Origin of the sequence: Aquimarina algicola, from assembly GCF_006443095.1 — a bacterium.
GTDB classification, from domain to species: domain Bacteria; phylum Bacteroidota; class Bacteroidia; order Flavobacteriales; family Flavobacteriaceae; genus Aquimarina; species Aquimarina algicola.
This window is the reverse complement of record NZ_VFWZ01000008.1, coordinates 1-350,504: the sequence shown is the minus strand read 5'-3', so window position 1 is coordinate 350,504 and position 350,504 is coordinate 1. Positions and strand designations below refer to the sequence as shown.

Genomic DNA, 350,504 nt, shown 5'->3' with positions numbered 1-350,504 from the left:
CGGATACCAATACAACAAATTCTACCTTTACTGAAGATGGAACCAACTTGATCATCACCGATTCGGATGGTAGTACAGTATCTATTCCGTTAGCTGACATTGATACGGATACCAATACAACAAACTCTACTTTCACTGAAGATGGAACAAACTTGATCATCACCGATTCTGATGGTAGTACAGTATCTATCCCATTAGCGGATATTGATACGGATACAAATACAACCAATTCTACTTTCACTGAGGATGGAACAAACTTGATCATCACTGATTCGGATGGTAGTACAGTATCTATAGCTCTTGCAGATCTTGCTAGTGAAATAGATACGGATACCAATACCACAAATTCTACCTTTACTGAAGATGGAACGAACTTAATCATCACGGATTCCGATGGTAGTACAGTATCTATTCCGTTAGCAGATATCGATACAGATACTAATACAACAAATTCTACTTTCACTGAAGATGGAACGAACTTGATCATCACCGATTCTGATGGTAGCACGGTTTCTATTCCATTAGCAGATATCGATACAGATACAAATACAACAAACTCTACTTTCACTGAAGATGGTACAAACTTAATCATCACTGATTCGGATGGTAGTACAGTATCTATTCCATTAGCTGACATTGATACAGATACAAATACTACAAATTCTACCTTTACTGAAGATGGAACAAACTTGATCATCACTGATTCGGATGGTAGTACAGTCTCTATTCCATTAGCGGATATCGATACGGATACCAATACCACAAATTCTACTTTCACTGAAGATGGAACCAACTTAATCATCACTGATTCGGATGGTAGTACCGTTTCCATCCCATTAGCGGATATCGATACAGATACAAATACTACAAATTCTACTTTCACTGAAGATGGAACAAACTTAATCATCACTGATTCGGATGGTAGTACAGTCTCTATTCCTTTAGCGGATATCGATACGGATACCAATACAACAAACTCTACTTTCACTGAAGATGGAACAAACTTGATCATCACTGATTCAGATGGTAGTACAGTATCTATCGCTCTTGCAGATCTTGCTAGTGAAATAGATACAGATACCAATACAACAAACTCCACTTTCACTGAAGATGGAACAAACTTAATCATCACTGATTCGGATGGTAGTACAGTCTCTATTCCATTAGCGGATATCGATACAGATACCAATACAACCAATTCTACTTTCACTGAAGATGGAACAAACTTGATCATCACCGATTCTGATGGTAGTACAGTATCTATTCCGTTAGCAGACATTGATACGGATACCAATACAACAAATTCTACTTTCACTGAAGATGGAACAAACTTGATCATCACCGATTCTGATGGTAGTACAGTATCTATTCCGTTAGCAGACATTGATACGGATACCAATACAACAAATTCTACTTTCACTGAAGATGGAACAAACTTGATCATCACTGATTCGGATGGAAGTACAGTATCTATTCCGTTAGCAGATATCGATACGGATACCAATACAACAAACTCTACCTTTACTGAAGATGGAACAAACTTGATCATCACTGATTCGGATGGAAGTACAGTATCTATTCCATTAGCGGATATTGATACGGATACAAATACAACCAATTCTACCTTCACTGAAGATGGAACAAACTTGATCATCACTGATTCGGATGGTAGTACAGTGTCTATTCCTTTAGCGGATATTGATACGGATACTAATACAACCAATTCTACCTTCACTGAAGATGGAACAAACTTGATCATCACTGATTCGGATGGTAGTACAGTGTCTATTCCTTTAGCGGATATCGATACGGATACCAATACAACTAATTCTACTTTCACTGAAGATGGTACAAACTTGATCATCACTGATTCGGATGGTAGTACAGTATCTATTCCGTTAGCAGATATCGATACGGATACCAATACAACAAATTCTACCTTCACTGAGGATGGAACCAACTTGATCATCACTGATTCGGATGGTAGTACAGTGTCTATTCCATTAGCGGATATTGATACGGATACCAATACAACAAACTCTACTTTCACTGAAGATGGAACAAACTTGATCATCACCGATTCGGATGGTAGTACCGTTTCTATTCCGTTAGCGGATATCGATACGGATACCAATACTACAAACTCTACTTTCACTGAAGATGGAACAAACTTAATCATCACTGATTCGGATGGTAGTACAGTATCTATTCCATTAGCAGATATCGATACAGATACAAATACAACTAATTCTACTTTCACTGAAGATGGAACAAACTTAATCATCACTGATTCGGATGGTAGTACAGTATCTATTCCATTAGCAGATATCGATACAGATACAAATACAACTAATTCTACCTTTACTGAAGATGGAACAAACTTGATCATCACTGATTCGGATGGTAGTACCGTTTCTATTCCATTAGCGGATATTGATACGGATACCAATACAACCAATTCTACTTTCACTGAAGATGGTACAAACTTGATCATCACTGATTCGGATGGTAGTACAGTATCTATTCCGTTAGCAGATATCGATACAGATACAAATACAACGAATTCTACCTTTACTGAAGATGGGACAAACTTGATCATCACTGATTCGGATGGTAGTACCGTGTCTATTCCGTTAGCAGATATCGATACGGATACCAATACAACAAATTCTACTTTCACCGAAGATGGAACAAATTTAATCATCACTGATTCGGATGGTAGTACAGTGTCTGTACCACTTGCGGATATCAATCCAACAGTAGTAAGTGCGGATGCTGGTAACCAAATTACAGCTGGTAGCGACGGTGGAGCATTTTTAAACACTGCTGCACTTGGAATTCCAACTATTTATTCAGCAGGAAAAGTAAATGCAAATGGAACAGTAAATACAGGTGCCATCTACAATGCTACAGTGACGAAGGTTACTACCAATAATGGAGGTGGAGGCCCAGAAGGAGATTATCAAATTCAGTTTACAACAGCATTGCCAAGTGCAAACTATGTGATACAACTTACAATTCCTGATTGTGGAGGTGATTGTCCAGGAAATACAACAGCAAACTTTGATGATCCTGGTATTACTTATTACAATCAGACAGCTGGAGGCTTCTTTGTAAATATTAGGGATAGTGATAATGGTTCAACACAAGGAGATGATATTGATCTAGACTTTATGTTTACTGTTATTAGACTTCCATAGACTAAACTATTAAAAGCTCATATAACCAAATGAAACAAATAATCTTAAACCTGTTATTTTTCACATTGCTAAATGTAATGACAGCTCAAATTGGTCCAAATGATGCAGATGCGCTAACAGGGTTACCAACCGCAACCGATTTAGCAGAAATAAATGCTATTTTAAATCCACAGATTGGTGCGGTTGTTTATAATCTTGATAATGAAGAAATCTATCGTTACACAGGGCCTACAAATGGCTGGTTAATTGCAACTGATGATCAAAATGCAGCCGAGGTCAATACAATTGCTTCTTCTATAGATTTAAATGGCGATGGATCGGTAGATGCGGCTGATATTATAGATGTAGATGGAGACGCTGTAGTAGATGCCACAGTACAAGCAGTTATAGAAGCAATAACTCCTATTACTGCCAAAGCAGGTAGAGTATTTTACCCTCCCTCAATTTCTATTGATGCTTCTACTATAAGAAATGATGACACATTGGATTTATACGACTTATATAGACAAGAGTTTGCCGCTCCTATTGCACGAAATCCAAGTGCGCCAGCTTCAATTCCTATTTATGAAGCAACCGAACTTAACTATTATGTTACTTTTGCAGACCCTGCAATTTTTAATATCGACGGTATTACAGACGCCGGTGTTATGACATATGATATTTTAGGTACACCTACAAATGATAATACTATAATAAACGTAGTATTTGTAGTAAAATAGGATATGAAAACACACAATCATTTTATAAAGGCTTTACTTTCTAACAAGTTATTATTTCTAATAGCTTTTTTATGTTTTTCAACATTTAATGCAAGTGCTCAGGCTGTTGTAGCTGTAGAAGTAAACTGGCCAGTGCAAGCACAACAAAATCTTGTACAGATAAGAACTGCTGGAAATGCCACAGTGTATCAAGACTGTGTACCTGGAAATTGTTTCAATAATAACAATACAGGTTTTGTATATAATAATACCGGCAGTACAACCTTAGCATTTGGCAATTATAATCTTTTAGTAGCAGATGCTGCATCTAACGGATGGGATGGTGCTGCGACAGTAAGAGTACTAGTCAATGGCGTTGAAGTTTTGAACACAACTCTTGCCGCAGGTTTCTTTCAGTTTATTCCTTTTACTGTTGCTGACACAGGAGTTTCTATCAACCCACCACTTACTATATTTGACGAATTTGATGGAGAGTTTGATTATGCCGTAACAGGAGGATCATTGCGTGATAGCGATACCAATACGTGTTCTATAGTCACGACTTCTTCAGAAATATTAACCTCTAGCATCCCTCCTACTGCAACTATTGAAAGAGCATATCTTTTTTGGGCACAATCTAATTATGAAAGGGATGATCAAGTTACTTTTGAAGGCCAAAATGTTTCTGCAGATGTAGTGAATGTCTTTAGATTTGGAGGATTAGGTATTACATTTTTTGGGATGGTTAGTGATGTAACATCTATAATACAAGGTATATCAGATCCTTCTGCAAACACATATGATTTTACGGATTTAACCGTAGATAATACTGGAACTTATTGTACAGGAAATGTAACCGTTGGCGCATGGAGTCTAATGATTTTTTATAGCGATGCTTCTTTACCGGCTGCTTCAATAAATCTTTATAATGGATTTGCGGGAGCGCAAAATACAGCAAGTCCTTTACCTTTTCTATTAGATAACTTCTTTGCAAATTCAAATTCTGATGCCAAAACAACTGTACTCTCTTGGGAAGGTGATGCTCCAAATACAGGAGGCGAAGAACTCTCACTTTCTACAAGCGCAAGCCCTACTCCCTTTCCACTAGTTGGCGATGGCGATAATGATGGGGTAACACTTGATAATCCATTTAATTCTACTGTTTATGATGGAACTACCGGGGTAGATCGCACTCGTTTTGGTATTGACCTTGATACATACGATATTTCTCCATTTATCAATGTTGGAGAAACCAGTGTTACAACTAATGTTGGAGTTGGTGGTGATTTTATATTACTAAACTCTGTAGTTTTAAAAGTATCTAGTAATCTAATGACAGGTAATGTTTTTGAGGATATTAATTATGGAGGAGGAAACGGGCGTGATATCACTACTGCTTCTGGAGCTCCCATAGAAAATGCAACTGTAGAGTTATATGACAATACCGGTACTTTAGAAGATGCAACTGTTACAGATAGTTCTGGAGAATATGTATTTGGTGGTATGAATAATGGAGATTTCAGTGTTAGAGTTGTAAACAGTACAGTTAGGTCTACCCGAGGAGGAGGCAGTGGATGTACAACTTGTTTACCTATACAAACGTTCAAAAGAAATTTCTCTCTGGGAACTCATACAGACATTACAACCCAAATCGGAGGAACCGATCCTAGTGGTCAGGATACTGCAGCAGGAGTATTGACAGGTGCACAAACTGTTTCATCCGTTTCAATTAATAATCAAGGGGTGGTCGATTTAGATTTTGGATTTAATTTCAATACTATAGTGAATTCAAATCAAGAAGGTCAAGGCTCTCTGAGGCAATTTATCATTAATTCAAATGCGTTAGATGAAACAGGGTTGGATATCGTTCCCCATCCTGATGATGCTTCTTTTGATCCTGCATCCGGAGCAGATACTTCTATCTTTATGATTCCTCCTGCAAATGATAGATTAGGAAGAACTGCAGATACTCGTTTTACTAGTGGGTATTTTGATATCGTAATCCCAAATGGTAATGACCTTCCTAATATTAGCGATGCAAATACTGTTATTGACGGGAGATCTCAAACTGTATATTCTTCTTCTTCAGGTGATGATAATACAGGAACTGTTGGTTCTGGAGGAACAAATGTTGGAACATCAGCAAGTACATTACCTAATTATAACCTTCCGGAAATACAAGTTCATCAAAATAATGGTGATGTACTAATTGTAGATGCAGACAATACGACAATTCAAAATCTATCTGTATATTCAAACAATAACTCAGGAATACGAATTGATTCTGGTACAAACACAATCATTTCTTCGAATCTTATTGGTGTTAATGCAGCAGGAACTGCAGTTCAAAACATTCGAGTGGGAGTTGAAATGATAGGAGGAACTGCAACTATAGAAAATAATTTTATCTCAGGCAATCGTACTGCAGGCGTATTGATTAATGGAGGAACTTCAACAATTGTTCGAAATAATCATATTACTAATAATGGAGGCGGTCTTAGTGGTACTTTTTGTAATGATAATCTTAGATTACAAAGTGGAACCGGAATTGAAATTCGAAATAATCTTATAGAATCTGCTGCTTCTATTGGTATTGATGCAAATGGTAGTGCAGGAAATATTACAATTACAGAAAATACAATTACTACTTCTGGTACAGGGCCTACTTGTACCGAAAATCAAGGTATCTTATTAAGTGGTAGCAACTCATCTATGTCTAATAATATAATTAACAATAATGGTGGAGCAGGTATAGCACTTTCTAGCGGAAATACTTCTGGCAACCTAATCTCACAAAACTCCATTTTTGCAAATGGAACTGTTTCAGACGCTTTGGGAATAGATCTTAATAATGATGGAGTTACTTTAAATGATCTTGGAGATGCAGATACCGGTCCGAATGGAAGGCAAAATTTTCCGGTTTTTGAGTCGGCCACTATATCTGGTAATGTATTAAAAGTAGTTGGTTGGGCTACTCCTGGTGCTACACTAGAATTCTTTCTTACAGATATTAATCAAGGAACGGCATCGGTGGGTGATAATCAAATTGGGCTTACACAAGATTATGGTGAAGGTCAGGTATTCATTGCTTCGGCTATAGAAGGAAGTCCCGATGATAATGATAGCACATCCTCTTCATATACAGACGCAGATGGAAACACTGATAATACAGAACGATTTAATTTCTCTATCACCCTAGGATCGACTATTCCTGTTGGAAGTATAATCACTGCAACAGCTACAACCAGTAATTCTACATCAGAGTTCGGAAATACATTTCCTATTGGAGCTGCTACTGTAATTACCAATAGAAGAATAACATACAGGGTTAATAATTAATCTAATTTTGAAATAAAGTAAAACACACATAACTACTTCCAAAAAAACATAACAATCTCAAAACAACTAGTAAATTTTAATAATATTTTATGCTACTAAATCTTGCCTATGCTCCATAATTCATTAGTTTTAACAAAAATTTGATTTCTATTTAATATTTAAAACATTTAAACACTAAATAAATGCATTTCGTCGATGATTAAGTGTGTTTTATCGTCAAAAAATTATGTTTTATTGTAAAATATAGTATATTTACCATATATTATTTACTGTTTAACCGTAAAAACAGTTTTTACCCCTAAATACTTATGGACAAAACTACTTTATTAATAATATGCCTTATCTCTAAAATTATGATAGCCCAACAGGCTTTTCACAATTTTGGTGATATTCAAATTCATGATCAAGGTAAAATCGGTTTTCATATCGATGTTATCAATGATGGTGATTTTGATCAAAACCTTGGATTTGCAGGTTTTTATAATCCTGATGGTGACTTAACTGTAACAGGAGACAACAGACCTGTTTTTCATGATATGGAAATAGATGTTAGCGATGATTTATTTTTAGAAGTTGCTGTAGGTGTTAACAATTTTCAAGAATTTGTAAACGGGCGTGTTCAAACTCCTCGAGATAGACGTAATGTCTCTTTAGACTATATAAATGATGCTCCTTATTTAGGCGAAAATGATGATCGCTATGTGGACGGTTATGCATCTATCAATGGTTTACTAGATTTTACTTTTCCTATTGGTGATGATTTTAGACTACGTCCAATGAGTATTGATAATGAAGCTGCGGCGAATACTGCAAAAGGTGCATATTATTTCGAAAATCCCAACACTCCCAATTTCTTTGCCACAAATTTTGATACAAACAATTTTAGCGACGTCCTTTTTGGTGTAAGTTCTTTTGAATTTTGGGACCTTGATGGTGACATAGAAACAAGAGTTACACTTACTTGGGATGACAATAGTAACATCCCTACTTTAGTTGATAATTTAGAAGACCTTAGAGTTGTAGGCTGGGATAGAAACTTAGAACAATGGGTCAATCTAGGAAATACTTCTTTTTCTGGAGATCTTGATAATGGAGAAATCACATCACAATCAATAATCCCTGATGATTATGTTGTTTTAACCTTTGGTACTTCTAACAGAATATTAGACGGAGAATTACAAATATTTTCTGCTGTTTCTCCTAATGGAGATAATTTTAACGACACTTTTATTATCCAGGGAATTGCTCAATTTCCAGATAATGAATTATCCATTTTTAATAGATGGGGAGTTCAAGTTTACAACAAAAAAGGGTATGACAATTCATGGGCAGGAATCTCTGATGGTCGAGCGACTATAGCTAAAGGCGAAGAATTACCAGCAGGTACATACTACTATGTTTTAAAAATAAACGGACAAAAAGATCGGGCAGGATATTTATACATAAATAGATAAATAAACAATATCAAATTTACTTCTTCACAAAACTTTCTTATCACTATTTAAATACTTTAAAATCTTATCATCATAAATATATTATTAGTTGTAATTGATTTATAGTAAAGAATACACTTTGTATCCCCCTATTTAGATACAAAAACCAAAAAAAGTAAACACATGCAAAAATTATTCTTTTTGCTAACGCTACTACCCCTATTTGCGTTAGCACAACTAGACGAATACTCTGTCATGGGTGTTCCTACGGCTTCTACACTAGCAGAGATGAATGCTGTAACCGCTGCACAAACAGGATCTATAGTTTATAATCTTGAAACAAACATTATATATGTTTTTAATGGAACTGCCTGGGTTTCTACGAGTAATAATAATTGGTTAATAAATGGTAATACTGGTTTACCAAGCACTTCATTTTTAGGACATACAGATGATGTAAGAATGGAAATAAGATCCAACAATCTTCCTTTACTTCAGTTCGGAAGACGAGAAACTTTAGGATTAGTACAAGGCTTTACAGATTATACAGATCGCGATCAGCCTATGGTATATGTAAATGGGAATGGCAGTACAGCTGCCCTACAATTTGCTGCGGCTGGAGCTTCATTTTATAAACCCATGTTTTTTACAAATTCAGATGGAAATTTTAGATTAAAAGGAAGTGCAGCTGGAACTGATTTTTTTGAAATCGGGTCTAGAGGAACCAGTAATCAAGGTGAACTCGAATTTATTATTGGAGATGATGGTCTAGAGCCTTTTGTATTTAAGCGTTTTGATTACAGAGATCAAACACTTAAAGAACTTATGAGAATACAAGGAAGTGCTGATGCTCAAAATGCAAGACCTAGAGTTGGTATAAATACCGGGGCTTTAGCAAATTCAACTCTTCAGGTAAACGGTTCTGTAGCCAAATCTATTATTACCGCTCCTGGAGGAGGTTTTAATCTAGACGAAACGCATCATACAGTAATCATTAATAATACTTCTACTTCTATCAATTTACCAAATGCCGGACAATCTAATGGACGGATTTATGTCCTTAAAAACACAACCGGTGCAGACAGAACAATCTCTAGTTATAGAAATCTTTCTAATTCTGGTCAAAATACAGTACCTGCAAATAGTATAATTTGGCTACAAAGTGATGGTAGTAATTGGATCCTTATTAGTAATCAAACAGGAGGGGGTGGTGGCTCAACATCCTCATTAACTTATGTAGATAAATTTAACACCAGTAATACCAATTTATCTATTAATGGATTTAACAATAATGGATTTCAAATACCTCTAAATACTGCAAGAGTTTCTAGTGGTCCTATCAATAACCTAACAAATGACCAGATTCAAGTAACAGAAAGCGGTCTTTATGAAATCTCTTATACTGTTACTGCATTAAAAAATCAAAATAATGCAAATCGACCAACCTTTGAAGTTGTTGTAAGTCAAAATTCAAATCCTATTAACAATACCGGTGCTATGTTTTCACTTCAGGGAGGGAATAATACAAGGAGATATGCTAATGCAAGTAGAAAATTGATATTAAATCTTAGTGCATTTCAAAGTTATGGAATCAAAATTAGAGGAGTAAATTCTACGAGTACCATCAATATAACCATTATTGGTCAAGCTACAGGGATGACTATAAAGAAACTATAACGTCCTTAAAACGAATTTTTCTTGAATGTCATTTTATACTTTAGTCATTCCTTTCTGGTAAGCAATCTATTTAATTTGTATACGTTTTGCATTTAATTTAAAATATGCTTAAAACTCTTGATCGAATAAGGTCTAAAATTTTGCAAAATACTAAACCTATATGATGCATTTTTGCAAAAATTACTATACATTTATCTCACAGACATAAAGGATTCTTACAAAAAATATAAAATCATAAGAATGAAAGAAAAATCAGGAAAAACACAGGATCTGATAGACAAAAAGTTTTTAGAAGAACGTAGCGTATTTCTTTGGGGACAAGTAGATGACAAATCTGCAAAGCATGTTATTGATAGACTTATGTATCTTGACATGATTAATAATGAAGAAATCAAATTATATATAAACAGTCCGGGAGGTTATGTTACTTCAGGATTTGCAATGTATGATACTATAAAGAGTTTAAAAAGTCCGGTTTCTACAATCTGTACGGGATTAGCCGCTTCTATGGGATCTATTTTGTTAAGTGTTGGAGAAAAAGGACGTAGATTTATCCAACCTCATGCAAAAGTGATGATCCATCAACCTAGTGGAGGAGCAAGAGGACAAGCATCTAACATAGAAATCCAAGCAGCAGAAATTCTTAAAACCAAAGAATTGAGTGCACAAATTTTGGCAGATAACTGTGGCCAGGACATGGAAAAAGTATTAAAAGACTTTAATAGAGATTACTGGATGGATGCTCAAGAATCTCTAGAATATGGTATTGTTGACGGAATTTTAGAATAAAGTTCGTAAAGAAACCATAATTAAATAATGAAAAGAAGAGATTTTATACATAAAAGCGCACTTGGGGTTATGGCAACAGTATCATTATCATCTTTTTTAACACCTCAATCTGCTTTTACTAAAGCCGACTTGATGGGAAAAAGTAATCCCTCACTTTTCGGAGAAGGATATTCATTACAAAAAGAAGCTTATACGGCTTTTTTGAAAATGAAAACTGCTGCTTCGAAAAGTGGTTTTAAAATAAAGGTCGTATCTAGCTATAGAAATTATGCACACCAAAATCGTATCTGGGAACGCAAATACAAAAAATTCACTAGTGAAGGCCTCTCTCCTATTAATGCTATAAAAAAAATAATAGAATACTCTACAATACCAGGCACATCAAGACACCACTGGGGGACCGACATCGATATTGTTGATGGCAATGCACCTCAACCCAGAGGGCTTCTCTTAGAGAAAAATTTTGAAGGTGATGGTCCTTTTTGCAAGTTTAAAAGCTGGTTAGATCAGCATGCAAATTCTTTCGGATTTTATATTGTTTATACAGATAATATCTATCGAAAAGGATTCAAATATGAACCTTGGCATTATTCTTATGCTCCAATTTCTATACCAATGCTAAAAGCCTATCAGAAATTAGACCTGCAAGCTGAACTTCAAAAAGCAAAATTAATGGGTAGCAATCATTTCTCAGAAGCTTTTATAAAACAATACATTTCTGAGAACATATTAGACATTAATCCTCAACTCTTATAAGTAGTTACTAAATAATTCCTTATTTTAGTAAATAAATTATAAAGCCCCAATTATGAAACTAATAAACCTACAGTCTGCATGGGCTATACTCCTATGTTTCACCCTTATTTTATCTTCTTGTTCAGATGATGATAATGATTCTTCTACACCTACTGATGGAGAGCAAGCATCTTTTGAAACTCAAATCTTAACATTAGTTAATGAACATCGTAAAAGTTTATCCTTAACTGAATTAAGTATAAATCAAACTGCAGAACGATTAGCATTAGAGCATGCCAACTCTATGGTTGATCTAGAAGAAGTAAATGCAGATGGAAGACGCGATAGAATCGATCAACTTAGAGAAACTGAAAATGCACTTACTGTTGCAGAATTTAATGCTCGATTTTATACCCCTGAAGAATTGGTGAATGAATGGTTAGATACTGAAAGTAATAAAAACTTAATCGAAACCGAAAAATTTGCAGAAGTTGGAATTGCAGCTGTAAAAGATCAAAACGATAGATATTATTATACTTTTATCATGTTTGACCTTCGAAATTAAGCATCACACAACCTTGATTTACTCTTAAAATCTATAGTTACGTACACCAAACGTATACTAAATAAGGTTAATATAAGTTATTAAATAAAATATTTTTATATGAGAAATACGATCAAAAGTATATTTTGTGCTTTATTAATGGCACTTTGTATTGTATCATGTTCTGATGATGATAGTAATAGTGTTGAAGAAAATGGTGTTACAGAAAACAATGGCTCAACAGGAGATGATACTACTGGCGGTGATGATACTTCTGGAGACAATGACGATACAACAAACGAAACTTCTATCGCAGATGAAATTTTTAGATTGGTTAATGAACATAGAGCAAGCAAAGGATTACCCGCATTTTCAAAAAATGAAACTGCAGAAAAGCTTGCTGCCGATCATACAAACTATATGATAGAACAAAACAGGATTAGCCATGACGATTTCAATTCTCGATTTCAAGAATTATCTAGAAAAGAAAATGCCAGAACTGCAGCAGAAAATGTTGCTGCCGGTCAAAGATCTGCTGCATCCGTTATGGAGAGTTGGCTAAATAGTAAAGAAGGGCACAAAGAAAATATAGAAGGTAATTTTACACATATTGGAATTATTGCTATAAAAAACAGTCAGGGAAAATACTTTTATACTCAACTATTTTATCGCTAAAACTGCAAACTCAATTTTGCTAGATAGCACTGATTTTTAGCTTTTTTCTACAATATCTCTAGTAGTTGCTTACCAGAAAAGTGTATACTTACATTTCATTTGGTAAGCAACTTTTTTATTACCTTTAGAAATGAAGCACTGTAAAACTATATTTTAAAATAAGTATTCATGAGACGAGGTGGTCTAAAAATTCGTATTCTAATAGGTTTGGCTATCGTAGCTTTTGCCTTTTTCAAAAAATGCAGCAATAAAACCTTAAATCCATATACAAATAGAGTACAAAACATCAATATGACTAGTGATCAAGAGATTGCTATTGGGTTACAAAGTGCTCCAGAAATGGCACAACAACATGGAGGATTACACCCTGACAGCAAATTACAAAGTTATATAGATATGGTCGGGAGCAAACTTGTAAATTCTAGTATGGCAAAAGAAACACCCTACACCTATGAATTTCATTTATTGGCTGATCAAAATACCATTAATGCTTTTGCACTTCCGGGTGGACAAATATTTATCACATATGCTCTATTATCAAAATTAGATAACGAAGACCAAGTTGCAGGAGTTTTGGGGCACGAAATTGGTCATGTACTCGGAAGGCACTCAGCAGAAAGAATTGCCGAACACGAATTCTGGAAAACAATTTCGACAGGAGCTTCTATTGGAGCAGATGCAGGAAATATTGTAAACGGTATCGGAAAAAATATTTTACTAGGCAATGGCCGAGATGATGAATTAGAAAGTGATAAGCTCGGGGTCTTATTTATGATAAATTCTGGATATGATCCTGAAGAGATGATAGAAGTTATGAAAATACTAAAAGCCGCATCAGATCCTAATCGAACACCAGAGTTTCAGAACACTCATCCCGATCCTGAAAATAGAATCGAAAAAATAAAAGAAGCGATAAGAGAATATAATCAATGAAGTGTTTTTTGCACTTCATAGCAGCGCTACGAAGTAAGAAAAGCCAAAAATTGAGTAAAAAGAGCATTTTTATAACGAATTGAAAAAAGTTTAAACCACTTCAATAATAAAAAAGTCTCTGATCAAAAAACCAGAGACTTTCTTTTAAATGCTTTCTTTAATTAAGACATCGTTTTTAATAATTCGATAGCTTCTTTTGCATTAGATAATTCTGCATACTTTAATGCTGTGTAACCTTTATCCGTTTTTGTTTTAAGGTTTGCTCCATTTTTTACAAGAACTTTGATAATCTCTGTTCGATTGTAGCGAGATGCATACATAACAGGAGTCATCCCGTCTGATTTTTTGTTTACATCACTACCTAATTCAATCATTTTTTTAACTGTTTCAAGATCACCTTTTACTATTGCCATGCAAAAAGGACTAACTGTATTCTTAGTCTTAACAGATTCTACATTGTAGTCATTAGTAATTGTTTTTGCTTCTACCGAATTGCTAATCATGATTGAACATACCATCATCAGCGCGATTAAAACTTGTTTTTTCATTTTAAATTAGATTTTACGTTTTTAGATTGACATTTTAAACATAAGACTACCGTATCTATTTTTTTGTTACACTTAAAAACGGTTAATAACAGAATTTTAACGTTCAAGAAAAATATCAGTAACATTCAAAAATGAAAAAAAGCCCTGTTAGTTCCTTACTAACAGAGCTTTTCAGGGTTATCAAATCAAACAAATCACTCCTAATTTAATAAGTCAAAAAATTTGACTTCCATATTTTTCTATAAGTTAATAGTAAAACTATCGACATATAAAAGTAATACATACAAACATAATATATAATATTTTAATAATGTATTAGAATTTTCCTAAATAACTAGGTTTTAACCTTTGGATAACATAATATTTTGAAAGTGGTAGCGGTGCTATTACTCCAAAAAAAATAGCCGGTACAATATTGTACCGGCTATTTTATAATAGTACTAAAATGTAACTATATTATATCTTATTAGCTTTTAAAATCTAATAATAATTCTTCTGCATCTTTAGCATTAGATAATTGAGCGTATTTGATAGCATTAAATCCTTTACTATCTTTTGTATTTACTTTTGCTCCATTAGCTAATAAAAGTTTGATAATCTCTGTTCTATTATAACGAGCAGCATACATAAGAGGAGTCATTCCTTTAGATGGCTCATTTACTTCTGTACCTAATTCAATTAACTTCTTTACCATATCATAATCACCTTTGGCGATAGAGATACAAAATGGAGAGATATTTACTACTTCTGTAGTTTTTACCTTGTAGTTCTTAATTTCTTTAATTGGATCATTTGCCATAGCGAATCCAACTGTCATACACATTACTAAAATTGCTAACTTTTTCATTTCTGTTTGTTTATAATTTCTATATTAATTGTCTATATTTCTATTTTTTTGACACTGCAAAGAAATTACATAATTCTCAAAAAAATAGTTTAAAATTAAAAAAAAACTCATTTTTAACTTTATAAAAACAAATTCGTTAACAAATTCACAAAAAAATAGCTTTTAATAACCTTTAGAAAAAGTTTAAATTACATCTGGATAACATTCGGATTTTGTTCACTTATATACGAAATCGTAAATTTGTTTCTTGCTTCATTTTTTTGAAGCAATACTTTTAAATTAACCACCCAAAAAAACAATCTAAATTACATTTTATGAGTAAAAAAGTAATCCTAATGATTCTTGATGGTTGGGGAACTTCTCCTGACCCAAAAGTATCTGCAATTGATCAAGCTCAAACACCATATATTGATAGCTTGTATACAAAATACCCTTGCGCATCGTTAAGAACAGATGGACTTCATGTAGGTTTGCCAGAAGGTCAAATGGGAAATAGCGAAGTAGGTCATATGAATCTTGGTGCCGGTAGAATTGTATATCAAGATCTGGCAAAAATCAATATTGCTGTCGAAAATGATACTTTGAAGGATGAATCTGTATTGGTCAACGCTTTTCGATATGCAAAAGACAATCATAAAAATATTCATTTATTAGGTTTATTAAGTGATGGTGGGGTACACTCACATATCAATCATATAAAAGGATTACTAGACGCTGCACATGCTTATGAACTTAAGGATGTATTTTTACATGCTTTTACAGATGGGCGTGATGTAGATCCAAAATCCGGTAAAAGTCATATCAGAGATATAGAAGAACATATGGCAAAAACTACTGGTAAATTAGCTTCTGTTGTTGGTAGGTATTATGCTATGGATAGAGACAAAAGATGGGAGCGCGTACAACTGGCTTACGATCTTTTAGTAAATGGAAACGGAGAACAAAGCACCAATATATTAGAAAGTATACAAGCCAATTATGACAATGAAGTCACAGATGAGTTTATAAAACCTATCACTATTCAAGAAAATAATGTTCCAGTTGCTACAATTCAAAAAGACGATGTCGTAATTTTCTTCAATTTCAGGACTGACAGAGGTCGAGAACTTACTGAAATGTTATCACAACAAGACATGCCTGAGTATAACACTCATAAAATACCTTTACATTATGTGACGATGACGAATTATGACGAAAACTTTAAAGGTATTCATGTAATTTATAACAAAGATAACATTACAGAAACGTTAGGCGAAGTACTATCCAAACAAGGAAAAACTCAAATAAGAATTGCCGAGACAGAAAAATATCCACATGTTACATTTTTCTTTTCGGGAGGACAAGAAGAGCCTTTTGAAGGAGAACATCGAATATTAAGAAACTCTCCAAAAGTTGCTACCTACGATTTAAAACCAGAAATGAGTGCTTACGAATTAAGAGATGCTCTGGTAACAGAATTGAAAAAAGGCGAAGCAGATTTTGTATGCCTTAATTTTGCCAATGGTGATATGGTGGGGCATACCGGTGTCATGGAAGCGGCTATAAAAGCTTGCGAAGCCGTAGATATTTGCGTAAAAGATGTAGTAGAAAACGGTTTAGAAAACGGATATTCTACAATTATGATTGCTGATCATGGCAATTGCGAAACAATGATCAATCCTGATGGATCACCACATACTGCCCATACAACAAATCCGGTACCCTTTATTTTGATTGACAAAGATCAAATCCCTATCAAAGATGGTGTTTTAGGAGATATTGCACCTACAATACTTGATCTGATGCAAATTGAAAAACCAAAAGCGATGACCCAAAATACATTAATTAAGTAAGGTCTGGCAATAAAACATATCAAATCAATCATTGTATTGATTTCAAATAATTATAATTCTAATGAAAAACCTAATATTTAGTATCATTGTTTTAACAATAGTAAGTTCTTGTTCAAATACAAATGCTAAAATTGCACAACAAAAAGTAGATACAAGCAATACTGAAGACATGACAGTCAAAGAAGAAACTAATCCCGAAATATTAGTAGGAAAACAGGATCGAAGTGCTTTAGAAAAAGAACCTTATAAATCATGGTTTGATAAAAATTATAAAGAGTATCACACAGATGCTAAAACTGTAAAAGAACTTTCTCTTCATTTAGAAAATATCTCCATCAAGGTATTTATGGGAACATGGTGTGAGGATAGCCAAAGAGAAGTACCTGCTTTTTATAAAATTTTAGACCATACATCTTTTGATTATAAAAATCTTGAATTGATCACAGTGACCGAAGAAAAAGACACTCCCGAAGGTTTTGAAAAAGGTCTTGATATTACAAATGTACCTACTCTCATTTTTTATAAAGACAAAAAAGAAATAGGACGATTTGTTGAGTTTGCAAGAGAAACTTTAGAGAAAGACATGCTCACCATTCTATCAGGCAAACCTTACAAACATTCTTACGAAGAATAAAAAATGAAGTTGTAAATACTTCAACTGTATCAAAATACAGTACATCTTATACCAAACCAGTATTATTCTTTGTAAATTTGCATTCTTTATAAATACTATACATAATTATTTTTGAAAATGCCTATGATTATCACCAAAACACGTGAGGAAATAGAATTAATGCGAGAAAGTGCATTGGTAGTATCTAAAACTCTGGGAATGTTGGCTTCTGAATTAAAGCCGGGAGTAACAACAAAACAATTAGATAAAATTGCAGAAGAGTTTATTAGAGATCATGGTGCTATTCCTGGATTTTTAGGATTATATGGATGCCCATCAACTTTACTAACTAGTGTTAATGAAGCGGTAGTACATGGATTACCAACAGACAAACCATTAGAAGAAGGTGATATCGTTGCGATCGATTGTGGAGCAATAAAAAATGAGTTTTATGGAGATCATGCCTATACATTCAAAATTGGTGAAGTGACTCCTGAAATCGAACAATTATTGAAGATAACCAAAGAATCACTTTATAAAGGTATAGAAGCATTCAAAATCGGTAATCGTGTAGGAGATGTTGGATATGCCATACAAAAATATACAGAAGATGCCGGTTATGGTGTCGTAAGAGAACTTGTTGGCCATGGGCTAGGAAAAAAATTACATGAAGCCCCAGAAATGCCAAATTATGGAAGACGCGGTAGAGGCAAAAAATTTGTAGAAGGTATGGTTGTAGCCATAGAACCTATGATCAATATGGGAACACACAAAATAGAACAATTAAAAGATGGTTGGACTATTATTACGGCTGATAAAAAACCAAGTGCCCACTTTGAACATGATGTTGCTTTGGTAGACGGAAAACCTGAAATTCTTTCTACTTTCAAATATATTTACCAAGCATTAGGTATCGAATCCGATGAAGAAGACGCGTTTAGACAAGAAGCTTTGACAATTTAAACAGTAAATTTCTTAACTTTTTTAATACGGTATTTCATCACTACCATTTGGGGTATTATCATCTTCATGAAACGACATGAAAAAGCTTTTTAAATTTATTCTCAATACCATACCTAGACCCTTATTAATAAGGCTTAGCTACCTAGTTAGACCTATTATATCTTTATTTTTAAGAGGAAACAAATACACCGACCCTATTGATGGTAAGCGTTTTTCTCGTTTCTTACCTTATGGATATATCAATCAGAGAGACAATGTATTATCTCCTTCAACATTATCATTAGAAAGACATCGATTGCTTTGGTTATATTTAAAAAATGAAACCGAATTCTTTACCACCCCCGCAAAAGTGTTGCACTTTGCACCGGAGCAGGCTTTTTATAAACGATTTAGAAAACTAAAACATATTGAGTATACAACGACTGATCTTAACTCTCCTTTGGCTGATGTAAAAGCCGATATTTGTAACCTCCCATTCGAAAATGACCAATTTGATGTCATATTTTGTAATCATGTTTTAGAACATATCCCCGATGACACCAAAGCTATGCAAGAGCTCCTTCGGGTTTTAAAGCCTGCAGGTATGGCCATATTACAGATCCCACAAGATCTTGATCGAGAACACACTTTTGAAGATGATACCATAACAGATCCAATAGAAAGAGCCAAAATTTTTGGACAATATGATCATGTAAGAGTGTATGGAAGAGATTATTTTGAAAAATTACGGTCCATTGGGTTTAAAGTTGATGAGATTAATTACACTGAAATCTTAACCCCAACAGAAGTTGAAAAATATTGTCTGGCAAAAGGAGAACTATTACCCGTTTGCTACAAAGCTTAATCAATCATAAAAAAACTGAATTCGAGGGTAACATTTTTATGATTTTTGTTATTAATAGTATAAAGCTGATAATTTAAATTGTATTGAATAACTCATGCAACCCACTACCCCAACATTTTGTACTAAAATTGTATCTGTTTTACTATTTATGTTTTTGTGTTGTAGTATATATGCACAAAAAAAGGATACACTTGTAGCTTCACGACATTTCATCAAAGCGCAACACCTACTTACCGCTTGGAAATTAGATAGTGCAATAGTATATTTTGAAAAAGCATTACCCATATACCAAAATGCAAATGCACAAAAAAAAGTAGCAACTACCTATGAAAAGATAGCTGAAACTCAAAGAAAAAACTATGATCTGGACATCGCTCTGGAAAACGCAAAAAAGGCGTTAGCAATCAAACAACAACTTTTTGAAGACAAACATCCTGAAATAGCATTATCCTACAACAGTATCGGTCATATTCTTAAAAAACAAGATAAATTTCAAAAAGCAATGGAATTTTATCAAAAAGCCCTATCCATACAACTTAAGCATTTTGGAGAAAACGATTATCGGGTAGCAGATTGTTATCATAATATGGGTACTATAGATCATATTTTGGCTCGGTATGATCAAGCCATGAATCATTATCAAAAAGCATTACAGACCAGAGTACAAACTTTTGGCAATCATCACCAAAAAATTGCAGAAAGTTACATTGATATAGGTACCACATATTACCATATCGGGAAATATAAATCAGCATTAGAGTACTATCAAAATGCATTAAAAATCAGAAAAAAAATCTACCCGGAAAAAAGTATCGAAGTTGCTTTTTGTTATCATCATATTGGTAATATTTTAACTCGTACAAATAAATATAAAAAAGCTTTACAACATCAAGAAAAAGCAATATCTATTATAGCCAATACTCTTGGAGAACAACATCCTAATTTAGCATTTTGTTATAAAAACATTGGTGTAATCTATAAACTCAAAGGAAATCATGACAAAGCTTTAAGGTATTTCAATAAAGCATTAAAAGTCCTAAATAAAAAAAGTGAAAGATTATTTAGCTCTATCTATAACGAGATTGGTATTATTAACTTAAAAAAAGGTTGGTATAATAAATCACTTCAATATTTTGAAAAAGCATTAATCATTAGCAAAAAAATATTAGGCAAACACCATTCTCGAATAAGCGCGAGATATAACAATATAGGACTCGTTTATCAACATCAAGGCAAATACAATAAAGCAATATCCTATTACAATAAAGCAAATGAAATTTATATTGAAATATTAGGAAAAAACCATACAGCTGTTGCAAGAGTATATAATAATATAGCGAATTGTTATAAAGCCAAGAAAGAATATACTTTGGCTGATTATTTTTACAAAAAAGCACTACAAATACGAATTAATAAATATGGGGAAAACCATCACGAAACTTCATATACATATCACGACCTTGCGGGTATTTGTATTGTAAAAAAAGAATATGACACTGCACTTTCATTTTACAAAAAAGCCTTAAAAATCCACAAGCATTTTTTTGGAAACACTAACTATAATGTAAGTGATATTAACAATGCTATCGCTCATGTATATCGATTAAAAAAAGAATATCATAACGCCTTAGAGATTCTACTCAAAAGTATCGAGGTCAGATTACTAACCGATGGAAAGCACCATCCCAGAACTGCAAAATCATATAATCTAATCGCAAAAACATATCACCAAAAAAAAGATTACAAAAATGCTTTATTATATTACGACAAAGCGATAACCGCCAATACAAAATCTCAAGAAAACCTAACACATCACAATGTTGATTTTGGTCAATATTTGGACTTAAATATTTTGCTACAAACTTATCAAGGCAAGGCAAAAGTATTACGAGATCAACATCAAGAAAATCATAACTTAACTAGTCTAGAGGAAAGTATCAAAATCTATCACAAAACAGATACACTGATCAAAAGTATCCGGCAAACACTACAGAACTACCAAGACAAGATTACGTTTGCCGACCTTACTCAAAAAGTATATGAAGGAGCCATACAGGCACAATTACAATACTATAATGTCACTCAAAATCAAGAAGCACTTGAACAAGCATTTCTATATTCTGAAAAAAGCAAGGCCAATGCATTAAAAGGACTACTTGCAGCATCTAATGCCAAAAGTTTTATCGGTTTACCTACAACCATTCAAAACGCAGAAAAAAATCTAAAAACCGACTATGCCTTTTATACCTCAGAAATTACCAATGAGTGGAATATGCAACACCCAGATTCTACAAAAATTGTTGCTTATGAAAATCAATTATTCAATATCGGTCGAAAACTAGATTCACTTACACAACATATTGCAAAAAAATACCCTAAATACTATCAACTGCAACATAAAAATGATAGTATATCTATTGCAGATATTCAAAAGAATTTAGATACACATACTACTATAGTCGAGTTTTTTACCTCAGATAGTACTACTTATGTATTTACGGTTTCAAAAAATAGTATCAAAGCAACGACACTAGCTACACCCAAGCTCGAAGAAAACATCAAAAAATTACGAAAATCTATTATTACACAAGAAACATTTGCTTTTAAAACACTATCACATCAAATATACAAACAGATCATTTCTCCTATCAAAAAGCAACTTACGGGAGATCAAATTATTATTATACCAGATGGTCCCCTTTGGCATCTTAATTTTGAGCTTTTACTCACCGAAAACGATGCTTCTAACAACCCTAGAAATCTATCGTATCTCCTCAAAACACATGCAATAGGATATGCTAGTTCTGCAAAATTACTATTCACTACTAGACCTAAAAAAGATAAGCTTTCAAAAAACAGACAAGAGTGTCTTGCTTTCTCTTTTTCAGATAGTCTTTACAAAGTGAATTCTGAAACCATAAGCTTAGCTACTTTAAGAGATACTCATGCTGATTTACCGGGCACTCGTGAAGAAATCAAAGCAATTTCAGAAATCATAGAAGGACAATATTATTATGGTAATCAAGCGATAGAAACGAATTTTAAAGAACATGCTTCGCAATATAATATTCTGCATCTGGCACTACATGGGGAGATAGACAATGAACGCCCTGAAAACTCCAGGCTGTTGTTTACAAAAAATCAAGATGCTATTGAAGACAATTATTTATACAGCCATGAGCTTTTTGCTTTGAATATCCCGGCAGAACTCGCTGTATTAAGTGCATGCAATACCGGTGATGGTAAAATAGCAAAAGGAGAAGGAATTATGAGTATCGGTAATGCTTTTCAATATGCAGGAACTAAGAGTTTGTTACTCACCAGTTGGGAAGTATCAGATCAAACTACTCCCGAATTGATGAAATACTTTTACATCAATTTAAAAAAAGGAATGAATAAAATAAAAGCATTGCAGCAAGCTAAATTACAATACTTAACTCATGCAGATATCAATAGAACCGATCCTTTTTATTGGGGAGGATTCTATTTAATTGGCAATACTAGTGCTATTGAATTTAATAGCAATACAAATTCATATTATTGGATCGTTTTTATACTATCACTTTTAGTCATTTCTAGTGTTGGAATATTTGTGTATAGGAAGAGGGTAAAAAAGTAGTCTCACTCTTCAGGAAAACCATTTATAGCATATGTTTCTAGTTTCTTATTTTCATTTTCGAAGATAAAAAACACTTTAAGCTCAGGATGATCTTTCAGAAATAGTTTTGCCTTTTCTAATCCCATAGACATTAATGCTGTTGCATAAGCATCTGCATACATACAGGTTTCGGCAATAACTGACACACTTAACACGTTAGATCTGTTAGGATACCCTGTTTGTGTATTTATAATATGTGTGTATCGATTGCCAGATTCATCAATTTTGTACTTTCTGTAACTACCTGATGTTGCCATTGCTCCATTTTGAAGGGAAATAACCTTAGTATACGATTGTGTATTGTCAAAATTAGGATCTTCAACACCGATTCGCCAGGGTTTCTGTTTGATCAAATGGTTTCCTTTGGCTCTGATCTCTCCTCCTATTTCAACTATATAATTTTCAAACCCTTTGCTTTCTATAAAGTCAGCAAAGACATCTACTGCATATCCTTTTGCCAAAGCATTAAAATCAATAAAAGTATGAGGATGTGCTTTTATAATTTTCTCATCTTGTAAAGATAACTTGTCCATACCTACAGAAACTAGCAAACTATCAATTTTAAGACTGTCTAACGACTTTATTTTTCCTTTTGGACCAAAATCCCATGCATTGACCAAAATCCCAATAGTAGGATCAAAAGCACCATTTGTAGTGGTATAAATATCCTTGGAGGCATTAAAAACTTTTTTGAAATGATCATCAACCGTCACCGTCGTATCTCCGGCATTAATCTTTGAAATATCAGAATCTTTTATGTAGGTAGACATAGAAGTATTAATAACTTGAGCTATGCTATCATAAGATGTTGAAAAATCAATTGCTCTGTCTGTTATAAATTGCACAGAAAAAAAAGTTCCGAAGGCATTGCCTCTGGTAACATTAAGATGTAATTTGGTTTCTTCTTTACAAGAGAAAAGCAGACTAAAAAATACAATAACAAATATTCTCTTCAACATAAATAGACAATTTAATTCAGATGTGTTTCTATGATTTGTAATCCTGCATATTCTAACACATAATCCTGATTCAAAAAAACAGGTTTATTAGGGTTCTCTGCATTTTGCAATCCAACTCCTGCATAAAAAACCTTAGCTTTTTGTTCGCGCGCATGTTTTTTAAAAGACTCCATCCAGATCATATCATAATTATGAGGATTGTCTGGATAAGAAATTGCTTTTACAAGAACAAAATAACGTTGATTCGATTGATCAACACATACAAATTGAGGATGTTTACCAAGCGTACTGTTTATCGCTATGAACTCAAAGCCTTTTTTTTCTAATTCTTCTCCTACAATATTCATTGCAAGATTATGCAACTCTTGTTTGGTAAGTATTCTAGACATAATGCTGCAAAGATACTATCTAAATTAGAATTATTAATTCTGAAATTTGAATTATTTGAACCGTATAAATCGCGCTTCATCAAAATAATAGCTGGGTGTGTAAACAGCTTCGTATTCATTAAACTGATACCAAGGTGAGATGGATGTGTTTTCAAAATTTTTGAGCAGACAAACGCTTTGAGCCGGCGTATTCCCTTGAGCTAAGAGATACATTTTATGCCCTTCTTCATTAATTATTTCATCTACAATAATTTCTATGTGCCCAGGCGAACCTGGTTTGACGAGCATATCACCAATTTTTACATCTGATACAGCTACTTTTCTAAGCTCATGGCTCATTGATAATGTACCTGCATAGGTGTAGATTAGATTAAGATATTTATAAAAATTAGACTTAGAATAATCTGCCGAAGAGGTTTTATGAAAAGTCACTTTATTCCCTTGTATCTTGGGGCGATATCCTTCAGCATATTTTATCCATGAGCAATAATGTCCTGAAGTAAAATTAAAACCAATTTCATCTTTTCGATTGTGTAGCCATAGATACTCAGACCTTATTCTCATTAAAGCGTCTGCACATTGTTGCAATCCATTTTCAGGAACCGGAATTTCAAGAATAGCATCATGCCAATTTTGTGCAAAATACTCACTATTATCATAATTTATAATCTTACTACCATATGGTTTTAATGGATAATTACGAAGATACTCTCCAAATGAACCTTTTTTATAAGAAACTCTCTTATATCCACTAGGAACAGTAACCCGTGTCGAAATTAAATCTCCATTTTTATCAATATAATCTGAGTCTTTACTAATATTGCTAACGCTTCCTTTGATATAACTCACGACCATTTTTCCTGTTACAGTCTGATTTAACACCAAAAACAAAACAATCAATAAAAACAGAGTAATATAAATTTTTTTCATTCATCTAAATCGTTAATTATAATATCTAATGTATAAAAAACATTATGATTCGCATTCAATTATTAATTGATCTAAAAAATAAGGATCGAAAGCTCTGCATCAGTATTTTAGTTTACAGTTTTATAAATACCTAAAAAAGAATAATTTTAATAAATATGCTTTGATGTCTTTTATTGATCAATATTAGAAAGGTTTTTTTTGCATGTAAGACAAATAAACTTGTATTCAACAAAAAAATTACAAAAACAAAAATATGAAAACAACATTTTTACTCTTAACTTCTCTTTTTTTACTTACTACTATACATGCGCAAGAAGAACCTGATTTTGGTTTTAAAAAGGAAGACTTTTTTATTTCAGGAACAATTAATTACAAAAATTCTGAAACAAAAAACACCAATTCAACTAGTGAAACTAATGAATTTCAAATCCAACCGGAAATCGGTTATTTTGTAGGTTCAAATTTAGCATTAGGCACAAGACTGGGGTATTTGACGGGGGAACAAAAATCTAGAGGTAATAATGTTTCAAATACTGTTACTGATTTATCTGGTTATTCTCTGGGTGCTTTTGCAAGATACTTTATACATCCACAAAAACGATTTTCTATCTACGCTGACCTTTCTGTAGGGTACACTTTTACTAAAAATGAAACTGAAAGTCCAGGTTCTTCCAATCAGCTAAACACAGGAGTTTTTGAAACAGAAGTTAAAGCATATGACATTACCCTATCTCCAGGAATAAATTTTTTCATTTCAGAAAAATTATCTATTACCTCGAGAATAGGAGGAATAAGATATCTTGACCAAGAATTCACAGCGTTTAACTCTTTGGATAGTTCAGAAATTAAGAGAGAAGATAATGAGTTTTCAATAGACTTAGATTTTAATAATATCTCTTTTGGCATACTGTACAATATATAATCTATATCATAAAAAAAGGAGACTTATGTTGATTAACATAAGTCTCCTTTTTTATATTTAAAAGAATAGGATTTACTTTCTATCCTCCAAAATCATCAAATCTGATATTTTCATCAGGAATACCAAAATCCTCTCCCATTTTCTGAACAGCTTTGTTCATTAATGGTGGACCACAGAAATATAGTTCTATATCTTCCGGTGCTTCATGATGATTCAAATAGTTATCAATTACACAGTTGTGAATAAAGCCAACAAATCCGTCTCCTTCTGTATCATCGATATCTTTCTTTACTTTCCAGTTATCTTCTTCTAAAGGTTCTGATAAAGCAAGATAAAATTTGAAATTCGAGAATTTTTTCTCTAAATCATAGAAGTGATCCAGATAAAACAGTTCTCTTTTGGATCGTCCTCCATACCAGTATGTAACCCTACGACCTGTTTCTAGTGTTTTGAATAAATGATACAAATGAGAACGCATAGGCGCCATTCCTGCACCACCACCTACATAAAGCATTTCTGCTTCAGACTCATTAATAAAGAATTCTCCGTAAGGACCAGAAATCGTAACCTTATCCCCTGGTTTTCTTGAGAAAATGTAAGACGACGCCACACCTGGATTTACGTCCATCCATCCATTTTTTGCTCTATCCCATGGTGGAGTAGCAATACGTACGTTAAGCATAATATCTCTACCTTCTGCAGGATAAGAAGCCATAGAATAAGCACGTTCTACAGTCTCATTATTTTTCATTACTAAAGGCCATAACCCAAACTTATCCCATTCTGCTTTAAACATATCTGGTGATGCGTGTTCCTCTGGGTGTGCTGTAATATCCATATCAGAATATTTCACTTCACACTGTGGAATTTCGATCTGAATATATCCTCCGGCTTTATAATCCATATCCTCTGGGATACGAACGACAAATTCTTTAATAAAAGAAGCAACATTGTAGTTACGTACTACTTCTGCTTCCCATTTTTTAATTCCAAATACTTCTTCAGGAATTTCTATGTTCATGTCTTGCTTAACCTTTACCTGACAAGCTAAACGAGCTCCGTGTTGCAATTCTTTACGAGAGAAATGTGGTGTTTCTGTAGGAAGTGCTTCTCCACCACCTTCTAACACGTGACATTCACATTGAATACAGGTTCCTCCTCCTCCACAAGCTGAAGGTAAAAAAATCTTTTGCCCTCCAAGAGTCGATAATAATGTTCCTCCTGATGGTACTTCTATTTCTTTCTCGCCATTGATGGTAATTTTTACCGGACCAGATGGCATTAATTTATCTTTTGCAAATAGTAATATTCCAACTAAGACAAGAATTAATACCAAAAATGAAATTATGGTTATTGCTATCGTTCCACCAGTAGATGCTGCTAAGAATATCATATTATTTAAGTGTTATAACGTTAGTATTTTTGGCTATTTCTTCTTTTGTTTTATCTTCTTCAACTTGAACAGATTGTGCAGGTTGTTTTTTTGAATCTTCCTCGTCACCTCCTGTTAGCATTCCTCCAAAGCTCATAAAACCAATAGCCATTAGACCTGTAAGTATAAATGTGATCCCTAAACCTCTAAGTGGCGCAGGAACATTTGAATATCTAATTTTTTCGCGAATAGCGGCGATTGCTAAAATTGCCAAAAACCAACCGATCCCTGATCCTACTCCATACACCGCTGCTTGAGAAATGTTACCAAATTCTTTCTGCTGCATGAATAGAGAACCTCCTAAGATTGCACAGTTTACAGCAATAAGTGGTAAAAAGATACCTAATGAATTGTATAATGAAGGAGAAAATTTTTCAACAATGATTTCAACTAACTGTACCATTGTCGCAATTGTCGCTATGAATAGTATGAACGTAAGAAAACTAAGATCATAATCCGCATACTCTGGTCCTAGCCAAACCAATGCCCCTTCTTGTAATATATATTTGTCTAATAAAAAATTAAGCGGTACAGTAATCGCTAATACAAATATTACTGCTGCTCCAAGTCCTACTGCAGTAGAAACTTTCTTAGATACTGCGAGGTATGAACACATTCCTAAGAAGAATGCGAATACCATGTTATCAATAAATATTGACTTTAAAAATAACTCTAAATACTCCATTTTTTAACAATTTTCAGTTAACACTTTATCACACAATTAAACAACTGAATTGATAAAGCAATACCTCTCTAGTGATCTTCGATTAATGATTTATTTCTACTTCTCTGAATCCATATTATGATTCCGACTGTTATAAGTGCCATTGGTGCCAATACCATGAAACCATTATTTTCATAACCCAATGCATAAAGACCTGTTTTTTCTATAGGATCTCCAAGTACTTTGATACCAAATAACGTTCCTGAACCTAATAATTCTCTAAAGAAAGCAACTACGACCAACAATAGTCCGTATCCTGCTGCATTCCCAATTCCATCAAGAAATGAAGTCCAAGGACCATTACCTAATGCAAAGGCTTCAAATCGTCCCATAATAATACAGTTTGTTATAATCAAACCGATAAATACAGAAAGTTCTTTACTCAATGTATATGCAAAAGCTTTTAGTACCTGATCCACAACAATAACTAAAGCTGCAACCACAACAAGCTGAACAATAATTCTAATTTTAGAAGGAATGATGTTTCTCATTAAAGAGATCACAACATTACCGGCTCCCATTACAAAAATTACTGAAATCGCCATTACTATTGAAGGCTTTAATTGAGCAGTAATCGCAAGTGCCGAACATATTCCTAATACTTGTATAGTGATTGGATTATTATCAGCAAGTGGGTCTATTAATAATTTTCTATTCTTTTTTGAAAACAAAGGCTCTTTAGGTTCTTTTACCTTAGCTACTTCTTCTGTTACTTCAGCCATTTCTTAATTATTTTAATGTTTCAAAATATGGTAAATACATTTTAATGCCTTTCTTTACCATTGCTGTTACTCCATCTCCTGTAATAGTTGCACCGGCAAGTGCATCTACTGCATTATCATCTTTTCTTTCATTTTTAGGATCTCCATTACCTTTTTTTACAGTAACTCCTTGATAAGAACCTGACCCATCATAAATATTTTCACCGATAAAATCGTCTCTAAAAAAAGATTCCTTGATATTAGCTCCTAATCCCGGAGTTTCTCCTTTGTGATCAAAAAATGCCCCTTGAATACTTTTAAAATCATTATCTAAAGAAACATATCCCCAAATTGCATCCCAAAGACCATTTCCTCTCATAGGTACGATGTAATATTTTTTACCATCTTTTTCTCCTATGAATAAAGGCATTTTTCTTTGATAATCTGCGTCTTGTTTTACTTTATCATTTTCTTTTTTAACTTCTATATCAAAGGCAGAATTTGTTTTTTCTGCAGTACTCCCTGTTACGATATACTGCTCTTCTCCTACATACTTATCAAATAATTCCTGAGCCTGTTCTGCCGGAACAAATTCATTAGGATCATTAGAATCAGTAACTCCCATTGCAAAAAGTATATTTTGCTGTTTTTCGGTTCGTTTATTTGCAGAGATTCTATCTTTTAATGAAGATGCAGTAAAGGCGAGTAAAGAACCAACTACCACAACCATTGCTATTGCAAATATTATAGTGTATGAATTTTTTTCTGTGTTCATCGCAATTGTTTAAGCAGTTTTTAGTTTTAAACGTTTCATTCTTTTCTTGATATTTCCTTGTACTACATAGTGATCGATAGTAGGAGCAAAAACATTCATCAATAAGATTGCCAAAAATACTCCTTCTGGATATGCAGGGTTGAAAACTCTAATTAGAATAGAAATAAAACCAATCAAGAATCCATAAATCCATTTTCCTTTATTGGTTTGTGATGCTGTAACCGGATCTGTTGCCATAAAAACAATCCCAAATGCGATTCCTCCAACAATTAAATGCTTCCAGAATTCTAAATTCATCAGAGCATAAAATTTACTTGATTCTGTAATCCAACCGGCATTTACAACACCGTTAAAGATTAATCCCATAGCTAAAGTTCCAAGAACTGCACTTAGCATGATTCTCCAACTTCCAATTTTTGTAAAAATGAGAAATAATCCTCCTAATAAAATCAGAAATGCTGATGTTTCTCCTATAGAACCTGGTATAAATCCATAAAACATATCTGCTACAGAATAGTCAAAAGATTTTGCATTTGCTAAATACCCAAGAACTGTTTCTCCGGATAATGCATCTACTCCAGACTTTTCTACAGCCGAATGAACCCATACTTTGTCTCCGGACATCCATCCTGGGTATGAAAAGAATAAAAATGCTCTAATCGTCAAGGCAGGGTTAAGGACATTCATTCCTGTACCTCCAAAAACCTCTTTACCAATAACAACTCCAAATACTACAGCAATAGCCAACATCCATAATGGAGTGTCTACAGGTACTATTAAAGGCACTAGCATTCCTGTTACCAAATATCCTTCTTCAACTTCGTGACCTTTTCTAACTGCAAACAAAAATTCTACAGCAAGTCCTACCCCGTAAGAAACTACTACCAATGGCAATACTTTGGATGCTCCTAAGACAAAATTCTCCCAATTGATAAAATGTTCGAAAAGAGAAAACTGTTCCGGGAATCCATTTATAGCAGAATAATATTGATATCCAGCATTAAAAATCCCAAATATTAAACACGGTACTAAAGCCATAATAACCGTATTCATAGTTCTTTTTAAGTCGTCTGCCGCACGAACGTGAGAACCAGAATGAGTGGTTTCGTTCGGTAAATACAAAAAAGTATGGATTGCATTAAATGCAGGTGCCATCTTTTTATCTTTATACTTAAGTTTAAGTTTATGTAAATTTTCTTTTAATCCCATAGCTTTATCCTATTTCTTTTAACATTAAGTCTAACCCTTCACGTATGATTTGTTGATGTGGTTGTTTAGAAACACAAATAAACTCTGTAAGCGCAAAATCTTCTGGAGCTACTTCATACATTCCTAATTGTTCCATAGCATCTAGATCATTTACTGCACAGGCTTTTAATAATTGTAATGGATATATATCAAATGGAAAAACATTTTCGTAACTTCCTGTTACTACAAATGCTCTATGTTCTCCATTAGTATTAGTATCTAAAGCATATTTTTTGTTTGGAAACAACCAAGAGAATGTAAGTGCTCTTGAAGGCGAAATTTTGTTAAAAATAGGCTTATTCCATCCAAAAAACTCATAATCATCTCCTTCAGGTATTACAGTGATTGTATTGTGATAATATCCTAAATGTCCATCAGGTTTTACATTGTCTCCTGTTAACACATTACCACTAATCACCCTAATATTTGCTTCATCATTAACTCCAGAATCATAAACCATAGTTGATACTTCTGCACCAATTTTGGTTTTAAAGTATTTAGGCTTTTTCAAAGAAGAACCTGCAAGAGCTATCGTGCGCTCAGCATTAAATTTACCGGTAAGTAATAATTCCCCAATAATTACAAGGTCCTGAGGATTTATTACCCATACTACTTCTCCTTTGTTAATAGGATCCACTTTTGCAATCTGAACTCCAACATTACCCGCAGGGTGAGGACCAGAAACTTTGTGAATAGTAGCATTATTCAGATTAGCTAAAGGAGAATCTCCTTTTTTACCAACAGAAACATGCACATCACCTTCTGTTAACTTGCTTAATGCAGTTATAGCAGCTTGTAATTCTTTTTCTTTACCTGCTAACACGTAATCACAATCTGCTTCAAGAGGTGCGGTTGTGTAGCCTGAAATAAATATTGCCTTTGGGGTAGTCTCCGGATCAGCAATAACATCATAAGGACGTTGTTTAATAAAAGCCCAGCTTCCTGAAGATAAAAGATACTCTTTTATTTCCTCTCGATTCATAGCATTCACATCCTTTGCTCCATGATCAACATATTGTTGCTCTTTATCTGCAAGAATTTTGAAGGATAAAATCTTTCTTTTGGCTCCTCTTACGATTTCTACAACTTCTCCACTCACTGGTGATGGAAAAATAAGTTTTTCGTTTGCTTTTGAATAAAAAAGAGGGGCTCCGGCTTTTACTTCTGTGCCTTGTTTAGCAATTACTTTTGGAATAATACTGTGAAAGTCATCAGGCCTAATTACATAAACATTACTCCTGGTGGCATCGACAGTAACTTTCTCTGCTTCGCCAATAAGCTTAATATCTAAGCCCTTTCTAATACGAATGTCTTTTGACATATTTATAGTCTATGTTAATTAACTAAAAAAATCGTGCAAATTTACTAATTAAAACACGTAAGTAAAAGTTGGGCACCTCATAAAGTTTTATTAATAATGATTCTAAATAACAATTTCAAAAGTAAAAAACCTTCTATTTGTTAGGCATGCATTTTGCTTATCTTTACCGAAGATAATCCAAACACAATGTCACAAAACATCAAAAACAGCTTAATTTATATATTCTATGTTTCTACTTTCTTCCTCAGTATCCATGCACAAACTGCAGTAGAAGAAACTCCAACAGCTGATCACATTAAAACAATACAATTCATAAGTGAAGAAGAATTCTCTGGCGTTCCTATTTTGAAGTTAGGCGAGCCTTTTACATTAGAATTCGATGATATAAATGGTGACGAAGCAGATTACTATTATAGAATATCATATTATAACTTTGACTGGACTCCTTCTCAGCTATACAAAAATGAATACTTAGATGGGTTTGATGAAATACGTATTGTAACATACGAAAACTCTTTTAATACCTTACAGATGTACAGTCATTATACATTGTCTATCCCAAATGAAGATACAAGAGCACTTAAGGTTAGTGGTAATTACATGATAGAAATATACAATGATGATGATGAAGTTGTATTTGCTAGAAAATTTATTGTTCATGAATCACTTGCCTCGGTAAAAGTATATACAAAAAGATCACGAAACTTAAATTTTATAAACACTAGGCAATCTGTACATTTTGAAATAAGTTCTCCACGTAAGATCCTCAGAAATCCAAAACAGACGGTCAATACACTAGTCATGAAAAATAATGATATAAAGGGCGCCATTACCAACTTAAAGCCACAATTCACCATTGCAAATGATTTAATATATAGATATGATCAAGAATCAAGTTTTGATGGAGGAAATGAGTTTTTATTTTTTGATAGCAAAGACATAAGAGCATCTACTGCAAATATCCAGCGTATAGAATTAGAAGATTTATATCATAATTATTTATACAAAGATGTTGTAAGAGCAAATCGAAGATATACCTATAATCCTGACATTAACGGAAATTTTGTAGTTCGTAACCTAAATGCTGAAAACAATAATGTAGAAGCAGATTATGTATGGATGCATTTTTTTCTAGAATGTTACGAACCTTTAGAAGGAGGCGAAATACATATCTTTGGAAATTTTAACAATTACACCCTTGATGAGTCTACAAAATTAAAGTACGATAAAGAAAATGCAATTTATTATCTGCAAAAATTGTTCAAACAAGGGTTTTACAATTACAAATATGTTTTACTTAAACCTGATGGAACTATTGCACAAGGCTTCATCAGCGGTGACTTTGACGAAACTGAGAATGAGTACACGGTAATACCATACTATAGACCTCCTGGAGGAAGGTACGACAGAGCTATTGGGAGAGGAATCGGCAATTCTAAAAACATTACTAATTAAACTTTTTTAACGTATCGTTTGGGATTGTAAGAAACAGCCTTTATTTTAGGCCGCAATACTAAATAACCAAACTTGATGAAAGAAAAGGGGAGATTTCTTAAAAAGTATAGAGGTAATAAGTGCTTAAATTGTGGTGTTCCATTAGATATCGTAGACCGATATTGTCATAATTGTGGCCAGCTCAATACTACGAAACAACTATCATTAAAAGATTTTTTTAGTGAATTTTTTGCAAGTATTTTTTCATATGATTCAAGATTAAGACACACTATAGTTGGGTTATTATTTAGTCCCGGAAAAATTTCTAAAGAATACATCAATGGAAAACGTATCAAATATGCAAACCCATTTCGGTTTTATCTGAGTGTATCTATTATATTCTTTATCATCAATAGTTTTTTTATAGATTTTGAAGGTTTCAGCGCAGAGATTGAAAATGATGTAAACAAAGGCAAAGAAGCTTTATCAGAAATACAAGAAGAAATACAATTAGACTCTCTAGAGTTAAAAATAAATAAAGAATTAGCTTCCTCAAAAGATATTTCTATTGATTCTATTTCTATACCTGATATCATGATTAATAAAATAACAGAAGTTCCTTATTATTCACAAAAACAAATTGATAGTATGGATTTCTTTACAGGAAGTAGAGCTTTATGGAAAATGTATAAAGACTATCATAAAAAAACAGGTCAAAAATCTGCCTATCGTGCATTAACAGAGCTAGAACACGAAAAAAGTCAATTTAATAAATATACATATCATAGAGTTATCAAAACCAGCAATATAAATGATGATTATGGTACAGAATTGCTAGAATTTATTTTTAACAAATTACCTTTTATTATATTCTTTTTCTTGCCATTTTTTGCACTTGCTATTTGGTTTTTATATGTCAGAAGACCTTTTAGCTATATGGAACACTTAGTATTTATTTTTCATACTCAAACCATGTTTTTTATCCTTTTGGGGATATCGATATTGATAAGTCAAATTTTACATAGTAAAACTATAATATTCTTCACAATACTAGCTTTCTTATTTTATCTATATAAGGCAATGCGAAAATTCTATAACCAAGGAAGAGGTAAAACTATTGTTAAATTTCTGTTAGTGAATGTTTTATTTTTTATATTAGCAGGTGTAGGTTCTGTACTTACATTATTGGGTTCAATTTTCATATTTTAATATGGTTCAACAGGTCACTAAAGGAATTAAAATTTCGGTAGATACTACCTTTGAAGGTACTTTTTACAAGGACCATAAGATTCATTTTGCTTTTGGCTATAGCATCACAATTGAAAACCAAAGTAAAGATTCCGTGCAGCTTACCACTCGCTTTTGGGAAATCAAAGATGCTTTAAACAATAAAGAAATTGTTGAGGGAGAAGGTGTAATAGGAAAAAAACCTGTTTTAAAACCCGGAGAGTCACATTCGTATAACAGTGGCTGCCTTTTGAGTTCTCCTTTTGGAGCAATGAAAGGCCACTATAATATGGTAAATTTTACTTCTACAAGAAAGTTTAAAGTACTGATACCAAGCTTCAAGCTTAGTGCTCCTTTTGCTCTTAACTAAAGTTACTTTACAATTTCGAACCGTATCTTCTTTCCTTTTTGGTGTACATGACAATACATACAATTAGAATCATACACAAATTCATACTCTATATCACAATCAAATGATGAATCGAGACATTTAAAAATACCACAAAAATCCTCTTCGCCACATTCTGTATACCTTCTAATCTCGAATATATTTTTTCCTGAAGTGCTACAGAGTTTGAAATACGCACTACTACCAATACCCGATAAAAAATGAGCTCCTTGCAACTCTTCAGAAACTATTTTTTTGGGGTTACTTTTGGCTTCTGGAATATTTTTATCAAAATAATTAGTCATGTTCTCTTTAAACGCAGAACTTGTATATTTTTTGACTACACCATCTTTAACTTCATAAATCGCATTTTTGATTGCTGACTTTTCTACATTCCCAACTGTACTGGGAGTAAATAATTTGTTACGCAATAAAGCAGTTCTGATTTTAGTATGATTTGTACTTGCCAAAATTGTATCTGTTACAATTCTAGAGCAGTTACTACCATTTTTCCCAAAAGCTTTATAAGGCATACTACCTTTTGATTGCATAGACAAAATATATTCTTTGGCTTTGTCATAAAAAATATGATCACAAACCGATGCAATTAATCGACCATCACCATGAGTTTTATGTGGATTAGCCTCTAGCCATAATAAAAATTCTTCAACATTTATTAAATGATCAGAACTATCAATGTGGGCTTTAAAAGGAATACTCAATTCTACATCGGTCAAAGCACTTCTCACTCTGCCATATCCAAAAGGAGTAATATAACGTCCAAAATCATAATATTCAGCTATACCTGTTTTGTTTTCGATAAGTACAAGGGCGGCATGGCCAGCTTTAACAAATCCTTTTTTACCCAAACCTAATAGTGGTAATAGCTTTAAAACAGATTCATCAGAATGTCGAACAAAAGTATCAGGAAAAGCAAGAGAAATTATTTTACCAGTATACTTCACACAGTAATTGCTTCAAAAATAACAGTATTCACAGATTTATTTTGCAGGTTTTCATATCGCATAGAAAACTCTTCTTCATTTTTTACAATTTGAGTAATACTTCTTGTTTTCAAAGAACCTCTATCAATTTGTAAATCCACATCTTTATTTCCTATTCCGGCATTTTTATGAAAGTCTAAAAGCGTATCAGAACTCAAAACATTTTTTTCTTTAAAATCAGAAAACCATTGCCTACGCATTACTTTCATTTCTTGAGTATAAAGCGTAGAAGAAGACCATATATATGTATCTTTTTCTAACTCGGTAATATGTTTTTGTTTTCCATCCCATACCAATTCAAAAAAAACTAAACTATTTTGCCAGTTTACTGCAATAATAGTAAAAGGTTCTATCCCTCTACAATCATAAGAAAAGAGGGCTTTTTCTAAATTATCTGCTCCTAGCAAATCTTTTACAACTACCCCTCTACTTTGTCTATAATAAGAAGCTCTTTTATGATTTTCAAACCCTCCGTTAAGCAAACAAATCATAGTGTTTTTTTCACTAATACCGACCCAGGTTCCCCCTGCGACTGCATCTTTAGGAAATAACATTCTTGTCTTGTTAACTTGATAAAATTCAGGAGCTAATGTTTTTCTATCTATTGCTTCATCTCTGTTTGAAGTAAGGATAAAATTATTTTCTTGAGTTGGAATTAATGTTACTGTACACATAAAATTATAGGTCGCCTTAAAGTTTTACAACTTACAAAAAAAAATATATACCCTGCAATGTTTATAAAAGGTTAAATTAGATTTTACCCTTTATAATTTTCTATCTTTGTGACTCAATACGTTAGACTAACTCAAGACAACACAAAACGTCTTATTAATTTTAAATTAACACTTTACACTATGGGAAAAGGTTTCTTTCAGGTTCCTACTGCTATCAATGAACCCGTAAAATCATATGCACCAGGTACTCCAGAAAGAGAAGAAGTTCTGGAAACTTATGCAAAAATGTATAATTCAACAGTAGATATTCCTCTTTACATCAACGGAGAAGAAATAAAAACAGGAGATACAGCAACAATGGCACCTCCTCATGACCATCAACATATATTAGGAACATACCATAAAGCTGAAAAACAGCACATCCAAAAAGCAATAGATACAGCATTAGCTGCGAGACAACAATGGGCAGATTTACCTTGGGAGCAAAGAGCTGCCATTTTTCTAAAAGCCGCAGAACTTATTGCAGGACCTTATCGAGCAAAGATCAATGCAGCAACAATGCTAGCTCAGTCTAAAAATATATTTCAGGCAGAAATTGATGCTGCTTGTGAATTTATAGACTTTTTACGTTTCAATGTAGAATTTATGGTTAGAATTTATGAAGACCAGCCTGATTCTACTGCTGATGCATGGAATAGACTAGAATACAGACCTCTAGAAGGTTTTGTATATGCCATAACTCCCTTTAATTTTACCGCAATATCAGGAAACTTACCTGCGAGTGCTGCATTAATGGGGAACACTGTAGTTTGGAAACCTAGCGATAGCCAAATTTACTCTGCAAAAGTTATTGTAGATATTTTTAAAGAAGCAGGAGTTCCAGATGGTGTCATAAATGTAGTATATGGTGATCCGGTAATGATTACCGACACGGTATTAGCAAGTCCTGATTTTGCTGGTGTACATTTTACAGGAAGCACACATGTATTCAAAGATATCTGGGCTAAAATTGGTACTAATATTCACAATTATAAAACATACCCTAGAATCGTAGGAGAAACCGGTGGAAAAGATTTTATTGTTGCACACCCTAGTGCAAATCCAAAACAAGTTGCTACAGGTATTTCAAGAGGAGCATTTGAGTTTCAAGGACAAAAGTGTAGTGCTGCGTCTAGAGCATATATACCAAAAAGCTTATGGCCAGAAGTTCAAAAATTTGTTTTAGAAGATATTAAATCTTTTAAAATAGGTTCTCCAGAAGATATGAGCAATTTTATTACTGCTGTAATTCATGAAGGTTCTTTTGACAAACTGGCAAAATATATAGATCAGGCCAAAAGTGATGACAATGCAGAAATAATTGCTGGTGGAACATACGACAAATCAAAAGGATATTTTATTGATCCTACTGTAATTGTTACCAAAGACCCAAAATACACAACTATGTGTACTGAGCTTTTCGGTCCTGTAATTACTATTTATGTATACGATGATGAAAAATGGTCTGATACATTGCAATTAGTTGATCAGACGAGTGAATATGCATTAACAGGAGCTATTTTTTCTACAGATCGATATGCGGCTGCAGAAGCTACAAAAGCTTTAGAAAATAGTGCAGGTAACTTTTATATAAATGACAAACCAACCGGCGCTGTTGTAGGACAACAACCATTTGGTGGAGCAAGAGCATCCGGAACAAATGACAAAGCCGGATCTTATCTTAATCTTTTAAGATGGGTATCTCCTAGAACAATTAAAGAAACTTTTGTTTCTCCTTCTAATTATAGATATCCTTTCTTGGGAGAATAGATCATAAAAACAACACATTACAAACCGTATATCATATTCAAAAGTTAAATACTTGTATTTATGATATACGGTTTATTTATTAAATACTGTTTTTAATAAACAATACATTAAAAAAATGATTATCAGAACCGCATCTATCGAAGACCTACCTATTCTACTCGATTTTGAACAAAAAATCATAGAAGTAGAGCGCCCAATGGATCCCACTATAAAACAAAATGAAAAAATCAATTATTATGATATTGGTGCATATATTACAGATTCTAACACCGAAGTCGTAGTTGCTGAAATCGATGGCGAAATTGTAGGGAGCGGTTATGGACAAGTCAGAGATCGTAAACGTTTTTTCTTTCCACAGAAAAAAGGATATATTGGTTTCATGTATGTAAAAGATGAGCATCGTGGTAAAGGAATAAGTCAAGCTATTATAAAATATCTATGTCATTGGTTTCAAGAAAATAATTTACATGAAATCAGGCTTACTGTTTACGAAAAAAACCCTAAGGCCATCAGAGCATACGAAAAAGCCGGTTTTGAAAAACATCTTGTAGAAATGAGAATTGATTTAAACAACAAATAAGGTTCTAACACAGATAATATGACAAAATAATTATTATTCTTGTCATCAATCAACCATTCTTTACAACAGTGATAAAATGACTCAAAAAATAATTTTAATAACCGGAGCTTCTTCAGGAATAGGAAAAGAAACAGCCAAAACTTTAATTAATGAAGGTCATATTGTATATGCAGCTGCAAGAAGATTGCAGAACATGAAAGACTTAAAAGAGATAGGTGGTCTCCCTTTACAAATGGATATAACCGAAGAGCAAGATATTATCAAAACAGTAAATACCATTATCGACAACCATAAAAAAATAGATATCTTAATTAATAATGCCGGATATGCTATTTATGGTGCTGTAGAAGACACAACAATAAGTGATGCCAGAAGACAGTTTGAAGTTAATTTATTTGGTCTGGCAAAACTTACACAATTGATATTACCGCACATGCGTAATCAAAAATCAGGAAAAATCATTAACATTTCTTCTATAGGAGGCAAAATGTACACTCCTTTGGGAGCTTGGTATCATGCTACAAAACATGCTTTAGAAGGATGGTCTGATTGCCTAAGATTAGAACTAAAGCAGTTTGGTATCGATGTCATTATCATAGAACCCGGTGCAATACAAACTGAGTTTGGAGATGTTATGACCGCACCCATGATCAAAAGATCAGGAAATACCGCATACAAAGATCTAGCAGAAGCAATTAAAAAATCTACGATTGATACTTATAACAAAACGGGAGGAGGTTCTCCTAGCTCTGTAATTGCCAAACTTATTTTAAAATCAATTAAAGCCCGCAGACCCAAAACAAGATATTCTGCAGGAAAATATGCAAAACCTTTACTTTTTATAAGAAAATATTTTGGAGATAGATTTTTTGATAAGGTAATTATGAGTCAAGTAAAATAGAAAATATCTTAATCGGGTTAATCAAAAAGACATTAAACTTTATATTTAATTGGTAAATAGACTACTTTTTTAGTTTCAAAGAACTCCTCTTCAAAAAAGTTCGACAAATCATGTTCTACAGCTTTCGGAAAACTAGAAAGTTCATCTGTCAAATCCCCTCCTTTCAAATATAAAATTCCATTTTGCAATTCATGAATACTTTTTTTTGCGATATTTTTACGTACCCATTTTACAAAATCCGGCATATTCGTTACTGCTCTGCTAACTATAAAATCAAACCTATCATCAAATGTACCAGCTCTTTTTTGTTCTGCTTTTACATTTTTTAAACCTAAAGACGTTGCAACTTCGTTTACGACCTTAATTTTTTTTGCAATAACATCTACAAGATAGAATTGAGTTTCAGGATATAATATTGCTAAAGGTATACCAGGAAAACCACCTCCTGTACCAACATCTAAAACAGAAGAATTAGGTTTAAACTCAAGTACTTTTGCAATACCTAAAGAATGTAACACATGTCTTTCATACAAACTATCGATATCTTTTCTCGAGATCACATTGATTTTTGCATTCCATTCTACATACAACTCTTTTAACTTCGTGAACTGTTCGTGCTGTTCTTCTGTTAAATTTTGAAAATATTTTAATAAAATTTCCACTTATTTACATTTAGATGACAAAAATAGAAGTTCTATCAGATATTTTAACTTAAGTGAAGCTAAAAAAAGTAATAAATAACTACCTTTACTCAATATAACAACAAAACATTACGTTGAGTCATAAAAGCATTATCATGACCACTCCCAACATACGTTTCAGCAGAAAAGATTCTGCCAATTTTTTTAGAATACTCAATAAGAGAGTTAATTCATATTTTAAAGAGAATAATATCAAGCGTACCGGCAATTGGCGTTTATATTTGAAAACAATAATCATGTTTTCTATATTCTTAACACCATATTTTCTAATACTCACGCTAGACATTTCACAATGGTGGATGCTCCTTTTAACAATCATTATGGGAGTAGGAATGGCAGGTGTAGGAATGAATGTAATGCACGATGGCAATCATGGTTCTTACTCTTCTAAGAAATGGATCAATAAACTTATGGGTAGCAGTATGTATATTCTAGCCGGCAATGTTTATAATTGGCAGGTTCAACACAATGTTTTGCATCACACCTATACTAATATACATGGGCATGACGAAGATATGGATGCTGGGATAGTCATTAGATTTACAAAACATGCAAAATGGAGGCGTTTTCATAAATTTCAACACTATTATTCTATATTCTTATATGGATTGCTCACATTTAATTGGGCATTAACTACCGATTTTAAACAAACGAAAAGATATCTTGCCCGCAAACTTGCATATGGTAAATTACCTAGTCCTCTAAAACAATGGAGTACTGTAGTTATTACTAAAATGATATACTTATCTATTTGGATTATACTCCCTATGATTATCATGTCTATCGCTTGGTGGAAAATCCTTATTGGTTTTTTTATCATGCACTATGTAGCAGGCTTAATATTAAGTGTCATTTTTCAGCTCGCACATATGGTAGAAAGTGCAGAAATGCCTATCCCAGACGATACTGGAAACATGAAAAACACATGGGCAGTACATCAACTATTTACTACTGTTAACTTCTCTACCAAAAACAAGCTTATCAATTGGTTTACAGGAGGATTAAACCATCAAGTAGAGCATCATATTTTTCCAAATATTAGTCATATTCATTATACTAAAATTTCTAAAATTGTAAAACAAACGGCTTTAGAATTTAATTTACCATATAATGAATATAAAACAACTCGCGGTGCGATCATTGCACATTTCAAACACCTGAAAGAAATGGGTATGAACCCCGCAATACATACATAACTTTTATTTACTAAACCACATGAGTACACAAGTATCAGAGATGAAAAACCAATTATCCGACAGAATCAATGCTCTTAAAGCCTCTGCTACACTGGCCATGGCTGCAAAAGCTCGAGAATTAAGAGCCGAAGGAAAAGATATTATTGGGCTCAGTCTTGGCGAACCTGATTTTAATACACCAGATTTTATAAAAGACGCTGCAATACAAGCTGTAAATGATAATTATAACTCTTACACTCCAGTTGATGGATATGTAGAGCTTAAGAACGCAATTATTACAAAATTTAAAAGAGACAACAATCTTAGCTATGACCCAGCACAAATTGTAGTTTCTACAGGAGCTAAACAAGCGCTTTATAACATTGCACAAGTTTGTATTAATCCGGGAGACGAAGTTATTCTACCTTGTCCTTACTGGGTGAGCTATAGTGACATTGTAAAATTAGCCGGCGGTATTCCTGTTGAAGTCAAAACCTCTATTGATACAGACTTTAAAATGACTGCTGAACAGTTAGAAAAAGCTATAACTCCCAAAACAAAAATGCTTTGGTATAGTTCTCCATGTAATCCAAGTGGATCTATCTATAGCAAAGAAGAATTAAGAGCATTGGCAGATGTGCTACAAAAATACCCCGATATTGTTGTGGTAAGTGACGAAATTTATGAACACATCAATTACGTAGGTGAAGGCACACATGCTTCTATGGCGCAATTTGATGATATGTATAACAGAACAGTAACGGTTAATGGGGTAGCTAAAGCTTTTGCTATGACCGGTTGGAGAATCGGATACATAGGAGCGCCTACTCAAATTGCCAGAGCCTGCAATAAAATACAAGGTCAAGTAACAAGTGGAGCTAATTGTATTGCGCAAAGAGCAGTTATTACTGCCCTAGAGGCGCCCGTGAGCAATATAAAATATATGGTTGATGAGTTTAAAGAACGTAGAAAACTAATTTTAAACTTATTATCCGAAATTGCAGGTTTTGAATGCAATGAACCTCAAGGAGCATTTTATGTTTTTCCTGATATCTCTTATTATTTTGGAAAAACACTTAAAGGACAAAAAATTGAAAATGCAACAGATTTTTCTATGTTTTTGTTGGAAAACGCACACGTTGCAACTGTGACAGGTATAGCTTTTGGAAATGAAAATTGTATTAGAATTTCTTATGCTGCCAGTGCCGAACAAATCACAGAAGCGATTAAAAGAATTAAAGAGGTTGTAAGCTAGACTTAAAAATATTTATACGTTTATAAAATCGGCTACTTTTTGTCAAAAGTAGCCGATTTTACTTGTTAAATGTTAACATACCACTATATCATTCCTTAAATTTTAACTTATTTTTATCACAATATACATCATCCCAACATACTAAATACATGAAATTTGAGTTATAGATTCTCATTTAATGTAATTAATTGATAATTAAAGTTATTCGAAACTACCAACTTAAGTTTTTCCCCTATGAATATCTTAGAAAAAGAACGAATTGTTAAAAAAAACATTTTAGAACTTTTTAAAGAAAGTTTTAACGTTTCAAGAACAGATGATGAAATCCTCAACATCAAACCAGAAAAAGAGTTTAATACCAATAATTGTAAAGGGTATTACGAATCGATACTGGATATCTTTTTAATTGAAGACAAGCACAAAGAAAGCATCACAGGCGAGGTCAAAGATACCGTAAAAAAAGTGGTAGAATTATGGCCCACGAGTAACTCTAATGCTGTTTGGAACTGGCAAATGCAGTAATAATTTACTCGACGATGATTGAGAGTTAGTTAAATGCTCCGAGGCTTGCCTCAAAATTATTTTCCAACCGATGCTTCGTGGGCTTACCACGAGGTATCTTACTGGTAAGAACATCTAGAAAATCTATTTTATTTTTAGATAAATAGTCTCGTACATCTAAAAAATTAAATTACCTGTTTCTCCAGAAAAATGGAGTAAGAAGTATTAGAACTGTAAATAGTTCCAACCTCCCTATTAGCATTAAAAAGCAACACCACCACTTGCCAAAAGCAGGAAGAACATCAAAATTATTTACTGGGCTAAGTTTTCCAAACGCTGGTCCTATGTTACCCAAAGATGATGCTGCACCTCCTATGGCTGTTTCAAAATCTAAACCGAGCGCTGCCAACACAACAGAACCTATAATAAAGGCAAGCATATACAGAATAAAGAACGCTAGTATATTAAATACAATTTCTTTAGAAACTGCCCTTGTATTATAACGAACAGGCAATACCGCTCTAGGATGAAGTGTTCTTTTAAATTCTAAAAGACCATTACGTATTGTTATTAAATGCCTAACAACCTTCATTCCTCCAGAGGTAGAACCTGCAGACCCTCCTAAAAACATGATCCCGAAGAAAAGGATCGTAAGAAAAGGAGTCCACATTGTAAAATCTGCTGTAACAAAGCCTGTTGTCGTTACTACGGCAAGCACTTGAAACAAAGCATGCCTAAAAGCACTCTCTGCTTCTCCCCAAACCATTGGATGATCTATAGAAGATATACTTACATTTGCTTTATAGTAAATCACTACTGCTGCAATAATTGAGAAAGCCAAAACAAAAAAGGCATATAATTTAAATTCTTCGTCTTTTATGATTTTCTGAATTTTTCCTTTAAACCCAAAATAACTCAAAACAAAGTTCATTCCTGCCAAAAACATAAACAGAATAATAATGTATTGAATAATAGGTTCATCATTCCAGTATGCAACACTAGCATTTTTAGTAGAAAAACCTCCTGTAGACAATGTACTCAACGCATGATTAATTGCATCAAAAAAATTCATCCCTGCGAGCTGCAACAAAATAGTTTCTGCTGCGGTATATCCTACATAAATTAACCATAATCGTTTTGCAGTATCAGTAATTCTAGGGTGTAATTTATCTGTGTTCGGCCCAGGAGCTTCTGCCGCAAAAAGCTGCATCCCTCCTATTCCTAACAAGGGTAATATTGCTATTGCCAATACTATAATCCCCATACCCCCGATCCAATGTGTTAAACTACGCCAAAACAAAACCCCTTCGGGTATAATTTCTATTTCATTAAGGATAGTTGCTCCTGTGGTTGTATAACCAGACATGGTTTCAAAAAAGGCATTTGTAAACGAAGGTATCGCTCCAGAAAAAAGGTATGGTAACGTTCCACTAAGAGACATAAAAATCCAACCAAAGGTTACTACTATATACCCTTCTCTCTTATTGATCTCTTTCTTATGTTCTCGAGTCAAAAACATAAGCGCTACACCTACAAATATTGTAGCTAGTGAAGCTGTCATAATCTCAATTGTGACCCCATCTTCATAAAAAAAGCTGAGTATAGTGGCCAATAACATAAAACAGCCATTACAGAGCAACAAAAGCCCCATAATATGCAAGATGATTTTATAATTCAATCTAAACATTTTTTACAAAAAGAGCTTTTCTATTTTCTTTATAGACTTAGGCAAACTACAAACTACGACACGATCTCCTGCTTGTATATAAAAATCTCCTAATGGAATCATTCCTTCTCCATTTCTAATTACTCCTGCGATAATAGCAGAACGAGGAAAATCGAGATCTTTGATCAAATTATCACTTACTTCAGAAGTTGGTTTTACAACAAACTCTAATAATTCTGCATTCATATTATTAAGTTTGGTCATTGCAACTACTTCTCCTTTTCGTATAAATCTAAATATATTATTTGCTGCAAGAAGTTTCTTATTGATAAGCGTATCTATACCGATAGAGTGAGACAACTGAAAATAATCCATATTTTCTACTAGAGCAATAGTTTTTCTGACACCTTTTGACTTTGCCATCAAGCAAGACATAATATTAGTTTCAGAATTACCAGTTACTGCGATAAAGGCATCCATCTTATCAATACCTTCTTCTTCCAGCAACTCTACATTACGTCCATCTCCATTTATAATAAGAGCATTTGGCAAATCATCTGCAAGATCAAAAGACCTATCTTTATCTTTTTCAATAAGTTTTACCCTAAATTTATGATCACATAAATCGCAAGAAGTTTCAAAACCTATTTTACTCCCTCCAAGAATCATCACATTTCTAATATCTTCTTTAACCTTTCCGGTTAACTTGTACAACTCTTCTACACCTCCTTTAGAAGTCACAAAATAAACCTGATCATTTTCTTTGAATGTAGTATCTCCTCTGGGTATAATCGTATATTGGGTTCCTGATCGCTGTATTGCTATAGGCATAAAATGAAGCTCTGGGAACACTTCTGCTGCTTCTCTCACACTTTTTCCGATAAAAGAAGCTTCTTTAGACAAAGTAGTTCCTACCATTGTTAGCGCCCCACCTTCAAACTCATAACTATCACTAAAAGCAGATTGATTAAGAAGTAATTCTATCTCGCTTGCGGCTAATGCTTCTGGAGAGATTAATTCATCAATTCCAATTTTTGTAAAGCCAATCTCGTCTTTATTTTCTAAAAATTCTGCATTAGAAATACGAGCAATAGTCCTTTTTGCTCCTAATTGTTTTGCTAAGACGCATACAGTAATATTTGTAGTCTCGCTAGAGGTTACTCCAATTACCATGTCTACATTTTCTACTCTTGCGTCTTTAAGGATTGAAATAGAAGTAGCGTCTCCTTTAATAACTTTGATATCCAAATGAGTATCTGCATAATTAAGACAGTCCTTATCGGTATCTATAAGCGTAATATCTTGAGACTCAAAGGAGAGCAGTTTTGCCAAATGAAATCCCACCTCACCGGCTCCGGCAATAATGATTTTCATTGATTTTGTATATTGTTTTCCATCTATAGATAAAATTGTATTATACTATTATTCTATCATACAAATTGATACAATAAACAGCCTAATACGAAATCAGAAAACAAAGATAGTGCAATTTAATAAACTGGTAAAATTTTGATAATTTCTAACTTAATTCAAATCTATTCTGATGATAGGACTCAAAACTGTATATTTGCCTAAATTTTTGTAAATGTCTAAAAAAATAACACCATATAACGACAAAAATCGTTCAAAAAAGGAACAAGTCGAAGAGATGTTTGATACCATTTCTGAAGATTATGATGGCCTTAATCGTGTTATTTCTTTTGGTATTGATATAAAATGGCGTAAAAAAGTAGTCAAACTAATAAAAAACACTAACCCCGAACGTATCCTGGATGTTGCTACAGGAACAGGAGATTTAGCTATTCATCTTTCTGAAACAGGTGCTAGTGAGATTATAGGATTAGATATTTCTGAAGGAATGCTAGAAGTAGGGAAACAGAAAATCAATTCTAAAAAATTAGATACTACGATAAAAATGGTAAAAGGAGATAGTGAAAATCTCCCCTATGAAGATGACTATTTTGATGCTATTACAGTAGCCTTTGGGGTACGAAATTTTGAAAATCTTGAAAAAGGATTATCTGAAATTTATAGAGTCCTTAAGCCAGAAGGTATTTTTGTTGTTCTAGAAACATCTATACCTACCAAAACGCCTTATAAACAAGGATATAAACTATATTCTAAGAATATTTTGCCCCGCATCGGAAAGATGTTTTCTAAAGACAAATCTGCCTATTCATATTTAAGCGAAAGTGCTGCTGCTTTTCCTTATGGAGAAAAGTTCAACAATATTTTGAGAAAAATTGGGTTTATACAAGTTAAAGATAGACCGCAAACTTTTGGTGTAGCCACAATTTATACCGCCACAAAATGATATGAAAAAAATAGTTATTTTAATTGTTGCTTTAGTATTTGCTCAACACATGAGTGCACAATTATTTACTAAAGAAAAGGTACAAAACCTTCAAAATTTTGATAAACCTAGATTTAGTTGGGGTTATATTTTAGGATTTAATTCTTATGACTTCAATTTTGATTATACTTCAGATTTTCTAGACGAAGACATAGAGGTTAAAAATAGTGTAGGGTTTAGCGTAGGTCTACTAGGTAATATGAGAATCAATGACTATTTAGATTTAAGATTAGAACCAATGGTAACCTTTACAAGAAGAGATTTGACATTTTCTAATCCATTATTTACATCAGAATTTGAAACTTTTAGAGAAGTAAGGTCTACATATGTACACATTCCTTTGCTTCTTAAAGTATCTACCAAAAGGATTAATAATATCAAACCTTTTATCATCGGTGGGGTATCAACCTCTCTTAACCTATCAAGCAATGAAGATAATCCAGATGATAATAGCGTTGGTGAGTTCAGAATGAAAACCAACACTAATTATTATGAAATAGGTTTTGGTATCGATTTATATCTATATTATTTTAAATTTACTCCGTCAATCAGAGGTGTTTTTGCGATGACAGATGAATTGGTAAGAGATAATGATCCTAATAGCCCTTATACTTCTACTATAGACAAAATGTCTACAAGAGGAATTTTCATCAATTTTACATTTCAATAATTTTTCAAGATCTACGGAATTCGCTTAATATTATAGCAGCAGCCGTAGCTACATTGAGACTTTCAGTACTTTTATCTGAGCCAAATTGTGGGATTGCTATTCTCTCTTGAATAGAACTCTCAATAACTTTTGAGATACCATTTGCTTCATTACCCATAATAACCACCCCCTTTTTGGGCAACTTTTTTTGATAGACAGAATCTCCATCCATAAAAGTTCCAAAAATACTTTCTTTAGAAAAACCAGAGTGTAAGAACTCTTCGAGATGAACATAACTTATATTAACTCTTGTAATAGAACCCATAGTAGCCTGAATTACTTTTGGATTAAAACAATCTACTGTTGCAGCAGAACAAACAAGGTCTCTAATATCAAACCAATCACATAATCTAATGATTGTTCCTAAATTACCCGGATCTCTTACATCATCTAAAGCGACAATTAATGCCTCTTTATCAACAGGCTTACTCTCTGGGATATAAAATATGGCTAATGCTAACTGAGGAGTAGACAAAAAACTAAGTTGTTTTAACTCATCTACGGTAATAACATGCACAAGTCTTTCTGGCAAATCAAATAAAGACTCATCAACAGTAAAAATAGAATGAATTTTAAATTTAGCATCAAGTAATTCATGAATTACCTTTTTACCTTCTGCCACAAACAAACCGTGTTGTTTTCGGTATTTTTTTTGATTTAAACTTTTTATTAGCTTTTTTTGGTTTTTACTAACCATACAAATAGTGTATTTTTGAATCCATAACAAAAAAAGATTGAGACATTTTACTGCAAAAATATTATTAATTACATTAACTACCATCTTTTTGTTTTCTTGTGATTCAGTCAAAAAAGTTCCGGAGAATCAATATTTATTAGACAAAAATCAAATATTTGTTGATAGTGCTAAGACAAAGGACTTTAAACTTTATAATCAATTACAACAAGAACCCAACACAAAATTACTAGGTATTCCTATTAGGCTTCACGTATACAATTTAGCTAGTGAAAATAAAGATTCTTTATATCAAGAATGGTTACATCGAAAACCCAAAAGAAAAAAAAGAATTACACGGTTACTTTCTAAAAAACAAGTCAACAGACTAGGAGAAAGTTTAGAGAGTATAAATGAATTGATAAAAAGTTCTGGAGAACCTCCTACGATAGTTAACGAATTAAAAGTAAAAAGATCTTCAAAAAGATTAGAAGCATATTACTGGAATAATGGATGGTTTAATGTAGAAACTGATTATACAATAGATACGACAGCTACCAAAAAAGCAACTGTAAATTATTATATAAAACCGCACCAGGCATATTTTATTGATTCTGTAAACACAAAAATAGAATCTAAAGTTGCTGACTCTATATATCAAGCTAATAATCAAGACTCCAAAATCGTCTCCAAAACACAATACAAAACCTCTGATATAGAAGAAGAAAGAGATAGAATTACGTCTTTATACAGAAACTCAGGTCTTTATCATTTTGAAAAAGAATATATAAAATTTGATGCTGATACCAACAATACTGGGCATAAGGTTAATCTGAATCTTCTGATTCGAAATCGGCCTGTTACCTATGGAGATTCTACTGCAAGAATACCTTTTAAAGTCCATAAAATTAGCAAGGTAAACGTATTTACAGATTACACATACGAAAACCGAGATAAAAAACCGAAAGACAGTACTTTTTATAAAGGATATAACATATATGGATATGACGAAATAAAATATACCCGAAAAGCAATTACTAATTCTGTACTGATTACTCCGGGAGAAATCTTTAGAGATAAAGACAGGACATTCACATATAATCAAATTAATAACCTCAGAACTTTTAAATATCCAAATATTAGATACGATATAGATAAAGATGATGTTTCAGGCCAAAGTTTAGTAGCTAATATTTTACTAACCCCTAGAAAAAAATATAGTTTCAATGCTGATTTTGATGTCTCTACATCAAGTATACAAGTATTTGGAATAGGTTTTGGGGGTTCTTTATTAATTCGTAATGTATTTGGCGGAGCAGAAATTCTAGAAATCTCAGGGCGAGGAAGTATCGGGTCTTCAAATGATGGAGTCGATGTAGGGGAACAGTTTTTTAATATTTCTGAAATTGGAGCCGATGTAAGATTATCATTCCCCAAAATACTTTTCCCTCTTAAAACAAATAAGATCATCCCAAAATATATGTCTCCTTCTACAAATCTGATTTTTGGTCTGAACATACAGCAAAACATTGGACTTGATAAACAGAATGCGAGAGGAGTTTTTAATTATACATGGAAACCCAACAATACAATAACAAATCAGTTAGATATAGTAAACATACAATATGTAAGAAATTTAAATACTGATAATTATTTCAATATTTACAATATATCTTTTGGACGCTTAAACAATATTGCCACACAAGTCCTTGAACCTGACTCCCCATTTTTTGAACAATCAGACGGAAGCATTCCTAATAGAGACGACGCCATTCTCAATATCCCCTCTGGTGCAGACGGTTTTATTGAACAATCTTTAAGTAATGAACCAGATTCAGACCTATCGCAAGATCAAATACAAGAAATCAGAAATATCAATGAGCGTAAGGTCCGTCTTACTGAAGACAATTTAATTCTTGCCAGTAGCTATAGTTTTATAAAAGACAATAGAGAAAATCTCTATGATGAAAGCTATTCGAGATTTAGAACAAAAATAGAATTTGCCGGAAATGTACTAAGTACCATATCTAATCTTGCAGGATTAAAAGAAAACTCGAATGAACGATTTGAAGTTTTTGGAGTAGAATTTTCGCAATATGCAAAAACAGAAATCGATTACATCAAACATTGGGGATTAGGCAAAAAAAATGTAATTGCAATGAGAACCTTTGGAGGTATTGCGATACCATATGGTAATGCAGACAATATTCCTTTTGCAAGAAGTTTCTTTGGTGGGGGTCCAAATGATAACAGAGCATGGCTTGCTTATGACTTAGGTCCTGGTAGTAGCGGCGGAAGAAACGAGTTTAATGAAGCAAATATGAAACTTGCTTTCAACTTGGAGTACAGATATAATATTCTGGGAGCACTCAATGGAGCCTTATTTATAGACACAGGAAATATTTGGAATGTATTTGACAATATAGAAGAAGAGAAAGCAGTTTTTTCTGGTTTTGAAGACCTCAAAGAGCTAGCCGTTGGTAGTGGTTTTGGTTTTAGATATGATTTCAATTTTTTTGTATTGAGGTTAGACATTGGATTTAAAACATTTAACCCTGCAAATGATCAAGATCAAAGATGGTTTAAAGGATATAATTTTTCTGAAGCCGTTTATAATTTTGGAATTAACTACCCTTTCTAGCATGAAAACAAGTGGTTTTATCTACTCAAAAACAAGAACAACAACACCTTTTATTAACATACAGGATTACGTATTATTTTAGTACTTTTGTAAACTTAAATGAACCAAAACTAAATTATGAATCACAACATCAAACCAGGAGTTGCAACAGGAGACGAAGTTCAGGCTATTTTTAAATACGCCAAAGAAAAAGGATTTGCCTTACCAGCAGTCAATGTAATCGGATCTAACTCTATAAATGCTGTATTAGAAACTGCAGCTGCAATAAACGCTCCCGTTATTATTCAATTTTCAAATGGAGGAGCGCAATTTAATGCCGGAAAAGGGCTATCAAATGACAATCAAAAAGCAGCAATTGCAGGAGCAGTAGCAGGAGCAAAACATGTACACCTTATGGCCGAAGCTTATGGAGTACCAGTAATTTTACACACTGATCACTGTGCAAAAAAATTACTTCCTTGGATTGATGGTTTACTTGATGCAGGAGAAAAGTTTTATAAAGAAACGGGTAAACCTCTATATAGCTCTCATATGATTGATCTTTCTGAAGAACCACTAGAAGAAAACATCTCTATATGTAAAGAGTATCTTACACGTATGAGCAAGATAGGAATGACACTAGAAATAGAATTAGGAATTACTGGTGGAGAAGAAGATGGTGTTGACAACAGCGATGTAGACGATTCTAAACTATACACGCAACCAGAAGAAGTTGCTTATGCGTATGAAGAATTGAGCAAAGCAAGTGATAAATTTACAGTAGCTGCTGCATTTGGTAATGTACATGGTGTATATAGGCCTGGTAATGTTAAACTAACTCCAAAAATCCTAAAGAATTCACAAGAGTTCATTTCAGAAAAATATAATGTTGATCATAATCATATTGACTTTGTTTTTCATGGAGGTAGTGGATCTACGGTAGAAGAAATAAGAGAGTCCATAGGTTATGGTGTTATCAAAATGAATATTGATACAGACCTTCAATTCGCATTCAATGAAGGGATTCGTGATTATATGACAAATAATATTGAATATCTAAAAACACAAATAGGAAATCCTGAAGGATCAGAAGAACCTAATAAAAAATATTATGATCCAAGAAAATGGCTAAGAGAAGGAGAAATTACATTCAAAAAACGTCTCGAAAAAGCATTTGAAGATCTTAATAATGTAAATACATTATAAACGTAAACATTAAAGCTGAAAAAAATATAAAATCATATTTTCTTCAGCTTTTTTAATTAGTAAACTTTATGGCTTGGTTTAAAAGAACACAAAAAGGTATACAAACTGCAACCGAAGACAAAAAAGACGTCCCCAAGGGTCTTTGGTATAAGTCTCCAACAGGAAAAATTGTAGACGCCGAACAATTAGAAAAAAATTTTTATGTAAGTCCGGAAGATGGTTACCACGTAAGAATAGGTAGTAAAGAGTATTTTCAAATTTTATTTGACGATAATACTTTTACCGAACTTGATAAAAACCTTTCTTCCAAAGATCCTCTTAAGTTCGAAGACAAAAAGAAATATGTAGATCGTCTTAAAGACGCACAAGAAAAGACTAATTTAAAAGATGCGGTTCGAACAGCTGTTGGTAAATCTTCGGGCAATGACCTAGTTATCGCTTGTATGGATTTTTCGTTTATAGGAGGTTCTATGGGTAGCGTTGTTGGAGAAAAAATAGCTCGTGCAGCAGATTATTCTTTAAAACACAAAATCCCTCTCTTAATCATTTCCAAATCCGGTGGAGCTCGTATGATGGAAGCTGCATTATCCTTAATGCAATTGGCTAAAACATCTGCTAGACTAGCTCAGCTTGCAGATGCAGGAATACCATATATATCACTCTGTACAGACCCAACCACTGGGGGTACAACAGCATCTTTTGCTATGCTAGGAGATATTAATATTGCAGAACCTGGTGCTTTGATCGGTTTTGCAGGACCAAGAGTAGTTAGAGATACAACAGGAAAAGAACTACCAGAAGGGTTTCAAACAGCAGAGTTCGTATTAGAACATGGCTTTTTAGATTTTATAACACCTAGACAAGAACTTAAAAGAAAAGTAAACTTGTATCTTAATCTGATTTTAAACAGGCCTCTTCAAAACTAATCAATTGCATAACATAGTATAACACAAATCACATTCTTAATTAAGAAAATCTTTAAGAATGTGATTTATTTATATAAAATGCTTTTCGCAACTAAAAAGTAGTATATTTGCACGCTGATAACAAAGAGTTATCTATACATAAAAATCATTTAAATAATATTGGAATGTATTTAACAAAAGAAATTAAAGAAGAAATTTTTGCCAAGCACGGTAAAGATAAGAATGACAGTGGTTCTGCAGAAGGGCAAATTGCATTATTCACCCACAGAATTACTCATTTAACAGAGCACTTGAAAAAGAATCGTAAAGATTTTAACACAGAGCGTTCTCTAGTAAAATTAGTAGGTAAGCGAAGAGATTTACTAGACTATCTAAAGAAAAAAGATATCATGAGATATCGTGCAATTGTAAAAGAATTAGGATTAAGAAAATAATCACAAAAAGAGAGGCCGCGCGCCTCTCTTTTAATTTAGTATATTACACTAATAAAAAGCATTTGCAATTATTATCACGCAAATGCATGCCTTAGTTTTTCATTGGTCGCGCAACTACAACAACACAACCTTGTCCGTCCAAGTAAGACGGAAACCAATGTTTAACTAATTTACCTTTTGCATATCAAAAGGATAAATTAAAATCACAAAAAATATATGATTCCAAAAGTGTATCAAGAGGTTATCGATTTGGGTGATGGAAGACAGATTACCCTCGAAACCGGAAAATTAGCAAAACAAGCCCATGGGTCTGTTGTAGTTCAAATGGGTAAAGCGATGCTATTATGTACCGTAGTTTCTTCTTATGAAGCAGGTACAGTAGATTTTTTACCCCTTACCGTAGATTATCGAGAGAAATTTGCAGCTGCCGGGCGCTATCCAGGAGGTTTCTTCAAGAGAGAAGCAAGACCAAGTACAGAAGAAATTCTTACTATGCGATTAGTAGATAGAGTACTTAGACCTCTTTTTCCAAAAGATTACCATGCAGAGACTCAGGTTATGATTCAACTTATGTCTCATGATGATGATGTAATGCCTGATGCTTTGGCAGGACTTGCAGCTTCTACAGCAATTCAATTATCTGATATTCCTTTTGAAACTCCGATCTCTGAAGTAAGAGTCGCAAGAGTTGACGGAGAATTTATCATCAACCCAAGTCGTGCCCAGTTAGAAAATGCCGATATAGATTTAATGGTTGGAGCCTCTGCAGATTCTGTAGCGATGGTTGAAGGTGAAATGGATGAAGTTTCTGAAGAAGAAATGACAGAAGCTATCAAATTTGCTCACGAAGCTATCAAAGTACAATGCGAAGCGCAACTAAAACTTGCAGAAGCTTTCGGTAAAAAAGAAACTCGTGAGTATGAAGAAGAAAACAATGATGAAGCATTAGAAAAGAAAATATACGAAGCTGCCTACCAAAAATGTTATGACATTGCAAAATCAGGATCTTCTAAAAAAGAGAGAGGTTTAGCTTTCTCTGAGGTAAAAGAAGAGATAAAAGCAATGTTTACAGAAGAAGAACTAGAAGAAATAGGCGATCTAGTGTCTAAATATTTTAGTAAAGCGCACAAAGAAGCAGTACGCAAACTTGTTTTAGACGAAGGTATTCGATTAGATGGTAGAAAAACAACTGATATTAGACCAATATGGTGTGAAGTTGATTACTTACCCTCTACACATGGTTCTTCAATTTTTACGAGAGGTGAAACTCAAGCATTAGCTACAGTTACACTAGGTACTTCTAGAGAAGCAAATGTTATTGATCTCCCTACGCAACAGAGCGAAGAAACATTTTATCTACATTATAACTTCCCTCCTTTCTCTACTGGAGAAGCAAGACCATTAAGAGGTACTTCACGAAGAGAAGTTGGTCATGGAAATTTGGCACAGAGAGCATTAAAAGGGATGATCCCTGAAGATTGCCCATATACAGTAAGAGTTGTTTCTGAAGTATTAGAATCAAATGGTTCTTCATCTATGGCAACAGTATGTTCAGGTACTATGGCATTAATGGATGCTGGTATTGAATTAAAAAAACCAGTATCAGGAATTGCGATGGGGTTAATATCTGATGGAGATCAATATGCAGTACTTTCTGATATTTTAGGAGATGAAGATCATCTTGGAGATATGGACTTCAAAGTTACTGGTACAGAAGATGGTATTACTGCATGTCAAATGGATATCAAAATCAAAGGGCTTTCGTACGAGATTTTAGTAAAAGCACTAAAACAAGCAAGAGAAGGCAGATTGCATATCTTAGAAAAACTTACTGATACTATTGCTACACCTAATGAATCTGTGAAACCACATGCTCCAAAAATGGTTAAAGTAACTATTCCAGAGGAGTATATTGGTGCAGTTATAGGGCCTGGAGGTAAAGTTATTCAGGAAATGCAAAAAGAAACTGAAACTACTATTGTAATTGAAGAAGAAGGAGATCTTGGAATTGTTGAAATTCTAGGTGTTAGCCAAGAAAAAATAGATCAGGTAATACAAAGAATCAATGCGATAACTTTTAAAGCTGAAGTAGGCAGTGTTTATGAAGTAAAAGTGGTAAAAATTCTTGATTTTGGTGCTGTTGTAGAATATGTAGAAGCACCTGGTAATGAAGTTTTACTCCATATTTCTGAATTGGCATGGGAACGTACTAATAATGTAACCGATGTTGTAAACCTTGGAGATGTTATAGACGTTAAGTATTTTGGTATCGATCCAAAAACCAGAAAAGAAAAGGTATCTAGAAAAGCATTACTTAAAAGACCTCCTAGACCTGAAGGTAAACCTAAAGGAGATAGAAAACCACAACAAAACAAAGAGAATTAATTTTTTTAATTCATAATTACATCAAAAAAATCGCTTTTTGAATTATTCAAAAAGCGATTTTTTGGTATTGTAGAATATCTTCAAACCCTTAAATTATTTGACTTTGAGAGGCTTTTCATTTATTGAAAAATAAAATTTAAAATAAAAAATCAACTATTTTGTAACATTTTGGTAACATCTTACGTATAAAAAGATAAAAGCCCTAAATATTCACATATTAAATTTCAAGGAGAACATAGATGAGACAACTTAAGATTACGAAGCAGGTTACGAATCGTGAGACGGCTTCGCTAGACAAATATTTGCAAGAAATAGGGAAAGTAGATCTTATTACTGCAGATGAAGAAGTAGAATTAGCACAAAGAATTAAGGCTGGTGATGAGAGAGCCCTTGAAAAACTAACAAAGGCTAATCTTAGATTTGTGGTATCTGTTGCAAAACAATATCAAAATCAGGGATTAACCCTTCCTGACCTTATTAATGAAGGTAATTTGGGACTTATCAAAGCTGCAAAGCGTTTTGATGAGACAAGAGGTTTTAAATTTATTTCATATGCCGTGTGGTGGATTCGTCAATCTATCCTTCAGGCACTTGCAGAACAATCACGTATTGTTCGTTTACCTCTTAATAAAATTGGTTCTATAAACAAAATAAACAAAACATATGCTTTCTTAGAGCAATCTCATGAGCGTCCACCAAGTGCAGAAGAAATTGCAAAAGAATTAGATATGACCATTAATGATGTAAAAGAGTCAATGAAAAACTCAGGACGTCATGTTAGTATGGATGCACCTCTAGTAGAAGGTGAGGATTCTAACCTTTATGATGTATTGAACTCTGGAGAGTCTCCTAATCCTGACAGAACATTATTACATGAGTCGCTTAGAACCGAAATAGAAAGAGCATTAGAAACACTTACTCCTAGAGAAGCAGATGTTATTAGGTTATACTTTGGCCTTGGAGATCAGCATCCTATGACTCTAGAGGAAATAGGAGAAACATTTGATCTTACTCGCGAACGTGTAAGACAAATCAAAGAAAAAGCAATAAGAAGATTAAAACATACTTCAAGAAGTAAAATATTGAAAACATATTTAGGATAAATTCCTAAATTTGCGGCTACAAACAGTTTTATAACATAACTGTTCGTTTTTTGATTGATGAATGACCACCGGCTGATTACCGGTGGTTTTTTCTTTTTAAAATCAGAATTGCGCTCCTTAGTGTTTAGATCATCTAATCTTTAAGTATTTATCCTCTAGATACGAATAAGAAAAAGATACGACACAGATTAAATATTTATTGACTATAATACTATTAATCAAAAACTTACAACACATCTTAAAAAGCATTCAAAATAGTTTATAACTCTTTTCGGAGTTAAAAATCTCAAAATCCAATACGAAACAGTATATAAAATTTGTAACTTTAGTTAACAACCAAAACAATAAATAGACATAACCTGAATAAAATGAGATACATTGTTAGCTATGTAAGTACAATTAGCAAAAGCATATCAGACTCTGATATAGAAGAACTTATGAAGTATGTAAAGCTCCAAAATAATGATAAAAAAATAACAGGTATCTTAATTTATTCCGAGGGAAACTTCTTTCAGGTATTAGAAGGTCAGGAAGAAGATATTAAAACGCTTTTTGATAAAATAAAAAAAGATTCTAGACACTACAACATCATCAAAATGTTAGATAAGCCGGTAAAAGGTATTTCTTTCTCAGAATATCACTCTTCATTCACCATTGTATCAGGTCATAATAGCCATGATGAATTGCAAAATTTTTTAGAAAACGAAAAAACACATAATCCCGAACACTTCAAAAGCATATCCTATTTAATTCAAAAATTTATCAAACCAGTATAACTAATCACATGATTAGATATAATAATTTGCAGAATAAACAACGGCTTTTAGACATGCTGAATAATTTAAAAAAAGTAAGAGTACTGAGTTTAAAACTTAAGTAGTACTTTTGCCAAAAATAATTCAACTTTATAGCTATGAAATATATCGCTCCTTCTGTATTAGCAGCTGATTTTGCTAATCTTCAAAGAGATGTAGAAATGATTAACAATAGTGATGCCGATTGGTTTCACATTGATATTATGGATGGAGTTTTTGTTCCTAATATATCATTTGGAATGCCTGTTTTGCGAGACATTGTAAAACATGCTTCCAAGACAATTGATGTACATCTTATGATTGTAGATCCAGACAGATATATCAAAACGTTTGCTGATTTAGGAAGTGATATTCTTACTGTGCATTATGAAGCATGTACACATTTGCACAGAACGCTTCAAGCAATTAAATCAGAAGGTATGAAAGCTGGTGTGGCTATAAATCCACATACAAACGTTTCTCTGTTAGAAGATGTAATCCATGATATTGACTTGGTTTGTATAATGAGTGTCAATCCGGGATTTGGAGGGCAGTCATTTATAGAAAACACCTATAAAAAGGTTAAACAACTCAAAGAAATAATCAATAGAAACAATTCACAAACCATGATTGAAATTGATGGTGGTGTAACCGATCAAAACGCAAAACAACTTATAGAAGCTGGTGCAGATGTACTTGTTGCCGGTAGTTTTGTATTCAAAAGTAAAAATCCTGTTCAAACAATTAAGGAGCTAAAAAGTATAATTTCTTAAATGATCAAGACAGATTTAATTATAATCGGAGGTGGTCCTATAGGCATTGCTTGTGGTCTGGAAGCACAAAAAAAAGGACTCAATTATATTATTATAGAAAAAGGAACGATAACCAATTCCTTATATAATTATCCTCTTAACATGCAGTTTTTTTCTTCTTCAGAAAAACTTGAAATAGATCAAATTCCATTCATTAGTAAAGAGGCTAAACCAAAACGTAATGAAGCATTGGAGTATTACAGAAGAATTGTAACGTCTAATGATCTAAATATTCAACTTTTTGAGAAAGTCAATATTGTAACCAAAAATCATGACTCGTTTATCGTCACCACAGATAAAAGTGAATATTCTTGCACATATGTAATTGTTGCAACCGGTTTTTATGATTTACCCAATACCCTCAACGTTCAAGGCGAAGAACTTCCTAAAGTTTCGCATTATTATAAAGACCCACATTTTTATGCAAAACAAAAATTAGCAGTCATAGGAGCAAGTAATTCTGCTGTTGATGCCGCGTTAGAATGTTATAGAAAGGGTGCAGAAGTAACTATGATTATTCGTGGACCTGAAATTGGTCAGCGTGTAAAATATTGGGTAAGACCCGATATCATAAATCGTATCGAAGAAGGAAGTATTAAAGTTTATTATAATAGTACTGTAAAAAAGATAGACTCAAATACAATCAGTATTGAAACTCCCGAAGGAGAGTCTAATATTGATAATGACTATGTATTAGCATTAACAGGATATACACCAAATTTTACATTTTTAAAACAAATAGGAATCGAACTATCAAACGACCATAAGTTATATCCACAATACAACCAGGATACGATGGAGACTAACATAAAAAATCTATATCTGGCTGGGGTAATCTGTGGTGGTATGGATACCCATATTTGGTTTATTGAAAATTCCAGAGTTCATGCGACTATGATACTAAACGATATTATGAAAAAAGTATAAAAAATAACCCCTATAAGATTTACTTATAGGGGTTATTTATTTATTAATGTTTTAAAAATCTAATCTCCACTAAATCTTGATAGAATACTCAAGATGTACCAAAATAATAGCATTAGTGATGCAAACAATCCTAAAGATGCTCCAACATACTGATCTTCTGAATATTTATGTACCATATTAGATGTTTGATATAAAATAGATCCTGATGCTAATACAACCATCCCTACACTAAACCACAATCCTAGATTAAATCCAAATAACATTCCGGCTACGATTAAACCTATTGCTATAAAAAAACCAATAGTAAGTATCGATCGTAGAAAAGAAAAATCTTTTTTAGTAATAAGAACAATAGCAGAAAGTCCTGTAAATAAAGAAAGTGTTAATACAGCAGCTTGATTAAGAATATTAGCTCCCCCACTCTCTGCAATCATCATAGCAATACCTATCAAAGGAATAAAAATAAAAGCCTCTGCAACTACATAGAGTAATAAACCTAAATACTGTTGATTGATATTATGATTTTTGAACGCCATCTTTTCTGCATACGAAGTAGCTAGCATAAAACCACCCAACATAATCAACCATCTCCATCCCTGGGTCATAGAAAATGCAAAATTTACAATAGGTTCGATCTGAAAAAATAGCCATTCTACAATAACAAATAATAAAACAGCCATTGCAAGATGAGTGTATGTCTTTTTATAAAAAGCGACTCTTTTTTCATCTGTCAAAGAGCTAACCGGTATCGATTGTCGAAATTCTTCCATTTGATTTTGTTTTTAATATTTAAATATACCTTTTCCAAAAGAAATAGAAAATTATTACACATCAAAATATCTAAAATTAAGCATTTGTTTCACATACTCATAAATCTCAGGAAACGTTTGTTCTAATTCTTTTGGAGACTCCATAAATACCTCGACTAGCACTGCAATAAATTCAAACTTATCTGTAAAAGCATATTCTCTCAATATTTTGGTTTCTACTATTTTTTGACGTATTTCTACTGCTCCAAGATATTTTTCCAATTCAAGAAATGTGTCATAAAAAATCTCTGAACTGATATCATTGTTTTTAATTGAATTATGATGAATGGCATGGGTAAGTTCGTGAATTCCTAAACTCTTACCTTTCTCCTGATGCAAATTTCCTTTTTGAAAATCTTTCCAGGATAAGACCAATGCTTTGGATCTGGGATTAAATTCACCTATATTTTCTGTTTGATTTAGGATAGAATAAAACGACGACGGGTATAACACAATTGTATTAAGATATTCAAGAAGATAATGGCGCATTCCAAAAGTAAGTTGAATCACCATCATTGTCACTTGCATACGCATAAAGTCATCGATAACAAGTCCTTCTCGTCCTGCAAAATGTGTAGCTTCAAGAAATTTGGCAGACCGGTGTACAAAAAATTTTTTCCTCTTTTTATCTAATGATTTATAAAAATCATGTTCTTCTAAGAATAGTTGAAGGTGAGCTGGCAACTTTTTGATACTTGGATAGAAATGAACATAATAAGGCTTCTTATAATATTTTACATAAATCGTTTCTAGATACCTTAAAACGTAATAAACACATATAGATACAATACTAACAGTAATAATTACTCCTAGTACAGTTCTAAATACAGGATTAACAGGCTCTTCCTGATAAAGGAATAAATAAAGGATATCTAGACTCAAAAAATAAATTGTAGGTTAAGGCCTTTAAAAATAACATTTTACATTCAAAAATGATACTAAAATGATAATTTAACATCAATTACTCCTTTTACAAACAATAATCTTGAACAATTATTCCTGTAATTGATCACGACTTCTCTTTTAGATTCAGAAACAAGAAAAAACGCATATTGATATGAGTAAATATCATTTTCTTCAAAAAAAATCCTGAGGGCTTACTATTTTTTTAATAAAAAAGTAGGGTAATTCTTTTTTCACCTGTTTAGTCTACAAAATACAGTATTTAGTACATTTTTGAAGAAGTGAATTTTGTTTCATATCGACTACAAAATGATTTGCTGCCAAAATGTACAACACAAATCAATATAACAACTTATACCAATATAAGGGCAATAGTATGCAAATATCATGATGAGAGTAGAGCAATCTCAAATAAAGAATACTTTTTAATATCGTAATAGTTCATAAATGGCTATATAAAAAAACACAAGATTTTAAAATTTCTTGGTAAAATCATGTCACGTTTTTTACTTTTTTGATTTATACATACAAAATCAGTGATCAAACCGTTTTTTTCTTAGTACATTTAGTTAAGCTATTCTATATCCTTGTTGGCAAAACCTAATAAATAAGAATGGAACACAAAAATTTTGGATTAACGGAAACATCGTTTAACAAACTAGTAGCTGATTTGCAAAAAAATGACACTCAATTTTTTGAGCAAGTATTTTTGAAACAATTTGGAGAAACGTTGAAATATTTATGTAGAGAATATAAATCAAGTTATGAAGATGCATACGATGCTACCATGGATGCATTGCTTGAATTCAGAACACGATTTGTAGATGGAAAATTAAAATATGGAAATTTGCGTTTTCTATTTACCAAAATGGCCTCTCAGATGTGGTTAAAAAATCAGAAAAAGGCAACTACAGACATCGATGGTATTGCGTATCTGGCGCAAAAAGAAGAAACTGATACAATACCATCAGAAGCGTTTACGAAACTATCAAGTGCCTGGGAGTCATTAGGTGAATCCTGTAAACAACTATTAACCTGGCATTTTTATGGTAAAATGAAGTTGACAGAAATTGCAGAAGAAATCCAAAAGAGCCCTGCAACAATCAGAAAACAAAAAGAACGTTGCATCAAACAATTAAAAGAGCAATTTGCTCAAAATTATTAGCAATATTTATTACAATACAAAATGAAAGACAACATTAATAATCTCTTAGATCCAAACATCTCGCCAGAAGAAGAAGATAAAATCCTAGAACAGTTTTTGGCAAAAAAGTTGGATAACGATCTAAAGGTACGATGGCAAGAAATGCTTCGTGAGGAGCATGATATCGCTACTCATGAGCCCGAACCCCAAAAGAAAAGCAAATCATCTACCTATATAAAAATGTTTTTGGCTGCTGCAGCTTGCATCACACTAATAGTTACACTACAAGTACTATACAATGCTCCTGTAGCTCCTAATACCTTAGCACAAAATTATCTCGAAGAACAAGAGATATTGCATCCCGGAGTGTCTAAAGGAACGATAACAGAAGATAAAACCAGAGTTACAGCCATACAAGAATTTAATGCAAAAAAATATGTGACAGCTGCTACGTATTTTCAAAAACTAGAATCCCCAAATGAAGAAGACTTATATTATCACGGTTTATCTTTATTATTGAGTAAAGATTATAGAGGAGCCATTGCACAATTTAACAACAGTATTAAAACCAATCCAAAATACGAGCAAGAAATCCGTTGGTATCAGTCCTTAGCTTATGTGTTGAGCAAAAAAACCAAAAAAGCAAAACAACAATTACAACAGATTAAACCGACTGATTGGAATTATAAAAAAGCACAAGAATTATTAAAAGAAATGAATGAAGAATAAAACTACTATATAAAATTCACTACATCACATATGTAAAGTTAGAAGTACAAAGTTAAAAGTTAGAAATTTAGAACGCTGAATATAAATAAAGAACTCGATTCAACATCCCACTAGAACATTAAAAAACCAGTATATGCGCCCCTGAATTAAGTTCAGGGTGACGGACGGATATATCTCGAAGTAATACTATATGCTTCGTCATGCTGAACTAGATTCAGCATCTCACTAGAACATCAAAAAATCAGTATATGTGAACCTGAATCAAGTTCAGGGTGACGATACGTATTATAATTTTTTACTCAGAAATGATCAAAATTTAAGAACTCAAAGCTATTTCTTAACTGCCGTCATGCTGAACTCGATTCAGCATCCCACTAGTGCATCAAAAAACCAGTATATGTGAACCTGAATCAAGTTCAGGGTGACGAAGTGTATTATAAATTACTCTCCTCTCAAACCTTCATGCTAAATATGGCTCTACTCCTAGGTAAACATATACTATAAATTTTTCACACATTTTTGGTAGGGTAATCAATTTTTGAGCTGTTAATAATAAAAAAGTACACAAAGAATGTCACGTTTTCCATCTTTAGTACTTATACAGAAAAACAAAAAAGTAAAACATTATCATTTTAAAAAACACATTTCATTTAACAACATAATCCACTTGAATATGAAAACATTAAAAAGCATAGCTATCGTAATTCTTTGTTTACTGTTTCAGCTACCGGTAACAGGGCAACAAAATACCGGCAACACAAATGCATCACCCCAGCCCACAAATATCTCCAAAGACGATGATGATGATGACGACGATGACGATGATGAAGACGATGAAGACGAAGATGAAGAAGACGAAGTAATCAAACACCCTTCTTTATATTTTGTAAAATTAGCACCGGGCATTAGTCAGCAAGAAGTTAACCGTTTATTAGAAGAACTTAATTCTGAAGAAATCTGGTATCGAGAAGAAATCAACCTCAGATTATGGAACACCATAGCATTCCCATATATCACCGCACAAGGGCAAACGGTAACCAATATTGATGGACAAGCTATGAATGCTCAAGGTAAAACAGAAATTAATAGTGCTAACTTTAATACCGGATCTATTGATCGAAATCCTCCAGGTAATTTTCCATTATCTTGTTTTCAAGATATCATCCCACAACAACCTTTGGGCACTGCTCCTATAAAAATCTCTGTCTTTGATACTGGATTCACTCCTCAACCAACCAATCCCAATGGATATTCATTTAATATCCAAAACTATACAGGATATGATTATATTGATGATGATACCATTCCCGAAGATGGTAATGGTCATGGTACGCATATTGCCGGAGTCATTCACCATCTATTAAGTCAGCAAGGAGGGCTTGCCAATATTACTTTTGATATCAGAAAAACACATGATGATATGGGGCGTGGTTTTGTATCCAATTTGATTCCTGCGATCCTGGATGCCGTTAATGAAGGAGCTGATATCCTAAATCTTAGTTTTAGTTATCAAAATATCAATGAAAATCCTAATGGCAAACCGCTAAAAATAGCGATAGATTATGCTGAGCAAATGGGAGCATTGGTGATTGCTGCTGCCGGTAATACTAATGAGAATAATGACACGGATGCCATCATTTCTTTTCCCGCATCTTATCCCAACAACAACATCCTATCTGTAGCTTCTGCCGATTGTAATGGTAAACTTAGCCCCTTCAGTAGTTTTGGGCAACGTAGTGTAGATGTTGCAATACTCGGAGAAAATATACCCGGTCCTATCATGACAGGAGGTATGGGATATCAAACAGGAACTTCTTTTGCTACTGCAAATGTTACTGCAATGGCTACAATACTAGCCACTCACCAACAACAATTTGATCAACAACAAATCCGTTGCGCGCTGATCAATACTTCTACCACCTCATCTGACTTATTTGAGAAAGTAGTAGCAAACGGAGCGATCAACTTTACGGCTGCCTTTACGCAACTGGGAACTGCTTGTACCTCTGTTACAAAAACGACCACCGGAGCTGTACAAAAGACCCCAACCTCAACACTGTTTCCCAATCCTTTTCGAGAAACGCTACAATTAGATATAGATATAAAAGAAAAAGATAGGCAACACGTCACTGTTTCTATGTATAATCAACAAGGTATATTAATCTTACAAGATCAATTCAATACCATGCAAGATAACACCGTAATCAATTGGGCAGCTACTCAACAATTACGCCCCGGTACTTATTTTGCCAAAATAGATATTGGCGGACATACTACAACACAAATGGTTATTAAAAAATAAATGTTTGAATACCCCTAAGCTGTCTTGTTTGAAAAGAAAAGAGGTTAAAAGTATTTAACCTCTTTTTTTTATGAGTAAATATTACACATCTCTTTGTCTCCCTGAACTCAATTCAGGGTTGCACAAAATGCTTTTTATTCTCTAATGAGATGCTGAATCAAGTTCAGCATGACGCTTAGATAAGTAGGATGAATGTCTATAATTTTTATGAATAAAAGAATTAACGAACTGTCAGTCTGAGCCTATCGAAGACTCTTTGAAAACGGTAAGATGAAAAACTTCGACAAGCTCAGTTTGACAACAATGAATCAAAAATAACTCCTCCCATGCGGAGTGGATTAACTATCGTGTGGATAACAATGGCAATCGCACAATGTATGGTTATCCTAGCGCATACACCGGGATGCGTCGCTCTATACAAGGCTTGCACTACTTCCCATATTTACGGATATAACCTTTCTAACGTTCGGGATGCTTCATTGTGGGTATTTATGTTACGAGTTCTTGAGTTTTGAAATTGAAAGTAAAAATTTAAAACGAATATGTAACCCCAAACTTGATTCAGGATCACAGATATTTTTCGATGCTCTAATGCGATGCTGAATCGAGTTCAGCATGACGGATTAGTTTTACCTCTAACTTCGTACTTTTTACTCTGTACTTCTAATCCCATACTTTTACCCCTATACTTCAAACTCATATTTTTTACTCACTACTCATTACTCAAAAACTCACTACTAACTACGTTACACTTTAATCAAATGTTAACAAAAAAATAAATTAAGTCTAATTCTTTTAAGTTTTCTACAATCATGAGGGATCAATTTTAACAATTTGCTATATTAGTTATACGAAGTTGATAACACACGTCATGACCCATATACAATACCCCCTCAGTTATCTCCTCTTGTTTTTTGGAGCGATACTCTTTGCACAAACAGAAACTACATCAGAACAAGATATCCATGATTTTTTTGAACGGCATTATGAGCAACTCAATCAAAATTTACAGCAAAAACAATATGATAGAAATATACAATTGATCAAGAAACTTGAAACTGAATCCCTTTATCAACAATTAGATTGCTATCGCCAGGGGAAGCTCTTACATAAAATAGGCGTATCGCACTACTTACTCAATCAGGAAACAGAAGCTATCCTTTATTTTAAAGACAAAGTCGTACCCATTTGGAAAAACTGTGAGCAAGTTCCCCCTTCAGAAAAAGCAAATACCATTTATAATATCGGTATCTGTTACCAATATTTAAATGATCTGGAAGCTGCCAAACCTTATATTGATCAAGCCCTTTATATTTTTGAAAATGACCCAAAATACCCCCTATCCCAATTAGCACTTAAATATCATGGTATTGGTAAATTTTACCAGAATCTAAGCGATGCTTTTCGTTCTGAATTGTATTACAAAAATGCGGCTAATCTCTATAAAAAACAATCCGAGAGCAAAGAAAGAGAATTTCAAGCATATAATGATTTGATTGCAATGAACAATGACTTTAAAGATCATATAAAAGCTAAAAAGTATATTAACCAAGCTTTATTAATCAACACGAATTATCCTACATCTATTTCCAAGTTAAATCTGGCATGGGTGTATTTAAATGCAGGGAATACATATCTAGGATTACAAGAATATAATAATGCAAAGCAAATGATCAACCATTCATTAAAATTGTTAAATGATAAAAACGAACCTTTTTATTACGCTATTGCTTTAGAAATCATGGCTTTAATCTATGCTGATGAAGAAAAATTTAAACTCGCTGAAAATAATTTATTAAAATCCTTAGAATTACGAAAACAAATTGTCGAAAAAGGAGAGAGTAAATTATCCTTGGTACATGCTTATGAAAATTTAAGTGATATTTTAATCCGAAAAGGAGACCTTACAACAGCAAATCAATACTTGAATAAGGCATTTGATATTCTGGTTCCGATTGTAGATTTTGATCAAGATCATGTACCTATTATACGTACAGCAAAAGCCCTTGATGATGAACATTTGATTCGTCTGATAGAACTCAAAGTACAAACTTTTAAGGCACAACATAAAACCTCAGGAGATATAGGATACCTCAAAAAAGCCCTCTATACACAACACAAAATAGATTCTGTGATCAATAAGAGTTTGATTTCTTTTCAGTTTGAACAATCTAAACTTGATTTTTTAAATCTAAAATTCGAGCATTATGACCAAGCAGTAGAAGACGCACTCACGCTTTATCAAGTTACCGATGACCCTTTTTATCTTAAAGAAGCTTATTTCTTCTCTTCGAGAACCAAAGCCATCGTACTGCAATACGAACTCAATCAGGTAAACGCATTGCAATCTAATGTTCCTGCAAATATGATAGCCAAAGAAAAAGAATTGCGACAAGAAATGCATATGCAAGAAGCCTTACTCACAGAAGCTATAGAAGAAAATCGGGATTCATTACTACAAACCTATAGCAAAGCACAATATGCCCTTGATAATTATATCAAAGAAATAGAGCAAAAAGAGCCTACATACTTTAAAGAAAAATATGCGTTTACCAAACAATTAGATATAGAAGATATACAAAAGTCTCTCCCCGATGATATGGCTGTGGTAGAATATTTTAGCTCAGCACATACCATTTATAGTTTTTGGATTACAAAAAATGATTTTTTTCCGATACGTATTGCTCGCGATGCCCAACTCAAAAATGCGCTTCATGATTTTGTGGCACAATGTCGTGATCCTAAGTCAGAAGTCTCTGTTCCTTTTTCTGAGTTGATTTTTGACAATCTTTTGCAACAAGGTTTAGCAAAAACCACACAAAAAATCAATCGCCTCTGCATTATTCCTGATGGAGAATTGCATAAACTGTCTTTTGAAGCCTTAACAGATAAAAAAAATTACCCTAACCAGTTTTTGATAGAAAACTATGCAGTTTCTTACTCTTACTCGACTGCATTGTTATTTCGAAAACAACATCGGGATAAATTAGATACCTATATGGGCTTTGGTTCTAAATATAGTAAAGACCTCACTCAAAAAATAAAAGCACGTAAGCGCTTTTTTGGAGACGAAAACCTTGCTCAACTTTCATTATCTCAAAAAGAAATAGAGCAGGGAGCTGCTATTTTCAATGGAAAAACATTTATCGATACAGAAGCTACTCTAGAGAATTTTTTACGGCATAGTTCAAAAGCAGATATTATTCACTTGTCTTTGCATGGACTTGTAGATGTAGATGACCCAAAAAGATCCTGTATTATTTTTGATGACCGACAGGAACAACAAGAATTTTTACTTGCTCCCAGAGACCTGTATAGCAACCGATTAAATGCAAATCTGGTTTTACTAAGTGCTTGTCATTCTGCTAGTGGAAAAATTTATAATGGCGAAGGGGTATTGGGAATGAGTAAATCCTTTTTATTAGGAGGTGCACATAATATTCTATCCAGTTTATGGAATGCCTCAGAGGCTAGTTCTTTGAAAATAACAACTTCTTTTCTAGAAAATATCCATGCAGCTCAAGCTACCGATTTAGCGCTACACGAGGCCAAACTAAATTACCTCAACAACTCAGAACCCAATAAAAGACACCCTTACTATTGGGCAAATTTCATCCTATTGGGCGAAATTGACACGCATAAAATATATACAAATTCTTCTATCTGGATTGGTTTGGTCTCTGCCGGTATCCTCTTATTTTTGCTTTTTATGATACGACCCTTACGACGTATTCGAAAAAGACAAAAATAGCTGTCATATACCATAAATAAAGTATTCACAAGCTTTAACTATTGGACTAGCAATAGATATTTGGTCATCTATAAATAGCTTTCTTTTCAAAAATTTTGAAAAAAAAGAAAAAAATTGTGTCACGTTATTCTTCTTCTCCTCTTATAAGAATAACAATATTAAAAAACACAAAATATCATACATTATGAAAGCTATTAAAAAATCAAATATTTGTAAGCACATTACTGAGTACACCATTAATGAGAACAATATAAAAACACATAAACCTATTGCCGGTGACGTAGCCATCTTCGAGGTTGTAAGTATTGGTTCACTCAATGCAATACAAGATCATGAAGGAAGAAACTGTTATATTTTTGCAGGTGACCACATCATGTTATCTTTTGGTAACCGCTACGCTAGTAATCAATTTGAAGGATATGTTCCTAAGGAATATATGCAAGAATATGACTTACTAGGTAAAGGAGGTGTTGCCGGCGAAGTCGTTTCTATGTTCTATAAATTATTGGTTAAAGGCCCAACCAAATTAAAATTAGTAGGATATGCAACCGATCATGATGGTAAGGTGATTAATAGTATATATCATCATAGAGAAGCAACAAAGTTCAATCCCGGAAAAATTAGAAATTTCAAAACGATTCTTTCGCTGGGATCCAGTATGGATAGTGGTAAAACGACTACAGCTGCCTACTTATGTCGTGGCCTAAAAGCTACCGGATCAAAAGTAGCCTATATTAAACTTACAGGAACCGTATTTAACAAAGACAGAATGTTAGCTTATGATTGTGGAGCAGACACTGTAAGCGATTTTTCAGAATTTGGATTTCCATCTACCTATTTGTGCGATTTGGATACATTAATGCACTTGTATGAAAGTTTACTTTCTGATGTTGCTCATGTAAATCCTGATTATGTGGTTATAGAAATCGCCGATGGATTGTACCAACAGGAAACCAGTATGTTATTAGAACATCCATTATTTACAGAAACTGTTGACCATGTAATTCTATCTTGTTGCGATAGTTTAGCCGTAAATACAGGTGTGCAGTTCTTGTCTCCTATTTTTGGAAAACGCCTATTTGCTCTAGGAGGTTTATTTACAGGTAGCCCACTTTTGGTTTCTGAAGTTGAAAATAGATGCGAAATCCCGGTACTTACCTTAGACAAGTTGCTACAACCAGACGTATTAAACCAATTGCTTGAACCCTCAATACACGTTGCTGTATAGATTTATATAAATCATATCATTTATACATAAAAATCATGAAATATTCTCAAAACCAAGCTATATTGGCGAGTGTAGTAGTCTTAGGACTACTATTATCGCCGGTAATCCAAAACTGGGTAAACAAACCAAAAGATAATTTTCCGCTATCCTACTACCCCATGTTCTCTATGAAAAGAGGAGTTACCTACGGTGTATATCATCTTGTAGGATATGATGAAGCACAAAATCGATATCACATTCCTTATCGATTAACCGGTACAGGAGGTTTTAATCAAGTAAGACGACAAATTAAAAAGGCAGCACGATCTGAAAATGCTGCTGAATTCACAAAACAAGTTGCTCAAAAAATTGCCAAGAAGAAAAAAGAGCCTTACACAAAAATTAACCGTGTAGAATTAGTAAGAGGGTATTATCATCTCGAAAATTATTTTTTAAAAAAAGATACGTTACCCGTTCGTGAGAAAAAAATAGCACACTATAACATCAAGAAATAATGAAAGCGTTCTTCAACAACATAAAAAAACACTGGTTCATTGCCGTAGCTCCGGAGCGTTTGGCAGTGTTACGCATTGCAACAGGAGGGTTCTGTCTCTGGTATCTTTTATCAAGATTTGATATGCTTCAAAGAATGGTAGGTAATACAGAAGCTTTTGATCCTGTAGGAATTCTAAATTGGATGGTACAACCTATCTCAGAAACAGTATTCTGGTGGATCAGTATAGGATTGATTATTTTGAATGTAGCATATATTATCGGTTGGAAGTTTAAATTTACGGGACCTGCTTTTGCAATACTTATCCTTTTATATTTTACCTATCGTAATTCCTGGTCTATGATTTATCATAATCGTAATGGCCTTATCCTACATATTGTAATATTAGGACTTGTAGCATCTGCCGATGCATGGTCATGGGATGCATGGCAAAAGAAAAAGAAAGGGATAAAAACACCTAATGCTCAATGGCAATATGGGTGGCCTATACAACTTATTTGTGCAGCAACAGTATGTACATATCTACTCTCGGGAATAGCCAAAGTTGCAGGAGATCTGGCATTAGAATGGGCAAATGGAAGTGCAATGCGTTCACAAGTAGCGGTAGATGCACTACGTAAGGAAATATTAGTTGCCGAAACCTCTCCGTTCTTTAGTTTTATATATGAACATGCCTGGTTGTTTCTAGTCATGGGTATATTGACTTTTGTGATTGAGCTTGGCGCTCCTATAGCTCTGGTAAAAAGAAGATGGGGAATGGTATGGGCAGTAATGACATGGCTCATGCATTGGGGAATTTTCTTTATTATGGGAATCACCTTTAGATATCAACTTACAGGATTGATGTTCTTATCATTCTTTGATGTTGAAAAACTTTGGAAACCTTCGCAACATAAATCAAAAATGACTTTGCCCGAAGACAATACTATAGATACCATAACCAAACCGGTAGTACTCTTTGATGGTGTTTGTAATTTATGTAATGGCTGGGTTCAATTTATTTTAAAAAGAGAAAAAGATCAGAGATACCAATTTGCTTCTTTACAATCCGATATAGGGCAACGATTATTAGCACAATATAGCATTGATACTAATCTTTCATCTATTGTGGTTATAGAACAAGGAAATGTATATCAAAAAAGTGATGCTGTATTACGAATATGTAGTCACTTGAATGCACCATGGAGTTTTTTAGCGCTATTCACAATAGTTCCGCGTTTTATACGAAATAAGGTATATGATGTTATAGCTACAAATCGATACAAATGGTTTGGAAAACAACAACAATGTGCATTATTACCTGTCGATAAAGATTTACGATTTTTAGATTCATAAATAAGTTAACTGCTGTTCAAGTGGATAGGTCAAACCATAATCCCTGAAGAACGATACCCTAATTTTCAGGGATTGACCTGCCTCTTGTATTCAGAATAAAAATAAAACCTATCAAATTATAATTATGCCTCGTAATAAATGGAATATCATCAAAAGTTTTGCCGGTAAGAATAGCTTACTGATTACTATAGCACTCTTAACAGGACTATGTTATAATATTTTAACTATTATGATTCCTATTAGTATTGGTAAATTCTACGAGCTTAGTTTTGGTTTCTCTTCGCATAGGTTAGCAGCTTTTAAATTTATTCCGTTTATGGATGCGTCAAATTTCCAATCCTTTTTGGGGTTCTTTTTTGCCTTGGTAGCCCTTAGACTTGGATTTGAATACCTAAATCGATACAGTATTTCTTTGACTGGAGAACGATTTAGCAAAACACTACGAGAGCGACTTTTTCAGAATCAACTACAAGTTGCTATGAATATTTATGATACCAAAGGCATCGGAAAATACTTGCTCAGATATAGTGGAGATATGAAAAGTATACAAAACTATATGAAAAACGGACTTATACGTTTTTCCCAAGATATTGTCTTATTACTTATCGTTGTCATTGCTATTGGCAGTATTAATGTAAATCTGGCATTAATCATCGCAGGTTGTATTGCTTTTTCTTCTATAATATTGTGGGCTATCAACAAAGCGTTGTACAAAGTATCTCTGGAAAGAAGAAATACACGATCAGGAATGCTAAGCTTTGTCAATACGCGTTTGAGGAGCATTCTGGCGCTAAAAGCATTCAACAAGTATTTACCGGAAGAAAAAAGATATCTAAAACGGTCAGACAAACTATATATTATAGGGAAACGTTATGCAAAAGTTGTTGCATTACTACAATCGATGATTCCTGCTGTGACGTATACTATGTTAGGTATCATTATGACCTATGTATTTACAGCATCTCAACAAGCTGAAAGTAAGCTTGGTGGTTCTTCTTTGCTAGTATTGATTTTATTGATCATCTCTATTTTACCAGTTTTAAGACGAAGTTTACGAGTAAGTATTGTATGGAAACTTGGGGATATTTCTTTTACAAAGCTTATTGACATTCTTGATCTTCCCAAGGAAAACCAACTGCCGTTTGAAAATATAAAATTAGATGATAGAGAGATCATTTTTAATAATGTTTGTTTTACATATCCTAATACATCCAAACCTATTTTTAATGATTTACAACTATTGATCAATCCAAAAAGTACCACTTTATTACAAGGTAAATCCGGATCAGGCAAGTCTACTTTTATACGTTTATTATTAAAATTAATGTCTCCCTCTACCGGTCATATTTCTTTTGGGGATCACCAATGTTATAAATTATCAGAAAAAACCATCAGAAAAAATATTGCCATTGTCTCAAAAGATTTTCCATTATATGGAAGAGACGTATATGAAGCGATTGTATATAATAGAAAAGAAGCCAACAAAGAAAAAGCTAAATTTTTATTGGAACATTTACAACAACATGAAGATCATCAAAACCAGCTAAAGCTTGATAGCAAAATAGGGGATTTAGGCTGCAACCTAACGTCTGGGCAACAAAAACTACTAATGTATTGTAGAGCATTGCTCACTCAAAAGCCAATTTTGATCCTTGAAGAACCTTTAAAAGAAATTAATATATACACACAAAAATTACTTCTTCAATTATTAAAGGATTTTCAGGATCAAAAAACCCTTATCTTGCTTGATGACCATGAAGTAAAAGGTTTTGATATTGATACTATATATCATTTATGATATTTTATCATAAACTTACTATCAAATTATATTATTAGTGAATATGCAATACTCAAACTAAATGTACTTACTCTTTTTTGAGATACTCTTTTTGGAATGCTGAAGGAGTAATTCCATTTCTTTGTTTGAATAATTTAGAAAAATGAGCGTAATCTGTATATCCCAAACCCCATGCAATCTCAGTAAGGTTTTCACCAGAATAAAGAATCAATCGTTTTGCTTCTAGAAATACTCTATCCAGAATAATATCTGTTGTTGTCTTTCCTAACGTTTTTTTGCAAATACGATTAAGATGTTTTGCACTAATATTCATCATTTTAGCATAAGCAATTGCCGATTTATCAGTAGTAAACTTTTCTTCAATTAAGTTTTCAAATTCATAGAGTTTCATCATATTATTTTTAGAACTCACTAGATCCTGAAAACTATCTTTGATCACTAATCGTGATAATTCTATATAAATCAAATCTATGAAATTTAGAATCTTTTGTTTTCTTAGTATTGCTTCTGATTGAAATTCTTCAACAATCGTTTTAAAAAGTTGCCCCATATATGCCCTCTGGTCTTCTTGAAGATAAATACATGGAGAGTTCTGGGTTGAAAAGAAAAATGGGAACGATGATAGATTTTTATGTTGATACATCGCTTCGTAAAATTCTTTGGAATGAAAGAAAATATATCCTTTCCCTTTTTGGGTAAATCTCCATAAATGGGTTTGACCGGGTCTTAATAAAAAAACACTACCGGGTCTAATATCATAAGTAGCAAAGTCTATTTCATGAAGCCCTTCTCCTTCTATAAAAAATACTGATAAATAAAAATTATGTTTATGTGCCTTAGATACAATCTTCCAGTTGTTTGAAAGATGGGTCTCTAAATCATTTGCATAAAAACCATCAATATTTTCTGTTTTTGTAAACTGTGCAATATCTAGAATAGGAAGATTCATAAGATCCATTTATGTCCGAATTATACAAATTAAAGAGTAAATCATTAAATAGCCAACAGGAATAATAATCTTTATTTTGTAATAAAATATGTATCATGAGTATTCTATTAAATATTTTAAAAGGAAAGTGTTCTAAATGTGGAAAAGGAGATATTTTTGAAAAAAGGAGCGGTATATCTATTTTAGGATTACCAAAGATGAATTATAAATGTACAAATCCTGAATGTAGACACAAATTTTTAATAGAACCTGGTTATTTTTATGGAGCTATGTATGTGAGTTATGGTCTCACTGTAGCAGAAGGAATTGCCATTTATCTCATCTCAAGTATTTTTATCTCAAACCCTGTATACTCTTTTATAATTATTGCCATATCTGCGATACTCCTAAGCACTACCAATTACAAATACGCTAGAATATTATGGATCTATTTGTTTACAAAAAAAAATAAAGAATTGAATGTAGAGCGTAAGGTATCTTAAAAAAATCTGTTTGTATCACTTTTTAGTTTAAAATATATTTATATTTAAGAAGTGTTCAACAAATCGTTTATGAGATATCAAAATATTACCTTATACTTTGTTCTATTATTTATTGTTCTAAGCTGTTCTCAGCCCAAAAAATCCGAAAAAACTATAGATACTTCTATTTTCGAAGAGGAAATACAACAACTTAAGGCGTATTTTAAAATCCCGGGAATGGCTGTTCTAGTCAAAAAAAAGGATGAGATCATTTACGAAGAGTATCTGGGAAAAAGTGATGTAAAAAATAATATCGATGTAGATACGATTACATTATTTCCTATCGCATCGCTCACCAAAGTTTTTACAAGTATTACTATTCTTAAGTTAGCAGAAGAACATAAAGTATTGCTAGAGGATTCGCTAACCAAATATTTTCCTAAGCTTGCTCTAGGAGATTCGGTAAAATTAAAACATGTTCTCTCTCATACTTCTCAAGGCACACCAGGAAAGAACTTTTATTACAACTATCGTTTTGGAGCATTAACCAGAGTAATCGCAGAGACTTCAGACAGTACATTTGATGAAGCAGTGCACAAAAATATTATTGATCCATTATCGCTTCGACATACTTTTTTATTAAACGACTCTACTCAACTCAAAACAAGAAAAGAGCCTTTTGCTCAACCTTATATTTTTGAAGAACAAATAAAAGACGGATTTGTAGATTATGGCGCTTCTGCCTCTGCAGGGATTGTATCTACTGCAAGAGATTTAGCCGTTTTGGATAATGCACTCGACCAAAATTTATTAATTAGTGAAGCTTCTAAAAATTTGATGTTTACCCCTTTTCAATCACATTTGCCATATGGATATGGAATTTTTAGTGAAACTTTTAATAACACAAAACTTATTTGGGCATACGGACAATACGATTGTTATTCAAGTTTATTTCTAAAAGTACCTACACATGATTTAACCTTAATCCTTTTAGCAAACAATAATCTGATGAGTGATCCGGCAAGACTTATTTATAGCAATGCTACCTCATCATTATTTGTGATGAGTTTTTTAAAGAATTTTGCCTTTGAGCAATCTTCATTACCTCTTTTTGAAACTGAACAAACAAGCACTGATACCATTCCTTCTGTTATAATGAGAGAAAAACTAAGAGCACAAGCACTGGCAGCTTCGTTCATGGCTCGTTTTGACACAGATGAGATGAAAACCAGTACAGCATTACTACAAAGAATTTTTAGCGAATATCCAAACTATCTAGAATATGCCGATCTTACTTTACTTCATAATTTGTCTTTTTTAAAAGAAGTGGCTTTACATAAAGATTTAGGTACATTTAATGAATTTGATCCTCAGATCGAAGCTATTGGTAAAATGTTGCTTCAAAAAGATGCTGACAATCCTTATGCAAATTACTATTTAGGTGGTTTTTATGATAAAAAAGGGGATACTGTACAGGCAAAAACTCATTACGAACGTATTATTAATGCTAAGAATTTTTCAAGAAACTGGTACACCGCCGAGGCACAGAATTGGTTAGATACTAATAAGTAGCAATAGAGATTTAAGGAAACATAAACCCTTTTGTTTCAATAAAATTACCATCATCCGTTAGCCTTTAGCATCGGTATTAGATATTTTAATGTGATTTCAAAAGGTAGTTTATTTCTCCAATTATTATAGTTGCTTCCGGTAAAGACAATAACAGTATCGTATTCTTTGAGAATCATGATATATTGACCCCCATTACCAGAGGCAAAGAGTACTTCGGTATCAATATCATCATATTGTAACTGTTCTTTATACCAATAAAATCCATAAGTAGCGCTGGTATACTTTGCGTTTTTAATTCTTGAATATCTTGCAAATGAAAAATCAATATCGATTTGACAGTCTGTGGATTGTGTAATCCAATCTTTACTTACGATTTGTTTTCCATTCCACTGTCCTTTTTGATCTACAAGTTTTCCTATTTTGAGCATATCTGTCGGCTTCATAAAAAATGATCCGGCAGTCATACCTTGTCCTTTGGGTGATGTTGTCCACTTATAATCAGAAATACCAAGTGGTTCAAACAGGTATTTTTTTGAAAAATCCATAATCGATAGTCCACTTGCTTTACTAATAACAGCTCCCATAATCATCGGTTCATTTGAATTATATGCCCAGTTCTTACCTGGCTGATCTTTCATTGGTACATCTATCGCATAATTGACCCAGTCTTTAGTTTGCTCCATTTCACTCTCGCAATCAGGACCGATACCATAAAATTCTTCACAATCAAATCCTGCTTTCATTTCGAGTAGGTCTTTTATTGTAATTGCTTCTTTCTTTTTGTCTACAGCGTTTTTATTTTTGTACTCAGGAAAATATTTTAATACCTTGTTTTCTAATGTGATTATACCTTGATCGATAGTAATCCCTGCAAGTATACTTGTGATAGACTTAAAAGCAGATCGAGTATCATGCTTAGTATTCTTATCAAATTTTCCAAAATATTCTTCAACAATGATCTTATCCGATTGTGCTACGATAATCCCATCTATTTTTGGGTATGTCTCTTTTTGTATCTCTTTTTTAAGTTCTAGTATTTTTTCATGTTTCTGTGATTGCCCATGGCAACCTAATCCTAAAACTAAGAGTAAAATGATAACACTACTTTTGATTTTGATTTGAAGACTCATTTGTTATGATACTAATACATCATAAAATTAGCAAATTATACACTTATAATGCTTTCTTTATCCTTTTTGTGTAAATGTTCTAAATAAGAGTCGCTCAATTCAGGTATAACTAATAAAGGAATTTTATTGAACACCTCTTCTTGCTTTACATCTGATTCGTTCACTAATTGTTTCATATATCCTTGAGGATAATTGAGCATTGCTAATAAGTGAATTTGTAATTCTTCTACAAAAATTCCTAAAGTCCTGGACATAGAATGCGTTTCTGAAACTGTGTGTACATAATATTCTATAGAAGAAAAATGTTTTCTAAGGATATTAAGGTTAAATCGTTGAATATCACTAAGTGATCTCAATTGCTTTTGTACATGTACAACTCGTACTGTTGCATCAAAAGATGTTGCCAAACTTAATATTGGAGCAATCTCTGATTTTGTATAAAATTTATTAAAATCTGTCGCAAAAGCAATCTCAGACAAAGGAGTAAATTTAGCATCATTAGGAACAATAATTACAGGGCATTTTTTTATCGATTGTAAAATTCTGACTGCATTACTTCCTAAAAAAATCTGATTAAGATTTGAATGCCCTTTGTTACCTAATATAATCAATTCTATATTTTCTTTGTCTATAATTTCTTTGACCTTACTAGTAAGCGTATCGGGTGAAGAGTATGTTTTATAAGTATGTTTAGCGTTCCAAAACTCTGCTTTGATTCTTTCTATCGTTTTTTTTAGCCCTTGCTTTGACAAATAGTCTCTTTCTTTATCATTATCATAATTTAAACCATTATGCATAAAATACTTATGAGTAATAGCAGGGGTATATACATTCAAAAAAAAGAATGTGCATTCTTCATTTTTATGAAGAGTTAATGCATACTTAATTGCATTAAAAGCATTTTCTGAAAAATCTGTAGGCACTAATATATTCTTCATTATAGAGGTTTGTTTGATATGAAGTAAAAGTATCTGAAACAAATAATCCCTGTAATGACATTTGTCATCTTTTAGCGGTTTTTTTTACACCAAATTTGTTAAGCAAGAAAATATATTAATCCAACCTCCAAAGATTTGAAATTTAGAAGTAAAATACTGCCCGGTAAAAAATCCAAATGGAGAAGAATAGCTATTGTTTCTATAGGAATAGTCACTGGATTAGGTTTTTTTATGGCAAAAGAAGCTTCTCTAGTATCATATATGTCAGACAGCCCTCAGGCTTGTGTAAACTGTCACGTTATGACACCTGTATACAATAGTTGGATGCATAGTTCACACAGAGAACAGGCATCATGCAATGACTGCCATGTACCTCATGACAATATTGTTAACACCTATTTTTTTAAAGCACAAGATGGCTTATTACATGCCTCTGTTTTTACTGCGAGAGCCGAACCAGAGGTCATGTTTATGAGAGAAGCCTCTGAAGAGGTTGTTCAAAATAATTGTATCCGTTGTCATATACAACAAGTAACTCAAGTAAAATACAATGGTTGGCTACAAGACCATACAGAAAATAGAATAGAGCGAAAATGCTGGTCCTGTCATCAAGAAGTTCCTCATGGTACCGTACATGGCATTTCTACAATACGCAGTAATATTTCTCCTATACCTACAGATAATGTAGAAACGGTAATACCAAAATGGTTAGAAAATCAGATAGAGCAAAACGAAACAAGTAAAGACTGACACATATGAAAAACAAAGTATTATTTATCGTAACCGTAATCGTCGTTTTTCTTTTAGGATTGCTGGCTTCTAGCATTGTAAATAGAAAAAATGAAGCAAAATATAAGTATGTACCTCAAGTAGAAATTAGTGAAAACGAACCAAGAAATGAAGAATGGGGGAAAAATTTCCCACAAGAATACCAATCTTTTTTACAAACAGAGCAAAGTGATTTTGCTTCATATCAGGGAGGGTCAAAAATGAGAGACATGCTAGAAGAAGATCCTCGTTTTGTTGTATTATGGGCAGGATATGGTTTTTCTAAAGACTATGGCCAAGGGAGAGGTCATCAATATGCGATAAAAGACCTACATAATTCATTAAGAACAGGAGGACCCAAAGGAAAAGGTGATGGTCCCATGCCTGCTACCTGTTGGACTTGTAAAAGTCCTGATGTTCCTCGATTAATGAATGAAATAGGGATTGCAGAATTTTATAAAGGAAAATGGGCTGATAAGGGAGAAGAAGTTGTTAACCCAATTGGCTGCGCAGATTGTCATGATCCCAAAACAATGAAATTGACAGTTACGAGACCTGCACTAGTCGAAGCGTTTGAAGCTATGGGTAAGGATATCAACAAAGCTACACATCAAGAGATGCGCTCATTGGTATGCGCGCAATGCCATGTCGAATACTACTTTAATAAAAACATTCCTGGTAAAGAAGGAATTGCTTATCTGACTTTTCCATGGAAAAATGGAATGTCTGTAGAAGCAATGGAAAAGTATTATGATGATATGAATTTTAAAGATTGGACTCATAAGTTAAGTAAAGCACCTATGCTAAAAGCACAACACCCCGGTTATGAAACATATCTTACAGGAGTACATGCAGACAGAGGGGTTTCGTGTGCAGATTGCCATATGCCTTATAAGAGTGAAGGGGGACAAAAATTTACAGATCACCACATACAATCACCTCTCAACAATGTTGCAAATTCATGCCAGGTTTGCCACAGAGAGGATGCAGATAAGCTGAGAGCTAATGTATATGAACGTCAGCAAAAATCTACAGAGAGTAGATTAAAACTAGAAGATGCCTTGGTAAAGATGCATGTAGAAGCAAAAAAATGCTGGGATCTTGGAGCTACAGAAGAACAAATGCAACCTATATTAATGGACATACGTCATGCACAATGGCGTTGGGATTATGCAGCAGCCTCTCATGGAGCTTCTTTTCATTCCCCGGTAGAAATAGGAAGAGTTATCAGTAGCGGTTTGGATGTCGCTACAAACGGACGAGTAAAACTAGCTCGATTACTAGCTGAATTAGGACATAATGAACCTGTAGAAATGCCGGATATTTCGACCAAAGAAAAAGCACAACACTATATCGGATTAGATATGGAAAAACTCAATAAAGAAAAAGCTGATTTTAAAGAAAATTTAGTGCCTAAATGGCTAGAAAACGCCGAAAAGCGAGAAGCCGGATATAAAAACAAGAAGGTTTCGATGAATTAGCCAACATTAAATTGTTTATTTTTTTAGGTATGGTTTCAGGTTGTTAGTTTACTTATGGTACTATTACTTGCTTGATTTCTTCTCTTAGACTTTAGAATTATCCTATGTGCTAGGAGTGAACGAGTAACCTGAAACCTTCTATCTGTTTTTTACTTTTCTACAAAATCATTGTACATGCAAAAGCTATATAAATTCTTTTCTTCATCATCATTAGCACTGTTTCTATTGCTTGTATTTGCCATTGCTATGGCAACAGCTACTTTTGTAGAAAATGATTATGGCACAGCAGTAGCATGGGCAAGTATATATGATGCTTGGTGGTTCGAATCAGTAATGCTTGGACTTGTAATAAGTTTTGTATTTAATATTTTTAAATATAAATTGATATACCGGAAAAAATGGGCAATATTTCTTTTTCATATTGCCTTTATCTTTATTATCCTTGGAGCAGGCGTAACCCGCTATACTTCTTACAGTGGGATTATGCGAATCAGAGAAGGAGCCTCCTCTAGCACAATCATTTCTGATACAAAGCTATTGACTGCTACAGTTGTTCAAGGAACAGAGTATCAAACCATTCACAAAAAAATTAATTTTTCTTCTATACAAGACAACAATTTTACTCTTGTTACACAATTTAAAGAAAAGCCAATTACGATTTCTTTTAAAGAATATATAGCTGATGCGTCACCAGAAGTAATAACAGATAGTATCGATGGCACTCCTCTTCTAAAAATGATGATTGCTACAGAAAATACCCGAAATACAATTTATCTCAAAAAAGGAGAAATTGAAAGGATTGGAAGTCATCAACATGAAATAGGATTTGAATCTGATAAAGCCGGTATTGTAAATATCTATGAAGATCAAGGAAAACTAAAAATCAAAGCACCCCATGAGATTGATTTTTTTATGATGGATAGCCAACAAGCCGGAAAAATAAAAGGAGATAGTCTACAATCTATAGAATTACGAACACTTTTCAGGGAACATGATTTTTCATTTGTACCCATGTCATATCACCCAAAAGGAAAATTCAAACTGATTAGTAATACCGAAACAACTACCACTAACGATAAAACTAAAGATGATGCTCTTATAGTTAATGTGTCTGTCGGTGATAAAGAACAAGAAGTAAATTTATTATATCGAGAAGGTTTTTTACCAATAAAACATCAAGTTGAGTTTGATAATCATATCAAAGTTATTTTATCATATGGTGCAAAAGCAATACAAACACCATTTTCAATACAACTAGACGATTTTTTATTAGAGCGTTACCCCGGATCATCAAGCCCATCTGCATATACCAGCGAAATCACAGTTTTAGATCAAGACAGTAAAATACCATACCGCATTTTTATGAATAATGTATTAGATTACAAAGGGTTTCGGTTTTTTCAAGCAAGTTATGATACTGACGAAAAAGGAACTGTTCTTTCTGTAAATCATGATGTGATTGGTACGTATATCACATATCTTGGGTATTTACTTATGGGAGTCGGTATGTTTTTCACTTTTTTTGGTCGTTCTTCCCGTTTTCAAATCGTAAATAGAAAATTAAAAAAACTACGCCTCACTACGACTATATTATTATTTTTAATTTATAGTATTCCCGAAACATCCAATGCACAACATTTTCTTGATAGTATTCCAAAGGCTTCTTTAGAAACTTTGATCAAATCACAAAGAATAGATATACAACAAGCTAACTCTTTTAGCCGTTTGATGGTTCAGGATTTGGATGGCCGTATTAAACCTGTAAATACCTTAGCTTCAGAATGTGTTAGGAAAATCTCTAGAAAATCTAATTTTTCTTACCCTATTGGAAACAAGGAAATAAAACTAAATGTAAATCAAGTTTTTTTAGGAATGCATATGGCGCCTCAAATATGGCAACAAATTCCTATCATTAAAGTTGATCTAAAAAAGACAGATGATCTCCTTACAAATATTTCTGTTGGAAAAAATGGACTAATCGCTTTTTCTGACCTTCTCGACCTTCAAGAAAACTATATTTTATCAAATGCAGTAGAAATTGCTAATAGAAAAAAACCTTCTGAACGTAATGAATTAGACAAAGAAGTATTAAAAATAGATGAGCGTTTTAATATCCTTTTCAATGTTTTTACAGGTAATTACCTAAAGATATTTCCTAATAAGAATGATCCAAATGATACATGGTATAGTCATACACATCATTTTAAAGATTTTACCAAAGAAGACGGGCGTTTTGCTAAAAACATTTTACCTGGTTATTTTAATGATCTGCTATCTCATGATTATAAAAGCGCACATCAAAAATTAATCTATATACAAAAATATCAGGAAGTTTTAGGTGCTTCTATTATCCCAAATGACAAACGTGTCGAGGCAGAATTATGGTATAATGAGATGAATATCAACTTCTGGTTATTCATACTATATTTTGTTTTAGGTTTCATCTTACTTACGCTGTCTATTTTAAAAATGTTTTTCACATACAAGTGGCTTAATTTTCTTTGGAATGGCTTGATTCTAATTACTCTAATTTCGTTTTTATGTTTTACGGGTAACATTATTTTAAGATGGTATATCGCTCAACATGCCCCTTGGAGTAATGGTTATGAAATGTTGGTTTTTGTAGCGTGGTGTTTACTACTTAGCGGATTATTAACGTTTAGAAAATCTGATTTTTCTTTACCATTGACTACTCTTTTTACAGGAGCTTTATTATTTGTAAGTTATTTGGATTGGCTAAATCCAGAAATTACGAATCTAATGCCTGTACTAAAATCATACTGGTTAAAAATACATGTGGCGACTATTGTAAGTAGTTATGCTCCTTTAGCATTATCAGCTGTATTGGGTAGTATGGCGCTGATATTAATGATTTTCAAAACAAAAAAGACCAAGAGAATTATTGATATTAAAATAAAAGAACTTACCTATATCAACGAACTCTCTATGACAATTGGTTTGTTTGTATTGGCAATAGGCACTTTTCTTGGAGGTGTTTGGGCAAACGAAAGTTGGGGGCGTTACTGGGCATGGGATCCCAAAGAAACCTGGGCATTGATTAGCATTATAGTATATGCTATCGTATTACATCTACGATTTGTACCTGCTCTTAACAATAGTATAACTTTGAACATTGCAAGTATGTTTGCTTTTTGGTCAATTATTATGACCTCTTTTGGAGTTAATTATTATTTATCAGGATTGCACAGTTATGCCTCTGGAGACCCGGTACCTATACCAAAATTTGTATATGTTATATTTTTTAGTATGATTTTGATAACAATTGCAGTCCTTTATAAACAAAAAATAAATCGACAAAGAATGACAACATAAAAAGAAGTTTTTATTTTTCTTCTTTTACGAGCTTATCATCTTTCCATATTCCACGTGTAACGATTGTACCTTTTTGATTATAAAACTCACCGTGGCCACTTCGTTTATCATCTTTCCATTCTCCAATATATTTTTCGCCATTAGGCCAGTGGTATGTTCCTTGCCCGTTACGTTTATCTTGAACGTAACTTCCTTCATAACTCTCTCCATCTGTCCAATAAAATTTACCTTCACCATGTCTCATATTCTCTCTCCACTGTCCTTCGTATCGACTACCCGTATCTAAAATAGCTACACCATATCCATTAGCTCTTTTATTTTTGACCTGCCCTACATAATGCATTTTATTCCCTTTTGTACTTTTAAAGGTTAAGTATTCTCCGAAAGATTTTTTGAGTAATTGATTTCGCATACTCGAAATTTGCACTTTTGCTTTCTCCAAAACAAAACTTAAAGAATCATAGGCATTAATATCTTCGGTGATTTCACTTTTAGTATTAGTAAGTGTATCTGTTGTAGTGGTATCTTTTGGAAAATCATTTGATTGAACGATTGTCTCCATTCTAATCAGCTCTTTTGCAAATTGTACTCTTGCTTTGATATCTAAAGAATTATTACCTCTCATTTTTTCTTCTATATCTACATATGCATCTAAAGCTTCTTTATATTTTCCTTCAAATATTAATGTATCTATAGAAACTAACTTATCATAATTTTCGTCATTAGCTTCACTCTGCGCTTCAAGCTGTTCCAGATTTTTAATCTTTTTATGTAATGATTGCGTTTTAAATAGAAAAAATATAGCTACACCAATTGTAAGCACTAATAAAAGATAAAGTAGGTATTTCTTTTTCTGTTCTTTCATGTAGGTTGGTTTTAAAGGTTCACCATTTTAATCAGTTAAATGAATTGAGGGTAGTTTATTTTTTACTTTTCTAAAATCAGGAGAAAAGTACACATGTGTTCTGAGCGTCCAACTTTGTTTATAGATTCCTCCATTATCCAATGTCTGTCCTTGTGAATACATAAGACCGGCAGCTACCGTAAGTCTTGGAGTTATAATATATCCAATGGATGTATGCAACCGGAGATCCTCCAGAGGACTATCTACAACTTGTTTACCACTTTGCATAATCAATTCTGCTTCTGGAGCAATATAAAAAGCTTTTGGCTTTAATTTTGGTTGATTAAGAGGCAATTTTAGACGAAACATATATCTCCATCTATTTCTAAAAATATACTTACTATCTTCTGCAAATCCTTGGGTCCAACGATGTTCAATCCTAATTCTATGGTAAATCATCGCGCTAGATATGGGCATTGCAAATTGATATTGATGCCAAATACGCCATTCTGGTACCAGGTTACGCCCCTCAGAAGATGAACTCGTATTATAATTAAGTCTTAACACCCCTCCAAGGCTCACATTAAATTTTTTAGAATAAATATATCCTATAGCATGTCGATTATAAATCTGCCCTATTTGCCCAACAAATGGAGTGTCTTCAGTTTCTTCAAATCTAAAATGTGTTTGCGCTACCCAAAACAAACGTTTTGAAATACGAATATTACCATACGTATTAATCCAATATTTGGTTACAGGATCTTTAAATTCAGATTCTGAAGGTAATACTACTGCATCTTCTTGTGCTACTATCGAAGTAGAAAAGCAAGCTAGCATCAGGAACAAAATGATCTTAAGATATTGAGGCCCTCTATGTATCATTCTTTCTCTTTTATAATAGTTGATATTCCAAACAATTTCAATATTTCGATAGGATCTTTCTCTTTCCTTAGTTTTCTTTCTATTTTAGAAGTGTCTTCATCTCGTAAAGCTATCATTCTCACAAAAAGTTCTTGCAATGTAGTTGTAGTATCTTCAACAGTATTGCATTTTAAATTTGTTTCTACTTGTTCCAGAGCGTATGGAACCAAAATTCTAGTATAAGCATCTACAATCCGTTTCTTTATTTCTTCATCCATTATTGTAGATGTAAAAGGATTCCAGATTGGATCTATATATTTTTGTTTTATCTCTTCTTTTTGTTCGGGTAGTTTTGCAATTTGAGTAGTTAAGTTCTTAACTTGTGTAAAACATTTGGTTAACCGCTTTGCCTCCTCCAACTTTTTGGTAGTTTCCTCCATGTTCGAATAAACACTTAGTTTATCATCAGCAAACACGGCTAAACTATTAAGTGCTTTCTTATGTTTTGAAGGAACTATTTCCTGTAACGAATCAATTTGCTTTTTGAGTCTCTTTGTTGTCACAATTAATTTTTCTTCTATAGAAATAATTTCTTTTTGTCTTCTTTCTTTAGAAACCTTTTTATGTAATTGTTTATACAAAAAGTCAAGGATTGATTCAGTATATTTAGCTATTTGATAAACCCCTTCAAGATCAGTAGTTTTAAGAACAATATATCCATTTTTTGAATACTCACGAATGGATTGCTTATCATCAAAGCTACTATTTCCTGTTAAAACTAAGGGGATATCTTCTCTCCAAAATTGATCAACCAAGTCTTTACGATCTCTGTATTGCATCAAATTTTGTTGATGTGAGTTTACTACTTTTTGCATAGGTTCCAGATACTCTTTTGTAATACTTTCTACGCTTTTGTACCAAGTAGCTGTTTCTTCATCTGATAACTTTAAAATATTTAATTGAGTATCATTCAATATGGTATCAGACATTTTTTTTGACTTAGAAAAGTAGTTTACAATCTTATTAAGCCGTTTTTCTTCATTGGATGCTATAGGGTAATAAGGTACTTTCACTTTAAACGTGGATAAGACTACAGAATCGCCTATAGAAGACAAAATATCTTCAATCTCAGTATAATATTGATCATTTTTAAGTAGTAATTGGCTTATTCCCTGCTCAAAATTGTTATCTGTACTTGTAGCATTACTAAATGACTTAAGAATTTCAATATATTGTTTATCCAGGTTTATAGTCTTTGTATTCGTTTTATTTTTTTTGTAGATATCAATCACAGTGTGATCTATCCCAGAATGAGTCTCTATTTTTGTAAGAAGTCCACTATCAAAATACCAATGTTCTTCTTTATCAACCTCATCATTATAATACAATGTCCACTGATCATGTGCCAGACCATTACGTAAAAACCTACCAACTAATGATTCTGTTTTTGTATCCACATGAAAGCTTTTCTGAGGAACACCATTTTTGAATTCTACAGTACTTTTAAATAATGTTTTATGTATATCTGAATTTTCTATACTATCTAATCGTACTGTCCACTCCCCTATTGGTTTTCCGTTATCTAATTTCCCAAGAACTTTCTGTTGTATCCCATCTAACTCTATAACATATTGGTAATCCACTAGAGTCGTAGTTGCTTTTGGTTGAAATTCTCCGATAGTAAATTGCCAATTGCCATGAGGAAGGTTACCTTTGAAAGTACCTGTAAATAAAAATGAGCGGTTCCTTTTTTGAGCAAGAGGACTTAAGTTATTATCATCTTTTATCTGAAATGCACCTTCAAATATTGTATCCTTTTCTTTCAGCTTGTAAATATAATTAGCAACCCCATCATATTGAGCCACCTTCATTGGTCCTTTGTATTTAAAAAAGTTTTGCCCAAATACTGCCTCTGGGAAAACAATACTTACGACCAAAAAACAAGTAATTACAATACTCTTATTATAAAATATACTTCTCATGTTTGTGTCCAACACTTAAATTTGCATTTCGGCGAATATCCTTTTTAATCTTTATTTTTAGTCTTCTAAATTCAAAAAGAAAATATAACGTAAGATCATATATTCTTATTTCATTGATAATTAAAACGATATTAACTAAATATATAGATCGCGGCAAAGATATTAAACCAAATAATACAAACTCTATACGTTTTGAAATAAAAAAAAGTATACTCTTGTATATAAAAATTATAAAAACTGGAATGATTATTCCAGTTTTTATATATTTGCTATTATGAATAAAAAAGAAGCTATACTACTTGCTGCACTTCATTTAATTACTAAAAAAGGAGTTCATAACACACCTATGTCTGCAATAGCAAAAGCTGCAAATACTGGAATGGGAACTATCTATAACTATTTTCCTAATAAAGAAAAATTAATTAATGAGCTATATATCAATATCAAAAAAAAGGAAAAAGAGATATATGCTACTTTTGAGCCTAATCGCCCAATCAAAACACAATTTGAAGATTATTTTATTTCTACAATTAATTTTTTCACATCTAACCCTTTGTATTTTAAATTCATGGAACAATTACACGCTTCTCCTATTATAACAGAGCAAAGTAGAAATGAAGGGTATAAATCTGTAGATACTGTGCTACAACTCCTGATTAAAGGCAAAGAAGAACGAATCATAAAAGACATCGACATTAATGAGTTATTTACATTTATAGGAGGAGCCGTTTTATCATGTTTGAGATGGTATTTTAGTCAAACAGCAACATCAGATATATCAATAAAAAGTCAATCTCAAATGGTTTGGGATGGCATAAAAGAATAATTTTTTTAATTTATTTTGGAATGAATATTCATTCTATATTTAAAATATAAATCATCATGAACAAGAATGTATTAATCACCGGTACTTCTACAGGAGTAGGATTTGAAAGTGCAATTTTATTTGCTCAAAACAATTTTAAAGTCTATGCTACCATGCGTAATTTAAAAAAAGCAGATCTACTCAAAAAAAGAATCGAACAAGAACATCTAGATATTGAACTGCTGTTTCTGGATGTAACTAATGTAGCTTCTATCTCATCAGCAGTTGAAACAATTATCAAAAAAGATGGCAAAATAGACATACTTATTAATAATGCAGGTGCCGGTTTTGCTAAGACTACAGAACAGTCAAGTGAAGAAGAAATCAGATGGGTTACCGAGGTTAACTATCATGGTGTTGTTTTTTGCACACAAGCAGTAATACCATATATGCGTAAGCAGAGGTCTGGTCAAATTATTAATGTAACCTCTGTTGGTGGTTTAGTAGGACAACCGTTCAATGAATTATATTGTGGAGCAAAATTTGCTGTTGAGGGATATATGGAAGGACTTGCAACATATATAAGCGATTCTTTCAATATTAAAATCACAAATGTTGAACCTGGAGGAATCGCAACAGAATTCATGAAATCAGCAGTAGAAAAAACTACTGACAAAGGGCAACTCGCACACGGAGAATACCTACCAATATTCGAAAAATACCTTGCTGGTAACCAAAAACGAGCCAATGAAGGAAAAGAACAAGTATATCAAACTGGATTAGAAGTAGCAGAAGTTATTTTAAAAGTAGCAAAAAACGACAATCCTCCTTTACGTATACGTACATCAGAATGGGCAGAAGAATTTTCTAAACTAAAAACCCAAGCCGATCCTGATGGTTTAAAATTAGTTACTCAAATAAAAAGTAGTTTTCTATAATTTGTCATGAAAATAATATATTGGCTGTCTACATCAACCATCGCTATGTTTTTGCTCTTTAGTTCATATACCTACATATGTAGTAAAAATACAATTGATGGGATTAGAGCTTTAGGTTTTCCTGATTTCTTTAGGGTAGAATTAGCGGTTTTAAAAGTGATTGGTGCTATCTTGATTGTATTACCATTCATTAGCCTACGAATAAAAGAATGGGCTTATGCAGGAATTGGATTATTTTTAATTACAGCTCTGGTTGCGCATGTTTCACATAAAGATTCAATATTCATATCTATACTATTGCTCATTTTATTAGGAGTATTAGCACTATCAAATATTTATATGCACAAATTATTTAAATAAAAAAACCCACAACTCTTGTGGTTGTGGGTAATAAATGCCTAAACGTTTATTGCAAATCTTCAGCGCAAACGCAAAATCCTGTAATTGGATCGATTTGAATAACGCAGTTAAAATGACCACATATTGGTAATTGGTCAAATCCTCCTTTGATGGCTTTTTGATCTCTTTTGCCAATCGTTTTTACTCCTTTTAATTTTCTTAACTTTTTCATTGTGTAATATATTAAAGTTGTTATCCTTGAAAAATTTATAGACATCCAAGGTTTCTGTCTTCAAATACGTAACGTAAATTAAGGACAAGAAGTATTATAAATATCTGCTAATTATTATTTATATTTTATGAAGTTTTATTCGTTTGAAATATTAGAAATTACAGAGCGATCAAATCAAAATTAAAAGACGATAATCAATAGCATTAACACGCCAAGAAATCAGAGCAAAGCATAAACATTACTCCCAAATCGATGAAATGCAGCTTTATCTAATTCTTCCCTAAAATCAGGATGCGATATTTTTATAAGTGCCTCTGCACGTTGCTTCAGGTTTTTGCCAAACAGATTCGCTATTCCATATTCTGTAACCACATAATGCACGTGGGCTCTTGTGGTAGTGATCCCTGCTCCTTTTTTTAGATAAGGAGTAATTTTTGAAATCCCTTTTGTTGTCATAGAAGTCATTGCAAAAATAGGTTTTCCCATATCAGATAAAGATGCTCCTCTAATAAAATCCATCTGTCCCCCTACTCCGCTATACTGTTGATTTCCTATAGTATCCGCACAAATTTGACCTGTCAAATCTATTTCTATTGCACTATTTATGGCAGTTACTTTTGGATTACGTCTTATAATAGAAGTATCATTAGTATACGCCGCCTCTTTAAAATGAACCAAAGGGTTATCATTGACAAAATCGTATAATTTTTGTGTCCCTACAGCAAAACAAGTCACAATTTTTCCGTTTTTTACGACTTTCTCTTCACCTGTAATCACACCTTGTTCTACCAATGGTAAAATCCCATCCGAAAACATTTCTGTATGTATCCCTAATCGCTTATGATTTCTAAGGTTTGATAGTACTGCATTTGGTATATTTCCAATACCCATTTGTAAAGTTGCTCCATCATCAATCAGACCAGCTACATTTTTACCTATCCGCTCTTCTATTTTGGATATAGGAGTTCCTCCCGATATACGTAATGGTCGTTCTCCATACACCATACAATCTATATCTCTTACATGAATAACACCATCTCCATGCGTTCTGGGAACATTTGGATTAATTTGTGCTATTACTTTTTTAGCAGTCTCTACTGCTGGTAATGTTATATCAACAGAAGTTCCTAATGAACAAAAACCATGCGCATCGGGTGGAGAAACCTGTATGAATGCAAAATCAAGAGGTAAAATCTGACTTCTGAAAAGCAAATGGATCTCACTTAAAAAAATAGGAATATAATCCCCATTGCCTCCATTGACCGCTTTTCTAATGTTACCACCCACAAAGCAACTATTGATCTTAAAAGAATTACAAAAAGGTTCTTGCGTATATATAGCATCACCTTCTGTATGTACTTGGATGATCTCTATATTACTTAATTCTTTGTGTCTTTTACACAAAGCATCTATTAACAAATTGGGAGTCATTGCTGCTCCTTGAAAAAAAATACGCTGTCCAGATGTTACTTTTGACACTGCATCTTCTGCTGATATCGTTGGTAATGACATAGTTAAGAATATCGTTTATAAAGTTTTATTAATTAAATCATTGGTATAATGACACACACTATTTCGATCATTATAAATCAAGTCAATATGCATAAAATGGTTAGTACTGCTCTAATAGATAATTAATAAGATCTGTAGTGGTAACAATACCTACTAATTTTTCATCATCTACAACTGGTAATGCATGAAATTCTTTTTCAGAAAGCATTTCTGCCACTTCTTTTATAGTCGTATTAGAGTTTACACTTATTAAATTTTTGGCCATAACTTGTCCAATAGTAAACATATTATACACAACAGTTTCAATATCTTGTTCATCACTGTATACACCATCTGCAAAGCTAATTCGTAGCAAGTCTGTAAAACTCAACATCCCTACTATATTAGCTCCATCGATCACAGGAATATGCCTTATATTATTTTTTTTGAAAAGCTCTTCTGCTGTTTCTAACGAATCTTTTAAAGTAAGTGTAATGACATTTTTTGTCATTATACTAGAGATTGGTGTTCTTTTTTTCATCTATCTTATTTTTAAAGTTTTTACTCAAATAAAAATCTATTTATTAATATCTGTATGTATTATAATCAAATCAGATTTTACAATTTGTTATACTAAAAGTAGTCGATTACACATTCTAAAAAGATGATTTTTGTCAGTAAACAAGGTCTTGTTAGTAGTTTACACGTTGAACTATTTATTATGAAAATTTCTATTATTAATTCACAGATTCAATATCAATGATGAAAATTTCCCAATAAACATCACAAATTCATGATCATAACAATCTTTTTTTGGTAGCAAAAACAGATCTCACATGAAGATTTTTTTTGTGTTTGTTCATACGTTAGTTATATTTAGAAAATTAGTCAGTATAGGGATGGAAGATCACTCAGAGAGTAAATGTGAGAATTGTATCATTAGACAATTAAATTCACTCAAAGCTTTAAATAAAGAAGAATTAAAGAGTATCTCAAATAGTAAAGTAACCAGATCAGTAAAAAAAGGAGAATCGATTTTTGCAGAGGGTGAAAAACTAAAAGGGGTATTTTGTGTACGTAACGGAGTTTCTAAACTGTCTAAAATGAGTGATAATGGCAAAGACCAAATTGTAAAGATCGCAACAAAAGGCGAGGTACTAGGACAACGATCTGTAATCACTCAACAAAAAACAAACTTAAGCGCTATCGCTCTAAGCGATATGGAGGTTTGTTATATTCCTAAAAATCACCTTTCAGACTATATTAGTAATAATGTAGAGTTTACAAAAGCCATCTTACTTCAAATTGCAGACGAGCTCAAATTTGCTGATAACATCATTGTGAATATGGCTCAAAAAAACGTAAAACAACGTATCGCAGAAACATTAATTTATCTCGAAAATAATTTTGGAGTCGATCGAGAAGGGTTTATTACAATGACACTTACTCGAGAAGATATTGCAAATATTGTTGGAACAGCAAAAGAGGCATGTATAAGAACCTTAACCGCTTTCAAAAAGGAAGATTGGATTGTTACCGAAGGGAAACGCATAAAGATAGCAAACAAAAAAGCCCTCAACAGATTAGTTGAAGGTCTTTGATGCTAACACAAAGATTAATAACAATTAGTACTATTCAGTTTAGATTAACAGTTGATATCAAAAACTTAATGTTGTCGCTAATAGAAATCTTACATTCGCTACTTCACTAGAATCAGTAAAATTTAATGAAGAATCTGGAACTCCATAAGAAGCTGCATTGTAGATTACTTCTCCACGTATTTTAAATCTTCCTTTACCATATACCAATCTAGGAGCAATTCTATACATATAATCTATGTTTGTACCTCTACCATATATATCCCCGCCAATTTCATCTTCTGCACCATAATTTTCACTATAACCTGCATACAAACCAAATACATATTTTTCTTTAATTGGTTTCAATGTTAAATCTGCCCAATACGCCCCTGTAGCAATATTTGTATATTCGATTTGGCTATCGGTTATATTTTCAACGGCATATCCCCCTATCATTAAAAAGTTAAACATATTCTGACCATAAATAGCACCTGCGCGAAGATAGTTGCCATTTATATTTGCTTTTGCAAAAGCATTAAAATGAAAACTCCCTACTTTTTCGTCTGTTTTAACCTCTTCTCCGCTTGGATTTGTAAAACTAAGCGTAGGTTTTAACCATTTATATCCGGCTGTAATTCCAAAAAGTAAGTTTTTATCTAGCCCTGTCATATATTGTACATTCATTTCAGGAATTCCTGCATTACGAATGTATTCTGTAGATGCTCCATTAGGACCGCTAGATTTAAAATCTAACTGTGACAACGCAGTAATCGAAAAACGATTAGATGCATCAGGCATATAACTAAAACGAACCTGCGGATTACGTGACAATACATGAAATGGAGCTGCCCCACCCCATGAAACTACTTGTGGAAAAACCTCTAATGGAAACATTGGATGCCAATAGAATCCTGACAATAGTTCTGTTTTTTGCCAATTTAATTTTACCATAGCGTGGCGCAATCGAAACAAGCCGATATTATCATCAGTCGACCCTACAAAATCACCCTCTATAAGCCCTGAGACTTTTGCATTTAAAAAATCTGGAGCTGTTATACGTATTGCTGCTCTCGAGTGAATGGCAATCATATTAAAATCTGAAGCATCATTAATGTCTCTTCCATTATCATCTAGCAATTCTTCTCTTGGATACAATACAACATCAGCATCTCTTGCTGATACAGTTTGTCGTGTATCAAAGAAAGTTTCTGTCCAGACAAATCCATTCAATTTTACAGAAAATTTATTTTCTGATGATTGATCTTGTGCTTTACTGCTCAAATGCACTAGAACAAGAGCAATAAAAAGTAATTTGATTTGAAATTGAGATTTCATGTTTATCGGGATTTGATTATTGATTTTGATTCGGTAGCTTCATCGATAAGATTAGTAATCGATTGAAAGTCAATACCACTATGCATAGAGAGTCCTACTTCACAAGTACGACTTGTTGCATATCCTTCTTTTACAGTTTCGGGAATAGCATCTTTTAAGTTTCTTAAGCCATGCGCATTTAGTTCCGGTGTATTAAACCCTTTGTTCCCGGCAAAACCACAACAGTTTGTTTCGGGATGGTATACTTTTGTAGAACATAAATTTGCTATCTCAACAAGACTATCTTCTAACCCCATTTTTTTGAGACTACATACCGAAAAAATAGCTACTTCTTTGTCTACCGGCTTAAATGTTAATCTATCTTTTAGATACTTGATCGTAAATTCTGTAATGTCATATATTTTAAGTCCTGTTTCTTCCAGATTTTGCTTCATTGTATATAAACAGGGGCTCATATCGCAAAGAATAGGGTGCTTACCATTATCACTCGCTTTCATCAAGCTTTCTTTTAGCTTTAGCGTAGCTATATCTGCTGCTTTTTGATATCCTTGACTAGAATACGCCATGCCACAGCAAAGTTTTTCTAATTGATTTGGATAAATAACATCACAATTCGCTTTATCTAATAATTTATGAATCTTATTATAAACTGTTTGATCTTCTTTCTGATTTTTATCAGCACCAAAAGTGCGGTTAATACAGGTAGAGAAATACACTACTTTCAAAGTAGTATTGATATCATTTTTTAATTGTATTTTTTTAAATTTTGATGCTTTTGGCATTTGTGGGCTCCATAATATGGGAGAACCAGTGATAGAGGTTACCGTTCTTACTAAACTTGTCATGTTTTGATCTCCCAAAAGATTTGCTGTCGTATGACCAAGTTTAAGTCCTATTTTACTTCCAGAAGTTGCAGTCGACATATGTTCTGCCACAAATTGAGCAGGCTTATCATTCTGTCTCTTATTTGTTCTAAGTTTTTTTACATAGGCGCCTGTATCTATTTTTACGGGACAAGCAAGAGCGCACAGACCATCTGTTGCACAAGTTTGATCAAAGCCATATTCTATTTCTTTTTCTAATGCTCTTGCTTCGCTTTTCTTTCCTTCTTTTTCTAACCTTGCGATCTCTCGATGCAAAACAATACGTTGTCTCGGAGAGAACGTAAGGTGATTTGAAACACAAGAAGATTCGCAAAAACCACATTCAATACATTTATCAATAATAGGATCCGAAGCAGGTAATGGTTTTAGATTTTTGAGATGAGCTTCTTTATCATCATTAAGGATTACACCGGGATTAAGAATATGTAACGGATCAAAAATATTTTTAATATCCTTCATTAATTGTAGTGCCGTTTCTCCCCACTCTTTAATAACAAAAGGAGCCATGTTACGACCTGTACCATGTTCTGCTTTGAGTGCTCCATCATATTTATCTACAACTAATACAGCCAACTCTTCCATAAATCCTTTGTAACGATTTATTGCCTCGTCGGTATCAAAACTTTGTGTAAAAACAAAATGCAAATTTCCTTCTAGTGCATGACCAAAAATCACTGCATTAGTATAACCAAAAGTCTTACAAAGCTCTTGTAAATCAAGTGTTGCTTCTGCAAGATGATGTATAGGAAAAGTAACATCTTCAATCACTACCGTTGTTCCCAGGTTTCGGATAGCACCTACTGATGGAAATAATCCTTTTCGTATTTTCCAATATTTTGAATATTCATCGGGATCATCGGTAAAAGTGATTGGGATCTCTGCTTTAAGTTCACGTACTGAATCAATAATAGTATCAACATTGGCAGTTAGTGTTTCTTTATCCGAAGATCGAGTTTCTACCAATATGGCAGACGCTCCTTTGCTCAATGTTGAAAGATAATCAGGAACCCCTTCCATATCTTCAACAGACTTCAAACTTGCTCTGTCCATTAACTCTACAGCAGTTACAGGAGCACTCTTGAGCAGTATTACTGCTTCGCATGCCGTTTTTATATCATCAAATATCATCAAAGAACTTGCCTTGTATGGATGATCAGTCACAGTATGATATGTAATATCTGCTATCATCCCCAAAGTCCCTTCTGAGCCAATCATCAGATGTTTGATTACATCTATAGGATCTTCATAGTCCACTAGTGCATTTAGGCTATAGCCTGTCGTATTCTTCATTTTGAACTTTTCTCGAATACGATCACTTAGTATTTTGTTATTTTTTGTGTTTTTAATAAGATTCGATAATCTATCATAGATATCTTTATGTTTCTTTTTAAATGCTTCAATACTTTTTGTTGAAGAAGTATCCAAAATAGTTCCATCATAAAATACTATACGCATATCTGCTACGGTATTGTATGAGTTTTGAGCAGTCCCGCAGCACATTCCACTAGCATTATTTGCTGCTATACCACCTATCATTGCCGAATTAATTGAAGCTGGATCCGGACCAATTTTTCTTTGATATGGTTTTAAATATGTATTCGCTCTAGCACCAATAACACCTGGCTGTAATTTTATTTTTTCTCCATTATCAATGATCTCATGATCTTTCCAATGATTTGCAGTCAAGATTAAAATTGAATCTGTAATTGCTTGTCCCGAGAGACTGGTTCCCGCAGCTCTAAAAGTTACAGGAAGCCCAAGCTTATGAGCCTCTGAAACCAAAAAAGATGCTTCTTCTATAGATTTTGAATCGATAACCATTTTTGGTATCAATCTGTAAAAACTTGCGTCTGTACCAAAGGCAAGTGTTTTTGCCTTACTGGTATGAATACGTTTTACATCAACTCTTTTTGAAATACGTTCAAAATATAATGTATACTGGTCTTTGGACACTATGTTCTATTTTGTAGATTGTATGTAAGTATGCAACTCATCAGTAATACCCATAAAATGAAGCATTACCATTCCTAAAATCCCTGTAAGGATCACATAAAATAAGGTCGGAATAATTGTTTTACGTAATACCGAACCTTCACGCCCAAGTAGCCCTACTGTTGCAGAAGCTGCTACTACATTATGGATGGCGATCATATTTCCTGCTGCTGCCCCTACCGCTTGCATGGCAACCAAAACAGATCCCGGTAAGGCTAGATTCATTGCTGCAGAAAATTGAAATTGAGACAACATCATATTCGATACAGTATTCGAACCGGCGATAAATGCTCCTAAGGCTCCTATCGTTGCAGAAAATACAGGGTATATGCTACCAACTGTTGTAGATACCCATTCTGCCATAGCGATCGGCATACTTGATAACTCTAATCCATTAACATCAGAATTTATAAGAATACGTACCATTGGTATTGTAAACATTAATACAAAGCCTGCACCCAAAAGGGTTTTTGTAGATTCCTGGATGCTACTTTTCATCATTTTTGGCTTCATACCATGCAAAAAGTAAGTCACGGCTACGACGATAACCATCAATCCTCCCGGAACATATAATGGTGCAAAAGAAGTACCTATACCTTTTTCTCCTAAAAGATCCTTAAAAGATATTGTTACTGTTTTTAGAAGGGTATTGATCCCTAGCTCAGGTATCCTACTAAGCACTAGAATTACGGCCAATAATAAATAAGGTAACCAGGCTTTGGCTAACGACATGCTTTTTGTAGTATCTGTAAGTGTATTTAATTTTACTTCTAAATTTCCCATCCATTCTGCTGGCCATTCACTAGAATCTGCAAAGTCCCATGTATTTTTAGGTAACAAAAATTTAGCTTTGGCAGCAGGTACTACAATTGCCAAACCAATTAAAGCCCCTATAAGTGATGGAAACTCTGGTCCAAGAAAGACCCCTGTTACCGCATAAGGAATCGTAAATGCAAGCCCTGCAAATATGGCAAATGGTGCGATCGACAACCCTTCTTTCCAAGATTTATTTTTACCAAAATAACGAGTCATCATTACACACATGAGTAATGGAATAAATGTTCCTACAATAGCATGAATTATTGCTACTTCTGAAGTAATTAGCAGCAAAAATTTATCCCAGTTTGTCCCAGCAGCCAATAATTGCTCTGATAAACTTTCTGTTTTTAATCCTGCATTTACTCCTATAACAATAGGTGTACCTACTGCTCCAAAAGAAACAGGAGTTGATTGAATCATCATACCTATAACCACAGCTGCAATTGCGGGAAATCCTAAACCAACAAGTAAGGGCGCAACAATTGCGGCAGGAGTTCCAAAACCGGAAGCTCCTTCTATAAAACAACCAAATAACCAGGCGATAATAATAACCTGTACCCTACGGTCTTCACTAATATTTGTAAAACCTCTTCGAATTACTTTGAGTGCTCCAGAATATTTTAATGTATTCAAAAGTAAAATTGCACCAAAAATGATCCATAAAATAGATACTGTTGTTCCTAAACCTTGAAGAGTAGATGCTATAATACGTGTAGATGACATATCCCAGCCAAAGAATGCAATCAAGACAGTAACAACAAACACAAAAGGCATTGCCCGTTTTGCCGGCCATCTTAAACCTACCAATAATATTCCTGCTAACAAAATAGGCAGAAATGCTAAAAATGCTTGTAACCCTAAATTCATTTTATCATAATTTAATTACTATTTAATAGAGATATTTAATTAAAGAGTGTAAGCAACCTGTATTCATTTTTTTAACTTAAAAATGAATGCTAAATGATTCAAAAACTAGTTTCAAGTATACTCCTTCAAATAACAACTATTTGAAGTAAGAGTTTGTATAGACTATCTTTTTAGGAATAAAAAAGACAGCATTTCTTAGTACTGGTTTTGATGCTCGATATCAGGTTGTATTATACTTTTTTGAATTAAATACCCGATTTGTTTATGAATGATTACCATTAGAATACAAAAGATTGATAATGGTATATTCAACAACAGCTTATACAAATCAACATAATGGACAAGCCATTATTTGTATTAATTATATGAAGCTTAATAAATTTATCTAGATTAATATGTTCCGAAATTAAACACAAATATCATTATATGCAAATATTTACATATTTAATTTAAAGATTTTGTTAATAAATTGTATAATTATCAAAACCATTTTCATTAAAAAACTGAAAATCAAATAATTAAATCACAACTAGTTTTTAGAAAAGCTTAATACTGAGTCCTTAAAAATTAACAAAATGATAATTTTTTATAATAAAAATTGTTCTATTTTTATTAATTAGGCCTCAAAACAAAGGAATAATTACTTCAGTTTTTAGTAGAATAGATATGATATAGACGTCAAGAAACGTGCTTTTGGTTGTAATTAAAAATGAAGAAATTATAAAATACGAATTTTAAATATGAAGATCATGCATTAATTACTGCCTAAATTTGAGATATGATGAAAGATCTCGATCACATTTTTATTTTCGATAGAGTAATAAATTTTTGTCCCTTCTCTTTTTGATAAGACTACATTAACCATCCTCAAATTTTTGAGATGATAAGAAGCAACAGATTGTTCTACTTCTAATATTTGATAAATATCTGTAACAGAAGATTCTCCTTTTTTAAACAATAATTCTATGATAGCTAATCGTATAGGGTGAGCAATTACCTTTAGTATTTCGGCACTTTTATCCAAAACCTGAAAACTTGTAAGATCTTCTCTCATTCTATTACTTTTTAGCTTTATAGATTAACAATAATCGATAATATCAAACATTTATATATTCAAATATACATAAATACTAGTAGTTGGATATAAAGCTTTGTCATAATTGATTGATAAAGGTTATATTTGAGTTACGTAATAGTATCTATAATGAAAACCGACAGAAAAACTAAGCTTATTGTTGTTGCCTTATTTTTCTTTTTCCTGTTTAACTTTCCTTTTATAGGGATTATTGATGACACTTTACTATTTGGCTTTATGCCTCTTATATACGTCTATTTCTACACCCTTAGTTTGATCTTGATTGTACTTATAAGTTTGATCATAAATCGTAATAAGAAATGATTTCACTTTGGCTTATAATATTGATATGTGTTGTATATCTTGGCGTACTTTTTTGGGTTGCTTATTATGGAGATAAAAAATCTGCAAAAAAAAGTATTGTAAATAATTATTTTGTCTATGCTTTATCGCTAACTACCTATTTTACTGCATGGTCTTTTTATGGTAATGTTGGTAAAGTGGCAACTTCAGGAATCAGTTTTATTACTACTTATATAGGTCCTGTAGTATTATCACCGCTTTGGATCATGTTATTCAAAAAAATAATACGAGTTTGTAAACGTGAAAAAATAAGTAGTATTTCTGATTTTATTGCTACACGTTATGGAAAAGATAAATTCTTGGGTAATTTGATGACAATCATGATTTTTATTTTTATCATTCCATATATTTCAATTCAACTAAAGGCCATTTCTACTAGTTTTCATATTTTGATCGATGCCTCTGATCAAAATGTAATTTCTAATAAAATACCCCTTATTATTGCTATCATCATGTCAATATTTGTTATTCTTTTTGGAACAAGAAATACAAGATCTGAACAGGTAAATGAGGGAATGGTATCTGTAATTGCATTTGAAGCCATTTTTAAATTAATCGCTTTTATTATTGTCGGGGTTTATGTTACTTATTTTATTTTTAATGGTTTTGGTGATATTTTTTCGCAAGCTGCCGAAAAAGATATTTTAGGTCCTGTTGTTAATATTCAAGATAGTTTAGAAGGTGGATATTGGGATTGGTTTTCGTTGATTATACTATCGTTTTTTGTTTTTATGTTGCTTCCAAGGCAATTTCACTTGATTGCACTCGAAAACAAAAATGAAGAACATGTAGAAAAAGCTTCCCGGATTTTTCCTTTATATCTACTTGCTATTACTCTATTTGTAGTTCCTATAGCAATTGCCGGTAATTTGTATTTTGCAGGTACAGGTTTTAATGCTGATAGTTATGTATTGCGTTTTCCTATAGAAAGAGGTAATAATATTTTGGCGACATTAGTATTTTTAGGTGGGTTTTCTGCTGCTACAGGAATGATTATTGTAGAAACTATTGCCATATCAAAAATGCTCTCTGACCACATTTTCATTCCATTACTTCTAGATAATCTCAAGGTTTTTTCTACAACAAAACTACAACAAACGATAGCATTTTGTAAAAAAATCAGTATCCCAATAGTATTGTTATCGGCCTATGCATATACTGTAGTAATAGGAGAAGATTATCCACTTGTAGAGACAGGTCTAATTTCTTTTGTTGGAATTGTACAATTGGCTCCTTCATTTTTTGGAGGACTCTTTTGGAAAAAAGCCAATAGAACAGGAACTATTTTAGGTATCGTTGCAGGATTTTGTATTTGGTTTTACACCTTACTTTTTCCTGCTTTTATCCAAAGCGGACTTATACAAAACACTTCGATTATATCTGATGGTCTTTTTAATATTGCTCTTCTAAAGCCATATGCTTTATTTGGATTAGACAACCTTAATAACATATCGCATGGGTTCTTTTGGAGTATTACTTTCAATGTTTTCTTATACATTACCGGCTCGTTGTTTACCATCCCGAAGGGGATTGAAATACAACAGGCAAATAAATATATCGATATCAAGGACCCCAATGAATATCGTTTTAGAAACCGCTATAAAAAAGTATATTTCTATCAACTATACGAACTTATTATCAAATTTATAGGTTCAGAAGAAACCAATATCTATATTGATCAATATGAAAAAGAATATCAAAAAAAATACAATAGCAAAGATATTTTAGAAATTCATTTTGTGGATTATATGGAGAATATCTTGTCGGATTACATCGGGAATATTTCGGCAAGGATTGCAATTTCAAAGTTACTTAATGAAGAGCCTTTGAACCGAAAAGAATTAATAGAGATCTTAGAAGAGACAAAAGATGCAATTACACACAGTAAAGCACTTACTATCAAATCTAATGAGCTTGAGCGTATTCAAAAAACATTACTGGAAAGTAATGAAAAATTAAAAGAAATTGATCAAATCAAAGACGAATTCATTCTAACCATCTCTCACGAACTAAGAACACCTATCACATCGATTCGATTATTGTCTGAAATGTTATATAATGAACCTGAATCATATATGGACAAAAAAGATGTGTTTCTAAAAACTATCATTCAAGAGAGTGAGCGATTGAGCGATCTTATTGATGATACACTTTTACAAGAAAAACTAGAATTAGGGCAATTAAAATGGGAATATGATCATTATCCAATACATGAATTAATTACTAATGCTGTGAATGCGGTGTTACCAATATCAAAAGACTCGGGTATAACTGTACTTAATAATATACAAAATGATAACCATACCATTGTCTATGCAGATAGAAAACATCTAGAACGTGTATTTATAAATATTCTAGTTAATGCAATCAAGTTCAATGATCCTGAAAAAGAACTGCAAAAAATAGAAGTTTCGCTCATCAAAGATCAAAACTCTATCACCATATGTATAGAAGATAACGGTATCGGAATTGCAAAAGAAAACCACAAAAAGATATTCAACACCTTTGTACAAGTGCAAAACAAAAGGCAAAAAATAAAACCAAAAGGTAGCGGTCTTGGACTGTCTATTGCAAAAAAAATTGTAGAACATCACAACGGTGTACTCAATGTTGATAGTAAAATTGATCGATATACTAAGTTTTTAATAACTTTACCTCTAAAATTAAGTGACAATGGCTACTGAAAAAATCTTGATTGTTGATGATGAAAAATCTATAGTGTTAGCTGTAGAGAGTATTCTTTCTACCAAAGGCTACACTGTAGAAAAAGCATACAATGGTAAAGAAGGATTAGAAATAGCAAAAACATTTAAACCCGACCTCATCCTTCTTGATGTAATGATGCCATTTGTAGATGGGTTTGAGTTTTCAAAGCTAGTTCGAAGTGATGAAGACTTGCAAGACACAAAAATTATATTCATCACTGCCAAGGGAGAAATTAACGACAAAAAGGATGGATACTCAAAGGGAGGTGACGACTATATTGTAAAACCGTTTTCTACAGAACAATTATTGTCCCGAATTGAATTTTTATTAGGCAAATAATAGTATATCCATAAACAAATTCTTTCTTCATTACTGGCTAATTAACCGGATTAAAAGTATCTAAAAATGTATAACTGCTTTGAGTTCCAAAAAGTAAAGAGTAGGTAGACTATACATCATTTTTAAGCTTATCTATAAGGCATTCTTATCCAATCTTTGGATCAAAAGATGAAACTTATTTTCATATTTTTTTATGTGATAACGTAAATAACACTGTTTTCAGGGGGTAACCAAATCATATTAGAAGATAGATTTGTACTCATAAAAATTACTCCTTATGAATACAAAATCAATATTAAGTTATCTATTAATAATTATGATAATTATTAAACAACCTTCTCCTCAAACTAATCTTATTTCAGACTCAAATGCTGAACAAAGCCCTGCTAAACATATTGTTTTATAAAAAGAATCTGAAAGCATAAGATACCCTAATTGAATAATAAAAATTGCATATGAAATATATTTCTTACATGTTACTTGCGATATGCATTATTAGTGGTGGTTTACTATTTTGTTTACATCAATATGGTGATGGTGGCGCAGATGGTTTAAGCCTATTTATACCGGGGCTTATGTTGATCATTATTTTGCTATGTAGTCTTATTGGTTTTATTATCACGCTCTTTTTGCCATTAATTGCAAAAAGACACCGATCTAAAGTTGCAATTTTTGCTGCAATCACGCCAATTATTGCAATTGCGATAATCGCTACTACTTTTTATAGTTTTAATGCCGAGTATGCGACAAGAATTGAAGAAGATATAGCAATAGAAAAATCGATTTTAACAACAGAATTATTCTCGTCTGATATTATGGGAATAAAATTTCATCATGTATCCGGTAATGTATCAGGAAGTGATGGAGGTGTTCCAATAGTAGATACAATAGTACCTATAGTAAAAGACAGTACATTACATTTTACCAAAAACGGGGAGATCCTTACCCTATCAGATCAAGTATTCTTTATAGATAAAAATCATAACCAAGATTTAGAAGATTTTCTTGCAAATGGACTCAAAAAGCTTTTCGATGAAGATAACTGTATGCCTAAAAAAATAAAAGTATCTAAAGTGTTCAAAAATCTTGACCCTACACTTGATGTATTCGTTTTAAGCTCTTCATCTAAGTGTAATTACAAAAAAGTCAGCTCATTTGTTTCTCAGTATACAGATCAAACAAATGATAGCTATCAACAAGCTTATTTTATAGAAGTTCCCCATAAAAAAGATAAAATCCTCGTGATTACACAACATAATACATCGTCTAGCATAGATGGATACGTAGAAAAACTATCTGCTAATAACCTGAGAAAAAAGAATAAGTGGTATCACTCATTAGAGTTTGAAAAACAAAAGTAAAATTGTTTTAAATATTAAAACATATCTTTTATTCAAGATATAACTAGATATTTCTAATATTTCTTTACAAATTCGTAAACCTGATCTTTTCCATTTATAATGTCAGAATACTTCATTTCAATTTGAACATCAGGAATTACTGCATTAATATCTTCATCAATATATTTGAAGTATTTAGTAGAATGGTATACCTCTAGTTTTGTCTTTGGTAAAACAAGTGGCCTAACTTCACCATAATGATTTGGTGCACCACCAGAGGGTTTACCCACAATAATAGCATTAGTCATTTGTCTAAAATTCATAGCATTGATTACAGCCGAAGAAAATGTATGTTCACTAATTGCAACAAATAATTTTCCTTTTTGATTGATCTCTTTCACCTTGGCTAATTCTTCGACTAGCCTTGTTCCTTGTGGTGAGCTTCCTCCGCCGTTAAATCTTAAGTCAAAAAGTATTTTTTTTACAGGCTTGTTTGATAAAGTTTCAAAGATTTTATTTTTAAAATCACTAAAATAGGGCATCGTTTTAGCAGCTTCTTTATCTCTAAATCGTTCTTCTAACTCCCTACCCCAACAGCTATTATATTGAATAAAAAGAATGCTATCTCGCTCAAAATATTTTTGTTGAAAAAGTATAGTTTCATCAGATTGCGGGCTTTGCCAAAAAAAAGGAGGATTATCCAAATGACTAAAATTATCGACTATATATTCATCTATCTTTGGTTGTACCAACACTGTCTCTTTTTTTCCTTTTGCATCTTCTAAAACGAATCGAACCTGATTTTTATCAGTAATCTCGTACGCTTTCAAGATCCCATGACTCATCAAAAAATAATGCATTCGTTTTCTTGCAAAATATGGCTCATTTTTGGGCACTACTTTTGAGACTCTTTTGATGACCTCATCGATAGTGACATCATTGATCGCCACTAGTTTTTTACCAATAGCACTTTTATACTTTTCGTCGGCTCCGATGATCCATATGCCATCATCAAACCAATATATTTCTAAAGGAAAATACCCTTCTTTATCAATAGACTCATAAAAACCAAAGTTGGTATGCGGATCACCTATTCCTGCAATGGCTTCGCGAAGTTGCATTTGGATTGTAAGTGCATTATTCGACGATAAATTTTGATCTGTAGCTATTTTATCCAAACTCGAATCAAACTGTTCTTTGCTTTTATAGAAAAATAAATTTGGATGCTTTGTGGGCAGACTATCTTTTAGATACTTTATATCCAATTGATACTCCTTTATATTTACTTTTTCTTGAGACAAACAGATCACTTGAAAAAAGAATAAGCCTAATAGAAAAAGATATTTTTTCATAGATTATGAGCTTTAAGTTATGACATATTTTTATAATTTAAGTTTACACATAATTGTACTTCTTCGATAGTAAAAAAACGACATCAGGACATTTTATTTAAAATATTGAATTTCAGCTTATTCTTCAAACTTCTTTCAATAACTTTTCAGAACCCCAAATTGTAGCAAACTCTTCTCTCAAATTTGCTAATGTAGTCATATGTATAGTTTCTGCGCTATACGTTTCGCCATTGATGCCAATACGATCAAAAGTTGCTGTTGCATCAGATATCAAATACGTTTTATACCCATAATTTCCTGACATACGAGTAGTGGTAGAAATACAGTGATTGGTTGTTAATCCTACAATAACTACAGTTGTAATATTTAATTCATCAAGTTGTTTTTTTAAATCTGTACCAATAAAAGCGCTATTCACATGTTTGGTGATCACAGGCTCATTACCTTGCGGTATTGCGTATTCACTAAAATCAAACCCTTTGTGTGACTCATGTAATTTTGATTCTGGATTGGTAGAGCTATGTCGAATATGAAACACTGGTAATTGCAATGCTCTCCATTGGGCTAATATCTTAGCACATATCTCTTCTGCATTTTTATTGTTTCTATTTCCGCCCCAGTACGTTTCTTCCAAAAAACCTTTTTGAAGATCTACTAGTAATAATGCAGGTTTCTTTTCTCTTAATGCCATGTTTTATCTCTTCTTTTTCTGTCTAAATTAATGATGATATCTTGGATATATTTGGATACTAAAGATTATATAAAGAGTCTATGTAAATTAAAGGTACTTACAATAATTGTAGTACACATGCGCTTTTATTTGGTATCTTTTTCTAAATAGAATAGTCTCCCACGGCCATACCAAACTATTTTTTGATTGAGATCCCAATCTACTTCAATATCTCTATACATAATAACCTCATCATCCTTAGAATTACTACTTATATACTGTAGCATGGTATCATTTTTATCTTTTAGGAGTATTGTTGCCATATGGTCACTCCCCTGCCCTGGCATTGCAAAAAGCATTTGTTCTTTGTACAATTCTAGTTTGAACTGCTTATTGGGGCTCCAGATGGTTTTGACTAAAAAAATATTGTCTAATTTACTATCATCACAAGATCCAAATGCCTGACGTTTTGCTACTTTATTATTCTCATAAAATTTCCATTCTCCGCACGGGCAATCTGCAAAATCACCAATTCTCTTGAGCATTACTTCTTGAACCAATTGTTTATTACTGTATCTTTTTATTTTTCGAATCCGTAAGATAGAATCGCAATTTGTTTTTTTGCCAAGTTGGATCATTTCATTTGTTATGGTAGCCCTAATCTCGTCACTATTTCTAGCATAAAAAGTATCTTGTTGTATCGGTATACGACACTCATTTACTTGTGCAGTATATTGTACCGATGTGATTTTCCCTTTCCAATAGGCTGTTTTTTTATCAATAGAGTCATTGATATGTACAACAATCTCTTTAATAGCATTGAGATCATTTTTGGTCGTTGCATCGTGCCAATACAGCGTATCTGCTTTTTGAGCAAAACTTTTTAACAAGCAACCACACAATAAGAAAGTTAATATTATTTTATCTCTCATCATCATTATTTAATTCCTCAAAAACTGAACGAAAATACATATAAATTTTTCTTCAACTGGTATCAAATCGACTCTAGTTCTACACCCAGTTCTTTAAATTCTTTTACTAATTGTTCCCCCGGGTATTCAAACAATAGTGTTGCTCTTTTTAGGTTTGGTAGTAATTTTACATCTTCTGCAGATGTAACATCATAGACATTATCTTCTCCATCCCAAAAAGGAATAATTTGCAGGTAGATGTCGTCTCCTCCATCAGAGGAGAGTTCTGTAATTTCATGCACCATTGATTCGGTAATCTCCAGATTTTCAAAATATTCTTTGATCTCAGGTATTATGTCATAACCTTCTTCTTCTATTACGTCATATGCATCAGAGGCGGTCAAATTACGTTGCTTTTCTATAAAGGTATAAGCATCAATTTTTGGCTGTAAAATATCTTGATTGTACATTAATTCATTTATCACAGCAAGCTTAAATCCGAAATCTTTAAATTGTAGAGTAGTGTTCATTATATTTTTTTTAGAGGAAAGTTTTTACAAAATGTAATTTAATATAAAGATACAGTAATTATCTCATGCGTTTTCAATTAGACAGTTGAATACCTATAAACAATATACATAAGGAGTATCAGCATAATCATTTTACATATCCATCCAATTATTGTATTTTTCTTTAACTCTTTTGGGTTATAAAAAGTATTGAATTCTCTTCTTCCTAAATGCCAAAAATAACGAATGATCGCGCCAAACCATTCAGAAGAATGAAGCTCACTATCTGCTTCGGTTTGCCAAGTCAAACCTTCTCGTAATTTATTCTTCTTTTCTTTAGACCTGTTTTCCATATAGTCATACATTTATGAATCTATTATATGAGTCTTCATATTCAACAGATGTTACAATCTTTTGCAGTAAAACTGTTGGTATCTTGTTGCTACAAATCTGTAAATTACTCGTCTAGCATCGTATTATTAAGAGTTTATAGAAGAGGTAACGAGTGCCAAGCCTATTTATGAGGATTTAAAAGAAACGTTTTTCTAAACGATAACTATAGATCGAAACACTATTTTTTCTTAAGCAGTCTTTTTTTGTATCATTTTTGTTTGGTGTATTGTTGATGATTTTAGGTTGCTCGAGGAGTGTTTATCTCATATTATTGATTGATTTTGGTTGTTTAAGGTTTAATTGGTCTTCGACAGGCTAATCCAAATCATTTATTTTTAATTACAATTAACTGATTATTAAATATTTATAAAATAAATAAATTTTTAGGGTTAAACATAGATTAAATATATTCTATAAAATCTATGTTTAAACTTATAATCTGGTGTCTATTAAGAAGTCATTCTACAATATATTCATGTGAATAAATACTAAAATGAGATAGATGAATTGCATAAAGAAATCGTGATAATAAATCTTACAAACAACTACTTTCTTCAAAAAAATAACATATTAGAAATTATCACAAAAAGAAATCGAATTATAGTGTTTTACGGTTTTCCATAAATTTTTAATTATATGAAGAAATAGTTTTTGGTCAATATTAAATAACCGTGATAAAAACCTAATAATTTAATAACCAATAATTTATGATGTAAAAGTTTCTTTGAGATGATTACTTGTGATTTTAAATAACATAATTATATAGTTCGCAAAGTTTGTAAAGTTTGTAAAAAAGTATGCGGTTTTTCCGTATATGACTTATTACTATTACGTTATATATTTGTATACATAAAATCATAAACTAAATATCAAGCGATTTTATAGACATATATATTACAGTAATAGCTTCATCTTTTTGAGTGGAAAACGTAAATAGAATTTACTATTTCTTATTATTTTAGAAAAATTTTTAAAATTCTAAAAATTATGAAGAACCTATTATTATTGCTTAGTATAGTATCTATTTTTTTAGTCGCTTGTGAAAAATCAGATATAAATGAAGAAACAGGTATTGAATTCGATGAAAAAGACACTCCTACTCTTTATAAGATTGACAAAGGAGATATTATTAGACCAGGAGACAAACCAAACTAATCAAATAAGAAAATACATAGGATCATTCTTTTGTGTCTTATCTGTTGCCATTTTGTTTACGGATAAGTTTACTACGTTCGGTATTGAAGATTCTCAAGGGTATAAAACCGTTGAAACTTTAATATGGTTTATAACACAAAGCTTAGGACCTATCGTTTTTGCTATTGCAGCACTTTTAGGAGCTTACAGAATATTTTATTTTGTCCCTATATATGTTTATTCTATTCAGATATATTGGGCGTTTGACCAAAGTTTAAAAGTCGACGACCCACTACTTCATTTCTACGCTTTAGGTTGCATTTTTGGTGTATTCTTACTGTTGTTAACATTCATTTTTATAATTCAAAAGTTATCGAAAGCAAATTATATTTTAATCAAAAATATAAAAAAGTCAACACGCTTTTTATCTACTCACGTGTTTGATAATTATGTAGAAAAATTGCCTGAAAAAGACCAGAAAAACTACACAATAGATACAATAAAGTTTATAGATTCTTTAGATAAATAAGCAACATTCATTTTGGTTTTAATCCAATTAGACAATTGACTAGATACAGAATTTAACGTATTATAATAAATTCAATATAAATCTTACCCCATGAGATATATAAGGAACTTCCAAAAAGAATAAAAATGAATAAAAAGGATGCATTAGAAAAGTTAAAAAAGAAAGAGAAATATATCGATGATGATGTTTTTAAAATTCTTGTAGAACGTGTCGAGAAAACAATTCAAGAAGAAATTGAAGAAGAAAATGAAAAATTTATTCAAAAAGCAACTTTCATAATGAAACAGGAAGGGATTAGTGCTGAGTCTTTGAAAAATTTCATTTTAAATGAATTTTATGATAAGGCAGTACTTAAAAATCTTATTTCTGATTTTTAAATATTATCTATTTATTCTTTCATATTCTTCAATATAATGGCTAATCTTTCGTCCAGAATTTTATCAATATCTTTCATTGAGGAAAGTTTTACTTTATCTTTAAAATCATCCTTTTCCATTAGAGCAGACCAGTTTTTAAAACATAACTCTTTAAGCAATTCAATATCTTCATCTTTTTTAAAAAAGATATCATCTTTTAAAAGATTACGTAGTTGTGTTTGTTCATTTCTTTTTTCAAGTGAAGAATGTCTTTCTGTTGATAACTTCAAACCAATATTTTTAGCTTCTTCTACAAGATCAAGTTCAAAGATGATTTTTTCAATATGAACTTTAGATAAACTTTTTTTAAGAAAGGCTTTCTTTAATCCTACTCCAGTGTAATCTATTAATTTACCAAGATTGTCCCAAGAAATACGTTCAAGTTCCTTTTTCTCAATAATTAAATTTTGTAAATCTTCTAATAATTTACTTTCTGTCTTATTTCCCTTCATTACATTAATAAATAAGTTTAAATAGTTTGATTAGTTTAAAAAAGTTTGTATATTTGTTCTTGTATCGGAACAAAACAAATGTATGCAAAATTTTACGAAAGAAGAACAAAAAGTTCTTAGAGGTGTTCATGCATCATTAGGCAGAAAATATGGTACATCAGGCAGATATGTTTCTTTCATAGCAGCAGGAGACCGAGAAGCAAATACTCGATTAGCTAAATCTATTTTGAAAGATTTAAAAGCAATACTTGAAATATTAGTTCCAAACAAAAGCAAAACTTTCAAACCCCAAAATAAAGAAAATGAAAACGAATGAAGAGAATACCAAAAAGCAAAGGTTTATTGAATCTATAATTGATTCAATACAAATGAACATCTTAGATTTCAAGGATAATCTAAATAAAGGAGAATCTTACGAACTTATGATTTATCAATGGATCAATAATCTCTTCGAAGAAAAAGTTGAGATAGAAGAAGCTGTTACTATTGTGCATCAAAAACGATTACAAGTTTTATTTAACAATGCAGAAGTAAAAACTCCTGAAGCAGAAATTTCAAAAGTACGTAAAAGGATTTTTGATCGATTAGATAAGACTTCTTTGTACAATAACTTAAATCATAAGAATAAAGAATACATACATTCAAGAATTGAAAGTTTAATTCAACCTAATCTTCATTCTTGTAGCGATATTATAAAAATCATTTTTAAGATCTGTCGAAAACTTGGAAATGATCAGAAACCAACCATTACAAAGAATTTAAAACCTAAATATGAAAGAAAAAAGAATACAAATAATAATATGGTATTGCATAACCTAGTTACCCCTAATGCCTATCTGTTGAACAACCACGTTTTTTAAGTTTGAGTTTGTGTGGTTAATTGAAGGGCTGACCCCCTGTGAAGATACCAGGTACTTATATTAAAGCATTGTACTCTTGAATTCTCTATTCTGGCTCGCCAAACTGTCCTCTAATAGAGTTGCATTTTTCCTGTTGTTTCAAGATATGATCCCCAACCTTTAGAAAGTATCTGGTGGTCTTCCAAACTAATCAAATCATTAAAATAAAAGTACAAAATAATATGCTAACAACCTATCAGGATAAAATCATACAAAAAGTAGTCAAACACTTTGAAGGATTACATAATATTGAAATCCTTGATATACTGCAAAAAATAGAAACACTTTTGGTAGGTGGAAACTCTCCATTTCAGGCAGCAAATTTCAAAAAACGATTAACTACTGATACAATCAAACGAAGCGTTTTCCCTATTTCTAATAAAGGATATTACCAACTGGAAGACGATTGCCACTTTTTAAGCGTATATAGATTGGTAACCTTTACCCCCATTGTAAACTTTGAAACCCTATGTTTTACAATGGCAAATGATATAGAAACTTATGAGCTAACCAATGACAATATCATTAAAGCTTTTACAGCTACTACCCTTGAAAAAGAAATAAAATCCTTTATTCAGGGTAACAAAGTGACCCGAAGAAACACTAATACAAAGAGACTGTTGTTATTGGAATATTTAGAACAGTTTGATCCGGTCAACATCTGGACACCATAAATTAATAGTTATATTCAAAAGCGTTAACTTATATTTAACATTTTACAGGGGATTTTACCCCCCTAGTACCCATTTCATGTATCAAAATATAATAGTACATTTGAAGCCCTTTTAACATAACATGCTAGAAAACAAAAAAGTAACCTCAAAAACCCGCTCTCTATGGCATTAGAAACTACTACACAAATATTTATCTCAGGTACGCCCATTAGATCGTATAAGAGTATCAAGTTGAATCAGGAAATTTCTTCGCATCATGATCTTACATTAGTGTGTCGTGCAGATGTTGTAGAAGGGCTCTCCGATGACATGATTGGGGAGAGCAAAGATCATTTAGGAGCTACGATTACTGTTCGTGTGTCCCCTGCTCTGAATATTGGAAGCTACCGGGAACTAGAATTCAAAGGAATTATCATTAAAGTTGAGGGCGCAAAAGGATCAGAGTATGGCAAAAGTGATATGGTTATCTTTCATGCCAAAAGCACCTCTATCCTTTCTGATGATGGGGCGCACTATGCCTCGTTTACAGATGTCGGACTTGCAGAGATCTTAGAAGATACCTTTAGTGAGTATGATAGAGGAAAGCTAGAAACTCGATTTTCACCCACATCTTCAGATACCGTACATTATGCAGTACAACACAATCAAAGTGCTTTTGATTTTGCCGGTAGATTAGCAGCCTACTATAACCAATGGTTTTACTATGATGGCAGTAAACTAGTTTTTGGAACACCTGGTGATGAGGAAACTGAATTGAGTTATGGAACCGATTTACAAAACTTTTCTGTTGAGCTTAGTTCTGTGCCTAACGCGTTCAAATATTTTACCAACGATTACCTCACTAATGAGCTGCATCAAAAAGGCAGTAATGAAGTTACCATTCCATCTGAAGGATATCATGGGTTTACTAATCAAAAATCTCAAGAGGTATTTACCAAACAAACACAGGTCTATCATAATCTGTATACTGATGAAAATGTACAAGCCAGATTAGATCAACAAGCAGAAGCGTATACCAAAGCCAAAGCATTAAAACAGGTCATTGCCAAAGGAGAGAGTGATAATCCAGGAGTGAATCTTGGTGAAGTAATTAGCGTACAGGGATATGGACGATATAGAGTAACCAAAGTCAGTCATACCAATACTGAAGGAGGGATTTATAAAAACACCTTTGAAGCGGTAGCAGCAGACTTTACCGTATATCCAAACATGGATCTCCATAGATTTCCTAAGAGTGAGATACAAATTGCTACAGTAGTCGAGAATAATGATCCAGAAGGATTAAGCCGAATCAAGGTACAGTTCCCCTGGCAGCAAGAAAGTGGGCAAACCACCCCTTGGTTACGGATGATGACCCCACATGCAGGAGCAGACAAAGGCTTTCATTTCATTCCTGAAATAGGAGAAGAAGTCGTTGTCAATTTTGAAAATGGAAATGCAGAACGACCTTTTGTAGCTGGAGCTTTATATCACGGCACAGCCAATGCAAGCGGATGGCAGAGTGATGCCAACAATATAAAAGCGATCAAAACCCGAACAGGGCATACTGTTGAATTGAATGATACAGAGGGAGAAGAAAGTATAACCATCACCGATAAGAACAGTAACATCATCCGTATTGACACTGTAAACAACAGTATCGAAGTTTCAGCATCAGAACACATTACCTTCAATGCAAAGAATATTGAGATCAACGCTTCTGAAGAAGTAAAGATCAATGCAGGAACAAACCTGATTGGTAGGGCTACAGAGGATTTATCCCTAAATGCAAAAAATTCTACAGAAACCATTGAAGAAAATAAAACCCTTGTTGCTAAGGAAGTTTTAGAAAATGCAGAAAAAGTAAGGATTGAAAGTTCAAAAGAAAACATGGAATTGGTCAGCTCCAAACAAGTAGATGTGCAGGCCAACGATAAGATCAAATTGTTTTAACCCAGTATTTTGATAGCCATGAACCGCAAAAGAGACTTTGGTTTACACATCCTAGATGAAGAAAAAGATACGCAAATATCTTTCCGATTATATCCCGAAAAGGTAAGAAGAAGATACGGGGTACAATTAAAGTTTGAAGATGAGCATCAAAAAGCGCAACACATACATNGTATTTTGATAGCCATGAACCGCAAAAGAGACTTTGGTTTACACATCCTAGATGAAGAAAAAGATACGCAAATATCTTTCCGATTATATCCCGAAAAGGTAAGAAGAAGATACGGGGTACAATTAAAGTTTGAAGATGAGCATCAAAAAGCGCAACACATACATTTTGAGATGGATGTGGTCTTTTTAGAACAGATTGATGAAGATACATTTGTGGTTGAATTGCACAAACACCAGATATATCTGGACAATAAAGCACCAAACCTTGTTATGGATCAATTTGCAGAACAGTGCGGGGCGGTTTTATATCCCATGCAGTTATATGTAAACCGTAACCTTTCTGTTTTGGGTATTGCCAATCATCAGGAAATGGTAAACCGATGGCTGGATCAAAAAATAATATTGCAAAAAAACTATTCAGGAAAACAAACCGATGCCATATTGCAAGCAATGGATGATACGATTACAGATCCCCTATTGCTTATTACAGAGATAAAAGAGCAAGATTGGTTTTTTAGTCTTTTCTTTACAAAAATATCAATATACGCTGTACAAGGTGATCAAAATATAGGATATCCATTGGTTCCATATTTGACCCCAATACATTTTACAACCAAAGATTATATTGAGTATCACCCCAAGCGACAAGAGGACATTTTGATCACACGATCGGGAGCATATACAGACCCGAGAACAGAAACCGATATAACACAAGGTCGAAAACACCCTACTGACCCTAAAGGCAAAAAACCGGATGGAACGGTAGCGCTCAAGTACCATTTATATAAAGATGCCCCTATTTGGGATGCAATTTTAGGGGGTTGTACAATAAAGTTTCCTTCTGGAGCATTTAAAATAGTGGATGTGGAAATATATCACCTTAAAGATAAAACCCCGAAAACAGTGTCGGAACAACAAGTAGAAATACAAGAAGTAAAACATCAAGAACCTGAACCAAAGAAAAAGAAAAAACGATATTTCTTTTTTGGAAAAGAACTTAAACTGTAGCAGACTAAAAAAACAATAGGATGAGTAAAGGACACGTTGTAGTAGATGGAGCGATATGCAAATGTAAATTTGGAAATACCCCTGACACATTTGTAGTACAGACCCAACAAAAGGGATATATCAATGATGGTGCAGGGAGTAAAAAGCTGATCGGTAACACTATGGATATAGGAATGCCATTACAGGCTAAAACTTTCGGACAATGTAAACTACAACCCTCTAACAGTGGATTTCTACCATGTGTTCCTTCGATTACAGCTTGGCAGGATGTTTATGAAAAAGTAGAACTCCCTAATGGTGGGCAAATCTTAACTGAAAAAAGTAAGGCGACTTGTGCTATTGCAGGAGCACCATGTATAGAATTTACGTATCATGGGCAAACTGCTGCTGCAGGAAATAGCGATATCGCTCAAACCAATGCACAAGCGCAAAGCCAGTTAAATCCTTTGGTGAATATGAAAAAGTTTACTGAAGTTACAGAACCAGAAGATTTAAGTGTTGCCCCTGTAGAAGATGAGGCAGTAGAAGACGAAAAGCTAAAGTTTAAAGCTTATTTTCATAGACTTTATGATTATAAAGGAGAGTTTGGGTTTGATTGGATGCGGTATAACTATATCCCGGAGAATAACACTGATGGTAAGAGCATCTGTGATGATTATGAGAAGTTAAAGAAAGAATACACTCCTTTTACAATAGAAGGAGAGGATTACTTTGTGCCTTGGCTTTCCATGTTCCCAAAACAGGAAGGAGTACAATTAAACTTAACAGTACACATATATAACGATTATATTCCAACTACGGATGAGGACATTATCAAACTTCCTTCTAAAAATGGGATACGTTTTAAGCCGGATGTAATAGATGTTGCAGATGCGGATATGGAAGATGTCCCTATCACCATATATTGCGATAACCCCCTTACAGAAGATACGACCATAGAACTTAAAGATAAAGATGATGAAACCGTAGGCAAAATTCATATTGTTAAAAACGCAGATCACGAACAGTTTCACTTTGAGATCACCCCGGTAAGAATATTAAGAGGGGTTTCTAAACAAAGTGATAAAGAAACTATTGAAAATAGAATTGATCACCCAAAAGGTTTTGGTGACACCAACAAAGATATTACAGGGGATTTACAGAATTTACAGGACTATTTAAACACACAGTCTTTGAATCAAGCTTTGTTACAATGTAAAATTGGCAAAGTTTGTGATATTGTTATAGATGAACAGGAATGGATTGATGATGGGTTGATTGTTGAAGAAGGATGTATTTTTAAAGATGATGCCATACTTGATAAGTTTTATTCTGAATTTAAAAGTCAGCATCCCGATAAGGAAAAAGAAAAAGGATTAGTCGTATTTTTATCTCCTATTAAAAAAGAAGGAGCTGGTGGTGAAGGAGATTTATACGATATAGATGCTAAACATTTTGCAGTCTATTATTCCAATTTATGGCAAAAAGAAACCTTCGCACACGAAATTGCTCATGTATTAGGATTGGTTCATTCTTTTCATAAATTTTCGATGATTGATATTAATGAGGATAATAAGTTTGTGAAAGAGGTTGATGATTATTTTAACTATCTAATAGAATCTGGTGCGCCTAAATCAGAAATAGCCAGTCAATGGGCAGAATATAAAGATAGTTATGCTGATGCAAGAGGATTTTTAAAAGTGTACTATCATTATTTTAAAGATAAAACAAGTTTTGATCAAGCCACAACTGAAAATTTTATGGACTACCATAATTATTCAGAAAATGATATCGTAGTCAGGAATAACCCTTTTAACCCAACTTCTTTTTGGAAGCACCAGTGGGGTGTTATGCAATCTGAGGTTTCTAAATTCTATTCAAAATGAGAGTACTTTTGTTAACCTTCTGCTTATCGATCTGTATCTTTTCAAGAGCGCAGCAAGTACCAAAACCCGCTGTTAAAGTTCTCTTTTCCAAAATAAAGAGTATACCTCAGAATGGTCACTACTCCTTTATTTCAAAAAATAGTAAAAAAAAACTCCAAGGAAAATACCAAATATACTTAGAGAAGTTAAGCCCTTCTGATACTCCCATATTAATGCATTCAAACTACATTGTTGAAGAAGGCGCTTTTGAAAAAGGACTCAAAGATGGCTTTTGGAAAACAAGCTACAAAAACAAAATAGTGAAGAAAGAACACTGGAATAATGGTTTAATCTCCAATGAGTATAGTGTTTATAATACTGAAGGAAAATTATTATACCAGATTGATTTTGGAGCAAAAGGAAATGGAAAGTACAAAGATTTTTATTACAACACAGGAATTCTAAAACAAGAAGGGAGTTATGAAAACGGTAAAAAAGAAGGTGAATGGTGTACTTATAATGAGAAAGGTACATTACTCAAAACTATAATATATCATAAAGGTATACTCCAAACCCCATAAAACTTCTAAGCATGATAAAAATAAGTAACCTTATCTTAATCAGTCACAATGAACAGTATAATGAGGCTAATTATGTGGTGACTACACAGCCGGGAGAATATGTTGATGCAAAGGTGGATGTCCCTGCTGAAATGACCAAGGAAGAAATAGAACAAATCCGTTGGGTAGCTTCTACTGTTATATGGGATCGTGGACCAAATTTTACGATTGAAAACCTACATGAAAATGCGTCTGGTTCTCGAATCAGGGTTAAAATGCATGAAATATACTCAGGGGGTGGCCTTGCATGGTTAGAACCTGTATTTCCAGGAGAAGCCCCTACAAATAAAACACCTAATGGTATTTTTGTGCGAAGTACAGGAAGAAAAGGGATTGCTAAAATAGAATGGCGAGAATACAAGGAAAAACATAATGGCGGTAAGGCAACCGAAAAATTCTATGGGCAATATGTGGAATTGCATGTATATACTCAAGGATTATACGGACATAACCTTCATTTACGGTTAAGTGATTACCTTTATGGGAACAAAGATCTTACTTTTGATGAAGATACCGATGAGACCAACAATGACCATCTAGCTACAGAATTAATACAACAGGTAAAAATTTATGAAGATGCCGGTGACCCTAATAGAAAGTTGCAAAAGGCGATTTTTAAAATTTATCTAGAACACAGATGGATGCGTCTGGCTGCACAATATACAAGGGGTCAGGAAATAGAAATTGGTGGTGTACTGGCCGCTGAAGGAGTTAAGCCTTTTCATTTTACAGACAATAAAGACCTTCTAAGAGTAAAAAAGAAAAGCCCGGGAGATACCCATGCCAACCCAGCCTCAAAGGAAGGTAACAAACCCGTTGTGATCGGAAATGTAATGACAGAAGTGGCACATTTTAACAACTGTCGATACAATGGGATTACAAAAACATATCCCGGAACAGAAGAAGCTACTCTTTTTTCTACAAAGCAAGATATCAATCTCAATCGAAAAATACTCGATGTCGGGGTAGTCTCTACAAAAGATAGTACCAAGAAGCTTACCATATCACTACAAGAAGCAGATGTAAGCCGTTGCCACAGGAGCAATGACCTACACCAAAAAGAAACTACCATCGATGCTACCGAACTACAAGCAGAATATGATGATGTAGAGATTTCTGAAGATGGAACCCGACTAAGTTTTACACCGGTATATCCATATGAACATATAGAACCATTGGACGATGTCAAGTTTTTTACAACCTATTTCCCTGCTTTTTTACCTCCTGAAGTAAAGTTTACAATTCCTGTACACTCCTGTGCTTTTGAAAAAGAGGTCAAAATAGCTATACATCCTGATGTTGCCTTTGCATTGCACCTACATATAGGAAAACCAAAAGACTTTAGCGGAAAAAATAAAAACTACTACCGTAAGATTAATTTAGATAGCAACCCACAACACAAGTTAGTAAGAGGGCTTAAAAAGGAAATGAAATGGGTACGGGAAATCTCTAAAGAAGCTAAAATAGTAAAACGACACTTGCCCAACGCAACCCTGAATAGTATTGTTGAAGAAATTGTATATGATTATATTGAAAAAACAGCCGAAGATATTGGGGTTGGGTTACATGGGTATCATTCTTTTGGCACTGCAAATCAACCCATTATTATTAATTATGCAGAACGTTACGAGTGGATTTCTAAAACAATGATCATTACCGGGGTATTATTATCTGCTGCGGTAGATGCCTTGATCATATACATTACCAGAAAGCCTGCCAGTGCTGTAAAAATGACAACTACATGGCAAAAGGTAAAAGGAGCGTATAAGATCAGAAAACGATTTGTAAGTCATAAAAAAATAATTGAAAAGACATTAAGCGGTAAACCAATTGACCCGGCATCACCCAATAATATAGAGACATCTTTTCTGTGGCCACAAGTGTCTACGTATCGAGGTATTGGTTATGTTGATCAGGATAACGGGCGTGTAGCAGTAGAATTAGTAGAACGCATAGATGCAGCTCCGTTATTTGCATTAAGCCATAAAGTTACAGGTACACTAGGATCGGTAGTAGCCGGGTTTGCAGGAATCACACAAGTATTTGATAGAGCAGAACAAGCAGTTGGTATATTAGGGTACTTACAAGGTTTGATGGGGATCAAAAAAGAAGCAGATGGGATTAAAAAAAATAATACAGTAAAAGTTAACCTAAGTGACGAAACCAAAAAACCGCATGAGTATGTACAAACCGGAGATATACAAACATTTCTAGATTATATTGAGAAAAAGATAGAATCCAAAATTGATAAAACATTCAAAGACCTTTTTGGTACAGAAGCTAAAATGGAAGCTGAATTTATTGGTTTCTGTAGTGCCAGTTATGAATTTAAGGTCAATATCCTGAAAAAGATGATGTATCTCGACATATTCGAAGAAAACGGTAGAAGCGTACAACTCTCTGATCAACAGGAGCTGTCCTTTGGTCGGGATAAAGGAATTGACATTACCATTGCACTAAAAGCCAGTAGTATTGCCGAACAAAAATGGAGCCGATTAAATGAGTATATGCCACGATATTTGGGTGCTCCTTTTAAAGATACTAAAACCGAAGCACATATCAACGGGCAAGTGGCCGGAACGCTACTCTATGAACGTAACTTTAAATGGAAATTTGAAGCCAAACAACCTACTGTACAAGATACGATCTTGTTTACAGGAATTGCAGGGAGTTTGTATATGAAGCTAGAGGTTGAAATAAATAACAGGAGAGTTTTTGGAAAAAAAGCTGGTAGTGAGGATAAAAAGACAGGAAAACCAAAACCTATCAAAGTAGAATTGATACCTGGTTTTACTATTAATTTTAAAGAACAACCTATCTTTGAACAATCAATGTGGGACTATTTAATGCGATAACAAATGAAAAAAATCATCTCTTTGTTTTTAGTAATAAACACATTCATTTCATGTGCGCAAAAGACTAAAGACCAATCAAAAATTGAAAAAGAAAAATACATGATACCCATACCGGAAAAAAGTAAAGATATAACAAAAGACAATTTTACAGAAAGAGTGTTATCTGAGGTGAAACACTACGACAAAGAACCTGTATATTTTATACGACCTATACAAAACAACTGTGTATATGAGCTGTTAATCAATGATTATCCTATTTATAAGGATTATGGAATAGAAAAATTAGCTACTCCTATCAATATCAACAGAGCAATTTTACAGAGTGGTCCTCAAACTGTTACAGTACGCTTATATCCACTTGGGGACGCTTTAAAAGACGCTTATGGCGAAGGGGAAACCATTACTACATTACTACCTAAAACCGAAATGAAAATCAAAGTAGTTAAGTATGAAGCTTTCAATATTAGTGATGAATTAGAGGATGAAATTGTCGTAAAAGAGCATACAAGTCCTACTAAAAATGATTCCAGTGAATTTGAAGGAGCAGGATTACCCTATTATGAATACACTTTTACTTTTAATGCCGAAGTACCGTATAAAAATAAAGGTTGGTTAAATGGAGAAGATCTTGCGAAATTTGATAAAAAAGAATTAGAAAAACAGGTTTTAAAATGCTATAAAAATTATTTAAGTGTATATAAAAATAAAGATTTAAATAATTTATTGAAATTGTTGTACGAATCTGAGATTAGAAGGAGAAAATCACAATATCAAAATAAACAAAAAATTAATAGGGTTTTGAGTGAACTCGAAGAATCGCTGAATTACGAAAACAAGGAATTTCAACCCATTGAAAATTATGAAACTCAATTTTATGGCAATGGTAGGATTATTGCTTTAAAACACTCAAGTAAAAAACCTGTTGATTTTAGATTAAGAGGGGAATCAGCTTTTTGGTTTACATATGAAGATGGAGATGATATTATGGCATATTTTCCAGGAGTGTATTTATATCTACCGAAGGGACAACCTTTGGATTCTTTACAAATGATTCCTTAAATGAGTAGTTTACAATACGTATTTATATTTTTTGTTTTCTCGTCTTGTTTCGGACAAACTAAAGAAAAATATAGAATACCCATACCAGAAGCTAGTAAAGATATAACAGCAGATAATTTTGTAGATAGAGTAGTTTCACAGATCAAACACTATGATAAAGAAGCTATGTATTTTATACGCCCCTTACAAAATAATTGTGTGTATGAGTTGTTAATAAACGATTTTCCAGTTTATAAAGATTATGGCATAGAAAAATTGGCTACCCCAATTAATATTAACAGAGCAATTTTACAAAGTGGTCCGCAAACTGTTACAGTACGCTTATATCCACTTGGAGATGCGTTAAAACGTGCGTATGGTGATGGAGAGACTATTACTAAGCTATTACCCAAATCCGAAATGAAAGTAAAAGTGGTTAAATATGAAGCTTTTAACATTAGTGACGAGTTAGAAGATGAAATTGTAGTAAAAGAGCATACCAGTCCTACAAAAGAGGGTTCAGAAGAGTTTGAAGGAGCAGGATTACCCTATTATGAATACACTTTTACTTTTGATGCTGAAGTACCGTATAAAAATGAAGGCTGGTTAAATGGCGAAGACTTAACAAAATTTGATAAAAAAGAATTAGAAAACCAAGTGCTTAAATACTATAATGAGTACATACAGATATCGGAAAACAAACTTCTTGATAGGGTTCTAAGTATAAATTTCTTATCTGAAGTAAGGCGTCGAAAATCTCAGTACCATGATAAGAAGTATGTGGAAGATATACTTCTAGAGTTTAAAAAAGAAACAATAGAACATAAGAAATCTTTCCAACCTTTAGAAAATTATACTTTAAGTTTTTATGGGAATAATAGGATTGTTTGTTTAAAATTTCCAAGTAAAGAACCAGTAAAAAGACAATATCGTGGTAAATCTGCTGTTTGGTATAAATATAAAAATGAACCTAATGGACCTACACGAGGAAGGTGGTTAGACCTGTATTTGTATCTTCCTACAGGGCAATCTTTGGGTTCATTACAAATGATTCCTTAAATAAGTAGTTCACCATATTTTTAATTATGATTTTTATTTTCTCTTCTTGTTTCGGGAAAACAAAAGAAAAATATAGAATCCCCATACCAGAAGCAAGCAAAGATATAATAGTAGATAAATTTTGTAGACAGAGTAGTTTCAAACATTCAGCACCATGATAAAGAACCTATGAATTTTCATAAATGATTATTTTAAATTCAAAAAATAAAACCAAGTTAGACATAACATTTCAGAAACTCATAAGCTTCTATAAAATTTCTGACCAATAGAAACCATCTTTTACGAATTGAATAAAAAATGAGAAAAACCTTAATTTTTATATTGATAGCATTTGCAGGAGCTTTATCTGCACAAAAAAAAACTAGTTTCAAAAACTACATGCCTTTTCAGTATAACAACCTGTGGGGCATCGTAGATTCGTTACAAAATAGCGTTATACAACCTACCTATGAAGATATCAGGATATTAGGAAATTTAGATTATGTTGTCCTTGATGCTGACATCATTTTTGATATTAATACGGGTGAAACTCTAAAAGCACCAGGAGTGTTTAGGAGTAAGATCTTCGTTGAAAAACAAGAGTATTATCATTTTAATACAGAAAAGGGAGCTATATTAATTGATTTTAAAAATCAAGACACTCTAAAACTGCCTTTAAAATATGACGAGTTTAAAAATGTTATATTGTATGATGATATTACCGATAAAGAAAAAGAATATATTATTGGTAAAGAATCATACTATGAATATTTTATATTCAAAAATTCTAAGAAACTACCTCTTGTTATTAAAGAAAAGTTTGATGAACCTAATTTTTTAGTTGATCAAAATACAAAAAAAAGATTATTCTTTACTTACATTAAAAATGCTACTTTATACATTTTTGACTATAACTTAGCGTTGCTTCATTCCTTACCGCAAGATAGCGACATCAAAGAAGTATTAAAGGATCTTACCAAAAAAGTTAATGTCGAAAAATTGATACAGGAGTGTTTTACATGTGTTGAAATAGACTATGTTACCAGCTTCAGTTATGAAGCTAATTTACCAAAACCATTTAGTGTTAGTTATAAGAATAATAGGTTGAATGTTATATATACGAACAAAGAAGGCAAAACTTTTATGGTTGAACCTTATCAAATTCAAGAAGAAACAATAGGCTCTTTAGACTGTATTCAGTTTAATAAAAACACCATAGTAAGAGACTCTAGATTTGTAAAAGCAGGAAAATTAATGTTTCCTAAAAATTTACTGGATTAGGATACAACCATATCTTTTTCTATTTTAAAATTTTTAAGGACAAAAATTATTAAATACTGGTCTTATCTTTAAAATACATTCCAAAATGAGAAATTAGACATAAGTTATTAAATTTGAAGTAGAAGCTTATCCATGAAAAACAAGAATAAGTCATATAAAGAGAAACTTTTTAATAAAGTTTTCGAAGAGATTAAGGATAAGCTGGAGAAGAACTTACCCTTATCTCAAAAGAATAAAAATTGGCTTACTCGACAACGCTTATTATTTGAGAAAAGAACTTATATGAAAGGTATTCTAACACCTGACAGAATAAAGAAATTAGATATCTTGATTCCTCTGTTAGGTAAGGATTGGAGAACTCCACCAATCCAACTTGACCCTTTTGATACTGCAGTTGAAAACGTCAAAAAGACACTAAAATCTGGAGCTGAACTTGATGAAAGACAATCAAAATGGCTCAGAAGTCACAGAGTGTCGTTAGAAAGGAATGCTTCAATATTATCCGAGAAAAGAATAAAAGCTTTAGATAGTCTCACTGAATATCTAGGGTATAGCTGGCGTGATATTGAAGTTTTTAAAAACACCTCCATTTTCAACGATCACTATACGATCATTGTGGCAGCAATCGAGGATGGTAAAGAAATTCCCATTAAAACACAAAAATGGTTACGATCTCAAAAAATGCGTTATGCTGCCCAAAAACATGTGGACATCCCTGCAGAAGAACTAAGGAAATTAAATGAACTTAACACCCTATTAAATTTATCCTGGGAAATCTCTAAGAAATCATCTTTTCTGGAAGAAGCTTTTCAATTAAAAGAAGATATTGAAAAAAGAAAAACTATTGAAAAATGGTTTACAAAAGTAGCTCCTTTTATACAACTGGCCAAGGTCGAACTTAGGTATGGAATACCGAAAGGAACATTACAAAAAGTATATCGATATGGGAGAAAGCTGGATTACAAATGGATTTTAGCATTAGATGACTTTAGAAAGGACATGTTCACTACTGATGAATATTTCTAGACTTTCCGTTTCTTAAATACCAAGTGTTGTGTCTACACTTTTCAGTTAACATCAAAAGTATGAACATTGATTCATCTACTTCTGTAAGGGTGTATTTCACTCATCAAAAGTATGGTTTTTCCTTATTTACTTGTAAATATTAAAAAATCCTAATATTTTTATAAAAGATTTGGATATGTAAAATATGTGATTGCTCGCATCCTACCCTACTGAGCAATGCTTTTTTGCTTTCCGGCTCTTATTTTAAGAAAAGCTGTAAAAAAGTTTAGCAAGTTTTTTGACTCACTAAACTTTTTTGTCGCTTTGGACATAAGCAACCCCGTGGTCCTAGACCAGCTTAGCAAACGAAAAAAGTATTAATTTAATCTCTCTACCAGTATGGAGTACCTCGATGTGTTCTATCATATCTTCCGTGAGGATATGCCCCTTTTAGTCGCTGAGTTTTTACCCAGAGAAAAATATCGAATTTTTCTTGAAAGTTATCATCCTTATCTGTTTACCCATTATACCTGTTGCTTTAAAAAAGAAAATAAGGATAAGTATAGTCTTTTAAAGATAACCGAAACCCCTTTTTATAAGTATGAAACCATAAAAGCCAAGCCGGGATTTATAAAAACCAACCATAAACAAATGGACCAAAGCTTCTTCAATTTCTTAACAGAAACGATAAGCATTGATACAGAAGGATGGAAAGAACTATATATAAAAGAAACAGAAGCGTATATTTTTATTGACCTTTTTGTAAGCAGAAACTATTCTCAGCTATCAGATATTGAGTTATGTTATTACTACTATTTTAAAACCACTCAAACTGCTGCCACTGAAATACGGGATCATTTGCATGAGGTTTATTTTGATGAAAGCTTAAGTGAAAAGCAGCGTAAGATTAAAATCCGTAAGTACCAACACAAGCTTATCTACTACATTGCAATCCTGGAGAAAACATATCTTAAAAAAGATATCCATACCTATTCCTTTATAAAAGAAATGCCACAGGTGTATAAATGCATTCATACTGCTTTGGATTCGCTGATTATTTATATGGAAGAATGTTGTTCCCCTTATTTAGATGATACTGTAAGTATCTCCTATGAACAACGGATCCGGTTTATCAATACCTATTATGATCGCTCCAAACACTTGCTACACCTTTTTAAAGCACAACGCTTGCCCAAAGACATAGAAAAAGAGTTGTGTAAACCTCTACTAAAGATACAATGGGACGATTTATATCCATTTTCTTATAAGCAACGCAGTTACTACAGAACATACATTGATTTATTCATACGCTTATTGACCAAACAGGAAACCCCTAACCACGATGAAATTTACCGTTTGCTTATTGCCCTAAACTTTAATACCCATAATATTGGAAAAGCCATGAGCCATGAATTGATCACCCGCTTGGATCATTTCGATACCGAACAGCAAAAACAAGTATATCTATATAAACAACTGGCAAGGGTAGAAAGTGTACCGGTAACAGCTGAAACACGATATCGACCTGAATTCCCTGGGCTTAAAGGGTATATCATCAACTTTATTCGCCAACAAATCGAAGTATCCTATCAAACTCTGGAAATTGAACAGTGGAATGGCAAGAAAGCTTCAGGATCTGATATTGATGTTAGAGAGGTTGTTGATTCTAAAGTTGTCAAAAGAAGAGTGAACCTTAGTATTCCTGAAATAGCCTTGTTGGGGCGGTTGTTTTCTGAAATAAAAGTGATCAATATAAAGGATAACAAGCAACAATATTTTAAGTTTCTCTCACAAATTTATACCTCAAGGGACAATACCGATATTTCAGAACATAGTATTAAAAATGCGTTCTACTCCAGTTCTGATACTACCCTTGAAAACGTAGAACGGGTATTAATTAGAATGCTTAATACCCTTCAAAAACTGAAGGCTTCAGCTTCTCGCTAAAAAATGATCATAAAGAGCATATCACATCCAACTTATACTTTGGATATATATGCTCTTTTAATACTTCAAAAGGACGTATTTTCTTTTGTTTTTTAATGGATACACCGGACTAAGTAGACCGCTCAAAATTCAGAAAAGATATGGAAACACCTACGCTGTCATTCTGTTTGATATTGACCCCTTCTTGATATTATATTTTGCTTTTATTCTAACCACTTTTATCATCAAAATACAGCTAGCAAGTGTTAATTTTTTAACAACCTCTGAAACCCCCAGTATTTATAGGGGTTGCATTTCAGTGCGGTATTTAACGGTTTTACTGGGGTTCCCAGCCTTTTTTTATAGATCATAAATTTTTTTTCTGTCATTTAGTGTCATTTAGTGAATTGCAGCTAAATGCTTAAATATTTCATATACAGTCATTTAACTTAATTTTTCAAGGGGTTGCGCAACCCCTGCGCACTACATTCACGTTTGTTTTTTTGTTTTCTTTATTCCGGAGCTGTTGAAAGGTGAATCCCGAAAGATCAAGTTCGGGATATATAATTGCAGTAGGATCCATTTTTTAAAGACTGCAACCAGTAAATAACGTGCCTTTCTTCACTCTTTTCAAACATGTAGAACAGTATTAAATCATATAGCACAATGGAAGTCATTGTATTTGAAAAAGAAACCTATTTCAAACTCATGGAAGAAACCATGACCCTTATGTACAAGGTTATTGAAGAAAAACATAAAGAAGCGATCGCCAACGCAGAAGAAGAAAAAGAGTTCTTGACCACAAAAGAAGCCTTGAAGTTGATGGGCTTAAAGAGTAAGACCAGGCTCTATGCCCTTAGGGATCAGAAAATCATAGAATACTATCAGCATGGTAGACGAAAACTATATTCCAAGAAAAGTATCATTGCCTATCTCAATGGTCAAAAAATTACCTAATCGTATACAACATTTAAAAAATATGCATATGAATACCAACGATACAGCCCCTTTACGTCCCCATTATGATTTTGGGAGTATTTTTAAAGCCACAAAAGTATTTATAGACCGATACAATGAGCAGCATGATCGATTGACCGAACGCTTGAACGCCAATCACAGAGCCACAGCAGAATTGATCACTCGCCTATATGCCCAACAACTCAATAAAGCCATTTCTTTAGGAGAGGATGTCAGTACCTCCCTCCCAGGGTTTAAAACCTTTAATCCGAGCTTAGCGTCCTGTAAAGGATGTACGGTTCGAACGATCATTAATCACAAAGAACGCTTAAAAGCTTCAGGCTTTATTATCAAAGAGATACATAGAGGAAAAACAGGGATAGAACTCTGGATCAACCCACAGATATTTGCCCCCAAAAAGATGTCAACACACCATGTGGATATGCAACCTGTACTTGAACAAATACAAGCTGTTTCTGAGCATAAAGTGAAAAATTTACCCCCATTAGTTCATGAACAACAAGAACAAAAGAATAATAATAGCAGTGTGGATACCTTGATAACTCCAAAGAAAGGAGTTCGCCTATCGGCTCACAGCGCAAAAAATAACTCCGTTACAGGAACAGGACATGAACAAGACATGAACACGAGGGAAAGCCGAACTTCTGACTCAAAAAAACAAACCCGGGGCGCGAAAAAATCGTCTCAAAAAGAGTCAGAGTCGGCTTTTTTATTGCAATTAGTGCGAGATTTTTGGAGCTATGCGAAACTGGTGTTGTTTGCAGAACTGCTCCTGAGCGAGCCTGAAGAGAAAGAAATCCTCAATAACATCTGGGCCTCGGTATATCGAAAATTCAAAATCAAAGGCAGCAAAGAGGACTGGAAAGGCTATCAGGATATCTTGTACAAACGAGTAGATATGGTTGCCCGATACCTGGAGCGTAACCCAAATCGATGGATTGCTCCACCGCATCTGTATTTCCATCCTGAAAACAAGCGTAATGGGTTTAATAAAACCTACGAATGGTTTATCAGGCAGGAATTGCTTAAAAAATCCATTCGTAATCAAATCTTAATCCAGAATACCGAAAAAGAATGGGAAGATCACAATCAGGGAAAAGGAAGGCACAAGCATAAAAGTCGTTTACAGCTTTTTAGGATACAACAGCAACGCTTATCTACCTTCAAAGACGATGCACTACTGCGTGCTTATGAGAAAAGTTTACAGCGGACCCTGTTAAAACCTGCTACAAAATGATCGTTCCCAATTTGGCCAATACCGCACTTTTTAAATGCATTGTATATTTTCATGATGGGGAATCCAGAACGTTTTATTCTTTAGATAAAAGCCATAAACGGGCGAAACCCAACGAGGCTCTAGGAATACGGAGATTAGAAAAAATGCTGATGATTCGTTTCAGAGGGACATGGGAGACTGCGATTATCTATGAAAATCTCCCTAAAGGAAAGGAAATTGCGAAATATAAAAATGGTATTCGAGTGCTGTAACTCTTGTAAACATTTTTGTAAACACGAGATAGTATTTAAATGTAATTTCATGGTTAATCCTAATGAAAATAAGGACTAACGTAAAATAGTACTCATTGCATGAAGTAAACGTATTCATCGAAATATGTATTAATTCTTTATTTTAATTTCTGAATTCTTATTTTTGAACTCTCTCTTAAAACCAACCAAATATGATCAGAAAAGAAAAGTTCTGGAAAATTAAATCTGAGATTGATACTGCCATAGAAGAAGCCTTTGAGTATGCAAAGAATCACGAAAAAAACGAAAATGATTTTATTCTTTTTTTAGGAAATGCAGAATACAAAAAGTCTTACGAAAATAAAAACGTAAGTCCTTATTTTATTGATGATCGAGAAAACTTTTATAAGGATGATGAACGACTTAAATTTCTTAACGGTTATATTGCAAGAAAATACAACTTCACTGTCGGAAAACTATCTGTTCCGGAAGTCATAACTTTAGAGCTGATGGTATACACCCATACTTGGGAATCCAAGCCCTATTTACGACTTTTAAAAAAGTTAGCCAATTTGTGCGAAGGTCTAGATTATGATTGGGATGTTAAGATTCCCGACTATAAAAAATATGAATACATACAAGAAGGTATCGGAAGTGTTTTCGCAAATCAAGGATTAAAAATTGCTGATATTATTGCTGAAGGGTATCATTCTTCCTTAAGAAATGCTTTTGCCCATTCCGAGTACGTGTTTAATAGCAATCATTCAGAGCTTATATTAACTAATTATAAAGGGAATAATTGGGAAATTGAGAACATAAATTATCATGACTGGTCTCTAAAATTTTGGTATTCCGCATTACTTTGTCAGTCTTTTAATCGCATATTCAAAGAGCAAAGAACTGATTTAGCATATGGTCAACAAAAGTATGCATGCAAGTTAAAAAGTAAAGATGGACAAGAAAGAAACGGATTTGTTGTCTATGATGATACAAAAGATGCTTTTACAGCCACATTATCCTAACTAAGGTATTTAACGATCTATTACACTACATCACATCACTAACATCAAAATTTATGGACGCAAGCAAAAAGACCATCAATGATATTTTCAATGGTAATCGAGTACTGGAAATCCCTTTTTTCCAAAGAGCTTATGTATGGGGGAAACCACAATGGGAGCGATTATTAATGGATATGGAATATGTAAGCCTTTTAAATAAACCCTATTTTCTCGGTTCAGTTATTTTAAAACAACAATCCACGGACACCAGCAGGAATTTTGGTGATGTTCGCACTTTAATTGATGGGCAACAACGACTTACTACATTATCGATATTCTTCAAAGTATTATGTTTAAAAACTAATCAAAACACATCTTTTGATCGGGTTTTTAAATTAATCAATAATGATATTGCTTTATACCATAATCATAATGATATTGAATCTTTTACAAGAATACTCCAATTAGATACGGAAGAGGTCTTAGAAGGTACAGATGCCATTACAGAGGCATATCATTATTTCAAAAGGTTTGTCATGCCCGATAAATTAAATTTTAATAAAATATTGAACAATCTCACATTTGTTGGTATTGATCTTGCTTTTGATGAAGATGAACAGAAGATTTTTGATACCATTAATTCTTTGGGGGTGCGTTTGACTACAGCAGAATTATTGAAAAATCATCTCTTTACAAGAGATGATGTAGATACCTATAACAATAATTGGAAGGATATTTTTGAAAAAGATGAGGAAACCAGAGCATTTTGGGATAAGGAGGTTATGACCGGACGCCTAAGAAGACAAAATATTGATCTTTTCTTTTATTCCTTGCTCCAGATTAAAATTCAGGATCCAAACCTAAAAGTAAGTTCTGAAGATAAAAATATATTTTCTAGAGTGGAAGGATTGTTCAATTCTTATAAAAGATTCATTGCTGTATATAATATCGAAAAAGAGGTACTCATCCAGGAAATTAAACAATATGCATTACTCTATAAAAGGAATTTTAATTTTAATATTGTAAGAGAAGAGTTGAGTCATCAGTCCGGGATGGATCGAATTAATATGATCATTTTTGGGTTGGATAATACAACCTTGTTTCCTTATATCTTGTATGTCTTAAAAGAAGTAACTGATCAGGATAAACGAAATGAATTGTTTGAATATTTAGAGACATACATTATGCGAAGAATTGTGTGTCGCACTTCAAACAAGAATTACAATCAACTTTTTTCAGATCGTTTCATTGCAAATCGCTTACTGGATAAGGAACAACTTAAATTATTTATAGAAAAACGATCTGACAAGGTTAACTTTATGCCTAACAATGATGATTTAAAGACTGCATTTCATGAGTCGAAACACACTAACAAGCAAAGTGCAGGGATCCTCTATATGATTGAGTCTAAAATCCGTAATAAAGCACGTCACTCTACTGCTCTTTTAGGATTAAACCGATACAGTTTAGAACATATTATGCCTAAAAAATGGGAAAACCACTGGAATACTGTTGCTACTGAAGATGAATTAAAGTTCAGAAATAAAAAATTACTTACTCTTGGTAATCTTACTATCATAACGACTTCGTTAAATGCTTCTATTAGAGATGCCAGCTGGGATGTCAAAAGAGAAGGTCGAAATACAAAAAATGGATTAAAGCAGTTTGCAACCGGGATTGAAACCTTCGGAACCTTTATTGATGAACCGGAATGGAATGAAGAAGTAATAGCAAGACGAGCAAATTATTTATATGAACAAGCAAAAAATATATGGACAATTTAATCATGAACCCCAAACGCTTTAAACACCATTCGTACCTCATAGGGGTACAATAATTGTCTTCTTCCGGTATCCAATCCTTCAATTTCCTTCATTTTTCTGCGTAAGGTCTGCCTACTGATGCCTAAAAATGCACTTAATTCTTGTTTGGTTTTAAAGGTAAACTGCATATCCTATTGTCATTTAATGTGAGTTAATGTCTATTTATGTCATCAAGAGTTCCAATAGCTGAAATTACGCATCGTTACCTCTCGAACACCTTTAAATTACTACAATTTTTATAAAAAACAACTTTTATTTTTCAAGGCGTAACATCCGTTTTGACCCCTCTTTTTTTTGGTAGTTCTTTACTTAAAAAAACAAAGGATATGCTCAAATGGATTGCCGGAGGACTGGCTGCTTTTTTTTCGATTCGGTACTTATCTCGATTGCATCGGGCCAGTACCAATATTACCTCCCGTATTCGGGTGAGTATCCATAAGATTACCCTTACGGGCATCGAACTTACCGCATCGGTTCAAATCCAAAACCCAAATCCCATTGCTTTACGATTACAACATCCTTTTGTCAAGGTGTTGTTCAATGATCGATTGCTGGGAAGCTCTACCATTGAGAACAGGGTTATTGTCATTGAGCAGAATAGTCAAAAAGACTTTAGCTTGCGGATCCAATCCGCAGGATGGTTAACCCTAATCCAGATATTAGGCACCAAGGTGGCTCAGGATATCCGCTCGGCAACACCTATTCAGCTTCCACTTCAAACACAAATCATCACCCGGGTCAATGGGTTGCCCTATGAGCAAACCGACCAGGTAACCTTACAGGTATAATGCAGGCACAAACGAAAAGACATATCCGTTCAGGGCGATCCTACAGTTCCCTTTTTCCGGCAAGCTCCGGGAATGACACTGTGATTGTGAGTTCCGGGAAGGCACGATTAGAAGACACCTTACAACTGATGCAAAAGGTCATTGCAGAAACGCTTGCCGATACTGCCCTTTTAGCCAAACAACTAGAGGCTTCAGATCGCTATACCACCTGTAAGAATATTTGGGATTTTGTATATACCCATATCCAATACAAAATGGATGCTACAGGGATTGAACAAGTACGTCGTCCATCCCGTACCTGGGCAGACCGTAGCTCAGGAGTAGACTGTGATTGCTATACCGTTTTTATCGGCAGTATCCTCGCAAACTTAGGCATTCCCTTTACCATGCGGATTACCAAATATGGAGGTAAACACCATTTCCAGCATGTCTATCCTATTGTTCCCATTGAAGGCGGGCATCTAACCATAGACTGTGTGGCAGATCGCTTTAACCATGAAGTCCGATATTCCGAAAAGAAAGACATTCTTCCGGATGGCCCGATTGCCTTACAAGGGATAGCAGGATTAAGTGGCGTGGATCATCTTGCCATTGCTTCCGATGCATTAGGACATTCTGAACTTCCGTTACGGACCTTGATCCGACCAAAAGCGGTTTCCACTTGTATTCCCCAGCAACGTATCCACAAAAGCAACAAGCAAAAACGAAATACCCATGGAAGGACTGCCTCTCCATATCGATTTGACAGTATGCATAACCAAAGAAAGATGAAACACAACAAGGATTTTGACTGGCTTAATTTTTTAATCATTTCAGGGATTTCTGTCGCTGCCGGAGTTGGGGTCATCCGATTGCTGACCCAACCAAAAAAAGCCTCAAAGCGCAAACGAAAAATAAACACTAAAAAAACAGGTAGAACACCTTAAAGTATGATGATATGGAACTACACCGATTAGATGGCTTCGATGCCACAGGACTAGATGATATTGATATCCAAGACCCTATGATGGGGAGTGTGCCGGGATTTGCAGCACAGCCCGACATTGCCTATGAAATCCTTGATGAAGAAGGCAATGTAATCCTATATGCCGATGCTGAGGAGAACATTTATGTCATTGATGGATTACAAGGCTTCTTTAAAAAAATAGGCAGGGGCTTAAAGAAATTTGCTAAGAAAGTGGGTAAAAAAGTGGTTCGCCCTGTGGTCAGAACTTTTAACCGCTTTTTAAACCCTGCTACGATTTTACTGCGGAATGGATTTTTACTGGCGATGAAGATTGACATGATGAAAGTAGCCCGCAGGCTTCGGTTTGGATACCTCAGTGAAGCCCAGGCTCGAAAGATGGGCATTAACATGAGTAAGTTCAGAAAGCTGCGTAAAGCAGTAGAACGGGCAGAGCGAATTTACCGTACTGCAGGGGGACGTGGCAGGAACCTTAGAAAAGCCATCCTGAAAGGGAAAGGTAATAAAGACCGGAAAGTCCCTTTAAGCGGATTTACCATTGGAAGTATTGACACCGAACCTGAGCTTTACAATGACCCTTTTGAAAAGTTTGTAGTGGAAGCCGATATCGATACCATCGAATCGTTTATGAACCAGGAATTCGAAGTGGATGGTTTGGGGGCTGTGGCTACGGGAACTGCTACTGCTGCTGCCAGTGGTGCAGTGGCAGGAGTGGCTTCTATCCTCAATAAGATCGGAAATATCTTTGGCGCTGCTCAGCAGGTCAAGCAGCGTGCCCAAACCCTTTTTCAAAAACCGAGAAGAACAACTCCACGACTTCCTGCGCCCATTCGAACCAGTACATATCGTCCTCCTTCCACGATTCGAAGGCGGATCACAAGGCGTGCTGCTCCAGCAGTAATTACGACCAACACTCCGATTACTCCAAAATCCAATACAGACAAGCCGGGCTTTTTTGAAAAAAATAAGACTGCACTATTGGTTTTGGGAGGACTTGCTGTGGTAGGTACCGGGGTGGCGATTGCGATGAAATCCAATACAAAAAAGCGTGCACAGCCGATTTCAGGAACTCCCCGAAAACGAAAGAGAAAAGCCCCTTCACGAGATGCATTGGGCAGGTTTACCAAAAGCGGTAGGACGAGCAGCAAGCGCAGTACTGCCCAAAGAAAAGCCCCGGAGAAATTAGTACCTAAGGCCTTACTATAAATCAATTATAAATGAATAACGGTTTCTGTAGGTACAGACACCATAAATAAGTATAATAATGAGAACAAAAGCAAATGCAAAAGATAGCCTGCTGGAAGTAGGCAAACATCTGACCACCGGCGTATTAGGCATGGTGGCAGGATCCGCAGTAGGCCGATATTCCCTCGCCCTTGGTGCGCTGACCATCTTCGGGGGTGCCTACTATGGAAAAGACTGGATTATTTCCTCAGGGGTCGGCATGGCCTTTTCCAATGGGTTCAGTAAAAGAAATCCAACCACCAATGGCATTGATGGGATCAAGGATGAATTGGACGAAGCCAAAGACAGGGCAGTCACTTCTTTAAAAGCCATCGGGAAAAAACTGTACCTCGATAAGCTATCCCCATCAATGGCGCAAAAGTTATCCCTTGGAAATATAGAAGACCGCCCGTTGGTCTTTATGGGATCGGATATTGCCGATGAAGGGGATTTTGATACCAGCGAGGTAGACGAGATCATCCAGAAGATCGAAGCCGGAGAACCTATCCCCACCGCAGATATCCATGACGATTATATCGAAGGGATGGAAGGCACTATATCGGATATGGGGGATATTGATGGCATGGATATCGGAAATATCGATAGTCTCGAACTACATGGGGCTGAAGATATCTCCGAACTCAATGCAGTGGCCTAATGAAATAAGAAGTACGAAGTATCAAGTATATAGTACAAAGTAAGAAGTACGAAATATGACAGTACAAAGTAAGAAGTTCTGAGTACAAAAAATACTCATTACTCTGTACTCACTACTTAATACTAATCACTCACTACGCTGTACTAAAAAACTAAATCATAAAAAAAATGGAAACAATGAAAAAAAGTTCAAGAGCACAATTTTTAGAGATTGTGAATGCCCATCTCTCTTTAAGGGATCAGGCGAAGAAATTTGACCCTGCGATGGTCAAGGTGGCTACCGGGATTAAGGAAGGCCGATTACAACTGGCGGATGCCGCCTATTATTCGATCAAGTTTGCCGGCAATAAAGCCAATATTGATATGTTCGAGACCCAAGACGCCAAAGAAACCGGGATTACCAATGTCACCCAGGCCAAGCTTCAGAAGGATCGGTTATTCCTTTGTAATCGGATCATCCTATTGGCTGCAGAAATTGAAGGCGACCTTCCCGGGAGTGATTCCGAACTTAAAAGGCTGATCAAGCAAACCAATTTTGACAGCATTAAAAAAGTAGGTGGACTGCAAAACGGGGTCTTTTCCTTAATTGCCAATAAGAAGATCATCATCGATGAACGTCCGATGCAAGAATTTGCCACCGATGGAAATACCACCATCAATCTAGGGACCTACTTTTTAGAATCCCCACGCTTTATTCGTGACGATGAGGAGTTTGAATTCAATATCGAGCTGGGCGATGATGCCCCGGACAATGCCCTGATTAAGGTCGTTCTTGCCGGCACCGTTACCGTACCGGCATAGATAGCCGATAATCAGCAATAAGAACTCTTATACATGACTAAAATAGATTCGATGAATACTGTAGCAACATCAGATACCAAAGAAACCAGGGTGACCTTTTCTTTTCCCGTAACCAAAGCCAATGGGCTGTCCACCACTAGTGGGTTGGAACTCCCCAAACATACCCAATCCGTTCGGGGGTTACAACTGACTTCGAACTATCCTGACAAGCTGTATTACCGAGGCAGTCAACGCATTGAGATTGGAGGGGAAGAACTCTTCCCTGAAGGATTTGACAGCAAGATTTTAATGTCTTCATTAAGTGTTGCCCCCAGGGAACGCTTCTTTGAGCTGGGTGATGTGTTACCGGGAGATTTGTCCATAAAGGTACGCTTTCAGGATAAAGACCATAGCAAGGCTGTATTTGGGGATGGCTATACGGTAACGCTGATCATTCTTATTGAAGAGAAACGATAACTATTAGAAATAGATCAATCATGAAATGTAAGCTGCCTTCAAGCAATAAAACAGCAACCTCCGGGTTATGGGTACGTAGGAAGTTTGTGCCTATCCAATTGACTATTCACAGGGAGAACCAATTTGTAAACGCATCGGCCAAACTTCCTTTTACCACAGCAAAAGTCATTGGAGTGCTTCCTGTGGTTCAAGTAGAACAAGATTGTTCCGATACGCCTGTCCCTCCCCGTTTGTATTATGGATTGTCAGATGCCTTAGTAGACGATGATCGTTTTTTACAGCTGAGTACCGGAACGGAATATACCACAACCCCTCCGGATGCCACCTTATCAAGAGACATCTATTCCGGCTTGTATTGGTATTATGCCCATCCCGCAACAGACACCTTTCCTTATCTGTACGAAGATGATTTTATGGATCAGCTTACAGACCCTAAAATCATTGAAGTCCTACAGGAAGGACAATGTACCCCTGTAGAATATTACCTCTGGAGCGGGCCTTTTATCGGCTATGTACTGATTACCCATAACGAATACACCTAATAAAAAACCGTATCAACATCATGATTTTAGGAACCCTGACCTTGCTTCAAAAAAGCGGGATCATCTATAAAAACCACAGTCTTGAAACCGAAGGTTCGTTTTCAGAGGCCATCGCTACAGCATTGCAACCGGAAGAACCTGCTTTGTTATCAACGCCTCCTGAGCAGTATCGGGTCATTCCCATTGATGCTTCAGAAGATACCGATTATATCAATGTCCTGTTTGAAGATCAAGGCAAAGCCCAATATCCTTATACGGTAACCATATGGGTATTGACCGAAGCCCTGCCGGAGCCATTGCTAGAAACGAATGATGTCATACTAAAATAATACCGGATGAGAGAAGATTTTGCCCTGCATTATGCAGACCGAAGAGCCAAAGAACGGGGGTATGATGCCTACAGGATTGTATATCGTGAATTTGTCATCCCTGCGATGGGCAGCCTGAAGTTTCAGGCGTATAATGAACTGTGGCTGGTCACCCATATCGATTGGGGGCTGATGGTCAAATCAGACTATGGGCGGTACGACCATTGGTATACCAAAGAAATCCGGGAGAATGCCCATGAGCATGGAGACCGTATTGAGATTGTCAATACCCGAAAATACCAACGGAAAATCCGTTTTCTACAAGTGATCTTAAAAACCAATACCGATGATGGAAGCAAGACCTAAAAAACCGGGATCCGTTCGGCTCAATACGGCCCAATATGCAGAGATGGACCGTTTGGGATTTGATAATGAAAGTGCCTATGTGAAATATAAGATGGAACAGGGGCAATCCAAGCTAGAGGTCTTAAAAACTCCATCGGGCGATTCTGCTGTCAGAACCTTGCCGGTGGTTCCTGAAAAGGCACAGGGTGTGGTGGCAGATCAGCTGACCATACAACGCTTATCGATGGAAAACCGCAACCTTCAAAAGCAATTGGAGCAACTGCGCAATAGCAATGAAGAAACCCTGAATGGAGTACATCATAAGGTGCATGCCCTTTTGCAAGAAGAACTGCAAAAACGAGATACCGAAACCCTCAAAACTGCACATGCGGAAGCCAAAAAGCAGATCGGACATTTGGAACAACAGCTTGCAAAAGCACAAAAAGAAACGGATGTCAAGCAGGAAGAAATCAAAGCTTTGGTTAAAAAGCTGGGATTTGTGGAATTAGGAAAAGCCCTCCTTCCCGGGGCGATCTCCGGATTAGCCAAGCAGTACCCCAAACAAATGAAGGGGATCGCAGGCACACTGGGAAGGTTGGGGCTTTCCGATCCACAACCCGAAGAAGCACCCCTCGATGAGGAACAGCAACACTGGCTACACATCATCAGCTATCTCAAGGAGCTGTGTACTGAAGAGCAATGTGACCAATTGGTACAACTGCTGGTCCGCTTAGGAGAGCAGCTTAAAGACGATGATCAATTGCTGCAGAAGCTGCATTACTATCTCTCTCAATTGCAAAAGGCTTCCTCTGCCCCCAAAGAGGATCCTGAACATTAATTTTTAATACCGTTTCCCTTTGGGGAGGGAGCAAATATCGATCATTATGAAAGCACCCATTACCACACATATTGAAGTCAGCAGCGTAGCTGAAGCACATCAGGTCCAAAAGGCTTTTGAAACCATGAACCGACATTTTGGGGCTAAAGGCATTATCCATATGGAACAGCTGTTCTTAAAAGATGCCTTTATCCGAAATCTGGTTAAAATGAAAATCAAGACGAAATAAAATGGCAGTTCCTGCAGCAGCACTTGCGATGCAAGCGATACAAAACCGACCCAAAGTAAAGGTCAATGTGAGCAAAGATGTGACCACAGTACTCCTTGCCGGAAGCCTGGGGGTCGGAGTGTTTTTTGCTGCATGGGTACTGGCGAAAAAATGGAAACGCAACCGAAGGGAAGTCAATGCCCTGCAACCGGGGAATCCTGCAAATTATGCGATCCGCCTAAAGCTGGCGTTTGAGAACGACAAGCCTTTTGGATGGGGAACCGATGAAGAAGCAGTTTTTCAAACCTTGGAAGAAATCCCCTCCGATGCCATGCGCAGAAAAGTAGAACGTGCCTATAAAGATTTATATGGGAGTCACCTCTCGGCAGATTTGATGGATGAACTCACCACTCAGGAGTTTGCCATTGCACAAGAAATTATCAATTCAAAAACATAATACCTATGGAATCTAAAACCATAAAAAGACGACCTGAACCCAAAACGCAGTCTTCCTTATCCCGAAAAAACATGCTGATGTATGGCTTGGGGGGAGGATTGGTACTTGGAATTGGTTATTTGGCATATACGTATTTTAAAAACCGAAAAGCCGGTCAGCGAAGCATCCAACAACCCATCCCCCCAATTACACAACACCCTATTACCCGGCGTCCCATTACCCAACGCCCAATCATGACCAAACCCTTATTACCAAGAGGTTCGAGCAATCAATTCCCGATACGCAGAGGCGCAAGGGGATCACTGGTCGAGATGATCCAAAAAGCCCTCTTAGCCAAAGGAGGACGAGCCGCAATGATCATCAGAGAAACCAGTTTCAGAGGAGGGAAAGTTGATAGGGTTTTTGGAAAAGGTACTGAAAGGGCCTTACGAGCAGCAGGACTGCCTTCTGTGCTGACCCAAACCCAATTTACCGCATTAGTGGGAAAGCAAACCTCCGGGTTTAATGCTTCAGGGATTGCAAGGGAGCTGATCAGTGCTGCCAACAAACGTAACCTCTTTGGAGTGTTGGGAGGACTTAAAAAGATTAGTACTGTATCCCAATACAAACAGGTCAGCAGCTTTTTTCAGAATGTACGCATTTTAGGGGTACGGGTGACCTCCCTTGTCAATGCCTTGCTTAGTGTAGCATTTAAGAATAAAACTCTGGAAAAGGTGAAAATACGGACGGAGTTCCGAAGGATGGGATTGCAACAAAATGCTAAGGGCATCTGGTTCATTCCGGGAATCAATGGTTTTGGGAATATCGATGCTTTGGATCAGGATATCGATCAGGAATGGAATCTTGCCATTGTAGAATATCCGACTGTACTTCAGGCTACCGATGGATCCTATATTCTGCCTGAATTAGCTCCGGACACCGTAGTGGGGTATATCACAGGTAACAAAGGGAGCATGACCCAAATCCTAACCCAGTCGGGAGAAACTGTATTGGCTCCTACTGCTAATTTATCCTATGTGTAATTTTAAAATAAGCATCTGATATGAAAACTATTATTGATAGACTTAAAAAGATCGCCATAAAATTAAAACCACTATGGGGCTATTTCAAGGTGTGGAGAGAACTGTCTTCTTTGGCAGTAGGACTTTTGCTGTGGATCCAGAGTGCTACCTTTTTGCACTGGATTGATCCCACTGCAGGAACTTATGATGCAGGGGTGTTCCAGGTATACCTCTTTGCCATTATCGGCATCTTTATCCTGCATGGGATTGTCCGCATCCTAATGAAGCTCATCTGGCCGACCCCGGAGGACTATCTAGACCATCAATTTATGAATGATTTTAAAACCCTTACCCCATGGCAAAAACTAAAACTATCCACCTTTATCTTCTTTGCGTTTTTATTTGCAGTGGCCTTTTTAGCCAGGACGCTATAAGTCAAATAGGAAATAGCAATGATGAACAATACACTCGGAAGTGTGTAAAAGAACTATACGACTCTCAAATAGGGATTAGTGAAACTGGAGGTGCTAACAAAGGACCGCATGTAGAAATGTATCTGAAAAGTGTAGGGTTAGCTCCAGGGCATGCGTATTGCGCTGCCTTTGTGTCCTGGGTTTATCAGAATGCAGATGTTCAAACGCCACTTAGTGGCTGGGTACTCAGTTATGCGCTTAAAAGCAAAAGGATTTACCATCGTGGAAAAAAAGAATATAAAACTCCGCAATGTGGCGATGTGTTTATGATCTGGTATTCCAGATTGAATCGTCCGGCTCATATGGGTTTTGTAGATCAGTGGGGTGAGAAATATATCGTCACAGTAGAAGGAAATACAAATACCAATGGGTCACGTGAAGGTGATGGCGTATACCGAAAACGAAGATTAAAAAAACAGGTATGGGCAGTCTCCGACTTTATTGGCAGTGCCAATTGACAAAAAACAATTAACGAATAATCAACAACGATTAACAATAACTATGCTTGCCAAAAGCTTACAGATATTACGGAGCAAAGGATATGAAGTGTATAAAGAACCCTATCGACTCAATATTGTGGGGTATCGGAGTCGGTTTGTGCGCAGCAACCGCTTTGATGATGAAATCCATGTTTTCTATACCAATGATAGCGGAAAATGGATATATCATATTTTTAAAGCCACCACGGATCCCGGGCAGTATTGGCTGGAACACCCCATGCACCCCAAAGGAACAGCGTTCTTAAAGAAAGGCCAGTATATCAATTCGCATAGCATAGGCTTGCACAGAGGGGTATACAAAGCCTTAGTACAGCGTAATGCAGTAAGCGTGATCCGGAATTATGAACGAAAAGGACTCTTCAAATGGTTTGAGTCCGGAACAGTAGACACCGGAAGGTTTGGGATCAATATCCATAGGGCCAGGCAACAAGGGAGTACAAAAGTGATTGATAGTTTCTCGGCAGGTTGTTTGGTATTTGCCAATGCGGAAGATTTTAAACGCTTTATGCAACTGACCACAGAACATCAAAAGCGATATGGAAATACTTTTACTGTAACCCTTGTAGATTTTAGGGATGAACGCAGAAGGCGGTTGCGAACCATTGCCTGGGGAACTGTACTGGCAACAGGAGGATTGTTACTGTTAAACCGATGGAACTGATGAAGTTTTCTAAAAATACCAAAAAGGCAGGACTGGCACTGGTGGGGAGTATGCTGGGATTTATTATCGCTAAAAAATACTCTCCAAAGGAAACCTACCCCTTTATCCTGATCGGTGGGTTTATTGGGAATTGTTTGGGGGAAGAACTAATCCATGAAGAAAATAAAGGAACGATGCCCCATTACAAAAATTTGTATAAACATCCAATTGATTATTGAAAATGAATGGATTAGGTTCGTTTGATTGAAAAAATATATTAAAAATACAACCAATGAGTACACTACAAAAACACCAAAAAAAAGAAGAGCCTTCAAAACTGAAGGTTGTCGTAGAAGAACTCCCAATTGTTTTTATGCATCATAACATTCAGGTCACAGGCATATATCTTAAAACCATCAACAGCCATGAAAATTGATACCGAAAAGCTATACTTCGTAATGCAACCCTATCCTAATATTGGTGATTTTGAGGAGATTTTTGTGGATGCCGAGCGTAATCTCGGTGATCTGGATGATTTATTCTCCGGTGGTTTTGGGGCTGAGAATGTATATGGGATATACACCGATCGTAAAAGTGCGCTTAAAGATGCAGAAATGTTATGGGAAAAGGTGTTAAAAGAGAAAAATATGAAACCAAACAAAAACGTAAAAGAACGCTTCAGGGAATTTGTGGATGAACTGGAAATGGTATCCAACAAACACAATATTGCCATACAATCGATTGGAGGAGTATACATTTTCGATGTACCCATGACTATTAGTTATGATGCTGATGAAACTTCAGGGGATTTAATTGCAGATTGGGACGAAGCAGAATAAACCGAACCTTATGAAAATTGACTTGGATAAATTTTATATGGTATTCAAACCTCATAATGCTCATAACCGGGCAAAAGATATGGTTTCCAAAGTAAAGGAGAATATTTGGGATGTCTATAATGCGGTTACGGATACAGTCATTTTTGATATGCTCTATGGAGTATATACAAATAAAAAAGAAGCCCTTGCTGTGGCTACAGCCCTATGGGAAGCGTATCAAAACGAGAAAAAGAGACTGAAGACCACAGAAAAATATAAAAAGATCAGGTTTCAGCAGTTTGTAGGGGCATTGGAAAAGCTATCCTCCAAATATGGAATTGCTATTCAACACATCCCTGAAGTATTGGTTTTTGAAGCATCCACCTCAATACAGTATCTCCCAAATCGCTCCGGCACTTTATATGCCAAATGGGATCAGGGGACAAAAGCCAAGATTGTTTCTAATATCACAGTGATATATCTGGTAGTGTTGCCACGAAAAAATGATGAACGAGCAGATGTATTTTCAGAAAACCCTAATACCATGGATGATTTGTTATTGATGTTTTTGGGAGGACTCTCCCCTGAATACATAGAAGGGTTGTATACCACTAAAGCTGAAGCACAACAAGCAGTTAATAGGGTTTACAAAAATTTTAATATTAAACGGTAGCAAATGAAACTCAACATACATAAGTTTTATATCGTCTTTAAAGCATTTAGTTACTCTAACAGGAAAAGTGTTTTTAACGACAATTCGTTGTCAATAAAAGATTTACGTAACAAGTTTGTAAGAGGACTAGATCCTGATATGATTGAAGGCATTTATCCCACAAAGGTAGCTGCTAGAAAAGCAGCAGAAAAACAATATAAAAAGCTACCTGATAACATCAGAAAGAAAACCAAAACCACAAAAAAAATAAGCAAGGGTTATGCATTGTTTAGTGATGCGGTTATGGCTAAAGATAAATACAGAGTAACTACTCCACCAAAAGAAATCTATCCAACCAGGAAAGCAGCACAAAAAGCAGTAGACCGTATAAGAAAAAGAACAGGGAGAAACCCGGGAATAAAAATTATGACCTATGACAGCGCAAAACGATAAAGAGAAACGAATCAAAGCCTTTTTAAAAGACCTGAAAAAAATATCCGTAGCACATGGAGTGGTGATTGAAACCAATAGACCACCTTATGCTCTAAACATCAAACAAGATGTTACCTACCTGATCAATCCCAAAACAAAATCAATATTCCCGGTATGGTTAAACGATGAAGAGGATCCTTTACTATAACAATACGATATGAAAAATACTCAAGATACTATTAAGAAAGAACAGAAAAGAAGGTTTAAAGCTTTTGTCAAAGCTCTGGAGCAAATTTCTTCCAGATATGGGGTTGCCATTGATACCATAGAAGCTGCCTATGTATTAGATGCTCCCTTAAAGATTACTTATGAACTTGATGAAGATTCAGGAGCATTAGCATCTGTTTTTATCGGTAAAGAAACCTTTATATAATCAAAAACGGGATGAAAAAGAAGAAGATATATGCCATTTATACTGCACAAGGAAAATATGTACACGAGAAAAAAGTGAATACCCAAGATGAAATCCAGCAGTATCTAAATAAAGTATCTAAAGATAAAAAGCTCTACATGGCTATTCATCTGAGTGGTTCTACTAAAAAGATAGCTGCAGGGAAACTTAAAAAACTGGAGCTGGCAGTAAGAAAAGAAAAACCATTTTTAAGCAAAAAGGACTTGCAGGATTTAACCATGCTGATCAAGGTATTGAAGGAACGCCCTGCCCGATACGGAATGGTTATAGGAGCGGTATTGGATAGTGCCATAAGGGATATTATTCCAATCGAAGTATGGGAAGCGATGGGTGGAGAAATTAAGAAATAAAAACAACCATGGAAAAGCAAGGCATATATTTTGAAGGGGAACGGCGTATTAAACCAAAAGCATACTACAAATATGAATTGGCTGCATTGTATAATGTTTGTACCAAGACATTTTCTTCATGGATCCATACCTATCTGGACGAGTTACAACAGTTTGGATATAAAAAAAGCACAAAATTACTTCGTCCTGAAGTAGTACGATTTCTATTTGAACGCTTAGGAGAACCTTAGTGCTGTAAGTAATCGACATTAAAATAATTAAAAAAAATAAATCTGCTTGTTATGAAAATCATTGTACAATTCAGTGGTGGCAAAGATAGCCATGCCGCTTTGTTATGGGCTGTTCATCGCTATGGGGCAAAAAACATTCAAGCTGTTTTTTGTGATACAGGTTGGGAACACCCACTTACCTATACCCACATACAAAACGTAGTTAAAAAACTAGGGGTATCCCTAAGAACACTGACTTCAAAGAAATACACCAATTTTATTGATCTGGTTAGAAAAAAGAAACGGTTCCCATCTACCAAAGCAAGGTTCTGCACTCAGGAACTAAAAGTAAAACCTTTTGTAGATTATATTCTGGATGAAATCAAAGACCATTTTATTGCAGTTCAAGGCATTAGAAAGGATGAAAGTAAAGCCCGCTCTAAAATGACCTCAATGTGCCGACATTTCAAATTTTATCTGGAACCTTATGGATATAACAAAGAAGGAAAACCAAAATTTCATACCTATCGTAAAAAAGAAGTATTGGAATATATCCAAAAATATGATGACAGTATTCTGCGCCCCATGTTCAAATGGACTGCTCAGGACACCATCGATTTTATTCTAACCAATGGGCATCTCCCCAATCCTTTATACTCCAAAGGCTTCTCCAGAGTCGGGTGTTTTCCTTGTATCCAGTGTAGCCACAATGAAGTAAAACAAATCCTGAAATTTTATCCTAATAGGATCAAAGAGTTAGAAGCCTATGAAAAGGAGCTACAAACTTATTTCTTCCCTCCGGATTATATTCCAAAGCGATTTTGTTCCCAATCAGCTATAGTTAAAAAAGGAGCTAACAAAGGTAAGACCGTTGCTTATCCTAATACTACTGATGTGACCCATTATATTGAAAACAAAAATGCAACCGGGGATTTGTTTGAGCAGGAAAGGCCTATTAGCTGTTTAAGCTATTATGCCCTATGTGAATGATACGTCCCTACCCAGGGATTATCTACTTCTATAATTCTAAAAGGAATATTTCTCTCAATCTCCGGAAGCCCAAAAACGTATATTTTTGTACCTGAAAAATTAGAATTAGATTGTTTGGCAATATTATCATGCTTTAAATCGCTATGAACCCGACAAGAGTTTTCCCATTGTTGCATTCCTTCATCAGTAAAAAAGAAATGAATCATATTTCCTTTAATTACTAAGCTCCAGATATTGTCATCCTTTCCGGTTTCATCCAAGAAATTAGCTTTATTTGAAGGTAATCTCCCTTTAACAATATTGCCTTTCAGGATCATTGTTTTCTCTTTTAAATTTTCCAACTCTTCTATTTGATCCCCAAATAGAAAGAAGAAATCACTATACTCATTTAAAGCTACTAAAACATTGCTTATACGCTTCGTTTCTTTATGTATTTTACCAATGATAGAATCGGTATTCAAAAAATTCTGCAATGCTTTTGAAATTGGGGCATCTTTACTTTTTGACTTCAGGTAACCCTGCAACTCTTCTATAATTCGAGGAGCAATTTTACCAAGATAATTTCCATCAATTTCATCAAATAGATCGCAAATGGATCCGGGCATTAGGTTTCGAAGAGAGAGCAAAGGAATTTTATTATTGGCAGCAAACTCACGTGCATTTTTGGAAAAGTAATTGACAGAAGCTACACCAACCTGATACTGATACCTGTTTCTATTTGAAGAAGCATATCGACTTTTAGTTTTCCGGTCCTTTATCATTTGATCATTAACAATCTCAAATTCATTAATATCATATCGCAAACCAAGTGCATTTCTGATGATATTGAGCCCTACTTTTCTACTTTTCTTGTATGCTTTGCATTCGAACAATACCCTGGATGGATACGAAAAAGGAATTTGCATTGGAGGATCCATTAAAACATCAGCATCGTGAGCTGCGCCTTTTCCGTTAATAAAGAATAACCCTCTATCTTCATAAACATAGTGTTTATCAGGAATTACAGATGTAAACCCTCGATCTAATAATAGTTGACGAATAATAAATTCGAATAAAATCCCTTTTATTTTCATTTATAAAATGTTAAGATTTAAAAAATACATACAATAGCCCAACAATAATAATGATCAATATACTTAGCAGTATCCAGGTATTTCGTAATTGTTTTTTCTGGATTCCTATTTGAGACTGTATTACATTCATTTCTTTTTGATGCTGTTGCTGTAAACTCACTATTTCCTGATTTTTTAATTCTATTCCGTACCTACGATTCTTATGAATGTTGACTGTGGATTGGAAAAAAACACCTACCGAGGTAGGAGTAGAAAATGATTTATCTGCTACTTTTTGTAATAGCGTTACATCCGTATCGTGACCGATCCCTGTAATAAAAGGAACAGGAAGTTCAATAGCTTTTTTACAAAGTTCCAGTTCATTAAACACTTCTAAACCTTGGCCACCACCCCTTATAAAGACCAATAGGTCTGTTTCAGAGAAATCGTGTGAATCCATAAAATTGAGCATCGCTGTTTGAGAGGAAAGGTTACAGGTATGATGATCAATTTGATAATATTCTTTGTTATATAACGATTTTGAATAATCATCTAAAGAAGTAGATTGCTCCCCAATGATAATATCGATTTTAGGCTTATCTTTTCGTTCAATAGTAGAGATCAAAAGGTCTTCAATGTTTGGGAACACACGATCATAACGTTCCCTAATGATATCATATTCTGCCTTATCAATCAATTGCACATCTTGCTCCAGCTTTAAAATTTTGGTCACTCGGAAATATACCCTGAGTCTGGAATCATTATCGATAGATGAAGCTTTATTAACATACCCCTGAAGCTGATAAAATCTCGTAGAAACCAGCTTGGATTTTATATTTTGGGGGACCTGAACCGTGATTTCATACTTTTTGTTCTTATCCCTTAATCGATCATAATAGACGTTTTTATATAATCTACCCTTTTGGTCAAAATAAAAACCTTCTATAACGATGAGTTGTGCGTCCAGAGTTGATGAAAGGCTTTGAGAGTAAATATCCATCAAGGTATTTACAGAGTAATGATTCGCCATAAAAGAAAAATGTAGCTTTATTGTTATATCTTGACTTAAAAATACTAACAATAGTTCTTTCTGTAAATCATTCAAGGGAAATAATATTCAAAAACTTTGTAACAATTATTTAAAATATAGTACCCATAAGTATATCTTAAAACCCATTTTCGCTTTATGAACGAAAAAGAATCTATTTTCAAAGTTTTTGGTACTGCTGCCACTATATTATATACTCTACACATTTATTTATCCTACCGATGGTTGTATAAGCTACTGGAAAAGGTTGATCTTAATACATCAGCTATGATCGGTATTGAAGATATCACTCTTACTTTTGGAGACTTGAATCAAACTTTAGTAGTTATTGGATCCTATGGATTTGTGATCATTATTATAGCACAACTGCTATTAAGAAATAACACATATAACAACATCAATACAATAACTATTAATGGGTATAAAAAGTTTAAAAAAGAAAATATAGAGTTTTATCATAACCTAAAAAAACGTTGGAAAAGGATTGTATTTGTGGTACTTATATTTGGAATTATTATAGGATTCTTTACTTTCCTAATTTATCAAAGCATTGAAGTGTTAAGAATTCAGGAGCACAAAGGTTGGATGCTATGCTGGTGGTTACTCTTTATCGTATTACCTATCACTTATGTTTTTTATGTCCCTAAGAGGAATGTAATCGCATTAGTTTCTATATTGATATTCCTTAGATTTTCGAATCTTTTAATCGATAAAGTCGTTACGGAACCTCAATCAAAAACACCTGAAAATTTTATAGCATTGTCTTTTAAGTACAAAGAAAATCAAGCTGTAAAAACAGATCGGGATACGTTATGGGTATATTATGAAGGATACAAATACCTTATCCTTAGAAATCCTAAAACCAACAAAGCCTATCCTTTTGAGAGAGCTTTCATTTCCAATATCGAACGTAAAAAAGAAGCGTTCAAACGTGAAAAATCCGCTAGCACACCTTAATTGCTTGTCGTATATATATTTAATAAGACCCAGTATACAAAAGCTTGTCTCCCAAAATAGCGTTAGAGATAGGAGGCTTATTCTATTTCTGCAAAATAGTTATATAGGCTATATAAATTATATCTTTTTTGGACCAATATAATTCCTGATGAAAGTTCCTTTGATAAATATAAGATTAAATTGTTCCCAATCAGAGCGCTTGTTAAATTCTTCTAAACTCATACTAGGATATTATATAATTAAGAAATATCAAGAATCAAAGGGATTCAACAAGAACTCAAACTTTTTGGAATAGCTATCATTACCACAAACAAAAGGTAATGAAACAGTGGGTTAAAAACAAAAAGAGGCAGAAATCCAAACGTACTTCCAAGGCAATATTGATAAGCAAAAAGACGATACGAACGCTGAAGAAAGTAGAAAAATGCAGCGATATCATTGCTCGAGCTAATACACTGCTTAGAAAAAAGGTTTTATAGTATGAGAGCACTCACTCTTTTAGACCTTTTTAGTGGAATAGGCGGTTTTTCACTGGGGTTACAACAGGCAGGTTTTAGCTTTAAAAAACATTATTTCAGTGAAATCGATCCTTTTGCGATTGCCAATTATCAGTATAATTTTAAACACTCAATATATGCAGGACCTATCGAAAACATCAAAAAAGGGAGTGTCGAAAGCCCCGATATCATCTGTTTCGGTTCCCCATGCCAGGATCTTTCAATTGCTGGAAAACGAAAAGGGATCAAAGGAGAAAAAAGCAAAATCTTCTTTGAAGCAATTAGAATCCTTAACCTCTATACACCCCGTTTGTTTATCTTTGAAAACGTCAAGGGACTTTTCTCCAGTAACCAAGGTAAAGACTTTGAAATCGTACTTAGATCGTTTGCCGACCTTGGGATATATGACATCCAATGGCAACTGCTTAATACTGCCTGGTTTCTCCCCCAAAATCGAGAGCGAATCTACCTTGTCGGATCACTTAGAGAAAAAACCCGACCACAAATATTTCCTATCGGAGAAAGCCCTAAAAAGACTGAAAATCGCACTAGAAAAAAACTGGAGGAAGCCAACATTTCTCCGACAATCGATACCAAAGTAGGAGATCATGGGAATTATGCCCCTTATATTTTTACCATCAGAAACGGAAGAAAAGTACCGGGGGGAGCAAAAGTAGAAATAAGAAAAGATAGCAGTACTAATTGTATTACAGGGGTAGATCAGGATAACTTAGTAGTCAATGATTGGACTCCTCTAAAAGTAGAACGTACAGACAAGGCAAAAAAAATCCGAAAGGCTAATCAAAAAAAGGGGAAAGATTATGCTCCATTCCAAGAAAAACAATTTGTACCCCGAAAAGATGGTAAAACAGGTGCGATTACTGCGCATCCCCAAAGTGAAAATTTATTACATAATTTAGGAAATATTCGCAGGTTTACTCCTTTGGAATGTGAACGGTTACAGGGATTTCCGGATCACTGGACAAAATATGGCATCCGAGAAGGTAAGCAAATAGAACTTAGTGATAGCAGAAGGTATCAGCTGACCGGCAATGCAGTTAGTGTTCCTGTTATCAAAGCTATTGGGGAACGAATAAAAGCTAGCAGCATTTTTAAAAAACACATCATAAATACTAAGGAACCCAAGGTTTCTCCTTTAGAGGGATTAGGGAAGATTGGCAAAACCCCTGTGAGCTACTATGGAGGAAAACAAAATCTTGTCAAGAGAATCCTGTCTTTAATCCCCAAACATAATCTGTATTGTGAACCTTTTGTGGGAGGAGCTGCAGTATTTTTTGCAAAAGAGCCAAGCCCTGTAGAAGTCATTAATGATCTCGATGGAAAAGTAGTCAATTTCTATCAGGTATGTAAGCTACATTTTTCCAAACTTCAGAAGATGATCCAATCTACTCCGCATAGCAGAAAATTGCATACTGAAACAAAGGACATTCTTCAGGACCCCAATGAAAAAGATAAAATAAAAAAAGCCTGGGCATTTTGGGTACAGACCAATATGAGCTTCTCTTCAAAAATATATGGGGGCTATGCCTACGAAAGAAAGACCAATGGAGTTTCCAGAACCATACGAAATAAAAAAGATCAGTTTACAAAGGATATCTGTGAACGCTTAGAATTGGTTGATATTGAATGTAATGATGCACTGACCGTTATTAAAAGCAGGGACACTAAAGAAAGTTTTTTCTATATAGACCCTCCTTATTTTAATTCAGATATGGGACATTATAAAGGATATACGGAACAAGACTTTAAGGACTTACTCGAAGTATTGACCAAAATTAAAGGGAAGTTTCTGCTGAGCAGTTACCCTTCAGAAATATTGAAAAAGTATGCTAAAAAACACAAATGGTTTCAACAGTCTATCACACAAACGGTTAGCGTAACTAAAAATAGTAGAGATAAAAAGAAAACAGAAGTGTTTACCGCCAACTATAATCTTTCAACAGTAAATACTGCTCTAAGCGGTACTGAAGGCAACATAAAAGAGATGATGTTGCTTAAGGCTAAAGCGATTAGGCTTCGTTTTTCTTTTGCTACAAACTGAACGAACCCGAATCAACCCGAAACGGTCATTGACTGTCATTGTAAAATTACCATATGAAAAAGCAATATATTTCCTTTGAGAACTACAATGATGTTATTACTCATGTTCGTTTGAAAACCCTACCGGAAATTCTACAGAAAGGGCATCAGTTTTTTACAGAAGCACAAGAATTCTATTTCCAGGAACCTGAAATCAAAGAAACCATTGATCTCTATTTAGAGCAACTAAATGCACACTTTCTTGAAAACACAAAAGTAAAAGATCAGGATATGTTAGCTTCTGTTGCTTTTATACGGACATTCCTGGAGATGCATAGCACCATTCAATCCAAAGAAGCACTCAAGAAATTTATTTTTTCATTACAAAAAGCTGTTACAAGCAAAGAAATTACCAAAGAAGACCCTTATGCTGCTCATATTGAAGAGATGCAACAAAAGCTGATTGTGCAATATAACGAGATGATCTTACAGGACAAAGTAAAGATTATGATCAATCGCAAATGGCGATTAGCACTCAAGAAAATTACATATCAAAAGCCAATGGAAGGATTGGGAAGTATAGATAGTATGAGTCCAACTAAAACAAATACTTTACCTATAACGACCACTAAAAATGATCCCTTATTTACTTCTTTTGACCAGCAGCCCGTAAAAACAAATACGCCTACTTTTAAGTTACCCGGAGCAATGGGAGAACTGCTCGGAGATGTAGAAAAGTTTGAATTGGCCATCACTATTGAAGGAGATCAGGGCGGTGGAAAAACACGCTTTACCTATCAATTAGCAGATGCTTTTGCAGAATTAGGGCATAAAATAGCCATATTTACCTTGGAGATTGGTGGTAAATCAGATTTAATCAACCGTATGAGAGAAGAGTACTTAAGTCCAAAAAACAGGAACCGTATTTCCAGAGCAGATCGGCTTCCTAATGGTTATGATACCATTGCAAGTGCTGCTGGTGTCTTTGATGTTATTATTATTGACAGCTGGAATAAAACAGGCCTACCATCACAAGATTTTGATCGTTTACGAAAGGAATATTCCAACACTATTTTTATTGTCATTTTTCAACGAACTACTCAAAAAACAATACGAGGGGGAACAGCTCCCCTGTATGATGCCGGGATTAATATCGAAGTTGTAAAAGTCGATGATACGTTTCAAAATAATTATGCAGTAACCACCAAAAATCGATATGGTATTACAGGAATCAAATACAATATTTTTACAAAATATATCATCGGAGCTGCAGAGGTTTCTGCAAAAGAACAAATAGAAATATTATGATTTATAGCATATATATCTGGAAATTATTATCGGGGGCATTGACTATAGTATATTTTATTAATAGAGTACAAAACAATAGTAAAATAAAAATCTGTAGTTTCAAGCCTATGTAAATACACTAGTTGCCCTCATACTTTGTTTGACAATTTTGAGATATCAGATATTTTGTTTGTGAGATTAATTTATAAAATGAATTAATGTAAATTGATCATTAAATCATAATTTAGCTAACCAGTCTATAAAAAATGACAATTTTATCAATCACAAACAAATGAAATCAACCGAAATACAACATAATGTCCAAAATGTAATCGAGAACTTCTCGAAAGAAGATTTTGTGTTTGATTTATTGATTGCCTACGGTATATCAAAAACCTCTGTTACTCGACTTAGAAAAGGCGATTACAACTTGTCAAAGGTCGATGGCGAAATATTGTACAAAAAGAAAATCTTTTTTAAAGTAGAAGCCACAGGACAACTACTCAATAGCATTGACAATATTTCAAATGAAAAACGAATTTTAAAACATAAACCAAGATTTACTATTCTGACTGATCATAAACAACTCGTTGCAAAAGATTTACGATTGGGTAAAAACTTAGACATTGAAATCAAAGAATTGCCAAACTATTTTGATTTCTTTTTACCATTAGCAGGTAGCGAAGTATATAATGCAACCAACGATAATGAAGCGGACAGAAACGCTTCTTACAAAATGGCTTCATTGTATGATCTATTAATTGAAGAAAACCCAAATATCTACTACTCAAAAGAAAGTATTCATCACCTTAATATATTCTTATCTCGTTTGTTGTTTTGCTTTTTTGCAGAAGACACAGAAATATTTGAACAAGAAAGCATTTTCACCAATACACTTGCTCTACACACCGAAGAAAACGGGAGTGATACACATTCGTTTTTAAATGATTTGTTCGACCGTTTGGACAGCGAAAGTGGAAAAGGTTATCCTGACTTTTTAGCAAAATTCCCATATGTAAACGGTGGCTTATTTGGACAAAAGGTAAACTCGCCAAAGTTTAATACAAAGGCTCGAAAAATCTTAATTGAATTAGGCGACCTCAATTGGTCTGAAATCAATCCAGACATTTTTGGTTCGATGATTCAAGCGGTGGTAATTCCAGATTATCGTAGCGATTTAGGAATGCATTACACCTCTGTAATTAACATTCTGAAACTAATTAAACCATTGTTTCTGGATGAACTGTATGAAGAATTAGAGAAAGCTTTAACTGTAAAACAACTCAATGCCTTAATTCAACGCATTTCTAAAATCAAATTCTTTGACCCGGCTTGTGGAAGTGGAAATTTCTTAATTATCACTTACAAGGAAATCCGTTTGTTGGAAATAAAGATTCTACAAAAAATTACAGATCTAGAACTAACACCAACGTTTAAATGGACTTCTGTACAACTTTCACAGTTTTATGGTATTGAAATAGATGATTTTGCACACGAAATGGCAATACTTTCCCTTTGGTTAGCAGAACATCAAATGAACCGTATTTTTGAAGAAATGCTCTTTGATTATGGTAAGTCTAAAAACATCTTACCTCTTAAAGAAGCAGGACAAATCACTCACGCAAATGCTACCAGAGAGAGTTGGAACAAAGCCTGCACAATTACAAAAGATGATGAAGTTTATATCATTGGAAATCCACCATATTTAGGCTACAGCAGACAAGACGAGAGCCAAAAGGAAGATATGAGTATTGTATTTTCAAGAATTAAGAATTATAAAAAATTAGACTATATAGCTTGTTGGTTTTATAAGGCGACAAATTATATTCAAGATACCAAAGCAAAATATGCATTTGTGACAACTAACTCAATAACACAAGGCGAACAAGTAGCATTACTTTGGCCACTTATATTGAACAAAGAGCAAGAAATTAACTTTGCTCATCAATCTTTTAAATGGACTAACAACGCAAAAGGAAATGCAGTAGTAGCAGTTGTTATAATTGGTATTAGAAATATTAATAACTCAGATAAGTTTATTTACAACAATAACTTAAAACAATCTGTAAAAAACATAAGTCCATATCTAACAGATACAAGAAACTTAATTGTTAAAGCTCGTAATAAACCGCTCTCAAATTTTCCTGAAATGATAATAGGGAGTAAGATTAGTGATAATGGAAATTTACTTTTAGATATAGAGGAAAAAAACGAACTACTTTCAAACCATCCTGAAGCAGAAAAGTTTATCAAAAAATACATTGGTGCTTCTGAGTTTATAAATGGTTCCAGCAGATTTTGTATTCACGTTACAAAGGATAATGTAAAAGAAGCCTACAAAATTAAAGCACTTGACGAACGCTTTGAAAAAGTAGAAATATTTCGATTAAATAGTAAAAAGAAAGCAACTCAAAAGAAAGCAGAAAACCCTCATTTTTTTGATGAAGACAAGCATCAAAATGGCGAATTTATTTTAGTTCCGCAAACTGGTTCAGAAAGAAGAAAATATATACCTATTGGATATTTTGATGATTCCTATGTCCCTTCAAATGCTACAAGAGTAATATACAATGTTCAACCTTGGTTGTTTGGTGTAATATCATCAAGAATGCATATAGTTTGGGTTAAAGCTGTTGCAGGTAGATTGAAAATGGATATGCAGTATTCTAACACTCTTTGCTATAATACTTTTCCATTTCCTGAAATAAGCAATAAACAAAAGGAAAACTTGAACCTCTATGTTTTTGGAATAATTGAAGAAAGAGCAAAGTATAATAAAACAATGGCACAATTATACAATCCTGATACTATGCCAAAAGGTTTGTTACAAGCTCATCAAGAACTCGATACAGCTATAGAGCAATGTTATCGTTTACAATCCTTTAAAAACGATACCGAACGTTTGGAGTATTTGTTTAAGCAGTATGAGGAAATGTTAAAAAAAGATTCGTTTTTTGCTAAACAAAAGAAAACCAGAAAAAAGACAGTGAAAAAATAAAATATGCCAGATTTAATTAAGGTAACATACAACCAAACAGGACAAAGCAAAAGCACTAATGAACTTGGAATGCGAGAAATGCAGGAAAAAGCTTATGCAGGGAGAACTGCACAATATTTATTGATTAAAGCACCACCAGCATCCGGTAAATCCAGAGCCTTAATGTTCATAGCTTTGGATAAATTGAAAAACCAAGGCATAAAAAAAGTAATTGTTGCTGTTCCAGAAAAATCCATTGGAGCTTCTTTTGGCACAACAGAATTAAAGAAATATGGTTTTTTTGAAGATTGGAATCCTAATCCAAAATACAATCTATGTACACCTGGCCCAGAAAAAAGTAAAGTAACGGCCTTCTTAGAATTTTTAGAATCTGATGAACAAATTTTGGTATGTACACATTCTACACTTCGTTCTACTTTTGACGGTTTAGACCCAAAAAAATTAAACAACACTTTAGTTGCCATTGATGAGTTTCACCACGTTTCAGCCGAGGGCGATAACATTTTAGGTCAAGTGCTTAAAAGCATTATGGCAAATTCAACAGCACATATTGTTGCAATGACAGGCTCATACTTCAGGGGTGACAATATTCCTGTTTTAATGCCAGAAGATGAAGCAAAATTTACCAAAGTAACTTACACATATTATCAGCAGTTAAACGGCTATGAGTATTTAAAATCATTAGGTATTGGCTATCATTTTTACACAGGAAGGTATTTTAAAAAACATCCTGATAAAGAAATGTCTGCATTGGCGGAAATTTTAGACGAAAACCAAAAAACAATTATTCATATACCAAGTGTCAATTCTGCCGAATCTTCAAAAGAGAAATACGAAGAAGTCAATCACATTATTGACGTTTTGGGAGATTTGGATTATCAAGATGAAGAAACAGGCGTTTTATACATCAAAAGTCATAAAACAGGTAAAACTCTAAAGGTCGCTGACTTGGTTAACGACAATCCAAAGTCAAGAGATAAAATTAGTGCCTATTTACGTAGTGTAAATTCGGCAGATGATATTGATATAATCATTGCATTAGGAATGGCAAAAGAAGGTTTTGATTGGCCTTATTGTCAACATGCATTAACCATTGGTTATAGAGGTTCATTAACCGAGATTATCCAAATTATTGGTAGAGCAACAAGAGATAGCAATAATAAAACTCACGCTCAATTTACCAATCTTATTGCTCAACCTGATGCCGAAGCTAAAGAAGTAAAATTGTCAGTCAATAATATGCTAAAAGCAATTACAGCGTCTTTATTAATGGAACAAGTTTTAGCACCAAACTTTAAATTCAAACTAAAAAAAGACGAAGATGGTGAGGACGAAGATGATGACGATAACACTATAAAAATTAGAGGTTTCAAATTACCGACTTCACAAAGAGCAAAAGGCATTATTGAAACTGATTTAAATGACTTGAAAGCTAAAATTCTTCAAGACCCACAAATGCTCAAAGCAATGCCAGGAAACATTGAGCCAGAAGTCATAAACACAGTTCTAATTCCTAAAATAATTAGAGAAGTTTACCCTGATTTGGACGAAGAAGATGTTGAAGCTGTGAGACAACATGTAGTTGTGGATTCGGTAATTAAAAATGGAACAATTGAGGAACAAGGCGATAAAAAGTTTATTAGAATGGCAGGTAGTTTTGTCAATATTGATGATATTCACATTGATTTAATAGACAAAGTAAATCCATTTCAAAAGGCATTTGAAATCCTATCTAAATCGGTAACAACACAAGTTTTAAAATTGATAGATGAACATATACAATCTACCAAAATTGAAATGACCGAAGAAGAAGCTATTTTGCTTTGGCCGAAAATCAAAGAATGGGTAAAGAACAATAACGGAGAACAACCAAGTATACAAGCCTTTGACCATAAAGAAAAACGAATGGCAGAAGCATTGGTATTTTTGAGAGAATTGAAACGTAAAAAAGCATTAGAAAATGGCTAAGAAGAAACTAACAATAGACGACATCTTCAATGATGATGATTTTGGATTGTTAAATTCTAAAGTCAAAACTTCAACTATAAAAACAGATGAAGAAAGGCTTATTGATTCCTTTGAGGAAATCAATGTGTTTATTGACAAGAATGAACGAGAACCAAACAAATCAAGTATGTCTGAATACGGTTTAATGGCCAAACTTAAAAATTTTAGAGAAAATGAAGACCAAAAGAAAATTCTAAAACCATACGATAGGCACAATTTATTAGGTCACGTTGAAATTGAAAAGCAATCAATTGATGATATCCTAAATGATGATGACGAATTTGGTTTGTTAGATTCAGATAAAGACTTGGATATTTTCAAATTTAAACACACGCCAAAACCGGAAGACCGAGCAGAAACAGATTTTGTTGCTCAAAGAAAACCAATGAAAGAAAAGGAATTTGAGAAGTATGAGAAACTATTTCTACAAGTTCATAAAGAAATTAAAGCAGGAAGACGCAAAATCAAACCTTTCAAGAACATTGAAAAAAACTTACACGTTGGCGATTTCTATTTAATGAATGGAATTATGCTCTATTTGGAATCCGCAAACTTGAAAAAAGAAGAATGGGAACAGAAATCCGGTAACAGAACTAGAATTGAAGGGCGAACAAGGACTGTTTTTGAAAACGGAACTTACAGTAATATGCTTTACCGCTCATTAGGAAAGCAGATCCAAAAAGATGGTAAATTGATAACTAATACATCCCAAAAAATAGAACAAGATTTATTTGTAAACAGCGGTTCTCTGAAAGAGGAAGATGAATTGACAGGATACATTTATGTGCTACAATCAAAGTCAAAGCATCCAGAAATAACATCAATCAAAAACCTATATAAAATCGGATTCGCAAAAGATTCTGTAGAGGATAGAATTAAAAATGCTAAAAATGAAGCAACATATTTATTTGCTGATGTCTATTTGAGGTTAAAACAAGGTATTGTGAACAGACGGGCAGATGTTTTGGAAAACTTATTGCATAGATTTTTTGCTAAAGCTTGCTTAGATGTTGAGTTTGAAAATGAGAAAGGACAAAGAATAAATCCAAGAGAATGGTTTGTTGTTCCTTTTAAGGTAATTGAGGAAGCAATTCAATTAATTATTAATGAAAATATTATACACTATGAATATGACATTGATCTTCAAAAAATTAAGCTTAAATCAAATAACTAAAAATCTAGCACATTTTTAAGAGCCTCATCAGTCAGGGTATGATCAAAATTAGATTGGTAATTAATTGTGGTACTCAAATCAGAATGCCTATACAATTTCTGGAGCATTTGCACAGGGATATTAGATCCTGCTATATTTCCAAAACTATGTCTTGAAATGTGATTAGTAATTTTCTTGTCTATTTCAGCTAGTTTGGCAATATTTTTTAGTTCTCTATTAAAATATTTCCCGGCATTACTAACTACCTTTTCCACTGCGTCTAAATCATTCAAATCTGTATCTTTCATTTCCGGAAAAATAAAACCATTATTTTCTTCTTTATACTCCTCATATAGTTTTAAAATGCCCATGGCCTTTGGAGGGAGTTGAAGGGAATCCACTTTTTGATTTTTACCCATTCGATAATGAATTCTGCCACTATTAATATTCTCCCATCTCATGGAAACGGTATCACCAATTCTAATTCCCGCTAAATAAAAAGAAAATAAGAATACATTTTTAGTGTGCCATGTAAAACTCCCCTTATCCAATTCAAGATTTTCGATTCGCTTAATCTCATCTTTATCCAATCCGATTTTCATTGATTTACCAGGATCAATCCGTAATTTTCGTTTTCCAAAAGGATAATACTGAGCATCGACAATTCCATCGGTAATAGCTACATTGAAAATAGTTCGTATGACAGATAAGCAACTTGCAATAGTCATTTTTGATTTAGACCCTGTTGCTTTTAGATGAACAATATATCTTTTTAATAAAGGTATTGTAATATTTTCAAAATGAATATCTTCATCTTTTAAAAAATCTTTGAACTTTTTAATACGTGATTTTTTGGTATGTAGCCATTTACTTCCAGCCTTTTCCTGTTGTTCAAAATAATCATCTGCCAATCTAAAAAAGGTAATGTTATCTTTATTTCCTTTTATGATGGACATTATGAGACCTGAGGTAAAGCTCTTGTCTTTAGATTCATAATCGAAAATTAGATTTTTAGCCCGTATATATTCATTATCAATCAGCGAATTAATTCTTTTATAACTATGGTGAGATTGTTTAACCTCTCCCTTTTTTTCATTCCAATCTTTTGGATCGATGTATTCAAGGAATTTATATTTAGGAATTCGGTCTTTAGTAATTCTAAGAGCAATCGGATGTTTGCCCTCTGAATTTTTCTTACTTTTATAAAGTAATATTTTTACTGAAGCCATATTGTAAATATTTGGTTACAAGACAAATATAAACAATATGGTTAAACATAGGTTAAATAAATCAAGTATTTTAAATGACTTTAATAAACACCAACATACATTTCAAGACCAATAAAATAAATGATTATTAGCACTTTATGTATATTAGTGTTTATTAAAGAATTAAAAGATTAGCTTTCGACAAGCTCAGACTGACAAGCTGATGGGTTCAAAATAGTCTATCAAACTATCAAAACTGAATGGTTTTGGTTCTTTTTTGAACCTTTTACATTCTCGCTTGAACCTCGGAGGTTCAATTTTGAATGTTTTTGGTTAAATTTTTAACCTTTTAGGTTCAAAATAGAATGTTATACGTTAAAATTTTAACCTTTATGCTTCAAATTCGAATATCAAAGGTTAAAATTTTAACGTATTAGGTTCTCCGAAGAATGTTTTTGGTTCTTGATTGAATGTTTTAGGTTCAAATGATTTTTTGTAAATCTATATTAGGACGATATATATTGTATATCACCAGTTGTAAACTGGTGATAGCCGGGGTAACGATTAATGTAAAATGTATTTTTACATAGTATTCTGTATAGGCTTCAGCCTTTGAAAACAGGTTTATTCGCTATTACATAACTCTTAAATTCATAATAGTCTATGTATTCAAATAATCCGCCTTCTGAACAATTATCATCTAATAAGCTAGTGTTTTCTGTAAAACTGGCTACTTCATGTATGTTATCATGCAATAATGGAATAAATTCTGATAATTTTTTCTCATTATAGTTGAATACTTCTGGGGATTGGTTTTGGTTTAACCGCCAAGAATTGCCAAAAGCATATGTGAAGTTGGCAGAACCTAATACTTCAAAAAAGTACTCTTCTGGAAAGAAGAATTTGGCTTTTAAATCACCACCAACAAAAGCTGACCCATGGTTATAATCTCCCAAAATACAATTGGTTACGGTTAAATTTTCAAAAACAAAAAGCATTCCACTAGTTGATACATTACTAGCTGATACATTACCTGTTACAAAAAGTAATTGCATTAAATCATCTGAAAGGAAAATGCTACCATCTACCGTCAAATTTCCGTGTACAATAAATACGCATATCTCTAGTTCTTCTAGGCAATGTAAATTACTTACATGTAGATCTCCATCATGAAATACAATATCTTTTTTAGTTTCAATGGCTTGTTGAGCTAAATGCATAAATATGCCTCCTACATCTGTAACATTAATTGTTTTTTCCTCTGTTTTTTTCGCTAAAATGGGAATGATAGTTTCATTAATAAATTCCTTATCAAATTGCTCGAGCAAAAAACTTTTTCCTTTTTCAAAAATTGATTCTTTGATTGTTACAATTTCAGATTCTGGAATGATGGAATCTTTACTAGAAATCAATTCCTTTTGTATAATAGGAGGGTTTAAATGCCTCCCTTCTTTATCGTAATAATCAAAACTGACTGGTGTACCTGATCTTTTAACAGCTTTATAGACTTTTTCATCTGAGTTACCGAATGCAAATACCTCTGACGTAGGTTCTGAAGATTTTAAATAAACATCTTCTATTTGCACACCGTTTTCAAAAGTACCGTATCTAGACACTTCGCCATTAGGGTGAAATCTTTTGAAACTTAACATCCTTCCTTTATCATCAAAAAAAGTATGACAACATAGATGTCCCTTTGGAGCTAACCACCACTTCCATTCACCAATATAATTACCTTGATCATTTTTTATTCCAAGTTCCCATTCATTTTGTGATGCATTCCAAACGGCTTCATTAGGAACTGTTTTTGGTCTTTCTTGATTTTTTTTCATAATTTTTTTGGCTAAACATAACATCTCGTATAAGAAATGTAGAACAGGTGATAAACAACATGTTTCGGTATGATACTAAGTCAAATATAATTATTTTGCTTTTATCTTTTTCATTGAAAATACCAATTTTTATATTTGGCGACTTAATAAATAAACACAGAACTTTTCGGTTAAGAGTAAAAACCCTATGTTTTCTTATACATTGTTACCAGCGGTCTTTTTATTTCACTTTCTCAAATGCGTTCACATTTCCTAAGGACATATATATGATCTTTCCATTTTCATTTTCCGTAAATCCCATAATTCTTTTCCCATCGTAACTTTTGAATAGTAATGGCTCTGTTTGATAAAATTTTCTACCAAATCCTGATAATGTATTATCATCATTTGCTGTAAGTTGATAAGTTGTTTGCTGTTCACTATTGGAACACGTATAACAGTTAGACATCCATTTGTAATTTCCAATAAATTTGGAAACATCATTACGAATTCTTTCGGGATTGGGATTATATATATTTTCAGTTCCAAAATGTTCTAAAACTTGAGATATAACTTTATTTCTCAAATTTGTATTCTCGTGATGGTGAACAACAAAAATCCCTAAATTAATTTCGGGAACTAATGTCATGAAAGAGCTATAACCTAACATATCTCCTCCGTGATTATATGCTTTGAGGCCGAATTGATTTTTTTCGTAAAAACCATATGCGAAACCGAAAACTTCCTTATTAATGGAAAGTTGTTGAGTTTGCATAGACAAGGCAGTTTCTGTTTTTAAAATTCTATTATCATTTAATTTACCGAGGTTAAGATGCATCTGCAGATATTTCCCCATATCTGCGGTTGTACTATTAATTGAAGAAGCCGGATAAGTATGATACCATTCCCAAGGTTGTGGAACGTTTATGCCATTTTTGTATTCATAACCTATTGATAAATTATTCTCTTGATTTTTTGGTAATTCTATACTTGTCATTGACATATCAAGCGGTTTCCAAATATTCTTTTTCAAATATTCTTCGAGAGTAAGACCGCTAATTTCTTGAACTAATAATCCAGCAAGTGCAATTCCAAAAGTAGAATATGCCGAGACAGTTCCAGGTTTTCTGAGTCGTATTAATTTACCATCAAGAAAATTTTCTAACTGTATTTGTTGGTCTTTTTCATAAATTACTCTACCTCTTAATTCATCAAAACCCGCACTATGAGTTAAAAGGTGAGAACCCGTTATTGGTTCATCATATGTTGATGGAACTTTGATAGATTTTAAATACTGATTGACATCTTTGTTTAAGTTAATTAAGTTTCTGTCTTTAAGTTGAAGAAGTGCAGTTGCTGTAAAAGTTTTGGTTATTGAACCAATTCTGAAAATTGTAGAATCAGGATCAACAGGTTTTGAGTTTTTGCCTAAAGTCGTATATCCATAACCTTTTTTGAGTAATGTTTTCCCATCTTTAACAATGATATAGGAAGCTCCAACAATGTGTTCGGATTCCATTGTATGAGTAATCAAAGAATCTAGTTTAGTTTCTAAATCTGCATTTGCATATTCTTTTTTTTGCGAGAATAAAATAGTAGTTATTGTTATAAATATAATTGAGAGGTAAATTTTCATTTTTTTGATTTTAATTTACACAAAGATGAAAATTCAAAAATCGTTTCTATTGTAAAATATTGCACTAAATAGTGTAGAATGCATTTTGAAACTCTAATGGGGTAACACCAATAAAACGCTTGAAATTTTTGTAGAAATGCGAATTATCATAAAATCCACAGTCTATAGCAACATCAAATATTGAATTTCCATTTTTCAGCATCGCTTTACTTTGTTCAATTTTTTTTAAGAGAATAAAGTTATTGGGGGTTAATCCTGTCTCTTGCTTGAACAATCGTATGAATTTATATTTGCTCATCCCAAATTGCAAAGCTGTTTTGCTTAATGAAAAAGTATCAAAAGATGTGCTATCTAAAAAATTTTGAAAAAGTTTATTGGTATTATAACTAATTTCTTTTACAGTTGAGTATTTTGAAATTAACTTTTTTAAAGCTGACTTTAATATGCTTTCGAAATGAATATTGTTATCGTTAAAATTAAGTGATAAAAAATAAAGTTCATTAAATATATTTTGATCATAAATAATTTTGTCTTTGAAAAACACATTTTGATTTTGATTTAGTTTCCTAATTACATCTGAGGAGACATAGAATGTAAAAAATGAATTACCTACTGATTTGTCACAAGGTGTAGCATGTATTTCTTTAGAGTTCGTAATGCAAATTGTTCCAACGGGTGCTTGTAAATTTCTATTAGTAAGCTTTGTATTAAATGTATTTTTTAAAATTAGTGAAATATTGAATGTGTCGTGAGTATGGAATGGAAAGTCAAAGGTACAAGAATTCGCATTTAGTAATTCTAATCCGTCGAGAATGGGAAGCCGATGGTATTCATTTATGTTTGTTCTGTTTTTCAAATTTCCTTATTAGTTGTACTACTAGTTCAAATTGATGGTAACGGTTATTGTATGGTTCATTTACTTCCTGAAAGGAGCACATGTATTGATAGGACAAATTGTTAGCAAATGTTATTTAATTTTAAAAGCGGATATTACAGTTTGGTAACATTTCTTTTATCTTTTCTTTTTCATGTTCTGAGAAACTATTGTTTTCTATCAATAAATATTTTAATTGTTTTAATTGTTTTATCGAATTTGGTAATTCGGCAAGTCTATTATTTCCAAGACTAATTTTATATAATTTTGTTAAATTACCTATTGACTCTGGTAATTTGTTTAGCTTATTATTTGCTAGATTTAAAATTTTGAGGTTTGTTAAATTAGTAAATGTTGCTGGAAGTGTATTTATATCATTGTTAAACAATTCAAAAGTTCTTAAGTTTTGTAGTTCTCCTATCGATTCTGGTAATTTCTTAATGTTATTACTATTCAAATTTAATATTTCTAAACTTTTCATTTTGGTAATACTATCTGGTAAGGCAAGAATTTCATTCTTAGGAACTTCTAAGTACATTAGTTTCTTAAGCTGTCCAATAGACATAGGTAATTTTTTCAATTTATTTCTTCCTAGCTGAAGCTCTTTAAGCTCTACCAAATTCCCTATTTCATTAGGAATAGAGATAAGTTGATTATCATGTAAACTTAAAAATTTAATTGCTTTTAAATTTTCAATCCAATTAGGTAATAATTGTAATTGATTATTGCTGAATTCAACTGTTACAAGATTTACATTTTCTCTTAAGGCTTCAGGAACTAAATTGAAATTATTGTGACTTATAGTTAGAGTTTCTATGGATTTGAGTTTACTAAAACTCAATGGCAAATCAGAAAGTTTGTTATTTTCTATTTTAAGTTTTCTCAATTTTAAGAACTCGGAAATTTGCTCAGGGAAATTTTCCAAATTATTATATCCTAAATTTAGATATTCTAATTCAGTTAAATTTTTAAATTCTTTTGGGAGACCAGATAATTTATTGGAAGAAAGATTAAGTTGTTTTAATTTTTTCAATTTCCCTATAGAATTAGGTATTTCAATTAAATCTTTATAGGCTAAAGACAATATGGTAGTGTTTTCTATATCATTAAGAGCCTTATTGAGTGAGGGAATATAAGGATTTGGAATTTTTTCATAATTATCATCAACACTTTCTAACATATCAATAGTTATTTCATCTTCTTGTGCTTTTACTGTATTTGATAAAAACATAGTAATCAAAATAAAATAAATAATTTTCATAAAAAGGTTTAAATATTTGCTAGCAGTTTTGTAATGGTTAGTTACGTTAATCAACTAAGATAGCAAAAGAGGATAAATCTGAAGAAAATTCAGAGAATTTTCTGATTGACAGTGAGAAAAAGCAATTATCTATATATGATATTGGCAAATCGTTTTATTTTTTTAGTAATATTTTCTCCATTTCATAATTTTCTATGATTTGACCAGTCTCAAAATGATTAGGCACTATATTTAATAACCTGTACCCCATTCGTTTATAAAACTCTATTGTCTCAAGATTTTCTTTATGTACAATTAATTTAATTTTTAAAATAATCAATTTTCTTGCGAAGCTATCAGTAAATTCAATCGCCTTTTTCCCAATTTTTTTTCCTCTATAATCTTCTAAAAGGTATAATTTATCTAATAATAAAAAATCGGGCTCTTTACTTAGCCCAAGATAACCAACATTCAAACTTTCATATTTAAGTAAAAAATAATTACTTCCGTTCTTAACCTGCTGCTCTATTGCTTTTGCCGTTTGATACTTTTCTATGAAATATTTAGTATGTTCTTTCGGAATAACAGGGTCATAAAATTTATGCAAAATTTGTCTAACTAGGCCTTCAATGATTTCAAAATCAGAATATGTCGTTGCAGGTATAATCTCTATCATTTGTTCTTTAATTATGATAGTTCAAAGATCAAGGATTAGTGAGTACTAAAATTGTATATATTTTACCTTTATGTAAAAATCCAATTTATTTTTTCATCAATTGAGTATAATTTTTTAAAAAAGTCTTTAGGTTTATAACCTGTAAGTTTATTAAAATCTTTAATCATATGTGCTTGGTCAAAGTAATTTGACAAATAACTTAACTGCGTTAAATTATTTTTTTCTTTGTTTTGTAGCGTTTTTCTAAAACGGACAATTTTTCTAAACTCAGAAGGTGTTTTACATATATTTTTATTAAAATGAGAGATTAAAGTCTTATGGCTTAAATTACTGTCATTTGCGATTGAAGAGATTGATTTATTTGGGTTTTCGATTATGGCTTTGATGGGTTTTTCAAGCTTAAATGTTGTATCTTTTTTTAACTTACTAGACCAGTAATTTTCAAGTTGTTCAATTATTTTATCAGATGATTCTATTTTTAGAATTGAATTCATAGCATTCGCATAATCTAAAAATGGGAAAAACTTTGTTTTATCTGAGTCACAATAATAATTAAGCGATTTATTTAAAAAAGCACTCAAGCCTAAAGGTTTAAAATAAGTTGTAATTTCTTTAACGTCACCATCATATTGAATCAAAAGAGGTTTTGTGAATGTAACGTCTAAATTTGAATCAAAATTCAGTATTGAGGATTCTGTAGTTTTTATAAACCTATTTGTTCTAATTATATTTGTATTAGAAGAAATTGATACTATAGAAAAAATACTTGGGAATGTAAAATAAGTTGTTCTACCCTCTTCTTTCGAATGTGTTAAAATATAGAAACATTCAATGTATTTCTGAAGTTCAATATCTGAAGGTTTAATAACTTCTATATTCATTATTTTTTTTCAAATTCTGACTAATCGTTAAATTTAACATAAAATTCTTATATAAAAATTTAACTCATTAGCTTAAGAAATTAATAAAGTTTTTATGTAGAAAATGTTTACCAACAAAAATATAAAAGTAATTAGTTGAACCGCGTTGGACATCTTTTGCAGTTCGTTTATATGCTTGCAGACGGTTTGAATAAACCATTATTTTAATAGAATCTATTTTGTATTGTACCCAGTTATCTTTCATTAAATTTCCAACTGGATTTTTCCATAATAACTCTCATTTTACCTTCTTGCTGCTTTCCTTTATAAAAAAAGATAGCTCTAGACTTTTTCTGATCAATTTCACAAAAATAATTCTCCAAATCTAATGTTTTCCAGTATTTAAGACCCTTTTCCCATTCTTCGGCACTAGATATTTTATCTATCATCCTGCTGCTATATGCGGTTTTTAATAATTCGATCGAATCTAATTCTACCGCCATTTTAACTATCTCTATCGGACAGATATTGTCTTGTTTACTTTCTTGGGAAAACAAGGTAGAAACGGTAAAAAATAAAAGTATAATAAATGTAAGTCTCATTATTAGTAAGTAATGTTGTACAATGCTCTTGTGTATAATCAGTTGTAGTTTTTTATACAACGGTTTTTGATTTACAATATACTTCAATTAAACGAAATCTTTATTTGAGTAAGCACCTAAACAGCTATTGCTGATACATATCAGCCTTTATCAAATATTTTATCAAATTCTACATTGGAAAAATTAAGTTTTAAATTAAAATCATTACTTAAAATGTTTAGCCACTCTATACCATATTCAATTCGTTTTTTACTAACTATTTTAATCCCATTTCTCTCTGTCAATTGATTATTAAATAGTCCAATCCTGCCATTGCTTGTAAATTTTCCTATAAAATTGTCATTATAAAAATGAGATCTTGGATTTGTTGACATATAATAATTTGAAATGTAGATATCTTCTGTGCTAATCTCTACATTTTCAAAACTGTATTGATTAGCCCAATCATCATCGATCTTTCGTTGAATCATAAATTGATAGTCACTCAATTTTAGAATTCTTACTAATCCATCATTATCATTTATCTCGGATGGATCATTTATGTTTAAAGGTACTCTTGTGGTCAAACCACCAAATCCTACATCTGTTATGAATGTCTCGCCACTTATTTGAACTAAATGAGCTAAATGATTTCTTGGTGGTGTTTGTTCTGGATTTCTAAGCCAAACTCTACCCAATACTGGTTTAGGTAAAAAACCTAATGCTTTTAACAGCAATGAGTATAGGGTATTTAACTCAAAACAATACCCCCCACGCCTATTGGTGATAATTTTATGATAAAGATGATCTCCGTCTAAGTTAATATTTCTTCTTGCAATTACGTCTAAATTTTCAAACGGTATATTTACCATATGACCTTGCTGTAAACTTATCAAGTCTTCTAATGAGTTGTTACAGTCATTGAGTTTTAACCTCTTTAAATATTTGCTTATTTCGATATCTTTCACTTATTGAAAATGTTTTATTACACTATATACAACTTCTCTAAACGGTTGTTTTAATACTGTTTAGGTTTTGTTTTTGATTGATTATTTCAGAAAAATTAGTTTTGATTACGCTCCAATACATTCACCTGTTTCAGAATCTTGTTTATGATTTATAATTATTAATGTAATTGTTTTGAGATTCAATAGTTTGATTTCAAAGTCTTGTAATGATGTTCGGTATGATAAGCTGTCCAAATTACTATCTCTCTTATAGTCATTCTTCCCAAAAGAGGATGAGGAAGTAGAAAAGTATCTAAATCGTGCTCAGTCCATTTCTGAAATTTCTTAATCAGTTTCATGTTTTCCTTTTCTAATTTGGCAATGTAATAAAATTTATTGGTTAGCGTAATTGTCGGCATTTTTTTTGAAATATTAGCAATCACATCGGGATTATCTGCAAGTTTGTTTTGATACTTTTGAACGATTTGATTATACGTGCGATTGTCTCTATTATTAACCCCAAACTTATATTTTAAATAAAACTTTGGTAACCACAAAGCCTTATTTAATGCACTTTCACTTTGAATTAAATGAACGATGTGTTCTCCAGTATTCCATTTGCCTTGAGGACCTTTTACCCAATTCTCATTGGGATGATTTTTGAGCCAATCATATAGTATTTGGTGCTTCTGTTTTAGGATTTTGATTACTTCTGCTTTTGTCATCGTTTTGAAATGTTTGAATAATTTGACATAAATATCGACGGGTAAGAATGCTTACTAATTTCTTAATTGAAAAATAATATCCATCATTTCAATATCCGGAACTTCCTTAATAGCGTATGCGGCCGGAATACTTTTAGCCAAATCAGATTGTTGATAAGCTTGCAAAGACTGTAATGAATCCCATATATATACTCCTCCGTATTCACCTTCTTTACTTGTTTTTATATAATATTTTTGAAGAAGACCCGAGATGGATTTAAAATTAGGCTCTCTATTTTTTGCTCTTTTTTGTAATTCTTCTTCCGGTAAATCCGATTTTAACTTAATAATTTGCAATATCATAAAACTTAAATTTTGATTTATAAAGTCACAATTTATTTACTTTTGATGATTGAAAATTGTAAAAATCGGTCGTTTTCATTCTTTAGTAACACTTTGGGAGTAAATCCTGTTATTTTCTTTATATCTTTTATGAAATGGGATTGGTCAAAATAACCTCGTTGAGGAAACAATTCTCCTTGTTTTATTTGACTATAATTAGAAGCTCCTTTTCGGATACTGCAATATTTTTTTAATGGAAGTCCAAAAGTAGATTGGAAATATCGATTAATTTGTCGCTTTGACCAATGCGCTTTCTGCGAATAATATTCTATTGTTTGATTTCCTTTTGTCTGATTAATCGATTTTAAAAGAATCGATTTCCTTGGATCAATCGAAGCTTGCGCTTCAATAAGTGATAATAAGCATCGATCTAAATGTTTAAAGAATAAAGAATCATCATTTTTACTAAATTGATCAAGCCTCAAATAAGATGTTTCAAAGTCCTTAATGTTATTTAATAACGGAGAAATACTTTCTTGAATTATATTTTCAATTGCAAGTAACCTAAACTGTATACCATATATTGTAGTTTTGGGTGAGATAACTACATTGGTTTTATGATCCCATAAACCGGTTAAAAGAACTTTTTCCAGATTGTCTTTGTAATAGCAAATCAGTAAATCGAAAAATCCATCAGGTAATATTGTATAAGATTGAAAATAGTCATTGTTATTTTCAAATTTCCAGTAACATCTTACATAATCTTTAAGATTTTGATGAGCTTGTTGCTGAAAGTAAATCATTTAAAACCTGTTTATAAATTCATTTGTCATTATACTCATTACGATTCTAACATAATGAATATTATATTTATCCTCATCTGCTTGTTGCCTCTCATCCTCTATGTAAAAAATCAAATCATTACTTGTCAATGAAGCTGCAATTACAGTAATACATTGTTGTGCGCTCGTTTATTTATTCCTCGAAATACAAGCCATAGAATAAATAGTAATTCGCCAAAGGTCATTATCTCCAAAATTAAACTTAGTTGATCAAAATCAGGAGATATTATTTTAAAAAAAGAATTAATCAGATATCCAAATCCTGCTAAAAATAGAAAAAAACCGATTAATTTAGGGAACAAGTTAAATTTATATACTAACCACCCGAGAGGGAGCAACCATAATCCCCAAAAAATTATAGAAATATTCATTCCTTGATTATAAAGCTGTAATAATTCTACAACTTGTACCGGATTGTCCAAATGATTAATAACATTTAAGCTTATTACTTCATTTAACATTGAAATAGGTATGCTGATCAATGCGAGGATAAGCATTAAAGCAGATGTTGTCTTATCAAAATTTCTGAATAACTTATAAAGAAGAAACGGTATGATAATAAAGAGCAACTGGGATACTAATCTCCCGGCAATTCCTAGTCTAAATAGAAGAATGTTTTCTGTAATATTTTCGGTCGTTTGCAAGGGATCAGTAAAATCAATCAAAATAGAGGGAACATAAATGATGCTAAAAATTCCGACAAGAACCCAAATTGGATAAAGAATTCTGAGGTTTCTAACAGTACTTGTTTGACTCATTTTATGTTCCATTGTTCTATTTTTTAGAAATTGAGCTGTGAGTAATTTTGAAAGCTCTTGTGGGTTTAAAATAATGAGACGATTATAAAGGCAATATGTTACTTGATATTTCTTTTTTAAAAATGACGCACAACGTTTAGTGTAAGAAACTTAGGATAGATGATAAGCGATACGTTTCGGTTTGGTGACATAGTAGAAAAATATCAAATTTTGGAATAATCTTCTAATTCCCTTTTATATAATGGTATGTATTATCACCTTTAATAATTGTATCTTTTTTTACATTCTTTAAAAGTTCAGAATTAATACTAAACAGTATGTGCTTATGTGGGAACATACTTCTTATTTCCTTTTTTTGAACTTCAGTAAAAGGATTTTCCCTTAGGTCTAACCTATCAATATTAATCCATTCATTTATTGATTTAGGCATTGTTTGTAGTAAGTTATTTTTAAATATTACAGTTTTTAATTTTGATAATTTTCCTATTGAAATTGGTAGGTCTTTTATCTTATTATTAGTAGCAACAATACCTTCTAATTTTGAAAGGTTTCCGATAGGATCAGGAAGAGTTTGTAATTCATTATCGTATATAGCAAGCCAGGTTATATTAGTGAGATTGCAGAATGAATCAGGTAATTTTGTTAATTTATTAGTATGAAGTTCAATATCAGATAGATTAGTCAGTTCTCCTATAGTATTAGGTAAATATTTTATTTTGTTTGTGCTTAGATCTAAAACTTCCAGTTTTTTAAAGTCTCTAATCCAATTGGGTAAATTGGTTAATTGATTATTACTTAAATTTAGAATTCTCAAATTAGAAAATTTTTTGATTTCTTCAGGAATAGATGTGTAGTTTTGGTTAGCTAAATTAAGATGAGTGATTTTTTTTTGGGAATTAATATTGGCTTTTAATAACTCTGGGCGTGGCAAGTCTCCTATAGAGATGTATCCAATTGAATTATTATTGTCGTCATAAGAGACCATTAAATTTCTTTTTTTATAAATAAAGTGAGTTGCATAGAGTTCATTTTCATAAGAGTCTCTTAATTCATCTTTAACATCAGCTTTCCCAAATACTATTTCAATACTATCTTTTTTAATATTTTTATAATCTTTTAATCCTTCTTGATTTAGACGAAATGACTGTATTTGTCCATAATTTATTATAAAATTATAGCCTTTTTTATATGATATGATTTTATATGTTAAAGGGAGTGAATCTAAATTTTTCAATCTTTTTGTATCAAATACACTAATTGTATCTCCGATTTTATGACCAAAAAGAGTTGTTTGAAAGGCTGGTATTTCGCTATTAAACAAGATTTTTGGGTTCTCTACTATTTCAAAGTTAATTATTTCTTTTTGGCAAGACAGCATTGATAATATGGTCAATAATACTAAACATTTGGGAATCATATCAGAATATACAGGTTTTATAATAATTAATAAGCTTAATTTTGGTTTTAGGATTGCAAATGACACATAACGGCTTAGTGTATGAAACACACGGTAGGTGACAAGCCAAATATAAATATTTGGTTTTTATCATTTTTGTAAATGCCTAATTTTAGTTGGCGACTTTACAAATAATCACAAACCCTTGCATTAAACATGAAAGCCCTTTGCTTTTTATGTAGTGTTACCAACTGTTTATTTTATTTCATTTGTTCCCAATAATATTTAAATTCAATCTCTTTATAATTTGGATATTCTTTTTTTAGTAGCTGGCTTTATTTCAATTTATAACTATTTGCTTTTCCAAAATTTCAGGATTAGTTTTTGAAAATAATGGGATGATATTTTTCTACAAACAGATCAACTTCTTTTTTAGGTATCATATTCGGATATGACATTAGTAACAGTTGTAGCGGAAGTTCATCTTCTTTTATAGGAGGTACTTCATAATAATGTTCATTTAGTTTAAAGCCTACTCTTTCATAAAATTTTATCCTACGCTCATTAATATCGGAGGTAGGTAATTCAACCTCCAGTATAATCAGTTTGTCATCACTATCAATAAACTTATTCAGAATTAACTTTCCAATACCTTTATTTCTTTGTTCTAAAACCGTAGCAAAATGGTCTATGTATTTATGTGTTTCAAAATCCCACCACAAAATAAATCCTATAAATTGGTTTTTATCAATTAAAACATCAAAATGATAATTGTCATTTCGCAACACTTTAGATTGATTATCTAACGGTCTCCTCTCTTCAAAAGGAAAAGTATCTTCATAAAGTTTCCAGGCTTCTTGAAAATAATTATCTGAAATACTTTTTAGTCTTATTCGTTTCATTTCGCTTGCTGCTAACAATGTTATAAAGAACATATATCCTATATATCCAGAACATAAAAGTAATTATTTTTTATGTTCGCAAAGTTGTATAAATCTGTTTCTAATACAATCAGGTTACATTAGTTAAACATGGCGGCGAGACAAAAATGAGTTTTTGTATACATCTATTTTTTTAAAATCATGAAGCTGTGTTGTGAGAACGATATGTTGTATATTCTTATATAAATCGTTTATACCTGAATAGCATCAGTATTAAAATGATGTTGGTAGGGATTGTTTTTCAAAAATTAAAGGTTTACACAACGGTAACCGTTGTTATATCCAGTGCTATTTCATATTCCTATTCATGATTTCATTTCCATATTCAGGTAAGTATTCGTCTAATAATTTTTGCCAAAGTACCATTCCATTTTCAGAATTGGCAAATATGACCAACCCTTTCTTTGATTTTAATGATAATACAGCAATTGTTTTGATACCATAATCTCCTCCTGTGTGCATTACAATGATTTCTTTTGCATTCAGGTTTGGTAGTATCTGCATTCCTAATCCCCAAAAAATTCCTTCTTTCTCTTTGGTATGGGGGTTAATAAACTCTTTATATAACTCTTTTGATATTCCGGCTCCATTCAATAAATGAACCAAAAATTTTGAATAGTCTTCTGCTGTGGTCAATAGATTTGCAGAGGCATTTGCATTTGTATATTTTTCAAAAGGAATTTCTTTTCCATTTTTGTCGTGTTCGACAGCATATAAATTTTCGTTGATGTCTGTGGTCCAATAAAAAGACGTGTTTTTCATTTGCAAAGTATCAAACAATAGTTCTTGAGCAATTTCTTCTAAAGGCCTTTGAAGTTTATTTTCGATAGCTTTTCTTAAATATTCAAAACCCTCTCCTGAGTATTCCCATTGCGTCCCGGGTTCTCTTTTAAAATGTAGTTTCTTTGTTTGGGTTAGGTATCGCCAGTTCGGAAAACCGGATTGATGAGACAATATGTTTCGAACAGTCAATTTATTTAAATACGGGTGGTTTTTTAAATCATCATCAATGTAATATTGAGATAGTGGTTCATCTAAATCCAGTTCTTTTTTGTCTATCAATTTTAATACTACGTTTGCCATAATAGGTTTGGTCAAAGACGCTACTTTGTAAATAGTGTTTATTCCTGCTTTGATGGTATCTTTTTGTACGCCAAAAGTTCTAACTTGACTTATCTTACCTTGTTGTATCAAACCAATGGAAATTGATGGTATTTTATGTTTTTGCAGTAACGTTTCTATTTTGATATCATTGTCGAATAAAGGCATTGGATAATTAGCATTAAATCCTTTTCCATAATCGGCTTTAGGTTCTTTGTGGTCGTAACTCAATACTCTTGTAAGTTTCCATTGCCCCTCTTTAAGACGCCAAATCGAAGTGAATTTTGCGATGTTAGTGAGATATAATGCTTTATCTGGTTCTTTTATGTAGAATAAATGTACCCCTTTTTGAATTGCACCATAGGTTTCGCCATTATTTTTTAGTCTAAAAACTTCTACGCTTTCTTCAACAATTTTTCGTATTGGTTTTCTATCAGGATTTGAACAAATACTTTCTTTGAACCCTTTAATAAATTGTTCTTTGTTTTGCATTCCATTTTCATCATGATAAAACTCAAAATCTGAAGGTAGGTAGTGTTCTAAGACCTCTAAATTACAATTATTAAAGCCTTTTTGGAAAAACAGGCTGTCTGCTTTTTTTAATTCTTGGAATATTTTTGATTCTTTTGAAACCTGCCCATTTATGCCAATAGAGAATATACTTAATGCGGTGAATAGTATTAATCTTAAATGCTTCATTATTGTTTGTCATGTTTTAATTGAACTATGGTACAATAGTCCAAATTTGAAACACAATGAAGCACAAAAACAACACGAAAATAAGCCGACAGTTTCACGACAGGAGTTATACCATGCTGAAATTCAATCTAATAAGAAGTTTTTTATTTCTATCTAATTCGATAGAATTTAGTACTATTATCAAGATATTTATCAATATAGAGATGACGAGTACAATTAATGTTATGCGAATTTCTACAGAAAAAAGTCTATTGATAAATGGGCTAAGAAAAAAAACAATTGCAGAGATAATAGTCCATAAAATTTGTATAGATACAATCTGCTTAGTCAACGCATTATATTCTTTTGTTTTGTAGATAAGGATGGCAGGAACTAAAATATTTGCAAAAGGGATAAGTATAAATGGCAATGAGGACAGGTTAATCCACTTTACCAATTTTAAGTTTGTATATTCTGCTGATTTTGTATTCACCAAAATGTCTTTTTCAATACCCAGCGCATTTGCTAAAGCATTTAGCGTATGTCCTTTTAATTTTGCACCAGCTTCAATTCTTTGTATTGTTCTTACAGATAATCCCGATTTTTCGGCTAACTCTTCTTGAGTGAGGTTTAATTTTTCTCTATATTCTTGGATTTTTGGCATTTATTTTAAGTGAATGAATTTGGTAGTTTCTTTATTGTGTATTACGGTTAGTATAACAAGCGTAGCATCTGATTTGTTAGTGTGTTACCTGTCTTTTTTCTTTTATTTCTTCAATAATTTTTGTGCTAACCCAATATATATCTTGGTTACTTGTATAAAAGAGAAACTTTCCATCTTTGGTAACAAAAGGGCAGTATTCATAATTCCTGGTATTTATTTCTTTACCCATATTAACTGCTCCTGTCCAATTTCCATTTGAGTCCTTGAAACTAATATATAGATCTCCTCTTCCAAATCCGCCGTCACGAATGGAGCAGAATATAATGTAAGACTCGTCTGGTGCAACAAAAACATCTGCTTCATACCCGGTTGTGTTTACTGCTGAACTGAGTAATACGGGCTTTTGAAATTCATTGTCAATAAATTTGGCATAGTATATATCATGGTCTGTTCTGGATGTATCTTTTCGAGGTTGACCATTCGAAGCAAAATACATGGTTCCATCATCTGTAAAAGAAATATAATATTCATCACCACTCGTATTAATATTTGAACCTGCATTTATCGGTTCTGACCACCCCTCACTCCTCCTTTCAACATACCATATATCGACATCTTTGATTTTTCCCTTTCCATCTAAGGTTCTTGTAGATATGAAATATAACCTGTTTTCATCGTTTGAAAGAAATGGGTCATTGTAGCTATATCTTTCATGCGAAATAATAGTTTCTGGCTTAGACCATCTGCCTTTTACCATTTTAGAATATCGAATTTCATTTCTTTTACCTACATCAACACCAAAATAGAACTCCGTTCCCTTTTTGTTAAATACAGAACCAAATTCTTGCTCTTCGGTAGAAATGAAGTTAGGAGCGAACATTTTAGGTTTTTTTTCAGGTCTTTCCATTCCCATATATCTCCCCTTCATATCTAATTTATGGACAAGACCTTGATCTGCTCCTTGAGAAATTAGAAATTCAGACAGTTGCTGTGCACCTATTCTTTGTGAGATTTCCAAACCTGTACTCCCTCTTTTATTTTTGATGTTTATATCGACTCCACTACTAATTAATTTTTCTATAAGCTCTTTATTTCTATTCAATACAGCTTGCTCAATTAATGATGCTCCATATAAAGACTGCCAATCATTATTTGGTTGCAATTCAATCAAATAGTCAAAGTATTCTATATTGTTGAATTGAGCTGCTACATGTAATGGTGTTTTTTTTTGATTATCAACTCTATTGATATTTATATCTTTCTCAATTAAAAAGTCAAATACTTCTTTTTGTTTACACGCCACTGCCCAATGCAATAAAGATCTACCCCTGTCGTCTTTTATATCAATTTTACTATTTGTGAGTAAACTGTCTAATCTTAACAAATTACCATTGCAGGCTGTCCTAAATGCATTTTGTGCGGATAGATTTATGCAAAAAGCAAAACTTATTATGATTAGCAATAGTTTTCTCATGTATTCAAATTGTTGGTAAAGATTAGTGTAAAATACGTTTTAATACATTGTAAATGGTATTATTGTTTAACAGTAATTATCAAACTAACCTTATTGCGAATCCTAATTTAAGAAGTTTTTCTCCCTAAATGTTCAGTTAATAATTTCCATCTAGCACTTTCTTTTATTAAAACAGATGTCCCAATTCCATTTCCAGATCTAGATTCTCCATCTATAATCCCAGTCCAATTAAATTCGAATAAATAGACCGCATACTTTTTATCTTTTACTAACCATTTTATGTTTTCAATAGTATATTTTTCATTCTTAATTATAGAAAAATTTTTCTCAAACGCTTTTTGAACATTTTCTTTTCCAATGTGAACCTCTCCATTAGAAAAGGTAACACTTACATTTTCGAAAATTAAAGGCTCGATTATTTTCCAATCTTGAGTTCCTAAAGCTCTTTCATATGATTTAATAAATTCTTCTGGATTCATTATTTATCTATTTATAGGGTAGCTCTTAATATATAGCAAGTAAATCAGAAAATAAGTGATTATTTTTATTTTAGCTATAAGCCCAATCCTTTGTGCTTTAATTTTTCATTTTAAAGCTAAACCTTTTCATTTAGCTAACCTTATAAAAATACATTAAACTTTGGATTAAAACCAAAACCCGTATAAATTACAACCTCTTTCAAAACAAAAGTTCTGTTTAAAACATGAGAAAAACCTGTGTACACAAACATTACAATTATTAATATCATGAAGCATTTCATAATTTATTATTCATAATGACGAATTTGAAAATTGAGTTGGTCAGTGCTTCCGGTTTTTCAATTGGAATATGGTGAGAAGCATTTTGGATGATTTCAAGTTGTGCACCCTTAATTTCTGTATTCATCATTTCAGATATTTCTATGGGTGTTGCATGATCATCAACCCCACAAACAATTAATGTCTTACATTTTATTTTATGAATTTGATCAGAAATATCTGTTCGATGTAAAACAGCAGCTTGTGTAGATAAACTCAGACCAATGGGATGATGATTTTGCATCATTTTTAACTCTTGCAAAGCTTTAGAGGGTGAGTTTTTTAAAAAATATTCTGATACCACGTTTTTTTGAATTTGTGCTAGCAAGTTATTAACCTTCGAATTATTTTGAGTTTCTAACGTTAGAATTACCTCTTTCCAAAAAGGGAATCTATTTTTGTATTCTGCTTTTGACGAGGTACCTATTAATATTAGCCCACCAACTAAATCAGGAAATTTTATAGCCAATCGCATAAAAATCATGCCTCCTTGCGATTGTCCTATTAGAATTGGTTTTCTAATTTTGTTTTTGATTATAAATTTATAGAAATCGTCAGCAATTTCTTGTAAGGTCCAACCGCTTTCCCTAAAATTTGATTTGCTATGACCTGGTAGATCAAAAGAAAAGCAATTATAGTTTTTGCTTAAATGCTCAAACTGATGTTCAAAAATTGTGTGGTCAACAAATAATCCATGAGCAAAAATTAATGTTTTCCCTTTCCCTTTTTGTTGAAAGTAATAGTTGCAAATTTCTGTTTTAAAATAAGGCATAAACTTCTACTTAAAAGCTAAATAAAGTGCATATGAATCCTCCAAAATTTTGTAGGAAGTTATTTTTTCGTCTTTCACTTTGTACTCCATCATCCAGTCGCTACGTACTAATTTTTGGGTTTTATTGATGAGATGTGTAAAGTCTCCGATTACAAAAACAATATCTTCTGTTTCAAAGTAATGATTGATATTAAATTCTTTTGGCTCAAAGTTGTTTTGAAAGTTTTCAAAATAAACTGCTATTTCCTCTTTTCCTTTTCGTTTTCCAACCGTAGGAACATTATCAGAACCTTCAATAGTCCATACAGCTTCGTCAGCAACAAGTTCAAATGCTTCTTCCATATTACCCGATAAGAGTTTGCTTAAATACTCTTTTACTAATTTAATATTGTTTGTATCCATTCTAAAATTGTTTTCTGCAAAAATAGAATAGAGGAATGGACAGGTGTTAGGACTTTTAAGAGCTTATTGGGTACTTTTAAAGTCGGAGGGAGAAAGTTTAGCTTTCTGCTTGAACAGTCTGGAAAAATAGGAACTGTCCGTAAATCCTAATTGGTATGCAACCTCACTAACTGATTTATCAGTGAAATATAATAGTCGTTTAGCTTCTGTTATTTTTTTATCCAAAATCATAGCCTTTGGACTTTGTCCGTAGCTCTTTTGGCAAACTTCAACAAGTTTTTCAGACGTTATATTTAAACGATCGGCATAATCATTAATTGATAAATTTTGGGATAATGTTTCAGAAATTAATTTTGAAAACTTTAAAGCTGTCTCAGGTTTTGTTTTTTCACTAAATTTTGGTTCTAGCGCAAATCTTTTTAATTGATTAAGCAAATAGGAAATCCCAGAGTATACAATAGCTTCGCTAAGGTGATCATTTTTGTTAAACTCTTCAATTAGATTGTTGAATAATTGGTTCAAATTACTTTTAGCTTCTACGGGTAGGTCGATAAAAACAGTATTAAATAAATCAATATTTTCTCTATTGATTAAATGATTGGCTATTACTAAAGTAAATCCTTTAGAAGCTTTAGCGTATGACCAGTTATGAACCTGTTTAGGTTGCATAAGAAAAATTCTATCCGGTTTTATTTTGTATTCTTCAAAATCAATTACATTAATTCCAGCACTCTTTGTAAACCACACAATAGAAAAAAAATTATGTCTATGAGGCCAGTCGACGTCGCCAGCTTCTGTATCTTCAAATGTTCCAATATAATAGGACTCTTTTTGAGGGTTTGAAATGATTATTTCTGAAATAGAATATTCTTTTAACAGAGGTCTTGTTTTTAATTGTTTACAATGTTGAGTATAGAAAACCTAGTATAGACAGAGGGTTTGCTTTAACTCCAAGTTTATAACTAAGCTAAATATACTATTTTGTGTTTATCTTCAATATTGAAATACCAAATTTTATATGTGAAGACATAACAAATCAACCCGAACCTTCTCATCAATACCGAAAACTTTTCTATGCTTTTTTATATCTTCTAATAATGTTGCCATTTGAATTTTTCAGCTGGTTTACCACGTCCTAATATGGTATGCTTTGTATATCACTTGTTGTGTTCTTTTATTTGTTTGTCTTTGTGATTCCATTGTAGAAGCTATATAAAAACAATGAGTTATGAGTCTCAGCTTCGTAAAATTCAGTTGTAAGTTGAATATTACTATTCTTTGAAAGTTCATCAATAAACTCTTCAATTTTTTTTCTGTGAAATTTAGGTTTTGGTTGATAGGTTAGGTGAATATTGACTGGTTTGTTGTAATCGGTTTTTTTGAAAAGATTTGTTATTTCCCCATCGCTAAACCAAATAGATGGATCATACATATGTATCACTTCAAATGGATGATCTAATGATAAAATATACCCTCCAAAATATCCCCCATAAGAATGCCCAACCAATGTTTCGTGGCCGGTTGTAGAGTAGTTTTGATTGATCTTGGGAATTAATTCTTTAGTTAAATAATTATAAAACTTCATTGCTCCACCTGAGTTCGATTTGTTATACCAAGTCGAATCGACTATGTCTCCATCATATTCGATCCTCGACTGACTAAAAGTAAGGTCTTGACCTCTTTTGTTTTCCCAATCAATGTGCGGTATACCAACTACTATTGACTTTTGAATTTTATTCCAAGCTCCTAATTCAAAAGTGATCGTTTTTGTTAGTTCGAATCTCCATTCGGCATCAAGTACATATATGACTGGATACTTCAGGGAATCAGTGTAGTGAAGGGGTAAACTTACCCAGTAATCTCTGTCTTCATTAAGAAATTTAGAATGTATAACGTGCTTAATTGATTTATTAATACAAATACTATCCTGCGCTGATAAATTAAAAAATAGGATTACAAATAGTGAAGTTATAACTATTTCTTTCAATTTGATCATATACTTTGAATTGTAAATTAATTGAACACAACAATGTGTATGGTACATTTGCTTCCCGAAGGCGGAGCATGCAATATACAAATTGTTGTCATTTCCTTTTTTACGAGTCTGACTTATATTTAGACATAAGGTTTATTTAAAAATATTTTCTGTTTTGTAATCATTTATAATAGGATCATCTATATATGATATATCAAACTCTAGATTGTCTTCAAATATATTATATCTAAGAATTACGCGTTTTGATTCTGGAACAGAAAAGCCTGTATTACAATTATCGAATTCATTTTATTGAAAATCAAAATGTAATACAAGTGATCACCATTTTTAGCTGTAGTTATTCAAAATGTTAATTAATTCAGTAGGTTTTTTAATTTCAAAATCAGGTTTAAAATTCCAATTTTGTGTATTTGCTCCACTGTAATTTGCAATGACAGCAATAACATTATTTTTTTTACCAAGTTCAGAATTTAGGTTTCTGGCAAACTCTACATCTCCTTCGTGGTCGCCAACATATATTATTGTTTTTTTATAGATGTCTTCAAATAATTGTTCTAAACATTTTATCCCACCAAATGAATTTGGTTTTTGAACATTATTTGGAATATCATCATATCCCACAATCGCTTGAAATTTATGACCTAAGCCGTTCTTTTTCAATACACGTAAAATATTTTGCGATGAGTTCTGCGAGCATATTCCTTGTGGTAATGTTACATGATTCATAGTCTCTTTAATCCCCTCAAATAATTCAACCGGTGTTGTATTCTGAAGTTGGTATTCTGTCCATAAAGCTCCGGCATCAAGCATTTCAGATGTTGTCATTCCATAATAATTAACATATAAATCCTGCCAATTTTTTGAGTCATGATTTGCTATGTGATAAGATCTTTCACTTTTCAGATATTCAGGTAGATTTTTTCCTGTAAGCCTTGGAGCAACTTCAGCTAAAATTTGTTTGGTAATGTCGATATTTTTTGGAACAGAATTGACTAATGTCCCGTCATAATCCCATAAAATTGCATCAATTTCCATTCGGTTTTGTTTTAATTACAGTCAACAATTTGTTCAAAACGCGTTTTGATGTGTTTTTATATAGTGTTATCTGGTTTTATTGTTTTTCTTTAGACAGTTTGGTCAAAACTTTGATTGCTTTATCGGCATCTCTTTTATCAACAAAAATATGGTCATGATAATACCCTGCGATTACATTGCAACTTATATTATGTTTGGCTAATTCTGTTGAAAATATTGCTGTTAGTCCTACTGCTTCAAGTGATGAATGAATCATAAGTGTTATCCAAGAGGCAATATATTCGTAATCTAAGTTCAACTCATCTGCCTTGTTTTTCTCTATGACAACTGTTATTCCTTCCTTTTCACTGAACTCACAAATAGTATCGTGGCGGTTAATTTTATTAATATCGTTCACAGTCGAAAAGACATAATCTCCATCATTAAGCTTGGGAGTCATTCCTTTTATTAATTCAGATAAATTTGTTTCTCCTGTCATTTTTTCTTTTGAAAAATAGATTAGCTTATTGTTATCGTTTTAATAGGTCTAATCCTAATATGTCAATTTACTCCAAAGTTCTAATCCAGAAGCAGTGGGTTTTTCTTTAAGAAGATCCATAATTAATTCTTCGTTCTCTTTACTAGAAATATACTTTTTTACTATCTTTTTTACAATTTTAGAGTCAGGGGTATACCTTTTATCGTATTTACTATAAAGCCTACTGTCATGATAATTACCAGGAAAGATAGGCTTTTGATACATGTTGTCCATATTTATACCAATTTTTAAATTTTCAGAAAAATAAGTATTTAATGTTACATCATTTTTTAGGTTAATTAGGGCTTTTGCCATTACTACTGATATCATTAAATATGTCATATCAACTAAGGTTTTATTCTTTTCATCATATGGTATACTCCCCAAATTATAATCTATATCTGCTTCGTCAGAAGCACCATTAATCCAATCTTCTATATTATCTAAAATGAGTATTTTATTTTCTTTGTAATCACACCAACAGGTAAAGTCATATTGATAAAAATAAAGAACTAATCCATGTATCTTATTATTCTTAGTCATTATTAAATCCTTACAACTAATGGTAAGGTTGTGTTCTATTAACTCCATCCATCTCATTTCGGAGGTATCTATTTTGTTAGGTTCTAGCATTCCTAATTTCTCTAATAATAGATTACCTTGTTTTGCGTATGCCTTTGCATGTGATTTAGAAAGTCTTTTTGCCCATTTTACAATAGAATGGCTTTTAGGAAGGTTAGGTTTAAAATCATTGTGACGTAATAACCAATTTGTTACTTTAGTGTAAAACTCAAGATGCTTAGTCTCTTCTAGGTCATTATCGTTAAAGTAAGGAGTTAGCATTTCCCCTTCATGGCTCATCCAATAATCTATAATTGGTTTTACAGGTATATCATTATAATTTTCTATGCGTTCAATTTTAAGAACCGCTTTAAGCAATATTTGATGTTGTGTTTTTATATTAAAATTTTTAAACCCTTCATAGTTGTATAAATCTTCTGCAAAGCGATAGATCTGATCATATACGAGTCCATTATCTGACTTCGTTTTAAGAATTTCTATAAATTCTTTTTCTGTGCAATTTTCTGTTAATGCTATATCCAAATAAGAAATATCTTTGTAAGGATTATCATTATCTTCATCTAAATATAGATAATTGTGTTTCTCCGCAAACCTTTGCAAACATTTTTTTACTTTATTCATGAAATTTATAATTATACTGATCTAGTATATTGATTATAACAGTCTATATAAAAAGAATTATAAGTTTACTCCCTTTGGGTTAGACCAAAATTGAGCAATTATTTTTATACATTGTTGGCATTAGTTTTATCTATTCTATTATATACATTCGGGTTATGTTTTTCCATATAAAATTCAGGATTAGGTATTTCTGTAAATCCAAACTTTTTATAAAGCCACTCAGCTGTATCTGTTAATAAAATCCAGCGTCTTAGTCCCTGAAGATTCGGATGTTCCATTATTTCATTTATCAGCCATTTACTCAATCCCTTCCCCCTATATTCTTTTAGAACATAAACATCTCCTAAATATGCAATTGTTGAATAGTCTGAAATTATTCTAGCAAAGCCAATCTGTTTATTTTCGTGATAAAGCCCAAAATTCAAAGAGTTTTCAATTGATATTTTCAAAGTATTAATTGGAATTCCGTTAGCCCAATCAGTTTCATTTGCAAGGAATTTGTGAATGCTCAAAATATCTAATTTATCCTTGTCTGTTGAGATGATATAATCATTTCTATGTGCTTCTCTAATTTTCATTTCAGTTTTCTTAATTAATTACAACGTTTAATATAACAAACGTCGTCCCAAAGGGCAGTTATTTTTATTATACAATATTACCTTTTTGTTTTTCTTATTATTTCTGAGAATAAAACTATTGTTAATTAACCTCTGCATTCAATTTTTTTTAAACCAAAGAAGTATTTCATTGGCATGTCTATATTCAAATTTCATTTTTTCTATGTACTTATTTTTACGTTTCTGTTTTTACTATAAGCATTTTTTCATATTGTGAACAACTATTGTATTCTAAAATTATTCATTGACATTACATTAAGTGAAAGGTAACGGTTTAACAAACCTCGCTTTAATAGCTTTATTTTTTGTTAGCATTTTTTACTTTGGGGTAAACCATGTCAAGATTTCTTTGGCTAAAACTTTATTTGGATGATTTTGTTTTACAAGGTCTTGCAATGATTTTCTTGCGTTTTCAATTTTACCTCCATGCAGTTCTTTATACGTTTTGTTAGCTTTTTCTTTGATTCCTTCTAACACATATACCAACCCTAAATTTTCTCTAAGATCACACCAAGCACGATAATAATATTGACTTTTAATGGTTTCGAGTGCTTGTTCTCCAACTTCAATAGCCATTTGGTTGTCTCCAAAACCTTTACTGTATACTTCAACCAGATAAGCTCCACAAGAAAAGATCTTTTGATTTAGCCCCTTTTCTAATATTTCTTTAGCTCTGTTAGGATTGTTATTCAGTAAATGACAGGTTGCTAAAACTTTAAAACCTTCAGGTAAAGTTTTTGAATTACTATCAAATACAGAATTGTCATCATCTTCGGGATAGGTCATTATAGCATTTTCTAGAAGCTCAACTGCTTCTGAATAATTTTTCTTTTTAAGTAGTGTTAGGGCTTTTTTCGTTGCCATTTCAACCTTTTTAATAGGTGTTTTGTCCTTACCTGTTAGTAAGTTTACTAAGAAACTATCTAAACTAGCACTGTGATCATAAAAGGAATTTTCTCGACTATTAAAAAATAAAACTGGACAATCAGCGCTTCTACTATCTACTACAAAACAAGAAGGCTCATTATTTTTTATCAATACAAACGGGATCATGTACGGGGTTTTCTTACTTAGTCCCTGAACCGAGAAGTAATCTAATAACTCTTCATAGTCTTTTATTTTAAAACTAATTTTAAGCTTAACTTCTCTGGAAAAACCTTTCAATCCATAGACAAAATGTGAATTGTAATTTTTATATTCTTCTGTTTCGAAAAAATGGGTTAAACGTATAGGTAAATTGTTGTACAGATTAAGGAATTCACTCATTTATTCATTATTTTTCTTCCGTAAAATTTGATTACTATTGCTAATGGTAAATGTAAAATGTATTGTTGTCATTTAGATTATGGATAGAAACCATTTTTTGTTTTCAATTTTATCATAAAAAACAACCGCTAGTTTTTCTAATAAATTATATGGATATTCTGTCAAATCCTCATCGGAAAGATATTCAATTACACTTTTTTCTTCATAACCATCAACTCTCCATCCCCAAGTATTATCTTCATTACCATAACAAACAATACAATCATCTGCTACTTTAAACCCATTTTTGATAAGTTCATTTTTGATATCGTGACCACATTTCCATAATTCACCACAGAGAATACTATCGGGCAATTCCCACTCTTCAATTAATTCTTCTATTATTGATTCCTCTAAATTTGAATTAATTAGTATTTTAGAGTATGGGTCATTTTGATTTTCTTGACTATCAATTAATTCTTCAATATCAGTTGGAAATAGGTTCTCTGCATAGACCTCAAATGATTGTTCTCTTTCTTCTCTAATTCCGTAATTTAATGTAATATGGGTGACTGCTATACCACCTTGTCCACCCTGTTGTAATTTAATCCAACTAATAGGTTCAGTTATATTTTTTTTAGCTTTAATAATTTCTGTTAGTGCATCTTGTTTAATCAAATCACAATATGTGTCAAATGAGTACTTTTCCAAATCTGTGTATTTAATATTTTATAACAGTAATATAAAAAGACATATATCCTGAATATAAAATTAATTATTTTTTTATGCTCTGCAAAGTTGTTGAAATCGGTTTGTAATACAATTAGTTTGGGTTGATTAAACATGTTGGCGAAATTAAAAAATAGTACTACAATCGAAAATTGGTTTTGTCTACAATAAAAGTATTATAAATCCCTATTACAACAACCACTACAAATAATAGTATTCTTACTCAAAAATTCATATTTGTATAATCAACATATCTATCAAAATATTCTTTCTATTTTTTCTTTATTATTAAGTTTTGATATCGGTTTTAAGTCAACTTCTTTATTTCAATTCGTACTTTTTGTTTTGTTACTATCAAAGATCTCGGCTATATGTAGTTATTAGGGGAACGCAAAATTTTGTAAGTATTTACCAAATTAGAGAGAACAAGCAATTATTTATACTACTGTTGGTTACTGGTTTTATTTTTCAAATTCAAACCATTTTTTAAGCATATAAACCTCATCAATAGACTTGCCGTTTTTTATTATTTCTACTTTCAAAAATTCATTTTCGGTTGCGATATATTTTAGTTTCATATTTTTCATTCCATTCGTGTCATAAAATGCTCCATATACACAATCAAAAGGATTATTCTCGACTTCATTTGTGAATATTGATAACAAAATCAACTTTTCTGAATAGATATCCTTGCCTCTATATCCAAAGATCCTGTGGTCTTTTTTCATATTCGCAGACATCCAAATAATACTGTCTTTTTCGACGTAAGCTTTTCCCATATATTGAGGGTCAATTTCCTCAATAATTTTTACCGAACCATTACAAACATCTCCTTCTTCTGTGCCACTTACCCATTCTTTTAAGGTCTTGATTCTTTTATCTGTCAGTTCTTTTAAGTAAAATGCCCTACAAGTTGAATGAATTGAACCATAGTTTTTATCATTATAATTTGGGAATTTCATTTCCATCTCTGCATCTCGAAACTGAATCCAAAGCCTTTGGGACTTTTTAAGATTTTCGACAAACATTGAGTCAGATTTATATTCAGATAATATGGTCTGATATATTTTATTCAATATTTTGTCTGATTTATTAAATTCTGCATACGCCTCTTTATTCATTTCTGCTTGAGTTTGCGAGAAACAATTAAAACTAAATATCAGAATTATGAATATATATAGGTTTTTCATTGTCTTTTCAATTTGTTGCTAACGTTAGTTGTTTTTAAACAACACCTTTTCCTTTTTCTGTGATAAAGATTTTGTCTTTATTTCTAGTTAAACATTCAATCGTAATAAACTTTATATTAGGTATTAAAACCCATATTAATTATAGCCAATATTGTAGAGACTTACTTAGTAAATTATTTCGCAGTTTTTCAATTTCTTTTTTAGTTTTAAAATATCTTTTTCAGGTATTCTATTTCCTTTCAAATTAATGTATGTCAAGTATTTTAATTTATAGATTTGTTTAGGCACTTTGGTCAAATAGTTATTAGATAAATTAATTTTCACAATGCCTAATGGAAAAAATACGGTTTCAGGAAGGTTTAAAATAAAATTATCAGCTACGTCAATTTCTTTTAGAGAAGTGAATTCTTCCAGATTCTTTGGCAGGGAAGATATTTTGTTTTTAGGTAAACTTATTATTTCTAAAGTTTTTATGGAAGATAAATATTCTGGTATTTCGTTTATTTCGTGATTAGAAAACCTAATTTTTTTCAATTTATCAAAAGACTCTATACATTCTGGTAAGTTATACATCGCGCCTTGCAAAAAATCATCCCCCCATATTCTATTCAATTTTAATATTTCTATTTCGTTATCATTACAATCAAAATCTTTATGAGACCAATTAATATTTTTTGTAATTGTAATCAAGTTAGATTTTTTAATTTCTGCTTTCTGAGAAGAAGTAAGTCTTATATTTTTTAATTCGGGATTATGATGTATTAAATTCTTTAATTTTGCTATTGAGATACTTCTTTTTCTTTTTATATACTTCTTAGATTCTTCATTAACAGCACTTTTGAATGAAAGTGATATAATATCAAGTTCCATATCCATTTCTTTCCAAGTCTTTGGATAGTCCGGAATAGTTCTTTCATCAAGTTTTTCATCATAATAATTTAAATAGATAGAAAATTTTTTAGGTTTAAATTGATGTGTTCCAATTAAATCAGAAATTACAACTCTTTCTATACTCCCGTCCTTCTCTAAATCATCATCAGGTAAAGTACCTATTATTCTATAAGCTATTCGAGTTATTATAAAATCAGATTTAGGCTGTAATGTGTAATTTAAAACCTTATTATCATCACCAGTCGCAAAAATCGGTTTGATTTCAACGATATCATCAAAAATTCTTTGTAGATTATTGTTATATTCTGTGTTGTATAAAGCTTCTTTATATTGTTCTTCAATGTTTTGTCCAAAACAGAAGGATGTTATGAAAAATAGGGTAAGTAAATATGTAATTTTCATTTAATTATTGATTTTCCTTTCTTGTAATTCTTTATAACGGTCTTCGTTGAGTCGTCGGTCATGGGAAATTTAGGCAATTATTTTGGATTAAGTATTAGTCTTAGCAATTCTGAGTAGATTCGAGCGTAGTAGAATTCATTGCAATTTCGGTTACCTATTGTTGTATGTCGTTTTTTATTAAAAAATTAGTTTTAACTCTCCGTTTTCAGGTGTCAAATTCCATCTTTCACATAGCTCACCAAATTCTGACTTCATTTTTTCAATATCCATCAAATTCATATTAGGAACTTTAATTCCACCAATATTTTGAGCTTCCCAATTTACTAACTCAATAAATTGTTCAGTTTTTGCTGCTCCTGAACCAATAGATTGAAGATTTCTTGTCATAATTTCAGATAGCCAAATTTCAGGATCCAAATTTTTTATGATTTCTTTGTCAGATAACTCTTCTATAGTCATTCCAGATTTAATCTTTCCATAAAAACCATTTTCTAAATTGAATTCTTTTTCGACCACATAATGAGCAATATCGTGATTCGGGATATCTGGCCCAAGATTCAGGCTTGTCAGTGTTCCATCTTTTCTTTTGCAAGTTAAAGTATTTCTATTTTTGCCCTTTACGATTATTATTTCCATTTCTCAAATTATCTACAACCTTTAATATAAAAGGTGTTTTTAATATATATCTTTTACAAAGTTGCAAAAATTTGTTTTCTAATACAGCTCTGATATGATATCCTTATAGTATAATAGGGTTCTACTGGTTAAACATTGTTACCAAACTAAAAAAGTAAAAATCTGATATAAGGGATTTAACTTTCTTTTACTTTTTTGAATAGTTTTTTTTGACACTTTAAAGTTGTCTCAAAATATGTATTTTCATTTAGATGTTTGCAGGCTTTATAAATACAAAAAAACCTTAAAAATTACTAAGCGTTATTCTTTATTTCTAATAGCAAATAACCAACCTTCTCCACTACCAACATAAATTGTTCCATCGACATCAATACTTGGTGTAGCATAAACACTTCCGTTTTGTGGATTCCACCAATCTGTATGTTTGTTTTTTGGTTGTTTTGTGTTGTTATGATCTCCTATAAATAATTGCCAAATCAGTGTATTACTTTTTATATCGAATGCATTAAAACTACCATCATGCCTGCCTAAATATAACATATTGTTTGCGATAACAGGTGATGGCCAATGGGGATGTGTGGGTTTACCCATAGGATATTCGTTTACCAATATCCCATCTGCTAAATTTAACCTTGTAAGTGTGTTTGAGTAAGTAGATCCATAATATATATAACCGTTGGCAATAGCGACAGAACTTCTAACATTTCCACTTGTATCACCACTATTATCAGTCGCTCTCCAGACTAATTCTCCATTGGTTTTATTGTATGCATATACTGCAGGTGTATCATAATATGTAGAACGAATAAAAGGTACAATCAAATTATTGTCATAAATCGTTGGTGACGCATAGATCCCATAAAAATCTTCACCAAACTGATCATTGAATTCCCCTTTTACTTTCCATTTAAGGTTTCCGTTTTTATCTAAACAGGCAATAACCCCCTCGACAAAGGTGGCATAAATATTTTCTCCATCAGAAGATAAACCTCCTCTCACGTTAGACGAAGCTACTTTATTCTCCTTGATTATTTTACCAGAATTTATATCTATTATTAAGATTACACCAGTAGCATCCCCTATTATTACCGAATTATTGATAACCAATGGTTGCGAGTAGAGTTCTCCTTCTCTCTGAATACTCCATATTTCTTTTCCATCACCAGCACTAATACATCTTAAATATCCATCATCACTAGTGGCATAAATTTTATTTTTTGAGAAAGCTACACCATTAGCATCTGTCAACGTTTTAAAATGCCAGTTTATCTTTCCTGTTGATTTTTTTATACTGTAAATTCCATCTAAACTATCAGGTTGGTTATGCGTATTACCAGAACTTCCTACATAAACATCGCCGGAATTAATGATTGTATTATTTAAATAACCTTGTATCCCAATATAAGTTTTCCATTTAATTTCTGGTGTTCGAACTTCTGGCCTATCAACAAAACCTGTCCTTTGATTATTGGCTTGAAAAGTATGCCATTTGACACTATTACAGCTTACTGATATAAAAGTTAAAAAGGAAAAAACATATATTTTTATTCTAAATACCAATTTGATAAGTGTTGGCAACATGTTTTTCATCTTTGTTTGTGATATGCTTTTCAATACTAAATTCTAATTTGTTCAATCGATCACGAAATGAACTTTACAAATAAACTTTTTGGTTTTAATGATATTAACTATCCTCCGTTTTGAATTTTCCAAAAATCAAAGATGTAAGTAATAATCCAATTCCAACACCTATAAAAGAACCTTTTGCCATATCAGGTATTTCAAAATATTGACTAAATACTTGTGAGGTCGCAATTATAACCATTCCAATAGATAATAGAAGTAATGATTTTCTTTTAGTTATTTTTTTCATTTTGTAAAGGCTTTGATAGTTTGTAGCTCAATTTAGATATTTTTTTACAGAATTTTTGCAAAATGTTATAGACCTATTACAGATCAACGGAATTCTTTTTGATATGGATCTCCCGTATTTTCTTTAAACAAATCTGGATAGAATATTATTTTGTACTATGGTATTTTTAATTTTTCAATTTATTCTGTTTTAGTTCGTTTTTTCTCATTGGCATTGCATCTACTATTTTAAAAAGATCTTCTTTTGTTAATACTTCTACCTGTCGAAGTTTTATCTGTCCGTCTAGACCTATTAAAATGATTTCAAAACTTTCTTTCTTGTTTAAAGTTTTAGTAGTTAGTTTTTTTGAGATCTTTCCTGAAGTATTCAATATACTATCCTTATAATTTATCAATGTGAAATCATTTTTAATGATTTTATACAATACAAATTTTCTGTCAATCAATCCTTCAATTGAATTTTGAAACTCTTTTACTTGTTTTTGGTATTTTTTTGATGTCTTATCTAATGTTTTAATAATCAAAACCCTATTTTCCCATTGATGTTTTTCTAAATCTTGTGCATATGTATCCATAAATGAAAAGCAAATCATCATCATAATAATAATACCACTGATTAATACTGTCTTATTCTGTTTCATCCTTTATAGTCCTATCTGAGTATTGAATGCAACGTTTGGTTAAACACCATTTTTTTATTCTTTATTAAGTGTTATAAGCTTTTTTATTTAGTGATAATGAATTAATTCTCTTCCTAAAAAATCATTTATCGCTCCAGAGCATGATTTTTAATCTAAACATTATATCTCCCATTTTCATTGCATAAATATGTTTTATCTATCTTAAATATCTACTATTTTTTGCGACACTAGTATCATACATTTCTATTCGTTTCTAGATAAGGTTCAGGTTGATGAATCAAGCTCGGTAATTATTATTCTATAAATTTATGTTGTTCTAACCAGCTTATCATTGTTTCATAATATTGATCACAGGCTTGCCATTTTGAGGCAGATAGATCTTCACGCCATCCACAAGTGACACATTGTTGTAATACATGGTTGCAGTTTTGAAAAACCTTTGTCGTTAATGTTGAATTTGGGTTAACACCAATTGTTTCTTGGTATAACTCTTTGGTTTTACGCCAGTCTACTTGTGAATCGTTTGCGCCAAACAATGCTAAAACCGGGGCATTTATCTTTTGTAATATTTTGTCAAAATCATCTATATAAACCCATAAGCCGCTTTCTACATCAAAGTGTCCTTTGCTAGTATATTGTTTTTGTTCTTGTAAGTATATTTCCTTGTCTTCTTGAGTAATCTTAGAAATGTTCGAGTATCCAAATAATTTACGGCTAAGGCTATCAAGTTTTAATGGTCGAATCGCGCTTTCATAATCCTCTACATTACCTTGTGTACAAAATAGTTTGTGTCCAAGCATCCATGACTTGTATAACTCGTGAGCTTCTTCTTTGTTTTTTCCTTCAATGATTAAATTTGATTTCAGAAGGTATCCAAAGTTTTCTTTGTCATCTGTACCACTTACAGAAATCCAAAAGTCGATTGGAAACTGCTCATTGATTAAGGGAATAATCCAACCTGCCCTACTAATACCCCAAAAGCCTATCTTCTCAGAACCGGGAATATTCAACTTTTTGATCTTCTGGATTGCTGCAATACCCTCATCGGCTGAGTTTTTTACAGGTTGATTGCTATCAAACTTGCCATCACTATTACCACATCCCATTTTATCCCAGAAAACTACTGTAAGTCCAGATGCTACTAGTTTCTTCCTTAATGTAGAGTACCAGTTCCCTTCAACAAAATCAGTTTTACCGTATCCCGGAATAAGAATTACGATGGCCTTAGTCTGTTTATTTTGTGGTTTTTCAATTAATCCTCTTAATATTTTATTATCAAATTTAAATTCAAATGGTTCTGACACTGTTTGACCGAATGCTTTTGGAAGCAAAAAGAATAAAACAATAACCAGAATTGTAGTAAATGATATTGATCTTTTCGTCATTTGTTGTAGCATCTATCTCTAAGACTATCAAATTGTTATATATGTTACACTTCTTACTAAGTTTTTATGCCTTCTAAAATTATCAATTATTACGTACAACTTATCATCGTTATTTGTTTCTATTGTATATGTGCCTGCATCCTAAAAAGAATATTATATAATACACAAATTCAAGAAATATTGAAAGAGATAAATAGCACCAGCATTCAACAAGGTATAAAATCACATTAAAATATGTTTTATAAAGACCATTAGCTTAGATTAGTATTTATAAAGCTAATTTTAAATCTTCTATTAATATGTGCAATTATCAAACTAGTTTAATAGAAAGCATTACATTAGAAGATCATAAAGCAAGTAATCATGAAAATATTACCCTTTTTACTATTGGCAATTCTTGGTTGTAAAGCACAGAATAGTAAACCTTCTGATTTTATCCCTAAAGAATATATAGAATTTGAAAAATATTTTGGTGACTTAAATAAAGATGGATTAGAAGATTGTGTTTTGATAACCAAAAAAACTGACCCGGTTAATATTGTTACAAATCGATTTGACAAAAAAGTCGATAGAAACAGACGTGGAATTATTGTACTATTTAAAAACGAAAAAGGTTATCAAATTGCCGATAAAAACTATAACTGTTTTTCATCCGAAAATGAGGATGGTGGCGTTTATTTTCCACCCGAATTATGGATTGAAATTAAAAATAATAAATTATTTGTGCATTACGGACATGGAAGATACGGATATTGGAAATACACTTTCAGATTTCAAAATTCTAACTTTGAATTAATCGGGTATGATGCAAGCAGTAATCATGGACCAATAGTAAACGAAATAACAAGTATTAACTTTTTGACTAAAAAGAAATTAATCAAAGAGAATATTAATGATAATGATGAAGGCGGTGAAGAAAAATTTAAGGAAACATGGAGTACTATTACAATAGAAAACCTAATAAAACTATCTGAAATAAAAGACTTTGATGAATTAGAAATGTATTATTACTAAATAAAAAACTCCTCATAATAATGGTTACCAATTACTTATTGTCCTTACTATTAAAAATCCTCGTAAATTTTCAGTTTGATGCGTATATGCAAAGTTAAATACCAAACTATGTAACCAGATACAAATAAAGCATATTTCATATAATTAAAATATAAACAGAATAATTTATGATCAGATTTTTAATTACTACCTTATTGCTATTAATCACTTTAAGTGGTTGCTCCCAAACTACTCCTGTTAACGTTTGCTTTCAGTCTGCTAATGTTGAACATTGGTCTGAAGACATCGATTTATATAAAATCAATCTCGAAAAATATCATATAGACTTATATAATAAAATTAGCAAAGTTGAATTTGAAGAAGAATTACAGCAAATAAAATCAAAATTGAATAAAAAAACCAATATAGATGTAATCATTGATTTAATGCGATTAACTAGAAAAATTGGAGATGGTCATACCTCATTTTTAGCTAAAGGTATCGAAATGCACAAATTCCCAATAGAAGTTCATTATACAAATCAACACTGGAAAGTCATTAAAACAACTCTTGAACACAAAAATCTCCTAGGCACAACTTTAGCAAGTATTGATGGTATCTCAATCAATGAAATAGCTGAAAAAATTGGTGAAATTGCACAATATGTAGAAAATGATCAATCTAAAATACATAGAACAAAGCAAAACTTAATGAATGTAGAATTTTTGTATGGCTTACAATTAACAAAACAAAAATTTGAGGCTGAATTTACTTTTTTAGATAACAACAATAAGAAAACAAAGGCCTCATTAAAAGCTATAAGCAATAAAGATTATTACGAGAATACAGAATTTCAATCTATTAAAACTGTAATTCCAGGGTTAGAAAAACCAGCTGACTCAAAACATGATTTCTTATGGTTCAGCCCTATACGAGATACCAAAGCAGTTTATATAAAATTTCAAAGCTATCCTTCTTTTACCGAAATGGAATCTTTTGGAGAGTCTATTTTGACTTTTATTAAAAAGAATAATATAAAACAAATAGTCATCGATTTAAGGAATAATGGCGGTGGCGACTTTTTTGTAGGTACGTTCTTAGCTTACTACCTCAATCTTTCTGATAGTATTGATTGGAAATCAGGTGTTTATGTCTTAACAGACAAAGTAACTTTTTCTGCCGCTACGAGTAATGCTTCACAATTCAGACAAATTCTAAATGCAAAAATCGTTGGAGAACCTACGGGTTCTAACCCTACCGGTTATCAAGACATGGGACAGTTTGTACTTCCAAATTCAGAAATGATTGTGACCTACTCAAAACGTCTTTTTAGATTTCAAGACCAAATAACGCAAGGAGTACAACCTGATGTGTTAATTGAATATGATTGGGAAAGTTTTTCTAAAGGAATAGACAATGTGATGGAATGGGTTATTAATGATATAAAGGAAAAATAGTTTTATGAAATTACAAAAATACTTGGTGTAGCTATAGGAAAACCTGATTTGAAATAGGTCATTGTAACAAGTGTATAGTATCTGGAAGGTTCACTACAAGTTGGAATGAACCCATGGATTACAGAAGACTATGTAGCCTTGCAAGAAACTCAACGATATGATAGTAATCTATAAGTACGAACCCACTTTGGGAAAAGTAAAATTCTCTGATTTCACAAAAGACTTTGCCATAATTTACAACCAGCAATAATTATCTTTACTACTTATGGCAAATAAAAACCCTTATAAAATTAAAATAATTAGTGAATTTTATAAATTAAGAGGTTACGAGATCAAGTGTTTTTGTTAGTAACATTTGATTACATACTAATTGTTTTTGAGCTGCACTTTGTTAGTAAAAACAGGTCTATCTCCAATTATATAAAAATCTTCTGCTTATAAAGAATTTTTATTTAATACTTAATCGTCAAGTTTAGCGCTGTAAACTCTCTTGATTTTCCTTGATTAGTATTGTCAAATTCAAGGGTTAGATGCATTTTATTCCCTTTTTTAAATTCAATATTATCAATCTCACGAAAATGAGTATTAAATTTTGGTTGATTATTATTTATTGGTATTTCAAACTCAGTCCGAGTCAGAAGTTTTATTCCATTTGAGTGTTTGGTTGGTTCATCATAAGCTTTCTTTTTGTCTCTGTAAGGAAGCCTAAATGTCCAGGGGAATTGTGGGTGTTTTTCATTCGTAATTATATCAATCGACATTCCTTCTGGAAAATAATTCGGCTGGTAAATTTCACTCTTTTCAAAAAGTTTGTCGGTTGATTCTGAATTTATAAGACACAAACCAAAAGGTGAATGTCCGTTTTTTTCAAATTGAGAACGCTCCCATAGTTTTGTTTTAGAAGTCAATTCACTTTGAATTTCTTCCTCATTTACAACCCAAAGTATCTCCAAAAAAAAGTTTTCGAAGTAGAATTTTCGATTTGTGGTTCCTTGTCCCGGATGAAGTCGACTGCTCCCTTCAGTCAAACCAAAGTCAACCAAATGTTCAGCTTCTTTTCCATCATTACTGGAAAATATAAATATGTGGTCTATTTCCATATTTTCTAGGTCGGGTTGCAATCAACTTTATACGATCATTCCCGATTGTTTGTTTTTAACTCTTTCAATATAACCTGCAAAATAGAAAGGTATGTTATCTTCTTTACCGTTTTCAAGTCTTCCTTTAACTTTTTCAAACACTAAAATAGAGACTTCAAATTCAGGTTGTCCAGTAACAAAAATTGGTTGGTTTAATTTATCATACCAAAAGTATTTCCCGCCAAAGTTTTTTCTGGCTACTTCAAAAATATAAGACCCAGTAGTAGAAATTATATTTTGTTGTTGCTCAGATGTCATTTCATCATAAAAATCAGAAGCTTCTTCTAAGGCATTATCTACTTGTTCAAGACTTTTTACAGAATAATCTAGTCCAGAAAACCTATTAGAGGTATTAGAAACAAAGAAATCAGCTGACTTCATTATATCTATTGTAAAATCATCTAATTGATCTGTAGTATCAACTTTTGATTGTTCTTTACGCTCTTTTTTTGATTTTTTAAATCTATCAAATATTCCCATTTTCAATTATTTTCTTTAATTGGTTAGAACAGCATACAAGTACCTAAAACATTTATAAAATGATTACAATTATCTATCCTTAACTAACAGTATCATTTTTGTTTTCTAAAATTAGTTGTATTCTCAAAAATCAGCAATCTTTTGCCAGTTTTTTTACAGACTTCTACTTTAGATTATTTTTTTAATCCGATCATAAATACATCTAGATAAGAACGTTTTTAGCTTAAGAATAAGCTTTTGATTAGCATTGTTTATAATCCTTAATTAATGATTGGTGGTCCATTAGTTGCTCTACTAATGTAATGTGTTCTATTAAGTTTTTAAGGTTCAAACAAAAGATATTTATAGTTTAATATTGATGATTTCATGCAGTTACCTAATTATTGGCAGGTATCAAAAAAAGGTTTTGTGAAAGATGTTCACAAAACCTTTTTGTTATCATTGTAAAGATTGTCGCTATTTATCAATAACAATTCTCTTGGTGATATTTTTATTATTTGATGTATCGGTGATGGATATAAAATACACTCCGCTACCAGTTGATCTCATATCTAACACTGTATTGCGCTCAGTAAGTTCTCCTTTTCTTACTTCTTGTCCTGTTATACTAAGGAGGTTGTATGTTAATTTACTCCCCGAGTTGTTAACGATATTAAGGACTCCATCTGTTGGATTAGGGTATAATACTGCTACATCACTAGTTAATTCGTTATTTTGATCTGCAACTGAAACAGTATCATCAACTTTAACATTATTACTAGAAATAGAATTAAGAGTAGTAGCACCTGTATTGTTTGGATCTAACCAGTTAGAAAGTCTTGTACTGTTAGAATTTCCAAAATTCCAAGAGATATCAAATCTACCATACCAGTCTTCTTGACCATTATCATTGGTTCCAGAACATGCTGCAAATCCACCGGCTAATTGACCTATGATTCTTCCTCTTCTATCAAAAAGTGCAGATCCTGATGATCCTCCTTCTGTAACTCCCACATCCCAATTGTTAATTCTCCACATTTCTGTAGATGGATTTCCATTAAAACTTCTAGTAAACTTTTGTGGTGAGGTATCATCTCTACATACTTTCATAATATCTCCCGCCGGGTGATGAATCCCAAGAGTAAAACGTGTTGGCACTCTGCCTGAACGGTCCCATCCTGCAAATTCTAAATCCCAGTTATTGCCTAAACCTCCATCTAATCGCAAGAGTTTTACATCAGATTTTGAATTTCTAGCCAATCTGGTAGCTCCACTAGTGGTTTGATTTACTGAGGTATTTGTACTATTTGCTGTTGTAGCGCAAGAAGGGTTTGGACTAATCCAGTTGAAACGAAATGCCCAAGTAGATTCTGGTCCTGCATCACAATGGTTTGCTGTCAAAAAGAAAGGAGCGCCATCATTGTTTGTGTTGTTTATTAAGTTACCCGAACAAACAAAACCTTGCATGATAACAAAAGCTACAGAGTGCTTTAATCTATTTTTGATCGCATTACCTGTACCAATATTACAGTCTACATCTACATTACAATCGCCAGAATCATTTAATGCTTTCTGTTTGATCTCAACATCAGTTACAGATCGATATCCGTGGATTACTCTTCCCAAATTTATATCCCCTTGACCAACAACATCTTTAGGCTCTCTATATTCTATCCATACTTTTTCTCCTGCTACCATCCAGGTTCCCAGCATTTGATCAGGGCGATTAAATACATTGGTGTATGCTCCTAACAAATCTGTTTTATCATCACTATATAAATAAATGGTAGCTCCTGTAGGTACATTGTATCTATTAAAAACAAAATTTAGTGTCTTTGCGCCTTCAGAGTAAATTGCTATTCTATAAATATGATCTCCGTTTGGAAGAACATCTAATGTTCCATCTTTTTTGATATCTACATTTACTTTAAACTCATGACCGAATCTATAGGGCGTGGATCTATCAGAATCATTAACCTTATCTTCTGATTTAATTTTTTCTAAATTAAAAGAGGGCATTTTAATTTCTGAAATACTCTTTTTTGAAGATTTAAAAGAGGTTTCCCAGCTAGCGGGTTTTCCTTCATTTGTAACTTGGCCAAACGATATAAAAGAGCAAAATATCGCTGCTGCAAATAAAATAATTGTTTTCATATGTTAAGTTTTAAGAGTTACCTAAATGTAGGGATTAAATTAAAAACTGTACTGTGGAAAAACCGCGTGATAACTGATTAAATTACCACAATTAAGAAGAAAAAATTAGAATTAAAGAGAATATGTTACAAACTTAAGATACTTGTAAAAACAATGCAAAAAAAGTATTTAACCAGAAAAATCTTATAACATATATCCTAAAAAAACAATAGCTTTAATATTCATACCAAATTAACAGAAATTAACAGTGTTTAACTTGCATTAACAATCCTAACCAGAATAATATCGATTATTATTTCAAAAAAAATTGCATTTGCCTCAAAAAAATATGTGATTTTATTTAGCAAAATACAATGCTATTTTTGTTTAGATTTTTCAGTAAAATACTTTGGTTTCCAAACAAGATTTCCAAAAATAATACGAAGTTTATCTTTAAGTGTTCTACACTTTTTTACGTCTTGCCAAATATTTTTGTATTCTATAAAATTAATTTTTAATGGATTATTGGTATTGATAGGTTTAGTTAATCCATATATTACTTTTTCTTCTTCTCTCTGATATGTTCCAAAAATATGATCCCATATCATAGTAATCCCACCATAGTTTTTATCTAAGTATTTTCTATTTGATCCATGATGCACCCTGTGAACAGAGGGGGTGTTAAAAACTAAATCTAACCAACCTAGTTTTGTAATGCGCTCTGTATGTATCCAGGTTTGAAACTGAGCTACAAATATCAGACCTACTATAGCTTGAAAAGGGCTAAACCCAATGAGTACCATAGGAACGAGAAATACCCATTCAATTAAAGGTTCTACTATACTCAATCTAAGTGAGATCGTTAAATTATAATCTTTTGAAGAATGATGTACACTATGATTTGCCCACAAAATCCTATGTTCATGTTCTATCCTATGCATCCAATAATAGGTAAAATCTGCAGCAATTATAGCACAAACCCAAGACCACCAACTTTCGGGGATAGAGAAAGGTGTAAAATAATGAAAAGGCATTAATACAATAATCCCGAGAGTACCTACAATCGTTTTTTCTAATATTTGATTAATTAAAAATATACTGAAATTAGCTAATGAGTCTTTCCATCTTCTTTTTTTTGCAGTAATTACGTCTATAATAATTTCTAAGATTATAATAGCCATATTGAAAATGAAAAAATAAGCAATATAAGTCATAAAGGGCGATTCCTCAAACAGAGAGATAAGTCTTGCAAAACTCATAGTATTAGTTTTTGATAGGTAGATGTACGTATTTTATATCTGGATCAAAAAGTTTATCTATATTTCACTACAAATTTTAGACATTCTTTTATCTCCTTTTTTCAACAAAATGATTCTTTTTATAGCTCGTAGTTATTGAAAGTACTGGCGAAGTTCATTATCTTGAGTTTACTTTCTTTGGTATAAAGTAAGAAAACCAAGAGAACCAAAGTATATTAAGTAGTTGCCAAATCGACTCTTGACCTTGAAAATAATCTACCATTGTTGGTAGTTTATAAAAGCCGATCAGACCAAATAGACCTAGAAACCAGTAACTGCCAAATTTATAATTTTTCATACGATAAAAGTAAGGTCAGTATAGTACAAGTTGTTTGTCCATTTTAGACAAGTTAAAGAACATGAGCAAATTTCTGCTATCTCATCTTTTTTTGGTTTTCTTGTGATGGTGTATATAAATCTATTTGTCTACAAATTTTAATTAAACATCTAGTATCCAATAACTATTAGTATAGTTATTGGGATTAATTGAAACGATAATTGCATAAGAAATCACGTTAGCAAACGTTTTATTATTCTGTTTCTTTTCCAAAATACTCTTCATAGGTTTGATAGTCTGATTTTTGTAATCCAAAATATTCTTTCCAACCGCCTATTTTTTTATAAAAATCTCTCATTCCATATTTTCTGGGTCTGGTTTTTATTAATATATCTTGTATGTCTCCATATCCAGAATAAGAATGAGTTTCATACACAAATACTTGAAACCTGAACTTACAAACAGGAGATTCTCCCCATTGCCCAACATACACTGGCACAAACCAAATCCAACTAAATCCGACAATTAGAATCGATAAAATCATATTTCGAATTAATCCCTTTGAATTCTTTTTACGTTTATAAATTTTGATATTCCAAATGATATAACCAGTAATAATTAACACTATAATTATAAATATGATTTTGGGAAATTCCATTTTTACTTCGATCTAATGTTTGCTACTAAAATAATATGTATTTCTATGTGGTTAACCATTTGTAAATGTTGATAATCATATATACTTGATCACTAGCATTTTTATCATTATTGAATTATGTTATGATTATTGATAGTGTAAATAGTTTTTATTCTTGATCATACCGTTGAGGCACCTGAGGGTCATAAAGTGGACAACCAAATTCATACATTATATCAATTATTCTATTCATATCCTCTCCACTCATTCTGTAGCAATCAAATCGAACAAATTGTTTGGTAGTAAATATTTGAAAACTACCATTTCCATTGGGGTTTTCAAAATCTATATTACTATCATTCATTTTCCAGCTGGTAAATTCTTTTTGAACATCTCTCAAAATAGATTCAATGGGTAAATCCTCTAAGCCATCTATAGTTTGTGCATCAGAACATTTTTCATAAACTTCCTGATTGTCTAAATATATCCCTTTCTTATACTTCCAAAAGTCTAAATCGTAACTCATTTTTTATATTAATTTAAAACTCCTTTTCAATTTATTATCCCATTATGCATTATACACTGTCACAAATTAAGTTGAGATTTCTTTTCTCGAAAAAACATAAGATCTTCTTCGGTAATTGCATCTTTTGAAATAGACATCATTTATCGTGTTCTTTTATTTACAATCAAATGAAGAGCATCTTTTTGATCATCAATTTTTTTGATCCAACTCCAATCTTTGGTCTCAACCAAATCTTTGTTTCTATGGGTAATGGTTATATGATCTTCATAAAAAATAACATCGGCATCATATCGTATCTTTTTAGCTTGTATCTTGGCACTTATCAATAATAATAGCAGGACAAATGCAATCAATCCAAAAAAATACAAAGCAAAAGAACGTGCTATTCCCAGTGACTCTATTGGTGATACGTATGCAAAAATGAAAGCTCCTAACATATATCTCCAAATACTCCTTCTCAAAAAGAAATATAATTTTGCCTTTAGGATCGTTTTGAGATTAATAACCATCCGTTTTGTTACCATAATCTTGCAGGTTTTAATTCTATATTGAAGTCATCTTGACTTCATTAATAATTAAGTGTTTTGATATCCTTTGTTTTTCTTTTTAGTAATGAGTTTTTCCATTTCTTTTGTAGCCTCATACGTATCTTTATACGATTTTGATAATACCTGTGGTGTATTGCCTATTCTACCGTAGCGAATGATCAATGTATTGTTGTCCTGGCCAATCTCCCAAAATTTATTACTTCTTTCTGAGGTAAACTCTAATCTTGTAAAGTCGATATCAGGATGTAATTGTTGAGTATCTTTCTTGTTTTTTTGAGATGTATTTGGTTCATCAGCTTTTTCTTCTGTAATTGTTGTATCAACTTTTTCTTTTACAGTTGTATTACCATTACGGTTTTGATCTACTATCTCTTGTTTAATGATGTGATTAGAGATTAGTTTTTCGACATCTACAGATCGATTGAGTATTGTAAACTCACCATTTAATATAGATTCAATCTGTTGGATACAATGTTCTTGTTTTTCAAACCAGTCTTTGGCAAAAATTCTTACAATTCTCCATCCAAACCCTTCTAATATTTTAGACTTTTGACAGTATTGCTCGATGATATTTTCATTTTCATAAAATGAGCTTCTGTCGATCATAATACCAAGTAGATATTTTTGCCCTTCTTTGGCTTTGATCCCCAAATCGCATTTAAAATGGGATTGTCCTATAGATTCGTCTACATCGTAACCTTTGGATACAAATATTTCTTTAATCTGGTGGGCAATAAGGCTCACTGACTGTACTTTTATCTGGTGTTCATTTTGATAAATACTATCTAGTACTACATTAGCATCGTTGAGTCTACCATCTGAAATAAATTTTGCATAAGACAAAAACTTCTTGAAATAATTGGCTCCGGGATTGTATTCATTTTTAATCTCTTTATCAAGAATAGAAGTCACGACTACCATATGCTCTTTTGCTCTGGAGAAAATTACATTGAGCCTTTTTTCGCCTCCGCTTCTGTTTATCGGGCCAAAATTCATCAGCATTCTACCATGTGCATTAAAGCCGTAGCAAATACTTAGAATAATAATATCGCGCTCATCACCTTGTACATTTTCAAGATTTTTTACAAATAATCCATTAAACTGATCTTCATCAAATCGTTGATATTCTTCTTCCAGCAAGAGATCAAACTCAGGGTCTTTGTTCGATAAGGTTTCCAGCGCTAATTCTATTTCGGATTGCTGGTCTTTTGAAAAGGCTACAACTCCTATACTTTTATTACAATTACTCTTTAATAACTGTGAAATGATATTAGCAATATAGATCGCTTCTTCTGTATTTCTTCTTTTTTCATACACTCCATTTTCCAAATGATAAAAGCTGATACTTCGTTCTAAAATTTCGTTGATATCGACCTCATCACTTGTATTGGTAATTGGGGGTATAACATCCTGTACATTTTGATTTATTTTTTGATCAGGTATAGTGAGTAATCGCTTTTTATAAAATGCTGTGTTGCTAAAACTAATCAGGCTCTCACGCTTACTTCGATAATGCCACCCAAGCATGACAGATGATAATTTGCGTGTTCCTTGATTAAGAATACTATCGGCATCTAGGCTAATGCCTATTTTTTCTTCAGTTTCCTCTTCTTCTTCATCTGCATAATTTGTTGCTGCAAAAAAGTTAGTCGGTGGCATTTGCATCTCGTCGCCTACTACTATTGTTTGATTGGTTCTAAACAATGCAGGTACAGCCTCTTCTACAGTAATCTGGCTTGCTTCATCATAAATAACAACATCAAACATCTCGATCTTGATCGGCATAGTATCAGAAACACTTAACGGACTCATCAACCATACCGGCTTTATATCTGTAATCAACTCATTGGTTTCGCCCGATACCAGTTCTCTAATTGGTTTGTATCTCATGGATTTATTAAACTCATTTTCGAGAATTCTGCGAGCACTGTTTAACCGTTTTTTGTCTTCTTTTTCTTCTTTAGTAAGCTGAGAAACCGGGGTTTCTGTAAGTCTAATTTTATTTAGAAACCCTTGTCGTACTTCGGCTCCTATAATTTCTACGTTACTTTCATAATAATCTTGCAGTAATGTACTTATATTAAGAATACTTTGCTGTAATGCTGTGGCATCCAAATCTGCAAAATCTGATTCGTTTTTATAAATGTTGTGTAATGCAGCATATGCAATATTAAACTCAAATTCTTCTACAGACCATTTTTTATGTTGTAAAATCGTTCTTAATGCTGCCGTTACTTCATGTAGCTGTTTAATATACGGTTTATATTCATGAAATACTACCAAACCTTGCTTGATGTCTGTTAGTTGATCTTCTAACTGGGATAAAGTAAGATGTTTTATAGACAACCCCATTGCATTACATTGCTCTTGGAGGCTATTATATTTATCTTTCATTTGGATCAGAAAGTCCAGATAATCTCTGTTTGTATTATTGATCCATTGTTGTAATAACACTTCCTTTTCTTGTTGCGTATTGTGTATCCAGTTGAGCGTATCTTGTGTAAGTGCAACCCCAAAGGTATCAACAGCTTTTTTATGCGTTTTTGTGATCGAGGCTTCTATATCATGTGCTTTTTGCAAACGCTCCAGAACATCTGTTATGTCTGGTTTGATACTATGCTTTGTAAAATCGTACGTTTCTGTAATCTGTTTTTTCAGTTTATAAAACCCGGGATTAAAAAAGCGAAAAACAGAACTTTTATACGATTTCCATTTTTGTAAAGCAAAGCTTGTCTCATCTGCATCGGGTTTTTGAATCCAGTTTACTGTTTTTTGATCCTGTTCTGCTTTGCTTTCTTCGAGTGTATCTAATTCTTTTTTGAGTTTTAAAAAATCTCTGTATTCATACGAATTTGATTCAAAAACAAGAAGTTTATCGGCTTCATACACCTTGCTAATCTCTTGCGCTAATGCAAAGTGCTTATCAAAATCAAAAAAGGTTTGATCTTCAGCTTCTTCAAAGGAAAGTACCTCTACTCTCTCTATTAATGCGTCTAGTGTATAAAAACTGTCTGTAAGCAGTTCTCTTACTTTTGATTTTGGGTTTTTGCTTCCTAATATTTCAAAAGAAACTTTAGCCAGATTATATTCAGAAATACTTTTATTAAGTTCTTTGGTCCACTGCGTAATCCAGGATTTATGTTGCTGCCATTCTTTTATAGTAGGTAATTGTTCTAAGTCATCTGGTGTTAAAGGTGTTGCGTGTTCTGTATATGTCAAAAGAATTTGATACAACTCTAATGGAGAAACTGTACCTTCTTTCATAGTCTGATGAAAATAATTCAAACTCGAAAGCTCTTGATCTATTAATTGAATAATCGCATGTCTACGCTTTTGTATTGAATTATGATTGACTTTATTGGTTAGAAAATCTTCATATGTTTTTTTGAGATCCTGAATAAATTCTTTTTTATCTGTCTGTGAGTCATGAATAAGACAACATAAGTCATCTAATTTTTTGTTTTTTAATCGATGATACACCACATCTAATGCTGCACGTTTTTCGCAAACGAACAATACTTTTTTTCTACGAGCAATATAATCTGCTATTAGATTGGTAATGGTTTGTGATTTACCGGTACCGGGAGGGCCTTGTATGATATAACTTTCTCCTGATTTTGCAATCTGTACGGCTTTCCATTGTGTAGGGTCTGCCGTAATAATAGGATAGTTATTCAACAAGTCATCGTGACTCATTACTGTTTTGTACGCATCAAGATCAATATGTTTTGGTCTCTCGCTAAAGATTTTTTCAAAAATATCATCCTTAATTTTTGAATCAATGATATGATTATAATCACTGACCAAACTCATTTTGCGGTATCTAAAATTACCCAGAGTTACATTACAGGTATCCACCTCCCAAACCAAGGGATTAATCTCGCCATCATTATCGTTATGATAAAACGTTGTTTTTTTCTCCGGTATAATAGATTGAACGTTTGGTTTGATATCATCATTGATAATAGCTTCTAGAACAGCATTTTTACTTTTAATATGTTTTTTAAAAATCTGTAATCCCAAAGGTTCGTAGTTTTTGGATTGGTATGAGTAAGAAAACGATCTTAGATTGATTCCTTTACTACGATTATTGAGTTTTTTTCGCTTTAGATTATAATTTTTCTTTGCTATAGAATGAATCAGTTGAATTTTTGGTTTTTTACGCCATTTGAAACGAATTCCTGTATTACCAGTATCGATTTGAGATTGAATAGAAGCTATTAAGTTTTCTATAGAAGTGGTTTCGAGATTGATATAATCGGGTAGTATAATATCATATAATTCTTTAAAATAATGAATTAGTATCGGGTTTACCTCTGCTTCGCCATCATAAAATGAGAGATCAAACTGGTCTTGAACCCCTTTTTTCTTTGTGATTTCTGTAGGAATTAATAAAAGTGGTGATGTAATACGTTCTTCTTCGTTCTCTTTATAATTATACCAATGTAAAAAAGCAATTACCGTACGTAATTGACTAAACCCATACTCATCTTTACTTTTTTTGGCTTCTAATCGAATTGAATTCAAAGAAGGGGCTAAAAAACGATTGTTTTCAAAATCCAAATACTGATTGAGCCGTATTTTTTTTGTATCAACTATTTTGGTTTTGATACCCTCACTCCAATATATCAAATCGTTTTCTGTAATATTTTTATAGTCTAATAAAAGAGGAACAGAATTAATGGTAAGGTTAACAAACTTGTTTTTACTTGAAAAATACAACAACTTATTTCTTCTGCTAATATCAAATAATCTATTGCGTAATCTTGATAAGATCCAGGTATTTCTTTCGGAAACATCCTGACGTCGAAATCCTTCTGTATTTGTTAAGTCTACATAGTTTTCCGGATTATATTCTCTGTAATTTTCGAGTTTTACTATGACCTCTTCTACACTTGTGGTTCTGTCTTCTCGGTACAATGCAGTCATTTCATAAATCACATCAATAATAGTAGGATGTAAATTCTTATTTAAGAAATATAGACGTTCACGATTTTCTACAAATGAAGAGAGTTCTTCTTTTTGTCTAAAGTCTAACCCAAAAGCCAAGCTTGCCAGCAACTGGCCGGCAACAAAAATATCGGTTAGCGGATCATATACTCCTTGATGATAATCCCAAGGATAGTAGTTAAGAAAATAAACAGGCCTATCAATCTTAGCATGTGTATCCTCTACAATATTTAAGTTTGTTCTTTTTACAGTACCCGAAGAAATATCATTATACTCTACATAATTTTCTTCAACTGTAAGTACAGAATCATTAATGTTTTTTGTAAATATTTCTTCTGAAGTTAAAACAAAATCTTCTCCCTCTTTATCAAGGTATAGAAATCCTTTATCTATTGTTATCTTGTTTACTGAAGTTAGAAATGCTACTTTATTTTGTGCTCTGTAATCGTTGAGTTGTTTTAGAAAAGGAATTACATACGCTACAAAATCCCTAGACTTTATTTGTCCGTATTCTTTTATTTTGATCAATAAATCAAAAAAAGCATGTTCTTGTGTATTCATATTTATTCCTGATATAATCCGTTTTCTCCGTTTTCGTTTACTTTTACTAACTCCTGTAGTATTTTTTCTTGTAGTGTTTTGAAAGCTCTGGCAGTTAATTTAAGTTCTTTGCGTACAATTTTTGAATATGCTTCTTGTAATTGTAATTGTTCTGCTATTTCTAAGGTATACCCTAGTGCCAATTCTTCTAGATCAGCATCGACTCTAGCAAAATCTAATAATACATAACTAAAGTAATCATGAATTGATGTTTTTGCTTTTTTGATAATGTCTGCCAACTCATCAACCGACATCCCTTTGGCTGTCCTTGTAAAATCACTAAAATACTTTTTACACAAATTTTGCACTGTAGACGTATTCATCCAATCCGGTGCGATAATTAGTTTAAGGATATCTCTGGTATATTTTTGCACTTCTTTTTGTTGAAAAATATCAAGTGTTTCGAGATCTAATGCCCCTTTTATTAAACTGTTCCATTCTATAGCCGGACTTAGCTCCTTGTCTCTACTATACTTAAGCGCAAGGCTTCTAATATAAGCTTCGGGATGTGAAAAGTTCTTACTTGCTTCGGGATCTTTTTTTATGATTTCTTCAGCTTGCAGAATATAGCTATCTGCGTTTACCTCTGATAACCCTGTATTCATTTTTACCAATGCACTGATCACTGTCTTGTAATCTTTGCATACCAAAAGAGATCCTGCATCACAATACAGCTCTAGATATAATTGATATATTCTGGCAGTTTGTATATAAGCATCATCACTACGATAATCATTGGCAAGTGCAATAATAATACGTTGGGTTACTTCAAAGCTTCCATCTTCAATTTTGAAAAAAAGATAATGAGACAGTTCATGAGCAAGTACAGCTTTTACTTCTTCGGGTGATAAAATTTTAAGCAAGTTGCCTGATAATACGATATGTGCCTCTTTTTCAACAATAGAAATCCCGGCATTTAATTGTGTACTATTATATTCTTGATATACGGTTACATCTGCATCAATAAAAAGAATTTCTTGTATCTCTCTGATAATCTCATACACTTCTGGATGAGAAGTTTTATCCAAACGATATGTATTTTTTAAAAGATCTGATTTGAATTTAGTAATCTGTTTTTCTTTGATCGTATCAGACTGAAACCACTCCCAAGTTTTTTTTCTTTGTTTAAAATGATCCCTTAATGTATTGTGATACGCAAACGGTGCAAGTGTATTCATATAAAAATATTTGTATCCCTGAACTCTTATATCTCTGCAAATTAATGTTTTTTATTATCATAACCCTGTTATGCATTTGAGTAATGTTAATTTTTTTGTGTAAAAAATAATTTGATGAGCCAAGTATTGCTTTTATCAAATAATAAGTTGACATTGTGTAAATAAAAGTAAAATTGAATACGGCAATACACTATCAAAAGTTATGGATACCGATATTAAATACATAGAAGAACATTATCTAGAGTTTCAGGATATATGCATCCAAGCCAATATTTCTTCTCAAGAATTAGATGGATTAATTGATAAAAATTTAATTCCTAAACCTTCTTACACTATTGAAGTTACTACTATTGTAACATCTCCTTTGGACGACAGTAAAAAAATTACAGCGCTAAAACAGTATTTTCCCAAAAGTACGATTGCATTAATTAAACAAAACGCTACCAAACAAAATCCTGATACATTTAAAAATGATATCAAGAAAGATTTTATAGAAACTTTTTTAAGCCATGACGATAATTTATATGCTTATGGTAACATTTTGGCCTCTGATGGGAGTATAGACGATAGTAAACTAGAAGAGGAATTTGAAAAAGAATGGAAATATTACCTACAAGAAATCTACGGCATTTGTACACTAAATAATACTGGCAAAGAGATTGCGAAAAAGGAAATTGCTGTAAAAAAAATAATCGATTTTATTTCAATACATAATGGTAAAATTCTTTCTGATTCAGAAAAGGAAACACTCTTACAATTAAATGACCAATATAATGAGGTATCTAATTTGTTTGCACCTTATCAAAGAAAAAGTAGTAGCCGAGGGAAGTATCTTGATCAACTTCTAAAAAAACATCAATTAGATGAGTTGATCAAAAAGTATGACTCTTAAAAAGGGTCAAAAGAATGCTACCGCCAGAATTTCAAACAGATTTTTTTAGCCTGAAGCCTTATGCTCTCGAAAATGAAGACAAATATATTGAGATCGTATTAGACGAATTTTCAATACAATACATGGGTGGTTCGAGTGGGATTGAAGATGATGAACGAAAGCTATTCAAAAAAATATTTCAGATCTATAATAGAAATGATGAACGTTGGTTTTGGATATGGGGCATTTATAAAAATGAGTTACTATGTGGTCACCTTGAACTAAAAGAAACAGAGCATACAACAGATACTGAATTGGAAATCGTTTATATGATCCATCCCAATGAAAGACGGAAAGGTATAATGAGTAAGGTTTTGTCTTTTATAAAAGAAAAACAGCAAGATTGGAAAAAGAGAATAATTGCAACTGTTAATCCTAAAAATTTAGACTCAATAACACTATTAGAAAAATGGGGAATAGAAAAAACAGAAATATTAATAAATAGTGAAACAGGAGAAGAGTTTTTAAAACTCATATTAAAAAAATAACGAGTCCAAAATGAAGAAGCATATCTTTTAAACTAAAATTATATCAATCATATAAGCAAAAAAAGAGCGTCATAAAGCTTATCAAATTTAACTTCTAAAACCATATATTAATTTTATAACCCCCAGTAAAGTTTGTCTAAAATGTTTATTTTCAAATGCTATTAAAAAGCTATAGTATTACAACCTTTTAATGTTGACTAATTATCCAAGAAATGAAAACAAGAAAAATCAGATATCTACTACTTATTCTACTATTTTCTGTAACTATATATGGTCAGATCAATCAAACCCTCAGTCAACAACTCTGGAAGCAAGTGCAAAGTTGTCATAATTCACTAGAAGATGTAGACGATGACGGAAAAATTGATTATGATGAAATTATTGATGATTCTAAAAATGGATATTTAAAAATTGCAGGAGGCTGGCCTACATGTGGTTGTAGTTGTGAAAGTATAGCAGGAGCATACCGTAAAAAGTCAGGTCAATACTTATTCATTCAGAAAAGCTATTGGGAGTGTTCCTGGAAAAGAGAATTTTCTTCTAGTGATCAATTCACTACCATATTTCCATTTGACCTTGAGAAAGATGGCTTTTTTTCACAAGATATTGAGTCCTTCAATCAAACTGCAACATTCTATGTTGATCTTGAAATCCCAAGAAAAGGTACTGATACCAAAGTTTTTCTTAAAACAATTCCATTTGGGTTAGATATTAAAAATAAAGGTAATATCGTATTTGGATATTCAGAAGAGAGCCATACATCAAATTATAATCAATTATACCAAATCAGTAAAATCGTAAGAGAAATTAAAAACCCAAAGACGCTACAGTATATTTTAAAAAATCAGTTTGATAACATCTCAGAATCTGATGCGGCATTAGTATATGAAACTATCGATAAGACTGATCAAGGGTTTAAAAATAAAATGGAATTGGTAAGTATGCTACAAGAGTTAAAACAAAAATATGATCTTTTTACCAAAATTAAACATCAATGGTTACTTCTTGGTTGGGATCGAACAACAGGAGCATTTTATATCAAAGAAAAAGGTAACCGACCTGAGGCGGTTACCTTTAGAGAATTTTTGATGAACAATCAATTTTGGAGTCCTATGTGTTAATATTATACATCCAAACTTTTGAATTCGTTATCCATCTCTTCTGATTCTAAAAAATAATATTTTCAGAATTCACGATATTCCTAATGATTTCTTTAAAAAATCTATGGCGGCAGCTTCAAATTGTATAGAAATCTCCTCTTTTGGAGCCATCACCTCAAAAGCATGAGGAACACCTTTTACCAAATGTATATCACACGATATTCCCGCTTCTTTTAAACGTCTGGCATAGATATTATATTCTTCAAAAAAGAGATCTAATTCACATTGCCCAATCCAGGCAGAAGGGAGTCCAGATAGATTTTCGCACCGAGATGCAGCAGCATATTTAGGTAATTTTTTGGCTCCTGCTCTGTGTGGATTAAGATAAGTGTTCCAACAAATTCGGTTTACCTTATTATTCCAGACAAAATGATTTTTGATATCTAAAGAATGATCGACAGCCGTTCTATCATCTATCATTGGATAAAACAAACATTGAGCCTGTGGTTGTATCCCTCCATGATCTCTAATACGTTGTGCTAATGCAGCAGCAATACCTCCTCCGGCACTGTGCCCTGCTATAGCTAATTTATCAGAGGGGATATTACATTTTTCAGCATTACTGACCAACCAGTTCCAAGACTTGAAACAATCATCTATATCTGCTGGAAAAGGATGCTTGGGTGCTAATCGATAATTAGGAACAAAAACTGCTACTGACAGCTCATTAACAACTTTGCTTGATATACTATTGAGATGTTTGGGTTTCCCTGCCCAGTGCCCCCCTCCAAACATCCATAGAATAGCTCCTTGTGGTGCAGCATTCTTTGGAGTAAATATCATCATTTCGACACCATCATTTACTTCCTTTGTTACCTTTACACCTTTATCTAATGGAGTACGAGCTCCTATATTATACATCAAACGCGATATTGGAAACAATGATTTGATATGCCATGGGATTCTGGGCAAAGAAAGAACTGCTTTTCTAATCTCTGGCGCCAATCTATCAGGGTTCATAGTATTACAGGTGTTTTAAAAACCAGTCTAGAGCAAGTTGCTTACCTCTCTCATATCCCTCAAAATAGATTCCATAATGTGTAATATCAGGAATAACTTCGTAATAAGTCTCTACGCCTTTATTTTTAAGATATTCATAAGCTGCGCCACCATTTTCACGAATATTCATCATCTCTTCATTACCTGCATCTATAATCAATGTGGGGATATTGATTTTTGTAAGATATTCGGTAGGTCGATGTTGTATCATACGGGCAAAATGTGGTGTCCCATAGTTTGGAGTATTTTCAAAAGGAAATGCATCGGTACCTTGCGGAATAGGAGCGATTTTTCCACGAGCAATCTCAATAGCGCGTTGATTCATTATAGGAATAAATTTTTCAGGAAAATTAGAAGCCATAGGTACTTGAATAGAAAGTGCTTTGATTCTATCATCCAAAGATGCAGCCCCGAGAGCTATTCCTCCTCCAAAACTAGACCCCCAAGCACCTATACGATCGGGATCTACATTGGGTTCTCCTCGAAGATAGTCTACTGCAGAACAGAAGTTTTGTATCCAATCGATAGGATCTACAAGTTCTCGAACCATGCGCACCTTCATTGTTGTCTCATTATTTGCATCTAATGCAGGGATTTCTTCTGCCGGCAGAAGCATTCCTTTAGAACCTCTCCATGAATTTACCGTAAAAGTAATTGCGATTATTCCTTTAGAAGCAAAAGAAGCAGCATAACGCTCTGCTGTATGTTTATCCCCTCCGAGGCCATGACTCGTTACTACAGCTGGAAGTTTTGCATCTTTTTCAATATGTTTTGGTCGATAAATATCAGCATCAAGTGCTACGCCAAGACTCCAAATCGTGATTTTTTCACTTATTACATTTTCAGGCATGATTAACGGAGCGTATTCTGCCGGTTTTAAATTGTCTTCAGTCATGATTTTTTCTTTTTTAAGTCCAAGCTTTATTGATTGAGTCTTCATCTTTTTCAATTGAAGTATTTCTGGATTGTATTCCTACTACTTTCCAGACTCCATCTATTTTTATGATTTCAAAATGCGCTACATAGCGTTGTAGTTCTGTCTGATCAGCAGCTCTTCGTGACCAAATAACCTCAATAGCTCCACCATTGTCATTATACACTATAATTTTTTTATCCGGCACATGTGTATGCGAGTACCCTCCTTCTTTCAAAAGCTTATGTTGCAGCTCTAAAAACCCTACAATCTCTTCTCCTGTCATCATCCATTCTGCTATTGGAGGATTATCAACTGTTGCATACAAGGGAGTGCCCCAATATTGTAAGATAAACTCAGGACCTTCTTTACGTTTACCTGATCCTACTTCTACCCAATGATTAAAGTATGTTTTAAAAAACCACTCTGAAATCTCTTTTCTTGTACTTTCTAAATTGAAACTCATTTTTAAAATTTTTTGAATATTTAATTGTTACGTCATGAAAGGTGATGTTTATCTCTAAAAAAATCACTTTACGAATTGGCTTTCACTCCTATTCTTTCAATGCAACAAGTCATTTAATAGTATTTGTATTGAAAACTGATAGTATGAGCTTTTTGATCACAAAAACTACATTTTGAAATAAAATCCTAAAATATACAGATAGGTATTGCAACTATAGTGTTATAAATCTTAATTATTGTTGCAACAATTTTGTTCATTTATTGTATAATACTTAGGAATTACTAAATTCTTGTTAAATTTACTTCCGAAATGAAAGTAAATATAAAAATAACTTTCAAAACGAAAGCAATATATGGTAGAAAAAATATTCAGATCTCAATGTCCGATAAGTTCCGGACTTGATTTATTTGGTGATAAGTGGTCTTTATTGATCGTAAGAGACTTATTGTATCACAGCGAACGAACATTTAAAGATTTTTCACAATCAAGTGAAAACATTTCCTCTGCTCGCTTGGCAGATAGGCTTTCAAAGTTAGAAAAATCAGGTTTTCTTACTAAAAGTAAACACCCTACAAACAAAAAGGTATTTCTTTATCACCTAACTCAAAAAGGGCGAGATTTAGCTCCTATTTTAGCCGAATTTGTTTGTTGGTCAAATAAATACCTCAACGATCATATTTCTGAAGAGTCTAAACTTTTTGCAGAGCAATTAAAAGATAACAGAGAACAAGTATTGTCTAAATATCAAAACCCCTAAAAACCTACTCTTATGTCGTTTTATCAAAAAATAGCTGAAATCGGAACAAAATTCTTCAAGAAAAAAACCTTATTCAAATATGGTTTTAATCTCTCTCCCATGTATAGAAGAAGTACGGGTAGAATAACCTATGTTTCAGAAGACTTATTAAAAATACAGATTAAACTTCCTTTAAGCTATAAGAATAAAAACTACGTTAACTCTATTTTTGGTGGCAGCATGTTTTCTGCCGTTGATCCTATTCCTATGGTCCAATTAATCAATTTAATAGGTAATGATTATGTGGTTTGGGATAAATCAGCAGAAATTTCCTTTAAAAGACCAGCCAAAACTAACCTTTATGCTTCTTTTACGTATTCTACAGAAGAATTAGAGATCATAAAGCAGAAAGTAGCCGATGAAAATGAAATTGAAATTTTAAAAACTACACTTCTAAAGGATAAAGATGATAAAAATGTATACTGTGAAGTAAAGAAAGTAATTTATATTGCAAGTAAATCTTATTACAAAGAAAAACTAAAAGCTAAAAATAAAAAGTAGAATACATAGTTTCAATTAATGTAGTTAATAATTTGACAGATTATCAAACGCTACCGACCAAGATGTGTAAATGACAAGACAAGGACATTAATTTATAGTAAATTTACTTTCGATCTTATAAAAATAGAGATGCACATAGACAAAATACCTGATATTTATATACAAAAAGATAAAAATGAACAAGATCTATTTATCTATGATTTTAAAATGACTGAAGAAAGTATTAAAACTAAAGTCAATTTAAATATGCATATGTTTAGCTTCTTGCAAACAGGTAAAAAAGAAGTTCATTTTGCAAACACATCTGTTGTTGTAGATAGTCAACAATCTATTTTGATAAAAAAAGGAAATTGTTTGTGGAGTGAACTACTGGATAAAGAAGAAATCTATTATTGTAAACTTTTTTTCTTTTCAGAACATAGACTAAAACAGTTTTTGGATAAGCATATCAAACTTAAAAGGCCACCAAAAAAGGCTTCTTCTTATTTTACTATTGAAAATGATTCTTATCTAACCTCTTATCTCAATTCGTTATCTACTATAAAATCTGCTCCTCAAGATGTATCGAATAGTTTATTATCTGTAAAATTTGAAGAATTACTTGTGTATTTGATTAGTAAATATAAGACCATTTTTGAAGACTATTTACTATCCTTGATCACTGAAGAGGTATCATCTTTTAAAAAAAGTATTGAACAAAATGTATATTCTACCCTATCTCTTGAAGAAATTGCTTTTTTGTGTAATATGAGCCTTTCTACTTTTAAACGACATTTTATAAAAGAGTATAAGGTTTCCCCAGGGAAATGGCTTCGAGAAAAACGGTTATTAAAGGCTAAAGAACTATTAGAAAAAGGCAACTTAAAGTCATCAGACATTTATCTTGATCTTGGCTACAGCAATTTATCTAATTTTAGCAGTGCCTTTAAAACAAAATTTGGTGTAAGTCCTTCTAATATATAAGAATCTCTATTTCTAAAACACATTAAAAAAATGACCTTTTTTCATAACTAATTGAACCTTTCTCATAAATATTTAGATTTTTATCTGCATTATTTTTGTACTGTAATTGTTAAACAGTATTAAAAAAATTATTATGAATATCACACTAGAGCAAGCAGAAAAAATTATCGCAGAGGCAAAATCAAAATCAACAGCATTAGATACAAAAATGAATATTGCAGTAGTAGATGCCGGAGCAAACCTAGTAGCTTTTGCCCGTATGGATGGAGCTTGGTTAGGATCATTGGATATTGCAATAAAGAAAGCAAAAACAGCACGTTTTTTTGATATGAATACCGGTGCTATTGGTGAATTATCTCAACCTGGGGGTTCTTTGTACAATATTGAACATTCAAATAATGGGTTGATAACTTTTCCCGGAGGAGTTCTTATCAAAGATGCAGAAGGTACTATTATTGGTGCTATCGGAGTAAGTGGTAGCTCTGTCGAAAATGACCATGCTGTTGCTGAAGCAGGAGCAAGTGCTATATAAATATAGTTAAAAGATAATAATCTCTTTGTAAAAGCAATGCACTTTGAAGTAAATCAAAGTGCATTGTTTATATAACTTAACTTCAACTTTCTATATCAAAGTTTGATTATTATCACATTATATTACCTAGCTATTCTTATTGTATCTTTTTTGATTTTCCTTTGGTCACTGCCGGAACTCCTGCCACCACAGTGTAAGGCAGTACGTTATTTAATACAACTGATCCAGCAGCAACTACTGAGTGCTCGCCAATTGTTATATTTCCTAGTACCGTAGCATTAGTACCAATAACTACATTAGACTTTATTTTAGGATGTCTATCACCATCTGATTTACCGGTTCCTCCTAGCGTAACATTATGGAAAAGAAATACATGATCCCCAATTACACATGTTTCTCCGATTACAACTCCCATTGCGTGGTCTATAACCAAACCTTCCCCTATTTTTGCTGCCGGATGTATATCTACACTATACAATTCGCAAGTTTTTTTGCTCAACCAATTAGCCATAAAATATTCATCATTTTTCCATAATTCATGAGCTAGTCTATACAATACTAATGCATGAAAACCTCTGTATAGAAGAAGGACTTCGATATAAGTTTTACAAGCAAAATCCCTTTCATAAAAAGCTTTAAGATCTTTTTCGATATCAATATTTTTAATTTTTTCTTTAAAAAGCAACATCAAATCTCCTATCTCAAAATCTTTGTCAGATAGTTTAGTGACCAAAATTTTAAAAACAGCTTCTAGCAGGTTATTACTATTCTCAATATATTTTTTAATAAGTAGCCTAGCAATAGTATTATCTAACTCATTGGCCTCTGCTAAAATTTTTTCCCAAAGATTACTCATTTTTTAAGATTCAATTGATTTAAATCGATTTTATAAATATTGCCCAAACCATTTAATGGAGAATTAAGATAAGAAGTAAAAGACTCAAAAGTATATGTTGAATCAACCGAGCTAAAATCACGATTAATTCTACTAGAAAAATAAAGAGTTTTTCCATCAGGAGATACTTTAGGGGAAAAATCATATGTATAAGTATTCACATCTGAACCTAAATTTTGGACAGGTGACCATTTCCCTTCTTTTTTAATAGAATAATGTATATCATCATATCCATAGTCTCCTGGTTTATGCTGTATCATGACAAATAACATATTCCCATCTGGAGAGACCCCAACATTGCCTTCATGATATTTAGAATTTATCACACTGTCTAGAAGAACCGGGGTTTGGTAATTGTTTTCCTTAAAATCTGCCTTATAAACGTCTAAGTCACCAAAACCTTCTGGTCTATTGGAGCAAAAAAATAAATTTCCTTTATTGTCTACAGAGGGCGAAAACTCGTTATACTCAGTGTTGATCCCTTCTTGTAATCTCATTGGTTCCCCCCAACTTTTGGTGTTTATTCTCTCTACATACCAAATATCATTACTAGCGTTAATCTTATTATTACGACTGATTGGTCTTCTTGAACTAAAATAAAGTCTTTTTCCATCAGGAGAAAGCGCAGGCGAACCATCACTATATTTGCCAGAAAAACTAGCTATTTCTGGTTCTGTCCATTCACCATCAACTTTTGTCGAGTATGCAATTGTACTATATGCATGATCATTTGAATACACCGCAAAATAGATTTCATCACCGGCAGGGGTAATACTTGCGTGCCCCTCGAAATGAGATCGTGAAATTACATAAGGCCCAACCATCTCTGGTTTGTAATGTAATTGATCTGATATATCAATATGGTTTGTACTAGCAATTGATTGTGTATTATGTGTTGTTTTACTATTGCAAGAAAGTAGAATAGCTGATAGTATTACAAGTGTAGCTAATTGTCTCATATCTTAATCTTATATATTCAGGTAAATCATATATTACCTATAGTTGATATCAATATTTTTTTTTATTTCTAAACCCATTTGGATATTACATCTTGCATAAGGGGTAAAAAATCCAATTACTTTTTGAAAACCTAGTTTCTTGTATAATTGAATTGCAGGTTTTAAAATCGTATTACTTTCTAAATACAACTTCTGCGCTCCCAAAGATTTTGCTTCTTCTATTACAGATTTTCCCAAAAGATATCCTATCCCTTTACCTTTCATCTTTGGCAAAACCGCCATTTTTGCTAATTCAAAATCATACTCATGGTTTTCCATTTTTATCAACGCACAAACTCCCACAGGTTCATTTTCATAAAGAGCGAACAGAATCTTACCTCCTTTATCAATAATATATTTTTCTGGATTATCTAGTGCCTTATGATCAGCTTCTTCCATTTCAAAATATGTTTCAATCCATTCCTGATTAAGTCTCTTAAAACTTTCATTATATTTTGGATCGTAAGGCACTATTTGTATTTTTTTTGCTTCTCTATATTTCTTTTCTTCTTTAACTCGTTGTAGTAACGATTTTTGTTCAAGTAACATTTCAAATTCTTCGATGGCATACCACATATTGAATTTACTTTGATCCAATATTTTGGCTACTGCCTTTTTTACATCAGCATATTGGTCTTCTATTCGGTCTGCAATTTGTTTTCCTTTTGCAGTGAGTCTTATATTATTTTTTCTTCCATCATTTTTATCCTTTTTTTCGGACAAAACTTTATGATTGATCATCTCACGAACTATTTTGCTTACAGAGGGGTGAGAATGTCCTATTTGATTTGCGATCTCGGTAATCGATTTTTCTCCTTCTTTTGAGACAATATAAAATACAGGAAACCATTTTGGTTTCATATCTACATTATACATTGGGTAAATCTTATTAGCATCTTCGGTCATTTTTTCATTCAACATTCTAAATCTTGTGCCGATAGTCATAATACCAGCTTTATCAAAAAAATCCATATCTAAAGTTATTTACGTAACTAATTACGTAAATATATTTATTTTATTTATAAAAAATCATTTTTTTATTGTTTTTTTTAATCCATGCTATGTACATCATATAAGTTACATAGCTATGTTTTTCTCTTTTTATGCTAGGTGATACAATTCTATTGCTTCGGAAATTTCTTCATCTCATTCTTTTGGAAAGTACATGAGTATTATAGTTTTTCTAATTTAAGAATCAAGTTTACATTATGGTTTTCAATTGTATCTAAGCTTGGAGTATTTGTCTTCTCTATTGAATTGTACCATTTCTTTTGCAAAAAATATCGCTCCATCTCCCCTCCTTTTTTAAAAATAAAGCCATTACGGGCAAATATTTCATTCCGTATAATTTTTAAATCTCTCTTGGAGTAACGTTGAAGATCTTTTACTGACAGTTTTACAAAACTTGTTTCAGGGTAATCCCCAAACGATTTTTCTACCAAACTATCATCATTAAACTGTAAATAATGATACACTTTTTCATTTTCTATTTCATTATAGAAAGAAGCTAAGCCTTTTGTTCCTTTTTTCAAAAATAGATTAGAATCATCAGCGCACACATATAATTGGTAGGAGATATCACCTATATAAAGTATACCTTTTTCATATGTAACAGATTCTCTATGATGTTTTAGTACCCATGTATTATTTTCCCAATCATTATATTCTGTACGGGCAAATAGTTGATCATTACTATATATTATTTCTAACTGGGATTCAGCTTCAGAATCTCCAAAATGATAACTCCCCTGATAGTCGGATATTTTTGGAGATTTTATTTTTTTTAGGCTTGAAAAATTAATTTCTTCGTTTTGAACGGATACATAAGCTTTATAAATTGTATCATTATTTTGACTAAAACTAGTAGTCAAATTACTTACTATAAAAACAATGATCACAAGTCCTTTTTTCATTCTTTTGATATCTAATTGTGATCAATATAAAACAATGTTTTTAAATAGAATTGAATTCACTATATCTAAAGTTTAAAACTTATTGAATATCAAAAATTACCTTTAATCGACAAACACGTTTAAAAACTATAAAGCTCATGCAAGACAAACGTTTTTATTATATTTTTTTGATTAGAGACTACTTATATTCTAAATACGATGTACTTTCACTCCACCCATTAGAACTATAAATACGTGTTCCAACATCATTATATCTGTATGTATTTATTATTTTACCGTTTTCTGATACCTGTATTAAATTGCCTTTTTTATCGTACTCGTACTCTAGCTTTTGATTTGGATAAATATATGAGTATTGTATCTTAAGGTTTTTATCATACTTATATGATAGTAAAGTCAGCTCTTTTTTAGCATATCTTTTCTTTTTACTCACTCTTACGATTAAGTTTTTTGAATTATAATCAAATAAAAAACTAGACTGAAAAACTTCTTTACCTTTGTACACATTAAAGTTTTTAATTGATTTGAGTCGATCTTTATGATCATACTTGTACTTTGAAATACTCTTTAAGATAGTGTCTGTATATTCTGTATCAAAATTTTCTTTTGTGATAAGTTTATTGTTAGTATAGTGATAGTTATAAATATTAAATATTTTTCCGGTAAAATGATTTCTTCTAAAAAAGCGTATCATACGACCATTATTGTCATATGCTCTAATTGTATCTCCTTTTATTGTGGTTAACTGTCCAAAATCATTATACTGATATAATTTTTCTTTACCAAAACGATAATCGTCACCACCTGTATCATCAGGACATTTTTCTACATATCCGACTTTTAACCCCAACTCATTATAATATATTATTTTGTCACACAGCACTACTCCTGCATTTTCGTTTATGTGAGTATATAAATACGTGGGAAAAGTATCGATATCTCCTCTCATTTTTTTCGAACTCCCAAAAAAGATAATATTTTTAACTTCAATCGGTAATCCAAAAGAAATAGACTTCTTGACTTTTAAGTCAATCAATCGAATTAATTTTCCTGAATTATCGTAAAACAAAATAGTATTTTCATTTTTTTTGACAGCAACATTTTTATTAGCGTAGTAACTGATTACTTCTTTATCTTGTGCAACAATGTTGCCAATAAAAACCAGGAAAAATAATATTACAATTCTCATTTATACTTTTTGCTGATTCTAAAAGAAGTACATGTAATCAATAACTATATTGATATCGTTAATTATATTACTCATATGTTGCTTCGGTTATAGCAATTCTTAATACATTACCTTTTTTCCATCGGTACCATCCTTCATAATTAATTCCTTTTGGATAATTAAACTCTCGCAACATATCTTTCTTAAGTTTAATCCATTCACCTTCCATTTTTTCTACTCCAAATGACAAAAAACCATCTGGCTCAGTGCTAAAAATAATTTTTCCATTTGGTTTATCATAAATTTCTATAACATTTAGTTCGATAAACTCAACTCGTTTTAAATACCTTTCCCAAGTTTCATAAATATACCATTGAGGCTTGTATCTATCTGAGGTATTATTGTAATAAAAATCTTTTGCCGTTAAATAATATGTCGCTTCTGACTTCTTTTTGATATAGTATTTTGAAGATTGATCTTCATCAACAATAACTCTAAAATAATCCGGGGTTTCTTCTATCACAATAAACTTAAGTTCTGGAAAAAAACGTATCAGTCCATGATCAATATTTTCTTTCGCTTCTTCATCAGAATCCCCTTCGTACATCAAATAAGGTTTGAGAGAAACCTTACAGTCGAATGCAGTTTTACCTGATTTCAAATGATTAAATTTTAAAACATCTATTGGAGTTTTATCATCAAAATTTTTAAACAAGGGGATATCGTATTGGGTATTGACTGTCAAAATACCAATCCCAATTTCTCTCACCAGTGGTTTCTGTTGACTTTTGTATCCACAAAGGAGTAATAGAAGAATAAATGTGTATCCTAATTTCATTTTATTGCGTTGTAACAAATTTATGTATGCATACAATATACCAAAAAGGAGATATATTTTAAGTCTGAGATAAAATCAAACTTTTATATATTTTGTTTTTTGACACTCAAAATAACATAATACTAAACTTTAACCTCACATGTATCTTCGCATGTAAAGACTTGACATCTTCTGGCTTAATTTTAATAGTTAAGAAAAATAGTCGCCAGAAATTCTCAAGTAACCCATTAAGCATATTTCTGTAGTATTTTCTTTGCGCAATCCGATACTATTATCAACCCTCCTGACATCATGATCACATCTTTTAAAACCAGACGACCCGCTCCTGATAAATACGGAAATCCATGATTAGGCGTAGCAAAATCTCCTCCTAAGTTGGGAACATAAACCTCTGGGGTCGTAATTAAAAAAGAAAGTGTTACCACAGACATTACAAACGTAAAAAGACCACCCCAAAAGCCTATTTTCGGAAACCAGATTCCCAATACTACAAGAATGCCTATACACACAATAACACTCCCTAGTACATACGAAAACACATAAGTTCCATTTTCTTTATGCCAATCAATATTATGTTGCACAATTTTACCCTCCGGGTTTTTATAAAGTATGTACTCTCCTATTGTTTTTCCTTCTTTGTTTACTACAGTTTTTCCTGAGTTGTTATAAAAAAAACTCATAAACGGGCTATTGGTAACAAAAGGAACGATTCCATCCGCTTCATATTGAAATGCTTTTAACCCACCAATCCATGCCATAACAATAAAAACAGCTATTTTAAGAAAGTTGATAAAAGTATTTTGATACGATGTAACTACTTGATATATTTTTTGCATAATGTTTTAGAATATATTTTTGATACTCAAAATTATGCCAATAAGACTAGGTATGGAATGGAAATTTTTGGTTAACTCATAGACTATTTTGCAGCAATAGAAATGCCTACCTTTTCGCGAAAATGACTTGGCGATAATCCAACTTCTTTTTTGAAGTATTTACTAAAATAGAATTCATCATCAAAATTTAATTCAAAAGCCACTTCTTTGATCGATTTATGAGTAAGGTGCAATAATTTCTTAGCTTCTAATACTACACGTTCTTGTATAAGTTGAGTAGGTGTTCTTCCAAATTGCGCTTTAATCTTTTTGCTAAATGTAGAGTTCGTCATTGCTAACTGACCAGAATAAAACGATGGGCTTCTTTCTTGTACAAAATACGTCTCTAATAATCCTTTGAATTTTAAAATCAAAGGATCATCAAATTGTTGAATCTTTGTATCATTAAATCGTAAATCCTTTTCATTACTACAAATTGCCAATATTAGTTGTAAATATGATTTCAGTACCGAATCCGAAAATCGTTTCTCGGACTCTGATTCTATTTGCATTTTTTTTGTAAATCCTACAATTTCTTCAAATGTAATTGTATTCAACTCAATAAAAGGAAGTAGATAAATATTATTGAATAATAATCCATTACAAGCAACTTCTTTTTTATGATATTCTATACAGTAAAAATCTCCATGAAACTGTATCAGTTTAAGTCTTTCTGCAGAACTTTTGAACCATTTCAAATTCTGGTAAGGAGATAAAAATAATATCGAGTACTTTTTTGATTTGTATTTTACAAAATCGACTGAAAATTCGCTTTCTTGTTCTAATAAAAATATAGAATAAAAAGGCACACTGTAGTTTTTTCTAAAGTGATCTACTGATTTAGAATGGATTAAAAACAAATTATATAATTTATTAAGTTATTTACATGTTATCATATCCATTTAAGGCATAACAACCGTTATACTATCAATTTCTTAATTCTTTTTTTAAGATGAAATAATATTTTCCCAAAATTTATTTTCATCATCCCATTGATTTCTTTTTTTCATTTTTATGATTGCTGATTTATAATGTTCAACATTATCAATATCATAAACGAAGCTACTTTCAGGACAATTATCTGTTACAGACAAAACTCGTATTGACTTATTATTCATCTCTTGGGCATATATCTTTGATAACCCCCTATTTTTTCTTCCAAATTCTATTCTTGTTTTATCAACAACTTGATGTAATTCATTAAAAGTAAGAAAGTGATTATGAGGTGGGCGATACATATAGTTCTTAATTTTTTGTTTCATTTCCCAACTCTTATCCCAAATTTTTTCTACCCACTTTATAAGCGCTTGAAAATCATCTTCGCCCGTCAAAGGCTTGTTATTAAAAATCTCACCTATTGTAGTTACTTTTTTTACTCTAACATTTGCCCAATCATTACTATTTGTGTCTTTCAGAACCTCGGTAATCAAGAATTCATGGGTCAACAAATCTTTTGAAGAGTTTGGGTTTATCAAAAATTGAATTTTATTTCCTCTTTTAAAATTCCATAATGTTTGGTCATCAAAACCATCAATTCCATCTAATGTTAACACATCTCCTATTTTAGGTGATTCTATTTCTAAAAGGTATTGGCCGAATTTTTGGATAGACATTTTATTTTTCCTTACAACATGCATATTTACACACAATAAATACATCATGTATTTTCTGAATATAAAAGTAATAATACCTTATTTAAATAATTGTTTTCAATAAAAAGAATTAAAGTTTACTGGATATGTCTATTATCTTCTATCCAGATATGTAGAGAATTCTCAAAAGACAATAAATCAAATATTAGCACCTCAATGTAATCTATTCCATATTAAAATATAGTGGGTATTACTATTCTTTATTTGTAAACAAATTGTATACATCAAAATAGTGTTTTGTAACCATTTTGTGTACCATATATTCTATATATCACTTGTTTTTTTTAGATAGCTTCGGAGTATTAATCAATATAATATTTAACACAAAAATTTAAAACAATGAAACGATTTAAAATTCAATTTTTGATTTTGGTTTTAGCCAGTATTTTCTGCTTTACCAGTTGCGATAATGAAGAAACTTTTGAAGCAGATCAGCCTACCGATCAACCAAAGGGTATCGATGAACAATTACATACAAAAGGAGGTAAAAATATAGTTAATATTCATAGCCGTCTGAAAGTGCAAGGAAATAAAATTGTCAATAAAAAAATAAAGCTGTCAGTCTAGCTGGAAACAGTCTGTTTTGGAGTAATGCTAATGATGTTACCGATTTTTATACTAAAGAAAGTGTAAATGCTTTGGTCGATAATTGGAATAGTTCTATCATTCGTATAGCTATGGGTGTAAAAGAAAGCTGGGATGGAGGAAGAGGATATATCGACAGTCCTAATCAACAAGAAGCAAAAGTGAATGCAGTCGTGGATGCAGCAGTGAATAAAGGAGTGTATGTGATTATAGATTTTCATACTCACGAAGCAGAAAAATATACTACAGAGGCCACCAAATTCTTTGAGAAGATGGCAAAAGCACATGGCAAGAAAGCTAATGTAATTTTTGAAATATATAATGAGCCTATTGGTCAGTCATGGTCAACGATAAAAAATTATGCTAAACCAGTCATCAATGCTATCCGAAAAAATTCAGACAACTTAATTGTTGTTGGAACTCCTTTTTACTCCCAAAATGTTGATGAAGCTGCAAATGATCCTATTAGTGAAAAAAACATAGCATATACACTACATTTTTATGCTGGCACTCATAATGATAATTTAAGGGATAAAGCTAAAACAGCCCTCGACAAAGGTATCGCTCTTTTTGTAACAGAATGGGGAGCGACCAATGCAGATGGTAATGGCAATGCTAATCAGGCAGAAACCAATAAATGGATGAAATTTATTAAGGATAATAAATTGAGCCATGCCAATTGGAGTGTAAGTGATAAAAATGAAGGATCTTCTATAGTACAGTCCGGTCAAGGTATCAATGGCTTAGAAACAAACAAATTAACGCCTACTGGCGAATTTGTAAAAGAGATCATTAAAAAATGGTGATCACGATTTAATTCATTCACAAAACAAACACAAGAGGCTAATATTTTACAATGTTAGCCTCTTATGCAATAATTCTTGATCCTCAACATTCAAACTTTTTTAGTCGTAGAACCTTAAAAAGTCATATTCGCTAATGAGATAAAACCAAGAGAACACTAAAAGAATTGTTAATTAACAAATAGGATTGTAAGCATTTCAATATTTTCGCGACATGAATGGCAAAAGGAATAAAAGCAAGTTTGTTTTAACCTTTTTTCTGCTCTCAGTATTCACTTTACTAAGAGTGGTAAATATTCATGCATTTACACATTCTCTAGAGGAAGACATTGAAGATTGTCAACATTGTGAGTTTATTTATCAGAATGAAAAAAACAATCCATTTTCTCCTCACGAATATGATCAAGAGTTTCAAATTATTTCTGTTTCTTACCCAGAAACTCTAGAAAAAACTACATTTTTTAATGAGGTTTTCAAAAAGCCTTTGCTTTATGATTACGTTTTTAATAAACCTCCACCTTTAAATTCTTTTTAAAGAGGACTATTTTTTTGAAAATATTGCATTTTTATATCATTTTTTCAAGTGTTTTTTACAAGTATTTAAATAAAAACACACGGTAACTAGTGCCTAAATTCTCAAAATAGTATCTTCTTTTCTATACTATTGCTAACGCTAAAATTATATCACGACTTAGTTTTTTTAATTCTTGTTACAAGTATACACGAGTGAGTCAAAATATAATATTTAATAGTATCTCTATACCTTTTACTATCTAACAAATAACAACCCTTAAAAGAAACTCTAGGTTTCTTCAATAAATAAAATCATTGGTTGTATGCCAAACACCAGATCTTATACTCTTTTCTGTATAACACAGATTGCTATTACATTCAGTTTTTGTTTTACTATGCATTCTCAGACGATTTCAGGTTACATTTTTGATAGAAAGAATGCACCTTTAGAAGGTGCGGTGATCACTTTATATCCGTCAAAAAAATCAACGATCTCAAATGATAAAGGATTTTACAGTTTTGCTTTTACAAAAAAAGATACACTTACTTTTTTAGAAGTAAATCATATTGCTTTTTTGAAAGAACGTGTAGATATATCTGATTACAAGGATATATCTTCTATAAATATCATACTCAAAGAAGCAGTAACAGATCTAGAAGAAGTGATTTTATTACAACCAAGAGGGTTCGAAAATATAACCGACAATTCTCAATCTGTGATCACCATAAACAAAGACTTTATTGCAAAAAGTAACATGTCGACGTTTGCAGATGCGCTAGAAGCGTTACCTGGCTTGAACACAATGAATCTAGGTGTAGGGATCGCCAAACCTATGATTAGAGGGATGGGATTTAATCGTATTCTTGTTACTAATAGAGGTATTAAACAAGAAGGACAACAATGGGGAGCAGATCATGGCTTAGAAATCGATCCTTTTGACGTAGAAAATGTTGAAATAATTAAAGGACCAGCTTCTTTACTTTTTGGATCCGACGGGATAGGAGGCGTTATCAATATTAAAGATAATAGCCCTTTATCAGAAAGTGGAAACACCATAAGCTTAAACTCAGTATATCAAAGTAATAACCGTGCAATTTCTAATTCTTTGGATTGGAAAGGCCGCCAAAACAAATGGTTTTATGGAGCCAGAATCACTTATCAGGATTATGGGGATTATACTGTACCGGCAGACCAGTTTGAGTACGCAGGCTTTAATTTACCGATTTTTGATAATCGGCTGAAGAATACAGCTGGTAATGAAATCCATTTCAGTGCCTCACTAGGGTATACATCAGAACGTTTTAAGACTCATTTGAAGTTTACTAGTTTTAATCAAAAAGCTGGAATTTTTACTGGTGCTATAGGTTTACCAAGATCTTATAATTTACAACATAATGGTGATTTTAGAAATATTGATTTCCCTCGTCAGGAAAATCAACATCATATGATTACCAGTAATACAACCCTCAATTTAGGAACCCAAAAATTAGAAATTGATCTTGGATATCAACATAATATACGCGAAGAATTATCTTTTCCGGGAGCACATGGCATCGCTGCAAATCAAGTATCCTCTAATCTGGCATTAGGACTATATCTGGATACTTACACCGCTAATGTCAAATATGAAATAAATCCTAATACAAATCATAGAATCTTGTTTGGTTCGCAATTTCAGTATATGGAAAATGATAAAGATGGGTTCGAATATCTACTGCCCGTTTTTGATAGTTTTCAAGCAGGGTTTTATCATTATCAACTCTTGCATATTAATGACGATTGGACAGTAAATGCAGGAATCAGATATGATTATGGAACGCATGATATTCAAAGACACTTACAGCCTATCTACGATAGAGGAACGCTTCAACCTACGGGAGAGTTTATGGAACGAACACCAGAATTTGATAGAAACTTTAATAATATAAGTGGAGCCGCAGGAGTCGTTTATAAAGTAAATAAAGAAAATCACCTAAAACTTAACCTTGGTAATAGTTTTAGATTTCCAACTGCGATAGAATTATCAAGTAATGGAGTTCATCATGGTAATTTCAGGCATGAAATAGGAGATCAAAATCTTCAAATAGAAAAAGGATATCAGGCCGATTTTACGTATCTGCATCAATCAGAAAACACATATCTGGAGTTATCCGCATTTTATGCCATTTATCAGGATTATATTTATTTGTCGCCGACAGGTAATTTTTCTTTTCTTGCATCTGGCGGAACAATGTGGCAATATCAACAAAATGATGCTATTTTTAATGGTTTTGAAATCGCAGCCAGTCATCAGTTTCCATTTCATCTTAAAACTGATATTGTAGTAGATTTTGTTCAAAATATCAATAGAGATACCAGATTACCATTACCACTTACTCCTGCACCTTCTGTACTTACGAGCGTTGAATTTAATCGTTTTTTGAACACTTCAAAAACATTTGATGAAGAATACATATTCATTTCAGGGAGATATAATTTTGAACAAGATCAAATAGATCGAAACGAAAGTATTACACAAGATAGTTTTATCATCGATGCAGGTTTAGGGTTTAATGTACATATAAAATCACAACCTATACGATGCAAACTAACTGTCAATAATGTATTCGATGTAGAATATTTTAACCATATCAGTAGATATCGATTGATCAATTTACCCGAACCCGGTAGAAATATTACACTTTCGGCACAAATACCTATCAAATTCTAACTCAATAATCTTTACAAACAAATCTCATCAAAAACCTAAGTTAAATTAAAAACAAAAAACAAATGAAACCACACAAATTATTATGGATGTTTGGCTTCTTATTTATGATTTCCTGTTTAGGAGATGATGATGAAGGAGGTACAGATTTATCTATTCCCAAAATCAGAGCCAATGACAATCTCTCGGTGATCCAACCTGGTCATTTTATAACCACAGCCAATACGGATACCGAAATTCCTTTAGCTTTTACCGTAGAAGATGATAGCGGCATACAGGAAATTAAAGTCGAATCTCACAACGGTTTTGACGGGCACACACACGGAAAATTACTACGCACTAAAAATTCAAAATTCAAACTGTTTAGTTTTTATGAACTTATTAAAAGCGAAGAGATCCAAAATGCAAAACAATTCACAAGAACATCTGATGAAGGAAAAAACATCTATTTGGATGACCGTAATTCCGAAATCAATACTGATGATCTAATTATTGCCGGTCCTTATCATTTTTCGATACAAGCTACAGATGTAGATGGCAACCAAACCAGATATCAAGACAATTCTACATACCATACAACGATATACATCAATAGATCTTATGCGCCACAAATAAATGTATCAGATGTAGACATATCAGGAAGAAAAATATCAGGAAGCATAGTAAGAAATCAATCGCATTCTGCCTCTTCGGATATTACTTTTTTATGGATCTATATAGAAGAACCTAATATGGACAATCCTAGCCAAGAAGGAAACATACTTAAAGAATGGATCTGGGGTTCTTCTAATTGGCCTCATCAGTTTAGACCTAATGAAGGGCAAGCATTACCTGATCTGCAACAACTCGATTTAGGAAGTTTGCTCAATGACAATACCGAACTATTCTCTAACCTTCAAGGAAATCTATTGGTGATTTGGGCAGAAGACACCAACGGAAATATTACTGTAAATAAATTACCTATTAACTAAATTAAATAAAACAATGAAACAATCAATTTTAAAACTCACTACTTTATTATTTATAACAACTTTGATCATCAGTTGTAGTAGCGATGATGATGCTACTTCTAATCCAGATGTAGGAAACGGGGAGGAACCAGTTACATTTTCAGATCTTGAAGATGAATGGGTTCGACTTTCTTTGATCAGAGAAGATAAAATTGAAGTGATGCAGGCTGCAAAAGAAGAAATGATAGGCTCTGTTGAAACAGGCATGCCTCAGGATGCTCGCTATTATCCTACCAATTCTGGAAGATATCTTACCGTCGTAAACCGAGGTGAGAATAAAGTGCTATTTTTTGACACCGGAGTGATTAATCATACAGACCATGGACACCAACAACAAGTCAGATGGCTAGATTTAACATTAGAAACTGCCGTTCCAACACACTTTACCAGTGTAAATGGAAATATGGTCATTTTTAATGACGGAGACGGTTCTATTACCTATGTGGAGGAAGATGGTCTGGAATTACCTGCTTATACACCAAAAACTATGCAATTAGAAAATACAAAAGGGCACCATGGTGTAGGGATTGCATTAAACAATGGAAAATTTGCTGTAACCTTCCAGAGTGATACTCCACCAGCAGGATATGAATGGGGACCACAGATGGTTAAATATGTAACTAGCGAAGGTGCTGTGATAGACAATAACGGAGGAGTTTTAGTAGAAGGAATTCATGGAAGTGCTAATAACGGTAGTTATGGAGGCTTTGGTTCTACCGATGGTATTATCATAGTAGATAACCAAGACAATATTGACTTGATCCCTAATGTAGATGATAACTTAAGAAACGAAAGAGGATATTGGATTGGTACTTTAAAAAGCCATGCTAATAGCAAATTATTTTATGGTAGAGCAAGTAATATTGGTATCTATGCCATAGACCCAGAAAAGAAAAGCATGAATCTATTATATGAAGGAAGTGATGTAAAAAGTGACATGCTTAGCTTTCATGGAGAATATTATTTACTACATACAGAAGACAATAAAATTAGGGTATATGATGCAAACACGAGTACCTTAATTACCGAGCGAGTGGTAGAAATGGCAGATATCCCAGATTCTCCTCTCGCAAGTTCCAAATTTGCAAACTCAGAAATCGCTCAGCTAAAACAACAGGAGCAAGAAAGCCCTGTATTGGTTTGCTCTGATCAATACCTTTACGTACTGGCTCCAAACCGTACTGATATAAAAGTACTTTCGATAACTGATTTAAAGCACGTACATACGATCAGACTTGAAAATGCTGTTAAAGGAATTGCCAAAAATGGCTTTACAACTGAAGGAGAAGGAAACCCTGATCATCAACATTAAAACTTTAGTTATTACATTGGCTTTTGTCAATTTAAAAATCCCTGAAAAATAAATTTTCAGGGATTTTTTTGATGGATAGTGTTACTAATAAAGAATAGACTAATTTTTCTCTTTAAGTTTTTAATAAAAAAGTATTTAGGATAAGTCAACCGACTTATTGATAATATCAAAAAATTCATTTCTAATAGAAGGTTCTGTAAACTGCCCCCCATACTCTACTGTAGTGGTAAAACTATTTTTATCTTTAATTCCTCTAGAAGAAACACAAAGATGCTTTGCATTTACAACCACAATAACATCGTCTGTGCCCAAAGTTTGCTGTAAGTCTTTTAGAATTTGTAAGCAAAGCCGTTCTTGGACTTGTGGACGATGCGCATAATAATCGACAAGTCGATTTATTTTTGACAACCCCACTACTTTGTCTTTTGGTATATATCCAACATGAGCATTACCAACTATGGGTAAAAAATGATGCTCGCATGATGAATCGATAGAAATGTTTTGCTCTACCAATATTTTTTCATACCCATATTTATTATCAAAAGTAGAAATGTTAGGACGGTTTTGGGGATTTAGACCATAAAAAAGTTCTTTTACATACATTTTAGCAAACCGATAAGGAGTTCCAGAAAGGCTATCATCTGTCAAATCAAGTCCAAGTTCCTTCATTATTTCTGAAAAATGATATTGAATATTTTTAATCTTATCATCATCAGATTTCTCAAAAGCATCACTTCGTAATGGAGTTTCTATATTGCCAGAAATATGAGCATCACCTATTGATTCTATCTCTTCTAAATTCATTCTTGATGTTTTAATTTAATTTTCACAACACTCTTCTTTACATTGACAATACTTTAGATTATAAAAATGTAGTGCAACTAGTAAAAGTGAGACCGGATATATTGTTTGTTCTGGTAAAGAAAATACAGATAGTTTTTCATTCATCACAATTATGAATAACAAAACCCAACTTGTCCAAAAAGCATATTTCATTTTTGGTTTTGCAGTTGTTTTCACAGACCTGCTGATAGCAATAAAAGAAAGTCCTAAGAAAACTATATCTAAAGATTTCCACCAAATAGAATGTGTATCTTGAAACATTGTCGTCCCGGCATGAGCCATAAACAGAAAAGGAGTTATCAAACAGTGTAATAAACATAGGCTACTTGCTATCATCCCTAAAGCGTCTGACTTGCTTTGTATATTTAGTAAATTCAAAAGAATTATATTTTAATTTAGACTTGGGCAAATATACCATTATTTTCACTAAAGCAACAAAAGTGCATTAATAATTAAACCGTTAAAATCAGTCTGCTAAAATTGTTTCAAAAAAGTAATCTTACTAATAAACTGAGTATTTTGCTGCATAGGATCAAAAACATCAGTTTGTGTATCATTAAACACTAGATAAATAAATGACAAAGGCATGTATTCCCAACTAAATCGTATATTCCATCTACCTTGTTCATCAAAACTATTATATTGATAAAAGGTAGACAACTGAACTCTAGGATTTAAAGCAAGTCTAAGGCTGGCCGTATATAAATCGGTATCCAAATCTTGTTGTAAAATTCCGACTCCATTGATATTATTATGTTCATAATCTGCGGATATTGCAACATGAGGAAATGGCGCATAGCGTAAGCCTGCTATAACTGTACTACGTGTTCCGTTGTAAAAATTTCCAAAATCATACTGGATAGACCCCGACAACTTTTTGGATTGGTCTGTATTATATCGTAATAAAAATCTGGTGTAGCGATATTCTTTTTCTTCAATTTCAAGACCTAAAGGAGCAAAATTAAAATTTATATTCTGCCAGGTAGGCGTAAAAGAAGCTTCGATAAAACTATTATCTTTAAACCAGGTATAAATAGGAAAGACATACAGATTTGCTTGCTGAAAAGTACCGAAATCCTCAAAATCGTGATAATAATTAAAAAATACTCCTGGATCCCATCTTCTTACAAAAGGTAACCATTTGGGGCGTAAAATTGCATATCCTCCTGGACTATGGTACATCACATCTTTTTGAAATACAAACCCCATATCCGGCGTATATGCATCACTAACAAAAGTGTTTGCGTATCCTAAGTAGTATTTATTAGTTCTTGCTCCTGCAAATACTCTTCCTGAGTAACCGGTATCTCCTGTTTCACTATCTAATGAGGTAGATAATAAATAAGAAAGCGTGATTTCACTTTTGGGACGAATAAAGCCATCGATAGAAATAGTTGTATTGTTTTGAGAAGCAATCCCCAAATCACTAGATGAATCGTCTAATCTATACGTAACCATAGCCCCTACATTATTTTCTTTTCCATAATTTTGAGTATATCTTGCAACTCCAAATGTACTGGCAGGGCTGTTGTCTGTATCACGCTGTCGAACAGCTAACGCGGCAATGGTTCGGTTTTCATTTCTATCAGTGTACCTGCCTCCTACATCGAGAGGCGCGGGAGCAGCATTAAATGTATTTTCTAACCCTATAGTTCTACTAAAGAAAGGACGCAATTGTGAGTTTCCTCCTCCTGCCCAAATGCCAGAGTTTTCTAAAAAGAATTGACGTCTCTCGGGAAAAAAAATATTAAACCGTTCGAGGTTATTTACAGCTCTATCAACATCTGCTTGCGCAAAATCTGTATTAATCGTAAGGTCTAAAACCGCATTGGGATTAATCGCCCATTTTACATCACCTCCAATTTTGGGTTCACTCAATTTATCTGCGATTACAGTACCGGTTTTATTTTCATCATATTGATATAAGGCATATGGTTCAATACGAATATTGGCAGATGGAGGCGGAACTTCTAAACCCGTAAGCTTAGCCGCATATACCATCCTATTTTGTGAAAAAGATTGAGGAATTGCAGGAAAAACAGTTTTTTCAAAGTCTTTTCGTGCCAAACGATAAAAAGTAATACCCCATTCAGTAGGAATCCCTTCTACAGGCTTATCATACCGTATGGATTTGAAAGGAATCGCAAATTCAGCATAATATCCATCATCTGTTCGCTGTGTTCGAACACTCCATAACGCATTCCAATCCCTATCTGTATTATTATCATTAAAACTCTGAAGATCTAGTTGATTACCGTAGGGAGTCGTTTGAAAAGAGGCTGCATATTGCTTAGTATTCTGGGCATCAATTTGTATCCCAAACACATCGTTTTCTCCACTATCAAAATCACGTCTCAGGTCTTGCATCCGAACCCCCTTTTTACCTAGTGAATCTGATGCAAAAACCCCAAAGTACAAATATTTACTATCATAGAGTACTCGAACCGTTGTAGGATTCTTAATCGCTCCTCCTTGCACCGGTTCTACTCTAAAAAAGTCAGTGATCTCCTCTGCATTTTTCCAATCTGCTTCATCCAGCTTCCCATCTATACTTATTTTCCCTATAGTTCTAGTAGCTTTGATTTCTTGAGACTTCTCAGGAGGAGGAAAATTATCAACTTTGTTTTGTTGTCCGAAAAGCGCTAATTGAAATAAAAAGAAAGAAGTCATTATATAATACTTCATATCAAAATGGTTTTAGCATCATTTCTTCTTTTACTTTTTTTGAAAGAACAAATCCCACTCCAAAAAGTAACATTGATACGATCAAAAGAATACCAGAAACTACAAATTGTGATGATTTTGGCTTGGGTTGAAATATAAACTGAGGAAGAGCAGAATAATCTTTTTGAGTAAAATCCTTATTATTATAAAGAAAAGGAGTCAAAAAACTTCTCCAGGTTTCTGCAAAATCAACAACTTGTTTTCTAAAATGCTCATAATCTCCGGTAGAAGCACCTGCCATTTTATTTAATGATTCTTGAACTGTAATTGCAGGAGAAATCCATTTCAACTTTTCTAGCCAGGCTTGTTGCTTTTGCAATTGGTTTTCATACCCTGTAAGCACAGGGTTCAATTCTTGTTTAACGAGCTGTTGAGAAGCCATATAGCGATGATAAAACCCACGTGTTTGTGTTGTATCATTGATTGCATATTCAGGATGATCTCTTAGAAAATTGTCTAGAATTTTATCTTGTTTTTTAGAAACTTCAGCTTTTAATTCTCTCATTTCATTTATCATCAACGTACGTGAAGGCATAGGGTACAATGTAGTACTTAATTGGTTTAGTACTGATGGAGCTAGTAATACAAAAAGTACCCACAATCCTAATAATGAAATTGCATTTTTTGCAGAATCACCAACCCAAAGATTTACCAAAAAGGCCAGCGCAAACCAGAAAAGCATATACGCTAATATAATCGCAACTAATGACAAGAACGAGTTAAAAACTGAAAACCATTCGATACCAAAAATTAAAAAAGTAAGACATAAAGAAAGAATGATGAGTAATGACAACCAAAAAAAGCGTAAAAAAAGCTTTTGTGATACCCAATCTTGAACCCTAATAGGCTGAGATGCTAATAGTCTTAATGAACCACTTTCTTTTTCTGAAGAAAGTACATTATATGAAAAAGCAATAATAAGTAAAGGGAGTAAATACACAATAACAAAGGATAAATCAAAACTACCAAATAGCAACTGAACCGGACTGGTCATCTCTGTAAAGTTCAAAGCAAAATCATCTCCGGTTACTTTGGGTTTGACATAATGTGTAAAAATGTCTGATTGCCCTGTTGCAATAAATGTCATAGCTTGTGGTTGCATAGCAGCTACACGCGGATAGTAGTTACCAATAACCATGGGACTCGTTGGAATTGTCCATCTCGAAACACTAACCTGCATTCCTTTTTCTACAGAATCCAACAATTGAAGCATCATTTGATCATTTTCTTTCACCTCATTTTTGGCAGCTGTAATATCTGCTTCTCTCTTTATTACTTTTTCTTTTCCGTTATAAGCAGAGAATCCAAATAATAGTAATAAAATAATACTTAGTAATTGTATCCATTTACTTCGTAAAAGTAACTTTAACTCGTATTTAAAATTATATGAAAACATTATCTAATTTTTTTGATGAATAATAGTAAAGCAAAAGAACCTATAAACCAGCAGCCTAAAACACTTAGGTTAGCTGTATTTTCTGACAACACTGTGGTCAGTTTGGTTGGTGAATATTCAAAAGCAGGTAGCTTTTTCCAAAAATCGGAATCTGCTTGATATCCCCAATTGCCATAAGTTGAGTTCTTAGCAAAATCATCGTTTAGAAATTTTTGAGTTGCGATACGATAGTTTTCTGCCGCATCTGCAAAATTCCAATGTGTTGCATAATCAGTATGAGCAATAGCCATACTCATAAATCGGGTAGGTAAATAGGGGGAAAAAGTTGCTAATCTTTTATAAACCCTAGATTGTTTTATAAATTGATCTTTAAGGTGGTTGTAATGTTTAAAATATATTTCTGCTTCATGCTCCTCTCCTTTTTGCATTCGATACGCATCAAAATTAAATGGAAGTTTATGCAGGCTATCCACATTATGTTCGGCTAATACATTTTTTTCTAATAATTTAGCTTCCTTACTCCAGGGGTTATGCCCATCAAGACCTTGTTTTTTGTCTTTAAGAACATTAGCCGCAAACTCTTGTCGGGTAGGATATGGATGTGTGTCTTCAGCAATATTGCTAGCAGCTTTGGGCACAGCTAAACATGCCAAAATCCAAAAAGATAATGATACAACTAGAGAAATTCCGGATTTTTTTGCTTTAGCAGAAATAAACAATATGAGATTGATAAATATGATATAATATGTTGTATAAATAATAAACATCCACAACAAAGAACTCCATTCAAAAACCCCAAAATCTTTTAAGTTTGATAAAATAAAACCTGCGATCAAAAACAGTACAACGGTCAATACAAAAACAGGAAGAAAAAGAGCTGCCCATTTACCAAATATCCATTTTTTATAAGAAATCCCTTGACTTTTTAATAAAGTAAGTGTTCCCATCTCATTTTCTTTTGTAAAACTATTATATCCTAAAAGAATAATCAATAATGGCATTATAAATAAGAGCATAAAATCCGGTGTCAAATCTCCGAAGCGTGCCAATCCTGTTTGATCTGCTGCAATACTGAATTGAGCTTCATTGCGCTTGTGCGCTTCTAGAAAAATAGAACTCCCCGCATATTTATCTACTCCTTGATCAACCAATGACAAAGGGTATTTTGGTTTAAAAGCATAAGTTCCATAATGTGCCGCAGAGTGAGGATTTTTTTCTCCTTGATTATCCCATATAGCACGTTCGGCTGTTTTAGACACTTTATATTGTTCATTAATATTTTGATATTGCTGTGCACTGATCCATATGGATACTCCTATCAATAACACCACAATAATTGTTGCGATTCGTATACGACCATCACGAAAAAGCTCTTTACTTTCTTTAATAAATGTTTTTCTAATCATAGCGTAACCTCTTTATATTCCATAGTATTCAAATAATTCTGTTCTAAATTGAGTAAAGAAATATCCTTGGCAATAAACTCCTCTTTCAATTGACCATCTTTCATAATACCAATGCGTGTGGCTACTTCTTTTGCTCTAAACAAATCATGGGTTGCCATCAAAGTAGCTACTCCTTTTTGAGAAAGTTTGTGAAGCAGCTGCCCGAATTCATTACTAGCTTTTGGATCAAGGCCAGAGGTAGGTTCATCTAATAGCAGAACCTTTGCATCTTTGGCAAGAGCAATGGCAATACCTACTTTTTGACGCATTCCTTTCGAAAAAGTAGCTATCCGTTTTTCAAAAGCATCTTCTTGTAATCCTGCTTCTTTTAAAAAATTGAATATATTTTTTTTTGAAAGTTTTTTTCCTGCAATACCAGAAAAGTAATCCAAATTTTCAACAGCAGTTAAGCTAGGATACAGCATTAAATTTTCGGGAATATAGGCTAGAAACTTTTTGGTTTCTTTAGCTTTTTGAGAAACATCAAGATCGTTGATAAAAGCACTTCCGGAAGTTGGTTCAATAAACCCTAATAAAAGGTTGATAGTTGTAGTTTTACCAGCACCATTAGCACCAAGCAAACAATAAATTTCACCTGCATTAACTTGAAGATTCAAGTGATCAAGTGCTGTTTGATCTTTGTATATTTTTGTAAGGTTGTTTGTAGTAATCATTTAGACTGAATTTACATTAATATAATCATGAAAAAATAAGGTATAACATATTAATCAAGTAAATCAAGCATACAGAACACCAGTAAAAGATGTTGTATCACTCAATATATAACTAGACTGTAGGTAATAGATGTAGAAATATTATCCTGATACTACATCAGGGTTCGATAACTCAGGTTAAACACATTTATTTATCACAAAAACATAGGATAAAATGTATTGATAGAATTGTGAATGAATATTTCTAAGTAAACAAAAAATACTATTCTTTTTGAGGAGGAGGTTTATTGTGAATACTTTCAGGAAGTGTAATACAGTATTGAGATGTTTCGTAACAAAAACTTATAAAATGTCTTTGAAAATTCGTTACGTTTTTTTGTTCAACGCCCTGAAAATTATCATTGATAAGAGGTGTAAGATGTTTCGAAGTCAAGATTACTTCACATAACTCACAATGTATTTGATCACTATCATCAGAAAAATGAGAGAACGCATGTGCATCAACGACTCTAAGAAGCAGAAAAGTCAATACAATGAATAAAGAAATTTTATTTTTCCAATAACCGACAATCATCCAATAAAAGTAACGATTAATAAAACACAAAAATCTAAAAGTATTTCTAACACTGATTTTTTAAGAAAAATTATGAAAAAAGATAATTATCACCTGTTTTTTAATTTTATTTAAGTTAAATAATCGTTAAATTATGTTAAATTTTTAAGCTTTATCTATTTCTTTTCTTACAAGTTTTACTTGAAAGATTTTTCCTATTAAAACTATGCTATAATAAGGTTTTACTAATGCAATAAAGTTGCAATTATAAAAATCTTTACTTACAACTTTCTTCTTAATTTTTTGACTCACTGCAATTTACATGTGGTTTTACCTTAGTTCAATTTTGTCATGAATTTATAATTTTATGGTCTAACACAAATTTAATTCAACATGAAAACTTTTAGTAAATTAGCTTTGGGTACTTTACTCTCAGCACTAGTTGTGACATCTTGTCAAAATGATCCAGAAGAGGTATCTGATTCAGATGGGGTTATCGAATCTATCGTAGAACCTACTAGTACACAAGGAAAAATAATTCCCGGACAGTACATTGTAGTTTTTAAAGATTCAGAAATCCAGCCAGCTTCAAAAGTTCTTGCTAAGACTTCTTTTACCAGTAGAGAAGCAAAAGCAAAATCTGTAAGAGGTATTTCTGAAGCTTCAATTAACAAGATGAATACTATTTTATCTGACAATGGCTTGGATCAATCTAAAATCTTAGATTATTATACTACAAAAATTTCTGGTATGGCTATCAAACTAGGAGATGATGAGCTTCAAAAACTCTCTAAAGATCCTAATGTAGCAGCTATTGAGTATGATAGAGTTGTACAATTACCTGAGTTTACTGTAGAAGAAATCTTATCAAAAAACAATGCTAAGATGGCACAGCAGACACCATGTGGAATATCTAGAGCTGGAGGTTCTACAGATGGTTCTCAAAATGACAAATGGATTTGGGTAATCGATAGTGGTATTGATTTAGATCATCCTGATCTTAATGTAGTTACTAATTCTACATATGCAAGATCTTTTGTAGGAGGGTCTCCAAATGATTGTAATGGTCATGGGACACACGTGGCAGGAACAGCAGGAGCTATTAATAATGGAGTTGGTGTAGTTGGTGTATCTGCAGGAGCAGCAGTAGTACCAGTGAGAGTTTTTGGATGTAGTGGTAGTAGTAGTACGTCTACAATTCTTGCAGGAATAAATCATGTAGGGCGATATGATATTGCCGGAGATGTTGCTAACTTGAGCTTAGGAGGTTTCTTTGGTTCTGGTTGTTCTAGTAATTCATCTTACCGTAATGCATTATTGTCTCTAGGAAATTCAGGTACTTTAGTAGCGATTGCTGCTGGTAATAGTAGTGCAAATGCTGCTAGTTATCAACCTGCTTGCGTAAATGGTACTAACATATACACAGTTGCATCGATGACATGCGGTCGTAGTTTTTCATCTTTTTCTAACTTCAATATGAATCCTATTGATGTAATTGCTACAGGAAGCAGCGTTACAAGTACTTATCTAAATGGTGGTTACGCTACTTTAAGCGGTACTTCTATGGCTTCGCCACACGTAGCAGGAATCATGCATGCAAGAGGTAGTGGTCCTAGAACTTCTGGAACTGTAAGAAGTCGTGGTGAAGATTATCCTATAGCTGTGAGATAAAAAGTAATCTTTATTTACAACTAAAAACTAACTATAAACCGCTTGTTTTATAACAAGTGGTTTATTCTATTTTTTACATTTATTACAAATTCCGATAACCAAAAATTGAGTTTCTTGTATCGTAAATCCATCTAAATCAGGCATACTCAAAGTATAAGGTTGACAGGTTACTTCCTTACATATCTGACACTCAAAATGGATATGGTTGTGAATTTCATGAGATCCTTCGCAATTATTGCAAAGCGCATAGTATGCTTTACCATTTTTGCCTGTAACAAAGTGAACTTCGCCTTTTTCTGCAAACCGATCTAAGATTCTATAAATGGTTGTTTTATTAACCTTCAAAGGCATTGCATTCATAATGTCTTCTGCAGACATTGTATGCTTTGTTTTGGATAAGATTTCTTTTACAAGATTTTGTTTCTCAGTATTTCTTGTTTTTTTGGTCTCCATAAAATTGTATTCAGACTCCTTCACTAATCTAAAGTAATCATTTTCTTGGACGATTTTAAGTATTTTTATGTGAAATTAAAAGGATTGGTCTATTCGTATACATTTTCAAATACGAAACCAAAAAATTATAAACTACAAGGAAATATTATAACGAATTTGATATTAGTTGAGCATGAGGAAAATATTTTACTAAAAATTTAGTTTTATCTACATCACGAATCATAAAAATAATAACCAAAAGTTATGAAAATACTTAGTAAGTTAACAGTAATCGCGGCAGTTCTATTCTTTATCTCTTGTAAGCAAAACCCTGCTGAAGCGCCAGAACACAAAGCAATGGTAGAAATACATAAAGAAATGGAAGCTTCTCATGAAGCTATGGCAAAAGAACATAATACCATGAAAGATGATCATCAGCAAATGGTAGATGCGCACCAAACTATTGAAAATGACTCTATTCATTTGATAACAGAAAAAAATCATACCGATTTATTGGCTAAACATGGTGAATTGATCTCTTCTCATAAAACATTGATCGAAAAACATGCCGAATTAGAAACAAAACATGCTTCAGGAGAAATTACTTTGGAACAAATGACTACTGAACATGAATCTATGAAAAGTGAGCATGAGAATATGGAAAAAGAGCATCAACAAATCTCATCAGAGCATAAACAGATTACAGAAGAAGATCAAAAAATGATCAAAGAGCATCAAGAAAAAGCAAAAGATACAGTTGCTTCTTCTGATCAAAAATAACAAAAGTTAAGCCTTTAATATTTTAATATAAAGGTTAAACTTTTACATCTAAAAATTTTATAGATAAAACATTTAAGGATCTGTTTGCTACAGATCCTTAAGTATTTTAAAGACTAACTATGTAGTCTCTTAATTTCTCTTATTGTAAGATTATTTCTTAATAACACATACAGCTTTATACATGTATTAAAGATTTTGAACATCGATTATCTCAAAATTTCTAGCATCAAAATAATCATCCAGACCATACTCTGTATTGATAACTATACCACCTAAAAGAGCTATTTTTTCAACATTGAATTCATCTTTACAAGTTTTTATATACTCATGAATCTTTTGATCTATAACTTCATAGGTTGCTTCAGTAATAGCTTTTTGTGGGTTATCGCTATCGATTATATCTTGTCGGAAAGGGATCAGACTTTCTTCTAGTTTCATCTGTTGATAGTCATTTTCATTTAATACAGGGGTATACCCTCCTTCTTGAAATCGACTCAAAGCCAACATCAAAGCACCACAAGAGTTACCTGCATGTTCTTGGCGAGGTCTATACATTTTACCTAAATCCCCCTCGAGTGTAATCCCTATATGAGGTCCATAAAATATAAAAGCGCTACCATCATCAGGAATATGATGCGCAAAAGCTGTCATTCCTGTTTGTCCTACAAAAGGCAGCCCTCCTAGCCCACCCATGATAAATGGACCGAATAATACGTTAAAAAATGTCGTAGAAGGAACATTAATATCATCTGAACATACAGATGTAGCCATGAGTACTTTTGAAACGTCAATTTTGTGATCATTTTGCATTTTTCCTAAATAATGAATAGATGTATCCTTTGCATCCATAGCATTAGGAAAATACTTTTTTACAACTTGATCAAATTTTCTTTGTAACATAATAATGAATTTAATTTGAAAAACCCTAAGTGATTTGGAAAATTTCCTTATTTGTAAATATAAGTCATATTCTTTTAACGAAATATTATCATGTTAAAAGAATTCATAAGAATGTAACAAAGTATAATAGTGCTTACTTATTGCAAAGCATAGGTTCGTTGAATAGGCCACTCATCATCATATCCTTTTACCCATTTTTCTGTGATCAATTCTTTATCAGTTGCTAAACAATTATTGAGTTCTGACCTAATTTGTTTTTCATCCATATTTTGACCAATAAAAACAAGTTCATTTTTTCGATCTCCAAAAGTGGGATCCCAATTAGATTCTATCTGATTTTGGTTTTCAATAAAGGACATATATTGAATCCTTTCATCAAAAGGCATGCTACTCCACCATACACCAGCACTATCAGTTCTTATTGACCCTCCTGCTTGTCCCCATACCAATGCTTGATCAGGTCTCGAGGTCATCCAGAATAATCCTTTACTTCTTATAATCCCTGTTGGAAATTGGTTTTGAATATAATTTAAGAGTCGAATAGGATCAAAAGGTTTCTGGCTTCGATATACAAAGGAGCTTATACCATACTCTTCTGTTTCTGGTGTGTGCTCATCTTTATTCAACTCTTCTATCCATCCGGCACTTTGCTCAGCTTCTTCAAAGTTGAATAATCCTGTATTCAAAATTTCTTGCGGAGCTACTTTACTAAAAGAAGATTCAATAATTTTAGCAGAAGGATTTAGCTTTTTGATCATAGATTTAAGAATCCCTAAAGTTTCTTTTGTTACTAAGTCTGCTTTATTCAAAATAATTACATTGGCAAATTCAATTTGATCTGTCAATAAGTTTACAATCGTTCTGTAGTCGCCTTCAATATTGGTCAAATTTCTATCGATCAATGTTTCAGGACTTCCAAAATCCTTGAAGAAATTAAACGCATCAACAACTGTAACCATAGTATCTATGTAGCTAAAGCGAGATAAGTCAACATCATTGCCTTCATCTACAAAAGAAAAAGTTTGTGCTACTGGTATAGGTTCACTAATACCTGTACTTTCTATAAGAAGGTAATCAAATCGGTTTTCTTTTGCTAGTCGCTCTACTTCTATCATTAGATCTTCTCGTAATGTACAACAAATGCATCCGTTACTCATCTCCACCAACTTTTCTTCGGTACGAGATAGTGTGTTTTCATTTTTAACTAGTTCGGCATCTACATTTACTTCGCTCATGTCATTAACAATAACGGCTACTTTTAGACCGTATTTATTATGCAAAACATGATTAAGAAGTGTAGTTTTCCCTGCTCCAAGGAATCCACTTAAAACAGTAACTGGTAGTTTTTTTGAGATACTCATCGATGTAATGTTAAAAGATTAAAGCTTTGATTAATTACAAATCTAATAAGAAAATAACAAATGCAACAGTGTTGCATTTAAAAATATGTATCCTTATCATTGTGGTGATTTATATTATTCCAATAACTTTGGAACTATTAATCACAATTTACATCAATATAATCTAAATGAACTCAATAAAGATTGGAATCCTTACAGTCTCTGATAGAGCTAGTAAAGGGATTTATGAAGACATTTCCGGTAAAGAAATCATTACTGTTTTGAAAGAGTATATTTCTTCTGAATGGGAATCGGTGTATGAAGTGATTCCTGATGAGCAAAATATTATCGAGCAAAGGCTCATAAATCTTACTGATAAAGAGGAGTGTTGCCTTATTTTTACAACTGGTGGCACAGGGCCTGCACCCAGAGATGTTACCCCTGAAGCAACAGAAAAAGTATGTCATAAGATGCTTCCTGGATTTGGAGAGTTGATGAGAAAAGAAAGTCTCAATTATGTTCCTACTGCTATCTTATCGAGACAAACCGCCGGGATACGAGATAGAGCGCTAATTGTAAACCTTCCCGGGAAACCTAAATCAATACGAGAATGCATGCAAGTTGTTTTTCCCGCGATTCCTTATTGTTTAGAATTGATTGGTGAACATATCATTCATACCAACGAAAAAAACATTAAAGTGTTTAGACCTAAATAATATTTATTTTACAAAATAGAGCATAAATTGGTTTAGCACTATTAAAAGTACTGACATAATTGAAGTTTTAAGAAGCAATGCCAGAAGCTCACATGCAGAAATTAGCAGAATAGTAGGCCTTTCTGCACCTTCAGTTGCTGAACGCATTCAAAAAATGGAAGAATCAGGTTTAATTAATGGATATTGCACCCAATTAAACTTAAGCAAATTTGATTACCATATTCAGGCTAATATTGCTTTAAAAATAGATTCTCATGGGTTTAAAGTTTTTGTATCAAAGCTAAACGAGTTTCCAGAAATTTTTGATTGCATGAAGGTAACAGGTGAGTATTGTGTATTCCTAAAAGCAGCAGTTAAGAATAATAGCCAATTAGAAGATTTGATTGATCGGTTAACAATTTACGGGCATCCAAACACCTCAATAATACTTTCAGACCATACAGATAAAACTTTCTTTAAGCCTTAATTTTCTGAATATTTATTTAAAATTTAAAATCGTACCCCAAATAAACAAGGGTACGATTTGTATCTGCTTAAAGCATAATAAATACTTTATTACAATTAAGTTTTATATTAATTTACTACAAAAGGGCCTAATATAACATCGTTCGGTTTTACTATAAGCATCGTTTCGCCAGAAATGTCAAAGAAGATACTTTCACGCGAGCCACCTATATCCACAGTACCTATTGCTCCTGCTCCTTTAATTCCAGAAAAATTTACTTTTTCAGTTTTTTCCTCCCATATTGGAAACCTAAAACTAATCCCTTGTACATTCTTACGTTTCTTTATTAATTTTGCTTTGATTATACCATCTCTCGCATAGAAATTATAATGATCTTCAAAAGCTCCTGGATTTTTATTGGCAGAATGTATGGCATTAATTTGCTCTCCCGGAAAAGGATAAGGACCTTCAAAAGAATCAGGTATTAACCCTCCTCCCGGTGCAAAAAAAGTAGAACTCACTTCAACCTTACCGAATTTTATATTGTGATTACTCTGTGGTCTATTCATACCATTATTAAATGAAGACTTGTTAAAGTTAAAACTTACTGTTTCCAAGCCATTTAAACTAGTCAAACGAATACTATTGTTTACCTCAAAAAAACGAAATAAATATGCAGCCCCTACATTTGATAGCGGACACTTATGTAAAGGACCATTAGGATCTTTTAGCGCAAAGGTTTGACCTAATACTTTTCCTTTCGCTACGTTATAAAAAGCGTATCGGTTACCCGCGGTATTAAATACCAGAATAATAGCTCCTTTTACTTGTGAAACCGCACCTATACCATCTTCAAACAAATTTGCTAATTCTTGATAACCGGAAGGAGGCAATACCCCTTTTACCTCGCAATTCACTACATCAAATTCTGCCCCTAATCGCACTCCTATCACTTTTGATGGATTATAAACGCTTCTTACTTTATACGATAAAGGTAAAGCTGTTTGAATATTTGTACTCTTTGCTAATTTATCAGCAATTTCCTCTACAGTACTTTCTCCTGCGAGAGTTATTGCTCCATCTGAATCTCCACCATAAGCAATTACTTTTATTTTTAAATCCTTTAAAGATTTAAAAGTCTCAATATCTAAAGATGCTTCAGCACTAGTACCAAAACCACTATAAGAAAGATTTAACTGTGCTTGCATTTCTTGTCGGCTAGAGGTAGATTCTATAAGCATATAGAAAATTCTTCCATAGGCTACCGAAGAAATATAAGTAGCCGGATTGTTTTGATTAATATGAGGGGTGTATTCTTCTTGGGTAACATCACCGGCAAAAATATCCTCTGGACGAGTAGGAGTATCAAAATTCATAGTATAAAAGGTTTGCGTAAGCTTTACCAAAGTTCTATTGAACTGTTTTTCGGTACTAAAACTAAAATCTGACTCTACCTTTGATTTCCACGCTTTAAAAGATAATCCCATTTCTAAGGCTAATTGCTCTTCTGATTCCATCTGTTCTATAGAAAGATTAAAATTGGCAGGAACAGCCCCAGACGAAGAATTGATAATTTGATTAATAGCATCCTGAATGGTACTTGTTTTTACTTCATCTACAGTCACACTGGGAGTTGTTACTCCTCCGTTAAGGCTTATAGAGATCGTTCCTCCTGCCCGTTTTACCGGTATTATTGAAGGGGTAGTCACTTCTGGATCAACTACGGTTTTACCTTGTAATAAATTGCCGGGAAAAACAACATCGCTATTTAATCCTCCAAACAATTGAAAATCAGTACTACCGTCTTGTACACTTACTTTTTGTCTAGTACAAACAAGACGTTGGGTAACAGGTTGCCCATCTTCTTCTGCTTGTATATTTTCATTCGATTCTTGTGGAGCACCTTGATTGGTTTCTGCACGTGCTTCAGGATACTCATCAAAAAAACTATCATCTCCTGTACCCAAGTCAATAATTTTAGCGGTTATACCAGTTTGATTTGGATTCTCTGATAGTTCTGTTGTGTTTTCTACAATCTCATCATTACTACAGGAGGTTATCATTACTGTGACTATACTTAGTAATAAACTTCCCAAAAATAAATTTGTTTTCATCGTGTTTTAAGATTTTTCATATAGTATTGCTAACCAGGTCTGCAGCCCTTTTGGAAATACTATAGATGATTTGAAATAATTAATTTTCATCCAAACTTATAGGGAAGAGATCGCAATGCAAAAAAGACAGGGTAGACAAAGAGTAGACAGTTTACAAACCCTTTACTTTAGGGGTTTTGGGGAAAATATTTTTTGTAAGTATTCCAAAAAAATCACACTCAAAAAAATATGAATCCGCAGATAAAAAAGGTAGACAACAGGTGAACAAGACGAGTTAATTATTTCTGGACAAGCCCATAAAACAATAGGAATAGAATCTTTGATTTGTTAGTGATTTATAGAGAATTCTTAATTCGTAAATGTTTACATTTTTGTAATGTGATCTTGTAATGATTCTTTGGTTGTTAAGTTCATTTTTTTACGTAGCCTATACCGTGCTTTTTTTACTCCATCAGCGGATATATTAAGTAGAGTCCCTATTTCTTTAGAAGTAAGATTGAGCTTTAATAACGCTATAAGCCGTAGTTCTTTGGCAGTAATTGTTGGGTATTTCTTTTTAATAGTCGAATAAAAGTCCTCATGTATTTCTTCAAAATATTTTCTAAAGTTTTCCCAATTATCATCATCCTTTAAATCAAAATTAATGGTTTGAACAAGTTTTTTATACAGCTTTTGCTCTGATGGTTGCTGTGTATTAGCACTGATAGCTTCTTCTTTTAAGTTTTCTAATACATTATTTTTTTTTGCGAGATATAATGTTTTTACGGTAAGCTCTTTTTTAGTGTTGTGCAATGCTGTATTTAGTGTTCTTTTTTCTTGCAAATGCTGCTTCATTTTTTTTCGAATCTTGTAAATGCCAAAACCAAAAATCAGACTCCCTATCAATAGTGTAATCATCAAAATAATTTGTTGTAGATTTTTAATTTTGGATTCTTGCTCTAATATCTTGATAGCGCTATTTTGATTTTCAATTTGCTGTTCTTTCTTTTCAGTTTCGTATATAATATTTAATTCTTCTATCGCCTTGGTACGCTTTAGGTTTAACAATGTATCACTAATTGTTTTACTCTTTTTGTGATCTTGATAGGCCTCTTTGTAATGTCCTAATTTTTCGAATGAAATAGCTCGATTTTGATACGCATCTGCTTGCAGCTTCAATGATTCTATAGAATCTGCGATACGAATGCATTGATTAAAATAACGAGCTGCTATCGTATATTCTTTTTTGGCCAAATATGTTTTACCTATTTTTAATTTAGTATTAGCTTCATTGTGAGGATTAGACATATATTTCCATAGTTTAATGCCTTCTTGTAGATACTCGATTGATGTATTGTAGTTGTCTAATTCGTATTCTAAGGTTCCTAAGTTGACATGAGTTCTAGCGATATTAGCGGTATAATTTGTTTCTTTAGATAATTGAAGTGATTTTTCAAGAGATTCTCGTGCGGCATCATAATTTTGAATACGTAAATATGAATGTCCCATAAAACTTAGCACCTGTGATTTTGGCTGGATATAATCGAGATCTTCGTACAGCTTGTAACAATCATGATATATAGAAATTGCTTTTTTATGTTTTTGAAGATCGTCGTAAAGCTTACCTATCTGAAACAAATCTTCTGCAATTCGAACATTATCTTTAATATTTTCATGGATTTTTAGCGCTATATAAGTCTCTTTTAACGCAATATTATAATATCCCCTAACCATTGCTACTTTACCTTTCATCAAATAGGCACTCCCAAGACGAACGGAATCTTTAGCTTTCTCAAAAATTGGGATATTCATTTCCATGATATCCAAACATTTTTTGTAATCCCCTTCTGCAAGATGGATGATGCCAAGATTATATCGTACGCCCGCAGCTTGTATTGTGTCTCCAAGAGTCAAGTATAGATGTATTGATTTATCTAGATAATATTGAATAGAATCTTTCTGTGATTTAACATAAAAATAAGTTGCCTTTTTTACATAGCTTTTTGCAAGTCCTTCAGAAAAATTTGTCTTCTTATACAAGGCCAATGAATTTTCAATATAAACTTTTGCTTGTTCTGGATTGTTATACATTGTAAGGTCTCCCAACTTAATATAATTCGCAGCAATTATTGTATCATTTTGTGTAGTGCTTATAATTGATAAGATACTATCGATTTTGTGTTGGTTTTGACTATAAACCACAAGATTATAAGAGAAAAATAATAGTAATAAATAGATTAGATCATTTTTTTTCATAGAGATTAAAAGTAAGAATTACGTAAAAATTATCTTATTGAAGACCTTAAAAAATATCAAATATTTACTGCAATGTATATTCGGATATTGGTAAGATATTATGCTCAATCTTTTTTGTAATAAAGTAAAAAGTAATAGCGATTTGTATCATTATCCAAATCGCTATTACTTATACACGTCTTATGTATACAAACTTTTAATTTAAAATCATATTTATACTGCTATTTCTGATTTATGCAAACTCACTACAGTAAGAACTGCAACTCCATTTATCCAATAATAGTAGGCGTCTATTCCTTCAAAAGACAAAGCAAAAGGTGCAATTATAAATACGATAGCTACACTAAAATCTACAATTAAATGCATTTTGTATGAGACTACTTTTAATGCTCCTAAATGATGGTCTGTTAGCAATGTCAAAATAAAAGCTGCAATTCCTGTTGCAACTGAAAGTTGTAAAGCTAAAGGATTAGAGTTTCCCAGACCAAGAAGAAAAGGAAGAGCTATTAATGCAATGGCAACAGGATAATCTAAAAATGCGTGTATTCTTTTGGTTACAAATTTCATAATTTTAGTTTTTAATTGTGGGTTTTACTAAGCTTTTGCCAATTCTTGTCAGCTACACTTTTTAATTTAGTGTGATTTTTTTCAGCCAACCAAAGTTGTTTTGCATCGAGTTCTACATTGTTTAAATACAAATAGTATTTTCCATCTTTTACTACAAACTTATTTGGGTCAACTCTAAACTTTGCTCCTGCATAACATCCAAATGCGCAGAAACCGCCATATTGAGGAAGATATTTCTCAGGATTTTTATCAAATGTTGCTTTTTGCTCTGCTGATGTAAAATAGTATACTATTTTTTTGTGATCAGACTTAAAGTTTTTATTTCCTTTTTGCGCTAGACCTAAATCTAAATATGAGACAGGACTGTAACCTTGTAATGCTATGTTGCTATTATCTACATTATTTGCCATTTTGTCCTGAGCAAAAATTACTGAGTTCATTACTAATGCCATTCCTAGAATCGCTGTTTTTACTATTTTTTTCATTTTTTTAAAGTTTTTTGTTTTGTTATTCTGCGTTGAAGTATTCTTCTTGAATTACTTTTCCTTCATCATTCCAAATTCTGCGAATGATTTCGTGCCAGTAAATCTTGCTTCCATCTTTCATATCGAAATCGAATGTAAACTCTGATGCCGATACATTTCCATCTACAATAGAATGATGATGTGTAATACCATTTACCTTTGCAATTGCTCCGGCAAACCCCTCCATTTTAGTAACCATCTCTGGCTTACCAGTGGTTCTTCCATTTCCGTAATCTGATGTATTTGCATTATCAGCAAAAAATTCTTTTACGGCGTCTACAATAGCACCTTGTGAAACTATTGCATCCATTTTTTGTACTTGTTCTTTGATATTCATCTTTTTGTGGTTTTAAAATTACACTACAAAGATGAGGTGAGATCAAAGTTGAGTTGCTACAAAAAAAGGACTATGAATTGTACTTTTTTAATTTGAATTCTGTAGGGGTAACTTTGGAGTAGTGTTTAAAGAATCTTGAAAAATGATTTGGTTCTTCAAATCCCAGTTGTCTAGAAATTGATGTGATAGACTGTCCTTCGAGAATCATCAACTTAGCAGAATTAATGAGTTCTAAACGAATGAGCTGCCCCAGAGAAGTATTCATTTTTGCTCGAACTTTGTTAGACAACGCTTTTATAGAAAGGTTCATTTCATTGGCATAAAATTCAAGCGAGCGTTCTTTTGTATGATATTTTTGTAGAAGTTCTAAAATATCCTGCGAAAACAAATCTCTATTTTCAAAATCAAAGTTTTCTCTAAATTGTTTTGGGGTTTGACCGATAGAATTTTTAAAAACTCTATTGAAATAAGCATCATCTTTATACCCCAGATTATAAGAAATTTCTTGAATATTTTTGTTGGTAAAGGCAACTTCTTTGAGACTCTCCTGTAACCTTTTTGATGTCATTAGGTTCTTTACCGTTAAACCAACTTTGTTTTTGATTAATGCCTGGGCATTATATCCTCTATCATTAATAAGGCTTACCAGATCATTACTGGTCAAATTACTAGAATATTCTTTGTCAATAATCTCTTTTACATCAAAAATAATCTGGTATTCTTCTTTATTTGCTTTAAAAGGGTTTTGCCAAAACCACTGTTTAGAAGATATATCAATGATGTCAGCCGAATTTTCTGTTAGGGTTGTCTCAGAAAGGAAAGTGTTACACTCCTCACACTCCAATAAATCGATATACCCCAAAGAAATTAGGTGTTTAAATAATACGCGCACATCTTTGTCATAAAATTTGCTTTCATGTGAAAACTCTATTCTTCTAACCATAAAATCATCAGACAAGAATTTAATGTATTGTCCTTTTTCTAAAAAAATTGCTTTTTCTTGCCAATCAAAATAACTCTTAAAATCAACCTGAATGCTGCCTTTACCAGAAAGAATATGAATTAGAGTATGACACTCTATGAAGTATATTTTATTAATTTCGGGTGAAAACTTTTCTACTTTTTGCATTCGGTTAGTAATGTTTGTTAACATCATTATTTATTAAAACTAAAGAGTTTTAATAAAGCTTTTGAAGCGAATTTAAAATAATGATTAGTATAAAATGTCTTTTAATGCATTTTTACACCATATTTTGCTTATCATTTTTTGTTGCGATTAGTATTCCTGTTGACCAGTTTATTTTTGTTAAGTTAAAATCTTCTCTACTTTCTAAATATTTGATTAATGTATCAACATTCTCTTGGTGACCGTCAGGCCAGTTTGGTTGAGTTGACATATCATCAATAATATAAAACCCTCCTACTTTTACAAGTTCAAGGACTTCGACAATCTCGCTATACTTACCGGGCCAGGCATCTGCAAAAATTAAATCAAACTTTTCTCCTTTGTAATTTTTTATCCACTCAGTTCCATCCGCACAAATAATTTCTACTTGTTTATTTTGTCCGAAGAAATTTTTAGCGATTTCAATCAATTTTGAATCATTATCAATCGATATTAGTTTAGACTTATCATCCATTCCATCTATCATCCAGGATAGAGATAAACCTATTCCGGTCCCCAATTCGAGTACATTAGAATTTGGTTTAGAAGTTATCAATGTCTTTAATAGGGTCCCAATATATAGGTCAGATGGCATTGTAAAACCTATTTCAGTACATTTAGCCACTATTTCAGCATGAAGTTTTGGTTTGTCAAGAATATTTAAATCATTCATATTTTGATTTTTAGCATTAAGCACAATATTTTTTGGTTTTCAATTTCTTTAGATGGTCAGAATTATTCGGCAATGATCAGAAACTTCTGGCTCAAAAACCACCTCAAAATCCAATATATTAAGATGGTCGTTTACTAACATATAATCTGCAAGTCTGCTTTTTTTTATATTGAGAAGTTCGTGTTCCTTTTGTTGTTCGGGTGGTTACTAGCTCAGTTAGTCCTGCTCTAGATAAAATTTTTAAGGTTTCGCTATTTGGTTCCACATTATTTTCATACTCCCATATTCTCTTTTAAATCTTAGTTTTTCTTAAAAGCACCAAACGGTATAGTGTGCAAAAAGATACTACATTTTGAGTTTAGTTGTGAGTCGAATTTTTATATTTTGATTTAATCTATCATTTTAAAAGCCAGATTAAAAGTTTAGCAGTCTATGTAGATAAGAATGAATCTCTAATATGATTCCTGTCAACTATTTTTTATTTCAGCAGGTTCTTTTTGAGTATACAAATCCATATACGTTCTTGGGTTTACTCCCTTAATTTTTTTAAACTGTCGATTAAAGTAACTCAAACTATTAAAACCTGTGTCAAAAGCAATTTGAGATATTGTTAAATCAGATTCTCTTAATAGTCTAGACGCATTTACTATTCTCAAATTATTTACATATTGTGTAAATGTTTTTTTGGTACGTTTTTTAAAATATCTACAAAAATAAGGAACACTCATATGAACCTCTTTTGCTATTTTTCCTATAGATACTTCATGGTTTATATTATTGAATATATAGTTTAGAATTTTCTGAAATGTCTCACTATCTTTTGCCTGATATAATTGCGATTCTTGAGTCGTAGATAAAAGTTTTTGATTTTTGTCCATACTAAGACTTTCTAATAAAGAATAAAAAGAAATCAATCTATCTAAACCTCTTTTTTGAAACAATAACTCAATCTGATTCACATAATCTTTGCCATTACTAAATTGAATTCCACTTGCAGATTTCTTTAGCAACAAATAAATAGATTTCATTTCGGGAAGCTCATGATTAAAAAATAATTCCTTTTTGAACTGAATTACCAAACTATGAGCCTTTATTGAGTTTTCTTCTTTATAAAAATCATGATTACATCTCCAATAATGAGGTACTTTAGCACCTATTAGGACCAAATCTCCTACATTAAATAGTTCAGCACTAGTACCTACAAAACGAGTTCCATAACCAGATTTAATATAAGTAAGCTCGATTTCTTCGTGAAAATGCCATGGGGAATCAAAGTAATTTTCTTTGTATTCTGTTGTAGAAAATGATTGATGGTGTGCGTGTATAATTGATTCTTTAATTGCTTTCATAACTCAATATTATCTATTTCTACAATAAAAAAACCTAATAAGGTTAATATTGTTCAAAAATAACACAATATCCGAAAAACTTTTACTCTTTAAAAATAGAAACTTTGCAAAGATTAAATTCTTATTAGATGGAAAAAAGTAAGTTACCGGATCCTTTTGAGAAGGCTAGAGAAAAAAAAGGATATGGTGAAATGAACGATCAGAATGATCCTGTTAAAATACTTTTAAGATTAAAAGACGTTCGAAAAACCGCTAAAAACTGGAAAACCTTTCAGTCCGGAGGTGAGGAAGTTGGACGTATCGTTGTGCCATCGGAAGCAAATATTAGAACCACAAGGCAAATCCCTTTTGAAGTAGACCCGCCCGAGCACACAAATTATCGAGCAATTATAGAGCCTTGGTTTAAAAGACCTAATCAACCAGAGTATCAAGATAAGTTACTTGATATTGTACAGGTAGTTATCGATGATGTATTAAGCAAAGAAAAAGTTGAAGTAATTAAAGAATTCTCATTAATAATTCAATCAAGGGCGTTAACTGTATTATTGAATACTCCATTTGAAGAATCAAAAACCTGGATAGAATGGGGTACACACGTATTTAGAAGTGAGGATACACATTTAGACATTGATAAAGCAAATATCTTATACGATTATATTGATCAAGAAATAGATAGAGCTATTGAAAATTCTACAAGTGACTTATATTCTATATTAATAGACTCTGAAATCAATGGTAAAAAGTTAACTAAAGAAGAGGTAAAAGGAGTAATGATTTTAACCTTTGCAGGAGGACGAGATACAATAATCAATACCATCACCAATTCCATTGCATATTTTGCAGAACACCCAGAATCATTAGATCGTATTAAAAATGAGCCAGAAATCATGAATACTGCAATCGAAGAATTGATTCGATATTTTGCACCCCTTACGCATATGGGTAGAGTAGCTACAGAAGATACACAAGTCTGCGAGCACGCCATCAGAGCACAATCAAGAATTTCTCTATGTTGGGCTTCAGCAAACAGAGATACTAAAACTTTTGAAAACCCCAATGAGGTTGTGTTGGATAGAAAAATAAATCCTCATGTAAGCTTTGGTTTTGGAACACACAATTGTTTGGGAGCAACCCACGCAAGAGTCTTATTACGTATTATTATAACAGAGCTCGTTCAAAAAGTTAAGACCATAGACATTTTAAATTATGAAGATAACATTGAAGACCTTGATGAATTTAAAAGGAAAGTAGGATTCAATTCATTAACAGTAAAATTCAATGCTAGATAACAACAACAATTTTAATTAAAACAATTATGGCTAAAATAACATTTATTGTTAATAATGATGAAAAAATCCTGGTAGAGGGAGACTCAGGAAATGTAATGCAGTTAGCAGTAAATAATAATATTGCAGGAATAGATGGAGATTGTGGTGGGGTTTGTTCTTGTGCCACTTGTCATGTATTTGTTGCAGAAAAAGATTTTGAAAAAGTGGGTAAGGCAGGAGAAATAGAATTAGAAATGTTGGAATTAGAAGATTATGCGAGTGATTTTAGTCGTTTATGTTGTCAGATTGAGGTTTCTGATGCAATTGATGGGGTTGAGTTAACGGTAGCTAAAGAAGTATAAATGATTTCTGATAATAAAACATGTATCGTAATAGGTGCAAGCCATGCAGGTGTAAATTTTGCTTTTGCACTTCGTAAAGAAGGTTGGAAAGGAGCTATTATCTTATTAGATAAAGATAAAGCTACTCCATATCATAGACCTCCTTTATCTAAAAAGTATTTAGAATTAGAAGACAGCATCCAAAACAATTTATTAAAATCGTTAGAAAGTTACGAAAAGGACAATATCTCTTTGTCTTTAGGTAAAGAAGTGATTCGCATTGACAAAGAGAATAAAATGATTCATTTAAGCGATGGTTCTTCTCACACGTATGATGTTTTGGTGTTCGCTACCGGAGCTAGAGCATTTATCCCTCCTATCCAAGGTATCCAAAAGGCAAAGAACATTTTTACGCTACGTAATGCCAATGATGTAGCCAATATTCGTAAAGCTTTTCATTCTAGTACAGATAAAAATATTGTTGTGATAGGAGGTGGATACATTGGTTTAGAAATCGCTGCTTCTTTAAAAAAATTAGGAGCAAATGTTACTGTTCTAGAACGTGAAAAAAGAATTTTAGCACGTGTTACCACTCCCCTTTTGTCCAATTTCTTCACAAATATTCATGAATCTAATGGAGTGAATATTTATGTAAATAAAAGAGTGACTCAAATCAAATCAGAAGGAAATCAAAATACTTTGGTTTGTTCTGATGGCTCTGCTCATATAGCTGATATTATTATTGTTGGAGTTGGAATCAAAGTAAACCTGGAATTGGCTGCTGAAATTGGATTGCATATTAATAACGGAATTAAAGTAGATACTTCAACAAAAACATCTGAGGATGCAATTTATGCTATTGGAGATTGTACCAATCATTACAATAAAATCTATGATACAAATGTAAGATTAGAATCCGTTCAAAATGCAGTAGATCAAGCCAAAGTAGCTGCGGCAAATATTTGTGGTAAAGAAATAGAATACGATGCGCTGCCCTGGTTTTGGTCAGATCAATATGATGTAAAACTCCAAATAGTAGGATTGCCTCAAGGTTTTGACAATTCAGTGGTCAGAAATGAAGGAGATAAAAAGTTTTCTATTTGGTACTTTAAAGGAGACAAATTATTAGCTGTAGATGCTATCAATAATGGAAAAAGTTATGTATTGGGGACCAAGTTTATTAAAGCAAATGCGATCATTGATAAAAAGAAATTAGCAGACCCGACAACCAATTTAAAAGAAATAATAAAAATAAATACTCAATCAAGATGAGTCATTGAAAAAAGAACAAATATTATGAGTAGCGAAGATTTTATTACGTGTAAAGCGGTAGTTGCCCCAGGAGATGGAACTTTCAGAATTGAAGAAACTAAAATTTATCCCCCTCAAGGAGATGAAATATTAGTAAAGGTTAAAGCTGCTGCGATATGCCACACTGATTATGATTCATTAAACTGGGGGATGCCTATCGTAATGGGGCATGAAGGATCAGGGATTGTAGAAGCTGTTGGTAACACGGTAACAAAAGTTGCAGTTGGTGACGAAGTAATTTTAAACTGGGCGACTCCATCTTATGACGATTTTCAATGTCAAATAGGAAACCAAAATATTGATGAACGTAATTCGCCAGTTTTGGCAAGCCATTCTGGTAGAATTTCAGAAGGGCATCCAACTTTTGAATCAACCACCTTGAACGAAGAGCCTATAGAACGTTCATTTAACTTAGGCACATTTTCTGAATATGCACTGGTAAAATCCTCGGGTGTGGTAAAGAAAAACTCTAAGAAATTATCTTTTGAGGGAGCTTCAACTATTAGCTGTGCAGTAATGACAGGATGTGGTTCTGTATTCAATACAGCCAAACCAGAATGGGGAAGCACAATAGTAGTTTTAGGAACAGGAGGTGTAGGATTAAATGTTGTACAAGCCGCTAGAATTTCTGGCGCTGCCAAAATTATTGCTATTGATGTGAATCCAACACGTCTCGAGATGGCAAAGCAATTCGGAGCTACAGATGTTATTTTAGCTGATAGAGAAGATAAAGGATTGTTAAACGCAGCTGAGATTGTAAAAGGAATGACTAGCGGAAGAGGCGCAGATTACGCTTTTGAATGTACCGCTGTTCCTGCTTTAGGAGTAGCTCCTTTAGCTATGATACGCAATGCAGGTACCGCAGTACAGGTAAGTGGTATTGAGCAAGAAATTATGGTAGATATGCGTTTATTCGAATGGGATAAAATTTACATTAATCCATTATACGGTGGTGCAAAACCAGATATCGATTTTCCAAAATTTGAAGCTCTGTATGAAAAAGGAGATTTAATGTTAGAAGAATTGGTTACAAGGACTTATAAGCTAGAGGATCTTCAACAAGGGTTTGATGATATGCTGACTGGCAAAAATGCCAAGGGGGTCATTGTATTTTCTTAAAATGATGGTTCAAATTATAATAGTCTACAGCTATATAAAAAAAGTAAAAATGATATTCAAAAACATACAACATAACCTTACAAAAAAACATAGAACATTAATTCTCATACTAATCCTTTCTCTTTCATTTTCTATGCAATCACAAAGAAGAAAGGTAGAATTATTAAAGGATTGGAAGTTCTCTCATGAAGATTCTGGAGCTACTCCTTTTATTGACTTTGATGATCAGGATTGGGAAAATATAACGTTACCTCATGACTGGGCGATATTAGGAGACTTTAATTTTAAAAATGATCTCCAACTAACCAAGGTCGTTCAGGATGGAGACAAAAAACCTAAGTATCGTACAGGAAGAACCGGAGCGTTACCCTACGTAGGGGTCGGTTGGTATAGAACTCATTTTCGTATTACAGAGCAAGAAGCCAAAGAAAGAGTAGAATTATCTTTTGATGGAGCGATGAGTAATACAAAAGTATATGTAAATGGAAAATTTGTAGGCGAAAGACCCAATGGATATGTCTCCTTTTACTTTGATATTACCTCTTTCTTAAATCAGGGAGATAATCTTATAGCCGTTCGGTTAGAAAATTTCCCAGGTCAGTCTCGTTGGTATCCGGGTGCAGGTTTGTATAGAAAAGTAACACTTGTCAAAACATCAAAAACACATATAAAAACCTGGGGTACATTTGTAACCACTCCTGAAATTTCTTCAAAAAAGGCCAAAGTAGATGTAGAATTAGAACTTGTTGGAAATGGTGATTATACCTTAGAAAATAAAATAATTGATCCTAAAGGAAATATATCTGTAATCAAAACAACTAAAGTAACGCTTAATTCTTCAACAAAGATCAGCCAAGATTTAATCATAAAAAAACCAGAATTATGGAGTCTCAAAACCCCTCAGTTGTATCAACTGGAGACAACTCTCTTAAAAGAAGAGACGATTATAGATAAGTATACCACACCTTTTGGGATAAGAAGTATTCGCTTTGAATTGAATGGCTTCTATTTAAATGATAAAAAAATAAGTTTTCAAGGTGTAAATATGCATCATGATCTAGGACCAGTAGGTGCCGCTTTTTATCCAGAACTATTCTTGCGTCAAGTCAAAAAGCTAAAAGAAATGGGGGTTAATGCAATTCGTTTTTCTCATAACCCTCCTGCCCCTGAGGCATTAGATATTTGTGATGCCGAAGGTATTCTGGTTATAGATGAAGCTTTTGATGAATGGGAAATAAATAAAACAGACAATGGCTATGGAAAGTATTTTGATAAATGGGCTCAAAAAGACATAACAAACACAGTGTTAAGGGATCGAAACCACCCATCAGTTATTATGTGGAGTTTAGGTAATGAGGTACAGGAACAATTCAACGGAGACCCAAAAAATCGATGTAAATTTTTAAATGATATTGTAAAAAAAATAGATACTACCAGAGCTACAACTGTTGGATTTAGTAAAGTGGTTAATAGTTTAAAATACGGGATGGCACAAACAGTAGATGTTGCAGGCTTTAATTACAGAGCAGGAATTTATCACAAAATAAGAGAGTTGTATCCAAATTTAAAATTTTATGCAAGTGAAACCGGAGGATCATTGAGTGTGCGTGGGGCGTATAAATTTCCTGTAATCTATGACCATCAACAAGATAAAAAAGGACGGTATGCAGATAAGAATTTATATAAAGATGGTCACCCAGGTAATTATGAAAACACTAGTGTACCTTGGGGATATTCACCTTATAAAGAATTTGCAGCTCAAGACTATAACCCTTTTGTTTATGGAGAATTTGTTTGGACAGGATATGATTATCTAGGCGAACCCTCTCCTTACAATAATGCACAAGGGCGTAGTTCTTATTTTGCTCCTATTGATATGGTAGGCTTAGAAAAAGATAAATTTTACTTATATCAAAGCCAATGGAATAAAGAAAAAGATGTACTACATGTATTGCCACATTGGACATTACCAAAAATGAAGGGCAAAAAAATACCTGTAATATGTCATACAAATTTTGAAAAAGCAGAATTATTTATAAACGGAAAAAGTTATGGAGTGAAGGGTAAAGAAAAACCTTTAAAACCTGATTTTTTATCAGATGATATTAATATTGAAATTAATGGAGGAACCTCTTTTAATCAAGTGAAGGCCTATTCTATCGTTTGGGAAAATGTGATGTATGAGTATGGAACACTCAAAGTAGTTGCATATAATGCAAAAAACGAAAAAGTTGCAGAAAAAACTATTGTTACAGCTGATAAACCGAGCCAAATAAAAATAATGCCAGAGCTAAATAGTATAAAGCAAGGACAAGCTGGGGTATACCAAGTTTCTGTAGTAGATAAAAATGGGAATCTTTGCCCTAATTATAATGAAAATATGCAAATTGAAGTTTCGGGTGCTGCAAGGTTTTTAGCTTCGGGTAATGGTGACCCAATGAACCTACAAAATCTATCAAAACCAGAGCGTAAATTTTTAAACGGAAAAGCTGTTGTTTATATAAAATCTATTGATAAAGGTACAGTGAATATTAAGGTTACATCTGGGAATTCAGAAGCTATAAATACTGAATTAGTAGTGAAGTAATATGGATTCAAAGTTTAGGACAACAGAAATCTCAGACCCACAATTTGAATCGGACAACCTAAGATTCATTACCGTAAAAACGCAAAATTTAAAAGGTCGTGGAGATATATGCCTATACGTACCCAAACTTAATTTACCGGCTAATGTTCCTTTGGTTATTTTATTACATGGTGTATATGGCAGCGCTTGGATTTGGTCGCAAAAAGGAGGTGTCCATAAAACTGCAAATGAGATGATCAATCAGAAAGAAATCGCTCCCATGTTAATAGCGATGCCTTCAGATGGCTTATGGGGAGATGGTTCAGCTTATTTACCCCACAATTCGTATAATTTTGAAAAATGGATTGTAGAAGATGTGATTAATGCTGTAAAAGAGAATATAGAAGAAGTAAATGATAATTCTCCAATTTTTATAGGTGGACTCTCTATGGGAGGTTATGGAGCTTTAAGGATTGGAGCTAAATATCCCAAACTCTTTAAAGGATTTTCGGGTCATAGTTCTATTACAGATATTTCACAAATGACTTTGTTTGTAGAAGAAAGTTTAGAAGATTATAAGCAAGAAAATTTCGAATACGAATCCATTCTAAGCCTTATGAAAAGAAATAAAACTCTTTTACCCGCTTTTAGGTTTGATTGTGGAATAGATGATGCATTAATTACACATAACAGAACATTACATGAAGAATTAGTTCTTGAATGTATCTCTCACGAATACAAAGAATTCTCCGGAAAGCATGAGTGGGTGTATTGGATAAACCATGTAAAAGATACTTTACGATTTTTCAATAAGCTATTATAAATTGTTTTCTATACTCCTTTTACATAATACTTATTACAAAAACTGCTTTAAAGTTCCCTTCATCAGGAAGAAGAAGCAATTTCACAGGAATTTACAAATTAATTAAAACTTGTTAGCTATACACTGCTTAAAGTCAAAATTAGGCAACAAGCCTTTTCAAAGGATTGTATAAGAGTCATACTTTGTTGGGTAATAATCGAATAAAAAAATGTACCTCCGCAAATACAATAGTATTGATGTAATAATCTATAGATATTGGAAATATACTAACCTTGTGTAGCATCAAAATAATTGACACTATATAAAGCGGTTTCAGTAACCTCTTTATTTTCTAAAGCATTTATATAAGAATCTTCTATACCTTTTTTATGAAGTATTCTATTTAAATAATTTCATTTACTAGGTTATTAGACGAATATTAATCCATTTTTATATTTCAAAAATCAATATCATCAAGTACTCGTTCTAACTCATTGAGATCTTCTTTTGAGTTACCTTTTAGTAAAATACCAAAACCAAATCCTTTTTTTAGGCTAATAAAATATCTGTGATATTCAACATCCTCATTTTTAAATGTGGCATCAATTTTATAAAAGGTCTCTCCATCTAGCTTGGTTTTAGTAAAATCTTCACTTGCTAATTCTATACTAGGATTACTCTGAGCATCTTTTTTTGTGTACTCTAGATAATTTTTGATTTCTGTAATATTATCTTCATTGATAAATGCAGTATTTTCTACAAAAAAGAAAATCTTTGGTTTCTTAGTCACTAGAGCCTCTTCTTTTTCTAACAGAAATATTCCTGTGGTTTTTATGTTTTGGGGTACATTTAGAGCTCTTATTTTATTCTCATAAAGATTTTCATCCCATGGTATTCCTTCTCCTGTATCTTCATGCCAATACTTGCTGTGCTTGTCATCATAACTATATCCTTCTGGTACGGGAAATGAAAAATCAAAAAACTTGTTAAGGTAGACACCATTTTTTTCTACAAGACCCCAATCGAATTGGTTAAATTCTTCTTTACAACTTGTTAGCATAACAAAAACTAAAAAGAGAAAAAAACAACAAATGTTTTTTAGTGTTGTTTGTTGTTTTTTTGACACAATTTGTGATTCTTTATCTTTACGTTTATTCTTACTTGTAGTATTTTTCATCTTATTATTGTTATTTAGATTATAAAAGTTCTCTTTCAAATGAATGATGCATTGAAAAATCTATTCTTTTTGAGCTACTGTAAACACTAATACTTTGCTTAATTATCAATATAATTGTATCAATTTTACGATTACATTAAAAAGATCAAAGTATCTATTTTATCATACATCAAAATGCTATTATAAAATTTTAAATACGTGATCCAGCTTTGACCAAAAGTAATCGATCTTCTTAATAAATTTGACCCAGAAAACAGGGTTTTTTCGTTAATCGATTAAATAATTTGTATGTTATTTTTTACCTTTTCACTAAATTCTTTAGTAACATATTGAGTACCTTTATCTGAATGAAAAATTAAGGTGTTTTTAATCTCTCTTTTATTAGTGATAACATATCTTCTACACTCAATCATTCTAACATTTATATAGATTCATGGTTCTAAAAACTAGTGTTGAATTCTTCCTTTTAAGAGTTACTATAATTTTTTATTATGATTACTTCAATATTATTTAGATTCTAGTTTTACTTTTACAAATTAATTAATCTTTTTTTCGCTTTTTCATGAGCTGGATTAATTGTTAATTCTTTTTCATAATCGAGCTTTGCTGCTTCGTATTTTTTTAAATGTTCATAGCATAAACCTCTATTAAAATGTAAAGACTCTTTGTTGGGGTTGATCCGTATTGCCTCTGTATAACACTCAATAGCTTTGATATCGTTTTCTAAATAGTAATATGCTAATGCCATATAATTATAGGCGTTAAAATAGTTGACGTCTAACGCTATAACTTTCTCAAAATAGGATATTGCTTCTTTATAAAGTTTACTATTATAAAAATTATAAGCACAATTAATAAGTGCCTTTATATGATTAGGATTGTATTTCAATACTGTATGAAATGCATCTGTGGATTCTTTGTAACGTTTTAACTTTCTTTGGTATATCCCTTTGTTTAATAAGGCAATTTCACAATTTGGTTGTCTGGCTATCAGCTTTTCTAAACATTGTATTGCTTTTTCTTGTTCTCCTAATAGCCAATATTCACTAGCCATATTTGTATAGGCCATTTCATAATTCGGGTCTAATTTCAATGCATTATTATAGGCCTCTATTGCATTACGAGAATCTTTAAAGCCTACGGCATATACATACCCTAAACTTGTGTACGTATTCGCAGTTAAGTCTCCCAACTCTATTGCTTTAAGATAATCGTTTTTACTATTTTCAAATTGCTTTAACTTGCTATATAACTTAGCTCTTCTATAAAATCCAAAAGCATAATATGGATTCTTATCAATACAATTATTGATCAATACTAATGCTTCTTTATGTTGTCCTTTGTTTTGATAAATAAGCATTAAACTACAATAGGGTTCTGGTTGATAAGGATAATTTTTGATTGCTATTGTATAGTAATCAATAGCATTATTGTGATCATTTTCTCTTTCTGCAATTCTACCTAAAAGGTCATAAAATGGGCCTTTTTTATCTAAGTTTTTAATAGCCTCCTGACAAATGTTTTTAGATTGTTCTAATGCATTGACTTTAAAGAACTCCCAAGCTAAATTTTTATTAGCATCGTAATAAGTAGGCTTCATAGCAACCGCCTTTTGGTAATAGGCAATAGCTGTTTTCTTGTCGTTTAACTTCGTCAAATACACACCTAGGTTATTAAAATATTCTGGCTTGCCTGGATTTATATCAATAGCATTTTTATAAGCTGTTTTTGCATTTTCCCATTGTTGCTTATATTCATAAATATCACCTATTCTAATGTGATTTAGCTCATAAAAGGGATATAACACCAAACTCTTTTGATAAGATTTTATGGCATTCTCATAGTCTCTAGCTTGTGTATAGGCATCACCTAATAAATGATATATGTAAAAATTGTCTTTGCCAGAGGTAATGACTTTTTTAAAATATTCAATAGCTAAATTTGTTTTATTTAGCTCCAAATACCCCCAACCTATTACAAAATCAATTTTATATGTATAGGGATATTGTGTACGTAATATGTCAAAATAGTGTTCGGGATTTAATTGTGAATTCAAATTATCAAAAAAAGTAGTGATAATCATTCTGTAATTGCTCTCCAGATTATCAATTTTATCTTTTTGTACACTATCATTATTATTTTCTAATACCTCCGAGACCTGATGCTTTGAAGTAGCTTGATACAGTTCAATTCCTTCTGGAAACGCATTTCTAATATCAGAATAACAAGTGCTTTTAGTTAAGTCTAAAGGATTTGGCTCGATGACCTCTGTGGCTTCTAGTAGTCCTCTATTTTGAGATTTGGCTGCTTCTAGTGCTTTTAAAAACACTGTAATCCTACCATCCGAAAAATGACAATCTAATTCGGTTTTTACAACTGGGTTTGTATTGTAATCATCTAGTAATTTTTTAACTCCTTCTACAGAAATATAAACCCCAGAACTGAAATTAGTATTAATCTTATTAGCGATACGCTGCTTAAAGTCAAAATCAGGCAACAAGCTTTTCCAAGGTAGCGTATAGGCTTTATACTTTGGATAGTAATCGAATAAAAAAGAAAAAGCACCTCCTCGGATATAGTAGTATTGATGTAGTAATCCATGGATATTGGCAATATAGTAGCCGTGTGTAGCATCAAAATAATCAGATGACACTACATTTAATGCGGTTTCAATAATGTGTTTATACTTATCTGTATAGCTGCTTTCAATGTTATGTGTATTACACACGGTTTTAATAACCTCTTTATTTTCTAAAGCATTTATATAAAGATCTTCTATATCTTTTTTATGAATTGGATGGTAGGTAATGTCATATCCCATAATAATTTTGTTAAGAGTAGTTAGGTGTTTCAATAATCTCAATAGTTTCTATTGCTGCAAATTCTATATACAAAAAGACAAGATACTTGCTATTCAAACACATTTTTTTACAGATTTTTCCAGGTACAAACTCATTTCTAAAAGCTCGCATAGTATAAAGCGGTGCTGTAGAAACAAAATCGAAAATAATTAAGAATAAACAAAAAAGAGTATCAAATTATAGATTGGAACGTATAGTCTTATAATTCTCTATTCTGCTTTGCTCACAATTAATTTTATAAATTAACTACTGATAAATGTTGTTGACGATATTCTGAAGGAGTTTGGCCTACTAAATTTTTAAACACTCGGTTGAATGATGTTTTACTAGGAAAACCGGCTTCGTAACCTAACGCTAATATTTTGTAATTTGAGAAGGCTGGATCTTTAATAAGTTGTTTTGCCTTATCTACCCGATACAAATTCATGAAATTATTAAAGTTCTTTTCAAAACAAACATTTAATACTTCAGAAAAAAGATGCACACTCATATTTAGGCGTTCAGCAAGTGTGGATTGTTTTATTTCGTGATCGAGATAGGGTTTTTCGGTTTCCATATAATCCAGGATCTTTTGCACATATTGCTCTTGCTCTGCAGAAGTCAAGGATGTTTTTTTAGATTTTTCGTCATCATTTTGGGTTAATGATGGGATAGTTTTTTCTTTTACCAGCTTTAATATTTTAGCCTTAAGCGCTTCATTTTCATCTTGTAACAGTAACCGATCTTCCTTTAATTGATATGCTTCTAATTCTGCATGTTTTTTCTTTTTCTGATAAACCAATAAAACTCCCAATAGTATAAAAGTAATAGCAATCCCTATCAAAATTGAAGTCCACTTAAATGTACTCTCCTTTTTTAATTTCACTTCTGTTTTAGCCAGTTCTTTTTCTATTTCGAATCTTTTAGCTTTTGAAAGTGTCTGTAAGTACTTTTCTTTGGCATTTATATACCCTTTGTATTGCATATTTGCTTTTTCCAAATGCCCTAATTTTTCAAAACTTTTGGCCAGCTGCTTATACGTATCCATCTCAATTTTTAGAAACTGGTTAGAGATCGCTATACCTTGAGCCATTTGCAAAGGTAAAACAGCCTCTTCATAATTTTCAAGTCCAACTAGTGAAGCCCCCATGAGGTAAAGACTCAAGGCTCTACGTTCTATAGATTGCTTATCAGTATATAAGTTTTCTGCTTGTTGGCTATGGGCTAATGCTTGTTGAAACTGTTTTAGCTCAAGATAATTTTCTGCCATTTCGTTTAAGGTATTGATAATAATATCATCACGTTTTAGTTTTTCGCCTATACCTTTGGCTTTCTCAAGATATTCTAAAGCAGTATTAAAATCTCTGTTACCGGTAGCAGCATCAGACAAACCTGTATACACAGCCATTCTATACACATCCGGCCCTCCAAAATCTTCAATATATTTTAATGCTTTATCAAAGGATTTTTGCGCTTTATTATGATCCTCAATTTGGTTATATACATTACCCAGATTAACTAAAATAATAGTCTCTTTTTTGTAACTATCCGGTATATTTTTTGAGATTTCTAACGCTTCCAAATAATATTTCATTGATGTATCGTAAGAGCCTAATGAATTATAATACACCCCTAATCTTATAACGGCATCAATTTCATAGGCTTTAAGCTGGTTAGCCTTGGCAAGAGTTAAAATAGAATCAGTATATAATTTGAAATTTTTAAAATCGCCCAAATTGTAGGAATCACCCTGTAGTTTGGTTAAACGCTCTAGCACTTCTTTTGCAGAAACAGTATTTTCTTGGTTTTGGGAATACCCGGAGCTGCATAGAAAAAATACGAGATAAAAACCGGCAACTAACTTCAACATTACAACTACTTTTAAAATAATTGCAAATTAAGAATTTATTGTTTTAAAGAGAATGGTGCCAACTTATAATTTGGAGCGTATGTATGAGGTGTTTTTATTTCTTTTGTATGAAACAAAAGAAGAATTCAATCAATATATGAACGAATACTTAAAAATATATCATCAGGATAGCACCCTCCATTTTGCAGGGTTTGAAAAAGCCTTTGTTCGTTTATATCAAAATAAAGAAACGTCTCAATTCAAAGCCACAAATCTTATAGACATTGAGCTTAAATGTTGTTTGCAGAATAAAGTTAGTAATGAGCGTTTTGATTTTATTCAAACAGCAGCTTTGAATTTGTATCAGTTCCCCACCAATTTATCAGACTCCGATGGCTTAGAAGAGCTAACTATTGAAATTCCTGAGGTTCCTCTCGGTGAGAAGCAACACAATAGTGATATTTTTATGTACCTGGGTTTTGGAGTCACTATTAGACAAAGTAGTATTTACTTTAAAAAAATTGAAAATGATTATTTCATTAATTGGAAGGGTATCGCAGAAGATATTGACTATTATGATGAAAGAGCAAAACCCAATACGTTTGATTTAGTGGCCAAAATCGAACGTATACAAAATGTAAGAACAACAGATATTATCGAAGGTTAAAAGACAATGCAGGATACGAATACCACAGCGTTACATACTACTATTGAGCATCTTTATCAGGTATTTTCGAGCTACCCGGCACCACAACGGGTGATCGATTATCCTTGTGTTTCTTGCTTTAGTACTACCGATGAGCATTATCTTTTAAACATCCCTTTACAAAAACTAAATGATCATATTTTTGGCGCGCTTATAGAATCTTGCAATATCATCCCATTTGGCAATGACATCTACAAATATTTTGTACCGCGAGTGCTAGAGCTTACTACTATCGAAAATCCGGACTTCAGTTTTTCTTTTGTAGAATACGTGCATCGAGAATTTGCCAAATTTGATTATCAAAACACATTTTCTGCTAAAGAAATAAGCGCTATTGACAACTTTTTTGATGCCTGGCTTCAACAAGAGTTCAATAAACCTATGGATCAGTATGACGAAGCTGAACTTTTTTATGCTGCTCAGGCAGGATATAATACGATTCCTTTTTTAAAAGAAATCCGGCATGATAACAACAATAAAATCATTGTAAAACATTTAATGAATTATATCCTAATTCAGGAAAAATATAAATCAAAAACAGAATTTACAAAGTGGTCGAATACTGGAACTTTGAAGCAATTAATACGTTGGATTCATCATGAACATATTTAAAAAAACCATATTTACATCAACAATCCATCAAGAAGAAGCGCTAGAACGCTTGCAAGATGTGGTGCAAGATACGCGTCCACATCCTATGAAAGTATTTATGGGTGATTCATCACATAAACCTTATTCGGGAAGGATAGAAGGACATATTTTTATAATAAAAAGAATCATCGGTTATCGCAATCATTTCTTGCCTGAAATTAAAGGAGTGATCACACCAGATGGCGCAAATATCAATATCGAATTGAGTGTAAAACCCAATCCTGTTGCTTTGATATTCATTGGGTTCTTTTTTGTTTTTGCGTGTATCGCAAGTTTAGTTTCGATATCTATAATTGTGACTTCAGAGGTTTTTGAGCCGCTTACGCTTATTCCCTTCGGGATGTTAGGTATAGTGGCACTTATGGTAATTCTTGGCGTTGGGATAGAAGCCAATGTTGCAAAACGTTTTATAAAAAATTTGTTTAATGCAAGTGTAAAAAAAGAATAAAATGACACAAAATCGCATCTGGTTTAAAAACAATCCCTGGCCAGAGGGGCATGCAATCAAAGAGGTAAAGCTGTACGGCGTATTAAAATCCGATCGTGTATTGTTGCATTTAAGCATAAAATCAGAAGATTATTATGCAAAAGAAGGTTGGGAAGCCACACGCGAAAGAGAAAAAACCTATGATGACGCCCTTTACGATAAAGGCATTGAAGACAATTGGCAAATGATGGCCGGCTGGCTCAACTATCATTCTTGCCATATCCAGCCAAACGAATATCATCTTTTGGGCGACCATAAAATACCCTTTGCATTAGATACGCTAGACAGTTTAACCATAGCCTTAGACAATCCACCACCAGAAGACAAAAACTGGGGTGGTATTTCATTTGATGATCTGGCCTTTCATTGCTATGTGCTGGGACATGATGCGGTAGGATATCACAATATTTCCTTCAGCTCGGCAAAAACCGATATGCCTTATCATTATGATATAGACTGGACAGGTAAAGTAGCATTGGCGTATATGGGAGATGAAGAATTTAAATATGACTTTAAGATTCAACTTCGTGATGTCCCTTTTGTGGGGTTTGATGGTGTAAGACGAAACGAATTAAGGTACAGAGGCAAAGGTGATTCAAAAGAAAACTACTGGTATGATAAACGACAAGACCAAAGTCTTGAAGAACGGGAAGCCGAATTAAGAGCCTGGATAGAAGCTAATACAACCATACCACCAGCACAACTCAAATTTGTAGCAGAAGAACATAGTGATTGGTTGAAATTAATTTAATCTCAAAAATATTGTTTATGAAAACACTAATTATCTTAGCTAGTGTGTTACTTACCGTAGTCTTTACATCAATGTATCTCATTAAAAAAAGTAAAGAACCTCAGAACAAGCTCACGAGGCATTCGAAGAGAACTGACTTTTGACTTCGAGACAAGCCTCGGAACATTTAAATCTCGATTATCGAGTAAAAAAACGATGGAACCACAAAGAGATTATCCCAAATACATATCGCATTCTAAAGTATAAATACTCTGAATTATTTTTTTGAGTTGTGCTTAATTTCCTTCACAAGCTGCCCATTTCTATACATTTCTTCTATAACTAATTCTCCCGTAATATTATATTTCTTTTTTGAATCAATTTTATTGTTAACATAGACAGATTCGATAGCCAAAGTTTGATTTTCATAATATTTCTTATGTGTGTAATCTTTGGGCGCTGTATATATTTTTTCTTCGTATATCTGGCCATTTTCAAATTTTTCTATCCAATGACCAACAGGATTATCGTCTTTATAATATTCAACTCTTGTCCCTTTTAGACCTTTATAAGTACTTATAAAATGTCTTAACCATTTTCCGTGTCTTTTGCCGTTTTTATAGGTTTGCACACTAATCAATTTTCCTTGCTCTGTATAATCCAATTGATCGCCGTGTGTTTTGCCATTTTTAAAATTATTTTCCTGGATTTTTATTTCCTTATCATTGTAAAAAGTTTCTTTCCCGTGTTTTAAACCATCCTTAAAAAACGAAGTAGCCTTTAGGTTTCCGTTTTCGTGATATGCAATAAATTTACCGTCGTATTCTCCTTTTACAAAATTTATTAGGATGTAAGAGCCATCATCATAACCGATTTTATAATACCCTTCTAGTAATTCTTTTTTGTTTTTTTTATAATGAAAGAATCTTTTACCAAAATCCTTTGTAGTGATTTCATCTTCAAAAATAAAAGTTTGTGTAAATGCTAAAGACGAATACAAACAAGCTATTAATACTATATATTTCATTTTTTAATTTTTTGTAAATAAAAGGTTTAATTAAATTGAAGTAATGAGCAATGGAAGCAAATAAATGTTTTGGCTACTTACTATACAATATTTAAGAGTAACTTTCTCATTTTTTTATTTATTTGTTTTTACTCTAACAATCAAGGGTATTATTGTTTTATTTGTTCTTTAAATAATATCGGTTTCCCTTTTTTATATCGGGAGTAGCTGGTAAAAATAATGCTGGTAACTTCTTCTGGGTCTCTGACCCCAAGTTTACTAAAATATTTACTCAACCTTGAACCATTTGTAATTTGCCAACGGTTTCTTATTCTATAACCTATAGATAAATAAGCTGTAGAAACAAAATTGTTTTCTGACCAATCAACTGCTTTTTGCTGTGTTGCATCACCTAAAACTTTGTCTAATTGTACCAAACAATCTTCTATATCTTTTGGGATATAAACTCCAAAAAGAGTATCGGTTATAAACCGTGTTTTTTCTCGCGCATCTATCACTTTTTGCTTTGATCGATATTGCTTTAGTAATTCTTTATGTGGGGTATCTTGTTTATTTAAGTAATTCTTAAAAGCAACTAGTACAACTTCATTTATAAGATCAATATCTTCTATACCATTTCTATTTAAGTATTTTACAAATCTTGTATTCTTTTCTTTTCCTTTTCTTTTATTCTTTATTTTATTATACCAAACAAACATAGGAGGACTATCCTCTACTAAATAATCTAATGAATATGGATATACAATATTTATAATTGTATCATTATCAGCATTTCGAACAAGATTCTTTAAACTGTCAGAAAAAGTAGTATTTAATATCTCGTTTGCTCTACCTAGATTTTCAGGAATTTCTTCTAAAGCTGAATATTCACTTTCAGGTATAAAATAATCTACTCTTTCAGTTGTTTTACAACTACTTATACATAGATGTATCAACAGACAAAAAACAACTATTTTTATTATTCTATTTTTTGTTTTTCTCATTATTCTTCAATTTCATTTTATATTCTTCCCAAGTCATTTTTGTTTACTTCAATGATCAAGACCATCTTTACCTATTGTTTAAAATAGGCTTCTTTTCTAAAAATTTTCTATTGGGATTACATGGGCTTTGTTGTACTCTTGCCTTAAAAGATTCTTTGTTGGACGCATTAAAGAGATAAGTACATTTTACACAATAGCACTCGTGTAAATCTAACTTTCTGGTTTTGTAGCTCCATTAATCTAATTTAGATATATCAGTATTGTAGAATTTACCTTTAAATAAATTTTGATTTTCTAATAACTGATAAGCTTTCTTTAAATTGATAGGATTATTCTTATATCTTGATTTTAGAACCTTATTCTTTTTGTGGTCATATTCTATATACAAAGTGTCTTTATCTATTACATAAGTATTTGCTTCGATCATTTCATCTTTGTAATAAAGAATTTGAAATAAAGGAAGTCTAGGTTCTAAATAAGCAACCTGAAAAAAATCCTTATTCTCTCCACCTAAAGTCTTCTTTATATCAGTATATGGAGGCTTAGAAACGTCTATTAAACCTTTATCAGTTCTATTTTTATGTAAAACCGAAAAAGTAAAAACATCTGCTTTTCTAAACCGATATGGTTCTTTATAAATAAAAGCCAAAAATAATACAGAAGTAAGAATTGTTAGAAAAGTAGGAATATAATATTTTGGAATAAACTTTTTGTTAAGAAGTAATTTTATTAAACTAAAAATACCTATCAACAAACATGCAAAGAAAATAACTATCTTATAAATCATATCTAATTTTTTATACCCCAATGAGGTGTATTATTTATTGAGTTTGGATTATCAAAATGATTATGCAAGTCACAAGTTAAAAACTTCGACCAGCAAGGGAATTATCTTTTAATAGGTTTATATTTTTTCAATAAAAGATATATTATAAGAGTAATTACCCAAATAATTATAAAATCAAAAACTAGATATATTCCATTCCAACTAAAACGTATACAATCGGAAATAAAAAATCTATTGTAATAAATTAATGGAAATCCAATATCTAAACTATTATCGACTTTAGGATTAATGATAGAAATAAGCACTGTTAAAAAAGACACTACAAAAAACATTAATATCGATAACAAAATTGACCTAAATAAAATTTTGATATCAATAAGCATACTTCGCATATTGAATATTTTCTTTTAAAGTTACAATCTTTCCATTATTTCCCAGACCATACAAATTACCATCTATTTTATCTAAACTAATATTTTAACTTGATTTCTTTTTGTTCTTTGGTTAGGACATTGGTGTCAAATCTTCGTGTTTTATCACTATTTTCTTTTCTATAATCTACCCGTATCAAATCACTTTCTAAGAAATACTCCGTAAGTTTTGGGTGTTTTTTTCTAAACTCTTCTAATTTGGTGATATGCATAGAGTCTTTTTTCTGCGCTCTCATTTGCTTTTTATAAACCTCTAGCGTTTTTTGTTGCTCTACATTTTTTTCTTTAAGAATATGTAAGCTATATAGTAAATAGTCTAAACTATCTTTTTTATTGATAGACAATCTATTAAAATTATCTACACCTAAGTAAGAGTTTTTACGATTCTTATAATAAAGTTTACCACCGCCAATACCTCCACTTGAATTATTTTTTTCTCTATATAAATAATCAACTGATTTTATAATATAGTCATCATCAGTATTATTAAATATTTTTACATTATAAGGTAACATAACCCTTGTTACTACATCATGTTCTACGTTATACCAAAGTATAATCGGTTTATCTATTTCTCTCACTTCAATCTTTAAATCAACATCTAATTTTTTTTTCTGACCACAAGCTGCTAGAAAAAATAGAAATACGATGTATAAATAGTTTTTAGTAATCACTACCAACTCTTTAATTTGACTTCTCTAGTACCATTATCAGAAACCGATATTCTAAATTGTCTTGGTTTTTCTTGATCTTTTTTTCTATAGCTAATTCGTATTGAATCTCTTTCTAAAAAATACTCTGTAAGTTCGGGGTGTTTTTTTCTAAACTGTTTTAGTGTACCCACATGCATAGAGTCTTTTTGTTGTGCTCTCATTTCTTCTTTGTATATCTCTAATGCTTGTTGTTGTTCTGTGTTTTTTTCTTTAAGAATATGCAAGCTATATAACAAATAATCTAAACTATCTTTTTGATTTATTTTAAAACTCTTACCATTATCTGTAAATAAATAAAAGTTTTCATTTGTTTTGTAATGTAATTTACCTCCTCCGATTCCTCCGCTGTAATTATCATCTTGTCTTCTATATAAATACCTAACAGAATTCACTACATAATCATTATTCGTTTTGTTATACATCATTATATTGTAAGGGAACATTACCCTTGTTATTACATCTGCTTCAATATTATACCAAAGTATAATAGGTTCATTAGTTTCATTTACTATAATATTTAAACTAGTATCTGCATTAACATTTTTGTTTTGACTACAAGCAGTCAAAACAAAAAAGAATATAATATGTAAATAATTTTTGGTGTTCATTTCTAAAAAAATATGGTTTCTATTATGTATACAGGTATTCCCTGACTATTTTCAACTTTTTTATATAGAATATTACATTGATCTCTTTTATCAGTGTTTTGATCAATCAATTCTTGTAATGTTGTTATTTTTCCTGATAGCAATTTATCAATATTAGGTATATCAAAAGGGTCTAAAAAATATTCATCACGTCCATCAATCTCATTTAAAACAGCACTATATCCTTTTGCCTTTGCGATATCTAGATCATGTTGTAGTGCTGCATTTGTTGCCTCGTCTCGTTCTGCTTTGATTTCTTGTGCAAAGATACCAGCTATTTCTAAAGCAACGATAAAATGCATCGTCAATGGGTTGGCTAGCCCTAGCCCGACCAATACATTTAAGCTCAAAGGCTTGTCAAATGGGCTATCTTCACTCATTGCATAAGAGATTACACCTGCTATATCAGACATCAAACTAAAATGATCCGCTACATGTTTAATCCCGCCCAGTATTTTGACTTTGGTACCATCTTGTGCAAAAAAATCATAATTACTCGTTGAGCCATCAACTCGTTGCCCATCTCTATTAAACGCTCTGGTATGGCGAGAGTTTACTTCTCTTAGCCGCCCCTCGTTATCATACACTTGTCTGGCTCTTATAGGTGCATTGGGGTGTCTATACACTTGCATATCACTCATCACAATGTTACCATCTGCAAGTTTAGCAAGGACAATATCATCAATTTTATTTTGAGCTACTGTGCTTATTGCTTTTGTAACTTGCTCGGTGACCTTACCCTTTATTTTATCTTTTACCTTGTCTTGTACTGCTTTTAGTAAAAAAATAGGCGAACCATCTTTACCACTTCTTAATTCTGGTAAATTCATATCTCCAAAACCACTTTTGAAATATAGATTACGATTATTGGTGGTAACTCGCAATACTTTACTATCGTCTCCTTCGGGTAATTCTACATTTGTGATATTTGCCCCACCGGTTGTACAATTTACAACCCAATACAGTTCTGCTGCAAAATTATTGTAGGCAATATTGTCTGTATCTTCTCTAATCACAGGTTCCCAAGTTTCAGATAGTTGTATCTCTGCTACGGCACGCCCTCTAAACCCTTCGCCCTCTTCGAGCATTACTATGGCTCGTGTTTTTACAGGTTTGTTAGGAAACTTATCTGTATCATGACCGGATAACCCTGCCCAAAAAAAACGGTCATAATCAAAAAGTTGTAGGTTTAGCACTGTATCTTCTTCAAGATATCGGGTTTGTATATGAAAATACATGGTTGTACCCAATGCTACATTGTTTTTTTGATCCTTATTATAGGTATAAGGTTGTAATCCTTCTCTATCATAAGCCCAATAACTATTGATGATTCTAGGGTCTTGTTGTTCTTCTACTTCTTCCTGTTCCTCTACTTCGGGTAGTTGTGGGGTTGCCCACCATTGTTCAAACTTATTTTCGCCATTGTGTACAATCCTAGAAGGGCTTAGTTGTACTCTTACCTTAAAAGGTTCTTTGTTGGAGGCATTAAAGAGATAAGTACATTTTACACAATAGCACTCATGTAATTCTAACTTTCTGGTTTTGGTATTTTCTTGTACCGGGATAAAATCGAGGTATGCATTTTTTTGCATGATGCGGTCTATTGACCATTCAAAAAAAGTGGCATCTGCATTGGTTATGGGAATCTCAAAGGTAAATAGATCATTTTTTGGTTTGCCCCAAGGCCTACCTGTAGGGTCAATGTACTGTATAAACCCCATATCAATGTGATCAACAGTGTATTCTTTGTCGTCTACTCGTAGTTTAATTTTGATACTCATTTAATCTGTTCTAGCTTTTTAGGTTTTAATAGTTATTTGATCATTTACGTTAAAGCTTAGTACAAATCTGCGGGTAGAGCAGCAAATATAGAACAATGCTTGTGATCTATTGCTGTGGTAAAACCGCATATTTTTAAGCTATTTTCGTAATCCATTATTTAGTTTTTTAGTTTTTGGTTTATAGTTCATTGTTTTCAGTGCGTCACCCCAAACTTGATTTGGGGTCACACATACTGCGTTTGCCCGGCTTGTGTGATGCTGTATCGAGTACAGCATGACGTACAGGGTCGCAAATGTTGTGTTGCCCGGCTTGTGAGATGCTGAATCGAGTTCAGCATGACGTGTTTTCTTGGTAACATGTTGAGATTAAACTTCATGATCTGTTTTTTTATATTGTGTGTACAGGCTATAAATCTTGGCATATAAGATAACTTCGCGAGGCTCATCATTAAAGAGCTTTTGCATAAAATCACCTAGTTCTATATTGAGCACCTTCAAAACTGTATGTAATACCTCTGGGGGGAGTTGAGGATATGAATTTTTGAGAAGGTGAGTATATCGGTGTTGTTGGTTCATCGTTGATCGTTTTGGTTTTAATTGTTTGTTACGTCACCCCAAACTTGATTTGGGGTCACACATACTGCGTTTGCCCGGCTTGTGCGATGCTGTATCAAGTTCAGCATGACGAAAAAAGGAAGCAGGGGTATCTATCATTTTGGCGTGAAAAAACTGGTATTAAATGACCCCTGCACTTCCCTTTTGTGTTGACGATATACATGCTACGTCAAGGTTGGGGGTATGTATCGTTGTATTGACATATTGCAATCTTTAAATGATAAAGGTTTACCCTCTCTAATCTTATCTATAGATAAGTGAGAGTTTGAGATCATTGTGGCAACTTCGTGTACACTAGTACCTTTTTGATACGCTTCTATAATCCAATGGCGTAGCAATAATGCATAGCCTCTATGCTCTTGTACACACTGATTAAACTTCGACTGTTTAATCGATAGTAATCGTAATACATGTTGCTCAAAATTGGGGTTTGGGGTAATTTTCATAACATTTCATTTATATCTAATCATCTTTATATTCTTTTTCATAGTGATCAATAAATTCTTGTATAAACTTGTCGATTTGATTAATCCTCTCACTACTAAGTCTCCGATTGTATTTTAAAAATTTATGGATTGTACCTTTTGGAAATGATAAATACTTCTCTAAACCAAGAATATTAAAAACCAGTTTATACGTTATCAATACACTTTCTACACGTTCTCTTTTTGTTATTCTCCTCTTTTTTTTCATTAACCTATTCTGTTTTTATGGCTAATCTTTTCTTTATAATAAAGCTGCTCTCTGAGAAACTAAAAAAGGGGTATTGTTCTCTATTTTTATTAAAGTTTACTTGTGTTTACAACTATTTGTTACTTATGTTTGTATATACATAGAGTATCCTTGATCGTTTGTAAAAACCAACACGCAATTTTGTCGTATAAAACAGCTATAACATCGGGCTCTTTGTACATAAATCATGTATATTTAACTAAATACAAATCAAATATACGCAAATATTGCGTATTAAAAACAAAATAATATATTTTTTTGCGCAATATTTGCGTTTTTTAAGAAAGACACATGGATAAAGGTCAATTAAAAACTATACGAAAAGAACTGGGGTTAACACAAACTGAATTAGCAAAATTGGTTGGGGTTTCTCCTAGAACAATACAGGGTTGGGAGTACGGTGATCAAAAGATTCCTAAAACTGTAGAAGACTTTTTGAATAGACAATTGCTTGACAACAAATCTAATAGCGATACTACAACAAGTACACATATGGACGTGTCCGGTATCGATACGCTATCTATGGAAAGAATGGTAGAATTTTGCCTAAAACATAAAGAAGAATTCTTAGAAATCCCTTCTATAAAACTATTGATCGAACTTAATAGAAATGAAGCAAAAGCAGAACTACTAGAAAAACATATTATCTTAAAAAATAGTAATAAACATGATGCTACTTAGAAAGTAGTGTATACATTTCTTCTTCATTAAACTGTATGCCTAGCTCTTGTAATAATAAAATCCTATTAAGGTTTTTGATACGGTCTTTTACAATCTTGTTTTTTTCTAGAAGCTCTCTATTAACCGCATTGAGTGTAATATTACTAATCAATAATTCTTCTTCTTTGTTTTGAAAATCATCGAGTAGTACAGCAAATTTGTCTATAGCATCAATCAACGAGATTTGATTATTGTTTAATAGGCTTTTTAGGTTTTTGATATCAGAGTACATATTTTTTTTCATAACAATTTTAGCCATTTCCTTCTAGAACTCTTGCCTTTAAAATTTCTAAAACATCTTTGGCATCCTGAATAAATTCTTGGTCTTTATTTTTCTTTTGCTCAAAATGAAATATTAAACGTTTAATTACAAAAACTAAAAAAACAAAGAATATACATATACCAATTGCAAATACATAGCCTAAAAAGTTGTCTGAATGTTGCGGACTAAATATCCAAATCAATTGTAGACCATAACAATATATAGCAACAAAGAATGATATTTTGTATGGTTTCATATACATACCTAATATCATCAAAACGGGCGCTATACTTTGCATAAACGCCCATATAAAATTACTAAAGTTAGAGTAACCAAACGTATATTCACTCTCAAAGCCTAAATACCCAAAAAATTTATCTAGATATAAAAGTAAACCTGAGAATACGATAAAAATAGTACCTATAATTCTGGTTTTAAAAGATACGTGTATATCTGATAGGATACTATTATCAACCTTGCGAACCTGGTCTTTCAATATCTTTATCCGCTCCTTGAATTTCAATTTCTTCTGTATTTTGTAGTTCATCATTAATACTATCTGCCTCGCATGCAAATAAGCCTATCGCTAAAAATAGAAAAAGAACTTTTAATACTATTGTTTTTACTTTCATAATGTAAGTTTTTATTTTTTTGATAGCGTAAATTACACCCTCAAAAACGTTTTAAATAATTGATTTACAAGGTAAAACTAGAGTTAAATTATAAAAAAATCTATAGTGTTTTTTAAGTATTTTGGCAGTACTTTTGCGGTGTTTTTAGTAAAAAAACAGGTTTTTTGAGGGGAAATATTATCCTAAAATCTATATAAAACGACAGATTTGGCTTTTATAGAATAAAAAATGATGTTTTTACATCATAATTATTTATTAATCAGATCATTACATTACGGTAAAACCGTAAATAGTAAAGAGTGTATTCTCTGCTTTTAAGTACGAAGTATTGATTATAAATCGTTTTTATGAAATTAATTTTTCATAAAATTTCTTTCCACCTAAGCAACACATATTTCCTTTTGCGTTGCCCTAACCGATATAACTATGCGAGTTGTATCTAATTTTTTTCAAATACCATTTGAAAATACGTTTTATTAGGGTTTTATCATGTTACATTACAACTCCAAAAAAAGAATTCAAAAAAAAATCGCGAGTCCCGAAAAATGAAACTGTGATGCAGTATCCTTGCAGCATTATTAATTTTAAAATCTTAAGACTATGTCACAAGACAATCAAATCAGTGTAGAAATCCCGGTACAAACTACAGATACGCTGTTACAAAGCTTACAAGAAGCCAAAAATGCATTGGCTCCTTTTCTACAAGCCCTCACAAACGAGGAGCGTGCCAATATGCTCAAAATGGGAGACAAATCTGCTCCTACGGTACAAAAGGTAAAGTCGTATCTAGAGACCAACCCAGAGTTTGCCCCATCGTATATGGATAAGGTAGAGTTCTTAAAGGATGAGGCCGTAGTATCGCAGCTTACTCCTATTTCAAATATCTTGAATCAACTTGCTTCTGATGTAGAAGATACACTTATGCTTGCCGGTAGCGAGGCGCTTAAGTCTTCGCTATTATATTACGGGCAGGTAAAAGAGGCGAATAACAAAGGGGTAACGAGTGCCAAGCCTATTTATGAGGATTTGAAGAAACGTTTTTCTAAACGATAACGATAGACCAAAACACTAATTTTTTTAAAGTTAAGACTGTCTAAGAAAAGTGAACTGTGTTCCTTTTTTTGAGGCAGTCTTTTTTGTATCATTTTGGCTGGGTGTATTGTTGATGGTTTTAGGTCGCTCGAGGAGTGTTTATCCTATAGTATTGATTGATTTTGATTGTTTAAGGTTGAATTGGTCTTCGACAAGCTCAGACTGACAAGCTGATGGGTTCAAAATAGTCTATCAAACGATCTAAACTGAATGGTTTTGGTTCTTTTTTGAACCTTTTACCTTCTCGGTTGAACCTCGGAGGTTCAATTTTGAATGTTTTTTGTTAAATTTTTAACTTTTTAGATTCAAAATAGAATGTCATACGTTAAAATTTTAACCTTTAAGGTTCAAATTTGACTATCAAAGGTTAAAATTTTAACGTATTAGGTTCTCCGAAGAATGTTTTTGGTTCTTGGTTGAATGTTTTAGGTTCAAAATGAATATTAACTATTGTTTTTAAGCTTTATTAACTGTTTTATACACTGTCTTTAAATAATTTACTAATTAAGCAACTTTCATAATAATAAAATATAAAATTATTCCTGGAACCAACATCATTGTCAAATAAATCAATCTGGTATTGGCAAAATACAAAAGTGGTATCCAAATCTGTTCGTACCATTTTATAGAGTAGTAATCTGGATGTTTTATTCTAAAAAAATTATTATCAATTGGATTATGATTCTCATACCGCCGTAAAATATTTTGATATTCCTTTTGAAGTTTTTTGCAAAATTCTAATTTATCTTTTTCTGCAGCATCCTTTTCATAAGATTTATAATTTTGAAGTTCGTTATACAAGTCAGCCAAATCTAATGCACAATCGTGGAAATTTTTCGCTTTTACTGGATAATTTTGAGCATTTTCTAATAATGAAAAGACTAAAACCAAAATAGACAAGGCAGTTATGGTAAAAGCTATTACATTGGGATTAATAGCATTAGGATTGTAAAGGTTATAAACTGAAACTAATCCAAAAATAATAAGATAAGCAGATAAAAAACTTATGCTTAAAGTTGAATATTTAGCAATTGTCTTTAAACGACTATCAGCAGTAAACCTAGTACCTTTAGTTGACCAAATTTTATGCTTTAATTCTTCAAGGAAATCTTTGTCTAAATGTTCTTTTCCCTTTCCTTTTTCAAAACTTTTTGTCATATTTTACTTAAAAGCATTTTAACGGACTTGTTATGAAAAGTAGCGTATAAAATAGACACTAACTTTTCGGTTAAACACAGACCTTTCTATAATTATTAATATTCTGTTTAAGCGCTTAAGCTACTATTTTTTATATACTTTGTTGGACATTTGTAATTTTTATACCGTCAAAGAAATAGTCCAAAATATATTTGTCAAAATTGTCTAAATCTTTTGTCTGCTCAATTGTCTTTTCTTTTCCCATTTCATTGAATGTTACTATTGCCTTATGAATAGTAAGTTCACTATCATAAAAGTCAATTACTTTTGATTTGTGCATTTTTTTTGAAATCATACGTGGTAAACCATATTCTTCAAGTTGAAAAACTACCTTAGGTAGAAATGCTTGAGAACATAAAGTCATAAATCTTGTTATATCATAACTCTTATCTCTTAAAATCCTTTTTTGTAGAGAATTTAAATCTTGAAGTAAGGCAGAAAACTTATAGGTTACGTTTCTTTCCAATTTAAAGAAATCATCAATTCCAACATCATAATCTTCAAGTTCCTTTAGTAATTCAGGAATTGATTTACTCCAATTATAAGCAATGATTTTGATAAATTCTACGAATGTTTTATAACCTGTTTCCCAATTACCTGGTTGTAACTTAATAATTTTATATAATAGTCTATCCCAATTTTCAGGTTTAAACTCATTAAGGTAATATAAACCATTCCATTCGTCAGGGTTTTTGGTTAAATCAATTGCAATGGTTTTTATCAAATCTGAATTACTTGATTGAAATACTGATTCCGTTTTTAATTCTTCATAGACTTGAACTCCTATAAGTTCAGACATTTCTTCATTGTAAAGTTTCAGCTTTGCAACTTGTTCTTTGGTTAAAAGACTTTCGTATTTAGGTTCATCTAAATCTCCTAAAATTTCATCTGGAAAAGGAATATCTAATTGGGTTTGTCCATCTTCTGGGGGTTGTTCTAAAATATAAATTTTACCAATAAAGTACTTGAACATTCTTCCACCTCTACCAATAATATTTTTATAGGTGAAATCATCTAATTTGGCAATACCTTTTCTGTTTCTCCAGATAATTACGTTTTTAGCAGATGTGTTTACACCTTCAATTATTGAAGAAGTAGAAATCAAGTTCCTAATACCATTTTCCTCTTCAAACAGCTTTACTTGTATTTGACTTAAGGAACGATGTAATCTTCCATTATGAATACCAATTTCACGGCTAACTAATTTTGTTAAACTCCAATTGACATCATAGTTTTCAGATAACCAATCTGCAAACATATTAAGAAGTTCATTTTTTATTGGTTCATACGTATCAAGAAATAAGTTAGTCAAGCTGTCTATATTGGAATATGTTCCCGCATAAATCAAAGACTTTTCTAAATTCTTAGACAAAATTTCTAATAGCTTACTACTCTTTTCTTCGTTATTATTTATCTGATTATAGAGTTCGTGTTTTTCTAAGTAAACAGTATTAAAATCAAGTCTAATAAACTCCATATCTTCTGTGAATGGGTTGCTATCTAAAGAAGTGATGTTTGGTGCTAAATAATACTTTTGGTTAGATTTCGCACCTAACTTTATCATTGCCCTTATTAAACTTGGTGACCGTTCTTTGTCAAATTTACTACTTGCTTTATAAAATTCATCAACAATCATAATGTCGAAGGATTCAACAATATTGATATAATTCATAGCTCTTTCTTGGGGAAATATGAAAATGTTTTTGTCTGATAATTCTACGTCAGAAGTTGTTATGATTTTGTATTCGTGAGCAAACTTTTTATAAAGTCTTCTTCTTGTTTCGTCCGTTAATGCTAAAGTTGGTACAATTATTAAAACATTATTTGGTTTCTTGATTTTGATGTAAGCATCAATTACAAAGCTTTTTCCAAAACTGGTTGGTGCACTAACTGCAATGTTTTTACCTTCTAAAAGACTTTTAAGTAAAAATGATTGTTCTCGATGAAGAGTTAATGGCTTTTCTTCACCAACATCTACTTTAAAGGCATTATAAATGAATCGTTCTTCCCAATTTGAAGTCTCTGGTTCTAAATAAGGAAAAAGCCCTGTTTCTCTAATTAAATGATTAACTAAAGGATTATATGCTAAGTCATTATTGTCATGGTAATCCAATAACTTAATAAGTTCTTGTCTGGCTTTATTTTCTTGATTAGAAATTAGGAGTCTGTTTATTATATGGCACTGATCAAAAACTTGTTCTTGCATATCTAATCTCTGTAAGCTTTTGCTATTTGAATGAATTTATTTACGATTTTTTCCTTTTCTGCTACAGGGAATAGGATTATATGAAAATTAATTTTTTCATATAAATGCACTGACGTGCATTTATTAATTTGTTTTTTGAAGTATTGCGTTGCTCTGTCTTTGTGATAATCAATTATTCCTTGCTTATATTCATCAGTCAAATCTTTTCCTAATTTTGTTTTTTCACATTCATATAAAAGTAGAATCGGAATGTTTAAAATTGGTTTGATTTTATCTATTGATTCAGTTTGAGAAAGACTTGCCTTTATTTTATTTCTCAAATCATCCGAGATTTCTCCAAAATTATTTATGTCGCTCAAATTAGTTATTATACTATTTTCTTTTTTGATTTTCTCTAAACTAATTGAGTCTTTTACGGAAGTGACAATTGTATCTAATCGAGTATTTTCAATACTGTTATAAAATTTGGATTCTCCAAACCAAAGAGAAAAAGTGTCTTGGGATTCTATTACAATGTGAACACTATCCGAACCTTTAGCCTCATCTCCTGTATTTTGTTTATAGAAAATTTTAGGTACGATTGGAAGTGCAGAATAGTAGTCTTTCATTATTCCATAAAGTACGATTTCTGCAATTTCACTACCTCTACCTATTGCGTCTACAGATTCCACTAAACGTAGTTTTTTTGCTGATTCGGCAAGTAAAGAACCTGCACCATCATTTAATAAAGATTGTCTTTCACTATGACTTAAAGCAGTTTCCGTGATGTTGTCCCAAACAAATTTTTGAAATCGTTCATATCTCCACTCTCCGTTTTCAAAGTCATTGATTATTCCAAGAACTGATTTGTTTTCAGTTGGACTTAAAGTACCGTCTAAATTAATGTCATCAAATATTTTATTTATGATAATTTCAAATTTCATTCTCCGTTTTCTTTAATCAAGTCTAACAACAATATATACAGACCTAATTAAACGGCAGTACCTGTTTATAGCCGTTTGTATTTGATTACAGATAGTATTTACTATTGTATTAAATTAATGATCCCAAAAATCAACAATCTTTTGTTACGATTTTTACGGATTTCCACATTTGGGTGAGATTTTTATATTTTTTAGCCTACAATAAGTGTATCCAATTGATTTTCAATAGATATAGAAAAGAAGTTTTTTTGTGAATGGGTATTCTAATCGTGAGTGGTAATAACGAATGTTTTAGGTTTAGATGATTGTTTGTAAACCTATTATTAGAGTGATATATAATGTATAGCACCAGTTACAAACTGGCGCTAGCAGGAGAATTAGAAACTTTAATAATAGATTCATTACTATTTTTTGCAGATTATAAAAAGCTATTCTCTATCGAAGTAAGCTGTAACTTTTTCTTATGATATCTGTTGCAAAATCCTAAAATTTATAGAAAGAAATATCTCAAAGCTTATCTTTGAGATATTTACTTTAAATCAAAATATGCTATAAATTTAATTAATGTCGATATGAAAAAAATACTTAAAGGATTCGGAATAGTTTTCGGGTTTGGCTTATTGTTAATTATATTGATGTTTTACTGGCTATCCAAACCAAAAGGCAAAGATGTTTCTCAAGTAAAGCCTTTTGTAGATATTATAAATACAAAAGTTACAACCAAAAGACCAACCTTAATTTTGCTATATCCTGGACAACCAATAGATAAGAATTACATATATCACTTGGAAGATGGGAATAGTTTTGGAATGAATTCCGATCTGGAAACTATTTTTAAAATGCCTAATGGAACAGAAGTTATTATCGATAAAGTGAAGCTCCAAACAGGTCGTGTAAGTGGTACTACTAGCTGTTATTTACTAGGGAAAGTAACCGATAAAAAAACGAAACAGACTTATGCTTTTCAATATTCTTGGGGGAATTATTATTTTTTGGGAGAGGACAAACCTTATTGGAAATTTGAGCAAGCTTTTTGGCAAGACAAGCCTTTAACTGACAAATACTACATTAAAATTCCATAGATTTGAGAAGAATATAATGGAAATATGTGTACCGGTACACATATACAATTGTTGTAAACAATTATGAACGAACGCGAAGACTACTTTAGAATTTCCAAAAATGGACACGTTCACACGTTGAGCGATAGAATTCCATTTAACTGGACAGAACTATTGATTTGGACTTCTACTTCATTCATATTTCTGATTTGGTTTCTCGGAATTGGAATCGGAATTTTTGTTGCGATTTTGACTTTAATCGGATACACAATTTATCGATTTGCCTCTTGGATTTACTACTCAGAATTAAAAATAGACGAGAAAAGCGGAAAAATAATCCGACTGAAGAAAATTCTTGACCGAACTCAAAAAACGGAATTGATAAGCGATAAGTTTGACCCAAACCGATTTGAATACTCGGAATTGACTCGAAGTGGAAAAACTAAATTCTTAATGAATTATCGGACACATAAAAACAACGAATTATTAATATTAAAAAACAAAACAGATAAAGAACAAATTGAGAAATACATTGCGGAAAAAATAACTGTTTACAACAATGTATAAAAATAATTGCTCAATTCTGGGCTTAACTAAAGGTAGTTGCAAGTTTACTACGTCTGATTTTCCTTCGGAAAATCCTCGCACGCAAACCCGCAACTATTCTTATACCAACCATTACAGCCAATTGCTCAAAACATTCTACAAATAGTCAAAAATATTAAATGAGAAAAAAACTAAAAATTATATTTCTTACAATACTTTCAATTGTCTTACTCCTCTTGGTACTTTTGTCTATCCAATATACACCTACTTACGTTTATCGACTCATAACCATGAATGTAGCAGATGTTTATGATTACAAGAACTTTGAAAATCATAGGATTAAAGGAGCAAAACATACTAATACATTTATTTCAAATCCAAAAGAGAAGTATATAGAATCTTTATTCGAAGAACTCGTAACTAAAACTGGGTTTAATAGCTTTGAAGAATGGGCAATCAAGTCTCAAACCACTGCGTTAATTGTCATCAAAAAAGACACCATAATTTATGAGAAGTATTTTAATGGATTTAATAGAGATTCCTATTTCCATTCTCAATCTATGGCAAAATCTTTTATATCATTTTTAATAGGAGCTGCCATTGATGACGATCTAATTAAAAGTTTAGATGACCCAATAACAAATTATATCCCAGAACTTTTAGAGCGTGATGAACGTTTTAAAAAAATAACTATCAAAAATTTACTCGAAATGCGCTCTGGACTTGCATACAATACAAGTCTTATACCTTTTACCAACATTCATTCTCCTTGGCACGATGAAGCGGTTGGATACTATCATCCCAATGTTCGAAAGCTGTTACTTGAGAATGTAGAAATTTCGTCCGATCCGGAAAAAGATTTTCAATATTCCAATTATAATACAAGTTATTTAGGATTAATTCTAGAAAGAGCTACTAACTTGACCGTATCCAATTATTTAGAGCAGAAATTATGGTCAAGGATAATGGAATATGATGCGCTTTTCTCCTTAGATAGTAAGGAATCTAATTTTGAATATATGCCAAGTCGTCTGATTGCTCGAGCGATTGATTATGCACGTTTTGGTCAGTTAATGCTAAAAGAAGGAAATTGGAATGGCGATCAAATCATATCAAAGGATTGGATTCTTGAATCAACTAGAGAAAACAAATCAATTCCTAGATATATATATCCAAAATGGTTTGGAAGAGGTAAGAAAAGAATTTATTATAATTACCAATGGTGGGGTCACGTAAATAAAGATGGTTCTTTCCATTTCTATGCTAATGGAAATCTTGGACAGAATATTTATATTATCCCTTATAAAGAAACAGTAATAGTTCATTGTGGGAATTCACTTAAACATTATAGCAGTGATTTTGATTTATGGAATGTTGCATTATTACTGAAATAAGAATTGAAACAAAACTGGCTGTAACACGGCGTATAAAACACAGCTAATAAGTATTTAACCGAAAGGTTTTGTATATTTAGGAAGTCCGCCAATTTTTTAATTTAGCTTTTTAAAAACTGAAAAATTAAAAACAAAACATAAAAATTCGGCTCTACATTAATCTGAAAAGTTAGTGTCTTTTTGCACGCTACGTTTCATACACAAGCCGTTGTATGCTAATTAAAAATAATAATGATAAGTTTAGAGGATATAAAAGAAAAAATACCACCGACTATTGAAATACCAAAGGAATTTGATTTATTTTATGAATGGACAAAGGAACATGAAGAAGAAGTTATTTCAGGGTGTTTTGAATGGCGCAGTAACTATGCTGAATTTATAGAAGGTTGGTTTGGAGCAAATAAAGCTGAAAAATTTGGAATGTTTGGTGCCGGTTCAACAGGAAATATTTATGCATTTTGGATTAATGAAAATGGAACTCAAAAAATAGTACATATAGGTTCTGAAGGTGAAGAAATGTTAATCATAGCTGATAATTTTATCGATTTTCTTAGATTTCTTGCTATAGGTTACGATGATCCTTCAGAAGATATGAATAAAACAATTTTTGATTATTACATTGGAGAATATGGAGAAGAGGAAGGACAGGAAGAACTTGAATACTACGTAAACACTGAGTTTCAAAACTGGGTTAGAGAAACCTTTAACGTAACAATTCCTAAAAAGGGTATCGAAATAATAAATATTTCAGATAAGACTTTTGAAATTTGGGTGGAAGAAAACTCTTTAAACTAAAGAAAAGTGGCTACAACAAGGTGTGTAAATAATAGCGGTTTAAGTGATAAAACGAAAAAGCTCAAGAAATTAAAGATTGTTTTGCTTCAATCTATGACATAAGAGATTATAATCTAGTAGACAAGACTTACGATAAAGAAAGTACGGAAGTTAGAATTCAATTTGAATATAAGATGTACTAGCCACTACTTGATCTGACAGTTGACATTTATCTGGCACTTTGAAAAGCACTTTTAAGCTCATTGTATTCGATGAGCTTTTCTTTTGCTAAAGGTATTGAATCTTTGAAAGTTTGCAAAGGTGTTTTACCATAGCAATATTTTCCAGTATGTGTTCTTTCTCTATTGTACCAATCTATCCACTGATCCAGATCGGTTTGTAACTCTTCTAGAGTGTTGTAGACTTTTTTTCGAAAGGCTACCCAAAAGAACTCTTGCTGCAAGGTTTTATGGAATCGCTCACAAATACCATTAGTTTGTGGGCTTTTTGCCTTGGTTTTGGTATGATCTATATCTTCTATGGTAAGATATAGTTGATATTCGTGATGTTCTCGTTTACCACAATATTCCGTACCTCTATCAGTTAAAATACGCAATAAAGGAAGCTCATTTTGCTGATAGAAAGGAATAACCTTATCATTTAGTAAATCAGCAGCTGTAATAGCATTTTTGCGATCATAGAGTTTTACAAAAGCTACTTTACAATAGGTATCAATAAAAGTCTGTGCATAGATACGACCTATGCCTTTTACAGATCCTACGTAGTAAGTATCTTGAGATCCTAGATAACCTGGATGATGAGTTTCTATTTCTCCATGAGCTTGCTTCTCGTCTTTAGCTCGTTCTAGAGCTTGTACTTGAGATTCCGTAAGTACAAAACCTTCTTGTGCAGATTTAGCTTCTAAAGCTTTTAAACGCTTTTTAAGTGTCTCTAAATCGTGACGTAACCAAACACTTCTAACACCACCAGGAGAAATGAATGTACCACGCTTCTTAAGTTCATTAGAGGCTCTGAGTTGACCATAAGCAGGATATTCTATAGCAATAGCTACTACTGATTTTTCTACTTCTTGACTAACCCTATTTTTTAAAACAGGCTTCTTCTGGAAATTTCTTGGAGAGCTAGCTCTCCACCTTGTTCATAAAGTTCTTTGAATCTATAGAAACTATCTCTACTATATCCCATTACTTTACAAGCTTGGGATACGTTACCTAATTGCTTTGCTAACTCTAATAATCCTAACTTTGGTTTGATGATTTTTTCTTCTGTATTCATCTGACAAATCTTATTTAATGATTAAACTAATTTATAGAAATTGTCAGATTAAGTCTTAACTATTACATATAAGAATTAACTACCGCCAACAACGGTTACCCTTGTTGTGTGTAGCCTTTACTCCAAAGTAATCATATTTTGCTTTATCATCACATTATTATTCACTCCATTTATACACTTTGAACTTATCCAAAAATTAGGTTTTGATAAACTATCCTTTCTTTTCGCTTTAGCCTTTTTGCTAACTTTTTTGATACGAGTTATAAGTTCTAAATATAGTTTATGAGTTGAAAGGTTATCTGTCGAAATTATGTTTCCACTCTCCAAATATTGAATTTCTTTTGGATAACTAATTTCTAGTCCAATATTGGAATTGTTTTTATGGTCATAGAACATAACACTCAATCTTTCTTTATGATCTACCTGAAGTGAAAAAGGTCCGATATTAATTACTGGTTCGAGTTGAGTTGACCGCTTAAAAGTTCTCATTTCCCCATTTTCATTATGTTCAAACCTCTCGTATTCGATATATTTTGGATTGTCAGTCAAAGATGTGTGAATATTTAATTTCCAATCATCATTTTTCCATTCCTCACCAGAGATAATTTTTTCATAGTATAACTTGTATCGAGAAAAAATGGAAGTCTTGTCTTTTATTTCATAATTCTCATCAACTCTGGTATTCGTAATAACTATGAAGTATTCTAAGCCTTCAAATATCTTTTCAAATTCAATTGGGTGCAATGTGAATTTAAATTTTTTCCATTTTAATCCTCGATAGCTCATTGTTTTTTCAGGTTATGCATAACGTTCAGTGTATAAAATGTAGAGCAGAAAGTGTGCACTATGTTTCGATTGGATACTAAACCAAATATAAAATTTTGTTTTTATCATTTTTTGTAAATGTCAAATTTTATGTTTGATAACTTTGCAACCATTCGATTGATCAATTTGCAGCTATGATCGCATATATAGCGTCGTACAACGTTTTTTAATTATTTTTTTTCTTCAAACCTTTTTCTATAAATTTTAATCAAATATTCTAATCTTAACGAACTAATATTTAATTCGTTAACATAAAATTCCATTTTACCTTTTTTTGTGCTTACAACAAGATATTCCTGTTGGATTGAAGACGAATAATTTGGCTTGACAATCACCTCCATTTTTTTTATTTCGGACCAATTAATAAAAGATCTATTTTTTAGAGTCAATCCTTTGTTGGATAGTCTCAACTGAATTTTAGGTTCTTTTTTTATTTTTTTTACATTTTGATAAACCCCATATACAAACAAAAAGAATAGTAATAATGCTAAATATCTCAATCCATAAAGGTTAAAGTAAACAGAATAAACACAAACAATCATTAAGGTAATCCACAAAATATTTTTGGTTACCAGTTTTGTTCTTGAAAGTTTAATTATTGTTTCATCTGGAGCGTAGCTGTTTCCTTTCATTGATAAAAAGAGAATTGGTTTATGTCGTATAACGTTCCTTGTATGTTGCGTTTGCTTCCCGAAGGGAACATATGCAATATACAAACTGTTGTGTAACGTTTTATAATTGATTTAAAAATCTTATTAAAAAGGCTGTAGGGAAAACTATTAACCCAATATAGAATATATATTTACCTTGTCTTCTGTCTTTATTTGAGTATGAATATACTCTTTGCCCGTTAGGTAACGTTTTTTTAGAAGTCCATAGGAAATATCCAATGATTAAACCTAGCATTCCACCTAATATTGCAAAAAAATAACCCGTGATGATCCAAGGTTTTTGGTTTCCCTCAGGTTTAGCTAATTGCTTTAATCGTTCTTTTTTTAGAGAGTTTAATAATTCCTTGTCAATTGATTTTCCTCTGTCTTTCAGTATTTTTTGAGCAAGCTTATAATCAAACTCATTCCATTCATCTGATTTTAGAAGAATCTCATATAATTCTTCATCTGTGAATTCAAATAGGTAATAATCTTTATCAACTTCGTTAATTAAGTTTTCTGCCTGTGATTCAAGAATTTGCTCTGCTTTTTTGAAGTCAATTTGCTTAATTCGAATCTCAATTTCATTATTCAAGGGATTAGCTCCAAACATAGAATCAACGGATGGAAAATTGTCACCAATAATGGAATCAATTCTATTTTTTGATAATAATTCTTCTAGTTCTTTTGCTTGTTCAAGTGTCTTATATTTTCTAAAGATTGAGTATTCGTTTTCCATTTAGTATATGTTACACAACAATGTTATAAAGGATATATATCCTTTATTTCTTAAATATAAAAGTAACAATATCTAACAAAAAAGTGAGACAATATTGTCTCGCTTATGTAAGTTTTGTCTCATTTATGACCTCGGCAGGGGATTATCAATAACTATAGATAAGAAGTTTTTTTTGTGAATGGGTATTCTAATCGTGAGTGGTAATAGCGAATGTTTTGGGTTAAGATGATTGTTTGTAAACCTGTTTTAAGACGATATATATCGTGTATCACCAGTTGCAAACTGGTGCTGGCATAGTAAAATAAAACGAGCCAATTAGTTATACTCGTTGTTGGCAGTTCGTTTTTATTTTAATTTAAATATAATTTCTTCGATTTCTTTCTCACGAGCATTAGCAAATCCTTTTTCAGTTCCAATTTGAGAAAACCCACAATTCTCTAATACTTTTTTAGAACCTAAATTATCAAAAGCAATACGACCAAAAAGAGGTCTAGTTTTTTCAACTTCAAGAAATTTTTTAAGAGCAGTAGTTGCAATTCCCTTTCCCCAAAATTCTTTTCCAATCCAATACGTGATTTCTGCATTATCCTCCATTTCAAATTTTGCAATACTACCCACTATTTTATTCTTTAATAGTATAGTTCTAACATTAATTTTTTCATCTGATAATAATCTTGTCCATTTTTTGATATAAGCAGCTTTGTCAGATGGATTTTTAGAAGTAAATGCGGCTAAATAATTTGAGTCTTCATCTAGTTGAAATAAAAAAAGAATTTCTAAATCGTCTTGAGTAGTGCACTTTAATTCTATTTCAATATTTTTTTTCATAAGAATGTTTTAAATGACTACCAACAGCAGCCTGATGGTCTAGGGTATGAAACGTAATATAAAAAAGATACTAATTCTTTAGTTTAAAACTTATCAGCTATGTTTTGTAAGCTAAGCTATGTTGGCAATAGTTATTTTTTGAATACTATACTATCTAAAACCCAAAATTTTTCTTTTTCAAATCCTCCTTGATTTTCATTAATCGCTACTATTCCTTTTTCAATATCATAATAAATATCTCCACTATTTGTATATCTAGATTTGAGTACATTATTTAATGTCTTTCCATTAATCGTGATACTTTCTACTTTTTCTGAAGGTAATTTATTGAAAATAGAGTTTTTTGTATCAGTTATAATAGCCATTTGGCTAACATTAGCTCGATAAATATTTATTCCATCAAATTCTTTGATATCTTCAAGGTTGGATGCGTCGATTTCTACTTCTTGTTTGAGAAAAATATTAAATGATAAATTAATTAATGAATCAGGTTTAAGTGAAATAGTTTGCCACTCTATCCCGGCTTTGACTTCTATTTCTTTGTTCGTCGAATCTTTTAGTGTACAATCCTCATTCCAATTCTTTTCAGAAAGAAATATTTTATTAGAAGTATCAAGTTCAAATGTTAAAACATTGCCTATTGAGTCTCTAAATATCAATTCCTTTTGTCCATTTTGATAAGGAAATATCTTTTTGGATTTCTCGGATAAATAAAAATTGTTTAACTCAACATTATCAGGGCATTTTTTAGTACAAGAGAAGTTTATCAATAAGAGAGAACTAATAGAAATAATTATATTATGTGTTTTTTTCATTTCTCAATTATTGCCAACGGTTCGGCTAAGAAATCGTTGTGTTGTGTTGTTGTTAGTTTATAAATATACTTAAATTTTGGTTTTGCAAGTGATTTTACCAAGTGGGGAAATTTGTAAGCAATATTTTTTAGTTTTTGTCGACAGTTGTAGTATTTGTTTTATTTGAGAAATAACCAACTCCCTTCAGAAAATTCTCCTTTTAAATCATTAAAATGAACTTTGCTAATTATAAAAAATCGAATAGAACCTTTCATTTGCGTAGGTGATATTAATATATACACTAACTCATCATTGCTCCACTCTCTAAAAGTATATTCTGTATCAAATAATTTGATGTTTTTATGTTTTGATTGCCCAAGGTCTGTTGTAAGTATGTTACTAATTATCAAACACCACTTTTTTGTTGGTATATTATTGTTTGATCTAGTGTTTAATGCAACAAATTTTCCATTAGGTTCTTCCAAAAAATTAATACTAGGAAAAATAACTTCCTTAAAGTACGCAGTAGAATCTACAGTAGAATGCGATACCATATCATATTCAATAAGCCACTCCTTGGAGTTTTCTTCAGTATGTTCTTTGGTCTTGTCTATTGGGATAGTCCAAACGTATGATTCTATTAAATTAACTGAATGTTTTTTAGAAATGAGTTCTTTTAATTTACCTATATATTCTTTGTTTTTTTTATCTCTTTTAATTTTTGATGACAAGATTTTAATATCCTCCGTTATTTTAATCCTGAGATTTTCATAGTGTTGAAATATTTTTTTTGGAGAGAAATTTAGATCTATACTTTCAAGATTAATACTCTTTTGTGCATTACTCTGCCAACATAAATTAATTAATATTAAAGAAATAAATATTTTCTTCATTTTACTTTTTCGAATATTTAATACGGTAAAAACCAATTAGAATTAGAGATGTAGTTAAAATAATTATAAAGCTTATAATACTAAAGAACCACCAAGGAGTATTAAAGCCGTGAGAATAAGATGTCCCTTCTATTATTCCAGAAATTAAACTAATCAATACTGCAATGATGAATATTGATTTAAAGTATTTTTTAGGATATTTAGAAGCATACTTTTTTTGCATGCCAAATATTACTATAAAAATTAAAGCAAAGAAAGTAATTACTAAAAATATCATTAAAGTTTTTTTATAACTGCCAACGGCTAGTATAAACGGTCGTTTTAATTCAGTTTATATGGTGTTATCTACTTTTTTCTTAATTTCAATTGATAATTCAGAATTGAAAAAGGTACTTAGTTCATTTATCGTATCCGTAAGTTCTGATTTCATATTCGGATCAATATCTAATAATTCATGACTAACATTGAAGTTTTTCAATCCCAACAGAATCATTTTCTCTTCTTTCGATTTTAGATCTATAATTTTTTGATTCAAGTAAATTCTTCCAGGAATCATTTCAGGATCTGGGTTATCTAGAAATACATATTGAGTAAATAGTAAATTGAATTTAGCTTTTTGGGTCGTTTCGCATTCAAAGAAGAGACTTCCTCCATCCGCAGCAGCTGCAAAATTTGTGATCAAAATTCCAGACTGTAATTCTTCAATTTTCATTTCCTTTAAATTATAGATAACATTCAGTGTATAAAATGTAGAACAGAAAGTGTGTATTATGTTTCGGTTGGATACTAAACCAAATATAAAATTTTGCTTTCATCTTTAATATTGAAAAGCAAAATTTTATGTTTGGTAACTTAGCAAATAAGACGAAACCTTTCGAACAAACCTAAGTCGTCCTATGTTTTATACAGTGTTGTAAGTTGTTTTATTCACTAATATATGCTTCTAATTTTGAAAAAGCTTTTTCACGATAAGGTATTAATTGTTTATACTCTTCGCTTTCAAATACACTATTCAATGAATTCATATTAGGAAACTCCATTATTGAAACTAAACTAGGTTTGTGGTTTCCTATTAGAGGTTTTGTTACCTTGAATTTATTAACAGGTTTTGCATCTACTTTTTTGTATAAGGCACCTACTTTTTCAAGATAATGTGATAATTCATCCTTACCATGAGGATCTATCGTTGCTACGATTGTTAAATTTACTTTGCTCATAATTTTTATTAACTATTTTTCTTTATTTTCAAATTCTTTAGCCCAATTCCTAGCCCAAAATTCTAGAGGTTTGAGTAATAAGAATATTTCTTTTCCTTTATCTGTAAGAGAATATCCATCAACAGTTCTTTCTATCAAGAAAGCTTGAGTTAATTCTTTTAATCTTTTGTTTAGAGTTGTAGGTGAAATAGATTCGCACCTATCTTGAAGAGCTCGAAAAGTGCAAGCCCCTTCTTGTAATCTCCAGATAATCCCCATAGACCAACTTCTTCCTAGTAGGTCAAAAAGAGCCATTAAATGATTTCCTGATTTAGAACCTCTTACTGGTTTTCCTGGTATAGGTAATGACATAATACTACTTGCTACATATTTGATAGCAAAGCTACATAAAATGTAGCAATTAATAAACAAAAAATTCAGGTTATTTTATAAATAGATTTTAATAAGCTTATAGTGTGCGGGTTATAGTTTTGTTTTAATTACTTATAGACGTTGTTGTGTATAGTAATTTTACAGTGATTTGTATTTTCCGTCGTCATCTACCAAGTATAATTCTTCTAAAATCCACTTGTTGTCAGATAAAATAAAATAGTATTCATAATCATGAGTAATGAAACTAAACTTTTTATTTACGAACTTGGTTTTTACAATTGCTTTTGTAGCTTCAATTTTTTCAGAGATAACTTGTTCTTGCTCCGGACAATGGCTTGAATCACTTCCGTATGCAAGTCCTTGATATTTTTTTTCAGGATTACAAAATTTTAAAATTAAGTCATCATATGTTTTGCTAATTTTATAACTAGATTTTTCATCATTAGATTCATAAAGATTATAAGCAAAATCATTCCACTCTTTATAATCTTTAATAAATTCTTTAGTTATTTCAGTTGGACTCGTCATTTTATTAATTTTTTCGTTTTGACCAAATGTGTTAGTCACGAGTAATAATATTTTAAAACTGTAAATATTCTCATTTGGTTACTCTTATTATGCATAACGTCTCGTATAACAAACGTAGCTTGCCGAAGGGCAGTTATATTTTGTTATACATTATTATCTCTATTTTTTGTTTTTTATACACCTTACTGAAAAACCACTCTCTTTTAAATTAATTCTTTTTCCTCCTTCAATATGGTATCCTATGGCATTGTAACTATTTTTCTCTGTTGAACTCCAAAAAACAGCATCATAACCTGCTCCAGTAAAATTAGTTTCGGTACTTCTAATTCCGCCTGGTAGAGCAGAAAAACCGCTTTCATTGGTTCCCTTAGGGAATTTCCAACCTTTATCACTTTTCAATTTATTCCAAGTACTCTCATTTGAACCTCCAAGGTGGTTTTCTAGTTCTTCCCATTCGCTTTCATTTGGTATGTGCCAGCCTTCAGGAGCTAAACCTCTTGGATCATTTACAGCATGCCAATTATAGAGTTTTTTATACACAACTTTTGAATCGACAACATCTGTTCCAAAATAACACCAAGCGGGTATCCCTTTTTTGCCAGCTTCCTCCCATTGTTCATGAGAATTTTCATCTATATGTCTTATTTTATCTCCGTTTCTGAACTTAACAACATCTAAATTTTCACTCATCCATATTTGATTTCCAATAGATACCTCTGGAATATCTCCTAATTCAGTATTTATTAATTTATTTGGCAAACCAAAATTTGAATAGAGAAAAATTAGAAAAAGTAAAACTACGGAAGTGTAAATTGTTTTTTTCATTACTATTATTTATTAGAGAAAACAATGTTATAAAGAATATATATCCTTTATTTCTTAAATATAAAAGTAACAATATCTAACAAAAAAGTAAGACAACATTGCCTCACTTATATAAGTTTTGTCTCATTTGTAACCTCGCAGGACGAATATCGAATCCTTTTGATTATAAAATATTGATAGCGAGATAACGATATAGTAAGGTAAGATTTTAGTATTACTGTAAAGAACTCAGAAAGGTAAATGCTGAACCTTTTGAAAGTATTATCAATAAATGACTTTATATTTGAAGCGATAGGCTTCAATTGACTAAAAGGCTTATTTTTTATGCTGACAAATACAGATTATTTCAATAAATGATTATTACTAATTTTACATTTGGGTATTATTATATTCTGGATGGGGATTAGGTATTTCTGTTTTGTCATCTCCTATCATTTCTCTGATATCAATTTCAATACCTCTTGAGATCGTCGTAATGGGTACATCATTACTCATCCCTTCAAAAGGATTTTCAGAAACATCACCAACTCGTTCCATTGTTATAAATATCCAGGAAATAGCAATACTAAATGGTATAGTGAGCCAAATAAAATTTTTGGCTATAAAGAAATAGATCTCATTACCAGACAAAGAATCTATGAGTGAAATCCCTATTTCTTCAAATTCGTGCATTAACCCAAAAGGTAATAGCAGTATAAAAAACCAAACAAAAAAAGAGTTGAGTGTTGCAAACTGTCGTGGATAAGGAAAATTCTTTATCCGTTCAGATTTTCCTTGTAAAGCAAAAAGTTCGCCGATTATATTCTTAAATTCCATGTGTCTAAAATCTTCAATTAAACCATCCATTTTTAACTCTTTAAAATTTTTGGATTGTAAATTTAGACAAGCAGTTTGCTTATTCGTTTTATCTAACACATAGTTCTTTTCTTCATCTGATAAATACCCATCTAGCTCTTCTTCTAATGTATACTTGTATTCTTGAATGTGAATGGATTGCATATGTTCTTTATCAGATGTGTTATTACCAGATGTTTCCCATGGTTTTTTAACTCTTAGCGCATGCCTAAGCGAAGTCATCCATGCTACATGCCTCATTATTATGGTTTTTCGAATTAGAAATAGCTCTTCATCAGTTTTATTGTTTTCTGTAAATTCATTAGTAATGAAGTCGTTTACCATAGTTGCAAAAAGTCGAGATGCATTCACAATACCACCATAAATTTTTCTAGCTTCCCATAATCGTCCATAAGAGGCATTATTTTTAAATCCACTAATAAAAGCGAGTGCTGTACCGACAAGCCCTATAGGACGCCAAGGCAGGTGTAGCCATTTCCAGCCTGCTAATTGGTAAAGAACTACTGGTATAACAGATATTAAAACAAAAATATAGATATAACGCCTTGTCCAAAGTAATACTGTTCTTAGGGAGTACTTGTCTTTTGTATACATATGTTTAATTTGATTGCCACTAATGATTTGTCAATAACACTTCTTCTTTTACGATTACATGTGTATTGATCACATTTGTAAAAACGGATAATCCATAAAATATGGACATCCGTTCTCTTTATTAATAGGTTTCAGCAACTTAATTAATCTTTTTGAATCTCTTGTAAATCAATTAACATGTTTTCCCAGTTTTTCTGGTTGTTATGATCAAATTGAGCTCCATTTTCATCAGCGATGGTAAAACGTTTTACTGCAGGTGTCTTACTGGTTGCTTGATATAACTGGTATGCTTCTTCTCTTAAAGCATCTGCAATCGGCAAATCAATAGAAGCATATACCGCACGTTTACAAGCCTCAATAGATTCTGCCGGAAATTTAGAGATGCGTTCTGCTAATGCATCTACATATGGTCCTATCTCGTCTGCATCTAAAGCTTTGTTAATTGTACCAAATTTTTCAGCTTCATCTGCATCCCAATCTCTAGCTCCTAAAATAATTTCAAGTGCTTTTCCTAATCCTGCTTGTCGAGCCATTCTAGATGCACCACCACCGCATGGCAAAATTCCCATACCTACTTCCATTTGCATAAATTTAGCTTTACCACGAGCTGCAAAACGCATGTCTAAAGCTAAGGCCATTTCGTGTCCACCACCACGTGCAAAACCTTCAATTTTTGCAATTGTGGCTTGAGGCACACTACTTAATCTTTCTAAAACAGCTTGTAGGTCTAATAACTTAATTTCATTTCTTGGCACAGCTTCTTCAGACATGTCTCTTAATAAGTTAGTATCGTAGTGACAAACCCAATACCCATCATTTGATGATTGAAAAACTACTACTTTTACACTTCTATCTCTTTCTAATCGCAAACAAAGGCTGCTTAAATCCGCGAGCATTTCTTGTCCTTGTACATTGACAGGTCCAAAGTTTATTGTTATATAAAGAATGCCTCCTTTTTGTTTTGCAGTGAATGTTTGAAAATTTTTGTAATCCATAATTATATATTTAGATTTTAATTAATGATTCCTTTTGGGAGTGTGTTTTTTAATCTTATCGTTTTCTATGATATAAGTATCAGTTGCTAGTTGCGCATCAATATGTCTATTCCCCCCCTCCAGACGAAATACACAATATTTCCATGGATTTCTTGTGTGATAATTTTAAACTCAAAACCTGCAAAATTTGAAAGAAAGTCTTTATAAAATTTAATATTTCGGCCTGACCAGTATATGTTCTATATGATATCGCAAATGTGGCGTTATTCACATCAATTTCTAATACTTTGGAAAGATCTGGAGTATTGATAGTCTTTATATGACTTTCAAATACTTCCTGAGACTTTTTCATTATAACTTACTACTTGTAAAATTGTAATACGAATTTACCTTAAGGACAAAACTTAACTTTTGTAAGAAAAAAAGAGATTTTAGTAAAAAACAAGGAATCCTATAATTACTCAACGTTTTTTAGGTTTAATTTGTAGTTTCCTGCTGTCACTCCTTTGTAAGAAAAAAATGTTTTATCTAAATGACTACTGTCTGTAAACCCTAATTCTCGTGCAATTTCGGTAATAGTCAAATTAGTATGCTTTAGCCGTGTTTCTGCTAATTTTATTTTATAATTAAGGATGTATTTTTTTAAACCAACATTCATTTTACTTCTAAAATACTGACCTATATAATTTTCTGAAATGTGAAATTGATTTGCTAACTCTTTTTTGGTAAGTTTTTTGGTATCGTGAATGTAATAATGAATATAATTGATGATATCTTGAATTTTAGAATCTAAAACTTTTGAAGAAATAAAGTTGATATTTCTTGTTATAATATGAAGTATAGCATATAACATCGATTTTAAAACTACTTCACTTTTTAAGTGTCCGTCATTGTATTCATTACACAATATATTAAATAAAGATTCTATACTATCTTCTTCTGTTTTGGATTGTAATTGTATGTGTGATGCTCTATTAGCGCCATGTAATATAATTTCTATTTCTTTGAACCAATCTTTTCGTTCTACATAATTCTCATCTTCATGCGAATTCTTAAAAAAACTATTCAAAAATTTTATGGCTGTTATTGTTGTTGGTGTATCGATTTCTAGATTGTACTTATCATTTGGTATTAAAATAAAAATTTGATGATCTGCATATCTTACTCTATGACCATTGATAATTAGCGTTCCTGAACCTTGTTTAATAAAAAGTATTTCAAAAAAACGAATAGGCATATATTTACAAAACGCTAATGCTGTGACTTTGTCAAAATGTTTAATTACAATATTTTTGAATATGGTTCTAGGCACTTTGTCTTATTTAATTAATTTATTTTAACAGTTCCATTCGTTCTTATATAAACTATAACTTCGGCATCAAAACTATTCGAAATACTATGAATAGCTTTGTCTTTGGCATTAAAATAGCTACCTGCATCCAAAGATTTTGTTTCACCTGTTTGTGGTAATGTATAGTTTAAATCTCCCGAAACTATTATCGCATGAAAAATACTTCCATTGCTTTTTATTGTTCCTTTATACCCTTTAGGAAGTTTTACAAAAAGACCTTTAGTCCCTTTTAAATCTTTACTCTCCCATAAGAAACTAATTTCTGCTTTACTTTCAGAATTAATCCAATTGGTTTTGTTAGTATTTAACCAAACTATATTAGATGCATCTATATTAATCGGTTTCTCGCCGTTATCAAATGCCTCGCTTATTGGTTTTACTAAGTATGGACCATGATCTATTTCTACATAAGCAATATTTTCTTCTCCTTTTGCAGAGGTAATATGAACTGCTCCTTCTGGTTGTGTCCAAAAACTACCTGGTGTCATCCACATATTCTCGGCATCTACATCATCATTATGCACCTCCCCTCGAATCACCACAGCTCTGTAAGTCACATTATGAATGTGTGGTGGCGATGAAAATCCATCTACAAATTTTGCTAAAAATCCTGTAGCTACTGTTCCTTTTCTATCTCCCCAAATTGTTCCTGCTTGTGGACTACTATCACCACGAGCAGGGTTCAATTTTTCCCAGTTAATTTCTGAACTTAATACTACTTTATTTGTAAGATTAGGTATTTCAGTCTTATTATCTTTTTCTTTATGGTTCGAACAAGATATTATTAATAAACTAAAACCTAGTATTATATAAGCTGATAGATTCTTCATTTCAATTTATTCATTATTTGTGACTTATTAAAGTAGTAGTTGTTCTCTAACCAATAATTTCTTCAGTCTTGACTATTAATTTAGGAATTAACTTTTTATCATTTTTTTATTCAACAACAGTCAACCAAACTACGATCTTATGGAAATGTTATTAAACACAATGAATTATTTCTAAATTAAATACAACAGAACAATGTTACAGTTACTAAAAAACACCTTATAGAAAGATGATATTCTTTCCAAAGGGTTATAGCATTAAATAAGCTTGTCTTTCTAAAATGGAGCAAAAGTATCTTTGGGTCCGTCTGGCACACTCCAACGTTGACGCGCAGTAATATTTTCTAGTGTATCATCTGTAGCTACTGAATTAACAAAACTACCGTAGCTACTTGCGCCACCTCTTGGTACTTGCATACGGTCGCCATATAGCCACACGACCAAGTTACTACGCTGTCCACTTGTGATTGGATGTGTAGCATGGGGGACACTACCGCGGTGAATTATTGCTTTACCCGGTTCAAAAACAGTTTGTACAGTTTTTTTTGTGGTTTTGTCATGGAAATCAACTTGTGACCCTGTAAATTTTTCATCGGGTAAATTGATATTAATATTCAAAGTCGCAGCTGAAGCGTCGGTGTGCGGTTGCAAATCCTTATCCTTATCAGGGTTGTACTGAATAGAGAAACCAAATGTTTGATTATCATAGCCATAAGTACCTAATAACAAACGAGCAACCGGACGCATATAGCGGTTCATGATATCGTTGTAAAATGCTTGAAAATTAGGCGCAGCAAGGTGACCTTCAGAACGTGGGTCGAGCATAACCCCATAACGATTTAACTGGATACCATATGGTGCACGTCTGGGAATTTGTGAATTTGCTACAGCTTCCAAATAATTACGGAATTCTGCTAAGCGTTCAAGATCAAAAAACTGTGTTGTATAAACCCCTGGAATAATTTCTTCCCATAAATCAGCAACTGCATTTTCTTTTTCTGGGTTCTCCCATGCATCGTCAATTACTTGTCGTAATCTTGGATCAAGTAATGTTTCGTCAGGAATCAGTAGATTATCTTTGTTTTCAATTTCCCATTCTGCCCATGCATCTTCGAGCAATTTTCGATTATTGTTCCAAAATTGCGAAACAGACATTTCGCGTTGTAACGAGGCTTCACGAGAAGGCACAGTGAGTGCACGTGCTTGTGCGAGTGCATTACTATTCATCATTTTTTTCTATTTTTATTACTAAAATTAGTTTGTTTAATTTTTCAATATGGTTCTTGATATCTTAATTATGTAACCACAAATCTCTTTAACTAATAATTTCTTCAGTCTTATCTATTAGTTCAGAAATTAATTTTACATCATAAGCATCAGGATGTGCATTTGCAAATTCTCCTTTAGGGTTTCCTTTATCATTATCAAAATATTTGCCTGTAATCCCATTATATTCTTCGGAAACTGCTAAATCATATAAGATATCACGTCCTTTATCTGCAGAAGACCAATGTTGTCCGTAGGCATTTTTTGCCATTTTTGTATTTAATAAAGAGCCGGGGTTTACTGCAACTACAGAAATATCTTTTAATTGTTTTGCTAAATTAAAGCTCCACATAGTTAGAGCTAGCTTACTCTGAGCATAGGCTTCACTGGCATTATGAATACTCATCCCTGCAAGAGTAGCATCAGAAACATGAGATTGGGCTGCAGAACTTAAATTTACAATACGTGCATTATTTCCTGATTCTAGTAAAGGTAATATTGCTTTTGTAAGTACATATGGTGCTAAGTAATTCACCACGAATCTAATATCAAATCCTTTGAAATTACTAGTCGCCGAGGTTTTAAAAATCCCTGCGTTATTGATCAAAACATCTAATTTAGGAACACTCACTTTAATTTCACGTACCATTTTTGATACTGCATCTAAGTCTGAAAAATCAGCGACAAAACCACTTATGTTTTCATTACCAGACGCTTCTTTTACCTCTAAAATAGCAGTAGCTAGTTTGCTAGAGTTTCTTCCATGTAGATAAATCGTATGCCCAGCTTTTGCTAATTTAATAACGGTAAGTTTACCTATTCCATCTGTACTTCCAGTTACTAATATATTTTTGTTCATGATATTGTTTCTTTTACAATGTCCTTATGGAGATTAGTTAAAATAGATCAAAGGTTTGGCCGCATCACCAAAAGATAGAACGTAAAACAATACATCTTTTTGCCAAAGTGATTTAAATCCTAATTTTTTAATCTATTGTATTCTTTCAATATGATTTTTAATTGTAAGAAGTAGAGTTCTGTACATAGTTCACTACAAGTACAACCACCCAATGCTACAATTTATCGAAAACAAAACCATTATGATATGCTTTGCTAATCGACTCAAATTTTTCCATTCTTTTATTTATACTTTTTCAAAAATACTTTACAAGTCGGGTGTTCGATAGGTATAATACAATGTAGTTTTAGTAAAAAACAAGGATTTTAATATACTTATTTTTCTACATAATACCAGGAATCTTTGTTTTGTACTTTACAAAACCTATCTAAAAGCTACCCCTTTAACCAAAGGTTTAAATCTAAAGACATAAAAGGGCTTGGTAGACATGTCATTACCACTATTAAAGGCAGCTCCTTTATTTACTTGTGCTGCAGAAACATACATATAACCATCAACGTCATTATAACTTACACCATCTGGCCATACCAAATTATCGTCTTGTATCATGGTTTTCATGCTTAGGTCTTTTGCTAAAACTACTGCCACACTATTTGTTTCTATCGCAGTAAGATATAAGTTTCCATCTATATCAATACTCATACCACCATTATTTGGTTTGTCTGAGTAAGTTTCAATTTTACTATCTAATTGGTTTTCTGTTAAATCTTCATTTATTAAATCTACTGTTCTGATACGATAAATTTTTGTTCCATTTAATGGTCCATAATAAATCCATTCAAAATCTTTATCAGCTGTAATACCATCGTTACCAACCAATAAATCTTTTCCTTTAACTGCTAAATGTTTACCATTAATAATCGTTGGAGCATTTTCTGGCAATGTAGTACGTGTACCTTCTAATAAGCGACGTGTTTTTCCTGTTTTCATATCTACGACAATAAAAGCGGCTTTACTTCCATCTCCTCCATTACCAATACCTTCGTCAGCAATAATAAAATAACCGTTCTTGGTATCTACAACCATATCATTAGGTTGCGATTCTTTGGGCATTGCAGATACTGGTAAGTAATAAATACGTTCTAAACTATTCGTTTTTGTATTCCAGCCAACAATTTTTGGTGTCACATCATTGCGTTGTGCCATATCTAACATCCAAACAACCCCATTTTTATCATTTCTAATACCTAGTATATTACTTAAATAATTATCGTCGGTTTCTCTAGGGGTATTCCATTCTTTATTAGGAAATGGTTGATGTGTTTTGGTAGTCCTATCATAAATCATCACCCTATTTCCCGGTTCAAAAAAAGGATGATGGCTGTATACTAGATCGCCTTTGAGCGTAAATGTAATATTCCCAACAGCTTGGTCTGTGGTCATAAAAACTTCTCCTTTTTTTTGTGCATTACAATTCATTATTATAAAACTTAGATAAAATAAGGTGATTAACTGTTTCATTATTTACACTTAAATTTTCATATTAAAATTATGTATTTCATGATTTGAAGGTTAATTTAATCCCTTCTATAATCATTTCTGTACCGATGATGGCCAAAATGAGCCCCATTAACTTACCAATAACAGCTATTAAATTCTTTCCAACTTTTTCTACAATAATATCACTTAAAATAAATGCTATGTAGGTTAAAAGAATCATCAAACCAAAAACAAGTATTACAATGCCTACATGTGTGTACGTTGCATTTGTGGTATAGTTCATAGCCGTTACAATAGTTCCTGGCCCTGCCAATATGGGAATTGCTAAGGGCGAAATAGCAATTCCACTTTTAGATTCGTGAGTCTCGTTGTTATGAATTTTTGATTTTTTAGACATCAACATTTCAAAGCCTACATAAAAAATCAAAATACCGCCTGTAATCTTAAACGCAGGTATTGTTATTCCAAAAAGCTCAAAAATGTATTTCCCTAAGAGCGTAAAAGCTACTACAATGATAAAAGCTATAATTGAGGCTGTTCTAGCTATTTGTTTTGTACTTTTTTTATCTCCTTCTACTAAACCTAAGAAAATAGGGGTGTTGGCTATTGGATTCATAATAGCGAAAAAACCCATAAAAACAGTCATTGTATAACTGATCAAATCGCTCATGTGTTCTATAAATTTATAGTCCTGAATGTTAAATTGATTCGCGGCTCTTTTACTTTTTTGGTAGGTGGCAATCTATGTACCCAATGGATTTGCGTACTACCTCTCATAACTAATAAATCTCCCCCTCTTAAATTAAATTCAACTTTTTCTTTTGTTTTTTTGTGTTTGAAAACAAATTTTCGTGTTGCTCCAAAAGTGAGAGAAGCTACCGCTCCCTTTTCGCTATCACTATGCCACCCGACACCTTCTTCTCCTGTATGATATAAATTTAAGAGGCAGGCATTAAATGTTTCATTGGTTATATCTTCTATCTTAACTTTTAATTCTAGAAGCTCATTTATCCATGGATGACCTATCTTTTTTGTGCTTGAATAGTTCAACTCAAAAGGTCGATCACCATACCAAGCTATTTTTCTATCTGTTATAATGTGTTTACCTGCGATATAAAGTGTATCATTAACCCATTGTATATTTTCTAAGAATTTTTTTAAATAAACGTTTGCTTCTTCGTTGGGTATGATGCTTCCATAATAATTTACAATTCCATCTTTGGGAAGGTAGTTTTTGTTTGGATTATTAAGTTCGCTAAATAAATCCATATAAGTTTCCTAAATTTTATTTATAAATATTGATTTGCTAACGATACTATTAAGTTTTTACTTTTTGGTAGTTTGATTTACAAACCAGTATACTACTAACTTCGATAACACTTTTAACATTAAAGCTATTTAAAACTCAATAACGGTTTTACCTATAGATCTACCCGACTCTTGTAATTCATGAGCTTTTTTAAGGTTTTCTACGGTAAAGCCTTTTAATGTAGTAGTTAAGGTTGATTTTATAATGCCCTTATCCAATAATTCTGAAAGGTGATTTAAAATATCGTGTTGTCTTTCTATATCATCGGTGGTATACATTGAACGCGTATACATTAATTCCCAAGAAAAGGTAACACTCTTATTTTTCATAATAGATAAATTAAGCGGTGTACCACTCCCAGTTATAGAAACAATATGTCCTTGTGGTTTAATTATTTTTTGAATAGTCTCCCAATACGCATCCAGATTTACATAATCTAAAATGTAATTAACTTCTGGATGACCGATTTTTTTTAATTCTTCGACAATATCGTTATGATGATTAATCACAAAATCTGCTCCCATACCTTTACACCATTGTATAGAATCTTCTCTAGATGCTGTTGTGATTACGGTAAGATTTGCTACTTTCTTAGCCAATTGAGTAGCAATAGAACCAACACCTCCTGCTCCTGCTAAAATTAATATGGTTTTTCCTTTGTCTTTGACTGGATCTATTTTTATACGGTCAAAAATTGATTCGTAAGCTGTCAAACCTGTTAAAGGGATCGCTGCGGCTTCTGCAATCGATAAATTTTTAGGTTTGAAACCTACAATGCGTTCATCTACTAATTGATATGTTGAATTACTACCACTTCTGTTAATATCTCCTGCATAAAACACTGTTTCACCTATTTTAAATTTTGAAGCTTTATCTCCTATTGCTTCTACAACTCCTACAGCATCCCAACCAATTATTTTTGGAGTAGCTAACACCTTATCTTTAGCAACGCTCTGACGTACTTTGAAATCTACTGGATTCACAGAGTTTGCCTGAACTTTTACTAGAATATCGAAACCGGTAGGAGATGGTTTTTCAGTTTCAAACTCTATAAAACTTTTTGTTTCTGTTATAGGTAATGATTCTTTAAATCCTATAGCTTTCATAGTATGATGGAATTTTATTTTGTTCTGTTTAAATTATTAGTTAACCATTCTTTGGTGACTTCGTCTATATTTTCTCCTTCTCTACTTACTTTATAGTCTAAGGTTGCAATAACATCATTGCCAAATCTCAAACCATCAAGTACCTCCAATTGTTCTGAAGTAAAAAGCTGTTTTCTATCATCTCTAATCACCAATACAGCTTTATCCACAACCCCCAACAACCCTTTTGGATCTTTCAATTCTCTAATGTTGTACTTATGATGTAAAAACTGAGGTTTCCATAAAGGAATTACCAACCATTCTTTCTTCGCTACAGCTTCTTCAAAAGTTTTGAAGCAATCTTCTTCTGTTCCAGTATGGAATGAATATCCCGCTGTTCCAAGGTTATAATCATAAATCATTTTGGCAGAAAACCGACTAATACCAGCACCAGGATTTATCCCTTGTATACGTTTTATCATCTTCTCTAAAACAGTTGGTTTTAGCAAATCTGATACTTCTGTAACATCATTTGTTGGCACATAATCCGGAACTCCCCACAAAGCATAGGGTTCGTAATGTAATCCTAAATCGGTTAAAGGAACTGTTTTTTCAACTTCTGTCCTATATCCACCATGACTAGATGGTAACCAGGCAGAAGTTAACATGTCTATTTTACCTACTTTAAGGTTTTCAAAATTCTTTTCATGATGTTCATAGATTCTTTCTATCCTAAACCCCATATCAGTTAATACATTAGTAACTAAGGATGCTGCAATACGGTGAAATGATAAGTCGGTTACACCAATAACAATATTTTGATTTGACATTTATTTATATAAAAGTTTTAGTCGAGAGGGTAATTTTCTATTTAAAGAGCTTCTTTTTATAGTTAAGAAGCCCTTTAAATCATAACCATATTATCAATTCACTAATTGGGTTCTTATCACTAAGTAAGGTCCTGTACTAATATCTTTACCTTTATTCAAAGCCGCTGTTCTATTTAATTGATCTACTGTTCCATAAACATACCCGTCGTTGGATACATATAATCCGTCTGGCCATGATTGTCCTTCTGGTAAAGTAGCCAAAGTTCTAAACCCATCTTTTTTATTGAACACTCCTATCTCAGCTTTTTCAACATTCGTTATATAAACATTCTCATTACTATCAACCGCTATTCCGTCACAAAATGATTTTACTCCAAATTTTTCAATATCATTTGTAAGTGACTCTTCATTATCAAAACTAGCTGCCGGAACTCTATATAGAGTTCTTCCATTTAATGCTCCAAAGTATACATATTCAAAATTAGGATCAATTGCAATTGGATTTAAACCAAAACCACCTTCTACTTCTGGCATCATTGATGGGTGGCTCTTTGCCATTCTTCTAGCTTCACCGCTTTCTGTATTGATAACAATAAATGCAGGAATAGGAGCACTTTTCAAATCTCCTTGTGTCATATCTGCTATAATTACTCTGTCATGTTTTTCATCAATAATAAAGTCTTGTAAAAAACTTGTAGATACCACTACGTTATCAGGGATAACAATTTTTTTAACTAATTTTTCTGTGTTGGTATCCCAAACAATAAACTGTTTAGCAGCCATATCCAGTAACCATAAATTACCTTTACTATCTGCTCTAATACCGATAACACCTTTAAAACCAGAATTTTCTCCCGTAGCATATTTTGCATTTGGATATGCTACTGCCGAATTTTTACTATCTGCATTTAATTCAAAAACTTTTGTTTTTGGGGAGACTAATGGGTTCATACTAACAAATAATCTTCCATCTAATGTTAAAGCTAGATTGCCAGGTCTCACATCTTGACTAGAAAATACCGTTTCAACTACATCTACAGTCTTTGTTTCCTCAACTAGCTCAGCTTTTGGATTAGGTTTTTCAGTATTTTTTTCTTTACTCTTACAACTAAGAAGAGAAATTAAAAGAACTAACATTGAAAGAACATAACTAATAATTGATTTTTTCATTCCCATTTTTTTAGACATTAATGTTTACCTCATACAAATGTATTATCTAAAAAATCCGTTTTTGAGATTAAAAAACAGGAAGAAATGATACTTTTTTGGGTAAAGTAATAAGAATAAAATGAAAAATAGGCTTAACTATTTCTATAAGCAAGAGGTGTAACTCCTTGATTTTGTCTAAAAAACTTAACGAAATTTGTTGCTTCAGAATAGCCCATTTGCATAGAAATTTCTGCAATTGACAAATCTGTGTTTTTCAGTAATGCTTTTGCTTGAAGTATTTTATAATCTATGACTACTTTTTTTGCTGTTGTTCCTGTAGTTTTTTTAACACACTCTGCTAAATATGCAGGTGTAATGTTTAATTTTTTTGCGTAGTATGCTAGGGTCTTGTCTGAATTGATATCCCTTAAAATTAAATCCTCAAATTTTAAAGTGATTTTTTCTGGTCTTCTTAACTCAATTGTTTTACTACCAATTCTAGTGATTCTCTTTAGGAAAAAAAGTAACGCTATTAGTTCAGCACGAATAATATCCAAGCTATATTTTTCATCTTTTATGAATTCTGTATAAATTCTTTCCATAGCATCATTAATTTTAATAAAATGCTCATCAGTGAGTTTATAGTAAGGTATCGCATTTAATTTGAAAAAAGGAAATTGACAAATCACATTGAATCTATGAGTACCTTCTTTAAGAAATTCAGAATTAAAAAAAATTCCGAAACCTTCTTTACCAATACGTTTTTCGCCTTCTATATTGAATATTTGCATGGGAGAATTAAAGTTGATACTACGATCCAGTTTATCAAAATAGGTATACCCTATTCTTCTGGCAGTAACATTTTTGACATGAAAATTTATTGAGAAGAATCGTTTACGATGTGGTTCAAAAATTCTTTTGTTAACTTCCTCAAGTTCGCTGTATTTATAAATATTAAATCCATCAGAAATAGAAGGTTTTGAAATACTTAAATCATCAAAAAGGTCTTGTATTGTCTTATAAGTTATCATTCGATATTTTAAAATTTAAATATTCTTCATTTTGATATGAAAGTCAAATAAAATATGTGTTATTTGGATGACCTAGAAATATAGCTATTTTTTTGAAAACCTAATATCCAAGCACTTACTCATTCTATATCAGCAGACTACAACCATAAAACAACAGTGCTTTTTGTTCCATGTACTATAAATTTCATGAATCTTACAAGACTTGAAGTTGATTAAAATACTCAAAAGCATTAATAATCTATTTAATTATCTTGAAGGTATTATACAAAAATTATAATCTATTGTTACGTCAATTCTAAAAGAAAGTGCTTCATAGCAAACTAATCGAGCAGTTTCGTGTTTTAAAACTTTTGCAAGAAAGAAAAATCAAAGATCACTCTGAAAACCTTCTCTAATTTTCTGAAAAGCTATACGAAGTTGTGCTTCTACTGTCTTGATAGAAATATTTAATTTTTTTGCAATTTCTCGGTTCTTATAATTCTCCTGTTTACTTAATAATAAGATTTGTTTACATTTTTCAGGTAAGTTAGCGATTAAACCGTTTAGTTTTTTCAGTTTTTTTTCAAAAATATCATTATCATCATCGACTTGATATAGTAATGCTTCATATTGAAGAGTATCCAAAAACTCTTGCCTTTTTTTATTTTTTCTAGATTTATCGATATATGTATGATAAACGGACTTATATAAATACGCTTTTAAAGAAGTGTTTATATGTAATTCTTCTCGTTTTGACCACAATTTAATAAATACACTTTGTACAATATCTTCTGCATCAGGCATATGCTTGGTAAACTGTAAAGCATAAGAGCATAAAGGACGGTAATACCTTTCAAACAATAGTTCTAATGCCTGATTATCACCATTTTGTATACGTATCCAAATTAGCTTTTCATCCATTGATAAAATATGGTTAAACCTTATTTAAAGTATTGTAATAGTGTAAATATCAAAAAAAAATCAAAAAACGTTAAGGGTATATTAATTTTTTTGCGTCACAAAAGTGAAAATAAATAAAAAAAATCCAACGTTTTGGAAACATTAATACTAAAATATATTACCAATACGATCTCTAAAAAAGAATTAGATGCTCTTAAGAAATGGTTACAAAAAACCGAAAATCAAGAATATTTTAAGACATTTATTCAAACAAATTACGAGTTAGACGTAAATTATAGCAGTATTGATTCTAAAAAAGCATACAACAGTATGATGAATGTAATAGAATCAAAAACAATAGAACCAAAACCTGTAAAAAGACTTTATTATACATATCTAAAGTATGCCGCGGTGATTTTACTTCTGATCATTTCTTCAATTGGAGCATATACGATTTTGACAAGTGATCCCAATCCTTCTCCTACCAATAACGCTATAACACAACAAATCATTTTAGAGTTAGAAGATGGAACTGTTCATTTACTTGATGAAAATGATAGTACTACGATTACTAGTGCAAATGATAACACGATAATAAATCAAGAATATGACAAGCTCCTTTATACCAAACAAACATCTAAAACAGGATCAAAGTTAGCTTTTAATAAATTGATAGTTCCGTATGGAAAACGATTTAAAATCGAATTATCTGACGGTACTTTAGTTTTTCTTAATGCGGGTACAACACTACGATATCCCAGAGCTTTTACAAATTCAAAAAGTAGGAAAGTCTATCTTGAAGGAGAGGCGTATTTTGATGTGAAAGAAAATAAAAACAAACCTTTTATAGTTCAAACTAATGAAATGAATGTAAGAGTTTTAGGAACCAAATTTAATGTGTCTAGCTATCAAAATGAATATAATACTTCTGCGGTACTGGTAGAAGGTAGCATAGCAGCTTACAAACCTTCAGAGGATTTTAATTTGAAAAACACATTAGTTGTTAAACCAGGAGAACAAGCAATGGTAAAAGATGACCTATTTACAATTCAACAAGTGAATACAAACAAACATATCGCTTGGACAGAAGGAAAGCTATATTTTGTAAACGATAAATTTCAAAATATTATTAAAGAACTCGAGAGGCACTATGCTGTTACTATTAAAAATACAAACCAAGAACTTAATGATATAAGATACACAGGTACCTTTCTATATGAAACTATAGAACAAGTTTTAAACACATTTAAACATAATACTCAATTTGAATATACGATCAAGGGCAAAGAGATTATAATTAAATCACCCTCAACATAGATTATAACATACTCAATAATAAATATATACTAATCAATAAAATAGAAAGCCAGTGAATAAAATAATATAAGATCCAAAAAATCGGGAAATGCTCCAACATCTCCCGATCCAGAAATTTGATTTTAAAGTCATCTTCAATAAACTAAAAATCTTTCAAAATTATGAAAAAACTAATTGCCACGGGGTGCTCTTATCAAAACATTCCAGACTTTAACTTAAAAATAAAGTTTACGATGTTTTTCTTTATCGTAACACTCTTTCAGATACAAGCTAATTCTGAATATCTTCAAAACACCAAAATCAGTCTTAATCTATCTTCTGTAAAGCTATCGCGAGTATTTACAGAGATCGAAAACAAAACATCATATCGTTTTTTTTATAAGAATGAAGAAATAGACCTCGATAGAAAAGTAAGTATCAAAACAAAAAAAGAATCTATTAAAAGTATACTGATAATACTTTTTAAAGATAGTAACGAAACTTTTAAAATACTAGATAAACAAATCATCATCAGTCGGCGCAATGTATCACCAACTCAAAAACAACAAAAACCAAAGGCCGAGAATCAACAATTTGAAGTAAACGGAACTATCTCAGACGAAAGCGGTCTTCCTCTACCAGGTGTATCAATATTAGAAAAAGGAACAACTAATGGTACAATGACAGATTTTGACGGAAACTATTCTTTTATAGTCAAAAACCCTAAAGGTGTTTTGGTCTTTTCTTCTGTAGGGTTTGATACCCAAGAAATACCAATTAATAATCAAAATACAATCAATACAATACTCACTCAAAATATAAGTGAACTTGAACAAGTAGTACTTGTTGGATATGGAGAAGTAAAAAAACAAAATTTAACAGGTTCTGTAGGAGTAGTTGATATAGAAAGTTTTCAAAATCAAGCACCTACTGTAAATGTGGACCAGGCATTACAGGGACAAGTATCCGGGGTTTTGATAAGTAGCCCAAATGGACAATCAGGAACCGCCGCAAAAATTAGAATAAGAGGTACTTCTTCATTATCAGGATCAAATCAACCTCTGTTTGTAATTGATGGGATTCCTATTGTTCCAGAAAGTAATATTCCTATAGGAGGTACAGAAGGTCGATTATTAGGAAATGAATTAAATAATCAAGGATTAAGTACTCCTATCGGAAATTTAAACCCTAGTGACATAGAATCTATAAGTGTCTTAAAAGATGCATCTGCAGCAGCAATATATGGTTCGAGAGCAGCAAATGGTGTAATTATTATCAATACCAAAAAAGGAACCAAAAGAGGAAAACCTCAATTTAATGTTGATATCTCTACTATTATTCAAGAAACGGCAACATTAGATGTATTAGATGCACAACAGTTTAGAGAGGTATGGACAAAGGCTGTACAAAATGGATCATCAGACGATGATTTTGCGACGAGTGTCTTAGATGGTTCCTATTTTGGAAATGCAAATACCAACTGGGAGAACGAAATAAGCCCAGGAACACCAATTTCTACTAATGTATATTTTAATGTAAGAGGTGGAAATGAAAATACTCAATATTCTACATCAATTGCTACTTTAAATTCTAAAACGCAGTTTCAAGGTTCAGAAAGTGAACGCCATAACTTCAATCTTTCATTGAACACAAAAATCACCTCTCTTTGGAGTTTTGGAACCAATGTGCAAGCGTCATTTTTTGATCAATCTAATGTAGATGGTGGATTAGTAGATCGAATGTATATTTTTCGACCAGATATTCCTGTATTTGACGAAGATGGAAACTTTTCTTTTTCACCAAATTCTAATTTTGAAAATCCAGTTGCACTTTCTCAGGCATTTAATAATAATAAAACCTTTCTTCTATTAGGCTCATTTTTTACACAGTTAGAAATTGTCAATGGTTTAACTGCAGAAACAAGAGTATCCGTTAATTATAACAATGGTAATCAAGAAAGTTTTTATCCCAGATTTACTGGTCGAGGCGGGTGGTCGCGTTTACAAGGTGATGGAGATGGGTTTGCACAAGATAGTAGAAGTAATAGTTCTGTATTACAATGGCAAAGTACACTTACATATTCTAGATTATTTGGTTTAGTTCATCAATTAGATGCTGTTCTGGGAACAACTTTTGAAGAAGCTAGAAATTCTTTTAATAAAGCATTTGGTACCGGATTCTCAAACGGAGTTCTTAGTAATGTATCTAGTGCTACTGTTAGTAATGGTGGAGATGCTTTTGAAAGTGCATCAGGGCTTTCTTCATACTTTGGAAGAATTAATTATGATTATGATCAAAAGTACTTTCTTACCTTAACAAGCCGGGTTGACGGTTCTTCAAAATTTGCAAAAGAAAATAAATACGCTTTCTTTCCAGCAGCTGCATTGGCTTGGAGAATTTCAGGAGAACCCTTTCTATCAGGGAGTAATTTTCTAAACGAATTAAAATTTAGAAGTAGTATTGGACTTACAGGTCAACAGGATTTTGGAGCATACCAATGGCGAACCTTATTCGAAACTGATGATTATGGAGGCGATCCTTCAATAATACTATCTCAGCTCGGAAATGATAGATTAAAATGGGAAACGACGAAGCAATTTGATATAGGACTAGATTTTTCGATTCTTAATGATAGAATCTCAGGAAGTTTTGGATATTATCAAAAGGATACCGAAGATGCTATATTTCCAGTGATTACACCTGGTAATACAGGAGTCTCTTCAGTTTTGGCAAATGTAGGTAGTACAAAAAATACAGGATTTGAAATTGAATTCAATGCGGATATCATTAGAGCAAGAAATTTTTCCTGGAACATTAATATTAATCTAACCAAGAACGCAAATGAGCTTACTAAGATAGGTGATGATTTCAAAGATGACGAAGGTTTTGCTGTTGGCTTTCCTGGATTGGGAGGAGGAAGATTAAAAGAAGGGAGCCCTATAGGACTTATCTATGGATATGTTTCTGAGGGAATTTTTCAACAACAATCAGAAATTGATAACCTTAATGCTAATGCAGAAGATGGTGTCTATCAAGATGAGCTAACTGCACCAGGGGATCTAAGGTTTAAAGATATTTCTGGTCCTAATGGAGTGCCAGATGGTAAGATAACAAGTGAAGACCAAACTGTAATTGGCGATGCTCAACCAGATTTCTTTGGTGGGATCAATAGCACATGGACATATAAAGGTTTTACCCTTGCAGCTCAGTTTACATATTCTTACGGTAATGATTTATTCTGGTTTTCTCAAACCAGAGCCATTAATTTTGGAAGTCCTTTTCTAGCAGAAAATAAAACTACAGAAGTCCTTAATGCATGGACACCAGAAAATCCTACCAATCAACCAAGAGCAGTGTATAGAGATCCAAATAATAATGCAAGAATATCAAGTTATTATGTGCATGACGCTTCTTTCTTAAGGTTGAATACAATTAATTTGAGATATACATTCTCAAAAGAGGTAATGAAACAAATTGACTTTATTGATAGTATTTCCATTTATGGGATTGCACAAAATCTTTGGACACTTACAGATTACCCTGGAGCAAATCCACAAAGTGCAACATTATTCAACAATGATATTTCGGGAGCAGGAAGAGATACCAATCGTTTCCCGTTACAAAAAGCATTCACTTTTGGTATTAACATCGGTTTTTAAAATAAAAGTTATGAAAAAAAATATAGCAATACTTATCATCATTTTCTTTACTTTTTCTTGTAGTCTAACGGATTCAATAGACCAGGATCCTCCAAATAATTTGGTCCCAGAAAATGTAGTTCAAAACGAAGATGATGCCAGAGCAATTTTGAATGGGGCATATAGCAAAATTATTTCCTTTTCGAGTTCACATTACTACATGTATTCAGAGTTGATTCCCAGCGCATTAATTGGTTCGATGAGTCGAGTTAGTGCTTCTGCAACAGATGAGCAGTTTAGTGAAAATGATATTCTATTCGATAATGGGACTGTAAATGCATTTTGGTCTATCTTTTATGGAGTAATAGATGCGTCTAATACCGCAATAGCGCTCACCGATCAACTACCCGAGAGTGAAATTACTTTAGAAACTAAGAAAGAGATTATAGGAGAAGCACATTTTATTAGAGCCATGGCCACTTTTGATGCGCTACGGTATTTTGGACAGTTTTATGACACAAATAGCAGTTTGGGAGTAATTCTTAGGACAGAGCCTGTAAATTTTGTAACAAGAAGTAAATCAAGAAGTAGTGTAACAGAATCTTACGATCAGATTATTAATGATCTTAATATTGCCATAGCAGATGCTCCTGATTTTTCAGTATCCTATAGGGCATCCAAAACCGCTGCAAGAGCTCTAAAAGCTAGAGTATTATTGTTTATGGGTAGATATGCAGAAGCCGCAGCTCTTGCCAATGAAGTTATTATAGAAGGAACACGTTCATTATCTCCTGATTTTACTTCGGTTTTTGATGAGGGCTTAGATTCTACAGAAATGATTTTGATGACATATAGAGATGAAAATTCAGATGTAGATGATAATAACCGTAAACGTTTTTACCCTGGTAGAGCAGGTACTACCTGGTTTCCTGTTTTAATGGGAGAAGATCCCAGAGCTGCTGTTACATTTAATGCAGGAAGAGTATTAAAAACAAATAATGTTGATACCTTTCGACCAACTTACTTCATTAGATTATCAGAACTGTATTTAATTCAAGCAGAAGCACTGCTTATGAGCGGAGCATCTGTAGAAACGAGTAAAATTCCATTAGACATCATTAGAAATCGTGCAGGAATTGATAATACCGCTGCAACTACTGTTGAAGAGCTGAAAAACGATATTTTTAATGAATATGTAAAAGAGCTAGCTTTTGAAAATGGTAGTGAATGGTTTGCTGCAATAAGAATGAATAAAGCTATGGAATTAAAGCCTTCAATAACAAGTGAGAACCAGTATATCTTGCCCATACCAGAAAAAGAAATTGAAGGAAATGAACTGATAAGCTTAGCAGATCAAAATCCTGGATATTAACCAATACATATACTTGAGTTAGCCACTCCGCCCTATTTTATAAACGGGGTTATTACTTTGTATAACCCTGTTTTTTTATCCTTTTAAACTCTAAACAATGAAAAAAATCAAAACGAAAATATTCTTTCTTTTCTTCTTGTGCATAGGAATGCTTATGTCGCAAAAGAAATCTTCTGAAATAGAAGACCTCAACACAAAAATCCCCATAGATCCAACAGTAAAAGTTGGTAAACTAGCGAATGGTCTTACATATTATTTAAAAAAGAATGCTAAACCAAAAGATAAAGCTGTATTACGATTAGTGGTAAATGCCGGTTCTATTCTAGAAGACGAAGATCAATTGGGGCTCGCCCACTTTGTAGAGCATATGGCATTTAATGGAACAAAGAATTTTAAAAAAAACGAACTTATCAATTATTTACAAAGTATAGGTGTAGAATTTGGTGCAGATCTAAATGCGCATACTAGTTTTGATGAGACTGTATATAAGCTATTAGTTCCTACGGATAATAAAGAAATATTCGATACCAGTCTTCAAATTATGAGAGATTGGGCTGATGGTATTGAATTTTCTGATGAAGAAATTGATAATGAAAGAGGCATTGTAGCAGAAGAGCTAAGAGCCCGTAGCGGAGCTAGAATGCGAATGTATTACGAGTCTATCCCTCTATTAACCAATAATTCTAGATATTCAAAAAGAACTCCGATAGGTACTCTTGATGTCATTATGAATTCTAAATATGCATCTTTAAAACGTTTTTACACCGATTGGTATCGACCTGATTTGATGGCACTAGTATTGGTAGGAGACTTTGATCTTGTCGAAACAGAACAAAAAATAAAATCTGTATTTGATGATCTCAATATAAAAAGTAATCCAAAAGAAAGAATACACTATACGATTCCAGATAATACAAGTCCAAAAATCGGAATCATTACAGATCCCGAAGCTACAGGTGTAAATATTGCTGTTTATCATAAAAAAACAAGTGTCGAGACCAAGAACTTGAAGGATTACAAAAAGAATATCTTACAAAGGTTATATACAGGAATGTTACGACAACGATTGTCAGAAAAAGCAATACTTCCTAATGCGCCATTCTTAAGTGCTTCTGCGGGAATAGGACATTTTTTAGGAGATAAAGATAGTTATTACCTTCGGGCTTCTTTAAAAGAGGATGCAATAAATAAAGGTATAGAAATATTATTAGAAGAAAGTGAACGTGCTAAGCGATACGGCTTTACTTCAGCAGAATTAAAACGTTATAAAGCATACATGCTGAATAGAGCTGCCATTTTTAAAAACGAAGAAGGAAAATTACCCTCAAAATACTACGCAGACCAATATACCGGTCACTTTACAGACAAAAAGCCTATCGTTGGGACAGCATTTCAATATGAGTTCTACAAAAAAGTGTTCCCTTCGATCACAATAGAAGATGTGAATCAAATAGCTCAAGAGTGGATTAAAGATGATAATATTTCTATTATTATAAATGCACCTAATAAAAAAAGTTTAAAACTTCCTGATAGTAAAGAAGTGATGTCTATGTTGAAAAAAATAAAAACAAAAAAAATTACTCAAAATATAGACTCTCTTAATATTACAGAATTGATGAGCAAGAAACCTCAACCAGGCAAAATTGTAAAGGCTTCTTATAATTCTAACGTTGACGTAACTACATGGAAATTTGCTAACGGAATCACTGTATTGGCTAAGCCAACAACATTACAAAACGATTTAATAAGTATGATTGGTTTTAGACCAGGAGGAAGTTCTTTGGGACAAGATTCATTATATGTTTCTGTCAAAAGCGCTGGTGAGATAATCGGGTCTAGTGGAATAAACGGGGTTTCTTCAATAAATCTTAAAAAAATAAATATGGGGAAAACGGTAAGCGTAAAACCTCGTATTAATTTTTATGATGACTTATTCTCAGGAAATAGCTCTTCTAAAGACTTAGAGACAATGCTGCAAATGACACATTTGTATTTTACAGCACCTAACAAAGACAAAGGTGTTTTTGAAGCACAGAAAGCAAACATGATAGCCTTAACCAAAGACATGGATAAAAATCCTAACATCGTCTTTGAAGAAAGAATTAATCAAGTAATGACCCAAAATCATTTAAGAGGAGTATCTCTAAAAGAGCAAGAAATAGAAGAAGGGTTAAAATTGGATGATGTATATGAATTCTATAAGGAACGTTTCTCATCAGCAAATGGGTTCATTTTTATTTTTGCAGGAAGCTTTGATCTTGAAATTTTAAAAGAACAGGTAATCAGATACTTGGCAAGTTTACCTTCTGATCTACAACAAAAAAGTACCTGGAGAGATATCGGATTACGTAGACCTACTGGAGTGATTAAAGAGACTATAGAAAAAGGTATTGATAATAAAAGTAAAGTAGATATGCGTTTTACAGGAACACTTGATTTTTCAATAGATAAAAAACGAAATATCAATTTACTGGCAAAAGCGCTTAAAATAAAACTTACAGAAGAACTACGTGAAAAAATGGCTGGTGTTTATGGAGTTAAGGTATCTGGATTTGCGACTGATAAACCTTATGATTGGTATCGTTTAAACATTCGTTTTACTTGTGCCCCAGAAAATGTAGAGAAATTAACTAAAAAAGTTTTCGAAGAAATTGACAATATCAAAAATAACGGAATATCTGAGATAGATCTTAAAAAAATTAAAGAAGCAGAATTATCTAATGCGAAAGATGGACTCAAATACAATGAGTACTGGATTTATAAATTGAAAACAGCAATTGAATATGATTTAGACATTGATGAAATAGTAAATTATAAATCTAAAATCAATAAACTCTCTTCAAAAGATTTTAAAGATGCAGCTAATACTTATTTTAATACAAAAAATTATGCTGAATTTATTTTGATACCCGAAAAAAAGTAATCGTAGATTATAATAGTCTTATAAAGCTATTAATAATATAGAATAGTTTTTTATAAATGCCTTAATTTCAATTAATTTTTCAATAGAATTGGTTAGATATTTCAATCTCTCCCGCTACTTTCAAGGCATTTTTTTCCTTAAGCCAGACAAAATTGTCTGGCTTTTTTATTTTATTGTTTTATAAATTCTCTATAGGCGGCGGCGTGTTTTTTACTTAATGGTTTAAGGACACATTAGCATTCACGGTCTCAAAAAGAATATCATTTTGATCTATCCATCAAAGAATTAGCTCATAGACTTAACAAGGTATCAACTGAATATTATTTAGCACGTCCTCGTATGCCTGAAAAAATAGAGCTTTGTAAGTCACCTAATGAATATAATGAATGGACTCATTGCTTTAATAAAGAGGAAAATGCTTATCAATTTTGCGGATATCAGGGGAGTACAACATTAAATCAAGAAACTAAAATACAAGAAGATGCTAGTTATCATACTTGTAGGATAAATTTACAACTAATCAACCTAGACAATGTAACGCTTACTGATACTTTAGAAATAGATAACGACTTTGGTAGAATGGTAATCTCGGGAAATCAGTATGCGTCTAAGTTACACACGCCATTTGGTATAAAAGTTCAGAAGAATAAATTTATTTCTAACAGAAAAAGAGAAGCTTTTGTAATAATCGAGTTCGAAAATTATATTATTAACAAAATAAGGAATTATAAAAGTCAATGACCCATTTCAACTGTAAGAGAGTTATTTAAAAAAATGAAATATCGAGGTTACAACCTATGGAAACACTTTAAAGTCATATCTTGTTCAATGTAAAAAGGAATCTTAAAAAGGATATAATCATGAATAGTATTAAACAATTATTAGCTCAGATCTCATTAGAGTATCAAAAACAACAACCTATATAAAGCTACTTTACAATTTAATTAATGATAAAAACTACAACTATGAACAAGTTAGTTTTCAGATGTATATCATTTTTATATATCGCGTTTATAATTTTGAATTTAATTGATAAAACAAATGACATCCCGTATTCTTTAGGAGTTAATGATGGAAGCATTGTGGTGAAATCGAATATTACACCTGAAACTGATAATGAAATTACAATTCCGAGCGGTCCTTCAATTCAATATATACACGTAAATGCTAAGAACCCTAATCATTTGATTATTGCTGGAGAGCGTTGGAAATATTTAAGCTTGGACCATGGTGTAACTTGGGAACAAATAGAACTAAGCGAAAGTTATATTAAAATAGCGTTATGGGTTAATGACACCATTTTAGCCTCTACTCTTGATGGTTTTATTGTGTCAGAAGATTTTGGAAAATCATGGAAACCTGTAACCATTATTTCAAATTCAGAACAGCTCATAAAGCTCCCTGAATTCACAGAAAATTTTGAACAATCTTGGAAATCTATTCCTCTTTCTGACTTAGATGAAAAAACATTGTCTGGAACTGTATTGACTTTTAGCTCAGAAAGTAATGCCATATTGGAATTACCAGATAACAACAGGTATCAGTTTAAGCTTAACGGCAGTGTACTCGAAATCAAGGAAAAATATATAGAAACAACCACTAAACCTAGAATATACAGAAATAATATCAAACTCCATGAAGGTGAAATACCTGCTGTTTTAAGTGAGTCTGTTGATGGGATTTGGGCAGCGACTCTTGGAGGTGTTTTCTTTCAAAAGAATGGCAGTACAAACTGGGAAGATAAATCAGCATCGTTACAAAAGCATTCTTTTAATAGAAATTTTGAATCACAACAAGGGAACCAATTATTGATTTTAGATCAAATTGGACGACTAGCAATAAGTAAGGATAGGGGTAAGTCATGGAAATCACTTGTTAATGATGTATCAAAAGCAGAGTTTTTAAACGACGAATCAATTGTTGTTGTACAAAAGGGAGGTCGCGTACTGCTTATTGATGAAAATAATACTGTTGAAATAGCACCTGATTGGAAATTGATTCAGAATGAAAATCCAGAGACAATTTCATCTTTATATAATAGTCATATTTATTTTATCCATGGAGACAAAAATGGGTTTTGGTTAACGACTGGCCCATTAATTTATTTACAGGAAACCCCTATAGAAATCAGTCATTATGAAGCAATCTCCAAATCCTATACAAGTCTATCTGAAGTTCTAGTCTATTACTACAATCGAAATAAGAAACAGTGGATGGTAAAACCTTGGTCCTCTGACGCTGAAAATAAATATGCGATTGAAGATCGATGTAAGTTAAGCCTTGATTATGATAATGTAGTATCAATTAACAGACACAGAACCTCAGATTATGGAACCTCAGAAAAAGTAATGCTCATCCAATCTGGAAAGAAATATGCGTATTTTGATGATAGCGAAGTACACGTTCGTAAATTAAAAAATTGTAACCCTTTCGGAATTAAAAGAGTATGGGATTTTGATAGAATAGTAAGCCCCGCAGCATATTATGAAACAGATGAAGGGTTGGAAGTCGTTTCCCTAGGTCATCTAGATGGAGGTACTATAAATCGTATTAAGATCAATTTAAATGACACACCACCTCTATGGAGATGGTTTTTTTACTTTTTTTATTATCAATATGGTGTCTATATCATAGGAATAGGCTTAGTAATATGGTTTTTTAGTATTCGAAAAAAAACTAAGATAAAAGTTTAAGAAAGTAAAGTCATTGTTCAAAAAAAAGAGATAAGTTTTTGTGGTGAGAGGCTTCGAAGAACATATCATTAATAAAATAAAGAGTGGTTGCATCATAAGCAGAATAAGATGACAAAATCTTTTTTGATTGAACAACCCTCATTAAAGGATTTACCAGACCATTTTTAAATTAAAAAACAGGTCTCAAATAATTATTTGAGACACCTTTACTACATGTCTTATTTAATTTTGAGTTATGATATTTTTATTAAATACTAAAAGATAAAAGCTTAAAACAAAAAATATAATGAGACACTCACTTCTACCAAAAAGTCTGGTTTTAATATTTTTAGATAGAGTTGAAATCAAACGTAATTTTTATGTTCTGTTCCGGTTTTCCAAATTTTGGTTCAAATTTAGTAGTAGCTTTAAATCATGATTTTCATTATGTAACCTCCTTTACTATTCTTTGAACAATAGTGCCTCCAACACCAATAATTGCTATTTATTAATCATATCTTTTCTTATTGGAAAAAAGTTTCTAAAACTCTGCTGTCTTCTATAGCCTTGTATTTATGAGGGGGGGGGTGAAGGAATAAAAAACACGTCTCCTGTATTTAAAATAACTACTTCTGTTCTATTAGGATGATAGATTGTTGCTTTAAATGCTCCTTCTAAAATCGTAGACATTTGCTCGCTTATGTGCTCATGTTTAGGGATGATATAGCCCTTTTTTATGACAACATCTGTTTGTTGTAAATTATCACCATATACCAGTTTTCTGAAAATTCCAACACTCAAAGTGTCATAAAATATATTATCAAATTCAAAATGTTTCACTTTTTCGGAAGCATAGATTTTATCTAGAAATTGTTTTGGATCATGTCTACTACAAGAAACCAGGTATACTAGACATAACAAAGCTTTGCTCCATTTAAAATGTGTCATTTTATTATTTTTTTAGAACTTTTCGAGATAATTTGTTTTTTACTTGTAGGGCAAGTACTATCGTGCATACAATAAGTAATGCGGGAAATTCCCATCCACCACCTGAAGCAGCAAAAAGCCAACCATTGGACCAATGTACGCTAGTAGCTACAAGCATTTCTATAACTAAGGTTATACATATGAGCATTATTAAACGGTTGGTGATAAGCAAAATACCTGCAACCAACTCAATACAAAAAGCGAGACAATAATGTCTCGCTTTAGTAAATTTTGTCTCATTTGTGACCCCGAGCATTCACGACTCAAACTTTTTTGACAGAATATTTAGAAGAAATTTTCAGAGTATGTAAAAGAGTATCAAGATTTGCTACTAATAGCTTGCTAATATCGTTCTATATTAAAACATTTTAATTTTTTTATAACTTTTATAGGAGTTAAAAATCATGAGTTGAGTAAACGTCAGTTTTAATGACGTTTATTTTTTGTTAGTTGGTTTTTCTTTTCCAAAAGCATATAGAATTCCTTTTGTAATAAAGCTAGGATAGACACTTAGGTGATCTTCATCAGGAATTATAACTGTTTTAATGTTTAAATCGGAGTAATTTCGAGATAATAACCTTTTTTCAAAATCAAGCATTTCGGCTACCATATTTGATTTTTCTTCCTCTTCTCCGATACACAAAAAAACATTTGCTTTCATATTCTTATGGGAATTATAGTATACCTCTTCGAACCCATTTAAGCATTGATTGTCATACCATAAAGAGGGACTTCCAGCTAAATAGTATTCAAATAAATTTGGTGTTGTAACCAACATATAACTCGCTAATAATCCACCAAAAGATTGTCCGGCAAATACTTTTTTGGAATTATCTATTCTATACATCTCTTCTAAAAACGGAAATATATCATTTTTTATAAATGATATAAAATCATCAGCCTTTCCAGAAGCTAACCTTGATTCTTTAGAGTGTCCTCTCGGTTCATTAGGAGAATAGGTCGGTGTATAATCCCTTGTCCTGCTAACTGTTGGTTTATCATCTTTGGAATAGGAGATTCCCACTGTGATAAATTCTTCTACATTTAATCGCCTTGTTATACTAGTCACTAACGGGAAGGCATAGTCTGAATCGGTAAGAATCAATATTGGATATTGTTTATCGGAGCTTGAATATGATTTCGGTAGCTTAACGTATAGTTCGTAAGATTTTTGATTGATTGTTGATTTAATAGAATGGACTTCTGTTCCTTTTATTTCAAATGATTTTAACCTTGTTTCCTCTTTATTTGGAATAGCCTTATTACTAACATTAAACTCTTCTATTGTTTTATTTTTCTGGCTTCCATCACTACAAGATATTGTTATTATTATAATGATGAATATCGATAAAAATTTGTTCATTTACTCTAATTATTTTCTCCAATTAAAAATTTACCGCGAATATCAAACAAAAAAGCATCAAGCCTTGCTAATTGCTTGTTAAAATGATGACAAGATGATTTTTGCTAACTTAATATTTAAAGATTCTAGTAATCTTTGTCCAACTTCGTTTTATTTAGAAATTTAATGAATTAGATTAATCTTGAGTATTATGGTGTCGTAGTGAGGCTACAAGCTATATACCATACACATTATGACTGCTACAAAAGTTTTATTCTTTAAATTTTAATAGTTCTTCATAGGGATTTCCTTGCAAACCTAATAATCTGGCAAAAGCAGGTTCCGTTTTCAATCCTTCTTTTTTCAGTTGTATTATTTCTGCTCTAAACTTATCGTTCTTCGAGCTTAGAATTTTATGTTCAATTATCATATGACGGTACGCATTTTGATTTTCTGTAGGGCAATCTTGTCCAAAAATTTCAATCTGAAATTCGCCTGAATGAAAGGTTGCAATCGTTGATTCTAGGTCATTCCAATTGCTCGTATGTATTTGATAATTTTCCTTGTTCGAGTATAACGAGTTAAGAGTTTTTGCAAATTTTAAATGATTGGAACATTGACAAATAATATCTAAGTCACTTTCTGGTAAATCTATGCCAATCGGAATAGTTCCTGTTAATATAGGTTTGTAGTCCTGCAAGTGATCAAAAATAGATATCTCGATCAATTCTGCAAAAGCTCTTCGCTGACGTTCATTCCCTTCTTTGAGATATTCAATATTTGTAAAGTCTGTCTTCAATCTGCTTTAATTATGTACAACAATGCTATATGCACTAAGGTAACTATAATCCTTAATATTTGGCTATATAATTATCTCAAGAACTAGTATACTTAAGAATTTAATAATAATATCTAACAAAAAACCGAGACAATATTGTCACAGTTCGGTAAATTTTGTCTAAAAAGTGACCCAGGGAGAACACATGTCGAACCCTTTCGAAAAAGAACTTTTGAAAATCAAAGAGTTAGCAGAATACTTGAATGTTGCTTAATAAAAGTTTATAATTAAGATATTCTATTAAACATTGCCCCTTAGATTAGTTTACTAATTCGGTGGTTTTGTTGAACTTTTAGTTAGAAACATAAGAATAAAACCAACCCAGTTTAATAAAACGGTTCATTTTCTAAGTTTAACAATTAATATTTAAATGAACTGATATGTTACTTTGATATACCCTCTTTGTATTCCTTTTCAAAATTTGATGCGCAAAGGGCATATTATAAAAAATCAGGGAAGAAGTAGACTTTTAATTATATTTTACTAATTTAGAAGCAAGTTAAAATCATGAGTTACCCCATATCCGAAGAAATCTTCGGATATGGGGTAATTTGTTTATTGAAAACTAATTGAATATCTAAAAGTTTTTAACATTGTTGCACATAAGTTGAAAAAAATGACAAATATCAGAATATTCATAATTTTCTTGACATTGCCAATATCTTTACAGCTATTTGCACAGGTTAAGGTTAGAGGATATTATAAGAAAGACGGAACTTACGTTCGACCACATTACAGGTCTAACCCAGACGGAAATCCATATAACAATTGGAGTTACCCAAGGAATACTAATCCATATACTGGAAAAACGGCGACAGGAAATCCTAATACTTATTTAGAGAACTATCACAATCGTTCTTCAAGTTCTTCATCATATAGTTATCCTTCAACTACATATTCAGCTCCATCAAGCAGTTCTTACAACAGTACAAATACTTCATACAATTTAAGTTATTACGTGACAGCAAATAGATTAAATGTTCGTTCGGGACCTTCTACGAACTATTCAGTAATTGGTTCTTTGTCAAAAGCTGAGAACGTTAAAGTTATTTACACATATTCAAACGGTTGGAAAAAAGTACAGTACAATTATTATGATTTCGATTCCTATTCTTAAAAGATCAAGATTGGATATGTGTCAGGAAGTTATCTGAGCACATCAAATCCGTATTTCAATGATAGGTATTCATTTAATACTACTATTTCTAATCTTAATTCCAATTATTTACCCTACGGATATGGCAATGGTAGTATAACGGTTTGGACAAACTGCGGTACAGATGGCAATATTAAAGTATATCTTAATGGTACATACATAGGAAAATTAACTAAATATTTTATAAATGGAATTCCAAACTGTGGCGAGTTAGGAACATTATCAGTTAATAAACCCGAAGGAATATATAAAATTGAAGCAAAAGGAAATGAATACTCCTGGAGCGGAAACATTAAAATTTCTAGAGATAGGTGTTTAATTCAAGGGCTTCAAAAATAAAAAGCCAACATATAGCACAAGGTATAAGTAATAACCTGTTTAAGTGATTAAAAGAAGCTGTAAAATGAAACAAGGTGAGAGTACAAAACCGAAAGATTTGTAAGTAGAAATGCTCTACTCCAAATACATAAATCATTAAAGTTTAAATAAATGATGATAGAATTAATTAAAAAAATAGAAGCTTTGTGATTGATATTGATAATCTTTTTGGTTTTAACGAGATACACAATTTATATTATGCTAGAACTAAAAATGGTTTTGTAAGTTACATTCATGTAGTAAAAAAAGGGATTGGGTAAATAGAGTTATTCAAATAGACGTCCGTTAATTTTTGAATACGAATAGCGTAAGCACATTCAAGAGCATGATGGGACGACCTCTAAAGATTTTCTAGGGAATGAAGCTCAACGAAAAGAATTGAGAGCCTATGGAACTTTTGGTAATAAAATAGATCTTGGAGATGTATAAGATTGGAATGGAGATGGTAAAGATAATATAGGAGTTAGAGCTGATAATAAGGTGTATATGGATATTAATTTCGACAGTACTATAGATAAAATACAAGACTTTGGTTTTGGAGATTGGTAAATTAAAATTTCAAGAAAATGAAATTAAAAAAGCTTAGATTTTAGTTAGTCTAAGTTTTTTTTATAAAAAAAAATAAAATTTTCATTCATAAATTTTACTGAAAACAACTATTGAAAGACACTGCTTTTTTACTAACTGTAGTGGTGGTATTAGTGGGGGTTAATATAATATTTGCAATTAATATTAATAAAATAATTAAAAACAAATTAAAATGAGAGATTTAAATTTCGAAGAAATCAAGGAAGTTAATGGAGGTAGTCGTTTATCTGACTCTTGGGATTATTTCTGGAGTACGGAGGCTAAAATAGATGCAGGTACTATAGCTTCCGGAGCAGGAGTAATTGGTTTAGGAGTTGCTATAGTAGCTACTGGAGGCTTAGGAATGGCAGCAGTTGGTGTTGCCGCTACTGCTACACCAACTATAACAGCAGGAAGTTTAGGGTTATCTGCTTTAGGAGGGTATATTATTGGATCAGGTTTTACTTTTCAACCAAGCAAATAATTCTTAATAAAAAAAGCTTAGTTTTTAGACTAAGCTTTTTTTATTATAAATATCTTATGTAAAATCATATGAATCCTAAACTTTTTAGAAAAGAGGTTTTTAAGCATAAATCACAAAGGTTATATGGAGAAGTTTTACTTAAGAGTCCAAGGTTTTTTTGGTTATATACAATAACCATAACAATTTTGGTTATTGTGGCCCTTCTTTTGTTGTTTTATGGTACTTATTCTCGTAAAGAATCGGTTAAAGGTTATTTAATTCCTGATAAAGGGTTGGTGAAGTTGTATCCTTCTTATAGTGGTATAATTAAAAGAAATTTCATTATAGAGGGGCAGAAAGTAAAAAAGAATCAGTTATTAATGGAGATTGGTACAGAAAGGCTTAATGCTGATTCTATCAGTTCTATTGATCATTCGATTTTGAGATTACAAAAGCAAAGTAAAAATTTATCACAACAAATAGAAGATGAAAAAAAACTAATGTTAAGTGAAGAAAGTAGGTTAACTCAAAAATTGATTAACCTAACAAGAGAATACCAGCAAATTCTTAAACAGTTAAAGATTAATAAAAGTCAATACGGAATAACAGAAAAGCAAAGAGATCAGTACGAAATGTTATTATCTAAGGGCATAGTTGATAACGACGATTATCGAATCAGGCAAACAGGTTATTTTAATGCAAAAAATTCTTTAGAATCAACAAGAAGATTAAAAATTATAAAGGAAACAGAAATTAGTAATGCTAAAATAGATTTAGAACAATTACCCATAAAGAAAGAAAATAGTATAAAAGAATTAATAGAGCAAAAATCTCAAGTAGAAGAAAAGCTTGTAGAAGTTACAGATAGAAAATCTTTTGCAATAAAATCACCAGTAAATGGAAGGGTAATATTTTCTCAGTTTCACGTTGGACAAAAGGCAAATCCCAATTTATCACTGTTAACGATTTTACCAGAAAAAGCAGAGTTGTTTGCAGATTTATTTTTACCCTCTAGAGCTATAGGTTTTGTTAAAAAAAATCAAAATGTTTTAATAAGGTTCGATGCCTTTCCTTACCAACGCTATGGCTTACATAATGGTAAGATAATACAAGTTGCAAAAGCAGCAATAAACCCAAACGAAATTGAAACACCTTTATCGTTGCAAGAGCCTGTATATAGAGTAAAAGTAGCACTAGATAAACAATATATTAAAGCATTTGGTAAAAAAGTATTTCTACAGCCTAGTATGTCAGTTGATGCAGAAATAATTTTAGAAGACCGTAGTTTAGGAGAATGGCTTTTAGAGCCTATTTATAGTTTAAAAGGAAGGTTTTAAAATGGAAAACCCAACTAGTTTATTAAAGTATAACTGGAGAAAAGAGTTACCTGTTATACTGCAAACAGAAATGGCTGAATGTGGTATAGTGTGTATAGCTATGATTGCAAATTATCAAGGTTACAAAACAGATCTTAATTCGTTAAGAAGAAAATATTCAATTTCAACTAAAGGGGCTACCTTACAAGATCTAATTAAATTAGCTAATAGCTTAGATTTCAATACAAGACCCTTAAGGTTAGAGTTAGAAGAATTAGTTCAGTTAAAACTTCCATGTATCTTACACTGGGATTTAAATCATTTTGTAGTTCTTAAAAAAGTTAAACATAATTATATAATTATTCACGACCCAGCTTTTGGAATTAAAAAAATTAGTATTCAAGAAACTTCTAAACATTTTACAGGTATAGCTTTAGAAATTACACCAACGATCGATTTTAAACCTAAAAAAGATATTAGAAAAGCTAAATTATCAGATTTTTGGTCTAATATAAAAGGTGTTAAAAGGGTTTTATTTCAAATACTATTATTATCTTTTTTACTTCAGATATTCTCTATCGTCAGTCCATTTTATATGCAGTTAGTTGTTGATGATGTAATAATAAGTAGAGATTTAAACTTGTTGTTGATATTAGCTTTAGGGTTTGGTTTCGTTAAAATAGTAAGCATTTTAGTAGAATCTTTAAGGTCTATAGTTATACTTTATATGGGAACACAGCTAAGTATCCAAATGGCTTCTAATCTTTTAAGGCATTTACTAAAATTACCATTAGAGTATTTTGAAAAAAGACATATTGGAGATATAGTATCAAGGTTTGGATCAATCGAAGAAATTAAACAATTATTAACTACAGGCATCATTGAAACCATCGTCGATGGTATAATGGCTATTGGTTTATTAGTAGTTATGTTAATTTATAGTTTTAAGCTAACTGTATTAGTATTAATAGCTTTGGTTTTATATTTCTTGATCCGTTTTTTATTATATAAGCCTTATAAAGAACTGCAAGAAGAATCTTTAGTTACCGATGCGAAACAGAGTTCTAATTTTATGGAAACCATAAGAGGTATCCAGAGTGTTAAACTGTTTGGTAAAGAATCTGATAGAATAACACTATGGCATAATTATTATGCCGATTCAATGAATAATGGTATTAAGTTAGGAAAGCTTACTATTTTATATTCTCTAATTAATAGTTTCCTGTTTGGAATAGAAAATATTTTAATAATTTATCTAGCAGCTAATTCGGTTATAAATAATGTTATGTCTGTTGGTATGTTATATGCTTTTATGTCTTACAAAGGTCAGTTTATAAGTAAATCTTCAGCTTTAATAGATAAAATTATCCAATTCAAAATGTTGTCATTACATCTTCAGAGATTAGGAGATATAGTTTTAACAGATAAAGAAAAAGATATGGAAGGCCTTGTAGATTCTTTCAATTTTAATGGTAATATTTTTCTAAAAGATTTATGTTTTCGTTATTCAGATAATGAGCCTTTTATCATCAAAGATTTAAATCTAAAGATAAAATCAGGTTCATCTGTAGCTATAGTTGGTAGTTCAGGTTCTGGTAAAACAACTTTAATGAAGTTAATTTTAGGGCTTTTAAAACCTGAAGAAGGAACTATTTTAATTGACGAGATAGAAATTACTAAGATTGGATTAAATAACTATAGAAAAAGTATAGGAACCGTTATGCAAAATGATGAGCTTTTATCTGGAAGCCTCGCTGAAAATATTTCTTTTTTTAACCAAGATTTTGATCAAAATTTAATAGAAGAGAGTGCTAAGATGGCAGCAATACATGAGGATATATTAAAAATGCCGATGGGTTATAATACTTTAATAGGAGATATGGGGAGCAGTTTGTCTGGAGGTCAAAAACAGAGAATTCTTCTGGCTAGAGCTTTATATAAAAAACCAAAAATATTGTTTTTAGATGAGGCAACATCTCATTTAGATGTAGGTTTAGAATCAATTGTGAATGATACTGTAAAGAATTTAAATATAACAAGAATAATTATAGCACATAGACCTGAAACAATAGCAATGGCTGATAGAGTTATTCTTTTACAAAACGGGAAAATTCAAGATTTGAAAAATTAATAATTAAACTAATTTGTAATAGTTAAGACTTAATCTAACAATTTCTATAAATTAGTTTAATCATTAAATAAGATTGTCAGATGAACACAGAAGAAAAAATCATCAACATTAGTGATCTATACATCATAACTTGAGCTCTTTCCCTTCTTTTGTATGATTTATCTGAACATCGGCAAGTACATATAAAATATCCCTTATACGTTCAATTTCAATATCAGTAAGATTCTTTTTACCTGATTTTTCTAAAATTTTTCTACAATACGATATACTTAACTTTTTTCCATGATAAGACCTCTAAAAGGACTCGAACCCTTGAAAACATTAAAAATCAATTATTTATCACAATTTTCATTTGAATTGTACTATAACTTCATTTTTGTCGAACCCTATCAACACCTCCTTAAACCATTGATTTTCAAATACTACCAAAAGAAAAGGATAAGTAATTTTTTACTTATCCTCTGTCGTGAACTCCGCAGGAGAAAGTTCGAACTTTATAGCTTCAGATTTAAGCTTAATTATCAGTAGATCAATAACTTTGCAAAAAACCTATTTTACATAATTTTTCATTCAATTTTGATGACAAATAATAAGACTAGTTGCTATCTTGAGAAAATCCTTTTATCCATCTAATAAACAATTAAAATTATGTACAAAATAAATATACACTTTTACAATCCTGTTGAATTCTGTGATCAAGAGGTAACTTTTGAATTTGAAATGCCCTTTGTTCCAAGAATTAAAGATCATCTTTCTTTCACTTCTGAAATCTATGAAAAAACCTTAGAAGACCTTCAACGAAAAGTTGACAACGACAATAATTTAAAAATAAGATATGAAGGTTGTGGATATTTGGCTGATGCTAACACAGTAAAAGAAATATCTTATTGCGGCGAAAAAGGTACTATACATGTAGAGTTAGAAACCAGATGAAGCGATGATTAATTTGTACCTATTTACCACATATAATAAGAGCATATTTTATTGTAAGCTTATTCCTTTTGAAAGAATAAGCTTACAATATACTTTTTTGTTCATCTATCAATTTAAGTTGTTTAGTGTCTCATTAATTAATAATAATTACGCTTAAACCATACTAATAATAAGGTTTAATAATTGTTTTTTTAAGCAATAAAAACAAGCTTTATTCATTTCTTTTTATGAAATCTTATTTTGCTCCCATTTTTTAGTAAAAAATTGGGGAATTAGCACCCGATTTTGTCAAAAAAAGCAGCAAAATTACCATTAAAATAATTAAAATACACTACACTTTTTTATGTTATAAATTCATAGTTTTATACTGTATATCAAATACTTATATTCTTAAATTTAAACTTTCCGTATTATGAATCAATTTGAAAAAACAGCAGTAATTATGAAATACTTTTTTGTTTCGTTTCTTTTTTTAACTTTAGCTATAACAACAGTAAGTTGTTCAGAAACAAGTGTTGAAGAAGAAATAGGATTAGATGAAATCGACATCGACAAAAAACCAAAAACATACCTTATCGACAAAGACGAAGTTCAACCACCAATCGATAGGGATTAACATCTTTATCAATACAATAATAATTATAGGTGTTATACTAGGAGCTATAGCACCTTTTTTGCATATAATACCTTCTAAAGAATCTACTGTAAAGGTTTTTGGGTTTAATAATATGAGAGCCTTCTTATTTGCAATAGGTTTCCCTTTAACTTTATTTATACTTTCCATTTTTGGAGCATTTTTGGCTAATTTACTTGAATTGAAACCATATAAACGAGTAGTAAAATTAGCTAGTATTACTTTTACTTCTGTAGCCGTGTATTTTATAGTTTGGACATTTTGGTATAGAAATGATTTTAATATTTATTTGTATTACATCGCAATATGTATTGTTTCAATTTTATCGTCCTATGCAATCTTTATGCTGCTTAAACCAATTTCTAAAAAACTATTAACCCTTAATTCTTTATCTGAAAAAATCCCAAAACTACATTCAGATATTGAATATATAAATGGTATTGCCGATTTAATGCCGGAAGATGATAATACAATTACTTACAAAGCGATGCTTGACTCTACTGGTGACGATTTAAGGAATAAGTATGAAGATATTGAAAGAGATTTACAAAATATTGACGAAGCAAAAGAAGTAGATAATAATACCGAAAAGTTTAAATAAGCAATGAGTGATTCAAATAAAGATAAAACTTATGATGATCTTTTGCTTAAAATGCAAAAGGAATATACCAATTCAGAAGTCATACAATGTTTTGTGAAAACAGAAATAACAAGAGCAATGAATGGAGATTCATTATCTTATGAAGAAATAAAAGCGATTGCAGCAAATTTTAAAAAGGAAATCTCTGACAAAAGAAACAATGATTAGAATGAACTAATTTTCCTTGACATTTCTTTCTTCTAAAGATTTAGTTAAACTATTAATCAAATTTTTAGCAAGATCTTCATCCATAAGTTGCTCCGCTATTTTTATAGCATATTCTTGATTAAATATAGTTTTGATAAACAAAGTCAAAATTTCTCGGGATTTTTCATCTTTACTAATCGCTTTGATGAAATTCATTTGAAAATATTTGTCTAGCTCTGTTTCAGATGGATCACTGCTTTCGATTTTAAAAACTTCAGATTGAGATTCTGTGAGTATCATATCACCTGTACCAGTAATAACCCAATATAGATTTATGTCTGGATAAGCAGAAAATATTTTTTCCAATTTATCAGTACCCAAATTATTTCCAGAATTTAAAATAGTATGAGACAAACCCGTATCCCTTGCAAAATCTCGCTTTCCAATACCTTTTATCTGTAAGTATTTCAAAATTCTTTGCTTACTTCCCATATTAAATGATGTGTATTCGGAAATAATATATTATATTTGGGTATAATTATTTCCAATTAATGTGTTTACGTAATGTAAAAATATGAAATTATACTGATATAATGATGAGATGGAAATAATATGTACCAAAATTAAGGTTGGTATAGAATACAGAAAAAGAATGGATTTCGTATTTGAATAAAAATGTCTGAAAAAAGAAAAAAATTAGGAAAAAGAAAAATTGTTGAAAACTGGTTATTAATGAATAAGGATTTTTTACATATAAAAGCAATAGAAAGAGAAGTTAAAATCCCAGAAAACACTATTCAGAAATATACTAAAAAAGGAAAAACGATTAGCACAAGAAGAATAACGAGTATTCATAAATGGATGCTCAAATTATGTGATCTCTCGGACAAAGAATGGTTTGTAAAGCATCAAAAATGTTTAAACATTACTAGAATTGAAGCTGAAATTAATGTCAAAAATGGGACACTACAGAAATTCATAAAATATAATAGGTCATTAAAGAAAGAGGTTAGTCAATCTTTATTTGATTGGCAAGATGATTTTTTAAACCCTATTTATGAATGGAAATCATATAACAACAAATCCCCAAAATAAAGAAAATGAAAACGAATGAAGAAAACACCAAGAAGAACAGCTTTATTGAATCTATAGTAGATGCAATACAAATGAACCTTACAGATTTTACAAATAATCTGAATACAGGAGCTCCATACGAGCAAATGATCTACCAATGGATCATTACACTATATGAAGATGATGTACCAGTAGAAGAAGCGATAAGTATTATCCATCAAAAGAGACTACAGGTACTATTCAATAACGGAGAAGTAAAAGCACCCGATGCAGAAATTGCTAAAATTCGAAATAGAGTAATGAGTGGGATAAAACACCATCCAGCTTATAAAGAATTAAACAATAACAACATTCAAAAAATACATTCAAAAATTGATGATTTGGTAAAACCAAATCTTCATTCTAGCCATGATATTGTTGCAATTGTATCTAACATTATGAATCAATTATTGCAAGCACAACAACAAGAAATTAAAAATAACTTAAAACCAAAAAACCATAAAAGAAGAAACAAAATGTTTGTAACATTTCCTTTGCATATAAAAGTTCCCCCTATTATTGGAGTGTACAACAACACTAACACTATTTAAGTTGAGTTTGTGATTTGTGTGGTTGATTTGATGGATAGATACCTCCATGAAGATATACCGGATACTGAAGCTAAGAATGCTACTCTTGAATCCTTTTTCTCTATTTTACTTTGCTTGCCAAAATACCATCCCAAAAATAGAGTGCTATATTTTTCCAGTTTTCAAGAAATAGCCCCCAACACTAGCGAAAAAGTATCCGGGAATCTTCTAAACAAAAGAATTTGAAATTATAGATATAATGCTGACCTACCAAGACCGTGTCATAGAAAAAGTAATCAAACATTTCGATGGGCTACCAAAAATCGAAATACTTGATATGTTACAGAAAATCGAAATGCTATTATTAAATCAAGACACTACATTTCAATTTGAAAAATGTAAAGAGGAGCTAGAAAAGCGAAATTTCGCTGCAAATGTAATTCCTCTTAAGAATGAAGGGTATTGTTCCTTAGAAGATTCTTGTCAGTTCATAAAGGTATACAAGTTTGTATTAACGACTTCTATTTTTAATACTCAACACTTACGTTTTACAACCCAAAATGGGTACAAAACGTATGAATTTAACAATAAGAATATTGAAAAAATCTTTGAAAATACTTCCCTACAAAATGAGGTAGGAGAATTTTTGAAAGAAAACAATGTGAAAGATAGGAATAGAAAGACAAAACGGTTAAAAGTACTAGAGTATCTTGACCAGTTTGAACCCAATTTATTTTTCAACTTATGAATATAATTTACTATTTATCGATACTACTTGTAATCTTGTCGACCCGATTTGACAGCAGGGGATTTTACCCCCCTAGTACATATTGTACACTATTATTCTAAGATTTATTTTTGACAGCTATGCCAATTTATAAAATACTAACAATGAAAACATTATACACTCTCTAAAACTATTATTATGCCCTCTATATCAAACACGACAATTTTTATTGAACAATTAGAAATCCCGATCTTTCAATCCCTGACTATTAAACAAACCCTTGAAAAACATCATAAACTAGAACTCCTTTGTAGAAAAGATGTGCTGGAGAGTGCTACCATAGAGGTTGCATCTGAAAGCAAGGACTTTTTAGGACAAACTATCACTGTGCAGGCAGAACCATCTATAAATTTAGCAGATCACGGTAGATTTGAATTCAAAGGGATCATCACTGGGATCGACAGTGCAAAAGGGTTTGACCATTTAAGTGGTGATACTATCTTGATTGAAGCAAAAAGCACCTCTATTATTACAGATGATGGGTGGCACAATGCCTCTTTTGCAGAAATGAACTTGCAGGATATCTTGCTTGAAGTATTTAGTGGATATGATCGTGCTAACTTACAAACTACTTTTGAACCTGAATATACAGATACCATACTCTATAGCGTACAAGCAAATGAAAGCGCCTTTGATTATACCAAAAGGCTTGCAGCACAATATGGGGAATGGTTTTATTTTGATGGGAAGACCCTTGTGTTCGGTAAAAAGCAAGATACAGATGATCTACTCTTGCATTATGGTTCTGATCTGAAGGAATTCAAAGTGCGTCTGATGTCTACTCCCAATAGTAATCGTTATTACGTAAACAATTACCTCACAGAAGATCTGTATGAATCGAATACCAAAGATGTTATTGCAGCTACTAGTGGATTCAATGGATTTGTAGGCGGTAAAAGCGATGCCCTATTTCCACAAGACAGTCAACTACAATTAAACACCTATACAGACAATACGCTGCAACAACGATTGGATCGACAAGTACAACAACAAAAAAAAGCTACACAAGGTAAACAGGTCATTGTAATGGGTAACTCTACCAATCAAGGAGTAGCACTGGGACAGGTCGTTAACATTCAGCAAAATGGAGGCAGTCATGGACGCTTTCGTATTACCGAAGTTTCACACAACTTTTCTGCAAATGATACCTATACCAATACCTTTATAGGAATGAACGCAGATATAGAAGTATCACCCAATACCAATATCAATGCGTTTCCAAAGGCAGCACCGATGACTGCAATTGTTACTGATACCAATGATCCAGAAAAATTAGGAAGGGTTAAAGTACAATTTCCTTTTCAGCGAAATAGCGGTCAAACAACGCCTTGGATTCGGGTGATGACCCCACATTCAGGCAGGGACAAAGGGTTTTACTTTATTCCCGAAATAAACGAAGAAGTATTGATAGGCTTTGAAGGCAATAATGCTGAAAGACCCTTTGTTATGGGAAGTATGTACACAGGAGTTAATGCAGCCGGACAATGGCAGACCGAACACAATGAAATCAAAGCCATACGTACCAAATCAGGACATACCATTTTGTTTAATGACAAAGAAGGTAAAGAAAGTATCACGGTATCAGATATCAATGAAAATACCATACATATTGATACGGCAAATAATAATATGACCATAAAGGCAAATGAAACCCTAACAATGGAAGCAAAAAACATTGTAATGAGAACGGGAGAAGATGTTTTTGTAGAAACAGGAGGAAATATGAATACCATCATTGAGGGGGATATAAGCAATGAAGCAATGGGTGATGTTGTTTTTCAGTCTCAGGGTAATACCACAATCAATGCACAATCAGATATTGATATTACTTCTAGTGTTACTGTAAAAGTAACAGGACAAAACGTTATTTCTGAAGGTCAAACAAGTGCAAAATTAAAAGGGCAACAAACCGAAGTAAGTGGAACAGTAACCCAAATAAAAGGAGCTTCGAACAATGTTAACGTTACCTAAATTATAATAAGATGGCTAAACCTATAGCAGTAGTTGGTAGTATGCATACTTGTCCGATGCACAGTGGTAGTACACCCCATGTTGGAGGACCGATCACAGGACCAGGAGCAACCGGAGTAACCATAAATGGGCAACCCATATCTTTACAAGGCGATACATGTAGTTGCGTGGGAGCAATAGATACGATAGTTCAAGGTAGTGCAGGAGTTACCATTAACGGAATACCTATAGTTACAGTAGATTGTATGACCGCACACGGAGGAATAGTAACAACAGGAATTCCCGGTGTTACTATAACAACTAATACACCAGATGCTATTGTAACAATGGCTAATAACAAAATTCCAATAGAAAAAACATCTGTATTATCCAATGCTTTAACAGTTTTATCAGGTAATTCTAATGAAGAAGCCTTTGCCAATCAAGAAATGCTTAGAGAAGAAACAGAGGGTGAGCCTTTACTTTATAATCCAAAATGGATTAAAGATGAAATTGTGCAAAGACATTCAAAACAAATTCGGCAGATCACTTTATTGGCTAATGTTCGCAATATACCGGATGGGCAAACCATTACTTTTACTTTTGATGTTCCGGAAATCTTTGAACGACCGGAAGAAACCATTACATTATCAGGTGTTGTAGCAAACAAACAAGTAGAAGCGATTTGGGAAATTGAAGATTTAGAAGAAACCGATAATAACGTATAACTATGTCAAATACAACATTAAGAGATTATCAAAGTACGGGCTTGGATGAAGTATTGGCAAGTATTACCTTCAAAGTGAATGGAGGTGGCGCACCAGAGGTAGAAAGTCCACCATTAGACATTTTAAAAACGGGAATTCGTTTGCATTTTTTTAGATACGGATTATTCAAAAAAGAAGCAGCACAAGGCAAAGACCATTTTGTCATCTATGCCCCCGATGATAACGCAGATCATAATTGCGATTTTCAGTACATAAAACCCTATGTATTCGAGCAACAACAACTGGATGATGCGGTCATTAACTCAGAACTCAATCCGCCTGAAGGAGCTTCTGCACCACAAAACTATTATTATCAGCGTACATGCCTTAATGAAGGCTATATCTATATTATAGATGATGCAAATCCTGAATTACATAAAGAATATAAAGTAGATCAATTTGGAAACCTTACCAATATCAGTTGGGATCATGAGCAAAATAAAGAAAATGGAACGTTTAAAGATGTAAGGATACCAACTAAAAAAGATAAACAACGAATTACTAATTATCATTTAGTTCATAAAAAAGGAGCGCAGCTTTGGACATGTTTTAGCCCGGTACAATGGTCTGTAGCCTATCATCAGAAAATGAGGGATGATCAGGAGTTACGACAACAGCGTATGCAAATGGTAGATTGTAGTGGTATCCTTAAAAATGGAGAGAACTGTTTAAACGATATCTATCCCTGCAAAGATGTGATGGCATATTTTACCAGTGACCAGCGTAACGAAGCTATCTGGCTACAACGTAAGTTACATGATATCACAGAAGATGAAACCCAACAACAAGATGAGATCTATGAGGATATGTTTGTTACCCTACACGATCCCTTTAGCTGTGCAGATACGCTATGTGATGGGGTAGAATATGAAATTGAACGTTTACAATCTATCATGCTGTCCTGTAAAACAGGAATTCCCAGTGACGAAATATTCAATAAAATACGTGAAAACGCTGATATTGTAATAGAAGAAAATACTAAAAACAGGCAGATAGAATGTATGTTTTTATTAGCCATTGCAACGTATAAATTTATATTCAATGATCCGGGTGCAACTATAAAATATCGAGGCTATAAACCCGATTCTTGGATGGATCAAATCTTAAAATATACCCCTGCCGGACTTATAGACCGAACGGTAGGTAATGCATTAAACAAAGAACACGGATATGGTCAATCAGGAGCAAGTAGGCAGAAATTAGAAAAAATATTGGGGGTAGCAGAACGACGACGACAACGCAATATCATTAATCAATATAGGGATGATTTGGGTACTTTTATAACCTCGGATTATTATCAGGACATCTATGATGATTATCTCGAAGCTGCTGCCGATTTTGTGGAGATAGCAAAATGGACTGCTGCACATCATAAAGAGATTTTATCCAAATATCCAAACCAGTTTGATCGAGAGCTGGATTTAGAACACGTATATCAAATCAAAAAGGATCATTGGATCAAAGAGGTCGGAAAAACACTAGACCCTGACCCCCCACTATTTAAAAAATCAACCCTCATCCTTGACAAAGAACTTTTCCTAAAATCGTATGTAGTGCTGAGCCTGACCAAAAAAACAAACAGCACAATGGGTAAAATATTGAAAGCATATGGCAATCATGGGGATTATGTAAATGGTAAAGGAGAATTTAAAGTCCTTACCAAATTAGAATATTTAAAACGGGATTTTAAAACACGGGAAGCTTTTATTTCTTTTAACAAATCAGGATTGCATGAGTATCTAAAAACGCATAGTAAAGAAATAGACTTTGGTGTAGAGGGCAATACCAAAGCCAACTTTAGGGAATATGAAAAAACCATGCACAAATTGTATGGCAATATCTCCAGACAAAAAGGAAAAGAACTGATTGATAATGGAGCGATAAAAGTAAATTATAAAAACATACCGAAAAAACACACCACAGCGGTCAAAGATTTTTTAAACAGCACCAAATTTGCCACTGTAGTGTTGGCGTTTGAGGTGATGAGTTTGACACGAGCTATTAAAAAAAGAAGGGAAAAGGATAGCAGATTAAACAATTTACAAGAAAAAGGTGCAGGGATTAAACTTGGCGCAGCCTTAGTGACCTTGGCAAGAAACACAGGCGTAGAAGAACGTTTAGGGCGAAAATTTGCAGAAGTAATCGCTAGAATGCAACAAACAGAAGTTACAGAAGAAATTCTTGGAGAATCTTCTACAAGAATAAGAAACATTGGTAATATTGTCAAGATCGCTGGTTCTACAGTTACAGTGGCAACCGCAGCCAAAGATGCGTATCAGGCGGGATCATATCGGGATTATGATGCGATGGGAGCGTATAGCGCAGCGGGCGCTGTAGGGGCGGTATTTATAGTATCAGACCTGTCCATGTATTTTGGCACAGGGGCGTTGGCACTTGGTTTTTGGCCAGCAGCCATTCTTGGCGGGGTATTGATTGGATTATATGCTGTGGCACAGTTACTCAAAGACACCGAACTACAAGCGTATTTTAAAAACTACCCCTTTAGCGATTATGCAATATTGCCCAATGCTTCAGAACTACCACACCAGTATATCCACCGATTATACGAATCTGTAGATCGTGCTGTTGAACCGTCGAGTTATGAATGGATCAGTGAATCAAAATTTGTAAAATACCGTAATTTTGAAACTGCTTATATTGGTTTTATGGATATGATAGCACCCCATACGGTATATGTTGGGGCACGCTATGATGCCGGCACTACTTTGCAGTATAATAGTGATCTGCATGCACATCGTTTTAGGGCGCACCTTCAATTTTTTCAATATTTTAATGATCCGCAGGATTTGGATATCAAAATCTGGTTCTATCCCTATGGTCTCAATACTCAAGAAAAAGTAGAAATCACCATGATGTATTTTGACTTTCCTAAAGATAGACAACTGGGTAAATCAGATAACCCGCCACGTTGCTATGTAGATTTTGGTTTGCCTGTTGGGTATAAACAAGGTAACTTTGGAAAAGCCTTGTACCCCAAAGGAGAGGTACTTTTTTTATGTAGGTTAAAAACGCATGATAGACATTTTATCCCTCTGGAGCAACAAAACGAAGCGAGATACTATTACAGTATAGCACAGGTGTATAATCAAATAGACCTTAGCACCCCTAAACCATATTATGATAAATTCGGCTTGGGATTATACCATATTCGCAACCCCCGTGTGGCGAGAATAAAAGATACCACACCTGAAGATGCAGAACGGGTAATACGGTTGAAAGATGTATCTTTACTAAGATCTTTTCCATTAACTTAAAAAGGAATGTAATGAGTGCATTTAAGCCCCATATTATCATGACCGAGCCCAATGAAATGACAACAGGCTTACTAAAATTGAAATATGTAGAAAAAGCAAATCAGGACATCTATATAAAAACAAGAAAAGGAATACTTTCTAGTTATATATGGGCTGGTTTAATATTTTTGGGTGTAGGGATTTCGTTACTCTATCCTTATACGGATTCTCCTATCTCTTATATTTTGTTTTGTTTGATTCCTACTTTAATCGGTTTGTTTTTAATTGTTTTTGGTCTTTTTGGCAATAAAAAATATCAAAAGATAATTCTGGACAGAAAAAATGGGATCATTACCTATCCAGATACTTTTTTTAGAAAACCCCTTACAGGGAAGTTCAAAGATTTAAAAGTCATTTTTGCAGTGACTGGTGGAGAGGGTTATGATACCACAGAAGACTTAAAATTTGTCAACACCTTTAGACCCCGTTTTATAGCAGGTAATAAAACGATAGCTTTTGGCAATCCCGAAAGAGCATGGAGTTTTTATGTATGGTATATGGATAAAAACAGACCTTTACCACCAGGAGATATCTTTGACCCTTATCGGGATCAAGATTTTGAGCGCAGAAAAGCAGAGGGATTCCCCAAACCGTTATATGGCACTAATATTCCGACACCAGAGGCTACACCAGAGCAACAAAGAATCCGAGAAAAATACTGGAGCGAGTTTTTTCCGGGTATAGGTAATTGTTAAGAGGTATCCTTTCGTTACAATAACTATAAAGTAAATGAGATTATTTAAGCTTCATATTGGTATGATCTAACCTTAACCTAATGAAATGACAACGAGCTTATTAAAGTTGAAATTTGTAGAAAAAAAGTAAGCCTATGGCAATGTACATTGCCATAGGCTTACTTTTTTTACAAGCTTTGATCAATATTATTTCTTTTCCAATATTAAAGTTATTTCTTCCCCATCCACTGTTCTTGTAAGTACTACTTTATCAGCTGTGATATTTTTTAAAACTTTGTATCCCAAGTCAGGATTATCACTGGTAGGTGTAGGATGAATATCGTTTAATGTATCGTATTTTTCTTTGTCCATGATACCGCTTCCAAATCCTTCTAATTCTTCAGATCCTAACACTACAAATGGAAATAGGAGATCATTATTGGTAGAGCTCTTAAAAAAAGGAGTATTAATAACTCTATTATCAAAAACGTCGTCATTATTATCATAGATAAAACCTCTTATATTACCTTCAACAGGGCTTTCAAAAGTGAATTTTACATCTTTAAACCTATCTTCATAATTTGTTGTTCCTTTCTTAAGGGTAGTAATCTCCCAGTAATTATCAATAGAACTATCAGATAATAGATCTATTAATTCTTGTTTTTGATCGATTTGTAAAAATTCAATTTCTGTCGTTTCTTCTCTTTTTTCTAAAATTAAGGTTCTTTCTTCCCCATCCACTGTTCTTGTGAGTACTACTTTATCAGCTGTGATATTTTTTAAAACTTTATATCCCAAGTCAGGATTATCACTGGTAGGTGTAGGATGAATATCGTTTAATGTATCGTATTTTTCTTTGTCCATGATACCGCTTCCAAATCCTTCTAATTCTTCAGATCCTAACACTACAAATGGAAATA

Annotated in this window: 329 protein-coding genes and 1 pseudogene; 165 read left to right on the top strand and 165 right to left on the bottom strand. The window is 32.4% G+C overall.

From position 1 onward, the window contains the following. The 10 genes from FHK87_RS26410 to FHK87_RS21765 all read left to right on the top strand — a co-directional run. On the top strand, positions 1-3,200 hold a 3,200-nt coding region (locus FHK87_RS26410; protein WP_226294369.1), incomplete at its 5' end, for a beta strand repeat-containing protein. Positions 3,201-3,229: 29 nt separating this feature from the next. Further along, a complete protein-coding gene (locus FHK87_RS21805) occupies positions 3,230-3,919 on the top strand; it encodes a hypothetical protein (protein WP_140596694.1) in 690 nt (229 codons plus the stop codon). A 3-nt stretch (positions 3,920-3,922) separates the two neighbouring features. Then, complete coding sequence (locus FHK87_RS21800) at positions 3,923-7,237, top strand: right-handed parallel beta-helix repeat-containing protein (RefSeq protein WP_140596692.1); 3,315 nt, start codon at positions 3,923-3,925, stop codon at positions 7,235-7,237. 353 nt (positions 7,238-7,590) lie between these two features. Beyond that, positions 7,591-8,691 (top strand): gliding motility-associated C-terminal domain-containing protein, encoded by a 1,101-nt coding sequence (locus tag FHK87_RS21795; RefSeq protein WP_226294368.1) that lies wholly within the window; start codon positions 7,591-7,593, stop codon positions 8,689-8,691. 162 nt (positions 8,692-8,853) lie between these two features. Continuing rightward, positions 8,854-10,347, top strand: a complete 1,494-nt coding sequence (locus FHK87_RS21790) for a hypothetical protein (RefSeq protein WP_140596688.1) — start codon at positions 8,854-8,856, stop codon at positions 10,345-10,347. A gap of 234 nt (positions 10,348-10,581) precedes the next feature. Then, positions 10,582-11,136 carry a ClpP family protease gene (locus tag FHK87_RS21785; protein ID WP_262711276.1) on the top strand — a complete coding sequence of 185 codons (555 nt, stop codon included), beginning with the start codon at positions 10,582-10,584 and terminating at the stop codon, positions 11,134-11,136. A 27-nt stretch (positions 11,137-11,163) separates the two neighbouring features. After that, entirely contained in the window at positions 11,164-11,892 is a 729-nt protein-coding gene (locus FHK87_RS21780; RefSeq protein ID WP_140596684.1) for a M15 family metallopeptidase, read from the top strand. Between the two features lie 52 nt (positions 11,893-11,944). Continuing rightward, entirely contained in the window at positions 11,945-12,436 is a 492-nt protein-coding gene (locus tag FHK87_RS21775; protein WP_140596681.1) for a CAP domain-containing protein, read from the top strand. Positions 12,437-12,535: 99 nt separating this feature from the next. Continuing rightward, a complete protein-coding gene (locus FHK87_RS21770) occupies positions 12,536-13,090 on the top strand; it encodes a CAP domain-containing protein (protein WP_140596679.1) in 555 nt (184 codons plus the stop codon). Positions 13,091-13,258: 168 nt separating this feature from the next. Beyond that, positions 13,259-14,023: a M48 family metalloprotease gene (locus tag FHK87_RS21765; RefSeq protein ID WP_140596676.1), complete on the top strand. Its 765-nt coding sequence runs from the start codon at positions 13,259-13,261 to the stop codon at positions 14,021-14,023. Between the two features lie 161 nt (positions 14,024-14,184). On the opposite strand, the gene FHK87_RS21760 is transcribed toward FHK87_RS21765, so the two are convergent. Continuing rightward, positions 14,185-14,571 (bottom strand): ankyrin repeat domain-containing protein, encoded by a 387-nt coding sequence (locus FHK87_RS21760; protein WP_140596674.1) that lies wholly within the window; start codon positions 14,569-14,571, stop codon positions 14,185-14,187. 466 nt (positions 14,572-15,037) lie between these two features. Next, on the bottom strand, positions 15,038-15,418 hold the full coding sequence (locus tag FHK87_RS21755) for an ankyrin repeat domain-containing protein (protein WP_140596672.1): 381 nt from the start codon (positions 15,416-15,418) through the stop codon (positions 15,038-15,040). Positions 15,419-15,732: 314 nt separating this feature from the next. Here FHK87_RS21755 and gpmI point away from each other — a divergent pair, with 314 nt between their 5' ends. The 5 genes from gpmI to FHK87_RS21730 all read left to right on the top strand — a co-directional run bounded on the left by gpmI (position 15,733) and on the right by FHK87_RS21730 (position 23,289). After that, positions 15,733-17,250, top strand: coding sequence for a 2,3-bisphosphoglycerate-independent phosphoglycerate mutase (gene gpmI / locus FHK87_RS21750; protein ID WP_140596669.1), 1,518 nt, complete (start codon positions 15,733-15,735; stop codon positions 17,248-17,250). A gap of 61 nt (positions 17,251-17,311) precedes the next feature. After that, positions 17,312-17,884 carry a thioredoxin family protein gene (locus FHK87_RS21745; protein ID WP_140596666.1) on the top strand — a complete coding sequence of 191 codons (573 nt, stop codon included), beginning with the start codon at positions 17,312-17,314 and terminating at the stop codon, positions 17,882-17,884. Between the two features lie 123 nt (positions 17,885-18,007). Next, on the top strand, positions 18,008-18,826 hold the full coding sequence (gene map, locus FHK87_RS21740; protein WP_140596663.1) for a type I methionyl aminopeptidase: 819 nt from the start codon (positions 18,008-18,010) through the stop codon (positions 18,824-18,826). 76 nt (positions 18,827-18,902) lie between these two features. Next, positions 18,903-19,670, top strand: a complete 768-nt coding sequence (locus FHK87_RS21735) for a class I SAM-dependent methyltransferase (protein ID WP_140596661.1) — start codon at positions 18,903-18,905, stop codon at positions 19,668-19,670. A gap of 94 nt (positions 19,671-19,764) precedes the next feature. Further along, on the top strand, positions 19,765-23,289 hold the full coding sequence (locus FHK87_RS21730) for a CHAT domain-containing protein (RefSeq protein WP_140596658.1): 3,525 nt from the start codon (positions 19,765-19,767) through the stop codon (positions 23,287-23,289). A 2-nt stretch (positions 23,290-23,291) separates the two neighbouring features. On the opposite strand, the gene FHK87_RS21725 is transcribed toward FHK87_RS21730, so the two are convergent. From FHK87_RS21725 to FHK87_RS21715, 3 genes are read right to left on the bottom strand one after another with little or no spacing between them, the layout of a single operon-like run. Beyond that, on the bottom strand, positions 23,292-24,287 hold the full coding sequence (locus FHK87_RS21725) for an FAD:protein FMN transferase (RefSeq protein ID WP_140596656.1): 996 nt from the start codon (positions 24,285-24,287) through the stop codon (positions 23,292-23,294). A gap of 11 nt (positions 24,288-24,298) precedes the next feature. Continuing rightward, positions 24,299-24,676: a Na(+)-translocating NADH-quinone reductase subunit F gene (locus FHK87_RS21720; RefSeq protein WP_140596654.1), complete on the bottom strand. Its 378-nt coding sequence runs from the start codon at positions 24,674-24,676 to the stop codon at positions 24,299-24,301. 51 nt (positions 24,677-24,727) lie between these two features. Next, complete coding sequence (locus FHK87_RS21715) at positions 24,728-25,606, bottom strand: DUF4846 domain-containing protein (protein WP_140596652.1); 879 nt, start codon at positions 25,604-25,606, stop codon at positions 24,728-24,730. Positions 25,607-25,859: 253 nt separating this feature from the next. On the opposite strand from FHK87_RS21715, the gene FHK87_RS21710 reads away from it, so the two are divergent. Further along, on the top strand, positions 25,860-26,528 hold the full coding sequence (locus FHK87_RS21710) for an outer membrane beta-barrel protein (protein ID WP_140596650.1): 669 nt from the start codon (positions 25,860-25,862) through the stop codon (positions 26,526-26,528). 79 nt (positions 26,529-26,607) lie between these two features. On the opposite strand, the gene nqrF is transcribed toward FHK87_RS21710, so the two are convergent. From nqrF to FHK87_RS21680, 6 genes are all read right to left on the bottom strand, one after another. Beyond that, positions 26,608-27,918, bottom strand: coding sequence for an NADH:ubiquinone reductase (Na(+)-transporting) subunit F (gene nqrF / locus FHK87_RS21705; RefSeq protein WP_140596718.1), 1,311 nt, complete (start codon positions 27,916-27,918; stop codon positions 26,608-26,610). Between the two features lie 4 nt (positions 27,919-27,922). After that, positions 27,923-28,645 (bottom strand): NADH:ubiquinone reductase (Na(+)-transporting) subunit E, encoded by a 723-nt coding sequence (gene nqrE, locus FHK87_RS21700; protein WP_140596648.1) that lies wholly within the window; start codon positions 28,643-28,645, stop codon positions 27,923-27,925. 68 nt (positions 28,646-28,713) lie between these two features. Then, positions 28,714-29,406: an NADH:ubiquinone reductase (Na(+)-transporting) subunit D gene (locus tag FHK87_RS21695; RefSeq protein ID WP_140596646.1), complete on the bottom strand. Its 693-nt coding sequence runs from the start codon at positions 29,404-29,406 to the stop codon at positions 28,714-28,716. Positions 29,407-29,413: 7 nt separating this feature from the next. Further along, positions 29,414-30,160: a Na(+)-translocating NADH-quinone reductase subunit C gene (locus FHK87_RS21690; RefSeq protein WP_317133558.1), complete on the bottom strand. Its 747-nt coding sequence runs from the start codon at positions 30,158-30,160 to the stop codon at positions 29,414-29,416. A 9-nt stretch (positions 30,161-30,169) separates the two neighbouring features. Further along, a complete protein-coding gene (locus FHK87_RS21685) occupies positions 30,170-31,369 on the bottom strand; it encodes an NADH:ubiquinone reductase (Na(+)-transporting) subunit B (RefSeq protein WP_140596641.1) in 1,200 nt (399 codons plus the stop codon). A 4-nt stretch (positions 31,370-31,373) separates the two neighbouring features. Further along, on the bottom strand, positions 31,374-32,729 hold the full coding sequence (locus FHK87_RS21680; protein WP_140596639.1) for a Na(+)-translocating NADH-quinone reductase subunit A: 1,356 nt from the start codon (positions 32,727-32,729) through the stop codon (positions 31,374-31,376). A gap of 186 nt (positions 32,730-32,915) precedes the next feature. Here FHK87_RS21680 and FHK87_RS21675 point away from each other — a divergent pair, with 186 nt between their 5' ends. The 3 genes from FHK87_RS21675 (at position 32,916) to apaG (ending at position 35,760) form a co-directional block, all read left to right on the top strand. Continuing rightward, positions 32,916-34,184 (top strand): type IX secretion system plug protein, encoded by a 1,269-nt coding sequence (locus tag FHK87_RS21675; RefSeq protein WP_140596637.1) that lies wholly within the window; start codon positions 32,916-32,918, stop codon positions 34,182-34,184. 75 nt (positions 34,185-34,259) lie between these two features. Then, on the top strand, positions 34,260-35,372 hold the full coding sequence (locus FHK87_RS21670; protein WP_140596635.1) for a DUF3667 domain-containing protein: 1,113 nt from the start codon (positions 34,260-34,262) through the stop codon (positions 35,370-35,372). A gap of 1 nt (position 35,373) precedes the next feature. After that, positions 35,374-35,760, top strand: coding sequence for a Co2+/Mg2+ efflux protein ApaG (gene apaG / locus FHK87_RS21665; RefSeq protein ID WP_140596633.1), 387 nt, complete (start codon positions 35,374-35,376; stop codon positions 35,758-35,760). A 2-nt stretch (positions 35,761-35,762) separates the two neighbouring features. Here apaG and FHK87_RS21660 read toward each other — a convergent pair whose 3' ends face one another. Both FHK87_RS21660 and FHK87_RS21655 read right to left on the bottom strand, forming a co-directional pair. Next, positions 35,763-36,743, bottom strand: coding sequence for a DUF6695 family protein (locus FHK87_RS21660; protein ID WP_140596631.1), 981 nt, complete (start codon positions 36,741-36,743; stop codon positions 35,763-35,765). After that, a complete protein-coding gene (locus tag FHK87_RS21655) occupies positions 36,740-37,456 on the bottom strand; it encodes an NRDE family protein (protein ID WP_140596629.1) in 717 nt (238 codons plus the stop codon). Before FHK87_RS21655 ends, FHK87_RS21660 begins: the two co-directional genes overlap by 4 nt. Positions 37,457-37,636: 180 nt before the next feature. On the opposite strand from FHK87_RS21655, the gene pruA reads away from it, so the two are divergent. The 3 genes from pruA (at position 37,637) to FHK87_RS21640 (ending at position 40,746) form a co-directional block, all read left to right on the top strand. Further along, positions 37,637-39,265, top strand: a complete 1,629-nt coding sequence (gene pruA / locus FHK87_RS21650) for an L-glutamate gamma-semialdehyde dehydrogenase (protein WP_140596627.1) — start codon at positions 37,637-37,639, stop codon at positions 39,263-39,265. Positions 39,266-39,380: 115 nt separating this feature from the next. Beyond that, a complete protein-coding gene (locus FHK87_RS21645; RefSeq protein ID WP_226294366.1) occupies positions 39,381-39,845 on the top strand; it encodes a GNAT family N-acetyltransferase in 465 nt (154 codons plus the stop codon). Between the two features lie 76 nt (positions 39,846-39,921). Next, positions 39,922-40,746 (top strand): oxidoreductase, encoded by an 825-nt coding sequence (locus tag FHK87_RS21640; RefSeq protein WP_140596623.1) that lies wholly within the window; start codon positions 39,922-39,924, stop codon positions 40,744-40,746. A 32-nt stretch (positions 40,747-40,778) separates the two neighbouring features. On the opposite strand, the gene rsmG is transcribed toward FHK87_RS21640, so the two are convergent. Beyond that, on the bottom strand, positions 40,779-41,408 hold the full coding sequence (gene rsmG, locus FHK87_RS21635; protein WP_140596621.1) for a 16S rRNA (guanine(527)-N(7))-methyltransferase RsmG: 630 nt from the start codon (positions 41,406-41,408) through the stop codon (positions 40,779-40,781). A 134-nt stretch (positions 41,409-41,542) separates the two neighbouring features. Between rsmG and FHK87_RS21630 the strand changes: the two genes are divergently transcribed. The 3 genes from FHK87_RS21630 (at position 41,543) to FHK87_RS21620 (ending at position 44,399) form a co-directional block, all read left to right on the top strand. Then, positions 41,543-42,643: a fatty acid desaturase family protein gene (locus FHK87_RS21630; protein WP_140596619.1), complete on the top strand. Its 1,101-nt coding sequence runs from the start codon at positions 41,543-41,545 to the stop codon at positions 42,641-42,643. Between the two features lie 40 nt (positions 42,644-42,683). Further along, entirely contained in the window at positions 42,684-43,877 is a 1,194-nt protein-coding gene (locus FHK87_RS21625) for a pyridoxal phosphate-dependent aminotransferase (RefSeq protein WP_140596716.1), read from the top strand. Positions 43,878-44,111: 234 nt separating this feature from the next. Continuing rightward, positions 44,112-44,399 (top strand): hypothetical protein, encoded by a 288-nt coding sequence (locus FHK87_RS21620; protein WP_140596617.1) that lies wholly within the window; start codon positions 44,112-44,114, stop codon positions 44,397-44,399. Between the two features lie 169 nt (positions 44,400-44,568). On the opposite strand, the gene FHK87_RS21615 is transcribed toward FHK87_RS21620, so the two are convergent. Further along, positions 44,569-46,065, bottom strand: coding sequence for a TrkH family potassium uptake protein (locus FHK87_RS21615; RefSeq protein ID WP_140596614.1), 1,497 nt, complete (start codon positions 46,063-46,065; stop codon positions 44,569-44,571). A 3-nt stretch (positions 46,066-46,068) separates the two neighbouring features. Next, positions 46,069-47,418 (bottom strand): Trk system potassium transporter TrkA, encoded by a 1,350-nt coding sequence (gene trkA, locus FHK87_RS21610; RefSeq protein WP_140596612.1) that lies wholly within the window; start codon positions 47,416-47,418, stop codon positions 46,069-46,071. 211 nt (positions 47,419-47,629) lie between these two features. Between trkA and ubiE the strand changes: the two genes are divergently transcribed. Together ubiE and porT are read left to right on the top strand one after the other, a co-directional pair. After that, positions 47,630-48,358 carry a bifunctional demethylmenaquinone methyltransferase/2-methoxy-6-polyprenyl-1,4-benzoquinol methylase UbiE gene (gene ubiE, locus FHK87_RS21605; RefSeq protein WP_140596610.1) on the top strand — a complete coding sequence of 243 codons (729 nt, stop codon included), beginning with the start codon at positions 47,630-47,632 and terminating at the stop codon, positions 48,356-48,358. Position 48,359: 1 nt separating this feature from the next. Further along, positions 48,360-49,067, top strand: coding sequence for a type IX secretion/gliding motility protein PorT/SprT (gene porT / locus FHK87_RS21600; RefSeq protein ID WP_140596607.1), 708 nt, complete (start codon positions 48,360-48,362; stop codon positions 49,065-49,067). A gap of 4 nt (positions 49,068-49,071) precedes the next feature. Here the strand turns inward: porT and FHK87_RS21595 are convergent, their stop codons facing one another. Continuing rightward, positions 49,072-49,803: a TrmH family RNA methyltransferase gene (locus tag FHK87_RS21595; protein ID WP_140596605.1), complete on the bottom strand. Its 732-nt coding sequence runs from the start codon at positions 49,801-49,803 to the stop codon at positions 49,072-49,074. 37 nt (positions 49,804-49,840) lie between these two features. On the opposite strand from FHK87_RS21595, the gene tamL reads away from it, so the two are divergent. The 9 genes from tamL (at position 49,841) to FHK87_RS21550 (ending at position 60,986) form a co-directional block, all read left to right on the top strand. Continuing rightward, positions 49,841-52,420: a translocation and assembly module lipoprotein TamL gene (gene tamL / locus FHK87_RS21590; protein WP_140596603.1), complete on the top strand. Its 2,580-nt coding sequence runs from the start codon at positions 49,841-49,843 to the stop codon at positions 52,418-52,420. A 117-nt stretch (positions 52,421-52,537) separates the two neighbouring features. Beyond that, positions 52,538-53,605 carry a class II fructose-bisphosphate aldolase gene (gene fbaA, locus FHK87_RS21585; RefSeq protein WP_140596601.1) on the top strand — a complete coding sequence of 356 codons (1,068 nt, stop codon included), beginning with the start codon at positions 52,538-52,540 and terminating at the stop codon, positions 53,603-53,605. A gap of 68 nt (positions 53,606-53,673) precedes the next feature. Beyond that, positions 53,674-54,531, top strand: a complete 858-nt coding sequence (accD, locus tag FHK87_RS21580; protein ID WP_140596599.1) for an acetyl-CoA carboxylase, carboxyltransferase subunit beta — start codon at positions 53,674-53,676, stop codon at positions 54,529-54,531. 164 nt (positions 54,532-54,695) lie between these two features. Beyond that, on the top strand, positions 54,696-54,965 hold the full coding sequence (rpsO, locus tag FHK87_RS21575; RefSeq protein WP_140596714.1) for a 30S ribosomal protein S15: 270 nt from the start codon (positions 54,696-54,698) through the stop codon (positions 54,963-54,965). 216 nt (positions 54,966-55,181) lie between these two features. Then, positions 55,182-57,350, top strand: a complete 2,169-nt coding sequence (locus FHK87_RS21570; RefSeq protein WP_140596597.1) for a polyribonucleotide nucleotidyltransferase — start codon at positions 55,182-55,184, stop codon at positions 57,348-57,350. Between the two features lie 239 nt (positions 57,351-57,589). Then, on the top strand, positions 57,590-58,453 hold the full coding sequence (locus FHK87_RS21565; RefSeq protein WP_024772554.1) for a sigma-70 family RNA polymerase sigma factor: 864 nt from the start codon (positions 57,590-57,592) through the stop codon (positions 58,451-58,453). A gap of 368 nt (positions 58,454-58,821) precedes the next feature. Further along, positions 58,822-59,229, top strand: a complete 408-nt coding sequence (locus FHK87_RS21560; RefSeq protein ID WP_140596595.1) for a BLUF domain-containing protein — start codon at positions 58,822-58,824, stop codon at positions 59,227-59,229. A gap of 137 nt (positions 59,230-59,366) precedes the next feature. Then, complete coding sequence (gene rpe, locus FHK87_RS21555; protein ID WP_140596593.1) at positions 59,367-60,020, top strand: ribulose-phosphate 3-epimerase; 654 nt, start codon at positions 59,367-59,369, stop codon at positions 60,018-60,020. After that, positions 60,021-60,986 (top strand): YpdA family putative bacillithiol disulfide reductase, encoded by a 966-nt coding sequence (locus tag FHK87_RS21550; protein WP_140596591.1) that lies wholly within the window; start codon positions 60,021-60,023, stop codon positions 60,984-60,986. Positions 60,987-61,045: 59 nt separating this feature from the next. On the opposite strand, the gene FHK87_RS21545 is transcribed toward FHK87_RS21550, so the two are convergent. Together FHK87_RS21545 and FHK87_RS21540 are read right to left on the bottom strand one after the other, a co-directional pair. Continuing rightward, positions 61,046-61,756, bottom strand: a complete 711-nt coding sequence (locus FHK87_RS21545; RefSeq protein ID WP_140596589.1) for a Bax inhibitor-1/YccA family protein — start codon at positions 61,754-61,756, stop codon at positions 61,046-61,048. A gap of 54 nt (positions 61,757-61,810) precedes the next feature. Further along, the gene (locus FHK87_RS21540) at positions 61,811-62,677 is read right to left on the bottom strand and encodes a zinc-dependent peptidase (protein ID WP_226294365.1); all 867 of its coding nucleotides are present in this window, start codon (positions 62,675-62,677) and stop codon (positions 61,811-61,813) included. A 634-nt stretch (positions 62,678-63,311) separates the two neighbouring features. On the opposite strand from FHK87_RS21540, the gene FHK87_RS21535 reads away from it, so the two are divergent. The 8 genes from FHK87_RS21535 (at position 63,312) to FHK87_RS21495 (ending at position 75,478) form a co-directional block, all read left to right on the top strand. Continuing rightward, a complete protein-coding gene (locus tag FHK87_RS21535) occupies positions 63,312-63,863 on the top strand; it encodes an RNA polymerase sigma factor (RefSeq protein ID WP_140596585.1) in 552 nt (183 codons plus the stop codon). A 21-nt stretch (positions 63,864-63,884) separates the two neighbouring features. Further along, complete coding sequence (locus tag FHK87_RS21530) at positions 63,885-64,571, top strand: tetratricopeptide repeat protein (protein WP_140596583.1); 687 nt, start codon at positions 63,885-63,887, stop codon at positions 64,569-64,571. A gap of 673 nt (positions 64,572-65,244) precedes the next feature. Continuing rightward, positions 65,245-66,873, top strand: coding sequence for a S8 family serine peptidase (locus FHK87_RS21520; RefSeq protein WP_226294364.1), 1,629 nt, complete (start codon positions 65,245-65,247; stop codon positions 66,871-66,873). 871 nt (positions 66,874-67,744) lie between these two features. Further along, complete coding sequence (locus FHK87_RS21515; RefSeq protein ID WP_140596577.1) at positions 67,745-70,624, top strand: CHAT domain-containing protein; 2,880 nt, start codon at positions 67,745-67,747, stop codon at positions 70,622-70,624. A gap of 184 nt (positions 70,625-70,808) precedes the next feature. After that, entirely contained in the window at positions 70,809-71,852 is a 1,044-nt protein-coding gene (locus FHK87_RS21510; RefSeq protein ID WP_140596574.1) for a hypothetical protein, read from the top strand. Positions 71,853-71,887: 35 nt separating this feature from the next. Then, positions 71,888-72,346 carry a hypothetical protein gene (locus FHK87_RS21505; RefSeq protein WP_140596572.1) on the top strand — a complete coding sequence of 153 codons (459 nt, stop codon included), beginning with the start codon at positions 71,888-71,890 and terminating at the stop codon, positions 72,344-72,346. After that, positions 72,346-73,680 (top strand): DCC1-like thiol-disulfide oxidoreductase family protein, encoded by a 1,335-nt coding sequence (locus FHK87_RS26405; protein WP_226294363.1) that lies wholly within the window; start codon positions 72,346-72,348, stop codon positions 73,678-73,680. Before FHK87_RS21505 ends, FHK87_RS26405 begins: the two co-directional genes overlap by 1 nt. A gap of 124 nt (positions 73,681-73,804) precedes the next feature. After that, positions 73,805-75,478, top strand: coding sequence for an ABC transporter transmembrane domain-containing protein (locus FHK87_RS21495; RefSeq protein ID WP_140596570.1), 1,674 nt, complete (start codon positions 73,805-73,807; stop codon positions 75,476-75,478). Positions 75,479-75,545: 67 nt separating this feature from the next. On the opposite strand, the gene FHK87_RS21490 is transcribed toward FHK87_RS21495, so the two are convergent. Further along, positions 75,546-76,427 carry an AraC family transcriptional regulator gene (locus tag FHK87_RS21490; RefSeq protein ID WP_226294362.1) on the bottom strand — a complete coding sequence of 294 codons (882 nt, stop codon included), beginning with the start codon at positions 76,425-76,427 and terminating at the stop codon, positions 75,546-75,548. 95 nt (positions 76,428-76,522) lie between these two features. Between FHK87_RS21490 and FHK87_RS21485 the strand changes: the two genes are divergently transcribed. Both FHK87_RS21485 and FHK87_RS21480 read left to right on the top strand, forming a co-directional pair. Then, positions 76,523-76,909 carry a DUF983 domain-containing protein gene (locus tag FHK87_RS21485; protein ID WP_140596565.1) on the top strand — a complete coding sequence of 129 codons (387 nt, stop codon included), beginning with the start codon at positions 76,523-76,525 and terminating at the stop codon, positions 76,907-76,909. 69 nt (positions 76,910-76,978) lie between these two features. Beyond that, on the top strand, positions 76,979-78,460 hold the full coding sequence (locus FHK87_RS21480; protein WP_140596563.1) for a serine hydrolase domain-containing protein: 1,482 nt from the start codon (positions 76,979-76,981) through the stop codon (positions 78,458-78,460). Positions 78,461-78,510: 50 nt separating this feature from the next. Here FHK87_RS21480 and FHK87_RS21475 read toward each other — a convergent pair whose 3' ends face one another. Both FHK87_RS21475 and FHK87_RS21470 read right to left on the bottom strand, forming a co-directional pair. Beyond that, entirely contained in the window at positions 78,511-79,590 is a 1,080-nt protein-coding gene (locus FHK87_RS21475) for a serine hydrolase domain-containing protein (protein WP_140596560.1), read from the bottom strand. 35 nt (positions 79,591-79,625) lie between these two features. Beyond that, entirely contained in the window at positions 79,626-80,528 is a 903-nt protein-coding gene (locus FHK87_RS21470; protein WP_140596557.1) for a universal stress protein, read from the bottom strand. A gap of 135 nt (positions 80,529-80,663) precedes the next feature. Here FHK87_RS21470 and nrfH point away from each other — a divergent pair, with 135 nt between their 5' ends. From nrfH to ccsA, 3 genes are all read left to right on the top strand, one after another. Continuing rightward, positions 80,664-81,278: a cytochrome c nitrite reductase small subunit gene (gene nrfH / locus FHK87_RS21465; RefSeq protein WP_140596555.1), complete on the top strand. Its 615-nt coding sequence runs from the start codon at positions 80,664-80,666 to the stop codon at positions 81,276-81,278. Between the two features lie 5 nt (positions 81,279-81,283). Beyond that, positions 81,284-82,777 (top strand): ammonia-forming cytochrome c nitrite reductase, encoded by a 1,494-nt coding sequence (nrfA, locus tag FHK87_RS21460; RefSeq protein WP_140596552.1) that lies wholly within the window; start codon positions 81,284-81,286, stop codon positions 82,775-82,777. Between the two features lie 174 nt (positions 82,778-82,951). Further along, entirely contained in the window at positions 82,952-86,110 is a 3,159-nt protein-coding gene (gene ccsA / locus FHK87_RS21455) for a cytochrome c biogenesis protein (RefSeq protein ID WP_140596549.1), read from the top strand. 10 nt (positions 86,111-86,120) lie between these two features. Here ccsA and FHK87_RS21450 read toward each other — a convergent pair whose 3' ends face one another. From FHK87_RS21450 to FHK87_RS21440, 3 genes are read right to left on the bottom strand one after another with little or no spacing between them, the layout of a single operon-like run. Continuing rightward, on the bottom strand, positions 86,121-86,975 hold the full coding sequence (locus FHK87_RS21450) for an MORN repeat-containing protein (protein ID WP_140596546.1): 855 nt from the start codon (positions 86,973-86,975) through the stop codon (positions 86,121-86,123). Positions 86,976-87,002: 27 nt separating this feature from the next. Further along, positions 87,003-87,836, bottom strand: coding sequence for a DUF2490 domain-containing protein (locus tag FHK87_RS21445; protein WP_226294361.1), 834 nt, complete (start codon positions 87,834-87,836; stop codon positions 87,003-87,005). Next, positions 87,833-89,797 (bottom strand): hypothetical protein, encoded by a 1,965-nt coding sequence (locus tag FHK87_RS21440; RefSeq protein ID WP_140596544.1) that lies wholly within the window; start codon positions 89,795-89,797, stop codon positions 87,833-87,835. The genes FHK87_RS21445 and FHK87_RS21440 overlap by 4 nt, the downstream gene beginning before the upstream one ends. A 274-nt stretch (positions 89,798-90,071) precedes the next feature. On the opposite strand from FHK87_RS21440, the gene FHK87_RS21435 reads away from it, so the two are divergent. From FHK87_RS21435 to FHK87_RS21425, 3 genes are read left to right on the top strand one after another with little or no spacing between them, the layout of a single operon-like run. Continuing rightward, positions 90,072-90,623: a TetR/AcrR family transcriptional regulator gene (locus FHK87_RS21435; RefSeq protein ID WP_140596541.1), complete on the top strand. Its 552-nt coding sequence runs from the start codon at positions 90,072-90,074 to the stop codon at positions 90,621-90,623. A 56-nt stretch (positions 90,624-90,679) separates the two neighbouring features. Further along, on the top strand, positions 90,680-91,540 hold the full coding sequence (locus FHK87_RS21430) for an SDR family oxidoreductase (protein ID WP_140596539.1): 861 nt from the start codon (positions 90,680-90,682) through the stop codon (positions 91,538-91,540). Positions 91,541-91,546: 6 nt separating this feature from the next. Beyond that, entirely contained in the window at positions 91,547-91,900 is a 354-nt protein-coding gene (locus FHK87_RS21425; RefSeq protein WP_140596536.1) for a DoxX family protein, read from the top strand. Positions 91,901-91,946: 46 nt separating this feature from the next. Here FHK87_RS21425 and FHK87_RS26400 read toward each other — a convergent pair whose 3' ends face one another. The 3 genes from FHK87_RS26400 to FHK87_RS21415 all read right to left on the bottom strand — a co-directional run bounded on the left by FHK87_RS26400 (position 91,947) and on the right by FHK87_RS21415 (position 94,143). After that, positions 91,947-92,111, bottom strand: a complete 165-nt coding sequence (locus FHK87_RS26400; protein ID WP_226294360.1) for a hypothetical protein — start codon at positions 92,109-92,111, stop codon at positions 91,947-91,949. A gap of 219 nt (positions 92,112-92,330) precedes the next feature. Continuing rightward, a complete protein-coding gene (locus tag FHK87_RS21420; protein ID WP_140596533.1) occupies positions 92,331-93,623 on the bottom strand; it encodes an acetyl-CoA hydrolase/transferase family protein in 1,293 nt (430 codons plus the stop codon). A gap of 100 nt (positions 93,624-93,723) precedes the next feature. Next, positions 93,724-94,143, bottom strand: a complete 420-nt coding sequence (locus FHK87_RS21415; protein WP_140596530.1) for a CBS domain-containing protein — start codon at positions 94,141-94,143, stop codon at positions 93,724-93,726. A gap of 358 nt (positions 94,144-94,501) precedes the next feature. On the opposite strand from FHK87_RS21415, the gene FHK87_RS21410 reads away from it, so the two are divergent. Further along, complete coding sequence (locus FHK87_RS21410; protein ID WP_140596708.1) at positions 94,502-95,203, top strand: Crp/Fnr family transcriptional regulator; 702 nt, start codon at positions 94,502-94,504, stop codon at positions 95,201-95,203. Positions 95,204-95,260: 57 nt separating this feature from the next. On the opposite strand, the gene FHK87_RS21405 is transcribed toward FHK87_RS21410, so the two are convergent. From FHK87_RS21405 to FHK87_RS21390, 4 genes are all read right to left on the bottom strand, one after another. Next, positions 95,261-96,517, bottom strand: coding sequence for a hypothetical protein (locus tag FHK87_RS21405; protein ID WP_140596528.1), 1,257 nt, complete (start codon positions 96,515-96,517; stop codon positions 95,261-95,263). A gap of 2 nt (positions 96,518-96,519) precedes the next feature. After that, positions 96,520-99,354 carry an FAD-binding and (Fe-S)-binding domain-containing protein gene (locus tag FHK87_RS21400; protein WP_226294359.1) on the bottom strand — a complete coding sequence of 945 codons (2,835 nt, stop codon included), beginning with the start codon at positions 99,352-99,354 and terminating at the stop codon, positions 96,520-96,522. 6 nt (positions 99,355-99,360) lie between these two features. Continuing rightward, positions 99,361-101,079 carry an L-lactate permease gene (locus FHK87_RS21395; protein WP_140596522.1) on the bottom strand — a complete coding sequence of 573 codons (1,719 nt, stop codon included), beginning with the start codon at positions 101,077-101,079 and terminating at the stop codon, positions 99,361-99,363. 754 nt (positions 101,080-101,833) lie between these two features. Then, positions 101,834-102,133 carry an ArsR/SmtB family transcription factor gene (locus FHK87_RS21390; protein WP_140596519.1) on the bottom strand — a complete coding sequence of 100 codons (300 nt, stop codon included), beginning with the start codon at positions 102,131-102,133 and terminating at the stop codon, positions 101,834-101,836. 341 nt (positions 102,134-102,474) lie between these two features. On the opposite strand from FHK87_RS21390, the gene FHK87_RS21385 reads away from it, so the two are divergent. The 3 genes from FHK87_RS21385 (at position 102,475) to FHK87_RS21375 (ending at position 106,923) form a co-directional block, all read left to right on the top strand. Next, positions 102,475-105,201, top strand: coding sequence for an ATP-binding protein (locus FHK87_RS21385; protein ID WP_140596517.1), 2,727 nt, complete (start codon positions 102,475-102,477; stop codon positions 105,199-105,201). Continuing rightward, complete coding sequence (locus FHK87_RS21380; RefSeq protein ID WP_140596514.1) at positions 105,191-105,562, top strand: response regulator; 372 nt, start codon at positions 105,191-105,193, stop codon at positions 105,560-105,562. Before FHK87_RS21385 ends, FHK87_RS21380 begins: the two co-directional genes overlap by 11 nt. 455 nt (positions 105,563-106,017) lie before the next feature. After that, positions 106,018-106,923 (top strand): hypothetical protein, encoded by a 906-nt coding sequence (locus FHK87_RS21375; protein ID WP_140596511.1) that lies wholly within the window; start codon positions 106,018-106,020, stop codon positions 106,921-106,923. A 53-nt stretch (positions 106,924-106,976) separates the two neighbouring features. On the opposite strand, the gene FHK87_RS21370 is transcribed toward FHK87_RS21375, so the two are convergent. From FHK87_RS21370 to FHK87_RS21350, 5 genes are all read right to left on the bottom strand, one after another. Beyond that, entirely contained in the window at positions 106,977-108,254 is a 1,278-nt protein-coding gene (locus FHK87_RS21370; protein WP_140596509.1) for a S41 family peptidase, read from the bottom strand. Between the two features lie 124 nt (positions 108,255-108,378). Then, complete coding sequence (locus FHK87_RS21365) at positions 108,379-108,945, bottom strand: cysteine hydrolase family protein (RefSeq protein ID WP_140596507.1); 567 nt, start codon at positions 108,943-108,945, stop codon at positions 108,379-108,381. 125 nt (positions 108,946-109,070) lie between these two features. Further along, positions 109,071-109,856: a hypothetical protein gene (locus tag FHK87_RS21360; RefSeq protein ID WP_140596506.1), complete on the bottom strand. Its 786-nt coding sequence runs from the start codon at positions 109,854-109,856 to the stop codon at positions 109,071-109,073. Between the two features lie 62 nt (positions 109,857-109,918). After that, positions 109,919-110,365 carry a DUF6892 domain-containing protein gene (locus FHK87_RS21355; RefSeq protein WP_140596504.1) on the bottom strand — a complete coding sequence of 149 codons (447 nt, stop codon included), beginning with the start codon at positions 110,363-110,365 and terminating at the stop codon, positions 109,919-109,921. 77 nt (positions 110,366-110,442) lie between these two features. Next, positions 110,443-110,697: a hypothetical protein gene (locus tag FHK87_RS21350; RefSeq protein WP_140596502.1), complete on the bottom strand. Its 255-nt coding sequence runs from the start codon at positions 110,695-110,697 to the stop codon at positions 110,443-110,445. A gap of 1,027 nt (positions 110,698-111,724) precedes the next feature. Between FHK87_RS21350 and FHK87_RS26395 the strand changes: the two genes are divergently transcribed. The 3 genes from FHK87_RS26395 to FHK87_RS21340 all read left to right on the top strand — a co-directional run bounded on the left by FHK87_RS26395 (position 111,725) and on the right by FHK87_RS21340 (position 112,777). After that, positions 111,725-111,892 (top strand): hypothetical protein, encoded by a 168-nt coding sequence (locus FHK87_RS26395; protein WP_226294358.1) that lies wholly within the window; start codon positions 111,725-111,727, stop codon positions 111,890-111,892. Beyond that, the gene (locus FHK87_RS21345) at positions 111,849-112,400 is read left to right on the top strand and encodes a hypothetical protein (RefSeq protein ID WP_226294357.1); all 552 of its coding nucleotides are present in this window, start codon (positions 111,849-111,851) and stop codon (positions 112,398-112,400) included. Before FHK87_RS26395 ends, FHK87_RS21345 begins: the two co-directional genes overlap by 44 nt. 125 nt (positions 112,401-112,525) lie before the next feature. Then, entirely contained in the window at positions 112,526-112,777 is a 252-nt protein-coding gene (locus FHK87_RS21340; protein WP_140596498.1) for a hypothetical protein, read from the top strand. A gap of 11 nt (positions 112,778-112,788) precedes the next feature. On the opposite strand, the gene FHK87_RS21335 is transcribed toward FHK87_RS21340, so the two are convergent. Beyond that, positions 112,789-113,268, bottom strand: coding sequence for a hypothetical protein (locus FHK87_RS21335; protein ID WP_140596496.1), 480 nt, complete (start codon positions 113,266-113,268; stop codon positions 112,789-112,791). An 82-nt stretch (positions 113,269-113,350) separates the two neighbouring features. Here FHK87_RS21335 and FHK87_RS21330 point away from each other — a divergent pair, with 82 nt between their 5' ends. From FHK87_RS21330 to FHK87_RS21245, 17 genes are all read left to right on the top strand, one after another. Then, positions 113,351-113,584: a hypothetical protein gene (locus FHK87_RS21330; protein WP_140596494.1), complete on the top strand. Its 234-nt coding sequence runs from the start codon at positions 113,351-113,353 to the stop codon at positions 113,582-113,584. Then, positions 113,571-114,128: a hypothetical protein gene (locus tag FHK87_RS21325; protein ID WP_140596491.1), complete on the top strand. Its 558-nt coding sequence runs from the start codon at positions 113,571-113,573 to the stop codon at positions 114,126-114,128. The genes FHK87_RS21330 and FHK87_RS21325 overlap by 14 nt, the downstream gene beginning before the upstream one ends. Positions 114,129-114,349: 221 nt before the next feature. Next, positions 114,350-114,841: a hypothetical protein gene (locus FHK87_RS21320; RefSeq protein ID WP_140596489.1), complete on the top strand. Its 492-nt coding sequence runs from the start codon at positions 114,350-114,352 to the stop codon at positions 114,839-114,841. A 162-nt stretch (positions 114,842-115,003) separates the two neighbouring features. Further along, positions 115,004-116,773 (top strand): type VI secretion system Vgr family protein, encoded by a 1,770-nt coding sequence (locus FHK87_RS21315; RefSeq protein ID WP_140596487.1) that lies wholly within the window; start codon positions 115,004-115,006, stop codon positions 116,771-116,773. A gap of 1,196 nt (positions 116,774-117,969) precedes the next feature. Next, positions 117,970-119,814, top strand: coding sequence for a DUF4280 domain-containing protein (locus FHK87_RS21305; RefSeq protein WP_140596482.1), 1,845 nt, complete (start codon positions 117,970-117,972; stop codon positions 119,812-119,814). Beyond that, positions 119,811-120,374, top strand: coding sequence for a toxin-antitoxin system YwqK family antitoxin (locus tag FHK87_RS21300; RefSeq protein ID WP_140596479.1), 564 nt, complete (start codon positions 119,811-119,813; stop codon positions 120,372-120,374). The genes FHK87_RS21305 and FHK87_RS21300 overlap by 4 nt, the downstream gene beginning before the upstream one ends. 11 nt (positions 120,375-120,385) lie before the next feature. Continuing rightward, positions 120,386-123,268 carry a hypothetical protein gene (locus tag FHK87_RS21295; RefSeq protein ID WP_140596476.1) on the top strand — a complete coding sequence of 961 codons (2,883 nt, stop codon included), beginning with the start codon at positions 120,386-120,388 and terminating at the stop codon, positions 123,266-123,268. Between the two features lie 3 nt (positions 123,269-123,271). Beyond that, positions 123,272-124,327, top strand: a complete 1,056-nt coding sequence (locus FHK87_RS21290; RefSeq protein ID WP_140596474.1) for a hypothetical protein — start codon at positions 123,272-123,274, stop codon at positions 124,325-124,327. Then, the gene (locus FHK87_RS21285) at positions 124,328-125,365 is read left to right on the top strand and encodes a hypothetical protein (protein WP_140596471.1); all 1,038 of its coding nucleotides are present in this window, start codon (positions 124,328-124,330) and stop codon (positions 125,363-125,365) included. A gap of 297 nt (positions 125,366-125,662) precedes the next feature. Further along, positions 125,663-126,625: a hypothetical protein gene (locus FHK87_RS21280; protein WP_140596469.1), complete on the top strand. Its 963-nt coding sequence runs from the start codon at positions 125,663-125,665 to the stop codon at positions 126,623-126,625. 132 nt (positions 126,626-126,757) lie between these two features. After that, positions 126,758-127,651 (top strand): hypothetical protein, encoded by an 894-nt coding sequence (locus FHK87_RS21275; RefSeq protein ID WP_140596467.1) that lies wholly within the window; start codon positions 126,758-126,760, stop codon positions 127,649-127,651. Positions 127,652-128,071: 420 nt separating this feature from the next. After that, positions 128,072-129,577, top strand: coding sequence for a hypothetical protein (locus FHK87_RS21270; protein WP_226294356.1), 1,506 nt, complete (start codon positions 128,072-128,074; stop codon positions 129,575-129,577). A 645-nt stretch (positions 129,578-130,222) separates the two neighbouring features. After that, entirely contained in the window at positions 130,223-130,513 is a 291-nt protein-coding gene (locus FHK87_RS21265) for a helix-turn-helix domain-containing protein (protein ID WP_140596462.1), read from the top strand. Positions 130,514-130,541: 28 nt separating this feature from the next. Continuing rightward, positions 130,542-131,771, top strand: a complete 1,230-nt coding sequence (locus FHK87_RS21260) for a hypothetical protein (RefSeq protein ID WP_140596459.1) — start codon at positions 130,542-130,544, stop codon at positions 131,769-131,771. Beyond that, entirely contained in the window at positions 131,768-132,022 is a 255-nt protein-coding gene (locus FHK87_RS21255; protein ID WP_140596457.1) for a hypothetical protein, read from the top strand. The genes FHK87_RS21260 and FHK87_RS21255 overlap by 4 nt, the downstream gene beginning before the upstream one ends. Before the next feature lie 191 nt (positions 132,023-132,213). Further along, positions 132,214-133,023 carry a hypothetical protein gene (locus FHK87_RS21250; RefSeq protein WP_140596455.1) on the top strand — a complete coding sequence of 270 codons (810 nt, stop codon included), beginning with the start codon at positions 132,214-132,216 and terminating at the stop codon, positions 133,021-133,023. A 53-nt stretch (positions 133,024-133,076) separates the two neighbouring features. Beyond that, positions 133,077-134,786 carry a DUF262 domain-containing protein gene (locus tag FHK87_RS21245; RefSeq protein ID WP_140596452.1) on the top strand — a complete coding sequence of 570 codons (1,710 nt, stop codon included), beginning with the start codon at positions 133,077-133,079 and terminating at the stop codon, positions 134,784-134,786. On the opposite strand, the gene FHK87_RS21240 is transcribed toward FHK87_RS21245, so the two are convergent. Then, entirely contained in the window at positions 134,783-134,953 is a 171-nt protein-coding gene (locus tag FHK87_RS21240; RefSeq protein ID WP_140596450.1) for a helix-turn-helix domain-containing protein, read from the bottom strand. The two genes, FHK87_RS21245 and FHK87_RS21240, sit on opposite strands and share 4 nt — an antisense overlap. A gap of 198 nt (positions 134,954-135,151) precedes the next feature. Between FHK87_RS21240 and FHK87_RS21235 the strand changes: the two genes are divergently transcribed. The 26 genes from FHK87_RS21235 to FHK87_RS21115 all read left to right on the top strand — a co-directional run bounded on the left by FHK87_RS21235 (position 135,152) and on the right by FHK87_RS21115 (position 148,950). Next, a complete protein-coding gene (locus FHK87_RS21235) occupies positions 135,152-135,613 on the top strand; it encodes a hypothetical protein (RefSeq protein ID WP_140596447.1) in 462 nt (153 codons plus the stop codon). Between the two features lie 128 nt (positions 135,614-135,741). After that, positions 135,742-136,539, top strand: a complete 798-nt coding sequence (locus tag FHK87_RS21230) for a hypothetical protein (RefSeq protein ID WP_140596445.1) — start codon at positions 135,742-135,744, stop codon at positions 136,537-136,539. Positions 136,540-136,550: 11 nt separating this feature from the next. Next, complete coding sequence (locus tag FHK87_RS21225) at positions 136,551-137,783, top strand: hypothetical protein (protein WP_140596443.1); 1,233 nt, start codon at positions 136,551-136,553, stop codon at positions 137,781-137,783. Between the two features lie 58 nt (positions 137,784-137,841). Continuing rightward, positions 137,842-138,459 carry a hypothetical protein gene (locus tag FHK87_RS21220; RefSeq protein WP_140596441.1) on the top strand — a complete coding sequence of 206 codons (618 nt, stop codon included), beginning with the start codon at positions 137,842-137,844 and terminating at the stop codon, positions 138,457-138,459. 167 nt (positions 138,460-138,626) lie between these two features. After that, a complete protein-coding gene (locus FHK87_RS21215) occupies positions 138,627-139,259 on the top strand; it encodes a hypothetical protein (protein ID WP_140596438.1) in 633 nt (210 codons plus the stop codon). 51 nt (positions 139,260-139,310) lie between these two features. Next, complete coding sequence (locus FHK87_RS21210) at positions 139,311-139,715, top strand: hypothetical protein (protein WP_140596436.1); 405 nt, start codon at positions 139,311-139,313, stop codon at positions 139,713-139,715. 20 nt (positions 139,716-139,735) lie between these two features. Then, positions 139,736-140,257 carry a hypothetical protein gene (locus FHK87_RS21205; protein ID WP_140596433.1) on the top strand — a complete coding sequence of 174 codons (522 nt, stop codon included), beginning with the start codon at positions 139,736-139,738 and terminating at the stop codon, positions 140,255-140,257. 20 nt (positions 140,258-140,277) lie between these two features. Further along, positions 140,278-140,586 (top strand): hypothetical protein, encoded by a 309-nt coding sequence (locus tag FHK87_RS21200; protein WP_140596430.1) that lies wholly within the window; start codon positions 140,278-140,280, stop codon positions 140,584-140,586. A 6-nt stretch (positions 140,587-140,592) separates the two neighbouring features. Beyond that, entirely contained in the window at positions 140,593-140,931 is a 339-nt protein-coding gene (locus FHK87_RS21195; RefSeq protein WP_140596428.1) for a hypothetical protein, read from the top strand. Then, positions 140,912-141,748 carry a hypothetical protein gene (locus FHK87_RS21190; protein WP_140596426.1) on the top strand — a complete coding sequence of 279 codons (837 nt, stop codon included), beginning with the start codon at positions 140,912-140,914 and terminating at the stop codon, positions 141,746-141,748. Before FHK87_RS21195 ends, FHK87_RS21190 begins: the two co-directional genes overlap by 20 nt. A 46-nt stretch (positions 141,749-141,794) precedes the next feature. Next, positions 141,795-141,977 carry a hypothetical protein gene (locus FHK87_RS21185; RefSeq protein ID WP_140596423.1) on the top strand — a complete coding sequence of 61 codons (183 nt, stop codon included), beginning with the start codon at positions 141,795-141,797 and terminating at the stop codon, positions 141,975-141,977. 1 nt (position 141,978) lies between these two features. Then, positions 141,979-142,413: a hypothetical protein gene (locus tag FHK87_RS21180; protein WP_140596421.1), complete on the top strand. Its 435-nt coding sequence runs from the start codon at positions 141,979-141,981 to the stop codon at positions 142,411-142,413. A gap of 713 nt (positions 142,414-143,126) precedes the next feature. Beyond that, a complete protein-coding gene (locus FHK87_RS21175; protein WP_140596418.1) occupies positions 143,127-143,435 on the top strand; it encodes a hypothetical protein in 309 nt (102 codons plus the stop codon). 20 nt (positions 143,436-143,455) lie between these two features. Beyond that, on the top strand, positions 143,456-143,848 hold the full coding sequence (locus FHK87_RS21170; RefSeq protein ID WP_140596415.1) for a hypothetical protein: 393 nt from the start codon (positions 143,456-143,458) through the stop codon (positions 143,846-143,848). Next, complete coding sequence (locus FHK87_RS21165) at positions 143,770-144,345, top strand: CHAP domain-containing protein (protein ID WP_140596412.1); 576 nt, start codon at positions 143,770-143,772, stop codon at positions 144,343-144,345. Before FHK87_RS21170 ends, FHK87_RS21165 begins: the two co-directional genes overlap by 79 nt. Then, positions 144,335-145,048, top strand: a complete 714-nt coding sequence (locus FHK87_RS21160) for a hypothetical protein (RefSeq protein ID WP_226294355.1) — start codon at positions 144,335-144,337, stop codon at positions 145,046-145,048. The genes FHK87_RS21165 and FHK87_RS21160 overlap by 11 nt, the downstream gene beginning before the upstream one ends. After that, positions 145,048-145,266, top strand: a complete 219-nt coding sequence (locus tag FHK87_RS21155; protein WP_140596409.1) for a hypothetical protein — start codon at positions 145,048-145,050, stop codon at positions 145,264-145,266. The genes FHK87_RS21160 and FHK87_RS21155 overlap by 1 nt, the downstream gene beginning before the upstream one ends. A 53-nt stretch (positions 145,267-145,319) precedes the next feature. After that, positions 145,320-145,463, top strand: a complete 144-nt coding sequence (locus FHK87_RS26390) for a hypothetical protein (protein WP_226294354.1) — start codon at positions 145,320-145,322, stop codon at positions 145,461-145,463. Between the two features lie 22 nt (positions 145,464-145,485). Further along, positions 145,486-145,866 (top strand): hypothetical protein, encoded by a 381-nt coding sequence (locus tag FHK87_RS21150; protein WP_140596406.1) that lies wholly within the window; start codon positions 145,486-145,488, stop codon positions 145,864-145,866. A 10-nt stretch (positions 145,867-145,876) separates the two neighbouring features. Then, positions 145,877-146,518 (top strand): hypothetical protein, encoded by a 642-nt coding sequence (locus tag FHK87_RS21145; protein WP_140596403.1) that lies wholly within the window; start codon positions 145,877-145,879, stop codon positions 146,516-146,518. A gap of 3 nt (positions 146,519-146,521) precedes the next feature. Next, on the top strand, positions 146,522-146,950 hold the full coding sequence (locus tag FHK87_RS21140; RefSeq protein WP_140596401.1) for a hypothetical protein: 429 nt from the start codon (positions 146,522-146,524) through the stop codon (positions 146,948-146,950). Further along, on the top strand, positions 146,931-147,137 hold the full coding sequence (locus tag FHK87_RS21135; protein ID WP_140596398.1) for a hypothetical protein: 207 nt from the start codon (positions 146,931-146,933) through the stop codon (positions 147,135-147,137). The genes FHK87_RS21140 and FHK87_RS21135 overlap by 20 nt, the downstream gene beginning before the upstream one ends. A gap of 9 nt (positions 147,138-147,146) precedes the next feature. Continuing rightward, positions 147,147-147,362 (top strand): hypothetical protein, encoded by a 216-nt coding sequence (locus FHK87_RS21130; RefSeq protein ID WP_140596395.1) that lies wholly within the window; start codon positions 147,147-147,149, stop codon positions 147,360-147,362. A gap of 11 nt (positions 147,363-147,373) precedes the next feature. Beyond that, positions 147,374-147,751, top strand: a complete 378-nt coding sequence (locus tag FHK87_RS21125; protein WP_140596393.1) for a hypothetical protein — start codon at positions 147,374-147,376, stop codon at positions 147,749-147,751. Between the two features lie 8 nt (positions 147,752-147,759). After that, the gene (locus FHK87_RS21120; protein ID WP_140596391.1) at positions 147,760-147,981 is read left to right on the top strand and encodes a DUF4248 domain-containing protein; all 222 of its coding nucleotides are present in this window, start codon (positions 147,760-147,762) and stop codon (positions 147,979-147,981) included. A gap of 51 nt (positions 147,982-148,032) precedes the next feature. Further along, complete coding sequence (locus tag FHK87_RS21115) at positions 148,033-148,950, top strand: phosphoadenosine phosphosulfate reductase domain-containing protein (protein WP_140596388.1); 918 nt, start codon at positions 148,033-148,035, stop codon at positions 148,948-148,950. Here FHK87_RS21115 and FHK87_RS21110 read toward each other — a convergent pair. Both FHK87_RS21110 and FHK87_RS21105 read right to left on the bottom strand, forming a co-directional pair. Further along, a complete protein-coding gene (locus FHK87_RS21110; protein WP_140596386.1) occupies positions 148,932-150,023 on the bottom strand; it encodes a hypothetical protein in 1,092 nt (363 codons plus the stop codon). The genes FHK87_RS21115 and FHK87_RS21110 overlap by 19 nt on opposite strands. A 10-nt stretch (positions 150,024-150,033) precedes the next feature. Next, positions 150,034-151,032, bottom strand: coding sequence for an exodeoxyribonuclease VII large subunit (locus FHK87_RS21105; protein ID WP_140596384.1), 999 nt, complete (start codon positions 151,030-151,032; stop codon positions 150,034-150,036). Positions 151,033-151,188: 156 nt separating this feature from the next. On the opposite strand from FHK87_RS21105, the gene FHK87_RS21100 reads away from it, so the two are divergent. From FHK87_RS21100 to FHK87_RS21075, 6 genes are all read left to right on the top strand, one after another. Then, positions 151,189-152,007: a hypothetical protein gene (locus FHK87_RS21100; RefSeq protein WP_140596381.1), complete on the top strand. Its 819-nt coding sequence runs from the start codon at positions 151,189-151,191 to the stop codon at positions 152,005-152,007. 480 nt (positions 152,008-152,487) lie between these two features. Next, positions 152,488-154,566 (top strand): DNA (cytosine-5-)-methyltransferase, encoded by a 2,079-nt coding sequence (dcm, locus tag FHK87_RS21095; RefSeq protein WP_140596378.1) that lies wholly within the window; start codon positions 152,488-152,490, stop codon positions 154,564-154,566. Positions 154,567-154,619: 53 nt separating this feature from the next. Continuing rightward, entirely contained in the window at positions 154,620-155,852 is a 1,233-nt protein-coding gene (locus tag FHK87_RS21090) for an antirestriction protein (RefSeq protein ID WP_140596376.1), read from the top strand. Positions 155,853-156,123: 271 nt separating this feature from the next. Continuing rightward, entirely contained in the window at positions 156,124-158,829 is a 2,706-nt protein-coding gene (locus FHK87_RS21085; protein WP_140596374.1) for a class I SAM-dependent DNA methyltransferase, read from the top strand. Between the two features lie 3 nt (positions 158,830-158,832). Beyond that, positions 158,833-160,797 (top strand): DEAD/DEAH box helicase, encoded by a 1,965-nt coding sequence (locus FHK87_RS21080; RefSeq protein ID WP_140596372.1) that lies wholly within the window; start codon positions 158,833-158,835, stop codon positions 160,795-160,797. Next, positions 160,790-162,010, top strand: coding sequence for a GIY-YIG nuclease family protein (locus FHK87_RS21075; protein ID WP_140596370.1), 1,221 nt, complete (start codon positions 160,790-160,792; stop codon positions 162,008-162,010). The genes FHK87_RS21080 and FHK87_RS21075 overlap by 8 nt, the downstream gene beginning before the upstream one ends. On the opposite strand, the gene FHK87_RS21070 is transcribed toward FHK87_RS21075, so the two are convergent. From FHK87_RS21070 to FHK87_RS20895, 36 genes are all read right to left on the bottom strand, one after another. Further along, positions 162,007-163,218 carry a site-specific integrase gene (locus tag FHK87_RS21070; RefSeq protein WP_140596368.1) on the bottom strand — a complete coding sequence of 404 codons (1,212 nt, stop codon included), beginning with the start codon at positions 163,216-163,218 and terminating at the stop codon, positions 162,007-162,009. The genes FHK87_RS21075 and FHK87_RS21070 overlap by 4 nt on opposite strands. Positions 163,219-163,802: 584 nt before the next feature. After that, complete coding sequence (locus tag FHK87_RS21065) at positions 163,803-165,029, bottom strand: hypothetical protein (protein ID WP_140596365.1); 1,227 nt, start codon at positions 165,027-165,029, stop codon at positions 163,803-163,805. 220 nt (positions 165,030-165,249) lie between these two features. Then, on the bottom strand, positions 165,250-166,644 hold the full coding sequence (locus FHK87_RS21060) for a serine hydrolase domain-containing protein (protein WP_140596363.1): 1,395 nt from the start codon (positions 166,642-166,644) through the stop codon (positions 165,250-165,252). 64 nt (positions 166,645-166,708) lie between these two features. Continuing rightward, positions 166,709-167,500: an AraC family transcriptional regulator gene (locus FHK87_RS21055; RefSeq protein WP_226294353.1), complete on the bottom strand. Its 792-nt coding sequence runs from the start codon at positions 167,498-167,500 to the stop codon at positions 166,709-166,711. Between the two features lie 121 nt (positions 167,501-167,621). After that, positions 167,622-168,779 carry a leucine-rich repeat domain-containing protein gene (locus FHK87_RS21050; protein WP_140596360.1) on the bottom strand — a complete coding sequence of 386 codons (1,158 nt, stop codon included), beginning with the start codon at positions 168,777-168,779 and terminating at the stop codon, positions 167,622-167,624. Between the two features lie 154 nt (positions 168,780-168,933). Continuing rightward, positions 168,934-169,434, bottom strand: a complete 501-nt coding sequence (locus FHK87_RS21045; protein WP_140596358.1) for a GNAT family N-acetyltransferase — start codon at positions 169,432-169,434, stop codon at positions 168,934-168,936. Positions 169,435-169,502: 68 nt separating this feature from the next. Next, positions 169,503-170,315: a helix-turn-helix domain-containing protein gene (locus tag FHK87_RS21040; RefSeq protein ID WP_140596356.1), complete on the bottom strand. Its 813-nt coding sequence runs from the start codon at positions 170,313-170,315 to the stop codon at positions 169,503-169,505. A gap of 233 nt (positions 170,316-170,548) precedes the next feature. Next, a complete protein-coding gene (locus FHK87_RS21035) occupies positions 170,549-170,896 on the bottom strand; it encodes a hypothetical protein (RefSeq protein WP_140596354.1) in 348 nt (115 codons plus the stop codon). A 140-nt stretch (positions 170,897-171,036) separates the two neighbouring features. Beyond that, entirely contained in the window at positions 171,037-171,843 is an 807-nt protein-coding gene (locus FHK87_RS21030) for an arylamine N-acetyltransferase family protein (protein WP_140596352.1), read from the bottom strand. A 179-nt stretch (positions 171,844-172,022) separates the two neighbouring features. Next, a complete protein-coding gene (locus FHK87_RS21025; RefSeq protein WP_140596350.1) occupies positions 172,023-172,547 on the bottom strand; it encodes a DinB family protein in 525 nt (174 codons plus the stop codon). A gap of 54 nt (positions 172,548-172,601) precedes the next feature. Beyond that, positions 172,602-172,889, bottom strand: coding sequence for a YdhR family protein (locus tag FHK87_RS21020; RefSeq protein WP_140596348.1), 288 nt, complete (start codon positions 172,887-172,889; stop codon positions 172,602-172,604). A gap of 32 nt (positions 172,890-172,921) precedes the next feature. Then, complete coding sequence (locus tag FHK87_RS21015) at positions 172,922-173,671, bottom strand: DUF6597 domain-containing transcriptional factor (RefSeq protein ID WP_140596346.1); 750 nt, start codon at positions 173,669-173,671, stop codon at positions 172,922-172,924. A gap of 140 nt (positions 173,672-173,811) precedes the next feature. Then, positions 173,812-174,480 (bottom strand): DUF4386 domain-containing protein, encoded by a 669-nt coding sequence (locus FHK87_RS21010; protein ID WP_140596344.1) that lies wholly within the window; start codon positions 174,478-174,480, stop codon positions 173,812-173,814. 211 nt (positions 174,481-174,691) lie between these two features. Then, positions 174,692-175,885 (bottom strand): leucine-rich repeat domain-containing protein, encoded by a 1,194-nt coding sequence (locus FHK87_RS21005; RefSeq protein WP_140596342.1) that lies wholly within the window; start codon positions 175,883-175,885, stop codon positions 174,692-174,694. 356 nt (positions 175,886-176,241) lie between these two features. Next, positions 176,242-176,766 carry a GNAT family N-acetyltransferase gene (locus FHK87_RS21000; RefSeq protein WP_226294352.1) on the bottom strand — a complete coding sequence of 175 codons (525 nt, stop codon included), beginning with the start codon at positions 176,764-176,766 and terminating at the stop codon, positions 176,242-176,244. A 327-nt stretch (positions 176,767-177,093) separates the two neighbouring features. Beyond that, the gene (locus tag FHK87_RS20995; protein WP_140596338.1) at positions 177,094-178,605 is read right to left on the bottom strand and encodes a serine hydrolase; all 1,512 of its coding nucleotides are present in this window, start codon (positions 178,603-178,605) and stop codon (positions 177,094-177,096) included. 106 nt (positions 178,606-178,711) lie between these two features. After that, entirely contained in the window at positions 178,712-179,248 is a 537-nt protein-coding gene (locus tag FHK87_RS20990) for a helix-turn-helix domain-containing protein (protein ID WP_140596336.1), read from the bottom strand. Positions 179,249-179,324: 76 nt separating this feature from the next. Continuing rightward, the gene (locus FHK87_RS20985) at positions 179,325-180,722 is read right to left on the bottom strand and encodes an ankyrin repeat domain-containing protein (RefSeq protein WP_140596334.1); all 1,398 of its coding nucleotides are present in this window, start codon (positions 180,720-180,722) and stop codon (positions 179,325-179,327) included. Between the two features lie 107 nt (positions 180,723-180,829). Further along, positions 180,830-181,201, bottom strand: coding sequence for a YybH family protein (locus FHK87_RS20980; RefSeq protein ID WP_140596331.1), 372 nt, complete (start codon positions 181,199-181,201; stop codon positions 180,830-180,832). A 277-nt stretch (positions 181,202-181,478) separates the two neighbouring features. After that, positions 181,479-182,291, bottom strand: a complete 813-nt coding sequence (locus tag FHK87_RS20975) for an alpha/beta fold hydrolase (RefSeq protein WP_140596329.1) — start codon at positions 182,289-182,291, stop codon at positions 181,479-181,481. Between the two features lie 6 nt (positions 182,292-182,297). Next, the gene (locus FHK87_RS20970; RefSeq protein ID WP_140596327.1) at positions 182,298-182,693 is read right to left on the bottom strand and encodes a nuclear transport factor 2 family protein; all 396 of its coding nucleotides are present in this window, start codon (positions 182,691-182,693) and stop codon (positions 182,298-182,300) included. Between the two features lie 63 nt (positions 182,694-182,756). Continuing rightward, on the bottom strand, positions 182,757-183,509 hold the full coding sequence (locus FHK87_RS20965; protein WP_226294371.1) for an AraC family transcriptional regulator: 753 nt from the start codon (positions 183,507-183,509) through the stop codon (positions 182,757-182,759). 358 nt (positions 183,510-183,867) lie between these two features. Continuing rightward, positions 183,868-184,689: an alpha/beta hydrolase gene (locus FHK87_RS20960; RefSeq protein WP_226294351.1), complete on the bottom strand. Its 822-nt coding sequence runs from the start codon at positions 184,687-184,689 to the stop codon at positions 183,868-183,870. Between the two features lie 327 nt (positions 184,690-185,016). Continuing rightward, positions 185,017-185,724 (bottom strand): HAD family hydrolase, encoded by a 708-nt coding sequence (locus FHK87_RS20955; protein WP_140596323.1) that lies wholly within the window; start codon positions 185,722-185,724, stop codon positions 185,017-185,019. A 76-nt stretch (positions 185,725-185,800) separates the two neighbouring features. Next, positions 185,801-186,202 carry an ACT domain-containing protein gene (locus tag FHK87_RS20950; protein ID WP_140596321.1) on the bottom strand — a complete coding sequence of 134 codons (402 nt, stop codon included), beginning with the start codon at positions 186,200-186,202 and terminating at the stop codon, positions 185,801-185,803. Positions 186,203-186,256: 54 nt separating this feature from the next. Next, a complete protein-coding gene (locus FHK87_RS20945; RefSeq protein WP_140596318.1) occupies positions 186,257-187,444 on the bottom strand; it encodes a hypothetical protein in 1,188 nt (395 codons plus the stop codon). A gap of 104 nt (positions 187,445-187,548) precedes the next feature. Further along, positions 187,549-188,022, bottom strand: a complete 474-nt coding sequence (locus FHK87_RS20940; protein WP_140596316.1) for a GNAT family N-acetyltransferase — start codon at positions 188,020-188,022, stop codon at positions 187,549-187,551. Positions 188,023-188,379: 357 nt separating this feature from the next. Beyond that, positions 188,380-189,327 (bottom strand): tetratricopeptide repeat protein, encoded by a 948-nt coding sequence (locus FHK87_RS20935; protein WP_140596313.1) that lies wholly within the window; start codon positions 189,325-189,327, stop codon positions 188,380-188,382. 72 nt (positions 189,328-189,399) lie between these two features. Further along, positions 189,400-190,017: a hypothetical protein gene (locus tag FHK87_RS20930; protein ID WP_140596310.1), complete on the bottom strand. Its 618-nt coding sequence runs from the start codon at positions 190,015-190,017 to the stop codon at positions 189,400-189,402. A gap of 479 nt (positions 190,018-190,496) precedes the next feature. Continuing rightward, the gene (locus tag FHK87_RS20925) at positions 190,497-191,225 is read right to left on the bottom strand and encodes a lysozyme inhibitor LprI family protein (protein WP_140596308.1); all 729 of its coding nucleotides are present in this window, start codon (positions 191,223-191,225) and stop codon (positions 190,497-190,499) included. A gap of 165 nt (positions 191,226-191,390) precedes the next feature. Next, entirely contained in the window at positions 191,391-192,518 is a 1,128-nt protein-coding gene (locus FHK87_RS20920) for a leucine-rich repeat domain-containing protein (RefSeq protein WP_140596305.1), read from the bottom strand. Between the two features lie 177 nt (positions 192,519-192,695). Beyond that, positions 192,696-193,154 (bottom strand): hypothetical protein, encoded by a 459-nt coding sequence (locus FHK87_RS20915; protein ID WP_140596302.1) that lies wholly within the window; start codon positions 193,152-193,154, stop codon positions 192,696-192,698. A 300-nt stretch (positions 193,155-193,454) separates the two neighbouring features. Then, on the bottom strand, positions 193,455-194,744 hold the full coding sequence (locus FHK87_RS20910; protein ID WP_140596299.1) for an outer membrane protein assembly factor BamB family protein: 1,290 nt from the start codon (positions 194,742-194,744) through the stop codon (positions 193,455-193,457). Between the two features lie 94 nt (positions 194,745-194,838). After that, a complete protein-coding gene (locus FHK87_RS20905; protein WP_140596296.1) occupies positions 194,839-195,027 on the bottom strand; it encodes a hypothetical protein in 189 nt (62 codons plus the stop codon). Positions 195,028-195,193: 166 nt separating this feature from the next. Further along, on the bottom strand, positions 195,194-195,667 hold the full coding sequence (locus tag FHK87_RS20900) for a DUF4174 domain-containing protein (RefSeq protein ID WP_140596293.1): 474 nt from the start codon (positions 195,665-195,667) through the stop codon (positions 195,194-195,196). Positions 195,668-195,960: 293 nt separating this feature from the next. Then, positions 195,961-197,052: an alpha/beta hydrolase family protein gene (locus tag FHK87_RS20895; RefSeq protein ID WP_140596290.1), complete on the bottom strand. Its 1,092-nt coding sequence runs from the start codon at positions 197,050-197,052 to the stop codon at positions 195,961-195,963. Between the two features lie 363 nt (positions 197,053-197,415). Here FHK87_RS20895 and FHK87_RS20890 point away from each other — a divergent pair, with 363 nt between their 5' ends. Both FHK87_RS20890 and FHK87_RS20885 read left to right on the top strand, forming a co-directional pair. After that, on the top strand, positions 197,416-198,066 hold the full coding sequence (locus FHK87_RS20890) for a hypothetical protein (RefSeq protein WP_226294349.1): 651 nt from the start codon (positions 197,416-197,418) through the stop codon (positions 198,064-198,066). A 167-nt stretch (positions 198,067-198,233) separates the two neighbouring features. Further along, positions 198,234-199,502 (top strand): S41 family peptidase, encoded by a 1,269-nt coding sequence (locus FHK87_RS20885; RefSeq protein WP_140596285.1) that lies wholly within the window; start codon positions 198,234-198,236, stop codon positions 199,500-199,502. 452 nt (positions 199,503-199,954) lie between these two features. On the opposite strand, the gene FHK87_RS20880 is transcribed toward FHK87_RS20885, so the two are convergent. The 9 genes from FHK87_RS20880 to FHK87_RS20835 all read right to left on the bottom strand — a co-directional run bounded on the left by FHK87_RS20880 (position 199,955) and on the right by FHK87_RS20835 (position 213,247). Further along, entirely contained in the window at positions 199,955-200,602 is a 648-nt protein-coding gene (locus FHK87_RS20880; RefSeq protein ID WP_140596283.1) for a VOC family protein, read from the bottom strand. Positions 200,603-200,629: 27 nt separating this feature from the next. Next, positions 200,630-201,121 carry a hypothetical protein gene (locus tag FHK87_RS20875; protein ID WP_140596281.1) on the bottom strand — a complete coding sequence of 164 codons (492 nt, stop codon included), beginning with the start codon at positions 201,119-201,121 and terminating at the stop codon, positions 200,630-200,632. A gap of 456 nt (positions 201,122-201,577) precedes the next feature. Beyond that, positions 201,578-203,254, bottom strand: a complete 1,677-nt coding sequence (locus tag FHK87_RS20870; protein WP_140596278.1) for a T9SS type A sorting domain-containing protein — start codon at positions 203,252-203,254, stop codon at positions 201,578-201,580. A 356-nt stretch (positions 203,255-203,610) separates the two neighbouring features. Continuing rightward, on the bottom strand, positions 203,611-204,492 hold the full coding sequence (locus tag FHK87_RS20865) for a sterol desaturase family protein (protein ID WP_140596275.1): 882 nt from the start codon (positions 204,490-204,492) through the stop codon (positions 203,611-203,613). A 569-nt stretch (positions 204,493-205,061) separates the two neighbouring features. Continuing rightward, a complete protein-coding gene (locus FHK87_RS20855; RefSeq protein ID WP_140596271.1) occupies positions 205,062-205,466 on the bottom strand; it encodes a hypothetical protein in 405 nt (134 codons plus the stop codon). 148 nt (positions 205,467-205,614) lie between these two features. Next, positions 205,615-205,971, bottom strand: coding sequence for a hypothetical protein (locus FHK87_RS20850; protein WP_140596269.1), 357 nt, complete (start codon positions 205,969-205,971; stop codon positions 205,615-205,617). A 140-nt stretch (positions 205,972-206,111) separates the two neighbouring features. Then, a complete protein-coding gene (locus FHK87_RS20845) occupies positions 206,112-206,495 on the bottom strand; it encodes a hypothetical protein (protein WP_140596267.1) in 384 nt (127 codons plus the stop codon). Positions 206,496-206,546: 51 nt separating this feature from the next. Then, complete coding sequence (locus tag FHK87_RS20840; protein WP_140596265.1) at positions 206,547-212,030, bottom strand: AAA domain-containing protein; 5,484 nt, start codon at positions 212,028-212,030, stop codon at positions 206,547-206,549. Between the two features lie 2 nt (positions 212,031-212,032). Beyond that, complete coding sequence (locus FHK87_RS20835; protein ID WP_140596263.1) at positions 212,033-213,247, bottom strand: SprT-like domain-containing protein; 1,215 nt, start codon at positions 213,245-213,247, stop codon at positions 212,033-212,035. 202 nt (positions 213,248-213,449) lie between these two features. Between FHK87_RS20835 and FHK87_RS20830 the strand changes: the two genes are divergently transcribed. The 3 genes from FHK87_RS20830 (at position 213,450) to FHK87_RS20820 (ending at position 215,787) form a co-directional block, all read left to right on the top strand. Continuing rightward, the gene (locus tag FHK87_RS20830; protein WP_140596261.1) at positions 213,450-214,139 is read left to right on the top strand and encodes a DUF6058 family natural product biosynthesis protein; all 690 of its coding nucleotides are present in this window, start codon (positions 213,450-213,452) and stop codon (positions 214,137-214,139) included. Positions 214,140-214,153: 14 nt separating this feature from the next. Further along, positions 214,154-214,666, top strand: coding sequence for a GNAT family N-acetyltransferase (locus FHK87_RS20825; RefSeq protein WP_140596258.1), 513 nt, complete (start codon positions 214,154-214,156; stop codon positions 214,664-214,666). Positions 214,667-214,878: 212 nt separating this feature from the next. Continuing rightward, positions 214,879-215,787, top strand: coding sequence for a hypothetical protein (locus FHK87_RS20820; protein ID WP_140596255.1), 909 nt, complete (start codon positions 214,879-214,881; stop codon positions 215,785-215,787). Positions 215,788-215,856: 69 nt separating this feature from the next. Here FHK87_RS20820 and FHK87_RS20815 read toward each other — a convergent pair whose 3' ends face one another. From FHK87_RS20815 to FHK87_RS20805, 3 genes are read right to left on the bottom strand one after another with little or no spacing between them, the layout of a single operon-like run. After that, positions 215,857-216,786 carry an alpha/beta hydrolase gene (locus FHK87_RS20815; protein WP_140596253.1) on the bottom strand — a complete coding sequence of 310 codons (930 nt, stop codon included), beginning with the start codon at positions 216,784-216,786 and terminating at the stop codon, positions 215,857-215,859. Between the two features lie 4 nt (positions 216,787-216,790). After that, entirely contained in the window at positions 216,791-217,720 is a 930-nt protein-coding gene (locus FHK87_RS20810; protein ID WP_226294348.1) for an alpha/beta hydrolase, read from the bottom strand. Between the two features lie 13 nt (positions 217,721-217,733). Next, positions 217,734-218,204 carry a DUF6841 family protein gene (locus FHK87_RS20805; RefSeq protein WP_140596248.1) on the bottom strand — a complete coding sequence of 157 codons (471 nt, stop codon included), beginning with the start codon at positions 218,202-218,204 and terminating at the stop codon, positions 217,734-217,736. 352 nt (positions 218,205-218,556) lie between these two features. On the opposite strand from FHK87_RS20805, the gene FHK87_RS20800 reads away from it, so the two are divergent. From FHK87_RS20800 to FHK87_RS20785, 4 genes are all read left to right on the top strand, one after another. Next, positions 218,557-218,961 carry a winged helix-turn-helix transcriptional regulator gene (locus FHK87_RS20800; protein WP_140596246.1) on the top strand — a complete coding sequence of 135 codons (405 nt, stop codon included), beginning with the start codon at positions 218,557-218,559 and terminating at the stop codon, positions 218,959-218,961. 12 nt (positions 218,962-218,973) lie between these two features. Next, positions 218,974-219,501 carry a DUF4442 domain-containing protein gene (locus FHK87_RS20795; protein WP_140596244.1) on the top strand — a complete coding sequence of 176 codons (528 nt, stop codon included), beginning with the start codon at positions 218,974-218,976 and terminating at the stop codon, positions 219,499-219,501. 129 nt (positions 219,502-219,630) lie between these two features. Next, positions 219,631-220,464: a helix-turn-helix domain-containing protein gene (locus tag FHK87_RS20790; RefSeq protein ID WP_140596242.1), complete on the top strand. Its 834-nt coding sequence runs from the start codon at positions 219,631-219,633 to the stop codon at positions 220,462-220,464. Between the two features lie 133 nt (positions 220,465-220,597). Beyond that, on the top strand, positions 220,598-220,996 hold the full coding sequence (locus FHK87_RS20785) for a GlcG/HbpS family heme-binding protein (protein ID WP_140596240.1): 399 nt from the start codon (positions 220,598-220,600) through the stop codon (positions 220,994-220,996). Positions 220,997-221,132: 136 nt separating this feature from the next. Here the strand turns inward: FHK87_RS20785 and cysE are convergent, their stop codons facing one another. From cysE to FHK87_RS20740, 9 genes are all read right to left on the bottom strand, one after another. Beyond that, the gene (cysE, locus tag FHK87_RS20780; RefSeq protein ID WP_140596238.1) at positions 221,133-221,852 is read right to left on the bottom strand and encodes a serine O-acetyltransferase; all 720 of its coding nucleotides are present in this window, start codon (positions 221,850-221,852) and stop codon (positions 221,133-221,135) included. Further along, complete coding sequence (locus FHK87_RS20775; RefSeq protein WP_140596236.1) at positions 221,849-222,850, bottom strand: TolB-like translocation protein; 1,002 nt, start codon at positions 222,848-222,850, stop codon at positions 221,849-221,851. The genes cysE and FHK87_RS20775 overlap by 4 nt, the downstream gene beginning before the upstream one ends. 33 nt (positions 222,851-222,883) lie before the next feature. After that, positions 222,884-223,861, bottom strand: coding sequence for a bifunctional helix-turn-helix transcriptional regulator/GNAT family N-acetyltransferase (locus tag FHK87_RS20770; RefSeq protein ID WP_140596234.1), 978 nt, complete (start codon positions 223,859-223,861; stop codon positions 222,884-222,886). A gap of 200 nt (positions 223,862-224,061) precedes the next feature. Further along, complete coding sequence (locus FHK87_RS20765; protein ID WP_140596232.1) at positions 224,062-224,802, bottom strand: YARHG domain-containing protein; 741 nt, start codon at positions 224,800-224,802, stop codon at positions 224,062-224,064. A 178-nt stretch (positions 224,803-224,980) separates the two neighbouring features. Then, the gene (locus FHK87_RS20760; RefSeq protein WP_140596230.1) at positions 224,981-225,991 is read right to left on the bottom strand and encodes a hypothetical protein; all 1,011 of its coding nucleotides are present in this window, start codon (positions 225,989-225,991) and stop codon (positions 224,981-224,983) included. A gap of 67 nt (positions 225,992-226,058) precedes the next feature. Then, positions 226,059-226,808 (bottom strand): hypothetical protein, encoded by a 750-nt coding sequence (locus FHK87_RS20755; RefSeq protein ID WP_140596228.1) that lies wholly within the window; start codon positions 226,806-226,808, stop codon positions 226,059-226,061. A 227-nt stretch (positions 226,809-227,035) separates the two neighbouring features. Further along, positions 227,036-227,644, bottom strand: coding sequence for a DUF417 family protein (locus FHK87_RS20750; protein ID WP_140596226.1), 609 nt, complete (start codon positions 227,642-227,644; stop codon positions 227,036-227,038). Positions 227,645-227,727: 83 nt separating this feature from the next. Continuing rightward, positions 227,728-228,492 carry a helix-turn-helix domain-containing protein gene (locus tag FHK87_RS20745; RefSeq protein ID WP_140596224.1) on the bottom strand — a complete coding sequence of 255 codons (765 nt, stop codon included), beginning with the start codon at positions 228,490-228,492 and terminating at the stop codon, positions 227,728-227,730. Positions 228,493-228,630: 138 nt separating this feature from the next. Further along, positions 228,631-229,296 (bottom strand): hypothetical protein, encoded by a 666-nt coding sequence (locus FHK87_RS20740; RefSeq protein ID WP_140596222.1) that lies wholly within the window; start codon positions 229,294-229,296, stop codon positions 228,631-228,633. Positions 229,297-229,674: 378 nt separating this feature from the next. On the opposite strand from FHK87_RS20740, the gene FHK87_RS20735 reads away from it, so the two are divergent. The 6 genes from FHK87_RS20735 (at position 229,675) to FHK87_RS20710 (ending at position 236,266) form a co-directional block, all read left to right on the top strand. Then, positions 229,675-229,902 (top strand): hypothetical protein, encoded by a 228-nt coding sequence (locus FHK87_RS20735; RefSeq protein WP_140596219.1) that lies wholly within the window; start codon positions 229,675-229,677, stop codon positions 229,900-229,902. Between the two features lie 11 nt (positions 229,903-229,913). Continuing rightward, positions 229,914-230,726 carry a glycoside hydrolase family 5 protein gene (locus tag FHK87_RS20730; RefSeq protein ID WP_140596198.1) on the top strand — a complete coding sequence of 271 codons (813 nt, stop codon included), beginning with the start codon at positions 229,914-229,916 and terminating at the stop codon, positions 230,724-230,726. Between the two features lie 211 nt (positions 230,727-230,937). Next, positions 230,938-231,258, top strand: a complete 321-nt coding sequence (locus FHK87_RS20725; RefSeq protein WP_140596195.1) for a hypothetical protein — start codon at positions 230,938-230,940, stop codon at positions 231,256-231,258. Positions 231,259-231,559: 301 nt separating this feature from the next. After that, positions 231,560-233,947 carry a TonB-dependent receptor gene (locus FHK87_RS20720; protein ID WP_140596193.1) on the top strand — a complete coding sequence of 796 codons (2,388 nt, stop codon included), beginning with the start codon at positions 231,560-231,562 and terminating at the stop codon, positions 233,945-233,947. A 62-nt stretch (positions 233,948-234,009) separates the two neighbouring features. Then, positions 234,010-234,915 (top strand): DUF4625 domain-containing protein, encoded by a 906-nt coding sequence (locus FHK87_RS20715; RefSeq protein WP_140596191.1) that lies wholly within the window; start codon positions 234,010-234,012, stop codon positions 234,913-234,915. A 13-nt stretch (positions 234,916-234,928) separates the two neighbouring features. Then, the gene (locus FHK87_RS20710; protein ID WP_140596189.1) at positions 234,929-236,266 is read left to right on the top strand and encodes a hypothetical protein; all 1,338 of its coding nucleotides are present in this window, start codon (positions 234,929-234,931) and stop codon (positions 236,264-236,266) included. Between the two features lie 135 nt (positions 236,267-236,401). Here the strand turns inward: FHK87_RS20710 and folE are convergent, their stop codons facing one another. The 7 genes from folE to FHK87_RS20675 form a co-directional block, all read right to left on the bottom strand. Beyond that, positions 236,402-237,070: a GTP cyclohydrolase I FolE gene (gene folE / locus FHK87_RS20705; RefSeq protein ID WP_140596187.1), complete on the bottom strand. Its 669-nt coding sequence runs from the start codon at positions 237,068-237,070 to the stop codon at positions 236,402-236,404. Positions 237,071-237,085: 15 nt separating this feature from the next. After that, positions 237,086-237,487 (bottom strand): MerC domain-containing protein, encoded by a 402-nt coding sequence (locus FHK87_RS20700; protein ID WP_226294347.1) that lies wholly within the window; start codon positions 237,485-237,487, stop codon positions 237,086-237,088. Positions 237,488-237,583: 96 nt separating this feature from the next. Beyond that, the gene (locus tag FHK87_RS20695) at positions 237,584-239,794 is read right to left on the bottom strand and encodes a DUF5916 domain-containing protein (protein ID WP_140596185.1); all 2,211 of its coding nucleotides are present in this window, start codon (positions 239,792-239,794) and stop codon (positions 237,584-237,586) included. A gap of 1 nt (position 239,795) precedes the next feature. Next, on the bottom strand, positions 239,796-241,229 hold the full coding sequence (locus FHK87_RS20690) for a DUF3526 domain-containing protein (protein WP_140596183.1): 1,434 nt from the start codon (positions 241,227-241,229) through the stop codon (positions 239,796-239,798). Next, positions 241,229-242,635 (bottom strand): ABC transporter permease, encoded by a 1,407-nt coding sequence (locus FHK87_RS20685; RefSeq protein WP_140596181.1) that lies wholly within the window; start codon positions 242,633-242,635, stop codon positions 241,229-241,231. The genes FHK87_RS20690 and FHK87_RS20685 overlap by 1 nt, the downstream gene beginning before the upstream one ends. Continuing rightward, complete coding sequence (locus FHK87_RS20680; RefSeq protein WP_140596179.1) at positions 242,632-243,348, bottom strand: ABC transporter ATP-binding protein; 717 nt, start codon at positions 243,346-243,348, stop codon at positions 242,632-242,634. The genes FHK87_RS20685 and FHK87_RS20680 overlap by 4 nt, the downstream gene beginning before the upstream one ends. A 262-nt stretch (positions 243,349-243,610) precedes the next feature. Continuing rightward, entirely contained in the window at positions 243,611-243,922 is a 312-nt protein-coding gene (locus tag FHK87_RS20675) for a hypothetical protein (RefSeq protein ID WP_140596176.1), read from the bottom strand. 372 nt (positions 243,923-244,294) lie between these two features. Here FHK87_RS20675 and FHK87_RS20670 point away from each other — a divergent pair, with 372 nt between their 5' ends. Next, positions 244,295-245,572 carry a S8 family serine peptidase gene (locus FHK87_RS20670; RefSeq protein WP_140596174.1) on the top strand — a complete coding sequence of 426 codons (1,278 nt, stop codon included), beginning with the start codon at positions 244,295-244,297 and terminating at the stop codon, positions 245,570-245,572. A 66-nt stretch (positions 245,573-245,638) separates the two neighbouring features. On the opposite strand, the gene FHK87_RS20665 is transcribed toward FHK87_RS20670, so the two are convergent. Next, positions 245,639-246,025, bottom strand: a complete 387-nt coding sequence (locus tag FHK87_RS20665) for a Fur family transcriptional regulator (RefSeq protein WP_140596172.1) — start codon at positions 246,023-246,025, stop codon at positions 245,639-245,641. A 243-nt stretch (positions 246,026-246,268) separates the two neighbouring features. On the opposite strand from FHK87_RS20665, the gene FHK87_RS20660 reads away from it, so the two are divergent. Next, the gene (locus FHK87_RS20660) at positions 246,269-246,784 is read left to right on the top strand and encodes a hypothetical protein (RefSeq protein ID WP_140596170.1); all 516 of its coding nucleotides are present in this window, start codon (positions 246,269-246,271) and stop codon (positions 246,782-246,784) included. A 186-nt stretch (positions 246,785-246,970) separates the two neighbouring features. Here FHK87_RS20660 and FHK87_RS20655 read toward each other — a convergent pair whose 3' ends face one another. Both FHK87_RS20655 and FHK87_RS20650 read right to left on the bottom strand, forming a co-directional pair. Beyond that, the gene (locus FHK87_RS20655) at positions 246,971-247,684 is read right to left on the bottom strand and encodes a hypothetical protein (RefSeq protein ID WP_140596168.1); all 714 of its coding nucleotides are present in this window, start codon (positions 247,682-247,684) and stop codon (positions 246,971-246,973) included. 137 nt (positions 247,685-247,821) lie between these two features. Continuing rightward, complete coding sequence (locus FHK87_RS20650) at positions 247,822-249,045, bottom strand: GTP-binding protein (RefSeq protein ID WP_140596165.1); 1,224 nt, start codon at positions 249,043-249,045, stop codon at positions 247,822-247,824. Positions 249,046-249,212: 167 nt separating this feature from the next. Between FHK87_RS20650 and mog the strand changes: the two genes are divergently transcribed. Both mog and FHK87_RS20640 read left to right on the top strand, forming a co-directional pair. After that, a complete protein-coding gene (gene mog, locus FHK87_RS20645) occupies positions 249,213-249,740 on the top strand; it encodes a molybdopterin adenylyltransferase (protein ID WP_140596163.1) in 528 nt (175 codons plus the stop codon). 22 nt (positions 249,741-249,762) lie between these two features. Further along, complete coding sequence (locus tag FHK87_RS20640; RefSeq protein WP_317133559.1) at positions 249,763-250,206, top strand: Lrp/AsnC family transcriptional regulator; 444 nt, start codon at positions 249,763-249,765, stop codon at positions 250,204-250,206. A 107-nt stretch (positions 250,207-250,313) separates the two neighbouring features. On the opposite strand, the gene FHK87_RS20635 is transcribed toward FHK87_RS20640, so the two are convergent. The 8 genes from FHK87_RS20635 to FHK87_RS20600 all read right to left on the bottom strand — a co-directional run bounded on the left by FHK87_RS20635 (position 250,314) and on the right by FHK87_RS20600 (position 259,149). Next, positions 250,314-252,299 (bottom strand): thiol-activated cytolysin family protein, encoded by a 1,986-nt coding sequence (locus FHK87_RS20635; RefSeq protein ID WP_140596159.1) that lies wholly within the window; start codon positions 252,297-252,299, stop codon positions 250,314-250,316. A 363-nt stretch (positions 252,300-252,662) separates the two neighbouring features. Further along, positions 252,663-254,534, bottom strand: coding sequence for a tetratricopeptide repeat protein (locus FHK87_RS20630; protein ID WP_140596157.1), 1,872 nt, complete (start codon positions 254,532-254,534; stop codon positions 252,663-252,665). Positions 254,535-254,747: 213 nt separating this feature from the next. Further along, entirely contained in the window at positions 254,748-255,101 is a 354-nt protein-coding gene (locus FHK87_RS20625; RefSeq protein WP_140596155.1) for a hypothetical protein, read from the bottom strand. 11 nt (positions 255,102-255,112) lie between these two features. Further along, positions 255,113-255,586: a YHS domain-containing (seleno)protein gene (locus FHK87_RS20620; RefSeq protein WP_140596153.1), complete on the bottom strand. Its 474-nt coding sequence runs from the start codon at positions 255,584-255,586 to the stop codon at positions 255,113-255,115. A 22-nt stretch (positions 255,587-255,608) separates the two neighbouring features. Further along, on the bottom strand, positions 255,609-255,962 hold the full coding sequence (locus FHK87_RS20615; protein WP_140596151.1) for a hypothetical protein: 354 nt from the start codon (positions 255,960-255,962) through the stop codon (positions 255,609-255,611). A 70-nt stretch (positions 255,963-256,032) separates the two neighbouring features. Next, positions 256,033-257,091 carry a helix-turn-helix transcriptional regulator gene (locus FHK87_RS20610; RefSeq protein WP_140596149.1) on the bottom strand — a complete coding sequence of 353 codons (1,059 nt, stop codon included), beginning with the start codon at positions 257,089-257,091 and terminating at the stop codon, positions 256,033-256,035. A 112-nt stretch (positions 257,092-257,203) separates the two neighbouring features. Then, a complete protein-coding gene (locus tag FHK87_RS20605; RefSeq protein WP_140596147.1) occupies positions 257,204-257,800 on the bottom strand; it encodes an O-methyltransferase in 597 nt (198 codons plus the stop codon). A 467-nt stretch (positions 257,801-258,267) separates the two neighbouring features. Then, the gene (locus FHK87_RS20600; RefSeq protein ID WP_140596145.1) at positions 258,268-259,149 is read right to left on the bottom strand and encodes an AraC family transcriptional regulator; all 882 of its coding nucleotides are present in this window, start codon (positions 259,147-259,149) and stop codon (positions 258,268-258,270) included. 128 nt (positions 259,150-259,277) lie between these two features. Here FHK87_RS20600 and FHK87_RS20595 point away from each other — a divergent pair, with 128 nt between their 5' ends. From FHK87_RS20595 to FHK87_RS20570, 6 genes are read left to right on the top strand one after another with little or no spacing between them, the layout of a single operon-like run. After that, positions 259,278-260,438 carry a cytochrome P450 gene (locus tag FHK87_RS20595; RefSeq protein WP_140596143.1) on the top strand — a complete coding sequence of 387 codons (1,161 nt, stop codon included), beginning with the start codon at positions 259,278-259,280 and terminating at the stop codon, positions 260,436-260,438. 26 nt (positions 260,439-260,464) lie between these two features. After that, positions 260,465-260,779 (top strand): 2Fe-2S iron-sulfur cluster-binding protein, encoded by a 315-nt coding sequence (locus FHK87_RS20590; RefSeq protein WP_140596141.1) that lies wholly within the window; start codon positions 260,465-260,467, stop codon positions 260,777-260,779. Beyond that, on the top strand, positions 260,780-262,030 hold the full coding sequence (locus tag FHK87_RS20585; RefSeq protein WP_226294346.1) for an NAD(P)/FAD-dependent oxidoreductase: 1,251 nt from the start codon (positions 260,780-260,782) through the stop codon (positions 262,028-262,030). Positions 262,031-262,054: 24 nt separating this feature from the next. Continuing rightward, positions 262,055-263,188 carry a zinc-binding dehydrogenase gene (locus FHK87_RS20580; RefSeq protein WP_140596138.1) on the top strand — a complete coding sequence of 378 codons (1,134 nt, stop codon included), beginning with the start codon at positions 262,055-262,057 and terminating at the stop codon, positions 263,186-263,188. A 49-nt stretch (positions 263,189-263,237) separates the two neighbouring features. Further along, positions 263,238-265,775, top strand: a complete 2,538-nt coding sequence (locus FHK87_RS20575; protein ID WP_226294345.1) for a glycoside hydrolase family 2 TIM barrel-domain containing protein — start codon at positions 263,238-263,240, stop codon at positions 265,773-265,775. Between the two features lies 1 nt (position 265,776). Continuing rightward, positions 265,777-266,577: an alpha/beta hydrolase gene (locus tag FHK87_RS20570; RefSeq protein ID WP_140596133.1), complete on the top strand. Its 801-nt coding sequence runs from the start codon at positions 265,777-265,779 to the stop codon at positions 266,575-266,577. 436 nt (positions 266,578-267,013) lie between these two features. On the opposite strand, the gene FHK87_RS20565 is transcribed toward FHK87_RS20570, so the two are convergent. The 3 genes from FHK87_RS20565 to FHK87_RS20555 form a co-directional block, all read right to left on the bottom strand. Next, positions 267,014-267,733: a hypothetical protein gene (locus FHK87_RS20565; protein ID WP_140596130.1), complete on the bottom strand. Its 720-nt coding sequence runs from the start codon at positions 267,731-267,733 to the stop codon at positions 267,014-267,016. A gap of 529 nt (positions 267,734-268,262) precedes the next feature. Continuing rightward, positions 268,263-270,554 carry a tetratricopeptide repeat protein gene (locus FHK87_RS20560; protein WP_140596128.1) on the bottom strand — a complete coding sequence of 764 codons (2,292 nt, stop codon included), beginning with the start codon at positions 270,552-270,554 and terminating at the stop codon, positions 268,263-268,265. 275 nt (positions 270,555-270,829) lie between these two features. Further along, positions 270,830-272,443, bottom strand: a complete 1,614-nt coding sequence (locus FHK87_RS20555) for a tetratricopeptide repeat protein (protein ID WP_140596126.1) — start codon at positions 272,441-272,443, stop codon at positions 270,830-270,832. Between the two features lie 52 nt (positions 272,444-272,495). On the opposite strand from FHK87_RS20555, the gene FHK87_RS20550 reads away from it, so the two are divergent. The 4 genes from FHK87_RS20550 to FHK87_RS20535 are packed head-to-tail and all read left to right on the top strand — an operon-like array spanning position 272,496 to position 275,017. After that, positions 272,496-273,089, top strand: coding sequence for a hypothetical protein (locus tag FHK87_RS20550; protein ID WP_140596123.1), 594 nt, complete (start codon positions 272,496-272,498; stop codon positions 273,087-273,089). A 6-nt stretch (positions 273,090-273,095) separates the two neighbouring features. After that, positions 273,096-273,740, top strand: coding sequence for a hypothetical protein (locus tag FHK87_RS20545; RefSeq protein WP_140596121.1), 645 nt, complete (start codon positions 273,096-273,098; stop codon positions 273,738-273,740). Next, positions 273,727-274,227 (top strand): hypothetical protein, encoded by a 501-nt coding sequence (locus FHK87_RS20540; RefSeq protein WP_140596118.1) that lies wholly within the window; start codon positions 273,727-273,729, stop codon positions 274,225-274,227. The genes FHK87_RS20545 and FHK87_RS20540 overlap by 14 nt, the downstream gene beginning before the upstream one ends. A 1-nt stretch (position 274,228) precedes the next feature. After that, a complete protein-coding gene (locus FHK87_RS20535) occupies positions 274,229-275,017 on the top strand; it encodes a hypothetical protein (protein WP_140596115.1) in 789 nt (262 codons plus the stop codon). Between the two features lie 256 nt (positions 275,018-275,273). Here FHK87_RS20535 and FHK87_RS20530 read toward each other — a convergent pair whose 3' ends face one another. The 9 genes from FHK87_RS20530 to FHK87_RS20490 form a co-directional block, all read right to left on the bottom strand. Next, complete coding sequence (locus tag FHK87_RS20530; protein WP_140596112.1) at positions 275,274-276,023, bottom strand: toxin-antitoxin system YwqK family antitoxin; 750 nt, start codon at positions 276,021-276,023, stop codon at positions 275,274-275,276. A 149-nt stretch (positions 276,024-276,172) separates the two neighbouring features. Continuing rightward, positions 276,173-277,006 (bottom strand): DUF6794 domain-containing protein, encoded by an 834-nt coding sequence (locus FHK87_RS20525; RefSeq protein ID WP_140596109.1) that lies wholly within the window; start codon positions 277,004-277,006, stop codon positions 276,173-276,175. 235 nt (positions 277,007-277,241) lie between these two features. Next, complete coding sequence (locus FHK87_RS20520; RefSeq protein ID WP_140596107.1) at positions 277,242-277,793, bottom strand: hypothetical protein; 552 nt, start codon at positions 277,791-277,793, stop codon at positions 277,242-277,244. A gap of 469 nt (positions 277,794-278,262) precedes the next feature. Further along, positions 278,263-278,898, bottom strand: a complete 636-nt coding sequence (locus FHK87_RS20515) for a hypothetical protein (protein ID WP_140596104.1) — start codon at positions 278,896-278,898, stop codon at positions 278,263-278,265. Beyond that, complete coding sequence (locus FHK87_RS20510; protein ID WP_140596101.1) at positions 278,898-279,545, bottom strand: hypothetical protein; 648 nt, start codon at positions 279,543-279,545, stop codon at positions 278,898-278,900. The genes FHK87_RS20515 and FHK87_RS20510 overlap by 1 nt, the downstream gene beginning before the upstream one ends. Before the next feature lie 2 nt (positions 279,546-279,547). Continuing rightward, complete coding sequence (gene tssD / locus FHK87_RS20505; RefSeq protein ID WP_140596099.1) at positions 279,548-281,365, bottom strand: type VI secretion system tube protein TssD; 1,818 nt, start codon at positions 281,363-281,365, stop codon at positions 279,548-279,550. Between the two features lie 366 nt (positions 281,366-281,731). Then, on the bottom strand, positions 281,732-281,941 hold the full coding sequence (locus FHK87_RS20500; RefSeq protein ID WP_140596096.1) for a hypothetical protein: 210 nt from the start codon (positions 281,939-281,941) through the stop codon (positions 281,732-281,734). Between the two features lie 203 nt (positions 281,942-282,144). Next, complete coding sequence (locus tag FHK87_RS20495) at positions 282,145-282,426, bottom strand: hypothetical protein (RefSeq protein WP_140596093.1); 282 nt, start codon at positions 282,424-282,426, stop codon at positions 282,145-282,147. Between the two features lie 16 nt (positions 282,427-282,442). Then, positions 282,443-282,673 carry a hypothetical protein gene (locus FHK87_RS20490; RefSeq protein WP_140596090.1) on the bottom strand — a complete coding sequence of 77 codons (231 nt, stop codon included), beginning with the start codon at positions 282,671-282,673 and terminating at the stop codon, positions 282,443-282,445. Between the two features lie 330 nt (positions 282,674-283,003). On the opposite strand from FHK87_RS20490, the gene FHK87_RS20485 reads away from it, so the two are divergent. Continuing rightward, positions 283,004-283,393, top strand: a complete 390-nt coding sequence (locus FHK87_RS20485; RefSeq protein WP_140596087.1) for a helix-turn-helix domain-containing protein — start codon at positions 283,004-283,006, stop codon at positions 283,391-283,393. Here FHK87_RS20485 and FHK87_RS20480 read toward each other — a convergent pair. From FHK87_RS20480 to FHK87_RS26385, 3 genes are read right to left on the bottom strand one after another with little or no spacing between them, the layout of a single operon-like run. Continuing rightward, on the bottom strand, positions 283,386-283,676 hold the full coding sequence (locus FHK87_RS20480; RefSeq protein ID WP_140596084.1) for a hypothetical protein: 291 nt from the start codon (positions 283,674-283,676) through the stop codon (positions 283,386-283,388). The two genes, FHK87_RS20485 and FHK87_RS20480, sit on opposite strands and share 8 nt — an antisense overlap. Before the next feature lie 7 nt (positions 283,677-283,683). Then, positions 283,684-284,190 (bottom strand): hypothetical protein, encoded by a 507-nt coding sequence (locus FHK87_RS20475; RefSeq protein ID WP_140596082.1) that lies wholly within the window; start codon positions 284,188-284,190, stop codon positions 283,684-283,686. After that, on the bottom strand, positions 284,165-284,326 hold the full coding sequence (locus FHK87_RS26385; protein ID WP_226294344.1) for a hypothetical protein: 162 nt from the start codon (positions 284,324-284,326) through the stop codon (positions 284,165-284,167). The genes FHK87_RS20475 and FHK87_RS26385 overlap by 26 nt, the downstream gene beginning before the upstream one ends. 600 nt (positions 284,327-284,926) lie before the next feature. On the opposite strand from FHK87_RS26385, the gene FHK87_RS20470 reads away from it, so the two are divergent. Further along, positions 284,927-285,379 (top strand): hypothetical protein, encoded by a 453-nt coding sequence (locus FHK87_RS20470; protein ID WP_140596079.1) that lies wholly within the window; start codon positions 284,927-284,929, stop codon positions 285,377-285,379. Positions 285,380-285,922: 543 nt separating this feature from the next. On the opposite strand, the gene FHK87_RS20465 is transcribed toward FHK87_RS20470, so the two are convergent. From FHK87_RS20465 to FHK87_RS20455, 3 genes are all read right to left on the bottom strand, one after another. Then, positions 285,923-286,576, bottom strand: coding sequence for an SLATT domain-containing protein (locus FHK87_RS20465; RefSeq protein WP_140596076.1), 654 nt, complete (start codon positions 286,574-286,576; stop codon positions 285,923-285,925). Between the two features lie 130 nt (positions 286,577-286,706). After that, entirely contained in the window at positions 286,707-288,821 is a 2,115-nt protein-coding gene (locus FHK87_RS20460; RefSeq protein WP_226294343.1) for a DEAD/DEAH box helicase, read from the bottom strand. Between the two features lie 2 nt (positions 288,822-288,823). Further along, positions 288,824-289,744, bottom strand: a complete 921-nt coding sequence (locus FHK87_RS20455; RefSeq protein WP_140596072.1) for a HamA C-terminal domain-containing protein — start codon at positions 289,742-289,744, stop codon at positions 288,824-288,826. 572 nt (positions 289,745-290,316) lie between these two features. Between FHK87_RS20455 and FHK87_RS20450 the strand changes: the two genes are divergently transcribed. The 4 genes from FHK87_RS20450 (at position 290,317) to FHK87_RS20435 (ending at position 293,540) form a co-directional block, all read left to right on the top strand. After that, positions 290,317-290,826: a hypothetical protein gene (locus tag FHK87_RS20450; RefSeq protein ID WP_140596070.1), complete on the top strand. Its 510-nt coding sequence runs from the start codon at positions 290,317-290,319 to the stop codon at positions 290,824-290,826. Positions 290,827-290,889: 63 nt separating this feature from the next. Continuing rightward, positions 290,890-291,372: a hypothetical protein gene (locus FHK87_RS20445; RefSeq protein WP_140596067.1), complete on the top strand. Its 483-nt coding sequence runs from the start codon at positions 290,890-290,892 to the stop codon at positions 291,370-291,372. Between the two features lie 158 nt (positions 291,373-291,530). Continuing rightward, positions 291,531-292,745: a serine hydrolase domain-containing protein gene (locus FHK87_RS20440; RefSeq protein ID WP_140596065.1), complete on the top strand. Its 1,215-nt coding sequence runs from the start codon at positions 291,531-291,533 to the stop codon at positions 292,743-292,745. 231 nt (positions 292,746-292,976) lie between these two features. Further along, positions 292,977-293,540 carry a hypothetical protein gene (locus tag FHK87_RS20435; protein WP_140596063.1) on the top strand — a complete coding sequence of 188 codons (564 nt, stop codon included), beginning with the start codon at positions 292,977-292,979 and terminating at the stop codon, positions 293,538-293,540. Positions 293,541-293,748: 208 nt separating this feature from the next. On the opposite strand, the pseudogene FHK87_RS20430 reads toward FHK87_RS20435, so the two are convergent. From FHK87_RS20430 to FHK87_RS20310, 25 genes and pseudogenes are all read right to left on the bottom strand, one after another. Next, positions 293,749-294,815, bottom strand: a pseudogene (locus tag FHK87_RS20430) (IS481 family transposase). A gap of 117 nt (positions 294,816-294,932) precedes the next feature. Then, on the bottom strand, positions 294,933-295,601 hold the full coding sequence (locus FHK87_RS20425; RefSeq protein ID WP_140596061.1) for a hypothetical protein: 669 nt from the start codon (positions 295,599-295,601) through the stop codon (positions 294,933-294,935). A 771-nt stretch (positions 295,602-296,372) separates the two neighbouring features. Next, positions 296,373-297,029 (bottom strand): hypothetical protein, encoded by a 657-nt coding sequence (locus FHK87_RS20420; protein WP_140596059.1) that lies wholly within the window; start codon positions 297,027-297,029, stop codon positions 296,373-296,375. A gap of 345 nt (positions 297,030-297,374) precedes the next feature. Then, positions 297,375-297,857, bottom strand: coding sequence for a GNAT family N-acetyltransferase (locus FHK87_RS20415; protein ID WP_140596057.1), 483 nt, complete (start codon positions 297,855-297,857; stop codon positions 297,375-297,377). 131 nt (positions 297,858-297,988) lie between these two features. Beyond that, positions 297,989-298,672: a hypothetical protein gene (locus FHK87_RS20410; RefSeq protein WP_140596055.1), complete on the bottom strand. Its 684-nt coding sequence runs from the start codon at positions 298,670-298,672 to the stop codon at positions 297,989-297,991. Positions 298,673-298,830: 158 nt separating this feature from the next. After that, on the bottom strand, positions 298,831-299,544 hold the full coding sequence (locus tag FHK87_RS20405) for a hypothetical protein (protein WP_140596053.1): 714 nt from the start codon (positions 299,542-299,544) through the stop codon (positions 298,831-298,833). A 331-nt stretch (positions 299,545-299,875) separates the two neighbouring features. Continuing rightward, entirely contained in the window at positions 299,876-300,256 is a 381-nt protein-coding gene (locus tag FHK87_RS20400; protein ID WP_140596051.1) for a hypothetical protein, read from the bottom strand. Positions 300,257-300,467: 211 nt separating this feature from the next. After that, complete coding sequence (locus tag FHK87_RS20395; protein ID WP_140596049.1) at positions 300,468-300,761, bottom strand: DUF1330 domain-containing protein; 294 nt, start codon at positions 300,759-300,761, stop codon at positions 300,468-300,470. A 12-nt stretch (positions 300,762-300,773) separates the two neighbouring features. Then, the gene (locus tag FHK87_RS20390; protein WP_140596047.1) at positions 300,774-301,112 is read right to left on the bottom strand and encodes a winged helix-turn-helix transcriptional regulator; all 339 of its coding nucleotides are present in this window, start codon (positions 301,110-301,112) and stop codon (positions 300,774-300,776) included. A 159-nt stretch (positions 301,113-301,271) separates the two neighbouring features. Continuing rightward, on the bottom strand, positions 301,272-301,700 hold the full coding sequence (locus tag FHK87_RS20385) for an NTF2 fold immunity protein (protein ID WP_140596045.1): 429 nt from the start codon (positions 301,698-301,700) through the stop codon (positions 301,272-301,274). Between the two features lie 120 nt (positions 301,701-301,820). Further along, positions 301,821-302,420 carry a fibrobacter succinogenes major paralogous domain-containing protein gene (locus FHK87_RS20380; protein ID WP_226294342.1) on the bottom strand — a complete coding sequence of 200 codons (600 nt, stop codon included), beginning with the start codon at positions 302,418-302,420 and terminating at the stop codon, positions 301,821-301,823. Positions 302,421-302,855: 435 nt separating this feature from the next. After that, entirely contained in the window at positions 302,856-303,935 is a 1,080-nt protein-coding gene (locus FHK87_RS20375; RefSeq protein ID WP_140596042.1) for a bestrophin family protein, read from the bottom strand. A gap of 143 nt (positions 303,936-304,078) precedes the next feature. Beyond that, the gene (locus FHK87_RS20370; protein ID WP_140596040.1) at positions 304,079-304,930 is read right to left on the bottom strand and encodes an enoyl-CoA hydratase/isomerase family protein; all 852 of its coding nucleotides are present in this window, start codon (positions 304,928-304,930) and stop codon (positions 304,079-304,081) included. Between the two features lie 457 nt (positions 304,931-305,387). Next, positions 305,388-306,242: an AraC family transcriptional regulator gene (locus tag FHK87_RS20365; protein ID WP_140596038.1), complete on the bottom strand. Its 855-nt coding sequence runs from the start codon at positions 306,240-306,242 to the stop codon at positions 305,388-305,390. Positions 306,243-306,256: 14 nt separating this feature from the next. Next, complete coding sequence (locus FHK87_RS20360; protein ID WP_140596036.1) at positions 306,257-307,111, bottom strand: DUF4437 domain-containing protein; 855 nt, start codon at positions 307,109-307,111, stop codon at positions 306,257-306,259. A 273-nt stretch (positions 307,112-307,384) separates the two neighbouring features. Beyond that, positions 307,385-308,338, bottom strand: a complete 954-nt coding sequence (locus tag FHK87_RS20355; RefSeq protein ID WP_226294341.1) for a 2OG-Fe(II) oxygenase — start codon at positions 308,336-308,338, stop codon at positions 307,385-307,387. An 85-nt stretch (positions 308,339-308,423) separates the two neighbouring features. Next, positions 308,424-309,233 carry an SDR family NAD(P)-dependent oxidoreductase gene (locus tag FHK87_RS20350; RefSeq protein WP_140596034.1) on the bottom strand — a complete coding sequence of 270 codons (810 nt, stop codon included), beginning with the start codon at positions 309,231-309,233 and terminating at the stop codon, positions 308,424-308,426. A gap of 423 nt (positions 309,234-309,656) precedes the next feature. After that, positions 309,657-310,754: an L-dopachrome tautomerase-related protein gene (locus FHK87_RS20345; protein WP_140596032.1), complete on the bottom strand. Its 1,098-nt coding sequence runs from the start codon at positions 310,752-310,754 to the stop codon at positions 309,657-309,659. Between the two features lie 37 nt (positions 310,755-310,791). Beyond that, positions 310,792-311,403 (bottom strand): MarC family protein, encoded by a 612-nt coding sequence (locus tag FHK87_RS20340; protein ID WP_140596030.1) that lies wholly within the window; start codon positions 311,401-311,403, stop codon positions 310,792-310,794. 5 nt (positions 311,404-311,408) lie between these two features. Next, positions 311,409-312,002 carry an alpha-ketoglutarate-dependent dioxygenase AlkB family protein gene (locus FHK87_RS20335; protein ID WP_140596027.1) on the bottom strand — a complete coding sequence of 198 codons (594 nt, stop codon included), beginning with the start codon at positions 312,000-312,002 and terminating at the stop codon, positions 311,409-311,411. A 129-nt stretch (positions 312,003-312,131) separates the two neighbouring features. Then, positions 312,132-313,148, bottom strand: coding sequence for a zinc-binding alcohol dehydrogenase family protein (locus tag FHK87_RS20330; protein ID WP_140596024.1), 1,017 nt, complete (start codon positions 313,146-313,148; stop codon positions 312,132-312,134). Between the two features lie 14 nt (positions 313,149-313,162). Next, positions 313,163-313,957: a glycine betaine ABC transporter substrate-binding protein gene (locus FHK87_RS20325; protein ID WP_140596021.1), complete on the bottom strand. Its 795-nt coding sequence runs from the start codon at positions 313,955-313,957 to the stop codon at positions 313,163-313,165. Positions 313,958-314,050: 93 nt separating this feature from the next. Next, positions 314,051-315,127, bottom strand: coding sequence for a major royal jelly family protein (locus tag FHK87_RS20320; protein ID WP_226294340.1), 1,077 nt, complete (start codon positions 315,125-315,127; stop codon positions 314,051-314,053). A gap of 131 nt (positions 315,128-315,258) precedes the next feature. After that, a complete protein-coding gene (locus FHK87_RS20315; protein ID WP_140596015.1) occupies positions 315,259-316,137 on the bottom strand; it encodes a helix-turn-helix domain-containing protein in 879 nt (292 codons plus the stop codon). A gap of 366 nt (positions 316,138-316,503) precedes the next feature. Continuing rightward, a complete protein-coding gene (locus FHK87_RS20310; protein ID WP_140596012.1) occupies positions 316,504-317,037 on the bottom strand; it encodes an RNA polymerase sigma factor in 534 nt (177 codons plus the stop codon). Between the two features lie 132 nt (positions 317,038-317,169). Here FHK87_RS20310 and FHK87_RS20305 point away from each other — a divergent pair, with 132 nt between their 5' ends. From FHK87_RS20305 to FHK87_RS20280, 6 genes are all read left to right on the top strand, one after another. Continuing rightward, positions 317,170-318,333 (top strand): FecR family protein, encoded by a 1,164-nt coding sequence (locus FHK87_RS20305; RefSeq protein WP_140596010.1) that lies wholly within the window; start codon positions 317,170-317,172, stop codon positions 318,331-318,333. 161 nt (positions 318,334-318,494) lie between these two features. Continuing rightward, on the top strand, positions 318,495-321,971 hold the full coding sequence (locus FHK87_RS20300; protein WP_140596007.1) for a TonB-dependent receptor: 3,477 nt from the start codon (positions 318,495-318,497) through the stop codon (positions 321,969-321,971). A 10-nt stretch (positions 321,972-321,981) separates the two neighbouring features. After that, on the top strand, positions 321,982-323,322 hold the full coding sequence (locus FHK87_RS20295) for a RagB/SusD family nutrient uptake outer membrane protein (RefSeq protein ID WP_140596004.1): 1,341 nt from the start codon (positions 321,982-321,984) through the stop codon (positions 323,320-323,322). 97 nt (positions 323,323-323,419) lie between these two features. After that, positions 323,420-326,245, top strand: a complete 2,826-nt coding sequence (locus FHK87_RS20290) for a M16 family metallopeptidase (RefSeq protein ID WP_140596002.1) — start codon at positions 323,420-323,422, stop codon at positions 326,243-326,245. Positions 326,246-326,584: 339 nt separating this feature from the next. Continuing rightward, a complete protein-coding gene (locus FHK87_RS20285; RefSeq protein ID WP_140595999.1) occupies positions 326,585-326,986 on the top strand; it encodes a hypothetical protein in 402 nt (133 codons plus the stop codon). A gap of 224 nt (positions 326,987-327,210) precedes the next feature. Next, positions 327,211-328,938 (top strand): hypothetical protein, encoded by a 1,728-nt coding sequence (locus tag FHK87_RS20280; RefSeq protein ID WP_226294339.1) that lies wholly within the window; start codon positions 327,211-327,213, stop codon positions 328,936-328,938. A gap of 552 nt (positions 328,939-329,490) precedes the next feature. Here FHK87_RS20280 and FHK87_RS20275 read toward each other — a convergent pair. The 4 genes from FHK87_RS20275 to FHK87_RS20260 all read right to left on the bottom strand — a co-directional run bounded on the left by FHK87_RS20275 (position 329,491) and on the right by FHK87_RS20260 (position 332,045). Continuing rightward, positions 329,491-329,865 (bottom strand): cupin domain-containing protein, encoded by a 375-nt coding sequence (locus FHK87_RS20275; protein WP_140595994.1) that lies wholly within the window; start codon positions 329,863-329,865, stop codon positions 329,491-329,493. Positions 329,866-329,869: 4 nt separating this feature from the next. After that, positions 329,870-330,052, bottom strand: coding sequence for a hypothetical protein (locus FHK87_RS20270; protein ID WP_140595992.1), 183 nt, complete (start codon positions 330,050-330,052; stop codon positions 329,870-329,872). A gap of 288 nt (positions 330,053-330,340) precedes the next feature. Continuing rightward, the gene (locus FHK87_RS20265) at positions 330,341-331,267 is read right to left on the bottom strand and encodes an alpha/beta hydrolase (protein WP_140595989.1); all 927 of its coding nucleotides are present in this window, start codon (positions 331,265-331,267) and stop codon (positions 330,341-330,343) included. A 250-nt stretch (positions 331,268-331,517) separates the two neighbouring features. After that, complete coding sequence (locus FHK87_RS20260) at positions 331,518-332,045, bottom strand: DUF4269 domain-containing protein (protein WP_140595986.1); 528 nt, start codon at positions 332,043-332,045, stop codon at positions 331,518-331,520. A gap of 655 nt (positions 332,046-332,700) precedes the next feature. Here FHK87_RS20260 and FHK87_RS20255 point away from each other — a divergent pair. The 9 genes from FHK87_RS20255 to FHK87_RS20215 all read left to right on the top strand — a co-directional run bounded on the left by FHK87_RS20255 (position 332,701) and on the right by FHK87_RS20215 (position 340,470). Further along, a complete protein-coding gene (locus FHK87_RS20255; protein WP_140595984.1) occupies positions 332,701-333,201 on the top strand; it encodes an SH3 domain-containing protein in 501 nt (166 codons plus the stop codon). An 18-nt stretch (positions 333,202-333,219) separates the two neighbouring features. After that, the gene (locus tag FHK87_RS20250; RefSeq protein WP_140595981.1) at positions 333,220-333,579 is read left to right on the top strand and encodes a hypothetical protein; all 360 of its coding nucleotides are present in this window, start codon (positions 333,220-333,222) and stop codon (positions 333,577-333,579) included. 799 nt (positions 333,580-334,378) lie between these two features. After that, positions 334,379-334,669 (top strand): hypothetical protein, encoded by a 291-nt coding sequence (locus FHK87_RS20245; RefSeq protein WP_140595979.1) that lies wholly within the window; start codon positions 334,379-334,381, stop codon positions 334,667-334,669. A 68-nt stretch (positions 334,670-334,737) separates the two neighbouring features. Beyond that, positions 334,738-335,985 carry an HlyD family secretion protein gene (locus FHK87_RS20240; protein ID WP_140595976.1) on the top strand — a complete coding sequence of 416 codons (1,248 nt, stop codon included), beginning with the start codon at positions 334,738-334,740 and terminating at the stop codon, positions 335,983-335,985. A 1-nt stretch (position 335,986) separates the two neighbouring features. After that, entirely contained in the window at positions 335,987-338,095 is a 2,109-nt protein-coding gene (locus FHK87_RS20235) for a peptidase domain-containing ABC transporter (protein WP_140595973.1), read from the top strand. Positions 338,096-338,743: 648 nt separating this feature from the next. Continuing rightward, entirely contained in the window at positions 338,744-339,028 is a 285-nt protein-coding gene (locus FHK87_RS20230; RefSeq protein WP_140595970.1) for a hypothetical protein, read from the top strand. Between the two features lie 412 nt (positions 339,029-339,440). Further along, positions 339,441-339,644: a hypothetical protein gene (locus FHK87_RS20225; RefSeq protein ID WP_140595968.1), complete on the top strand. Its 204-nt coding sequence runs from the start codon at positions 339,441-339,443 to the stop codon at positions 339,642-339,644. A gap of 58 nt (positions 339,645-339,702) precedes the next feature. After that, positions 339,703-340,263: a hypothetical protein gene (locus tag FHK87_RS20220; protein ID WP_140595965.1), complete on the top strand. Its 561-nt coding sequence runs from the start codon at positions 339,703-339,705 to the stop codon at positions 340,261-340,263. A gap of 3 nt (positions 340,264-340,266) precedes the next feature. Then, on the top strand, positions 340,267-340,470 hold the full coding sequence (locus tag FHK87_RS20215; RefSeq protein WP_140595962.1) for a hypothetical protein: 204 nt from the start codon (positions 340,267-340,269) through the stop codon (positions 340,468-340,470). 6 nt (positions 340,471-340,476) lie between these two features. Here FHK87_RS20215 and FHK87_RS20210 read toward each other — a convergent pair whose 3' ends face one another. Further along, complete coding sequence (locus tag FHK87_RS20210) at positions 340,477-340,941, bottom strand: hypothetical protein (RefSeq protein ID WP_140595960.1); 465 nt, start codon at positions 340,939-340,941, stop codon at positions 340,477-340,479. Positions 340,942-341,124: 183 nt separating this feature from the next. On the opposite strand from FHK87_RS20210, the gene FHK87_RS20205 reads away from it, so the two are divergent. The 7 genes from FHK87_RS20205 to FHK87_RS20175 all read left to right on the top strand — a co-directional run bounded on the left by FHK87_RS20205 (position 341,125) and on the right by FHK87_RS20175 (position 349,605). Beyond that, the gene (locus FHK87_RS20205; RefSeq protein ID WP_140595957.1) at positions 341,125-341,544 is read left to right on the top strand and encodes a hypothetical protein; all 420 of its coding nucleotides are present in this window, start codon (positions 341,125-341,127) and stop codon (positions 341,542-341,544) included. Between the two features lie 5 nt (positions 341,545-341,549). Continuing rightward, positions 341,550-342,113 carry a hypothetical protein gene (locus tag FHK87_RS20200; protein ID WP_140595954.1) on the top strand — a complete coding sequence of 188 codons (564 nt, stop codon included), beginning with the start codon at positions 341,550-341,552 and terminating at the stop codon, positions 342,111-342,113. Positions 342,114-342,429: 316 nt separating this feature from the next. After that, positions 342,430-342,840: a hypothetical protein gene (locus FHK87_RS20195; protein WP_140595951.1), complete on the top strand. Its 411-nt coding sequence runs from the start codon at positions 342,430-342,432 to the stop codon at positions 342,838-342,840. A gap of 177 nt (positions 342,841-343,017) precedes the next feature. Then, on the top strand, positions 343,018-344,850 hold the full coding sequence (locus tag FHK87_RS20190) for a type VI secretion system Vgr family protein (protein WP_140595949.1): 1,833 nt from the start codon (positions 343,018-343,020) through the stop codon (positions 344,848-344,850). 11 nt (positions 344,851-344,861) lie between these two features. After that, the gene (locus tag FHK87_RS20185) at positions 344,862-345,557 is read left to right on the top strand and encodes a PAAR domain-containing protein (protein WP_140595947.1); all 696 of its coding nucleotides are present in this window, start codon (positions 344,862-344,864) and stop codon (positions 345,555-345,557) included. 2 nt (positions 345,558-345,559) lie between these two features. After that, the gene (locus tag FHK87_RS20180) at positions 345,560-348,871 is read left to right on the top strand and encodes a toxin VasX (RefSeq protein WP_140595945.1); all 3,312 of its coding nucleotides are present in this window, start codon (positions 345,560-345,562) and stop codon (positions 348,869-348,871) included. An 11-nt stretch (positions 348,872-348,882) separates the two neighbouring features. After that, a complete protein-coding gene (locus FHK87_RS20175) occupies positions 348,883-349,605 on the top strand; it encodes an Asp23/Gls24 family envelope stress response protein (RefSeq protein WP_140595942.1) in 723 nt (240 codons plus the stop codon). Positions 349,606-349,791: 186 nt separating this feature from the next. Here the strand turns inward: FHK87_RS20175 and FHK87_RS26380 are convergent. Further along, positions 349,792-350,504, bottom strand: a 713-nt coding sequence (locus FHK87_RS26380; RefSeq protein WP_226294338.1) for a hypothetical protein, incomplete at its 5' end; no start/stop codon positions are given.

What these genes read in the sequence shown, in the direction of transcription:
- FHK87_RS21805 (WP_140596694.1), top strand. Translation starts at nt 3,230, where the DNA reads ATGAAACAAATAATCTTAAACCTGTTATTTTTCACATTGCTAAATGTA.
- FHK87_RS21800 (WP_140596692.1), top strand. Translation starts at nt 3,923, where the DNA reads ATGAAAACACACAATCATTTTATAAAGGCTTTACTTTCTAACAAGTTA.
- FHK87_RS21795 (WP_226294368.1), top strand. Translation starts at nt 7,591, where the DNA reads ATGATAGCCCAACAGGCTTTTCACAATTTTGGTGATATTCAAATTCAT.
- FHK87_RS21790 (WP_140596688.1), top strand. Translation starts at nt 8,854, where the DNA reads ATGCAAAAATTATTCTTTTTGCTAACGCTACTACCCCTATTTGCGTTA.
- FHK87_RS21780 (WP_140596684.1), top strand. Translation starts at nt 11,164, where the DNA reads ATGAAAAGAAGAGATTTTATACATAAAAGCGCACTTGGGGTTATGGCA.
- FHK87_RS21775 (WP_140596681.1), top strand. Translation starts at nt 11,945, where the DNA reads ATGAAACTAATAAACCTACAGTCTGCATGGGCTATACTCCTATGTTTC.
- FHK87_RS21770 (WP_140596679.1), top strand. Translation starts at nt 12,536, where the DNA reads ATGAGAAATACGATCAAAAGTATATTTTGTGCTTTATTAATGGCACTT.
- FHK87_RS21765 (WP_140596676.1), top strand. Translation starts at nt 13,259, where the DNA reads ATGAGACGAGGTGGTCTAAAAATTCGTATTCTAATAGGTTTGGCTATC.
- FHK87_RS21760 (WP_140596674.1), bottom strand. Translation starts at nt 14,571, where the DNA reads ATGAAAAAACAAGTTTTAATCGCGCTGATGATGGTATGTTCAATCATG.
- FHK87_RS21755 (WP_140596672.1), bottom strand. Translation starts at nt 15,418, where the DNA reads ATGAAAAAGTTAGCAATTTTAGTAATGTGTATGACAGTTGGATTCGCT.
- gpmI (WP_140596669.1), top strand. Translation starts at nt 15,733, where the DNA reads ATGAGTAAAAAAGTAATCCTAATGATTCTTGATGGTTGGGGAACTTCT.
- FHK87_RS21745 (WP_140596666.1), top strand. Translation starts at nt 17,312, where the DNA reads ATGAAAAACCTAATATTTAGTATCATTGTTTTAACAATAGTAAGTTCT.
- map (WP_140596663.1), top strand. Translation starts at nt 18,008, where the DNA reads ATGATTATCACCAAAACACGTGAGGAAATAGAATTAATGCGAGAAAGT.
- FHK87_RS21735 (WP_140596661.1), top strand. Translation starts at nt 18,903, where the DNA reads ATGAAAAAGCTTTTTAAATTTATTCTCAATACCATACCTAGACCCTTA.
- FHK87_RS21730 (WP_140596658.1), top strand. Translation starts at nt 19,765, where the DNA reads ATGCAACCCACTACCCCAACATTTTGTACTAAAATTGTATCTGTTTTA.
- FHK87_RS21725 (WP_140596656.1), bottom strand. Translation starts at nt 24,287, where the DNA reads ATGTTGAAGAGAATATTTGTTATTGTATTTTTTAGTCTGCTTTTCTCT.
- FHK87_RS21720 (WP_140596654.1), bottom strand. Translation starts at nt 24,676, where the DNA reads ATGTCTAGAATACTTACCAAACAAGAGTTGCATAATCTTGCAATGAAT.
- FHK87_RS21715 (WP_140596652.1), bottom strand. Translation starts at nt 25,606, where the DNA reads ATGAAAAAAATTTATATTACTCTGTTTTTATTGATTGTTTTGTTTTTG.
- FHK87_RS21710 (WP_140596650.1), top strand. Translation starts at nt 25,860, where the DNA reads ATGAAAACAACATTTTTACTCTTAACTTCTCTTTTTTTACTTACTACT.
- nqrE (WP_140596648.1), bottom strand. Translation starts at nt 28,645, where the DNA reads ATGGAGTATTTAGAGTTATTTTTAAAGTCAATATTTATTGATAACATG.
- FHK87_RS21695 (WP_140596646.1), bottom strand. Translation starts at nt 29,406, where the DNA reads ATGGCTGAAGTAACAGAAGAAGTAGCTAAGGTAAAAGAACCTAAAGAG.
- FHK87_RS21690 (WP_317133558.1), bottom strand. Translation starts at nt 30,160, where the DNA reads ATGAACACAGAAAAAAATTCATACACTATAATATTTGCAATAGCAATG.
- FHK87_RS21685 (WP_140596641.1), bottom strand. Translation starts at nt 31,369, where the DNA reads ATGGGATTAAAAGAAAATTTACATAAACTTAAACTTAAGTATAAAGAT.
- FHK87_RS21680 (WP_140596639.1), bottom strand. Translation starts at nt 32,729, where the DNA reads ATGTCAAAAGACATTCGTATTAGAAAGGGCTTAGATATTAAGCTTATT.
- FHK87_RS21675 (WP_140596637.1), top strand. Translation starts at nt 32,916, where the DNA reads ATGTCACAAAACATCAAAAACAGCTTAATTTATATATTCTATGTTTCT.
- FHK87_RS21670 (WP_140596635.1), top strand. Translation starts at nt 34,260, where the DNA reads ATGAAAGAAAAGGGGAGATTTCTTAAAAAGTATAGAGGTAATAAGTGC.
- apaG (WP_140596633.1), top strand. Translation starts at nt 35,374, where the DNA reads ATGGTTCAACAGGTCACTAAAGGAATTAAAATTTCGGTAGATACTACC.
- FHK87_RS21655 (WP_140596629.1), bottom strand. Translation starts at nt 37,456, where the DNA reads ATGTGTACAGTAACATTAATTCCAACTCAAGAAAATAATTTTATCCTT.
- pruA (WP_140596627.1), top strand. Translation starts at nt 37,637, where the DNA reads ATGGGAAAAGGTTTCTTTCAGGTTCCTACTGCTATCAATGAACCCGTA.
- FHK87_RS21645 (WP_226294366.1), top strand. Translation starts at nt 39,381, where the DNA reads ATGATTATCAGAACCGCATCTATCGAAGACCTACCTATTCTACTCGAT.
- FHK87_RS21640 (WP_140596623.1), top strand. Translation starts at nt 39,922, where the DNA reads ATGACTCAAAAAATAATTTTAATAACCGGAGCTTCTTCAGGAATAGGA.
- FHK87_RS21630 (WP_140596619.1), top strand. Translation starts at nt 41,543, where the DNA reads ATGACCACTCCCAACATACGTTTCAGCAGAAAAGATTCTGCCAATTTT.
- FHK87_RS21625 (WP_140596716.1), top strand. Translation starts at nt 42,684, where the DNA reads ATGAAAAACCAATTATCCGACAGAATCAATGCTCTTAAAGCCTCTGCT.
- FHK87_RS21620 (WP_140596617.1), top strand. Translation starts at nt 44,112, where the DNA reads ATGAATATCTTAGAAAAAGAACGAATTGTTAAAAAAAACATTTTAGAA.
- FHK87_RS21615 (WP_140596614.1), bottom strand. Translation starts at nt 46,065, where the DNA reads ATGTTTAGATTGAATTATAAAATCATCTTGCATATTATGGGGCTTTTG.
- trkA (WP_140596612.1), bottom strand. Translation starts at nt 47,418, where the DNA reads ATGAAAATCATTATTGCCGGAGCCGGTGAGGTGGGATTTCATTTGGCA.
- ubiE (WP_140596610.1), top strand. Translation starts at nt 47,630, where the DNA reads ATGTCTAAAAAAATAACACCATATAACGACAAAAATCGTTCAAAAAAG.
- porT (WP_140596607.1), top strand. Translation starts at nt 48,360, where the DNA reads ATGAAAAAAATAGTTATTTTAATTGTTGCTTTAGTATTTGCTCAACAC.
- FHK87_RS21595 (WP_140596605.1), bottom strand. Translation starts at nt 49,803, where the DNA reads ATGGTTAGTAAAAACCAAAAAAAGCTAATAAAAAGTTTAAATCAAAAA.
- fbaA (WP_140596601.1), top strand. Translation starts at nt 52,538, where the DNA reads ATGAATCACAACATCAAACCAGGAGTTGCAACAGGAGACGAAGTTCAG.
- accD (WP_140596599.1), top strand. Translation starts at nt 53,674, where the DNA reads ATGGCTTGGTTTAAAAGAACACAAAAAGGTATACAAACTGCAACCGAA.
- rpsO (WP_140596714.1), top strand. Translation starts at nt 54,696, where the DNA reads ATGTATTTAACAAAAGAAATTAAAGAAGAAATTTTTGCCAAGCACGGT.
- FHK87_RS21570 (WP_140596597.1), top strand. Translation starts at nt 55,182, where the DNA reads ATGATTCCAAAAGTGTATCAAGAGGTTATCGATTTGGGTGATGGAAGA.
- FHK87_RS21565 (WP_024772554.1), top strand. Translation starts at nt 57,590, where the DNA reads ATGAGACAACTTAAGATTACGAAGCAGGTTACGAATCGTGAGACGGCT.
- FHK87_RS21560 (WP_140596595.1), top strand. Translation starts at nt 58,822, where the DNA reads ATGAGATACATTGTTAGCTATGTAAGTACAATTAGCAAAAGCATATCA.
- rpe (WP_140596593.1), top strand. Translation starts at nt 59,367, where the DNA reads ATGAAATATATCGCTCCTTCTGTATTAGCAGCTGATTTTGCTAATCTT.
- FHK87_RS21550 (WP_140596591.1), top strand. Translation starts at nt 60,021, where the DNA reads ATGATCAAGACAGATTTAATTATAATCGGAGGTGGTCCTATAGGCATT.
- FHK87_RS21545 (WP_140596589.1), bottom strand. Translation starts at nt 61,756, where the DNA reads ATGGAAGAATTTCGACAATCGATACCGGTTAGCTCTTTGACAGATGAA.
- FHK87_RS21535 (WP_140596585.1), top strand. Translation starts at nt 63,312, where the DNA reads ATGGAACACAAAAATTTTGGATTAACGGAAACATCGTTTAACAAACTA.
- FHK87_RS21530 (WP_140596583.1), top strand. Translation starts at nt 63,885, where the DNA reads ATGAAAGACAACATTAATAATCTCTTAGATCCAAACATCTCGCCAGAA.
- FHK87_RS21520 (WP_226294364.1), top strand. Translation starts at nt 65,245, where the DNA reads ATGAAAACATTAAAAAGCATAGCTATCGTAATTCTTTGTTTACTGTTT.
- FHK87_RS21515 (WP_140596577.1), top strand. Translation starts at nt 67,745, where the DNA reads ATGACCCATATACAATACCCCCTCAGTTATCTCCTCTTGTTTTTTGGA.
- FHK87_RS21510 (WP_140596574.1), top strand. Translation starts at nt 70,809, where the DNA reads ATGAAAGCTATTAAAAAATCAAATATTTGTAAGCACATTACTGAGTAC.
- FHK87_RS21505 (WP_140596572.1), top strand. Translation starts at nt 71,888, where the DNA reads ATGAAATATTCTCAAAACCAAGCTATATTGGCGAGTGTAGTAGTCTTA.
- FHK87_RS26405 (WP_226294363.1), top strand. Translation starts at nt 72,346, where the DNA reads ATGAAAGCGTTCTTCAACAACATAAAAAAACACTGGTTCATTGCCGTA.
- FHK87_RS21495 (WP_140596570.1), top strand. Translation starts at nt 73,805, where the DNA reads ATGCCTCGTAATAAATGGAATATCATCAAAAGTTTTGCCGGTAAGAAT.
- FHK87_RS21490 (WP_226294362.1), bottom strand. Translation starts at nt 76,427, where the DNA reads ATGAATCTTCCTATTCTAGATATTGCACAGTTTACAAAAACAGAAAAT.
- FHK87_RS21485 (WP_140596565.1), top strand. Translation starts at nt 76,523, where the DNA reads ATGAGTATTCTATTAAATATTTTAAAAGGAAAGTGTTCTAAATGTGGA.
- FHK87_RS21480 (WP_140596563.1), top strand. Translation starts at nt 76,979, where the DNA reads ATGAGATATCAAAATATTACCTTATACTTTGTTCTATTATTTATTGTT.
- FHK87_RS21475 (WP_140596560.1), bottom strand. Translation starts at nt 79,590, where the DNA reads ATGAGTCTTCAAATCAAAATCAAAAGTAGTGTTATCATTTTACTCTTA.
- FHK87_RS21470 (WP_140596557.1), bottom strand. Translation starts at nt 80,528, where the DNA reads ATGAAGAATATATTAGTGCCTACAGATTTTTCAGAAAATGCTTTTAAT.
- nrfA (WP_140596552.1), top strand. Translation starts at nt 81,284, where the DNA reads ATGAAAAACAAAGTATTATTTATCGTAACCGTAATCGTCGTTTTTCTT.
- ccsA (WP_140596549.1), top strand. Translation starts at nt 82,952, where the DNA reads ATGCAAAAGCTATATAAATTCTTTTCTTCATCATCATTAGCACTGTTT.
- FHK87_RS21450 (WP_140596546.1), bottom strand. Translation starts at nt 86,975, where the DNA reads ATGAAAGAACAGAAAAAGAAATACCTACTTTATCTTTTATTAGTGCTT.
- FHK87_RS21445 (WP_226294361.1), bottom strand. Translation starts at nt 87,836, where the DNA reads ATGATACATAGAGGGCCTCAATATCTTAAGATCATTTTGTTCCTGATG.
- FHK87_RS21440 (WP_140596544.1), bottom strand. Translation starts at nt 89,797, where the DNA reads ATGAGAAGTATATTTTATAATAAGAGTATTGTAATTACTTGTTTTTTG.
- FHK87_RS21435 (WP_140596541.1), top strand. Translation starts at nt 90,072, where the DNA reads ATGAATAAAAAAGAAGCTATACTACTTGCTGCACTTCATTTAATTACT.
- FHK87_RS21430 (WP_140596539.1), top strand. Translation starts at nt 90,680, where the DNA reads ATGAACAAGAATGTATTAATCACCGGTACTTCTACAGGAGTAGGATTT.
- FHK87_RS21425 (WP_140596536.1), top strand. Translation starts at nt 91,547, where the DNA reads ATGAAAATAATATATTGGCTGTCTACATCAACCATCGCTATGTTTTTG.
- FHK87_RS26400 (WP_226294360.1), bottom strand. Translation starts at nt 92,111, where the DNA reads ATGAAAAAGTTAAGAAAATTAAAAGGAGTAAAAACGATTGGCAAAAGA.
- FHK87_RS21420 (WP_140596533.1), bottom strand. Translation starts at nt 93,623, where the DNA reads ATGTCATTACCAACGATATCAGCAGAAGATGCAGTGTCAAAAGTAACA.
- FHK87_RS21415 (WP_140596530.1), bottom strand. Translation starts at nt 94,143, where the DNA reads ATGAAAAAAAGAACACCAATCTCTAGTATAATGACAAAAAATGTCATT.
- FHK87_RS21410 (WP_140596708.1), top strand. Translation starts at nt 94,502, where the DNA reads ATGGAAGATCACTCAGAGAGTAAATGTGAGAATTGTATCATTAGACAA.
- FHK87_RS21405 (WP_140596528.1), bottom strand. Translation starts at nt 96,517, where the DNA reads ATGAAATCTCAATTTCAAATCAAATTACTTTTTATTGCTCTTGTTCTA.
- FHK87_RS21395 (WP_140596522.1), bottom strand. Translation starts at nt 101,079, where the DNA reads ATGAATTTAGGGTTACAAGCATTTTTAGCATTTCTGCCTATTTTGTTA.
- FHK87_RS21390 (WP_140596519.1), bottom strand. Translation starts at nt 102,133, where the DNA reads ATGAGAGAAGATCTTACAAGTTTTCAGGTTTTGGATAAAAGTGCCGAA.
- FHK87_RS21385 (WP_140596517.1), top strand. Translation starts at nt 102,475, where the DNA reads ATGATTTCACTTTGGCTTATAATATTGATATGTGTTGTATATCTTGGC.
- FHK87_RS21380 (WP_140596514.1), top strand. Translation starts at nt 105,191, where the DNA reads ATGGCTACTGAAAAAATCTTGATTGTTGATGATGAAAAATCTATAGTG.
- FHK87_RS21375 (WP_140596511.1), top strand. Translation starts at nt 106,018, where the DNA reads ATGAAATATATTTCTTACATGTTACTTGCGATATGCATTATTAGTGGT.
- FHK87_RS21370 (WP_140596509.1), bottom strand. Translation starts at nt 108,254, where the DNA reads ATGAAAAAATATCTTTTTCTATTAGGCTTATTCTTTTTTCAAGTGATC.
- FHK87_RS21365 (WP_140596507.1), bottom strand. Translation starts at nt 108,945, where the DNA reads ATGGCATTAAGAGAAAAGAAACCTGCATTATTACTAGTAGATCTTCAA.
- FHK87_RS21360 (WP_140596506.1), bottom strand. Translation starts at nt 109,856, where the DNA reads ATGAGAGATAAAATAATATTAACTTTCTTATTGTGTGGTTGCTTGTTA.
- FHK87_RS21355 (WP_140596504.1), bottom strand. Translation starts at nt 110,365, where the DNA reads ATGAACACTACTCTACAATTTAAAGATTTCGGATTTAAGCTTGCTGTG.
- FHK87_RS21350 (WP_140596502.1), bottom strand. Translation starts at nt 110,697, where the DNA reads ATGGAAAACAGGTCTAAAGAAAAGAAGAATAAATTACGAGAAGGTTTG.
- FHK87_RS26395 (WP_226294358.1), top strand. Translation starts at nt 111,725, where the DNA reads ATGAAGAACCTATTATTATTGCTTAGTATAGTATCTATTTTTTTAGTC.
- FHK87_RS21340 (WP_140596498.1), top strand. Translation starts at nt 112,526, where the DNA reads ATGAATAAAAAGGATGCATTAGAAAAGTTAAAAAAGAAAGAGAAATAT.
- FHK87_RS21335 (WP_140596496.1), bottom strand. Translation starts at nt 113,268, where the DNA reads ATGAAGGGAAATAAGACAGAAAGTAAATTATTAGAAGATTTACAAAAT.
- FHK87_RS21330 (WP_140596494.1), top strand. Translation starts at nt 113,351, where the DNA reads ATGCAAAATTTTACGAAAGAAGAACAAAAAGTTCTTAGAGGTGTTCAT.
- FHK87_RS21325 (WP_140596491.1), top strand. Translation starts at nt 113,571, where the DNA reads ATGAAAACGAATGAAGAGAATACCAAAAAGCAAAGGTTTATTGAATCT.
- FHK87_RS21320 (WP_140596489.1), top strand. Translation starts at nt 114,350, where the DNA reads ATGCTAACAACCTATCAGGATAAAATCATACAAAAAGTAGTCAAACAC.
- FHK87_RS21315 (WP_140596487.1), top strand. Translation starts at nt 115,004, where the DNA reads ATGGCATTAGAAACTACTACACAAATATTTATCTCAGGTACGCCCATT.
- FHK87_RS21305 (WP_140596482.1), top strand. Translation starts at nt 117,970, where the DNA reads ATGAGTAAAGGACACGTTGTAGTAGATGGAGCGATATGCAAATGTAAA.
- FHK87_RS21300 (WP_140596479.1), top strand. Translation starts at nt 119,811, where the DNA reads ATGAGAGTACTTTTGTTAACCTTCTGCTTATCGATCTGTATCTTTTCA.
- FHK87_RS21295 (WP_140596476.1), top strand. Translation starts at nt 120,386, where the DNA reads ATGATAAAAATAAGTAACCTTATCTTAATCAGTCACAATGAACAGTAT.
- FHK87_RS21290 (WP_140596474.1), top strand. Translation starts at nt 123,272, where the DNA reads ATGAAAAAAATCATCTCTTTGTTTTTAGTAATAAACACATTCATTTCA.
- FHK87_RS21285 (WP_140596471.1), top strand. Translation starts at nt 124,328, where the DNA reads ATGAGTAGTTTACAATACGTATTTATATTTTTTGTTTTCTCGTCTTGT.
- FHK87_RS21280 (WP_140596469.1), top strand. Translation starts at nt 125,663, where the DNA reads ATGAGAAAAACCTTAATTTTTATATTGATAGCATTTGCAGGAGCTTTA.
- FHK87_RS21275 (WP_140596467.1), top strand. Translation starts at nt 126,758, where the DNA reads ATGAAAAACAAGAATAAGTCATATAAAGAGAAACTTTTTAATAAAGTT.
- FHK87_RS21270 (WP_226294356.1), top strand. Translation starts at nt 128,072, where the DNA reads ATGCCCCTTTTAGTCGCTGAGTTTTTACCCAGAGAAAAATATCGAATT.
- FHK87_RS21265 (WP_140596462.1), top strand. Translation starts at nt 130,223, where the DNA reads ATGGAAGTCATTGTATTTGAAAAAGAAACCTATTTCAAACTCATGGAA.
- FHK87_RS21260 (WP_140596459.1), top strand. Translation starts at nt 130,542, where the DNA reads ATGAATACCAACGATACAGCCCCTTTACGTCCCCATTATGATTTTGGG.
- FHK87_RS21255 (WP_140596457.1), top strand. Translation starts at nt 131,768, where the DNA reads ATGATCGTTCCCAATTTGGCCAATACCGCACTTTTTAAATGCATTGTA.
- FHK87_RS21250 (WP_140596455.1), top strand. Translation starts at nt 132,214, where the DNA reads ATGATCAGAAAAGAAAAGTTCTGGAAAATTAAATCTGAGATTGATACT.
- FHK87_RS21245 (WP_140596452.1), top strand. Translation starts at nt 133,077, where the DNA reads ATGGACGCAAGCAAAAAGACCATCAATGATATTTTCAATGGTAATCGA.
- FHK87_RS21240 (WP_140596450.1), bottom strand. Translation starts at nt 134,953, where the DNA reads ATGCAGTTTACCTTTAAAACCAAACAAGAATTAAGTGCATTTTTAGGC.
- FHK87_RS21235 (WP_140596447.1), top strand. Translation starts at nt 135,152, where the DNA reads ATGCTCAAATGGATTGCCGGAGGACTGGCTGCTTTTTTTTCGATTCGG.
- FHK87_RS21230 (WP_140596445.1), top strand. Translation starts at nt 135,742, where the DNA reads ATGCAAAAGGTCATTGCAGAAACGCTTGCCGATACTGCCCTTTTAGCC.
- FHK87_RS21225 (WP_140596443.1), top strand. Translation starts at nt 136,551, where the DNA reads ATGGAACTACACCGATTAGATGGCTTCGATGCCACAGGACTAGATGAT.
- FHK87_RS21220 (WP_140596441.1), top strand. Translation starts at nt 137,842, where the DNA reads ATGAGAACAAAAGCAAATGCAAAAGATAGCCTGCTGGAAGTAGGCAAA.
- FHK87_RS21215 (WP_140596438.1), top strand. Translation starts at nt 138,627, where the DNA reads ATGGAAACAATGAAAAAAAGTTCAAGAGCACAATTTTTAGAGATTGTG.
- FHK87_RS21210 (WP_140596436.1), top strand. Translation starts at nt 139,311, where the DNA reads ATGAATACTGTAGCAACATCAGATACCAAAGAAACCAGGGTGACCTTT.
- FHK87_RS21205 (WP_140596433.1), top strand. Translation starts at nt 139,736, where the DNA reads ATGAAATGTAAGCTGCCTTCAAGCAATAAAACAGCAACCTCCGGGTTA.
- FHK87_RS21200 (WP_140596430.1), top strand. Translation starts at nt 140,278, where the DNA reads ATGATTTTAGGAACCCTGACCTTGCTTCAAAAAAGCGGGATCATCTAT.
- FHK87_RS21195 (WP_140596428.1), top strand. Translation starts at nt 140,593, where the DNA reads ATGAGAGAAGATTTTGCCCTGCATTATGCAGACCGAAGAGCCAAAGAA.
- FHK87_RS21190 (WP_140596426.1), top strand. Translation starts at nt 140,912, where the DNA reads ATGATGGAAGCAAGACCTAAAAAACCGGGATCCGTTCGGCTCAATACG.
- FHK87_RS21185 (WP_140596423.1), top strand. Translation starts at nt 141,795, where the DNA reads ATGAAAGCACCCATTACCACACATATTGAAGTCAGCAGCGTAGCTGAA.
- FHK87_RS21180 (WP_140596421.1), top strand. Translation starts at nt 141,979, where the DNA reads ATGGCAGTTCCTGCAGCAGCACTTGCGATGCAAGCGATACAAAACCGA.
- FHK87_RS21170 (WP_140596415.1), top strand. Translation starts at nt 143,456, where the DNA reads ATGAAAACTATTATTGATAGACTTAAAAAGATCGCCATAAAATTAAAA.
- FHK87_RS21165 (WP_140596412.1), top strand. Translation starts at nt 143,770, where the DNA reads ATGGCAAAAACTAAAACTATCCACCTTTATCTTCTTTGCGTTTTTATT.
- FHK87_RS21155 (WP_140596409.1), top strand. Translation starts at nt 145,048, where the DNA reads ATGAAGTTTTCTAAAAATACCAAAAAGGCAGGACTGGCACTGGTGGGG.
- FHK87_RS26390 (WP_226294354.1), top strand. Translation starts at nt 145,320, where the DNA reads ATGAGTACACTACAAAAACACCAAAAAAAAGAAGAGCCTTCAAAACTG.
- FHK87_RS21150 (WP_140596406.1), top strand. Translation starts at nt 145,486, where the DNA reads ATGCAACCCTATCCTAATATTGGTGATTTTGAGGAGATTTTTGTGGAT.
- FHK87_RS21145 (WP_140596403.1), top strand. Translation starts at nt 145,877, where the DNA reads ATGAAAATTGACTTGGATAAATTTTATATGGTATTCAAACCTCATAAT.
- FHK87_RS21140 (WP_140596401.1), top strand. Translation starts at nt 146,522, where the DNA reads ATGAAACTCAACATACATAAGTTTTATATCGTCTTTAAAGCATTTAGT.
- FHK87_RS21135 (WP_140596398.1), top strand. Translation starts at nt 146,931, where the DNA reads ATGACAGCGCAAAACGATAAAGAGAAACGAATCAAAGCCTTTTTAAAA.
- FHK87_RS21130 (WP_140596395.1), top strand. Translation starts at nt 147,147, where the DNA reads ATGAAAAATACTCAAGATACTATTAAGAAAGAACAGAAAAGAAGGTTT.
- FHK87_RS21125 (WP_140596393.1), top strand. Translation starts at nt 147,374, where the DNA reads ATGAAAAAGAAGAAGATATATGCCATTTATACTGCACAAGGAAAATAT.
- FHK87_RS21120 (WP_140596391.1), top strand. Translation starts at nt 147,760, where the DNA reads ATGGAAAAGCAAGGCATATATTTTGAAGGGGAACGGCGTATTAAACCA.
- FHK87_RS21115 (WP_140596388.1), top strand. Translation starts at nt 148,033, where the DNA reads ATGAAAATCATTGTACAATTCAGTGGTGGCAAAGATAGCCATGCCGCT.
- FHK87_RS21110 (WP_140596386.1), bottom strand. Translation starts at nt 150,023, where the DNA reads ATGAAAATAAAAGGGATTTTATTCGAATTTATTATTCGTCAACTATTA.
- FHK87_RS21105 (WP_140596384.1), bottom strand. Translation starts at nt 151,032, where the DNA reads ATGGCGAATCATTACTCTGTAAATACCTTGATGGATATTTACTCTCAA.
- FHK87_RS21100 (WP_140596381.1), top strand. Translation starts at nt 151,189, where the DNA reads ATGAACGAAAAAGAATCTATTTTCAAAGTTTTTGGTACTGCTGCCACT.
- dcm (WP_140596378.1), top strand. Translation starts at nt 152,488, where the DNA reads ATGAGAGCACTCACTCTTTTAGACCTTTTTAGTGGAATAGGCGGTTTT.
- FHK87_RS21090 (WP_140596376.1), top strand. Translation starts at nt 154,620, where the DNA reads ATGAAAAAGCAATATATTTCCTTTGAGAACTACAATGATGTTATTACT.
- FHK87_RS21085 (WP_140596374.1), top strand. Translation starts at nt 156,124, where the DNA reads ATGAAATCAACCGAAATACAACATAATGTCCAAAATGTAATCGAGAAC.
- FHK87_RS21080 (WP_140596372.1), top strand. Translation starts at nt 158,833, where the DNA reads ATGCCAGATTTAATTAAGGTAACATACAACCAAACAGGACAAAGCAAA.
- FHK87_RS21075 (WP_140596370.1), top strand. Translation starts at nt 160,790, where the DNA reads ATGGCTAAGAAGAAACTAACAATAGACGACATCTTCAATGATGATGAT.
- FHK87_RS21070 (WP_140596368.1), bottom strand. Translation starts at nt 163,218, where the DNA reads ATGGCTTCAGTAAAAATATTACTTTATAAAAGTAAGAAAAATTCAGAG.
- FHK87_RS21065 (WP_140596365.1), bottom strand. Translation starts at nt 165,029, where the DNA reads ATGAAAAAAAATCAAGAAAGACCAAAAACAGTTCCTAATGAAGCCGTT.
- FHK87_RS21060 (WP_140596363.1), bottom strand. Translation starts at nt 166,644, where the DNA reads ATGAAAATTTACCTCTCAATTATATTTATAACAATAACTACTATTTTA.
- FHK87_RS21050 (WP_140596360.1), bottom strand. Translation starts at nt 168,779, where the DNA reads ATGAAAATTATTTATTTTATTTTGATTACTATGTTTTTATCAAATACA.
- FHK87_RS21045 (WP_140596358.1), bottom strand. Translation starts at nt 169,434, where the DNA reads ATGATAGAGATTATACCTGCAACGACATATTCTGATTTTGAAATCATT.
- FHK87_RS21040 (WP_140596356.1), bottom strand. Translation starts at nt 170,315, where the DNA reads ATGAATATAGAAGTTATTAAACCTTCAGATATTGAACTTCAGAAATAC.
- FHK87_RS21035 (WP_140596354.1), bottom strand. Translation starts at nt 170,896, where the DNA reads ATGAGACTTACATTTATTATACTTTTATTTTTTACCGTTTCTACCTTG.
- FHK87_RS21025 (WP_140596350.1), bottom strand. Translation starts at nt 172,547, where the DNA reads ATGACAAAAGCAGAAGTAATCAAAATCCTAAAACAGAAGCACCAAATA.
- FHK87_RS21020 (WP_140596348.1), bottom strand. Translation starts at nt 172,889, where the DNA reads ATGATATTGCAAATTATTAAGTTAAAATCGGATTTACCGGAAGAAGAA.
- FHK87_RS21015 (WP_140596346.1), bottom strand. Translation starts at nt 173,671, where the DNA reads ATGATTTACTTTCAGCAACAAGCTCATCAAAATCTTAAAGATTATGTA.
- FHK87_RS21010 (WP_140596344.1), bottom strand. Translation starts at nt 174,480, where the DNA reads ATGGAACATAAAATGAGTCAAACAAGTACTGTTAGAAACCTCAGAATT.
- FHK87_RS21005 (WP_140596342.1), bottom strand. Translation starts at nt 175,885, where the DNA reads ATGATTCCCAAATGTTTAGTATTATTGACCATATTATCAATGCTGTCT.
- FHK87_RS21000 (WP_226294352.1), bottom strand. Translation starts at nt 176,766, where the DNA reads ATGAAACGAATAAGACTAAAAAGTATTTCAGATAATTATTTTCAAGAA.
- FHK87_RS20995 (WP_140596338.1), bottom strand. Translation starts at nt 178,605, where the DNA reads ATGAAGCATTTAAGATTAATACTATTCACCGCATTAAGTATATTCTCT.
- FHK87_RS20990 (WP_140596336.1), bottom strand. Translation starts at nt 179,248, where the DNA reads ATGCCAAAAATCCAAGAATATAGAGAAAAATTAAACCTCACTCAAGAA.
- FHK87_RS20985 (WP_140596334.1), bottom strand. Translation starts at nt 180,722, where the DNA reads ATGAGAAAACTATTGCTAATCATAATAAGTTTTGCTTTTTGCATAAAT.
- FHK87_RS20980 (WP_140596331.1), bottom strand. Translation starts at nt 181,201, where the DNA reads ATGAATCCAGAAGAATTTATTAAATCATATGAAAGAGCTTTAGGAACT.
- FHK87_RS20975 (WP_140596329.1), bottom strand. Translation starts at nt 182,291, where the DNA reads ATGCCTTATTTTAAAACAGAAATTTGCAACTATTACTTTCAACAAAAA.
- FHK87_RS20970 (WP_140596327.1), bottom strand. Translation starts at nt 182,693, where the DNA reads ATGGATACAAACAATATTAAATTAGTAAAAGAGTATTTAAGCAAACTC.
- FHK87_RS20960 (WP_226294351.1), bottom strand. Translation starts at nt 184,689, where the DNA reads ATGATCAAATTGAAAGAAATAGTTATAACTTCACTATTTGTAATCCTA.
- FHK87_RS20955 (WP_140596323.1), bottom strand. Translation starts at nt 185,724, where the DNA reads ATGGAAATTGATGCAATTTTATGGGATTATGACGGGACATTAGTCAAT.
- FHK87_RS20950 (WP_140596321.1), bottom strand. Translation starts at nt 186,202, where the DNA reads ATGACAGGAGAAACAAATTTATCTGAATTAATAAAAGGAATGACTCCC.
- FHK87_RS20945 (WP_140596318.1), bottom strand. Translation starts at nt 187,444, where the DNA reads ATGAATAAAGTAAAAAAATGTTTGCAAAGGTTTGCGGAGAAACACAAT.
- FHK87_RS20940 (WP_140596316.1), bottom strand. Translation starts at nt 188,022, where the DNA reads ATGAAAATTAGAGAAGCACATAGAAATGATTATATCATCTCAACAGAC.
- FHK87_RS20935 (WP_140596313.1), bottom strand. Translation starts at nt 189,327, where the DNA reads ATGAGTGAATTCCTTAATCTGTACAACAATTTACCTATACGTTTAACC.
- FHK87_RS20925 (WP_140596308.1), bottom strand. Translation starts at nt 191,225, where the DNA reads ATGAAAAACCTATATATATTCATAATTCTGATATTTAGTTTTAATTGT.
- FHK87_RS20920 (WP_140596305.1), bottom strand. Translation starts at nt 192,518, where the DNA reads ATGAAAATTACATATTTACTTACCCTATTTTTCATAACATCCTTCTGT.
- FHK87_RS20915 (WP_140596302.1), bottom strand. Translation starts at nt 193,154, where the DNA reads ATGGAAATAATAATCGTAAAGGGCAAAAATAGAAATACTTTAACTTGC.
- FHK87_RS20910 (WP_140596299.1), bottom strand. Translation starts at nt 194,744, where the DNA reads ATGAAAAACATGTTGCCAACACTTATCAAATTGGTATTTAGAATAAAA.
- FHK87_RS20905 (WP_140596296.1), bottom strand. Translation starts at nt 195,027, where the DNA reads ATGAAAAAAATAACTAAAAGAAAATCATTACTTCTATTATCTATTGGA.
- FHK87_RS20900 (WP_140596293.1), bottom strand. Translation starts at nt 195,667, where the DNA reads ATGAAACAGAATAAGACAGTATTAATCAGTGGTATTATTATTATGATG.
- FHK87_RS20895 (WP_140596290.1), bottom strand. Translation starts at nt 197,052, where the DNA reads ATGACGAAAAGATCAATATCATTTACTACAATTCTGGTTATTGTTTTA.
- FHK87_RS20890 (WP_226294349.1), top strand. Translation starts at nt 197,416, where the DNA reads ATGAAAATATTACCCTTTTTACTATTGGCAATTCTTGGTTGTAAAGCA.
- FHK87_RS20885 (WP_140596285.1), top strand. Translation starts at nt 198,234, where the DNA reads ATGATCAGATTTTTAATTACTACCTTATTGCTATTAATCACTTTAAGT.
- FHK87_RS20880 (WP_140596283.1), bottom strand. Translation starts at nt 200,602, where the DNA reads ATGGAAATAGACCACATATTTATATTTTCCAGTAATGATGGAAAAGAA.
- FHK87_RS20875 (WP_140596281.1), bottom strand. Translation starts at nt 201,121, where the DNA reads ATGGGAATATTTGATAGATTTAAAAAATCAAAAAAAGAGCGTAAAGAA.
- FHK87_RS20870 (WP_140596278.1), bottom strand. Translation starts at nt 203,254, where the DNA reads ATGAAAACAATTATTTTATTTGCAGCAGCGATATTTTGCTCTTTTATA.
- FHK87_RS20865 (WP_140596275.1), bottom strand. Translation starts at nt 204,492, where the DNA reads ATGAGTTTTGCAAGACTTATCTCTCTGTTTGAGGAATCGCCCTTTATG.
- FHK87_RS20855 (WP_140596271.1), bottom strand. Translation starts at nt 205,466, where the DNA reads ATGGAATTTCCCAAAATCATATTTATAATTATAGTGTTAATTATTACT.
- FHK87_RS20850 (WP_140596269.1), bottom strand. Translation starts at nt 205,971, where the DNA reads ATGAGTTACGATTTAGACTTTTGGAAGTATAAGAAAGGGATATATTTA.
- FHK87_RS20845 (WP_140596267.1), bottom strand. Translation starts at nt 206,495, where the DNA reads ATGGTAACAAAACGGATGGTTATTAATCTCAAAACGATCCTAAAGGCA.
- FHK87_RS20840 (WP_140596265.1), bottom strand. Translation starts at nt 212,030, where the DNA reads ATGAATACACAAGAACATGCTTTTTTTGATTTATTGATCAAAATAAAA.
- FHK87_RS20835 (WP_140596263.1), bottom strand. Translation starts at nt 213,247, where the DNA reads ATGAATACACTTGCACCGTTTGCGTATCACAATACATTAAGGGATCAT.
- FHK87_RS20830 (WP_140596261.1), top strand. Translation starts at nt 213,450, where the DNA reads ATGGATACCGATATTAAATACATAGAAGAACATTATCTAGAGTTTCAG.
- FHK87_RS20825 (WP_140596258.1), top strand. Translation starts at nt 214,154, where the DNA reads ATGCTACCGCCAGAATTTCAAACAGATTTTTTTAGCCTGAAGCCTTAT.
- FHK87_RS20820 (WP_140596255.1), top strand. Translation starts at nt 214,879, where the DNA reads ATGAAAACAAGAAAAATCAGATATCTACTACTTATTCTACTATTTTCT.
- FHK87_RS20815 (WP_140596253.1), bottom strand. Translation starts at nt 216,786, where the DNA reads ATGAACCCTGATAGATTGGCGCCAGAGATTAGAAAAGCAGTTCTTTCT.
- FHK87_RS20810 (WP_226294348.1), bottom strand. Translation starts at nt 217,720, where the DNA reads ATGACTGAAGACAATTTAAAACCGGCAGAATACGCTCCGTTAATCATG.
- FHK87_RS20805 (WP_140596248.1), bottom strand. Translation starts at nt 218,204, where the DNA reads ATGAGTTTCAATTTAGAAAGTACAAGAAAAGAGATTTCAGAGTGGTTT.
- FHK87_RS20800 (WP_140596246.1), top strand. Translation starts at nt 218,557, where the DNA reads ATGGTAGAAAAAATATTCAGATCTCAATGTCCGATAAGTTCCGGACTT.
- FHK87_RS20795 (WP_140596244.1), top strand. Translation starts at nt 218,974, where the DNA reads ATGTCGTTTTATCAAAAAATAGCTGAAATCGGAACAAAATTCTTCAAG.
- FHK87_RS20790 (WP_140596242.1), top strand. Translation starts at nt 219,631, where the DNA reads ATGCACATAGACAAAATACCTGATATTTATATACAAAAAGATAAAAAT.
- FHK87_RS20785 (WP_140596240.1), top strand. Translation starts at nt 220,598, where the DNA reads ATGAATATCACACTAGAGCAAGCAGAAAAAATTATCGCAGAGGCAAAA.
- cysE (WP_140596238.1), bottom strand. Translation starts at nt 221,852, where the DNA reads ATGAGTAATCTTTGGGAAAAAATTTTAGCAGAGGCCAATGAGTTAGAT.
- FHK87_RS20775 (WP_140596236.1), bottom strand. Translation starts at nt 222,850, where the DNA reads ATGAGACAATTAGCTACACTTGTAATACTATCAGCTATTCTACTTTCT.
- FHK87_RS20770 (WP_140596234.1), bottom strand. Translation starts at nt 223,861, where the DNA reads ATGGATTTTTTTGATAAAGCTGGTATTATGACTATCGGCACAAGATTT.
- FHK87_RS20765 (WP_140596232.1), bottom strand. Translation starts at nt 224,802, where the DNA reads ATGAAAAAAGGACTTGTGATCATTGTTTTTATAGTAAGTAATTTGACT.
- FHK87_RS20760 (WP_140596230.1), bottom strand. Translation starts at nt 225,991, where the DNA reads ATGAGAATTGTAATATTATTTTTCCTGGTTTTTATTGGCAACATTGTT.
- FHK87_RS20755 (WP_140596228.1), bottom strand. Translation starts at nt 226,808, where the DNA reads ATGAAATTAGGATACACATTTATTCTTCTATTACTCCTTTGTGGATAC.
- FHK87_RS20750 (WP_140596226.1), bottom strand. Translation starts at nt 227,644, where the DNA reads ATGCAAAAAATATATCAAGTAGTTACATCGTATCAAAATACTTTTATC.
- FHK87_RS20740 (WP_140596222.1), bottom strand. Translation starts at nt 229,296, where the DNA reads ATGTCTATCCAAAAATTCGGCCAATACCTTTTAGAAATAGAATCACCT.
- FHK87_RS20735 (WP_140596219.1), top strand. Translation starts at nt 229,675, where the DNA reads ATGAAACGATTTAAAATTCAATTTTTGATTTTGGTTTTAGCCAGTATT.
- FHK87_RS20725 (WP_140596195.1), top strand. Translation starts at nt 230,938, where the DNA reads ATGAATGGCAAAAGGAATAAAAGCAAGTTTGTTTTAACCTTTTTTCTG.
- FHK87_RS20720 (WP_140596193.1), top strand. Translation starts at nt 231,560, where the DNA reads ATGCCAAACACCAGATCTTATACTCTTTTCTGTATAACACAGATTGCT.
- FHK87_RS20715 (WP_140596191.1), top strand. Translation starts at nt 234,010, where the DNA reads ATGAAACCACACAAATTATTATGGATGTTTGGCTTCTTATTTATGATT.
- FHK87_RS20710 (WP_140596189.1), top strand. Translation starts at nt 234,929, where the DNA reads ATGAAACAATCAATTTTAAAACTCACTACTTTATTATTTATAACAACT.
- folE (WP_140596187.1), bottom strand. Translation starts at nt 237,070, where the DNA reads ATGAATTTAGAAGAGATAGAATCAATAGGTGATGCTCATATTTCTGGC.
- FHK87_RS20695 (WP_140596185.1), bottom strand. Translation starts at nt 239,794, where the DNA reads ATGAAGTATTATATAATGACTTCTTTCTTTTTATTTCAATTAGCGCTT.
- FHK87_RS20690 (WP_140596183.1), bottom strand. Translation starts at nt 241,229, where the DNA reads ATGTTTTCATATAATTTTAAATACGAGTTAAAGTTACTTTTACGAAGT.
- FHK87_RS20685 (WP_140596181.1), bottom strand. Translation starts at nt 242,635, where the DNA reads ATGATTAGAAAAACATTTATTAAAGAAAGTAAAGAGCTTTTTCGTGAT.
- FHK87_RS20680 (WP_140596179.1), bottom strand. Translation starts at nt 243,348, where the DNA reads ATGATTACTACAAACAACCTTACAAAAATATACAAAGATCAAACAGCA.
- FHK87_RS20675 (WP_140596176.1), bottom strand. Translation starts at nt 243,922, where the DNA reads ATGATTGTCGGTTATTGGAAAAATAAAATTTCTTTATTCATTGTATTG.
- FHK87_RS20670 (WP_140596174.1), top strand. Translation starts at nt 244,295, where the DNA reads ATGAAAACTTTTAGTAAATTAGCTTTGGGTACTTTACTCTCAGCACTA.
- FHK87_RS20665 (WP_140596172.1), bottom strand. Translation starts at nt 246,025, where the DNA reads ATGGAGACCAAAAAAACAAGAAATACTGAGAAACAAAATCTTGTAAAA.
- FHK87_RS20660 (WP_140596170.1), top strand. Translation starts at nt 246,269, where the DNA reads ATGAAAATACTTAGTAAGTTAACAGTAATCGCGGCAGTTCTATTCTTT.
- FHK87_RS20655 (WP_140596168.1), bottom strand. Translation starts at nt 247,684, where the DNA reads ATGTTACAAAGAAAATTTGATCAAGTTGTAAAAAAGTATTTTCCTAAT.
- FHK87_RS20650 (WP_140596165.1), bottom strand. Translation starts at nt 249,045, where the DNA reads ATGAGTATCTCAAAAAAACTACCAGTTACTGTTTTAAGTGGATTCCTT.
- mog (WP_140596163.1), top strand. Translation starts at nt 249,213, where the DNA reads ATGAACTCAATAAAGATTGGAATCCTTACAGTCTCTGATAGAGCTAGT.
- FHK87_RS20635 (WP_140596159.1), bottom strand. Translation starts at nt 252,299, where the DNA reads ATGAAAACAAATTTATTTTTGGGAAGTTTATTACTAAGTATAGTCACA.
- FHK87_RS20630 (WP_140596157.1), bottom strand. Translation starts at nt 254,534, where the DNA reads ATGAAAAAAAATGATCTAATCTATTTATTACTATTATTTTTCTCTTAT.
- FHK87_RS20625 (WP_140596155.1), bottom strand. Translation starts at nt 255,101, where the DNA reads ATGAAATTTGTAACCAAAAGAATACACGCATTTTTAGATTATCCTGTT.
- FHK87_RS20620 (WP_140596153.1), bottom strand. Translation starts at nt 255,586, where the DNA reads ATGAAAAAAATAGTAAAAACAGCGATTCTAGGAATGGCATTAGTAATG.
- FHK87_RS20615 (WP_140596151.1), bottom strand. Translation starts at nt 255,962, where the DNA reads ATGAATATCAAAGAACAAGTACAAAAAATGGATGCAATAGTTTCACAA.
- FHK87_RS20610 (WP_140596149.1), bottom strand. Translation starts at nt 257,091, where the DNA reads ATGCAAAAAGTAGAAAAGTTTTCACCCGAAATTAATAAAATATACTTC.
- FHK87_RS20605 (WP_140596147.1), bottom strand. Translation starts at nt 257,800, where the DNA reads ATGAATGATTTAAATATTCTTGACAAACCAAAACTTCATGCTGAAATA.
- FHK87_RS20600 (WP_140596145.1), bottom strand. Translation starts at nt 259,149, where the DNA reads ATGAAAGCAATTAAAGAATCAATTATACACGCACACCATCAATCATTT.
- FHK87_RS20595 (WP_140596143.1), top strand. Translation starts at nt 259,278, where the DNA reads ATGGAAAAAAGTAAGTTACCGGATCCTTTTGAGAAGGCTAGAGAAAAA.
- FHK87_RS20590 (WP_140596141.1), top strand. Translation starts at nt 260,465, where the DNA reads ATGGCTAAAATAACATTTATTGTTAATAATGATGAAAAAATCCTGGTA.
- FHK87_RS20585 (WP_226294346.1), top strand. Translation starts at nt 260,780, where the DNA reads ATGATTTCTGATAATAAAACATGTATCGTAATAGGTGCAAGCCATGCA.
- FHK87_RS20580 (WP_140596138.1), top strand. Translation starts at nt 262,055, where the DNA reads ATGAGTAGCGAAGATTTTATTACGTGTAAAGCGGTAGTTGCCCCAGGA.
- FHK87_RS20575 (WP_226294345.1), top strand. Translation starts at nt 263,238, where the DNA reads ATGATATTCAAAAACATACAACATAACCTTACAAAAAAACATAGAACA.
- FHK87_RS20570 (WP_140596133.1), top strand. Translation starts at nt 265,777, where the DNA reads ATGGATTCAAAGTTTAGGACAACAGAAATCTCAGACCCACAATTTGAA.
- FHK87_RS20565 (WP_140596130.1), bottom strand. Translation starts at nt 267,733, where the DNA reads ATGAAAAATACTACAAGTAAGAATAAACGTAAAGATAAAGAATCACAA.
- FHK87_RS20560 (WP_140596128.1), bottom strand. Translation starts at nt 270,554, where the DNA reads ATGGGATATGACATTACCTACCATCCAATTCATAAAAAAGATATAGAA.
- FHK87_RS20555 (WP_140596126.1), bottom strand. Translation starts at nt 272,443, where the DNA reads ATGTTGAAGTTAGTTGCCGGTTTTTATCTCGTATTTTTTCTATGCAGC.
- FHK87_RS20550 (WP_140596123.1), top strand. Translation starts at nt 272,496, where the DNA reads ATGGTGCCAACTTATAATTTGGAGCGTATGTATGAGGTGTTTTTATTT.
- FHK87_RS20545 (WP_140596121.1), top strand. Translation starts at nt 273,096, where the DNA reads ATGCAGGATACGAATACCACAGCGTTACATACTACTATTGAGCATCTT.
- FHK87_RS20540 (WP_140596118.1), top strand. Translation starts at nt 273,727, where the DNA reads ATGAACATATTTAAAAAAACCATATTTACATCAACAATCCATCAAGAA.
- FHK87_RS20535 (WP_140596115.1), top strand. Translation starts at nt 274,229, where the DNA reads ATGACACAAAATCGCATCTGGTTTAAAAACAATCCCTGGCCAGAGGGG.
- FHK87_RS20530 (WP_140596112.1), bottom strand. Translation starts at nt 276,023, where the DNA reads ATGAAATATATAGTATTAATAGCTTGTTTGTATTCGTCTTTAGCATTT.
- FHK87_RS20525 (WP_140596109.1), bottom strand. Translation starts at nt 277,006, where the DNA reads ATGAGAAAAACAAAAAATAGAATAATAAAAATAGTTGTTTTTTGTCTG.
- FHK87_RS20520 (WP_140596107.1), bottom strand. Translation starts at nt 277,793, where the DNA reads ATGATTTATAAGATAGTTATTTTCTTTGCATGTTTGTTGATAGGTATT.
- FHK87_RS20510 (WP_140596101.1), bottom strand. Translation starts at nt 279,545, where the DNA reads ATGAACACCAAAAATTATTTACATATTATATTCTTTTTTGTTTTGACT.
- tssD (WP_140596099.1), bottom strand. Translation starts at nt 281,365, where the DNA reads ATGAGTATCAAAATTAAACTACGAGTAGACGACAAAGAATACACTGTT.
- FHK87_RS20500 (WP_140596096.1), bottom strand. Translation starts at nt 281,941, where the DNA reads ATGAACCAACAACACCGATATACTCACCTTCTCAAAAATTCATATCCT.
- FHK87_RS20495 (WP_140596093.1), bottom strand. Translation starts at nt 282,426, where the DNA reads ATGAAAATTACCCCAAACCCCAATTTTGAGCAACATGTATTACGATTA.
- FHK87_RS20490 (WP_140596090.1), bottom strand. Translation starts at nt 282,673, where the DNA reads ATGAAAAAAAAGAGGAGAATAACAAAAAGAGAACGTGTAGAAAGTGTA.
- FHK87_RS20485 (WP_140596087.1), top strand. Translation starts at nt 283,004, where the DNA reads ATGGATAAAGGTCAATTAAAAACTATACGAAAAGAACTGGGGTTAACA.
- FHK87_RS20480 (WP_140596084.1), bottom strand. Translation starts at nt 283,676, where the DNA reads ATGAAAAAAAATATGTACTCTGATATCAAAAACCTAAAAAGCCTATTA.
- FHK87_RS26385 (WP_226294344.1), bottom strand. Translation starts at nt 284,326, where the DNA reads ATGAAAGTAAAAACAATAGTATTAAAAGTTCTTTTTCTATTTTTAGCG.
- FHK87_RS20470 (WP_140596079.1), top strand. Translation starts at nt 284,927, where the DNA reads ATGTCACAAGACAATCAAATCAGTGTAGAAATCCCGGTACAAACTACA.
- FHK87_RS20465 (WP_140596076.1), bottom strand. Translation starts at nt 286,576, where the DNA reads ATGACAAAAAGTTTTGAAAAAGGAAAGGGAAAAGAACATTTAGACAAA.
- FHK87_RS20460 (WP_226294343.1), bottom strand. Translation starts at nt 288,821, where the DNA reads ATGCAAGAACAAGTTTTTGATCAGTGCCATATAATAAACAGACTCCTA.
- FHK87_RS20455 (WP_140596072.1), bottom strand. Translation starts at nt 289,744, where the DNA reads ATGAAATTTGAAATTATCATAAATAAAATATTTGATGACATTAATTTA.
- FHK87_RS20450 (WP_140596070.1), top strand. Translation starts at nt 290,317, where the DNA reads ATGAAAAAAATACTTAAAGGATTCGGAATAGTTTTCGGGTTTGGCTTA.
- FHK87_RS20445 (WP_140596067.1), top strand. Translation starts at nt 290,890, where the DNA reads ATGAACGAACGCGAAGACTACTTTAGAATTTCCAAAAATGGACACGTT.
- FHK87_RS20440 (WP_140596065.1), top strand. Translation starts at nt 291,531, where the DNA reads ATGAGAAAAAAACTAAAAATTATATTTCTTACAATACTTTCAATTGTC.
- FHK87_RS20435 (WP_140596063.1), top strand. Translation starts at nt 292,977, where the DNA reads ATGATAAGTTTAGAGGATATAAAAGAAAAAATACCACCGACTATTGAA.
- FHK87_RS20425 (WP_140596061.1), bottom strand. Translation starts at nt 295,601, where the DNA reads ATGAGCTATCGAGGATTAAAATGGAAAAAATTTAAATTCACATTGCAC.
- FHK87_RS20420 (WP_140596059.1), bottom strand. Translation starts at nt 297,029, where the DNA reads ATGGAAAACGAATACTCAATCTTTAGAAAATATAAGACACTTGAACAA.
- FHK87_RS20415 (WP_140596057.1), bottom strand. Translation starts at nt 297,857, where the DNA reads ATGAAAAAAAATATTGAAATAGAATTAAAGTGCACTACTCAAGACGAT.
- FHK87_RS20410 (WP_140596055.1), bottom strand. Translation starts at nt 298,672, where the DNA reads ATGAAAAAAACACATAATATAATTATTTCTATTAGTTCTCTCTTATTG.
- FHK87_RS20405 (WP_140596053.1), bottom strand. Translation starts at nt 299,544, where the DNA reads ATGAAGAAAATATTTATTTCTTTAATATTAATTAATTTATGTTGGCAG.
- FHK87_RS20400 (WP_140596051.1), bottom strand. Translation starts at nt 300,256, where the DNA reads ATGAAAATTGAAGAATTACAGTCTGGAATTTTGATCACAAATTTTGCA.
- FHK87_RS20395 (WP_140596049.1), bottom strand. Translation starts at nt 300,761, where the DNA reads ATGAGCAAAGTAAATTTAACAATCGTAGCAACGATAGATCCTCATGGT.
- FHK87_RS20390 (WP_140596047.1), bottom strand. Translation starts at nt 301,112, where the DNA reads ATGTCATTACCTATACCAGGAAAACCAGTAAGAGGTTCTAAATCAGGA.
- FHK87_RS20375 (WP_140596042.1), bottom strand. Translation starts at nt 303,935, where the DNA reads ATGTATACAAAAGACAAGTACTCCCTAAGAACAGTATTACTTTGGACA.
- FHK87_RS20370 (WP_140596040.1), bottom strand. Translation starts at nt 304,930, where the DNA reads ATGGATTACAAAAATTTTCAAACATTCACTGCAAAACAAAAAGGAGGC.
- FHK87_RS20360 (WP_140596036.1), bottom strand. Translation starts at nt 307,111, where the DNA reads ATGAAGAATCTATCAGCTTATATAATACTAGGTTTTAGTTTATTAATA.
- FHK87_RS20355 (WP_226294341.1), bottom strand. Translation starts at nt 308,338, where the DNA reads ATGATGAATAGTAATGCACTCGCACAAGCACGTGCACTCACTGTGCCT.
- FHK87_RS20350 (WP_140596034.1), bottom strand. Translation starts at nt 309,233, where the DNA reads ATGAACAAAAATATATTAGTAACTGGAAGTACAGATGGAATAGGTAAA.
- FHK87_RS20345 (WP_140596032.1), bottom strand. Translation starts at nt 310,754, where the DNA reads ATGAAACAGTTAATCACCTTATTTTATCTAAGTTTTATAATAATGAAT.
- FHK87_RS20340 (WP_140596030.1), bottom strand. Translation starts at nt 311,403, where the DNA reads ATGAGCGATTTGATCAGTTATACAATGACTGTTTTTATGGGTTTTTTC.
- FHK87_RS20335 (WP_140596027.1), bottom strand. Translation starts at nt 312,002, where the DNA reads ATGGATTTATTTAGCGAACTTAATAATCCAAACAAAAACTACCTTCCC.
- FHK87_RS20330 (WP_140596024.1), bottom strand. Translation starts at nt 313,148, where the DNA reads ATGAAAGCTATAGGATTTAAAGAATCATTACCTATAACAGAAACAAAA.
- FHK87_RS20325 (WP_140596021.1), bottom strand. Translation starts at nt 313,957, where the DNA reads ATGTCAAATCAAAATATTGTTATTGGTGTAACCGACTTATCATTTCAC.
- FHK87_RS20320 (WP_226294340.1), bottom strand. Translation starts at nt 315,127, where the DNA reads ATGAAAAAATCAATTATTAGTTATGTTCTTTCAATGTTAGTTCTTTTA.
- FHK87_RS20315 (WP_140596015.1), bottom strand. Translation starts at nt 316,137, where the DNA reads ATGATAACTTATAAGACAATACAAGACCTTTTTGATGATTTAAGTATT.
- FHK87_RS20310 (WP_140596012.1), bottom strand. Translation starts at nt 317,037, where the DNA reads ATGGATGAAAAGCTAATTTGGATACGTATACAAAATGGTGATAATCAG.
- FHK87_RS20300 (WP_140596007.1), top strand. Translation starts at nt 318,495, where the DNA reads ATGAAAAAACTAATTGCCACGGGGTGCTCTTATCAAAACATTCCAGAC.
- FHK87_RS20295 (WP_140596004.1), top strand. Translation starts at nt 321,982, where the DNA reads ATGAAAAAAAATATAGCAATACTTATCATCATTTTCTTTACTTTTTCT.
- FHK87_RS20290 (WP_140596002.1), top strand. Translation starts at nt 323,420, where the DNA reads ATGAAAAAAATCAAAACGAAAATATTCTTTCTTTTCTTCTTGTGCATA.
- FHK87_RS20285 (WP_140595999.1), top strand. Translation starts at nt 326,585, where the DNA reads ATGCCTGAAAAAATAGAGCTTTGTAAGTCACCTAATGAATATAATGAA.
- FHK87_RS20280 (WP_226294339.1), top strand. Translation starts at nt 327,211, where the DNA reads ATGAACAAGTTAGTTTTCAGATGTATATCATTTTTATATATCGCGTTT.
- FHK87_RS20275 (WP_140595994.1), bottom strand. Translation starts at nt 329,865, where the DNA reads ATGACACATTTTAAATGGAGCAAAGCTTTGTTATGTCTAGTATACCTG.
- FHK87_RS20270 (WP_140595992.1), bottom strand. Translation starts at nt 330,052, where the DNA reads ATGCTCATATGTATAACCTTAGTTATAGAAATGCTTGTAGCTACTAGC.
- FHK87_RS20265 (WP_140595989.1), bottom strand. Translation starts at nt 331,267, where the DNA reads ATGAACAAATTTTTATCGATATTCATCATTATAATAATAACAATATCT.
- FHK87_RS20255 (WP_140595984.1), top strand. Translation starts at nt 332,701, where the DNA reads ATGACAAATATCAGAATATTCATAATTTTCTTGACATTGCCAATATCT.
- FHK87_RS20245 (WP_140595979.1), top strand. Translation starts at nt 334,379, where the DNA reads ATGAGAGATTTAAATTTCGAAGAAATCAAGGAAGTTAATGGAGGTAGT.
- FHK87_RS20240 (WP_140595976.1), top strand. Translation starts at nt 334,738, where the DNA reads ATGAATCCTAAACTTTTTAGAAAAGAGGTTTTTAAGCATAAATCACAA.
- FHK87_RS20235 (WP_140595973.1), top strand. Translation starts at nt 335,987, where the DNA reads ATGGAAAACCCAACTAGTTTATTAAAGTATAACTGGAGAAAAGAGTTA.
- FHK87_RS20230 (WP_140595970.1), top strand. Translation starts at nt 338,744, where the DNA reads ATGTACAAAATAAATATACACTTTTACAATCCTGTTGAATTCTGTGAT.
- FHK87_RS20225 (WP_140595968.1), top strand. Translation starts at nt 339,441, where the DNA reads ATGAATCAATTTGAAAAAACAGCAGTAATTATGAAATACTTTTTTGTT.
- FHK87_RS20215 (WP_140595962.1), top strand. Translation starts at nt 340,267, where the DNA reads ATGAGTGATTCAAATAAAGATAAAACTTATGATGATCTTTTGCTTAAA.
- FHK87_RS20210 (WP_140595960.1), bottom strand. Translation starts at nt 340,941, where the DNA reads ATGGGAAGTAAGCAAAGAATTTTGAAATACTTACAGATAAAAGGTATT.
- FHK87_RS20205 (WP_140595957.1), top strand. Translation starts at nt 341,125, where the DNA reads ATGTCTGAAAAAAGAAAAAAATTAGGAAAAAGAAAAATTGTTGAAAAC.
- FHK87_RS20200 (WP_140595954.1), top strand. Translation starts at nt 341,550, where the DNA reads ATGAAAACGAATGAAGAAAACACCAAGAAGAACAGCTTTATTGAATCT.
- FHK87_RS20195 (WP_140595951.1), top strand. Translation starts at nt 342,430, where the DNA reads ATGTTACAGAAAATCGAAATGCTATTATTAAATCAAGACACTACATTT.
- FHK87_RS20190 (WP_140595949.1), top strand. Translation starts at nt 343,018, where the DNA reads ATGCCCTCTATATCAAACACGACAATTTTTATTGAACAATTAGAAATC.
- FHK87_RS20185 (WP_140595947.1), top strand. Translation starts at nt 344,862, where the DNA reads ATGGCTAAACCTATAGCAGTAGTTGGTAGTATGCATACTTGTCCGATG.
- FHK87_RS20180 (WP_140595945.1), top strand. Translation starts at nt 345,560, where the DNA reads ATGTCAAATACAACATTAAGAGATTATCAAAGTACGGGCTTGGATGAA.
- FHK87_RS20175 (WP_140595942.1), top strand. Translation starts at nt 348,883, where the DNA reads ATGAGTGCATTTAAGCCCCATATTATCATGACCGAGCCCAATGAAATG.